Annotated in this window: 367 protein-coding genes and 4 tRNA genes (2 of these 371 cut by a window edge); 197 read left to right on the top strand and 174 right to left on the bottom strand. The window is 59.3% G+C overall.

From position 1 onward, the window contains the following. Nucleotides 1–294, top strand: the 3' end of a protein-coding gene (locus CLV84_RS00895) for an NAD(P)-dependent oxidoreductase (RefSeq protein ID WP_104417857.1). Its footprint begins 342 nt before the window's first position; the window shows 294 of its 636 coding nt (coding positions 343–636); its start codon lies beyond the left edge, outside the window; its stop codon occupies nucleotides 292–294. Between the two features lie 131 nt (nucleotides 295–425). Here the strand turns inward: CLV84_RS00895 and CLV84_RS00900 are convergent, their stop codons facing one another. The 7 genes from CLV84_RS00900 to CLV84_RS21630 all read right to left on the bottom strand — a co-directional run bounded on the left by CLV84_RS00900 (nucleotide 426) and on the right by CLV84_RS21630 (nucleotide 5,697). Continuing rightward, nucleotides 426–1,118 carry an STING domain-containing protein gene (locus tag CLV84_RS00900; protein ID WP_104417858.1) on the bottom strand — a complete coding sequence of 231 codons (693 nt, stop codon included), beginning with the start codon at nucleotides 1,116–1,118 and terminating at the stop codon, nucleotides 426–428. A 6-nt stretch (nucleotides 1,119–1,124) separates the two neighbouring features. Continuing rightward, the gene (locus CLV84_RS00905; RefSeq protein WP_104417859.1) at nucleotides 1,125–1,802 is read right to left on the bottom strand and encodes a nucleoside deaminase; all 678 of its coding nucleotides are present in this window, start codon (nucleotides 1,800–1,802) and stop codon (nucleotides 1,125–1,127) included. A gap of 413 nt (nucleotides 1,803–2,215) precedes the next feature. After that, nucleotides 2,216–2,863, bottom strand: a complete 648-nt coding sequence (locus tag CLV84_RS00910) for a DUF1801 domain-containing protein (protein ID WP_104417860.1) — start codon at nucleotides 2,861–2,863, stop codon at nucleotides 2,216–2,218. Between the two features lie 128 nt (nucleotides 2,864–2,991). After that, nucleotides 2,992–4,047, bottom strand: a complete 1,056-nt coding sequence (gene arsB, locus CLV84_RS00915; protein ID WP_104417861.1) for an ACR3 family arsenite efflux transporter — start codon at nucleotides 4,045–4,047, stop codon at nucleotides 2,992–2,994. 29 nt (nucleotides 4,048–4,076) lie between these two features. Next, the gene (locus tag CLV84_RS00920) at nucleotides 4,077–4,850 is read right to left on the bottom strand and encodes a metallophosphoesterase family protein (RefSeq protein ID WP_104417862.1); all 774 of its coding nucleotides are present in this window, start codon (nucleotides 4,848–4,850) and stop codon (nucleotides 4,077–4,079) included. Between the two features lie 68 nt (nucleotides 4,851–4,918). After that, nucleotides 4,919–5,248, bottom strand: coding sequence for an ArsR/SmtB family transcription factor (locus CLV84_RS00925; protein WP_104417863.1), 330 nt, complete (start codon nucleotides 5,246–5,248; stop codon nucleotides 4,919–4,921). A 74-nt stretch (nucleotides 5,249–5,322) separates the two neighbouring features. Next, nucleotides 5,323–5,697: an iron chaperone gene (locus tag CLV84_RS21630; protein ID WP_170067514.1), complete on the bottom strand. Its 375-nt coding sequence runs from the start codon at nucleotides 5,695–5,697 to the stop codon at nucleotides 5,323–5,325. Between the two features lie 284 nt (nucleotides 5,698–5,981). Here CLV84_RS21630 and CLV84_RS00935 point away from each other — a divergent pair, with 284 nt between their 5' ends. Continuing rightward, nucleotides 5,982–6,791 carry a hypothetical protein gene (locus CLV84_RS00935; RefSeq protein WP_104417865.1) on the top strand — a complete coding sequence of 270 codons (810 nt, stop codon included), beginning with the start codon at nucleotides 5,982–5,984 and terminating at the stop codon, nucleotides 6,789–6,791. Here CLV84_RS00935 and CLV84_RS00940 read toward each other — a convergent pair. The 5 genes from CLV84_RS00940 to nhaD form a co-directional block, all read right to left on the bottom strand. Next, entirely contained in the window at nucleotides 6,746–12,145 is a 5,400-nt protein-coding gene (locus CLV84_RS00940; RefSeq protein ID WP_104417866.1) for a DUF7379 domain-containing protein, read from the bottom strand. The two genes, CLV84_RS00935 and CLV84_RS00940, sit on opposite strands and share 46 nt — an antisense overlap. Before the next feature lie 300 nt (nucleotides 12,146–12,445). Then, nucleotides 12,446–13,675 carry a PepSY-associated TM helix domain-containing protein gene (locus tag CLV84_RS00945; RefSeq protein WP_104417867.1) on the bottom strand — a complete coding sequence of 410 codons (1,230 nt, stop codon included), beginning with the start codon at nucleotides 13,673–13,675 and terminating at the stop codon, nucleotides 12,446–12,448. Between the two features lie 103 nt (nucleotides 13,676–13,778). Beyond that, nucleotides 13,779–16,109, bottom strand: coding sequence for a TonB-dependent receptor (locus tag CLV84_RS00950; protein ID WP_104417868.1), 2,331 nt, complete (start codon nucleotides 16,107–16,109; stop codon nucleotides 13,779–13,781). 323 nt (nucleotides 16,110–16,432) lie between these two features. Then, nucleotides 16,433–17,014: a class I SAM-dependent methyltransferase gene (locus CLV84_RS00955; RefSeq protein WP_104417869.1), complete on the bottom strand. Its 582-nt coding sequence runs from the start codon at nucleotides 17,012–17,014 to the stop codon at nucleotides 16,433–16,435. Nucleotides 17,015–17,074: 60 nt separating this feature from the next. Beyond that, nucleotides 17,075–18,376 carry a sodium:proton antiporter NhaD gene (gene nhaD, locus CLV84_RS00960; protein ID WP_104417870.1) on the bottom strand — a complete coding sequence of 434 codons (1,302 nt, stop codon included), beginning with the start codon at nucleotides 18,374–18,376 and terminating at the stop codon, nucleotides 17,075–17,077. Between the two features lie 468 nt (nucleotides 18,377–18,844). Here nhaD and CLV84_RS00965 point away from each other — a divergent pair, with 468 nt between their 5' ends. Continuing rightward, complete coding sequence (locus tag CLV84_RS00965) at nucleotides 18,845–19,384, top strand: hypothetical protein (RefSeq protein ID WP_104417871.1); 540 nt, start codon at nucleotides 18,845–18,847, stop codon at nucleotides 19,382–19,384. 42 nt (nucleotides 19,385–19,426) lie between these two features. Here CLV84_RS00965 and CLV84_RS00970 read toward each other — a convergent pair whose 3' ends face one another. Together CLV84_RS00970 and CLV84_RS00975 are read right to left on the bottom strand one after the other, a co-directional pair. Beyond that, complete coding sequence (locus CLV84_RS00970; RefSeq protein ID WP_104417872.1) at nucleotides 19,427–19,930, bottom strand: TlpA family protein disulfide reductase; 504 nt, start codon at nucleotides 19,928–19,930, stop codon at nucleotides 19,427–19,429. A gap of 183 nt (nucleotides 19,931–20,113) precedes the next feature. Continuing rightward, nucleotides 20,114–20,752: a hypothetical protein gene (locus CLV84_RS00975; protein WP_146088665.1), complete on the bottom strand. Its 639-nt coding sequence runs from the start codon at nucleotides 20,750–20,752 to the stop codon at nucleotides 20,114–20,116. A gap of 181 nt (nucleotides 20,753–20,933) precedes the next feature. Between CLV84_RS00975 and CLV84_RS00980 the strand changes: the two genes are divergently transcribed. Further along, a complete protein-coding gene (locus CLV84_RS00980) occupies nucleotides 20,934–21,368 on the top strand; it encodes a cold-shock protein (protein WP_104417874.1) in 435 nt (144 codons plus the stop codon). 76 nt (nucleotides 21,369–21,444) lie between these two features. Here the strand turns inward: CLV84_RS00980 and CLV84_RS00985 are convergent, their stop codons facing one another. Both CLV84_RS00985 and CLV84_RS00990 read right to left on the bottom strand, forming a co-directional pair. After that, nucleotides 21,445–21,642 carry a cold-shock protein gene (locus CLV84_RS00985; RefSeq protein ID WP_104417875.1) on the bottom strand — a complete coding sequence of 66 codons (198 nt, stop codon included), beginning with the start codon at nucleotides 21,640–21,642 and terminating at the stop codon, nucleotides 21,445–21,447. A gap of 301 nt (nucleotides 21,643–21,943) precedes the next feature. After that, nucleotides 21,944–22,714, bottom strand: a complete 771-nt coding sequence (locus CLV84_RS00990) for a carboxypeptidase-like regulatory domain-containing protein (protein WP_104417876.1) — start codon at nucleotides 22,712–22,714, stop codon at nucleotides 21,944–21,946. 347 nt (nucleotides 22,715–23,061) lie between these two features. On the opposite strand from CLV84_RS00990, the gene CLV84_RS00995 reads away from it, so the two are divergent. From CLV84_RS00995 to CLV84_RS01045, 11 genes are all read left to right on the top strand, one after another. Beyond that, the gene (locus tag CLV84_RS00995) at nucleotides 23,062–23,928 is read left to right on the top strand and encodes a DUF58 domain-containing protein (protein ID WP_104417877.1); all 867 of its coding nucleotides are present in this window, start codon (nucleotides 23,062–23,064) and stop codon (nucleotides 23,926–23,928) included. A gap of 93 nt (nucleotides 23,929–24,021) precedes the next feature. Next, nucleotides 24,022–24,510 (top strand): T9SS type A sorting domain-containing protein, encoded by a 489-nt coding sequence (locus CLV84_RS01000; protein WP_104417878.1) that lies wholly within the window; start codon nucleotides 24,022–24,024, stop codon nucleotides 24,508–24,510. Between the two features lie 42 nt (nucleotides 24,511–24,552). After that, complete coding sequence (locus CLV84_RS01005; protein ID WP_104417879.1) at nucleotides 24,553–25,959, top strand: tail fiber domain-containing protein; 1,407 nt, start codon at nucleotides 24,553–24,555, stop codon at nucleotides 25,957–25,959. 96 nt (nucleotides 25,960–26,055) lie between these two features. Beyond that, on the top strand, nucleotides 26,056–27,696 hold the full coding sequence (locus tag CLV84_RS01010; RefSeq protein WP_104417880.1) for an NAD+ synthase: 1,641 nt from the start codon (nucleotides 26,056–26,058) through the stop codon (nucleotides 27,694–27,696). A 126-nt stretch (nucleotides 27,697–27,822) separates the two neighbouring features. Further along, complete coding sequence (locus tag CLV84_RS01015; RefSeq protein ID WP_104417881.1) at nucleotides 27,823–29,208, top strand: DUF819 family protein; 1,386 nt, start codon at nucleotides 27,823–27,825, stop codon at nucleotides 29,206–29,208. Between the two features lie 180 nt (nucleotides 29,209–29,388). Beyond that, entirely contained in the window at nucleotides 29,389–30,225 is an 837-nt protein-coding gene (locus CLV84_RS01020) for an SDR family oxidoreductase (protein WP_104417882.1), read from the top strand. A gap of 73 nt (nucleotides 30,226–30,298) precedes the next feature. Beyond that, nucleotides 30,299–31,123, top strand: a complete 825-nt coding sequence (locus tag CLV84_RS01025; protein WP_104417883.1) for an SDR family NAD(P)-dependent oxidoreductase — start codon at nucleotides 30,299–30,301, stop codon at nucleotides 31,121–31,123. 179 nt (nucleotides 31,124–31,302) lie between these two features. Then, complete coding sequence (locus CLV84_RS01030) at nucleotides 31,303–31,923, top strand: flavin reductase family protein (RefSeq protein ID WP_104417884.1); 621 nt, start codon at nucleotides 31,303–31,305, stop codon at nucleotides 31,921–31,923. A 4-nt stretch (nucleotides 31,924–31,927) separates the two neighbouring features. Then, on the top strand, nucleotides 31,928–32,440 hold the full coding sequence (locus CLV84_RS01035; RefSeq protein ID WP_104417885.1) for a hypothetical protein: 513 nt from the start codon (nucleotides 31,928–31,930) through the stop codon (nucleotides 32,438–32,440). Nucleotides 32,441–32,922: 482 nt separating this feature from the next. After that, on the top strand, nucleotides 32,923–34,566 hold the full coding sequence (locus CLV84_RS01040; RefSeq protein WP_104417886.1) for a S41 family peptidase: 1,644 nt from the start codon (nucleotides 32,923–32,925) through the stop codon (nucleotides 34,564–34,566). A gap of 547 nt (nucleotides 34,567–35,113) precedes the next feature. After that, complete coding sequence (locus CLV84_RS01045; protein ID WP_146088666.1) at nucleotides 35,114–35,776, top strand: GIN domain-containing protein; 663 nt, start codon at nucleotides 35,114–35,116, stop codon at nucleotides 35,774–35,776. Nucleotides 35,777–35,977: 201 nt separating this feature from the next. On the opposite strand, the gene CLV84_RS01050 is transcribed toward CLV84_RS01045, so the two are convergent. Then, nucleotides 35,978–37,594 (bottom strand): SulP family inorganic anion transporter, encoded by a 1,617-nt coding sequence (locus CLV84_RS01050; RefSeq protein WP_104417888.1) that lies wholly within the window; start codon nucleotides 37,592–37,594, stop codon nucleotides 35,978–35,980. A gap of 142 nt (nucleotides 37,595–37,736) precedes the next feature. Further along, entirely contained in the window at nucleotides 37,737–39,503 is a 1,767-nt protein-coding gene (locus CLV84_RS01055; RefSeq protein ID WP_104417889.1) for an ABC transporter ATP-binding protein, read from the bottom strand. A 154-nt stretch (nucleotides 39,504–39,657) separates the two neighbouring features. On the opposite strand from CLV84_RS01055, the gene CLV84_RS01060 reads away from it, so the two are divergent. The 15 genes from CLV84_RS01060 to CLV84_RS01130 all read left to right on the top strand — a co-directional run bounded on the left by CLV84_RS01060 (nucleotide 39,658) and on the right by CLV84_RS01130 (nucleotide 57,384). Then, nucleotides 39,658–40,011, top strand: a complete 354-nt coding sequence (locus CLV84_RS01060) for a DUF2237 family protein (protein WP_104417890.1) — start codon at nucleotides 39,658–39,660, stop codon at nucleotides 40,009–40,011. A 610-nt stretch (nucleotides 40,012–40,621) separates the two neighbouring features. Beyond that, a complete protein-coding gene (locus CLV84_RS01065; protein ID WP_104417891.1) occupies nucleotides 40,622–41,869 on the top strand; it encodes an efflux RND transporter periplasmic adaptor subunit in 1,248 nt (415 codons plus the stop codon). Continuing rightward, a complete protein-coding gene (locus CLV84_RS01070; protein WP_104417892.1) occupies nucleotides 41,869–43,386 on the top strand; it encodes a TolC family protein in 1,518 nt (505 codons plus the stop codon). The genes CLV84_RS01065 and CLV84_RS01070 overlap by 1 nt, the downstream gene beginning before the upstream one ends. A 90-nt stretch (nucleotides 43,387–43,476) precedes the next feature. Further along, complete coding sequence (locus CLV84_RS01075; RefSeq protein ID WP_104417893.1) at nucleotides 43,477–44,142, top strand: ABC transporter ATP-binding protein; 666 nt, start codon at nucleotides 43,477–43,479, stop codon at nucleotides 44,140–44,142. A 578-nt stretch (nucleotides 44,143–44,720) separates the two neighbouring features. Then, complete coding sequence (locus CLV84_RS01080; protein WP_104417894.1) at nucleotides 44,721–46,052, top strand: ABC transporter permease; 1,332 nt, start codon at nucleotides 44,721–44,723, stop codon at nucleotides 46,050–46,052. 12 nt (nucleotides 46,053–46,064) lie between these two features. Next, nucleotides 46,065–47,246: an ABC transporter permease gene (locus tag CLV84_RS01085; RefSeq protein ID WP_104417895.1), complete on the top strand. Its 1,182-nt coding sequence runs from the start codon at nucleotides 46,065–46,067 to the stop codon at nucleotides 47,244–47,246. A gap of 54 nt (nucleotides 47,247–47,300) precedes the next feature. Further along, nucleotides 47,301–47,660 carry a hypothetical protein gene (locus CLV84_RS01090; protein ID WP_104417896.1) on the top strand — a complete coding sequence of 120 codons (360 nt, stop codon included), beginning with the start codon at nucleotides 47,301–47,303 and terminating at the stop codon, nucleotides 47,658–47,660. 29 nt (nucleotides 47,661–47,689) lie between these two features. Continuing rightward, nucleotides 47,690–48,058, top strand: a complete 369-nt coding sequence (locus CLV84_RS01095; RefSeq protein ID WP_104417897.1) for a hypothetical protein — start codon at nucleotides 47,690–47,692, stop codon at nucleotides 48,056–48,058. Nucleotides 48,059–48,168: 110 nt separating this feature from the next. Beyond that, nucleotides 48,169–49,473: a sigma-54-dependent transcriptional regulator gene (locus tag CLV84_RS01100; RefSeq protein WP_245911444.1), complete on the top strand. Its 1,305-nt coding sequence runs from the start codon at nucleotides 48,169–48,171 to the stop codon at nucleotides 49,471–49,473. A 164-nt stretch (nucleotides 49,474–49,637) separates the two neighbouring features. Further along, entirely contained in the window at nucleotides 49,638–50,909 is a 1,272-nt protein-coding gene (locus CLV84_RS01105; protein WP_104417899.1) for a sensor histidine kinase, read from the top strand. Between the two features lie 783 nt (nucleotides 50,910–51,692). Beyond that, nucleotides 51,693–52,061, top strand: a complete 369-nt coding sequence (locus CLV84_RS01110; protein ID WP_104417900.1) for a BlaI/MecI/CopY family transcriptional regulator — start codon at nucleotides 51,693–51,695, stop codon at nucleotides 52,059–52,061. Continuing rightward, nucleotides 52,058–54,586 (top strand): M56 family metallopeptidase, encoded by a 2,529-nt coding sequence (locus CLV84_RS01115; RefSeq protein WP_104417901.1) that lies wholly within the window; start codon nucleotides 52,058–52,060, stop codon nucleotides 54,584–54,586. Before CLV84_RS01110 ends, CLV84_RS01115 begins: the two co-directional genes overlap by 4 nt. 210 nt (nucleotides 54,587–54,796) lie before the next feature. After that, a complete protein-coding gene (locus tag CLV84_RS01120; protein ID WP_104417902.1) occupies nucleotides 54,797–55,486 on the top strand; it encodes an endonuclease III domain-containing protein in 690 nt (229 codons plus the stop codon). 63 nt (nucleotides 55,487–55,549) lie between these two features. Continuing rightward, nucleotides 55,550–56,317 (top strand): nucleotidyltransferase domain-containing protein, encoded by a 768-nt coding sequence (locus CLV84_RS01125; protein WP_170067515.1) that lies wholly within the window; start codon nucleotides 55,550–55,552, stop codon nucleotides 56,315–56,317. Further along, nucleotides 56,314–57,384, top strand: a complete 1,071-nt coding sequence (locus CLV84_RS01130) for a DNA polymerase beta superfamily protein (protein WP_104417904.1) — start codon at nucleotides 56,314–56,316, stop codon at nucleotides 57,382–57,384. The genes CLV84_RS01125 and CLV84_RS01130 overlap by 4 nt, the downstream gene beginning before the upstream one ends. On the opposite strand, the gene CLV84_RS01135 is transcribed toward CLV84_RS01130, so the two are convergent. Both CLV84_RS01135 and CLV84_RS01140 read right to left on the bottom strand, forming a co-directional pair. Further along, nucleotides 57,381–58,208, bottom strand: coding sequence for an SDR family NAD(P)-dependent oxidoreductase (locus tag CLV84_RS01135; RefSeq protein ID WP_104417905.1), 828 nt, complete (start codon nucleotides 58,206–58,208; stop codon nucleotides 57,381–57,383). The genes CLV84_RS01130 and CLV84_RS01135 overlap by 4 nt on opposite strands. A 33-nt stretch (nucleotides 58,209–58,241) precedes the next feature. Further along, a complete protein-coding gene (locus CLV84_RS01140) occupies nucleotides 58,242–60,452 on the bottom strand; it encodes a patatin-like phospholipase family protein (RefSeq protein WP_170067516.1) in 2,211 nt (736 codons plus the stop codon). Nucleotides 60,453–60,572: 120 nt separating this feature from the next. On the opposite strand from CLV84_RS01140, the gene CLV84_RS01145 reads away from it, so the two are divergent. Together CLV84_RS01145 and hemB are read left to right on the top strand one after the other, a co-directional pair. Further along, nucleotides 60,573–62,822: a hypothetical protein gene (locus CLV84_RS01145; protein WP_146088667.1), complete on the top strand. Its 2,250-nt coding sequence runs from the start codon at nucleotides 60,573–60,575 to the stop codon at nucleotides 62,820–62,822. Between the two features lie 112 nt (nucleotides 62,823–62,934). Then, on the top strand, nucleotides 62,935–63,930 hold the full coding sequence (hemB, locus tag CLV84_RS01150; protein ID WP_104417908.1) for a porphobilinogen synthase: 996 nt from the start codon (nucleotides 62,935–62,937) through the stop codon (nucleotides 63,928–63,930). A gap of 625 nt (nucleotides 63,931–64,555) precedes the next feature. Here the strand turns inward: hemB and CLV84_RS01155 are convergent. From CLV84_RS01155 to CLV84_RS01210, 11 genes are all read right to left on the bottom strand, one after another. Further along, on the bottom strand, nucleotides 64,556–65,170 hold the full coding sequence (locus CLV84_RS01155) for a hypothetical protein (protein ID WP_104417909.1): 615 nt from the start codon (nucleotides 65,168–65,170) through the stop codon (nucleotides 64,556–64,558). Nucleotides 65,171–65,200: 30 nt separating this feature from the next. After that, complete coding sequence (rsmI, locus tag CLV84_RS01160) at nucleotides 65,201–65,866, bottom strand: 16S rRNA (cytidine(1402)-2'-O)-methyltransferase (protein ID WP_104417910.1); 666 nt, start codon at nucleotides 65,864–65,866, stop codon at nucleotides 65,201–65,203. A 37-nt stretch (nucleotides 65,867–65,903) separates the two neighbouring features. Then, nucleotides 65,904–66,659 carry a DUF1440 domain-containing protein gene (locus tag CLV84_RS01165; protein WP_104417911.1) on the bottom strand — a complete coding sequence of 252 codons (756 nt, stop codon included), beginning with the start codon at nucleotides 66,657–66,659 and terminating at the stop codon, nucleotides 65,904–65,906. 378 nt (nucleotides 66,660–67,037) lie between these two features. Next, entirely contained in the window at nucleotides 67,038–69,545 is a 2,508-nt protein-coding gene (locus CLV84_RS01175; RefSeq protein WP_104417913.1) for a transglycosylase domain-containing protein, read from the bottom strand. A gap of 267 nt (nucleotides 69,546–69,812) precedes the next feature. Beyond that, nucleotides 69,813–72,371: a M14 family metallopeptidase gene (locus CLV84_RS01180; RefSeq protein ID WP_104417914.1), complete on the bottom strand. Its 2,559-nt coding sequence runs from the start codon at nucleotides 72,369–72,371 to the stop codon at nucleotides 69,813–69,815. A gap of 384 nt (nucleotides 72,372–72,755) precedes the next feature. Beyond that, nucleotides 72,756–73,346: a gluconate 2-dehydrogenase subunit 3 family protein gene (locus CLV84_RS01185; protein ID WP_245911342.1), complete on the bottom strand. Its 591-nt coding sequence runs from the start codon at nucleotides 73,344–73,346 to the stop codon at nucleotides 72,756–72,758. Next, nucleotides 73,346–75,052, bottom strand: coding sequence for a GMC oxidoreductase (locus CLV84_RS01190; RefSeq protein ID WP_104417915.1), 1,707 nt, complete (start codon nucleotides 75,050–75,052; stop codon nucleotides 73,346–73,348). The genes CLV84_RS01185 and CLV84_RS01190 overlap by 1 nt, the downstream gene beginning before the upstream one ends. Nucleotides 75,053–75,256: 204 nt before the next feature. Further along, a complete protein-coding gene (locus CLV84_RS01195) occupies nucleotides 75,257–75,697 on the bottom strand; it encodes a hypothetical protein (RefSeq protein ID WP_104417916.1) in 441 nt (146 codons plus the stop codon). A 103-nt stretch (nucleotides 75,698–75,800) separates the two neighbouring features. Beyond that, nucleotides 75,801–76,517 (bottom strand): hypothetical protein, encoded by a 717-nt coding sequence (locus CLV84_RS01200; protein ID WP_104417917.1) that lies wholly within the window; start codon nucleotides 76,515–76,517, stop codon nucleotides 75,801–75,803. Nucleotides 76,518–76,550: 33 nt separating this feature from the next. Next, nucleotides 76,551–76,853 (bottom strand): hypothetical protein, encoded by a 303-nt coding sequence (locus tag CLV84_RS01205; protein ID WP_104417918.1) that lies wholly within the window; start codon nucleotides 76,851–76,853, stop codon nucleotides 76,551–76,553. Between the two features lie 61 nt (nucleotides 76,854–76,914). Further along, nucleotides 76,915–77,826, bottom strand: a complete 912-nt coding sequence (locus CLV84_RS01210) for a hypothetical protein (RefSeq protein ID WP_104417919.1) — start codon at nucleotides 77,824–77,826, stop codon at nucleotides 76,915–76,917. Between the two features lie 128 nt (nucleotides 77,827–77,954). On the opposite strand from CLV84_RS01210, the gene CLV84_RS01215 reads away from it, so the two are divergent. The 5 genes from CLV84_RS01215 to CLV84_RS01235 all read left to right on the top strand — a co-directional run bounded on the left by CLV84_RS01215 (nucleotide 77,955) and on the right by CLV84_RS01235 (nucleotide 82,651). Continuing rightward, complete coding sequence (locus CLV84_RS01215; protein ID WP_104417920.1) at nucleotides 77,955–79,430, top strand: hypothetical protein; 1,476 nt, start codon at nucleotides 77,955–77,957, stop codon at nucleotides 79,428–79,430. Continuing rightward, nucleotides 79,427–79,819 carry a hypothetical protein gene (locus CLV84_RS01220; RefSeq protein ID WP_104417921.1) on the top strand — a complete coding sequence of 131 codons (393 nt, stop codon included), beginning with the start codon at nucleotides 79,427–79,429 and terminating at the stop codon, nucleotides 79,817–79,819. Before CLV84_RS01215 ends, CLV84_RS01220 begins: the two co-directional genes overlap by 4 nt. Nucleotides 79,820–81,011: 1,192 nt before the next feature. Beyond that, nucleotides 81,012–81,701 (top strand): rhomboid family intramembrane serine protease, encoded by a 690-nt coding sequence (locus CLV84_RS01225; protein WP_104417922.1) that lies wholly within the window; start codon nucleotides 81,012–81,014, stop codon nucleotides 81,699–81,701. A gap of 98 nt (nucleotides 81,702–81,799) precedes the next feature. Continuing rightward, nucleotides 81,800–82,177, top strand: coding sequence for a hypothetical protein (locus tag CLV84_RS01230; protein ID WP_104417923.1), 378 nt, complete (start codon nucleotides 81,800–81,802; stop codon nucleotides 82,175–82,177). A 12-nt stretch (nucleotides 82,178–82,189) separates the two neighbouring features. Further along, nucleotides 82,190–82,651 (top strand): type II toxin-antitoxin system death-on-curing family toxin, encoded by a 462-nt coding sequence (locus tag CLV84_RS01235; protein WP_170067517.1) that lies wholly within the window; start codon nucleotides 82,190–82,192, stop codon nucleotides 82,649–82,651. Between the two features lie 124 nt (nucleotides 82,652–82,775). Here CLV84_RS01235 and CLV84_RS01240 read toward each other — a convergent pair whose 3' ends face one another. From CLV84_RS01240 to CLV84_RS01260, 5 genes are read right to left on the bottom strand one after another with little or no spacing between them, the layout of a single operon-like run. Further along, on the bottom strand, nucleotides 82,776–83,414 hold the full coding sequence (locus CLV84_RS01240; RefSeq protein WP_104417925.1) for an NUDIX hydrolase: 639 nt from the start codon (nucleotides 83,412–83,414) through the stop codon (nucleotides 82,776–82,778). Between the two features lie 3 nt (nucleotides 83,415–83,417). Beyond that, on the bottom strand, nucleotides 83,418–84,197 hold the full coding sequence (locus CLV84_RS01245) for a uroporphyrinogen-III synthase (protein WP_104417926.1): 780 nt from the start codon (nucleotides 84,195–84,197) through the stop codon (nucleotides 83,418–83,420). Between the two features lie 43 nt (nucleotides 84,198–84,240). After that, on the bottom strand, nucleotides 84,241–85,128 hold the full coding sequence (locus tag CLV84_RS01250) for a DUF4271 domain-containing protein (protein WP_104417927.1): 888 nt from the start codon (nucleotides 85,126–85,128) through the stop codon (nucleotides 84,241–84,243). A gap of 46 nt (nucleotides 85,129–85,174) precedes the next feature. Then, the gene (gene feoB / locus CLV84_RS01255; protein ID WP_104417928.1) at nucleotides 85,175–87,310 is read right to left on the bottom strand and encodes a ferrous iron transport protein B; all 2,136 of its coding nucleotides are present in this window, start codon (nucleotides 87,308–87,310) and stop codon (nucleotides 85,175–85,177) included. Further along, a complete protein-coding gene (locus CLV84_RS01260; RefSeq protein WP_104417929.1) occupies nucleotides 87,292–87,525 on the bottom strand; it encodes a FeoA family protein in 234 nt (77 codons plus the stop codon). The genes feoB and CLV84_RS01260 overlap by 19 nt, the downstream gene beginning before the upstream one ends. Nucleotides 87,526–87,699: 174 nt before the next feature. On the opposite strand from CLV84_RS01260, the gene CLV84_RS01265 reads away from it, so the two are divergent. The 6 genes from CLV84_RS01265 (at nucleotide 87,700) to CLV84_RS01290 (ending at nucleotide 98,275) form a co-directional block, all read left to right on the top strand. Further along, nucleotides 87,700–88,332, top strand: coding sequence for a prefoldin domain-containing protein (locus CLV84_RS01265; RefSeq protein ID WP_104417930.1), 633 nt, complete (start codon nucleotides 87,700–87,702; stop codon nucleotides 88,330–88,332). Between the two features lie 18 nt (nucleotides 88,333–88,350). After that, entirely contained in the window at nucleotides 88,351–90,321 is a 1,971-nt protein-coding gene (locus CLV84_RS01270) for a stage II sporulation protein M (protein WP_104417931.1), read from the top strand. A gap of 138 nt (nucleotides 90,322–90,459) precedes the next feature. Beyond that, nucleotides 90,460–93,447 carry a SusC/RagA family TonB-linked outer membrane protein gene (locus CLV84_RS01275; protein ID WP_170067518.1) on the top strand — a complete coding sequence of 996 codons (2,988 nt, stop codon included), beginning with the start codon at nucleotides 90,460–90,462 and terminating at the stop codon, nucleotides 93,445–93,447. A 43-nt stretch (nucleotides 93,448–93,490) separates the two neighbouring features. Then, a complete protein-coding gene (locus CLV84_RS01280) occupies nucleotides 93,491–95,059 on the top strand; it encodes a RagB/SusD family nutrient uptake outer membrane protein (RefSeq protein ID WP_104417933.1) in 1,569 nt (522 codons plus the stop codon). 10 nt (nucleotides 95,060–95,069) lie between these two features. Next, nucleotides 95,070–96,698 carry a cadherin repeat domain-containing protein gene (locus CLV84_RS01285; protein ID WP_104417934.1) on the top strand — a complete coding sequence of 543 codons (1,629 nt, stop codon included), beginning with the start codon at nucleotides 95,070–95,072 and terminating at the stop codon, nucleotides 96,696–96,698. 212 nt (nucleotides 96,699–96,910) lie between these two features. After that, nucleotides 96,911–98,275, top strand: a complete 1,365-nt coding sequence (locus tag CLV84_RS01290; RefSeq protein ID WP_104417935.1) for a glycosyl hydrolase 53 family protein — start codon at nucleotides 96,911–96,913, stop codon at nucleotides 98,273–98,275. On the opposite strand, the gene CLV84_RS01295 is transcribed toward CLV84_RS01290, so the two are convergent. Further along, nucleotides 98,268–98,855, bottom strand: a complete 588-nt coding sequence (locus CLV84_RS01295) for a hypothetical protein (RefSeq protein WP_104417936.1) — start codon at nucleotides 98,853–98,855, stop codon at nucleotides 98,268–98,270. The two genes, CLV84_RS01290 and CLV84_RS01295, sit on opposite strands and share 8 nt — an antisense overlap. Nucleotides 98,856–99,004: 149 nt before the next feature. Between CLV84_RS01295 and CLV84_RS01300 the strand changes: the two genes are divergently transcribed. Next, on the top strand, nucleotides 99,005–100,156 hold the full coding sequence (locus CLV84_RS01300) for a S1C family serine protease (RefSeq protein WP_104417937.1): 1,152 nt from the start codon (nucleotides 99,005–99,007) through the stop codon (nucleotides 100,154–100,156). A 20-nt stretch (nucleotides 100,157–100,176) separates the two neighbouring features. Further along, entirely contained in the window at nucleotides 100,177–100,917 is a 741-nt protein-coding gene (lptB, locus tag CLV84_RS01305; RefSeq protein ID WP_104417938.1) for an LPS export ABC transporter ATP-binding protein, read from the top strand. 128 nt (nucleotides 100,918–101,045) lie between these two features. Here the strand turns inward: lptB and CLV84_RS01310 are convergent, their stop codons facing one another. The 3 genes from CLV84_RS01310 to CLV84_RS01320 form a co-directional block, all read right to left on the bottom strand. Further along, nucleotides 101,046–101,822: an SDR family NAD(P)-dependent oxidoreductase gene (locus CLV84_RS01310; RefSeq protein WP_104417939.1), complete on the bottom strand. Its 777-nt coding sequence runs from the start codon at nucleotides 101,820–101,822 to the stop codon at nucleotides 101,046–101,048. Between the two features lie 3 nt (nucleotides 101,823–101,825). After that, nucleotides 101,826–102,311, bottom strand: coding sequence for a hypothetical protein (locus CLV84_RS01315; RefSeq protein ID WP_104417940.1), 486 nt, complete (start codon nucleotides 102,309–102,311; stop codon nucleotides 101,826–101,828). Between the two features lie 105 nt (nucleotides 102,312–102,416). Further along, nucleotides 102,417–104,492 (bottom strand): TonB-dependent receptor, encoded by a 2,076-nt coding sequence (locus tag CLV84_RS01320; protein ID WP_104417941.1) that lies wholly within the window; start codon nucleotides 104,490–104,492, stop codon nucleotides 102,417–102,419. A gap of 129 nt (nucleotides 104,493–104,621) precedes the next feature. Here CLV84_RS01320 and CLV84_RS01325 point away from each other — a divergent pair. Both CLV84_RS01325 and CLV84_RS01330 read left to right on the top strand, forming a co-directional pair. Continuing rightward, nucleotides 104,622–104,696: transfer RNA gene (locus CLV84_RS01325), tRNA-Val, on the top strand. A 117-nt stretch (nucleotides 104,697–104,813) separates the two neighbouring features. Continuing rightward, nucleotides 104,814–105,707, top strand: coding sequence for a DUF3800 domain-containing protein (locus CLV84_RS01330; protein WP_146088669.1), 894 nt, complete (start codon nucleotides 104,814–104,816; stop codon nucleotides 105,705–105,707). Between the two features lie 740 nt (nucleotides 105,708–106,447). On the opposite strand, the gene CLV84_RS01340 is transcribed toward CLV84_RS01330, so the two are convergent. The 5 genes from CLV84_RS01340 to CLV84_RS01360 all read right to left on the bottom strand — a co-directional run bounded on the left by CLV84_RS01340 (nucleotide 106,448) and on the right by CLV84_RS01360 (nucleotide 115,451). Then, nucleotides 106,448–106,939: a hypothetical protein gene (locus CLV84_RS01340; protein WP_104417944.1), complete on the bottom strand. Its 492-nt coding sequence runs from the start codon at nucleotides 106,937–106,939 to the stop codon at nucleotides 106,448–106,450. A 29-nt stretch (nucleotides 106,940–106,968) separates the two neighbouring features. After that, on the bottom strand, nucleotides 106,969–110,460 hold the full coding sequence (locus CLV84_RS01345; protein ID WP_104417945.1) for a class I SAM-dependent DNA methyltransferase: 3,492 nt from the start codon (nucleotides 110,458–110,460) through the stop codon (nucleotides 106,969–106,971). Between the two features lie 812 nt (nucleotides 110,461–111,272). Then, entirely contained in the window at nucleotides 111,273–112,262 is a 990-nt protein-coding gene (locus CLV84_RS01350) for a hypothetical protein (RefSeq protein ID WP_146088670.1), read from the bottom strand. 1,207 nt (nucleotides 112,263–113,469) lie between these two features. Then, nucleotides 113,470–114,780 (bottom strand): hypothetical protein, encoded by a 1,311-nt coding sequence (locus CLV84_RS01355; RefSeq protein ID WP_104417947.1) that lies wholly within the window; start codon nucleotides 114,778–114,780, stop codon nucleotides 113,470–113,472. A gap of 167 nt (nucleotides 114,781–114,947) precedes the next feature. After that, nucleotides 114,948–115,451, bottom strand: coding sequence for a site-specific integrase (locus CLV84_RS01360; protein ID WP_104417948.1), 504 nt, complete (start codon nucleotides 115,449–115,451; stop codon nucleotides 114,948–114,950). 86 nt (nucleotides 115,452–115,537) lie between these two features. Here CLV84_RS01360 and CLV84_RS01365 point away from each other — a divergent pair, with 86 nt between their 5' ends. Further along, nucleotides 115,538–116,281: a hypothetical protein gene (locus CLV84_RS01365; protein ID WP_146088671.1), complete on the top strand. Its 744-nt coding sequence runs from the start codon at nucleotides 115,538–115,540 to the stop codon at nucleotides 116,279–116,281. An 18-nt stretch (nucleotides 116,282–116,299) separates the two neighbouring features. Here CLV84_RS01365 and CLV84_RS01370 read toward each other — a convergent pair whose 3' ends face one another. Continuing rightward, complete coding sequence (locus CLV84_RS01370) at nucleotides 116,300–117,649, bottom strand: phage integrase SAM-like domain-containing protein (protein WP_104417950.1); 1,350 nt, start codon at nucleotides 117,647–117,649, stop codon at nucleotides 116,300–116,302. Between the two features lie 2,845 nt (nucleotides 117,650–120,494). On the opposite strand from CLV84_RS01370, the gene CLV84_RS01375 reads away from it, so the two are divergent. Both CLV84_RS01375 and CLV84_RS01380 read left to right on the top strand, forming a co-directional pair. Then, nucleotides 120,495–120,962, top strand: a complete 468-nt coding sequence (locus CLV84_RS01375; RefSeq protein WP_104417951.1) for a hypothetical protein — start codon at nucleotides 120,495–120,497, stop codon at nucleotides 120,960–120,962. An 860-nt stretch (nucleotides 120,963–121,822) separates the two neighbouring features. Further along, the gene (locus CLV84_RS01380; RefSeq protein WP_104417952.1) at nucleotides 121,823–123,187 is read left to right on the top strand and encodes a LamG-like jellyroll fold domain-containing protein; all 1,365 of its coding nucleotides are present in this window, start codon (nucleotides 121,823–121,825) and stop codon (nucleotides 123,185–123,187) included. A gap of 264 nt (nucleotides 123,188–123,451) precedes the next feature. Here CLV84_RS01380 and ade read toward each other — a convergent pair whose 3' ends face one another. Further along, nucleotides 123,452–125,101 carry an adenine deaminase gene (gene ade, locus CLV84_RS01385; protein ID WP_104417953.1) on the bottom strand — a complete coding sequence of 550 codons (1,650 nt, stop codon included), beginning with the start codon at nucleotides 125,099–125,101 and terminating at the stop codon, nucleotides 123,452–123,454. A 65-nt stretch (nucleotides 125,102–125,166) separates the two neighbouring features. Here ade and CLV84_RS01390 point away from each other — a divergent pair, with 65 nt between their 5' ends. The 6 genes from CLV84_RS01390 to mscL all read left to right on the top strand — a co-directional run bounded on the left by CLV84_RS01390 (nucleotide 125,167) and on the right by mscL (nucleotide 131,656). Then, nucleotides 125,167–126,672, top strand: coding sequence for a mechanosensitive ion channel family protein (locus CLV84_RS01390; RefSeq protein WP_211295125.1), 1,506 nt, complete (start codon nucleotides 125,167–125,169; stop codon nucleotides 126,670–126,672). Between the two features lie 94 nt (nucleotides 126,673–126,766). Continuing rightward, entirely contained in the window at nucleotides 126,767–127,534 is a 768-nt protein-coding gene (locus CLV84_RS01395) for an alpha/beta fold hydrolase (RefSeq protein WP_104417954.1), read from the top strand. Between the two features lie 140 nt (nucleotides 127,535–127,674). Beyond that, nucleotides 127,675–128,430, top strand: a complete 756-nt coding sequence (locus CLV84_RS01400) for a tetratricopeptide repeat protein (RefSeq protein WP_104417955.1) — start codon at nucleotides 127,675–127,677, stop codon at nucleotides 128,428–128,430. A gap of 2 nt (nucleotides 128,431–128,432) precedes the next feature. After that, the gene (locus CLV84_RS01405; RefSeq protein WP_170067520.1) at nucleotides 128,433–130,160 is read left to right on the top strand and encodes a BatD family protein; all 1,728 of its coding nucleotides are present in this window, start codon (nucleotides 128,433–128,435) and stop codon (nucleotides 130,158–130,160) included. Between the two features lie 3 nt (nucleotides 130,161–130,163). Continuing rightward, on the top strand, nucleotides 130,164–131,144 hold the full coding sequence (locus CLV84_RS01410) for a hypothetical protein (protein WP_104417957.1): 981 nt from the start codon (nucleotides 130,164–130,166) through the stop codon (nucleotides 131,142–131,144). Nucleotides 131,145–131,197: 53 nt separating this feature from the next. Continuing rightward, entirely contained in the window at nucleotides 131,198–131,656 is a 459-nt protein-coding gene (mscL, locus tag CLV84_RS01415; protein WP_104417958.1) for a large conductance mechanosensitive channel protein MscL, read from the top strand. On the opposite strand, the gene CLV84_RS01420 is transcribed toward mscL, so the two are convergent. Further along, nucleotides 131,595–132,944 carry a DUF5723 family protein gene (locus CLV84_RS01420; protein ID WP_104417959.1) on the bottom strand — a complete coding sequence of 450 codons (1,350 nt, stop codon included), beginning with the start codon at nucleotides 132,942–132,944 and terminating at the stop codon, nucleotides 131,595–131,597. The two genes, mscL and CLV84_RS01420, sit on opposite strands and share 62 nt — an antisense overlap. Before the next feature lie 3 nt (nucleotides 132,945–132,947). Continuing rightward, on the bottom strand, nucleotides 132,948–134,486 hold the full coding sequence (locus CLV84_RS01425; RefSeq protein ID WP_104417960.1) for a hypothetical protein: 1,539 nt from the start codon (nucleotides 134,484–134,486) through the stop codon (nucleotides 132,948–132,950). 164 nt (nucleotides 134,487–134,650) lie between these two features. On the opposite strand from CLV84_RS01425, the gene CLV84_RS01430 reads away from it, so the two are divergent. Further along, nucleotides 134,651–135,865, top strand: coding sequence for a Pycsar system effector family protein (locus CLV84_RS01430; protein ID WP_104417961.1), 1,215 nt, complete (start codon nucleotides 134,651–134,653; stop codon nucleotides 135,863–135,865). Nucleotides 135,866–135,886: 21 nt separating this feature from the next. Here CLV84_RS01430 and CLV84_RS01435 read toward each other — a convergent pair whose 3' ends face one another. Further along, nucleotides 135,887–136,663: a hypothetical protein gene (locus CLV84_RS01435; protein WP_104417962.1), complete on the bottom strand. Its 777-nt coding sequence runs from the start codon at nucleotides 136,661–136,663 to the stop codon at nucleotides 135,887–135,889. Nucleotides 136,664–136,942: 279 nt separating this feature from the next. Beyond that, on the bottom strand, nucleotides 136,943–138,058 hold the full coding sequence (locus CLV84_RS01440) for an aminopeptidase (protein ID WP_245911344.1): 1,116 nt from the start codon (nucleotides 138,056–138,058) through the stop codon (nucleotides 136,943–136,945). Between the two features lie 245 nt (nucleotides 138,059–138,303). On the opposite strand from CLV84_RS01440, the gene CLV84_RS01445 reads away from it, so the two are divergent. After that, nucleotides 138,304–139,017 carry a YqjF family protein gene (locus CLV84_RS01445; protein ID WP_104417963.1) on the top strand — a complete coding sequence of 238 codons (714 nt, stop codon included), beginning with the start codon at nucleotides 138,304–138,306 and terminating at the stop codon, nucleotides 139,015–139,017. Nucleotides 139,018–139,143: 126 nt separating this feature from the next. Here CLV84_RS01445 and CLV84_RS01450 read toward each other — a convergent pair whose 3' ends face one another. The 3 genes from CLV84_RS01450 to CLV84_RS01460 all read right to left on the bottom strand — a co-directional run bounded on the left by CLV84_RS01450 (nucleotide 139,144) and on the right by CLV84_RS01460 (nucleotide 144,909). Then, nucleotides 139,144–139,956, bottom strand: coding sequence for a DUF2306 domain-containing protein (locus CLV84_RS01450; RefSeq protein WP_104417964.1), 813 nt, complete (start codon nucleotides 139,954–139,956; stop codon nucleotides 139,144–139,146). 298 nt (nucleotides 139,957–140,254) lie between these two features. Then, nucleotides 140,255–141,466 (bottom strand): GTPase HflX, encoded by a 1,212-nt coding sequence (gene hflX / locus CLV84_RS01455; RefSeq protein ID WP_104417965.1) that lies wholly within the window; start codon nucleotides 141,464–141,466, stop codon nucleotides 140,255–140,257. Nucleotides 141,467–141,597: 131 nt separating this feature from the next. After that, nucleotides 141,598–144,909 (bottom strand): PQQ-dependent sugar dehydrogenase, encoded by a 3,312-nt coding sequence (locus tag CLV84_RS01460; RefSeq protein WP_104417966.1) that lies wholly within the window; start codon nucleotides 144,907–144,909, stop codon nucleotides 141,598–141,600. Between the two features lie 340 nt (nucleotides 144,910–145,249). Here CLV84_RS01460 and CLV84_RS01465 point away from each other — a divergent pair, with 340 nt between their 5' ends. Continuing rightward, nucleotides 145,250–146,164, top strand: coding sequence for a class I SAM-dependent methyltransferase (locus tag CLV84_RS01465; protein WP_104417967.1), 915 nt, complete (start codon nucleotides 145,250–145,252; stop codon nucleotides 146,162–146,164). Nucleotides 146,165–146,236: 72 nt separating this feature from the next. Here CLV84_RS01465 and CLV84_RS01470 read toward each other — a convergent pair whose 3' ends face one another. Continuing rightward, nucleotides 146,237–147,091, bottom strand: coding sequence for a S1/P1 nuclease (locus CLV84_RS01470; RefSeq protein WP_170067521.1), 855 nt, complete (start codon nucleotides 147,089–147,091; stop codon nucleotides 146,237–146,239). Between the two features lie 158 nt (nucleotides 147,092–147,249). Between CLV84_RS01470 and CLV84_RS01475 the strand changes: the two genes are divergently transcribed. The 7 genes from CLV84_RS01475 (at nucleotide 147,250) to CLV84_RS01505 (ending at nucleotide 152,479) form a co-directional block, all read left to right on the top strand. Next, nucleotides 147,250–147,765, top strand: coding sequence for a hypothetical protein (locus CLV84_RS01475; RefSeq protein ID WP_104417969.1), 516 nt, complete (start codon nucleotides 147,250–147,252; stop codon nucleotides 147,763–147,765). A gap of 46 nt (nucleotides 147,766–147,811) precedes the next feature. Further along, a complete protein-coding gene (locus CLV84_RS01480) occupies nucleotides 147,812–148,249 on the top strand; it encodes a DinB family protein (protein WP_104417970.1) in 438 nt (145 codons plus the stop codon). Between the two features lie 101 nt (nucleotides 148,250–148,350). Next, on the top strand, nucleotides 148,351–148,950 hold the full coding sequence (locus tag CLV84_RS01485) for a YdeI/OmpD-associated family protein (protein ID WP_104417971.1): 600 nt from the start codon (nucleotides 148,351–148,353) through the stop codon (nucleotides 148,948–148,950). 130 nt (nucleotides 148,951–149,080) lie between these two features. Next, on the top strand, nucleotides 149,081–150,601 hold the full coding sequence (locus CLV84_RS01490; protein WP_104417972.1) for a glycosyltransferase family 39 protein: 1,521 nt from the start codon (nucleotides 149,081–149,083) through the stop codon (nucleotides 150,599–150,601). A gap of 69 nt (nucleotides 150,602–150,670) precedes the next feature. Continuing rightward, the gene (locus CLV84_RS01495; protein WP_104417973.1) at nucleotides 150,671–151,327 is read left to right on the top strand and encodes a hypothetical protein; all 657 of its coding nucleotides are present in this window, start codon (nucleotides 150,671–150,673) and stop codon (nucleotides 151,325–151,327) included. Between the two features lie 96 nt (nucleotides 151,328–151,423). Further along, nucleotides 151,424–151,828 carry a hypothetical protein gene (locus CLV84_RS01500; protein WP_104417974.1) on the top strand — a complete coding sequence of 135 codons (405 nt, stop codon included), beginning with the start codon at nucleotides 151,424–151,426 and terminating at the stop codon, nucleotides 151,826–151,828. A gap of 156 nt (nucleotides 151,829–151,984) precedes the next feature. Continuing rightward, nucleotides 151,985–152,479 carry an SRPBCC family protein gene (locus tag CLV84_RS01505; protein ID WP_104417975.1) on the top strand — a complete coding sequence of 165 codons (495 nt, stop codon included), beginning with the start codon at nucleotides 151,985–151,987 and terminating at the stop codon, nucleotides 152,477–152,479. 78 nt (nucleotides 152,480–152,557) lie between these two features. On the opposite strand, the gene CLV84_RS01510 is transcribed toward CLV84_RS01505, so the two are convergent. The 3 genes from CLV84_RS01510 to CLV84_RS01520 form a co-directional block, all read right to left on the bottom strand. After that, the gene (locus tag CLV84_RS01510) at nucleotides 152,558–152,827 is read right to left on the bottom strand and encodes a DoxX family protein (protein ID WP_211295127.1); all 270 of its coding nucleotides are present in this window, start codon (nucleotides 152,825–152,827) and stop codon (nucleotides 152,558–152,560) included. A gap of 4 nt (nucleotides 152,828–152,831) precedes the next feature. Then, entirely contained in the window at nucleotides 152,832–153,179 is a 348-nt protein-coding gene (locus CLV84_RS01515) for a YciI family protein (RefSeq protein WP_104417976.1), read from the bottom strand. 73 nt (nucleotides 153,180–153,252) lie between these two features. Then, nucleotides 153,253–153,822: a Crp/Fnr family transcriptional regulator gene (locus CLV84_RS01520; protein WP_104417977.1), complete on the bottom strand. Its 570-nt coding sequence runs from the start codon at nucleotides 153,820–153,822 to the stop codon at nucleotides 153,253–153,255. 203 nt (nucleotides 153,823–154,025) lie between these two features. Between CLV84_RS01520 and CLV84_RS01525 the strand changes: the two genes are divergently transcribed. Beyond that, nucleotides 154,026–155,597 carry an MFS transporter gene (locus tag CLV84_RS01525; protein ID WP_104417978.1) on the top strand — a complete coding sequence of 524 codons (1,572 nt, stop codon included), beginning with the start codon at nucleotides 154,026–154,028 and terminating at the stop codon, nucleotides 155,595–155,597. 157 nt (nucleotides 155,598–155,754) lie between these two features. Next, nucleotides 155,755–157,269, top strand: coding sequence for a pectate lyase family protein (locus CLV84_RS01530; RefSeq protein WP_211295129.1), 1,515 nt, complete (start codon nucleotides 155,755–155,757; stop codon nucleotides 157,267–157,269). Nucleotides 157,270–157,395: 126 nt separating this feature from the next. Here the strand turns inward: CLV84_RS01530 and CLV84_RS21635 are convergent, their stop codons facing one another. Beyond that, the gene (locus tag CLV84_RS21635; RefSeq protein WP_170067522.1) at nucleotides 157,396–157,545 is read right to left on the bottom strand and encodes a hypothetical protein; all 150 of its coding nucleotides are present in this window, start codon (nucleotides 157,543–157,545) and stop codon (nucleotides 157,396–157,398) included. A 497-nt stretch (nucleotides 157,546–158,042) separates the two neighbouring features. On the opposite strand from CLV84_RS21635, the gene CLV84_RS01535 reads away from it, so the two are divergent. The 3 genes from CLV84_RS01535 to CLV84_RS01545 all read left to right on the top strand — a co-directional run bounded on the left by CLV84_RS01535 (nucleotide 158,043) and on the right by CLV84_RS01545 (nucleotide 161,267). Further along, on the top strand, nucleotides 158,043–159,074 hold the full coding sequence (locus CLV84_RS01535; RefSeq protein ID WP_104417979.1) for a glycoside hydrolase family 43 protein: 1,032 nt from the start codon (nucleotides 158,043–158,045) through the stop codon (nucleotides 159,072–159,074). Nucleotides 159,075–159,307: 233 nt separating this feature from the next. Beyond that, nucleotides 159,308–159,943 (top strand): class I SAM-dependent methyltransferase, encoded by a 636-nt coding sequence (locus CLV84_RS01540; protein ID WP_104417980.1) that lies wholly within the window; start codon nucleotides 159,308–159,310, stop codon nucleotides 159,941–159,943. Between the two features lie 148 nt (nucleotides 159,944–160,091). Continuing rightward, on the top strand, nucleotides 160,092–161,267 hold the full coding sequence (locus tag CLV84_RS01545) for a Gfo/Idh/MocA family protein (RefSeq protein WP_245911346.1): 1,176 nt from the start codon (nucleotides 160,092–160,094) through the stop codon (nucleotides 161,265–161,267). 61 nt (nucleotides 161,268–161,328) lie between these two features. On the opposite strand, the gene CLV84_RS01550 is transcribed toward CLV84_RS01545, so the two are convergent. The 4 genes from CLV84_RS01550 to CLV84_RS01565 form a co-directional block, all read right to left on the bottom strand. Beyond that, a complete protein-coding gene (locus CLV84_RS01550) occupies nucleotides 161,329–162,006 on the bottom strand; it encodes an ABC transporter ATP-binding protein (protein WP_211295131.1) in 678 nt (225 codons plus the stop codon). Beyond that, complete coding sequence (locus CLV84_RS01555) at nucleotides 162,006–162,923, bottom strand: hypothetical protein (protein WP_104417982.1); 918 nt, start codon at nucleotides 162,921–162,923, stop codon at nucleotides 162,006–162,008. Before CLV84_RS01555 ends, CLV84_RS01550 begins: the two co-directional genes overlap by 1 nt. A gap of 128 nt (nucleotides 162,924–163,051) precedes the next feature. Then, nucleotides 163,052–164,491, bottom strand: a complete 1,440-nt coding sequence (locus CLV84_RS01560) for a SusD/RagB family nutrient-binding outer membrane lipoprotein (protein ID WP_170067523.1) — start codon at nucleotides 164,489–164,491, stop codon at nucleotides 163,052–163,054. Nucleotides 164,492–164,590: 99 nt separating this feature from the next. Continuing rightward, a complete protein-coding gene (locus CLV84_RS01565; protein ID WP_104417984.1) occupies nucleotides 164,591–167,866 on the bottom strand; it encodes a SusC/RagA family TonB-linked outer membrane protein in 3,276 nt (1,091 codons plus the stop codon). Between the two features lie 275 nt (nucleotides 167,867–168,141). Here CLV84_RS01565 and CLV84_RS01570 point away from each other — a divergent pair, with 275 nt between their 5' ends. The 9 genes from CLV84_RS01570 (at nucleotide 168,142) to CLV84_RS01610 (ending at nucleotide 176,847) form a co-directional block, all read left to right on the top strand. Next, nucleotides 168,142–168,723, top strand: coding sequence for a helix-turn-helix domain-containing protein (locus CLV84_RS01570; RefSeq protein ID WP_146088672.1), 582 nt, complete (start codon nucleotides 168,142–168,144; stop codon nucleotides 168,721–168,723). An 11-nt stretch (nucleotides 168,724–168,734) separates the two neighbouring features. Continuing rightward, nucleotides 168,735–170,000 (top strand): DUF5690 family protein, encoded by a 1,266-nt coding sequence (locus CLV84_RS01575; RefSeq protein ID WP_104417986.1) that lies wholly within the window; start codon nucleotides 168,735–168,737, stop codon nucleotides 169,998–170,000. Beyond that, nucleotides 169,997–171,094, top strand: coding sequence for an alkaline phosphatase family protein (locus tag CLV84_RS01580; protein WP_104417987.1), 1,098 nt, complete (start codon nucleotides 169,997–169,999; stop codon nucleotides 171,092–171,094). The genes CLV84_RS01575 and CLV84_RS01580 overlap by 4 nt, the downstream gene beginning before the upstream one ends. A 3-nt stretch (nucleotides 171,095–171,097) precedes the next feature. Beyond that, entirely contained in the window at nucleotides 171,098–172,300 is a 1,203-nt protein-coding gene (locus CLV84_RS01585; protein WP_104417988.1) for a TIGR03364 family FAD-dependent oxidoreductase, read from the top strand. Nucleotides 172,301–172,328: 28 nt separating this feature from the next. Then, entirely contained in the window at nucleotides 172,329–173,009 is a 681-nt protein-coding gene (locus CLV84_RS01590; RefSeq protein WP_211295133.1) for a phosphonatase-like hydrolase, read from the top strand. Between the two features lie 87 nt (nucleotides 173,010–173,096). Beyond that, complete coding sequence (locus tag CLV84_RS01595; RefSeq protein ID WP_104417989.1) at nucleotides 173,097–173,966, top strand: thioredoxin family protein; 870 nt, start codon at nucleotides 173,097–173,099, stop codon at nucleotides 173,964–173,966. 142 nt (nucleotides 173,967–174,108) lie between these two features. Further along, a complete protein-coding gene (locus CLV84_RS01600) occupies nucleotides 174,109–174,996 on the top strand; it encodes an alpha/beta hydrolase (RefSeq protein ID WP_104417990.1) in 888 nt (295 codons plus the stop codon). A 223-nt stretch (nucleotides 174,997–175,219) separates the two neighbouring features. Beyond that, nucleotides 175,220–175,948 carry a subclass B1 metallo-beta-lactamase gene (gene bla, locus CLV84_RS01605; RefSeq protein WP_104417991.1) on the top strand — a complete coding sequence of 243 codons (729 nt, stop codon included), beginning with the start codon at nucleotides 175,220–175,222 and terminating at the stop codon, nucleotides 175,946–175,948. Between the two features lie 38 nt (nucleotides 175,949–175,986). Beyond that, nucleotides 175,987–176,847, top strand: a complete 861-nt coding sequence (locus CLV84_RS01610) for an N-acyl homoserine lactonase family protein (RefSeq protein ID WP_104417992.1) — start codon at nucleotides 175,987–175,989, stop codon at nucleotides 176,845–176,847. Between the two features lie 5 nt (nucleotides 176,848–176,852). On the opposite strand, the gene CLV84_RS01615 is transcribed toward CLV84_RS01610, so the two are convergent. Together CLV84_RS01615 and CLV84_RS01620 are read right to left on the bottom strand one after the other, a co-directional pair. Beyond that, nucleotides 176,853–178,514 carry a tetratricopeptide repeat protein gene (locus tag CLV84_RS01615; protein ID WP_104417993.1) on the bottom strand — a complete coding sequence of 554 codons (1,662 nt, stop codon included), beginning with the start codon at nucleotides 178,512–178,514 and terminating at the stop codon, nucleotides 176,853–176,855. Between the two features lie 64 nt (nucleotides 178,515–178,578). Continuing rightward, nucleotides 178,579–179,142 (bottom strand): DUF7010 family protein, encoded by a 564-nt coding sequence (locus CLV84_RS01620; RefSeq protein WP_104417994.1) that lies wholly within the window; start codon nucleotides 179,140–179,142, stop codon nucleotides 178,579–178,581. Between the two features lie 279 nt (nucleotides 179,143–179,421). Between CLV84_RS01620 and CLV84_RS01625 the strand changes: the two genes are divergently transcribed. Further along, a complete protein-coding gene (locus tag CLV84_RS01625; RefSeq protein WP_104417995.1) occupies nucleotides 179,422–180,387 on the top strand; it encodes a pectinesterase family protein in 966 nt (321 codons plus the stop codon). A 549-nt stretch (nucleotides 180,388–180,936) separates the two neighbouring features. On the opposite strand, the gene katG is transcribed toward CLV84_RS01625, so the two are convergent. Further along, nucleotides 180,937–183,240, bottom strand: coding sequence for a catalase/peroxidase HPI (katG, locus tag CLV84_RS01630; RefSeq protein ID WP_104417996.1), 2,304 nt, complete (start codon nucleotides 183,238–183,240; stop codon nucleotides 180,937–180,939). 405 nt (nucleotides 183,241–183,645) lie between these two features. Here katG and CLV84_RS01635 point away from each other — a divergent pair, with 405 nt between their 5' ends. Continuing rightward, nucleotides 183,646–185,796: a catalase gene (locus CLV84_RS01635; RefSeq protein WP_104417997.1), complete on the top strand. Its 2,151-nt coding sequence runs from the start codon at nucleotides 183,646–183,648 to the stop codon at nucleotides 185,794–185,796. Between the two features lie 154 nt (nucleotides 185,797–185,950). Here the strand turns inward: CLV84_RS01635 and CLV84_RS01640 are convergent, their stop codons facing one another. The 3 genes from CLV84_RS01640 to CLV84_RS01650 form a co-directional block, all read right to left on the bottom strand. Then, the gene (locus CLV84_RS01640) at nucleotides 185,951–186,856 is read right to left on the bottom strand and encodes an alpha/beta fold hydrolase (protein WP_104417998.1); all 906 of its coding nucleotides are present in this window, start codon (nucleotides 186,854–186,856) and stop codon (nucleotides 185,951–185,953) included. 16 nt (nucleotides 186,857–186,872) lie between these two features. Beyond that, complete coding sequence (locus tag CLV84_RS01645) at nucleotides 186,873–187,454, bottom strand: TetR/AcrR family transcriptional regulator (protein WP_104417999.1); 582 nt, start codon at nucleotides 187,452–187,454, stop codon at nucleotides 186,873–186,875. 291 nt (nucleotides 187,455–187,745) lie between these two features. After that, nucleotides 187,746–188,714 (bottom strand): ThuA domain-containing protein, encoded by a 969-nt coding sequence (locus CLV84_RS01650; protein ID WP_104419477.1) that lies wholly within the window; start codon nucleotides 188,712–188,714, stop codon nucleotides 187,746–187,748. Between the two features lie 340 nt (nucleotides 188,715–189,054). Here CLV84_RS01650 and CLV84_RS01655 point away from each other — a divergent pair, with 340 nt between their 5' ends. The 9 genes from CLV84_RS01655 to CLV84_RS01695 all read left to right on the top strand — a co-directional run bounded on the left by CLV84_RS01655 (nucleotide 189,055) and on the right by CLV84_RS01695 (nucleotide 199,410). After that, a complete protein-coding gene (locus CLV84_RS01655) occupies nucleotides 189,055–189,630 on the top strand; it encodes an RNA polymerase sigma-70 factor (protein ID WP_104418000.1) in 576 nt (191 codons plus the stop codon). Between the two features lie 89 nt (nucleotides 189,631–189,719). Then, nucleotides 189,720–190,709, top strand: coding sequence for a FecR family protein (locus CLV84_RS01660; RefSeq protein ID WP_170067524.1), 990 nt, complete (start codon nucleotides 189,720–189,722; stop codon nucleotides 190,707–190,709). Then, nucleotides 190,709–192,364 (top strand): peptidase associated/transthyretin-like domain-containing protein, encoded by a 1,656-nt coding sequence (locus CLV84_RS01665; RefSeq protein WP_104418002.1) that lies wholly within the window; start codon nucleotides 190,709–190,711, stop codon nucleotides 192,362–192,364. Before CLV84_RS01660 ends, CLV84_RS01665 begins: the two co-directional genes overlap by 1 nt. A 176-nt stretch (nucleotides 192,365–192,540) precedes the next feature. Then, nucleotides 192,541–194,898 carry a TonB-dependent receptor gene (locus CLV84_RS01670; RefSeq protein ID WP_170067525.1) on the top strand — a complete coding sequence of 786 codons (2,358 nt, stop codon included), beginning with the start codon at nucleotides 192,541–192,543 and terminating at the stop codon, nucleotides 194,896–194,898. A 357-nt stretch (nucleotides 194,899–195,255) separates the two neighbouring features. Then, nucleotides 195,256–195,666, top strand: a complete 411-nt coding sequence (locus CLV84_RS01675; RefSeq protein ID WP_104418004.1) for an OsmC family protein — start codon at nucleotides 195,256–195,258, stop codon at nucleotides 195,664–195,666. Between the two features lie 388 nt (nucleotides 195,667–196,054). Beyond that, nucleotides 196,055–196,543, top strand: coding sequence for a hypothetical protein (locus tag CLV84_RS01680; protein ID WP_104418005.1), 489 nt, complete (start codon nucleotides 196,055–196,057; stop codon nucleotides 196,541–196,543). Between the two features lie 114 nt (nucleotides 196,544–196,657). Further along, complete coding sequence (locus CLV84_RS01685; protein ID WP_104418006.1) at nucleotides 196,658–197,146, top strand: hypothetical protein; 489 nt, start codon at nucleotides 196,658–196,660, stop codon at nucleotides 197,144–197,146. 175 nt (nucleotides 197,147–197,321) lie between these two features. Continuing rightward, nucleotides 197,322–198,773, top strand: coding sequence for a T9SS type A sorting domain-containing protein (locus CLV84_RS01690; RefSeq protein WP_104418007.1), 1,452 nt, complete (start codon nucleotides 197,322–197,324; stop codon nucleotides 198,771–198,773). 148 nt (nucleotides 198,774–198,921) lie between these two features. Then, nucleotides 198,922–199,410, top strand: coding sequence for a hypothetical protein (locus CLV84_RS01695; RefSeq protein ID WP_104418008.1), 489 nt, complete (start codon nucleotides 198,922–198,924; stop codon nucleotides 199,408–199,410). A 58-nt stretch (nucleotides 199,411–199,468) separates the two neighbouring features. Here the strand turns inward: CLV84_RS01695 and CLV84_RS22035 are convergent, their stop codons facing one another. Beyond that, nucleotides 199,469–201,436 (bottom strand): 4Fe-4S binding protein, encoded by a 1,968-nt coding sequence (locus CLV84_RS22035; protein WP_245911348.1) that lies wholly within the window; start codon nucleotides 201,434–201,436, stop codon nucleotides 199,469–199,471. Continuing rightward, nucleotides 201,426–202,808, bottom strand: coding sequence for an NAD(P)/FAD-dependent oxidoreductase (locus CLV84_RS01705; protein WP_104418009.1), 1,383 nt, complete (start codon nucleotides 202,806–202,808; stop codon nucleotides 201,426–201,428). The genes CLV84_RS22035 and CLV84_RS01705 overlap by 11 nt, the downstream gene beginning before the upstream one ends. Nucleotides 202,809–202,931: 123 nt before the next feature. On the opposite strand from CLV84_RS01705, the gene truA reads away from it, so the two are divergent. Then, complete coding sequence (gene truA / locus CLV84_RS01710; RefSeq protein ID WP_104418010.1) at nucleotides 202,932–203,693, top strand: tRNA pseudouridine(38-40) synthase TruA; 762 nt, start codon at nucleotides 202,932–202,934, stop codon at nucleotides 203,691–203,693. A 464-nt stretch (nucleotides 203,694–204,157) separates the two neighbouring features. On the opposite strand, the gene dtd is transcribed toward truA, so the two are convergent. Together dtd and rpmH are read right to left on the bottom strand one after the other, a co-directional pair. Next, the gene (gene dtd, locus CLV84_RS01715; RefSeq protein ID WP_104418011.1) at nucleotides 204,158–204,610 is read right to left on the bottom strand and encodes a D-aminoacyl-tRNA deacylase; all 453 of its coding nucleotides are present in this window, start codon (nucleotides 204,608–204,610) and stop codon (nucleotides 204,158–204,160) included. 118 nt (nucleotides 204,611–204,728) lie between these two features. Next, complete coding sequence (gene rpmH, locus CLV84_RS01720) at nucleotides 204,729–204,884, bottom strand: 50S ribosomal protein L34 (RefSeq protein ID WP_104419479.1); 156 nt, start codon at nucleotides 204,882–204,884, stop codon at nucleotides 204,729–204,731. Between the two features lie 149 nt (nucleotides 204,885–205,033). Between rpmH and CLV84_RS01725 the strand changes: the two genes are divergently transcribed. The 3 genes from CLV84_RS01725 to CLV84_RS01735 are packed head-to-tail and all read left to right on the top strand — an operon-like array spanning nucleotide 205,034 to nucleotide 210,437. Then, a complete protein-coding gene (locus CLV84_RS01725) occupies nucleotides 205,034–208,255 on the top strand; it encodes a proprotein convertase P-domain-containing protein (protein ID WP_170067526.1) in 3,222 nt (1,073 codons plus the stop codon). A 37-nt stretch (nucleotides 208,256–208,292) separates the two neighbouring features. Beyond that, the gene (gene dacB / locus CLV84_RS01730) at nucleotides 208,293–209,735 is read left to right on the top strand and encodes a D-alanyl-D-alanine carboxypeptidase/D-alanyl-D-alanine endopeptidase (protein ID WP_104418013.1); all 1,443 of its coding nucleotides are present in this window, start codon (nucleotides 208,293–208,295) and stop codon (nucleotides 209,733–209,735) included. 51 nt (nucleotides 209,736–209,786) lie between these two features. Then, nucleotides 209,787–210,437: a class I SAM-dependent methyltransferase gene (locus CLV84_RS01735; protein ID WP_104418014.1), complete on the top strand. Its 651-nt coding sequence runs from the start codon at nucleotides 209,787–209,789 to the stop codon at nucleotides 210,435–210,437. 295 nt (nucleotides 210,438–210,732) lie between these two features. Here CLV84_RS01735 and CLV84_RS01740 read toward each other — a convergent pair whose 3' ends face one another. From CLV84_RS01740 to pdxA, 3 genes are all read right to left on the bottom strand, one after another. Continuing rightward, complete coding sequence (locus CLV84_RS01740) at nucleotides 210,733–211,131, bottom strand: four helix bundle protein (RefSeq protein ID WP_104418015.1); 399 nt, start codon at nucleotides 211,129–211,131, stop codon at nucleotides 210,733–210,735. A 209-nt stretch (nucleotides 211,132–211,340) separates the two neighbouring features. Then, on the bottom strand, nucleotides 211,341–213,578 hold the full coding sequence (locus tag CLV84_RS01745) for an efflux RND transporter permease subunit (RefSeq protein ID WP_104418016.1): 2,238 nt from the start codon (nucleotides 213,576–213,578) through the stop codon (nucleotides 211,341–211,343). Between the two features lie 63 nt (nucleotides 213,579–213,641). Next, nucleotides 213,642–214,730 carry a 4-hydroxythreonine-4-phosphate dehydrogenase PdxA gene (gene pdxA / locus CLV84_RS01750; RefSeq protein WP_104418017.1) on the bottom strand — a complete coding sequence of 363 codons (1,089 nt, stop codon included), beginning with the start codon at nucleotides 214,728–214,730 and terminating at the stop codon, nucleotides 213,642–213,644. A gap of 74 nt (nucleotides 214,731–214,804) precedes the next feature. On the opposite strand from pdxA, the gene CLV84_RS01755 reads away from it, so the two are divergent. Next, nucleotides 214,805–215,077, top strand: coding sequence for a hypothetical protein (locus tag CLV84_RS01755; RefSeq protein WP_104418018.1), 273 nt, complete (start codon nucleotides 214,805–214,807; stop codon nucleotides 215,075–215,077). Then, a complete protein-coding gene (locus tag CLV84_RS01760) occupies nucleotides 215,074–215,487 on the top strand; it encodes a hypothetical protein (protein WP_104418019.1) in 414 nt (137 codons plus the stop codon). The genes CLV84_RS01755 and CLV84_RS01760 overlap by 4 nt, the downstream gene beginning before the upstream one ends. Before the next feature lie 190 nt (nucleotides 215,488–215,677). Here CLV84_RS01760 and CLV84_RS01765 read toward each other — a convergent pair whose 3' ends face one another. Beyond that, nucleotides 215,678–217,210, bottom strand: coding sequence for a hydroxymethylglutaryl-CoA synthase family protein (locus CLV84_RS01765; protein ID WP_104418020.1), 1,533 nt, complete (start codon nucleotides 217,208–217,210; stop codon nucleotides 215,678–215,680). Between the two features lie 49 nt (nucleotides 217,211–217,259). Beyond that, complete coding sequence (locus tag CLV84_RS01770) at nucleotides 217,260–218,123, bottom strand: alpha/beta fold hydrolase (RefSeq protein WP_104418021.1); 864 nt, start codon at nucleotides 218,121–218,123, stop codon at nucleotides 217,260–217,262. 94 nt (nucleotides 218,124–218,217) lie between these two features. Between CLV84_RS01770 and CLV84_RS01775 the strand changes: the two genes are divergently transcribed. Further along, entirely contained in the window at nucleotides 218,218–219,480 is a 1,263-nt protein-coding gene (locus CLV84_RS01775; RefSeq protein WP_104418022.1) for an MFS transporter, read from the top strand. Here CLV84_RS01775 and CLV84_RS01780 read toward each other — a convergent pair. The 8 genes from CLV84_RS01780 to CLV84_RS01815 form a co-directional block, all read right to left on the bottom strand. Beyond that, a complete protein-coding gene (locus CLV84_RS01780) occupies nucleotides 219,473–219,937 on the bottom strand; it encodes a hypothetical protein (RefSeq protein ID WP_104418023.1) in 465 nt (154 codons plus the stop codon). The genes CLV84_RS01775 and CLV84_RS01780 overlap by 8 nt on opposite strands. Before the next feature lie 55 nt (nucleotides 219,938–219,992). After that, nucleotides 219,993–220,367, bottom strand: coding sequence for a hypothetical protein (locus tag CLV84_RS01785; RefSeq protein WP_104418024.1), 375 nt, complete (start codon nucleotides 220,365–220,367; stop codon nucleotides 219,993–219,995). Further along, nucleotides 220,364–221,011, bottom strand: coding sequence for a pyridoxamine 5'-phosphate oxidase (pdxH, locus tag CLV84_RS01790; protein WP_104418025.1), 648 nt, complete (start codon nucleotides 221,009–221,011; stop codon nucleotides 220,364–220,366). Before pdxH ends, CLV84_RS01785 begins: the two co-directional genes overlap by 4 nt. A 74-nt stretch (nucleotides 221,012–221,085) precedes the next feature. After that, nucleotides 221,086–222,366, bottom strand: a complete 1,281-nt coding sequence (clpX, locus tag CLV84_RS01795; protein WP_104419480.1) for an ATP-dependent Clp protease ATP-binding subunit ClpX — start codon at nucleotides 222,364–222,366, stop codon at nucleotides 221,086–221,088. 93 nt (nucleotides 222,367–222,459) lie between these two features. Continuing rightward, nucleotides 222,460–223,179, bottom strand: coding sequence for a ClpP family protease (locus tag CLV84_RS01800; RefSeq protein ID WP_104418026.1), 720 nt, complete (start codon nucleotides 223,177–223,179; stop codon nucleotides 222,460–222,462). Nucleotides 223,180–223,243: 64 nt separating this feature from the next. Continuing rightward, complete coding sequence (locus tag CLV84_RS01805; RefSeq protein ID WP_104418027.1) at nucleotides 223,244–224,605, bottom strand: trigger factor; 1,362 nt, start codon at nucleotides 224,603–224,605, stop codon at nucleotides 223,244–223,246. 69 nt (nucleotides 224,606–224,674) lie between these two features. After that, nucleotides 224,675–224,756 (bottom strand) — tRNA-Leu (locus tag CLV84_RS01810). A gap of 365 nt (nucleotides 224,757–225,121) precedes the next feature. Further along, on the bottom strand, nucleotides 225,122–225,481 hold the full coding sequence (locus CLV84_RS01815) for a nuclear transport factor 2 family protein (RefSeq protein ID WP_104418028.1): 360 nt from the start codon (nucleotides 225,479–225,481) through the stop codon (nucleotides 225,122–225,124). Nucleotides 225,482–225,640: 159 nt separating this feature from the next. Between CLV84_RS01815 and CLV84_RS01820 the strand changes: the two genes are divergently transcribed. The 5 genes from CLV84_RS01820 (at nucleotide 225,641) to CLV84_RS01840 (ending at nucleotide 230,969) form a co-directional block, all read left to right on the top strand. Continuing rightward, the gene (locus CLV84_RS01820) at nucleotides 225,641–226,804 is read left to right on the top strand and encodes a class I SAM-dependent methyltransferase (protein WP_104418029.1); all 1,164 of its coding nucleotides are present in this window, start codon (nucleotides 225,641–225,643) and stop codon (nucleotides 226,802–226,804) included. Nucleotides 226,805–227,145: 341 nt separating this feature from the next. Next, nucleotides 227,146–228,120 (top strand): hypothetical protein, encoded by a 975-nt coding sequence (locus tag CLV84_RS01825; RefSeq protein WP_104418030.1) that lies wholly within the window; start codon nucleotides 227,146–227,148, stop codon nucleotides 228,118–228,120. Then, nucleotides 228,120–229,127, top strand: coding sequence for a vWA domain-containing protein (locus CLV84_RS01830; protein ID WP_245911350.1), 1,008 nt, complete (start codon nucleotides 228,120–228,122; stop codon nucleotides 229,125–229,127). The genes CLV84_RS01825 and CLV84_RS01830 overlap by 1 nt, the downstream gene beginning before the upstream one ends. Before the next feature lie 12 nt (nucleotides 229,128–229,139). Next, entirely contained in the window at nucleotides 229,140–229,688 is a 549-nt protein-coding gene (locus CLV84_RS01835; RefSeq protein ID WP_104418032.1) for a hypothetical protein, read from the top strand. A 255-nt stretch (nucleotides 229,689–229,943) separates the two neighbouring features. Further along, nucleotides 229,944–230,969, top strand: coding sequence for a vWA domain-containing protein (locus tag CLV84_RS01840; RefSeq protein WP_104418033.1), 1,026 nt, complete (start codon nucleotides 229,944–229,946; stop codon nucleotides 230,967–230,969). Between the two features lie 121 nt (nucleotides 230,970–231,090). Here CLV84_RS01840 and purN read toward each other — a convergent pair whose 3' ends face one another. From purN to CLV84_RS01860, 4 genes are all read right to left on the bottom strand, one after another. Then, a complete protein-coding gene (gene purN, locus CLV84_RS01845; RefSeq protein ID WP_104418034.1) occupies nucleotides 231,091–231,657 on the bottom strand; it encodes a phosphoribosylglycinamide formyltransferase in 567 nt (188 codons plus the stop codon). A gap of 221 nt (nucleotides 231,658–231,878) precedes the next feature. Next, complete coding sequence (locus tag CLV84_RS01850; RefSeq protein WP_245911352.1) at nucleotides 231,879–233,135, bottom strand: MFS transporter; 1,257 nt, start codon at nucleotides 233,133–233,135, stop codon at nucleotides 231,879–231,881. Beyond that, nucleotides 233,132–233,539, bottom strand: coding sequence for a methylmalonyl-CoA epimerase (mce, locus tag CLV84_RS01855; RefSeq protein ID WP_104418035.1), 408 nt, complete (start codon nucleotides 233,537–233,539; stop codon nucleotides 233,132–233,134). The genes CLV84_RS01850 and mce overlap by 4 nt, the downstream gene beginning before the upstream one ends. Nucleotides 233,540–233,586: 47 nt before the next feature. Continuing rightward, a complete protein-coding gene (locus CLV84_RS01860) occupies nucleotides 233,587–233,898 on the bottom strand; it encodes a hypothetical protein (protein ID WP_104418036.1) in 312 nt (103 codons plus the stop codon). Nucleotides 233,899–233,997: 99 nt separating this feature from the next. Here CLV84_RS01860 and CLV84_RS01865 point away from each other — a divergent pair, with 99 nt between their 5' ends. From CLV84_RS01865 to CLV84_RS01905, 9 genes are all read left to right on the top strand, one after another. Beyond that, complete coding sequence (locus CLV84_RS01865) at nucleotides 233,998–234,393, top strand: VOC family protein (RefSeq protein WP_104418037.1); 396 nt, start codon at nucleotides 233,998–234,000, stop codon at nucleotides 234,391–234,393. 13 nt (nucleotides 234,394–234,406) lie between these two features. Beyond that, nucleotides 234,407–235,678: a glutamate-5-semialdehyde dehydrogenase gene (locus CLV84_RS01870; RefSeq protein WP_104418038.1), complete on the top strand. Its 1,272-nt coding sequence runs from the start codon at nucleotides 234,407–234,409 to the stop codon at nucleotides 235,676–235,678. 658 nt (nucleotides 235,679–236,336) lie between these two features. Then, the gene (locus CLV84_RS01875; RefSeq protein ID WP_104418039.1) at nucleotides 236,337–237,374 is read left to right on the top strand and encodes a potassium channel family protein; all 1,038 of its coding nucleotides are present in this window, start codon (nucleotides 236,337–236,339) and stop codon (nucleotides 237,372–237,374) included. Nucleotides 237,375–237,539: 165 nt separating this feature from the next. After that, nucleotides 237,540–238,523: a methylmalonyl Co-A mutase-associated GTPase MeaB gene (gene meaB / locus CLV84_RS01880; protein ID WP_104418040.1), complete on the top strand. Its 984-nt coding sequence runs from the start codon at nucleotides 237,540–237,542 to the stop codon at nucleotides 238,521–238,523. Then, the gene (locus CLV84_RS01885; protein WP_104418041.1) at nucleotides 238,520–239,107 is read left to right on the top strand and encodes a LemA family protein; all 588 of its coding nucleotides are present in this window, start codon (nucleotides 238,520–238,522) and stop codon (nucleotides 239,105–239,107) included. Before meaB ends, CLV84_RS01885 begins: the two co-directional genes overlap by 4 nt. Continuing rightward, nucleotides 239,107–239,538: a TPM domain-containing protein gene (locus tag CLV84_RS01890; RefSeq protein ID WP_104418042.1), complete on the top strand. Its 432-nt coding sequence runs from the start codon at nucleotides 239,107–239,109 to the stop codon at nucleotides 239,536–239,538. The genes CLV84_RS01885 and CLV84_RS01890 overlap by 1 nt, the downstream gene beginning before the upstream one ends. A 61-nt stretch (nucleotides 239,539–239,599) precedes the next feature. Next, nucleotides 239,600–240,436: a TPM domain-containing protein gene (locus CLV84_RS01895; RefSeq protein WP_211295135.1), complete on the top strand. Its 837-nt coding sequence runs from the start codon at nucleotides 239,600–239,602 to the stop codon at nucleotides 240,434–240,436. A 71-nt stretch (nucleotides 240,437–240,507) separates the two neighbouring features. Beyond that, the gene (locus tag CLV84_RS01900; RefSeq protein ID WP_104418044.1) at nucleotides 240,508–240,948 is read left to right on the top strand and encodes a hypothetical protein; all 441 of its coding nucleotides are present in this window, start codon (nucleotides 240,508–240,510) and stop codon (nucleotides 240,946–240,948) included. A 113-nt stretch (nucleotides 240,949–241,061) separates the two neighbouring features. Then, nucleotides 241,062–242,075, top strand: a complete 1,014-nt coding sequence (locus tag CLV84_RS01905) for a M28 family peptidase (RefSeq protein WP_245911354.1) — start codon at nucleotides 241,062–241,064, stop codon at nucleotides 242,073–242,075. 113 nt (nucleotides 242,076–242,188) lie between these two features. On the opposite strand, the gene CLV84_RS01910 is transcribed toward CLV84_RS01905, so the two are convergent. Beyond that, a complete protein-coding gene (locus CLV84_RS01910) occupies nucleotides 242,189–243,742 on the bottom strand; it encodes a glycine--tRNA ligase (RefSeq protein ID WP_104418045.1) in 1,554 nt (517 codons plus the stop codon). 467 nt (nucleotides 243,743–244,209) lie between these two features. On the opposite strand from CLV84_RS01910, the gene CLV84_RS01920 reads away from it, so the two are divergent. The 3 genes from CLV84_RS01920 to CLV84_RS01930 all read left to right on the top strand — a co-directional run bounded on the left by CLV84_RS01920 (nucleotide 244,210) and on the right by CLV84_RS01930 (nucleotide 250,588). Beyond that, on the top strand, nucleotides 244,210–246,135 hold the full coding sequence (locus tag CLV84_RS01920; RefSeq protein WP_104418047.1) for a CBS domain-containing protein: 1,926 nt from the start codon (nucleotides 244,210–244,212) through the stop codon (nucleotides 246,133–246,135). Nucleotides 246,136–246,439: 304 nt separating this feature from the next. Further along, on the top strand, nucleotides 246,440–247,399 hold the full coding sequence (locus tag CLV84_RS01925; protein ID WP_245911355.1) for a ribose-phosphate pyrophosphokinase: 960 nt from the start codon (nucleotides 246,440–246,442) through the stop codon (nucleotides 247,397–247,399). A 12-nt stretch (nucleotides 247,400–247,411) separates the two neighbouring features. After that, nucleotides 247,412–250,588 carry an ATP-dependent DNA helicase gene (locus CLV84_RS01930; protein ID WP_104418048.1) on the top strand — a complete coding sequence of 1,059 codons (3,177 nt, stop codon included), beginning with the start codon at nucleotides 247,412–247,414 and terminating at the stop codon, nucleotides 250,586–250,588. 570 nt (nucleotides 250,589–251,158) lie between these two features. On the opposite strand, the gene CLV84_RS01935 is transcribed toward CLV84_RS01930, so the two are convergent. Next, entirely contained in the window at nucleotides 251,159–251,800 is a 642-nt protein-coding gene (locus CLV84_RS01935) for an MBL fold metallo-hydrolase (protein ID WP_104418049.1), read from the bottom strand. Nucleotides 251,801–252,233: 433 nt separating this feature from the next. After that, nucleotides 252,234–254,207, bottom strand: coding sequence for a transcription termination factor Rho (gene rho, locus CLV84_RS01940; RefSeq protein WP_104418050.1), 1,974 nt, complete (start codon nucleotides 254,205–254,207; stop codon nucleotides 252,234–252,236). A gap of 326 nt (nucleotides 254,208–254,533) precedes the next feature. Here rho and serS point away from each other — a divergent pair, with 326 nt between their 5' ends. The 3 genes from serS to frr are packed head-to-tail and all read left to right on the top strand — an operon-like array spanning nucleotide 254,534 to nucleotide 257,136. Then, a complete protein-coding gene (serS, locus tag CLV84_RS01945; RefSeq protein ID WP_104418051.1) occupies nucleotides 254,534–255,817 on the top strand; it encodes a serine--tRNA ligase in 1,284 nt (427 codons plus the stop codon). 13 nt (nucleotides 255,818–255,830) lie between these two features. Beyond that, complete coding sequence (locus CLV84_RS01950; RefSeq protein ID WP_104418052.1) at nucleotides 255,831–256,532, top strand: zinc metallopeptidase; 702 nt, start codon at nucleotides 255,831–255,833, stop codon at nucleotides 256,530–256,532. 40 nt (nucleotides 256,533–256,572) lie between these two features. Beyond that, complete coding sequence (gene frr / locus CLV84_RS01955; RefSeq protein ID WP_104418053.1) at nucleotides 256,573–257,136, top strand: ribosome recycling factor; 564 nt, start codon at nucleotides 256,573–256,575, stop codon at nucleotides 257,134–257,136. Nucleotides 257,137–257,684: 548 nt separating this feature from the next. On the opposite strand, the gene CLV84_RS01960 is transcribed toward frr, so the two are convergent. Continuing rightward, on the bottom strand, nucleotides 257,685–259,796 hold the full coding sequence (locus tag CLV84_RS01960; RefSeq protein ID WP_170067527.1) for a ComEC/Rec2 family competence protein: 2,112 nt from the start codon (nucleotides 259,794–259,796) through the stop codon (nucleotides 257,685–257,687). Nucleotides 259,797–259,839: 43 nt separating this feature from the next. Here CLV84_RS01960 and CLV84_RS01965 point away from each other — a divergent pair, with 43 nt between their 5' ends. The 5 genes from CLV84_RS01965 (at nucleotide 259,840) to CLV84_RS01985 (ending at nucleotide 272,796) form a co-directional block, all read left to right on the top strand. Further along, on the top strand, nucleotides 259,840–261,183 hold the full coding sequence (locus CLV84_RS01965) for a TolC family protein (RefSeq protein ID WP_170067528.1): 1,344 nt from the start codon (nucleotides 259,840–259,842) through the stop codon (nucleotides 261,181–261,183). 243 nt (nucleotides 261,184–261,426) lie between these two features. Next, nucleotides 261,427–262,020, top strand: coding sequence for a Holliday junction branch migration protein RuvA (gene ruvA, locus CLV84_RS01970; protein WP_104418056.1), 594 nt, complete (start codon nucleotides 261,427–261,429; stop codon nucleotides 262,018–262,020). 95 nt (nucleotides 262,021–262,115) lie between these two features. Then, entirely contained in the window at nucleotides 262,116–269,504 is a 7,389-nt protein-coding gene (sov, locus tag CLV84_RS01975) for a T9SS outer membrane translocon Sov/SprA (protein WP_104418057.1), read from the top strand. A 75-nt stretch (nucleotides 269,505–269,579) separates the two neighbouring features. Next, nucleotides 269,580–270,680 (top strand): ferredoxin--NADP reductase, encoded by a 1,101-nt coding sequence (locus tag CLV84_RS01980; protein WP_104418058.1) that lies wholly within the window; start codon nucleotides 269,580–269,582, stop codon nucleotides 270,678–270,680. 139 nt (nucleotides 270,681–270,819) lie between these two features. After that, on the top strand, nucleotides 270,820–272,796 hold the full coding sequence (locus CLV84_RS01985) for an OmpA family protein (RefSeq protein ID WP_104418059.1): 1,977 nt from the start codon (nucleotides 270,820–270,822) through the stop codon (nucleotides 272,794–272,796). Between the two features lie 22 nt (nucleotides 272,797–272,818). Here the strand turns inward: CLV84_RS01985 and CLV84_RS01990 are convergent, their stop codons facing one another. The 5 genes from CLV84_RS01990 to CLV84_RS02010 all read right to left on the bottom strand — a co-directional run bounded on the left by CLV84_RS01990 (nucleotide 272,819) and on the right by CLV84_RS02010 (nucleotide 276,196). Then, nucleotides 272,819–273,322: a hypothetical protein gene (locus CLV84_RS01990; protein ID WP_104418060.1), complete on the bottom strand. Its 504-nt coding sequence runs from the start codon at nucleotides 273,320–273,322 to the stop codon at nucleotides 272,819–272,821. Nucleotides 273,323–273,379: 57 nt separating this feature from the next. Continuing rightward, nucleotides 273,380–274,339 (bottom strand): NAD-dependent epimerase/dehydratase family protein, encoded by a 960-nt coding sequence (locus tag CLV84_RS01995; RefSeq protein WP_104418061.1) that lies wholly within the window; start codon nucleotides 274,337–274,339, stop codon nucleotides 273,380–273,382. An 86-nt stretch (nucleotides 274,340–274,425) separates the two neighbouring features. Next, nucleotides 274,426–275,022, bottom strand: coding sequence for a Crp/Fnr family transcriptional regulator (locus tag CLV84_RS02000; RefSeq protein ID WP_104418062.1), 597 nt, complete (start codon nucleotides 275,020–275,022; stop codon nucleotides 274,426–274,428). 28 nt (nucleotides 275,023–275,050) lie between these two features. Continuing rightward, nucleotides 275,051–275,833: a class I SAM-dependent methyltransferase gene (locus tag CLV84_RS02005; protein ID WP_104418063.1), complete on the bottom strand. Its 783-nt coding sequence runs from the start codon at nucleotides 275,831–275,833 to the stop codon at nucleotides 275,051–275,053. Between the two features lie 3 nt (nucleotides 275,834–275,836). Further along, the gene (locus tag CLV84_RS02010) at nucleotides 275,837–276,196 is read right to left on the bottom strand and encodes a HesB/IscA family protein (protein WP_104418064.1); all 360 of its coding nucleotides are present in this window, start codon (nucleotides 276,194–276,196) and stop codon (nucleotides 275,837–275,839) included. Between the two features lie 75 nt (nucleotides 276,197–276,271). Here CLV84_RS02010 and CLV84_RS02015 point away from each other — a divergent pair, with 75 nt between their 5' ends. Next, nucleotides 276,272–276,811, top strand: a complete 540-nt coding sequence (locus tag CLV84_RS02015) for a DUF7935 family protein (protein WP_104418065.1) — start codon at nucleotides 276,272–276,274, stop codon at nucleotides 276,809–276,811. Here the strand turns inward: CLV84_RS02015 and CLV84_RS02020 are convergent. Continuing rightward, entirely contained in the window at nucleotides 276,798–277,985 is a 1,188-nt protein-coding gene (locus CLV84_RS02020) for a glutathionylspermidine synthase family protein (RefSeq protein ID WP_170067529.1), read from the bottom strand. The two genes, CLV84_RS02015 and CLV84_RS02020, sit on opposite strands and share 14 nt — an antisense overlap. Beyond that, on the bottom strand, nucleotides 277,978–278,460 hold the full coding sequence (locus tag CLV84_RS21640; RefSeq protein ID WP_170067530.1) for a hypothetical protein: 483 nt from the start codon (nucleotides 278,458–278,460) through the stop codon (nucleotides 277,978–277,980). The genes CLV84_RS02020 and CLV84_RS21640 overlap by 8 nt, the downstream gene beginning before the upstream one ends. A gap of 67 nt (nucleotides 278,461–278,527) precedes the next feature. On the opposite strand from CLV84_RS21640, the gene CLV84_RS02025 reads away from it, so the two are divergent. Together CLV84_RS02025 and speD are read left to right on the top strand one after the other, a co-directional pair. Beyond that, nucleotides 278,528–280,090, top strand: coding sequence for a polyamine aminopropyltransferase (locus CLV84_RS02025; protein WP_245911357.1), 1,563 nt, complete (start codon nucleotides 278,528–278,530; stop codon nucleotides 280,088–280,090). Next, the gene (gene speD, locus CLV84_RS02030) at nucleotides 280,090–280,458 is read left to right on the top strand and encodes an adenosylmethionine decarboxylase (protein WP_104418067.1); all 369 of its coding nucleotides are present in this window, start codon (nucleotides 280,090–280,092) and stop codon (nucleotides 280,456–280,458) included. Before CLV84_RS02025 ends, speD begins: the two co-directional genes overlap by 1 nt. 4 nt (nucleotides 280,459–280,462) lie before the next feature. Here the strand turns inward: speD and CLV84_RS02035 are convergent, their stop codons facing one another. From CLV84_RS02035 to CLV84_RS02070, 8 genes are all read right to left on the bottom strand, one after another. Further along, nucleotides 280,463–281,002 carry a hypothetical protein gene (locus tag CLV84_RS02035; protein WP_146088675.1) on the bottom strand — a complete coding sequence of 180 codons (540 nt, stop codon included), beginning with the start codon at nucleotides 281,000–281,002 and terminating at the stop codon, nucleotides 280,463–280,465. Nucleotides 281,003–281,053: 51 nt separating this feature from the next. Then, complete coding sequence (locus tag CLV84_RS02040) at nucleotides 281,054–281,380, bottom strand: HesB/IscA family protein (protein ID WP_104418069.1); 327 nt, start codon at nucleotides 281,378–281,380, stop codon at nucleotides 281,054–281,056. 12 nt (nucleotides 281,381–281,392) lie between these two features. Next, entirely contained in the window at nucleotides 281,393–281,809 is a 417-nt protein-coding gene (gene iscU / locus CLV84_RS02045; protein WP_104418070.1) for a Fe-S cluster assembly scaffold IscU, read from the bottom strand. A gap of 119 nt (nucleotides 281,810–281,928) precedes the next feature. Then, nucleotides 281,929–283,149, bottom strand: a complete 1,221-nt coding sequence (locus CLV84_RS02050) for an IscS subfamily cysteine desulfurase (RefSeq protein WP_104418071.1) — start codon at nucleotides 283,147–283,149, stop codon at nucleotides 281,929–281,931. Nucleotides 283,150–283,193: 44 nt separating this feature from the next. Beyond that, on the bottom strand, nucleotides 283,194–283,712 hold the full coding sequence (gene msrA / locus CLV84_RS02055) for a peptide-methionine (S)-S-oxide reductase MsrA (protein ID WP_104418072.1): 519 nt from the start codon (nucleotides 283,710–283,712) through the stop codon (nucleotides 283,194–283,196). A 9-nt stretch (nucleotides 283,713–283,721) separates the two neighbouring features. Further along, nucleotides 283,722–284,138 carry a methionine-R-sulfoxide reductase gene (locus CLV84_RS02060; RefSeq protein WP_104418073.1) on the bottom strand — a complete coding sequence of 139 codons (417 nt, stop codon included), beginning with the start codon at nucleotides 284,136–284,138 and terminating at the stop codon, nucleotides 283,722–283,724. Between the two features lie 300 nt (nucleotides 284,139–284,438). Further along, nucleotides 284,439–284,690 (bottom strand): phosphoribosylformylglycinamidine synthase subunit PurS, encoded by a 252-nt coding sequence (gene purS, locus CLV84_RS02065; protein ID WP_104418074.1) that lies wholly within the window; start codon nucleotides 284,688–284,690, stop codon nucleotides 284,439–284,441. Beyond that, nucleotides 284,687–285,436 carry a CDP-alcohol phosphatidyltransferase family protein gene (locus CLV84_RS02070; RefSeq protein ID WP_104418075.1) on the bottom strand — a complete coding sequence of 250 codons (750 nt, stop codon included), beginning with the start codon at nucleotides 285,434–285,436 and terminating at the stop codon, nucleotides 284,687–284,689. The genes purS and CLV84_RS02070 overlap by 4 nt, the downstream gene beginning before the upstream one ends. Before the next feature lie 102 nt (nucleotides 285,437–285,538). Between CLV84_RS02070 and CLV84_RS02075 the strand changes: the two genes are divergently transcribed. The 4 genes from CLV84_RS02075 (at nucleotide 285,539) to CLV84_RS02090 (ending at nucleotide 291,107) form a co-directional block, all read left to right on the top strand. Then, complete coding sequence (locus CLV84_RS02075) at nucleotides 285,539–288,559, top strand: T9SS type B sorting domain-containing protein (protein ID WP_170067531.1); 3,021 nt, start codon at nucleotides 285,539–285,541, stop codon at nucleotides 288,557–288,559. Nucleotides 288,560–288,623: 64 nt separating this feature from the next. Then, nucleotides 288,624–289,157, top strand: coding sequence for a hypothetical protein (locus tag CLV84_RS02080; protein WP_104418077.1), 534 nt, complete (start codon nucleotides 288,624–288,626; stop codon nucleotides 289,155–289,157). A 279-nt stretch (nucleotides 289,158–289,436) separates the two neighbouring features. Continuing rightward, nucleotides 289,437–290,018, top strand: a complete 582-nt coding sequence (locus CLV84_RS02085; protein ID WP_211295137.1) for a Crp/Fnr family transcriptional regulator — start codon at nucleotides 289,437–289,439, stop codon at nucleotides 290,016–290,018. Between the two features lie 177 nt (nucleotides 290,019–290,195). Then, the gene (locus CLV84_RS02090; protein ID WP_104418078.1) at nucleotides 290,196–291,107 is read left to right on the top strand and encodes an alpha/beta fold hydrolase; all 912 of its coding nucleotides are present in this window, start codon (nucleotides 290,196–290,198) and stop codon (nucleotides 291,105–291,107) included. A 179-nt stretch (nucleotides 291,108–291,286) separates the two neighbouring features. On the opposite strand, the gene CLV84_RS02095 is transcribed toward CLV84_RS02090, so the two are convergent. Next, the gene (locus CLV84_RS02095; protein ID WP_245911361.1) at nucleotides 291,287–293,761 is read right to left on the bottom strand and encodes a ligase-associated DNA damage response DEXH box helicase; all 2,475 of its coding nucleotides are present in this window, start codon (nucleotides 293,759–293,761) and stop codon (nucleotides 291,287–291,289) included. A gap of 204 nt (nucleotides 293,762–293,965) precedes the next feature. Here CLV84_RS02095 and CLV84_RS02100 point away from each other — a divergent pair, with 204 nt between their 5' ends. The 14 genes from CLV84_RS02100 (at nucleotide 293,966) to CLV84_RS02165 (ending at nucleotide 310,256) form a co-directional block, all read left to right on the top strand. Continuing rightward, complete coding sequence (locus tag CLV84_RS02100; RefSeq protein ID WP_104418079.1) at nucleotides 293,966–295,285, top strand: aminopeptidase P family protein; 1,320 nt, start codon at nucleotides 293,966–293,968, stop codon at nucleotides 295,283–295,285. 123 nt (nucleotides 295,286–295,408) lie between these two features. After that, a complete protein-coding gene (locus CLV84_RS02105; RefSeq protein ID WP_104418080.1) occupies nucleotides 295,409–297,211 on the top strand; it encodes a tetratricopeptide repeat protein in 1,803 nt (600 codons plus the stop codon). A 417-nt stretch (nucleotides 297,212–297,628) separates the two neighbouring features. Further along, nucleotides 297,629–298,168, top strand: coding sequence for an energy transducer TonB (locus CLV84_RS02110; RefSeq protein WP_104418081.1), 540 nt, complete (start codon nucleotides 297,629–297,631; stop codon nucleotides 298,166–298,168). 10 nt (nucleotides 298,169–298,178) lie between these two features. After that, a complete protein-coding gene (locus tag CLV84_RS02115; RefSeq protein WP_104418082.1) occupies nucleotides 298,179–298,709 on the top strand; it encodes an energy transducer TonB in 531 nt (176 codons plus the stop codon). A gap of 130 nt (nucleotides 298,710–298,839) precedes the next feature. Continuing rightward, a complete protein-coding gene (locus CLV84_RS02120; RefSeq protein ID WP_104418083.1) occupies nucleotides 298,840–299,367 on the top strand; it encodes an energy transducer TonB in 528 nt (175 codons plus the stop codon). Between the two features lie 88 nt (nucleotides 299,368–299,455). Continuing rightward, nucleotides 299,456–300,856: a c-type cytochrome gene (locus tag CLV84_RS02125; RefSeq protein ID WP_104418084.1), complete on the top strand. Its 1,401-nt coding sequence runs from the start codon at nucleotides 299,456–299,458 to the stop codon at nucleotides 300,854–300,856. Between the two features lie 62 nt (nucleotides 300,857–300,918). Next, a complete protein-coding gene (gene rbfA / locus CLV84_RS02130) occupies nucleotides 300,919–301,383 on the top strand; it encodes a 30S ribosome-binding factor RbfA (RefSeq protein ID WP_104418085.1) in 465 nt (154 codons plus the stop codon). 10 nt (nucleotides 301,384–301,393) lie between these two features. Further along, nucleotides 301,394–302,125 carry a rhomboid family intramembrane serine protease gene (locus CLV84_RS02135; protein WP_104418086.1) on the top strand — a complete coding sequence of 244 codons (732 nt, stop codon included), beginning with the start codon at nucleotides 301,394–301,396 and terminating at the stop codon, nucleotides 302,123–302,125. 89 nt (nucleotides 302,126–302,214) lie between these two features. Then, the gene (locus tag CLV84_RS02140; RefSeq protein ID WP_104418087.1) at nucleotides 302,215–302,496 is read left to right on the top strand and encodes a hypothetical protein; all 282 of its coding nucleotides are present in this window, start codon (nucleotides 302,215–302,217) and stop codon (nucleotides 302,494–302,496) included. Between the two features lie 1,138 nt (nucleotides 302,497–303,634). Continuing rightward, the gene (mqnC, locus tag CLV84_RS02145; RefSeq protein WP_104418088.1) at nucleotides 303,635–304,777 is read left to right on the top strand and encodes a cyclic dehypoxanthinyl futalosine synthase; all 1,143 of its coding nucleotides are present in this window, start codon (nucleotides 303,635–303,637) and stop codon (nucleotides 304,775–304,777) included. A gap of 4 nt (nucleotides 304,778–304,781) precedes the next feature. Beyond that, on the top strand, nucleotides 304,782–305,486 hold the full coding sequence (locus tag CLV84_RS02150; RefSeq protein ID WP_104418089.1) for an SAM-dependent methyltransferase: 705 nt from the start codon (nucleotides 304,782–304,784) through the stop codon (nucleotides 305,484–305,486). Between the two features lie 252 nt (nucleotides 305,487–305,738). Next, nucleotides 305,739–308,321, top strand: coding sequence for a protein-disulfide reductase DsbD family protein (locus CLV84_RS02155; RefSeq protein ID WP_104418090.1), 2,583 nt, complete (start codon nucleotides 305,739–305,741; stop codon nucleotides 308,319–308,321). A 104-nt stretch (nucleotides 308,322–308,425) separates the two neighbouring features. Then, on the top strand, nucleotides 308,426–309,322 hold the full coding sequence (locus tag CLV84_RS02160; protein ID WP_104418091.1) for a glycosyltransferase family 8 protein: 897 nt from the start codon (nucleotides 308,426–308,428) through the stop codon (nucleotides 309,320–309,322). A gap of 226 nt (nucleotides 309,323–309,548) precedes the next feature. Further along, the gene (locus CLV84_RS02165) at nucleotides 309,549–310,256 is read left to right on the top strand and encodes an SCO family protein (protein ID WP_104418092.1); all 708 of its coding nucleotides are present in this window, start codon (nucleotides 309,549–309,551) and stop codon (nucleotides 310,254–310,256) included. A gap of 3 nt (nucleotides 310,257–310,259) precedes the next feature. On the opposite strand, the gene CLV84_RS02170 is transcribed toward CLV84_RS02165, so the two are convergent. Further along, entirely contained in the window at nucleotides 310,260–310,862 is a 603-nt protein-coding gene (locus CLV84_RS02170; RefSeq protein WP_104418093.1) for an HD domain-containing protein, read from the bottom strand. A gap of 100 nt (nucleotides 310,863–310,962) precedes the next feature. On the opposite strand from CLV84_RS02170, the gene nadC reads away from it, so the two are divergent. After that, a complete protein-coding gene (nadC, locus tag CLV84_RS02175; RefSeq protein WP_104418094.1) occupies nucleotides 310,963–311,826 on the top strand; it encodes a carboxylating nicotinate-nucleotide diphosphorylase in 864 nt (287 codons plus the stop codon). Between the two features lie 205 nt (nucleotides 311,827–312,031). Here the strand turns inward: nadC and CLV84_RS02180 are convergent, their stop codons facing one another. Further along, a complete protein-coding gene (locus tag CLV84_RS02180; protein WP_104418095.1) occupies nucleotides 312,032–312,502 on the bottom strand; it encodes a single-stranded DNA-binding protein in 471 nt (156 codons plus the stop codon). Nucleotides 312,503–312,877: 375 nt separating this feature from the next. On the opposite strand from CLV84_RS02180, the gene CLV84_RS02185 reads away from it, so the two are divergent. From CLV84_RS02185 to CLV84_RS02195, 3 genes are all read left to right on the top strand, one after another. Further along, a complete protein-coding gene (locus CLV84_RS02185) occupies nucleotides 312,878–313,525 on the top strand; it encodes a hypothetical protein (RefSeq protein ID WP_104418096.1) in 648 nt (215 codons plus the stop codon). A gap of 51 nt (nucleotides 313,526–313,576) precedes the next feature. After that, on the top strand, nucleotides 313,577–314,236 hold the full coding sequence (locus CLV84_RS02190) for an endonuclease III domain-containing protein (protein ID WP_104418097.1): 660 nt from the start codon (nucleotides 313,577–313,579) through the stop codon (nucleotides 314,234–314,236). Between the two features lie 156 nt (nucleotides 314,237–314,392). Further along, nucleotides 314,393–315,223, top strand: a complete 831-nt coding sequence (locus CLV84_RS02195) for a hypothetical protein (protein WP_104418098.1) — start codon at nucleotides 314,393–314,395, stop codon at nucleotides 315,221–315,223. A 73-nt stretch (nucleotides 315,224–315,296) separates the two neighbouring features. Here CLV84_RS02195 and CLV84_RS02200 read toward each other — a convergent pair whose 3' ends face one another. The 3 genes from CLV84_RS02200 to CLV84_RS02210 all read right to left on the bottom strand — a co-directional run bounded on the left by CLV84_RS02200 (nucleotide 315,297) and on the right by CLV84_RS02210 (nucleotide 317,989). Further along, nucleotides 315,297–315,602: a DUF721 domain-containing protein gene (locus tag CLV84_RS02200; RefSeq protein WP_170067532.1), complete on the bottom strand. Its 306-nt coding sequence runs from the start codon at nucleotides 315,600–315,602 to the stop codon at nucleotides 315,297–315,299. 5 nt (nucleotides 315,603–315,607) lie between these two features. Beyond that, nucleotides 315,608–316,744 (bottom strand): DNA replication/repair protein RecF, encoded by a 1,137-nt coding sequence (gene recF / locus CLV84_RS02205; RefSeq protein WP_104418100.1) that lies wholly within the window; start codon nucleotides 316,742–316,744, stop codon nucleotides 315,608–315,610. A 426-nt stretch (nucleotides 316,745–317,170) separates the two neighbouring features. Further along, complete coding sequence (locus CLV84_RS02210; protein ID WP_104418101.1) at nucleotides 317,171–317,989, bottom strand: 2,3,4,5-tetrahydropyridine-2,6-dicarboxylate N-succinyltransferase; 819 nt, start codon at nucleotides 317,987–317,989, stop codon at nucleotides 317,171–317,173. Nucleotides 317,990–318,096: 107 nt separating this feature from the next. Here CLV84_RS02210 and CLV84_RS02215 point away from each other — a divergent pair, with 107 nt between their 5' ends. Then, nucleotides 318,097–321,042 (top strand): CHAT domain-containing protein, encoded by a 2,946-nt coding sequence (locus tag CLV84_RS02215; protein WP_104418102.1) that lies wholly within the window; start codon nucleotides 318,097–318,099, stop codon nucleotides 321,040–321,042. Here CLV84_RS02215 and CLV84_RS02220 read toward each other — a convergent pair. Both CLV84_RS02220 and CLV84_RS02225 read right to left on the bottom strand, forming a co-directional pair. Beyond that, nucleotides 321,002–321,598: a hypothetical protein gene (locus tag CLV84_RS02220; protein WP_104418103.1), complete on the bottom strand. Its 597-nt coding sequence runs from the start codon at nucleotides 321,596–321,598 to the stop codon at nucleotides 321,002–321,004. The genes CLV84_RS02215 and CLV84_RS02220 overlap by 41 nt on opposite strands. Next, nucleotides 321,595–322,458, bottom strand: coding sequence for a hydroxypyruvate isomerase family protein (locus CLV84_RS02225; protein ID WP_104419487.1), 864 nt, complete (start codon nucleotides 322,456–322,458; stop codon nucleotides 321,595–321,597). The genes CLV84_RS02220 and CLV84_RS02225 overlap by 4 nt, the downstream gene beginning before the upstream one ends. Nucleotides 322,459–322,678: 220 nt before the next feature. On the opposite strand from CLV84_RS02225, the gene CLV84_RS02230 reads away from it, so the two are divergent. From CLV84_RS02230 to CLV84_RS02240, 3 genes are all read left to right on the top strand, one after another. After that, nucleotides 322,679–324,514 carry a S8 family peptidase gene (locus CLV84_RS02230; RefSeq protein ID WP_104418104.1) on the top strand — a complete coding sequence of 612 codons (1,836 nt, stop codon included), beginning with the start codon at nucleotides 322,679–322,681 and terminating at the stop codon, nucleotides 324,512–324,514. A gap of 128 nt (nucleotides 324,515–324,642) precedes the next feature. Continuing rightward, complete coding sequence (locus tag CLV84_RS02235; RefSeq protein ID WP_104418105.1) at nucleotides 324,643–327,468, top strand: CHAT domain-containing protein; 2,826 nt, start codon at nucleotides 324,643–324,645, stop codon at nucleotides 327,466–327,468. Beyond that, the gene (locus tag CLV84_RS02240) at nucleotides 327,468–329,201 is read left to right on the top strand and encodes a S8 family serine peptidase (protein ID WP_170067533.1); all 1,734 of its coding nucleotides are present in this window, start codon (nucleotides 327,468–327,470) and stop codon (nucleotides 329,199–329,201) included. Before CLV84_RS02235 ends, CLV84_RS02240 begins: the two co-directional genes overlap by 1 nt. 27 nt (nucleotides 329,202–329,228) lie before the next feature. Here the strand turns inward: CLV84_RS02240 and CLV84_RS02245 are convergent, their stop codons facing one another. Continuing rightward, a complete protein-coding gene (locus CLV84_RS02245) occupies nucleotides 329,229–330,938 on the bottom strand; it encodes a GMC oxidoreductase (RefSeq protein WP_104418107.1) in 1,710 nt (569 codons plus the stop codon). 185 nt (nucleotides 330,939–331,123) lie between these two features. Between CLV84_RS02245 and carA the strand changes: the two genes are divergently transcribed. The 4 genes from carA (at nucleotide 331,124) to sucD (ending at nucleotide 334,948) form a co-directional block, all read left to right on the top strand. After that, nucleotides 331,124–332,233 (top strand): glutamine-hydrolyzing carbamoyl-phosphate synthase small subunit, encoded by a 1,110-nt coding sequence (carA, locus tag CLV84_RS02250; RefSeq protein WP_104418108.1) that lies wholly within the window; start codon nucleotides 331,124–331,126, stop codon nucleotides 332,231–332,233. A 74-nt stretch (nucleotides 332,234–332,307) separates the two neighbouring features. After that, nucleotides 332,308–333,606: a phosphopyruvate hydratase gene (eno, locus tag CLV84_RS02255; protein WP_104418109.1), complete on the top strand. Its 1,299-nt coding sequence runs from the start codon at nucleotides 332,308–332,310 to the stop codon at nucleotides 333,604–333,606. 110 nt (nucleotides 333,607–333,716) lie between these two features. Next, nucleotides 333,717–334,034 carry a hypothetical protein gene (locus CLV84_RS02260; RefSeq protein ID WP_104418110.1) on the top strand — a complete coding sequence of 106 codons (318 nt, stop codon included), beginning with the start codon at nucleotides 333,717–333,719 and terminating at the stop codon, nucleotides 334,032–334,034. 41 nt (nucleotides 334,035–334,075) lie between these two features. Next, on the top strand, nucleotides 334,076–334,948 hold the full coding sequence (gene sucD, locus CLV84_RS02265; RefSeq protein WP_104418111.1) for a succinate--CoA ligase subunit alpha: 873 nt from the start codon (nucleotides 334,076–334,078) through the stop codon (nucleotides 334,946–334,948). Nucleotides 334,949–335,108: 160 nt separating this feature from the next. On the opposite strand, the gene fcl is transcribed toward sucD, so the two are convergent. The 20 genes from fcl to CLV84_RS02365 form a co-directional block, all read right to left on the bottom strand. Next, nucleotides 335,109–336,041 carry a GDP-L-fucose synthase gene (gene fcl / locus CLV84_RS02270; protein ID WP_104418112.1) on the bottom strand — a complete coding sequence of 311 codons (933 nt, stop codon included), beginning with the start codon at nucleotides 336,039–336,041 and terminating at the stop codon, nucleotides 335,109–335,111. A gap of 21 nt (nucleotides 336,042–336,062) precedes the next feature. Then, nucleotides 336,063–337,379 (bottom strand): UDP-glucose dehydrogenase family protein, encoded by a 1,317-nt coding sequence (locus CLV84_RS02275; protein WP_104418113.1) that lies wholly within the window; start codon nucleotides 337,377–337,379, stop codon nucleotides 336,063–336,065. Nucleotides 337,380–337,498: 119 nt separating this feature from the next. Then, on the bottom strand, nucleotides 337,499–338,458 hold the full coding sequence (locus CLV84_RS02280; RefSeq protein ID WP_104418114.1) for a UDP-glucuronic acid decarboxylase family protein: 960 nt from the start codon (nucleotides 338,456–338,458) through the stop codon (nucleotides 337,499–337,501). Between the two features lie 180 nt (nucleotides 338,459–338,638). Continuing rightward, a complete protein-coding gene (locus CLV84_RS02285; RefSeq protein ID WP_104418115.1) occupies nucleotides 338,639–340,207 on the bottom strand; it encodes a DUF1501 domain-containing protein in 1,569 nt (522 codons plus the stop codon). A gap of 11 nt (nucleotides 340,208–340,218) precedes the next feature. Continuing rightward, a complete protein-coding gene (locus CLV84_RS02290; protein ID WP_170067534.1) occupies nucleotides 340,219–341,841 on the bottom strand; it encodes a DUF1800 domain-containing protein in 1,623 nt (540 codons plus the stop codon). A gap of 359 nt (nucleotides 341,842–342,200) precedes the next feature. Next, nucleotides 342,201–343,316, bottom strand: coding sequence for a GDP-mannose 4,6-dehydratase (gene gmd, locus CLV84_RS02295; RefSeq protein ID WP_104418117.1), 1,116 nt, complete (start codon nucleotides 343,314–343,316; stop codon nucleotides 342,201–342,203). Between the two features lie 23 nt (nucleotides 343,317–343,339). Continuing rightward, complete coding sequence (locus CLV84_RS02300) at nucleotides 343,340–344,467, bottom strand: glycosyltransferase family 4 protein (RefSeq protein ID WP_104418118.1); 1,128 nt, start codon at nucleotides 344,465–344,467, stop codon at nucleotides 343,340–343,342. An 82-nt stretch (nucleotides 344,468–344,549) separates the two neighbouring features. Further along, the gene (locus CLV84_RS02305; RefSeq protein WP_104418119.1) at nucleotides 344,550–345,971 is read right to left on the bottom strand and encodes an exopolysaccharide biosynthesis polyprenyl glycosylphosphotransferase; all 1,422 of its coding nucleotides are present in this window, start codon (nucleotides 345,969–345,971) and stop codon (nucleotides 344,550–344,552) included. Then, nucleotides 345,950–347,203, bottom strand: a complete 1,254-nt coding sequence (locus tag CLV84_RS02310; RefSeq protein ID WP_245911446.1) for a WcaI family glycosyltransferase — start codon at nucleotides 347,201–347,203, stop codon at nucleotides 345,950–345,952. Before CLV84_RS02310 ends, CLV84_RS02305 begins: the two co-directional genes overlap by 22 nt. Nucleotides 347,204–347,277: 74 nt before the next feature. Continuing rightward, the gene (locus CLV84_RS02315; RefSeq protein WP_104418121.1) at nucleotides 347,278–347,853 is read right to left on the bottom strand and encodes a putative colanic acid biosynthesis acetyltransferase; all 576 of its coding nucleotides are present in this window, start codon (nucleotides 347,851–347,853) and stop codon (nucleotides 347,278–347,280) included. Continuing rightward, nucleotides 347,853–348,779, bottom strand: a complete 927-nt coding sequence (locus CLV84_RS02320) for a glycosyltransferase family 2 protein (RefSeq protein ID WP_170067535.1) — start codon at nucleotides 348,777–348,779, stop codon at nucleotides 347,853–347,855. Before CLV84_RS02320 ends, CLV84_RS02315 begins: the two co-directional genes overlap by 1 nt. Next, nucleotides 348,764–349,906, bottom strand: a complete 1,143-nt coding sequence (locus CLV84_RS02325; protein WP_104418123.1) for a glycosyltransferase family 4 protein — start codon at nucleotides 349,904–349,906, stop codon at nucleotides 348,764–348,766. The genes CLV84_RS02320 and CLV84_RS02325 overlap by 16 nt, the downstream gene beginning before the upstream one ends. After that, nucleotides 349,903–350,916, bottom strand: coding sequence for a glycosyltransferase family 4 protein (locus CLV84_RS02330; RefSeq protein WP_104418124.1), 1,014 nt, complete (start codon nucleotides 350,914–350,916; stop codon nucleotides 349,903–349,905). The genes CLV84_RS02325 and CLV84_RS02330 overlap by 4 nt, the downstream gene beginning before the upstream one ends. Further along, a complete protein-coding gene (locus CLV84_RS02335) occupies nucleotides 350,906–352,216 on the bottom strand; it encodes a hypothetical protein (RefSeq protein WP_104418125.1) in 1,311 nt (436 codons plus the stop codon). The genes CLV84_RS02330 and CLV84_RS02335 overlap by 11 nt, the downstream gene beginning before the upstream one ends. Continuing rightward, nucleotides 352,209–353,447 carry a glycosyltransferase family 4 protein gene (locus CLV84_RS02340; RefSeq protein WP_104418126.1) on the bottom strand — a complete coding sequence of 413 codons (1,239 nt, stop codon included), beginning with the start codon at nucleotides 353,445–353,447 and terminating at the stop codon, nucleotides 352,209–352,211. Before CLV84_RS02340 ends, CLV84_RS02335 begins: the two co-directional genes overlap by 8 nt. A gap of 2 nt (nucleotides 353,448–353,449) precedes the next feature. Further along, on the bottom strand, nucleotides 353,450–354,634 hold the full coding sequence (locus CLV84_RS02345) for a glycosyltransferase family protein (protein WP_146088676.1): 1,185 nt from the start codon (nucleotides 354,632–354,634) through the stop codon (nucleotides 353,450–353,452). Nucleotides 354,635–354,699: 65 nt separating this feature from the next. Then, nucleotides 354,700–355,626: a hypothetical protein gene (locus tag CLV84_RS02350; RefSeq protein WP_104418128.1), complete on the bottom strand. Its 927-nt coding sequence runs from the start codon at nucleotides 355,624–355,626 to the stop codon at nucleotides 354,700–354,702. A 19-nt stretch (nucleotides 355,627–355,645) separates the two neighbouring features. Then, on the bottom strand, nucleotides 355,646–356,959 hold the full coding sequence (locus CLV84_RS02355) for a lipopolysaccharide biosynthesis protein (protein WP_146088677.1): 1,314 nt from the start codon (nucleotides 356,957–356,959) through the stop codon (nucleotides 355,646–355,648). Between the two features lie 8 nt (nucleotides 356,960–356,967). Further along, nucleotides 356,968–359,328: a GumC family protein gene (locus CLV84_RS02360; protein ID WP_104418130.1), complete on the bottom strand. Its 2,361-nt coding sequence runs from the start codon at nucleotides 359,326–359,328 to the stop codon at nucleotides 356,968–356,970. A 29-nt stretch (nucleotides 359,329–359,357) separates the two neighbouring features. Beyond that, entirely contained in the window at nucleotides 359,358–360,146 is a 789-nt protein-coding gene (locus CLV84_RS02365; protein ID WP_104418131.1) for a polysaccharide biosynthesis/export family protein, read from the bottom strand. Between the two features lie 1,255 nt (nucleotides 360,147–361,401). Here CLV84_RS02365 and CLV84_RS21945 point away from each other — a divergent pair. After that, entirely contained in the window at nucleotides 361,402–377,991 is a 16,590-nt protein-coding gene (locus CLV84_RS21945; RefSeq protein WP_211295138.1) for a PKD domain-containing protein, read from the top strand. 53 nt (nucleotides 377,992–378,044) lie between these two features. Here the strand turns inward: CLV84_RS21945 and recG are convergent, their stop codons facing one another. Genes recG through CLV84_RS02390 form a run of 3 tightly spaced genes read right to left on the bottom strand, consistent with a single transcriptional unit; the run spans nucleotide 378,045 to nucleotide 383,289 of the window. Continuing rightward, nucleotides 378,045–380,174 carry an ATP-dependent DNA helicase RecG gene (recG, locus tag CLV84_RS02380; RefSeq protein ID WP_104418134.1) on the bottom strand — a complete coding sequence of 710 codons (2,130 nt, stop codon included), beginning with the start codon at nucleotides 380,172–380,174 and terminating at the stop codon, nucleotides 378,045–378,047. Between the two features lie 57 nt (nucleotides 380,175–380,231). Further along, on the bottom strand, nucleotides 380,232–380,972 hold the full coding sequence (rlmB, locus tag CLV84_RS02385) for a 23S rRNA (guanosine(2251)-2'-O)-methyltransferase RlmB (protein ID WP_104418135.1): 741 nt from the start codon (nucleotides 380,970–380,972) through the stop codon (nucleotides 380,232–380,234). 25 nt (nucleotides 380,973–380,997) lie between these two features. After that, a complete protein-coding gene (locus CLV84_RS02390) occupies nucleotides 380,998–383,289 on the bottom strand; it encodes a CotH kinase family protein (protein WP_146088678.1) in 2,292 nt (763 codons plus the stop codon). 72 nt (nucleotides 383,290–383,361) lie between these two features. On the opposite strand from CLV84_RS02390, the gene CLV84_RS02395 reads away from it, so the two are divergent. Beyond that, on the top strand, nucleotides 383,362–384,246 hold the full coding sequence (locus tag CLV84_RS02395) for an aldose 1-epimerase family protein (RefSeq protein WP_104418137.1): 885 nt from the start codon (nucleotides 383,362–383,364) through the stop codon (nucleotides 384,244–384,246). A gap of 5 nt (nucleotides 384,247–384,251) precedes the next feature. Here CLV84_RS02395 and CLV84_RS02400 read toward each other — a convergent pair whose 3' ends face one another. After that, nucleotides 384,252–385,502: a DUF4350 domain-containing protein gene (locus CLV84_RS02400; RefSeq protein WP_104418138.1), complete on the bottom strand. Its 1,251-nt coding sequence runs from the start codon at nucleotides 385,500–385,502 to the stop codon at nucleotides 384,252–384,254. Further along, the gene (locus CLV84_RS02405; RefSeq protein ID WP_104418139.1) at nucleotides 385,499–386,179 is read right to left on the bottom strand and encodes a DUF4129 domain-containing protein; all 681 of its coding nucleotides are present in this window, start codon (nucleotides 386,177–386,179) and stop codon (nucleotides 385,499–385,501) included. Before CLV84_RS02405 ends, CLV84_RS02400 begins: the two co-directional genes overlap by 4 nt. 149 nt (nucleotides 386,180–386,328) lie before the next feature. Here CLV84_RS02405 and CLV84_RS02410 point away from each other — a divergent pair, with 149 nt between their 5' ends. Then, nucleotides 386,329–386,661 carry a DUF2853 family protein gene (locus tag CLV84_RS02410; protein WP_104418140.1) on the top strand — a complete coding sequence of 111 codons (333 nt, stop codon included), beginning with the start codon at nucleotides 386,329–386,331 and terminating at the stop codon, nucleotides 386,659–386,661. Between the two features lie 159 nt (nucleotides 386,662–386,820). Here CLV84_RS02410 and CLV84_RS02415 read toward each other — a convergent pair whose 3' ends face one another. Next, a complete protein-coding gene (locus CLV84_RS02415; protein ID WP_146088679.1) occupies nucleotides 386,821–387,447 on the bottom strand; it encodes an SDR family oxidoreductase in 627 nt (208 codons plus the stop codon). Nucleotides 387,448–387,613: 166 nt separating this feature from the next. On the opposite strand from CLV84_RS02415, the gene CLV84_RS02420 reads away from it, so the two are divergent. Both CLV84_RS02420 and CLV84_RS02425 read left to right on the top strand, forming a co-directional pair. Further along, complete coding sequence (locus tag CLV84_RS02420; RefSeq protein WP_104418142.1) at nucleotides 387,614–388,855, top strand: acyl-CoA dehydrogenase family protein; 1,242 nt, start codon at nucleotides 387,614–387,616, stop codon at nucleotides 388,853–388,855. Between the two features lie 165 nt (nucleotides 388,856–389,020). Beyond that, nucleotides 389,021–390,709: a M23 family metallopeptidase gene (locus CLV84_RS02425; protein ID WP_104418143.1), complete on the top strand. Its 1,689-nt coding sequence runs from the start codon at nucleotides 389,021–389,023 to the stop codon at nucleotides 390,707–390,709. Between the two features lie 78 nt (nucleotides 390,710–390,787). On the opposite strand, the gene CLV84_RS02430 is transcribed toward CLV84_RS02425, so the two are convergent. Then, entirely contained in the window at nucleotides 390,788–391,123 is a 336-nt protein-coding gene (locus CLV84_RS02430; protein ID WP_104418144.1) for an ArsR/SmtB family transcription factor, read from the bottom strand. Between the two features lie 327 nt (nucleotides 391,124–391,450). On the opposite strand from CLV84_RS02430, the gene CLV84_RS02435 reads away from it, so the two are divergent. Next, a complete protein-coding gene (locus CLV84_RS02435) occupies nucleotides 391,451–392,263 on the top strand; it encodes a hypothetical protein (RefSeq protein WP_146088680.1) in 813 nt (270 codons plus the stop codon). A 4-nt stretch (nucleotides 392,264–392,267) separates the two neighbouring features. Then, nucleotides 392,268–392,531: a preprotein translocase subunit SecG gene (gene secG / locus CLV84_RS02440; RefSeq protein WP_104418146.1), complete on the top strand. Its 264-nt coding sequence runs from the start codon at nucleotides 392,268–392,270 to the stop codon at nucleotides 392,529–392,531. A gap of 98 nt (nucleotides 392,532–392,629) precedes the next feature. On the opposite strand, the gene CLV84_RS02445 is transcribed toward secG, so the two are convergent. Continuing rightward, complete coding sequence (locus CLV84_RS02445) at nucleotides 392,630–394,561, bottom strand: sodium:solute symporter family transporter (RefSeq protein ID WP_104418147.1); 1,932 nt, start codon at nucleotides 394,559–394,561, stop codon at nucleotides 392,630–392,632. 70 nt (nucleotides 394,562–394,631) lie between these two features. Continuing rightward, on the bottom strand, nucleotides 394,632–396,107 hold the full coding sequence (locus CLV84_RS02450; protein ID WP_104418148.1) for a hypothetical protein: 1,476 nt from the start codon (nucleotides 396,105–396,107) through the stop codon (nucleotides 394,632–394,634). Between the two features lie 273 nt (nucleotides 396,108–396,380). Between CLV84_RS02450 and CLV84_RS02455 the strand changes: the two genes are divergently transcribed. Genes CLV84_RS02455 through CLV84_RS02475 form a run of 5 tightly spaced genes read left to right on the top strand, consistent with a single transcriptional unit; the run spans nucleotide 396,381 to nucleotide 403,950 of the window. Continuing rightward, a complete protein-coding gene (locus CLV84_RS02455; protein WP_104418149.1) occupies nucleotides 396,381–399,587 on the top strand; it encodes a SusC/RagA family TonB-linked outer membrane protein in 3,207 nt (1,068 codons plus the stop codon). 57 nt (nucleotides 399,588–399,644) lie between these two features. Next, nucleotides 399,645–401,141 (top strand): SusD/RagB family nutrient-binding outer membrane lipoprotein, encoded by a 1,497-nt coding sequence (locus CLV84_RS02460; RefSeq protein ID WP_104418150.1) that lies wholly within the window; start codon nucleotides 399,645–399,647, stop codon nucleotides 401,139–401,141. Nucleotides 401,142–401,174: 33 nt separating this feature from the next. Further along, nucleotides 401,175–401,570 (top strand): peptidase associated/transthyretin-like domain-containing protein, encoded by a 396-nt coding sequence (locus CLV84_RS02465; RefSeq protein WP_104418151.1) that lies wholly within the window; start codon nucleotides 401,175–401,177, stop codon nucleotides 401,568–401,570. 44 nt (nucleotides 401,571–401,614) lie between these two features. Continuing rightward, the gene (locus tag CLV84_RS02470) at nucleotides 401,615–402,796 is read left to right on the top strand and encodes a pyridoxal phosphate-dependent aminotransferase (RefSeq protein WP_104418152.1); all 1,182 of its coding nucleotides are present in this window, start codon (nucleotides 401,615–401,617) and stop codon (nucleotides 402,794–402,796) included. Between the two features lie 53 nt (nucleotides 402,797–402,849). Further along, on the top strand, nucleotides 402,850–403,950 hold the full coding sequence (locus CLV84_RS02475; protein ID WP_104418153.1) for an AEC family transporter: 1,101 nt from the start codon (nucleotides 402,850–402,852) through the stop codon (nucleotides 403,948–403,950). Between the two features lie 11 nt (nucleotides 403,951–403,961). Here the strand turns inward: CLV84_RS02475 and CLV84_RS02480 are convergent, their stop codons facing one another. The 4 genes from CLV84_RS02480 to CLV84_RS02495 all read right to left on the bottom strand — a co-directional run bounded on the left by CLV84_RS02480 (nucleotide 403,962) and on the right by CLV84_RS02495 (nucleotide 405,749). Beyond that, entirely contained in the window at nucleotides 403,962–404,345 is a 384-nt protein-coding gene (locus CLV84_RS02480; protein WP_104418154.1) for a PRC-barrel domain-containing protein, read from the bottom strand. Between the two features lie 20 nt (nucleotides 404,346–404,365). Beyond that, nucleotides 404,366–404,839, bottom strand: a complete 474-nt coding sequence (locus tag CLV84_RS02485; RefSeq protein WP_170067536.1) for a hypothetical protein — start codon at nucleotides 404,837–404,839, stop codon at nucleotides 404,366–404,368. Continuing rightward, nucleotides 404,814–405,182 carry a phage holin family protein gene (locus tag CLV84_RS02490; protein WP_104418156.1) on the bottom strand — a complete coding sequence of 123 codons (369 nt, stop codon included), beginning with the start codon at nucleotides 405,180–405,182 and terminating at the stop codon, nucleotides 404,814–404,816. The genes CLV84_RS02485 and CLV84_RS02490 overlap by 26 nt, the downstream gene beginning before the upstream one ends. Nucleotides 405,183–405,272: 90 nt before the next feature. Further along, on the bottom strand, nucleotides 405,273–405,749 hold the full coding sequence (locus CLV84_RS02495; protein ID WP_104418157.1) for a YtxH domain-containing protein: 477 nt from the start codon (nucleotides 405,747–405,749) through the stop codon (nucleotides 405,273–405,275). Between the two features lie 250 nt (nucleotides 405,750–405,999). On the opposite strand from CLV84_RS02495, the gene CLV84_RS02500 reads away from it, so the two are divergent. After that, the gene (locus tag CLV84_RS02500; protein ID WP_104418158.1) at nucleotides 406,000–406,542 is read left to right on the top strand and encodes an XRE family transcriptional regulator; all 543 of its coding nucleotides are present in this window, start codon (nucleotides 406,000–406,002) and stop codon (nucleotides 406,540–406,542) included. Between the two features lie 150 nt (nucleotides 406,543–406,692). Here the strand turns inward: CLV84_RS02500 and CLV84_RS02505 are convergent, their stop codons facing one another. Together CLV84_RS02505 and CLV84_RS02510 are read right to left on the bottom strand one after the other, a co-directional pair. After that, nucleotides 406,693–407,226 carry a response regulator transcription factor gene (locus CLV84_RS02505; RefSeq protein WP_104418159.1) on the bottom strand — a complete coding sequence of 178 codons (534 nt, stop codon included), beginning with the start codon at nucleotides 407,224–407,226 and terminating at the stop codon, nucleotides 406,693–406,695. A 17-nt stretch (nucleotides 407,227–407,243) separates the two neighbouring features. Then, on the bottom strand, nucleotides 407,244–407,567 hold the full coding sequence (locus CLV84_RS02510) for a thioredoxin family protein (protein WP_104418160.1): 324 nt from the start codon (nucleotides 407,565–407,567) through the stop codon (nucleotides 407,244–407,246). A gap of 348 nt (nucleotides 407,568–407,915) precedes the next feature. On the opposite strand from CLV84_RS02510, the gene CLV84_RS02515 reads away from it, so the two are divergent. The 6 genes from CLV84_RS02515 to rplI all read left to right on the top strand — a co-directional run bounded on the left by CLV84_RS02515 (nucleotide 407,916) and on the right by rplI (nucleotide 411,731). Then, entirely contained in the window at nucleotides 407,916–408,428 is a 513-nt protein-coding gene (locus CLV84_RS02515; protein WP_104418161.1) for an RNA polymerase sigma factor, read from the top strand. A gap of 258 nt (nucleotides 408,429–408,686) precedes the next feature. Next, nucleotides 408,687–409,670 carry a M23 family metallopeptidase gene (locus tag CLV84_RS22205; protein ID WP_170067537.1) on the top strand — a complete coding sequence of 328 codons (984 nt, stop codon included), beginning with the start codon at nucleotides 408,687–408,689 and terminating at the stop codon, nucleotides 409,668–409,670. Between the two features lie 69 nt (nucleotides 409,671–409,739). Next, nucleotides 409,740–410,258 (top strand): hypothetical protein, encoded by a 519-nt coding sequence (locus tag CLV84_RS02525; protein ID WP_146088681.1) that lies wholly within the window; start codon nucleotides 409,740–409,742, stop codon nucleotides 410,256–410,258. A gap of 138 nt (nucleotides 410,259–410,396) precedes the next feature. After that, the gene (gene rpsF / locus CLV84_RS02530) at nucleotides 410,397–410,867 is read left to right on the top strand and encodes a 30S ribosomal protein S6 (RefSeq protein ID WP_104418164.1); all 471 of its coding nucleotides are present in this window, start codon (nucleotides 410,397–410,399) and stop codon (nucleotides 410,865–410,867) included. Nucleotides 410,868–410,897: 30 nt separating this feature from the next. Beyond that, entirely contained in the window at nucleotides 410,898–411,164 is a 267-nt protein-coding gene (gene rpsR / locus CLV84_RS02535; RefSeq protein ID WP_104418165.1) for a 30S ribosomal protein S18, read from the top strand. Between the two features lie 120 nt (nucleotides 411,165–411,284). Then, on the top strand, nucleotides 411,285–411,731 hold the full coding sequence (rplI, locus tag CLV84_RS02540; protein ID WP_104418166.1) for a 50S ribosomal protein L9: 447 nt from the start codon (nucleotides 411,285–411,287) through the stop codon (nucleotides 411,729–411,731). A gap of 67 nt (nucleotides 411,732–411,798) precedes the next feature. Here rplI and CLV84_RS02545 read toward each other — a convergent pair whose 3' ends face one another. Beyond that, nucleotides 411,799–412,773, bottom strand: coding sequence for a KpsF/GutQ family sugar-phosphate isomerase (locus CLV84_RS02545; RefSeq protein ID WP_104418167.1), 975 nt, complete (start codon nucleotides 412,771–412,773; stop codon nucleotides 411,799–411,801). A gap of 252 nt (nucleotides 412,774–413,025) precedes the next feature. Between CLV84_RS02545 and CLV84_RS02550 the strand changes: the two genes are divergently transcribed. Continuing rightward, nucleotides 413,026–415,242, top strand: coding sequence for a RecQ family ATP-dependent DNA helicase (locus CLV84_RS02550; RefSeq protein ID WP_104418168.1), 2,217 nt, complete (start codon nucleotides 413,026–413,028; stop codon nucleotides 415,240–415,242). A gap of 621 nt (nucleotides 415,243–415,863) precedes the next feature. After that, a complete protein-coding gene (locus CLV84_RS22260) occupies nucleotides 415,864–418,830 on the top strand; it encodes a right-handed parallel beta-helix repeat-containing protein (RefSeq protein WP_104418169.1) in 2,967 nt (988 codons plus the stop codon). 248 nt (nucleotides 418,831–419,078) lie between these two features. Here CLV84_RS22260 and CLV84_RS02560 read toward each other — a convergent pair. Beyond that, nucleotides 419,079–419,165: transfer RNA gene (locus tag CLV84_RS02560), tRNA-Ser, on the bottom strand. A gap of 168 nt (nucleotides 419,166–419,333) precedes the next feature. Here CLV84_RS02560 and dprA point away from each other — a divergent pair. From dprA to CLV84_RS02575, 3 genes are all read left to right on the top strand, one after another. Beyond that, nucleotides 419,334–420,461, top strand: a complete 1,128-nt coding sequence (gene dprA / locus CLV84_RS02565; protein WP_104418170.1) for a DNA-processing protein DprA — start codon at nucleotides 419,334–419,336, stop codon at nucleotides 420,459–420,461. 43 nt (nucleotides 420,462–420,504) lie between these two features. After that, a complete protein-coding gene (locus CLV84_RS02570; RefSeq protein ID WP_245911364.1) occupies nucleotides 420,505–421,737 on the top strand; it encodes an alkaline phosphatase in 1,233 nt (410 codons plus the stop codon). Between the two features lie 258 nt (nucleotides 421,738–421,995). Further along, complete coding sequence (locus tag CLV84_RS02575; protein ID WP_104418171.1) at nucleotides 421,996–423,048, top strand: fatty acid desaturase; 1,053 nt, start codon at nucleotides 421,996–421,998, stop codon at nucleotides 423,046–423,048. Between the two features lie 5 nt (nucleotides 423,049–423,053). Here CLV84_RS02575 and CLV84_RS02580 read toward each other — a convergent pair whose 3' ends face one another. Both CLV84_RS02580 and CLV84_RS02585 read right to left on the bottom strand, forming a co-directional pair. Continuing rightward, nucleotides 423,054–424,298 carry an ABC transporter permease gene (locus CLV84_RS02580; protein WP_104418172.1) on the bottom strand — a complete coding sequence of 415 codons (1,245 nt, stop codon included), beginning with the start codon at nucleotides 424,296–424,298 and terminating at the stop codon, nucleotides 423,054–423,056. 155 nt (nucleotides 424,299–424,453) lie between these two features. Next, nucleotides 424,454–424,912, bottom strand: coding sequence for a MarR family winged helix-turn-helix transcriptional regulator (locus tag CLV84_RS02585; protein WP_104418173.1), 459 nt, complete (start codon nucleotides 424,910–424,912; stop codon nucleotides 424,454–424,456). 260 nt (nucleotides 424,913–425,172) lie between these two features. Here CLV84_RS02585 and CLV84_RS02590 point away from each other — a divergent pair, with 260 nt between their 5' ends. From CLV84_RS02590 to CLV84_RS02625, 8 genes are all read left to right on the top strand, one after another. Beyond that, on the top strand, nucleotides 425,173–425,859 hold the full coding sequence (locus CLV84_RS02590) for a LolA family protein (RefSeq protein WP_104418174.1): 687 nt from the start codon (nucleotides 425,173–425,175) through the stop codon (nucleotides 425,857–425,859). A 74-nt stretch (nucleotides 425,860–425,933) separates the two neighbouring features. After that, nucleotides 425,934–427,313 (top strand): NAD(P)H-binding protein, encoded by a 1,380-nt coding sequence (locus CLV84_RS02595; RefSeq protein ID WP_104418175.1) that lies wholly within the window; start codon nucleotides 425,934–425,936, stop codon nucleotides 427,311–427,313. A 41-nt stretch (nucleotides 427,314–427,354) separates the two neighbouring features. After that, nucleotides 427,355–428,167, top strand: a complete 813-nt coding sequence (locus CLV84_RS02600; RefSeq protein ID WP_104418176.1) for an aldo/keto reductase — start codon at nucleotides 427,355–427,357, stop codon at nucleotides 428,165–428,167. 66 nt (nucleotides 428,168–428,233) lie between these two features. After that, nucleotides 428,234–428,851: a hypothetical protein gene (locus CLV84_RS02605; RefSeq protein ID WP_104418177.1), complete on the top strand. Its 618-nt coding sequence runs from the start codon at nucleotides 428,234–428,236 to the stop codon at nucleotides 428,849–428,851. A 126-nt stretch (nucleotides 428,852–428,977) separates the two neighbouring features. Further along, nucleotides 428,978–430,288, top strand: a complete 1,311-nt coding sequence (locus CLV84_RS02610; protein ID WP_104418178.1) for a citrate (Si)-synthase — start codon at nucleotides 428,978–428,980, stop codon at nucleotides 430,286–430,288. A 16-nt stretch (nucleotides 430,289–430,304) separates the two neighbouring features. Next, entirely contained in the window at nucleotides 430,305–430,694 is a 390-nt protein-coding gene (gcvH, locus tag CLV84_RS02615; protein ID WP_104418179.1) for a glycine cleavage system protein GcvH, read from the top strand. 78 nt (nucleotides 430,695–430,772) lie between these two features. Further along, nucleotides 430,773–431,135, top strand: a complete 363-nt coding sequence (locus CLV84_RS02620; protein WP_170067538.1) for a VanZ family protein — start codon at nucleotides 430,773–430,775, stop codon at nucleotides 431,133–431,135. Between the two features lie 28 nt (nucleotides 431,136–431,163). Continuing rightward, nucleotides 431,164–432,099 carry an energy transducer TonB gene (locus tag CLV84_RS02625; protein ID WP_104418181.1) on the top strand — a complete coding sequence of 312 codons (936 nt, stop codon included), beginning with the start codon at nucleotides 431,164–431,166 and terminating at the stop codon, nucleotides 432,097–432,099. Between the two features lie 75 nt (nucleotides 432,100–432,174). Here CLV84_RS02625 and CLV84_RS02630 read toward each other — a convergent pair whose 3' ends face one another. Beyond that, nucleotides 432,175–432,837, bottom strand: a complete 663-nt coding sequence (locus CLV84_RS02630) for a ClpP family protease (protein ID WP_104418182.1) — start codon at nucleotides 432,835–432,837, stop codon at nucleotides 432,175–432,177. 232 nt (nucleotides 432,838–433,069) lie between these two features. Continuing rightward, a complete protein-coding gene (locus CLV84_RS02635; protein WP_245911365.1) occupies nucleotides 433,070–433,624 on the bottom strand; it encodes an RNA polymerase sigma factor in 555 nt (184 codons plus the stop codon). Nucleotides 433,625–433,798: 174 nt separating this feature from the next. Here CLV84_RS02635 and CLV84_RS02640 point away from each other — a divergent pair, with 174 nt between their 5' ends. Beyond that, the gene (locus CLV84_RS02640; protein WP_104418183.1) at nucleotides 433,799–435,952 is read left to right on the top strand and encodes an FUSC family protein; all 2,154 of its coding nucleotides are present in this window, start codon (nucleotides 433,799–433,801) and stop codon (nucleotides 435,950–435,952) included. A 98-nt stretch (nucleotides 435,953–436,050) separates the two neighbouring features. Beyond that, a tRNA-Pro gene (locus CLV84_RS02645) sits at nucleotides 436,051–436,127 on the top strand. Nucleotides 436,128–436,403: 276 nt separating this feature from the next. Here CLV84_RS02645 and CLV84_RS02650 read toward each other — a convergent pair. The 3 genes from CLV84_RS02650 to CLV84_RS02660 form a co-directional block, all read right to left on the bottom strand. Then, nucleotides 436,404–438,203 carry an SLC13 family permease gene (locus CLV84_RS02650; RefSeq protein WP_104418184.1) on the bottom strand — a complete coding sequence of 600 codons (1,800 nt, stop codon included), beginning with the start codon at nucleotides 438,201–438,203 and terminating at the stop codon, nucleotides 436,404–436,406. A gap of 35 nt (nucleotides 438,204–438,238) precedes the next feature. Beyond that, a complete protein-coding gene (locus CLV84_RS02655) occupies nucleotides 438,239–440,914 on the bottom strand; it encodes a M1 family aminopeptidase (protein WP_104418185.1) in 2,676 nt (891 codons plus the stop codon). A 150-nt stretch (nucleotides 440,915–441,064) separates the two neighbouring features. Beyond that, complete coding sequence (locus CLV84_RS02660) at nucleotides 441,065–441,475, bottom strand: Spy/CpxP family protein refolding chaperone (protein WP_104418186.1); 411 nt, start codon at nucleotides 441,473–441,475, stop codon at nucleotides 441,065–441,067. Between the two features lie 171 nt (nucleotides 441,476–441,646). Between CLV84_RS02660 and CLV84_RS02665 the strand changes: the two genes are divergently transcribed. The 3 genes from CLV84_RS02665 (at nucleotide 441,647) to CLV84_RS02675 (ending at nucleotide 443,807) form a co-directional block, all read left to right on the top strand. Further along, nucleotides 441,647–442,678 (top strand): sensor histidine kinase, encoded by a 1,032-nt coding sequence (locus CLV84_RS02665; RefSeq protein WP_170067539.1) that lies wholly within the window; start codon nucleotides 441,647–441,649, stop codon nucleotides 442,676–442,678. Then, complete coding sequence (locus tag CLV84_RS02670; protein WP_104418188.1) at nucleotides 442,675–443,388, top strand: LytR/AlgR family response regulator transcription factor; 714 nt, start codon at nucleotides 442,675–442,677, stop codon at nucleotides 443,386–443,388. The genes CLV84_RS02665 and CLV84_RS02670 overlap by 4 nt, the downstream gene beginning before the upstream one ends. Before the next feature lie 146 nt (nucleotides 443,389–443,534). Next, entirely contained in the window at nucleotides 443,535–443,807 is a 273-nt protein-coding gene (locus CLV84_RS02675; protein WP_104418189.1) for a YciI-like protein, read from the top strand. Between the two features lie 82 nt (nucleotides 443,808–443,889). On the opposite strand, the gene CLV84_RS02680 is transcribed toward CLV84_RS02675, so the two are convergent. The 4 genes from CLV84_RS02680 to CLV84_RS02695 form a co-directional block, all read right to left on the bottom strand. After that, nucleotides 443,890–444,450, bottom strand: coding sequence for a pentapeptide repeat-containing protein (locus CLV84_RS02680; protein WP_104418190.1), 561 nt, complete (start codon nucleotides 444,448–444,450; stop codon nucleotides 443,890–443,892). A 111-nt stretch (nucleotides 444,451–444,561) separates the two neighbouring features. After that, the gene (locus CLV84_RS02685) at nucleotides 444,562–445,326 is read right to left on the bottom strand and encodes an SDR family NAD(P)-dependent oxidoreductase (protein ID WP_104418191.1); all 765 of its coding nucleotides are present in this window, start codon (nucleotides 445,324–445,326) and stop codon (nucleotides 444,562–444,564) included. A gap of 100 nt (nucleotides 445,327–445,426) precedes the next feature. After that, entirely contained in the window at nucleotides 445,427–446,359 is a 933-nt protein-coding gene (locus CLV84_RS02690; protein ID WP_104418192.1) for a helix-turn-helix domain-containing protein, read from the bottom strand. 75 nt (nucleotides 446,360–446,434) lie between these two features. Next, nucleotides 446,435–446,800, bottom strand: coding sequence for a hypothetical protein (locus tag CLV84_RS02695; RefSeq protein WP_104418193.1), 366 nt, complete (start codon nucleotides 446,798–446,800; stop codon nucleotides 446,435–446,437). 195 nt (nucleotides 446,801–446,995) lie between these two features. On the opposite strand from CLV84_RS02695, the gene hisA reads away from it, so the two are divergent. After that, complete coding sequence (hisA, locus tag CLV84_RS02700) at nucleotides 446,996–447,709, top strand: 1-(5-phosphoribosyl)-5-[(5-phosphoribosylamino)methylideneamino]imidazole-4-carboxamide isomerase (protein ID WP_104418194.1); 714 nt, start codon at nucleotides 446,996–446,998, stop codon at nucleotides 447,707–447,709. A gap of 1 nt (nucleotide 447,710) precedes the next feature. Here the strand turns inward: hisA and CLV84_RS02705 are convergent, their stop codons facing one another. The 8 genes from CLV84_RS02705 to hemN are packed head-to-tail and all read right to left on the bottom strand — an operon-like array spanning nucleotide 447,711 to nucleotide 457,473. Next, entirely contained in the window at nucleotides 447,711–448,385 is a 675-nt protein-coding gene (locus tag CLV84_RS02705) for a sulfite exporter TauE/SafE family protein (protein WP_104418195.1), read from the bottom strand. 11 nt (nucleotides 448,386–448,396) lie between these two features. Continuing rightward, entirely contained in the window at nucleotides 448,397–448,822 is a 426-nt protein-coding gene (locus CLV84_RS02710; protein ID WP_104418196.1) for a FixH family protein, read from the bottom strand. A 6-nt stretch (nucleotides 448,823–448,828) separates the two neighbouring features. Beyond that, complete coding sequence (locus tag CLV84_RS02715; RefSeq protein WP_104418197.1) at nucleotides 448,829–450,331, bottom strand: 4Fe-4S dicluster domain-containing protein; 1,503 nt, start codon at nucleotides 450,329–450,331, stop codon at nucleotides 448,829–448,831. Further along, complete coding sequence (locus CLV84_RS02720) at nucleotides 450,328–451,347, bottom strand: cbb3-type cytochrome c oxidase N-terminal domain-containing protein (protein WP_104418198.1); 1,020 nt, start codon at nucleotides 451,345–451,347, stop codon at nucleotides 450,328–450,330. Before CLV84_RS02720 ends, CLV84_RS02715 begins: the two co-directional genes overlap by 4 nt. A gap of 7 nt (nucleotides 451,348–451,354) precedes the next feature. After that, nucleotides 451,355–453,517: a cytochrome-c oxidase, cbb3-type subunit I gene (gene ccoN, locus CLV84_RS02725; protein ID WP_104418199.1), complete on the bottom strand. Its 2,163-nt coding sequence runs from the start codon at nucleotides 453,515–453,517 to the stop codon at nucleotides 451,355–451,357. Continuing rightward, nucleotides 453,507–453,665, bottom strand: coding sequence for a cbb3-type cytochrome oxidase assembly protein CcoS (gene ccoS / locus CLV84_RS02730; protein ID WP_104418200.1), 159 nt, complete (start codon nucleotides 453,663–453,665; stop codon nucleotides 453,507–453,509). The genes ccoN and ccoS overlap by 11 nt, the downstream gene beginning before the upstream one ends. A gap of 59 nt (nucleotides 453,666–453,724) precedes the next feature. Further along, nucleotides 453,725–456,127 (bottom strand): heavy metal translocating P-type ATPase, encoded by a 2,403-nt coding sequence (locus tag CLV84_RS02735; RefSeq protein WP_104418201.1) that lies wholly within the window; start codon nucleotides 456,125–456,127, stop codon nucleotides 453,725–453,727. Then, entirely contained in the window at nucleotides 456,124–457,473 is a 1,350-nt protein-coding gene (hemN, locus tag CLV84_RS02740) for an oxygen-independent coproporphyrinogen III oxidase (protein ID WP_104418202.1), read from the bottom strand. Before hemN ends, CLV84_RS02735 begins: the two co-directional genes overlap by 4 nt. 133 nt (nucleotides 457,474–457,606) lie before the next feature. On the opposite strand from hemN, the gene CLV84_RS02745 reads away from it, so the two are divergent. The 3 genes from CLV84_RS02745 to CLV84_RS02755 form a co-directional block, all read left to right on the top strand. Then, the gene (locus CLV84_RS02745) at nucleotides 457,607–458,743 is read left to right on the top strand and encodes a DUF6544 family protein (RefSeq protein WP_104418203.1); all 1,137 of its coding nucleotides are present in this window, start codon (nucleotides 457,607–457,609) and stop codon (nucleotides 458,741–458,743) included. Nucleotides 458,744–458,753: 10 nt separating this feature from the next. Then, nucleotides 458,754–461,111 (top strand): phosphoketolase family protein, encoded by a 2,358-nt coding sequence (locus tag CLV84_RS02750; RefSeq protein WP_211295139.1) that lies wholly within the window; start codon nucleotides 458,754–458,756, stop codon nucleotides 461,109–461,111. A 142-nt stretch (nucleotides 461,112–461,253) separates the two neighbouring features. Beyond that, nucleotides 461,254–461,373, top strand: partial view of a universal stress protein gene (locus CLV84_RS02755; RefSeq protein WP_104418205.1) — the 5' portion only. Its footprint extends 402 nt past the window's final position; the window shows 120 of its 522 coding nt (coding positions 1–120); it begins with the start codon at nucleotides 461,254–461,256; the stop codon falls past the right edge of the window.

Here is a 461,373-nt window from a genome sequence, read left to right on the forward strand (position 1 = left end):
AAAGACGAGCCCAAATTCGCGGACAAAGCCATCCGCTTCATCATGAACCTCGCCATGCCGAAGGTCATTCATGACGCCGTCGCCCACCACGGGGTGCTCGCGGCGAGCGGCACCGACTGGATCATCGTCCGGGCCCCACGGCTGACCAACGACGCCAAACAGGGTCACTACCGTGAGGGATGGGTAGGCGTGAACGCCAGCACCAAGATCGCCCGGGCGGATTTGGCCGAATTCCTGATCAAGCAGGTGGAAGACGACCGCTACGTACACCAATTGCCGTTCGTAAGCTACTGACCGCAGGCACCATCAACCTTCGGAGTACGAGGTACCGTTTCTCCTGAAGTCGGGCCGTTTATTGACACCACCAACCCCCGGGAGGTGAGTTCTCCTGCCGCCGGGTAACGGACGTGGCGGGGGAAGCGATTTTACCTGCCATCCGCGGAATCCGGAACGGCGTCAACGTTGACGAATTTGGTTTCCGTTTGCCCTTCGTCAACGCGTCCGCGGGCCATAAGCACGCGGATCGTTTTCTCGAAGTTCCTGAGCTCACGGTCCTCGTGTTGTTGCCAGATGGGCGATTCAAACAGGTTGTTATCGTTCAGTTCGCCGTTCTCGTTGAGCAGGCTCACGAATTTGGGGAGCTTGAACATATACTCCCGAATGGCATTCAGCGGCTTGGGAAAATCGAGAATCAACAGCTTTCCGTTCTCCCCGTACATGAAATTGATCCCGAAATTCCGCTCCGAGCCCCGGCTGACGATATTGCCCTTACGGTGTATCCGCATTTTTTTAATGGCGTGGTTCATGGAATTGATCTGAAGATCGTTCGGCATGATGATGTGCAACTCGACGTCTTCGGACTCGTATTCCACGACCTTTTCGATCGTATTCGTATTGTCTTCGTAAATCTCGATACGCAATACGTGCTCCTTTAATTTAGAAAAGACACTAACGATAAAATTGTAATAGTACCCGATGGCGACGCCCGTAGAGGCAATCAGTTCAACCTCCTTCCTGAGCTCCTTATTTTCGTGCTTAACATTGACGTATTGCCAAATGGCGATGGACCCCGATAGAATGCCTACCAGGGCCGCGGTCAGTTCAATGTTTTCCGACATATTCGTCTATTTGGGGTGTTCCGGGAGCGTACGAAAGAAATTTAGGGCATTCTTATATATTATTTCGTTTTCGGGGTGGGCTACCCCGAAATTTTGAAAGTCCCGGGTCGCACGTTCAAAGATGCGCCGGGCCACTTCGGTCGTCAGGAACCGGGTGATGATGGGCGCATTTCCTTCCCGGATGTACTGGTGGTAGGCGTCGTCCAGTTGCTGACTGTACGCAGCGGGGGTGACCACGGAGGTAACGGTGCGGGGATACGGGGCATATCCTCCGATGGATTGCGAGTCGAACGACAGCCGCTCCAGTGCTTTGGAAAAATAGTAATCGGGTTGGCCGTTCACCGTCCGATCGATGGATACCATAGTCATCATACCCGCGCACATGGCACAGGGCTCCAGCGTGGAATAGATGGTATGGCCCTCCAGCGCGTAGATACCGGGGCGGTCCAGGTACCCGGTCATGAGCCTGACTTCGCCGTGCTGGGTCGCGTTTTCCTGCTGGCTCACGTGATTCAGCGCATAATCCACCACTCGATCTGCGGTATCCACCAAAATACAACCTACGTTATAGCCCCGCCCGCCCCGGTCAATGGGTTCCCAGTATCGATAGACCACCGAGTAGGCAAGCAGAGAGAACAGGATATCCCTTTCCGTAGCAATCGGGTCGGAGAGTGGCAAGTTCATGGGGATCGTCGAATTAGGTGGGCGTATGGCCGTGGCCCGGCAATGGTGCACGTAAACCGGGAAGAACCCCGCTTCGGGAGCCGTTACGCGCGAAAACCACCCCCCAAAAGTAAGCCTTCTCCGACCGGTAGTTTCTACTGCCGAGGACCTTCGCCGAAGAGGTGGCCGGTCCCGAAAATATCCTCCGGTGCTTTCGCCGGTAGTCCGGACCAGCAAATAGCGAAGGCACGGTGTTAGCCGCGGAGGGTACCGGACCGGACACGTCGCCGACCGCTACCCGGGAGTTACGGCCTGCCATCGAGCGCTTTGTAGCCGGCCGCTGCGAACCGCCGGAAGCGGGGGCGGGCATCTTACCGGCCGGTAGATCTCCTTGCTTTCGATTTGGCGGCGGAGCGCGGGAGCCAACCTGTTTCCTAAACGCGCAGTGCCTTATGGGAGCCATCACACCGCGGCATCCGCTGCGACAGTCCGCAGTGGCAGTCATGAAAGCCCTTTCCCGACAGGATCTTTTCCTGGTAGCGCTCGATGCGGGTGGTTCGGGAAGCGGATTGTTTGGCCCCGTTGAAGTAAAGCAGGTAGCCGCGCTGCCGGCCGGGGGTGAGCTCGACGAAGGCGGCTTCCAATCCGGGCACCGCGGCAAATTTTTCGTGGAGTTCGGCCGGCCACGCTTCGCCGGGCGTGGCTACTTTTTCGACCTGCTGGCCGGACGCTTCCACCCCGATCGCCTCCCGGAGGTATGCCGTGATAACCGTTTCCCGTTCTTGCACCTGGGTTATGTCGGTAAAGCGCATCAAGCGAACGTGCACGGAATTTTCTCCCGGCTTTTCCAGAATACCCCGGGGGTCGGTGAGCAGGGCGCCCTTCAAGAAGCTGAGGGCGCAACTGTCTTTGAAACCCGCCAGCATGGCCACGTTTTTACCCCCGTACGTGTAGCAGGGTGCGCGCCACTTCCAGGTTTCGGTGAGGTCGGTGGTGAGCAGGATGGTCCGCAGGGCGGTAAGCTCCGGTCGCCACCGCTCGACCCGGGAAAGGAGGTCGTCTACTTGGGGATGCTTGGCCATGGCTGGGGGGGCGTAGTACCCCGTGGGTTTGAATAGCAAGATAGGGGAGCTTGGCGGGTTTTCCGATACACGCAACCGCCGCAAGGCACGAGTAGGGGCATACTGTTCACCCGCGCTCCGGCGCCCCCTTATGTCCGCACTCCCCCGAAATACTTATCCTTCAGCCAGAAAGACACCCGCACCAGCAGAATCAGTGCCGGCACCTCCACCAGCGGACCCACCACCCCCGCGAAGGCCTGCCCGGAATCGAGCCCGAAGACCGCGATGGCCACCGCGATGGCCAGCTCGAAGTTGTTGCCGGCGGCGGTGAAGGCAACGGCGGCCGTCTCGTCGTACCGCGCCCCCACGGACCGGGTGACGAAGAAGCCGATGATGAACATCAGGGTGAAGTACACCAGCAGGGGCAGGGCAATGAGGAGGACGTCCAGTGGGATGCCGACGATCACCTCCCCCTTGAGGGAGAACATCACCACGATGGTGAACAACAGGGCAATGAGGGTAAGCGGGGAGATGGCCGGAATGAAGGTCTCGCGGTACCAGGCTTCCCCCTTTAGCCGTACGAGAATCAGCCGACTCAAGATGCCCAGGAGGAAGGGGATGCCCAGGTAAATGGCTACGCTTTCGGCAATGGTAGCGATGGAGATGTCCACGATGCCGCCGGCGAACCCGAAGTAAGGGGGCAGGACCGTGATGAAGATCCAGGCGTAAAAACTGTAGGCGAAGACCTGGAAGATGCTGTTAAGCGCCACCAGCCCGGCGCCGTACTCGCTGCTGCCCTCGGCCAGGTCGTTCCACACGAGCACCATCGCGATGCAGCGCGCCAGACCGATGAGGATGATGCCCACCATGTATTCCGGGTAATCGCGCAGGAAGGTGATCGCTAGTACGAACATGAGGACCGGCCCGATGACCCAGTTGAGCAATAGGGAGATCGACAGAATGCGCACGTTGCGGAAGACTTTCGGCAACAGGGCGTAGTTCACCTTGGCCAGCGGCGCGTACAGCATCAGGATGAGGCCGATGGCGATGGGCACGTTGGTCGTGCCGCTGCTGAAGGATTCGATTCCGGCGGGGATCGAGGGGAAGGTGTAACCCAGCCCCACGCCCACCAGCATGGCGAGGAAGATCCACAGGGTGAGGTAGCTATCCAGAAAGGTGAGCCGCTTGGTGGGGGAGGTTTGCATGGGAATAGGGTAGGATGCCGCAGGTGGGGTTAATAGCCGTTTCGCAGGTTTGCCGCGTACGTATTCGGTAGGCGGCTGCCTTCGACGGCCCGGGCCGCCGCTTCAATGTCGTAGTCGAACCTGACGAAGGTGACCGAGATGCTGTCCGCATCCAGCGTGGACGTGGTGGCATCGAATTCCAGGATCGCGTAGCAGCCCCGGTTATCGCGGTCCTTCGGCTTGCCCACGGAGCCGATGTTGATGGCGTGGCGAAAGTGGGGAGCGGCTTCGTCGCCGGAATTCAAGATGCGGTGAAAGGGCTGGTGGGTGTGGCCGAAGCAGAGGATGTCGGCCTCCGCCTGCTCCAGGATTCGCTGCAGGCTTTTTTCCGGCCGGTCTTCGAAGAGGTACTCGTTGATCCGGCGGGGGCTGCCGTGGACCAGCAGTAGGCTAAGGCGATCGTCGTTCAACCGAAAATCCAGGCGCAGGTGGGCGGGGAGGGTGCGGAGGTACGCCCGGTTGTCGTCGTTGACGAGCTCGTTGGTGAGGGCGATGGAAACGGCACCGTTGGCGCGTTCTTCATCGGTTTTGTAGGCGCAGCCGCATTCGTCGCTGTGGCGGCCGATGCCGAAGTCGTAGTTGCCGGCAATCGTCGGGATGTGGCGGCGGCGAATCTCGTGAATGACCTCGTTGGGCCAGATGTTGTAGCCGACCAAGTCGCCGAGGCAGTAGATCGCGTCGGCGTGGTGGGTTTCGGCGTCGGCGAAGAAGGCTTGCAGAGCCGGCAGGTTTGCGTGGATGTCACCAAACAGGATAATCTTCATAAAGAGGGCATTGAGTGCGCAAAGAAGTATCGGTTTATCGCGATGAGCCGATGAAAGTGGGCAAAAAATTAGCAGCAATCGAGTTTAGGCAGGTCCTGGTCGAGGAAGTCGTGCAGGGTTTCCTTCATGCGGGCCCAATTGTCGGTGTCGATGCAGTAGCACACGCGGGTGCCGTCGACGGTGCCCCGGATCAAGCCGAGTTGCCGAAGTTCCTTCAAATGCTGGGAGATGGTGGGCTGGGCAAGATCGATCTCCGCTACGATTTCGCCGCATACGCAGCTGTCCATCCTGAACAAGTACTGCAGGATCGCTACCCGTGCCGGGTGCCCGAATGCCCTGGCATAGACGGCAATCGCGTTTTGGGCGTCCGTGAAGTTCGCTGTTTTGATGGCTCCCATGGCTTACTATCGTTTAATCGCAATATTACTATAAAGTAAACGAAGGGTGTACTCCCCCCGGCAAAAAAAAGGAACTACTTCATCCACAGCGCCCCCCGTTCTTCCACGTCTTCCTTGCGGTAGGCGGCGATCTTTCGGATGAGCTCGACCGGTAGTGGCTCGCCGTAGGGGAACTGTACGGAGCCCTTGCCGGTCTTATAGCCGGTCAGCTCGTCGCGGAAGGGTTCGAGGGCGGATTGGGTGGGGAAGAAATTCAGGTGCTGCTTAAAGCCCGCGAAGGAGAACAGGAGTCGGTCGGATTCGAAGGCGGGCTGTCCCCACTTTAGCCCTTCCCGGGCATCCGGTGCCACGCTTTTGAGCAGCGCCCGCATTTCGGTCAGCAGTTCCCGGCCGGCCGCGGGGGCGGCGGCCAGGTATTCGTCTACAGTGGTCGGTTTTTCGGAGGCCATCTTTATCGCGTTAGCATAACTAAGATAAGATAGGGCGGCGGAGCGCGGGAAGAAAGCCGGTCGCTTACCGGCAATCGTTGCTTCTCGTTCCCGGAACCCGTAAGCGGGGGTAGCCCGTCGCTGGCAACCACCGGCCGTGGCCGTAGGAATGGTGTCAGCCGTTCGCCCCGAAAAACGGATTCCCCAGGCCCCGTTACAGGGCCTGGTTACCATGAATGACAGCGATGACTGCCCGACCCGGGGTCTACCTATTGAGTTGAGGCAGCACGCCGTTTCGTCAGCCTATGCTCCGCTTCCCGGTCCTGTTGTTCCTGTTTTGGTGCCTGGCACTACGCACTTGCTCCGACCGGGAAAATAGTGGCGCAACGGCCGATCCGGATACATCATCGAGCGCTTCCGACTTCCAGCTTATCGTCCTTACCGACTTCATCTGCGGCGACAACTGTTACCTCCGCTACGCACCGCGGGAGGGTGGCACCGGCACCTCAGAGGCCATCTGCCGGGCGCCAGCCCGCGGAGAGCGGGAATTGCTGGGGAACTTACCGGACAGCCTGCGGGGCCGACGGGCACTGGCCAGCTTCTCCACCGGTATCCAGGTGAATGGTTCCGGGACGGTGGTGCGCCGCGACTTCCCGAGCATCGTCGCCCTGCAACTGTTGCCACCGAGCAACCGCCTGCCCCTCCGCCCGGGCTTTTACCTTATCGCGGATTTGGGGTGTAGCGATCCGGCCAACGCTGCGTTCCGGGTGTGGACGGGTCGCGGGCTCTCCGGCTCCGCTACCCGCGATTGCGACTTGTCGGTCATCTCCAGCAAGGGGAACGCGTATCGGGTAGGGCAGTCCTGCACCGATTCCTACAACAGCTCGCGGATAGTCACCGAGCTTACCCTCACGATCCCCGATTCCACTACGCTGATCCTTGCGGAGGAGGGGGCGGGCATCCGGTTCGAGCGTTGCCCGGCGGGGGAGGTGCCGGATTGGGCGCGGATTGCTTTTACCCTATCCGATTACGGTAGGGCGGCGAAGGGCGGGTATAAAGCCCCTAATCTCTACCGAAACACGCCCGATAAATTCGGCAGGATCCGCTGTAGATAGACGGGCAGCTCCTGCTCCGGGATCCGGAAGAGCTTGCACATGCCCAGCAGGAACTCCAGGTGCTCGATCTCCCCGTGTAGCTCGCGCACGTTGATGCACTCCGAGATCTGTTTCTGATAGCGCTCGGTCAACCGCTGGGTTTCGTGCTTGCGTGCGTCGACCGAAAGGGACCCGGTTACCGAGCCGGTCACCAGCGTACACAGGCGCAGCTGAATTTCGGCGAGTTGGGAATACACCGAATTCCGATCCTCGGGCAGACTCTTCAGTTGCTCCAGCCAGCCGGAAATGTAGGCCGCCGGATCGCGCCCGAACTCCTCCCGGATGTCGATACGGGGCGATTGGAGGTCGAAGTTCGCGAAGGTAGCCAGGGTCAGAAAACGGGTGGCGAAGTAGATGCTGCCGCGCTCGCTCGTGCCCCGTTCCCGCGCCGCCTGTAGGTAGCAGGTAGCGCCCTCCTTCAGGTACTTGCGTGCCTCGGCTTTGTCGGCCAGCAAGGCGGCCCGTTTGTAGGTACTGCCGACCGTGGCGACCAGTTCCGGACCCGAGTGCACGATCTCCGGCGTAGTGAAGGCCTGGAGAATCTCGGCGATCGCCTTCGACCCCTCCTCCGGGGAAACGGCCCCCCGCTGCCGGTCGATGACCAGTTGTTTGGCGCGGATGTTCCCAAAGGCGAACACGTCCTGCAGGAAAAACTCCCCGGTGCCCGCCCCGAAGAGTTGCCGGTAGGCGGTGATGGCGCGGGGATAATCGGCCATATAGGCGTAGAAAAGCGCTTGCCGGCGCTGGAAGGCACAGGATGCCAGGCCGAGCTTGCGGGCGCGATCGATGCAGACGTGGGCCGTGTCGTTCAGAATGTCGATGTGGCGCTGGATGCTGCCATTCACTTCCAGGCTTTCCGAGCGGGAGATCAGGTTGTCGAACTCCAGGATGATTTCCTGCTCCAGCGTGAAGGTGCCGCCATTGCCCGTACCGGCCCCGTCGGTGACGCAGCGGTAGAACTGATCGCCATAACACTGGTACGCTCCCCAGGTATTGACCTCCCGGTGCCGGGCGTAGCAGTCCGCCCGGGCGCGGGTCACGGCCTCGCCGAAGTAGCGGCCCTTCAGCATTTGCGCGTAGAATACCTCGGCGAAGGTTTTGGCCGCCGCGTCGTCGACCGCCCAGCCGGCGACGACCACGGCTTTCACGCCGAGTTGAATCAACTGGGTGCCGATGTTAGCGGCGAGCTTGTGCCGGCCCTGGCGGTAGGCCTCCAGTCCGGCATCGATCTGCCCGACAAAGCAGCAGTTTACGAAGACCAGCTCCGGGATGGCGCTGAACTGCCGCAGGGTGCCCGGGGTCAGTAATTGCCCGCCGCCGATGGAAATCCCGATCCGGTCCTGGTCCGGTTCGAACTCGCCGTGCGAGGCGATGTGAATGATTTTGTACGGATTGCCGAAGAGCGCCTTGGTGATCGGCACCGGTTCCTCCCCGATGGACAGCGTGGTGGTGAAGCCGGCCTCCTGTAATTGCTTGCCCACCAGTTTTCCCTCCGTTGCGGCGGCGGGCAGATCCGGCAAATCGGTACGGGTAAAGGCCGGATTGGCGATCACCATGGCCGTAGGTTGCCGCACCAGGGCGGGCCGGATGGCAGCCGAAGCGGAAAACAGTTGACGCACGAGCCCCGATTTCGTGAAGGTGGGTTTATCGTCGTACAGCGGGTCGTGGAACATCTCCCAGGGAAAGGCCGCGCTCTTCTCATCCATCCGCCAGGCGATGTTGCGATGGTTGCGGATGAAGTCTTTGTAGCGGTTCGGGACCAGCAGTTCGAAGATCACCTTGGCGTCGTTGGCGTTCCAGGTTGACTCGGTCGAGAGTTCCTCGGCCAGGTAGCGCGCTAGTTCCAGGTTACTGCGGACGTCGTCGGTACTGACGGAGGAGCCGCGATTGTAGGTGGTGAAGTCGAGGTATTCCCGGCCCTCCTTTGTCTCATCCCCCGGCAAGCGGTCCCGCTTGACCACGGAGGTGAAGGTCTGCCACCAGCTGCGGCTGTCCTCCCGCAGAAAGCGCTTTTGCCGGCCGAGGCCCTGCTGGATTTTCCGGTTGAGGTTGATGGGCAGGGAAGAGTCCCCTTCCTCGATCTCGAGCAGCGTCTTGTAGCATTCGTACACCCGGTCTTCGTAGTAGTCCACGAATTCGATGAATTCGATGGGGCGCAGGCGCTTCCCGGGCTTGTCGAAGCTCTCGATCACGCTGTTGGCCTGCATCACCCCGAGAAGAATGCTTCGGATGGATTCCCGCAGCGGTAGCTGACCGTAATTGCTGCCTATGAACAGCGTGCTGATGCCGTGGCTATTGTTCGTCGCTTTCTGGTCCGTCTGGTTATCGCGGTTGAAGACGGCGTACTTCAGGATTCCCTTCTCTACGGTGCGGGTGAGGTTGTAGCCGGTGAGCGCTTCCTTGTCGCCCAGCCCGACGATGATCGCGCCGCTGGGGTAGCGGGTGTAATCGATGATGACGTCCTGCTCGCCGATCTGTTCGGGATAGAAGCCCATCATGTGCCGCTCCGAGAGAATATCGTCCAGGTAGCCGTCCAGGGCCCGCTCCGCGCTGACGATGCCGTCCTGGGCGAAGTGACCGATCAGGACGGGGTGGCGCGCCCACTTCAGGTCGCCGTTGAAGACCTCGACGCGGATCGGCGCGGGCCCCTTCACTGTCCCCGGTGCCGCGGGTTCAAGGCCGAAGAGGTTGTCGAGGGGCGATTGGTCCGTGATTTGCGTCACCCGGCCCCGCCGGACGGTTTCCGTTGGCGATCCAGCGCTGCGCAGGCCACCCACCGGGGCCGATTGGCTGAATCCGGTAGCGGTAGTATCCCCCTTTTCCAGCAGATCGACCAGGCCCGGAAAGAGCGAGGCGTCATTCGCCAGCTCTCCGTGCTGTGTGCGCGTGTAGTAGACCTGCGTGGCGGGTACTTTAGTGGGGATGCCCCGCTTCCAGCTGACGCTGCCATCCCCCTCCGCCGTGGTCAGGTAGCGGAGCCGGTCCTTTTTCCAGAAGAGGGAATTCCGCAACTCGTAGTCGTCCACGGTCTCCTCGTGGTGTCCCGCGACGTAATAGATCACGGACATATCCTTTTCCGTAAACTTTTTGATCCCGCGCTCGACGCCCTCCCGGTAAGTCTGGAACGCTTCCAGCATTTCCGCGCCGATGGCGGGCATGCGACGGGCGTTGCGTGCGTCGCGGAGGGTTTCCCAGGCAGCCGGATCGATCATGCGGGCATCGTCGAGGGGAAGCAACTCGAAAATGCCGGGGAGCTGCCCGAGGCAGGTCAGCAACTCGCGCCTATCGTGCTTGAAATCCAGCAGGGCCAGTTGCCGTACCGTGCGCGCGTGGCCCGTCAGCACCTGGGTGATGAGGTGGGAACCGCGCCAGGGCGTGCCCAAAAGCAGGACGCGGGCGGCGGGACGTTTCCGGAAGCGCACCCATTCCTCCCGGTAGTCGATCATCCACTGGCGTACGACCAGTCCGCCCATCGAGTGTGCGACGATGCGCACGGGCTGATCGATCTCCGTGAGTGCCTGCATCAGCTCCGCGAATGCCCGGGCGGCTTCGGTGAGCGACTTCCGCCAGTCGTACGGGAAGACGCGCACGTCGTAGTTGCGCTGGTTCAGGTCGGTGACGAGAGCGCCGTAGGATCGCCGGATCAGGCTCTGAGCTTCGACCTCATCCGTAAGCTTAGCCAGTCGTTTGACGAATCCGCCCGCGTGAAGCGCGCGGAGGTCCATCCACTGCCGTTCGTTCTGGTGGTACAGATTGGACCCCATGATCCCCGGCAGGAGTACGACGACGGGCCGCTTGCCGGATACCTCGATCGGCCGCAATTCGTCGAGTTGGATCATGCTCCACCCCTGCGGCGGCGCGACGGGTAGTTCGTCCCGCGGGATCAGCGCTACGCCGGCGGGGAGCAATTCCCCGGTCAGGATGGCCGTAATAATGGCCATGTGCACCTTGTTGTCGAAGTAGGAAAAGTGGTCCACCTCCGCATTGGCGATGGTACACACCCGGTTGCTGGGCCGCCGGGCGATCCCCTCCGACATGCTCGCCGTATTCACCACGAAATCATTTTCCTGCCAGTAGTACAGGTTGCTCAAGACTACCTTCAGCGACTGCAATACGCCGCCGCCGGTGTCCGAATCCCCCAGAATGCTGACGAGCTCCGTTTTCAGCTCCCGCTCCGGGTTATTGTTCACCTTGATGAAGGCCAGGTCGGGCACCATGGCGTACAGGCCGGGAAAGGTGGCCGGGTCCTCCCGCTCCTCGATGACCTTGAGCAGAAACGACTTAAACAGGGCATAGAAGGGCCCCAGGCGGTCCGCCCCGGCTTTGCCGATGAGGGTCAGCAAGGCGTTCAGGAAGTGGTCCAGCCGGTCGGCGAGCAGCGTGGTGCCCTGGGCCGGACAGGCCACGCGAACGATGCGGTGGATGAAGACGGCTTTTTGCTTTGCTACCGTAGCCAGTTCCCGCATTTCGTCGGGTATCGGCGTTTGGGTTTCCCCTTCGGTATAGTCTTTGGCGACCAATTCGATCTCGCTGGTACTGTATCCCTTCTCGTCGAGGCGGCTATCGCAGCGCGCCAGCACGTCACCCACCAACCCGCCGCGGGAGTGGGTGATCAGGTCGAAGCTCGCGCCCTCCGGCAGTTCCGCCAGGAGGTCGAGGGCGTTCCGTACTGGGGAAGCGATCAGCGTCGGATGATTGAAGGCGTAGACCTGCCCATCGTAGTGCTGGTGGATCCGCTGCCAGTAGTCCGCATCGATGTTGCTAAAGCCACTCTCGAATTTGGAGGCCGTTCCGTGAATAAAAATGAGGGCCCGGGTAAAGGAGGCGCCCGCGGGCAGCCGTTGCAGGTTGCCGGAGGGGTCCACTTTCCAGAGCCCCTTTTTCTGGGTGTTCCGCTCGTCGATGCGCTGGGCCAGTTGCCGGGCGGTGACCTCCGCCCCCTCTTCCGCTGCCTTGCCGGTGATGATTTCGATGGCTTTGGCTTGGATGCGATCCACCAGCCCCCGCTGGCCCGATCGGTTCGACTCGATCGTGGTCGGCACGACGAAACCGGTTTGTCCGCTACGGGCCAGCTGTACTTCCTGGCCAAACACTTCTGGGAGGTCGTCGGCGTAGCCAAACCATTCCAGGTCGTCTTCGGTGATCAGGCCCACGATCTCGTCGGTTAGTTGCCGATCGTGCCGGGTGCCCACGCCCCGCGTGCGGGTCAGGTCGAAGCGCTCGCGAACCTCGAAGAGGTCGTTCGAACGGTCGGCTAAGGGGGTGGGCGTCGGGGCGCGGGTGCCGTGAATGTGAAGCGTAAAGGCTGGTGGCATGGTCGAGTGTGTGTAGGTCAGGGGCGATCCTGCCCCCTACGGGAAGGAAAATAGGCGTTACACCGCACATTTTTCCCGGCTCATCTCCCGGACTACCGGTGCCCCCCCTTCGGATCTACCCCGTTCATGCACCCGGTAATCAAAAGGTTACCGGTACCCGTCTGCCCGCTGCTCCCTGCCTGGGGTGACCTAACATGGTGGTTCCCTTGACCTCAGCTGCGCTCCGCCGCGAAACCGGTTTCCGGCGGGTACGGCATCGCGCCTACGTCGGGCGGGCACTTACCACTCCCTGATCCTACCTCAGACCCTGTACTCTTCCTTCGCCAGCTTATCCCTCTTGATCGGTTCTTCCTCAGCGTACGTCGTAGGGCGTACCGCTGCCGGCGGGCGCTTCTTCCCCTTTTTCCTGCGCCCGTACCACATCACGAAGCCAGTGACTGGCAGGGAGGCGATCACCAGGCTGGCCAGGAAGGCGATCACCTTCCCCGGGATACCGCCGATGGCCCCGATGTGGACGTCGTAGTTCAGCCGCATGACGAACTTGGCGAAGTCGGCATCGGCGTACTTCGCGTAAACCCCCGGAGAGGGAATCTCCTCCAGGGTGTACTGGTCGAAGTAGCGGTAATCGTTGCGGTAGAAGGTGCCTTCCCCCCGCTCGATCTCCACGTAGACGCTGGAGGTTTCCGAGTAGGGGTAGTGAAGCTCGAAACTCCGGGCGTCGGGTTCTTCCCGCATCAGCCGGGGAACGAGCCGATCGTACGGAATGGCCGCATCATCCGCCGCGGCGGTGCGGCCGGCACTTACGTTCTCGGGAATCACGAAGCTGGGGTCGCCGCTGCCGCCCAGTACCTTATACGTCGCGTAATAGAACCACGGCAGCCCGATCACCGAGCCGGTGAAGGCGAAGAGAAAGGCGAAGACGTAAATGTAGACGCCGACGATGCTGTGGAGATCGAAGTTTTTGCGCCGCCAGCCGGTGGTGGGCTTCCAGCGGAAAGACAGGTTCTTACGGAGTCGCTTCACCCGCCCCGGCAGCCAGATGAGGAGGCCCGACACGATAATGAACAGGAAGACGAGGATGCCGTACTTCACGATCATGCTGCCCACGTCCATCGGTAGCCACAGGTACATATGCCCCAGCAGCGCCCAGGCGAAAAAGCCGGAAAGGTGGTCCTTGGTATGTAGGATCTCGCCAGTGGTCGGATGGAGGAACACGCTCTGGTAAAATCGCGGCTCTACCTGGTAGAAGATCACCTCCACCGGCGCCGTGGTGCCTTCGAAGAGGGTGCCGTGGATGGCGTGCTCCGGAAAAACGGCCTGTCCCAATTCGCGGGCGCGGGAAGCGGACAGCAACTCGGCTTCCGCCGCCGGCTCGAAGACGAACTCCGGCTCGTACAGCGGCTCGATCTCTTCCTTAAACACCCAGGCGGCACCCGTCAGACTGACCAGCAGCACGATGATTCCGGTGGCCAGTCCGAGGTACTTGTGGACGGCGAGAAGGAGGCGGAAGCGTTTGCTGGTGCGTTTCATGGGGGGGGGCGGTTGTCGGGTGTCGGGTTGTCGGGTTGTCGGGTTGTCGGTTGTCGGGTTGTCGGGTTGTCGGGTTGTCGGTTGTCGGGGTGTCGGGTGTCGGTTAGCGGAAGCGGTAGGTGACCGCCAGGCGGCCGTTGATGCCGGGCTCAGACTGCCAGTAAAGGTAGCTGCCGTAGTTGGCACCGGAGTAGAGGTACTCGTCGAGGAGGTTGTTAACGTTGAGTTGGACACGGAAGCGGTCGTTTTTCCAGAACAGGCCACCGTCGACGCGGAAGTAGTCGGGGAGATCGGTCTCGTTGTCGGCTCCCCACGTCCAGGTGGAGCGGTCGATCTGGTACTGATATCCCAGGGAGGCGCCGAAGCCGCTCAGCGCCGAGGTGGCCGGAAAGCCGTAGGTAAGCCAGCCGTTGTTCACGTGGCGGGCGTGGCCGGCTACGCGGCTGCCCACGCGGGCGGGGTCGGTGTCTTCAGTAACCGTTACGTCGGTGTTGGCGTAGTTGAGAATCAGGTTCAGACCGGGGTAGAGCTCGCCCTGGAGGTCGAATTCAAATCCCTGCGACCGAATTTCGCCGAGCTGGATGGAGAACATGGTATTCTCGGGGTCGGTGACCAGCACGTTGTTTTTCGTAATGCGGTACGCCCCCAGGGTGGCGCGCACCCGGTCGTCGAAGAAGGATTTCTTGATGCCGCCTTCCACGTCCCGCGCCCGGACCGGGTCGAAGGGTTCCGCGTCGGCGCTGACGCCGTTGTTCGGCAGGAAGGATTCGTCGTAAAGGGCGTACACGGCCAGGTCGGGCAGCACGTCGAAGCTGATGCCCACCCGGGGGGTAAAGGTGTTGTCCGGCTCATCCTTGCCGACGGTTTCCAGATTCGTATACCGACCCGCCAGGGTGACGCGCAGCCGATCTTCGAAGAAGCCGAGCTCGTCCTGAAGGTAAAAAGCCGTGGAGCGGAATCCGTTGTAGGGATCCGGATAGCGGTCGCGAAGCTCCTGGGAGCGGTCGAAGGTGAGCTCGCCGAAGTTGCCGTACTCCGGGTTGTAGATATTGAAGGGAGTGGTTTCCGCCTGAGAGCTGTAGAAGTCGGCGTAGTATTCCTTGTCCGTATAGTCGATACCGGCGAGAATGGTGTGGCTCACCTTCCCGGTGCGTGCCTCGCCGTTCACGAAGGCCTGTCCGTAGGTGCCCAGAGAGAGCGCGTCCCACATGCTGACCGAGCGGTAAGCGTCACCGTCGTCTTCCAGGGTGGAGATCCAGGCGGAATAGCCTTCCTGCTCGTAGTTGAGCCGGGCGATCTGTACGGTGCCCTGCCACTTGGTGGAGAAGCGGTGGTTTAGGTTGAGCAGCCCCATGGTTTCCACGATGTCGGTGGCCGGGTAATCGGGGTCGACGAAGTTGAAGTCACGATCAAGGCTGCCGTAGCCCGCCGAGACGGGGGCGAAGATGTAGGCCGAACCGAGGAAACTCTCGGCCTGCTGGTGGGTCAGTTCGGCGGTGAGGGTGGTCCGGTCGGAAAAGCGATAGGCGAGGGCCGGCGCAATGGCCCAGCGCTGGGCATCCTCGTTGCCACGGTGGCTGTCGGAGGTCTGGTACATGCCGTTGAGGCGGTAGCGCAATTTGCCGTTTTCGGTCACCTTGCCGCCGAGATCGAGGGCGCCCCGGTAGAAGTCGAAGCTACCGGCCATGACCGTTACCTCGCCGATGGATTGCTCGGTCGGTTTTTTTGTCACGACGTTGTAGAGTCCCCCCGGCTCCCCGGCCGAGAGCATAAAACCGGCCGGCCCCTTTACGAACTCGATGCGGTCCACCAGGCTCATGTCTTCGGATAACGGCCCCCAGCTGTCGCTGACGTTAAAGCCGTTGCGGAAGGCCGGGATCCGGAAGCCGCGCATGTTGAGCCGGGCGAAGTTGCCCCAGTGCTCGAGCATGGTGACGCCGCTTACGTTGCGCGATAGCCCCTGCATGATGTTGGTGATCTGCTGGTCGCGTACCAGCTCCTGGCTGATGACCTGGATGTTCTGCGGCAGCTCGGCGATGGGGGTCTGCAGCCGCAGGGAGGGCGAGATGTTGGATTGTGCGTAATTGTCCCGGCCGCCACGTACTACGATCTCCGATAGCTGCGCCTCCTGGAAACGAAGCCGTACCGGGGCGATCTCCAGCGTCCGGTCGGCAACCACCGTGACTTCCCGACGGTCGTTCGACAGGCCGATACCGGAGAAGAGCAAAACATAGTCACCGGCGGGCACCCGCTCCAGGCGGTACACTCCCGCCACATCCGTTTCCACTCCGCGGGTGGTTCCCTCCAGGCTCACGTTTACAAATTGTAGCGGCTCCCCTTTCCGGTTTTCCACGGATCCCGTAATGGTGCCAACCTGTGCGGTAAGTCCCGCGCCAGCCAATAGCACCAGCAACAGGGGTAGAATTGTTTTCATGGTCTTTTGCTTTATCTAGACTAAGTCTAATTACAAGCAAAGGTATTGATCAGCTTGGAAACGACAAATACTACTCCGGTAAATTTTGTTGCAGGGGATCATTGGTAATGCTGGAAGCGACTTGTCGTCCTCCTCAGCTTCGCCCATCTTTCCCGGTTAGCAAAAAGCCGAGCGATCACCTGGCTACGCTTCCTGGGGGTTGTGTTCGTCTTCGCTAGCCTGATCCTGCGCAGTACGAAGCGTTGAGGGCGTTGAAAAAAGCCGTGGCGGCCGCGCCCTCTGATTCGGGGTTTCCGTGCCCCCCGTCCGCAGCGGATGGTACGCTAATCTTTGGTGCAGCTGTAGTAGTGGTTCTCCCCTTCGTCCTCGAATTCCCCGGTCAGGGTCAGTCCGGCGTCCGCTAGCAAGGATCGGTAGGTTTCCGCGCCCAAAGACAGGGATAGCCGGCCGGTCATGGCGTCTTCCCACTGTACTTCCTGGTACGGAGCCGTAAAGAGGAACCGTCCCCCGGGCCGCAAGGCTTCCCCGACCCGGCGAATGACGATGGTTTGCGCCCGCTTCGGTAGTAAGAACAGCAGCCCCCAGGCGAGCACGGCGTCGAACGAGCGATCGAAGAAGGGGGAATCCTCCACCGCCTCACAGGCGACCGGGACCGCTGGAAAGTTCGCCCGGAACTCCGCTACCAGGGAAGGCGAGGCGTCAATGCCGAATACCTCCAGGCCGGTATGTATGAGCACGCCGGTGATGGGGATTCCCGGGCCGCAGCCCAGGTCCAGCACGGATCCCCCCGGCGGCAAGCCGCGAGCCCAGCTATATACGGCCGAAGAACCGGTAGCGTTGGCTCCCGTGGCGCGGTAGGCGATAAAGTCGCTTGCAATGCGCTCGTACCCGTTTGACTTGTCCATGGTGCAAGCTACGATCGCCACCCCGGCCCCCCGTTTCCCGCGCCCCGGCGCCCCCTCTGCCTAGACGAGTCCGTTCAGCAGGTAGTAGACGGCCACCCCCGAGAAGTAGCCGGCCAAGGCCAGTCCCGTGATCCGCTTCAGGTACCAAAGGAAGTCGATGCGCAGAATGCCCATCATCGCCACCCCGGCGGCCGATCCGATGATGAGGGCACTGCCGCCGGTGCCGGCGCAGTAGGCCAGCAGCTCCCAGAAATCGCTGTCGGGAGGGAAGGTGTCCAGCGTATACATACCCATCGCGCCGGCAACCAGCGGGACGTTGTCAACGATGGCGGAAACTAGGCCGATGACGATGTTGATGAGGTAAACGCTACCGAAGCTTTCGTCCAGCACGGTGGCGAAACGGCTCAGCAGCCCGGTCGTCTGCAAACTGGCCACGGCCAGCAGGATGCCCAGGAAAAAAAGGATACTCGGCGTATCGATCCGTCGGATTACGTGGGCTACCGAGAGCGAATGCCGCTCGTCATCGGGCTTATGGCGGTGCAAAATTTCCGTTACTACCCAGAGCGTCCCGAGGCTGAGGAGCATGCCCATGAAGGGAGGGAGGTGGGTGAGGTTCTTGAACACGGGCACGAAGAGGAGCGCCGCGATGCCAAGCCAGAGTATGAGCGATGACTCCCGGCGAGGCACCTCCACGCCGTGGCCGTGGTCGGCCGTATCGGAGGGTGCCTCGATCGTACCCCGCTTCGTGAAGGAAACGATCGCCAAGGGCACCAGCAGACAAACCAGGCTGGGCAGCAGCAGCGACAGCACGATGTTGACCGCCGTGACCTGTCCGCCGATCCAGAGCATAATGGTGGTCACGTCCCCGATGGGCGACCAGGCCCCGCCGGCATTTGCCGCCACGACCACGATGCCGCCGAAGAACCACAGATCCTCCCGGTCGCCGATGAGCTTGCGCAGCAGGGTGGCCATGACGATCGTGGTGGTCAGGTTGTCCAGTACGGAAGAGAGGAAAAAGGTGACGAAGCCGAGGATCCAGAGCAGCTTGACGCGGTTGTTCGTCCGGATGCGGGAGGTAATGATCTCGAAGCCGCCGTGGGTATCGATCAGCTCCACGATCGTCATGGCGGCCAGCAGGAAAAAGAGAATTTCGGCGATCTCGCCAACGTGCTCGAGGATGCTTTCCTCAATGAAGCCCTCTTCCGGCCCACCGGGAAAGAACGTTTGCTGCCCGATTACGAGGACCGTCCAGCATACGACCCCCGTCAGGATCGCCGTGGCCGCCTTATCGATTTTGATGGTGTGCTCCAGAGCGATGCACGCATAGCCAAGGACGAAGGCGAGTAAGAGTAGGGTATACATCGATCGCTTTAGGTTAAGCCCACTCCGAACGGCCCGTAGGGTGGCGGTAGCAGCTTCGATCTGACAATAACCCGTCCGGGGAGCAGTTTCCTTTTTACCCGCAAAAAAAATTTGTTCGGCCATTCCCACCTCCCGGACCGACCGGCAAATGGCATGCGACTACGACTGCGTTCACTTTTGCGCCGGGGCGCGGGAGGGAAGCCGACGCACCAGGGGCGGGAACGGTGGCAAGCCTCAATTCCTAGTGCATTCACCAGCCATCCCGGGCCTACCGCTACGAGTAGCAGTCAGTATGGGTGATTCGGCACCGGTCCATCGCTCCCATTTAGTCGGTCCGGGGGGAGAGAAGATATCCCGTCCTAACTGTTTCCGGGGCATCAACCCGCGCTCCGGCAGGGTGCGGATGCACGGAGATGACCTGCCTGCCGCGGTCGAAGTAAGTCGTCAATTTTCAAACCCCGCCCCCTAATGCCGGTTGTGAATGCAACCGAAGCGAAGCACATGGGAAATTACGCCAGATTGGTGACCTTATTCATTGCCTTTTTCGCCGTCGCCTGCGCCAGCGAAGAGACCGGCTCGGCTACACCCATCGACGGCCCCGAAACCGTTTCGGTCGACCCGGACAAAACGGGCTTTGCCGAGCGGACTCCCGCAGATAGCACCGCGGAAAACGCCCTGGCGCTGGAGCCGGGTCTCTACGTCGCAGAAGGAAGCGATTGTCGCAACCCCGCCAACGCCGGCTATCGCGTGTGGACGGGGCGGGGGCTGGAAGGTTCCGCGACGGACGACTGCACCTTCGAGGTTGTTTCCGTGGACGGCGAAACCTACACCGGGCGCCAGTCTTGTGCCAACACCTCCGACGGAAACCCTTCCCCCGTGGAGATTACCATCGAAATACTGGAACCCAGTTCCTTCATACTGACGGAAGCCGACGAGACGGTGCACCTGACCCTGTGCCCGGAAGGGGTGGCGCCGGCATGGGTGGCGGAGAAACTGGTGGACGAGTAAAGACCGTAATGTCAGGTTACCGGTGCGGTAACGCCCGGCTTGTCATTTCGCGATGCGCTGGATCACCTCATCCAGTCGGCTGGTGCTTAGCAGCAGTTCCCCCTGCCGGGAAAACAGCATCAGGGTAGGATAGCCACTTACACCAAGGTACTGAGCTTGTGCCTCCGTCACGCGGTAGGAGGGCCACGACATGCCGTGGGCCGCGCGCAATTCGGCGATCTTGCTCTGCGTATCACCCCGGTTCATACCGATTAGCTGAACGCGGTCGGCGTTGCGGGCATAAAACTCTCGCAACTCGGGAATAGCCTCCACGCACGGTCGGCACCAGCTGCCCCAGAAGTCAAGGAGAAGGAATGCTTTATTCGGCACGAACTGGCGAAAATCCGCACTGTCACTCAGCAGCATCGGCTGGTCGAGTTCCGAAAGCAAGCCGCCCGTCCGGAGGCCGTCCTGGCCATAGGTGGTGTCGACCGGCAGCAGCGTGATGCTGCCCCCGCAGTCGTCGAGGGCGGTGACCCGAAAGGCCTGTCCGGCGGCCCCGATCATCCTGCCCGGTGCGTAATTGAAGCCATCTTCGGATAGCTCCTGGCTAAGTGGGCCACCAGCGACGCCGAACAGGATCCGTTCATTCGGATCGGTAAATTTACCGCTGTTGTCGCCGTCAAACAGGCCGATTCGAAAGTCGTTGTTTCCGTGCGTAAAGCTGGCGTAGCGGAAAGTTCTACGCTTTTACCGCAGCCAAAAATCGGCATCTACCCGTTCATTTTTCGCGGTCAGCGATCCGGTTCCGGAGTATTTTTCTACGTCCGCTTTCTTCAGCTCGTCGTTGTAAGCCGGCGGCTCGAACTGGCTCCTGAACGTACAATCCGGATCGCCCTGTCGTGCAACTTGCGTGATCCAGGCGCTATCGTTCGGCAGGTAATCGAAGGCGGGAGCGGCGGTAAAGTCGAAAGCATCGGTTGTGTCTATGTAGAGGGTAGGCCGGGGCAACTGATACGGGTAAAGCAAGTACCAGGCCACGGAGGTGTGCCGGCTCGTCGGCCTACCCGTAAAATAAACGTCGGCTATGGCCGCGCTATCGGGATCCATACGGGGCGGCAGGGTCAAGGTATACGAGGTATCCCTAAAGTAGAATTTGCCATCCTTCAGTCGGACCGGCACCAGGAAAGAAAAGCCATGCTGTCGAGCGCCCTCGGGCAGTTCGTAACCGTCGGTGAATGCTACGGTAAAGGGGCGGTCACCGTGCGGGGCGGACTGGCCGAAACACCAGGCGCCGTAGCAGAGCGGTAAAAGGAACAACAGGGAGTGGCGGAAGGGCACGAAGGACGGTGTTTCCCCTAATATACCGGTATCAAGAAAAAATTTCACAACTTCCGAGCATCCAATTGGTTATATCCTCTCGGATATGGGAAACCGATCTGCAATCCTCCCGGAGTGCCAGCTATACGGTCAGCTTTCTGTTTTTGGACTGGGTTAGTAATATGTGCAGTTTATTATTACTCCAACACTAGTACTACTGAATTGCACACCATCTCTCAACCATTCCTTTATGGCAGACACCTTTAATAAAAAAGAAAGAAACAAGAAGCGGCAGAAGAAGAAGCGGGACAAGCAATATAAGCGGGAACAAAAGAAACTCAGTTCGACCAAGCCCCCCGAATTCATGTACGTCGGAGAGGACGGCAACCTTACCACCCAGGCCCCTGACCCCAGCCTGAAGAAGAAGATCAGCATCGAGGACATCGACGTCAGCACGCCGAAGTCCGAGAAGTCGGGCGAATCCAAGTTCGTAAAGACGGGTTTCGTCAAGTTCCTTAACCTCGAGAAGGGCTACGGCTTCATCATCGACGACGAGAGCAACGAGAGCTACTTCGTGCACGTCGATAGCCTGGAAGGCCCCATCCGGGACGGCGACAAGGTCGTTTTCGAGGCCGGGCGTGGCCCCAAAGGCCCGATCGCGGTCGGCGTCAAACTGCAATCATAGCTTAGCGGAACCCACCAAAAGAAACGGCCCGTCAACGTATAGTTGACGGGCCGTTTCTTTTGGGATGGTAGGATCGCTACTCCGCGTGGGAGACGTTGACCGCGTTCAGGCCCTTTTTACCTTCCTCGACTTCGTAGGTGACTTTGTCGCCTTCGTTGAGGGTGGCGCCGTTCAGATCGTTGGCGTGGACGAATACGTCCTTGCCGCCGTCGTCGGGGGCGATGAATCCAAATCCTTTGGTTTGGTTGAAAAATTTGACTGTTCCGTTGCTCATTGTAGAGTTTGTATCTGTCGTTTAGCGGCGAGATAATAGCTTACTAACTCTACCAAGCCGCAAGGTACGATGTATTTTACTGGGATGGGTTTTTATTTTTATTCGCCGGAGGAAATAGAGATTCGAGGCGCATCCTCGCAGGTGTCAGTACGCTTCGGGGTTTCCCCGGTACCTATCGGACCCCGGAGCGTCGCCGGACGCTAGCCGGTGACGCTCCGAGTAGCAAATAGTCGCCTAACTGCGTTTTCCTGCCTTCCGCTGGGGTGCTCCTACCGCTTGGGGCGGCGGGCCATGGACCGGGCTACAGTCCTTTCACGGTGAAGCCGACGAATTCCCAGTCATCCCGATCGGTTCCGTTGCAGGTTGTAGAGGTAATCAGGGTAACCGAGTTTTCACCCGCCTGGGAATGACCCGTAAATCGGTATTGCTGATAGCTACCGTCTTCCGGCGAGGGGTCAATCGAACCGGTAGCGCCATTTAAGTTGATGGTGTTCGCGTTGCAGGAAAATTGAATACCCTTAGCCATGAAAGCGATTTCGAGGGGCTGGGCGGAAGCAGTGAAAAAGGCAAATTCAATGCCCCATTCCGAGTCCGTTCCCTTTTGAAACTGACTGTTTGCGGATCCTTGGTAGGAGCCGTCGCCAAGGTGGAACAATTCGTAGGCATCTCCCCAGGGGGTAGTAACCTCCAAACAGGATTGGCAACTCGCCAGGGCGGGGCCACCGGAACGGTAAGTAGTACCGGTCGTCAGCGGGGTGGCATAAATCAGGGGTTGGACTTCGTACCCGGACTTGTAAAGCGTCATGGCAATTTCTCCGCTCCGGGGAAAGAGGTCTTCTTCCAGGATCAGGTGGTACTTGCCATTGCCATCCGTTTCGGTCTGGTAATTACTATTGGACGTCCAGAGTGAAAGGACCACGCCTTCCACCGGCTGTCCACCGAGATCGGTTACGCGATCGGAAAACATGACCTGGGTAGGACCGGGCTCGATAAGCTCGTCGGGTTCCGGCTTCGTACAGCCGGAAGCCAGCAGGAAGATGGTTAGGGCGGGGAAAAATGGTAGGTAGCGCAAGGGAAGAAAAGATGTTGCCAGCAGGCTGGTATGATGAGGAGAGCGGGCTGCCAAAAGGACGGGCAAACCGAAGCAGGCGGGCGGCGATTACCCAGGGTATTCACCGTTTGTCATTCATCCGAATTCTTCGGGGAGGTTACCGTGGTGCAGGGAGGATATTTAGGGGCTACCAAGACAGCCGCTTGCACGGGCATTGCACCCGCGCCCCGGCGCCCAAACCACGGGCCGGCCATAAACCCGTTTCTTTGTCCGGAAACTTCGGAAGCAAGGCCGGGGCGCCGGCAAACGCTTACCTTTCCCGACCGCGAATGCACTCATTCATTCCTTCACCCATTCACTGCCTTCCCATGGAAACCACCGAACTGCTGAAGCGGGTCCGCCGCATCGAGATCAAGACGAAAGGCCTGAGCAAACAGCTCTTCTCCGGGGAGTACCAGACAGCGTTTAAGGGGCGGGGGATGTCTTTTTCGGAGGTACGCAACTACCAGTACGGTGACGACGTGCGCAACATCGACTGGAACGTGACCGCCCGCTCCGGCGAACCCTACGTGAAAGTCTTCGAGGAGGAGCGGGAAATGACCGTGATGCTACTGGTGGATATCTCCAAGTCTAGCTTCTTCGGCACGGTCAAGCAACCAAAAAACGAGCTGATCACCGAGATCTGCGCCGTACTGGCCTTCAGTGCCGCCCAGAACAACGACAAGGTGGGGCTGCTGCTTTTCAGCGACCGCGTCGAGAAGTTTCTACCGCCGAAGAAGGGCAGGGGACACATCCTGCGCATCATCCGTGAGCTATTGGATACCCGCCCGCAGGGCAGTGGCACCGACATCGGCATGGCGCTCGACTACTTCACGAACATGGTCAAGAAGCGGAGCATCTGCTTTCTCGTTTCCGACTACCTGGCCACCGGCTACGAGCGCTCCCTGCGCCTAGCCGCCCGCCGCCACGACCTCGTGGGCCTCCACCTCTACGACCCCCGCGAACGGGAACTGCCGCAGGTGGGCCTGTTGCGCGCCCGCGACGCCGAAAGCGGCGAAGTGCACTGGATCGATACCGACAGCAAGCGTGTCCGCGACCGCTACGCCCACTGGTACAACGAAAATATGGACTACTTCAACGACTCCTTCCGGAAAAGCGGGGCGGATACGCTGAGCGTGGAGACGACGGAGGATTACGTCAAGGGCTTACTGCGGTTCTTCAAGGGGCGGGGGTAGGGCTTTCGGTAGCGGTGCCCGACCTGAAAATTTCGAAAAAGCGTAACGGGATTGGCGGTAGGCACATAAAGGGGCGTCATCAAACCGTGCCCCATGGCTCCGCTGCGTTGCTACCTACTTCCTTTATTGCTGTCGCTCTGGATACCCGTTGGAGCCCAGGACATGGGGCACAGCGTAGTGTCCTCCGCCGGAGATTATTTCTCGGTGGCCCACGCCGGTAATCTCCACTTTACACTGGGAGAAATCGCCGTTTCCCGCACGGAGAACGGGGCCATTCTCGAGCAAGGTTTTCATCGGATCCTCACGAATGAGCGGACGACCTCCACCTGGTCGGCTCCCCGGCTCGCGATTACCCTTTCCGCCTTTCCCAATCCAACCGCCGATGTGGTTAACCTGACCGGCGATTGGCAGCGAGACGACCTGGTAGAGATCCGGGACGTCTTCGGGCGCTTGCTCGGGCGACAGGAACTATCCCCGGGCCGCGCGACGGTGGCTCTTTCGTCCTATCCCTCGGGAACCTACTTCCTCACGCTAACCCGGAGCGGTCTGCCCGTCGCCGGTGCGCGGGTGGTCCGCCGGTAACCGGAATCGATTGTCCATCACCACCATCAAATCACTACCGCTATGCAATTCCTTTATACGCTACTCCTGACGGTCGTCTTTAGCGCGGGACTCTTCGCCCAGGCGCCGGCGGCCTTTAAGTTTCAGGCCGTTGCCCGCGACGACGGCAATAATCCCCTGGTCAGCCAGAACATAGGGGTTCGCGTCAGCCTGCTCCGCGGCAGCGACTCCGGGTCCCTGGAATACAGCGAACGCCACGAGCTGGTGACGACCGCTCTGGGGGTATTCGATCTTCAGGTCGGGGGCGGGGACGTGCTGAGCGGCGATATGTCCGGTATCGACTGGGGCGGCGACAGCTACTACCTCAAAGTGGATATCGATCCGGGTGGAGGAACGAACTACGTCAATATGGGAGCCACCCAGCTCCTCTCGGTGCCCTACGCGCTCTACGCCGCCAATGCGGAGGGCGGCAGCGACGACCAGCAGCTGACCCTGTCCGGCACCGACCTGAGCATCGAGGATGGCAACAGCGTGGACCTCAGTACCCTGCAGGACGGGGTCGACGACGCGGACGCGGATCCCACCAACGAAATCCAGCAGCTATCCCTGAACGGCAACACCCTCAGCCTGACCGACGGCGGGGACGTTGATCTTTCTCCCTACCTGAACACCGCGTTGTGGACTGAAGGCAGCAACAACGAGATCTCCTACGCCGGGGGTGGGGTAGGGATTCGCGTCTCCGATCCGGAAGATGGTATGGGACTGCACCTGGGGGACGATGTCTTTCTTCAATCCAACCTTGGTGCCTTCATCATAGGCTACCCCGACAATGGCAACCGCTGGCGGCTGGCGACGCAGAAGTCGGGCGAGGATTTATTATTCCGCAGCAAGCCCGAAGGGCAAAACAGCTACAACAGCCGCTTCAATTTCACCCAGGACGGAAAGTTGGTCGTAAACGGCACCTCCGCGACCGGGCGGCTAACCATCTTTCAGGAGGGGCAATCACTGGGTACGGGCCTGGTATTCGATGACGGTACGGCCAACGAGGTATGGCACGTCACCCACGGCTTCGGGCTGCGCTTTCACTACGGCAACAGCCTGCGGGCTACGATCAGCGCCAACAACGGTGCCTACATTCAGGGCTCGGACCGCAAGCTGAAGCGCGACATTGCCGACCTCGGAGCGGTTACCGACCGGCTGATGCGACTGCGCCCCACCACCTACCTCTACAAAAACGTGGAGAACGCGACGTCGACCATCGGATTCGTTGCCCAGGAAGTGCAGCCGGTATTCCCGGAACTCGTTCACTACATGGAGGCGGACGACACCTACGGACTGAACTACGCCGGCTTCGGCGTCATCGCGGTTAAGGCCATTCAGGAGCAACAGGAAACGATCGACGCCCAGACGAAGCAGATCGAAGACCTGGAGGCGCGGCTGGCGCGGCTGGAAGCGATGCTCGGTAAGTAGATGGGTTCACCATGAACCCTGCTGTGCCTCGTCAGCCGAATGCCCAAAGCGCGCAGCGTGTGGGGTTCGTCTGCCGAGTCGCCGTAACTTCCCGCCATGAACATAGCGCTAGCCCAGATCAACGTCCACGTAGGGAACTTCGACGCCAACCTAAAAAAGATGCTCGACTATACGGAGCGGGCCAAACGGCAGGGGGCCGACATCGTCGTCTTTCCCGAACTGGCTACCGTCGGGTATCCGCCGCGCGACTTTCTGGAGTTCGACGACTTTATCGACCAGGCCAATCTGGTGGTGGAGCAACTGGCCAAAGCCGCGGACGGCATTGCCATTATCGTAGGCTCCCCCACCAAAAATCCGGTAGTGCAGGGGAAGGACCTCTACAACAGCGCCTACTTCCTGGCCAACGGACGCATCCAGCAGGTGCAGCACAAAACGCTGCTGCCTACTTACGACATCTTCGACGAGTACCGCTACTTCGAGCCGGCCGCCGAATGGAACGTGGTGCGCTACCAGGATAAGACCATCGCCATGATCGTCTGCGAAGACAGCTGGAACGTCGGCAACGAAAACCCGCTCTACCAGATGAATCCGATGGATAAGATCATGGAGCACGCGCCGGACTTCATCATCAACATCTCCGCTTCTCCCTTCGCCTACGACCACGCGGCCGAACGGGTGGAAGTGCTGCAGGCCAACGTCACCATCTACGACCTGCCGATGTACTACGTCAACCACGTGGGGGCCCAGACGGAGGTACTCTTCGACGGCGGGTCGCTGGTGCTCAACCGGAAGGGAGAGGTGGTCGACGAGATGCCCTACTTCGAGGAATGCCTCCGCGTATACAACACCGAGGAGGTGGACAACGGCGACGACGTTAGCGGTGAGCGGCGGCGGGACAAAATCACCCTCATCCACGACGCCCTGGTAATGGGGATCAAACAGTACTTCGGCAAACTCGGCTTCAAACGGGCCATCCTCGGACTGAGCGGCGGCATCGACTCCGCCCTCGTAGCCGTACTGGCCGCCCGCGCCCTCGGTGCCGACAACGTCCGCTGCGTCCTGATGCCCAGTCAGCACAGCAGCGACCACAGCGTAAATGACGCCCGACAACTGGCCCAGAACCTCGGCTGCCAGTACGACATCGTGCCCATCGAAAGTGTCTACCACGAGTACATGAAGCTGCTGCAGCCCCACTTCTTCGGCCAGCCGGAGGGGCTCACCGAGGAGAACCTGCAGGCGCGCATCCGCGGGATGATCCTGATGGCCTTCAGCAACAAATTCGGCGACATCCTCCTCAACACCAGCAACAAGAGCGAAATGGCCGTCGGCTACGGTACCCTCTACGGCGATATGTGCGGCGGCCTCAGCGTTATCGGCGACGTTTACAAAACCGAATGCTTCGAGCTCGCCAAATTCATGAATAAGGACGGCGAGGTCATCCCGGAAAACATCATCACGAAGCCCCCCAGCGCCGAGCTCCGTCCCGGCCAGCTCGACAGCCAGAGTCTGCCCCCCTATCCGGAGCTCGACGCCGTGCTCTACCAGTACATCGAGCTCCACCAAAGCCCCCAGGACATCATCGAGGCCGGCGCCGATCCGTTACTGGTGCAAAAAGCCCTCCGCCTGGTCAACATCAACGAGTTCAAGCGCCACCAGACGGCCCCGGTGCTGCGGGTGAGCAAGAAGGCGTTCGGGATGGGGCGGCGGTTCCCTATTGTGGCTAAGTACCTTAATTAGTGAATGATTGAATGATTGAATTGCTGAAGGCTTGCAGGGCTGAAGTCACGCAATTGCCGCATATTCACGTATTCAGCCCTTCCGGTATTCACTAATTCAGTCCCTCACGAATTCAGTCCTTAAACCTTGGAACCCCTAATCACCAACGACGCCGTAGTCTTCGGCATCCTCCTGGTCATCCTGGCGGGGGTATTCACCACGGCCAACAGCGAGCGGCCCTTCTGGGTGACGTTTTATACCTACGTGCCGGCGCTGCTGCTGTGTTATTTCCTGCCGGCGCTGCTCAACTGGCCGCTGGGGGTCATCGCCTACGACTGGTACGAGTACGGGGTGATCGACGCGCTGGCGGCCCGGGGGGTGACGCTGCCGGAGGGGCTTTCCTTCGGGGAGATCAACCGCTTCATCGAGGCGCAGGGACTGGACCCGGCCGAATTCGCGGGCTACACCGGCCACAGCGGGCTGTACTTCATGGCCAGCCGCTACCTGCTGCCGGCCAGCCTAATCCTGCTGTGCCTGAACATCGACATTCCGGGCATCATCAATCTCGGCTACCGGGCGATCGTGATGTTCCTGGCGGCCACGCTGGGGATCGTACTCGGCGGACCTATTGCGCTGATCATCGTCACGAACTTCTTCCCCGGCCTCATCGACCTCGATCCGGAGCTCCTCTGGCGGGGGCTGAGCACCATCGCCGGCTCCTGGATAGGGGGCGGGGCTAACCAGGCGGCCATGCAAATCATCAACGAGGTGCCGCCGGGCATCTTCGGGCAGATGATCGTGGTGGACGTGTTGGTGGCCAATATCTGGCTCGCCTTTCTCCTCTTCGGGGCCGGGCGGGCCAAGCGGATCGACCGGGCCATTGGGGCCGACAACAGCGCCATCGATCACTTGGTCAAGAAGATGGAAGACTACGCCGACCAGGTACGCCGCATCCCCACCAGCATCGATCTCTACCAGTTGCTCGGGGTGGCCTTCGGCGGAGTGGCCCTGGCGCACTTCGGGGCGGACCTGCTCGCTCCGTTCTTCGCCCGGTTCGAAGCGACCTTGGAGGCCCTACGGATGAACACCCTCACCAGTGGGTTCTTCTGGATGGTCGTGCTGGCCACCACCTTCGGCTTCCTGCTTAGCTTCACGAAGGCCCGGCAGCTGGAGGGCGTTGGCGCCAGCAAGTGGGGCGGCATCTTCATCTACATCCTGGTGGCCACCATCGGTATGCAAATGAACATCGGTGACGTGCTCGATAACCTCGGACTCTTCGCCATCGGCCTCATCTGGATGCTGGTCCACATCACGGTGCTGCTCGTGACGGCTTACCTCATCAAGGCGCCCTTCTTCTTCGTAGCCGTAGGCAGTCAGGCCAACGTCGGCGGGGCGGCCAGCGCACCGGTGGTGGCGAGTGCCTTCAACCCCGTCCTCGCCCCCGTCGGGGCCATTATGGCGGTGATCGGCTATGCGCTGGGTACCTACGGGGCGTTGATCTGCTCCTACCTGATGGAGATTTCGGTGGGGTAGTGCTGGTACAATGCGGTCTCCGACCGCGAAGTCCGCAGCGCTTTCCAAGCGCGGGGTAAGAGGCGGTTTCCGACCGCGATGTGTGAGGCGCTCTCCGAGCGCGAAGTCCGTAGTTTTGTCCGTCGCAACCGCAGGTTGCATCGAACATAGCAGCCTGAAGCCGCTTCTTACCGCCACACTATGCAAGACAGTATCCTAATCACCGGCGTATCCTCCGGCATAGGCTTGGCGACCGCCAAGGACTTACTCCACCGCGGCTTCCGGGTATACGGCAGTGTGCGCCGGGGCGCGGGAGAAACGCAACTCCGGGAACATCCGGCCTTCACCGCCCTCCAGTTCGACGTTCGCGACCGGGAGGCCATCCGCGCCGGAATCCAGCGGATCCGCGACGACGGCGCCCGGCTGGTCGGGCTGGTTAACAATGCCGGAGTGGCGATATCCGGTCCGGTAGAGACCGTCAGTGAGGAAGAGTATCGCCGGCAGTTCGAGGTGAACGTCTACGGGCTGGTCGCCGTCTGCCAGGAAGCCCTGCCGCTGCTGCACGAAGCCCGCGAGGCCGGATTCCGGGCGCGGATCGTCAATATCGGCAGTGTGAGCGGCTATCTCACTTCGCCCTTTACGACGATCTACTCCGCATCGAAGTTCGCCGTGGAAGCCCTGACCGATGGCCTCCGCCGCGAATTGCTCCCCTTCGGGATTGACGTCATCAGCGTCGCGCCCGGTCCGGTAAAGACCCCGATCTGGCGGAAGGGGCGCGAACAGACGGCCGCCTTCGAAAACAACCGGTACAGCAACATGCTAAACAAACTAGGCCCCTACACCGAGGCCGCCGAGGCCGATGGCGTAGCGCCCGAAATAGTCGCCGAGGTCATCTACCGCGCCCTCACCGACGAACGGCCGGACCCCGCCGTGCTCGTGATGAAAAAGGGCTGGATAGCCAAGCTGCTCAGGCTGACCCCGAAGCGCTTCCAGGATAAATTCTTCACCAAGCGCCTCGCCGAAAATCGCCGCTACTAGTACAACGCGGTCTCCGACCGCGAAGTAAAACGCGCTTTCCAAGCGCGCAGTCAAAAAAAAACCACACCCCCCAATGCCCACCCCAGCCATCCTGATCACCGGCGTCTCCTCCGGCATAGGCCTGGTCACTGCACTAGACCTACTGCGCCGCGACTACCACGTCTACGGATCGGTACGCGGGACGGAAGTGCCCGAGGAACTGTCGGGGCATAGCAACTTCACCCCGTTGACCTTCGACGTGCGCGACCGGGAAGCCATCAATGTCGCCCTGGATCGCATACGGGAAGACGGTCGCCCCCTGGTCGGCGTGATCAACAATGCCGGCGTCGCCATTCCCGGCCCGGTAGAGACCCTCGCCGAAGCAGAGTACCGTAGACAGTTCGAGGTCAACGTGTTCGGATTGATTGCCGTCTGCCAGCTGACGCTCCCACTCCTACACGCCGCCCGCGATCAGGGGTACAGCCCCCGCATCGTCAACATTAGTAGCGTGAGTGGATCGCTCACCGCCCCCTACATGACCTTCTACTCCTCGTCCAAATTTGCCGTGGAGGCGCTCACCGACGGACTCCGCCGGGAGCTCCTGCCCTTCGGTATCGACGTAGTCAGTGTTGCCCCCGGCCCCACCAAGACCCCCATCTGGCGCAAGGGTAGCGAACTGACCGATGCCTTCGAAGGCAATCGATATAGCCACCTACTGCCCCAGCTCGAACCCTATACCCAGGCCGCGGAGCGGGGCGGGGTAGACCCTCAACTCGTCGCCGATGCGATCCACGCCGCCCTCACCGACCCCAAACCCAGCGCCTATGCCCTGATTATGAATAAACGGTGGCTGGCGCGGGCGGTCAGTAAAATGCCTAAACGGTGGCAGGATCGCTTTCTTACCAAGCGCTACCGCTAGTACAAAGCGGTCTCCGACCGCGAAGTAGGATGCGGTCTCCGACCGCGGAAGTACAAAGCCGCCTCCGGCGGCGCTGGCTCACCTGCACGAACCGGACAGCGCATATAAGTATTCTACCAGCGCGGCCAGAGGCCGCATCTTACTCCCGCGGTCGGAGACCGCATCCTACTTTTCCCGCCATGCAGCTCACCCTAGAAGACCTCCAAGCCCGCCCCGCCGCCTACCGCCGCGACCTGATCAACACCCTCCCCGGCCCGCGCGGCGTCCACCTGATCGGCACCAAGGGGTACAAAGGCACGGAAAACCTGGCTGTATTCAGCTCCGTCGTTCACGTGGGGGCCAGTCCGCCGCTGCTCGGATTCATCATGCGGCCGCTCACCGTACCCCGGCATACCTACCACCACATCAAGGCGAACCAGTGGTTTACACTGAATACGCTGCACCCCGACATCCTGGAGGCGGCCCACCAGACCAGCGCGAATTACGCAATCAAGGACTCCGAGTTTGCCGCGACCGGTCTGACCCCGCAATACAGTGACCGGTGCAAAGCTCCCTACGTAAAGGAAAGTCGCGTAAAAATCGGCCTTACCCTGGAAGAGGAGCACCACATCGGGGGCAACGGGACGCTTTTCCTCATCGGCCGGGTGCAGGAAATCTTCGTACCCGACGAAGCCGTAGCCGAAAGCGGTCACGTCGATCACCAACTTTTACGGACGTTAACCGTAGCGGGATTGGATACCTACCAACGAACCACTGATCCCGTGCGTCTATCCTACGCACGGCCCGGGAATAAACGCTAACCGCATGAAGACCCTATTCTGCCTGATACCCCTATTGTTTTTTGCCTGCGGGCCCGGAGCAGAGCTGCCGCCGGGGGATGTCGAGAGCGCTCCCCCGGCGACCCAACCCGCGCCGGGAGCCACGCCCCAACCCGAGGTGAGCGGCGACATCGACTATAGCCTCCTGACCCCCGGCCAACTCCGTGAAGTGGAAGGATGCACCTACCTGTTCTGGCCGGAGAACGGTACGTCGGACCGCTACGTCTACGGGTTCAACTACGGGGAGGGCCCGGCGGAGGGCTTCTTCGGCGGTGCTTTCCAGACGCTGGAAGTGGTGAGTGAAGAGGAAACCGAAGGGAGCGTGAGCGGCCCGGTCACCTTCGTGCACGAGAACGACGACTACCAAGTCACCACCACCGTCACCCGGGAACGACAAATCGACAATGAGCTCTGGGAACTCAGCGGCACCGTCGTCGTGCGGGACCGGGCCTCGGGTAAAACGCTGCGCATCCGGGTACTCGGCGAGCAGGGCTGCTAGCCCCCGTCAGCCGACTGGAGCGTAGCGACGTCGTCTGACGGGTTCGGACTGAAGCGTAGCGACGTCGTCTGACGGGTTCCGACCTGGAGCACAGCGACGTCGTCTGACGGGTTCCGACCTGAAGCGCAGCGACGTCGCCTGACGGATTCCGACTGGAGCGCAGCGACGTCCACTGCCGACTGGCGGGAGAAAATGTTGAAACACAGATGAAAACGGATCGCTTCACTAGGGCACGGATTCCCTGCGCCGCCACTGCATACTTTCCCACAGGACTTCGTCACGCGACAAGGGCCTTCACGCGCTGTGAGCCCCTCCGCGCCACCTCTGTGGTGAACGGAAGCCCACCGCCCTGCCGCGGAACTTCGCCGACCTCTTTTACCTTTTGTCGCAGACCTTGCTCCTGCGCTCCGACGCAATAGCCTGCCGCGGTAATCTACCTGCGCAGCAGTGCGTTATCTTGTTGTTTCCCAAACGCTAAGCCTATGTCCCTCCGTAAACGTACCCTTTCCCTCGCCCTCGGCGCGGTAGCCTTTCTCGGCCTGACCGCCGCGACCGTCTCCCCGGTCAACGACAAGTTCTTCGAGATCATGAAGGCCATCGAGGTCTACACCAACGTGTACAAGGAGGTAAATACCTACTACGTGGACGATATCGAGCCGAATCGACTGATGCGCACCGGTATCGAGGCCATGGTGGAATCGCTGGACCCCTACACCAACTACATCAGCGAAACCGACGTGGAAACCGCCCGCCTCCGCCAGAGTGGCCAGTACCAGGGCATTGGCGCCGAGATCGAATACATTGACGGGCTACCCACCATCCTGACGCTCTACAAAGATCAACCCGCCGACGCCGCCGGCCTGAAGACGGGCGACCGGCTGATGGAGATCGACGACCGCGAAACCGTCGGTTACAACCGCGAGCAACTGGAAGAGATCATGCGCGGCTTCCCCGGCACGGTGATGAACCTGGCCGTGGACCGGCCCGGCGAAGGAATGAAGAAACTGCAGCTCGTGCGCGGCGACGTCAATATCCCTAACGTACCCTACTCCGGCATGCTGGAAGGGAACGTCGGCTATGTAGCCCTGACCACCTTCACCCAGGACGCGGCCAAGAACGTGCGCGACGCCGTAGCCAAACTGCGGGCCGACCACCCGGACCTCAAGGGCGTGGTACTCGACCTGCGCGGGAACGGGGGCGGATTGCTCAACGAAGCCGTGGACATCGTCAATATCTTCGTGCCGAAGGACGAACTGATCGTAACCACCAAGGGGAAGGTGCGCGACTGGAACCGCAGCTACGCCACCAAGGGGAATCCGCTGGATACCGAACTCCCCGTGGCCGTGCTCATCAACGGCCGCTCCGCCTCCGCCTCCGAGATCGTCTCGGGAGCCCTGCAGGATCTGGACCGCGGCGTGCTGATCGGGCAGCGGAGCTTCGGCAAGGGACTGGTGCAAAACATCATGGAAACCGGCTACGGTAGCCGGGTGAAGATCACCACCGCTAAGTATTACATCCCCTCCAATCGCTGCATCCAGGCGGTAGAATACCGCGACGGGAAACCGTACGACATCCCCGACGACCAGCGCCCCGAATTCAAGACCCGCGCCGGCCGCGTCGTGCTGGGAAGCGGTGGCGTGGCTCCCGATATCGAGGTCGACATTCTGGGGAAAAACAACGTAGCACAGGGGCTGCTGGAAGAATACATCATCTTCGACTACGTGAACCAATGGGTGCGCGACCACCCGGCCATCGACTCGGTTGCCGATTTCCACTTTCAGGACTGGGCCGGCTTTGAAGCCTATCTCAACCGGGCCGACTTCAGCTTCGACTCCAAGGCCGAGCAGCTCCTCGAGCAGGCCGCTGAACGGGCCGCCGCGGAGGGGTACGATATCAGCGCCGAGCTGGACGCCATCCACGAAAAAATGGACGCCGAGCAGGCTACCGCCATCGCCGACCTGAAAGAGGAGATCGTCAGTATCATCGAAAAGGAAATCGCCGGCCGCTACTACTATCAGCGCGGGCAGGTACAGATGGGTCTCCGAAACGACAAGGAGGTACAGGAGGCCATTGCCGTGCTGAACGATCGGGCGCGTTACGATGCGATTCTGAGCAAAAGTAAATAATGGATCGCCTCGTCCGGACGGCCTTTCGTATGAACTCTTCCGAAGCGGGGGATGATAGTACGACCTGCTGGCTTACCCGGCCGTAATTTTGCCGGGATCCAGTCGATCGCCGGGTGACCTTGACCTGTAGGAAGCCAAGCAGCGAACAGTCTCTTTCCCCGGCCGCGGCTTTCCAGGACGTTGGTCCGCCGCTGTTCAATATACCGGAGGACAAATTCCCGCGGACGGATGATGAGGCGGCATTCATCTTCGGCGTCCCCCCCCCCAAGCCATTTATCTGATTACGAAACTGGAGGAGTTGCCATTTGCGAAGGCCTATATCAGTACGTCGCTTTCCGAAATTTAGGACTTGAGCTTACGGGGTATCCAGGATGCGGACCTTATCACGGCGAAGCGCGTAGCCGGCAGGAGCCGCGATCTGAACGATAATGAGCAACTGGACAAAGGGCGCCCCTAGCGCGGGCACCGTAGACTATATCGGCAAAAATACCTGCCGATAGGCAAGCAACCATTGGCCGGGGGTACCGTCTTTCGCGGAAAAACCACCATGCATAAGACCACCCTTTTAATAGCCTTTGCCCCCGCAATACTAGCGTTCGGCAGCTGCCAGGACGATGACCGATACGTAGGATCCGATCGCCTGGCAACAGAAACCCGTCCGGTACTGGATTTCAACGAAATCCGGGTAGGAGACGCCATTGCGGTGGAAGTCTCCGCGGCGCCCCGCTTCCTCGTGACCGTCAGGGGGAACGACAACCTGATGGATCGCATCGTAACGGACGTCCAAGGAGACCGGCTACGGATCCACATGCTGCCGGGCAACTACCGGGAACTGGACGTCACGGTGGCGATCGAAATGCCGGAACTGAATGCCCTCGACCTGTCGGGGGCCTCCGAAGGCCGGCTGACCGGTCTTCCCTCGGGAGCGGATGAATTCGTACTGGAACTCAGTGGCGCCTCTACCGCCACCGCTGAAAATGCCTCCGCAACCGACCTTATTCTCGGCCTTAGCGGTGCTTCGGTAGCCAGTCTGTACGATCTGGAGGTCAGCGTGGCGGAGGTCAACCTCAGCGGCGCCAGCGAAGCCAGCGTACGGATAGCGGACCGGATCACCGGTAGCCTGTCGGGAGCCAGCACCCTTCACTACCGTGGAGAACCGGACATCAGCGTCACCACCAGCGGTGCCAGTGAGCTGCATAACGACAATTAGGCCAGCGCGACGGGGAAGCTAGAGATCATCGACAGGAGTAAGCACGGACTATGACTTGCCATCCCGAATGAAAACCCGGCGTAGGGCTGCGACCCAAAGCGTAAGGTTGCTCGCAAGGTTCAGCGTGTGCGGCTTTCATCCGGTCGGCCACCCCCACGCTGCCGGTGTGCCAGCTGCGCCCAACGTCGTTCCTCCACCCCTTTAGTGCGCACTGCTACCGGCGTGCTTCATTTCCAGCACGTCGAAATAGTTTTGGGGGTTCATTACGCTACCGCTTTCCTTAATGACCTCGACGTCGATGTTTCGGTTTTCGAAAGTCGTAACGAAGTCGTTCATGATCTCGACCACGTCGTGGTCCAGGAACTGGTTCTGGCGTATGTCCAGGCGAAGTAACGCGCCCTCGGGCACCTCGTCGAACTGCTTGCGAATGGCGCCTTTGTTGAAGAAGGTCACTTCCTCGGCGAGCGTCATATTTACCACTGACTGCTGGCCTTCCTCATTGGTCATATGCAGGAAGTGGGAGTTCTGGTAACTGGTGTACAGGATCACGATGATGCCGACCGCGAGGCCCAGGCTGATGCCGATGAGCAGGTCGGTAAAGACGATGGCCACGACCGTTACGATGAAGGGGACGAATTGCCGCCAGCCGGACCGGTAGATGGAAACGAAGGTGGTCGGCTTGGCCAGTTTGTAGCCCACCAGCAGCAGGATGGCCGCCAGTACGGAAAGCGGAATAAGGTTCAGGATCCCCGGTACAAAAATGACCGATACGAGCAGCAGGACGCCGTGGAGGATGGCCGCCAGCTTGGTGCGGCCCCCGGACTGAATATTCGCCGAGCTGCGCACGATAACCTGGGTAACCGGCAATCCGCCGATGAGACCGGAAATGATGTTTCCCGTACCCTGGGCCAGTAACTCCCGGTTCGTGGGCGTAACGCGCCGCCGGGGGTCCAGTTTGTCGGTAGCCTCCACGCAGAGCAGGGTCTCCAGACTGGCCACCAGGGCGATGGTAAAGCCGGTGACCCAGACACTCAGGCGCGAAACGGCGCTAAAGTCGGGGAAACTGAACTGCCCTACGAAGTCGTCGAAGCTTTCGGGTACGGGCACGCTCACCAGGTGTTCCCGCGCGATGCCCAGGCTGCCGTCCCCCATAGTGACTTCCCAGACAATACCGGCCCCGACGGCCACCAGCGGGCCCGGGAGGATGGTAAATATCTTGCCTTTGTTCTTCAGCACCGCTTCCCACAGAATCAGGATGCCGAGCGCGATGAAGGCGATGGTTGTTGCCCCGTCGTCGGTGTAATCGATCAGATTAAAAATTTCGGAGAAGGTATTCTCGCCGTCGGGCTGCAGGAAGGCATCGTCGCCTTCCGGGTCCGCGTCGTAGCCGAAGAAGTGCGGAATTTGTTTGAGGATGATGATCAGGCCGATGCCCGTGAGCATGCCCTTAATCACCGAGGAAGGGAAAAAGTAGCCGATCACCCCCGCACGCAGCAGGCCGAAGGCAACTTGCAGGACGCCGCCAATAACCACGCAAGTGAGGAACAGCTCGTAACTCCCGAGGTCGGTAATGGCCGTCAGGACAATGGCCGTCAGTCCCGCCGCCGGACCGCTGACCCCGACGGGAGAACCGCTAACCGCGCCGACGACGATGCCGCCGATTATTCCCGCAATAAGTCCGGAAAAGAGTGGCGCGCCACTAGCCAGGGCGATCCCTAGGCAAAGGGGAATAGCGACGAAGAAAACGACGACACTGGCGGGAACGTCGCCGGCGAGGTTGTCAAAAAGTCCAAGGCGCTTGGAAGAAGTACGATCCATAATGTGAGGTAGATACTAATAGTAATGCTTTCCATACGGATAGCCACTCTATATGTTGATAGCGAAAATAGTCAAATAAAGGAGATCACCCGCTTATCGGGGGGGACGGAGTCGAGATGAGGTGCTAGCCGTATAAATGACTTCACTCTGCAGTTTCCAAAAACTGCATCTCGTACAACTCCCGGTAGCGCCCGTCTTCGACCTGGAGCAACTCTTCGTGGGGACCGAACTCCTTGATTTCCCCCTTTTCGAGCACCATGATGTTGTCGGCGTTGCGGATCGTACTCAGACGGTGCGCGATCACGATGCTGGTACGCCGGTCGATCAATTTCTCGATCGCGTGCTGAATGACGCCTTCCGTTTCGGGGTCGACGCTGCTGGTCGCCTCGTCGAGAATGAGGATGTCCGGATCGAAGACCAGCGCCCGTACGAAGGAGATCAGCTGCCGTTGGCCCATGCTTAAGGTGGCGCCCCGTTCCATTACGTCGTAATCGTAGCCGCCGGGCAAGCGCTCGATGAATTGGTGGGCACCGATGAGCTTGGCCGACTCGATGACCCGTTCCCGGCTGATGGAAGGGTCGCGAAGGGTGATGTTCTCCATCACCGAGCCGGTGAAGAGGAAAACGTCCTGCAGTACCATGGCCATCCGGCTGCGCAGGGCGGTGAGTTCGTAGTCACGCAGGTCTTTACCGTCAACGAGAATCTCTCCTTGCTGGTACTCATAGAAGCGGTTGATCACGTTGGTGATGGTGGTCTTACCGGAACCCGTACTACCCACGATGGCGAGGGTATCTCCTTTTTTAAGCTGGAAGCTGACGTCTTTCAGGATCCATTCGATGCCCGTGTAGGCGAACCAAACGTTTTTGAACTCCACTTCCCCCTCCAACGCGGCGGGTTGGAGGGTGCCGGTGTTTTCGATCTGGTCGTCGCGGTCGACTACCCGGAACACGCGCTCGCTGGCTACGAGTCCCATCTGTAGGGTATTGAACTTATCGGCCAACACCCGGATGGGGCGGAACAGCATATTGATGTAGATCGGGAAGGCCACCAGGGCCCCGAGGGTCACGCCGCCGGCCCGGGCTACGTCCTGTGCGCCCCACCAGACCATGAGGGCCAGGCTAGCCGCGGCGATGATGTCGACGGTGGGGAAGAAAATGGCGTAGTACAGGATGGCATCGATGTTCGCCTTCCGGTAGTCTGCGTTAATGTCCGCGAACTTCCGGGCTTCCGAATCTTCGGCGTTGAAGATCTGCACGATGCGCATGCCCGTGATGCGCTCCTGCAGGAAGCCGTTCATCTTCTGGATCTGGCTGCGCACCTGCTGGTAGGATTTCTTCACCGCTTCCTTAAAGAGGTAACTCGCCAGCATTAGGAACGGCATGGTGGTCAGGCAGATCAGCGTGAGCCGCCAGCTGGTGGAGAGCATAACGGCGAGCACGGCGAAGATGGACATTAAGTCGGCCAGGATCGTGATCACCCCTTCGGCAAAGATGCTGTTGATCGACTGGATATCGTTGATCGTCCGGGTAGTGGACGTCCCGATGGGCGTCTTGTCGAAATAGCTGAGCCGCAGACCGTTGATGTGCTTGAACACCCGTACCCGCAGGTCTCGGATCACCGACTGCCCGAGCCAGTTGGAACTGTACACGAAAGCGTAGCGGCACAGGGCCTCGAGCACCAGCAGGCCCGCGATCACCAGCGCCCAGAAGGTCAAGCCGCCGGTGTCGCCGGCGAAGATGTAATCGTCGACCATCTTCTGGATCAGCCGCGGCCGGGCAATGGATAGCGGGGCCAGGATGACGGCCAGGGAAACCGCGAGGATGGCAATCCACTTATACGGTTTGGCCAGCGCCAGCACCCTCCACAGCAGGTAGAGGTCGAATTTTTGCTTCTCTTCTTGGGTGGCCATGAAGGCATGTAACAAGCCGGGCGCGCTTTGGGTCGCGGTAGCCACCACAATTTTTCGGGCGCCGGGGCGCGGGTGCGATGCCCGTAAATAAACCGGTTGGCCGAACGACACGAGGAAGCCGCTGTTTTAGCAAACACGTATCAGTTGCCCGTCCATGAAAAACGTACTCGGAAACGACCTTATCGCCTGCTGTACCGACCCGCTAACGGGATTTTACCGCGACGGATACTGCCGCACCGGCCCGCTGGATTCCGGTCGCCACGTGGTCTGTGCCATCATGACCGAGGAATTCCTTGCCTTCACCAAGTCGAAGGGCAACGACCTCAGCACGCCCATTCCCCAGTACGATTTCCCCGGTCTCCGGGCGGGAGATGCCTGGTGCCTCTGCGCCCTGCGGTGGAAGGAGGCCTATGACGCCGGGTTGGCCCCGCCGGTCAAGCTGGAGGCTACCGACGAGTCGGTACTGAATTTCATCGAGTTCGGGGCGTTGCTGGAGCTGAAGCACTAGCCGTCCGCACAGCTCCGCTGGTCGACCGACGGGTAGGGGAGAGAAAGCCTGGTCGGGGTAGCTGGGCCGACGAGCGGTTAGGTGCCCGCCGGCGGCAGCGCTTATCGTGGTAGCTCGGCGGACCAGCATTAGTCGTCCGCACAGCTCTGATGGTCTGCCGACGGGTCGGGGGGAGAAAGCCTGGTGGTGGTAGCTGGGCCGACGAGCACCAGTCGTCCGCCCAGCTCCGCTGGTCGGCCGACGGATAGGGGAGAGAATGCTTGGTCATGGTAGCTGGGCCGACGAGCAGCATTCGTCCGCCCAGCTCCGCTGGTCGACCGACGGGTAGGGGAGAATACTTGGTCGGGGTAGCTGGGCCGACAAGCACCAGTCGTCCGCCCAGCTCCGCTGGTCGACCGACGGATAGGGGAGAGAAAGCCTGGTCGGGGTAGCTGGGCCGACGAGCAGCTATGAACGCTCCGGCGGCGGTGCTTATCTTAAGTAGCTCGGCGGACCAGCAAAACCGAACACCCCCGTGTCCGATATCGAACACATTGAAGTATTCATAAGTCGTAATAGCCTGGCTTTCAGATGGTAAATTTTATGGCACGCTTCCTGCAGCCACCGAAGCATGGATCGTACCATAAATAGCAAAGAGATCAGTAAACGGCGCCGTGGGAAGGTGCTCGGTTGGCTAGCCGTCATCGCCGCCGTCCTGGCCGCGATTTGGTTCGGGATGAAGCTGCTGCGGCCATCCGCCGACGAGAATACCCTGCGCTTCGCCACCGTCGAACGCGGTGAGGTACTCAATACCATCAACGCAACCGCCGTCGTGCTGCCCGCCTTTGAGGAGCAGATCAACTCGCCGGTGGCCACGACCATCGACGAGGTGATGCTGACCGCCGGCACCGAAGTGGCGGCCGGGGATCTGCTGATGCGGCTGGACCGCAATTATGTGCAACTACAACTTGACGGGCGCCGCGACCAGCTGGCCGTCAAGGAAAACAGCATCGGCCTCCTCAACCTCGAATACGAGCGCGACCTGAAGGAGCTCACCTACAACGCCGAGATCAAAAAGCTCGAGCTGGCCGCCGCCCGCGCGGCCCTGGCCGATGCCCGCCGCCTGCTGGAGGTGGGCGGCGCCACCCAGGAAGAGGTCGAGGCCGCCGCGCTGGCGGTACAGATTAGCGAACTCGAATCCCAGAAGCTGAACAACCAACTAGACTACGCCCGCAACAGCCTCACCGGCCGCAAGCGCGCCCTGCAACTGGAAGTCGGCATGGAGGAAAAGGAAGTCAGCCAGCTGAGCCGCCGCCTCCGCGAAACCGAAGTGCGCGCCCCGCGCCCCGGCGTCATCACCTGGGTGAACGAAAACATCGGGCAGCAGGTGACCGAGGGTACCGCCCTGGCCCGCGTGGCCGACCTGGGCCGCTACCGGGTGGAAGCCAGCGCCTCCGATCGCTACGCCGACCAGCTGGCGGTGGGCCTGCCCGTCGAACTGCGCATGCCCACCGGTCGGCTGAAAGGAACCATCGCGGCCATTCTGCCGGAAGTAAGTGAGAACCTGGTCACCTTCCGCGTCGACCTCGACCAACCCAGTCACCCGGATCTGCGTCCCAATCTCCGTACCGAACTCTACGTGATCACCAACCGCATCGAGGATGCACTGCGGGTGAAGAACGGACCGGCCTTCCGGGGCGGCCGCAGCCAGTCGGTTTTCGTGATCGTCGGCGACGAGGCCGTGCGCCGCGAGGTCGACCTGGGCATCCGCAACGGCGACTACGTACAAATCACCGGTGGCCTGCAGACCGGCGACCGCATCATCATCTCCGACCCGGAAACCCTGGAGAACGTCACCTCCTTCAAACTGGAAGAGTAATGACGATCACCACAAACCACCGAATCGCCTACCCGCTTACCCTGCTGTTGGTAGGAGTGCTTTGCACCTGCGCTCCGGCGCAAACAAACCCGTCGGCCGACGCCACGCTAACGCTATCCGAGTTGCAGGCCGCCGCCGCCGCCCGCGCCGAACAGGTGGTGATCGCCGAGCAGCAGCAGCGCGCCGCGCGCCTGGAACTGGACGCCTTCGAAGCCGGTCTGAAGCCCCGCCTCGACCTGGCCGCCACCCTGCCGAATTACTTCCGTACCTCCACGGAAGTGACGCAGGACGACGGCACCATCGCGTTCCGGGAGATTGAACTCAATAACTCCTCCGTATCCCTCTTCGCCAATCAGCGTATCGCCGCCACCGGTGCCCTCATCGGCCTGGAAACCCGCCTCCAACGTACCGACAACTTCGCCCTGGACGCTAAAAGCTACAACGGCAGCCCCGTGCGGCTCACCCTCCAGCAGCCGATTCTGGCCTTCAATCCCTGGAAGTGGGACCGCCGCCTGCTTCCCCTGCAGCTGCAGGTGAGTGATGCCACCCTGCAAGCCGCCCGGGCCGACGCCGCCCTCGACGCCACCGACCTCTTCTTCAATCTGGTGAGCGCCGACCAGGAACGCCGCATCGCCGAAACCAACCGCAGCGCCAACGAAACCCTCTACGAAGTGGCCACCGAACGTTACGAACTAGGGCAGATTACCCGCGGCGACCTGGTGCAACTGGAGCTCGAACAGGCCAGTGCCGAGCAGAACCTCCTCCGGGCCCAGCGCCTGGTCGGGCGGGCCTCGGCGGACATCCTCCAGTACCTCGGCCGGGATTACAACGGACAGCTCCTGCAACCCGAAGCCCCCGAACCGACGGGCGAACTGGTCGGGCTGGAGATCGTCGCCAGCCGCGCCCTCGCCCTCCTCGAACAGCGACCCGAATTGCTGGAGATCCGCCAGCGGGTACTGTTGGCCGAGCGGGAAGCGGACCGGATACGCCGTGACCTCGGCCCGCGCTTCGACCTCAACGCCAGCATCGGCCTGATCCGCAACGCCAATGAGATCGATCCCATCTACCGCGATCCGCAGGACGAGCGGGTGGTCAGCCTCACCTTCGCCGTGCCCCTGCTCGACTGGGGCGAACGCAGCGCGCTCAACAAACGCGCCAACAGCGAGATCGAACTGGCCCGGCAACTGGGGGAACGCCGGATAATCCAACTGGAAGGCCAGCTGACCCAACTCCTCGACCAGTGGACCACCCTGCAGGAAGAACTGGTGCTCGCCACCCGTATCCGCGACCTCGCCGAGGAGCGCTTCCAGATCAGCCAGGAGAGTTATACCCTCGGCGCCATCCCCCTGACCGACCTCACCTTCGCCCAACAAAACCGTGACCTGAACACCCGCGCCTACGCCGAAACGCTCCGCGCCTACTGGACCACCTACGCCAGCCTGGAGCGGCTTACGCTTTGGGATTTTATTAATGACCAACCGGTGTATGAAGGACTGAATAGCGAATTACCGAATTAGTGAATAGTCCCGCACCTACCCGAGCAACGCGAGGGACTGGGTGCCGCCCAAATCACTAATTCAGTCCCTCAAAAATTCAAACATTGACTAATGATCGAACTACAAAACGTCTCCAAATCCTACCGAACCGACACCATCGAGACCCTGGCCCTGCAGCATATGAATCTATCGGTGCCGGCGGGGGAATTCCTGAGCATCATGGGGCCGTCGGGCTGCGGTAAATCGACCCTGCTGAACATCATGGGCCTGATCGACGAGCCCTCGGAGGGTACCGTCGCGCTGGCCGGAAAGGAGGTGACCAGCTACAACGGCACCAAGGTTGCCCGCTTCCGCAACGAGCAGCTGGGCTTCATCTTCCAGAGCTTCCACCTGATCAACGACCTGTCGGTGGTGGACAACGTGGAGTTGCCGCTGCTGTACCGGCGGGTGGGGGCGAAGGAGCGCAAGCGGCTGTCGCTGGAGGCCCTCGAGCACGTGGGACTGAGCAACCGCGCCCGCCATTTCCCCACCCAGCTATCCGGTGGCCAGAAGCAGCGAGTCGCCATCGCCCGCGCCATCGTGGGCCGGCCCAACATCATCCTGGCCGACGAGCCCACCGGTAACCTCGACAGCCACATGGGCAACGAGATCATGGAGATTCTGATGCGACTGAATAAAGACCTCGGCACCACCATCGTGATGGTCACTCACGACGAGCGGATGGCCAAGAAAACCCACCGGCTGGTGCGGCTTAGTGACGGAGAACGAGTTAGTTGATATGCGATTCTTGATTCTAGATATTCGATTTCTGATTCGCTACCGCACGTACCCTCGCCAGCTGGGCTGGCTCGCACGAGCGAAGCGAGCAGGTAACAGCGGCAGCCCAACCCTAAATCAAGAATCGCCAACCGGGAATCGCCAATCAAGAAGACCCATCGGCTGGTGCGGCTTAGTGACGGAGAACGAGTTAGTTGATAGGCGATTCTTGATTCTAGATATTCGATTTTTGATTGGCTACCGCACGTTCCCTCGCCAGCTTCGCCGGCTCGCCCACGGCAGCACGAGCACAGCGAGCAGAGCCATGCGGCAGCCAAATCAAGAATCCGAAATCGGCAATCAAGAATCGCCAATCCATTGCGGCACGAGCGCAGCGAGCAGACAACAGCGGTAGCTCATTCAGCAATTCAGCATTCACCTATTCACCACTTCCAAAGCGAGCAGACAACAGCGGCAGCCAAACCAAGAATCGCCAATCGAGAATCAGGAATCGCCAATCAATAGCGGCAGCACGAGCGCAGCGAGCAAAGCTGCCACTAAAAGACTAAAGAACTAACGGACTAAAAGACTAAAACACTGTGATAAAGAACTACCTCACCCTAGCCCTAAAGGTCCTAAGACGCAAGCCGTTCTACACCTTCATCAGCCTCTTCGGGATCAGTTTCACCCTGATGATCCTGATGCTGATCACGTCGATGGGGGATGCGCTCTTCGGAGCCAACCGGCCGATGTCCGACGTGAACCGGATGGTCTTCCTGCCCATGCTGGAACGGTACACCGAATTCTACGATACCCTCTACGCGGTGGACACCATTGTCATGGACGACGGAACCCTCCGCTACGACAGCACCGAAACCCTCGAGCCGAACGGGAGCATGAACAACTCCAACGGCCAGATGAGTTTCTCCTTCCTGGACAAGAACCTCCGCGGATTGTCGGACGTCGAGAGCTACACCTTCGTCTCCAACAGCTCGTTTACCGACGCTTACCTCGACGGCCGGAAAGTGACCATGTCAACGAGCTACGTCGACGCCAGCTACTGGGAGGTATTCGATTTCCGGTTTCTGCACGGCCTGCCCTTCGGCGTGGACGACGTTGCGGAAGCCAATAAGGTGGCCGTCATCACGGAGCGGATCGCGGACAGCTACTTCGGGGAAATGAATCCCGGAATCATCGGCCGGGAAATGATCCTCGGGAACGAAACCTTCCGGGTAGTAGGCATCGTGGAGCGGCCGCTGAAGGACGACGATACCATTGCCGGCGACATCTTTTTGCCGCTCACCACCATCGATGCCCGGCAGTACGCCAATACGGAAACCTACGGTCCTTTCCAGGCGGTGTTTAAGGCGACCAGTGCCGCCAAACGGGAATCCATCAAGCAACAGCTGACCTTCCTGGCGGAAAACTTCGTGATCCCCCCGGATGCCGATTACGAACACATCCGGCTGTACGCCGGCACCGCGACCGAGAATTTTGCCGCCAACCTCATGCAGGAAAGCGATGCGAGTAAGGCCAAGCTGCTGCTGTTCGTCCCGCTGATCACGCTCCTCGTGCTCTTCCTGGCCCTCCCGCTGATCAACCTGATCAACCTGAACGTGAGCCGCGTCTTCGAGCGTAAGTCGGAGATCGCCGTGCGTAAGGCCTTCGGGGCGGAAAGCCGGGATATTCTCTATCAGTTCATCTTCGAAAACCTGGTGCTCACCTTCATTGGCGGGTTCATTGGTTTGGTACTGGCTTATCTGATCATCCAGTACGTTAATGCCAACGACCTGATCGGTATCGTCCGGCTCTCCTTTTCCGGGAAGATCTTTTTCTACTTCATCCTCGTCATCCTGCTCTTCGGCTTGCTTTCCGGCATCCTGCCCGCTTACCGGATGAGCCGCACCACCATTGCCACCGCCCTCCGCTAACCTACCGCCGCCATGCTCAATCACTTGCTCAAACTAATGTGGAACAAGCGCCGCTCCAACGGCCTGATCTTCCTCGAAATCCTGCTGGCTTTCGTCGTGCTCTTCGGCGTATACGCCTTCGGATTCTACAATCTGGACCGGTACAGTTCGCCGCTGGGCTTTAGCTACGAAAACAGCGTCGGGGTTCATATGGATATTCCGGATGATATGGATTCCCTGGCGGTCATCCAGCTACAGGAGCGCATCCTGCGGGAAACCCGGGAACTCCCCGGGGTGGCTTCCGCAACCTTTCTCGGACCCGTCAACCCCTTCGGGGGGAATACCTGGAGCACTGGCAGCGACGATAACGGCTTCCACCTGCAGACGATGATGGTCTTCGCCGACGAAAACTACGCCGAGACCCTGGAGCTCGAATTCCGGGAGGGGCACTGGTTTACGGAAGCCGACCAAGCGGGGAAATACGACCCCATCGTGGTAAACGGAAAATTCGTCGACGAGTACTATCCCACGCGCGAATCCATGATCGATTCGATTATCCTGATCAACGGGGAAAAAAAGATCATCGGCGTGGTGGATAACTATAAGTACCACAGCAATTTCGCCGAGAACCGCCCGCTGACCTTCTTCTCTCCTCGCAGCTGGAGAGCGGATGGGCAGAGTCCGTTCGAGCAGATGATCGTGCGGGCGGAACCCGGACAAACCGCGGCCATCGAGGAACCCATCTACAACCTGCTTTCCTCCCTCACCAAAAACCCTGACGTAGTGATTTGGAACATGGCGCAGGACCGCATCAAGGCCAACCGGCCCGTGGTCATTCCGCTGGTGATCCTCATTTCGATCTCGGCCTTCCTGCTCATCAATATCGCCCTCGGGCTCTTTGGCGTACTGTTCACCCAGATCAGTCACCGCCGCGCTGAGATCGGCTTGCGGAAAGCCATGGGGGCCACGCCGGGGGAGGTGACCGTCCAATTTGTACTGGAAGTCGTGCTGGTCACGTTCGCCGGCTTGCTGCTCGGGGTCTTCTTCGCCGTCCAGGTGCCCCTGCTGGAACTGCTCCCCATACCGGCAAAATTCTTCTACTTCGGCATCGTAGCGGCGGTGGTGACCATCCTGCTTATCGTGGTGCTATGTGCCCTGATTCCCAGTCGGCAAGCTGCGGGATTACACCCGGCCCTGGTGCTGCACGAGGATTAGATTCATTGGTCGACGGTCTGCATCCGTTGATCGCATTACTCAAATAAACGACCTATGAAGTACCTATTCTTGACGTTCTCTTTCCTCCTGGCTGTAACACTTTCCGGTCAGCATTCGTCTGTGAAAGTGAGCGAGCGCGAGGGAGCAGATCACTACACCTTTTCGCTGCGTAGCACCGACTTGACGGAGGAGATCATGAACGACGTGTTCGCCACCGTCAGCGAGGGGAAGGTCGAAGGCCGGTTTGCCGGGCTGATCCGAACGACCCTCGACGACGGCGTGGAGCTGAAAATGAACACCCAGCGCCGCACGTTCGAAGTGAGCTACGCGGGAGAAGACCAAGCCGCGCTCGCCCACGCCAAAACATTAGCGGCGAGCTTGCAGGAGCGATTGAAATCCGAGCACCCGCGCTAGATTTTTCACTACCCTATAATCATCCTTCTATGCTGTTTCCGACCCTATTGACGACCCTGCTGCTTTCCCTCCCGAACGCGGGACAGGAGAAAGTGGACATCCTGGTGAATGAAGTCAGTCAAGACAATCACTACGAACTCGATATCCGCCTCGATCCATCCCGCAGCCACGATGTAACCGACTGCATCGGTGAGCTGATCGGCCTTAGCTTGCCGGACCAGGTGACCGAAAACCTAGTGGCGGAGGCGGAAGGCATCAACCTAACCTACTTGCCGGAACGCAATCATCTCGCCCTGAAGACTACGGATCTCACTACCTCCGCGGCCGATCGGGCACGCGCCGCCGGTCAGGAGCTCAAAGGGTGCCTGGAGCTTTTTTCCGCCGCCCCCGAAAATTGATGCAGCTATCGTTCGTGCTGCCCCGTCCTTACTAATACAATTTCCCCTCCATCTCCCGCATCCTCATCATCGACGACGACCGCACGGTCTGTAAAAGTCTGGAGCTCCTGCTGAAGCGGGCGGGCTATTCGGTGATGTGTATTCACGGCCCGGCGGAGGCGCTTCCGGCGGTGGCTTCCTTCCGCCCCGCACTGGTGCTGCTGGACCTGAACTTTGCCGTAGAAACCACCGGGCGGGCGGGCATGCACCTGCTCGGCGAGTTGCTGGCGACCGATCCCGGCCTCCCCGTCATTCAGATGACCGGCTGGGCCACCGTGCAACTCGCGGTGGAGGGCATGAAGGCGGGGGCCCGGGATTTCATCGCCAAACCCTGGGACAACCACGAATTACTCAACGCCATCCAGCAACAATTAAAGGACGGGCGCCGGAGCGCGGGAACCACGTCTTCCAAGACCGAAAAGGCGGCTACGATTCCGACGCCGGATCCGTTTGCCGGCATTATCGGCGATTCCCGGCAGTTGCGGACCATCATCCAGCAGGCCCGGCGGGTGGCGGGTACCCAGGCCTCGGTGCTCATCACCGGCGAAAGCGGCACGGGAAAAGAATTAATCGCCGAAGCCATTCATAGCACGAGCCACCGGTCGGAAGGCCCCTTCGTAGCCGTTAACCTGGGTGGCGTGCCCGAGGGATTATTCGAGTCGGAACTTTTTGGACATAAAGCCGGCGCCTTTACGGATGCCCGTAGCGATCGCAGGGGCAGGTTCGAGCTGGCGGCCGGCGGCACGCTTTTTCTCGACGAGATCGGCGATCTGGCCGCGGCGGCCCAGGTAAAACTGCTGCGGGTGCTGCAGGAACGCCAGTACGAGCGGCTAGGGGAAAGCCAGTCCAGACCGACGGATGTGCGCATCATCAGCGCGACCAGCCGCAACCTGGAAAGCATGGTCACGGCCGGCACCTTTCGGGAAGACCTGTTGTACCGCATCAACCTGATCCACCTTCACCTGCCGCCGTTGCGGGAGCGACCAGGTGATATCCTGCCCCTGGCGGATCACTTTCTGGACAGTGCCCGGCGCCGCTACGATCGACCGAAACTTGAATTGAGTCCGGAAGCCCAGTCGTGGCTCCGCCGACAAACCTTCCCCGGCAACGTACGCCAGCTCCAGAACCTGATCGAACGGACGGCCATCCTCAGTCCGGAGGAAACCATTACCGCCGGGCAGCTGCAGCGGCAATCCGGCGGCCCGGGAACGGTCAGTAACTTCGCCCCCTCCGGCATCACCCTGGAGCAGATGGAGATCAAAATGATCCGGCTCGCCCTGGCCCGCAACGACGGCGAGATTACCGCTACGGCCCGGGAACTGGGGCTAACGCGGGCGGCGCTTTATCGGCGGATTGAGAAGCATGGTCTTGGTTAAGGTAGCTGTACGCTGGCCCCAGCACGACGAAGCCTGCCTTGCCGTCTCGAGCGGTTCCATAGGAGCCAATCTGACTAGTGCTGGGCCGTGGTTGGGAGCAGGATAGTCCGTATGGCCCAAACAACCCATAAGTTTGATCCTGCCGTTCTTTAGATAAGATTTCCATGTCCGCCGCCACCCGCTACATCCTCTACCTGACCGTCCTTCACTTGGTGATCGGTATCCTGATCTACCTGGTGGTGGGCCGGGGCCCGGTACTGCTATTGGTGGAAATGGTGCTGTTGCTATCCGCCTACGTCGGGTACCGCCTGTACGAGGTGTTGGTGGCGCCGATTCAGCTGCTCAGCCGGGGAGTGGGAGCCCTGGCCGACCAGGACTTCTCCGTCAAGATGACCAAAACCGGCAGTCCGGATATCGACCGACTTGGCGACGTCTATAACCGGATGATCGATCAGTTGCGCAGCGAGCGGGTGACCGGACGCCAGCGACAGGAATTTCTCGACCAGTTGGTAAGCGCGGCGGACGTCGGCATCATAATCCTGGACTTCGACGGTGGGGTCGAGTCCGAAAATCCCTGGATAACCGAACGGCGTGCGAATCCGGAGTTTGTCACCAGCGTGATCGATCCGGCGCGGTCATTAGCGGTGGGGGAAAAACGCATCTTCACTACCCCCGATAACCGGCGGCTGCACGTGGAGTACGCCAGCTTTATCGACCGGGGGTTCGAGCGCGGTTTCCTGATCCTGCAGGATGTCACCGCCGATTTACTTCAGGCCGAAAAGGAGGCCTACGGGAAGGTGATCCGCATGATGGCCCACGAGGTGAATAACTCGAATGCCGCCATCGTATCGCTCTTGAAAACCATCTTGGAGGTGGCGGTAGCCAACGAGCCCGACCTGGAGGAAATCGTGCGTGATCACTTGCCGCCGGTGATTACCCGGGCCGAGAACATGACGGCCTTTATGCGCAATTTCGCCCGAGTAGTACGGCTTCCGGTCCCCCAGCGCGAACGGGTGGAGCTGAATGCCATACTCCGCGGGGCGGGGGAAGTCATGACACCCCTGCTGCAGCAACACGCCATTCACCTCACTACCGATCTAACGACCCAGCCGATATGGCTCCTGGCCGATCGCGCCCAACTCGAGCAGGTAATCATCAATGCGCTTACCAACGCCCGGGAGAGTATCGGTAGTGGCGGCCGCATCCACCTTTCCAGCAGTGCTAACCCCTGCTCCTTCATGATCGCCGATGATGGAGCCGGCATTCCGGATGACATCGCGGATCGCTTGTTTACGCCTTTTTTCAGTAACAAAAGCAGCGGTCAGGGAGTCGGCCTCACCCTTACCCGGGAGATCCTGGAGGGGCATGGGGCCAGCTATCGATTGCGCACGGAGCCGGATGGGTGGACGCGGCTACGGGTAACGTTTCCCGACTGATGCTTTTACTGTACTGACACATCGGATGTGTCAGTAGTGCCAAAATGGCATATATCGGTATTTTTCGGATATAAGCTGCCTCATTCTTGTAGCTGAAAACAAGGCTGGACCCCAATAGCGCCAAGCATTATTGTCGTCATCGAATTGCGGTTGCGGTCCGATTGTCGCCATCATTTGGCATGGTGTTCAGGAATGAACCACGACCAAAACAAAGCGGATAGATCATCACATATCGGATGTCAAAACAGGTGTCATGTCGACCAGCCGAAAGAAAGGGTACAAATCAATGGGCGCAAAAACCGCAATCAAGGGTGTAAAGCCCTTTAAATTGGGGATAAGTGGGCATCCGATGTGTTAGTAAGATTTTTTCCGGGCGGCGGAAGGGAGAAACGGGTTGATCAGGTATTTCCAGAGCAAGTGCGGAAAACGGTAGTCTATAAGGCAGGCGACCAACGGGGACGACTATGTTTCCACCGGGCCGGTGAATCGGAGAAGTCGCTCTCCGCAATGCAACCAGCGGTCGATTGGGATAGTCGTTGCATCGGTCGGGTCTTTGGATATCCCCTACAGACAAACAGTACAGTAGCGGTTCAGCCATTCAAAGGCATACGTGCCCGATCCGTACCAATGACCGATCAATAGGCCAAGTGAAGCTTCACCGGGACGATGGATGGCGAAACGAAGTATTATGTTCTTGAGCGCAGGGAGAGCACTAAAAAAACTAACTTATTAGTTGTAATACTAGTCGATTAGTACTATACTTGTACTAATCAATTAGTAGATATGCAAAAGCTAGCCAAACGGGAAGCCCAATTGATGCAGGTGCTGTGGCGTCTAAAACGTGCCTTTGTCAAGGAGATCATCGAGGAGCTGCCGGATCCGAAGCCCCACTATAATACGGTATCTACCATGGTGAAGATCCTGGAAGAGAAGGGCTTCGTAGCCCACGAAAAACTGGGGAACGCCTACCGGTTTTACCCGGTGGTGGAGGAAGCCGAATACCAGAAGAAAGCGGTGGACGACGTCGTGCGTCGGTACTTCGACAATTCACCGATGAAGCTGGTCAACTATTTCGCTAAGGAGCAGCAGATCGACGCCGCGGAACTGGAGCGGCTTGTCCAACTCATTAAAGACCAAGATCCGCGACCATGAACTACCTGATCCACGCCGCCGCGCTACTGGCGGGTTGCTACATATACTATTATCTGGCGCTACGCCGCGAGACCTTTTTTCAGCTGAATCGCTGGTTATTGCTCGGGGGAATGGTCGTCTGCTTCCTGCTCCCCTTGATTACCGTGCCGGAGCGGCTTTCTTTGCGAGCAGCGGAAGGTCCGCCCACCGTCGGGTCATTTCAAATAATGGAAACACCCGGTCCGAGGGAAGTCGTCGCCTTCGATATATCTGCGGCCGGTATCATCTCCCGTCCGGAAAATGCGCCGGGTCCGACGGAAATTGTAGGTGGCACGGTAGCGTTGCCCGTTCCATTGGCGGACATTTCTCCCGCGCTTGGCGCCCAAAATCATTCTACCGTCGCAGCAGCGGCGAGAAGGAGCACCTGGTACGTAGCTCCGGACTGGAAAGCGGTGGCGCAGTGGGTGTATCTCACCGGGGTACTGATTTTAGTCGTACGGTTCATTGGTCAATTGGTGAGTGTGCTGCGCAAGGGGAGGGGCAGGCCTACGGTGCGGGACAACGACGTGACCATCGTAGCGCTGGACGAAGACCACGCCCCCTTCTCCTTCTGGAACTCCGTATTCCTCAACCCCGCCGGCTACGACACCAAAACCTACGATCGGATCATCGAGCACGAGCGGGTGCACATCCGGCAACGGCACACGGTCGATCTGATAGTGGCTGAGCTGCTGATCGTGGTACAGTGGTTCAACCCCTTCGCCTGGCTGTACCGCCGTGCCGTGGAAAACAACCTGGAATACCTGACCGACGCCGAGGTGCTGCGCCGGGGCGACGACCCGGTAGGCTACCAATTGAGCCTGCTGCAGGTGGCCGTACCCCACCACGCCCGTGGGCTAGTGACCAACTATAACCAACACTTCTTAGAAAAAAGAATCAAGATGATGAAGGCTAAAAGATCCGCCAACCGGGCCGCCTGGAAATATCTGGCCCTGCCCGGAATGCTATTATGCTCCATGAGTTCGTTCAACGCTGTCGCGCAGCAATCACCCGCTTCCGACAGCCTGGAAAAGGTTGATCCGAAGGCTGATCGGCCTTTCGGTAACCTGCCACCTGCGCCACCTCCGGTACCCCCTGCTCCACCGAATGCTCCCGCTCCACCTTCACCTCCCCATGGTCCAGCCCCAGCCCCGCCTGCCGTGCCAGCGCCGCCGCCGCCAGCTCCCCCGGCACCGTTGTCGGACCGGGGAACGGTGGAGCGCAGCTGGACAGCCCGTATCAAAGGAGACGAAGTATGCTTCCACCTGATCGAAACCTCCGGAGCGCGGAATTATCACTCCGATAGTCAGCGGTGCTTTGACAAGTCGAACCTCGGTGCTCTGCCCCGGGATGGGATGGGCGTCTTTTCCCTTACCCGGGAAGCCGGCACGATTACCTTCCGGGGGATATTTGAAGGGGACAGGGGTACCGGCACCTTCGACTTCGAGCCGGCTGCGGCCTTTGAGGAGAAATTGGAGCAAGCCGGCTACGGGAGCTACACCAACCGTGAACTGGTCCACTTTTTTTACAGCGATATCACTTCCGGGTACCTGGATTATCTCGAGAGGGAGGACTTTAATCCCGACCACGACCAGCTGGTGCAGCTAGCCGTCTTCGAGATCAATCAGAAAACGCTCCCCCAAGTATTGGCCGACCTGAAAGCATCCGGCTACGCCCGCCCCGACTTGGAAACGATCGTGCAGCTGCGCATCTTCGACATCGATGCCCTTTACGTGCAAGCGCTGGCGGATGCGGGCTATCGCGACCTCGACTTGCAGGATGTCATCAATGCGAAGATTCACGACCTGACTCCCGAATACATCTCGGAAATCGCCAGACTGGGCTTTGGAGATGTCGACTTCGAGGAGATCATTGCTATGGCGATTCACGATGTAGACGCCGATTACGTAGCCGATCTCGCGGAAGCCGGCTATACGGACGTCAGTGCAGAGGAGGTGATCGCCAGCCGGATTCACAACGTGCGGCCGGAGTATATACGAGCAATGAGTAAAGCCGGGCTGACCGCGCTTACCCTCGAACAGGCCCAAAGCGCTTCCATTCACGGCGTCGACCCCGGATACGTAGCCGAACTGGCCGAGCTGGGTTTCGAGAAGCTATCGATCGACGACGTTATTGCCGCCAAAATTCACGGCGTAAATGCGGAGCGGGCGAAGGAAATGCAGGACCTTGGCCTGGAAATCAATGACATCGACGATTTGAGTTCCTATAGCATCCATGACCTGACGCCCGATTTCGTCCGGGGACTGCGTGACATGGGATACACGGACTTGAGCGCGGACGATCTCATAGCCGCCCGCATACACGATATCTCGCCGGCTTTTGTGAGGGGGTACGCTGATCTGGGCTACGGTCAGATCCCGTTTGATGTCCTCCAAGCTTTGCGTATCCACAACGTGACCCCGGCCTTTATCGAGAAGCATCGCCGGGAGGGGGATACACTGGAAGATATGATTGATTACAGCATTATGCGGCGCTCCAGGCGGTAAGACTGGGCGGGTTATCCTAGTTTTTAACTATTTGTTATCTGTTGTTTATCAATAGCGTATAGGTCGGTGGTGCTTTTGGAGGGCGTTTAGACATCCGATGTGTCAGGTGGTGTCAAATTGACAGACATCCGATGTGTCAGGCTTCATTTCTAAGCAACTGCAAACATCCTGGAGGTCCGGGCACCTTTATCACTGTTCCGCTTGCCCGCTATGCCCGATACCGATACCCAAACCCAACTTGCTTACCTCATCGCCACGCTAGAGGCGGAGTACGGACGCCAAACCCGCTACAGTACCAAATCGGCCCTCGATCAACTCGTCGCCACTATTCTGAGCCAGCGTACGAACTACGCGGACGAAAAAGCGGCCTACGATAAGCTGTTAGAGACGTACGGTGATTGGGGCGGGGTCGCAGGAGCAACGGTTGCCGGAATCGAGGAATGCATTCAAACGAGCCGTTGGCCGGAGATAAAGGCCCCGCGCATTAAGGAGGTACTCACCCACGTCATTAGTACCTACGGGAACGACCTGGATCGGGTGCTTTCGGATATGCCGGTGGAGGAAGCCCAGGCGGTACTGATGGAACTCCCGGGAGTCGGTTTCAAGACGGCCACCTTCGTTTTACTCTTCTCGTTGCGGAAGCCAGTCCTTCCGGTCGATACCCACGTGCACCGCGTAAGTACCCGTTTCGGAATACTACCAAAGAAGATTAGCCAGGCAAAGTCGCACGGTGCTCTGCTGGAAATACTACCCGCCGACGCGGACGAGCTGCTCAACTTTCACAAGTTGCTGTTCAAGCACGGGCAGCGGATTTGCGTGTATTCCAACCCGCGTTGCGGCAAGTGCATCGTGCGGGAGCGATGCCGGTACGTTCAGGAAAAAACGAACGGAGCAGGGTGATCGATGTGGGGCGTCACAACCCCCCTACCGCAACTTCTCCGTCGCTCAAATCATTCCCCCGGCGTGATCACCCCCAACTCCCGAACCGCCTCCCTCCTGCGCGCCGCCGCCGAAAGAAACGTCCAGGTGCTCTACGCCTGTGAAAGCGGTAGCCGTGCCTGGGGACTTGCCTCCCCCGACAGCGACTACGACGTGCGCTTCGTGTACCGCCACCCAACGGAATGGTACCTGCGCCTGCATCCAGGTAAGGACCAGATCGGTCCGATCATGGAACACGACGGGGAACTGGACCTAGTCGGCTGGGACGTACGGAAGTTCCTGAAGCACGTCACGGAAAGTAATCCCAACGCCCTGGAATGGCTCAACTCCCCGATAGTCTATCACCAGGAGGGGGATTTTCTACCGCGGTGCCGAGCGGTAGCGGATCAATATTTCCAGTCCCGCCGAACGGTGCATCACTACCTCGGCATCGCCCGGGGCGCCCGCGCCGCGGGGGAGGGCGACGACGGTCGATGGAACGTTAAGAAGGCATGCTACTACATCCGATCGATTCTGGCCGCCGCGTATGCCACCCGGCACCTGGCGCGTCCGCCGATCGTGCTCGAGGCACTCATGCTCGAGATCACCGACGAGCGAGTGGCGGTCGACCTAAGAAAGTATATGGACCGCAAAGCCAGCCTCAATGAGAAGGCAGTTGCCCCGCTGCCGATTACCCTGAAGCGCTACTTTGAGGTCTTGGGGACTTCCTTGCTTGACGAGTCTTATCGATTACCGGAGAACCGGCCTGATTCCGACAGGGGAGATGATTTTTTCAGATACGTCATCACATGAGTCCGACCACCGAACGCATCATCGAAGGACACCATCTACTTCTCCACTGCCGCAGTGGTAGCCACGCCTACGGGCTGGCCACCGAGCGGTCCGACGAAGATTTTCGGGGTGTTTTTGCCGCGCGGATAGATAGCTTCCTGGGACTGGATCATCCCAGGCAGTTGTCGGACGAGCGGAACGACCGTACCTACTACGAACTGGGTCGCCTCTTCGAACTGCTCGGCAAGGCCAACCCCACCGCGCTGGAACTGCTGGGGACCGACGGCGCGGACGTGCTGTATAAACATCCGCTGCTGGCGGATCTGCGGGCGGAAGCGTTTCTGAGCAAGGCCTGCCGCGACTCGTTCGCGGGTTACGCGCTCACGCAAATCCGTAAAGCCAGGGGGCTGAATAAGAAAGTCCACAATCCGGTAGCCCCCGAGCGGAAGGGCGTGGAAGATTTCTGCTACATCGTGCAGGAAGGGAAAAGCCGTCCGCTGCGCAAGTGGGCCCGGGAGCACAAGCTGCCACTGACGGAACTTGCGCTGGCAGGGGTCGATCACGCCCGCGATCTGTACGCCGTCTACCACGATCGAGGGGCGGGGTGGGCGGCCGGCATCACCCGAAGCGACAAAGCGAATGCCGTCGCGGTCACCGATGTCCCGGAGGGAGAACTACCCGTGGCGTACCTCTCCTTTAGCCAGGACGCCTACTCCACCTACTGTCGTGACTACCGGGAATACCGCGCCTGGGAGCGTAACCGGAACGATGCACGCTATCGAGGTACCCTGGCGCACGGCCGAGGCTACGATGCCAAGAATATGATGCATACGATCAGGCTACTGGAGATGGCCACGGAGATATTCACCACGGGACGGTTGAACGTGCGTCGGCCTAACAGGAGCTTCCTCCTATCCATCAGGGCGGGGGAATATTCCCTGGACGAAGTGCTGCGGATTGCCGACGAGCGGGTAGAGCAGCTGAATCTGGCCGCAGCCCGAAGCGACTTACCCCATCAGGTTGATTCCGACCGACTGAACCGACGGCTGGTGGGTCTACGGAGGCAGCTGTACTACCCCAATGCCTAATTCCGCCGCCGCGCCAAAAACTGCTCCGGATTAAACCACCGCGCCAGCACCCGCTCGTAGCGCGCGGGCATGAGCCGGGTAATCTTATCGATCCAGTACGCATCGCGGCCAATAAGTACCCGGGGGTTCTCCCGCTCGATACCGCGGATGATCTGCCGCGCCGCCTCCCAGGCCGTGGTCTTGGCCTGCTTTTCGAAGTTGCGGATAAATTGGTCACGTTCCCGTGGGTCCTCGATATCCACGTTGCGGTGGATGTTGGTAGCGATACCGCCGGGATGGACGCAGCAGATGTGCATCAGCTTACCCATCTCCACCCGTAGCGTCTCGGTGAAACCCCGTACGCCAAACTTGCTAACGTTATAGGGGCCAGAGCCGGGAAAAGCGAAGAGCCCGAAGACGCTGCTGATGTTGACCAGACTGGCGCGTGGCTGTTCGCGGAGGTAGGGCAGGAAGACCAGCGAGCCATAGATCACCCCCCATAAGTTGACCCGAAGGGTGCGTTCGTAATCTTCGACCCGACTATACGCGACGGGTTGCTGTCGGACGCTGAAGCCGGCGTTGTTGATCACCACGTCGACCCGCCCGAGGCCGTCTTTCACGTCGTTGGCAAAACGCTGCATCGCATCCCGGTCGCCGACGTCGAAGGCCCGCTGGAGTCCCCGGGTACGCTCCGGCAGCTCGGCCCAGGTTTCCGCCAGTGCTTCTCCTTTCAGGTCGTTAATAGCGAGCACGGCCCCGCGGGCGGCGAGTTGCCACGCCAGTTCCCGGCCGATCCCCGAGCCGGCACCGGTAATGACCACCACTTTTCCCTTAAAGTCTTTCATGTCGATAGAAGGAAACGCCGCTGGCAAGGTTTTCTAAAACCAGTGGCCGAGGTAGAAAAACAGATCGCCCCCGTGATCGGTCAGTCCGTAGGTCAGCTCGATGGGCCCCAGCGGGGTATTCAGTCCGTACCCCACCACGGCTCCGCTAATCCACCCGCTACCGATGGAACTAGGGAAATTGTCCGGATTTTCGAAGTGGGCCACCCGCCCGCCCACGTGGAGGTAGTGATTGGTAAAGAGCCGCTGCCGCCAGAATAGCTCGGACATAACCATCCGACTGCCGGACGCCTCACCGATGTCGAGGCCTGGGAAGCGCTTGAAATTGTTGAGCAGGTTGCGATTGATGCCGCCAAGGTAGTAGCGGTAGGGTAGGGCCGTAGCGTCGAGGAACCCGCCCGCGCTCAGTTCCAGTCCGATCGACTGCTTCTCGCCGAGCGGCAGCATACCGAGAAAATCCAGGTCTGCGTTGTAGGCCCAGGCGGGTTCCGTATCCGAAAAAGGGTGAATGGCCCGGGCGACGGCGTTGAGGTTGAATCCCCGCATCGGGAAGTGGGGCTGATCCAGTTTGTCGTAAATGAAGTAGAGGCGGGAGACGAAGTACATCTCGTCGGCGAGGGTGAACAGGCTTGCGGTATCGGCAGACTGCAGCTGATCGGAGGTGGTCTGGTAATACTTTACCCCGGCGGCCACTCCCGTGAAGCTGTTATGGGTCTGCCGGAAATCCCAATAGGCCTCCGCGCTCCAGTCGTTGAAGCGGAAATCGACCCTTTCGATCGTGATGCCCAGCTGCTCGAAGGGGATTTCGGTGACGTCGAAGCTCACGTCGGCGTAATCGAGGCTGCTCCGCAATCCGAAGGCCGAGCCGTTGATCCGGTTGACGCGGTAATCCTGCCGGTAGCGCAGGCGGTTGCCGGCGATGAGGTCCAGGCTCAGCATGCTGTTGTCCACCAATTGGTCGTAGAGCGTCAGGTTCAGCAGCAGGTTGGCCCGGTACAGCGGGTCGTAGTGTAGCCCCAGGCGCAGTTGCTGGCCGAAGGCGGGCACCTGATCGAAGTCCATGTAGAGGAGCACCTCCCCCGTTGCTTCGTCGAGGTATTCCCAGCGGTAGTTGATATTGGCGTAGCGGCCGGTCACGTGGAGCTCGGCGAGTCCGGCCCGAAAGTCTTCCCAACTGATGCGGCCCGGGATTTGGTCGTCGAAAAAGCTCAGCACCTGGCGGTCCGAGAGGTCCGTCAGCCCCTGGATGATCACTTCCCCTACGTTCAGGTATTCCGGTACCGGGGCGGCGGTCGTGTCGATCCGCGAAGTATCCGACCGCTGCACCGCGGCCAGGGAGTCCAGGGTAGGTTTCGCGGCCAGCGCGGCCTGGTAGCCGGCGTTAATGAGGCTATCGATATCGGCGAAACTCAGGACGTTGTATCCGTCTAGTTCGGGCTTGATGTCCAGGTCGGTGATCTCGTACTGTTCTACGTTACGACGGTTGGCCTGGAAGAAGGCGATCTGGAGGATCAGGTCGGCCACGCTCATAATTTCCCCCGCTTCCAGGGGGTCGGATTCCACGCTGACGCCCAGCACGTAGTCCATTCCCTTAGCCTTGATTTCCTCGGCCGGGTAGTTGTTGGATACGCCGCCGTCGGTCAGCAGCCGGCCGTCCAGTTCGTAGGGGCTCAGCACCCCCGGCAGAGCGGCACTGGCGCGCATGGCTTCGGCCAGCATGCCGGACTCCAATACTACCGCGTCACCTGTTTCGAGGTCCGTAGCGATGCTCAGGTAGGGAATGGGAAGTTGGCTGAAGTCGCGAATGTGCCCCACCCGGGCCGTCCAGTTGGCGAAGAGGTCGTGGACCCGCTGTCCGTCGGAAAGCGCCGTGGGCAGCTGAATGCTGAAGTCTTTCATGGAGATCGACAGCAGGTACTTTTCGTTGTACAGTTTTTCGTAGATGGTGCGGTTGCCGCGGTCCACGGCATCCTGCAGCTCGGCCATGATGTCGATACTGCGCAGCAATTGCTCCAGTTGGTCGGCGCTGTAGCCCGCGGCGTAGAGCCCTCCGACCACCGCGCCCATGCTCGTGCCGCCGATGTAATCCACCCGTACCCCGCTTTCCTCGATCACCCGCAGGGCGCCGATGTGGGCGTACCCCTTGGCGCCGCCTCCGCTGAGGACGAGTCCGACGGAGGTCTGTTTTTGCGCCGCGGCGCAGGTGCAAAACAGGATCGCGAAGAGTAAGGTGAGCTTGGTATTCATCCCTGAGGCTAACCGGTAATTTTTGTCGGTTCCCACTCCGAAAGGTAAGCCGGGCATTGGTAATCCTCCCGGTGGGAAGAGAATCCGTGGTGCGGGCGTTAGCTTTGGCATCCGAAGCTGATGAAGTACGTACTGACATTTGGCGGGCTCTTCTATATGCTATCCTTATTCGGAAGACAGGGGCAGTGCGCCATGCCCGTAGTGGGCGACAGCTACCGCTTTCTCAACCCCCGGGTAGTCGGCTACGACTCCGAACTGGCCCCCTTCTTCCTGCACTTCGGCACCGTATACCGCGACGAGCTGGAGCAACCCGGCGACCGCCAACGCAACGATAACGTAGCCGAATGGCACGAGCGCTTCTGCGATCAGGCCGAGCCGGAAGCCATCGACGCCATCATCTACGGCAACAACCTCAATCAGCTTCAGGAACTTCGTCGCCTGCTGAACCAACCCGAGGCCAAAACGGGCGATCTGCCCCCGGGCTTGCGGTCCAATAGCTTCGCCCACCACCTCCTCGAGGCCAACTGCGTGGAAGTGCTCGAGTACCTGATCTACGCCAAGCAGGCCGAGCCCTTCGTCACCGCCCCCACCAATGCCTTTGATGCTCCCTCACCGGACCGCTCCGAAATGGAGGATCTGCTGAAGCGGGGGGTGGAAGCCTTTCCCCGGGTGGAAAGCCATTACGTTCGCTTACGCTACGCCTACCAGCTGATCCGCCTGGCCCACTACCTGAAAGCGTACGACTACGTACTGGAGCTCTATGCTTACCTAATGCCCAAGATCGACGCCGACCCCAGCATCATTTACGACTGGATCGAGGGCCACCGGGCCGGGGCGCTGCAGTCGCTGGGCAATTACGCCGAATCGGCCTACCTCTACAGCCGCATCTTCGAGCGTACGCCCAGCAAACGCGAGAGTGCCTACCGCAGCTTTCGCATCCGCACGAACGAGCAATGGCGGGAAGCCCTGTTGCTGGCCCAAAACGACCACGAACGCGCCATGCTCCACGTACTGAGGGCCCACAACGGTAAGGCGATCGTCGTGGACGAGATGCGGGATATCTACGGCTACGAGCCCGATAACCGTTCGCTCCAGTTGCTTACCATGCGGGAGCTCCAGGAGCTGGAAGCCTCCCTGCTTGCCAGCCGCGTCCAATCGGAGGGGCCGGACGCGGAAGCTACCGACCGCCTGGTCGAACTCCAGGCCTTCGTTAACCGGGTACTGGAAGAGGATAAAGTGGCCGACCGGGATTTCTGGAAGTTGGCCCGGGGCGTCCTGGAGATGCTGGCCGGCGACTACTTCTTCGCCGAGGAGACCTTTACCGAGCTGGCCGCCACCACGGAGAGTGACACGATCCGCCAGCAGATCGGTATCCTGGAAGAAGTGCTGGACGTGCTGGAGCTGAACCGGGTAACGGATTCGGTGGAGCTTCACTACTACGACCTGCTGACCGACGCGACCCTCCAGCAACGGTACCCGGACTTTCAACCCTTCGTAAACGCCAAACTGCAGTCCGTCTACCGCCGCACGGGGAAGGAGGCGAAGGCCGATCTGATTCGCTACGGCTTTGATGCCATCCAGAAGAACCCGACCATCGAGTCCATCCTGGCGCTGGAACGCATGGCCGACAGCCTGAATCGCAACCGCTTCGACCGCGCCCTGCTCACCGACCGGATCGGCCCGAACCCCGTCGACCACATCTACAATCTGCTCGGCAATCATTACGTACAGCAGGGACAGTGGAAAGCCGCCCTGGAAATCTACCGTCGCATCGACCCGAACCGCATCGATGATTTCGGCCGTTATTCGCCATTTATCCGGCAGATCAACGATCGCGTGGAATTCACTCCCCCGGCCGATGCACCTACCTACAATAAGGTGCAGCTCCTGGACCGGCTGGACGAACTGGAAGAGGAAGCCGACCGCACCACCAACGACACCATCGCGGCCCGTAATTACTTCAACATCGGACAGGCCCTCTACACGATGAGCTACTTCGGCTATAACTGGTCGTTCGCCGATGAATTCCGCTCCGGCAGCAGCGCCGCCCGCGCCGCCGCGGCCCGCGAACCCCGGGAAGTCTTCTCCCACCCCTACGCCCCGCTGGGTAACCGGGAAAGCTTGGATATGGGCCAGGCCCGCTACTACTTCGAGCGGGCCATGCGCCGGGCGCCCGACCGCGAATCCGCCGCCACGGCCGCCTACTTCGCCGCCAAAACCGAACGGAATCGCCACTACGCCCTCGGCCGGCCCGGCGGGGAGCGACCCTTCACCTATTTTGGCCTCATCCGGGATAATTACTCGGACACGGACTTCTACGACCAGCTGATCGCGGAGTGCAAGACTTTCGCTTGGTACGTGAATCGGTGAGGGCCGACTTCCCCGTCTGCCGAGCGCAGCTCGTCCGCCGGGGAAGTTTAGGTATGACGAAAACTCAACAAACTTTGCTCACCCCCCGCGTTTACTCCCCAAATCCGCAACTATGCTGTCCCGCCCCCGCCGCAACCGATCTTCCGCCGCCGTCCGCAACCTGGTCCGGGAAACGGAGCTGAATGCCGGGCACCTAGTACAACCGATCTTCCTCCTTCCCGACCCGAACGCGCGGCTACCGGTCCGCAGCCTCCCGGGTACCTTTCGCATGGGCATCGAGGAAGTATTACGGGAAATTGAGCAGTGCCGGGAGGTAGGTATCCACAGTTTTATGATGTTCCCCGCCGTGCCCCAGGAGCATAAGGACAAGACGGGCACGTACGCCACTGCCGACGAGAATTTCTACCTCCACGCCGCCCGCGCCATCAAAGATCGGTTTCCGGAGGTTTGCCTCATCTCCGACGCGGCCCTGGATCCCTACAGCACGGACGGACACGACGGCGTGGTCATCGACGGCCGCATCCACAACGACGAGACGCTCAAGTTGCTGGACGCCATGGCGGTGGCCCAGGCGCAGTCCGGATTCGATATCATCGGCCCCAGCGATATGATGGACGGCCGGGTCGGCAGTATCCGGCGGGCCCTGGACAAGGAGCATTTGACCGAGACGGCCATTATGTCCTACACCGCCAAATACGCCAGTGCTTTCTACGGCCCCTTTCGCGATGCCCTCGACAGTGCGCCCCGCCAGCTGGCCGACGTGCCGTCCGATAAAAAGACCTACCAGATGGATCCCGCCAACGTCCGGGAAGCGCTGCGGGAAGCAGATCTCGACGCCGCCGAGGGTGCGGATTACCTCATGGTCAAACCGGCCCTCAACTACCTGGATATTATTTACCGCCTCCACGAGGCGCACCCGCTGCCGATCGCAGCTTACCACGTTTCCGGAGAGTGCGCCATGCTACTGGCCGCCGCCGAGCGGGGCTGGCTGGATTACGAGCAAGCGGCCTCGGAAGCCCTCCTGAGTATCCGGCGGGCGGGCGCGGACGTGATTATTACTTACTTCGCGAAGGATTTCGCGCGCTGGAACCAGGCGCGGCCGTTTTAGGGACGCGTAGCGTCCACTTTAGTGGACTGGCTGCCGGTATGGATTGCTGGAGCTTGATAGGGGTTACCACGGCCGTCGTTGTTGGCAGCGTGACGGCTGAAGCCGTCGCTACGGGTAGCGTCCACTTTAGTGGACTGGCTGCCGGTATGGAGTGCTGGAGCTTGGTAAGGGTGCCGTGGCCGTCGTTGTTGGCAGCGTGACGGCTGAAGCCGTCGCTACGCGTAGCGTCCACTTTAGTGGACTGGCTGCCGGTATTGAGTGCTGGAGCTTGGTAAGGGTGCCGCGGCCGTCGTTGTTGGCAGCATGACGGCTAAAGCCGTCGCTACGGGTAGCGTCCACTTTAGTGGACTGGCTGCCGGTATGGAGTGCTGGAGCTTGGTAAGGGTGCCGCGGCCGTCGTTGTTGGCAGCGTGACGGCTGAAGCCGTCGCTACGGGTAGCGTCCACTTCAGTGGACTGGCTGCCGGTATGGAGTGCTGGAGCTTGGTAAGGGTGCCGCGGCCGTCGTTGTTGGCAGCATGACGGCTGAAGCCGTCGCTACGGGTAGCGTCCACTTTAGTGGACTGGCTGCCGGTATGGAGTAAATAGAACGGGTGTATCCTGCAGCATGACGGCTAAAGCCGTCGCTACTCGAGCGCCTCCAACAAATCATCCAGATCGTCAAAGCTTTTGTAGCCCACTTTTTCCTCGCTGCTCCCCCGTAGCGCCAGCCCGTGAAACACGGCCGCGGCAGCGTCCGCATCCTCCGCTTCGAGGTCGATGTGGAGGTAGGCGGGGCGATCGCCGAGGATGCGCTGTAACTCCCCGATAGTAAAGGGACTTCCCTCGGCGAGGTCTTCGTAGGCAATGCCACCCGCAGCGAAATCCAGCACAACCGGTCCGGTAGTCGCATGCAGCAATTCGCCGATGTCCTCCGCACTTTGGTAGCCGGCTACGGGGATCCGGCGGATCAGGGTTAACGATTCCCCGTCTAGATCGGGAAGGGGAGCATCGTGGTCGAGCAGGAGATGGGTTATGCCGTAGGCTTTCACGGCTTCGGCGGTGAGCGGTTCACCCGCGCCCCGGCGCCATTCTACTACACAGGTCGGTCCCTCTACCCATTCCCGGATGGCCATGAACTCCTCCACGGACAGGCCGTCGGGCCCGATTGAAAAGCTGAGGTAGTCCGCGTTCCAGGCCGCAAAATAGCGGGCGTCGGTGAGGTGGGTGATGCCGAAGGCCAGGAGGTGGGTTTGTAACATGGGGCAAAGGTAAACAGATGGTACTCACCCTCACTTCCCGGCCACCACTACGACGATTTCACCCTTCACCTTGCCGCGGGCTTTGTAATCGGCGTGCAACTCGGCGAGTGGGGCGGTGGTGATCTCTTCGTAAAGCTTAGAAATTTCGCGAGCCACGGATCCCTGGCGATCGGGCCCACAGTGCTCCTCCAGCTGCCCGAGCAACTTGGCGATGCGGTGGGGCGATTCGTAGAGGACGAAGGTATTGGGCAGCTCGGCGAGGTAGGTGAGCCGGGTCTGCCGCCCCTTCTTGTGGGGCAGGAAACCTTCGAAATGGAAGCGATCGCAGGGAATACCGCTGGCGGCGAGCGCGGGAACGAAAGCCGCCGGGCCAGGGAGGCAACTTACTTCGATTCCGGCATCGCGGCACGCCCGCACCAGCAAAAAACCGGGATCGCTGATGCCGGGGGTGCCGGCGTCCGTAATCAAGGCGTAAGTAGCACCGGTTTTGAGCTCGGCGACGAGCTGCTCGACGAGGGCGTGCTCGTTGTGGGCGTGGTAGGCCCGCATGGGGGTCTCGACCTCGTAGTATTTGAGCAGGGAGCCGGAATTGCGGGTGTCTTCGGCCAGGATTAAATCAACATCACCCAACAGGCGCAGGGCCCGCTGGGTGATATCTTCTCGGTTACCGATGGGAGTTGGGATAAGGTACAGCACGGACGTAAAGGTCGTGGTGCCGGACGGTTAACCCAAATTACATGATGTTTTCCTCGTCCATGACGTGGCGTACACTGCGGCGGATCATTTCTACGGTAGCGCCATAGACCATATGGCTGCCGAGTTGCCCGGCCTGCAGGCTCAGGGGTTCTTTCATCGGGCTGGGAGCCAGGCCGAGAGCGGGGAGGCCGATTTTGTGGGCGGCGGTCCAGAGAGCTGCACCGAACGGGATACCGGCGGGGGCCTGAACGGAGGGGGCTGCTTCTACGATTACGCCATATACACCGCCTACGAGGGCACCGAAAGCGAGGTTGATGGCTTGCTGGGCGGTTTCTTCCTGGTTCCGGTTGATGTTGGTGTTACTGATTTCTTCGGCTCCTTCTACGATCTGCAGGCGTGCATCGTGTTCTTCATTAGGCTGAGCCGTAGGCAGGCTCCGGTCGACGATCATCTTGATGCCGGTGCCGATCAGGCCACCGATCATGCCGGCGAGAAAGCCACGAACGTAGTCCGGCTCGTTGGACGTACGGGTGCGGGTAAAGTAATCACCAGCGGAACCCAGGGCAGCGGTAGCCGTACCCAGCGCACCGGCGGCGTAGGCCTGAGCGTCGTGACCGGCGGATGCGGCGTACTCCTTGGCCGAACGGGTAGAGGAGGACAATTTACCACCCAAGTTATGGGCCGCTGCTTCCGCTTCGTGGAATTTTTTGTTGGCAAAACGCTTCTCGGAGCGAAGGTCGAGGTTAGACAGGGTATCGGATACGCTGTCGACGAGGGAATCTATAAAGGACATATTTGGGCTTTCTTGTTGCAACGGAAGCACGGCGTGGTCTGTTCGTTTCCGCTTTACAGGCTACAATCGATCGCGCTGTAGGCCATGGCTCCGAAGGCGTACCGAAATCCGACGCCCGGCCCGATCCGGCAATCGGTAGCGATCTGCGGTTGCCCCAGGAGCAAGTCTTCCACGGAGGTTTCCCAGGCGGGGAGTTTAAGCTGATCGCGGCAAAGCTGCAGGTCCAGGGAAAGCCGCCCGGCTAGCCCCCGAACAGAATTAGGTCGACCTCGCTTTCGGGCACCGCCGGTTTTGCTCGGGCTGGGCAGGTAGATCGGATCGTCGGAGGTGACGGTGTGGCTGCCTTGGAAAGTGGGGCGTTTGGTTTCGCTTCGCCTGTTAGTCGCGATCCTTGTTGCTGCCGAACAACCGCTTGATCCACGACTGCTTCCGCTCCTCCCGTCGCTCGTCTTTCGGCTGGTCCCGCTCGAGTTCCTTTGCCACCCTTGCGGCGTATTCCCGGGCTGATTCATTCGCCCGCCGGCCTTTACGCCGGACCATTTCCGCTATCTCGTCCCGGTCAAACTCGCGCAAGCGGCGGGTGATGTCGCGGTCCACGGCGTATTCGTCGCCCTCGTAGTCGTAGTAGATAGGTAATTCATCCAGGTAGTCCGGGCAGTCCAGCTGGTCCAGCGTCATCTGGTCCATGCTTCCGAAGCCGCCGCCGCGGTAAGCGTCCAGCCCGCGACCGTCCTGTACTTTCCGCATGAAGGTACCCCAGATGGGCAGGGCGGTGGCGGTGGCCGATCCGCGGCTCAGGGTGCGGAAGTGAACGGCGGGGTATTCCGCGCCGACCCAGGTGCCCACTACCAGTTTGGGCGTGAAACCGAGAAACCAGCCGTCGGATTGGTCCTGGGTGGTGCCGGTCTTACCCGCCAGGGCGCCCTTGATGCCGTAGGTGGACCGCAGCCGGGCGCCGGTACCGCCGTTGACCACCCCGGCCATCAGGTAGGTGGCGACTTTGGCGGTCTCCTCGTCCATAACCCGCTCGCCGCCAGCGGGACGTTCGAATTGTACGAGGACTTTGCCGTGCTCGTCCTCGATCCGGTCCAGGAAGTGAATCCCCGCCGGACGCCGCCCGCCGTTGGCGAAGGTGCTGTAGACGGTATTCATTTCTTCGAGGCTGGCTTCCACCGTTCCCAGGGCGATACTCGGAATGGCCTGAACCTGCTGTCGGACGCCCATGGAGTTGATCTGGCGGGCCAGGGTGGGTAATCCACTGCGTACGGCGAGATTGACGGCTACGGTATTGACGGACTTAGCCAGGCCGCCCCGCATGGAGTAGGCGCCTTCGTAGTGTCCGCCGGGGTTGCCGGGGCTGTAATTGTTGAAATCCGCGTATACCACCTGTTCGGCGGGGGTGTATTCGCAGGGTAGTACCCCGTTCTGCAGGGCGGTGGCGTACACTACCGGCTTAATGGTGGAGCCCACCTGCCGCCGGCTGATAACGTGATCGAACTGAACGGCCTGATAATCTACCCCACCCACCCAGGCGCGCACCACGCCGGTGGCCGGCTCGGTCGCCAGCAGACCGGCATTCAGCAGGGTGAAGTAGTGGCGCAGGCTATCGATGGGACGCAGCATGGTATCCACGGGGCCGCCCGTACGCCAGTCGTAGATCGTCATGGCACGCGGCTGCCGCATTTGCTCCAGTATGTCGGCTTCCGAATGCCCGGCGGCGGCGAGGGAACGGTAGCGGGTGGATTTCTTCACCGTAGCGAGAAAGGCCGGTTCCCAGGGCGCTGATTTGCTGGATTTCCAGTCCTCGGCCAAATTCTGCTGAATGCGGGGGAGCTGCTCGCGTACCGCTTCCTCGGCCATGCGTTGCAGACGGGAGTCGAGGGAAACGTAGATGGACAAGCCGTCGCGGTCCATGTCGTAGGGTCGGCCGTCGGGGTGCAGCAGGTCGGCGAGGGCTTCGTCAACCTCGGCGCGAAGGCGCTGGCGGAAGTGAGCCGCCGAACCTACCCGCTCGTTGTCCCGGCTATAGTGGAGTTCGAGCGGAAGCTGCTTGACGCTGTCCTTGACCGCCAGCGGGATGCTGCCGTTCTGGGCCATGAGGGCCAGGACGACGTTACGGCGGGAGAGGCTTTTATCGGGGTGCGCCCGGGGACTATAAGTGGTGTTTGCCTTTAGCAGGCCGACGAGCACGGCGGATTCCTGGAGGTTCAGGTCGGCGGCGGGCTTGTCGAAGAAGCGATTGGCCGCCACTTCGATGCCGTAGGCGTCTTCGCCGAAGGGCACGGTATTGAGGTAGAGGTTAAGCAGGTCCTGCTTGCTGAACACATCCTCCAGGCGACTCGCGATGACCATTTCCCGCAGCTTGACCTTGACCATGCCCAGGCTTCCGTACTGCTGGCGGGGGTAGAGCTGTTTGGCTAGCTGCTGACTGATGGTGCTGCCACCACCGCCGCTGCGGTCGCCCATCAGGATGCTGCGGTAGGCCACCCGAAACAGCGCCTTCACGTCGATGCCCTGGTGCTCGAAAAAGCGGGCGTCCTCGGTGGCGACGAGGGCCTTCGTAACGTAGGGGCTGATTTCCTCGGCCGGCACGCTGAGGCGGTTGATGGCGTAGTATTTACCGAGCAGGGCACCATCTTCGGTGAAGATGCTGGAGGCATTGTCGTTCTCGACCTGGGAGAGCTCCTCCCGGCTGGGCATGTGACCGTAGGCGCCACTTAGGACTCCTAGGTACAGAAAAACGAAGAGCACCAGCACCAGGGCCGCCGGAATGCCTACCCCCAGCAGAGCGAGCTTGCGGGGCGGTTGTTTCTTAAGGTAGCGGAAGGTTTTGCGGCTCTTTTTGGCCACGGCAGCCCGAAGCTTTTCGGTCAGCGATTTTGGCATAGTGTAGTTATAACGGCAGGAGGAAAGCTAAACACGTCCATCGCTTCCGGCGCTATACCGGCGGCGTGGAATTAACACAGATTAACGCTCCTCCAACGAATTGGATGACCGCATCTTGTTCTGATGCCAGACAAAGCGGAGCATAGCCCGACCGGTGGGGGCGCTAGAAAGTAGGGTGCGTACATCGGATGTCTATTTCCCTGGCAGGAATAAACCTACTTAACTGTGCGGTCCGCAACGGCACTGAGGGGCGCGGCCTGATTTTCCCTACTGCACCTGAAACAATGCATTGGCGAACAGGAACTTCCCGTTTTCCCAGAACGCCCGGTACAGGGGGTTGTCGACCATGTAGATCACCTGCCCCCGCCGCATGGGTTCCACGCCGAAGTTCAACGTCTCCTGGATCTTTTCGTAGGCCCGGTTGCCCACGAAACCGGAGACTTGTGGCTCCTGGCGGATGCGGCCGACGTTCCACCCGTCTTCCAGGTATTCGTAGGCGTCATCGCTCACCTTCAGGGAGGAGTAAGCGTCTCCGATCCCGAAGCTCAGGGGGTGGGTGTCGTCCATCTCCACCTCGACGATGGCGCCGGGGATGAAGCCTTCGATGAAGCGCCGCTCCTGGCCGCCGTAGGGTTGCAGCCGTTCTTCCCGCTTCGCCGTTTCCGACAGCGTGTCTTTTGGGGCGTCTTTCTCTTTCAGTCCGAAGCCATCCTTACCGGCCAGGCTGCCATTGGCCGAGCCGATCGCGATGAGTTTGCCGCCGCCGCCGATCCAATCGGCCAAGGCCTCCGTTTCTTCCTCACTGAAGCCATAGCGGCCCTCGGGCAGGACGAGAATATCGTAGTCGTCCGCAAACACATCCAGCACGTCCTCGCGGTCGAAGATGCTTAGCGGATAGTCAAGGTCCTGCTCGAAGTAGTACCAGACTTGTCCGAATTCGTTCGGGTAAATACCCTCCCCGGAAAGCGTGGCGATCTTCGGCTCGCCGATCAGGGCGTAGTTACTACCGCCGAGGTCACCGCCGACGCTGGCGCTGAAGCCGGTTTCCAGCACCGACAGGTTTGCCTCGTGCTCGGTAGTCAATCGCTGAAGGGTGCCGGCAAAATCGGGATGCACCCGATTATCCCCCCGGTTGATGATCAGGGTGCCAGCCGGGTATTCGGTATCCCCGAAGGTGAAGTCGGTTTCGGAGGTGCGCACCTGGATGCCTTCCCGCACCAGGGCGGCCAGGAAACGGGCGCTGTTCATACCCTCCCAGGGCAGGGCAAAGGCGTAGGCCGCGGCCACGTCCACCCCGGCGAGGGGGTTTTGGTAGTCGGCCGCTGGGTAGTCTTCGGTTTCCACGTTCAGACGGTCGGTGGTGGCGTAGGTTTCCAGTCCGTAGGCCAGCGGGATCGACCAGGCCGTGATGTCATAGGTCACCGAATCTTCCACCGTGGCGGAGGGGTCGAAGAGCACCTGGGTGAGTACTGACCGCGGTTGGTAGGCCGATACGATGAGGTCGCCCGCGCTGGTTTCCCGGTCCACGGATTCTCCCGTACGGTAGTCCGTTCCCCGGAAGGAGCGGTTTGCCGTAGCCCGCCGGTATTCGATGCCGTTGCGGTCGAGCAGCTCGGTCAGGGCCCGCAGATTGCCGGGCTGGTTGTCGGCGCTCACGATGTAAGTCTTGAAGTTCCCCTGGGGCTGGGCCGTGGTGTTTTGGAAATAATTACCGAACTGGGTGGTGAGCCGGTCCGCCTCGCGGGCGGCGATCTCCACGGTGCTCAGGGCCGTTGTCCGATGGTGGGCAACCCGGTCTTTCAGGGTAAGGGTATCGCCGGTGGGCAGATCGATGGCCCGGCCACCGCGGCCGCCGCCGCCCTGCTCGTAGGTCATGCCGATGGCCCCGTTGAAGGTGGGGTAGGTATCCCCGTAGCTGGGGTACAGCAGGTCGAAGCGTTCGCGGGTGAAGTAGAGCCAGCCATTCCGGTCGAAGTAGCGGGCGTGGTTCTGGCCGATCTCGGTCTGGAAGTCTCCCTGCCAGTCGGTAATGTACTCGTGGAAGGGGGCGGCGGCCGGCGCGAAGTAGTAGGGGGAGGTATAGCCCTGCTCGTGGAGGTCGGCGTGAATGTGCGGCATCCACTGCTGGTATTTCACCATGCGGTGGCGACTTTCTTTCTGTGTCTGCCAGGCCCAGTCGCGGTTCAGGTCGAAGAGGTAATGGTTGACGCGGCCGCCGGGCCAGGGCTCGTCGTGCTCGCGCACGGCCGGGTTGGGGTCGATCCGCTTGCCGGCGGTCTGCCGGTACCAGTTGGTGTAGCGGTTGTAACCGTCGGGGTTGAGGCTGGGGTCGAGCAGCACGACCACGTTCTCGAGCCATTCGCTGGTTTCCGCGTTGTCGGGGTTGGCGAGGTCGTACAGTACGCCCATGCTGGCCTCCGACCCCGTGGCTTCGTTGCCGTGGACGCTGAAGGAGAGCCAGACGATGGCGATGTCCTCCAGTTCCGGGTCGGTATCCCCCTCCAACAGTCCGGCACGCCGCAGGTTGTTCTCGCGGATGGCCTCGATGCGGGCCAGGTTTTCGGGCGTGCTCACCGTGGCCAGAATGAGCGGGCGGTCTTCGTTGGTGGTGCCGTACTGTTCCAGGGTGACGCGGTCACTCTCCCCGGCTACCAACTGGTAGTAGTCGACCAGCATATGGTGGGGGGTGAAGGTCTCCCCCAATTCGTGGGGCAGGAAGTCGCCGGGGGCGGTAAGTTGGCTTTGGGCGGCGAGCGCGGGAGCAAAAATTTCCGGGCAAACGACGGGGCCGGTCAGCAAGACAAGCAGAAGGAAGAACTGGCGCATTCGGGGAGTGTAAAGGTACCGGGGTAAAGGTAGCGTACCCGACGAACTCGTCAGGCGAAGGGCGGGCGTAGCTAGTAACCCGGCATACGAACGGTGCTGCTTGGCTACGAACTCGTCAGACGAACGGCGTGCATTCCTACGAACTGGTGCCCCCCGCTGATTCGGCTGACGAGGGCTAACCTGCGCGGGCCCCATCTGCGGAATTACGTCCCGGGGGAATTCACGCAGTAGCCGCGCAGCCAATCCGCGAGAATCCGCGCCTTATCGAAGCGATCTGTCTAAATCTGCGGTGAGAAAACACGAGCGTAGGCGAGCAGAACCGCTACCCAACACCTTCCGCACTCGGCAGACAAACTCCGCTCCGCTACGTTCGGCGGACGAGCGCTAAAGGCTCCAGCTACGTCCTCCCGTCGCACTAAGCGGCATATCCCCGTCATACTCCCCCGGCACCGGGTCGTACACCAGCACCTCCGTGCCGATCTGCTCCGAGCTCAGGTAACCCCACAGTACCATCGACTTGAACGAGCGATAAAAACCGATCGGCGGCTGCTCGCCCACGGCCGTGCCCCACACGGCGGGCTGGTAGCGGGGCGACTTCTCGGCGTCGCTGAAGAGCTGGCCGCGCTGGTCGGCTTCCAGTTCGTGGAAGACCTTGCCGAAGCGGGTGCGCGCGTCCTCGTCGAAGTCGCGGATACCGGTCTGCATGGGCAGGAGTTCGTCGGTGTCCGCGTTGGTGGCGGCCATGACTTTGTCGATGAAGCGGTCGACGCCGACGTCCAGTCCGCCGGGGGTGTCGGTGGTTGGGAGCAGCGTATCGATGTAGGCGGTGACGAAGCGGGCCTCGTCGTCACTGAAGAAGGCTGGCTTCCAGCCGAGTGCCGGCTCGTTGTTGCAGCCGTGCAGCAAGGCGGGGGTAATAATGGCGCCCCCGGCAAGCCAGCTGATGTTGCGGAGTACGTCGCGGCGGTTCAGCATCAGATATTTTGTTTGTTGAGTTCGGAAACGGCGTGCTCGGCGGCCCGCGCGCTGAGCGCCATGTAGGTCAGGGAGGGGTTCACGCAGGAGGAGGAGGTCATGCAGGCCCCGTCGGTCACGTACACGTTCGGCGCGCCCCACACCTGATTGTTGCCGTTGAGCACCGAGGTCTTCGGATCGCGACCCATGCGGGCGGTGCCCATCTCGTGGATCCCGTAGCCCATCTCGTGCTCGTTGTCGAAGGGCACGATGTCCTGCAGGCCGGCGCGTTCCAGCATCTCCACGGCATCCTCCTTGGCCTGCTTGTTAAGGGCGAGTTCGTTCGGGCCCCACTCGGCATCGATGCTGAGGGTGGGTTGCCCCCATTTATCCGTCACGTCGGGATTAAGCTTGACGTGGTTGCTGTGTTGGGGCAGGCTTTCGGAAAATCCGGTGATGAAAAATTCCCACGGACCGGGCTGGAGGAGTTTCTCCTTGAATTCCGCCCCGTATTCCGGCAGGTTGGCCGCCACGCGCGAGCCGCCCCGCCCTGCCCCGCCCTGGAAGCCGAAGCCGCGGACGAATTTGTCGGATTGCGAGGCCTCATCGATGTTCCAGTAGCGCGGGATGTAGATGCCGTTTGGGCGCCGGCCCTTATAGTAGCGATCCTCGTAGCCCTCCACGGTGCCGGCGGCGCCGACGCGGTAGGTATGGTCCATCAGGTTGTGGCCCAGTTCGCCGCTGTCGTTGCCCAGTCCGTTCTCGAAGCGGCCGGACTTGGAGTTGAGCATGATCTGGGTGGAGGAGAGGGTAGAGGCGTTGAGGAAGATTACCCGGGCCTTGTAGTCAATCACCTCGTTGGTCTCGGCATCGATGATGCGTACGCCGGTAGCCTTGCCCTTCTGATCGTCGTAGATCACCTCCTGTACGATGGAGAAGGGCCGGATCGTCAGGTTGCCGGTCGCGGCGGCCGCCGGCAGGGTGACGGCGTTCGAGCTGAAGTAGGCGCCGTACGGACAGCCCCGGCTGCAGCGGTTGCGGTACTGGCACTTGCCCCGTCCGTTCAGTGGTTCGGTGAGGTGGGCCACCCGGCCGATGATCATGTTGCGGCCGGGAAAGTCTTTTTCGATGCGCTTACGGATGTCCTTTTCCACCACGTTCATTTCCATGGGCGGCAGGAAGTGGCTGTCGGGCAATTGCTTCAAGCCCAGTTTGGCGCCGCTGATGCCCGCGAATTTCTCCACGTAGGTGTACCAGGACTCGATGTCACGGTAGCGAATGGGCCAGTCCACGCCGTGCCCGTCCTTGGCGTTGGCCTCGAAGTCGATATCGCTCCAGCGGTAGGTCTGCTTCCCCCACAGCAGCGAGCGACCGCCCATCTGGTGGGCCCGGATCCAGAGGAAGGGCTTGACCTCGGTGTAGGGGTTTTCCCGGTCGTTGGCGTGGAAGTGCTCGATGTCCTTACCCACGAAGCCGGAACGGACGCTTTTGTAGTGCTTGTCCTGTTCCTCGGCGGTGAGCCCGCCCCGCAGGTCCATGTCCCAGGGGTCCAGGCTCATGGTGGGGTAGTCCTTCACGTGCTCCACGATGCGGCCGCGTTCCAGCACCAGGGTCTTGAGTCCCTTTTCCGTAAGTTCCTTAGCGGCCCAGCCCCCGGAGATTCCGGAGCCTACCACGATGGCATCGTAAGTGAGGGCCTTATCGGCATCTATATTGTAATTGGCCATACGTTTGCTCGATCGACTGATAAAGCCCCCAATATAAGCCGCTTCTACCGTCCCCGAATGTTCATCCCGGTCTACCGTCGGCCCGTACGCTTTTCTTTTTTGCGCCGGGGCGCAGGAGGAAAAAGCTCGCGCTCAAGGCTGTTGATCACCGCACCTTAACCAGGAACAGCAAAATCTCTCCGCGCAACAGCTCCCCTAATTTCTTCAGTGAATGGATTGGCTGATCATCCGGTATAGCTCCCAGGAAGATCCGACACGCCGGTAGAGGTAGTCGGCCTGCCCGTACCCATTGGCAACGAATACATAGGCAAACTCCCCACCGTCGTAAAGTATGGGATACGAGACAGAAAGGCAGTTGCCCTGATCATCGGTATCGTCAGCCAGGACAGACTTCCAGTTGTGCGGTGTTTGCCGGGCAATGCCCGCGACTACGGCTTCCGCAGTAGCGGCGTCCAGTCCGGCTTCGGTAAAGTGAGGGACCGGCATCTCCGGAACCATTAGGGCTGCCGGCGATAGACAAGCATCGGAGCTGTAGTCAGTAAGTACGACGGTAACCAGGGCAGTAATTTCTGAACGAATGCCCACGTCGGGGAGTGACTGCCTTGCGCAGGTCAAAAGGAAGGCGGCAATTATGGCTAGTTTCATAGGATACGGGTAAAGAGACACAACGAGTAAAAGCTTGCTGGAAGAAGGAAATCCCATACTCCACTATTAGAGCTGGGTTACACGTGTACACTTGGGGTCGCCCTCAATTTTCTGTGGTAGCTAGGGAAACGACGCTGACAAACGCTTCGTGTGATGCCACTTCCCGGCACTCCGGCGCGCACTGCAAGTAGATCTCCTCCCCGGAGGCAGACTGTAAAACATAGGATTCGTAATCGGTGCCCTCCATCACCAGCACCTGCATACCCGGATACTTCGTACGGAAGGTTACCGCTCGGGCAGCCATTGGTAAGTAGGGCTCGACCCGTACTCCGCAGATGTCCTGGATCCTGCCTTCTCCGATGATCGCAGCGGCGGTAGTATCCGTGGCAGATGGATCAATTAGGTAGATACGGTCACGGAATTCTTCGGACGACGGTAGCCCTCCAAAGCCAGCCAATATGGTCGCGGTGTAAAATCTAAAATTGGGCACGTTAATCTGCGCTACCGTACCCCCTCGGTGTACCACTACATTTTGATACGACCGACTGGCATCTATGCACGCGGAATCGCTTTGGTCGATCAGCCTCCTTATGTACGTGTCCATACTTTGTTCGTGCACTGTTCTGGAAGGAGTCCGGTAATTCACGCACGACTGAAGGATTACGAAGAGGATGAGTGCGGCGTTGATCTGCAGTCGGGTAAGCTGGTGCCATTTCATTTCAGCGGAAGTCGGGTTGACGAAGATGTAGTTTGGGAAGGCTACCACCGGGGAGCCGGTGAATAGATAGATGCACGGCCAGTCATGGTATGCATACGGCATTCAGTCTTTTTTTAGTTGGTGGGGTAGCCGCTACTAGAAACAAACCAGGTGACCGTCAATCGAGTGGCACGTATCCCGATCGTCCTTCGGTAAGTTGTCCAATGCTTCTACGGAGACTTTCTCCTGCGCTCCGGCGCAAAGCAAAAACACCCAATCCTGCGGTAGGTGGCGATCGATGTACAGTATCCCTGCCTGGCTTATCCCTTCCGCCAGGGGGGCGGGTAGTGTTGGTGCATCCGCCCGGCGAATACCTTCCAGCCGGAAGAAAAAGCTCAGGCACACCAGCCCCACGGCCAGCCACCGGTACCCCCGTTCGCCCAGGGGCGGGCAACGCATCGCCCGCGCAAACAAATACGCCAGATAAGGGATGGCCGGAGCGACGTACCAGTTCTGCTTATTACTGCTGAAGGGTAACAGCAGCTCGGTAATTCAAACCAATCCGCACCGAGGTGTAGGGATAATCCGCCAGCCCGCGCTGCAGCCGCAGGAAATAATCGACGCCCCGCTCCCGCTCGGTTGTTAGATCGAGGCGGACTACAAGGGGGCGGTCCCCGTTGCCCAGGTACCCGTAGTAGCCGCCCAGTGCCGGGGTAAGGGTAAGCCCCCGAAAGCGAACGTCACAGCCCAGTCCGTACTGCACGGCATCGTTCTGGTAGTAATTGTCCTGGAAGGTTTGCCAGACGTAGAAGCCGATCTGGGCGTGGGGCCTGACGGACAGTTCGGTTTCTCCGACGGGATACGTCTTGCCAGCGGAGAGGTCGAAGGAGTAGCCGGGGGTGTCGGTGTAGCGGGCCGCCGAAAGCTTGTTGCCGGACGCGGTTTTCAGGTTGATCGCGAGGAGTAAATCCGGGAGTCGGGCGTGGCCCCGCAGGAGCTGTACGTGGGTAGCGACGTACACGTCTCCACTGGCCCAACCCTTTCCGTCGAAGTCGCGGGCGGCCCGTTCGTCCCGGATCGTCGGGGTCATCGCGTACCGTTCCAGCGGTACATACTGCAGGTGAAGGCCGACGCGGTCGGAGAACAGGGGGATGTGGCCCTCGAGGTAGAGGTTTTGCGTCCGGTCGCCGTGACCGAAGTGGGCTTCCCCGGCCACCCGGAGACGGAGAGCTTCTTCGATGCGGCCATTCCGTACGTCGGGCACCGGCAGGGCATTGGGCCCCATGAAGGCCGGGGCCAGGGTGAGGTAGCTGCGCCAGGGGGAGACGCCGTCCCAGTCGTGGGTGTCGTTCCACCAGCCGTAGTCCTGGGCCCGGCCGAAAAGGGGAAATACGACAAGCGCCAGAAGGAAGGGTAGGGTGGGGCGGTGCATGCCGCGAAAATAGGGGCACCGTAATTGCCATCCTGCAACCCACCAGCTAAAACCCGGGCACGGGTCTTACCGTCTTATAGTACATCCGGATTACTTTGAAGGTCCGAATACGTTTCATCCGCCGAACTATGTCTACCAAGCTTCCCCTTTCCCTTATCCGCCTAGGCACCAGTCTAGGACTCCTCCTGCTTCTGTGCCTGCCCCTCCACGCCCAGACCCTCACCGTCAGCGACGAGATCCCCATGCGCAACGACACGGAGTACACCCTGATCGGGAAGCTTGGCGGACAGGTACTCCTCCTCCAGAACCGGGAGAGCAGTCAGCTCATCACCGCCTACGGCCGCAGCATGAACGAAAGCTGGGAAAAGGAGCTCGAGCTCCGCGGGCGCAACATCCGCATCCTCGAGACCGTCGCCGCCCAGGACGGCAGCGGCTTCCACCTGCTCTACCTGTTCCGCGACAAGGGACGCAACCACCTCCAGCTCGATCGCTACAACCCGGCCGGGAACCTCCAGGACAGTGTAACCCTCAAGGATTTTGGCACCTTCATGACCACTCCCGAAGAGGAAATTTACCTTTCCGAAGACGAGACCAAGGCCCTCCTGCTCATCGTCGAACAGCAGGATAAGCCCCGCTACCTGGGCATCGACCTCGATAGCATGCAGTTACTGTACGACCGCATTCTGGAACCCGACAAGTTCTTCTTCGGGGAAGACTTCGTACAGGCCGAGATCGCCAACGACGGGGATATGTATTTCGTGGCCCTGGAGAATAACTTCAAGAGCCGCCGTAAGGAACACCGCTACCAGGTGTACGTCCACGATGCCAACGGCGGGAGCCGCGAAATGCTGGAGGTCAACCTGGGTGACAGCCTCACCTACGACGTCTTCTTCCGCTACGATAACCTCAATCAGCGACTGGCCGCCGGCGGACTCTACTCCACCCGCGATTTCCTCCGCGCCGAAGGGTACTTCTACCTCTGGATCGACCCCGTCAATCCCCGCAACGAACTCCGGCCCACCTTCCAGAAATTCCCCATCAACCTCGTCCGCAACGTCGAAGGGCGCAAATTCAACAAACGTCGCCCCGGCATCAACGAACTGACGGTACGCGACGCCATGCTCCGGCGCGACGGCGGGATGGTCATGATCACCGAACGCGATCGTCAGCTGCAGCGGCGCGGCTCCGTGGCCCAGGCACAATTGCTGAATACCTACGGGGGCCGCCCGCTGGTCGACTACCACTACGATGAGATCGTCGTCTTCGCCGTCAACCCCGACGGCACGCCTCACTGGAGCAATATCATGCACAAGAAGCAGTACAGCCAGGACGACGGCGGCGTCTACTCCAGTTTCTTTCTCATGGAAACCCCAACCCGACTGCGGTTCCTCTTCAACGATGAGGTCCGGTTCGAGAATTCGGTTAGCGAATACGTCCTCAACGGCCGGGGAGAATTCCTCCGCAACAGCCTGTTCCATACCCGCGACCTCGATCTCCGGCTGCGGTTCCGTGACGGCATCCAGGTCGCCGCCAACGAGCTCATCATGCCCAGCGAGCACCGCAACCGACTCCGGCTGGTGAAAATGACCTACGACGCCAAATGAGGTGGCTACCCCTCTGGCTGTTGGTCGTCACGGCCTGTAGCCCTAAGCTCCCCGACGGTACCCATTTGCTGCCCGAAGCGGAAACGGTCGACCTCCGCATAGGGGATCAACTGCGCACGGAGCGTAAGGGAAGCAATTTTTTCACTTTCGTAAGCGTGCTGGAAGACAGCCGCTGCCCCCGCGGCGTGCAGTGCATCCAGGCCGGCCGGGCGGTAGTGGAGGTACAGCTGCTACGTGGCGGGACGCTGCAAACGGAAACCATCGTCATCGACGGCAATGCGATACCCACCGACCGCGGCCCGTTGCAGATCCTGCGCCTCGAGCCCTACCCGGACGCGGCCGTCGATGATCCGGCACCGTATCGGATGGTGGTGCGTTCCGCCGATTGATTCCGTGTAGCGGAAATTCGCCGTGCCTTGCTTTATTTCCTACTCCATAGCGTCCATATGGATTGCCCTTGCCCCCACATGCACTACGGACGGCCACGGATTTCCCTTTAGCGCGGGGTGACTCTTCGGGTTAGAGAAAGCCCCAGGCTCATATACCACGCCGCCACCGTTTGGCCACCCATACCGGCCAACAACCTCCGCATCCGGATACCAAGTGCCAGCCCAATCAAAAATCGGTTATCAAAAATCGCATATCGCCAATCAAGAGCTCCAGGTCCGCCGACCACGCCGCTAAAATTTGACCACCCATACCAGACAATAAGCCCCCGCATCCGAACGCCAGCGCCAGCCCAATCAAAAATCGGTTATCAACAATCACCAATCAATCGCTCCGCTGCACACAGTCCCAACGCTCAAGCACGGCTACCCACAAATTTCCCGCAGCACCAATTGATTACCCACACCGGAAAAAGCTCCAGTCCCGCTGACCACGCCACCAAAATTTGACCACAAATTCCGCCAATAACCCCCCGCACGCGGGCACCGGGCGCCAGCCCAATCAAAAATCGGTTATCAACAATCGCATATCGCCAATCAAGAGCTCCAGGTCCGCCGACCACGCCACTAAAATTTGGCCACCCATACCGGGCAATAACCCCCCGCACCCGAACGACAGCGCCAGCCCAATCAAAAATCGGTTATCAACAATCACCAATCGCCAATCAATCGCTCTGCTGCACACAGTCCCAACGCTCAAGCACGGCTACCCACGAATTTCCCGCAGCACCAATTGATTACCCACACCGGAAAAAGCTCCAGTCCCGCTGACCACGCCACCAAAATTTGACCACAAATTCCGCCAATAACCCCCCGCACCCGGGCACCGGTCGCCAGCCCAATCAAAAATCGGTTATCAAAAATCGCATATCGCCAATCAAGAGCTCCAGGTCCGCCGACCACGCCGCTAAAATTTGACCACCCATACCAGACAATAAGCCCCCGCACCCGAACGACAGCGCCAGCCCAATCAAAAATCGGTTATCAACAATCACCAATCGCCAATCAACCGCTCTGAACCCAAATGGCAACTTGTACGCTTAACCCAGCAGTGGGTATCTCCGCCTACCTTCATACTTTGGATTTCGTCCTTTAAACTTCGTACTTCCTTCGTCCTTTAAACTTCGTACTTCCGATGTTCTTCCCCACCGGCGACGACCAGGTCCGCGGCGGCCACCGCCCCCACTTTGCCTACGGCCTGATCGCGCTGAACGTGCTGATCTACGCCTACCAGTTTAGCCTCGGGCCGGAAGCCGGTCAGGCCTTCGTGTACGCGTGGGGCACCATCCCCGCGCGCATCGAATCCGGGGAGGGATACCATACCCTGATCACCAGCATGTTCCTACACGGCAGCTGGCTCCACCTGATCGGCAACATGCTCTACATGTGGATCTTTGCCGACAACATCGAAGCCACCATCGGGAGTGCTAAGTTCGTGGCCTTTTACTTCCTCGGCGGACTGGCCGCAGGCCTCTGCCACATGTACTTCAACGCCGGCAGCCCCATCCCCGCCGTCGGTGCCAGCGGGGCCCTCTCGGCGGTGATGGGCGCGTACATCGTCATGTTTCCGCGCAGCCGCGTCCGGGGCTATTTCTTTTTCTTTCGCGTCCACGTGCCGGCCTTTATCTTCCTCGGTTTCTGGTTTTACCAGCAGTCGGCCGCCGGCTTCGCTACTTTGGAAGACAGCGCCGGAACGGGCATCGCCTGGTGGGCCCACATCGGGGGCTTCGTCTTCGGCGTACTGGGGGGATTCTACTTCCGGTTCACCCACGCCGTGCCCCGCCATTCGGAGGGCTACGCTTCCCGCCACGACGCGGAGATCTGAACCGCCCGTCCCGATCGATCGATGGGCGCCGGAGCACGGGTGCGGTAGCAACTTTGGAAATGCGAATCCGTTTCTTTAGAAATACTTATTTTGGAATCATGTCTAAGCGTACCAACAAGAAGAAGACTGCAGCCACTCGCAAGCATGAATTGATTCAGTTAAGGGGTCATTCCAGGAGTATAAATGCGAGCGATGTCAAGCCACATTACCGAAGTACTGCCGGGGAGACGAAAACTTCTCACTCTCAATTGGATGAGTTAGCTTCATCCAGCCATTCCTATCAAACTTTACCAAATACAACCAAACAGGTAGTAAAGGATAAGGTCAAACGGCTAGTTCGTCAGATTCGCACAGACGATCCTGATTTTCTTCTGGCGAAGAAAGAGGATAGCGATCACATCAGAAGTCTTAGACTGCGGGCAATGATAGCTGAAGACTTTGATGAGTTAGACGAAGTCTTTCGAGCCTTAGCTTGACTCGTGGACTACTTGAGCAAGGAGGAAATTATTTTGATTAATCGATCTACTATAGATCGACATGGTGGCAATTTTTTACCTCCACAAAATTTCTTGCATGAGGAATCGCTTGATTACCTCGTGGAATCCGTGCAAGCAGAGATGTTTGGAGCGCCGCTTTATCCCACCCTGGCAGATAAAGCGGCGCTTTATATGTTCAATATCATAAGTAACCATGTCTTTCAAGATGGAAATAAGCGAACTGGGCTTGAAGCAGCTAAGTTGTTTTTACGTCTGAACGGCAGCGACTTTTCCTCCTCGCTTACACAGATTGAGTTTGCTAGTGATCTTTTCCCTGCCTCTCCCCACAGCCGTAATCAGCATTTGATAGAATTCACCCTTGAAGTCGCCTCCGGCTTGGTGAGCCTCGAAGCCTGCCGGGCCTGGTTCGCCGCCAATACCGAACCCCTACCGACGAGCCGACGAAAAGACTAAAGAACGAAAAGACTACCCAGACGGCGAAGCCGGCGACTACCGTACTAACCGCGACCGCAGGGAGCGACTACCCCGGTTGGCGAAGCCAGCCGACTACCGTACTAACAGACGACGCAGCCGTCGACTACTTCCCCAGTTCCACCAGCTCCCCTACCATCATCGCCGTAGCCCCCCAGACGCTCTCCCCGGCCACCTCCCAGTGCGGGACCTCCTTCAGAATCATTCCGTTGAAGAGTTTTTTATCGCGGTACGCCACGGCATTATCGGCGAAGAATCCGGCAAAGGGCAGCTCCAGCACTCGCTGAACCTCGCTGGTTTGCAGGACGAATTCCGGCCGTTGGGGCACGTAGCCGACGAAGGGGTTGACCAGGAAATTGCTGACCGGGATGTAGAGCGGCGTCAGCTCGCCGAGGAGTTCGATGGCTCCTGCGTCCACGCCCACCTCCTCCTTGGCTTCCCGTAGGGCCGTGGCGGCGGCGTGCGCGTCCCGCGGGTCCGCGGCACCGCCGGGAAAGGAAATCTGGCCCCCGTGGCGGTCACCGGGCGGGCTGGTCCGCTGAATGAATAGCAAGTGCAGCACCTCCTCCACGGGGTAAAACAGCGCCAGTACGGAAGCGGCGCGGGCGGTAGCGGGAGCCTCCCGGTGGTGTTGCCGGAGTTGGTGGCCCATCACTTGCTGTGCGGCATAGCCCGGCAGTTCCCCGGCCTGCAGTCGCTGACGAATCCGGTCCAGGTAGGCAAAGCCCCCTTCGGACTGCTGCATCGGCTACTTCTTGTTCGACTGCTTCAGGTAATTCTCCAGCGCCATGCCCATACTCGGCACTTCGGGCGGGTTGGGCGCGATGTTGACGGTGAGTCCGCGCTTCTCGACGGCGGCCGTTGTCTTCCGCCCGGCGACGGCGAGTCGGGTATCCTTCTGCTTGAAGTCGGGGAAGTTCTCGTAGAGCGAATCGATGCCCAGGGGAGAGTAGAAGATGATGACGTCGTAGTACACGTCCGTCAGGTCACTAAGGTCGGAGGAGATCGTCCGGTACATGAGGGCCGGCGTCCAGTCGAAGTTGTTTTCCTCCAGGTACTGGGATACGAATTCCGAGCCCAGGTTGCTACAGGGCAGCAGAAACTTCTCCTTGCTGCGGTGCTTCTTCAGCGTCGGGCCCAGATCCTGGATGGTCCGCTGGCCATAAAACACTTTCCGCTTCCGGTACACGATGAACTTCTGCAGGTAGTTAGCGATCGCCTCCGTCATGCAGTAGTACTTCGTCTCCTGGCTCATCTCGACACGCAGCGCCTTACACAGGCGGAAGAAGTGCTCGATGGCCAGTTTGGAGGTGAAGATGACCGCGGTGTACTCATCGGGTCGTACCCGTTCTTTGCGGAACTCCTTCTCGGTCAGCCCTTCTACCTCGATAAACGGACGCCAGTCGACCTGGAGGCCGTACTTTTCTTCCAGCTTAGCGAACGGACTGCGCTCGGGCTCGGGCTGAGATACCAGTATGGTGCGAATGGGTTTGAAGGATTCCTGTGAGGGTTGACTTTCAGCCGCCATAGGGGTAGATTGTTAACAGGTGAGGCTGTTGAGGCATCTCTATTTAAGTCAAAGCGTTACTCAAATAGCGGTAAACCAGGAGCAGGGGTGCTATTTCGATGGTGCAAATATATAACAAAAAATGAAGCGGTCGACTACCCACATAGTAGTTGGCAATGAACAGCCCCCGCACCAGGTGTAAGAGATACACGATCGCGAGCACCACCATACCCCCTACCAAAAAGGAGTGGCGGAAGCTTTCCGGCGCATAGCTAATCAGCAGATTAATGGGCACCAGAAGGATCCCTACCAGGATGCTGAACACCATTAGCAGGAAAGTATAGCGGCTCAGTTCCTTGCGGAGGGGGTAAATACGCCCCAGTAGCGTGAGCAGCACCAGCTTGAACCCGACAGCGCCCATCACCAGCAGGGTGAAGGTCAGCCAACGACCCCAGACCCCGGTCACCGGCAGCGTAATCCCGAACTCGATGGACACCAGGTAGAGAAAGAAGCCCGCCGACAGGAGGAAGAAGAGGTAGCACATCCAGAGCGCGCTGATCTGCCCGCCCGACCGCCGGCGGTACAACTGCGTCATCACGTTGTCGTTGGTGATCGCTCGCACGCACTGTTGCAGCAGGTCGCGGAAGAGTACCCAAAGACTCGTGACCAGCAAGACCAGCAGCAGGTGAATGAAAACGATCGACCGCGTCTGATTATCGGTTCCGCTTACTTGCGGGGCGTCCGGTCGCGTCACCACGATGGGAGCTTCCTCCTCCCGCTCCGGGTAAACGTCGAAGGGGTTTGCCTGGGTATCGACTGCCGTCGCCTCCGCTGCTTCCGCCGGCAGCCGATCCGTTAGCTCGAACGGATTACCGTTACCCTGGGCCGGAAGGGCGGTGGACAGGATAAATAGGAAGAACAGCGGCAGGTAGGTGCGTATTCGCTTTAGCATGCGTCCCAAAGGTAAGCACCGTTGCGCCCACGACGCAGTATCGTGATTAGGTCAGCAACTGGTATACCGCCATTGCGCTCACGTAGGCGATCGCCGTCATGAAAACGAACTGCACGACCGGCCATTTCCAGCTGTTCGTCTCCCGGCGGGTCACGGCCAGGGTAGACATGCACATCATGGCGAAGACGTAAAAGATCAGCAAGCTCCAGGCCGTGGCGGGGTTGTAGACCGGCTCGTTGGTGACCGGGTTCCGCTCTTCAGCCAGCCGCTCCCGTATCCGGAACTCGTCGTCCGTACTGCCGATGCTGTAAATGGTGGCCATCGTGCCGACGAACACCTCCCGCGCGGCAAAGCTCGTGAGGAGGGCGATGCCGATCTTCCAGTCGTAGCCGAGGGGCTTAATGACCGGCTCGATGAATTTGCCGAGGTGGCCCGCATAGCTGGCTTCCAGTCGTTCGGAGGCTACCAGATCCGCTGTCTCGTCTTCCGAAAGCCCTTGCTCCTGCGCGCGTTCGCCCGCCAATTGATTCGCCGCGGCCATATCCGCGGGTGGTCCGTAGGTGGAGGCGGCCCACAGGACGATGCTGATGATCATGATGATTTTGCCGGCCTCCACGACGAAAGTCTTCGACTTCTGCCACACCGTGGTGCCCACGTTCCGCCACACCGGCACGCGATACTGGGGCAACTCCAGCATGAGGAAGCTTCGTTCCGGGGTGTTCAGTATCCACTTGAAGACCAGCGCCGATAGCATAGCCCCCGCGATACCCAGGAAGTAGAGGCCGGCGAAGGCCAATCCCTGCAGGCTGATCAGCCCGTTCAGGTAGGCCACCTGGGGCACGGCGAAGGAAATGAGGATGACGTACACCGGGATGCGGGCTGAACAGGACGTAAGCGGGGTAACCAGAATGGTCAGCAGCCGCTCCTTCCAGTTAGCGATCGTACGGGTGCTCATGATGGCCGGGATCGCGCAGGCGTGGCCGCTCACCAGCGCCACCACCGACCGCCCGTTCAGGCCGAAGCGCTGCATGAGGCTGTCGAACATGTAGGCCGCGCGGGCCAGGTAGCCGACCTCCTCCAGGATGGCGATGAAGAAAAACAGAATGGCGATCTGGGGCACGAAGACGAGCACCCCGCCGAGTCCGGCGATGATGCCGTCCACCAGCAGGTCGGTGAACCACCCGGCAGGCAGCGTCTGACGTACGGTATCGCCGAGGGTGCCGAAGGTCCATTCGATCAGGTCCATCGGCACGCTCGCCCAGGCGAAGAGCGCCTGGAAAAGCAGCAGCATCAACACGATGAAGAGGATCGGCCCGGCAATAGGGTGGGTAACGACATTGTCGATCCGGTCGCTCAGCGAATCGGTATCGCCGGCGTGGCGCACCGTATCGCGGACGATCGGTTCGAAGGAGTTATAGCGATCCATGGTCTCCTCGACCTGGGCGCGCAGGCTGTGAAAGCCATGGCGGACACGCGCCTCCTGGATATGGTGGCGGGTGGTTTCCGGTATGTGCTTCAGCCAGGGAGCGTGGTGGGTCAGCAGCAGGGCGTGGTAGTCATTGCGGGCCGGCAACTCTCGCCGCAGCTCGGCGAGCACGTCGCGGGCGTTGGCACCCGGTTCGTAGAACGGCTGACGGGGGCGGAAAGCGTCCGGTTCCCGTAGCAGACCGGCAATGACTTCCTTGAGTTCGCCGATGCCGCGGTGGTCGCGGCTGCTGACCGGCACGACGGGCACGCCGAGCTTTTTGCTGAGCCGGGGGATATCGACCGTCAGGCCGTCGCTGTCCATCAGGTCGGCCATGTTGAGCACCAGGATCATGGGCAGGTCGAGGTCGCGCAGCTGGGTGAACAGCAGCAGGTGCTTGTCCAGCTTCGTAATATCGGCTACGTAGAGAATAGCGTCCGGAAAGAGCTCGCCTTCCGGATTGGTCAACTCCTGGACGACCAGCCGCTCGTCGAGGCTCGTCGGGTAACAACTATAGGCGCCGGGGAAGTCGACCAGCTCGACCGTCGGCAGCCCCGGCAGCTTCAGCATACCGGCCTTCTTCTCCACCGTGACGCCGGGGAAGTTGCCGATGCGTTGCCGCAGACCGGTGAGGACGTTGAATAGGGAGGATTTACCGCTGTTAGGATTGCCAACCAGGCCGACTACGGGAGTGGCCTTTATTTGACCATGATGCATGCCAGCTCTTTCTTTCGTAATGCCAGGCACTGCCGGTCGATCTTAACGTACCAACTGCCACCGAAGGGGGATTTTCGGATGACCCGCAGCCGCGAGCCGGGGCGCACCCCGATGTCCAATAACTTTCCGGCCAGGCTCTCGTTCGTAAAACGCTCGATGGTGCCGGACTGACCGACCTGGATAAGGGACGCGGCGGCGGGGACGGGAAAGGACATGGCAGCAGGCTTTGGTAGGAACGTAACGCCGCAAAGATAGAAAAAGTCGACTATCTGTATGAAGTCTAAATAAATCGACGGGAGGGAGAGGCCCGATGTGGCGGCAGACCATCTTTCCGGGTGGTGAATTACCTATATCCCGAAACCCGTAGCTTTACCGCAAAACTGAGACCAATGAAAAATGTAAGCCTGCTACTACCCGCCATCATCCTGTTCGCCCTCGGGTGTTCGCCCAAAGTCGCCCCCGTTGTCGGGGAAGACGGTACCGACTGGAACGCCCGCGCCGCGGAGTACCGGGAAAACCCCGCCGCGCTCCGTGATTTCGTGGAAGATTGCGACAGAGCGCAGGAGCAAGTGGCCGATCTGCGCCAACAGCTCACCGGCTACGAAAGCGAAGCCGGCGACCTGCAGAACCAACTCGCCACCGCCGAATCCTCCGCCGAACAGGCCTACCAGGAAATTCAGCAACTCCGGGACCAGATCACCGTACTGGAGGCCAACCAGGCGTCCGACGAGGTGATCACCGACGAGGCCTCCATCGATGGGGTGATCTTTCAGGTACAGCTGGGTGCCTACGCCCAGAACCGCGTCGACCCCGGCATGGCCACCGGCGATGCCCTCGACCTGACGGACCAGAACGGCATGCAAAAGGTGGTCGTGAGCAAATTTCGTACCTACGATAGCGCCGCCAACCTGCGCGATCGCCTCAAGCAAATGGGGGTAAAGGACGCCTTCATCGTAGCTACCAACGACGGCCAGCGCATCGAGGTGCAGGAAGCACTGCGCATGAGCGGCCAGAACCGCTAGGCCGAAGCGAAGCAACCTATGCGGGAAACCGACTTCATCGAACGGAACAAAGACAAATGGGAGCGCTACGAGGAATCCCTGGAGCGCACCGACCAGGACCCGGAGTTGCTGAATCAACTCTACGTCCACACCACCGACGACCTGTCGATTTCCCGCACCTTTTATCCCAACCGCTCCGTACGGGTCTACCTCAACGGGCTGGCGCAGCGCACCTTCCTGCAGCTCTACCGCGGGCGGCGGGGGGAGGCAAGCAAGTTCTTTACCTTCTGGTCGGATGAACTGCCCCGGGTGGTCTACGACCGTCGCCGTCCGCTGTTCATCGCGTTACTGGTCTTCGTGCTTTCGGCGGGCATCGGCGTGCTAAGCTACCGGATCGACCCCGTCTTCGCCGAAACGATTCTCGGAGCGGACTACGTGGCCATGACGGAAGCGAATATTGCCGGTGGCGATCCAATGGCGGTCTACAAAGCGCCGGATGCTTTCGGTATGGCCTTCCAGATTACGCTCCATAACCTCACGGTCGCATTCCTTACGTTCATTGCCGGCGCCTTTTTCTGCGTGGGTAGTGTCGTGCTGCTGATCCGTAACGGGGTCATGCTCGGGGTGTTTCAGTACTTCTTTTTCGATCGGGGCGACTTTACCGAGCTAACGCTTCCCCCCGGCCTGGACTGGATCGCGCGGGGCATGAGCTGGCTATTGACCGCGGGGGGTAACGGGCTGGAGAAACTCTTTGCCAGCCTGGTTTACCTGGGCAGCGACGAGGGGGTGTTCCGAGAGAGCTTGCTCACCATCTGGATCCACGGCGCGCTGGAAATTAGCAGCATCGTCATTGCGGGTGGGGCGGGCATTACACTAGGTAGCGGGCTGCTTTTTCCGGGCACGCTGACGCGCCTCCAGGCCTTCGGTCGCTCGGCCCGCGACGGCATGAAGATCATGCTGGGCACCGTGCCGCTATTTATCATCGCCGGATTTTTGGAGGGCTACGTGACGCGGCAGACCGACTTGCCGGAGGCCCTACGCTTGCTTTTCATTGTGCTTTGCTTGGTCTTTATCGTATGGTACTACGTCGTCTATCCCCGGGCGGTCGCGGCAACGGGCCCGCCGGAGCGGGAAACCTTCCGCGAGGTGCCGCTGCACCAGGCCGAAAGGCTGGAACTACGGCAGATACGAACGGTTGGCGAGCAGCTTTCGGCTACTTTCGTGGTGGTAGGGCGCGGCATCGGTCGCTTGCTGCCGGGTGTCGGGGTGCTGGCGCTGGTCTTTTGCGTCTTCTCCTTCGCCTTCGGGGGGCAGGCGGCCGAACGCTACGGGTTCGTGGACTACTTTTTCGGTGACCTGGAAAACTTTTATCTCCTGTTGACCTCGATCGGGGAAGGCCGTGGGATCACCTATACGTGGCTGGTGGGTGCCGGATTTTACGGGCTTTTTCGCTTGGCCTTCGGCGTGGTGTACCGCTACACCGATTTGGAACGGCCGGCAGCCGCCGCCGCCCGGGAGCTACGGCTGTTGCTCGTAAGTGGTTTGTTAGCGGTTTGCTTTGCCTTTAACGGCACCGTCGTGGCGCTGCTGGTCTTTCTTACCTTGCCCTTCCTCCTGCTTTGGGGCGTGGGTGGATACACCTTCGATATGCCTTTTCGGCGGGTATTCCGGCTGGCCTACACCAACCTAGGTAGTAGTTACGGATTACTCTTGTTGTTGCTAATTGTTTACCTGCCAGTCACTTACCTGATCGATACCGTGATCGGGCAGTTTTTCTTCCAGTTTCTGGATTGGGTGATCTACACCGACGGTGGCAACATTGATGCCCGGAACGTCATGCTACAGGCCTTTTGCTACTACTCCTTCTTTGCCTTCCTATTCGGTAGCGGCGTGGTGGCTTCCGCGGTGGCCCTCGGTTCGCTCTGGGAAGTGGAAACCGCGGAAGACCTGCGGGGCCGTATTGCTCGCATCGGGGAGGGCGGGCGACTAAGGGGAATGGTGAAGGAATAAGGGGGCGGTAAGGTAGCCTACAGGCCAGAACCGGACATTCTCTTTGGTTAGCCATTGGAATTACCGGAAAAAAAGCGACCTTTGCGGGCCATTTTGCCGACGCGTGAGATGGATCTCGATCATCAATGTAATCAACACATGCTGCCAACTTTACCCCGACCGCGGTACCTGCTGCTTCTCGCAGTCCTGTTCAGCGCCCATTTCCTCCTTGCCCAAACGACCGTTTCCGGAGTAGTGACCGACCAGGAAACCGGAGAGGCCCTGATCGGTGCCAGCGTACTGGCGGTGGGAACCTCTTCCGGTACGATCACCGACTTTGACGGCGCCTATACCCTCGAAGTTCCCGAGGGCGTCTCCCAGTTGCAATTCAGCTACACCGGTTATCCCAATACAACGGAGGACATCAACGGCCGCAGTGAGATCAACGTTTCGCTCACCGCCGGCGAGTTGCTACAGGAAGTTGTCGTCGTTGGCTACGGTGCGGTGCGCAAAGAGGACCTTACGGGTGCGGTGAGCACCATCGAGGAGGGCTCCTTCAACCGGGGTGCCATCGTGTCTCCGCAGAACTTGATCTCGGGTAAGATCGCCGGGGTAAACATCAGCCCCAGTAGCGGCAACCCCGGTGAAGCACCGACGGTACGCATCCGGGGTGGCACCTCGATCAACGCCGGCAACGACCCGCTCTACGTAGTAGACGGCGTACCGCTGGAAGGCGGCGGTGTAGCGGGTGACCGCAACCCGCTGAATTTTCTGAATCCGGACGACATCGCTTCCTACAACGTCCTGAAGGACGCCTCGGCGGCGGCGATCTACGGCTCCCGCGGCGCCAACGGCGTTATCCTGATTACGACAAAGAAGGGCCAATCCGGCACCCCGAGGATCAGCTACCGGGCGGAGGGAACGGTTTCCAACGTGATCAACCGTCAGCAGAACCTAAGTGCCGAAGACTTCCGCAACGTAGTCACCTTCGCCGCACCCCAGCGCCTGGAAACCCTCGGCGACGCCAATACCAATTGGTTCGACGAGCTGACCCGTACCGCCTACGGTACCCAGCAAAACCTCAGCATCAGCGGGGGCGGTGAAACCAACACTTACCGCGTTTCCGCCGGTTACCAGCAGTTGGAGGGCGTCATCCGCGGTGCCGAGACGGAGCGGCTAAGTGTCAACCTGAACTTTACGCAGAAGCTGTTCAGCGACAAACTGACCATCGGGGCCAGCATCAAGGGAGCCAATACCAACAATGTGTTCGACCCGGGCGTGATCAACGCGGCCCTCGACTTCGACCCGACCCAACCCGTTTACGACCCCACGAATACGGCCTTCGCCGGCTTCTTCGAGTACGGGGTTTCGCTGGCACCGCGGAACCCCATCAGCGCCACCGAGCAGATCACCAATACCGGACGCACTTACCGGGGGCTGGGTAACCTCGACCTGGAATACGCCTTCGACGACCTGCTCCCCGGCCTGACCTACAAGGCCGTCCTGGGCTTCGACGTCAACAGTGGGCGGACCAACCGCTTCGTGCCAACCACCTACGCCACCATTCCCACCGACGGTTTCTCCGGTGAATTCAACGTGGCCAACGGGCTGCGCAGCAGCAAGCTCTTCGATACCTACTTCACCTACGCCCGCGATATCGGCAATCAGTCCTTCAGTCTGCAGGCCGGATATTCTTACCAGGATTTCAACCTCGAGGCGCCTTCTTTCCAGGGCCAGAACCTGACCACGGATGCCTTCGGCACGGCCAGCCCCGGCGTGGCGGAAGATATCTTCGCCTTTAACGAAGTGCTGGAAAACCGGCTCATCTCCTTCTTCGGCCGCCTCAATTACAACTTCGACGAGCGGTACCTGATCACCGCTTCGCTGCGCCGGGACGGATCCACGCGCTTCGGACCCGATAACCGCTGGGGCCTCTTCCCCTCCGCCGCCTTCGCCTGGCGCATTCTGCAGGAGGATTTTGCTTCCAGTCTCGACAACACCTTCTCCGATCTGAAACTACGGGTGGGCTATGGCGTCACCGGTAACCAGGAGATCGTGGATTACGGCTTCCTCTCCGTTTACCGTTTCAGCAACCAACAAGCCCAGTACCAGTTCGGTGACCGCTACGTGTCTACGGTGCGGCCGGACGCTTACGATTCCGGCCTGAAGTGGGAGGAAACCAGCAGCTGGAACGTGGGCCTGGATTTCGGCTTCTTCAACAACCGGCTTAGCGGCACCCTGGAATTCTACCAGAAAACTACCGATGACCTGCTCTTTACGGTCAACGTACCGGCGGGTACCAACCTCTCCGACCGGGTACTCACCAATATCGGCGCCCTGGAGAACCGCGGCGTGGAACTCAGCCTGAATGGCGTAGTCTACGACCGCGAGCGCTTCGGCCTGAACCTCAGTGGAAACATCACCTACTACGGCACCGAGATCACCCGGCTTGATGGATCCGGCAGCGCCGACGTACAGGTTGGCGGGATCGCGGGCGGTGTAGGCAATACCGTCCAGCTGCTCCGGGTAGGGGAGACTCCTTACTCCTTCTACCTCTACGAGCAGAAGTACGGAGAGGACGGACGGCCGCTGCGCGATGGTGTAGACTGGAACGACGACGGAGAAACGAACCTGCTCGACCTCTACGAGGATGTCAACGGCGACGGCGTGGTCAACGACCAGGACCTGCGCATCAACGAAGCCCCGGCACCCGACGTGCTGCTGGGCTTCACCGCCGACGCCCGCTACGGTAATTTCAACCTGGCCTTTACCCTGCGCGGTAACCTGGGTAACTACGTGTACAACAACACGGCCTCGAATGCCGGCAACCTCTCCCGGATCACCCTCGGCCCGACCTACGTCACCAACGTCAACGCCAGCGCCGTCTATACCCGCTTCAATTCGCCCCAGTATTTCAGCGATCACTACCTCGAGAACGGTAGTTTCCTGCGCCTGGATAACGTCTCGCTGTCCTACGACTTCGGTCGTTTGGCCGGAGATGCGCTGAACCTGCAAGTGTACGCGGCCGCGCAGAACCTGTTTATCCTAACCGAGTACAGCGGTACCGACCCCGAAAGCGGCGGCATTGACAACTCCCCCTTCCCGCGGGCACGCACTTTTACCCTCGGCGCCCGCGTAGGCCTCTAATTTAAATAATCCGCCGGCCCCGCGCCGGCGTCAATCAAGTATCATGCACTACAGAGCTATCCTGCTTTTCCTTATGGGGTCGTTCGTTTCGTCCTGTACCGACCTGGAAGTCTTCCCCCAGGACCGGGCGGACCCCAACGCCGTGTTTACCGAAGAAGAGAATTATGAGGCGTTCCTGGCACGCATCTATGCAGGCCTCGCCCTGACCGGCCAGCAGGGACCGTCCGGACAACCCGATCTCAGCAGCCTCGACGAGGGATTTTCAAGCTATCTGCGTCAGTACTGGCAGCTACAGGAACTGCCCACGGAATCGGCCGTCATCCAGTGGGGAGACGCCGGACTGCCGGAATTGATTTTCCAGACCTGGACGCCCAATAATCAGTTCATTCGCGCGATGTACTATCGCGTGTTTTTCCAGGTCAGCCTGGCGAATGAGTTTCTACGGGAAACGACCACCGATCGCCTCCAACAGCGTGGAATCCGGGAAGACTTTTGGCCAACCGTAGAGCAATACCGTGCGGAAGCCCGCTTTCTGCGCGCCCTGAGCTACTGGCACGGCATCGATATGTTCGGTGATATCATCTTCTACACCGAGGAGAGTTCCCTGGGGGGCGACGTTCCTGCCGAAGGTACCCGCGGAGAGATCTTTGAATTTCTCGTCCGTGAACTCGACGCCATCGAAGATCAGCTCCCCGACATGGGGGCCGCCGAATATGGCCGGGTAGACAAAGGTGCCCTGTACATGCTGCAGGCCAAGCTCTTTCAGAACGCGGAGGTATATACCGGCCAGGAACGGCACGCCGATGCGGTAGCCGCGCTGGAAAATATCGTAGGAAGCGACGCGTACTCGCTGGAGGAGAATTACGCCGACCTGTTCAAAGCCGATAACCACACCTCGGACGAACTGATTTTCGCCATTCCCTTCGACGGGGAGACTATGCAGACCTACGGCGGGCTTACGTACCTGACCCACGCCCCCATCGGTGGCGCTATGGACCCCGCCGATTACGGAATCGACGGGGGTTGGTCGGGACTGCGGGCCACTCGTGCGCTCGTTAATCTTTTTCCGGATGTTACCGGCGAGACGGACGAACGGGCCATCTTCTTCACCGAAGGGCAGACGCTGGAAATCAACAACATCAGTGAATTCTCCCAGGGCTACACGGTTCCGAAGTATACCAACGTAACCAGCGAGGGGATCCCCGGCAGCGATCCCCGCTTCGCCGATACCGATTTCCCCCTCTTCCGTCTCGGCGATGCTTACCTGATGTACGCCGAAAGCGCCGTCCGCAGCGGATCCGGTAACCTGGACCGTGCCGTTGAACTGGTCAACGAACTGCGCGAGCGGGCTTACAACAGCGACGCCGGCAACATTACCGCCGACGACCTGACCCTGGAGTTCCTCCTCGACGAGCGGGGCCGCGAACTGTACTGGGAAGCCCACCGGCGTACGGACCGCATCCGCTTCGATGCCTTTACCGTAAACGGTGTCTGGCCCTGGAAGGGCGGCGTGCCCGAAGGACGCACCACGGAAGCATACCTGAACGTTTTTCCGATCCCCGCTTCGGAGATCCTATCCAATCCTAACCTCAGCCAGAACACCGGCTATTAAATACAGCACCATGCACAATCCCAAGCAACTTTTGAACTGGTTGGTCTTATCCCTGCTGCTAGTCCTGGTAGCCTGTGACCGCGAGGAGATCGACATCGCCGCCAACACGGACTTTCCCCCCGCCATCCTTTCCTCCACACCTTCGGCCAACGGACGGGTAGTGGCCGGTAACTTTGACGTCCGCGTAGTCTTTGCCGATGGCAGCATTTCTCCGCTGCAATCCGGTACGGTCACGCTCATGGACTCACTGATGACCGAGATCGCCACGGCGACCGAAGACCTCGAAGGGCTCCAGGACTCGATTGTGATCGAGGGATCGACCTTTGGCGCCGCCGACCTGGCACTGGGCATCTACAACATGACCGTCACGGTCACCGATACCAAGGGGCAAACCACCGAAAGCAGTTTTTCCTTCGAGATCAGCAACCTGCCGTACCCGGCCAACTACGATGAGATCTACCTGGCCGGCGACTTTAACACCTGGACGGACGACTCTCTCACCCTCGTGGCCGACCATATCTGGGAGATTCGGAACGTAGACCTCGACGGGGGAGGCTGGAAACTGAAGAGTAGCCTGAGCTGGGACGAAGAGAACTGGGGCGACGGCGACTGCGACGGCTTTTTGAACTCCAGCCTAGCGGCCGGCGGCAATGCCAATACCGAGTGCGGCTTCTCCGGCCTCGTCCACCTTCGCTTTAACGACGAGAGCCTGGCGTACAGCGTGACCCCCGCCGTTACCTTCGCTTCCCAGACCATGGGCCTCTACCTGCTCGGAACCTTCAACAACTTCCAGGGTAGCGAATACCAATTTACCCTCGTAGAGGATAATTCCTGGGAACTCGCCGAAATCCTCCTGAAACCCGGTGCCCAGTTCAAGATTGCTGAAATGCCCGACTTCGTCGGTACCAACTACGGCGACAACAACAATGACGGCGTAGCCCAGGTAGGCGGCAGCAACATCACCTACGCCGACACCCTGCAAGCGGCCTATTACTCGATCACCTTCAACGACCGCTCGTTGGCCTACGAACTTGAATTCCTGCGCAACGAACGGCCGGAAAGTATCGGCCTCATTGGTACGGCAGTCACCGGCGGCTGGACACCGGCAAACGGTGACTTCGACCTGCGCTACGACGAAGGCAGCGATACCTGGACGGCGGTGGTCGGCCTAGTCGCCGGCGAGTTCAAATTCCGGGCCAATGATGACTGGGAACTCAGCTGGGGAGGTGGAGCCTTCCCCTCCGGTACGGCAAGCTCCGACAACGACGATAACCTGACAGCAACCGCGGGCATTTACGTGGTGACCTTCGACGCCAGCACCGGCGAATACACTTTCGAGCCCGCCAGCGTCGGCCTTCTCGGTTCGGCCACCAGCACGGGATGGGATGCCGATATTGACATGACACCCAACCCCGACGTAGCCGGTGAAGTTACTTTGACCACGATGCTGACCAACTCTGCGGATAATCCCGGGGCCGTGAAATTCCGGGTCAACGACGACTGGCCATACAACTGGGGCGGCACCGAATTTCCTACCGGAACGGCGGTATTCAATAGCCCGGACAACATCCCCGTCCCCACCACCGGCGAGTACACCGTAACCTTCAACGTCAATACCCTCGAATACAGCTTCGAGTAGGAGTTAGCACTTGATCGACTACCCCTACGGGCACGCTTCCGGAGAAGCGTGCCCGTTTTTCGTATTGGCTGTTTCAGCTAACCCCGGGGCGGTAGGAGCGTTTGGCGAGGACGCAGGAGCAGGGTGCCGCTGGAAAAGCCTGAACTTTGGCATCCCTTTTTCCCGCTCGCCTTTCCTTGCACCCGCGCGCGGCGCCCAAAAAAAAACGAACGATGCGCTTCTTGTTTCTGCTTCTTTTTCCCCTTACGTTGTCCGCCCAGTGCCTACAGGGGGTGGACCTATCCTACGTGAATGCCGTCGAGGAAGGGGAAGGCATTTACCGGGATAGCCGGGGGGAACGCGTCGACCCCTACGCTTACTTCGCCGAACGGGGGGCGGAAATGGTCCGGCTGCGGTTATGGCATACCCCCGAGAATAACCAGAGCAGCTGCGGAGCACCGATCAGCAGTGGCGGAATGGAAGACGTGCTGCTGGCCGCCCGGCGTACCGACAGCGCCGGTATGGGTATCAAGCTGGCGCTGCATTACGGCGATTACTTCGTGGACCCCGGTAAACAGCGGCGCCCGGCTGCCTGGGACGGACTAGCTGATCAGGCGCTACTCGACAGCATCTATGGCTATACCTACCGGGTGCTCGAACGGATGCACGCCCAGGGAACGACGCCCGCCATCCTTGCCGTGGGCAACGAAACGGATAACGGCTTCGTGGATGCTACCGTACCGACCGACGGCTTCGAATGGGCAGCGGACGGCCCGAAATTTCAGGCGGGGATCCGGGCCGTTGCGGCCTTCAATACGGCTAACGGCACCGCGGTCAAATCGGCCATCCACCTCACCGAAAGCTACGCCCGCTACGGGGCGGCGGAACTGCAGCAGGCCGGCGTGACCGATTACGATATCCTGGGCATTTCTTATTACCCCCACTTCCATCCCGAAACGACGATCGCGGAGATCGGAAACCTGGTGAGCCACCTCACGGCAGCCTACGGCAAGGAGGTGATGATCTTCGAAACCGGGTTCAGCTTCAACCATAGGAGTGGCGGCGACGATTACAACAACTTCCTCGGCGGCAACGGCAACGTGGTGCCTTACCCCGCCACGCCGGAGGGGCAGCGGGATTTCCTGTTGGAATTGACGCGAACGGTGTGCGACAACGGCGGGGCGGGGGTGTTTTACTGGGAGCCGGGCTGGATCTCCAGCGAAATGTGTGACGCCTGGGGGCGGGGTTCCTCCTACGAAAACGCTTCCTTCTTCGATTTCGAGCGTGACAATCGCGCCCTGCCCGCCTTTGAATTCCTGGAGTACGGTACCGTTGCTACGCGGGAGGCGGTGCCGGAGGGGGCCATTACCCTGTACGCGAATCCGCCAGTCGACGGTAGCCTGCGGGTAGTGAGTACGCTGCCGATCGCGGGCTGGCGGTTGTTCGCGGCCGACGGCCGGGAAGTTGACCGGAAGGTCGGGCCGGGGAGCGACCTGAACGTGACGGTACCGACCGCTTCCCTGGCGACTGGCGGGTATTTCCTGCAATTGGAACTTCAGGACGGCCGTCGCGTGAGCCGGCGGGTGGGCGTCAAATAGCCTTTTCGCCGCGCCGGAATTCGACGATCTCAATGTCGTCGACGGTTTCCTCGAACCAGATCAGCGGAGCTGGATTTTTGTCGCCCGTACTCGTGTCGCATTTGAAGAAGAGGTAGTACAGTTGCCAGTACTCCCCGACGCGCTTACGCAGCTCGTCCATGCGCTGCTCGGATTCGGCGTACTTACCGTAGAGGTGAGCGAGGCGCCAGCAGTAATAGGCTTCGTCGTGCAGTTCCACTACGTTAAGGAGTAGGGGGTCGTCCACGTACCGCTCCAGGAATTGCCGGGCGTGTACGGAATGGTGTTTCGACCAGTCGCGGGGGGAGCCCCGGTGCTCGACGTGCTTGAAGGTGTCGTGGACCCAGCAGATGATGCGGAGTTTGCGCCGGGTTTCGCCGTCGACGGGCAGGGCGTCGATATTTTCGTTGACCTCTAGGATATGGCGCCAGATCGTACCTTCCGGATGGCCGTAACGGGGCAACCCCCAAGCTAACCCGCTCCGGAACGCTTCGTCCTTCAGAAAGCGGGCTTCCAGCTCAGTTTCGGGTTGTAAAAGGTCATTAAGTTCTTCGGCGGTCAAAACGGGAGGGTAGGGGGGGCGGTGTTGGTTACGGGCACGAAAATAGCTTAATGCCCGTAAAGTCGGGAAAGCGTTAACCAAAATATGGGTATCTCCTGTTCACTACACGTACCTCCCGATTTGGGTAGAGGGTACCCGACCGACCCATTATGAACGTACGTGCTCACTTTTTCTCCGCTCTGGCGGGTGGCCTCGTCGCCGCCTTGCTCGTGGCGTGGTTGCTACGTCCGGACGTTGTTGTTCCATCCCATACGATACCCGTCGTAAGTACGGAGCCGGCGCTTTACTGGGCCGATCGGGCCGATCCTTCCCGTCCAATGCCGGAATTGCCCGCTTTCGGGGTGGATTTTCGCCAGGCCGCCCGCCGCACCACCATGGCCGTCGTGCACGTGGATGCGCGGGTCGACGGGCGGGACCGGGCGACGGTCAAGGCGCTCTTCAACCGGGAGGACAACTCCGGCAACCTGGGCGGGCAGGGATCGGGCGTCATTTACCGGCCGGACGGCTACATCATCACCAATTACCACGTGGTAGAGGCAACGGATAACATTACCGTCACCACCGACGACCGACGGCGCTATTCGGCGGAGATCGTCGGGGTAGAGCCCAAGACCGACCTCGCGGTGCTGAAGATAAACGCAGAGAACCTGCCGTACCTCAAGAGCGCCAACTCGGACGATGCCGAACCGGGGCAGTGGGTGCTGGCCGTCGGGAGTCCACTCGGGCTCACCAGCACGGTGACCGCCGGTATCATCAGCGCGAAGGGCCGGAACCTGAGCCTGCTGCGAGATCCGGATGCGATCGAAAGCTTTATTCAGACGGACGCGGCGGTCAACCCCGGCAACAGCGGCGGCCCCCTGGTGGATGCGGACGGGCAGCTGCTGGGCATCAACACCGCCATCGCCTCCCGTACCGGGTTATTTCAGGGGTACAGCTTTGCCATTCCGATTAACCTGGTAAGCCGCATTGTCGACGACATTATCGAGTACGGCAGCTTCCGGCGGGCGCTGATGGGCGTGGAGATTTCTACGCTCACCGCCGCCGACATCGAGCGGCTGAACCTCAGCGATCGTAGCGAAGGAGTGGTCGTCGATGCCATCTTCCCCGGCGGGGCGGCCGAGCAGGGGGGGCTACTGGTCGACGACCTGATCGTGGCCGTGGACGGCCGGGTAATACGCGATCTGCCCGAACTGACCGAAATCATCGGCCGGGGGCGACCGGGCGACCGGCTGCTGGTGGCCGTGATCCGGGATAATAAATCGAGGGAGTTAACCATTGACCTCCAGGCGGCCGATGAATAAGCTAAGAAACAATCCACTGCATGAGGCTTAGAAGCGAAAATCTGGTAAAGAAGTACGGCAGCCGTACGGTAGTCAAGGGGGTGAGCATTCACGTCGACCGGGGCGACATCGTGGGATTGCTAGGACCCAACGGCGCCGGAAAGACCACCACTTTCTACATGACCGTCGGTTTCATCAAGCCCAACGAGGGCCGCGTTTATCTCGACGACGATGACATTACCAACCTGCCGATGTACAAACGGGCCCAGCGCGGCATCGGCTACCTTCCCCAGGAACCCTCCGTATTCCGCAAGCTTAGCGTGGAAGACAACATTATGGCCGTGCTGGAAATGACCAAGCTAAATAAGCTGGAACGCGCGGAAAAACTCGAAAGCCTGCTCGATGAGTTCAGTCTCCACAAAGTGCGCAAGAGCAACGGCGACACCCTCAGCGGCGGAGAACGGCGACGCACCGAGATCGCCCGCGCCCTGGCCACCGACCCCAGCTTCATCCTGCTTGACGAGCCCTTCGCCGGGATCGACCCGATTGCCGTAGAGGATATCCAGTACATCGTTGCCAAACTGAAGAATAAGAACATCGGCATCCTCATCACCGACCACAACGTCCAGGAAACCCTCAGCATCACCGACCGCGCCTACCTCATGTTCGAAGGCAATATCCTCAAAGCCGGCACCGCGGAGGAACTGGCCGCCGATGAGATGGTGCGAAAGGTTTATCTGGGGAAGAATTTTGTTTTGCGGCGGAAGATTATGGATGTTTAGGGCTCCCTGCGGTCGCTTAGTGGCTGCGCTTTGCTTGCCTTTAGTGGCTCCCTGCGGTCGCTTTTAGTGCTTGCTGCGCTGCGCGTTAGTGGGCAGTAAGTCCGCCTGCCGCGACCGCCATGAGCGAGCTACCCCAACATTCCCCCGTCAGCCACGAAGGTGCCCCCCGTCACGTAGCTAGCCGCGTCGCTCGCCAGCCAGACGGCCAGACCGGCGATTTCGTCGGGCGTGGCCATTCGGTTGAGGGGGATCATGTTCGTGAATTGCTGGGCCAGCTGCTCGTTTTCCCAGAGGGCACGGCTGAGTTTGGTCTTGACCAGACCGGGGCATATGACGTTCACGCGGATGTTTTCGGAAGCCCACTCGCGGGCCTGGCTTTTGCCGAGCATAATTAAGCCCGCCTTACTGATATTGTAAGCGGCGAAATTGGGATTGGCGTGGAGGCCCTCGATGGAGCTGATGTGGATCACCGAGCCGTGACCGGATTTTCGCAGATGCGGCAGCGCCAGGCTGCTCAGCTCCAGGGCGGCGGTGAGGTTGACGTCCAGGGTTTTATGGTAGGCATCGGGGGTGAGGCCTTCTACCGGCCCGAAGTAGGGATTGGTGGCCGCGTTATTGATCAGGATATCGAGCCGGCCGTAGGTAGCCAGGGTTTTTTCGATCAGTCGGCCGCGGTCGTCGGCGTCGGCTACGTGGCAGGCGATGCCGGTAGCTTCGAGCCCATCGGCGCGGTAGGCGGCTGCAACCGCATCGACCGATGCCTGGTTGCGGGAGCTGACGATCACCTTCGCCCCGAATTCTGCGAGTCCGCGGGCCATGGCTTCTCCGATCCCCTTAGAGGAACCCGTCACGATGGCTACCCGGTCCGTGAGCTCGAAGCGGGGGCGTATGCGTGCATTTTCCACCGATCAGTGGTCGTGGTTCATGCCTTCGGTGTGCTCGTGGTCCTCGGTGCCGAGGATTTGCTCGGCGTTGGCGAGGCTGGTGCGGACTTCGGCTTCCACCTCCGCGATCGAACGGGTGCGCTCGCGGATGAATTCCATGATTTCTTCGTTGTCCATCGATTCCCGCAGTTCCGGCAGGGGGCGGGAGTTGTTCATCCAGGCCATCATGGCGTCGTCGGCGTCTTCCAGTTGCTCGTTGGCGGCCATCAACAGCTCGCGGTAATCTTCCCCGTGGCCACCGGCGGAAAGTTGCTCGGTGATCTCGCGCTGGGCCTGGGTGATTTGTCCCATCATGGGCATTACCCGGTCGTGGCCTTCCATCATCAGGTCGTAGGCGGTTTCCTGGGCGGCTACCGTGGCGCGTTCTCCGGCGGTTTCGGCGACGTCTCCCTCACCGTTGCCACAGGCAAAGAATAGCAGGCAAAATAGCGGGTAGGTAAAAAGCTTCATAATGAATAGATTTTGCGTTGTGGGAGCATAAACAAGCCGGAGGTGAATAGTTGCGCCGGAGCGCGGGTGCCGGAGACTACCTACAAAGGTAGACCTCCCCGGCAACTATCGCCATACTACCCGATAACTCAGTACCGGGATCAGCGGTAAGGCCTCCCGTTCGTTGGGGCGGTTCAGGAATGTATCGAAATAACTAGCCGCCGTGTTGGAAACACCGGCCACGTTCTGGATGTCCAGCGCGATGGTGGTGGAACGCTGGCCGCGTTCCTTGGTGCGGTACACCCGCAGATCGGGACGAAAGTAGACGCCGTTGGTGTTGACGAAGCCTTCGCCGTAATCCGGCGGGATGAAGTAGGGGTTAAGCCGGCCTGAGTTCCCGACGATCCGGCCGGTCCGCTCTCCGCCGTAGCCGATCAGGGCGACGTTGAAGCCGTAGGTACGGGCGTTCGCGTTGTTGTCGGTCCCCGGCCACTCCCGGCCCAGGGTGAGCTTGGCGACCAGGTCGCTGCTGTAGCGGTCTTTAGCCCAGGATTCGTCCGACTGCTCCGTTTCGGCGCGGAATAGGGAGGCGCTGCCGCGGTAATACCACCCCTTCTCCCGTTGGCCGCCCGCCACTTCCGCCTCCAGGCCGTAGCGGCGGGTGGCGGTGCGGGTGGTAAAGACGAAATTCGGATCGATTTCCAGGAAGTTATTCGCGCTCAGCAGGAAGTCGCCGACCCGGGCGGCGTATTCGCCGGGGGTATACTGGTAGTAAGCGGTCAACAGGGTATTCACCTTCCCGAGCTTACGGCCGTAGGCGACGCTGGCCTGGTTGTTTACCGGGATGAAGTCGAAGAAGGCTTCCGATCCCAGCAGCAACCCCGCGTAGGGCATTCGGCTCAGTCGTTCCAGCGCGACGACTACCCGCTGATCGTTCCACCGCAACCGGTACCGCAAGCGGGGTTCGAAAACGATCAGGTTTCGGTTGTTCCCGATTTGGTACCAGGCCGCCCGGGCGGCCAGCTCCAGCGCCCCGCCGCCCGATTTGGATAGAATACGGGTGCCGACGTAGGGTGCTACGCTCCGTGCCTCCACGCTGCGTTCGATGTTGCGGCCAGTGCCAGAATTATAGAAATTGGTTGCTGTGTCGAAGCGGTCTTCCAACAATTCCGCCCCCGCCTGCAGGGTGACCTGTTGGCTCAGAATAACCTCGTGATCGACGAAGGCGCTGATCCGCTGCTGGTCTAACGTGCCGTCGTAGACCTGGACCCGGAGGTTAGGGTCGAAAAAATCCTGGATCCGCTCGGTATTCAAGGTAGAAAAAGCAGCCCCGGCGGTAAGGGTACCGGAGGTGAAGTCCGTCTTGAAATTAGCACCGACAATGGCCAGGTCGTTCTCGAAGTCGATATCGAACAGTTCCTTCTGTTCGGTGACCTCCTCGTCCGGGTCGGGGGAGAAGTAGTTGGTACTGCGACCGAGGACGGTGAAGAGGCTGTAGGCACTCCGCTCCGTTCGCCCATGTAGGTGGGCATTGATGTCGGAGAAGCTGATTTCTTCCCCACCGAAGTCCACGCCCAGATCCGCCAGCAGGCCGGTGAAGCTATAGCGGGCGTTGACGAGGTAGCTGATGCCGGAGTTAGCGATCGGGCCCTCGGTGGCGGCATCGAAGCCGATCAGGCTCGCCTGCAGTTGGTGTACCCGCTTGTCATGGTTGCCGGGTCGCAGCCGCAGGTCGAAGGTACCCCCGGTAGCGTTGCCGTAGCGGGCGGGTAATCCGCCGGCCAGGAAGGCGGAGTTATCGAGCACCTGGGCGCTCAGGGCGTTGGTGCCGCCGCCGTTGAGGGTGGGCAGATCGTAAAAGGTGCCCGCGTTGGCCGTATGGTTGGGGTTAACGACGGCCAGCCCGTTAAGCCGCCAGAGGTTGGCGTTGGGGGTGTTGCCCCGCACGCTGAGGTGATTGGCCTGGTCGTTTGTCTGTACCACCCCGGGCAGGAGGGCGATCAAGCGTGCCGGATCGTAAAAGGTGGCCGGCAATCGCCGCACTTCCTCAATGGTAAAGGCCTGGGCCAGGGGACTCACCTGCAGGTAACTGGCGCGTACTTCGGCTCCGGGTAAGTCGATGCCGCCGAAGGAAAGGGAATCCTGGGCGGTCACGGACAATGACAGGAAAAGACAAAAAACGAGGAGACGGGAGCGGGTCATTAGCGGGGCTTTCACGAAAGCGGTAAAATTACCATTTCTTTCCTTGCACGATTCGCCGCCACTACCGTATATTTGCGCTCCCTTAGCAATGGATGCCTACGATGGTGGGTGGCCGTAGCTTTCGAATCGGGTCGCTTAGCTCAGTTGGTTCAGAGCACCTCGTTTACACCGAGGGGGTCGGGAGTTCGAGTCTCTCAGCGACCACTTTTCATTTACGAAGCCCCTTGACTATCAGTTAGTTAAGGGGCTTTGTCGTTTGTGGGGGACGTTTAAGGGGACAAATAAGGAATTTAAGTAGACTGATTTGCCAACACTCCTAAGTTGAACCGCCCCACTTTGGAGCCTAAATCGGGCGTCTACTCCTTTGCTTTGTACTTTACTTGCCAATTGCAGTCCTACTTACTTGTTGTCTTCCTGGCAGCTACCAAACAGCCATTGTACATGTACCTAATGTATATTGATGAGAGCGGAGATACCGGCCACAACAATTCCCCAACGGATCATTTTGTCGTTTCTGCAATCGTAATACATGAGGAGGATTGGCTCAACGTCTTGAACGACTTTATTAAGTTTCGAAGAGCGGTCAAGGAAAAGTTTGGGCTAAAGATGAGTGAAGAAATCCACGCAGCACCATGGCTCAACAATAATCCAAACTTGTACCCACCTATCAGCAAATGGGATAGGATGGTAATCTTGAGAGCTTGTCTAAAATGGCTCAATAATCGCTCAGACATCAGTGTTTTTGCTGTCCGATGCTATAAACCAGCGAACCGAAATAAGGACGTTTTTGATCTTACGTGGGAGTACTTCATCCAACGGTTCAACAATACACTGGAGCACGGTAATTTCCCCAAAGGAAGGAAGAACGATAGAGGTCTTGTCATGCCAGACAACACACACGGTAAAAAATTAACCAAGCTCATGCGAAGGATGCGACGGTATAATATCGTCCCTAGTAAATTGTCCACTCATGGACTAGGAGCGAGGCAACTCAATGTAAAGCTTGTTATTGAGGATCCGGCTATGCGCGACTCAAAGGACAGCTATATTCATCAACTAGCTGACGTTGTAGCTTTTTTTATTCGGATGAATTATGAGCCAAATCGATATGTGCGTAAAAAGGGGGCTCACAACTTTGCAAGAAAGTTCTTGTCCAAGGTGCTAAATCCGCACATTGTAAGAAATACTAGTCTTAAAGGAGTAAAAGAAGTTTAAATAATAAGGGGCAAACTCTAAGAGCTGCCCCGGGTGACTCCTACTTAACTTAGCCTTAGGCCATTACCCTCATGGGGGGTTCAGAATCAATGTAAAGATACCAAGTTTTATGTAGCTACGCAAAAAAGGTTAAGGCAGGCGCAAATTCATAAATTGCGCAAGCCGAAAGAAAGCCGCTTCATGCTTCCATTCTGCCTGCTTGTGTCTTACATAAGCCTTTGTATACTGTCCACGGTACATCTTTGGTTTACCTTCCGGCCACCGTGGGGGAGCGGGCTTCGCTAGCCGCATCATCTTACTTTCCGCCTGACTTGCGTAGATCGCCGTACCAAAAGCCTTTTGGCTGTAGAAGTAGCGCCCCATTCTATATAGCTTCCGGCACTTGCCGCCCGTATGGGGGCAGATGAAGTACCAAACTTTACCCCGTCCCAGGTTGCTAGGTCGATTAATAAGTCTGATTTGCTGCTTCACTATCTCCCCTTGTCCGGTTTGATAGGAAACGGTCAGGTATGCCGCAGCTTCGTAAGTCTCGACAGCTAGGTTCGCGCTGCCACTTGGTCTACCGCAAAATGACCATTGTATAGTTCCGGTTACCCGGTGGTTAAGTTTCAAATAGCCTTGGTCGATGAGGAACCGAAGGGGAATAGCATTGTGGTGCTCTACAATCGGGGTGCCGGGGCTGTGTCTTCCCATTTTTTAACCTAAATAGTTAAGGATAAGATACAGCTTTTAGACGATAATCACAACCAATTTAGTGTTTTAGCCAAGGTTATAGCGCTGATTATCAGAGCTATAATAGATATGATTCTAGTCCATATATGGTTTGTTCTAGTCGATTTGAAAACCGCGCTTTGATTCTCAATGATCTTGTTTTCCAAAGCTCGCTTTTGTGCTTCAACCTCTCCTCTTAATTTTTGAATTTCAAGTTCAAACCGTTCTTCTTGCCGATTTTTCTCTTTATATATTCTGTCCAAGTAAGCCGAATATCCCCCTTGGTCACATATAATCTGACCTGCGTTCGTGAATCGTATAAAGGTTCCATCGCTCGTTCCCTTATTTGGCTGAATTAGGCCTTCGTCTACTAAGTAACTCAGTATTTGCTGTACTTCTGTAGCGTCAAGACCTGCTATTCGGGCAATACTGACGAGATTGTCAAACACGCGATTTGGCGTCTTTTGATTTTCCTGACAGACCCAATCAAAGATTCTTGCTTTCTTTTCTTCGGTAGTCATTTGCAAATTCTTTATTCTTTAAAGCCTTATCAGGCTCGGTACCCTTCCGGAGTTATTTCCGCCTGTCCAAGGCTCTCCATCATCTCCAACAGCTTCTCAGCTTCCCCCTGTCGCTTCTTAGTCAGTTTAGGCTTGAACGCCTCCGCAATATCAGAAAGGCTCAACGGCGTTTCCCCAGCTTCCCGTAGCAGGTCACGGAGGGTAGTTACTTGAGCGGTTAGGTCTTTTGGCCACTTGCGCTTTTCCGCTACAACAGCCACGGTAGCTATGTCGTCTTCGTCAAGCTCCAGTTCCGATTGTACACCTCTGTTTTCTTCCGGGGCTTGGTATTCCGGACGTAGCCAGCGAACTAAACCTTTTGCTTCCTCTGCCGCCCGTTCCGCGTTGAGGTCAACTAAACGCTGTAATATTTCCTGCGTCACGTCGTCCCTTAGCTTGGCTTCGCTGGAGTCCGGATCGCCCGCTATCAAGTCCTCCCAACCGTAGGCTTTGGCTACTGCTACGTCCAATTCATCGTGTAGTTGCTTGAGGATGCCAACTAACCCCTGTTCGTGAATCTTGCGCTCTTTATCGTCCAATGGCTCGCCGGAGCGGAGCTTTTCCAGCACATTGTATAAGCCGGTCATGGTGAGCTTAGGCTGTTGTGCTTGTTGGCGCTTGCGGTGGGCGTCCAGGCGTTCAGCTAGATTGCGGATGGATTGCTTCTGGTCTTCAGTCGGGGAGGGAAAGGGGAAAGTTTCAAAACAGCGCGTTTTCGCATAAACTGAATCGTTGCCTACACCTAACCAACTTCCAGCTGCCAAAGAGTACACTACGTGAATAGAACTGGAAAGCACACCTAAGTAATGCGCATCATCTAGGGCAATGTTGACGAGCTTGTTATCGGGTAAAACTGTCTTATCAAGAAAAGTAAAAAACCTGTGTCTGGACGTTTCAACTGTAGTAATGTACTTATCAAGGCCTTTCATGGCGGCTCGCATTACAACTCTGGCCTCTCCATAAATCCACCAGTTTTCTCTTACGCTTTTGCGTCTATTTTGATCCCTTTCTGGCTTTACCCTATCGTAAACGTGTTGGTATATGACCGGGAGCTCTTGCCTCACTTTCTCTATTTCATATCCAAATAAGTCGATCACTAATACGTCTCTGCTATGGCTAGTGAGGTCACGGCCATTGCGGTACTCTTTTATGATTTCCCCTTTGTCTATGCCGCACTCTAGATTATAAATGTCGGCCGTGCTCCTTTCAACAATAAATCCGCTGCCTGAAAGCTGCATGCCTCTATGACTGAGACCGCTATTGGCATCAAGACTACTTGCGCCTGCTACATTTGCACCTACTGTTAAATCGGCCTGTACTTTCCCGATTTGCTCCTTAAAAGTAATCTCAGCTGCTTCACTTTCTGCAGGTGAATTTTCTTCTAGAACAGTTATTAGCCCGCCAAGCTTTTCGCCATTTTCAACAGAAGTCATAGCTATTCTAACCGCAGCTCCGTCAGCATTGTCAACCCAGGGATGGTCTGGCACCGCAAAAACAATAGAAAGAGGCTTGCTTTGGCTAAGGTGGTGCTGAATAACCCGCCGGTTAAATGTCTGTCGAATGCTGTTTGTGGTAATAAAGCCGAAGCGGCGAGTTTTACTATTTCTCACCGCTTCCGCCGCCGTATCCCACCAAAACATGACAAAGTCGGCTGAATCTGGGACATTTTTATAGGCCTTGCGTAGCGCTTCTGTGTAGCCGTCCCCCAAGCTTTCCCGCATCCGCGCGGTTCCAATGAACGGCGGATTCCCCACAATGAAATCCGCTTCAGGCCATTCCGCCTTATTCGCACCGATATACTGCAGCGCCTGCGTCCGCGCTGCTTCATCTGGCACCTGCTTGCTGGTTACTGGGTGCGTCTTAAAAGTCACGCCGTCCCAGCGGGTAACGGGGTTACCATCATCAAGTAGCGGTTCAGTGCGCTCCCAGGCTAGCACGGCGTCCCGATTTTCTATGTTGTGGTAGTCGCGGATGATCGGCTCTCCTAAGTCGTTTACATCGCCAGTGCTGCGGAGGTGCCACTGTAAGTAGCCTATCCATAACACTAGTTCCGCAATGGCGGCGGCGCGGGGATTGATCTCGATACCTAGCATGTTTTCCGGGGTAATTGTGGCCCCGGTAAGGCCAATGCTAATTTGACCCTGTCCCAGGTCCCGGAGGGTGTTGCGTACTTCCCCCTCCAGACGCTTTAGGAGCTCTAGGGTGACGTACAGAAAGTTTCCGCTACCACATGCCGGATCAAGTACGCGGAGGTCCGCTAGACGTTGTAAAAAGCTCTCTAAGCTCTTAATTGCCTTATCTGTTTCACCGTCCTCCGCAAGGGCTAGCGCCGCCGTTTGTACGCTTTCCCATTCGTGGCGTAGAGGTTCAAGGATAGTGGGTTGTACTAGTCGCTCCACGTACGCGCGGGGGGTGTAGTGTGCACCCAGGCTATGCCGTTCGCGAGGATCTAAGGCACGTTCAAGCAGGGTTCCAAAAATGGCCGGCTCTACCTCCCGCCAGTCGGCCCGTGCCGCTTCTACCAAAAGTTGTATTTCGTCCTCATTCAGGGGTAGCGCGGTCTGATCGGCAAACAGTCCGCCGTTAAAGTGCTTCACCTGTGCGTTGAGGGCTATACTCCAGCCGCCCTTGTCCATTGTCTGCCACAGCGAAGTAAGGTTTGGTACAAAGCCCTGCGGCTGCTCTTTGGTGCGCTCTAGTAGGTTTGTAAATGCTTTTTCCGGCAGCAATCCAGCGTCCTCCGCGAACATGGTAAACAGACAGCGCATCAGAAAGCCCGCAACTACCTCCGTGGCGTGTTCCCCCTCCAGGCTCTTCGCCAACTTCGCTAGTCGGTCCGCGATTAGTTTAGTAACTCTGGCGCTCCGGCGGGCTGGGTCTAGGGCTAGCGGATCGGTCCAGACTAACCGAAGCCGGTCCCGTAGTTCCTCCCGGTGTAGATCCCTAATCGGGATGCGGTAATTATTGGGGTCGGGGAAAGGTTGGTAGATACCACCGGCGCGGCTCCAGTCGGCGTAAAGGGCGACGCTGTGCCCCACGTCGGCTACCATGATAAAGGGTGGGCGTCCTCCTTTTATTTCCGTTCCATCTAGCAAACGGGCATAGTTCTCCGCCTGCTTTTTTGCCTTTTCCATTGCTACGTCCCAACCGTGGGTGCCACGCTTTCCGTGGCCGGTCTTACGGGCGCGTAGGTTTTTTGATTTTTCCGCGCTGAGGGCTTCCACGCTCTCCAGCGTTGCGCCTTGCTTATTTTCCAGGATGAAGTGCCCGCGCTTATAGCAGTCTATCTTCTTTACGTTGCCTTTTGGCGTAGGTACGGACTTCTCAAAGACGTAGGTGTTTTGACTTTCGTCCGGTACGGTCGGATCGGGTTTGGTTACTCCCAACACCTCACAGAGGTCATTGGTGAAACTTTGGGCGTTGCTTGACTCAGCGGCTCCGGAAACGGACCACTTTTTCACAAACTCGGGTACAGTAAGCATGTCGTGCAAGGTAACACCTCGTTACAAAACCATGATGCTATTCCAGCAGGTCGGAAAAAATTGTCGCTTCGGCTAAACTAAGATCCAACTCGTGTCATTTTACCTTTAGTCTTGGCGATGTACTGGTGCGTGGCGCACTAGGCTTGAACCGCCAAGGGTGTCAGTCTGTGAGTTCGCTTATTCAGACTGTCGATATGACCCACGGCTTATGAGGATGTAAGCCGAGCGTTTACTGTTTTAAACCTTTTGGGATAAGTAGCTAACCATAGCTTAATCAAGTCGTGATTAAGAACAGGGTTAGCTATTTCTATTTTAGGACATCTCATACCGGTATTTCGCCGGTCCATCGAGTAAGGAGGATTTTCGCCTATCTGTAATGGGGCAACTAACTGCTAATCGTGGAACACAATCTTATTGTCTACACCGCTCAAAGCGAGCAATTTTCTAAACAGGGGAGCGTCAAACTAAGCTTACAGGCGGTTGACGCTCCCACAAAAACAAAATTATGAATTTACCTGAATGGCTTATAAAGTTCAACCAGTTTATTTTGGCGATACGAAATATCGTTTGGATGGTCTCAGTAGTAACTACCCTTGTTCCACTAATAATGACCGTGTACAGGAACTGGGGCGGACTATAAGGTTGATCTTCAACTAGGGATCGAAAGTCGTCCTGAGACTACTTTTGAAGACACAGTTGTCTTTGCCATGCTTCAAACATGGTAAGACAACTTTGTCTTCAAAAGGTTGATTATTGGACGACTTTTGAACAGTCAGTAGTTCACCTATTTGGTGCTTCTGAGGCGGGTATGCTTATACTACTCCGCGATATTTTTTCGCGACGTACTCTGATATACCGTAGTTTGCTGCAATCGTATGAGCTATGATGTCCGGCAAGGATATACTTAACTCTTCTGATAGTTCCGTAAGACCTTCGGGATAGCAAATTGCCTCTAAGTCACCATTCAAATTTGTAGTGGACTTACTCCCAGCCTGGGACAGCCTTTCGGTAGGGCACCGAATGGACGCGTTGGCCAAGATGGTCTCGCGTACAATTCGCTCGATGTGCTTTTGTAAGCCCCGAATTAAATAAGAGCCAGGCTGCCCGTCCTTTGAGAGCATCTTAATCGTCTGCTTGGCTCCATAGGTGGCGTCGCTGCTCCGGGCTTTTAAGGGCGTTCTGGCCGCTGTGGTGTGGTTTCCTGCCGAATATCCATGTAGCCTAGCATAGTGCCGTTCTATGGCTTCCCAGTCAAAGAACTGGGCTGTAGCGTACCGATCTTTTCCAATCCTCTTGCGAAAAATGAAAGCCGACATAACCTCTTGCCGAAAAATGGCTAGTCTAACTGAAGGATCTAGCAAGGATTGTAACGTAACCGGCTGAAGTTCTCCAAAACTGTCATGGTACGTCAGTTTGTTAAACTCTTTACTTTTTATGTGAAGCTCTAGGCGGGCTAGCTTCGGTTTGTCTTGCATGGTAGCTATTCCGTCAGCAACTACCCGGCTAGCTATGTACTGTCGGTTTCTTCGCTCTAGGGTAGTTCCATTTTTATATAAGTTGAAGGATCGCGGCGAAGCCTGTTTGCCTATACGCATCCCGTTTACGGTTCCACCTTCTCCAATCTCTATCCCCCAACTCCTTCCCCCCTTGCGGTCAAGGCGATTTGCTTGGATGTATTCAGGAATTTGAATTATACGGGGGCTAGTGATCTGAATTTCCCAGTGAGTCAAGGTGATGTTGGTCGCTCCCACCGCATCCAAAAGACCTACTAGTAGCCCTACTGCCTGGTCAGTGTAGTGCAAGTGGTTTTCAATGTGAAACGCGCACATGGACCGCCGGCCCCGTACCGGATGCGTTGATAAAGTAGCTACCTTGTCCAGATGTGACCGGAAGAACACGTCATAGACCCGCGAGTAATTGCCCCTACCGTGTTCTTGCGGGCGGAGCGTGTAAGAGTCAAAAACCAGCGTTTGAGCCCCTGGAGCAGCTAACAAACTGCCGGAAGATTGCGAACCGGGGCCGGCAGGTAGATAGGCTATTCCGTCTAGTCGGTCATCGGTCAAGCTTAGCTTGGTAAATAGCTCAAACGGAGGTAAGTGTTGATCTTGTGACGTCGGGTGTGTCTTCCCCCTTCGCCCGTCGCGGCTTTGGGGCCGCTCCTCCCCGGGGGCTTCCTTTCCCGCCGCGGCCGCCTTTTCTGTTTGGCTTTCGCCTTTTCCTTCTTTCGCGGTTTCCGTTTGCTTACCTAGCTTCTTTGTGCCTGCTGGGGGCGATTGAACTTCCTTACAGTAGAGGGAGTCAATTGCCCCGGAGCGACCTTCTTTGGACGGAGGTTCATTGGCCCAAACTTTTCCTTTGGGCAGTACCGCAGGGAAAGTGTTGGCGGGAGTTTGTAGGTAGCGGGCTTCTGTTTGTAGCTCGGAGTTAGAGGAGGGAGCTGAGCCGGCGGAGCATAGGCCGGCTAGTTCCGCAGACAGTATCTTTGCCATGCGGTTGCGGATTGTGGCCGCTGCATTTGTAGGGGGTTGGTCTGTATGTTTGGCGACTCGGACCGACCCCCGCAGTTTGCGCGAACCTAGTTATAGAGGGGTTTTGCCTACCGTAGCAGGAGGCGATACAGACTTAGACTTTGCGGGCTAGCTTTTCTACTTGCGTACGATCTAGGCGCACGGCCCGTACTCCCACACGCTTTTTCTCTAGCAGACCGTCGTTGATGTAGTTATCTACGGTGCTTAGGCTTACGCTTAGCAAACTAGCGGCTTGGTGGCGGGTGATGAGAGCGGGTAAATGGGGCTGCTCTGGTTCGTTCGCAGGTGTGGATGCCGGCAACGCCTTCTGTAGGGCGGCGGAAACTGCATTGTCAATCAACAGCGATAATTGATCGGCTGGGACAACTACTAAGGTGGAGGAAAGCGGAAAACGGCTCACGGGGTTTTGGGTTTGTTTGGCCCAAATTTGTGGCTGTTGGTAGTCCCCTTTTAAAACGGGGAAAGGGGAAAGTGTAGGGGGCTAGGTGGCGAATTGCCTGACTCGCTGAAGTAGAACCAAGTCTTTAACGCCATGTCCCTCGTGACGTAAATCGCTTATTATCTGGTCAATACGTTCTTTTTTAAATATAACCTCTCCACCGATGTATTTAGGGTACTCACGCCCGACGTCCTTTGCCGTTCTTTCCCCTTTATTCCCCTTTGGTTTTGGCAGTAGTAGGGCCACTTCTTCATAGGTTGCCGGTCCTGGATCACGCTTCAAAAGTTCTTTTAAGGTCAGTTCCTTGATTAGGTAGCCAATAGCACCGCTTTTCTTCCGTGCGCTAGTTCCCTCCTCCAGCTCCTTTACAAAGCGGTATAGGGCTTCGGCGTCCCCCTCAGGAAAATGAACTTCCATCTTTCTTGCCAATTGGGGCGGGGCAAAGTGATAAAACCTCAGGTGGGGAGACCGGGCAATTCTGAACCACGTCTCATAAAGCTCATTTTTCCATCCTCCCTGTTCTGAGGGGTAGCGAAATCCGTTGGATGTATAGACACTTCCACCCCTGGCAAATGTGTCTAGCCCGTGAAAGTCTCTGTCCGTAAAGGCTTTAGCAAACTGTGCTTCCTGAGCTAGCCTATCAGGATGCCCATCGGGCAGGTGGCTAAGCTTACTGTACCGACTTCGGTAGGCTTTTAAGGTCGCTGCCACGTACTTTTCCCCAAGCTCTTTTTGCTTGGTTTCGATTTTAGCGTACTCCTCTTTTGAGAGGTAGTCTCCCGAAAACAACTTTCCGGTTTTCTTAGCCGCCTCATTGCTGAATGCCATCCAATGCAGACCCCAAGCACGCTTTTGGTAAAGTAAATGGTTAACCTGGTAGACTTGCCTACCCCTTAGCCAGTCCTCATAGGTCCAAACCTGGATGTCGAGACTAGCGGCAATCTCCGGATAGAATCGCTCCAGTTCGCTTACGTCATACAGAAATGTATGGTTACCAACTTCCTCAAACCGACTAACGGGAGTAAGATCCAATATAAAGTGGGCTACAAGAGCCGCTTGTCTGCGCTGTATAGCCTGCTCCTCAGGTAATGCAATGAAGTGTCCTTGTACGGTAGGAGGGTCACGGTACTTCACTGCAGCTTGCGTTGCTGCTATCTCTTGCAGCCGCAGCAGTTTGTACCGTTTAGTAGGCTCGGCGTTTACGCGATTGAGGAGCTCTAAACACCGTAGGGCAACTTCATCAAGATCCACTTTTCCTACGGAAAGGGTTTCCCCAGGGTGATTAAAGTCCTGGTATTCAATTAGCTCAACCCTTTGCCGGACTTCCTCCAAAGTCAACTGTAAGTCTTGCATTTCACCAAGATGATTCATCATAACACCCGAACAGGTCACCTAGACCCGGACAACCTTAGCAAATCTAAACATTCAGGGCTGTTTAAAACAAATATTGTCAAATATGACTAACTTTGCGCCTCAATAAGACTGGTTTTCCGGGCGGCCCCTTTTTTTGGGCCGCCCTTTTATATGGCTTTCAGCTTAGCTCTACTCCAGGCAGCATCAAGCTCAGGTCCAAACTCCATCGCTAAGTGTTCGTCCTCCGGATTGTCGTAGGTCGTTAGCTGAATAGGGTTCTTGTGACCCGTCATTCGCATGATTTGCGCATCTGGAAACCGCATGGACCGTAGCAAGGTAACCGTAGTACGGCGGGCGGTGTGTGAGGTGACTACTGACCACTTAGGCACAACGGTGCCGGCGTAGTCTTTTTGCTCCCCGTCTAGCTGCGTCACGGTTGTAGCTTCACCTAGTGCAAGTCTAGCTACCTCTTTTAGGTAGTCGTTGAACTTTTGGCCGCTGATTTTCGGCGGGTCAAATTTTGCCGCGCCGACGTAGCCATACTTTTCCAAAGTGGGAACGATCCAATCCATGACGGGGCCGGCCGCCGTATGATCCGTTTTCCGCTGACGTTCGATCCGGTAACGGTAACCTTTGCCGCCCGGTAGCGGATGAAAGTCTATTTGTTTCAACTTGTGTATTTACTCGTAGTGGAAACATCGTTCAGGAAAGCAAGAGCGTGGCTATAGCCTAAACTATAAACCGAAAAAACATCAAAGTGTCGAAATCACTAGATGTTGTGATTTTGATTTCTCAGTTTGGATTCAAAAGTGGTGGATACTTAATTTGTCAAACACTAAAACTAAACGCTGTTATGGCCTGTAAAGCTATGGCTTGCGCCATGATCTTATTGTGTGCGTCTAGTTGCCATGTGTTTAAACCTGAAAACCGGCCCCGAGCTGGTATCTCAAGGCAACAATTGTTTACGGCAACCGCAAACGTGGGGGGTGTTGACAAGGTCCTTCCTACAATGTTTTGGTCGCACTATGATGCGACTCAAAGGGGGGGAGTATACTTAGTTATGCCAGATGGAACAGTAAAAGTTTTGGCCGAAAACCCGCCTGATGTTGCTTTAAGCTCCGCTATCACAACTCTAGCCAAAGCAAAAGTGAAAGATGAGATTGAAGCAGAGGCTAAACTAACGGCCATAACTTCTGTCGCTGAATTAGGATCTCGTAACGCTGCGAATTATATGATTCGTGACCTTGCTTTTAGGATTGAGGCATTGCAAAATAATACCGGCGGAATAGATCCTGCAGTCATTGATCTTTACAAAGAGCTACTTACAGTGGCGGAGAGTGTGAGTGCTTCTGAAAATATCTCGCAATCAGACGTGGCACGTTCAGAAGAGATCACAGCTATAATAAAATTGATAGAAACTCTTAACGATCCAGAATATAATGGTATTGAAATCGACCCAGGTCTAATTGACTCGATGCTGAGAAACGCAAGTGAGAGATAAGCCTTCTCCAGCATAGATTTATTTCGATCTGCTCCAAGCAGCATCGAGCTCCGGTCCAAATTCCATCGCTAAGTGTTCGTCCTCCGGATTGTCGTAGGTTGTTAACTGAATAGGGTTCTTGTGTCCCGTCATCCGCATGATTTGCGCATCTGGAAACCGCATGGACCGTAGCAAAGTAACCGTAGTACGGCGGGCGGTGTGTGAGGTGACTACCGACCACTTAGGCACAACGGTGCCGGCGTAGTCTTTTTGCTCCCCGTCTAGCTGCGTCACGGTTGTAGCTTCACCTAGTGCAAGTCTAGCTACCTCTTTTAGGTAGTCGTTAAACTTTTGGCCGCTGATTTTCGGCGGGTCAAACTTCGCCGATCCGATGTAACCGTATTTCTCTATGGTAGGAACAATCCAGTCCATGACGGGACCAGCTGCCGTGTGATCCGTTTTCCGCTGGCGTTCGATCCGGTAACGGTAACCTTTGCCGCCTGGTAGCGGATGAAAGTCTTTTCGCTGTAGCTTGCTGTAGTCACTCCATCTTTGGCCGGTAGCAACCCCGATTAGAAAGAGGTCGCGGACGCGCTCTAACCGGATATTTTCGCTCAGGTCTAATTCTATGAACTTATCCAGCTCAGCCCGGCTAAGGGCAAGCTTGGGTAGCTTACGGTACTTTTGAGTAGTCCAGTTCTTAAACTTGTAGCCGTAGTCCATAAGGTCACGGTCAGCGGCGCGGCGGGCAATTTTGCGGAGACTGGTCATCATCTTATGCACCGTTTGCGTACTGTGGCCTTTGGTGCGGAACAGGAACTTTTTTAGGTCGTCAATAGTGAGTTCATCCAATTCAGCAAAGGCTATTGTCCCCCCGTGCCGGAGGTCCGCGTATTCCCGTAGCAAGTTGACGTGGTTGTTAAGTTTCTTCCAAGTGCTATGCGCCTGACCGGGGCGGCCCTTCGTGAGGTCGCGGAAGGTTTCGGCAAAGCGGACAAAGTCGGAATGATCCAATTTGCCCCCTGCCGGCTCTATTTGGGGGCGGGGCTTTAGCTCCAGGCGATATTCTAGTTCAAGCTTAAAGTTATCGGGAGAAAAGGTTGCCAAAGCTTCCGGAGAGTCCAACTGCCAATCTTGGTAGAGAGCCAACGCTTCGTGTCCGTAACGGTCTAGCCGTTCGTTGAGCTGTTGATTCTCTACGTTCCGGGCGGTCACTTTTGCGCGGCGGGTTTTCGTACTCCACTGTTTCGGGTTGACCCTTTCGCCGGTGCTCCATTTGATCCGCTTGCCGTTGACCGTCAAGGTTAGGTAGATAAGCGTCTCCCGCTCCGACTTGTCTTTAAGGATGTACCGAACCCGCACGGGGTGCCGTCTGCTAGCGTGTGTCATGTGCCTTATTTGTCCCCCAAGATAAGACAGGGGACGTTTAAGGGGACAAATAAGCCGGTCTTGTTGGTTTCTGTTGGGTGTTGTTAAGAGTATTGGGCGGCTGAAACCTAGTATTTATGTCAGGTTTTGACAGGTTTTGTATCTTAGGTTTTCTTAGGGTTCAGGTCTCTCAGCGACCACATCCCTTATTCAGCAGCCGCGGCTGCCCCGGAACGCCCGGCCAGTTCTCTGGTCGGGCGTTTCTGTTTTGGTTCCATCCTCTACGCTGCTGGCATACAATCTCTACCGGGCCAATCCGCCCCGTAGCCGCGCCTGCCATAAACGGGCCCCGCTTTTGCTTACGCGATCCGGGCAAGGAGATGCAGAATCTGCATGATTTCCAAAATGTAGAAAGCATCTAGAACTTTCAATCTGTAGAGTGCTGATTTAGAGGAGTAATTCTGCTGGCACGCTACTTGCCCTTATGCTGCCGACACCCGCTCGATAGTTCGAGCCTTATGAACAAATGCAGTGCCGCCCTGATGGCGCGCCCTCGCTACTTAACGTTAATTATGTAAGATCACAACCGCGGTGGAAACGGAATTTTATTCCACCGCGGCTGTGGTCCAGCGAGACCGCCGGGCATCCATCCCGTCTGATTCGTAGCATCCCGGTTGACTACCTGATCGGTTCGTCGACACCTCGGGATTTCCCAACTGTCCGCAGCGGGAAGTGCTACACCCGGTCTTAGCAAGATCCAAGTGGCCGTTACTGCCACCAACTTATAGTGTCTATTGTGTTGTCAAGTGTCTATAACTGAAGTGGCCCGGCAAACGCCGGGCCACGTTTTTTTGTGGAAACGACACTTCGGGCGTAGCACACGCTTCCTCCGCCGGGCGATCCGATAGCGTGCCGTCCCGGCAAGGGGAATTTGCCGCCAGGCTCCGGTGATGCGCCCATACTCACCAAAAGCTTTACCCAATCGTCAAACTGGCTTAACGTAGCCGTAGCCATGGGGGCCTACCTTTACCGAGCGGAGGAAAGACTTAATCCTAGTTGACGTGTATTGCCTCATCGTTTAGCCTACCTTTTCCAGTGAGCCTTTGCATTTTGAATTGATCGTTCCGTTTTGGGACGGTCTTTTCTTTTTACGGAAATTACCCATTGGACCGTTGACGGTTTGCCACGGAGGGCAGCGAACGGGGGCCTTCCGGATTGAAGATGTCGTAAACGGTTTCATACGGTGCCACTGGGTGGCGCGAGGCCGGTCAGTGGGCCACTGTTCCCCACCGGAATTCACCATCGCGCGGTTCGCTAGTGGAATGGGGAAAGTCCGCACCCGCGCTCCGGCGCCAAAAACTGCCGCGTCCGCGTCCTTCCTTCCGCTTCGCCGTCGTGGGTAACTATGGCCGACCGCATCGGTTGATACATGTATGGACAATCGATGGAATAATTCCAAATATGGGAATTAATCGTCAAAAATATAAAGTGTAAAAAGCTGGTAGCTAATAAATTGAATAGTGGCACGGGGGTTGCTATTACTTGGCATGACCTGCTCCGTTGAAGAGCGAATGAACAAATGCAATCCATGTTTTCAAGAGCCGACTAACTACGGGCTTAGGGCATTATGTACAGACACCGTGACTGGCGAAAGAGACTGAATAGAGCGCCAGACACATTGTTGCCGGACCCCAAACCGGATTCCGGCGGGTTTTAGTATTGTTTTTCCCTTGTTGACCGCCCACCCGGCCGGCCACTCGGGCGACGGGATTAGGCCCCCGTTGCCCCGTCGGCCGGGGGGCATTTTAATCCCTCACGACTAAACGCACCGTGGCTATCGACGCCCCGATGATATCTTCTTTCAATTGTGTAATTCATGTGTAATTGCTATACGTGGCCCGGCGCTCGCCGGGCCACTTTTTTTGCGTTGGGGGTGGCGGTGCTCATCCGGTGACTAAGGGGGCAGGGAAAATAATATTCCAGGAAGCGTGCCGAATGACGGTATGGCACACCGGTAGCGATTCAGCCTTTGGAAGTTTTCCGGCGTCTGGAATAAATGTGAAAAGCTATTATGCGTAATAATATGAAAGTCAGTTGCCATATAAAATGGCACGGGCCTTGCTCCTCTTACCGTATCCTGGCAATCCGGCAAAAGCGGAAAACGATCCACTCGGAAGGCCGGCGCACCCAAATTAATCCAGGCCTAGCTTCCGCCACCGTGCGGGGTTGCTTGCGGGCCTACCAGATAAAGGTGTTTTACTGTTTTGATTAGATAACTTTTGGGTCCTCGTGGCGGCAGGCAATTGATCTTGCCGCACCCGAGGCCTTTTTCGCCGCGATGATCGCGCCTAAAACTCAAGATAAGTGTCGATTGACACGCCTATGTAATTGTGTTATTCAAGTGTCGTATTTACGTGGCCCGGATAGTTCCGGGCCGCTTCTTTTTACGGCATATCGATCCGGGGATCCGGCGGGGGTGACCGTTGATCCCGATGCTTTTCCGAGCAAGTCACGCTTCCGTATGGATGCGCCCGCCCCTTTTCCCGGCCTCCCGACAACGTATAGGGCGTACTACCCCCTCCATTATTTTCATCAGACGGATCGGTCAGGTGCTTTTCCGTGGCTGCCTCAATAGTCCCTGCCGCAGAAAGGCAACCATCGGATGGCTTTAGCATACTGTCTGAAATCCGTACCCTTTCCATGCGTTGGAACATATTTCATCCATATACATTCGTAAATGATTGTTTTACAGATCAATAAATATTGGTATTCTCTTTGATATAGAGTAGGCACAGACACGGTGCCCAAATGGGTGCCAATAAAACAGGGGTATACCATCCCTCACTTTGATCAAACTCTATTGATAATGATTACGCTCCTTAACAACCGATTTTCCCGCCCCGGCATTTTTACGCTATTTGTGGCGCTCATGCTTACCACCGCTAGCCATGTTCATGCCCAGGAGGCGAAGGAAAGCGATAGGTGGCAAACTAGTTACGATGGCGAGTTATCCCCGGAAAAAACCCTGGTCGCTTCGCTGATTTCTTTTGGCGGCGAAGCGCAGGAGAAGGTCAATCACCTCCGTTGGACGGCCGGAAATACCAACACGGCGATGTACTTCAGCGTCGAACGTAGTAAGAGCGGAAACGCCTGGGAGGAGGTCGCCGTGTTTAAGGGAGGGGACGCTTCCGATGCGGTAACGGAGTACCTTTTCGTCGACACGAATCCGGCCGCTATCACCCAGTACCGGCTTCGTATGGAAAGGAACGGCGCGGTCTCGTACCTGACCGAAGCCGTTGAGGTGTTCAGGTGGAATGCAGTTTCCGAGTTGTAAACAAACCAACGCCCCCTTAAGCGGCTCATGACGAATAGCCCGACTGGGTACCCGGTCGGGCTATTCGTATTTGGGGAACTCAGCTCGGTTAGCCAGTGAAAGCGCTTGCTTATTTAGCTTGCGGAGTAAACGGCGCCGGGGCAGCCGCTTCCGCGGTGGTCGGGCAGGTTAGCGGTATTTAGATAGCAGTGACCGCTACTGGTCGTGCTATCGGAATAACGACACTTTGTGGTTGCCGGCACATCGGATGCCGCGGTAGCCGGGGTAGGCCCCTAGGGGTCACGGCGCGAAGTCAGGACGGGCCACGACTTGCCATCGCGTCGTTGGCCTTCCCAACTGAAAACCTTGGGTAGTTTCGCGATCTTAGGGTAAGGTCCCGTAAGGTTGAGCCTGCGCGACTTTCACGCGCTCGCCGGGCACCACGCTGCCGGCGTCCTAGCTCCGCCCAACTTCGATCTTCGACCCATAGCTATCTAGCCCGGAGGCAAATCCGGCTGGAATGCTCTGTCCACCCGCTTGCATACCGGCCGGTCAACCTACCTCAATCAACGGTACTACTCAATGAAAGGTAACCCATAGACCGGTCCGACGCCTGCGTGTTGAGGGCGTCCTGACGCGGATAAGACCACTCCATCGGGTAGTTTCAACCAATGAGGCTCACTGGCGGAAAGGCTGTAGGAAAAGTCGGGAATTGGGGGGATCGCCCGGCCGTGTTCAGATTTCGGACCCCTGCCATTTTTTGGAACGAATAATCATTATGTGTCTATGTAAAATATTGAATACAAAGTAGTTGTATTGCGGAACGTCGTTTGGTATAGGGCAGGCAACTTATAGACATCCGCACACAATTATTACTAACAATGTTTTATTTCCCCTCCTTTGTTGCCCCGATCGTCCTACGGTCTTTTCGTCCGATCGTTTTTATTATGGTGTTCGGACTGGCCGCCAGTCTGTCCGCCCAATCCTTTAGTGGGCTAAGCTTTGACGGAAGCGATGATTTTGTAACCCTCGATCCGCGGTTGGCCGAACAGCTAAGCGGTAAGAAGCAGGTAACCCTGGAAATGCGGGTAACCTTCGATGCGCTAAAGAGCTTCGATGCCTTGTTTTCCTTCGGTAGTTCGCAGGGGGCTAAAAAATCATACGTTTTCGAATTACAAACCAGCGGCGGGGGCGGCAATTACCTCGCCACGAACGTCTCCAATGGAAAAGAAGATTTTCGGGTAGCGGACCAGACGCGCCTGGAAATCGGACGGGAGTACCTGATATCCCTGGTTTTCGACGGTACGCAACGGGAGGCTACGGAGCGCACCCGACTGTACATCGACGGGGCCCGGCAACAGCTTACGGGGGGTAAAAATGCACCATCCGTAACGGCCGACCTGGATGCGGACACCCCGATTTACATCGGTCGGGAAAAGAACCGGTACGCGAATATTACGGTAAGCGAACTACGCCTGTGGAAAACGGCGCGAACGGAGCAGGAGATCGTGGCAAATGCCGTCGAGCAAGCCGACAACGGCGTCGATGCGGATATGATCGCCAGCTATGGTTTCAACAAACCCTACGGAGAAACGGACCCCCAGGCACTCCGTACCCTCGAGGATGCCGGCGGAAATGCCTTCCCGGGCACCCTCAGTAACTTTGCCTTTACGGGTTCCAGTTCCAACTGGGTGGGCATGGCCGCGGTACTGCCGGTGGAGCTGATCGCGTTTTCCGCCACGGTTACCGCCACCGAGAATGACCTGGAATGGACGGTAATCAACGAGCGCGACCTCAGCCATTATACGGTGGAACGGTCGACTTCCGGATCCGGCGATTGGTCACCCGTGGCTACGTTTCTTGCTAAAGCCGGAGAACAGGTCAGTACCTATACCTATCGGTACTTTGACGTGGCCCCGGTTGGCAGTGCCTACTACCGGCTGCGCATGGTGGACATCGACGGAACGTTCACGCTGAGCGAGGTGCGGTATGTGGGTCGTTCCAGTGGGGATAAGCTTGCAGTGTACCCAAACCCTGCTACGGACCACTTTACCCTTGCTTTGCCGGTCGGGGGAGCGGTAAGCCTACAACTCTCGGATGCTTCCGGCCGTCAATTGTGGAGCAAGCAACTTCCCGCCGGCACTACGACCATAACCGAGTCGACGCGCGATGCCGCTCCGGGCTTGTATATCCTCACCGTACGCATGAATAGCACATCCTGGTCGCAACGGCTGGTCATTCGCTAAAAAGTTGCGGCCCGGACGTCGCCGGGCCACACTGAATAGAGACACTATGAACAAACACTAGATAGTAGACAAACCGGTAGGCCTTTCATCTGGGCACGAACCCAGGATGCGCACGTAATCGAGGCGAATCGGTTGTAAATTTTGGGTGAATCAGCAGGGTTGAAACCAGGTGTATCGCGAAAACAGCATATGAACTACTGATTTTCGGTTATCGTATGGCTTGAACGCGAGACAAAATTCTGGTATTGTAACAAGTCATCATATTTAAGAAGTTAACCAAAGGTCCACGGGCTGAAAAGCCTCACCATCGAATAGCCCCCGGTCGCTGAGCTTCAGGCGGGGGATGACCAGCAGCGCCAGGAAAGAGAGGGACATGAAGGGGGACCGTAGTTCGCAGCGCAACTTCCGGCGTACGAATCCACTTAGTTCGCCGTAGCGGGCGGCTACTTGCGGTCCGCGTTCCAGGCTCATAATCCCGGCTACGGGCAGGGGCAGCACTTCGAGGTACTCGTCCCGCCCCGCGGCGATTCCTCCCCGCTCGGCGATTACGGCATTGGCGACGCGACAGATGGCGTCGTCGTCGACGCCTACGACGACGATGTTGTGGCTGTCGTGAGCTACACTGCTGGCGATGGCGCCGCGCTGCAGTTTCATACCGTGTACGAATCCGATGGCGGGCGGGGCATCGGTGTAGCGATTGATGACCGCGATCTTGAGCAAATCCCGCTCCGGGGCGGCCACGGGACAACCGTCGGCGTCAAGCACCGGCAGCATTTCCAATTGGTCGGTTACCAGTTCGCCATCCGTAACGCCGATCACCCGGATCCTGGCGCCGGCCTGGCCGGGTGCCACGCGGAAGTCATTCACCTTTTTGGGGGAGCAACGGAAGGTATTGATCGGCTCGGGGCGATAATCCGGTAGCAGATGCGCACCGGCTTCGGCTACACGGATACCGTTGATCCAGGTAGCCATGACCCCGAAGTGACGCAGGTCGTCGACTTGGATGAAGTCGGCCCGGTCGCCGACCCGTAAGCGGCCGATGTCAAGATGGTAGTGGTCGACGGCGTTTCGGCAGGCGATATGGAGCACGTTAAAGAGGTCGTGCCCCCCGCGGACGGCGCGGATCACCAGGCGGTTGATGTGGCCGGCCATGAGGTCGTCGGGGTGGCAGTCGTCGGTACAGAACATGAGCCGGTCGGGAAAAGCATCGATGAGCTCTTCCAGGGCGGCGTAGTTGCGGGCGGCGCTTCCTTCGCGGATCAGGATCTTCATGCCGGCGGCAAGCTTGTCGCGCGCCTCGGCGGCCGTGAAACATTCATGGTCGGTACTGATGCCGGCGGCGGCATAGGCGGCGGCTTGTTCTCCGCGGAGGCCGGGGGCGTGCCCGTCTACCGGCTTTCCCGCCCGCCGGGTGGCGGATATCTTGGCCATGACGTCCGGGTCGTTCTGAAGTACGCCGGGATAATTCATCACTTCGCTCAGGTAGCGGATATCGGGGCGGGATACCAGTTCGGCCACCTCCTCGGGCCCGAGCCTTGCGCCTGCGGTTTCCGCCCCGGTAGCCGGTACGCAGGAGGGCGCCCCGAAATTGATGCTGAGCGGGGTATGCCGGGCATTGTCGATCATGAATTCCACCCCTTCCATACCCATGACGTTGGCGATCTCGTGGGGGTCGCTTACCGTGGCTACGGTGCCGTGGACGACCGCCAGCTTGGCGAACTCGACGGGCAGCAGCATGGACGACTCGATGTGCACGTGGGCGTCTACGAAACCGGGCAGGATGAACCACCCCCGCTTGTCGCGGGAGGGGTCGCGTTCGATGGAGGCGATGCGGCCGTCTTCGCCGACTGTCAAGACCGCGCCGTAAATTTCCCGGGCGTCGAGGTCGACGTACCGGCCCTTTATTTCCTGCATGTGGCGGTGGAATGGTGTCTTGACCCAACGGATAGGGTGGCCACGGGTTGTACTTTGGATTGCTTATGGACCAACTGAGGGAAATAATCTTACTGGACTATCTCGGCTTCCGCGTAACCGCCTACCAGCTGTTGTTGATCGGCGTGGCTACGGTGCTGTTGCTGGGGACCAACTCCCTGCTCGTGCGCCGGCTGCTGCCCTGGTACTACGGGCGGGAAGCGGTGAGCCCTAAGAACCGCAGCCGGGTACGCAACGTAACCCGTTTTACCCTGTTCAGCCTGCTGGTCATCGCGATCCTGCGGATCTTGAACATCGACATTACCTTCGTTAACGAAGCGATTCAACAGGCGAGCACCAGCGACGGGCCGCCGGTGTACCTGGTGATCCGCATCAGTACGATCGTGAAGGCGCTGTTGGCCTTCATCGTGGCCAATGTGCTGGACATCCTCATCGAGGAGCTACTCGTGCAGCGCTACCACCGGATGCATATGTCTACGACGGCTACGGCCCAGTCGCTTTCCGATGAAGAGCAGGCCGCCAGTCGGTTCCGGGCCGTACGGCCGTTCATGTATACGATGGCCGCACTCGTGGTGCTCAACGATACGGGCCTGGCTGCCCTCGTCCTGTATGCCTTTCGCGACGCGACGGGAGAAACGACCTCCACGATTACCGTCGGCAACGTCGTCTTCGCGTTGGGGGTCTTCCTATTCCTGCGCCTGCTGCTGATGGCGGTGACCAACCTGATCCTCGGCGCTTATTACCGCCGCTCGAAGGTAGACTCCGGTAGTCAGTACGCCATCAACCGGCTCATCACCTACTTCGTATACGTGGTGGGCGTACTGCTGGTGATCCAGGCGGCGGGCTTCGATCTGGTGGTGCTGTGGACCGGTGCCGCGGCGCTATTGGTGGGTATCGGCATCGGGCTCCAACAAACCTTTAACGACCTTATTTGCGGGGTGATCATTCTCTTCGAACGAGGGGTGATGGTGGGGGACGTGGTGGAGGTATCCAATCACCAGATCGGCACGGTGCGCAAGATCGGAGCCCGCACGGCTACCATCGAGACCCGTGACGACATCATCATCTTCGTGCCCAACTCCAAACTGATCGGCGAGAACGTGGTCAACTGGAGCCAGGTGGAGCGGAAGGCGCGCTTCCACGTGGGGGTGGGGGTGGCCTACGGTTCCGATACCGCGCTGGTGAAGGAGATCCTGCTGAAGGTGGCGCTGGATCATCCCCGCATTATGAATACCCCGAACCCGATTGTCCGGTTCCTAGACTTCGGTAGTTCTTCGCTGGACTTCGAGATTATCTTCTGGTCGCGGGATTTTCTGCGGATCGAGGATGTAAAGAGCGACGTCCGCTTTGCCATCGACCAGGGCTTCCGGGAGAAGGGTGTGGAGATTCCGTTTCCGCAACGCGACCTCTGGATACGGGGCGGCAGTGGCCTGGACCGCGTAATCCGTACCCAGGAGGCGGCACATGGGCTGGCGAAAGAAAACGGCCAGTCCACCGGCGACGGGGAATCCGTAGCGGAAACCACTAAAGGAGAAGCGGAGGACAAGAAGTAAGGGGGCGGCGTCCGCGGGTGAAGCGATGGCCACCGCGTCAATCCGTGAACCTCGGGGAAGCCTCCTACGTCCTCCGTGGTGAACCTAAGAACAGATGCAGCTCAACTACAAAACCTACGGCGAAGGCTTCCCCCTCGTCATTCTCCACGGCCTCTTCGGCAATCTCGATAACTGGCAGACCATCGCGCGGCAGTGGGCCGAGGATTACCGAGTCATTCTCGTGGATTTACGCAACCACGGTCGCTCCCCCCACGCCGATGAAATGACGTATCCCCTGATGGCGGAAGACCTCGCCGCCTTCCTCGAGGAGCAGGGCGTGGACCGCTGCCATCTGCTGGGACACAGTATGGGCGGTAAAGTGGCCATGCAGGCAGCTTTGTCCTATCCCACCCTCGTAGAAAAGTTGGTCGTGGTGGATATGGCCCCCCGCCCCTACGGAAGGGGGCACGACGACGTTTTTGCCGCGCTTAAAGCCCTAAACCCCTCCGACATCGAAGACCGCCGCCACGCCGACGAGCTGATGGCCCCCCATATGGCCGACGAGGGGGTGCGGATGTTTCTCCTGAAGAACCTGGCGCGGGATTCCAAGACCGGCTTCCGCTGGAGGATGAACCTGGAGGTGCTGGACCGGGATTACGAGAACCTGATCGGGCCCGTGGGTACCCTGGGCCAGGAGTTTAGCCGCCCGGCCCTGTTCGTCCGCGGCGGCAATAGCGGCTACGTCAAAGACGACGATCTCGACGGGATAAAATACCTGTTCCCGGCAGCTGAGCTGGTCACCGTCGAGGGTGCCGGTCACTGGGTACACGCCGAGCAGCCGGAGCGGTTATTTGCCCTGGTGCGGGAATTTTTGGGAGCCTAAACCCTTCCCGGCCGCCCTGACACATCCGATGTGTCAGTACTGTCATTTTTGCAGTCCGCTTTGTTGGCGAGGCCTGCCACATCCGATGTGTCAGGGCCGTCAGTAGCCTCGACCGGAGGAAGTACGTACCTTTACCGCTGATGGTTTACCGCAATGTCATCCTGCTGGTTTTAGTGCTTTGCACCTGCGCTCCGGCGCAAGGACAATCCAGCCACCGTGCCCTGCGCCAGGGCGATGAAGCCTACCGGAAGGGCGACTTCGAAACGGCCGGACGCGCTTACGGCGACGCCATTCAGGAGGACAACAGCGCCCAGGGAAACTACAATCTCGGCAATGCCCTGTACGAACGCGGTAACTACGAGGAAGCCGCCAAACGCTACGAGGAAGCCGCTGGTCTCACTACGGATCCGGCAATCCAGTCGCGCGCCTTCCGTAATCTCGGTGACAGCTACTACCGCCAGGAGAATTTCGAGCAGGCCGTAGAAGCCTACAAGCAGAGTCTCCGCATTACCCCCGACGACGCCGAAACCAAGTACAATCTGACCAAGGCCATCCGCCAAGTGCAGCAGCAGCAACAACAGCAACAGGACGAAAATCAGGAGCAGGACGGCGAAGACCAGCAGCAGCAACAACAACAGGAAGGGCAGGGCGGCGAGAACGGCGACCAGCAACAGGAGCAAGACGGGGAGCAATCCGAGGAGGGCGACGAAGCGCAGGAGCAACAACAACAGTCCGGTGGCACTCCCGGCCAACCCCTGGCCGACCCCAATCAGCCACAAATGAGCCGGGAAGAAGCCGAGCGCCAACTGGGTATCGCCGCCGAAGAAGAGAAACGTACATTGAGCCGTTTGCGGCAGGCAAACCGGGAAGGATGTACCGGAACCAAAGACTGGTAATCGTGCCACGCCTGCTCATCATAAGCCTGTTGCTGACCTGGGGGCCGCTGCTCGTTGCCCAGGGACAGGACGTCAGCTTCACCGCGGAAGTGAGCAAGGAACGCATGCTTCGGAACAGTACGGTGGAGTACCACCTTACCCTGCGGAACGCACAGGGGGAACAATTAACCCCGCCGGATTTCAGCGCCTTCGAGGTGCTGCGCGGCCCCAGTCGGTCGATCGGCACAACCATCGCGAACGGAGTTCAAACCAGCCAGATGACCTTCAGCTGGATGCTGCAACCCCGACGGACCGGGGAACTATCCATCGGTCCGGCGTCCGTTCAGGCGGGAGGACGTACCTACCGGGCCCCCGGCAAAACCATCACCGTACTCGAAGTGGACGACGCTTCCCAGGCGGGCGCGCCGGAGAACTTTTTGCGGGCCGAACTCAGTACCGACCAGGCTTACGTAGGGCAGCAGATCATCCTCAACCTGAACCTGTACGCTTCGGTCAATCCCATTTCCCGCAACATGGTGCGGGAGCCGAGCCTCGACGGTTTCTTCGCCCGCAGCCGCCGTCGCTTCGATGCCTCCCCCACAACCGTGATCGTGAACGGACGGGAATACCAGCGCCGCACGTTGACCAGTTTGGCCCTCTTTCCGATCAAGAGCGGCACCCTGCGCATCGATCCATACCGCATGGTGATCGGGGCGGTGCGCACCCGCTCCAGCAGTACATTCTCGCGCCGCTTTACCGAGCAGATCCCCGTCAATAGCGATACGCTCACCGTTGCCGTGCGCGAATTGCCCCAACCCCGCCCGGAAAACTTCAGCGGCGGCGTAGGGACCTACCAAATGGATGTGGCCATTGATCGCGACCAGCTAACTACCGACGATGCGCTCACCATGCTGGTAGAGATAACCGGTCAGGGAGACGTGCAACGACTGGAAGCACCGGTACCGGTTGATGAAGCCAACTGGAACGTGTACGATCCGCGGGTGATCCGGGAAGAATTCCTCGACAGCCCATCGGGGATGTTCGGGCGCAAAGTCTTCGAATACCAGCTGGTGCCCAAACGCGCCGGAACGTATACCGTGGCCCCGAGCCTGAATTACTTTAATACCGATACGGAGGAGTACGTATCCCTGAGCCCGGAGACCTTTACCATCGCGGTGACGGGGGGCAGCGGGCAAAAGACGTACACGATCGACACGACTACGGTTTCGGAGGAAGCATTGGTCCTGCGCCCCGCCGCCCCCCTTACTCCGGGCCGCCGCTATGGCCGGAATATGGCGGACGGGCCGGTTTTCTGGGGGCTGATCCTGCTGCCGGTGCTACTCGCTGGCGGCCTGATCGGCTACACCCACTACCGGCAACGGCTAGCGGATCGCGACCCCGCCATCCTGCAACGGCAGCAGGCGGGGAAGGTGGCCGCCGCCCGGCTGAAGGAAGCCCGCGTACACCTGGAACGGGTAGCGGCGCGCGACTTTTACAATGCCGTGGAGCATGCCCTGCTGCATTACCTGCGCGACCGCTTCAGCCTCAGCGTGGCGGAGCTGAGTCGCGCCAACATCAACCAGGTACTTACCGGCGCCGGAGCCAATACCGCCCTCACCGAACGCTACGACCGACTGCTGCAACGTTGTGAGATGGCGCTCTACGCCGGACAGGACTCCGCCGCCGATCTCGGCGATACATACGCCCAGGCCGTGGAACTGATCACGGAGACGGAGCGGCAGCTCAAATAGCCTATGCTTTCATTTTTCCGTACCAACCAATCCTTCGCCAGCCTCCTGCTCTTCGGCTACGCGCTGCTGCTACAGTTGCCCGCCTTTGTTTTCGACGGCGGCGGGGTTACGGCCGACGGTGACATCGGCCATTACGGCGGCTGGCTGCGAAGCGCGGTAGGCAGCAGCCGGCTCCTCTCCGCCATCTTGCCGCCGGTACTGGTCGCGACGGCCGGTATCGTGGCCAATAACCTCTGCGACCGCTACCGCATCAGCCGCACGGTTACCCAGTTTCCTGGCTTATTCATCGTGTTGACCTGGGCGATGGTGCCTTCCTTCCACCTTTTCGATCCGCAGCAGGTCAACCTGGTGTTCCTGTTGCTGAGCATCGGCGCACTGGGAAGCACGTACAAGAGCATGACTTCGGCGGTGGCCCGCTTCAACGCCGGGTTCTGGCTCGGACTGGCCGCCCTGTTAGAACCTACCTACCTGTTGTTGATACCGGGCTTTTTCCTGGGCATCAGCATCTTTCGTACGGCCGATCTGCCTTCACTGGCTCAGCTACTAGGCGGTACGCTGGTAGTTTATTTTCTAGCTGCCGTATACGCCTACCTGCGGGGGGATCTGCTAGAATTCTACGTCAATGATCTTGGCGTGCTCGGTATCTGGTCGCCGGAGACGGCTTCGGCCTACGATCTCGTTGGGGTGGGCATCCTGTTCGCGCTGGTGCTGGTGGTGCTGATGGGGGGCGCCAGCAGCCGGGTGCTGTTGAGCATTGAAGGTGGAAAAAACCTTTCTTTCGTCTACTGGGTGCTGCTGTTCGCTATTCCCGTGGCCTTCCTGGGCTCGGAGCTTCACATCGTGGACGCCCAACTCCTGGTGGCACCGCTGGGATTGCTCCTCGGCCTGTGGTTCGTGGATCGTTCGGACCGGCAGGCGGAATTTCTGCATCTCTTGTTATTTGCGGCCGCCCTGACGCTGACCGTCCTGGGACTGACCAGCTAACAATCAGCGGTTTTGCCGGTTATGGGCGGATAACCAGCGCTAAACCACTGAATATGGCTAGTTTTTTTACCGAATTCAAGAAATTCGCCGTCAAGGGAAATATGATCGATCTGGCCGTTGGGGTCGTGATCGGGGCGAGTTTCAACAAGATTGTCGACGTACTCGTGAAGCAGGTGATCACGCCCCCCCTGGGGTACCTCACCACCGGTATCGAACTGGCTGACCTGGCCTGGGTGATCCGGGAACCGGTAACGGATTCCGCGGGAGAAGTGGTAGACCCGGGGGTGGTCATCGGCTACGGGCTTTTTCTCGAAACCTTGATCGATTTCATGATCATTGCCTTGGTGCTATTTCTCATTATCCGGGGGATCAATATCCTGCGCGAGGAAGCCGAAGACCCCGGCAACAAGACCGTCCCAACCCCGAAGGATATTCAGCTACTCACGGACATCAGGGACGAAATGCGCCGGATGAACGACGCTCCCCAAGCGTCATCGCAGCCCCCAGCCTGATGCCGGCTACCGAGCTGTTGCCCGAGCTGAGTAGGGAAAGCAATTTGTCGGAGGCGGCAAACAGTTGAAAGCGTCCGGGGGTGGCCAGCGCGTGCAAACCGAGATTGGTCCGGATGCCGCTGCGGTGATTGAGGTTGAGGCCCACCTTCAGCCAGTCGGTGAGGGTGTACCGTCCCGTGATGGCAAAGGCGGGAACCAGTTCCCCGAGGCGATCTTCCAGCGTGAGCAGGGCGCCGGCCGTAATTTTTTCCGTGAGGTCGTATTCTCCGCCGAGAAAAATGCTGGCGGCGATGTTGCTGCGGTACGCCGTCGCGCCGCTCACGGGTTCGAGGGCCGTTACCAGGCTGTCCACCGCCCGGTCTAGGGAGACGGAATCCCGCAAGAGGTCACCGAGGATATCCAGCCCACTAAAGGTGGAGGTCCCTTCGAAACGGAGCGTCGTAATGTCCGCTTTCCAATCGATGCCGGCACCGAGGTCGGTTGCTGAGGCGTTCAGTCGTAGCCGGTCCAGATTCACCGCCACCCCTATGTCGAAGGCGAATCCGTTGTTCGGCGTAAAGAGGTCGCCCGGCTGGAGCCGACTGGGATTGTACGTCAGGTCGAAGTCGTCGAGGGAACGAAACGCAAAGGCCCGGACGGAGTTAAGGGTCAGGTCCTTATCCAGAGTAAGGGTGTAGTTTTCGGTACCGGTGCCGAGCTCTAGCGTTCCCCCTTCCGCCGCTTCGATACTCGATACGCCGGCGAGGTACTTCACTCGTCCGCCGATCGCGATCTGGTCGTTCACCGCGTAGCTGAAACTGGCGCCGACCTCCTGGTAACTGACGATGCCGCCCCGGGGCGCGATATCGACCGTTTGCCCGATGAAGGCAGCGTTGCCGAGGGCTACCAAGTTGATGAACGAGCGGGGGTAGTCGGCGTCGCCGTTGACCCGCAGCCGGTGGTAGAGTTGATAACCGAAATTGCCGCGGCGGGCGGCTGCTCCGATGGTTTCGATGGAGTAGACGTCCTGGACGGCGTTCCGCTCCTCCGCGAGCCCCGCCCACGCGGCCAGGTTTAGAATTTGTTGGCCGCCGCTTTTTACGAAGACATCGCCGTATTCCACGTTTTGCAAGCGCAAGTCGTTGGCGATCCCCGGGAGTCCGACGGTGAAGGTCGTGGGAAGGAAGTGGACCATGGCCGGATTGTGGTAGGTCGACTGCCAGCTCCCGGAAAGGAGGGGAGCGGTCAGGTTCTGCGCATCGAGGGTGGCCGCCAGCAGGAGGGGCAACAGGAGTAGGCTTTTCCGCATGGCTTATTGGTTTTGCACGTTCAGCCGGGCCCCGATCCGGACCCGCAAGGCCTGATCCTCCCGGACCCGTACGGCCTGGGTGCCTCCCGCCGAGGTGGCGAAGGTGGTTTCCAGGATCAGGGTGGTAGCGCGCCGAATGGCGTCGAGCTGTTGACCGGTGAAGGCGATGTCGTTGGTCGTCGTCATGGTATCGGCAGCATTGCCGTCGGCATCCACGGGGCTGGCTTCGATGATGCGTAATTCGCCTTCCGTCAGATCGGCCAGTGCGGTGCCGCTCTCGTCAAAAAAGGTGCCGGTGAGCGAGAGGTCGAAGGGGATCTCGTTGTCGGTGGTCACCCGGAGGGTGGCGGCGGTGATCTCTCCGTACCGGTCGCCAAGATTGATGGGGAAGCTGTCGCGAATCCGGAAATCGTCGGCGGCGCCGTAGAGGGGCAGCTCCACGTTCACCGTGGCGTCATAACTGCTGGTATCTACCAGAAATCCGGTGACGGAGGGGTCGGCGTCCGGATTGATCAGGGCGCTGATCCGGTAATGAAGGGCGACCGGCTTGGCGGCGATCAGGTCTAGCACGTTGCTGTTCGTCTCGTCGATGATGTATTCCGTAAACTCCTGTTCGCCGGGACGTTTGGGGTAGTCGAAGGCGAATCCCTCGTCTACTACACGGCCTTCCACCGCCAGCGTGTCTCCCGCTACCGTCGTGATATAGAGTTCGTCGATCACGGCACGGGAAGGAACGCCAAAGCTATTGCGTACGGTGACCCTGATGCGGGGCTTGACGAAAGAGATATCCCCGCCCAGGTAGTTTTCGAAGAAATCGATGCGCAAGACGTCGTCCACCCCCGCGTAGGCTTGCACGCCGAAGTATCCTTCGAGGTAAGAGAAATCGAGGTTGGAAAGCAGGGCAACGGTATTGGCACCGGGGTCGAGGGCTTGGCCGTCCGGGCCGTCAATGGCATAATTCACCGTGATCGACCCGCTACCGAAATCGAGGTCGTAGCCGGTCAGGTCGAGCGGGGCGTCTACGTTCGTCAGGGTGGGGGGCGTACCGGAGCCGGAGTAAGCGGGAAGTTCTCCGCTGATCCGTAGGGGGGTGCCGTTGCGCGACAGGTTCGGGAAGGTGAGGGCCACCGTCACCGGGATGTCGTACGTATTCGGCAGGCTGTAGGTGAACGCGCCCCGCTTCAGGCTGAGCACGTCAAGACGGACGTTGTTCGGCAGGGGCAGGGGGATGGTGCGCGAACGGCTGGTAATGGGTAACGGCAGGATACTCGTAAGATTCCGGAGCTGGGTAAACAAGGCTTCCCCGGTTACGGAGGGCACGGTGTCCGTGTAGTTAAAGCGGAGCAAACCGTCGGGATCAACGGTGAGGGTTACCTGCTCGTCGATTTCTCCGAGTAGCTCCGGAAGGTTTACGCGACTGTCGACCAGCGGTACGGCGTATTCGGCCTCGAGCCGGACCTCGTCCACGGTAAAGTCTTCCACCAGGTCGCTGCAGCCGGAAAACAAAGGGGGCAGGAAGAAAAGGAGTAGCAACTTTTGCATATAGGTAGCGTAAGAAAGGGTACACGGGGCCGGGCGGTAGGCATCCGGCCCGGTAAAACAGGGTGCGCGCCAACTTGACATTGCCTCGGGCGTTCCCTATCTTCAGCGAAAGGGACGCCACGTTTGGCAACGACGTTCTGACCAACACACAACACAAACACTAGATGAAGAACGGAAGCTTTACGTCCCTGCACTTAAGCAATCTGGCGGATCAGGCGGAGCGCTTCATGTTGATGACCTATGAACGCTTACCCCGTTCCCTGGTATTGCACAACGACAGCTGGGCCTTGTCGCTTGCGGCACATTCTCTGGAAATCGCCCTTCGCCGCCCGGGTGTATCCCCGGATCTACCCCACCTGGCGCGGGCCGTTGCTTTCCTGGAGGCCTGTCGCTACTGGGGGCAGGGCAGCGAGCTGCGCGGTTGGAAGGAGGTCGCCCGGGAATTCCGGGATTGGACCGGGCCGGATTACCTCAACCTACAACTCACTCTCGCTACCGTATTACCCGATGGCAGCAGCAATCTGCGCGCCGAGGTAGCCGACGTACTTTACGATGCCAAGCTCGCCCAGCGGCTGCTTTCCGGTGCCGAAGGCGCCGAACTTACCTGGCTGGAGAATCGCTACGCCCTCGATACCGGTCAGGGACCGCGGCGGGCCATGAACCGGACGGACGCCCTCGCGCAGTACCTCGATGAACTGCGGCAGGCCCGCTTCCGCGACGGGGAGCTACGTCGGCGCTACCAGCATACCCACAGTGCGGTGTTACTGGATCTACAGAAGCTGGTCGACCGGCTCGAGCGAAAAAAACCGGGACTCCTCCCCGCTCCGGGCGAAAAGGCGAAGTCCGAGGGCGTACTGGATGGTATTGAAAACGGCCCTACCCGTCAGGCCAGTCAGACCTACTTTCGCACCATCTTCCGGAACCAAATCCAATTCAAGCGGATGGCGGATCAAAAGGCCGCGATCATGGTCAGCGTGAATGCCCTGCTGATCGGTGTGCTGATCACCTTCGTCAGCTACCGCAACTGGGCGCAAACCAGTCCCGAGATACTACTGCCGGTGGTCGTTTTTATCGCTTGCGCCTTGGCCAGTCTAGTCTACGCCCTGATCGCCTCCCGTCCGCACAGCCGTAAGGGGGAAGAAAAAAATCTGGCCTTTTACGGGACGGTGAGCAAGCTCGATCGCCAAGAATTTACCCGGCGTATGGAGGAGACGCTCCTAAACCCGGAAGCGCTCTACGGAAATTTGATCGGCGATCTCCACGGGCTGAGTCAGATCATCGATCGCAAGTATCGGTTGTTGAAAATCGCCTACAATATCTTTCTGGTCGGATTAGCTGCCAGCGTTTCCTTAGTGCTGGCGATCGTGTATCTCGTGTAGTAGTGCTTCGCTAATACCGGTTTAATCTTCCTCCCCCGCCTCGTTCTTCTGCGCTTCCAGCTCCGCCGCTTTCTCTTCCTTGCGCTTGCTCACTTTGTTGAGCAGAATCGCGGCTTTGATCAGGAAATCATCGTGGAACTGGGTGTATTCGTTGAACACCATCAGCAGGCGGGCGGCATCGTAGGCAGCCGTGCCCGGAATGATCTGGCGGGCGGCGATGGGATGCAGCCAATACTCCAGGTTGTTGGACCGGAGGTAGGCCCGGTCGGTATTGAAGTTGATCACCCGCGCCAGCTTATTCAGGCTGAAGAGGTAGTCGGTTTCCCGGTTCAGGTCCTTCTGAATGTCGATGATGTTCGTCCAGTTGAACCGGACGCCACTGCGCTCGCAGAGGAAGATGTCGCGCCGGCCGTCGAACACGATCATATCCTGGAAACGATACTTATTCAGGTTCTTGTTGAGAAAATTCCGGATAGCGTTCTTGGTCGAGCGCAGGTTGCGGAACGCGAACTGCAGGTCGTTTTCGCTCAGGCGAAAATCCTCATGATAGGGGTAGCGGCGGTTCGTCCGCATATTCAGTACTTCCCGGACGCGGCGGACCGTATGACCCAGCTCGTCCGTCTCGGCGTAGACATCCACGATGTCCACGTTAGCTTGGTTGATCCAGCTTTCCAGGAATATTTTGTTGGAGCCTCTTTCAAAAACCAGTAGAGCAATCTCGCTGATTGCGTAAAAGTTTGGATAGCCGCCGTATATGTTCCCGTACTTTAACTCTAAAAAGGCGATGTTCTCGTTCACGGTCTGAGGTTAAGTCAATCAATAATGGGTTTCCCGTCGTAAAAATCATGCAGGATAAGGCGTATTCAAAGATACGTCTTCCTGAGTAAAGGCCTGCCTCCCCCAAACGTTCAACTTCCATCGGGTTGGCCGCGCCCCGGCGGGCTAACGGCAAATTAAGGTGGTGTCAGGGCGATTTCTAAGGGTGCCGGAATGGTTAAACCACCGGGGCGGGGGGATTATTGTTGCCGCCTTTCCCTAACAATACCGAAACGATCGACCCGCCGCCACCGGGCATCCTTATTTCCACAGGCGGTCTACGAAACGGCCGTTTTCATAGATAATTTCCCCGTCGGCAAACACCCTTCCACCAGCGCGCATATTGGCGATCATGTCCCAGTGCACCGAGCTCGAGTTTCGTCCCCCGGCCTGGGCATAGCTCTGCCCTACGGCCATGTGAACGGTTCCACCGATCTTCTCGTCAAAGAGGATTTGCTTACTGAAGCGGTCGATGTCGTAATTCGTCCCGATAGCCGCCTCGCCGAAGCGCCGCGTTCCGTCGATGGCGAAGGTTTCGTCCAGCACTTCCTGCCCGCTCTCCGCCCGCCACGACTGTATTTCTCCATCTTTTACTTCCAGGCTAACCCCCTTGACCTCTACGCCGTTACGAATAGCCGGGTAGTCGAAGTAGATGTGGCCGTTCACGGAATCTTCCTCCGGACTGGTGTACACCTCCCCGCTAGGCATATTCGTCTGGCCGTCGCTATTGATCCAGGTACGCCCGTTGGTGGTAAAGTGGATATCGCTGCGGTCGTTGAGGTATCGGAAGGAGGTGCAGCTATTCAGGTGATCCACCACCCGCTGTTGCCGGTCGCGTACGCCCAGCCAGGCGGCTTTGGGGTCGGCTTCGTTCAGCTTACAGGCGTTAAAGACGAAGGCGGTGTATTCCTTTTCACTCATACCCGCCTCCTCGGCCAGGGCCGGGGTAGGATAGATGCACATGCTGCGCTTCAGCCGTCGGTCGGCGGTACGCGCGAAGTAGGTGTCGTGCATGGGTTTGAACGCTTCCCGCCGCGCTGCCTTTAACTCCGGGGAGGGGTCCGGTTCGCGAAGATCGAAGGGGGCGCTCACGTAGATATACGCCTCGAATTCGTCCATCGCCCGTTTTTGGAGGGTGGGCAGGTAAGCGAACTGCTCCGGGCTGCCGTACTCCCGCATGGCCGCCGCCTGCCCCCGCGTAGTGAGGGATACTTCGAGGTTGCCCCCGGCCTTCAGGGTCTCCCGGTACAGCGCATCGATCAGCGGCTCGGCCAGCGTGGTCGAGTTGACGAAAAGCCGCTCCCCGGGCTGCAGGCTCACGCAGTAGTTGACGAGGAGGCGGGCGTATTTATCGAGGTATTCGGTTTGGGGCATCATCGGGCTAAAATCGGTTCGCGTGGGTAACGGGTGGAAGGAGGGGAGGTGCGAAGGTAATTCCTGTTCCTCCGCCGTTGCCCCATGCGCTCAGAACGGGGGGCGGTCTAGCTTCGTTCTTCCCCCTCTGGAAGCCAGGGGCCCATACGAGGCGGGTAGAACTGTTTCCTAATTTCCAGGGCCAAACGATCACCGCTGCCAAACTCCTGTTCGATTACGGCATTACGCTAGCGACGAATCGTACGACCATGTCATTCCTGACCGCCCAATGGCGAAAGCTGATCTTCGCGAACTACCCCGTGGACGCAAAGGTCCTGTTACCTTACCTGCCCGCCCACACCGAACTGGATACCTGGAACGGTCACCCGTACGTCAGTCTCATCGGATTTCTGTTTCGGGACGTCCGCCTGTTGCGGCTCAGGATTCCGTTTCACGTCACCTTCGAAGAAGTTAATCTGCGTTTTTACGTGCGCCGGCGCGCGGGAAACGGCGAATGGCGCCGGGGAGTGGTTTTCATTAAGGAGATCGTCCCTAAGCCAGCCATCACGTTTGTGGCGAATACCCTCTACGGGGAGGCCTACGAAACCCGACCCATGCACCACCGCTGGGCCGAAACCGCCGTTCACCAGCACGTAGAATACAATTGGCGGATAGGCACCCGCTGGCAAACCCTGGCCGCGACGGCGGACAAGCACCCGGCTGATATCGAAACCGGCAGTGAGGCAGAATTCATCACCGAGCACTACTGGGGCTACTCCAAAAGCTCCGCCACGAAGACTACCGAATATGAGGTTACCCACCCCCGCTGGCAGCAAGCCTCCGTCTCCGATTACCGCATCGATGTCGACTTCGCCCTCAATTACGGCCCCCGCTTCGCTTTCCTGAACGACCGCACCCCCGATTCCGTCTTCCTGGCCGAAGGTTCTCCCATCACCATTGAGGGAAAGCGCACTATCGCCTAAATCTAAATAAGGCCCCAACCCTTCAGTTTGCCCCCGATAAGCCCCTGCATTCGCTATAAGCCCATCCTCCGTTCGGGAGCGTAGCAACCGACCCTACCCTCCCTAAAAGACTAGAAAACTAAAAGACTAAAAAACCCCCACAATCCCCGGCCCCCAAAACTCCTTAGTAAAGAAGTAAGTAGCCAACACCAAAAAGGCCGTAGTCAGATAGACCATCACGATGCTCCCCACTTTGGCCCAACGCCCCCGCAGGATGTCCCGGCGTCCGATAAATACCTCCGCCACGAGCAAATTCGGCAGGTAAAACCAGAAGTCCATAAAGTAATCGAAGGGACCGCGGAACAACTGCGTATGGCCCACCCCGTCCGTAACCAGAAACCAAAACCCGTAATCCATCCGGTACAACCACGATCCGATGGCGAGGGCAAATAGCCGAATGCCCCAGGCGCGATGTTTGTCCATACGGCCGGTGCGGGCGTAACGAATCGTTTGTACTGCCGCCAGACCGGTAAGCACCCCGTAGCCCGCAAAGGCAACATCCATCAGCCACCCGCCGATGGTCCCCTTCACGAAGATGAAACTCAGCCCACCTACCGCCGTGAGCATGGCTGCAAAAACATACACCCTCCCCAGCCACCGGTGTGCCGCCGGATACTTGACACGAATGCGGGTCACCAACTGAATGCACCCCAGCACCAGAATAATGCCCCCCGCCGCAAAGTGCAATCCGATCCCCACCGTTGCCGAGCGCGTGTTCACATCGTACAGCCCCGGCAACACCTCGTTCCACTGCTCGGAATTTCCGAACAGCAAACCGAGAAAGTAAAAGCAGAGAATGTATACCCCGAAGATCACCGCGCTGATCCATACCGTACCCACCAGTACCCGCCCCGCGATCTGCAGTTGCCGGTCGGCCGACGTGTAGGTGGTAGGGGTCATGAAGGCATTGCTTACCCACACAATTTAGGCATGATAGGTCTGAGTTGGATACACTTCGGCCACTAACGTACAAACGGGTCAGAACCGCATTTCTTGGGGGGTAAGCAAATCTGCGAAAATCTGTGCCCTAGCGTAGCGATCCGCGAGGTGAAGCCGATCCGTGTTAAACCACGAGCCGCAGGCGAGCATCCCCATCCCCACCGGGAGCGCAGCGACCGGCAAGTGCCACGCGACTAAAAGACTACCCCCTAAAAGACTAAAAAACTACCCCCTAAAAGACTAAGCGAGCGCAGCGAGCCTACCACTGCTTAGCGATATAGGGATACGTCTGCTGGTACTCCACCCGCACCATCTCCGTCAACCGTGCCCGTAGTTCATTCACGTTTTCCTTCGTGTGCGCGCTGACCAGCATCGCCTCCTGCCCGAATTCCGCCTCCAGCCCCTGCTTTAGATCGGATTCAACCTCCTCCCGGCCGTCCTCGTCCAGGTACATATCGTAGTTGCGCTCACGGAAGAGGTCTATTTTGTTGAAGACCAGTAGGGTGGGCTTGTTCTGACAGTCCATTTCCTTGAGCAGTCCCTGCACCGTACGGATCTGGTCGTCGTACTGCGGGTGCGCCACGTCCACTACGTGAAGCAGGATGTCGCTCTCCTTCACCTCGTCCAGCGTGGAGCGGAACGATTCGATCAGGTGGTGGGGGAGTTTGCGGATGAATCCGACCGTATCCGTCAGCAGGAAGGGAACGCCCTCGTAGGCCAGCTTCCGGACGGTGGTGTCCAAGGTCGCGAAAAGTTTGTCCTCGGCGAAGACGTCGCTCTTGGTGAGCAGATTCATGAGGGTCGACTTGCCAACGTTGGTATAGCCCACCAGCGCTACCCGCACCATGGCATCGCGGCCCTTGCGGCGGGTTTCGGCCTGCTTATCGATCTTGTCGAGGTCCTTCTTGAGCTTGCTGATCTTATCGCGGACAATCCGACGGTCCGTCTCGATCTCCGTCTCACCGGGGCCGCGCATGCCGATACCACCACGCTGCCGTTCCAAGTGCGTCCAGAGTCCGCGCAGCCGGGGCAGCAAGTACTGCATCTGGGCCAGCTCGACCTGGGTTTTGGCCTGGGCCGTCTGAGCCCGACGCGCGAAGATGTCCAGGATCAGCGTGGAGCGGTCGATGATCTTAACCTTCATCTCCTCCTCCAGGATGTTGACCTGCTTACCGCTGAGGTCGTCGTCGAAGATGACCATCGAAACGTCCTCGTGGTCCTTCACGTAGGCGGCGATCTCGTGGGCCTTGCCACTGCCCACGAAGGTGCGGTTATCCGGGTGGTCGAGTTTTTGGATGAACCGTTTGACGGTCTTCGCTCCTGCGGTTTCCGCCAAAAATTCGAGCTCGTCCAGGTACTCGGTTACCTGTTCCTCGGACTGTCCGCGCAGCACGACGCCCACGATGACGGCGTACTCCGTTTCCTCCGCTAATCCACTGGCCTTCTGGCCTACGTTCCATTCATTCGCCATAGGTCTGGTATAACCGGCAGTATCCCGGATAAGTTGCCTTTTTCGGGCGGCGGCGCGCAGGTGAGCAGCGGGTTCCCGGGAGAACGATCAATTACCAAGCGAAGAGCCCCGATCCGGCTGTCCCGTTCAGATCATTCCTTCACGATCCGCACGGAAGTAGCCACGTGGTCGTCCGAACGAATCAGTCGCACCACGTAAGGACCGGCGGGTAAACCACCCATCTCCACCTGGGAGACGCCCTCTGTATAGCGGCCCATCAGTATCCGCCGACCGGCAGCATCGTACAGTTCCAGGCGGTAGTCCTGCCGACTTTCCACCGTCAGCTGCGTGGTAACCGGGTTGGGGTAGACGGTAAAGTCCGCACTTAACGCCGGCTGGGTGGAGGCGGTAGCAACCGGTGAAAGCCGGGAAGCTACCGCGGATCCAACGGGGATGAGCCGCCACCGCTGACTGTTGCCCCGGTCGAGCGTCCGACTCAGCGCACGGGGTACGCCATCGACATTCTCGATGTCCAGGCGGTTGTCCGGCGCATTCAGGGGCGCGAAACGGTAGGTGCCGTCCCCGACGGGGAGTGCCTGCCACCGTTGGTTGTTGCGGCCATGGCGGTCGTAGATGTGGATCTCCGTGTTTGTCGCGGAACTCACCCCGGCTACGTCGAGGCGCTTGCCGGGGGCGTTCTGCGGCTCGATCTCGTACACCTTGTTGCCGAGGCTGATAAATTTCCACTGCTGGTTGGCACTGCCGTGTCTGCGGAAGCCATCAACCAGGGTACTGTTCTCCGTGGAGCCCCCCCGGACATCCAGTCGAAGTCGGGTGTCGTGCTGGGGTTCCATTTCGTAGACGGCGCCATTCACAATCGGTATCGTAGGATCGTCGATCTCAATGGTATAGGTAAGGCTGGCGGTACAGCCGTCCGGGTCGGTGTTGGTGACCGTGTAGTCCCCGCCGCGATCCAACCCGACGTCGGTTAATCGCAGGGATCTGCCGGTAGAGGTAAAGTTGTTGGGGCCGGTGTAGCTCCACGGGCTACTGGTGGTGCCGAAGTCCACGCTCTGCGGGCCGAACCAAACCTCATCGCCCGATTCGATCGGCACCGTGGTGGCCTGTATCCAACCCGTGCGATTAATATTGACGTAAGGGATGAGGCGGCAGTCGGGCTGTGACCAGCGGACTACGCGCCCGGCGGTAATGGCACCGGCGGTGGTGAAATTACCGCCCGCGTAGAGGCCGTCTTCCACCGGGACCAGCGTATTGACCAGGTTGTTCGTACCGACCGATTTTCCGGTTCCGAGCGCCTGCCACTGTAGGGCGTCACTCCAGCGGGCGACGTTGTTGACGATATACGACTGATTGTCACGGGTCGTAGCCGTTTCGAAACTGCCCCCGACGTAGAGGTAGGTGCCATCGTGGTACAGGCTGTTGACATTGCCGCTGACGCCCTGACCGAGCGGCTGCCAGCTTTGTCCGGAGCGATCCCAGCGGGCAACCCGGTTTACGGTCTTCCCACCGGCGATGGCGAAATTGCCGCCGGCGTAAATGTTATCGTTGGTGACCACGATCGCCTGCACGAAGCCGCTGGTCCCGCTGCCCAGCGTCCCCCACCGGCTCCCGTCGAAGGTAGCGACGCGGTTGGCGGTCCGGTTGCCGGCGCTGCCGAAGTTGCCGCCGATGTAGAGCGTCCCCGCTTCATCGAAGGCAATCGAACGGACCTCGTTATTCGTGCCGGCTACCCCGGATCCCGAGTCGGTCAGGGCCGACCAGCTACCATTCCACTTCGCGATATTGTTTACGGTCCGACCCCCGGCGGTGACGAAGGTCCCGCCGGCATATATATCCGCACCATTCGTACCGAGCGACAGCACCGCACCATTGGTTCCTGAACCGAGGGCCTGCCACGAACTACCGTTCCAAACGGCGACGTTACGGGCGCTTACGCCGCCGATAGTGGTGAAACTACCCCCGGCGTAGAGTCGGCCGTCCGTGCCCACGGTGAGCGCGCTAACTCGTCCGTTCGAGCCCGTGGAAAGCGCCCGCCAGCCCTGTCCGGTCGTGTAGACCGCGACTTTATTGACGGTCCTGCCGCCGGCGATAGCGAAATCACCGGCCGCGTACATGGTGCCGCCGTCGGTAGCCAGGGCATCAACGACCCCCGAGATCCCGCTGCCGAGTGCCTGCCACTCGCCGATGCCGTCTACGGCCGTCGTGGTGGGCGTGGAGTCATTTTCGTCGATGACGCGGAAAATGCTGCCGCTGCGGTCGTACTCGCTGAAGTAGATCTCGCCAGCTTCGTCGAGTCCGAAGCTGGATACGGGCTCGCCGTTGGTGCGGAAGAGGAGTTGGGCGGTGCCGGCCCCGGTGGACGCATTGTAGTCCATGGCCCAGACCCGACCGGTGACGTAATCCGCGAAAAGTAATTTATCCTTGATGGCGGGATTGGTCAGCCGGCCCCGGTAAACGTATCCCAGGGTAATGGACCGGTCGCCGTTATCGTGGTTGTATTGGTAGACCGGTTTGACCTCGGGCGTAGTCACGAGGCTCGTAGCGCTGCGGTACGTCCGGGTGCCTTCGAAGCGGTTCCAGCCGTAATTGCCGCCGCGCCGTACGAGGTTGATCTCTTCCAGGACGCCCTGGCCGACGTCGCCGCCCCACAGCCGGCCGGTGGCGTCGTCGAAGGAAAACTTCCAGGTGTTGCGGATGCCCCAGGCGTAGAGTTCGTCGAGCCCGCTGCGACCGACACGGGGGTTGTCGGAGGGAATCTCGTAGCGGCCATTGGGAGCGTCCGGGTTGGTTTCCACGGGGTTACTGCCGTCCAGGTCCACGTCGATGCGCAAGATGCTGCCGAAGATGGTATTCAGGTTCTGGGCGTTGCCCTGGGGATCGCCGCCGCCCCCGCCGTCGCCGAGGGAAGCGTACAGGTAGCCGTCCGGACCGAAGGCGATCTTGCCGCCGTTGTGGTTGGACTCCCGTTGATTTTTGTCGAAGCTGAAGATTTCCAGACGGGAAGCGGGGTCGGCCCGGTTGGGATTGGTAGCGCTGACGCGGTAGCGGGCCAGTACCAGTTCCACGTTGATACCCGACACCGAACTTTGACGCGTATGGTAGACGTAGAAGTAGCGATTGCTGGCGAAGTCCGGATGAAAGGCCAGCCCCAGCAACCCGATCTCCTGGCCGGAGGAAAAGCTGACGATGCCGGTCAGGTCCAGGAAGGTTTCCGCGGAGGTGGCTGCGGGATCGTTCGGGAAGACCTTGATGCGCCCCGGTTGCTCGAGCACGAAGAGGCGGTCGGTGCCGTCACCGGCGTGCTGGATTTCGACGGGCAGGTCGAAGGTGAGGTTAGGGAATGCGTTTTCGTAGGAGATATCCGCCTGAGCACCCGCTGCGAGCGGCGATAGCAGGGCGGTCAATAAAAGCCATAAAAAAGCAGGGTAGCGATTCGTGCGCATAGTAGAATGGGTTCCGGTGAAGAAAAACACGCCGTATCCGGAGAGGGAGACGGGTAGGGTTTGGAACCAGGGCTTAGCGCAATCTAAATCAATACCGTAAACCCGATCTTTGGAATTAGGTTTGGAATTTTGATTATTTATCGGAAATTAATTCGGCAAGCATTGGATAGGGCCAATCGTTACGCCCGCGAACGGGTACGGGAATGGGCGGAATGCCGCAACATCGCAGAGCGCAAGTTGATCGATCTCCTCCACCCGTCGGCCCGTACCTTGTGTCCACCCGATTGCCGGCGAGAGTAGTTAAGACACCCGCACTGAACCCTACCCGTCCACTCCTTTTTTGCTACTTCTTCTACCCGTTGCCGGTGGTTTTGCCCAGTCATCCGAGGGGGAAACGGTAGACTGGATCTCCTCCATTGCCGATTACCGATCCCGGCTATTGACACTGCGTCCGGATGCTCCCCGAGAGCTGCAGGAGCTCCTCGAGAAGTGGGATCGTTTGGACGTGCCGATGCAGGAGCGGTACGACGTAAGCCTGAACGTGACGGTGGCCGCGGCCATTTACGGTTACGGGTTCAGGACCATCAGCAACATGCTCGAGAAGCATTTTCCGTCTTCCGTTATCGGACCGTCCTTTACGGAGCGGGACCTGGCCATTCTCCACCGCAACGGAGCCCTGATCGATCTGGTATCTTTGGGGGTACTCGAACTGGAGTATCCCTTTGTTATCGATCCGAACACGGAGCTTTTTTCGGAACTAGCCCATTATGCCATTCAACTCGGCCACATCATAGCGGAAATTGGGGCCGGTACCGGGGCATTCGGGCTCCTGCTCCATCAACTCTATCCCAAGAATAACCTCTACCTCTACGATGTCGACGGGGCGTACCTCAAGTTTATCCGTCAACAATTGCCGGTGGCCGAAGCGGTTGGCCCAGAAGAACGCGTAGAGCTGATACAGGGGAGTAAACGGGCCACCCGACTGCCGGCGTCGGTGGACAAGGTGATCGTCCGCAACAGCTTTCATCACTTTGACAAGCCGGAAGAGATGCTGCGCTCCATCAGGGAAGTGATGAAGCCACGCGGTCGACTCTACCTCCTGGAAGACTTCGCGGATCCGGCCGAAACCGACCCTAGCTGCCCCTACCTTTTGTCCGTAGATGAAATGGTGGAATACCTGTCCGCGGGGGGCTTCCAAGTCGGGTGTACGGTAGACCTGGGCAATCGCTATCTCCTGGAATGTACCCGGAAGTAATCGGGCGCAACCACAGGCTACAGACCGGTTAGCTGCTAAGCCACCATGCCCGGGGTATGCAAAGTGGCCTGCCTACCCCAGCACCCGGTTCAGCAGCGCCGCCGCCCGGTAGCCGGCGGCCCCCAGCCGTTCCTCCACGACGGGCAGGAAGTCGTGGGTGTAGTCATAGCCGAGGTCGGGTAGGCCACTCTCCCGGTCGGTGCGGTCGTAGAGGGTATTGTAGATGCGCTCGCGCAGGACGACGGATTCTTCCATCCACGTTTGGGCGTCGTCGTCAGCCCATTCAGCTTGCCGGGCGCGGGTGTGCATGGTTACGTAATCGGCGAACTCGGTGAAGCTGAGCCGCTCGGCCTCGATGATCTGGGTATCCCAGACGGAGTGCAGGTTGTAGCGGTCGCCGAAGAAAAGCACGGTGATCCGGTTGGCGCCGAGGTCACGGTTTTTACCCACGTGGAGCGGCATGTGTACGTCGGCGACGAAGTGGATCAGGAAGGCCAGGGCCGTGGCATCCAGGGAGCCGGCCAGGGGCTCGACCTTATTTTTCTCCAGCAGCTCGGTCAGCCGTTGGCGGACTTCCTCCTTGCCGGCCAGCACGTCGGCCATGAAGGCGATGGCCTCCTGGACGTCGAAGATGCCGGGGTCCTGGGCGGTCTCGTTCACGACGTCGGCGACCGTCTGGTCGGGCTGCACGGTCATGTAGTGCCAGGGGCTAGCGAAGTCCCAACCGGATTCGGCCCGGATGTAATCGGGCCAGGTGCTCACCTGGGAGAGGTAGTTGTCGCCCAGTGCCGCGTCCACCCGGGCGCGGGCCGCGTCGTTGAGATTTTCGTAGGCGATGTGGGCCACGATCCGGTGACCGTTAGCCCCCCAGGCGGAGAGGAATTGGGGAAGGTAGCAGCAGAGAAGAACGAGCAGGATACGGATCATGGCGCAAAGGTAGCACATGGCACCAAGTCGTCTGCCGACCGCAGCGATAGCGAAGGCTCGTCCGCCGACTGGGTAAACCTAGTTCACGTTGCTCCCGCGCTCCGGCGCAAAAAAAAAACGGGCTACTGAAAGGCAAATTTCCTTTCCGTCACCACGCCATGGTGGCTCCGCGCTATCCCTACGACCGCTATCTTCAATACTATAAAAATCACCTCTTCTCCCTGCTACTAACCGCCTTGGTCGTCACCGTATGTACGGCCCAGCGCATCGAAGCCGAAAAGGTGTTCGGCGGCTACGAATACACCCAAAACGGACAAATGCTGCGGATGGGCGACCTCGTGGATCGGATGGAGCCCGAAACGGAAGCCTACGACCTGATGCGCAGCGCCCGGACGAATCTTACCATCGCCAAGGTGCTGGCGCTGCCCGCCGGTGCCCTGATCGGATGGTCACTGAGCGCCGGCATCGCCGATGGTGATACCAACTGGAAGCTGGCTGCGGTGGGCGGCGGGCTCATCGTGGCCATGATCCCCTTTTCTTCGGCGGGGAACCGGAAATCCCGCGCGGCCGTCGATCTACACAACGAACGGCTCGGTTTCCGGCTACCCGACGACCGGCCGGTATTCGCCCTGGCCGCAACGAAGGACGGCCTCGGCCGGACCGTGGGTTTCTAGCGACCGGCGGTAAACCCTACCTTCGGGTGGTCCAACTCATCGACCCGTGTTCGACCGCATCTTCGCCTACCACCGCGCCGTCAACGACCGCCTGCTGTACGAGCTCGACAGCCACGGGCACGAGCTGCCCGAACGGAGCTATCCCCTGTTTTGCCACATCCTGAACGCCCACCAGATCTGGAACGCCCGCATCCTAAACCGGCCGCCCTTCGGCGTCCGTGACGTGCATACGTACGATGACTGTAGCGACATCATCGGCGACAATCACCGGGATACGCTGACCATCCTCGAGCAATTCGACCTGGAAACGGAGATCGCCTACGTCAACTCCCGGGGCGACGCTTTCACCAATACGGTGAGCGACATCCTCTTCCACGTCGCCAACCACACGACCCACCACCGGGGCCAGCTGATCGCCGACTTCCGGGCCAGCGGCATCGACCCCATCGTGACCGATTACATCGTTTACCGGCGGAACGACTAGGTCGTCTGACGAACGCAGCGGCAGCGGTGGCTCGTCCGCCGACGGGATCGTAGGAAGCCATAAAATCCCCCTAACTTCAGTTACGGCACCTCCGGCACACTATGGAAGAAAACCGACTAGAAATCGAATCCACCGAAGACCTCCGCAAGTGGCTGGCGGCCCACCATGCCACTTCGTCCTCTGTCTGGCTGGTTCGCTACCGCAAGCATACGGGCGACCGGCACGTATCCTGGAGCGAATTGGTCGACGAACTGCTCTGCTACGGCTGGGTGGATAGCCTGCCGCGCAAACTCGACGACGACCGCACCATGATCCGGATCAGCCCGCGCAACCCCAAGAGCAACTGGTCGGGCATCAATAAGGAGAAAGTCGAACGCCTGCGGCGGGAGGGGCGCATGACCCCCGCCGGCGAGGCCCTGGTGGAGGCGGCCCAAAACAACGGCTGCTGGACCTTCCTCGAGGACGTAGAACAGCTGATCGTACCGCCCGACCTGGCGGCGGCCCTCAACGCGACGGAGAAGGCCGCTTACTACTTTGACCGCTTCCCCGACTCCTCCAAACGGGGTATCCTGGAGTGGATCAAGACTGCCAAAACCGAGACCACGCGCCAAAAGCGCATCCGCGAAACGGCGGAGAAGGCTGCCCGGAACGTGAAGGCCAATCAGCCGAAGGGTCGGGATGCCGGGCCGGCGGAAAAGTGAGTCGGCCTTCCGGTAACGCCCGTCGCGACCAGTGTATAAAGGAGTATCTTTTTTCCGGCGGACGGTTTCCCTCCCCCTGCGTTTCCCGGCACCTAGACCCGACTTCGCTCACCCGTAACGTGTCCGGCTCATGTATCTCCTCCCCGGCAAACCAGCTACAGCGACGGCCCCCCGCGGCTGGATCAAGATTGGGATCATCATCGTCTTTATCGTCGGCGTGCTGATACGCCTGCTGCAGTACGCGGGCGATATCTCCTACTGGATGGACGAACTCTTCTCGGTCGTCAACATCGAACGCATGACCCTGGGCGAGTTGCTCACCCAGCAGCCCGCCTACAACCAGGTTGTCGCCCCGGGGTACTACCTCGTGCAAAAGACCCTGCTGCTGCTGGTGGGATACGCCAGCGAAATGGTCCTCCGGCTGTACCCGGTGGTCTGCTCCGTCGTCGGGCTGTTCCTGCTGTACCGCGTGGCGCTCCGGTACCTGCGAGGGCCCTATCTGTTGGCTGCGGTAGCCATGCTGTTCACGGGCCTCGGGTCGTGGTTGTACGGCACTTCGGCCAAGCCCTACGCCGTGGAAATGCTGTACGCGGTTTTCCTGACGCTCGCCCTGCTGCGCCTGCAGGAAGGCCCGCTGCCCGACTGGCAATACGTGGCCATCGGTATCGTCGGGGGCATCGGCACCTTTTCCTCCCTCATCTGCACGGCCTTTCTCGTCGGTGCCGTTCCGTACCTCTTCTGGACGCGGTCGGCCGCTATACCCAAAGGAAAACCGCTACTCATTGCGGGCCTCTGGATCGCGGGGGCGCTGGCTACGATAGGTTACACCCAGTTCGCCCTGGACCCGGCGGTCAAGTCGGCGATGGCCGATGCCCACGCCTATGGCTTTCCGTCCGGCGGGCTACTGGCTTACCCCGCCTGGCTGGTAAACGCCCTGTACGATACGCTCTACTACTTCCTGGCCATTAACCTGCCGCTTCCGGGATTCAACTACCTCACCGCTGCCCTGATGGTACTCGCCGCGATCGGGGCATATGCCTTGCTGCGGAAAGACCCGCGGCGGGGCGTGCTGCTGCTGCTCTTTATCGCCATGGACGTGGCCTTGGCCACCCTGTACCTCCTGCCCCTGACCTCGCGCTACGGGCCCGCTACCTTCTGGGTGTTCTTCCTTTTCGCGATGTATGGCCTGGACTTTTTCCGGGAGCAGGTCCCGGTGGCCCCCAAGTGGCTGGCCTACGGACTGGCCATCCTGCTGGCCCTCCCGAATTTCACCCTGGCGGCGGCGGGCTTGGTCGGCTTGCCCCAGGAAATCGACCCGGTGGAGCAGTTGATTAGCGAGATCCAGCGGGACTACCAGGAAGGCCAACAGGTGCTGGTCCATCCCCGGGCTTACCTCCAGATGGACTACTACGCTCCGCAGGCGGGTCTGACAGACTATTACATCCTCCACGCGGAAACCACCCCCGAACGGTTGACTGCCACGCTCGATTCGCTGGCCCCTACCGAAGCCTGGTTCGTCGTGACCAACGTGCTGGACTACCCCTCGGAACTCAGCGACGCCGCCGTCCGGGAGGTATTCGAGGCGCGGGCCGAAGCCGTGCGGCGGATCGAACTGACGCCGGATACCTACGCCGTGCTCTACCACTTTTAGAGGTCGGCACGTCGGCGGGCGGCCCCGGCCCCGGAGAATTCTTGCCCGCGGTAATGTACTTTCGCGGGGATGAAAACCTGCCTTCTCCTAGCCTTCCTGCTACCGCTGCTGCCCTGCGCGGCCCAGACCTCCGAAACCGGCACTCCGGAAGATCAAATCCGCGCCACTTTCGGAAACTACAAATCCGCCATTCTCAACGACGAGGGCGAGCGGGCGCTGGGCTACGTGGACAGCCGGACGCTGGCCTACTACGGCGATATGCTGGAGAAAACCAGAACGGCCGACTCCGCCACGGTGGATGCCCTGCCCATCATGGATAAGCTGATGGTCCTGGCCATCCGCCATCGCACGTCCCATGCCGATCTCCTGCGCTTCGACGCCGAAAAACTGTTCGTCTACGCCATCGAGCAGGGGATGGTCGGGAAAAGCAGCGTGATGCACAATGAGATCGGGGAAGTGGAGTTGGACGGGAATTACGCCCGGGGAAAACTGGTGGTAAACGGCACCCCCGCCCCCGCCCACTTCGATTTTTACGATGAGGGCGGCTGGAAGGTCGACCTGACCTCAATCTTCCCCCTCGCCAATCAGGGCTTTGAACAGTTGGTCAGGGAAAGCGGCGAACCGGAAAACGCTTACCTCCTCCTGGTGCTCGAGATAATCACCGGTAACCCCGCCGGCCCGGATATCTGGCAACCGGTCGTCACGGAACAAGTCAACGGGGGCTGAATTTTGCGCCGGAGCGCAGGAGAAACGGAATTCCCGGGACGCCGGCCGTGAGCACAACGTCCGTCGGCAGTGTTCGGACCACCGAACCCCCCGTCTATGCTCCTCCGATGCGCCGTTGCCGGTTGTTTCCTGCTGGTTGCCTGTACTTCCCAGCCAGCCGGCCCCGCCCCGGAGACTTCCGGAGCCGACCGGCTGGACGCGGCGCAGGGTTTGCTGCAGGGAAAGTGGAAGCGGCAGAGCTATCCTTACGGTACCATCGAGTTTGGGGAGCAGCGGGTGAAATTCACCACCGGCGAAGGCCTGGCGGAACCGCCCGCCTTCGTCGCCTGGGAACTCGTGGACGCCTGTCCGGACGCAACCGCGGTCGGGGTACCGCCGACCGAGTACGACTTCGTGCTCGTCCATGGCAACGAAAATTGCGATGCCATAAAGCTGTCCGTGGACGAGTTCACCATATACTACGCGGGGAGCGAGGAAGGGGTGATCTACGTACGGGAGTGAACGGCTTACCGACCGAAGTCCCGGACAACGATCGACCGGCCTCCGGCCCGAAGGGATACTTTCCCATACTGCCCGTTCGCCCCGGAAAGCCTCGACCATGGGGCGCAGTGGCGAGCAGGATGACGGACACCGCGTACGCTGCATCTTTAGACCATTATGCCGCTGATCCACCTAGAAACCCGTATCCGAGCGGAGCGAGAGCTCGTCTTTGACCTCGCCCGGAATATCGACCTGCATCAACTGTCCACGGCGCAAACCAACGAAACGGCCGTCGGCGGTACCACCAGCGGACTGATCGGTCCGGGCGAGTGGGTCACGTGGCGGGCCCGGCACTTCGGAGTGTACCAGACCCTGACGGTCCGCATCACCGAATACGACCGCCCCGGCTACTTCGTAGACGAAATGGTCAGGGGCGCCTTCAAGCGCTTCCGGCATGAGCACCGCTTCGCGGCGGCGGACGGTGGAACGGTGATGACGGACCTATTCGACTATACCTCGCCCCTGGCGTGGCTCGGACGGGTAGCGGACCGACTGTTCCTGGAGCGGTACATGAGGGATCTGCTCGTACGACGCAACGCGGTGGTGAAGGAGGTCGCGGAAAAGGCGGCTCGGGACCCTACCGCCGGTCATCGTACTACCCGCCGGTCCTGAGCGACATACCGGGCGTAGAGCAGGAGACCGCCGATGACCATCACGTTCCGGAAGACGTTCAGCAGGTCGCTCTCGGAGTCACCGGCGCGGGGCAGGTTGCACCAGCACGGTCATCAGGAACACATAGATCACCATCAGGACGGCAGCTAGCTTATCGTATTTGCCCCAGAGCGTACTTACGATAAAAGCCAGGATGCAGACTCCGGTGAAGTAGTTCCAAAACAACGGAAAGGGAAGCCATTCGGGCACCCGGCTCGCTCCCACGCTCGGTTGCCTGAAATGGAGCCCGACGTAGAGCAGGAACGAAAGCGGAAAGATGAAGCGGCCGAGGCGCAGCAGACGGTCCATGCGCTTACATTTCGAAGGGCGCGATCTCCCGGATTTCGGTAAACCCAGTGGCATGGGTGGTGATCGGACAATCCTGTGCCCATTCCTTCGCCTCCTCCAGGGATGCGGCCCGGCAGAGCAGGTAACCGGTTACCAGTTTGCCCTCCAGCACGGCGGGCCGGTCGGTGATTTGCCGTTTATCTACCGTGGCACCTTCATAACGGATCGGCTGGGTCGAGATCAGGTTGCCGCCGCGGGCGATCTTGCCGATCCAGGTCCGCCAGGCGGTCATGGAATCCTGCATGGCTGCCGCGTCGACACTATAGCTCCGGTCTCCGGCCGTATTCCAAAATAGCATCAAAAACTCCTTCATATCAACGGTTTGTTGGTGAACGAGACAAACTTCGGACCGGGGGATGCCAATCCCGTTGACAATTGTCAAGGAATCAAAGCTTGGCCTTAAGGCGGGTTACGGTTTCCGGACTTAGCCCGAGGTAGGAAGCGATCAACCTACTGGGAAGGCGGTTGCGGAGCCTGGGTTTATGGTCGTAGAACCACCGCAAACGATCCAGTCCGCTCAGGGCCGTGAGGGTATTGACGCGGTATACGGTGTTGTTGTAGGACACCTCCAGGATCTGCCGGTACATACTCGCGAACTCGGGGACGGTGGCGCACATTTCCTGAAAGGAAGCATGCGAGATCCGCAGTAAGCCGGCGGGCTCGATGCACTTGATGTACTCGGTACTGGGGGTCTGGTTTTGAAATCCGAAGATATCGGTGACCCACTGATCCTCGACATAAAACTCCCGGGTCGATTCGTGACCCCGAGCGTCAATCACGTACACCTGAATGCAGCCCTCGACAATAAAGTAGGCGTACCGGCAAACGTCGCCCTCCTGCAGCAGATGATCGCCACGTTTGGCCCGCATGGGTTCGAAGCGAGACAAGACCAGGGATAGATTTTCCGGGGCTCTCCCAAGTATTCCGGTGATGTGTTGGCGCAGGCGGTCGACCATAGGGGAAACGGTAAGGCGGCTGGTCGAATCGGGCTGCGTAAGAAGACGGTACCCTCGACCACTCTCCGGAGGACTCTACAAAATAAGCTGCTCCGCCGGTAAAGACGCGGCACGCAAAGACGGAAACTGAGTCACGCTGGGCGATCCCCGGGGCTAGGCGGAAAGCGGGCTGAACTTTCGCCCGACCACCACCTTTACCCCAGATGCAAAACCCGGACGCGCCCAAGCTCGGCTGGCCCCTGTGGCTCTTCGTCACGGCGACCCTGGTCTCCAACATCGGTACCTGGCTGTTCACCGTGGGGTCCAGCTGGCTGATGACCGAACTGGACGGGTCGGCGCTGATGGTCGGCCTGGTGCAGACGGCCACCATGGTCCCCCTCTTTTTCTTCGCCCTGCCCGCCGGCGCGCTGGGGGACGTGTACGACCGGCGGCTGAACCTGCTCATCAGCCAGGGGCTGCTCATCCTCAGTACGGCCATCTTCGCCTGGATCGTGTACGCCGGCCAGGCTACGGTGACCCTGTTGTTGGTATTCACCTTTTTCAATGGCTTGGGGGCGGCCTTTTCCCGTCCGCTGATGTCGGCCATCATTCCCCAGCTGGTCCCGAAGCCGCTGCTGCGTTCGGCCGTCAACCTGGGCGGTATCTCCTTCAACCTCAGTCGGGCGATCGGCCCGGTGCTGGGCGGCTACCTCATCACGCGCTACACCCTCGATCTGCCGTACTGGGTCGACGCGGTCAGCTTCCTCACGGTGTGGATCTACGTTTGGTTCTGGCGCGACGACCGCGAGAACCTGGAGCACGGCCGCCAACCCCCGCTGCGGCTGGCGATGGGCGACGCGGTACGCTTCTACCGGCATTCGCCGGCCCTGCGCGACAGCACCCTCCGGGCCGTCAGTTTCTTTTTTTCGGCCAGTGCCCTCTGGGCCCTGTTGCCCCTGATCGCCCGCGAGCGGTTGTCGGGCGAGGCGGACCTGTACGGTTACCTGGTCGGCGCGGCCGGCGCGGGTGCCGTGGCGGGTGGGGTATTGCTCGGTGGCGTGACCCGTCGGCTGAACGCGAACCGGATGATCTTCCTGGCGGGGGGCGTAATGGCGGCCGGTCTTGCGGTACTGGGTTGGTCTACCTCCGTCACCCTGAGCGTCGCGGCGGTGCTTGCCTGCGGGGCGGCTTGGCAGACGGGCTATACCACCGTCATGACCAGCACCCAGTATTCTTTGCCCCGGTGGTTTGGCGCGCGCGGACTGGCCTTCTACCTCATGTCGACTTCCGCCTGTCTGGCGGTAGGCTCGGCGGCCTGGGGCTGGATCGCCGACCTGACGACACTGGCCACCAGTCACTATATCGCGGCCGGCTCCCTGCTGGCATTGACGGTTCTGGGACGGGGGCTGCGGCTGGACCAGGCTAGTGGGTTCGACCTCTCCGCCGGCGACCCCCTATTCTCCGAGGAAGCGAATGACGATACGTCGGCCCGGGTGCCGCAGCTGGTGCGCACCACTTACACCTTCCCCTCCCACTTGCGGGAGCCATTGCTGGATCGCCTCGCGCAGTTAGCCGGCAGCCGGTACCGTTCGGGTGCCCTGCGCCGCCGCATCGCAGCGGACCCCGACGCGGACCGTATCGACGAAGAGGTCTGGCTTATCCTGGGGGCCCCCTACGCCGGTGTGCGGATGCAGACTACCCGCCACGATGCGGATATGCAGCAGGAGTTTGAAAAATGGCTTAGCGACAACGGCGGGGAATGGAAGCAGGAGATGCCGAAGGGAGAAATTTCGTGATCGCAGGCCGGGTCGGCCATTTGGTAATTCCGGGATAGCGGATGGTAAATTCGGAAGGCGGAAACCGTAGCCGCTTTCCCGATCTTCGAGGCCATTGATTGCCCGCGCGAAATTCGCGGCCGGCAATCGCCTATTCCAGGTGCTTATCGATCATGCCATGACCAACTACACCCTACAACAGTCCCGCCGGTGCCGACTCATCGGTTTCTTCCTGCTTGCCCTGACCGTCTGCACCGCCCAACAAACTAGCAGCGAGGGAACGGACGGCGGCTCCCCGGCCCTCACCCGTTACCGGCGCGTGATCGTTACCGCCGGGGGGGATAGGGCAGCCGGGGGATCCGGTTGGAAGAATGAACAACCGGCCTTCCCCACCGCCGAAGGCTACGGTAAATACGCCAAGGGCGGCCGGGGCGGGGCGGTCTTCGCCGTCACCAATCTGAGAGACAACGGGCCCGGCAGCCTGCGGGCGGCGGTGGAGGCTGCCGGGCCGCGGACCATCGTCTTCCGGGTGTCCGGAAATATCGAACTGGAAAGTCCCCTGACCATCCGCCACCCCTACATCACCATTGCCGGGCAGACGGCCCCCGGAGCGGGTATCTGCCTCAAGAACTATCCGCTCAACGTCAGCGCCGACCACGTCATCGTCCGCTATCTGCGCATTCGCCCGGGGGATGTGTCGGGAGCCGAATACGACGCCGTCTCCAGCCGCTACACTAAGCACGTGATCCTGGATCACCTATCCGCCAGCTGGAGCGTGGACGAAGCGGTATCCGTTTACCACTGTGACAGCATTACCGTGCAATGGTCCCTGATCGCGGAAAGCATGTTCCAATCCAACCACGCCAAAGGGAACCACGGCTACGGCGGCATCTGGGGGGCGAACTACAGCAGCTATCACCACAACCTGCTGGCCCATCACACCAGTCGGAATCCACGGATGGCCTCGGGCTCCGGTCACACCGACCACCGCAACAACGTGATTTACAACTGGGGTTTCAACAGCTGCTACGGCGGCGAAGCAAGTCAGCAGGGTAACGATGCGCTGAACTTCTCCACCATCAACCTGGTCAACAACTACTATAAGCCCGGACCGGCCACCCGTACGGGGGCGGTATCGTATCGTATCGCCAACCCTTCGGCACGGGGGGAGGACGACACCGGACAGTGGTACATCGCCGGCAACGTAGTGGAAGGATACCCCCGGGTAAGTGAAGACAACTGGGACGGTGGGGTGCAAACGGAGATCCCCTTCGATCGTATCCGCATGGACGAGCCCTGGCCCGCCATGCCGATCGGGGAAGAGTCCGCCGAAGCCGCCTACGCCAGCGTACTGGATAGCGCCGGGGCTATTCTGCCCACTCGCGATGTCATCGATCGCCGGATTGTCGAGGAGGTAAAGGGAGGTTACGCTACCTACGAAGGGGCGAGCTACCGCCGGGAGTACGACCTCGCTGACGCCGACGCGACGTCCGGGATCATCGATTCGCAGGAGGACGTGGGTGGCTGGCCCGAACTCGCCGGGGAAGACGCTCCCGAAGATACCGACGAAGACGGCATGCCCGACGAGTGGGAAAACGCGCACGGGTTGGACCCCCAGTACCCCGACGACCGCAACACCGTAGCCGCCGACGGATACACCATGCTGGAAACGTATCTGAACGCGCTACGGTAAGGAGGGTGTGCGCGGTTGCCCGGGGGATCGCGGGTGCACGGCTCGCAGACCCACAAAAAAACCGGAAGCGATGTACTCGCTTCCGGTTCTTATGGTTAAAACGGATGGGGTGACCATCCGAGGGGGTTATTTCTTGCCGCCCTTCTTATCACCGGTCTTCGAGCCGCCGGTTTTGGCACCGCCCTTGGTGTCGGTTTTGGGGGCGGAAGAACCACCCTTTCCTCCAGTTGCGGGTTTGCCGGGAGTCTTTTTAGAATCATCAGATTGCTTAGCCATTGTAATTCGGTGTTTATGATCGACGGTTAGCCATCGGTCGTTAGATAATTAGGCTCAAACCGGGTGTTTTGCTGATATGTTTTAATAATGGACCCGGCAGCGAAATTAATTTGCCGTTTTTTAGTTAAAATCCTACTCCGGCCTCGTCCGTCATCCGATGGGTTGATCGATTGGTATTTTTGGCCGTTCCGGGGAGGTGTTGTCATCCCGGAAACGGGGTTTCGTGCCTCCCGCGCGGGTGCACCATTTTCCCTTTTTGGACGGCGACCGAGTAGCGTACGGCTTGCCGGAACCGGGTCCCGAACGACCGTCCCGTTGCCGGTCAGCCCGGGTTCCCGCGCCCCGCCGCCCAACCCTTGCCTGGGTAAGATGAGAAAGGTTAGAATTGTCATAAATACATTTAAAGGAACGGTCGCAATTACCGACCCGCTTATCTTGCGGTTATCTTTGGAATCGACCGGGCCGATGCCTAGCCCACCAATCCGTTGCCATCCATCATGCGCTACCCGAGCCTCCTGTTTTTTGTCCTCGCCCTGAGCAGCCTTGCTATGGCGCAGGTTTCCCCGCCGCAAATCGATACGGTCGCCTTTGCCAATCCCATCGCCGAACAGCGCGCCGACCCCTGGGTATACCAATCGGAGGACGGCACCTACTACCTGATCGCCACCGTGCCGGCGTACGACCGGATTGTCATGCGCAGCGCCGACAGCATCAACGGACTGCGGGAAGCCGAGGAGAAAACGCTCTGGACCGCCCACCCGTCCGGCGTCATGAGCCGCCACATCTGGGCCCCGGAGCTGCACCGCGTCGACGGTACCTGGTACATTTACTTCGCCGCCGCCGAGGCCAGTGACATCTGGAAGATCCGGATGTGGGCCCTGTCGAACGACTCCGAGGATCCCATGACCGGCGAGTGGAAGGAGGAAGGGCAGATCACCACCGACCGCGACGGCTTCGCCCTCGATGCCACCACGTTTGAACACAACGACGAGCGCTACCTCATCTGGGCCGAACGGGACGGCGACGGCACCAGCCTCATCCTCTCGGAAATGAGCAACCCCACCACGCTGACCGGACCGCAGGTGGTCATCACCAAACCCGAATACAGCTGGGAGCGCATCAAGTACAACGTCAACGAGGGCCCCGCCGTGATCAAGCGCGACGGCCGCATCTTCGTGACCTACTCCGCCAGCGCCACCAACGACCACTACGCCGTGGGCCTGCTCTGGATCGACCAGGACGCCAACCTGCTGGATACCACCAACTGGCATAAGTCGCCCGGCCCCGTCTTCTCCTCCAACGAGGAGGTGGACCGCTACGGCCCCGGCCACAACTCCTTCACCACCGACGCGGACGGCAACACCGTGATGATCTACCACGCCCGCGACTACAAGGAAATCGACGGCCCCGAACTCGAGAACCCCGACCGCGCCACCCGCGCCCGCGTGATCCGGTGGACGGCCAGCGGCTTCCCGGATTTCCGGCAGGCGGAAGGGGATGGTATGGAGTCGGAAGCGGGATCTCGGTGAGGCCGCGTAGCGACGACTTCAGTCGTCAGGCTGCCAGGATCTTTCGCGCCGATCGGCGACCCCCCATTTCCCGCAGCTCGGCGCGGACCTGGCTGGTGATGGAGGTCCCTTCCGGGGCCGTTACCTGTCCGTTGGCGGGAAAATCTTGGTTCCCTCGCTGAACTAACGGCTTGCGTATTTCGCCCGATCCACAGCGGAACCCACCGTAAGTTTGCCGGTCAAAAGGAAGCCGAATGGAATTTTGGGAAGCCAGTTTCCGCGATAAGCAGGAAATGTGGGGGCAAGCCCCCGCCGACGCCGCGCGACAAGCGGCGGACTTTTTTCAACAACAAGGGCTCGGGCACGTCCTCATCCCCGGTTTCGGCTACGGACGCAACGCGCGGCCTTTCACCGCCGCGGGCATGCGGGTAACGGGGATCGAGATCGCGGCGACCGCCATCGAGCTGGCCCGTCGCCATTTGCCGCCGGAGGTGGTTATCCATCACGGCTCGGTGGGCGATATGCCCTTTGACGAGGCCCTCTACGACGGCATCTTCTGCTACGCCCTCATCCACCTGCTCGATCCCGCCGGCCGCCGCAAGCTGATCGAGGACTGCTACCGCCACCTCGCACCGGGGGGCTACATGATCTTCGTGGCCCTCTCTACCGAAAACGCCACCTACGGGGAGGGAGAAGCGATCGGCGACAACAGCTTCGTCTCCCGACACGGGGTGAGCCTCTTCTTCTACGACGACCGAGCCGTGGAGTCGGAGTTCGGCGATTACGGGCTCATCGAGGCCGAGGAGGTCACCGAACCCACCCGGGCGGAGGGGGAACAGCCCGTCCAGAAGTTCTGGCGTATCGTCTGCGAGAAGGAGGAAGTCGAGTGATCCCGGTTGCCGGGAAATCGTCCCGCGCATGTTTTCGATCCGAGTGCTTCCCAACGCTCCCCGGTACGCGTTAGGTGGATTGGCATGCCTACGGTGCCCGTCCTACCGCCGTGAAAAAGCGCTACCTTCTTCCAGCTTAAACTTCGTCATGCCCAAGCTCCTGTTGTTCTTTCGCGACTTATTGCCATCGGCTCCGGCCGGTCATCCGACCAGCCACAGCGTAGGTCGTATGGCCTGGCTCCTTACCGTGCTTTTATTGGCTGGCCCGTCACTGAATGCACAGGTGGATCCCCTGCCCGTCGGCGTAGCCGGCCTGACCCATTCCCACGTACACGGCATCTTCAACAGTGAGGGGAGGGGCGACATCGAGATCGTCGGCATCGTCGAAGACAACGATACCCTGGTCGAGCGCTACCGCCAGCAGTACGGCTTCGACCCCGCGCTGGTGTACCCGACGCTGGAGGCCATGGTCGCGGCCCGCCAACCGGCCGCCGTGGCCGCCTTCGGCAACATCTTCGATCACCTGTCGATCGTAGAGTTCTGCGCGCCGCGGGGCATCCACGTGATGGTCGAAAAACCGTTGGCGGTGAGCGCCGACCACGCCCGGCGCATGGCCGAACTGGCCCGTACGCACGGCATTCACCTGCTGACGAACTACGAAACCACCTGGTACCCCACCAACCACGAAGCCTACGCCCTGGTAAAAAAAGAAGGCCGCATCGGCGACATCCGGAAGGTCATCGTGCGCGACGGCCACCGGGGTCCGAAGAAGATCAGCGTGGGGCCCGAGTTTCTGGAATGGCTCACCGACCCCGAACTGAATGGCGCGGGCGCCCTGACCGATTTCGGCTGTTACGGCGCCAACCTGATGACCTGGTTGATGGACGGCCGGCGGCCCCTGACCGTGACGGCCGTCACCCAGCAGCTGCAAGCGGAGAACAACCCGGAGGTGGAGGACGAGGCCATCATCATCCTCACCTACCCGGATGCCGTAGCCCTACTCCAGCCCAGCTGGAACTGGCCGATGGGACGCAAGGACCTCGAGATCTACGGCCTGACCGGGGCGGTGTACGCCGACAACGGCCGCGACCTGCGGGTGCGCATGGCCGAGGGCTACGATGGCTTTGAGGAGGAGTCCGTGCACCTGGACCCCCGCCCGGCCCCCTACGATGACCCCTTCGCCTTCCTGGCCGCCGTGGTGCGGGGGGATATCAGCGTGGACCCGACCGACCTTTCCGCGCTGGAAAACAACCTGACGGTAGTGGACATTCTGGATGCGGCGAAGCAAAGTGCGGCAAGCGGACGAACCGTCGTGCTGGAATAAATCAGGCTGTCCGGCGTCTTCCCCCCCGTCGCGGTGACCTCGTATCCGGAAACTGCGGATGTTAATCGATACGCAGCCGATCCAGCCTTGCGCCGACGACGTAGTCGCGCAATTCCTTTTCGAGGGAGTCGTAGGCGTCCGGGCTTACCGTGCGCTCGATCCGGCCGTCGCGCAGCACGCTGATGGCGTCGCAGTTTTCCCGTAGCCCCGCGAAGACGTGGGAGGAGAGCAATACCGTTTTTCCCCGTTCGCGCAGGCGGCGCAGCAGCGCCTGCATCAGGAGGTTGCTTTGAATATCGACCCCGTTGAAGGGCTCGTCGAGCAGGTATAGATCGTTTTGCTGGACGAGGAGGCCGAACAACGCCAGCTTCTTTTTCATGCCGGTGGAGTAATCCTCCGCGTAGCGGTCGAGGGGCAGGTCGAAGAGGTTCTGGTCGGCAAAGTCCTCGGTCGGTAGCTGGCGGGCGGCGCAGCAGAGCTTCAGGTACTCCCAGCCGGTAACGTAACTCGGAAAGCTCGGATCGGTCGGCAAGAATCCGATCCGCGTACGTACCTCCGCCGGCCGGGGCTGGATGTCTCCCCGGCAGTCGAGCAACCCGGCCAGGCAACGAAAGAGCGTGGTCTTGCCCGCCCCGTTGTGACCCACGATGCCGTGGACCGTGCCCGCCGGCAGGTCGAGGTCGACTCCCCGCAGGACCGGCATCGTACCGAACGAACGGGTGAGGTTGCGGACGACCATCACGTCAGGATAGCGTTGAGCCGGCGCCGGGCTTCCCGGTACCAACCGATGAGCAAAATCAGGAGCAGCGGGGGGAAACACATGCCGGCCACGTGGGCGACGGAGCGCAGGAAGTCAGGCTGTCGGGGATACCCGGCGTATTGCACCACGATCATACCCGTAATGTACAGCAATCCCAGGCCGATGACCAGCAGGTGCAACACCCATCCGTCCGGCCACACCACGCCGAGCGCGACCCAGATCGGGAGGGCGAAAAGGGTATAGGCGTAGCCCGCGGTCCTGATTTTATCCCGTAGGTATCCGCGGGCACCGGACCGGTACATCCGGAGCAGCTCCGGCGGCGGCGTATCGGCGTAGAACGACATGACCAGGAGCCCGCAGCCCACCCCAGTGAACCGCAGCAGGTTGACGTTATCGGCCGACACTCCCTGCCAGGCCACGAAATACAGCAGCGGCAGCACCCACCCGTAGCGACGGAGTCCGACGGCGGATTCGTAGGGGTACCTGCGAAAGGGCGTCGGTAGTACGAAGATACCCGAACCGCCCCGCCGGAATTCCGCCAGGAGCGAAAGCAGGGCAAGCAGTACCCCGGCCGCCAGCCAACTCCCGTAGCCGAGGAGCACCAGCAGACTTACCGATCCGCCCGTCAGCTGCTCCGTATACCGGATCAACCGGACGTCCCGCCGGGAAAACAGGCGTTCCAGCCGATCGAAACGCGCCCCGGCCGACAACGGCCAGAGGGTGACGATCGTCAGGGCTACCAAAATATACGGTGCCGCGGTGAAGCGGCCGTAGAGATATACCGCCCCGAGTACCCAACCTGCCAACCCCAGTCCGACGGCCACCGGCAGCGGTAAGCCAAAATCGGCCAGGCGGCGGCTGGCCCGCAGGAGTTGCAACCGGAAGTAATAGTGCATACGGGAAGCGGTCAGACCACATCGGACGGCCTAAAGCTACGGCATGCCTCGCTGCCTGGAAACAGCAAAACGGGTTCCCGTCCGCAGACGGAAACCCGGCAATGTAATTACTTAATCAACTAAATAGCTCATTCGCCCAGCAGCCACGTAGGGGTGCCGATCATGTCGGCGCCCTGGCGGGTCACGGCGGCCTCGTAGTTCGCAGTATTAAGCACCTGCTCCTCGTCGGGGTACTGGATGCGGAGGGGGATGTGGTCCAGGGTGGCATCCGGGCCGGGGGTTAGCTCGGGCATGCCGGTGCGACGGTAGTCGAACCAGGCCTCCAGGCCGACCATGAACAGACTCAGCCACTTCTGCCGGGCGATCAGGCGCAGGTTCTCGTCGCGGTCGTCGGTGTAGGCGACGCCCTCCTGGCTCAGGTATTCGTCGGTGGCTTCGGTGCCGTAGTAGGCCATCGTGGACCGGATGCCCTCCAGGTAGAAGGCCTCCGCGTCGCCCGCGATGTAGCCCTTTTCGGCGGCCTCGGCCAGGAGGAATTGCACTTCGGGATAGTGAATGAATACCATGTCCACCGCATCGGGCTCTTCCCGGAAGCGGGTGCCGAGGCGACTCTGATTCAGCGCCCCGCCGTTGTAGTTCGAGGCGGCGTCTTCGCTGAGGCCGTTCGGTACGCCGACGTATTCGTCGCTGTCGGGATTGTCCACCGGCCGGAAGAGGATGCCGAGCCGGGGGTCGTTGAGCTCCTTCAGTACCCCCTCGACGGTTACGCTCATGCGCTTTTCGTCGAAGCCGCCCACGCGGCCGGTGTGCTGGGGCCAGCGGTTGGCGCCGACGGGGAGGTAGGGCAGCAGGGCGGAGTCTTCCAGCTCGTCCATGTGATTCGCCTCGCTCACGAAGGATTGCAGGTCGGCGGCGCTGAGGCCCACTTCGTCCCACTTATCCTCCAGGCGCATCATCGTACGCAGGCGCAGGGCATTGGCGAATTCGATCCAGCGGGGGATATCGCCGTCGTGCAGGATATCGCCGTTCAGGCCCACGGTGGGGTCGAAGAGGTCGGCGGCCCGCTCGTAGTCGGCCAGCAGTTGCACGTAGATCTCGCGCTGAGGCGTATAGGCGGGCTGGAAGTTGCCCTCCGTTTTGCCGGCCAGGGCCTCTGAAAAGGGCACGTCGCCGTACATCTCCGTCAGGAACTGCATACAGAAGGCACGCAGCAGCAGGCCGGCCGCCTGGTAGTTCGGATTGTTGAGGCGCTCGCCCAGGGCGATGACGTTCTGCGCGTCGCGGGCGTTGCGGTACAGCAGGTTCCAGGTGCCGCCGTAGCTGCCGAGGAGGTAGCGGTCGGTGCCGGTAAAGTTGTTGCTGGCCACCAGCTGGGCCAGGGTATTGCCGGTGCCCCAGGCCAGGCTGGAGGTGAGCTCGTTGCCCACCTCGTAGAGGATCTTGGGCAGGATCAGGTCGGGACTGGCCTGTTCGATGCTCGGGGCGTTGGGGTTTTCGTTGAATTCCTCCAGGTCACCGCAGGCGAACAGCACCACGGCCAGGAAGAGAAGGGATAAAGGGCGTGCCATCGGACATTGCTTTTTAGTACGTGCTTTTCTCCCGCGCTCCGTCGCCATAATTTTTGCGTCGGAGCGCAGGAGAAGAGAAAATCAGGAAGGGAAAGGGGATTAAAAGACGACGTTCAGATTGAAGCCGAAGCTGCGGCTGCTGGGCGTGGCCATGTCTTCCACGCCGGGCACGATGCCGCCCCCGCCGTAGCTGAAGACTTCCGGGTCGAAGTGGGGGTTCTCGGTGAAGAGCAGCAGGTTGCGGCCGATAAGGCTCAGGCGGATCCGCTGGGCGCCGATGCCGCTGACCCACTCCCGGGGCAGGTTGTAGCCGATGCGGGCCTCGCGCAGCTTCAGGAAGGTGGCGTCGTACATGCCGACGGTCTCGTTGTCGCGGTTAAAGTGGCTCCAGTAGAAATCGCGGGCGCTGAGGGCGGTGGTGTTGGGTACGTAGGTGCCGTCGCCGGTGGCGACCACGCCGTTGCGATCGAGCTCGCTCACGCCGGTGACCCGGGTGGTGCCGCCGATGAAGTCGGTCGTTTCCCGGTCGTACTCCGCCGTTTCGGCCATCATGCCGGAGGTGCCGCCGATCAGCAGCGTCCGGCTCATGATGACGCCGCCCTGCGACCAGTCCCAGAGGAAGCCGAAGTCGACATTGCCGATGCGGAAGTCGTTATTCAGGCCGAGTTGGAAGTCGGGGTTATAGTTGCCGAGGCGCCGCAGATTGGGGTCGCGGACGGGGAAGCCGTTTGCGTCGTAGAGGTGGGCGTAGGTATCCTTGATGTCGGCTACGTCGTCCACGGTCACCCGTTCGTTGGTCTCGGTGTCGATGAGCACGAAACCGGTGCCGTACACGTCGCCCATGCGTTCGCCGGGGCGGGCCAGTACGGTCAGGTAATTCGAACTGAGCTGGTAGCTTTCGATGCCCGGGGCCAGCTCGTTCACCGTGGAGCGGGCGCGGGTGAAGTTGAGGTTGACGCGCCAGTCGAAGTTCCCCCGGCTCACGGGCTCGCCGTTGAGCAGCAGTTCCACGCCCTTACTCTCGATCTCGCCGGCGTTGAAGTAGCGGGCGCCGTAGCCGCTGGACTGGCTCACCGGCACCTGCAGGATCTGGTCGCGCGACACGTTGTTGTACCACGTCAGGTCCAGCCCGAGGCGGCCGCGCAGGAAGCGAAGGTCGGCGCCGAACTCGAGGGTATTCAGCCGCTCGGGTTTCAGGTTGGCGTTGGCGAGCAGGTTGTCTTCCGTGCCGAGCAACTGGCCCCCGTAGGTATTAGACGAAAACTGGAAGTAGCCGAGCAGGCGGTAGGGGTCGGTATCGGCGCCGACCTGGCCGTAGCCGGCCCGCAGCTTGGCGAAACTCACGGCGGCGGGAAAGTCGATCACCTCACTGAGTACGGCGGATAGCGAAGCGGAGGGATAGAAGTAGCTGTTGTTGGCCGCGGGCAGGGTGCTGGACCAGTCGTTGCGGGCCGACAGGTCGAGGTAAAGAAAGTTCCGGAAGCCGAGGTTGGCCGTGGCGTACAGGCTGTTGATGCGCCGGCGGCTGTTGAACTGATTGTTGACCAGCGGAATGGCGGCGTTGTTGAAGCTGTACACCCCGGGCACGGCCAGTTCGTTGGCCGAGGTGCGGCGGAAGCGGCGCTCCTGGGTCATCTGGTTGCCACCGGCACTGATGGTAGCGGTGAAGGTCTCGCCGATCTGCGGCGCGTAGGTCAGCAGGAAGTCGGCGTTCCGCTCCTGGAAGAAGATGTTGTCCTCCCGGTACTGGCCGCGGGGGAAGCGCTGGGTGGACCAGGCCCGCCGGCCGGTGCGCAGCTCGTCGTAGGTGTCGAGGCCGTAGCGGACCATCAGCTGGAGCTCGTCGGTGAAGTCGTAGGTGGCGTTGACGTTGCCGAACAGCCGGTTCTCGTCGAAGGCATTCGTGTTCTCGTACATGGTGAAGTACGGGTTGTCGTGCCAGTTGTAGTTGTAGTTGAACTGCTGGATATTCTCCTGGCCGGGCTGCCAGTAGTCGCGCAGGCTATTCATCTGGATCTGCCGGCCGAACCATACCCAGAGGTACATTACGTTCTCGGTGCCGTAGCTGTTATTGGGGCGGTTGTCGGAACTGCTGTTGATGTAGTTGGCGTTGGCGCGTACCCGCAGCTTTTGGTCCAGGAAGTTTTGTCCGACGTCCAGGGTCAGGTTATTGCGGCTCAGGTCGGTATTCGGCAGGATGCCCTCGTTGGCCGTGTTGGAGTAGCTGAGGCGGAAGTTGCGCTGCTCGTCGCCGCCGTACAGGGCTACGGTATTGATGGTGGTGTAGCCGGTCTCGAAGAAGTCCTCGATGTTGCCGGGGGCAGCGGTCCAGGGCAGGGCCGTGGCTTCGTCGGCGAACTGTCCGTCTTCGGTACGGGGCCGGACGGCGAAGTCACCCGCCCGCAGTCCGGAGCTGGTCGGGCTATTGTGCTGCACGATCAGCGGATTGCCGGCGAAGGCGGGTCCCCAGCTTTCGTCGATGTTGTCATTGGTGCCGGCCCCGAATCCGTCACCGAAGGCGAACTGCCCCCCGGCTCCCTGGCCGTAGCTATTCTGGTATTCGGGGATGCGCAGCGGCCGCTCGAAGGTGGTGTTGCTGGAGAAGCTGGCGCCGATACCCCGCTTGCCGGCCCCGGATTTGGTGGTGATCAGCACCACGCCGTTGGCCGCCCGACTGCCGTAGAGGGCGGTGGCGTTGGCGCCCTTGAGTACAGTGATGGTTTCGATGTCGTCGGGGTTGATGTCGGCGGCGGAGTTGCCGTAGTCGGCGGCCATGTTGCCGTTTCCGCCGCCGTTGTTTCCGTTGTCGTTGTTGATCGGCACCCCGTTGACCACGAAGAGCGGCTGGTTGTCGCCGCTCAGGGAGCTTTCCCCGCGGATGACGATGCGGCTGGAGGAGCCGATGCCGGAGCCGCCGCCGGTGACCCGCACCCCGGCGAGCTTGCCGGCCAGGTTGTTGATCAGGTTGGGGTCCTTGACGCGGTCGAGCTGCTCGCCGTCGATCTCCTGGACGGCGTAGCCCAGGGCCTTGGCCTCCCGCTCGATGCCGAGGGCGGTGACGGTCACGGCGTTCAGGTCCAGGGCGCCTTCGCGGAGCAGGAACATCACCTCGGTGCGGCCGTTGATGGGCTCGCGGAGGGTTTCGTAGCCGACGTAGGTAACCAGCAGGGTGTCGTTCAGGGAGGGAACGGTCAGTTCGAAGTCGCCGTCGAAGTTGGTGACCGTACCGGCATTTGTTCCGGGAATCAGGACGGAAGCGCCGATTAAGGGCTCGTTGTTCGGATCGGTGATCCGGCCGGTTACGGTTTGTTGGGCCGCGAGGGGCGTGACGCCCGCAAGGCAGCAGGTAAGGAGGGTGAGGTAGATCAGTTTCATGGCGTGAGTCGTGTGTTCGCCGCAAAGGTCACGGCAGCGACCGCGTACCGCCAACACCAGCCGTTTAAGTTTGGGTTAAGCCCGGACCTGGGTAATTGACTGAAAAATAGCCAGTTGCGTTAAGTAAATGTGTTCCCGGGGCGGTGCGGGTTTACCAGGGAGAAACCTTTTTTCGCCCGTATTAAGCCACCGTTATTTTACCGTGAATTCCGCTTTACACGGGGGGTGAACGCTTGGGACCGGGGGGCGAACGGGCTAAGTTTGCCCCGGAACGTATGCAGACTTCCCTACTCGATCTCGGTCCGCGACTGCGGAGTTTACGGCGGCGGCGCAAGCTGTCCCAGCAAGAAGTGGCCACGGCCGTGGGCGTGACGAAGGGGATGGTCTCCAAGGTGGAAACCGGCCGGAGCATTCCCACCCTGCCCCTGCTCTTCCGCTACCTCGCCGCCATGGAATGCCCGGTGGCGGAGTTTTTCCAGGACTTCGGTCCCGCGCCCCCGCCGCCCTACGTCCACCAGCGGGCGGAGGCTGCCGAGCCGATCGAGCGGGAACTCGCCAGCCGGGGTTTCGACTACCTGCAATTGCTGGCCGGCGAGGGCCGGGACTTCGCGCTGCGGGCCGTATTACTCACCATCGAACCCGGCTCGCGCCGCGACAAAGTAACCACCGACGCCTATGAGTTCAAATACGTATTGGCCGGCCAGCTGGACTACGAGATCGGCGACACGGTGCTCCAGCTCCGCCCCGGCGACAGCCTCTTCTACGACGGCCGCATTCCCCACGTCCCCCACAATCACGGAACCGAACCGGCCCGCATGCTCGTGGTCTACCTCCACGATCAGCTCCTGCGCCCCTAAGTCACCACGGTATGCTTAGGGCGGGACTGCTGGCCTTCGGCGCCTACTTCTGCACGTATGCTTTCCGCAAGCCCTTTACGGCGGCGGAGTTCTCGGCCGCCGGCGCGCTGTTCGGCGTACTCGATTTCAAGACCACGGTGGTGGTCGCCCAGGTCTTCGGCTATGCCCTATCGAAGTTTATCGGCATCCGGGTCATTTCGGAGCTGAGCCGGGTGGGGCGGGAGCGCTTCTTTATCGCGCTCATTCTCTGCGCGGAGTTGGCACTGGTAGCCTTCGGGCTGGTCGGCGACCACTGGTCCGCCCCCGTGTGGCTCTTCCTGAACGGGCTACCGCTCGGCCTCATCTGGGGGGTGGTCTTCAGCTACCTGGAGGGCCGGCGCACGACGGAGATCCTGGGGGCCATGCTGTCCGTCAGCTTCATCGTCAGTAGCGGGGCGGTGAAGACGGTGGGATCGCTGTTGCTCGGTGCAACCGGGGCGTACTGGATGCCCGCGGTCACCGGTGGCCTCTTTTTTCTGCCCTTGCTGGGGTGTATTTACGGCTTGTCGCGCCTGCCCCCGCCGGACCGGGAAGACATCGCCGCCCGTACCCTGCGCAAGCCGATGACACGGGCCGAGCGCCGATCGCTGCTTCGACGGCTCGGGCCGGGGCTCATCGCCGTGCTCGCCCTCTACGTCCTCATCACTACGCTGCGCGACATCCGCGATAACTTCGCCGCCGAGCTCTGGGCCGACCTGGGTTACGGCGATACCCCGGAAATCTTTACCCTGGCGGAGTTGCCCGTGGCCTTGCTGACGCTCCTGCCGCTGCTGATCGGCTACCGCATCCAGTCTAACCGGCGGGCCCTGCGCTACTACCATGGGCTGTTTACCGGGGCCGCGGCCCTTATCTTACTGGCAACCGTCGCCTTTTCGCTGGGCGTACTGGCCGGCGGACCCTGGATGGTAGCCATCGGTTTAGGGCTCTACCTCGCCTACGTGCCGCTGAACGCCATTTACTTCGACCGGCTGATTGGCGCCTTCCGGCAGGCCGCGACCGCCGGCTTTTTGATTTACCTCGCCGATGCCGGTGGCTACGCCGGATCCATCGTCGTATTGCTCCTGCGCCTCGGCGCCCCCGAAATGGGCTGGCTGGGTTTTCTGACCGCGCTGGCCTACCTCGTCGGCGCGGCGACGCTTGCCCTCAGTTTGTACGGCTGGTTCGCGGTTAGCCGCCGCTTTCCGTCCACCCACGCTCACCCCCCGCTTTCTCCCACCCTTCATCCGACCACGCTATGAAAACCTTCCTCACCCTTTCGCTCCTGCTGTGTTTTACCGCCGGCACGTCCGCCCAGACCGCCACGGAAAACGTCATCCTCATCACCATGGACGGCCTACGCTGGCAGGAACTGTTCGGCGGCGCGGTCGACTCCATGATCGCCAACGAAGCCTTCACGGGCGACCGCGAGCGGATGGAAGCCAGCTACCTGGCCCCGACCGCCGAAGAAAGACGTCGCCTACTCATGCCTTTCTTCTGGGAATCCCTGGCCCCGAAAGGGATGGTCTTCGGCAACCGCTGGGAAGCCAACCGGGTCGATTGCCACAACGACCAGTGGTTCTCCTACCCCGGCTACAACGAGATCCTGACCGGCCGCGCCGACCCCGCCATCAACAGTAACGATAAGATCCCGAACCCCAACGTCACCGTGCTGGAATGGCTTAACGGCAAGGAGGAGCTGAGGGGCAAGGTCGTCGCTTTCGGCAGCTGGGACGTCTTCGACTGGATCGTCAACGAGGAGCGCAGCGGCATCCCCGTCAACAGCGGCTACAACGTGGCGGAGGAAGACCTCACGGAGCGGGAGGCATTCATCAACAAGCTACAGGAGCAGGCCCCGAGGCTCTGGGGCGGCGTCCGGCCCGATATGCTCACCCACAACTTCGCCCTCGAGAAGCTGCGTAAGGATCACCCCCGCGTCGCCTTCATCAGCTACGGGGAAACCGACGACTTCGCCCACGACGGCAGCTACAACCGCTACCTCGACGCCGCCCACGCCACCGATGCCATGTGGCGCGACCTGTGGGAATTCCTGGAGTCCGATCCCCAGTACGCCGGCAAGACCACCCTCCTTATCACCACTGACCACGGTCGCGGCGACAGCCCCATGGCAAAGTGGAAGGACCACGGCCATGACTACCCCGGCTCCGATGCCATCTGGCTGGCGGTAATCGGCCCCGACACCCCCAACCGCGGTGAAATGACCGGCGACCACCAACTTTACCAGGATCAGATCGCTACCACGCTGGCCGCCCTGCTCGGCTACGACTATCCGGGGGCGGACGGACCCGAAGTGGGTAAGCCCGTCTCCGCTGTCCTGTCCACCACCAAAAAATAAGCCATGATCCAATCCGATCTACTCATCGTCGGGGGCGGCGTCCTCGGCACCTTCCACGCGGCCGCGGCGCTCGATCGGGGACTGTCGGTAACGCTCTGCGAAGCCTCGACCACCCCGCGCGGAGCCACGGTGCGCAACTTCGGCCAGATCGTGCCGTCGGGCATGCAGCCGAAGTGGCAGGCACACGGTCGGCGCAGCCTGGCTATTTATAAAGATTTGCACTCTCGGACCGACATCACCCTGCGTCAGCTCGGCAGCGTCTACCTGGCGTCGGACGACGACGAATTGGGGCTGCTGGAGGAAATGGCCGATATCAACCGGGCAAACGATTACCCCAGTCAGCTGCTTACCGCCAGCGAATGCCGGCACCGCTACCCGGGCCTGCGGTCGGACTACTGCGTGGGCGGCCTGTTTTTCCCAGAGGAAGTGACCGTCGAGGCCCGCGAAATGATCGGTCGGGTACTGGCTTATTTAGTCGCGGAACGCGGACTGGACTACCGCCCCGGCCACCGCATCGTTAAGCTGAAGGGCGCCGGAGCGCGGGTGCAGGCCCGCGACAACCACGGCAATCAATACCGCGCCGAACGGGCCATCGTCTGCAGCGGTGGTGATTTTCGCTCCCTTTTTCCCGAACGGCTACGGGCCAGCGACCTGGAACTGTGCAAACTGCAAATGCTGCGGATCGCGGCGGGATCGGGTCCCCAGCTTCCCGGCAATATCCTGACGGGTTTGAGCATCCGGCGGTACGAGGCTTTCCGCGACTGCCCGAGCTACGCCCGCGTGAAGGAAACGGAAGACCCGGGCGCCTTCTGGAAACAGTGGGGCGTCCATATCCTCTTCAAGCAGAGCCCGGACGGTTCGATTATCCTCGGGGATACCCACGAGTACGCGTCCGCCAGGGAGGTAGACGCGCTCTCCTTCGAAAACCGCCCCCGGCTCAACGACTACATGGTGGACGAGGCCAAAAAGATCTTCGACCTGCCCCGTTGGACGATCGACGCCAGCTGGAACGGCTACTACAGCCAGTGCCGCAACCGTGACATCCACCTGGAAAGTATCGGCGACCGCATCCACGTCGTCACCGGAATCGGCGGCAAGGGGATGACGGCCGGTCCGGGATTCTCGGCGGCCCACATCGCCCACCTGTACGACGGTACGCCGCTCCACCCGGAAACCGTAGCGACCCCCGCCGCCAGCCGGAATTAATCATCACCCCCCCAGCAACTCCATCTCCTTGGATACCTTTCGCCTTCCCTCCGATCTGCGCCTCTTCGTTTTCGACATGGCCGGCACCACCGTCAACGAAGACAACGTCGTGTATAAAACGCTACTCTCCACCCTGCAGCGCGCGGGCTACGACCTGGACTTACCCCTCGTCCTCCGGGAGGGCGCCGGCAAGGAAAAGCTGCAGGCCATCCGGGATATTCTGCAGCGCATCGATGGCAACGACGGCCGAGCCCGGGAACTCTACGCCAATTTCCGCGAGGAACTGACGGAGGCTTACGGCGACCTTACGGTACGGTCCTTCCCCGGAGCGGCCGATCTCATCGGCCGGCTTCGGCGTAACGGGGTAACCGTAGCGCTCAACACCGGCTATGACCGCGCAACCGCCGAGCGCCTCCTGCGCAAGATGCAGTGGAAAAAGGGGGAGCAGTACGACCTGCTGGCAACGGCCGACGACGTGGCCGCCGGCCGGCCGGCTCCGGATATGATCCAACTGCTGATGGAGCTGTCCGGCATCCGGGTGCCGACCTTCGTGGCCAAGGCAGGTGACTCCGCCGTCGATATCGAGGAGGGCCGGCGGGCGGGTTGCGGGCTGACGGTGGGGGTCACCACCGGCGCTCAGTCCCGCGCTCAACTGATGGCCGCCGGGGCGGATCTGGTGGTGGACGATCTGGCCGTGCTGGTTATGTAAGCGGCCCTTCTTCGGGGTCTCCCCAATTTTTCCTGCAATCGTGTAACCATTCGCTCTGGTCTGAGTACCCGATCTCAAACACAACGAATGAAACCTCACTGGATCTTCAGTCTACTCCTTGCCCTGCCCCCGCTGCTGGCCAATGGGCAAGGCCTGGACATAGTAGAACAGGATTACCCCGCCGCCCTGGCCAAAGCCGCCGAATCCGACAAGTTGGTATTTGTCGACTTCTACACCAGCTGGTGCGCGCCCTGCAAAGAGCTGGATAAGCTGATCTTTCAGAACGACTCGGTCCGCGACGTGCTGGGTAAGGATTTCGTGCTCCTGCGCTACGACGCGGAAAACGACACCACCTTTCACCTGTCCAAGAAGCATCACGTTTCCAGTTATCCCACCGGCCTGATCCTGAATCCGGAGGGATACCTGGTGGCCCGCAAATACGGCTTTCCGGGCGACGATTTCGAAGCCTTATCCCAGAGCGTCTTGGTATTCACCGAGCAGGCGCTTCGGCGCAGCCAGGGGGATACGGTAATCGCCGGCTATTCCAACCATATCGATGGCACGGAATATCCCGGCTTTTACATCGATTACGTCAACCGCACGAATACGAAGGTCGATTCCACAGCATTCCGTGAGTACTGGGACACGGAGCGAAACGTCTTTTCCGAAGGATACTTTTCCACGCTATTTTACTTCGCTTCCGAAGATATTCCCGACCGGGTCGCGGACCGCCTCCTGGAGCATAAGGAAATCTATTCCACCCTATACGGATCCACGGATGTAGATATAGCCCTCATGTTCCTATCCTTCAATAAGCTCGGTGCCGCCGTGGCGGACGGCGACAGGGAGCAACTTGCCGTGGCCGCCGAATACACACGGGCGGCGCTGGACAAAGATTTCGCGGAGGAAGTAGTCGCGAGATACGAGGAACAGTTCCGGGCGGCGGTAGCGGAGTAGCCAGCGTGGCTACTGACACTAGGCGTAAAACGTAGATACGGCCGACACCTACCGTACCGGTCAAACCGGCGGGAGGTGCCCGAATGCAAAATCCCATGCTGCAAAAGCCTACCTTAATGCAAGCCAAGCCCTAGCCATCCCGATGCCCAAACAACTTCTGTTCGTCTTTACGGTCCTCCTCCCGGTGCTGGTCTGCTCCCAGAGTAATCCCGTGCTCGATCGCTTTCCCGCCGGTACCGTTCTGCACGCCAATATTCCCTACCAGAACGATACCCTAAGCAAGCACCTGCTGGATATTTACCTTCCGGCTGACGCCACCGGACCATTGCCCCTGGTAATCTGGATCCACGGCGGGGCCTGGCTCGTCAACGATAAGTACGCCGACATGAGCTACATGGGCGGCACGATCGCCGAAATCATCAACCGGGGGTATGCCCTCGCCTCCATCGATTACCGCAACAGCACCCAGGCCAAATTTCCCGCCCAATTGCAGGACTGTAACGCGGCCATCGCGCATTTACACGCCCACGCGACGGCTTACGGACTCGACCCCGACCGCTTCGCCCTCATGGGCTTTTCCGCGGGTGGTCACCTGGCTTCGCTAGTCGGGCTCAGCCGGAACAGCGGAAACCCGGATTTCCTGACCGCCACCGATACCGCTTTTCGGATCCGGGCCGTAGTCGATTTCTACGGTCCCGCCGAACTCGTGCTTTTTCCCGGTGCGGCCGATAGCCGGTCGCCGGAGAGCGTGCTGATCGGTGCCGCCCCGCTGGATCGCCCCGATCTGGCCCGCGCCGCCAGCCCCGTTACCTACGTAGACGCCGGCGACCCTCCCTTCCTCATCGTCCACGGCGAACGCGACGACCAGGTGGATCCCAAGCAGTCTCGCCTGCTGAGCTCCTGGCTCACCGTGGCGGGGGTGGAAAACGAGCTGATCATCGTGGCGGGCGCGCCGCACTACGGCCCGGAATTCGACGTGCCGGAGGTGCGGACGAAGGTGCTGGCGTTTCTGGACCGGCATCTGAAGTAATCCTGATGGTATGCTCCACCGGATGCGGCAAAGGCAACTGGAGAAAAAGCAGCCACTGATCAATAAAGCAATACCGCGTGCTGACTATCTTCGGGCAAGCAGCAGCGGTTAGGATGGAGGCCAGTCGGTATGGTTCACGGTGCCGGATCGGGTGCCGACAAACCGGAAAACCTGCCGCAGGAGCTGCCCTGTCCCACCCTGTCCGTCCGCTTACTTTTTCCGCATGAAATGGCTCCTCCCCGTTCTCCTCTGCTTCGCCTGCCGGAGCAGCCCGCAAGCTGGCACCGATTACACCTCCGAAACGCTCACCGTCAACCGGCTTACCGACCACACCTACCGCCACCTCACCTACCTGGACGTACCCGGATATGGCCGCGTCCCCTGCAACGGCCTCATCGTGGTTAACGACGGTGAAGCGCTCGTCTTCGATTCCCCGAGTACCGACGCTACGGCCGGTGAACTGGTCGATTTCATCGGGGAAGAGCTCGGGGCCACCATCAAGGCCGTCGTAGCCACCCACTTCCACGACGACTGCGTAGGTGGCCTGGCCGCTTTTCACGGGCGCGGCATCCCTTCCTATGGACTAGCCGCAACAGTGCGCCGAGCGCAGGAGGAAGGCAATCCGGTACCGGAAAACGCCTTCGACAAACGAATTTCCCTCTCCGTCGGAGACATTGAAACGCTCACCCTGCACCCCGGCCCCGGCCACACCCCGGACAACGTCGTCGCATACGTACCCGCCGATCGGGTCCTCTTCGGCGGCTGCCTGGTCAAGGAAACAGGGGCTACCAAGGGCAACCTGGCCGATGCCGACACCGCCCGCTGGTCGGCCACCATCGGAACCGTCCGGGATAGCTTTCCCCGCCTGCGCGTCGTGGTACCCGGTCACGGCGAACCCGGCGGACCCGAGTTGCTGACCTACACGGCCGAACTCTTCGACCCGGAGCGGTAGGTGGTCCGGCGGCTTATCTTTCTCCGAAGAACCGCCGCATGCCCCACGTTTTCAGCACCGAACTCCGCTCCTACGGGAATACCCTGCGCGTCCACGGGCTATCCACGGGTACGCTGGCCCTCAAGGATAAGGTCATGAACTGCACGCGGCCGGGTAACTTGCGTACCCTGCTTTCTTTCGTTGATAAGCAGTGGGCGGACTTTATGCCGGTCTGGACCTGGGTCATCGAACACCCGGAAGGGACCTTCCTCATCGACACTGGGAATACCGTGACGATGACGGAGCCGGACCATTACCGGGGGCAGGACTTCCTCTCCCGCCACTACTTTACCAAAGAAATGCGCTTCCGCATCGAGCGGGAAGAAGAGGTGGACCACTTACTGGAGGCCGTGGGGCTATCCGCCAACTCCGTGGACCGGATCGTCCTGACTCACCTCCATTCCGACCATACCGGCGGCCTCGGGCACTTCCCCGGTACTCCCGTCATCGTAAGCGACCACGAATGGGAAACGAAGGACAGTGCCTTTCCCCGGTTGTGGCCGGAAGCCACGCAGTTCGACCCGGTAGCCCTCGACGGAAGTTTCGGGCCCTTCCCCCGCGCCCGCTACCTCACGGAGGCCGAGGACCTGATCCTGGTCGAAACTCCCGGCCACACCCGCGGCCACTGCTCGGTGCTTCTAAAGACGGACGATGGCCTGATCTGCTTCGCGGGTGATCTTGTCTACGACCAGGAGCGGCTGTTCAAGAATTCTTTTTCGGCCACCATCCAGAACGAAGCCGACAACCGCGAGAGCTGTCGCCGGCTGCTCCGACTGGCGGACGAGCAGCCCGTCATTTTCCTCTCTTCCCACGATGCCGGGAACGCGGAACGCCTGAACCGACGCCTGGCCCTGAAGTAGCGGGCTTACTCCTCCGCGTCCATTTCCGCGAGCATCTCCCTGGCGTGCTTTCCCGTGGCGCCGTCGGGGTCCAGCGCGATCACCCTGCGGTACAGTTCGACCGCCTTGTCTTCGTTGCCGGCCTTGCGGTGGGCTTCGGCCAGACTATCCCACGCACCGGCCGAATCCGGAAACAGCTCCGCGTTCATCTCCAGTACGAACATTGCCGCCTCGATCTGCCCCTGGGAGAGCAGATTGCTACCCGTTCGGGCAAAGGTGCGTTCGAAGGGGTAGTAGCGGTAATTGGGGTCTTCCACGAACTGGCGGGCCTCGGTTGCCACCTCGTCCATTTTACCGAGATTGAAAAGCTCCGTCAGCCGAGCCATGGGATTCAGGTAGGTCAGTTCACCGTTGTAGCGGAGGATCGCCTTCATCGCGGGATCCACGTTATCGCGGTAGTCGGCGAAGGAGAGATCGGCGGGGAGGTGGGGTGCCAGCCAGTCGGCGTTTTCCCACTGCGGCTTATCCTGCCACCAGGCGAAGGAGAGCCGGGGTTGAAGCTGGCTCTTCGGGAGTTCGACGGCGCGGTTATCTCCGTAGAAGTTGACGTTCTCCGAGGTGGGCTCCCCGACGAAGATGGCGTTGGTGTAGTTGTCCAGTTCGTTGACCAGGTTCTGGGCCGCGGAGAAGGTGCGCCGGCCGATGATGACGAATAACTTGCCCACCCGGTTGATCTTATCCGTGCGGATGATGCCGGTGACGACGGGCAGATTATTGTAGTTGTTGCCGCCCCCATTGAGGCGGACGTCCAGTACCAGGCGTTCCACGTCGTTGTCTTCGACGAACGCAAACACCTCCTCGTAAAAGTCCGGTAGCATTTGGGTGGGGTCGTGCTCTACCTGGCTCTGGCGTACGTAGACGGTCTTGCTGTTGGGTAGGTACTCATAGAAATACACTTTGTCGAGGTGCCTGAGCCAGAGTGGGGTCGTGGATTGGTCCCGGGCGTTCATCCAGTTGCCGTCGTCGGGCAGCATCCCATACTCGAGGGGGTAGCCGTCGTAGGATGCCGGGGCAAAGGTGACGTCGAATGACCGGCCGTCCTTCACCAGGGTCAGGGTCACCGTTTCCTGCCGTTCTTCGGTTACGCCCTGGGCGTGGAGTACGGCGGGATTGCCGAGGTAGCCTAGGCCGTACGCCTGCAGGAATTGCTCGTTCTCCACCGGGACGACGGGGCGGATCGCCGCGATGGCTGCCTCCACGGGCGTGCCCGCTACGTGGGTCACGCGTGCGCCGACCGCCCGGGCGTAGTCGCGGTGGGCGCCCTGTACGTATATCCCGTCGGAGAAAGCGTACAGGTTGTAGGGCATCTGCTGAAAGCCCAGTGTATTACCGGAATTCCATGCATCCAGCCCCAGGCGGGTATGCCCGTAGCCGAACAGCGCGATCAGGCGGGCGATCCCGACCGATACCTCGTGGTCCTCCAGGTCGGGTACGGCGGCGTAAAGCTCCTCCACGGCCGCGTCGAAGGCTTCGGCGGTTACCTTTTTGAAAAGGAAGGGATAGTCATCGTGCACGGTCCGTTGTAGAAAGCGAATGTCTTCCCGCCACTCCTCCGGGCTGAGCGCCGGCTGGGCGTGGAGCGTAAATACGGACCAAACGAATGACAGGGTAAGCAACAGGCGAAGCATGGCGAAGGTATTTCGAAGTGGGGTAAGGTATCGAGAAGGGGCGGCCCATCCCATACGCAGCGCGCTAGTGGGCCCCTACACCCCTAGCCCAGGTCCGACGCGTCAGCATCCACCCGGATAGTAACAGAAAACAGCCCGCCGTAAACAGGGGAATGAGGTATACGGACGTCGGTGGCTGGAACAAGGCTATTCCCAGTGCACCGAGAGAAATAACGCCTGCGGCCACCGCGTATCCCAGTTCATCGTACAGCCAGGCGTAGGGAAACAGATGGGCGCCGGTAATGATGGCGTACCCCATGATGAAGTATTCCGGTGAGCGCAGCAACAGGAAAACGAGGATCGGGAAATAGAATAGTTGAGCGAAATTCAGCCACAATCCCAGGGGTTGGAGGGGGTTGTCGGGTAGCTTCCAGGTGGTTCCCATGACCTTACTCAGGAGCAGCGCCAGGGGCAACATGACCGCGCCTACCATAAAGGTCAGCACGCTTTTATCGTAGGCGGCGTACGGAGTCAGCCAAATCAGCGCTATTCCGAACCACACCAAGGTAGCGGCGAGCATAAACTCGATACCGGTCTTGGTGCGGACGATGAGGTCTTCGCGGTATGCGGCAAGGGTGGAAGTGACCATGAAGGGGCATTGATTTCCTTACAATTTGCCGCAATACCCCGGCGCCTGCCAGCAATTTCGTTCAACCGAGTGGTTTTACCGACGAGCAAGGAAACGCCTAGGCCAGGGAGCGGAGGCCCTCGGTGAGGCTAGGGTAAACCGTTTCCTGGTATCTATTCACCTGCGCTTCGACGCCCATATAGCAAGCGGTGAAAAATTGAATAGACATGCTGAAAAGGGGAGGGGAGCGGTGGCCCGGCGCAACGTATACTCGCCGAATAAGCCGATCAATCAGCCAACATGCGTATCCTGACAACCGCTCTTTTCCTTTTATTGGCCCTTTCCAGTCTCTCCGCCCAGGATGGACGCGCCTACGATTTCGTGGTGGACGCCGGCGGAAGCGGTGACTTCACCCACGTACAGGACGCGATCGACGCCGTGCCCGCCCTGCGTAAAAACCGAACCTACATTTATATTCGGAACGGCACCTATAAAGAGAAGCTCGTGCTGCCCCCGACCGCCACGAACGTTAGCTTCATCGGGGAGAGTCCGGACGGGACCATCCTCACCTACGACGACTACGCCCAGCGGGAAAACCGCTTCGGGGAGGAGATTGGCACCTCGGGGTCCACTTCTTTCTACGTCTTTGGTGACGGGTTTTCGGCCGAAAACATCACCTTCGAGAATGCCGCCGGACCGGTAGGCCAGGCGGTAGCGGTACGCATTGACGGCGACCAGGTCACCTTCACCAACTGCCGCTTCCTCGGCAACCAGGATACGCTCTACCCCCACGGCCGCGAGAGTCGACAGTACTACAACAACTGCTACATCGAGGGTACGGTGGACTTCATCTTCGGCTGGTCGACGGCGGTCTTCGATAGCTGTACCATCTTCTGCAAATCTCCCGGTTACATTACCGCCGCGTCTACCGAGGAACAGGATTCGGTGGGCTTCGTGTTCCGTAATTGCACCATCGAGGGGAGCGCGCCGGCCGGCAGCGTCTACCTGGGCCGGCCTTGGCGGGATTACGCGCAGACGGTCTTCCTGGACTGCGAGCTGGGCGAGGTGGTGCATCCCGAGGGTTGGCACAACTGGGGGAGTGAAGAGAAGGAAAGTACGGCTTACTATGCTGAGTATGGCAACAGCGGCCCCGGCGCGGCTACCAAGGAGCGAGTAGAGTGGTCGCACCAGCTTACTGCGGAGGAAGCGGAGCGGTACCGGGATCCGGAGGCGCTGCTGGGGGGGTGGGATCCTGCGGATCGGTAACTCAGCGGGCAACTACCTGGATTGATGTCGGGTGGGTTTTTTGGTCGCCTACGGCTTGTGGGGGAAGCAAGGTAGTTGAAGTATGAAGTAAAAAAAGCTACCGTCCCGGCAGCTATCGGACTCGCCTGCGGCTTGTTTTCTCAACACGGATTGACTTCGTCGCTGCTTCGCGGTCCACGAATTTTGGGCACGGATTGAACACAGATTGGCTGCGCCGCTACTCCGTGGTTTCCCGCAGCTCATGCCTACCCGAATTGTCGATGCCACTGCGTGGCTTTCGCACCACGCTTCGCGAAACTTAGCGTCCCCTCTTTTCTCTGCGGCAAACCTCCGTCGCGCAGCGACCACTCATTGTCCTCTCCCTCCGTGCTTCCCTCCGTGAAGCGAAGCCTCTGTGTTTAACCCGTTTCGCGAAAATCAGCGTCCCTTCTTTTCTCAGCGGTTACCCTCCGTCGCGCAGCGACCACTCAGCCCACCTCCACGACAAAAAAAGGCGACCCGTCACCGGATCGCCTTAAATCATTTACAGCCTGACGACTGAAGTCGTCGCTACTTCACGTCGAAGCGGTCGGCGTCCATCACTTTGGTCCAGGCCTTGACGAAGTCGCTGACGAACTTCTCCTCGGCATCGTCGGCGGCGTACACCTCGGCGAGGGCGCGCAGTTCGGAGTTAGAGCCGAAGATCAGGTCGACGCGGGTTCCCGTGAGGGTCTTGTCGCCACCACGGCGATCCTTGCCTTCGAAGTGGGTGTCGTTATCGTCCGTGGCCTTCCACTTGTAGCCCAGGTCGAGCACGTTGTTGAAGAAGTCCTGGGTAAGGGCCTCCGACCGGTCGGTGAAGATGCCGTACTTGGAATCGTCGTAGTTCAGTCCGATCGCGCGCATACCACCTACCAGCACCGTCATTTCGGGAGCGGTGAGGGTAAGGAGCTGGGCGCGGTCTACGAGCAACTCCTCGCCGGAAGCGTTGATCGGGTTGTTGCGGTTCACGTAGTTGCGGAAACCGTCGGCGTAGGGCTCCAGGGCCTCGAAGCTTTCCTTGTCGGTCTGCTCCTCCAGCGCATCGACGCGGCCGGGGATGAAGGGTACGGTGACGTCGTGTCCGCCGGCCTTGGCAGCCTTTTCGATGGCGACGTTGCCGCCGAGTACGATTAGGTCGGCGATCGATACGTGCTTGTTGCCCGACTGGGAGTCGTTGAAGCCTTTCTGCACTTCCTCCAGCTTGCCGAGCACCTTATTCAACTGCTCCGGCTTGTTCACTTCCCAGTGGCGCTGAGGGGCGAAACGAATACGGGCACCGTTGGCACCGCCGCGCTTGTCGGAGTTGCGGAAGGTAGCGGCGCTGGACCAGGCGGTGTAGGCCAGTTCACGGACGGACAGGTCGGTATCGGCGATGGCCTGCTTCAGATTGGCTACGTCGTTGTCGTCGATCAGGTCGTAATCGCGCTGGGGAAGCGGATCCTGCCACAGCAGGTCTTCCTGCGGCACGTCGGGTCCGAGGAAACGGCTCTTCGGTCCCATATCGCGGTGGATCAGCTTGAACCAGGCGCGGGCGAAGGCATCCTTGAAGGCCTCGTTGTCGTCGCGGAAGCGCTTGGAGATTTTCTCGTAGGCCGGATCCACGCGCAGGGCGATGTCGGTGGTGAACATGGAAGGGTGATGCTTCTTGTTCGGGTCGTGTGCATCGGGGATGAGTCCTTCGCCTTCGCCGTTCTTCGGCTTCCACTGCCAGGCACCGGCCGGGCTCTTGTAGAGCTCCCAGTCGTACTGGAAGAGGAAGGTGAAGTAGTCATTGCTCCACTGGGTCGGCGTACGGGTCCAGGTGACCTCCAGGCCACTGGTAATGGTGTGTGCACCGTGGCCGCTCTCGTAGCTGCTGTTCCAGCCCGTGCTCATGTCGGCAATGCCCGCTCCGGCGGGTTCGGCACCGACGTACTTTTCGGGATCGGCGGCTCCGTGGGCCTTACCGAAGGTATGTCCGCCGGCGATCAGCGCCACGGTCTCCTCGTCGTTCATGGCCATGCGGCCGAAGGTCTCGCGGATGTCGCGGGCGGCCTTCATCGGGTCGGGCTCGCTGTTGGGGCCTTCGGGGTTCACGTAGATCAGTCCCATCTGTACGGCGGCCAGGGGGCTTTCCAGCTGGCGGTCGCCGGTGTAGCGCTCGTCGCCGAGCCACTCGCTCTCCTTACCCCAGTAGATGTCACTGGCGGGCTCCCAGACGTCCTCGCGGCCGCCGGCGAAGCCGAAGGGCTCCACGCCCATGGTCTCCAGGGCGATGTTGCCGGTCAGGACCAGCAGGTCGGCCCAGCTGATCTTACGGCCGTACTTTTTCTTGATGGGCCACAGCAGGAGACGAGCCTTGTCCAGGTTGGCGTTATCCGGCCAGCTGTTCAGGGGAGCGAACCGCTGATCGCCCGATCCGGCACCGCCGCGTCCGTCCTGGATGCGGTAGGTACCCGCGCTGTGCCAGGCCATGCGGATAAAGAAGGGGCCGTAGTGACCGAAGTCGGCGGGCCACCAGTCCTGGCTGTCGGTCATCAGGTCGCGCAGGTCCTGCTTCAGGGCCTCGAGGTCGAGGCTTTCAAATTCCTTGGCGTAGTCGAAGTCCTTGCCCATGGGGTCGGACTTCTCGTTGTGCTGGCGCAGGATGCTTAAGTTCAGGGCGTTGGGCCACCAGTCACGGTTGCTGGTACCGGCGCTGGCCGTGGAGTGGGCGCCGCTGAGGAAGGGGCAGCTGCGGCTTGATTCGTTGACTTCCCAGACCTTGCCGTTGTCGGGCTGGTTGGACTGATTTTGGGATTGGCCGTGGGACCGGCCTTCCTGCTCAATGCCTTTATTATTGGTGTCTTCCATAGATAATGTGTTTTGCCGGGGCCCCATCGCAGCGGCCTCCGCTATTAGTTGTATTGGTTCAATGATAAGGGTTATGGATCGGCCATAGTTCAAAGCGGGAGCGTTAGGCAGGGGGTAGTCGGCGAACGGCCGGGAAGGTGAAATTTTTTTTTGCGCGGACGCAGGAGCGGTGTTGGCTGACCGGTCAAATGCTTGCCCCTTACCGTCCCCGGCCCTGCAAACGGTCGAACACCCCCGAATGGCTTGGGTTGTTGGTAGTAATTACCCAGCAACGGGTAATCCTCACCGCTACCTCCCGTTCAATGTAGCCCCGTGTATGCGCAGTCGGGACATTGAATTTACCCTACCTATACCTCGCCTCTTGATTGCAATTTTCAAAGGCCGATTTAATAAATCTATCGAATTATGAGTGCTAAAGACAACGGCGTACCCTCCGGTCAATCCGCCAAGCAGGATCAACTGGACCAGTTCCGCTCCGACGCTACCGATCAACCCATGACCACGAACATGGGGCTCAAGGTCAACGACGCGGGCAATTCCCTCAAGGCCGGTATCCGCGGCGGAACCCTGTTGGAAGATTTCTGGCTACGGGAAAAGATCAACCACTTCGACCACGAGCGCATCCCGGAGCGCATCGTCCACGCCCGCGGCAGTGCCGCCCACGGGGTGTTCGAACTGTACGAAGCCATCCCCCAGTTCACCAAAGCCGGGATCTTCAATGACGTGGGACGTAAAACCCCCGTCTTCACCCGCTTCTCTACGGTAGCCGGCTCTAAGGGTAGCCCCGACCTGGCCCGCGACGTGCGCGGCTTCGCCGTGAAATTCTACACCGAGGAAGGCGTCTGGGACCTCGTGGGCAACGACATCCCCGTCTTCTTCATCCAGGACGCGATGAAGTTTCCCGACCTAATCCATTCCGTCAAGCCCGAACCGGACCGCGAGATCCCCCAGGCGCAATCCGCCCACGATACCTTCTACGACTGGGTAAGCCTGACGCCCGAAGCCCTGCACAACCACATCTGGGTCATGAGCGACCGCGGTATTCCCCGCAGCCTGCGCATGATGCAGGGCTTCGGCATCCATACTTTCCGGATGATCAACGACGAGGGCGTCGCCCACTTCGTTCGCTTCCACTGGAACCCCGTACAGGGTACCCACTCCGTGACCTGGGACGAGGCCGTCAAGATCAACGGGGCCGATCCCGATTTCCACCGCCGCGACCTTTGGGACGCCATCGACGCCGGCCAGTTCCCCGAATGGGAGTTGGGCCTGCAGATCATCCCCGAGGAAGACGAGCATAAGTTCGACTTCGACCTCCTGGATGCCACCAAGCTGATCCCCGAGGAAATGGTGCCCCTGCAGGTCGTGGGCAAGATGACCCTCAACCGGAACCCCGACAACTTCTTCGCCGAGACCGAGCAGGTGGCCTTCCTGCCGACTCACCTCGTGCCCGGTCTGGACTTCAGCAACGACCCGCTGCTGCAGGGCCGCCTGTTCAGCTACCGCGATACCCAGCTCAGCCGCCTCGGCAGCGTCAACTTCGAGCAGATCCCCATCAACCGGACCCTGGCCCCCAACCACAACGACCAGCGCGATGGCCACATGCAGATGTCCGTACCCAAGGGCAAAACCGCCTACTTCCCGAATACCCTCGGCGGTGGTTGCCCCTTCCTCACTTCGCAGAAGGAGGGTGCCTTCGAATCCTACACCGAGCGCATAGACGGGAACAAGATCCGGGCCCGTAGCGAAAGCTTCGTCGACTACTACAGCCAGCCCGCCCTGTTCTACCGCAGCCTCACCGACTGGGAAAAGGCCCACACCGCCGATGCCTACACTTTCGAACTCGGCAAGTGTACCTACCCCCACGTCCAGAAGCGCATGCTGTACCAGATCAGCCAGATCGATGAAGCGCTTGCGCAGCAGGTAGCCGAAGGCCTCGGCCTGGAAGTTCCCGACAGCGTCGATGGCCCCGTTAACCAGGCCATCAGCGCCGACGCGGACGTGGAGAAGATGCAGCCGCCGAAGAAGAAGATCTACCTCGACAAATCCGACGCGCTGAGTCTCACCTTCCGCATGGGCAGCAAAGGCATCGCCACCCGGCAGATCGCCGTACTGGCCGCCGACGGTTTCGACGCCGAAGACTTCACCGCCATGACCGACAAGCTCAAGGCCGAAAACGCCGTAGTCAAGATCGTCGCCCCCCACGGCGGCACGATCACCTGCAGCAAGGGGCACGACCACGAAGTGTTCTCCGGCATCATGATGACGGAGAGCGTCCTCTTCGACGCGGTGTACATCCCCGGCGGGAAGAAGTCCGTCGACGCGCTGCTGAAGAAAGCCAAGTACAAGAAATTCGTCGATGAGGCCTTCATGCACTGCAAGGCCATCGCCGTGGACGGGGAAGGCATCCAACTCCTGAAAGCCACCCACGTCGGCGAGTATATGGACGACGACAAGGCCGTCTTCGTGGACGGTAAGCCCCAGGCCTTCGTAGACGCCATCGCCCAGCACCGGAATTACGACCGCATGGAGGTGGCTAAAATGGTACCGGCTTAGGCCTAAAGCCCGTCAGCCGCATACCCCGGACGCGCATCCACCCGGGTCTCGTCAGCCGAATCCCCCGGCCGCGCAGCGCCCGGGGTTCGTCTGACGAGTAAAGTAAAAGTGAAGAGGTCCCGCCTGTTGCAGGCGGGACCTTTTTTAGTAGCCCTTAATTCAAGAAATCCAGCATCGCTTCCAACGCTTGCTCGGGCTGTTCAGCCAGCAGGAAGTGCCCACTGTCATTCACTTTCTCCATTCGGAAGTCTGTGGCTTGCTGCTTCAGCGCCTGCGCCATCATATCGTGGCTACCTGCACCGGCAAGGCCAAGCGTCGGAACATCAATACGTGCGTAGGTGGCGGCGTCGGCAATATCCTGTGGGAAAGCCCGGTACCAGCCGCAGCCGCCGCGGATTCCCGCTTCGGAATCGTAGGCCGCCCGGTAGACGGCACGATCGTGTTCGCTGATCGCTGCGGGATCGAGCAGTAGCGCGTCGAATACCCAATCCAGTACCCGTCCCATTTGACCGACTAAGACCTGCTCCGGAAGTCCCGGCACCTGGTTAAAGGCGACCCACCAGGGGTAAGTGTAGCCTGGGGTGTCTAGTGGGGCCATGGGAAGCATGGGCAGTTTATACATACTTTGGTCGGGATGGGGGGTGTCCAGTAGCACCAGTTTACTGACGCGGTCCGGGTGGTTGGCCGCCAGGCTATAGGCAACTAGGGCACCGATGTCGTGCCCGGCTACGGCTGCCCGTTCGTACCCCAATTGCTCGATGAGGTTGGCCACATCCAACGCCATATTCTTTTTCTCGTAGCCATCAGTCGGCTTATCCGAGGAGCCCATACCACGGAGGTCTACGGCAATCACCGTAAACCGTTCGGCGAGCCGGGGCATAATGTGATGGTAAGCCCACCAGGTTTCGGGCCAGCCGGGTAGGAGCACCAGGGGGGCACCGGTTCCGCCCTGTACGTAGTGTAACTTCACCTTGTTAACCGTAGCGTACGCATGGGTAAAACCGGACAGGGTCCGGATGAGGGTGTCGTCGGTCACGGAAAAGGCATCAGCATGGCGCATAGTGAAAAGTTGGTGGTTATGAATGGACGCCAGACGGGGTCAGTCCTATACTACGGGCGAACGAACGCCAGGCAAACCGCTTAACTTCGTTCGGAGCAACGTCACCGGAACGGTAGGCCGTGATGGTCGTATCGATCATACCACCGAAGAGGAAGAAAAGCCAGGCCGGCGTGAGCTGTCGGTCGATAAGTCCCCTGCTCTGGAGTAAGGTGATCAGGGCGTACCAGGTGTCCTTTATGTTTTCGTATTCCACGCCGGCCGCGACCGGGGCGTCGGGCAGGTCGGGAGTCCGGTAGTGTAGCTTTGTCAGAAAGGCATACTGATGATTGCAATCGATGCCCGCATAGAGCATCAGCTCGAGTTGGCGGACGGGGTCCGAACTGGCCCGATAAGCTTCCCGCATGGCGCGTTGGCAGACCACATTCATCTCGGTAGCGCAGGTTGCGATCAATTCCTCGCGTCCCGTAAAGTAGCGATGGAGGGTCCGACGCGTCACGCCCGCACGGGCCGCTACGGCTTCCAGGTTGGCGGACAGGTCGTCGTTCAAGACGATCACTGCCGCTTCGATGATACGCTGCTTGGTGGGTATGTCGCTCATTTATGTCTTATGTCACTTATTTGTGACAATAACGGGTGTGATGCGGGTTAGTTGTTCAGGAGGCGTTTTTTATTGGATAGGGGCTGAGTAGGGAGCCAGGTGAAAAGGGGGACAAAAGGAGTCAGGAGCGGGCTACTGGGAGGTGGTAATTGAGACCGGTTAGCGCCTTCGCTGGGGGGAATGTGTCTGCCTCGCGGTCGGAGACCGCTGCTTACTGTCGCGGTCGGAGACCGCGTTGTACTTCCGCGGTCGGAGACCGCATCTTACTTCGCGGCCGGAGGCCGCTTTGTACTAGCGGGGGCCGGAAGCCGCCTTGAACGTCCGACGGGTGGCTTCATCAGCAGTGGGGAAATCGTCGGGAATCTCCTGCGTCACCTCGCCCGTGGCCGCCCACTCCACCCCCCGCAGGAAGCTGGTGATAAACCCTACGCCCTGGATCGATTGCGTGTCGTGGCCGAGGGTAGTGTGGAAGATGCGGCCGTCTCCGTAAGTAACGGTCATCAGCACCGGCTCGTGGCGGTTGGTAGGGGCGGTATCGGACAGGTCTTTACCGGTCGCCAGGACGGTCAGGTTTTCGGCGGGGCCCCGCATCATGGCGTAGCACTCGTCGGCGGTGGTCATCCAGGTGTCGGGCATGCCCTGGGTGATGGGGTGGTCCTTTTCGCGGACGGTTACCGGAAATTCATGCTGGGCACCGTGGATTCCCCCTTTACCCGGCGAGTCATCGCGGATGAGCTCCCCACGGTTGTCGTAATAGACGTACGGACCGCTGCTTTCATCGCGGCCGCCCCAGCCCCCGAGTCCGATCATTCGGTTGTAGGCGGGCCATTCCGGAAAGGAATTGTCGGCGGCGTGTACGGACACGAACCCCCCACCGTTCTTCACGAATGCGTCGAATGCGGCCTGGGTAGCCTTCGGCCAGGGGGCGGCCTGCCAGCCGAAATTGGAGATGACGACGTCGTAGTCCGCAAAGTCGGGGGCGAAGTCCGGGTCGGGTTGCGGCTTGGGTAGGTCTTCGCTCGGGCCGGCCCCCGCCAGGGGCAGGAAGTCGGCCTCCTCGTCGGCGTTCCAGGTGTAGGCGCTGCGCCGTACATCCACGGTGAACAGCCCGGTATCTTCCAGGTACTGCTTCATCATGACCGTCGATTTCGGCCAGACGACGTGATTGTTCTGGCCGTCGACGATGAGGACCCTAATCTGGGCGGTAGCGGGGAGGGTGAGTGCGAGAAGTAGGGTGGGGAGCAGGATTGTTCGGGACACGGGTAGTAGGTTACCGGAGCGGGAATAAGGTCGTACCGCTCCGCTGCGGGAGATCGATTTCGGCCCCAAAAGGTAATGGCTTCCGCCGACTATTGGTATCGAGCTTTACAGCCAGACGCTGGAATACGCCGTTTTCCCGGTGCGTAAACCCGACCGACTCTATCTCGCCGTTACGGGTATCGGCCCTTTACCGCAAACTAAATCCAACGGGTTTAGAACGTTGCGCTCCGCTAAGCGCACCAGAGAAAGCGGTAAGCGTGCCGGCCAGGAGAAAGCGGAGCAGCCTTACTTTTACGTTAGCACTACGTGGTAGCTAGCCTCAACACCGAACTACAGGCCGATGGAACCGGCGAAAATCGATGACATCAAAGCGGGAAACGTGGCGGCTTTTCGGGCACTCTTCGATGCGGAGTACGACCGGCTCGCCAATTTCGCGCTCCGTTACGTCGGCGAAACCGCGGTGGCGGAAGATATCGTACAGGACGTATTCGTCGCGCTGTGGAGCAAGCGGGCAGAATTATCGATCCAGGTATCGTTGAAGGCATACCTGTACCAATCCGTACGGAACGGTTGCCTCAATCACCTGAAATCACGTAAGGTCCGGACGACCTACGCCGCGAGCGTGGACGCCCGGCACTGGGAACACCCCACCCTGGAGGAACAGATCGATGCGGAAAGTTTAGGCCGGATGGTCCAGCGTTGCGTCACGGAGATGCCGAAGGAGCGCCAGCGGATTTTTCGCCTCAGTCGGGAAGAAGGGCTCAAGTACCGGGAGATCGCCGTGGAACTGGGCTTATCCGTTAAAACGGTGGAAGCGCAGATGGGCAAGGCGCTGCAGTTCCTGCGCGGGCGGCTGAGCGATTTTTTGCCCTTGCTCCTGCTGAATTGGATGTACACCTTTTTTCACGTGCCGTAAGGGTGGGGGGCCACCGAGTTGTCTCCACCACGAAAGGGAACGAAGAAACCGCATTGTTGACTGGTACGGGCAGCCGCTAAATGACCGAAATGAAAGACATTGATTTTACCATCGTAGCGAAATATCTGGCGGGGGAAGCTAGTGAGGCCGAGCAACACGCGGTCGACACCTGGCGGGTATCGAACGAAAAGGAGTTTCGCCGGCTGAGCGAACTATGGACGGCGGGCGGGGCGCGGTCTGCGGTAACCGATGTCACCTTCGATAAAGCGGCGGCCTGGGAAAAGACCGTCGCCAGACTGGATGGGGAAATGAGGAATCCGAAAAGCAGCAGCTCACCGCCGCGGGTAAGGCAATTACGCTACTGGACAATGCGGGTAGCGGCCGTGCTGCTGGTGATAGCGGGAACTGCCTACCTGATTTGGTCACCAACGACACCGCTAGATGCGGCGCTCCGGGTAACGGCTGCTCCGGGCGAAGCGCCCGCCGTGCTGCCGGATGGATCACGGGTGACCCTGCGGGAAGGTGCCGCACTGCAATACCGGACCGACTTTGCCGAGGAAAGGAGCCTGGTATTGGAAGGGACGGCCTTTTTCGAAGTGGCCGAAGACGAATCTTCCCCCTTCCGGATTCGCACGGATGACCTGCGCGTAACGGTCATCGGCACCACCTTTTACGTAGATGCCGAGCAGTCGGTCGTGGGGGTCGTCTCCGGCGTGGTCCGCGTAGAAGAGCTGGACGGCGGGACGGACACCTTGCGGGCCGGGCAAATGATCCGCTACGGTCGTGACGCGAACGGGCTCGTGGGGATCGAGCCCCTGGAGCAAAACGACCTGTTCTGGAAAACCGGCGTGCTGAGCTTTGCCGATCGCCCCCTCGGGGAAGTATTGACGACGCTACGCGAGGCTTATGGGGTCAGGATCGATTTTGACGCGACGGGGTCGGAAAGTTGTCGGTATACCGGCCGCCTGAAGGAAGCCTCCGCGGACGTTGTGCTGGATCAGCTGGCGATTACGCTGGGATTGAAAGTGACCGAAGCCGGCCCCGGCCACTTCGTGGTCCTCGACGCGGACTGCGACTGATGGGCCGTTCGCTTCTCCAGTTAGCGGTGTTCGTGGTGCTGGGCGGCGGCGTTTCTGCGCAGACCGGCCACCCGCCCCTTGCCGACAGGGTCGTGTCCATCACTTTCTCAAGGACCAACCTCAGCGAGGCGCTGCACGCGCTTTCCGAGCTAGCGGACTTTAGTTTCTCGGTGAACGCGGAACTCCTGGCCGGCAGTCCGGTAATCAGCGGACGCTTCCGGGAGGTAACCGTGCTGGACGTATTGCAACATATCCTCCCCCCGGAGATCGAACTCCGGCATTCCGGCAATTCCGTCATCCTGTTGCGCGCGCCGGAAGCGCATCGGGAACCGCAAGCTCCCATGGAATATGAGATTCAGGGCGAGGTACGGGATGCGGTCACTGGCCTGCCGCTGAACGGTGCCACGGTGGTCGAGGTATCGAGGGGGAAGTCGACCCTAAGTGACCGCGAAGGAAACTTTTCGCTCCGGGTAGTAGCGAGATCCGCTCAGCTCGGATTGTCCTTCAGTAAGGTCGGCTATCGGGATACGGCTTTGTTGCTGCCCTTCGACGCGCATCCCCCGCGGGTGCTGCTGCTTCCCATCCCCCCCGATGCGCCGCCACCGGTAACCGCGCTCGCACCCGATAGCTTGCCCCGAACCGTAGAAACGGTGGGGGTCGGCAGGTTGCTGCTATCGCGCGAGCTGGTCATCAGTGCGCGCAACATCGCGGGGTACACCACGCGGAAATACCAGCTGTCGTTCACCCCGAGGCTCAGTACCAACTTCAAGATCGCCGGCTCGGTGAAGAACGACTATTCCGTGAACCTGCTCGGCGGGTACGGCTACGGCGTTGGGAAAATGGAACTGGGGGGCGTCTTCAATATCGACCGAAAGGACATCTCCGGCCTCCAGGGCAGCGGTGTTTTTAACCTGGTGGGTGGGGACGTAAACGGTGTGCAACTGGCGGGCGTCGCAAATGTGGTGAGAAACGGGGTCCGGGGCGTGCAGGTAGCCGGCGGGCTCAATCTGGTGCGCGGAGACCAGGCAGGATGGCAGGTATCGGGAGGGGGGAACTACGCGGATACCGTATCGGGGAGCCAGATCGGGGTGGTCAACGTCAGTAAGGTGCAGCGCGGGCTGCAGATCGGCCTCGTCAACGTGAACGATTCGGTCGCCGGGACATCCATCGGCCTGGTCAGCATCGTACGCCGCAAGGGCCACTATACGATCGAGGCGGCGGCCACGGAGTTCCTACCGCTCAACCTGACATTGCGGGCAGGTACCACCCGGCTGTACAACATCTACGGTGTCGGCTATGCTACCGGGCGGGACGAAAGCTATCTCTCGCTTGGATTGGGACTCGGAAGGGTTACTCCCGAACGCCGCAGCTGGCGGCTCCGAAACGAACTTACCCTTAACTGGATACAAGGTACGGGCGAGGAGCGGAAGCAGGATCAGGGCCTGGCCCGGTATGACCTGCTGCTGCAAAGGGGATTGACGGGCAACCTTCACCTGCTCGGCGGACCGTCGGCCAATTTTCTCGTCTCCTGGGGAGCCGAAGGCGTCGCACTTGCTCACACCGCTCCCTACACGCTGGCGAGCGGTCGCTTCGGCAATAGGCCCTGGGAGGCCTGGATCGGGTTCAAAGTGGGAATTAGCCTGGCCTTCCGGTAAGGCGCCGCACCTGCGCTCCGCCGCCCAAATGCCGCGCAGCTGAGGAGTCGGGCACAAAAAAATAAAAAAACACGGTCGGCCGATAAGGGTAAATGCGAGCTGAGTTTTCATAGCCGGGTAACCGTGCCGGAGGGATCGCTGATGCCCCGCACGTCATGCATCACAAAAACCACCCGATGAAAGCTATTGCTCGTTACCCCTCCTTTCTGATCTGGCTGCTGCTGGCGGCTGTATATGCCGCCCCGGCGTGGGGCCAGTCTCCGACCACCACCCTCAAGGGCCGGGTAGTGGATGCGGATAACCGGCAACCCGTTCCGCTTGCCACCGTCATTATCGTCGGGTCCAGTCCCCTTGTCGGTCAGATAACGGACGAGGATGGCTATTTCAAATTGACGGAAGTTGCCCTCGGACGGGTGACTATCCGGGTCAGCTCGCTGGGTTACGAGGATCGGGTGGTTCCGAACATCGTGCTCATTTCGGGCAAGGAATTTTACGCGGAAGTAGAACTGAAGGAAGCCTTCACTACCCTCGCGGAGGTGGTGGTAAAGCCGGAAACCGACCGGGGCGGTGTGCAAAACGAGATGGCGCTCGTGTCCAGTCGGTCCCTGTCGATCGAGGCGGCCGAACGCTACGCGGGCGGCATCGGCGATCCCGCGCGACTGGTGTCTTCCTTTGCCGGCGTGGCCGGTACGGGTGACGGCAATAACGACATTATCGTGCGGGGCAATAATCCGCGCTTCGTGCAGTGGCGACTGGAGGGCATTGAGATCCCGAACCCCAACCACTTCAGCGGGGAGGGACTGACCGGAGGCCCCATCAGCGTACTCAACAGCCGCATGTTGGCGAATTCGAGCTTTTACACCGGCGCCTTTCCCGCGGCTTACGGGAACGTACTTTCCAGCGTATTCGACGTCGATTTCAGGAACGGAAACACCGACAAGCGGGAACACAGCTTCTCGGTGGGCGCGCTAGGTATTGATTTCACTACGGAAGGGCCCATCGATCGGCAACGGAGGAGCAGTTACCTGGTCAATTACCGGTATTCGACGCTGGGCTTACTGGATCAGCTCGGCGTGGTCGATTTCGGCGGGGTTCCCCAGTACCAGGATGCCGCTTTCAAGGTGCAAGTACCGACCGGCAAGCTGGGAACGATTTTTCTCTTCGGCATGGGCGGCGATAGCCGGATCGATACGGAATACAGAGAGTTTGAAGACAGCGAGCAGGTTACCAGCCGGTATTCCCAACGCTCCCGGGTCGGGATCGTCGGGGTAAAGCAGGTCATTGCAACGGGGAAGGATGCTTACCTGAAGACGGTAGTGTCTTACTCCGGAAACGGGAGTACGACCGGGGGCATGCGCGTCTTCGACACGCCGACGCTGGAGGAAGATAGCGATGCCCGCCTTGCGAATACCGCACTGCGCATCAGCAGTACGATCCACCACAAGCTGGGCGCGCGCCACCTGCTCACCGCCGGCGTGGTAGGGTCTTTTTTTTACTTCGATTTCGCCAGTAAACGGTTTGATGTAGCTGCCGACGAATTCCGGGTGGGGCAGGACATAACCGGCACGGCCAGCCTGATGCAGGGCTTCACCTCGTGGAAGTGGCGGATTGCCGAGCACCTGTCGCTGGTCAGCGGGTTGCACCTGGAAAAGACGAGCCTCAATCGGGAAATCAGCTTGGAGCCGCGGGCTTCCCTGCGGTACGATTTCACGGATCGGCAGGCGGTAACGGCGGCCTTCGGAGTACACGGGAACATGACTTCCCTGAGTAATTACTTCGCTGTCGTGTACGAGGAAGGGCAGCCCATACAACCCAACACGACGCTGAAACTCCTCAAGGCCAGGCATTTCGTAGTGGGGTACGAGAACCGGCTGTCGGACCAGCTCCGACTGAAGGTGGAGGCCTACTACCAATCGTTGTACGACATCGGGGTCGAGACCGGGGAAAGCAGCTATTCCCTGATCAACCAGCAGGCGGACTACAGTGACCGCCGCCTGGAAAGTACGGGACTTGGCCGGAACTACGGCATCGACCTCACCCTGGAAAAGTACTTTTCGTCCAATTATTACTTTCTAGTCACGGGGTCGCTGTACCAGGCCAGGTACCGGGGTAGCGACGCGGTATGGCGCAACGCCCGCTTCAACGGCAATTACCTGGCAAACGTGCTGGTCGGCAAAGAATTTCCGGTCGGAAAGGCACGGAACAATACATGGGCGGTCAACGGGAAATTCAACCTCCTGGGCGCGCGGTACCTCATGGCGATCGACCTCGACCGGTCGATTGCCAACGGCTCCGCCGTTTACGATGAAGCGCACGCCTTTACCGATCGCGGTGAGAACGTAATTAGTCTCAATTTAGCCACCAGTTACCAGGTGAACCGGGAAAAGGTCAGCCATTCGTTTAAGCTGGATGTTCAGAACGTGACCGGGAATGAGGCGGTGATCGACTATTACTACAATACTGTCAATCAGCAAATCGAAGAAGGCACGCAACTCTCCCTATTGCCGGTGCTCAGTTACACCCTGAATTTTTGAATGGAAACGTGCGACACGCACGGTTTAACTAGGGAGGCACCGGCAGGAAACATCGAGTACGTGCATCCCCGCCCGGGGCCCGGGGGGTGCTTTTGTCCTGCCACGCTGGTAGGTAAGCAAGGATATAGTAAGTTAGCTTCCGTGTCGCTTGCTGCGCGCGAGATGCGGACGGAGCCGGAGCTTCGCCACCCCATTCTGCCGTGCTCCTCGGCGTCAAAAATTAAATTCAAGTTCCGGCTCATAGCTGTAAATTGTATACCGAGCCTATGCTATCGGTTCCTTTCTACGTCCTGCCGCCCAAAGCTGGATCGGGAACCCAAGAAAGTCTTCACGCACCGACCCTAAAGTGATTGATTTATGAACATCTCCGCCCGCCTCGGGGGTAGTTCGGATACCCTCAAAGTGGATCTGGACACCGCCGGTAATCAAAAGTCCCTAAGCCTACCACCTAAGCCATCTGGTGGGGGCGCTGCCGTCAACGGCGGGGAAATGCTGTTGCTGGCTCTCGCAACCTGTTACTACAATGATCTCTACCGGGAAGCCGTGCGTCGTAACCTGCAGATAGACCGTGTCGAGGTAACAGTCAATGGCGTATTCGGGGGGGAAGGCGAGCCCGCTCAACACATATCTTACGGGGTACGCATCACGGCTGACCGCCACGGCGAGGCCGATATTGATGACTTAATCCGCCACGTGGATCGGGTAGCCGAGATTCACAATACCCTACGCCAGGGAATTTCGGTAAGCCTGGAACCGTTGCGCCATTAGGCTCAGCCGGCTTTACCGTACAGCTAGCTACCCTGTTAATTCATGCCTGCTCCCACGTACACCTACCAGTGAGGTGCGACCGGCTTCGTGCTTGTGAGAAACCCTGCCCCCTTAAGTAGGAAAGCGCATCCGCGGCCCTGATATGTGCTTCGCCAATTAGGTTATACACCGCGAATAGTTAGGTGGTGAAAGTTGGCACCCACAGCTGCGGGTAAACGGCCTCACCGGCTGGTTAGACTCGCTACGGTGCTGGCTCTTTCTTCCTGCGCTCCGGCGCCCAGATGTATGCGCGACTCGTCTGCCCGGCCCTAAGGGGGGGGTACGAAACCATTCAGGATCGGATCAAACTTTATCATTGACCCTCCGCCGGCAATCCCGTTATACCCCTATGAAATACTGTCTCCTGGTCGGTCTGCTCTGCTCGGCCCTCACCACCTGCTTTTCGCAACAGCTGACTTACCGAGAACTGTACGGCAACTACGCCTTCTCGCTGGATAACCAGATCTACTCGCTGAATGAAATGATTGCCGAGCAACCGGAGGGGACGGAACTGCGCTGGTTACTGCGCAGCGGCCGCCGGAACAGGATCTGGGGAAATTCATTCGGATTTACCGGTGCTTTCCTGCTCGGTACGGCCCTCGCCGATGCCCTGGTCGACAACGACGGAGAAGAAAGTCTTAACCACTGGGCAACCTACGTTTCGGCCGGAGTGCTGATCGGTGTATCTTTTCCGATGTTATCGACCGCCGACAAGCGAATCGAAGAGGCCGTCGGGTTGTTTAATTCCGGGCCGGGAACCGGGTACATACCGAAACGCAAGCGCATACTATACGCCGGCTACACGCGGGAAGGGGTAGGATTCGGACTACGATTCTGAGAAGATTGCCCGTCGGGTGTAGAAATCATCTGGCGCTTGGCAAAATGCATTTCTCCTGCGCACCGCCGCCCCCGGGTCCAGAAACATCTCTTCGCCGGGGACCGTTTCGCACTTATGAAATACCTCCTATTGACCCTGTTCGTAATGGGCTTCGCCGCTTCCGGTACCGGCCAGCAGCTCACTTCCCGGGTGCTGTACGGTGGTTATGCCTTCTCGCTGGACAACCAGGTTTACTCGATCCACGAAATGATTGCCGACCAACCGAAGGGGACGGAATTGCGGCGGTTATTCCGTAGCGGCCGCCGGAACCGGGGCTGGGGAAGTGCATTCGGATTCGCCGGCGCTTTTCTTCTCGGTACAGCCCTGGCCGATGCCCTGTCCGATGACGACGGGGATGAGAGCCTGAACCGCTGGCAGACCTACGTCGCGTCCGGCATATTAATCGGGGTATCCTTTCCGCTAATATCGACCGCCGACAAGCGGATCGAGGAGGCCGTCGGACTGTATAACTCCGGACCGGCCATGGGGAACAGGACGGAACGCAGGCCCGTCTTCTACGCCGGTTACACGCGGGAAGGCGTAGGGGTCGGTATGCAGTTCTGATGCTAGCGTCCTTCTCTTCGGTGTAGGTGACCGTCCGCCGTGCGAAGCATACTTCCTGCGCCCCGGCGCAAAACCGCCCGCCGAAATTATGGTGTTATAACTTGTTTTTAGTTAATTCGTAGTGTATAGCCGCCTTTCGACTACCTATTCGTGCGGATCGTAAAGAACCAACACTATGAAAATTTCCCTCTACACGACACTCCTGCTAATCTTGTTGCCGCTGACGGGCCGAACGCAAGCCACCCGCATCGGTGATGACATCCTGGCCCGCGACGCCGAAACCTCCCACGGCTTCCGCCTGGCGCTCTCGGCCGACGGGCGGACACTAGCTATCAGTACCGTCGAGGACGACAACCCGGGCTACCTGCGGGTGTACGAGCGAAACCAGAACGGATGGGAACAGCTGGGGCAGATCCTGTTCGGCGCGCCCGAAACCACCTTCGGGATTGCCCTGGCCCTCTCCGCAGACGGACGCACCCTGGCCGTAGGCGCGCCAAATCACGAGGTGAACGAGGTAGAAACCGGTTTGGCGCGGGTGTACCGCCTGGTCGATGATGCTTGGGTGCCGCTCGGGCAGGACCTGCTAGGCGATGAAGTCGAGGTAAAAGCCGGTCTCGACGTAGACCTGGCCGACAACGGCAACATGTTTGCCGTAACCAGCTACGGCAGCGCCAACGGACAGGTAGCCGGTACCGTACGAACCTACGTACAAGCCGCCGGCCTGTGGGTGCCGGTGGGAAACGGGCTGCAGGGGCAAATGATCGGTGCTGGCGCGCAGACCACCGCCCGCCTGTCGGGCGACGGTTCGCGACTGGCGATTAATCGGCCCCTGGAGGGGGAAGTCCGGGTGTACGAATGGGATAATGCCGCGTGGGTGCCCCTGGGCGACCCGATCATGAATGACGGCACGGACATTGGCATAGCCAACCGCATCGAGCTGTCGGAAGACGGGGCGATCGTAGCGATCGGAGCTCCGGCCTCGGACCTTGCCGGCAATGCGCGCGGGGCCATCCATACGTATGCCCTGGAATCCGGAGCCTGGCAATCGCACGGTAATCCGATCACCGGCCTGGAGAACGGCGACCGCTTCGGGGCGTCCTTCGGCATGACGGGCGACGGCCGGACCATCCTGGCGGCTACCCCGGGCTTGCGATTGACCAGCGACCCGCCCCGCGCCGGGGAAGCCAGTTTGTACCGCTTCGAAGGCTCCGACTGGGCGACCGCCGGGGAACCGATCCACGGGGAAAATATTGTGGAAATTGCCGGACTTCAGGTAGCGCTCTCCGCCGATGGGCGTACGATGGCCATGACGATGGCGACCGATGCGGCGGGGGTATTCGTGCGGGCTTTTGATCTGAGTGGCTTGTCAACCTCCGTTTCCGCGATGCCACTCGCCAAGCCACTGAAACTCTATCCGAATCCTACAGCGGGGCGCGTTACGCTTGCGGGACTGCCTCCCGCGGAACGGGTGCTCTCCACCCGCCTGCTCAACCTGGCCGGGCAGGTAGTCCGGGAGGAATCTTCGGATCGGCGGCAGCTCCGACTGGGGGTAAACAGCGGGACGTACATAGTAGAGGTAACCACGACCAGTGGCCGCTATTCCGAACTGCTTACGGTAGCTCGGTAGCCCTTGCGGAGATGAGAAAGGGCAGCTTCTGCGCTCCCGATCATCCCGCAGTGTCAATTAGCACTGTTTTTGCACCCGTTGCGGACGGAGCTGGAGCTCCGCCACCCTCTACTATTGATTCTTTCGGCCGCAACCCCTAAAATAGGCTATGCTTAAGACCCTACTCACCCTACTGATCTTTACGACTGTCATTTTTCAAGCCGCCGGGCAGGAGCTCGTAGTGCGCCAGGTAAACGGCACTTCCGTATTTGCGCGCAACAACGAGATCCTGGCCACCCGTGAAGTGATCCGGTTGCTACCGGACGGCTCGAAGGAGCAACGGCTGCTCCGGGGAAGCCGTTTTCACGGTACGTTAGCCATTGCCACGGCGGGGGTTGGTCTGGTTTATCTCGGCGTGGGTATCCTGCGCACACCCGAGCATTTTGAAGAAGACCCCGGCTTCGATGCCCTGGATCAGATGATCATCGGGTTAGGGTGGCTGGGTGTGTCGGCTTGTCATTTTCAAATTGGCAAGCACAAAGCACGGCGTGCGGTGGCCATGTTCAACACCTCGTCTGTTCCGGAAGGTCCGGACACCGGTATGCAATTCCGCCTTGGTGCGCAGCCTAACGGATTGGGGCTAGCGCTGCGGTTCTGATGCTTTTCTCCTGCGCTCCTGCGCGAAAGTATTAGTTCCGGCACCCCGGGTGTCCGGGTCAATCCACCAAACTCACCCCCTCCTCACTAACGTGAATCACCCGCTCCGGCACCGTCCGGTAGCCCGCGTCCACGCTCGAGTTCTCCAGGCGGAGTACGCCCCGCGGGCACACCGCCGCGCATACGCCACAGCCTACGCAGCTCGCCCGCACAATGTCCTGTCCCTTCTGGGCGTAGGCCCGTACGTCAATGCCCATCTCGCAGTAGGTGCTGCAGTTGCCGCAGCTGATGCACTGCCCGCCGTTGGTGGTGATGCGGAAACGGCTCTGGAAGCGTTGGACCAGCCCCAGGTAAGCCGCTAGCGGACAGCCGAAGCGGCACCACACCCGGTTGCCCATCAGCGGGTAAAAGCCGGTACCGACCACCCCCGCGAAGCCCGCGCCGATGAGGAAGCCGTACCATTTCTGCACCTTCCAGGTCTCGAAGCCGAGCAGGCTGCCGGCGCCCGTGAAGTAGGTGTACAGCGTCAGCGCCGTCATCAGGATAGCCGCGAGCAGGACCCCGTGGACGATCCACCGCTCGAACTTCCAGGCGCGGAGGCTCTTGTCGCTGAGCTGCCGCCAGGGATCGCCCATGGTCTCGGCCAGGCCGCCGCAGCCGCAGACCCAGCTGCAGTACCAGCGCTTGCCCACCAGGTGCACCATCAGCGGCACGCCCACGATGATCAGCACGATGCCCCACACGAGCATGAAGATGCCTACCGCCCCGGCGCTCTGGAACTGGTCCAGCTGCCAGCCGAAGAAGAAGTCGTAGTCCAGCGGCCAGATGTTCTTCAGGTCCTGCTGCGGTTTATTTAGCGCCCCGAGGATCTCCGGGATCAGGAAGGCGAAGGCCAACTGGAAGAACATCACCGAGCCGGTACGGAGCAGCTGGTACTTATTGTGGCGGTACTTCGTGATCATCCGCACGCCCATCACCAGGATGACCAAAGTGTACAGCAGGCCGTATAAAAACCACTGACTCGCTGTACCCCCGAACAGCGCCGTCTTCAGCGGTTCCACCATCGTGATCCAGGGAGTGACGTGGGCCGGCGTCCAGTACAGCAGCACGTAGAAGCCGATGAGGTAGGTGCCCGCCAGGATGCCGATGTAGGCCGACAGTCCGGCGGGGTCGGCTGCGCGGACGCGGGTCTTGTGCCAGGAGCCTTCCACCCACAAAACCAGCCCGAGAATAAGCAGGCCAATCGCCGTAGTCACCGCCGGCCAGAACCAGTCGCCCGCCATGTACCGGATGCCGAACAGCAGGATGCCCAGGATGGTAGCGGCCAGGAAAAAGCCCCGCCAGCCGAGGTTGAGTCCCTTCGTTACCTGGGAATGGTAAATGTGGTCGTGCTTGATGCCGGGGTGGGGACCGAACTTGGGAAGGATATACAGGATGCCGCCCAGTACGCCTAGGCCGATGGTCAGCAGAAAAAAGAGCCAGGGGTTATCGACTACCGGTCCGATCTCCGCCGCCGCGGTCAACGCCGCGAATTTCTCGGTGTAGTAAGCCGGGTCGGACAGCCGGACGTCCCACTCCGATACCCCCTCCGGCAGTTCTTCGTTGGCGATGAGTTCGTCGACGCTTTCGTCTACGCGTTCCCGCGCCGCCTGGAACACCTCCGTCACCTTATCCTGAAAGCTGAAGCTGCTACCGAAGGTCTGGTCCGTTAGTCTGAGCTCGGTCGCGGCTTCCCGGAAGGCGGGCGCCTGCACCTCGTAGATCAGCCGGGCTCGCGGGTCGGTGGGGGCGCTTTCCGGTGCCGCATCGCTCGCGCCGCCGGAGGAGCCGGCGGAAACCGTCGAGCTCGCCTCCGGCGTGCCGGCACCCTCGGCCTCCGGGTTGGGGGCCATGGTGGCCAGGAGGTCCTGCTCGGTCAGGCGGTAGTTTTCCAGGGCCAGCATGCCGGTGAAGACCAGCAGCGACAGGGCAAACAGCCCCAGGCCGATGTACTGCAGGGCGGTTTTGTGGGTGTGCTTAGCGGGCATCGGGCGTAGAGATGGCACGCGGGGTGCGGGTATTGAAATTGAGGAAACGGAGTACGGCGTCCAGTCCGCGTTTGCGGCGGAGCTTCAGGTTGCTGCCCGTCTGCTCGTTGAAGCGTTCGATGATGTCCTGCTCGTACTCGGCGTAAAACTCCGGGTCGAAGTTGGCCAGGCCCAGGTTTTGCAGCACGTCCTCGATGTTGGCTTCTTCCCGGATCCACCGTTCACAGACCTCCTGCCGGTAGCGGATCCCCATCAGGTTGAATCCCCGCACGGCCCCGCCGTCCTCCTCGAAGTTGATGCGGACGGCCTTCTCGCCGTCCTCGTGCTCCCAGTAGAGGGTGGCCAGCCCCGCGCGGCCGTGGGCGGGCACTTCGCCGTAGACCTGGTACTCGATGTCCATGAATTTAGCCGAGTTGAACCAGATGCCCGGGTCGTAGGCCACCGGACGGTCGAGTAGGGTATAGGCCAGCGTTTCGCCCATCATGCGGCCGGTGTACCATACGGCTTCGATGGCCTGTCGGCCGGCGCGGGGCTCGCGTAGCTGGGCGCAGTCGCCGATGGCGTAGATGTCAGTGACAGAGGTACGCAGGTATTCGTCGACGAGAATGCCCTTGTCGATGTCCAGTCCGGTATCCCGCAGGAAGTCGACGTTGGGCCGTACCCCCGCGGTAAGGCCGACGTATTGACACCGGATCCGCTCCCCATCCTGGGTAAGGATTTCTCCTGCCGCTCCGGCGCCGTCATCCACGATTTCTTGCAGCTCCGTTTCGTGGCGGAGGTCGATGCCGTGGGAGCGGATGTGGCGGCTCACCATTTCGCTTTCCTCGCGGGGCAGGGTGTTGCGCCAGTAGCTGGTGTCGCGGACCAGCAGGCTCACCGGGATGTGGCGGCTGTGGAGCATCTCGGCGAGTTCGATGCCGATGAGGCCGCCGCCTACGACCACGGCGTGCTGTATTTCCGGCGTGATCTGCTCCAGGTACTCCAGGTCCTGGGCGCTCACCAGGCCGCCGACGCGGTCGAGGTCCTGGCCCGGCCAGCCGAATTTGTTCCAGGTACTGCCGGTGGCGAGCACGAGTTTGTCGTAGGGCAGGGCTTCTCCCTCCCGGAATTGTAGCGTTTTCGCGGCGAAGTCGACCCCCTCCACGTAGCCCCGCCGCAGGTCGATGCGGTTCTTCGGCCAGAAGAAGGGCTCGTAGGGCATGAGGTCTTCCCAGCGCTGGTGGCCCATGTACACGTACATGAGGGCGGTGCGGGAAAAGAAGTAGTCGCTCTCCGCGGAGATCACCGTGATGCGCACCGCATCGTCGAGCTTACGCAGCCAGCGGGCGCAGGTGATGCCGGCGATACCGTTTCCGATGATGGCTACGTGCATGTCTTCAGGGTGAGTTGGGTCGTAAACTACGTGTTGTAGACGAATAGTCGGAAAACATTGCGCGGTGGGAAGCGGTCGGACGGCTCCCCACTTTTTTAGCCGCATGGTTTATCTTACGTCCTTATGCCCCACCGTTATTTCGTGCAACTCGCCTACCGCGGTACCGCCTACCGGGGTTGGCAGCGCCAATCGGGCAGCGTGCCCTCCGTCCAGGAAACCATTGAGGGCGCCATCGCGCGGGTGCAACGTAGATCGGGGGAGGGGACCCCTGATCTGCGTCCCATCAAGGTCATCGGCTGCGGCCGCACCGACGCCGGGGTTCACGCCAGCGATTACTACCTGCACTTCGACGTGGAGCAGCCCCTGCGCGAGAACTGGCTCTTCATCCTCAACAAGGTGCTCCCGGACGACATCGTCTTCCACCGGGTCTGGGAAGTGGACTCCGGCGCCCACGTCCGCTACGACGCCAAGCAGCGGACCTACGACTATTACCTGCACACCCGCCCGGACCCCTTTCTCCACCTCACCAGCACCTATCTCGAACCCGGCGAACTGGACACCTGGGCCATGGAAATGGCGCTGCGTTCCCTCACCGGCCACCACGATTTCCGCGCCTTCTGCCTGACCCCCGACCGCCACAATACCACCACCTGCCACCTGATGGAAGCGAGCTTCCACACCGAAGCCGACGGCCGCTACCGCTTCCGTTTCGTGGCCGATCGCTTTCTGCGGGGGATGATCCGGGTCCTGGTCCACCAGTTGCTGCGCATCGGCCGCGGCGAGCTCCCGCCCGACGAACTGGAGATCGCACTGGAGACGGGCGAGCGGATCTCGGTGGGGCAGGCCGCGCCGGAGGGCTTATTCCTGAGTGGGGTAGAGTACTAGCTTCGTCCGCCGAACGTAGCGGAGCGGAGTTCGTCTGCCGAAGCGGGTCGGGTTCGTACCACTTCCTGGGCAGACGAGCTAGCGCTCGGCGGACCAGGAAGCCATCGTAGCGCAGCGGAGTTCGTCTGCCGAAGCGGGTCGGGTTACGTACCACTTCCTGGGCAGACGAGCTAGCGCTCGGCGGACCAGGAAGCCATCGCAGCGCAGCGGAGTTCGTCTGCCGAAGCGGGTCGGGAAGAAGTACGATGTTTGAAGTTTGAGGTACGAAGTATGAAGGTGGAATTGTTCGGCCACAAGTGCTATTGTAGGTAGCAGCGGCTTGCTTTGGCGGCCCCTCGCTCCGCGCGGGTGTGTGCGCGAATCGTAGCTAAGAGGTGTACTCCTACCGGGAAAACCGAATACCGAAGGAGAGACGGAAGCTGACCTTCACACTTCGTACTTAGTCCTTCAGACTTCGTACTTACCTACTCCCGCTCCTTGGAGTCCATCCAGATCGTCACCGGCCCGTCGTTCACCAGCGACACCTGCATATCCGCTCCGAACTCCCCGGTTTCCACGGTGCGGCCGGCCACCGCGCCCAGGTAGGCGACGAAGCGTTCGTAGATCGGCGTGGCCACATTGGGGGCGGCACTGCGGGTAAAGCCGGGGCGGTTGCCCTTTTTGGTGCTGGCGAAAAGCGTGAATTGGGAAACGCACAGGATGCCGCCGTCGACGTCGGTGACGCTGTAGTTCATTTTGTCGTCTTCGTCATTGAAGATGCGCAACCGGCTGATCTTACCGCAGAGCCATTCGATGTCTTCCTTATCGTCGGTCTCCTCGATGCCTACGAAGACAAGCAGGCCCTTGCCGATCTGGCCGGTTACGGATCCGGCTACTTCCACGCGGGCTTCCGTTACCCGTTGTATCAATATTCGCATGGGGGAAATATACGATCCGCTGGCGGCAGGGCGCCTCCCACAACAAAAAGCCCTGACCGCCGAAGCAGTCAGGGCTAAACATTTTGCAACCTACCGGACGGAATGCCCGAGCGGTGTCTTATTTCTTGTAGGTGTCGTCGCTGACGGTCAGCTTGTGGCGACCTTTCGCGCGACGGCGGGCCAGCACCTTGCGGCCGTTTTTGGTAGACATGCGGGAGCGAAAACCGTGCTTATTAACGCGCTTACGCTTGGAGGGCTGAAATGTCCGTTTCATGGTTGTTATTTTTAGAGGCGCTCGGAGGCGGACCGGTGGTTTTGCAAAAGTCGGGCAAAGGTAAGGCTTTGGCACGTAACCTACAAACCTCCCTTTCAATTTATTACCGCCGGTTTTCAACCTTACCTTGTCGACATAACCCCTTGGGCATGATGCGGACCGTTTTGGCTACCTGGCTTTGCTTAGTCGTTTTTTCTACCGGCCTCGGTGCCCAACACGGTATGTCGCGCGTACAGTTGGCGAAATTGCCCGTACTGTCCCTGCCGGTTCAGCACAACGACAGCCTGCTGGCCCGGGAGATATCCCGTCGCAAGCCCGGCCGCCCCCAAACCTTTGCCGTCAGCCTGCCCGTTCACCTGACCCCCGAAGATGACGGAAAGTGGGTTGCCGCCGCCGACTACGACCGCTGGCGCATGCGGGTCAAGAGTGCGGGAGCCAAGTCGCTGAACCTCGGGTTTACGCGGTTCGTCCTTCCGGAGGGAGCGGCGCTCTACCTTTCCAACGATCAGCAGCGCTACGGGCCCTTCACGGCGGCCGACAACGAAGACCACGCCCAACTCTGGACGCCGCTGCTGCGGGGCGACGAGGTGCTACTCGAACTGGAAGTTCCCCCCGGGCGGAAGGAGGCGGTAGAACTGGTCCTTTCCACCGTCAACCACGATTTCGAAGGCGCCATCGACCTGCTATCGGGAGATTGCCACGTCGACGTAGCCTGCGGGGCCGCGGAGGGCTATCCGCAGGTCGACGACCACCGCGACGTCATTCGCAGCGTGGCGGCCTATACGGTAGAAGGAAGGGAGCGGTGCACCGGATTCCTCGTCAATAATACCAATCAGGACGGGCGCCCCCTCTTCCTGACCGCCAATCACTGCGGGGTGAACGAGGAGACGGCCCCGACGCTCGTCGCCTACTGGAACTTCGAAAACGAAACGTGCCGCCTCCCAGGCTCCACCGCCAGTGGTAGTGCCGGGAACGGAACGCTGGACGTATACAACACCGGTGCCCGGTTGCTAGCCAGTTATGCGGCTACCGACATGACCCTGGTCGAACTCGACGAACCGGTGAACCCCCGCGCCCGCGCCTTTTTCGCCGGGTGGAACGCCCTGGACAACCTGCCAAACGACGGCGTCTTTACGGTGCATCACCCCAACCTGGACGAAAAGCGGATCTCTTTTTCCGACCGGGCCGTTACCCGCTCGACCATCGTGGGCGAGGCGTCTTCCTCCGGGAATTTTCTGCGGGTGGCCCAGTGGGACCTGGGTTCGACGGAAGGCGGGTCCTCCGGAGCTCCCCTCTTCGATCCGGCGGGGCGGGTACGGGGCCAGCTCTTCGGCGGCCGGGCTACCTGCGGCACCCAGGCGGAAGATATGTTCGGCTGGCTGCAGGTAAGCTGGACCGGCGGCGGTAGCCCGGCCACCCGCTTGATGGACTGGCTGGACCCCTGCGGCCGGTCGGCCGGCACCTTATCCGGACTCGACGAAGCGGACCTGGCCCGAACGCTCGTGGCGTCCCGTGGCTGCCAGGATGTGTGTGTCGCAGCCGATGCCACTTTCGAATTTACGCTGGGCACCGCGTTTCCGGATGAAACTACCCTAACCGTGGTGTCCGATGGTGGCCTGAATTGGGAAGTACCGCCAACCGTGGATGGGGGGCAAAGTTTTACCCTTTCCGTATCGGCGGTAACCGTTGACGCAGGAAGTTACCCGATCGAAATCGTGGCTAGCGGGGGGCAGTACCGGAGCGCCGTCACCATCATCCTGAACGTAACCGTCGCCCCCCCTCCGGCGGTGATCGCGTTGCGGCCGGCGGATAACGGCACTGGATTAGATCCCTCCGTCGAGCTGGCCTGGCGACCGGTTAGCAATGCCGAAAGCTACCAGCTGCAGTATTCCCTTACACCAGACTTCACGGCCGTAGCCGCCAACCTGACCGAACTGGCGGAAACGACCTACACGCCTACCTACCCGTTGCCCGGTGAAACCCGCTACTTCTGGCGCGTACGGGCGCAAAACGCCTGCGGGAATGGCACTTGGTCGGCGGTCCGTTCCTTTACCACCGACACGCGTACCTGCCTGGTTCGCAGGGGAATGGCCTTACCGGTACCCATTCCCTCCGGCGATCCCTCCGAGGTGGTCGCGGCACTGGATGTTGCGGGAGCGATAACTCCCGCCGACCTGGAAATAATCGTGGGTATCGAGCACACCTTTCTTGGCGATCTGGAGGCCAAACTGGTGAGTCCCGACGGGGTAGAAGTGAAACTATTCGACCCCCTGAGCGACGGCAGTTGCCCGGCCCGCAACCTGTACGTGATCTTCGCCGACGATGCCTCGATTACCGCCGAACAGTTTAGCGAACGCTGTGAAGACGGTAGCGACACTGATTACCTGCGCGTACGGCCGCTGGAGCCACTGGCGGACCTCCTGGACCAAAACGCAGGGGGAACCTGGAAACTGGTAGTCAACGACCGGGCCGCCATGGACGGCGGGGCCATCACCGACTTCCGCATCCGGATCTGTGAAAACCGCGTCGACCGGCGTGATCTGGACGTCGAGGTCGTGGGGGAAGCCCTTACCGCCTGCGCCAATGAGGGGGGCACGGCCACGCTACGGTTGGGGGCCGATTTTACCGACGAAATCGCCCTGCGCGTCGAGGCCGGCGGCCTGGAACTGGATAATTATACGTTTTCCCACGATGTAGGTGCCCACACCGTTGGGGTTCGTTTCAGCGCCTGGACGTTGGCTGGCGTCGGCACGCAGGAGCTGGCTTTCACGGTAATCGCAGCGGACGGAACGGAGCGACAAGCCCTGAACACCCTGACGGTTTTGCCGCTCCCCGAACCGGTAACCCCCCTGGCCGCCCGTATCGGTGCGGAGCGCGTCACCTTCCGGTGGCGGGGGTCGGGGGTCGCCGAAACCTACACCCTGGAGGTCTCCCCGACCGAGCAATTTGGTGCCCCCGCCCTCGTCGCCCTGACCCGCAATCGCCAGATAACGCTTCCCCGGGGGGATCTACCCGAAACCTTTTACTGGCGGGTAGTCGGCAACAATTCCTGCGGCAGTTTTCCGGGCCCGTCGCGGGCGATGGCTGCCGATACGGCCAATGCGGTACATACCATTGACGCGGGTCAATCTATCGTCATCTACCCCAATCCTACTCACGGCGAGGTGCGGCTGGAGCTACAGGGCGCGTGGCCCGACCGGCAGATGCAGGCCGTTCTTTTCGGAGCCGATGGCCGGCAGGTAGCGCGGTGGCCCGACGTACGGGCGCTGAATCACCGGCTACAAATGGAAGGGATACCGGCAGGTGTATATTTTCTCCGGGTCACGGGGAGCTTCGGAGGCATTACCGAGCGGCTGTTGTTGCTGCGTTGACCTTGCACCTGCGCTCCGCCGCCCAAAATGGACGTACATGAAAGTCAGCTATCTATTTTTTCTTCTCCTCCTACACACTGGTCTGGCCGCGCAGTTGACCCTGGAGCGGGTGATCGACGATTTCGTGACATCGCCGGCCCTGGAGCACGCTACGGTAGGCATTGCGGTCCGGGAGGTAGCGTCCGGGCGCCAGATCGCCGGCCGGAATGCCGAGTTATCCCTGATCCCGGCTTCCACCCAGAAACTGCTTACTACCGCGGCCGCGATGGACCTGCTCGGCGCGGATTATCGCTTTCGGACCCGCCTGGTGGCCGGCGGCGACATTGATGCCGGAACGCTGACCGGCGATCTCTTCATCATCGGCGGCGGCGACCCGACCCTGGGCAGCCCCTATATGGACGGCGTAGCCGACCTCGAAACCGTGCTGGAAAACTGGGTCGCGGCCATCCAAGAGCGGGGCATCCGGCGCATCACGGGGGCCATCGTGGGCGACGGGAGTTACTACGGTACGGCGGGGACGGGCCGCGGCTGGCCCTGGTCCGACCTGGGCAACTACTACGGCGCGGGGGTGCACGGGCTGAACCTCAACGAGAACGCCTATTACCTTTCCTTTACCCAGCGGCCGGCGCAGGGGAGTACGCCACCGGTGAGCGGAACCGATCCGGCGATTCCCGGCCTGCGCTTCATCAACGAACTGAGGAGCGGACCGGCGAACAGCGGCGATAATGCCTACATTTTCGGAGCGCCTTACAACTACGACCATTATGTCAGGGGAACGATTCCGCGGGGTTCCGGTCAGTTTCGCATTCGGGGAGCGATTCCCGATCCGCCCCTTTTGGCCGCCCAGCTACTACGGGAGAAACTGACGAAGGCCGGCATCCGGGTGGACGAACCGGCGACCTGTCGGCGGCTTTTTGCCGGCACGATCCGCAACGGGGAACAACTGCTGGAAACCTTTTCCCCGACCCTGGCGGAAATCGCCGACCGCACCAATATGCGGAGCGTCAATCTGTACGCAGAAGGGCTGCTACGGGAAATGAATAAGGCGGCGGGTACGCCGGCCCACGAACTGGATGATACGGACGTAATCGTCGACTGGCTCGAAAAAAGGGGGTTGCCGACGAGTTCCGTACGGCTGCGGGACGGATCGGGCCTCGATCCGCGTAACTTCTTCAGTCCTTCCTTCATGACGGCCTTTCTGGTGGACCGGGCCGGGGCGGAGCGCTGGCTGGAAACGATTCCGGTAGCGGGTCGTAGCGGCAGTCTGCGGAACACGCTGCGGGGAACGGCCGCGGAGGGGCGGGTACGGGCCAAGAGCGGTACGGTCAACGCGGTGCGGGCTTATGCGGGCTACGTGGACCGGCCAGACGGGCAGCGGCTGGCTTTCAGTGTCGTGGTCAACAACTATTCCAACAGCAGCCTTGGCGTTAGCCAGTTGCTATACGGCCTGATGCGCGACCTGGTAACGGCGCGGTTATGACCGACCTTTGGGGGGCATGGCCTTATCTTGCCCCACGCTTAGTCGTCGAATATGCGCGTATACCTGCTGTTAATCCCGATCCTGTTCCTGGCGTGCGAGCAGAACGACGGTCCCCGCCCGCCGACTGACGATGTGTATGCATCGCCTTCCGTTGTGGATGAGGACCAGGAGCGGCACGTATGGCAAAAGCCCGGGGTGGTGATCGACGTGCTCGGCGACATTGAAGAAAAGGTGATCGCCGACATCGGGGCGGGGGAGGGATTCTTCGCCCGTCGACTGGCCCCCCTGGCCGACCGGGTGATCGCCGTCGAGATCGACCGCCGGTGGATCGAGTACCTGGACACCGTGCGTAAGACGGAATTACCCCAGGAGATGCAGGTCCGCCTTGAACCCCGGCTGGCGCTCCCCGACGACCCGATGCTTTCCGACCGCGAGGTAGACATCGTGCTTTTCGTCAATACGCTTTACCTGATTGAAAACCGGGAGGCTTACCTCCACAAGCTGCTCCCCGCCCTGCGCCCCAGTGGCCGAATCGTGATCGTCGACTGGAAGCAAGAGGATACCGCCCTGGGGCCCGATCCCGTCGAGCGTATCGGCCTCCCCGACCTAGGTCGCATGCTTAACGCCGCCGGCTTTGAGATCGTTTCGGTGGACAACAAGACGCTGGATTACCAGTATATCGTGGTGGCTGAGCGGAAGTAGGAGGGGGGGCTCGCTTTGCTCGCTTAGTCTTTTAGGGGGGGAGGGGATAGTCTTTTAGGGGGTAGTCTTTTAGTGGAGGAAGTGCCGGTCGCTGCGCTCCCGGGAGGAGTTAGTCTTTTAGGGGGTAGTCTTTTAGTGGAGGAAGTGCCGGTCGCTGCGCTCCCGGGAGGGGGGAGTTAGTCTTTTAGGGGGTAGTCTTTTAGTCGTGGGAGGTGCCGGTCGCTGCGCTCCCGGGGGGGAGTTAGTCTTTTAGGGGGTAGTCTTTTAGTTGGGGACTATGGCGTCGAATGCGCGGCTAGTGGGGCCGGTCGTTTGCCTTGCTACGGGGGATATACTGGTGGGGATTTTGGTGCATATAAGTCAGGAGCTTACCCACCTCTTCGGATAGGGCAGTGAGGCTTTCGTATTGGTCGAGGGTGATGTAGTGGCAGTCCAGGGCAAAGTCAAGCCAGACCTGGGTTTCGAAGTTCTCGCCTATGCAGTCCGTGAGCTTGGCCGCGAAATGCTTGGAATAGAACCGTTTGCCATAAGCCTCACCGAGGTTGGCGCACACGGAGCGGCTGCTTCGTCGTATCTGATCGGTCAGGCTGTATCGCTCCTCCTTGGGAAAAGGGATGCTTGTCGCAAAAATCTGCGTTGCCAGGGTCCGGGCCTTTGCGTAGCCGGTCCAGGTTTTGAAATGAGAATATGCCATGCGGATTGGTTTTTGGCAAACCTATGAGCACGGTATCGACAAAGTCGTCAAGTAAACGTGTACTTGCGAATATAGACGTTTAATAACGCTTACGAATAAGTAAAATACACTATAACGGGCTAATTTACAGGTGGTTGCAAACTAAAAGACTAAAGACTAAAAGACTAAAGAACTACCCTACTAAAAGACTAAAGACTAAAAGACTAACCCTACCCCCGATCCAACCACCGCAGCAACAAAGGAATCAGCAGCAAGTCGCTAACCAGCGCGCTAGCCAGCGTCAGGCTGATGAGCAGGCCGATGGTGACGCTCGGCGGACTGATGCTAAATAGCATGACCAGAAAGCCGAAGAAGAGCACTACCGAAGTAAGCACGATCGCCTTGCCCGTTTCCCGGAACGTAAGGTGGATGGCTTCCGGTACGTCCAGGCCGCGACGGCGCGCGAGCTTGTACTTGGAGAGAAAGTGAATGGTGTCGTCAACGGCAATACCGAAGATGATGGCAAAAACGATACTGACGCCCGCCTCCAACTCGATTTGCAAAAAGCCCAGCATGGCACCGGCGATGAGTAGCGGCAGTAAATTGGGGATCAGGCTGATAACCAGCATCCGCCAGTTACGGAACAACGCTACCATCAGGAGACAGACGATGACGATGGCGAGGCCGAGCCCCTGTAGCAGACTGCGCCGTATGTATTCCGCATTTTTATCCACGATCAATCCGGTACCGGTGGAGCGAATCTCGATCAGCCCCGTATCCACGTTGGCGTTGATCCAGTTGCGGGTATTCTCTAAAAAGACCTTGATACTATCCGCCCCGATATCGTCCAACCGGCTGGTGATGCGCGCTTTTTGGCGGTCGCGGCTGACCAGTAGATTCAAATTAACGTCCGGCACGTTTTCGGCTAGCTGACGGTATTCCCGGTAGCGCCGTTCGGAGGTCGGTAGCACGTAGGCGTCCGCGCGGTTGTTGTTATACGCCTGGTTGATACTGCGGTATACGGCCGTAATGCTAGCGGTACTCTGGACGAAGGGGAAGGCTTTCACGTAATCTTCGACCTTCCCGATTTCCCGGAGGACCGGAAAGTCAGTGACCCGGCTACTGTCGCGCGTAGTCACGGCAAGCTCGAAGGGTCGAAAGCCGCTGAGTTCCCGTTCGAAGAATTGAAAGTCTTCGGTGACCTTCCGGTTTCGCGGCAGGGTAGACTCGATGCGGTAATTGGTGGTGATCATCGAGATGCCCCAGAAGCAGAGGACGACCGTGACGGCCGTGCCGATCTTGATCGCGGTGGACCGTCGTTGGGTAAATTGGTAGGTCCCCTCTAGCAGGCGATCCCAAAAAGCCTGTTGCCGGCCGATCTTCACGATCTGGTCCACACTCAGGTAGCTTAGCAGCGAGGTGGTGAACAGGATGACGGTCACGTAAGCGATCATCACCCCCAGGGCGGCGTTGATCCCGAAATCCCGGATGGGATCTACCCGACTGGTGAGTAGGCTAGCGAAGCCTACCGCCGTAGTGACCGAGGTGAGTAGGGTGGCCAGGCCGATCTCTTTCATGGATACCCGGATGGCGGCTTCCTTGTCCAGTCCCCTGCGAAGCTCGTCGATGTACTTGGACATGATGTGGATCACATCCGATGTGCCGACGATGATCATCAGCACGGGGTAAAGCGCCGCGATGGCGTTCAGCTCCCGGCGGAGCAGCCCCAGCGTCCCCATGAACAACAACAATCCGAGGGCGATGCTGACCAACGCGACGGCGATGCCAAGGGGCCGGCGGAAAAGCAGGAACATGACGAAGGTGACCAGGAGGCCGGACACGATCGCGGAAACCACCACTTCCCGGATGGACATGGCCACCAGCTCCGTCTGGAAGTATGCGGGACCCAGGTAATGGTAATCGGGAAAGTCGTACTGGAGCATGAGGCTGTCCAGCCCCCGCATCAGCGATTGACTCTGGTCTAGCGCGATCAGGCTAGGTGTCTTAAGCACGGTGACCAGCGCCGTACCCCGACGATTGATCAGGTTACCGACGAAGCGTTCGTCGGCCATGATGCGGGCGCTGTCGGCGGCGTAGCGTGCCGGTTCGTCGAGGTGAATGGCCGGCACCGTAGTGATGGCAAAGGGCGTCTTGATGGGGTAGCCGAAGGTAGTCAGGGATTGCGCCCCGTCCACTTCGGGCAGGTCACGCACCGCAATGGAAAAGTCCCGGACCTCCTGCAAGAAGCTGCTGTCGAAAACGGTGGGCTCCCGTTCGAGCGCTACGAGGAGAAAGTTGTCGTCACCCTCAAACTCTTCGATGAACTCCAGAAAATAGGCCAGATCCTCGTCACCACGGGGAAAGAACTGCTGAAAATCGAAGGTGAAATTGAGCCGGAAGCATCCGAATACGGCGAGGGCCGCGTAGACCACGAAGAAGAGGATGACCGGAAGACGATAGCGGCGCATGTAGGGTAGATAATACGCGTAATAAAGAAGCGGCGGCCGGGAAGGTTGTGGCTTACAACAATATTACCGCTTACCGCGCCCGCCCCCCTTCGGCTTCGATTTGTCGCTGCGGGATTTACGTTTGTACACGAGGTGCATCCGGTCCTCCAGCGGATTGGCGTGGTCTTCCTCGTAGCGCTCCCGGTTCAGGTAGGTTTCCCGGGCCAGGAACAGGGCGGCGAGGAAGGAATCCGGACTTGCTATGTCCTGCCCGACCAGATCGTAGGCCGTGCCGTGGTCCGGAGAAGTGCGGATCACCGGCAGCCCGGCGGTAAAGTTCACGCCCTTACCGAAGCTGAGGGCCTTAAACGGAATGAGCCCCTGATCGTGGTACATGGCCAGCACCCCATCGTATTTTTTGAAGTTTCCGCTGCCGAAGAAGCCGTCCGCCGGAAAGGGGCCCAGGGCCATGATACCGGCTGCCTTGGCGGCTTCGATCGCCGGACGCACGACTTCCTCGTCTTCCTTCCCGATACGACCCTGATCGCCCGCGTGCGGGTTCAAGGCGAGTACGGCGATGAGCGGCTTATCCCGCGCGAAATCGGCCCGGAGGCTCCGGTCCATGATCTCGAGCTTTTCCAGGATTTTTGCCTTGGTCACCGCGCCGGCGACTTCGCTCACGGGAATGTGATTCGTCACCACGCCCACTCGCAAATCGTCACTCACGAGGAACATCAGGCTTTCTTCCGCCCCTAATCGTTCCGTGAGCATCTCGGTATGGCCGGGGTAGGGGAAGGCGTCCCGGGGCATCACCGATTTGTTGATAGGGGCGGTGACGAGCGCATCCAGGTGACCGGCCTTCAGTTCGTCGACTACCCGCTCCAGCGAGCGAGCCGCGGCGATTCCTCCCGCCTTGGTAGCTGCGCCTGGTGAGGCCTCTACCGCCTCGTCCCAACACGGTACCAGGCTTATTTCCCCGTCTTCGGCCGCCTCTGCGTTGTCCACGACGCTAAAAGCGAACGTATCCGCGAATCGCGCAAAGACTTCCGCCCCGGCATAAATGACGGGTGTGAACAGTTCCAGAATGCCCCGCCGGCTAAGCGCCTTGACGATGACCTCGGGGCCGATACCGTTGATGTCTCCAACCGAAATTCCAATGCGCAGCGGGTCCATACGGGGGGTATTGTTCGGCCGCGAAGGTAGGCAGCCGTCGGCCGGGAAAGGTAAAGCCTCCGTAAGTTTGTGGCATGAAGGCTATCCTAACCGCCATCGTTGCCATCTTTCTCCTTCCCGCTTGCGGACCCGACGAAGCGGTACGGGTGCAACTGACTCCCGACCAACGAGATACCTTCCAAGCGATCGCTTCCCGGCGCATCGAGACCCTGCGGCCGCTACTGGACAGCATTTGCACCGCCACCTTCGAAGACCGGGTAGCCAACGCCACCGACAGCATCGTGCAGCGCCGCCTGGAAGAGGAAACGCGGCTCCGCAGCCGGCTTCCCCAAATCTCGGGGCAATGATCAGGTGGGCCACTTTCCTATTGCTGCTGCTTAGTTGCGGACCGGAAGATATCGATCCTAACCAGATCATCGAGGAACGCGCCAGTGAGCAGGTAGCAGCCATCCGGGCCAACCTCCTGCGCGACTGCAATGAACGGATCCTGGAGGCGGCCCAGGTACGGGCGGATTCCCTGCTACTCGATCGCGCACGTCGCATGCGCCGCATCGCCGGCCGACCACCCCGCCCCGGCCGCCCGGGAGAACCCCCACCGCAGGAATTGTCCGAGCCGCTTCCCCTGCGTCCGCTCTTTCCCTTTGAGATCCGGTTCGATACGCTCTTGCGCGACAGCTTGCTCCGCGATAGTCTTTTGCGCGATAGCCTGCTGCAGTTAAATCCAATCGATACGCTGCTGAGAAGCGATTCTATTTAATCTTTTTGATTACATCATTGATTTAGTAATCAAAAAGATTGTACAATAGTTGCTCATTTCCCTCAGTGTCACTATATTTGTGACGTTGCCCCACTTACATAAGCAAGGGGTTTACAAGATTGAGAGACCTGTGAATTAGACTATTTTTTGCAACCTTTTTTCGAAGCCGGAGCCTCAGGTTCCGGCTTTTTTATGCCATCGCCGTTGCGGTATAGCCGTAGTGGCGGGCCCCCTCGGAGCCGTCTTCCTTATCGTGGACGTCGGCCAAGAAAAAACCACCTTCACACTGTTTGGCGACGTTTTCGGTCATCTGCCCCCGGTGAAGGGATTCGTAGGTCGCGTAGTCGATTGCCTGGCGGTTGTTCAGCCGCATGGTCAGCTCGAAGGCTTTGGCGACCTGCTTCCAGCCCTCCATCACTTTGGCCGCAAACACCTTGGCTTTCGATCCGCTACCGTAAGCGAAGACGAGTAGTTCCTGTCCGGCCAGGTCGTATTCCTTGGTAAGCCCGTTCTCCAGGATCGCCATCATACTTAGAAACACGCTCCCGGAGTAGAGATTGCCGACCCGGGAACTGGCCCAGTCGCCGGGCGCGATCAGTCGTTCGACCAGCTGTTGGTAATCCGGCGTTTTGGTGATGGAACGAAGGAACTCGCTGCACTTTCCCATGTAGGCTTCCCGGTCGTTGTAATCATCGGCACAGGGAACGTCCAGGTCGTTGCGGCCGATAAAATCATCCCACTGGCCGCTTTCCTTTAGTTCCTCCATGTAAATCTCGGAGAACATGCGACGAGCTTGGTAGGCATACGGCAGGTGAAAGGCGAGTGCCGCGTACGATTCCCGGAGCTCACCGGCCGGAATGCGGTGCCGGCGCCGGTAATCCAGTAAGGCTTCCCGGATACGTGCCTGGTAGGCTTCGTTGCTGTACGGACCGTCGAATACGGGCGTATCCTTGTGCAGGGTGATAAACTTTTCGTTGCAGTCCAGTACGCCTTCCACCTTCAGTCCGGTGGTCAGTTTGTCTTCCAGTTCGTCTAGCGAGTAGTCCTCGACGCTGAGGTTCGGCAGCAGTTCGATCACTTCCTTGATGATCGACCGTTTGCTGACCTTCCTTTTGGGTTTGAAGAAGTCGTGGGCCGGGCGGGTCGCTACGCCAAAGTCGGGGTCGATGGCTAGCAACCGGGGTTCGGGCTTGACCAACATGGCGATGGCACCGGCTCCCTGGGTATATTCCCCGGTGCTACCCATTTCGTACTTGGCACTGTCGGTGGCTACCACGATACCCGTGCGACCGTCCTTGGCAGCGCACCACTCCAGGCAGTTCTGGAGGGCATCCACCCCGCCGATGCAGGCGAAGGTGAGGTCGACCACGTCGCAGTTCAGGAAACAGTTCGGACCGTGAGAATCGGCGAAGTGATCCGTCAGCATATCCAGCACGTAGGTGGCGGTGGGCTTGGCACCGTCCAGCGCGCTTTCGGTGCCCAGGTAAAGTCGACCGATTTTGGACGGATCGAGGTCGTTCTTGTGGATGAGGTCCAGTACGGCATTGGCAGCCATGGTGGCACAGTCCTCCTGCGCGTCGGTAACCGCCATTTCCCGTAGTCCCAGCCCCTTGTTCAGCTTATCGTAGGCCAGGTCACGCGCCTGGGCCAGTTGCTCGATCGGAAGGTAAAGGGGGGGAACGTAAAGGGAAAAGTCATCGATTCCAACGGTAGAAATTGCCATAGTGCTGTGTTTGTCGCTCTCCGTTCAACGACGTGTACAAGCACTCGGTTTAACCCGGTACCCGGCAGTGGCGCATATATTCCAGCACCATGGCCGGAATCAGATCGCCCGTCAGGCTGTGTCCGCAATCGCGGGTAGTGATCAAACTGGAGCCTTCCCAGTTGGCGTGCATCCGGTAGGCCCCGTCGATGGGTGCCAGGTCGTCGCATTCGTCGTGGACGATCAGGCCGGGTACCCGCAATTTTTTTACGTAGTTCGCGAAAGAAATGTCCGAATAGCTCATATCGAGTTTGCGCCGGAACTGGTCGTCGATCCCCTTTTTGACTTTGTCGTGCACCCCGATCACCGCGCAAAACTTATCGATGAAGTTCTCCAATTCTCCCGGTACGGCCAGGCTAATCAGCTGCCGGGGTTGGTATTCGGGTACCATCTCCGCCAGGTACAGGATGGCGGCCATGCCTCCGGCGGAATGCCCGATCCAGAAGTCCGGAGCAAACTCCAGGTGGCGCAGGTAGGCCCCCAGTGCCTCGGCGTAGATCAACGCGTTGAAGCGCCGCCCCTTACTCTTTCCGTGGGCGGGAGCATCGAAGGCGTAAATGGAATAGCCGGCCTTGCGCAACGGCTCGAAGAAGGCGAACCACCTTCCCGTATTGCTTTCCCAACCGTGCAGCAAGAGTACGCTGGGCCCCTTGCCGGGCCAGTGGTAGCAGTGAATAGCGGTACCGTTGGCTTCGAAGGAATGCTGCCGCGCCTCCTTCATAAAGGCCTCGCTGAGCGGCTCGTCGGCGGCCCGGCGGGGCTTGCTCAGCAGGTAGAAACCGAGCTTACCCGCGTGCCGGCGCGACATGAGCGCCGTACCGTTCAGTAGCCTGCGAATGCTACTTAGTACGAACTTTTCTTTCCTGCCTGCCATCCGGCAATCGAAGTATTGGTAGCGGCAAACTTAACTCCGTTTTCGGGAACTTCCCGTTCAATGCCGTCGTTAACTCCACTCCCAATACCCCCCCATGCCGAATTTCGCTACCCGCCTCGGCCGGCTCTACGTGCGGTCATTCGCCGGCCTGCCCCGGAAGGTCTGGTTACTTTCCTTCGTCATGGTGGTTAACCGCAGCGGGGCAATGGTTATCGCCTTCCTCTCCGTTTACCTGGTTAATTCCATGGGCTACTCCGCCACCGCCGCCGGCTGGGTAATGGGCGCCTTCGGGGCGGGAGGCATCGTCGGAAATTACGTCGGCGGACTTCTCAACGATCGCTTCGGGTCCTGGCACATCATGCTGGTCAGCTTAGTCGTGGCAGGCTTTTTCCACATCCTCATCGGCCAAATCTCCGGTTTCTGGCCGCTGTGTATCCTCGTATTCTTTACTTCGATGGTGGCCGACGCTTTTCGGCCGGCTAACCGGGCGGCCATCGCCGTGTACGCGCCGCCCAAGCACCTTACGCAGGCGTACGGGCTGCAGCGACTGGCGGCTAACCTGGGGTTTTCCATCGGTCCGGCGCTCGGCGGTTTGCTCATTGCGGTCTACGGCTACGAGAGCCTATTCTGGGCCGATGGCCTCACCTTCTTACTGGCGGCGGCGCTCTTCGTGGTGATGCTCCCCCCCGACGAAACGGCCCGCCCCCTGGTAAGCGCCGCTCCTGCGTCCTCGCCCTCCCAAATCGTACTCGAAGAGACCCGCCCCGGTCTGCGACAACCCTGGCTGGTGCGCATGATTCTGGCCAACGCCTGTGTCATCACTTGCTTTTTCCAGTTCTTCAGCACCGTACCGGTGTACCTCACCCAACAGGGGTATACGGAAGGCCAGTTCGGTCTGTTACTCACGATTAGCGGCGTGACGATCGTACTTATCGAGATGCCGCTGGTTTACCTCGCCGACCGGCGCTACCGCCCGCTCTACGTCATGCTGGCCGGCACGGCACTCGTGCTGGCCGGCTACCTCATTTTGCCCCTGGCCGTCGTCACGGGATACGCCATGCTCGTGGTATGGATCCTGTTGATTACCCTGGGTGAGATCCTGTTCATGCCCTTCACCAGCACCTACGTAGCAAAGCATGCACCACCGGCCCGGCGCGGCGAGTACCTCGGCTTACTATCGGCGAGTTTTTCTCTCGCCTTCGTGCTTACGCCGGTGGTGGGTTTCCAGCTGGCGGAATATTTCGGTTACGTATTCTCGATCTATGCGGTGTCGGGAATGGGCATCGTCGGCTTTCTCATCCTCCTTACCGTAGACCGTGCACGGGAAGTCCGCACCCGTGAACTGGCGCTCAGGTGAGGACGTCAATGACCGTTTTCAGGGTCGTAAAGAAGGGTTCTCGGGCTTCTCCGGAGATACTGTCTTCTTCCGTCTCGTCAGCCAGCACCAGGTCCTCCACGAAGGCCAGTAATTCTTCTTCCGCGCTTTCTTCGAAAAAGGGCGTTAGCCGGTCACGGAATCCTTCGCCCTTCGAGCGGTTGAATACCTCGTAATTGTGCTCCTCGGCACTGGCGATCGCTTCACCGGTGGCCTCCGGCATGCCGGATCGCTCGTCGTCCACGGACTGGTAGATCACCAGCGCGGCAAACAGCAAAAGGTCGCGCTCCGCCTCGGTAAAGGCCTCCGTATCCTCGTTGGTGAGGTAGTCCATCAGCTCCGGCTGGCTTTCGGCGAAGTCGCGGATTTCCGTCTCGTAATCTTCGGTACCCCGCTCCAGGCGGTCGAGTACGCGATTAATGGTGGCTTCCTGGATCAATTGGTACAGGGATGAGTAAAGAAAATGCGTGAAGTAGGGCGCCGGAGCGCGGGTGTCAGGCTTCTACGGAAGGCTTGCGATCCACGAATCCGAAACGCCCCCCGGCTTCGTCGATGATGAGGAAGCAGAAGCTGTCGGGCTTGTCTTTATAAACTGTACGGAACGGGTCGATCTTATCCTGCTGGACCACCTGCTTGGCGACCAGTTCTTCCAGGGTGGTCACGTTGATCGTCCAGACGAGCTCCCGGTCCGTAGGCACTTCCATAATGTAAATGCCGGGCATGCTCTCCATGTCTTCTCCCGCGTAGGCGACGAAGATCGGGTAGTTGCTCACCTTTTCGTCGACGACCGTAGTGGCCGCTTCGATTAGCGGGGCGTGGTAACGGGCAATGTCGTTCTGTAGGCGAATCCAGTTGGCGTCGTTGCTCATGGGGCGAGGCGTTCTCGTTTCCAGTTTTGATTAGCTTCCCGGCGGTATACGAGGCGGTCGTGGAGTCGGCTGCTCCGACCCTGCCAAAACTCGATCATCTCGGGGATGACTACGTAGCCACCCCAATTGTCGGGTTTGGGCAGCACTTCCGAGTCCTGGTACTTTTTTTCCAGATCTTCCTTGCGCCGGTCCAGGTAGTCGCGGTCGGGAATCACGTCACTCTGCGGACTGGTCCAGGCGCCGATCTGGCTTTTTTTCGGGCGGCTTTGGAAATACTCGGTCGAGGTTTGCTCGTCTACTTTTTCCACCCGTCCTTCGATGCGTACCGACCGCTGCAGTTCCAGCCAGTTAAATACGACGGCCACGTGGGGGTGGGCGTCGATTTCGTGGCCCTTCCGGCTGTCGTAATTGGTGTAGAATACGAAGCCGCTTTCGTTCACCTCCTTCAGGAGCACCGTCCGGGCGGCCGGATGCCCTTCCGCGTTGACGGTGGCCACGATCATGGCATTCGGCTCGGGATCGTCGCTGTCCTTGGCTTCCTCGAACCAGCGGTCGAAGAGGGGGAAGGGCTGGTCGGGAGCATCCTTTTCCAGCAGTTCGTCGGCTTGGTAGTCGACGCGGAGATCTTTAGCATCTATGGCCATGGGAGGAGAATTAACGATGACAGGGAAACGGGAACCGCTTGCCATCTGTGCAAAAAGTCCAGGGGAAATCCCGTTTAGGCTGCCGTGCGCAGCACCTCCAGCATACCGCCTTCCAGCTTCGATTTGGCGTAGACGGTATCGATGGTATAGTGCTTGACATCCTTACGGCCCGGGAGGTCGAACATGGCGTCGGTCATGATGGCCTCGCAGATGGAGCGAAGGCCCCGGGCACCGAGCTCGTACTCGAGGGCGGTTTTGGCGATGTATTCGATCACGTCTTCCGAGAAGGTCAGGTTAATGCCTTCGAGCCGGAAGAGGTGCTGGTATTGCCGTAGCAGGCTGTTGCGGGGTTCGACCAGGATACGCTTCATGGCGTCCAGGTCCAGCGGACGCAGGAAGGAGATGATGGGGAGGCGGCCGATCAGCTCGGGGATCATGCCGAAGCGCTTGACGTCCCGGTGGGTGATGTACTGGAGCATGTCCTCCTCCCGGATCTGCCGCTTGTTGGCGTTGCCGTAGCCGATGACCTTGGTGTTGGTCCGGCGGGCAATGATCTTCTCGATGCCGTCGAAAGCACCGCCGCAGATGAAGAGAATGTTCTGGGTGTTGACCTTTACGAGCTTTTGCTCGGGGTGCTTCCGGCCGCCCTGGGGGGGGACGTTCACGTCGGTGCCTTCCAGCATCTTCAGCATGGCTTGCTGTACGCCCTCGCCGCTCACGTCGCGGGTAATGCTGGGGTTGTCGCTCTTCCGGGCCACCTTGTCCATCTCGTCGATGTACACGATGCCGTGCTCGGCGGCGGCTACGTTGTAGTCACAAACCTGGAGCAGGCGGGAGAGAATGCTTTCCACGTCTTCCCCCACGTAGCCGGCCTCGGTGAAGACCGTGGCGTCCACGATGGCGAAGGGGACCTGGAGGAACTTAGCGATGGTCTTCGCGAGCAGTGTCTTGCCCGTGCCGGTGCGGCCTACGAGTAGAATGTTGCTTTTCTCGATCTGGACCTCGTCGTCGGCCATAGCCGGGTGGCTGAGCCGTTTGTAGTGGTTGTAGACGGCCACGGAGAGGATTTTTTTGGCTTCGTCCTGTCCGATCACGTATTTGTCCAGGTGCTGCTTGATATCCGTGGGGATGATGTTCTTAGGCAGCTTGAATTCGAACTTGGACTTTTTCTGTTCCGGCTGAGGCTCCGGATTATCCGGGTTGAGGCCGCCGTAGAGCTCTTCTGCGACGATTTCCTGTGCTTGCTCTACGCAGACCTCGCAAATATGCGCGTCCAGGCCGGCAACGAGTACCAGGGCGTCGCTTTTGTCACGGCCGCAAAAAGAACAGCGAAAATCTTGTCGTTTACCTCGCATCATAGTCTGGGAGTGTGAATAGTCTTTCTATAAAAAACGGCGGGCCGATAAAACGGCCCGCCGTGTCAGTAATTCAGGTACTGGCGTGGTAGCTTACTTGCTTTCCGCGTTGTTGTCGCGGCGCAGGACCTCATCGACGATACCGTAGTTCACCGCTTCGGTTGCCGTCATCCAGTTGTCACGGTCGCTGTCCTTCTCGATCTCTTCGAAGGTGCGGCCAGTATGGTTGGCTAAGATAGTATACAGTTCCTCACGCAGTTTAGAGATCAGGCGATAGTTGATCTCCATGTCGCTGAACTGACCCTGCATGCCACCGCTGGGCTGGTGGATCATCACCCGGGCGTGGGGAAGAATGGAGCGCTTCTCTTTCGCGCCGGCTGCCAGCAGGACGGAGCCCATCGAGGCGGCCAGACCGGTACAGATCGTCGCCACGTCGGGGGTCACGTACTGCATCGTGTCATACATGCCCATGCCCGCGATGACGCTGCCGCCGGGGCTGTTGATGAACATCTGTACGTCACGCTTCGGGTCGACCGACTCCAGGAATAGGAGCTGCGCCTGCACGACGTTGGCGACGTAATCGCTAACGGCTACACCCATAAAGATGATGCGGTCCATCATCAGGCGACTGAAAACATCCAGGGCGGCAACGTTCATCTGCCGTTCCTCGATAACGTTGGGGGAAAAGCCCGTGATCTGGGGAGTGGCCATGCCACCGACCGTCTGGGCGTATTTCTCCAGGTGCATCGTACTCATACCCATGTGGCGGGTAGCGTACTTCATAAATTCATCCTGGGGGACTTGGGGAGTCATATTATTCTAATTTTAACGATTACTTCTCCCCGTAAACGTACCAGCTTCGCTACGGTTGAGGCGGCTATTCCTCTTCCGTGGCCGGCGTGTTAGCCTCGTTGAACGCCTTGATCTTTTCGTTGAAGCCTTCCGCGTTGAGGGGCTCCTCCTTCAGCGATACGTCTTCCCGAACGGCGGCCATCACTTTCTTTTCCATGGCGTTGCTGGTGAGCTCCTCCCGTTGCTTCTCGTCCTTGAGCATATTCTGGATGTAGTTGTCCAGGAACTCGTCGTTGAGGAAAGGGGGGCGTTGACCGCCGAGCATGCGTAGCAGGTTTTCGAGGGCTTCGGCGCGGATGTCTTCGTATTGTAGCTCGATTTCCTTGTCGGCGGCGATCTTGTTGCGGATGAGCATCCAGCGTACGCCACGTTCGAAGAGCTCGAAGTCGCTGTCTTTGTCGTTCTTGCTGATCTTCTTCATCAGCTCTACGGGTACCTCGAAGTCGTTACCTTCCACGAGGGCACGCTGAATTTCGAAGTTGGCCATGGACGTGCCCTGGGCGTCGAAACCCTTCGCATTCTCGAAGGCGAGTTTTTCCCGCAGCTCCTCCTCGGTGGTGACGTTCCCCTCCGGGTCGAACTGGGTGTAAAACTCCTCGTTCAGTTCGGCCGGCTCCAGACGGCTGATCTTGTTAACCGTGATGGTGAATGACTTGTCGTCGAGGGAAACCTCGTTGTCTTCTCCCAGTTCCAGGAGGTACTTGCGGGCGTGGCTTTCCGAGCCGTTCTTTTCTACCGCGGTGATATCCTCGACGGTGATGGTGGTGCCCTTTTCCTGTCCGACGAGTTGTGCCTTGACGGCGTCTTCGAGGTTGTCGACGTAGAGCTTGGCGTCGTTGCTGAGTTCGCCGTCAACTTCCTGTATGGTAACGTCCAGGATGTCTTCGTTTTGGATGGGGCCTGCTTCGATCTCCTTGGTTTCGCCACGTTGCTTACGCAAGTTCCCGACCAGCTCATCGAGAAACTCGTCGTTGGTGTCGAGGACGTACTTGGAGAAGGTCTGCTCGGGCATCTTGAGCTCGAATTCGGGTTCGAGGCCCAGATCGTAGGACAGCCGCAGGTCTTTGATATTGGTGGCGCTGATCTGATCCACCTGTTCGCTTTCGTCGGGCAGGGGGCTGAAGATCAGCTTAATGTCCTGTTCCTGGATGTAGCCGAACAGCTCCTCCTGGATCGTACGGTCGAGTAGCGGGCCGAAGACCTGGTTGCCCATCAGCTTGCGCAGTGCGGACATCGGGGTTTTGCCCTTCCGGAAACCTTTGATGCTAACGCGCTTGCTTTCCTTTTTCAGCTCCTCGTTGAGTTTCTTGCTCAGCTCCTCCTTCGGGAAAAACAGTTGGATTCTTCCCGTTACCGGTCCGGTTTTTTCGTACGTTACTTCGGCCATTTGCTACTACTTTAAAGAAAAAGCCCACCCGAGGGCAGGCTATAATCCCCAATTTTACTGGGGCAATTGTGCGGGTGAAAGGACTCGAACCTTCACGCCTTGCGGCACTAGATCCTAAATCTAGCGTGTATACCAATTTCACCACACCCGCGGAAAACGCCCGCAAAGGTAAGCAGTGGTTATTTATTGTGCAAGCGGTTGGGAGAAAGTACGAAATAAGAAGGATAAGGGACAAAGTCGAAAGCTCGACTCCGGTTCGGGAGCACCCGCTCGCGACCCACCTGAGCGTAGGAAGCGGTAAACTGCCAGCCCGGTTGCAGTGCTACATTCTCGTTGACTAGCGGCAGAACTTCCCGCCAACCGGTAGGAACTGCGTAAAATGGTGGCCCGGTAAGTGACCTACCCGAAGCGCAGCAGGGGGCGAGTGGCCAGCCTAGTTGCAGCGCTACGGTCTCGATACGGAAGCGGCAAATACCTTACGGTGCGAGTCAAAGCTTGGGGACTGCCCCCCAAAAACTACCCCATAGGATAAATAAACCGCTCGTCCACGATCTTGCCGTCCCGTACCTGGTAGACACAGATCTCGTACTCCTGAACGCGGTTCCCGTCGGCGCGGGTAACGTCGATGCCCATACCAACCGAAAAGAACTGCTGGTATACTAAGGGTTCCGTTACTTCGAGGGAGTGTACGGTCATGTTTTCGTCGTAGGCTTCGCTTTTCGCGATCAGCTTATCCAGGCCGGTAAGGTCGCCATCCGGCACGCCCGGCATCTCGTGGCTGCTGGCGTCTTCGGCGAAGAGCTCCCGGTAGGCCTGGGTGGATTGTTGCTGGCGGCTGAGTTCGACCAGGCGGTCGGCAATTTGTTGAACGGTCATGGTAAAGTGTGTGGGTGAGTCATAAAAATAGGGAGCAAAGAAATTAAAAACAAATAGTTTTAATGTTTTGAATTAAAAATTTTTCCGTGTATATTTGGCGGAGCATCCGTTATCCACTGTTGCACGGCACCTGCGCTCCGGCGCAATTACCTTTGCAAAATGCCAGAACCACTCGAGATCTTTTGGGCCACCGCCGATCGCGCCGTCACGAAAGGCCGGCTCGCCAAGCTTACGTTGAGTAAGCCGCGGCGCAAGGATCCCGCCACGCCCCGCAATCTTTATGCCCGGCCGGTGGATATCAAGGGGGAGGCTTTGCTACAGGTCACCCACCGGTTCGCCGACCGGGAAGAAGCGAAGAACTACCCACCCGAAGACGGGCTCGCCTACCTGCGCGATCAATTGGCAACCGTGTATTACAACGGCGATCTGTTTACGCTCGACGAGCAGTTATCCATCATGCAAAGCAGGAAGGGGAACGCCCGCCTGCGCGGTGAACCCGCCCGCCATGAGGAGGTCACGGTGGCGCATAATCGGGAGAAATACCGCGACATCCCCGCCGACCGCCCCTATCTCCACGCCCTCGGCATCACCACCGCCGAGGGACGGGTGACCGCCAACGGCCGCCGCAAGTACAAGCAGATCAACAAGTTCGTGGAGATCGTGGATGGCCTCGTTCAGCAGCACCCCCTGCCTGCCGGTGCCCACGTCGTGGATATGGGCTCGGGCAGCGGCTACCTCACCTTTGCCCTCTACGATCACCTGCGCCATACGCTGGGGCTCGACGTGCGGGTGACGGGGGTGGAACTCCGTCCGCAACTCGTCGAGGAATGCCGGAAGATCGCGGCGGTCAACAATTTCCAGCACCTCCACTTCGAGGAAGGCTACATCGACAGTTACTCCGCCGAGCGGCTCGATATGCTCATCGCCCTCCACGCCTGCGATACGGCCACCGACGACGCCCTGTACAAAGGGATTCAGGCTGGCGCAGAAATTATGATCGTTGCCCCCTGCTGCCAGAAACAGGTACGCCGCGATATGGAGGTGCCGGCCGATCTCCGGCCCCTGCTCGACAGTGGCATCCTGCTGGAACGGCAAGCCGCCATGGTCACCGACGGGCTTCGCGCCCTCTACCTCAACGGGCAGGATTACGCTACCAGCATTTTCGAGTTTATCCCGCTCGAACACACGGCCAAGAATGTCATGATCACCGCCCTCAAACGGGAAAAGGGCTATGGCGCCGGAGCGCAGGAGAAGTGGGACACCGTGAAGGAACGTTTCGGCGTCACCCGCCACCGGATGGAAGAGCTGCTGGCGGGGCAATGATTGAAGTGGTGAATTTTTGAATGGGTGAATTGGCTGCCGTCCCGATAGCTGTGGAGACTCGGCTTCGCTCATGAGGTAATTAACCGGTAGGGCACTGCATACTTCCCGCAGATATTATTGTGGGGCACATGGGGTAAAGTGGCAGGTGCTCCGTGGCACCTCCATAAAGGTTCTCTGTGGAACGCGAAGCGGACTCCGTGTTTATCTCCCGAATCGGAGGTGCACCTGCCGCTAGGAAAATTCGGCTACCAATTTAAGCAAGCTGCTTTCGAGTGTTCATGGTGTGCCGCCCCGCCGTCCTCCAAGCGCGCACATCTCCCGTCCATCGTACCTTCGTGGTCATGTCCTTGCGTTTCCTGATTTTTCTGCTGTTTTTGCCCGTAGCGTTTGCCGTCGCCCAGCAGTCGACCAATCGCACCGTGAACGTTCGGGCGGAATTGGCGCGGAAGGAGATCGTGATTGGTGACCAGATCAATCTGACGCTGAATATCTCCGCGCCGCCGGGAACGCAAGTGTATCCGGTTCCCGCCGCCGTAGTGGCCGAATCGGAAGGGCTGGAAGTCATCCGCGCCGAAGCACTGAACACCGTGGCCGAAAATCCGGAGCTGCTGCTGGAGCAACGTTTCCTCATTACCAGTTTCGATACCGGCTACGTCACCATCGCGCCGATCCCCGTTTTTTACGAACGAGCGAATGGGGTGAGGGATACTGCTTTCACTCCCGATTTGCGCCTGGTGGTACGTGGGGCGGTGGTGTCGGACGAGGAGGAAATCATGCCCATCAAGCCCATTATCGAAGAGCCGCGGAACCTTCTTGATTACTGGTGGGTGTTTGCTATCCTGGCGCTGGTGTTGATCGGTCTTGGCATCCGGGAATATCGCCGTCGGCAGACCCGGGAAGTGCCGCCACCCCCGCCACCGCCGCCGCCCCACGAAGTAGCATTGGCCAGGCTCGACGTGCTGGAGCGGGAGCGACTGTGGCAATCCGGGCAGACCGATACGTACTATGTAGAGCTGACGCGCATCCTCCGCACCTACCTCGAAGCCCGCTTCGGTATCCCGGCCCTCGAAATGACTACGCGCCAGCTCACCACCGCCCTCGACACCCGGGAGGGGCTGAACCGGGAGCAGCGGTCGGAACTGAGTGAACTGCTGCAACTGTCGGACCTGGTCAAATTCGCCAAAGCCACGCCGGCCGAGGAACTGCATCCGCAGGGACTGGAGCGCGTAAGGGAGTTTGTCGTGGAGACGAAGCCCATGCCCGTTGCTGAAACTGCGGTGGAGGATGAGTTGTCTAATCGTAAAGAGCCTTCCTGATGGCGGAATGGAGTCAATTTACCTTCGTTTATCCCTGGATACTGCCGCTGGCGGTGTTACCGGTGCTGCTTTACGTATGGAACCAGCGGCGCGCCGGTGAACGGATTGTCAGTCTGCGGTTGCCGAGTACGCGGTCGGTAGATGGGCTCACCAGTTGGCGCAGTACCCTGCGGCCCTTTTTACCGCTCCTGCACGTCGCCGCCCTGGTACTGATGATCGTGGCCCTGGCCCGTCCGCGCCTCGACCTCAGCGAGGAATCCGTTACCGCCGAAGGCATCGATATCGTGCTAACGATGGACCTTTCCACGAGTATGGGTGCCCAGGATTTCACGCCCAACCGACTGGAGGTGGCCAAGGAAGTCGCCCGTGACTTCGTGAGCCGCCGGGAATACGACCGTATCGGACTGGTGGCCTACGCCGGGGAGGCCTATACGAAGTCGCCCCTCACCGTAGATAAGGAGATCATCGACCGCTTTATCGGTGAACTGGAAATGGGGGAAATTACGGACGGCACGGCCATCGGTTTGGGGCTCGAAACCGCGATTAACCGCCTCAAGGAGAGCGAGGCCGCCTCGAAAATTATTATTCTCCTCACCGACGGGGAGAACAATGCCGGCGACCGCCACAAACCCGAGGTAGCCGCCGAGATCGCCAAGCAGTTCGGAATCCGCGTGTACACCATCGGCGTGGGCAGCGGGGAGGAGACCCTCATGCCCTCCGCTCCGATCGGCGGCGGCCGCTACCGCTTCAAACCCACCCGCGGTACGGTGGACGACAGGCTGCTGGCCTACATCGCCGAGGAAACGGACGGCCGCTACTTTCGCGCCCGCGATTCGGAGGAACTGGAATCCATCTACGACTACATTGACGAGTTGGAGAAAACCGAGATCGAGACCACCGTTTTCCGCCGCTACGAGGAGCAGTTCGCCGGTTTTCTCTGGGTGGGTCTCGCGTTACTGTTGTTAGAAACCCTGTTGCGGTATACGGTGTTAAGAACGATCCCTTAAACCGTTATCACCGTGCCCCGATCCTTAGCCGCTGCCCGCCAGCAACTCGCCCGCGTTTACGACCTGATGTACATCGAGGGCAAGCCCGGCTACGAGCAGGTGACCTTCGCGGAAGAAATGTTCACTGCCCTGTCGGAGCTACGGGATTCCCTGCCGGAGGAGGGCGTTACCGAACTACTGTTCCGGCTGAGCGACGGCATCCCCCCTATGAAGGTGGCGGAACTCTACAACGTACTGATCTGGTCGGCAGACGCCCGGGGAACCATCGACGCCGAGGAGGTCCAGGAGTGGTTTTACAGCAAGCAGCGCCGCCGCATCGAGATCGCCTGCCAGGTGGATCTGTTTCCCAGCAACAGCATGGATGAGAGCGAACGGGTCATCAAGCTGCTGCTGGACAAGTACCCCGACCTGGATTATTTGCTCCGTCCTTTGGCCAAGGAAGTCAAAGCCCAGATCAAGGAAGAAAAAGCCTGGTCGGACTACCGGCGGGATACCTTCGAAATGCCGAAGGAGCTTACGCCGGATATTATGAAGATCATTGATGGGATTAAGCTGCGGTAGGGCATCGGTTCACCACCGAGGACGCAGAGGGATTAGCTGCGCTGCTGCCTACGGCGGTCACAGAGGAATCACTGAGGAAGGGGTCCGCTCGCAAAGGTCCGGGGGCGTGCTGCTTGTCAGCCGAATCCCCCAAGCGGCGCAGCTGCCCGGGGTTCGTCTGACGAGTAAATGAAAGACGAGCCATAGCTATCCGCAGCGGCCCTTAGCCACAGAGCCTGGCAAAACACCGTACCTTCACCATCATAACCCATCCCCATGTTCCGCGTAGAACACCCCGAATACTTCTGGCTGCTCCTGCTGGTGCCGATCGTCGTCGGGCTGTTCTTTTGGTACTGGCGGCAGCGGCGGGCGGCCCTGGATCGCTTTGCGGACCGGGAACTGCTCAGCTACCTGGCTCCGGGTGTCAACCGGCGAATGCCGTGGACGAAATTCGGGTTGGTGGCCCTGAGTCTGCCGCTGCTCGTGGTGGCGCTGGCTAACCCCCAGTGGTCGGCGCAGCGGGAGGAAATCCAGCGGCGGGGCATCGACCTGATCGTCGCCCTCGACATCAGCAACTCCATGCGGGCCGAAGACGTACAGCCCAGCCGGATGGACCGCGCCCGCTTCTTTACCAATACCCTCGTCGACGAACTGGCCGGTAATAATATCGGCGTGGAATTGTTTACCTGCACCGCCGTCATGGCCGCACCCCTGACGACCGATTACGCCTTCGTCAAAAACGTGGTGAGCACGGCCGCACCCTACCAGATCAGTGCCCAGGGCACTAACCTGGCCGAGGCCATCACCACCGCCGAGGCCGCCTTCGACGCGGAGAGCGCCAATCACCGGGCCCTCATTATCGTCTCCGACGGGGAGGACCACAGTGGCGAAGCCGCCGCCGCCGCCGCCCGGGCGAATGCGGAAGGCTTGCTCGTCTACACCGTCGGCGTAGGGAAGCCCGGCGGCAGCCTGATGCCCGTTCAGCTCAACAACGGCCGTAGCGACTACATCCGCGAGGCCGGAGGCGGACCGGCCACCACCAGCGCCGATTTTGCCACCCTGGAAACCATCGCCACCAGCGGCGGTGGCGCCTACTTCACCCTCAGCGGTGACGCCGAAAACCTCGCCCAGGCCCTCCGCGCCCAGGTTGACCGTATCGAAAAACAGGAATTCGAAACCCAGGAGTTCAGCAGCTACGACAGCTACTTCTACTGGTTTCTGGCACCGGCGGTGTTGCTACTGCTGGTGGAGCTGAGCATCGGCCGCAAGGACCGGAAGATGGCGGAGCGCTACGAAGTATAAGGCGGTCTCCGACCGCGGCAGTAAGAAGCGGCCTCCGGCCGCGAAGTTCCAAGCGCTAAGTCCAGCGCAGTCGGAGACTGCGTCGTACTTCCGCTGCCGGGAGGCAGCCTCCTACAGCGAACTACAACCCCCGCACCACCCGCCAGTAATTCCCGTGCTCCAGCCGGAGCACCCGCTCGGCTATTTGCTCCGGAGAGTCGTCGGGGTCGAGGCGTACGGCGGCCTGGAAGATGATATTTCCCTCGTCGTAGTTTTCATTGACGTAGTGGACGGTGATGCCGCTTTCGGTGTCCTCCGCGGCTTTGACCGCCTCGTGGACGTGCTTGCCGTACATGCCTTTCCCCCCGTAGCGGGGCAGCAGGGCCGGGTGGATGTTGACGATCCGGTTCGGGTAAGCCTGCACCAGGTAAGCGGGGATGAGCCAGAGAAAACCCGCCAGCACGATCAAGTCTACCCGGTAAGCTTCCAGGGCCGCGAGCAGGTCTTCGCCCGTTGCCCAGTCATTTCGGTTTACCACGAGGCTCGGTATCCCGCGCTCCGCCGCAATGGTCAGTCCGCCGGCGCTGGCCTTGTTGCTTACCAGCAAAACGACCTCCACCCCATCCTCCGGGTGCGCCTGGAAGCGATCGATCATTACCCGGGCATTCGACCCGCCGCCGCTGACGAAGATGGCTATGCGTTTGCTCATGGGTGCAAGTACGGAAATTAATGAGTGAATTGGTGAATTGGTGAATTAGCGAATAGGTGCGGGACATTGCCCCTCGCTGCGCTCGGGTGGGGGCGGGGTAGCCAAACCAACGTGCGGAGCCAATGCACTAATTCAGTCCCTCAACAATTCACCCATTCCCCAACGAGCTATCCCCTGCGGAGCCAATTCACCCATTCAGCCCTTCAACAATTCACCAATTGCTAAGCCACCGCCCGCACCCGCCGCGCCGTAAACACGGCCACGATGCTCATGAAGATCGTGAAGTACCCCAGCAGTTCGTAGTGCTCCAGCTTGCCGTCGGGACCCTCGGTAATCACGAAGCCGGCCACGACGCTGCTGAAGAACAGGGCCATCTCGTTCACCGACTGCCGGATGCTCATGAAGCCCCCGCGGTTCTCGGGGCGGACCACGGAAGTGATCATGGTGGTCGCCGGGACGTTGCGGCCGCTCGCTACGACAAAGAAGGAGCTCGTGACCAGTAGGGCGACGGGGATGGAGTTCGTGTCCAGGTTGGTGAGCGCGTAAATACTGAAGAGCGCCAGTACGGAGGAGATGGTAAAGACCCGGAGCCGTCCAAAGCGGTCCGCCAGCCGCCCGAACAGGGGGAGGAGGATCACCGTCAGCGCCCCGCCGATCAGGTAGATGAGGCTCACCTGCTTGTCGGCGAAGCCCACGTTGATCTGCATGTAAGGCGCGATGAAGGGAATAATGGTGAAGTGCCCCAGCATCAGCGTCAGGGTGAAGAGCAGGGCCGCCCGCTGGTTGGCGTTGGTAAAGATGGCGCGGAAGGGATCGGCGATCTTGCCTGACCACGACCGCGGCTGCAGCAACTGGGCCTCCGGATCGTCGCCGATCTCTGACTGGTCACCCTCGGGTACGATCGTCTGGTCGACCAGGTGGCCGCGCATGGACGGAACGAAGAAGAAGGCGATCGTGACGAAAAGCCCCGCGAGGGCCGCCGTGGCGTAAAACGGTGCATGCCAGCTGTACTCCGCCGCGATCCAGATGCCGGCCGGCACGCCGATAACCGAAGCGGCCGAAAAGGCGGTCATCACCCAGCCCATGGCCGAGGCGCGCCGCTCGAGGGGAATTACATCGCCCACCACGGCCAGTACCAGCGCGCCCAGCGTTCCGCCGAAAAGGCCGGTACCGAAGCGGGCCGCCAAGAGGAATCCGTAGGTCGGCGCGAAGGCACAGGCCAGCGTACCCGCCGTAAAGCAGGTAAACAGGAAGAGCAGGGCGGAGCGCCGGTCGAAACGGTCGATCACGACCGTGCTCACCAGGTTGCCGGTGAAGGCCGCCAGGGCGTAGGCACTCACTACCCAGGCGAATTGTCCGGGGGTGATGTCGAAGGCGTTCATGATCGTTTTGCCCAGGGGCATGACGATCATAAAGTCGATAATGTGGCAAAACTGTACCGTAGCCAGGATTAGCAGCAGGCGCTTTTCGTTGATCATGCGCCTTTGCTTTGGCAAATTTCCACGAGGACCCCGTTGGTACTCCGGGGGTGCAGAAAGCAGACGAGTTTGTCGTCCGCCCCTTCACTCGGGAGCTCCTGCAGCAGTTCGAAGCCGTCTTCCCGCAGTCGCCGCATCTCCGCGGCGATGTCGTCCACTTCGAAGGCCAGGTGATGGATGCCGGGCCCCCGTTTTTCGAGGAATTTCTGGATGGGGCCGGTCGCACGCTCCGGGGCGACGAGTTCCAATTTCGCCGCGTCACTACCGCCGGTGAAAAAGCTGGTCGTGACCGACTGTTCCGCCACGGTTTCCCGCTTGTAGGGGTCGCGGCCGAGCAATTTCGCGATCAGTTTTTCACTTTCGTCGAGGTTCGCTACGGCGATGCCGATGTGCTCCAGGCGCATGTTTCTTGGGGTTATCCTGGAGAAACGCGCGGTTGCCGCGAAGGTTATTATTGCGCCGGAGCGCGGGAAGAATGTACGGTCGGAACTAACAGCTGCGTATACGGCTTCCGCAGCTGCTTCCACTCCATGAGCCCCATCACGCGGCGGTGGTCACAGGAGCTGCTCCAGCGCAGCATCGACTCCATGTCGTGAAAGGTGATCCAAAGTAGTTGCCGTTCCGGGCGTTCCAAGTCTTCGACGGCTTCCAGCTTGCTGAAACCATCGAACTTGGCCAGGGAACGGTGGAGCTCGGCGGTCCAGGTCGGGAAGTACAACCGGCCGTCGGGAGTAAGGTAGTGCTCGGAGAATACGGTAAGCATCTTATTTTGTGGATCCGGTTGGGTCTTCACAAAACGCCGCAGCGCCCCGCCGATTGTTCATTTTATTCGTCGTATTGCGCAACCGATTAGTTCTCGCTCATGCCCCTCGCTTACAAGCCAGCCAACTACACTAGCCTTTCTCCCTACCACGTGGTACAGGGGGCCGACCGGTACATTGAGTTTCTGGAACAGGTCTTCGGTGCCGAACGGCTACGGCACTATACCTACGAGGGTCGGGTGGTGCACGCCGAAGTCCGCATCGACGATACCGTGCTGATGCTGGCCGACGCCAACGAACAATACGGCCCCAATAAGCCCCTGACCCACCTCTACGTAGCCGACGTGGACGACCTTTACCAGCGCGCCATTGCGGCCGGCTGTACGTCCAACGGCGAGCCCCAGACCCGTCCCGATGATCCCGATCGCCGTGGCGGCTTCACCGATCCGTTTGGTAATAGCTGGTCCGTGGCTACCCAGACCGAGACCGTACATTAACCCCACCACCGACATGACCACCGATACCATAAAGGAAACCTCGATTTCCGAACGGCTGCGGCACCTGCGCGCCGCCGCCAATCAATTGAACCGCCTCGGCGAACGGCAGCTCAACGACTGCCTGCTCCGCCTGGCGGATCTGACCGAAGCCCACATGTCCGCCCTCCTGGCCGCGAACGCCCAGGACCTGAGCCGTATGGACCCGGAAGATCCCAAGTACGACCGGCTGCTGCTGAACGAGGAGCGGCTGTCCGCCATCGCCGCCGACCTGCGCCGGGTGGCCGGATTGCCCTCCCCGCTGGGCCGTAAGGTGGAAGAGCGGGAGCTGGGTAACGGCTTGCTACTCAGCCGGGTGACGGTCCCGATCGGGGTGGTGGGCATCGTCTTCGAATCGCGGCCCAACGTAACCTTCGACGTCTTCGCCCTGAATCTGAAGGCCGGCAACGCCACCGTGCTGAAGGGGAGCCGCGACGCCGCCGACAGCAACCGCGCCATCAAACAACTGATCGACCGGGCCCTGGAGGAAACGGGTCTGCCCCAAGCCTGCTACCTGGCCCCCGCCGAACGGGAAGCGCTACAACCGATTTTGACCGCCGACGGCCTGGTGGACGTAATTATTCCCCGCGGTAGCCAGGGCCTCATCAATTATGTCCGCGCCAATGCCACCGTACCCGTGATCGAAACCGGGGCCGGCATCTGCCACACCTACGTTGACAGCCCCGCCAATCTGGACTGGGCGAAGGACATCGTCACCAACGCCAAGGCCCGGCGGGTAAGCGTGTGCAACGCGTTAGACTGTCTGCTGCTGCACCGGTCGCAACTGGGCCACCTTCCGGAACTGCTGGCTATGCTGGGCGAAGAACACCACTGCGAAGTGTACGCCGACGAAGCCGCCTACGAAGCCCTGGATGGTCGCTATCCATCGGCCCTGCTTAAGCACGCCAACGAGGATTCCTTCGGCACCGAATTTCTGCGCATGGCGATGTCCGTAAAAGTGGTGGATGGAATCGACGAGGCAATAGCACACGTCGAACGCCACGGCAGCCGCCACAGTGAAAGCATCGTCAGCGACAGCGAAGTAAACCAGGAACGCTACCTCCGCGAGGTGGACGCGGCCGTCGTATACGTTAATACCAGCACGGCCTTCACGGACGGCGGGCAGTTCGAGCTCGGCGCGGAGATCGGGATCAGCACCCAGAAGCTACACGCCCGCGGACCCATGGGGCTGGAAGCACTTACGAGCTACAAGTGGCTGGTGCGGGGGGATGGTCAGGTTCGGGGGTGAGAGGAATTGGTGAATCGGTGAATTTTTGAATGGGTGAATGGCTGCCGCACGGGGGCGCTCGCTACGCTCGTGCGGGCAGTTCCGCCTTGGGTGGGGGCATACTCCGGGCTTGTGATGGTTGATTCGCGATACTTGATTTGCGATTGCTGATTGGGCTGCCGCAAGAGTCAGCTCGCTTCGCTCGTGGGGCGGCTGGTTGCTTATAAGACTCGGTCCGTAGTTCGGCCCTGGAAGGGACGCTTCTGGCAGCGAGGTCTGCAGCGAGCTGGCGATCGAAGGGCCTCGCGCTACGGAAGGGGTTTCGTTCCGCCCCGGACCGTACGAGGTCCTGGCGTATTCGCTAAAGCATTATTATGCGCAGGACCCCGGAGTGTGGCCGTACGCAGTAGGTTTCCTGCGGGTGTCCGGACAGTAGCAAGGCGCACGCTGGTGCCCGGACCCTAACCCGGCCCTGGAAGGGACGCTATATCGAGCGAGGTCTGCAACGAGCGAAGCGAGTGAAGGGCCTAGCATACTTCTCCGACCGGCTACGCCCGCCCTAGAACGAACGCTGCACCAGCGAGGCGACAACCGACAAACCGACAACCGACAACCGACAACCCGACAACCGACACCCCGACAACCGACACCCCAACACCCCACACCGTATTTTGCCGCCATGGCCTCCCGATCGCTTTCCCGGCTGAGTTTATCGACTACGGCGCTCGACCTCCGGTTAGCGCTGGTATTGTTGTTGATCACGTTGGCGATCGGCACGGGCGGGCTGATGCTCATCGAGGGATATACCTTGCTGGAGGCTTTCTATATGTCGGTCATCACGATTTCCACGGTGGGCTTCGGGGAGGTGCGGCCGCTGTCGGATGCGGGAAGATTATTTGTTTCGGGGCTGGTGGTCGTCAACATCGGCATCGTCGGTTACGTGCTGGCCGCCTTTTCATACTTCGTATTTGACGGAAGACTTTTTGAAACCATGCAGTACAACCGTATTCAATCCAAGATCGGGAAGCTAAAGCACCACACCATCGTGTGTGGATACGGAAAATACGGCCGCGAGATCGTCAGCCACCTGCAGTTGCATAACCACCCCTACGTCATTATCGAGTTGGACGAGGAGAAGCTCCACGGTTTACTGGAGGAGGATAAGGAGGTGCTTTACGTCCACGACGACGCCACCCACGACGATGCCCTGTTCGCCGCCGGCATCGAGCGGGCCAGCGCGCTGATCACGGCCCTGAACGACGATAGCGACAACCTGTTTATCGTCCTTTCTTCCAAGGATCTCAATCCGAACCTGCGCATCGTCAGCCGGGCCAAGGAGGTGCGCGGGCGTGAAAAAATGATGAAGGCCGGGGCCAGCCACGTTATCATGCCCGAGCAGATCGGGGGCTTCTACATGGCCACCCTGATCTCGAAGCCCGGGGCCGTGGAGTTTTTCAGTTTCATCACCAATGAGCTATCGGCCGATATCGGGTTCGAGGAAATCCGGTACGACCAATTGCCCGAACGCTACCGCGGGAAACCGATCCTGGAGATGAGCCTGCGCAAGCATACGGGCGTGAACATCATCGGCCACCGGCTCGGTACCGGGAAATACGAGGTTAACCCCGGTCCGGAAACCATCCTGCAGCCGAACGGTAGCTTTATCGTGGTGGGCAATCCGGAGCAGCTGGCAAAGCTGCGGGGGATGATCGATTGATAAAAATCCGGACACCCGCACCGCCCGGGGCAGACTCGCGAAATAGCGATCGGGTAGGTGGGGTGGCCGGATTATAAATGAAATGCCTTGGGCCTGATCCCGCCCTACCCCCGGGGCCATTTAGTTATTATTTAACAGCCTCCGGCTAATCTTACCCTTTCGCCGATGCGCCCGGACCAGCTCTTTCACGATCTTCAATCACCCCGGCATCGCCGTGCGCTGGGGCGCGCTATCACGCTGGTGGAGAGCACCCGAGCCGCGGACCGGGCCGCCGCCGCGGAGCTGATCGCCCTGGCCGAAGCCCACCGCCCGGAAGCACCTACTTTCCGACTCGGGGTCAGTGGCACGCCAGGGGTGGGGAAATCCACCTTCATCGAAGCCTACGGAATGGAACTGCTGCGGCGCGGCCACCGGCTGGCGGTGCTGGCCATCGACCCGAGCAGCAGCCTGAGCGGAGGAAGCATCCTAGGCGATAAGACGCGCATGGAGGAATTGACGCGGCAGGACGGGGTGTACATCCGACCCAGCCCCAACGCCGGCGAGCTAGGGGGGGTGGGGGCCGCCAGTCGGGCCGCCGTGCTGCTCTGCGAAGCGGCCGGTTACGATTACGTGATCGTGGAAACGGTAGGGGTGGGCCAGGCCGAGTGGCAGGTACACGGCATGACGGACGCCTTCCTGCTCCTGGCCCAACCGGCGGCCGGCGACGAACTGCAGGGGATCAAACGGGGGATACTGGAGTTGGCGGATCACATCGTAGTTAACAAAGCGGACGCCCTGCCCCGGGAAGCCCGGCTGGCCGCCGCAGAATTACGCCGTAGCCTGCACCTGGCCCCCGCCCGCCCGGATGGCTGGACGGTGGAAGTGGTCAGCGCCAGTGCGCTCACCGGGCAGGGACTGACGGAAATCGCCGACCGGATGGACACCTACCGGACCGAGCTGCGGGAAGGGATTCAGCGGCAGCGGGCCGAGCAACGGATCGAGTGGTTGCGGGAGCAGTTGCGGCGCGAACTGCTAAGAAAACTGGATGTTTACCTGAACGATGCGGGCTTGGATAACGACGAATTACGCGCCCGACTCGACCAACACTTCACCCTTCCCGTCACTGCCGATGTTATACTGACGGAATTTTTAAAATTACATAGACCATGAGATCATTTACCACGCTGGCGGTTATTGTCGGTATTCTGGGTGTCCTGCTCATTGCGGGCTGTACCAGCTATAACGGCTTCGTCAACGCCGAGGAAGACGTAGAGCGCGTTTGGTCCGACGTGGAGACGCAGTATCAGCGCCGATCCGACCTCATTCCCAATTTAGTGAATACCGTGAAGGGCGCCGCCGAATTCGAACGCGGAACCCTGGAAGCCGTAACGGAGGCCCGCGCCCGCGCCACCTCCATCAATATCGATGCCAACGACCTCAATCCCGAAATGCTCGAACAATTCCAGGCCGCCCAGGCCCAGGTATCGCAGGGGCTCGGCCGGTTGTTAGCTACCGCCGAGGCTTACCCCCAGCTGCAAACGAACCAGCAATTCCTGGCGCTGCAGGATGAGCTTGCCGGTACCGAGAACCGCATCGCCGTAGCCCGTACCCGCTTCAACGAAGAGGCGACGGAGTACAACAAGCAAATCCGCCGCTTCCCCGGTGCGGTATTCGCGTCCGTCTTCGGCTTCGATGAGAAACCCCAGTTCCAGGCCGAGGCCGGTGCCCAAAATGCCCCGACGGTCGAATTTTAATGGTCCGATTTTTCAATAAAGAAGAAGAAAACCGGATCGTAACCGCCATCCGCGAAGCCGAACTCGCCACCTCCGGAGAAATCCGCGTCCACGTGGAAGTTGGCGCGCGGAAGCCGGCGCTGGAAGTAGCCAAGCGCATCTTTCACGAGCTAGGAATGGACGACACCGAAGATCGGAACGGCGTGCTGATCCTGCTAGCGGTGGACCGGCGGGAGTTCGCCATCCTCGGCGACGAGGGAATCAATAAGGTAGTGCCGAAAGACTTCTGGGACGACGAGCGGGACCTGATGCAGCAGCACTTTCGCCAGGGCGATTTCGCTACCGGTATCGAACTGGCCGTGCAGCAGATCGGCAGGAACCTCAAACAGTACTTCCCCTACCAGTCCGATGACGTGAACGAGTTGCCCGACGAGATTAGTTATAACCGGTAAGCCGGGACTGAACCGTCCCGGCTCACCTACGCTCCGCACCGGAGCCCGCAAATACCCAACCGTGAAACAGTACCTGTCCTTGCCCGATTTTCGCCCGTCCCGCTGGTCGGCGTTGGTGGTGCTGTTGCTCACATCGCTGGCCCTGCTCGCCCAGCCGGAGGTTCCCCAGCCGACCAACCAGCTGGTCAACGACTTCGCCGGCATGATGACCTCCTCTCAGCAGGCGGAGCTTACGCAGATGCTCAACGCCTACGCCCGGGAGACGTCTACCCAAATCGCCGTGGTCACCGAACCGTCGCTGGAGGGGCAGGACGCCTTCGAGCGTAGCTTCGCCATTGCCGATGCGTGGGGCGTCGGCGGCAGTGAGGACCGCGACAACGGGGTACTGATTTACGTCGCCCGCGACGATCGGAAGATCTACATTCAGACGGGCTACGGCGTCGAGGGCTTCCTCAACGACGCCCAGGCCGGCCGCATCATCCGCAATATCATGACGCCCGCCTTCCGGGAGGGTAATTTCTACGCCGGTATTTCCGGGGCCGCCCAGGCGGTCATGAAGGCCGGTGAGGGAGAATATGTAGCGGATGAGGTGCCCGAGGAGCGCACCGGCGGCATCCCGCCCTTCTACATCTTCCTGTTCATCTTCATCATTTTCATGCTCCTCAACCGCTTCGGCAACCGTCACGACGACGACGATGACGACGACGGCGGGTACTGGCGCGGCGGTCACTATGACGGTCACCCCAAACGGCGGCGCCGTGGTGGCGGATGGTTCATCCTGCCCGGCGGCTTCGGCGGCGGGGGCGGTGGTGGTGGCGGCGGTTTTGGGGGCGGTGGCGGCTTCGGCGGCTTCGGCGGTGGTGGCTTCGGCGGCGGCGGTGCCGGTGGTGGCTGGTAGGCTTTAACGCTTTGTTTGCAGCCCCGGCGCGACCAGGCGCGTTACCTTTATCCTATCCAAAGTAAATAGCTATGCGCGCCATCCTGCTCTTGTCTTTTCTCACTTATTCGGCTTTAGGAATTGCCCAGTCCGATGCCGCTTCCGTCTGGCAAGACCTCGCCAAGGTGAGTTACGAAAAGAAATACGACGAACTGCTCGGATTTAAAGTAGACGTTCCGGTTTTCGCCAAGGACATCCAGGCGATGGAGGGCGAAACGATCGAGATCAGCGGCTACATCGTACCGGTGGAAGGCTACAAAAGCCACAATGAGTTCGTGTTCAGCGCCTTTCCCTACAACATGTGCTTCTTCTGTGGTGGTGCCGGGCCCGAGACGGTGATGGAAGTCACCGCCACCGATCCGGTGAAGTACAGCACCGAACGCATCACCCTCCGGGGCAAACTGAAGCTCAACAACGAGAACATCAACCAACTGATGTACATCCTCGAAGACGCCGAGCAGGTGACGAAGTAGGGTGCCCCTCTGACCAGCTAGCCTTCGTCAGCCGGTTAAGCATCATCACTTAGCCTTCGTCAGCCGATTGAAAATCGTCTGACGAATAAACCAAATAAACCACCCCACACCAGGTGAAGTCTTTACTCTACGTCCTTCTCGCCATCTCCCTCGCCCTTACCGCTTGCCAGAGTGACGCTAATCCCCCCATTCAGGATATGCCGGCGGCGGTGTCCGAACCCCGGGAGCCCACAGAAGCCAAACCGATCCCCAAATTCGACCGCGACAGCGCCTACGCCTACGTGGAAAAGCAAGTCAGCTTCGGACCGCGGGTAGTCAATTCGGACGCCCACGCCCAAACCCGCGAATGGCTGGTCCAAAAACTTGAAAGCTTCGGTGCCGAAGTACGGGAGCAGGACTTCGAGGCCGAAGCCTACGACGGTACCAACCTGAGCGCTACGAATATCATCGCCCGCTTCGCACCGGAATTGGAAGACCGCATTCTCCTGGCGGCTCACTGGGATACCCGCCCATTTGCCGATAGTCCGCTCGAAGACGACCCCAACGCAGTGGTCAACGGCGCCGACGACGGTGCCAGTGGGGTAGGGGTGCTGCTTGAGGTGGCCCGCCAGTTGGGTCAAAATAAACCCGACATCGGGGTGGATATCGTCCTGCTGGATGCCGAGGACTACGGTAAATCCAACGGCGGAAAGCGGGAAAGCTGGGCCTTGGGCGCTCAATACTATTCCCGGAATGTCATCGAACCCAAACCCCGTTTTGGTATCCTACTCGATATGGTGGGCGCGCGGGATGCGAATTTCCCGGTCGAGGGCAACAGCGAGCGGTACGCCCCCGAACTGGTCCGGAAGGTCTGGCGGTTGGCCCACAGCATGGGGTACGGCGATTACTACGTGAACGAGCGGGCTAACGGAATCATCGACGACCACTTCTTCATCAACACCATCGCCGGCATCCCCACCATCGACATCATCAATATGCCTCGGAACGACGGGAGCCGCTCCAGCCAGTTCGTCGACCACTGGCACACCGGCGATGATAATATGGACGTCATCGATAAGCGTACGCTGCGGGCGGCGGGGCAGGTGGTGTTGGCTACGGTGTTTCGGGAGGCGGCTGGTACGTTGTAACGTTAAACACAGAGGTGCCACGGAGTTCATCACAGAGGTGTCACAGAGACGCTTTGCCGGCAGCTCCGTGGCACCTCTGTGCATATCCTCTGTGGAAACTCTGTGTTTAATACCTACTGAGCGGAGCGAAGTAGCGACCCCATATCCACCTTAGGCCCAATCATCCCCCCCAGTTCCTCCTTCTTCACCCGCACCTGCTCCAGCGTATCCCGGTCCCGCACGGTGACGGTGCCGTCTTCCAGGCTGTCGAAGTCGACGGTGATGCAGAAGGGCGTACCCACGGCGTCCTGTCGGCGGTAGAGCTTACCGATGGAGCCGGTGTCGTCGTACTGCACCTCGAACCGGAAGCGGAGGTCGTCGAAGATCTCCTTTGCCATGCCGACCAGCCGGTCGTCGTTGCGCTTGAGGGGCATGATCGCGGCCTTGATGGGGGCGAGGGCGGGGTGCAGCTTCAGGACGGTCCGGGTGTTATTCGGGTCGTCCTGGCCGGGCACCTGCTCGTCGACGAGGGCGTGGGTCAGCGTAGCCAGGAAGAGGCGGTCGGCGCCGATGGAGGTCTCTACCACGTAGGGCACGTAGCTTTCCTTCGTTTCGGGGTCGAAGTACTGCAGCTTCTTGCCGGAGAGCTCCTGGTGGGCGCCGAGGTCGAAGTCGGTGCGGCTGTGGATGCCCTCCAGTTCCTTGAAACCGAAGGGGAATTCGAATTGGATGTCTACGGCGGCGTCGGCGTAGTGGGCCAGGTTATCGTGGTCGTGGAAACGAAGCTTACTCTGGGGGTGGAGCGCCAGGTGCCACTTCATGCGGGCCGCTTTCCACTGTTCGTACCACTCTTGCTGGGTGCCGGGCTGAATGAAGAACTGCATCTCCATCTGCTCGAACTCCCGCATGCGGAAGATGAACTGCCGGGCGACGATCTCATTGCGGAAGGCCTTGCCGATCTGGGCGATGCCGAAGGGCAGTTTCTGGCGGGTGGTCTTCTGGACGTTGGTGAAATTGACGAAGATACCCTGGGCGGTTTCCGGCCGCAGGTACAGCTTACCTTCCTCGCCGGCGATGTTGCCCAGCTGGGTGGAGAACATCAGGTTGAACTGCCGCACGTCGGTCCAGTTCTTGCTGCCGGTATCGGGGTCGGCGATGCCGAGGTCCTCGATGATTTGCTTCAGTTCGGCCATATTGCCGTCGGTCATGGCGGTGGCCAGGCGCTTGGCGATCTCGTCGTACTGCTGCACGTAGCGCTGCACGTTGGGGTTGGTAGCCCGGAACTCCGCCTCGTCAAAATCATCGCCGAAGCGCTTCTGGCCCTTGGCTACCTCCTTGTCGATCTTGGCCTCGATCTTGTCCATATACTCCTCGACGAGCACGTCGGCGCGGAAGCGCTTTTTGGAGTCCTTGTTGTCGATCAGCGGGTCGTTGAAGGCGTCCACGTGGCCGGAGGCCTTCCAGGTTTTGGGGTGCATGAAGATGGCCGCGTCGATGCCCACGATGTTGTCGTGTAGCTGCACCATGCTGCGCCACCAGTATTCCTTCAGGTTGTTTTTCAGTAGTACGCCGTTGGGGCCGTAGTCGTAAGCCGCGGCCAGTCCGTCGTAGATTTCACTGCTCTGGTAAATGAAGCCGTTCTCTTTAGCGTGGGCGGTTAGGGCTTTGAAGTCGATCTCGGTGGCCATACAATCCGTAAATTTTGGGGTGCGAAGATAACCACGGTTCTTGAGCTCCGGCTTACGGACCTTCCTGCATGAAACAAGCCGTGTATGGAACGTGGGAATACCCGGTCGTACATTCGGGGCGCCGGCGCGCGGGAAAAGGGGCCTGCCAAGCAATACCCGGACCGCCCAACGAGCGAAAAACCCATTCGGGAAGGGGGTTCGACTGCGCTGCAGTCGGATAGGCTGTCTTTCCACCTTAACCCGGCGTTGCACGCCGGGCAAGATGGGTTGGACCGCGCTGCGGTCTAACCCCGCCAGCACCACGCCTACCCACTACAAGACTGCAGCGCAGTCCAACCCGGTACCCCTGGAAGCATTCCAGGGTACCTACACCCACCAGCCCCACCCCGCTTCGAGGAAATTTTCCGCACCTGCGCTCCGCCGCAACGTTCAGCAAGCACTACCTTACCCGACAACAGTGCATTTCCATGGGAGAAGAGAAAGTAACCGTACCAACCGCGGACAGCCGTTCGAACTTTACCCACCACCTCCTCCGGGACGTGCAGGCGCTCGAATACATGCTAAAGCACGAGTGGTTCGAGACCGATACCATCCGCATCGGGGCCGAGCAGGAAATGTGCCTGGTCGATAAAAAGACCCTCAAGCCCACGCCGAAGAACATCAGCGTACTGAAAAAACTGGCCGATTACCCCTGGGCCACTACGGAGATCGCCCAGTTCAACCTCGAGTCCAATTTCACCCCCCGCGTCTTCACCGGGGCCGCGCTGCGGGATATGGAGGCCGAGAACATCTATCAATTAAACATCATCCGGGAGGCCGCCAAGAGCAGCAACGCCCACATCGTGCTCACCGGAATCCTGCCCACGCTCCGGAAGTTCGACCTCGCGCTGGAAAACCTGACGCCGAAGCCCCGTTACCTGGCCCTGATTGAGGCCATCAAGGCCCAGCAAAAGAACGTGCGTGGCTTCGAGCTGAACCTCCAGGGGATCGACGAACTCCACATCAACCACGACAGCCCCCTGCTCGAGGCTTGCAATACGAGCTACCAGGTCCACCTCCAGGTGACGCCGGACACCTTCGTGCCGATCTACAACATCGCCCAGGCGGTAGCCGCCCCCATCCTGGCCATTGCGGCGAATTCCCCCCTGGTGTTCGGTAAGCGCCTCTGGCACGAGTCGCGCATTGCCCTGTTCCAACAGTCGCTCGACGTACGCACCAGCAAGGAGCACCTGCGGCAGAGCGAGCCCCGGGTCAGCTTCGGCACCCGGTGGTTGGACAAGAGCATCATGGAAATCTATAAGGAGGACATCGCCCGCTTCCGCGTCCTCCTCGGTACGGACATCGACGAGGACAGTCTGGAACTGATCAGCCAGAAGAAAGTGCCCAAGCTGCGTGCCCTCCAGGTCCATAACGGTACGGTGTACCGCTGGAACCGACCCTGCTATGGCATCAGCGACAACGGCATGCCACACCTGCGCATCGAAAACCGCGTATTGCCGGCCGGTCCCACCGTAATCGATCAGACCGCTAACGCCGCTTTCTGGCTCGGACTGGTCACGGGCATGGCCCACGAATTCAAGGACATCCGCGAGCACCTGAGCTTTGCCGACGTCAAAGATAACTTCTCGAAGGCCGCGAAATTCGGGATCGACACCCAGTTCACCTGGTTTCACAACCGAAAAATCAGCTGTCGCGACCTCATCCTCAACGAACTGCTCCCCGTAGCCTACAACGGGCTCAAAGCCCGCAACATCGACCAGGCGGACATCGAGCGCTACCTCGGCGTGATCCAGCAACGGGCCGAGGCCCATCAGAACGGGGCCCGCTGGCTCCTGAAGTCCTTTACCCACCTCACCGAACGGGTAAACCGCGACGAGGCCGTGACCATCCTCACCTCCCAAATGGTGAAGTGTCAGATGAAGGAGGACCCGGTCCATAAATGGCCGCTGCCGAAGGTGGAGGACCTGAAGCACTACCGGCCCGTGGGCCTGCGGGTCGAGGAGTTTATGGAAACGGACCTCTTCACCGTGCGCGAGAACGACCTCCTGGAACTGGTCGGCGACCTGATGGACTGGCGCAAGCTCCGTTACCTCCCCGTGGAAGACGAAGACGGCCACCTCTGCGGCTTGATTACTACGCGCAAGTTGCTCCGCTACTACATTCAGAAGGGCCGGATCAACAACGAGATGAACGATTACCGTACGGTGGGCGATCTGATGATCGAAAGCCCCGCTACGGTGAGTCCGCAAACCACCATCAAGGAGGCCATGCAGATCATGCGCAGTGGAAAACTGGGTTGCCTGCCGGTGGTAAAGGACGACGAACTCGTCGGGCTGATCACCGAAATGGACTTTCTGCGGGTGGCCGGACGGCTGATCGAAAGGTTGAAGTAAGTACAATGTTTAAAGGACAAAGTACCAAGTAGAAAGGGCCGTGGGCTGCCTGCTGCTTTGGGTTGTCCGTCGGGTTACTTGGTGGTAACCTGCCGTCCGGTACCGGAAATGCCGGGTGATCGGGCGTAGCTTTCCGGTAGGCAAACGAGGAAAGCAGATACGTATTGGGCATCTGAAAAACGGTAGCGATGCAGGGTGCCCCGTACAAGATCCCCGGGCGGGGCAGGGGAATAATCGCGGCCTTCCGGCAAACTTACCGGACCTTTGTACTTTCCACCTTATACTTCAAACTTCGTACCTCACTATGTCGCACAAGCCCCGCCTCACTCCCATGACCGACAAGGTGACCCTCCTATCGGTCACCACCAGCCAGTACCTGAGTGAACAGATCGCCGAGGCGTACGGTCACGACCTGGGCAAGTTCCGGGTCGCGCGCTTCAGCGACGGGGAGATGCAGCCCATCATCGAGGAATCCGTGCGGGGCGAATATGTCTTCATCATCGGCAGCACCTTCCAGCCCAGTGATAACCTGATGGAAATGCTGCTGACGATCGACGCGGCGCGCCGGGCCAGCGCGGGCTACGTCTGCGCGGTCATCCCCTACTTCGGCTACGCCCGTCAGGACCGCAAGGATCGCCCGCGGGTGCCCATCAGCGCCAAGCTGATCGCGAACTTGCTGGAGGCCGCCGGCGTGGACCGGCTCATGACGCTCGACTTCCACGCCGACCAGATCCAGGGTTTCTTCGATATTCCCGTCGACCACCTCCAGAGCCAGGCCATTTTCTTCCCTTACCTCCAGGATCAGGACATGAGCAACGTCATCTTCGCCAGCCCGGACATGGGCGGGGTGAAGCGGGCCCGGGCCTACGCCAAATACTTCGAACGGGATATGGTGATCTGTGATAAATACCGCAAGCGGGCCAACGAAATATCCGGCATGACGCTGATCGGCGACGTGAGCGGGGCGGACGTCATCCTCATCGACGACCTTATTGACACGGCCGGAACCCTCTGCCGCGCGGCCGACCTCATTATGGAAAAAGGGGCCAACAGCGTACGGGCCATCGCCACCCACGCCATGCTCAGCGGCAACGCCTACGAGAACATCAAGAACAGCCAGTTGACGGAACTGATCGTGGCCGATACCATACCGCTGAAGCAGCAATCGGATAAGATCAAGGTGCTGGGGTCCGCCCAGTTGTTTGCTACGGCTATTCAGCATACCCACGAGAACGCCAGCATCTCGGAGCTCTTCGTCAATTAATCCAATACAGCCTTGCCCAGCCGGCGCCTTTACGACTACAACGCCACTTTCCGCCAGGAACTAGACCGCCTGAACGCCGCCCAGCGTACCGCAGTGGAAACCATCGAGGGGCCGGTGATGGTCCTGGCCGGACCGGGCACCGGCAAGACCCACCTGCTGGCCGCCCGCATCGGCAATATCCTGCTGCAGACCGATGCCGGTGCCCAGAACATTCTCTGCCTCACCTTCACCGACGCCGGCGTGAAGGCCATGCGGGAGCGGCTGCTGGGCTTCATCGGGCCCGAGGCCCATCGGGTGGGGATCTATACCTTCCACAGCTTTTGCAGCAACGTCATTCAGAATAACCTCCACTACTTCGGTCGGCCGGGACTGGAGCCGCTTTCCGAGCTGGAACGGGTACGGATCATCCGGGAGCTGCTGGACGGGTTGGCGCAGACCGATCCGCTGCGTCTCGGCCACCATGAGACCTACCACTACGAGCGGCACGTCCAGGACCTCTTTGCCCAAATAAAAGCGCAGAACTGGACGGAAGACGAGCTCCAGCAGCGAATCAACGCCTACGTCGAGGGCCTGGAATCGCACCCGGATTTTATCTATAAGCGGAAGTACAAGGATAAACAGGCCGGAGATCCCAAGGAGGGCAATATCGCCGAAGAGCGGGGACGGATGGAGAAGCTCGCCAGCGCGGTCACTCTCTTCTCCGGGTACCAGGAGGCGCTGCGGAGGCTGCGGCGCTATGACTATGGCGACATGATCGGCTGGGTATTGCGGGCCTTTCACGATCACCCCAGCCTCCTGCGCAGCTACCAGGAGCGGTTCCGCTACCTCCTCGTGGACGAATTCCAGGATACCAACGGCAGCCAGGAGCGCATCATTCGCTTACTTACCGATTATTGGGAAAATCCCAACGTCTTCATCGTGGGCGACGACGACCAGGCGATCTACGAGTTTCAGGGCGCGCGGCTGAACGCCATGGTCGACTTCCATAATCGCTACGCCCGCGACCTCACCGTGGTAACCCTGACGAACAACTACCGAAGTACCCAACAGATACTCAACGGGGCGGATGCGTTGATCACGCGCAATACGTTGCGGATCGGCGAGCGATTACCGGAACGGGGGATTGACAAACGATTAACCAGCCAATGGCGCCGGAGCGCAGGAGCAACACCCACCGGAGAAGAAAACCCTCCGGGGCTCACCTTTCTCAATTTCCCCGACCACCGACAGGAAACCGGTTATCTGGCCGGCCAGTTAAAGCGCTGGCACGACGGTGGTGTTCCGTGGTCGGAAATGGCCGTGATCTACGCGAAGCACAGTCAGGCGGATCTCCTGCGGCACCTCCTGGAACGGGCCGGGATCCCTTACCGGAGCAAACGCCGCCCGAATATCCTCGACGGCCGGCCCGTGCGCCAGCTTCGCGATCTCCTCCGCTACCTCGAAAGCGAATACCGCCGTCCGGGAACCGGGGAGTACCTGCTGTTCCGGGTACTGCATTTCCGATGTTTCGGCCTGGAGCCGTACGACCTCTCGCTGCTGAATCTCGGGCGATTGGCCGCGATGGACGAATACGGGAATATACCGGGATGGCGGGCGTACCTGCGTGACTACGACCTATACCCGTCCGGACTGGAAGACGGGCGTTCCGTCCACCAGGTGGCGCGCTGGTTAGAAGAAACGATCGGGCAGATCGGCAGCCTTCCCTTACCCGAATTCATCGAATACGTACTTAACGGATCGGGCTTACTGGCTGGCGTACTTCGCCACCCTAATCGGGCGGAACTCTTGCAACACCTGGCTACCTTCACCGACTTCGTTTTGCGGGAAATCGCCCGCAGACCGCGACTTGGGCTGGGCGACCTACTGGAAACCCTCGATCAGATGGACGGGAATCGCATTCCCCTGCCGCTACGGTCCCACCTCGACCAGGCGGACGCCGTACTGCTGGTCACCGCCCATAGCGCCAAGGGACTGGAATTCGAAAAGGTCTGGATGCTGGACTGCTCCGAAAAGGCCTGGGGAGCGGGGGGGAGTCGTTCCCGCAATCGGTTTAAACTGCCGGATACCCTCACCTACGCCGGAACGGAAGACGAGGAGGAGGCCAGAAGGCGGCTTTTCTTCGTGGCGCTTACCCGCGCGCGTTCGGAAGTGATCCTAAGTTGTGCCGACCTGAGCAGCCAGGACAAGCTACAGCAACACGTTGCCTTCGTTGACGAACTGATTCAGGAGGGTGAGGTATCCACGCGGGAGACGGGCGTAGCCGCGGACGCCCTGACGGAACTTGCCCACCTCCAATTAACGCCCAAGGATGATGCCCGTTTCCCCCTCCTCGAGCGAAGCGCGATCGCCGAGTTGCTGGCCGATTTCCGGTTGAGCGTCAGTGCGCTGTATGCCTACCTGGATTGCCCGCTGCGGTTTTACTACGAAAAACTGCTGCGGGTGCCCGATCGCGAACGGGAACGAACGGTCTATGGATCGGCTCTCCACGAGGCGCTGCAGAATTACTTTCTCAGGATGAAGCGGGATCCGGACCGGGCCTTTCCCAGCCGGGAGGAGTTGATCTATAACTTCGAAGTGGCGCTGGGGCAGCGGCGGGGACTGCTGAGTCGGGAAGGCTACGATAGCCGGCTGGAGCGTGGCCGGCGCGAATTGGGCAGCTATTACGATGCTCACCGGCGCGATTGGGTAAATGAGGTCGAGATAGAATACTTCATCCGCAACGCCGAGGTAGACGGTGTCCCGCTGACGGGCATCATCGACCGGGTGGATGTACTCAGCGATGCCTACGTCCGGGTAGTGGATTACAAAACGAGCACGGGAGATCGGTCCAAACTCAAGCGACCCTCCCCAAGCGCTCCCTACGGCGGAGATTACTGGCGGCAGCTTACCTTCTATAAGCTACTCTACGATAACCGCCCGGGAACGTTGCACCGGGTAAAGGAGGGACGCATCAGCTACCTGCTCACCGACCCCAACGGACAGCAACTGCAGGAGACGATTGAGATTCTGCGACAGGATACCGACGCCCTGCGCGGCATTATCCGCAATGCCTGGGAAGCTATCCAGGAACAGCAATTCGATGGCTGCGGGAAGCCGGAATGTGAGTGGTGCCGGTTTGCTCGCGACCTGACGGATGCGGTACCGGTGGAGACTACGGAGGAGGTGTTTGGGTTGGATGACGTAGCTTGATTCACCACGGAGGCTTCGCCACACGGAGGGCTTCACAGAGGAATCACCGAGCAGGGGAGCAGAAAAGTCGCTACGCTACCGCAGAGGTTTACCGCGAAGCAGCGGCGTAGTCCATCTGTGTTTCACCTAACTGCGTCAGAGGCGAGGACGCCGCGCGACGGAGGGGGTCTACCGCAGAGGCGCGAAGGGGCGCTAAGTTTCGCTAAGGGGTGAGCGGGGAAGGTTCAACACAGAGGTGCCACAGAGTACGGCACAGAGGTGCCACAGAGTGGGCAAAGGAGGGGTCGCTGCGCGACGGGAGGGTGACCGCAGAGGCGCTAAGGAGCGCGAAGTTTCGCTAAGGGGTGGAGATATCCAGCGCCTTCGGTCAGTCGTTTCTTGCGAAGCAGTGACGGAGCCAATCTGGGAACTGAGGGAAAATCGGTGTTTAATCCGTGCAAAAATCCGTGGCCATCCATGTTGAGAAAAACGAGCCGCAGGCGAGCAACTCCGTGCTACCTCTGTGAAGCCCTCAGGGTCCTCCGTGGTGAACTCCCCGAGCCGCAGGCGAGCTGAGACACGAAGCGCCCATCAAAAAAACGGATTCTCGCGCCGCTCTTCCCCGATCGTGGTGCTGGGCCCATGACCCGGATACACCACTACATCATCCGGCAACGGCATCAGTTTCGTAAGAATCGAGCCGATGAGGGTGTCGTGGTCGCCCATGGGAAGATCGGTGCGGCCGATGGAACGATGGAACAACACGTCGCCGGCAATGACGTAGCCCTCCGCCTTGTTGTAGAAGCAGATGCTGCCGGGGGAGTGGCCGGGGCAGAAAAGGACCTGAAACGTAGCGTCGCCCAGGGTAACCGTGTCGCCCTCGTTGATGAAATAGTCCGGGGCGGGGGAGGGTGTCATCGGTGGCATACCGTATAGCTGTACGAACTGCGGGGCCGACTCGAGGATCTGCTGCTCCAGGGGGTGTATACCGAGTTGCAGGCCATAATGCTTCACCACGAAGGCGTTGCCGAAGACGTGATCAAAGTGGCAATGGGTGTTGATGAGCTTGACGGGCTTCAATCCCAGGGAATCAATTTGGGCCACCAGTGTTTTCTCCTCCTGGTTGGTGAAGGCCCCCGGATCGAAGATGATGGCCTCCTTGGTGTCGTTGTCGTAGACGAGGTAGGTGTTTTCCTGGACGGGGTTCTGGGTGAGGGAGACTACGGTGGTCATGGAAAGTACGAAGTATAAAGGATGAAGTACCAAGTACGAAGGTGCAATGACGCTTCATAGTTTGCCGGACTCCTTCTTTTCCATCATTGCGGCCTGGGGAACCTCGTAGTGTCCGCCAGGACCTGCGAGTGTTCGTCGGGAGGGGAAGTACGAAATATGAAGTAGAAAATACGAAATACGAAGGTCCGATATGGACTACCTAGTTTGCGGAGGCATCTTCTTCTTCGTCGATACGGCTCAGGGAACCTCGGCGTGTCCGCCAGGACCTGTGAGTGTTCTGGCATGACCTGCGGGTGCTCTACCCAGTGCTTCATGTTTTCTACACCGTCCAAGTGTTTTGGATTGGTTTCCACCCGCGCTCCGGCGCAAAAAAAACGGGGGATCCGAACGGCTGTCCGGATCCCCCGTCGGGTGGATCGATGCGGGAGGTTGGTTACGAGTTCATCGTAGCCAGGAATTCCTCGTTGCTGTTGCTGTTCTTCATGTGCCGCATGAGGAACTGGAAGGCTTCTTCCGGCTTCATATCGGCCAGGTGGTTGCGGAGGATGAACATCCGCTGCAGGACGTCGCGCTCGAGGAGCAGGTCGTCGCGGCGGGTGCTGGAGCGGGTGAAGTCGATGCTGGGGTACATGCGCTTGTTGGCCAGCTGGCGGTCGAGCTGCAGTTCCATGTTGCCGGTACCCTTGAATTCCTCGAAGATGACCTGGTCCATTTTGGAGCCGGTGTCGATGAGGGCGGTTGCCAGGATAGTGAGCGATCCGCCGCCGTCAATGTTCCGGGCGGCACCGAAGAACTTCTTGGGCTTCTGCAGGGCATTCGCCTCCACACCACCGGAGAGCACCTTGCCGGAGCTGGGCTGAACGGTGTTGTAGGCGCGGGCCAGACGGGTGATCGAGTCGAGCAGGATGCAGACGTCGTGGCCGCTTTCGACCAGTCGCTTGGACTTTTCGAGGACGACGTTGGCCACGCGGACGTGGTTTTCGGCCGGCTCGTCGAAAGTCGAACTGATGACCTCGGCCTTGACGCTGCGCTTCATGTCGGTGACTTCCTCCGGGCGCTCGTCGACGAGCAGTACGATAAGGTAGGTCTCCGGGTGATTCTTAGCGATGGCGTTGGCGACGTCCTTGAGCAAGAAGGTCTTACCCGACTTGGGCTGGGCGACGATGAGTCCCCGCTGTCCCTTACCGATGGGAGCGAAGAGGTCGACGAGGCGCATGCCGTAGTCGCGGCCGGTGGCGGATCCCGAAAGGGTGAACTTCTCGGTGGGGAACTGGGCGGTCAGGTAGTCGAAGGGCACGCGGTCGCGGACATCCTTGGGGTCGAAGCCGTTGATCTTTTCGACGTCGAGCAGGGCGAAATACTTCTCGCCTTCCTTGGGGGGCTTGACGGGGCCGCGCAGGGTATCGCCGGTGCGGAGGCCGTACGACTTGATCTGCTGCTGGCTGACGTAGACGTCGTCCGGGCTGGTCATGTAGTTGTAGTCCGGCGAGCGCATGAAGCCGTAGCCGTCGGGCATCATCTCGAGGATGCCGGTGGCACTGATGAGGCCGTCAAGCTTGTACTCTGGCTGGCCGCGGCGGTTGTCGTTGCGATTGCCGCGGTTGCTATCGTCGTTGCGGGAGCCCCGATTGTTGCTGTCGTCGTTGCGGGGGCTGCGGTTGTTGCCGTCGTCGTTGCGGGGGCTGCGATTGTTGCCGTCCTCGTTGCGGGGGCTGCGGTTGTTGCCGTCCTCGTTGCGGGAATTGCGGCGGTCGTTGTTTCGGCCACCGCTGCGGTTGTTGTCCTCGCGGTCCTCGGTACGGCCCCGGTTGCTGTAGCGGTCGTTGCGTTGCTGGTCGTCGCTGTCGCTTTCGTTGCTGGTACCGCGGTTGCCCCGGCCCCGGCCCCGGTTGTTGTCGTCTTTACCGTTGTCGGAGGGCTCGTTGTTGCGGCCGCGATTGGTATCGTCGCTGCCCTTGCTGCTTTCGTCGCGCATACTGCGGCGGCTACGGCCCCGGGAGCGCCCGGACTCCTTATTGGAATCGTCGTCCTTAGTATCGGTGTCGGACTCGGAATCGGAGCCGTTGTTGTTCGAACGACCGCGACCGCGGGCGGGGCGCTTCGGCCCTTCATCGTCACCGTCGGAGGAGTTCCGGTTACCGCGGCTGCGGCGGCGGCCGGACTTATCGTCCTTATCGCTGCCGTTACTCTCGTTGTCGCGGCCGGACCGGCGGTTGGGGACGCGATCCGTATCGGAAGCCGTGGGGGGCTCACTGGCGTCGCCGGTACCCTTTACGGCCTGTTGTTCGAGGAGGTTGAGGATAAGGTCTTGCTTGTTGAGCCTTTTGTAAGACTTGAGGCCGAGTTTTTCAGCGTAATCCCGTAGCTCGGGGACCAGCATCGCCTGTAATTGCGCTATGCTAAACATCTATGGATATGGTACGTAAAGGGGAATGGGTAGAAAACCGGTTATTGCGGGTCGGCTTCCCGAACGGAAGCAGGAAAGGGTGACCCGAGATGCGGAATTATGGAAGAATGACGGAGGGGAGAGGCAGAAATGCCGGCTCCGGTGCCTGCGCGCGGAATCGCTTGCCGCGCAAACCTACGACCAAATTTCGAAAACCAAGTGAAAGACGGGCGTAGAATTATAACTAGATACAAAAGTACGTCGCTAAAGGTTTACAAACAACTTCTTTCCGTTTTCCCCCGCAAGCCGAAGGAAGGGCTAACTTTGCGACTCGAAAATTATCCTGGATGCTATTGGTAAATACCCTGCGCGAGGAACGGGAACGCGTACTCACCGGACTAAAGAAGCGGAAGCTGGACGCCGCGGCCGAGATCGAGCGGATCGTCAGGTTGGACGATCGTCGCAAAGAGCTGCAATCCCGCAACGACGAGCTCCTCGCCGAGCGCAATCAACTGTCAAAGGAGATCGGCGACCTCTTTAAGAGCGGCAAGAAGGACGAGGCGACTGCGAAGCGGGAACGCGTCAATGCGATCAAGCAGGATGTAAGCGGCCTGGAAGAGGAGATGGACACCGTGGTCCGGGAGCTGGAGGAAGCCCTGCTGCAACTGCCCAACGTTCCCCACGAAAAGGTGCGGGCCGGCAGCAGCGCCGAAGACAACGAGGTGTACCGACCCTATGAAGGCACCCTGCCGAAAGTTGGGAGCGACGCCAAGCCCCACTGGGAGCTGGCGGAGACCTACGGCATTTTCGACCTCGAACTCGGCGTCCGGACCACCGGGAGCGGATTTCCGGTATTCACCGGCCAGGGAGCCCGCCTCCAGCGCGCTTTGGTGAACCTCTTCCTCGACCGCAATACCGCCGCCGGCTACACCGAATACGCCCCGCCGCTGCTGGTTAACGAAGACACCGCCCGGGCCACCGGTCAGCTCCCCGATAAAGAAGGGCAGATGTACCACGTACAGACCGACGACCTCTACCTCATCCCCACCGCCGAGGTACCGCTGACTAACCTGTACCGTGGTGAGTTGCTGGAGGCGGACAGCCTGCCCATCCGGCTGACCGGCTACACCCCCTGCTTCCGGCGGGAGGCCGGTAGTTACGGTGCCCACGTTCGGGGCCTGAACCGCGTCCACCAGTTCGATAAAGTGGAAATCGTGCAACTGGCCAAGCCGACGGAGAGCTACGCGAAGCTGGAGGAAATGGTGGATCACGTCGCGGGCTTACTCGACGAACTGGGGCTGCCCTACCGCATCCTGCGGCTCTGCGGGGGCGATATGGGCTTCACTTCGGCTATGACCTACGACTTCGAAGTATGGAGCGCGGCCCAGGAGCGGTGGCTGGAAGTGAGTTCCGTATCTAATTTCGAGACCTACCAGAGTAACCGGCTGAAGCTCCGCTACCGGACGGAAAGGGGCACCGAGCTGGTGCACACCCTGAATGGCAGCGCCCTGGCCCTGCCGCGGATTATCGCCGCCCTGCTGGAGAACAACCAAAGCCCCGAAGGGATTCTATTACCCGAAGTGCTACACGGCTACGTAGGTATGCAGCGCCTGCAACCGGTAGTAGCGTAAATTACTGTACGGCATGTTTACCGGTGGATACGGCGTTTACCTGATTATTACCCTCCTTTTTGCCGGAATCGGCGCCCTGGTGAGTAACCGGCTGAAGAGCAAGTTCAAGCACTACAGCGAGGTGCCGATGACCAATCGGCTTAGCGGGGCGGAAGTGGCCGAGAAGATGTTGGCCTTTCATCACATCCGGGACGTGCGCATCGTGGCCGGCGAGGGGATGCTGACCGACCACTACAACCCTACGAATAAGACGATCAGCCTCAGCCCCGAAGTATTCCAGGGCCGCAGCGTAGCGGCCGCCGCGGTAGCCAGCCACGAGTGCGGCCACGCGGTGCAACACGCCAAAGGGTATGCCTGGTTGCAGTTTCGCAGCAAAATGGTGCCGGTGGTGCAGGTGGCTTCCCGTTTTCAAAGCATTTTACTGATGCTGGCGGTGGCCGGGATCGCCGGTGGCTTCGGCAACACCATCCTACTGATCACGATCGGCGTGTTCGGGGTGACGACCCTCTTCAGTCTGATGACGCTGCCCGTGGAGTTCGACGCCAGCCGCCGGGCGCTGAACTGGCTGGAAGAAAGCGGTACGGCCACCGGACAGCTACACGAAGGCGCGAAAGACGCCCTCTGGTGGGCAGCGATGACCTACGTGGTTGCCGCCCTTTCGGCCCTCGCCATTCTCTTCTGGTTAATCCTCCGGTATATGGGCCGTCGGGACTAACCTTCGTTGTTGACTACATTTACAAAAAACGATTACCATCATGGAAGACCTATTAAGCGACCAACTCGAAGAATCCAAGATGCTGATGGAGGAATCCGTCGAGCACCTGGAGCGCGAACTCGTCAAAGTCCGTACCGGCAAGGCCAGTCCGGCCATGCTCAACGGAATTATGGTTTCCTACTACGGTGTACCTACCCCCCTCAACCAAACGGCTAACGTCAGTACCGCCGACTCACGCACCATCACGGTGCAGCCCTTCGACAAGTCGAACCTGCAGTCGATCGAAAAGGCCATCTTCGAAGCCAACCTGGGCATTACGCCCCAGAACGACGGCGACCTCATCCGCCTCAACATCCCGCCCCTCACCGAGGAGCGCCGCCGCCAACTCGCCAAAGTGGTGAAGTCGGAAGGAGAGGAAGCCAAGATCTCCATCCGCAACGCCCGCCGCGACGCCATGGAGCAAATCAAGAAGGAAGTCAAAAACGGCTACCCCGAAGACGCCGGTAAGCGCAAGGAAGAAGAAGTTCAGCAATGGACGGATACGTACTCCAAGCGAGTAGAATCCATCGTTGAGAACAAGGAGAAAGAAGTCATGACCATTTAATAGGGGGCTGCCCACGGGTCGGTAAGTATCAGTGGTCTGCCGAACGCAACGCAGTGGAGTTCGTCCGCCCACGGGTCGATTAGAGAATTTCTTTATCCGAATGAGTTACAGGCATACCCCTGGGCAGACGAGCTAGCGCTCGGCGGACCAGCGGGCCTCACCAGTGGTCTGCCGAACGCAGCGCAGTTCGTCCGCCCACGGGTCGATTAGAGAATTTCTTTATCCGAATGAGTTACAGGCATACCCCTGGGCAGACGAGCTAGCGCTCGGCGTACCAGCGGCCTCACCAGTGGTCTGCCGAACGCAACGCAGTGGAGTTCGTCCGCCCACGGGTCGACTAGCAACAGTGGTCTGCCGAACGCAACGCAGTGGAGTTCGTCCGCCCACGGGTCGACTAGCGAGTTTCTTTATCCGAATGAGTTACAGGCACACCCCTGGGCAGACGAGCTAGCGCTCGGCGGACCAGCGGCCAGCACTAGTGGTCTGCCGAACGCAGCGCAGCGAAGTTCGTCCGCCCACGGGTCGAGCTTAAACAGCATAGCGCCAAATCATTCTATATCGGTCACCTCATACCGATAAGCCCCATCCTCCGCCGTGATGTGGACCCGGGGGAAGGCCACCCGCCAATCATCGGTGAGGTAGGGCGGGTTACTACCGTCTACTACAATGGGCCGGTTGGCCAGGGAAGGGGGAACGTCGTCCGGACGAAATCCCCCGCGAACCAAAACCAGATCCGGAGCGGGCAACGATGCTAACGCTTCGGGGTACGAAAGATCACCGTCGAGCACCAGCACCCGCCGGTCGAGTAAGCGAAGCAAGGGGTAGGCGACCGCCACCGGGGCCAGGGAAGTATCCCGGTCGAACCGAAGCGGCCCCCCCAAATCGGTAGCCACCACTTTGCGGGAGGGTTCGATCTGGTAATCGGCCAGGCGAGCCGGCACGGAATCACCTACCGCCGCCGCGGCGTGACCGTCGTAAACGTCGATAAGGGTCAGTCGCGGAAGATGGTAGACGGTGAAGAAACCCGGTCGGGGAGTAAGTGCCGGACTAAGCATCCAGTAACTTGCCAGCAGCCCCGTCACGCCCATGGCCAGCCAGCGCGCCCGGTGGCTCGGTCGGTAAGCGAGGTACGCCAGGACCGCGATGAGCGCCAGCAGGCCGATGGCGGAGACCACCCCGAAGGAAGTCAGCTGAAGCGTGGCCCCGGGCAACTCGCTGCAGTACCGAATGAAGGTGTTCTGAACTTCCACAACCCCGTTGAGCAGGGTCCCGGTAGGGGTAAGCCATTGATGCGGTAGCCCGATCAAGGCGAGCACACCGTGGAATAGCCCCATGGTCAGCACGAGGTACGCAAACACGATCACCAGGGTCCCGCTCAGCAGGAAGTACACCGGAAATTGCCCGAAATAGTAGAGGGTGAAGGGTAGGGTACCGAGTTGGGCGGCGGTGGAAACGCTCACCGCATCCCAGGCCAGGTGCAGCTTTCCGGGCAGCCGTACCAGCCGTTGGAGCCGCCGGGCGAAGAGGGCGATGCCGGCCACCGCGGCGAACGACAACTGGAAACCGACCTGGAACAGTTGTTTCGGCTCGATCGCCAGCATCAACAGGGCGGATATGGCCAGTAAGTTGAAGATGCTGTTCCGCCGATTGACCGATTTGCCGGTCAATACCACGGAGACCATCAGCGCCGCCCGCTGCACGGAGGGGCTCAGGCCGGTGATCAGCGCGAAATACCAGACGACCCCGATCGTGACCGCGCTGCGCACCAGGAACCAGAACGGTCGGGGCGGCAGCAGCCAGCCCAGCAGCTGCATAACGATGAGGGCCAGGATACCGACGTGTAAGCCGGAGACGGCCAGCACGTGGATGGCACCGGTATCGGCGTAGGCGGAACGCACCTCGCTGCCCAGCAGGTCCCGCTTGCCCATAATAAGGGCCGCGGCCACCGCGAGGTTGTCATCCTCCAAAAAGGGCGTGAGGCTGGCGAACCAGGCAGCGCGCGACCGATCGCCGATCTGCCGTAGGGACCAGCCCGGGGGAGCGGGGACCAATTGCCATTCCTCCGCGTCGGCGTAGGTACGGTGGTAGACCGACTGTCCGGCCAGGTAAGCGGCGTAGTCGAACACGCCGGGATTGAGGGGCGGCGGTACGCGGGTGGGTTCGGCTGACAGTAACAAGCGGTCGCCCACGCGGAGGTCCTCGCCCCCCTCCAGATAAGCCAACAGCAGGCCCGTTGCGGGGAAGACGGCACGGTCGTCGATTAGCCTTTCCACGCTGAGCGTCACCGCCGTACGGGATCCGGCTTGGCGGACCGCATCCGCGGTGCCATACGTCAGCGTCCCTTCCTGCTGTCGGTGCCCGAAGTGACTGGCATCGTTCAGCGGATGACGTTCGCCGGCGTACCACCCACCGAAGCTCAGTACGGCCAGGAGCAGGGAGACCGAAGCGGCGGAAGCGTAAAAAGGGTGGGGCGCCGGGCGCAGGTGCAGGGCCAATACGGGGAGACAGAGGACCAGGGTAGCCACCAAAAAGGTCGTCCCGTAGCCATAATCCAAATAAGCGGATAGGGCGATACCCGCTCCGAAGGCCGCGACGGGCAACAGCAGCGGCGCGGCCGACCAGGGGATGGCCTTACGGGTATGCGGGCGTAACGAGCTCACCGAAGGAAAGATAGTACTTTTGCGCACCAACCATCACCCCGGTATGTACCAGAACCTTTTACTCTTCGGGATTTTGTGGAGCTCCTGCGCCGCGGCGCAAACGACCCTTACCCTAAGCGAGGCCATTCAGCGGGGATTGGAGAACAACTACCAGATCCGCATCGCGGCCAACGAACTGGAGGTTGCCCAGAACAACAACGACTACGCGCTGACGCAAAAGTACCCAACCATAACCGTCGGCATAAGCCCGGGCGTCAACTACCGCGATCAGGTCAACCCGGCCAGCGTGGTGGTGCAGAGTCAGACTACGAACTATAACGTAGGGCCGGTGGTCGCCCTCGATTGGTTGCTCTTTAACGGGGGCCAGGTGGAGATCAATAAGCAGCGGCTGGAAACGCTTGCCGACCTGAGCGCCGGCCAGCTGCAGCTACAGGTGGAAAATACTGTCCAAGACATCATCAATGCCTACTACAACGCGGTGGTACAGCGCGAACAGATCGAGGTACGGCAACGGGTACTTGCCCTGAGCCGCGACCGGATCCAGTACCAGGAAGTGCGCCGGGAATACGGGCAGGGGGGGACCTTCGAGGAATTACAGGCCCGGGATGCCTACCTGACCGATAGCAGCGCCCTCGTGGTGCAGCGGGTCAACTACCGTAATGCCGTCCGTGACCTGCTGCAGGTGATGGGCAGCGAAGACCTCACCCAGGACGTAGACCTGCAGGACGAATTGACGTACAATCCCACCGACTACGACGCCGCCGTGCTCGAAAACCGGCTACTGACAACGAACCGCACCCTCCAGAATTTGCTGGTCAACCGGGATCTGGCCGCCCTCCAGACCCGGCTCATCGAGACTGAGCTCCGGCCGCAAGTCGGTATCTCCGCTTCCACCAGCTACGACATAGGCGTAGCCATCGGAACACAAACCTTAGAATTTGGCGACGACCAGCCCGGGCGGGAACAGGAAATACGCGGTTATGCCAACCGAGCGCTAGTAGGAAACATCGGTATCACCGCCAGCTATCTTTTGTTTGACGGCAGAAACCGGCGGGTCCGCGCGCAGTCTAGCCAACTCCAGGAGATCACCGCCCAGCTGGACTACCAGGCCGCCCGCCAGCAATTACGGGCCGCCCTGCTCAATACCCTGACGCTCTACGAAAGCCAGGCTCAGGTCATCGACATCACCCAGGACCTGATCGCCAACGCCGAACGCAACCTGGAGATCGCCGAGGAGCGCTTCCGGGGCGGCACCATCAACAGCTTCGACTACCGCCAGGTGCAGGTGGCTTACCTCAACGCCGAGTTTCAACTCCTCAATGCCCTGCTGGACCTGAAGAATACGGAGACGGAACTGCTGCGGGTTACGGGGCAGATCATCCGTTAGTCGTCGGCTTCGCCGACTGGGTAGTCGGTAGTACGGTAGTGGCCCGCTTTGCTGTGTCACGGACTTTGTCTGCAGGGTAGTACGGTAGTCGTCGGCGATTTACGACCTTTGCGCGCCCGGCTACCGTACTACCGCCTACCAGCGACCGAAGGGAGCGGACTACCTGACTAACCGCGACCGCAGGGAGCTACTACCGTACTACACAGCAAGCGAAGCTTGCGACTACCAACTACCGCACTAAAGATGATCGCATACGTAAAAGGCACCCTGGCCCATAAAAACCCCTCCTTCGTGATTGTGGAGGCCGGCGGGATTGGCTATCACATCAACGTCAGCCTCTATACCTATACCAAGATTGAGGGCGCGGAGCAGGTGACGCTGCTGACGCACTTCCACGTGAAGGAGGATCAGCAGACGCTATTCGGCTTTTACGAGGAGCAGGAACGGAACCTGTTCCGGCTGCTGATTTCGGTGAACGGCGTGGGGCCGGCGACGGCGCTGGTGGTGCTTTCCACGATGAACCCCGAGGAGCTGCGGGCGGCCGTGATCGGGGAAGACGTGGGGACGATCCGCCGGGTAAAGGGGATCGGGCCGAAGACGGCGCAGCGGATCATTTTGGACCTGAAAGACAAAATGGTCAAGGAAAGTGGCGAATCGCCGACAATGCTTTCCCCCCAAAGCAATACGCTCCGGACCGAGGCGTTATCAGCCCTGGTTAACCTGGGCTTCGCCCGGCCTTCGGTTCAGCGGGCGCTGAACCGGGTGCTGGCGGCTCACCCCCAAACGGCAACGCCGGAAGATCTGATCAAGCGTTCCCTACGCGAACTTTCTTCCTGATGCAAGCCGATTTTATTCCCGTAACTACCAGCGGGACAACGCTTTAGCTCGCCCATTCTCACTACGTATCGGGGCTTAGGAAGGATTTGCATCGTATGAACAAGATAGTACTATCACTCTGTGTCGCCCTGGTTTCGCTGAGCTTTACCTATGTCCCGTTCAGAACGCCGACGGATGCCATACTAAGCGGTGCCCCCCCGAATTTTAACATTTCACCGGCGATCGATACCCTTCCGCCGATCCGGGACCGGCAGCGGGATTTCATTACCGACCCGAACGAAAACATTATCGACCTGAAGGATCCCGCGGCGGTGGAGAAAACCGTGGAGTACGATCCGGCCACGGGACGGTACATCGTTCGCGAGCGGATCGGCGAGATCGATTTCCGCCCGCCCACCTACCTCACCTTCGACGAATACTTTGAATACCGGCAGCGGGAAGACCAGCGCCGGTACTTCAACAACCTGGCCGGCGTGGGCAACCCCGACGAATCCGTCAGCATCGGCGACCCGCTGGCCGACATCGAGATCGACCCCGACCTGATCAATAACCTCTTCGGGGGAATGGAGATCAGCATTCAGCCCCAGGGTAGCGTGGACCTGAGCTTCGGCCTAAACTACCAGTACCAGGAGAACCCCTTCATCGTCGAGCGCTTCCGCCGGAATACCATTTTCGACTTCGACATGGATATCCAGATGAACGTGACGGGGCAGATCGGGGACAAGCTCAAGCTCAACACCAACTACAATACCGGTGCCAACTTCAACTTCGACAACCAGATCAAGCTGGACTACAACAGCGAGGCCTTCGGGGAAGACGACATTATCCGCAACATCGAGGCCGGCGACGTAAGCCTGCCGCTGCGGGGAACGCTGATCGAGGGCGCGCAGTCGCTGTTCGGGCTCAAAACGGAACTGCAGTTCGGTCACCTGCGCCTGACGGCCATTGCCAGTCAGCAACGGTCGCAGCGGGAAAACTTAACCATCCAGGGGGGAAGCCAACTGGCGACATTCGAAGTGTACGCCGACGAATACGACGAGAACCGCCACTTCTTCCTTAGCCACTACAACCGGGAGGTGTACGAACACGCCCTGGAGGACCTGCCGCAAATCAATACCCTCTTCCACCTCGAAAACATCGAGGTCTGGATTACCAACGACCGGAACGAGGTGCTGGACGTCCGCGATATCGTCGCCTTCGCCGACCTCGCCGAGCCGACGCGGCTCACGAACCCCGATGCCGTGGAGCGCTTTCCCACCCCCCGTTACCAAGAGATCTGCGACGGACTGCCCCTCCCGGAAAACGGGGCCAACGACCTCTATTCCCGACTGGTTTCCCAGGAGCAAACCTTGCGAGATATCGACCGTACGGTTTCCGTACTCCAGTCGGCCCAGTTCGGATTGGAACAGATCCGCGATTTCGAGAAGGTATCGGCCCGGAAGCTGAGTCCCCGCGAATACACCGTACATCCGGAGCTCGGTTTCATCTCCCTCAACATTAACGTCCAGCCCGACCAGGTCGTGGCCGTGTCTTACCGCTACAAGTACAATGGGAACATCTTCAAGGTCGGCGAACTCTCGGTCAACACCGACAATACTAGCTCGGACACCAGCAACTACTCCAACCAGGTACTGATCACCAAGCTGCTTAAATCCTCCACCCAGCGGGTGAGCGAGCCGGCCTGGGACCTGATGATGAAGAACGTCTACTCCCTCGGCGCCTACCAGGTGAACCAGGAGGATTTTCAACTGGATATTCAGTACGAGAACCCCGGCCAGGGCTTTCAGCGCTTCCTTCCCGTAGACGTCGATCTGCCCGGTGGCACCTTTAACCCGATTCCCGGCGTACCCCTGATCCGTGCCCTGAACCTCGACCGCCTCAATACCCAGGGCGATCCCCAGCCCGACGGCATCTTTGACTTCGTGCCCGGCATCACCATTAACCCGGCAACCGGCAGGGTGTACTTCCCGGTACTTGAGCCCTTCGGCAGCGATTTGGGAGACCGGCTACCCGACGACGTCGAAAACCGTTTCGTTTACCAGCAACTCTACGATTCCACCCTATTCCAGGCGCGGGAATTTCCGGAAAAAAACCGTTTTGCGATCCGAGGCTCGTATAAATCCTCCGTCCAGTCGGAAATCAGCCTGGGTGCTTTCAATATTCCCCCCGGCTCGGTACGGGTCACCGCCGGCGGTGCCTTGCTGATCGAGGGCCGCGACTACACCGTCGATTACAGCACCGGGCGGGTGCGCATTCTCAACGACGCCATCCTGAGTTCGGGCGTACCGATCAACGTCAGCTTCGAGGACAATACCATCTTCAGCCTTCAGACCAAGACGATGCTCGGACTCCGGGCCGACTACGAGGTAAACGACAACCTGGCCGTGGGGGCTACCTTCCTACAGCTTTTCGAACGGCCCTTCACCCAGAAGGTCAATATCGGTGAGGACCCGATCAACAACCGCATCTACGGCTTCGACGCCACCTTTAACCGCCCTTCCGGCTGGTTGACGCGTACGCTGGACCAACTGCCGTTCTTCAGCACCAAGGCCCCCTCGAACGTAAGCCTGACGGCGGAAACGGCCATCCTCGACCCGGGGCACAGCAAGGCCATCAACCTGAGCCGAAACGAGCGGGGCGGCATCGTTTACCTGGACGACTTCGAAGGAACGGCCTCTCCGATCGATCTCATGACGCCGGCTCAGAAGTGGTACCTCGCCTCGGTGCCGCAGAACGACGCCCAGAATAATAACCCGCTCTTTCCCGAGGCCGATCAGTTCGGCCTGGTGACCGGCGCTAACCGGGCGGGGCTCAACTGGTACCGGATCGATCAAAGCGCCCGCGACGGAGCGGCGGAAAACAACGTGTACACCAGTATCGTGCCCCAACAGGAAGTTTTTCCCTTCTTCGACGCGGGGAGCGGCCGCAACGGCCTCTTCCAGTTTTTTACCTTCGATCTCTCCTTCAACCCCATCGCCCGGGGACCTTACAACTTCGATACCCCTTCCGGGTACCCGGGGCTGACGGCGGGGGCGTACGGCGATGCCAGCGATCCCTACGATCCGGTGAAACTGCTGGATCCGGCCTCCCGCTGGGGGGGCATCATGCGGGAGATGACGACCACGGACTTCCAGTCTTCCAACATTGAATTCGTCGAGTTCTGGATGCTGTCGCCCTTCCTCGATCCGGAAAACGCCCGCCAGGCCGCGCCGGATGCCGACCGCAAAACCGGAACGCTCTACCTTAACCTGGGCAACGTCAGTGAAGACATCCTGCGGGACAGCCGCAAGTTTTTTGAAAACGGCCTGCCCACTTCGCTGAACCCCCAGCGCCCGGTGGACGAAACCGTCTGGGGACGCGTCCCCGTCGCCCAGCAAATTACCCAAGGCTTCGATAACGAGCCGGCGAGCCGCCGCGCCCAGGACGTGGGGCTGGACGGACTCGACGATACCGGCGAACTGGAGCAGTTCGCGGATTACTTCAGCGCCTTCCAGGGAGCACCCGCCGTCGTTCGCGAACGCCTTGCCGAAGACGTCAGCAACGACAACTTCTACTACTTCAATAACGGGGAGCGCTATCCGGACGGCGTGGGCCTGCTCACCCGCTACAAAAGCTGGAACAATACCCAGGGCAACTCGGCTGCCAACGATGACGTAGACAACGATCTGCGCCAGTCGGCCACCAACCTGCCCGACGACGAGGATTTGAATCAGGATAACACCCTGAACGAATCGGAAAGCTACTTCCAGTACGAGATCCCCTTCGTTCAGTCTCCCGTCAATCCCCGGGAACTGGACGTCGACGCCACCCCCTTCGTCACCGACCGCATCGAGGCCGGTAACGGCCGGATCTGGTACCGCTTCCGGGTTCCGCTGAACACCGACCAAAAGACCGCCGTAGGCGGTATCCAGGATTTCCGGTCTATTCGGTTCATGCGGATGTTCATGCGCGGTTTCGAGGCACCCACCGTACTGCGCTTCGCGGAGTTCGAGCTGGTCCGCAACAGCTGGCGGCGGTATAACCGGCCGTTCGAAACGGGGCCGATCATTGGCGGGGAAGACAACACCGAGTTCTTCATCGACGCCGTCAACATCGAGGAAAACAGTCGGCGCAACCCCTTTAACTACGTGCTTCCCAACGGCATCCGCCGGGAGCAGAGCCTCGGCCTCGTTACCACGCTGCAGAACGAGCAATCGCTAGCCCTTAAGGTGGAGAATCTGCAGCCCAGCGATAGCCGCGCCGTATTCAAGTATACCGAAACCGACCTGCGCCTCTACGAGGAGCTGAAGATGTTCGTTCACGCCGAGGCTACCGGTGAGAGCCGCCTCGACCCGCCGCGCGACGGGCAACTCCGGCTTTTCCTGCGGATGGGGTCCGACTTCGAGCAGAATTACTACGAATACGAAGTCCCCCTCGCGCTCTCGGATACCGTGGGGCTTCCCAACGTGAATACGAACCGGACGGCCTACGCCGACTCCGTCTGGCTGGCGCAAAACGACGTGCGCCTACCCCTCGAACTGCTTACCCAGCTCAAGCTCGAACGGAACAACAGTTCCGTACCGATTGACGCTACCTACGAGCAATCCTTTTCTCCCGCGGAAGGCATCAATCACACCATTCGCATCAGGGGAAACCCCAATCTCGGTTTCGTCAAGGTTTTCATGATCGGTGTCCGCAACGAGGAGGATCTCGATAATGACGGCGTCAGCGCGGAGATATGGGTCAACGAATTACGCCTGGAGGGACTCGACGAACGAGGTGGGGTAGCCGCGATCGCCCGGGCCGACGTACAACTCGCCGACCTGGGTAACCTGACCGCCGCCGTGAATTACAGCAGTGTCGGGTTTGGTGGCCTGGACAATAGCCTCGTCGACCGCAACCGCTTCAGTACCGCCGGCTTTGACCTGGCCACGACCCTCAGCTTCGACCGCTTCCTGCCCACCCGGTGGGGCGTTCGGCTACCGGTCTACCTACAGCATAGCCGCCAGGTGAGCACGCCGGAGTACGATCCCTACGATTACGACATCAAGCTGGCCGATAAACTCGATGCCGCCGAATCGCCCGTCGCCCGCGACAGCATCCGGGAACAGGCCCAGGAGATCGATAAGATCACGGCGATCAACCTCAATAACATCGGTATCGCCCCCCTTGCCCGTGACGGCAATCCGAGTCCGCTCGATCCGGGGAATATCTCCGTCAGCTACGGCTTTACGAAGAGCGAGCACAGCGATCCTTATATCCTCAACGAAACGACCAAGGATCACACCGCCGCCGTCGATTACACCTACAGCCGCGGCCAGGGAGGCATCCTGGAGCCCTTCAAGGGGATTCAGAGTAAATACCTGCGGCTGCTGAGCGAGTTCAACCTCAATCCGCTTCCGAACTCCATCAGCATCACCAACGTGCTGAATCGGCGCTTCTCGACCACGAGCTACCGCTTCGCCGGGGTTGACGAACAGTTTAATACGTTCTTCAATAAGCGTTTTACCTGGAATCGCAACTACAACGTACAGTGGAACCTGACCCGCAGCCTCCGCCTCGGCTTCAACGCTACGATGAATACGACCATCGACGAGATAGACGAGAACGAAGTGCTCGGACTCACCCCCGAGGAACGCGATCGGCTCCGGTGGCAGGAAATCTGGGATAACCTGCAGGAAGGCGGTCGCCCCAAAGCTTATACCCACACCATCAACGCCAGCTACCAGCTGCCGCTGCGGTACCTGCCTTTCCTCGACTTCCTCGATATCCGCACGCAGTACCTCGGCAATTATTCCTGGGCCGCGGCACCCCTACAGCTTCAGGAGAAAGGGCTGGGTAACCTGATCCAGAACAGCCAGCAACGACAGGTAACGGCCGACCTCAACTTCGAACGCTTCTACGACCAGATCCCCTTCCTGCGGGGCATCAACCAGGCCAACCGCCGCCGGCCAACGCGTAGCCCCGGCCGCGCCGGCGATCAGGAGGCAAGCAGCGAAGCCGGTGGGTTGACCAAAGCCCTCGTCCGGCCCCTGCTGGCGCTCCGCCGCGCCCGCTTCAACTACAGCGAAGACTTCACGACCATCATCCCCGGCTTCCTCCCCGAACCGCGCTTTTTCGGGCTGAACGACGGATTCACCAGTCCGGGTTGGGGCTTCGTGGCGGGGATACAGCCGACCATCCGAACCCTGGACGAGAGTGCCTACCGCACCGAGGCGGATTACCTCTACGACCTGGCCGAAGACGGCTACATCAGCAATAACCCCATGCTGAGCCAGGACGTGATCCAGAACTACACCAAGCAGTGGGAGGGCAACGCCGTGATCGAGCCCTTCACCGACTTCCGCCTCGAGGTGACCATGGACCGCAGCTTCTCGGAAAATTATACCGAGACGTTCAAAGTCCTGGACAAGGGACCCAACGAGCCCTTCCAACACGTGGTGCCGGTGCGCGACGGATCCCTAACCTTCAGCAACGGGGGCGCGCTGAGCCTCTTCAACCAGGATACGCTGAACCTGGATAACCTCTTCTCCACCTTCCGCGATAACCGGCTGGTCATCAGCCAGCGGCGGGGGGGCAGCCGGCCCCACCAGGATCCGGATCTCGCGGAGCGGGGCTACCGCTTCGGCTACGGCCCCAACCAGCAGGAAGTACTCATCCCGGCCTTCCTCGCGGCCTACCGCGGCGAGGATCCGAATACCGTCAGCCTCGATCCCTTCGACCTGCAGGGAGCCCCCAACTGGCGGCTCACCTGGAACGGCCTAAGCCGGATTGGCACCCTGGAGCGCATCTTCCGGCGGGTCAATATCAGCCATGGCTTCCAGTCTACCTTCACGATCTCGAGCTACGGTACGAGTCTGGACTACCTCGATGCCCTCGAAGAACAGGTCAACCCCGTCGCCGAAGGCTACGATACCATCAGCCTGAACTTCTTCCCCCGCATCGAAATTCCGAACATCTCCGAAGCGAAGTCCTTCGCGCCGCTGCTCAGCATCGACGCCGAACTGGTCAACGGCCTCTCCGTCAACTTCGCCTACACGAGCACGGAAACGCGCAGCATCAACATCGTCAGTAAGCTGCTCAGCGAAAGCGTGGGTAAGCAAGTGATCGGCGGTTTTGGTATCGTACTCTCCGACGTCCAGATCGGCTTCTTACAGGGCCGCAACCGGGGCCGCGGCGAGGATGCCCCCCAGGCTACCGGCGGCTTGCTGAACCGCGGAGGTAGCCGTTCCGGGGGCCGCCTCAACGTCAGTGACCTCGACATCCAGTTCAATTTCAGCTTGCGGGACGAAAAAACCTACGCCCGGCGGCTCGAATTACCCACCCGGGAACCCGTCGAAGGGGCCCGCATATTTACCCTCGCACCCTCGGTGGAGTACCAGTTGAACCAGCGGATGAGCCTGCGCACCTTCTTCGATTACCGCAAAACCGTCCCCTTCAATTCCCTGGGTTTCCCCCAGACAACGGCCAGCGGGGGCATAGTTGTGCGCTTTCAATTGAACTAGATAGGCCGTTCGGGAGTACCCTAATACGGAAGTTCCGATGTTTGCGGGCCTTCCCCACTACCTGATAGCCGATTTATGAGTCAACCCCAATTTTACCCCCTGCGCGTGAGCCGGTTGGAGCCGGAAACCGATCAGGCGGTCAGTATATACTTTACCGTACCCGAAGCCGACCAGACCGCCTTCCACTACCGCGCCGGCCAGTACCTTACGCTACGCTTTACCATTGACGGCAAGGAAGAACGCCGTGCCTATAGCATGTGCTCCGCCCCCCACGAAGACGAACTCGCCGTAACGGTCAAGCGCGTCGAGGGGGGAAAGGTCAGCAATTACGTGGCGGAGAAAATCAAGGTCGGGGATACGGTTGAGGTAATGCCGCCGATGGGCCGTTTCCTGGCCGACACCGATCCCGCGCTCCGTCGCAAATACTACCTTTTCGGAGCCGGCAGCGGTATCACCCCGCTGATGTCCATCCTGCGGTCCGTGCTCGAAACCGAGCCGAAGTCGGAAGTCATTCTTCTCTACGGAAACCGTGACGAGGACAACATCATATTCAAGGAGCAACTCGATGCCCTGGAGCGCCGGTACTCCGGCCAGCTCACCGTGGAGCATACGCTGTCGCGACCGAAGCGCTACGCCAGTAAGGGACTGAAGGGCCTCTTCAAGCGCAGTTCCACCCGTTGGGAAGGTGCCACGGGCCGCATCGACCGGAAGGCCCTCGTCGACTTCCTGAGCCGCTACCCCGCCGGCGGACCGGAATGCCGCTACTACGTCTGTGGCCCGGGAGAGATGATCGATAACGTCGAGGCCGCCCTGCTCGGTCACGGTGTCGACGATAAGCTGATCCACGTCGAACGCTTCGCTTCCGCCTCCGATACCAAAAAGAACGCCGGCGACAGCCTAGGGGGAACGGTCAACGTCAAGCTGAATAAGGAAGACATCGAGGTCAAACTCAAGCCCGGACAGACCATCCTGGACGCCCTGCTCGAACAGGGGCACACCCCACCGTACAGCTGCCTGGCCGGCGCCTGCTCTACCTGCATGGCGCGGGTAGAAAAAGGCGGCGTCAAAATGGACGTTTGCTACGCCCTCGACGATGCTGAGGTGGAGGAGGGCTACGTGCTCACCTGCCAGGCCCATCCCATTACTCCCGAGGTACACATCGACTACAACGTTTAGGGCGCCGGAGCGCGGGTGCGAAGCAATAGCCCCGACAATGCCGGCCGATCCAGGAATTTTACCGGGCAACTGGTAACCATCCATGTCCGAACGTCATTAAAGGAGGCGAGCATGTATTTTGGCATTCTCCCGATCGGTTATGGCTGACTACCTGAAATTTTGCCTCGCCCTGGCCGGGCTCCTCTGCGGGTATCTTCCCCTGGCGGCGCAGACTTCCCTCGGCCCCAACGGGGTCCGGGAGCGTGACCCGGTGCTTACCGCCGCCGGGGACGTCCTCTACTTCACCCGCCCCGACTACACCTGGAACCAGGGCGCGGACGATCTGCCCGATGTCTGGATCCGCCACCGCGACCGCAACGGTCGCTGGCAGCGGGCGATCAACCCCGGCTCCCCGATCAATTCCTTCGGACCCGACCGCCCGCTGGGTGTAAGCGTGGAAGGCGACCGGTTGGCGGTCTACCGCGGTGGCGGGACGCCATCGATCGACCTGCTCGAACGGAGTGGCCGTAACTGGGCGGTGACCGATACGTGGTCGCTGCCGCCCGAAGCCCGCGATCCGGATAACCTCACGTTCAATGTCAACAGCCTGACCCTGGTCTATGGTGCACCCCGTGCGGGCGGCTCCCGTGACCTCTACGTCCGGTACGCGGAGACCGACGGCAACTGGTCTCCCGCCTGGCCCCTGGCGGCGCTGAACAGTGACCAGGACGAAGGCAACCCCCGCTTCGCCGCCGACGGGCGAACCCTGCTCTTCCGGCGGTCCGGACGTTGGTTTCGGCAGGCGGACCGGCAATTGCCCGCCGAAGCAATAGCGGTGGCCTCCCAATTCATGCAGGTGGCCGCCGCGCCGACGGTGGTGGTCGGCATGACCGACGAAGTGGGAAAGGATGAGCGTATCGAGGCTATACCGAAGTCGGATTCGGAGCTGGTACCCCCCGCGGCGCTCCACGCCGCCAGCCTGGGCGTGCCCCCCGGCCCCGGGGAATTGACCGCCACCGTTCCGTTGAACAATGGTGTCCGGCTGCGCGTCTATCCGGATCGCCTGGGACGGTACGCGATACTTCTTCGGGAAGGGGAAATCGACTTTCCCGATAGCGCGGTCCCCCCGATCGAAGCGCTTCGCCCCCCGGGTAGTTTAGCCAACATCGGTCCGGTATCCACCCCGAACCGGCAAGCTTACCTACGGGAGCAGCTCGAAGCGAGACAAGAAGAACTGGACCGACTCGATGCGCTGCGGCGGGAGCTCGCCTTCACCCGGACCCCGGCCGAAGTAGCGGAGTTCCGACCGAACGATCCGGGAGGTACGGATACCCTGCCTCCGGAACTTCGTCCGGCCGACACCGACTCTACCCGTGCCAAGTATGCTCAGGCGCTGTCCGAACTGGAGCGGATGAAGGAAGAATTCCGGCAGCAGCAGCGGTCCAGGGCGCGGGAACGCGATGCGGCGGAGGCCGTGTACTTTACTGCCGGGGGCGGTGAGCTGGCATCGCCGGATTTATCTCCCGGCCCGGTAGATACGGCCGGATTGCGTACCAGCATTCGTCGGGGATTGTATACGCCGCAGTTGGAACCGCTGACCGGATACCGGGGATGGGAAAACGAGCTTCGCAACGATCGCTCGAATGCCGGGCAAGTCGGGCGGGACGAGATCGCTCGGCTGGATGCGGAATACGCCCGGCAGATGGAAGCGATCCGCGTGCTGCGCAGTCAATTACGGGTGGAAACTAGGCGGCAATCGGATACGTTGGCGGACCGTAGCCTGGCCAGCCATCAATTCACCCATCGGGCGGTGGCTCCGGTGGGAAGCTCCTTGTCGATGGCTACCAGGCTATCCGTCACTTTCGTGCCGAACACGGCCTACCTCGATTCCGGGGGCTACACCGGTATCGATCGGTTAGCGGAGCATATCCGCAACGCCCGATCGACGGTGGAAATCCGGGTGCACACGGCTGCGGCGCTCGATGGCCTGGCTGCCCAACGGTTGAGTGAGGAACGTGCCGCCACCATCGCCCAGCGGCTGGGTGAACTGGGGGTGCCTTCCGTTTACTTTCGGGTCATCGGCTACGGCAACAACCAGCCGGAAGGGGGGGAGCGCGTGGAAGCGATCGTACCCTAAAAGCTATTCGCCGGGGTTCGGCCTACAGTTCGACGATCCGGCCCGATTCCGCGATCTGGAAGCGACGGGCCGTGCTGCCGCTCGCTTGGTAGTCGAAATTCTTCCCGGCACCCTGCCCGCTAACCTGGTAGATCATCATCCCTTCGGTGATGGCCGCCGTGGTCTGGGTCAGCTCTTCCCCGTCGTAGCTGGTACCGGCCAGGATCATCCGATCGATGACCTCCTCGGTCTTCGGGTTCAGGGTAACGAGGGTATAGTGGTACTGTGCCAGGTCGGCTCGCCAGTACACCAGTCCGATGTAGTTATCGGCTTCCGGTAAGCGGAGACAGGCGATGAACTCCGTAAATTCATCGTTCACCTGTGTGGGTTCCATCGGGACGAGGAACTGATCGACCATCCGGCCGGGCAGGGGCGGGGTCTGCTTACTGATCCGACGGACGGTGTCTTCCCCGAGGGTGACGGGAAACTCGACATCGGGGAACTGCTCGACGAAATGGGAAAAACGGATGCGTGGCGTGTCGGACATATAATTGGACTATAGCTAGGGTATACATCCGCCACGGAAGCATGGTTCACGGCTTACTCAACCCACTATGGATAGCGCTTTACCGGTTGGGTCAATCGCTGCCGAATGATCTCTCAATTGTTCCAGGCCGGCACGATAAGTGATGGGCTGCATACCGAAGGCAGCCTGGAACTTGCTTGAGTCAAAGCGGTAATCGCGATCATACTGGTAGTACATTTCCACGCTGTCAGCGACAACGGGGTCAAAGAGACCCAGCAGGCGGAGCGCCCCTTTTTTGATGGGGACGGTCCACGGTTTCCGGTTGAATACCTCACCAACTAGATCTAGCATCCGTTGACCAGTGATGGGGGCCGGTGTCGGCAGATGCCAAATCTGGTTATCGTGTTCTGGGTGTTGGCCGAGTAGATACATGGCCCGACCGGCATCCGGAACGAAAATGAAATTGTGCACCTTGTTTTTATCACCGATCCACATCGGATTTTGGCCAGCGGCTATGCGGTCAATGACCATGCTGTCGAGAAAACTGTTCTTACTCGCCGCGCCGTAAAAATCGGGAGCCCGGGCAATGGTAGCGTTCACTTCTCCGGCCCGAACGGCTTTCATCAACGTGTCCGCAATGCGGGCGCGGACTTCCCCCTTTTTACTTACCGGTCGGTAGGCGCTCTCCTCTGTAACCGGCTGATCGAGCAAACCGTACATGTATACGTTGTCGAAGAAAAGCAGCCGGGATCCGTGGGTGCGGGCCGCGGCGATTACGTTGTCCATGATCACCGGCCACTGTTCCGCCCAAATGCGCGCATCGTATTTAAGGCCGGCCGTCAGGTAAATGACCTCCGAGCCCCTGGTCACCTCCACAACGGCCTTGTGGTCGAGCAGGTCGGCGCCTTTCCAGTGGACGGTGGGCATCTGGGGAGACAGCTTACTTCGACTGACTAGGCGGACGGGAACCGAATCGGTGGTAAGGTGGCGGGTGAGTTCATTGGCGATGGGTCCGCCGGCTCCGAGAATGGTATGCATAACGTAGTGATTTGGTTAGGCTACAAAGCTCGGGGGGAGCGGGGGCTAATCTCCTTAACTTAAGATAAGATCGCCTCCAGGCAGGTTTATGGAACCAATCGCTTCCGGATCCGGGACAGCGAAACCGGCGTAATCCCCAGGTAGTTAGCGATGTACTGCTGGGGAATACGCTGTAAATAGTCCGTGGTATCCGCCAGCTGCCGGTAGCGCTCCTCGGGGCTGCGTAGCACGAAGGCGGCCACCCGCTCATCGTAGCAGGCGATGATGTACTCCGCCAGTTTGCGCATCAGGTGATTGATCCGGTAGCTGAAGCCGTCTTCCCGCTCCCAGGCATTTAGCTGGTCGTAGCTGATGGTTAGCAGAACGGAATCTTCCAGCGCGGCTATGGATAGGTTGCTGGGTGTCTGTCGGAGAAAACTGGTGTAGGCCGCCAACCATTCGCCTTCCGTAGAAAAATAACTGGTGTGCTCCACGCCGTCGACGATATAAAAATACCGCACGGAACCCGAAAGCAGGAAGCCGACCATACGGGGAATTTCACCCGCCGTCACCCACGGCTCGCGTTTGGCCAGTTTGGTGCACTGAACGCCGGGTCCCATGTGGGCGAAGTCGGCGTCCGTGAAGGGAGACAGTGCGCGAACGGCACGGCGGAAGGGTAGGGTTTCGGGACTGAGTAGATCCATACCGCAAATTACAAAGCAGCAAAGGTTGCTACCGCTCCGCTACGAGGGCCAGCGTCCGCCAGCGTATGGCGTTGCCGCGTTTGTCCATCGGTTCCTCTACGTAGAGCGGGTCGGTGAGGTCTACCAGCTGCCACGCATCGCGCAGCAGCCGGTCTATCAGTTTCACGGGGGGATAGTAGCGTTCCCACTGCTCGCGCTTCAGAAAATTAAGCGGAGATACGGTGATCAGGCGGCCGCCCGGCCGTAGCACCCGTTTCCACTCGGCAAACGCCTGGAAAGGATCTGGGATGCGGTCGATGAGAAACGTATTCAACAGTACGTCCAGGGAGGCATCGGGAAAGGGTAGGGTAGCGGCGTCGGCGAGGGCGAAGCGTAGGTTGGGCAGTTGCTTCCCGGAAAAAGTATCGTGGGTGTAACCGTAGCGCAGCAGGTTGGCAGAGACGGTATCCCCCTTTACCCAGTAATCCTGGGCTTGGCGGAGCATTTGGTAGCTGAAATCGATCCCGTAGCAGTCCCAGGCGGGGTGATCGGTGGCGATATCGCCGATAAGCCGGCCGACGCTGCAGCCGAGATCGGCTACTGCCGCTGTCGGTGATGGAGGGAGCCACTTGCGGACGTAGTCGGCCAGGGGTTGCAGGGGATAGCCTCCGTGAGACTCATCGGCGAGGTGGAGGGCCGTTTGCCGGGCTACGAGTTCGTCGTAGCGTTCGTAGACGTCCTGCCGGGTCTCGTCTTCCGATTTGTCGTAGTAAAGCGGAATGCCCCGACGTTCGGCGGGTGGCGGAGGTAAAAGCGTTCCGAAATCGGACAAACCCTAAGCGCTGAAGGAGGTGCCGCAGCCGCAGGTATCCTTGGCGTTGGGGTTGTTGAAGGTGAAGCCCCGGTTCTCGAGGCCGGTAGCCCAGTCGATCTCCATACCGAGGAGGTAGAGGGCGTGGCCGGGTTTCATGAGAACGAGCTCGTCGCCGACTAAAAATTTCTGATCGTCTTCTTCCGGAAGGTCGAAGCCCAGTTGGTACTCAAAACCGGAGCAACCGCCACCGCGCACGCCGATCCGCAGGTGATGCTCCTCGTTTACGTTGAGATCCTGGCGGAGCCGGGTAAGCTGCTCCATGGCGGTAGCCGTAATGGTGATGGGGGTGGTTTTCGTAGTTGACTTAACTTCGGCGCTCATACTGCAAAATTACTTTACTGGGCAATTAACAACGGTATTCCCCGCATGGTTGCCCCTTAACCTTTACCCGTGGAGATGTTGAACCTGCTGTTGTGGACGGTACCGGTGGTATTGATCGTCGTATTGGTCTGGTTGATGGGGGGCGTGCTCACCCGGTTCCGGGATGCGGTGATCGCCCTGGAAAAGAAGGTAACGGCCCCGGCCCAAGCCGTAACCGAGCCGATCGACCCGGTGGCCCTGCGCCTCCAGGCCTGCGAACGCTTTACCCTGATGCTGGAACGTATTTCCGTGCCCAACCTGCTCCTGCGCATGCCGCCCGACGACGAAACGCCCTCCCGGGAGTACCGCGCCGAGTTGCTGCTGGCTATCCGCCAGGAGGTGGAGTACAACATTACCCAGCAGATCTATGTCAGTGATTCCCTGTGGTCGATCATCACCCAGACGCGGGATAACATCAGCATGCAGATCGCCCGGGCGGCGGAGGAGACCCAGACCGCCCGTCAGGTAGCCGAGCGCCTGCGGATGATCAGCGGCCAACAGGTGGACAACCCAGTGGCCCTGGCGCAGGGGGCTATCCGGCGGGAGTCGGCTTCGGTACTGACTAAGAAACCGTAAGTCCGAGACTCACGAATTCGGCGTCGTCGTCCAGAATCAACCCCTCCTGACGCCGGCAACATAGGGCGCTGGCGCTTGGCGTAACGAACGCACTAAGCTGGTAACGCAGGCCCTCCCCGTTGGTAGCGAAGGCGGCCCGTTCCTGGTATACTACCGGCAGTTCCCCGTAGTCTCCATCGCGCTTGGCATCGGACCGTCGACCGTCCAGGCTCACCATCACGTTTTCTCCGTTGCGGCCGAATACGGGTTTCCGGACGTAGCCCCGCCGCGGATCGGGCAGGTCGGCCGGATCGAAGGCGGTGGGCAACAGTAAGGGATGGCCCGGGTTGTCCTGCCAAGCGTAGGCGAGCAGCGCTTTGGACTGGAGCAGCATCGTCCAGGCGGGGTTCACCACCCGCACGAAGTGGTTGACGATCATTTCTTCCAACATCTCCCAGAGTGCCGATTCTTCCAGGGCGATCCAGTCCCAGGGAAAAAACTTCATGAGGTAGTAGTAGCGCACGGTCCGTCCCGGCTTCGGATCGGCGGCCAGCCCGTTATCCGGATCGAAGGTAGCCTCCGGCAGCGAAGCCGTGTGTACCTCCTTCCAGCCCGCGGCCCGCGCCCGATCGGCCAGGAAACCAACGTTCAGCTCGTCTTCCGGGTAGCCCAGGTGGGTGAAGAGCCCGTGGGTGCCCTTACGCGCCGCACCGATTTCGCGCAGGCGGGCTTCCAGGCTTTCTACCAGTTTGTTGGGGGCGGAGCGCTTCACCCCGTTCTGTCGCAGCACTTCCGGTTGGAGTAGGCCGGTTTCGGGGAGCAGGCTGCAGGTATCGGCGTTGAATTCCAGGATGCGTAGCGGCTGTCCGTCGATTCCCCCGGCCAGGTCGAAACGGCCGAACAGGAAATCATCCCATTCGTTGGCTACCGACCATTCCAGCAGGGGGCGGCACCAGTCGGGGATGCCGAGCCGCGCGAGTCGTTTTGGGTCGTTCAGGCAACGGCGGGCCGTATCGCGTAGTAGGCCGTAGGCGGTGTCGCCGGCCGCCAGTGCGGCATCGGCTTCGGAGGGATGGAGGAGCAGGATCTCGTCGGCGAGGTAGTCGGCATTCTCCCCGCTGGTGAAGTAGTCCAGGCTACGCTTGCGGGCGAAGCGTTCCACCCTAGTGGGAGCGTCGATCAATCGTTTATCCACCGAAGGAACGCGTTGAGGTGCCGCCGCTGCGTCCGAAGCCACTGCGGGCGCGGGAGGTCCGGGAGAGGCTGCCGCCGGTCGTGCTGGTCGCGCGCTGGTAGGCGGCCTGGTTGGTATAGGCACTGGCGGAGGGCGTACGGCCCATGCGGTTCAGCATCATGAAACCGAAGTAGCCCAGCGCGGCGGACCGAAAGGGACGGCTGGTGCGGGAGCTGTCCGGCTCCGTCTGCTGGATCGCCTTTACCTCCGCCAGGGTGAAGGTGTCGGAGGAGCCGGACATGCGGTCGACGATCACCCGACTGTCGGCCACGTTGGCTACTGGCTGCTCGCTGGCGATCTTGTATTCTTCGGGACCTACTTCCCGAACGGTAGTGACCACGCCCTGCGTAGGCTCGCTTTCGGTAGTACAGCGCAGCAGGCCGAAATGGAGGCCAGCTGCAACGACAAACAGGAGGAGGGGGCGGGTAGGGTGCATGGAATAGGGCTTAGCGCTCCAAGGTACTATTTCCCGTACCTTTGGCCGGCCCGAAGCCCCGCTCGCCTTGCTCCTCCCCCGTACCGAAAAGTTATTGCTGATCGTCACCGTTTTTCTGGCGGGCCTCTGTTCCATCGTTTACGAATTGCTGATCAGTACTACAAGTGCCTACTTTCTGGGCGACAGCGTCAAGCAATTCTCCCTCACCATCGGCGTGTACATGTGCGCCATGGGGGTGGGTTCCTTCCTGACGCGCTACGTAGAGGGGCGCGAGTTGGAAGCCTTCGTGCGTGCGGAAGTCGCGCTCGGCCTGCTCGGCGGGTTATCCGTACCCCTGCTGTACTTCCTGTTCCGCTTCCAAACGAATATGCAGTACCAGTGGACGATGCTGGCCATCGTCTTCGGCATCGGCTGCCTGACGGGCGTCGAGATTCCCCTGCTGGCGCGGGTGATGAAGACCTACTTTCCCCTACGGGACAACCTCGCCAACGTACTCGGCTTCGATTACCTCGGTGCCCTAGGCGCCACCCTACTGTTTCCCTTTCTGTTGCTTCCCTTCGTAGGGCTGTACAGTTCGAGTCTGCTGTTTGGCGGCGTGAACCTGCTGCTCGGGGCGGGGGTGTGCTGGTTCTTTCGCGAGCAGCTTTCCGCCCGGCGCCGTCGTCGCGTGTACCTGTGGACCGGGGGCGGGCTGCTCGTGTTCACCTTTCTGCTGATCCGCGCCGAGCCCTTCCTACACGCCTGGGAGGCGGCCGCTTACCCCCACCGGGTCATCTACGAAGAGGATAGCCCCTACCAACACATCGTCCTGACCCAGAACCGGGACGATCTGCGGCTGTACCTGGACCGGGTCATTCAGTTTTCCTCCCGCGATGAATACCGCTACCACGAGGCCCTGGCCCGGCTGCCGGCAGCCCAGGTTCCCGGATTTTCCCGGGCACTCATCCTGGGTGGGGGAGAAGGATTGCTGGCGCGGGAGTTGCTGAACTATCCGACCCTGCAGTCGCTCACCATCGTGGATCTCGACGAGCGCGTCTTCGATCTCGGCCGCCGCCACCCCCGCATCCGGCAACTGAACGCGGAGGCCCTCACCGACCCCCGTACCCAGACGGTGGTGGAAGATGCCGCGGTGTTTCTGCGCAACGACACGACGCATTACGACCTAATCCTGGCCGACCTGCCGGACCCCAGTACGGAGAGCGTGGCCCGGCTATACAGTACCTGGTTCTTTGGTCTGGTGCGGGCCCGCCTGCTGCCCGACGGCGTCTTCGCTACCCAGGCGACCAGCCCCTACCATACCCGCAAGACCTTCTGGAGCATCGTCCATACCCTCACCGCCGCCGGCTTTGGCGAGCTGGCCCCCTACCACGTTCCGGTGCCCAGTTTTGGGGAGTGGGGTTTCGTGCTCGCCGCTAATAGTGGTAATTTCCTGCGCGCCGGCGGCCAGTATTTGGGCGCGGACGCAGGTGCAACGAAATTTCTGGAACCCCGCCTCCTTCCCGCGCTCTTTACCTTTCCCGCCGACATGGCCGACCCGGGCGGGGTAGCCGTCAATCGACTGGACCGGCCGATCCTCCTGCAATATTTCCTGGAGGAGTGGTCGGGCTGGCAACGCGAAACCGTACAGTAATGGCGGACTATCTCGGTATCCATATTCTACTCGAACTGCACGAGTGTCCCGCCGATCGCCTTCGCCTGCCCGGTGACAGCGAGCGTATCCTATTGGCAGCGGCGGCGGCCATGGGGGCAACCATAGTGGAATCCCGCTTCCACGCTTTCTCCCCCCACGGAGTGAGCGGGGTAGTGGTCATCGCCGAGAGCCACCTGACCGTACACACCTGGCCGGAGTATGGCTACGCCGCCGTCGATGTCTTCAGTTGCGGACAACTGGATCTGGAAGCCGGATTGGCCATACTACGGGAAGGCTTCGGCGCCGCCCAGACCGAGCAGCAGACCTTTCGGCGCGGCAGGTTGCCGGTTACTCGCGGTCACCGGTAACGGGTTACTCCAATTTCGCGGCCAGGTCGCGGTCGAGTTGCCGGAGCGTGCTCATGGGCTGGGCGGAGAGGGCTCGCCGTTTGAAAAGAAGGGATACCAGCGGATATATGAATGCTCCCCGGGCCAGTATGTAAAGCATCGGGAACAGCGAATTGGCGAAGGGCACAAAGCCTACCCAGCCCTTTTCTACCGTGAGGTCGGGGAGGGGCGGGGCGGGCAGCCCGGCGTATCCGTATTCCAGCGCAACGCCGGCCGTATAAGCAGCAAGTAGAAGGTATATCAGGAGGATGCGTTCCAGTGGCGCATAGCGTCCAGCGAGAAATACGCCCGCGCCAGTGACCAAGGCGGCCCCGACGTGGGTAAGCCCCTCGGACGACGAAAGCAGGCTGACCGCGACGATGGCCGACAGGAGCAGGTTGCCGAATACGGCGTAGCGGAGTCCGGAACGGGCGTCATAGAAGTCTTCAATGGTGTAAGCCGTTCGGTTACGGCGGCGCTGTTCGGCGAATTGCTCCTCGGTGGTCATGACATAAAAACGGCGCACTCGGGATACGAGTGCGCCGGGGGATGCTCCTAAGAGCGATATGATCTTAAACTATACGGCGAAGCTTTCTCCACATCCACACTCCCGGGTGGCGTTCGGGTTGGTGAAGGCGAAACCTTTACCGTCCAGCCCGCCCGAGAATTCGAGGGTAGAATTGCAGAGATAGAGAAAGGACTTCAGGTCGCAGACGACGGTTTCCCCGTTGTCTTCGAAGACTTGGTCCTTCGGTTGCAATTCATCGTCGAAGTCGAGCTTGTAGGTCAGGCCCGAGCAGCCTCCACTGGTAATGGATACGCGCAAGAAGTAATTTTCGGGAAGGCTTTTGGCCTCACGGATGTCGCGCAGCCTTTCCTTCGCGCTATCGGCTACGAAAAGCATAGTATTCAAAGTTTAGTGGGAAGCGGCGATGGACGCTTCGGTCTGCACGCCATTCTTAGCCTGGTAATCCTTGATGGCGCCTTTGATGGCGTCCTCGGCGAGTACCGAGCAGTGGATTTTTACGGGGGGGAGCGCAAGCTCTTCCACGATGGCCATATTGTCGATGGCGAGGGCCTCGTCTACCGTTTTGCCCTTCAACCATTCGGTGGCCAGGCTGGAAGAGGCGATGGCGCTACCGCAGCCGAAGGTCTTGAACTTCGCTTCGGTGATTTTCTTAGTGATGGGGTCAACTTCGATCTGTAACCGCATTACGTCACCACACTCGGGAGCGCCAACGAGACCGGTACCGACCGAGTTTTTATTCTTGTCGAGGGTACCGACGTTACGGGGATTCTTAAAGTGGTCGAGAAGTTTTTCGCTGTATGCCATGGTCTTTCAGTTTATATGCGTGGGAAGCAGTCTGATAAATATAACGGATAGGGAGGTGGAAAGGTTAAGGTAGGTAGATAGCGAGTAGCCGATACTACCGGCTACTCGCTATCCGCTCACTAGTGCTCCGACCACTCGATGGCGTCGATATCGATTCCTTCCTTGTACATCTCCCAGATGGGGCTGATATCGCGCATGTGGTTCACGCCTTCGGTCACTTTGGCGATCGTTTCGTCGATGTCCTCTTCGGTGGTGAAGCGGCCGAGACTGAAACGGAGGCTGGAGTGGGCGAGATCGTCACCTAAGCCTAAGGCTACGAGTACGTAGCTGGGCTCGAGGCTGGCGGACGTACAGGCCGATCCGGAGGAGACGGCGATGTTCTGGTTGAAGGTCATCATGAGCCCTTCGCCTTCCACGTGCTTGAAGCTGATGTTGGTGACGTGGGGCATCCGGCTTTCGCGGTTGCCGTTTACGTAGGCTTCCTCCAGGCTACCCATCAAAGCGGTTTCCAGCTTGTCGCGGAGTTTGCTCAGGCGCTCGGCGTCCTGGTGCATTTCTTCCTTGGCGATTTCGGCCGCTTTGCCGAAACCGACGATGCCGGGAACGTTGAGCGTACCGGAGCGCATGCCGCGCTCGTGGCCGCCACCGTCCATCTGGCTGGTCACCTTGACCCGGGGATTCTTGCGGTTGACGAAGAGCGCGCCCACGCCCTTAGGGCCGTACATCTTGTGGCTGGTGAAGGCCATCAGGTGTACGCCGACCGCCTTGGGGTCTACGGGGATCTTGCCTACCGCCTGGGTAGCGTCGGACATAAACAATACACCGTGCTTGGCACAGATGTCGCCGATCTCCTTCATGGGCTGGATGACGCCCGTTTCGTTGTTGGCCCACATGATGGAAACCAGTACGGTCTTGTCGGTGATGGCAGCTTCCAGGTCTTCCAGCCGAATCAAACCGTCGCGTTGAACGTCGAGGTAAGTAACCTTGCCCCCCATCTTTTCCACCTTGGCGCAGGCGTCGAGAACCGCTTTATGCTCGGTCTTTACGGTGATGATGTGGTCGCCCTTGCGCTGGTACATCTCGAATACACCTTTGATGGCCAGGTTGTCCGACTCGGTAGCGCCGCTGGTGAAAATGATTTCCCGCTCGTCTACGTTGATCAGGTCGGCGATTTGCTTGCGGGCGTTATCTACCGCCTGTTCCGCGGCCCATCCGAAGGGGTGGTTGCGGCTGGCGGCGTTGCCCGGGTTATCGTAAAAGAAAGGGATCATGGCTTCTACTGCCCGGGGGTCGGTCGGGGTAGTGGCATTATTGTCGAGGTAAATGAGGCGCTGGCCCATAGGTATATATTCTAAATCTTGAGGAATTGGCTCCATGCTAACACTTAGCTAACGGATTGGTTGCCGCTATCTTCCGTGCTTTCAGCCCGGGAAAAGAGCTGACGGATTCGGTCGTCGTCCCGACGGTGGGGAGTGAGTCCGCGCGAGCTACAGTACTGTTGGTGGCGCGCTTCGGCCCGGTAGAAGGCCGGCACGCAGCCGACGTCGGTGGCGGGATGAAAACCGTGGGCCCGGAGGGTGGCGAGCATCCGTCGGGCAAGCTGTAGCTGGCGATCGTCCTGCACACTGAAAACGGCCGACCGGTATTGTCCGCTGCCCTTTCCCCGATCGATTTCGAAGTTGTGGAGCGCGAAAAACTCCGCCAGTAACTGCTCGGTCGGTAAGGTGCGGGTATCGTATTGAACGGCCACGACCTCCGCGTGGCCGGTATCTTTGGCACAGACGTCGTGGTAGCTGGGGTTTTCCGTACGTCCACCCGCAAAGCCTACCTGAGTGGCAATCACGCCGGGAAGTTGCCGGAGATGGTATTCCCTTCCCCAGAAGCAGCCGCTGCCGAGTAGCAGCGTTGCCCTTCAGGCTTCGTTCGTGTCGAGGGAGCCGTGCTCCGCTTCGTACTTCTCCCGGGGGATGAACTTGATGGACAGGCTGTTCACGCAGTGGCGGGTGTTCTTTTCGGTGAAGCGCTCTCCGTTGAATACGTGGCCCAGGTGGCCGCCGCAGTTGTTGCACAGAATTTCTACGCGCCGTCCGTCCGCGTCCTTTACGTGCTGAACGGCGTTGGGCACTTCGTCGTCGAAACTCGGCCAGCCGCAGCCGCTGCTGAATTTGTCGTGGCTATCGTACAGGGGCGCCTCGCAACGCCGGCAGACGAATACGCCGTCCTGCTTGAAGTTGTTATACTCGCCGGTAAAGGGCATTTCGGTTCCCTTGTTGGCGATCACGCGTTCTTCCTCCTTAGTGAGGGTGTTCCAGTTATCTTTCGTTTTCATACGTTGAAAACGGATGGATGTGGGGTAGAGTTTTAGCTTCGTCCGCCCAACGGAGCGCAGCGGAGTTGGGCTGCCGAAGCGGGTCGGTGGGGTGGGGTACTCGTCAGACGAAGGGCGCTGCGCGCGCATTCGGCTGACGAGACCCAGGTCACGGTTACGGGTGGAGGATCTCCGGTCCGACCTGAGACGTATGTCTCCCGCGCCCCGGCGCAAAAACCAATTGATGAATTAGCGAATACGTGGCCTGCCGCAAAGAACTGCGGGCCAATTCACGAATTCTGCCATCCAAAGATTCAGTCCTTAACCCTCCTCCACGACGAAGTCGTAGCTCTCCATGATCACGTTGGCCAGCAGTTTGGAGCAGGCCGTTTCCACTTTATCGTGGGCTTCCTGTTCGGTTTCGGCGTGGAGCTCCATGGTGACGTGCTTGCCGATGCGTACGTCGGTCACGCCCTTGAGGCCGAGATTGGGGAGGTTCTTGACGACTACCTTGCCCTGGGGGTCGAGGAGTTCGGCTTTGGGCATGATATTGATGTGGGCGATGAACTTCATACGTGCTGCTTGGCGGAGGTCGGCGGATAAGCCAGATTAAGGATGATGTAGGCCCCGATAATGAGCGGAAAGGCCGAGGTCCACAGTAAAATGAGCAGGCAAATTGCCAGGACGGCAAAGATATACACCGTCTCATTGCCCGCCCAGCCGAAACCCTTCAGCTTGAACGAAAACATCGGATGTTCGCTCACCAGCAGGTAGCTCATGAGGGCCACCGAGCCGTACAGGATCCACGGGTTGAGGACGTAGGGGCCCCAGTTTTCGTCCAGTGCGACGACGAGCATCAGCCCCACGGCGTAGACCGTATGGGCCGGCGTAGCGAGGCCGACGAAGGTGCTGTGCTGCCGCGTATCCAGGTTGAACTTGGCCAGGCGCAGGGCGCTAAACAGGGCGATGAGCAGGGCGGGGGCGGCGGACCATTCCCAGCGGACGGGCGCGCTAAGATCGAGGACGAAGTGGGCGTCGAGCGCGGGTGCGGGGTCTTCCGGTAACAGTAAAAGAACGTAATAAATGCAGGCCGGTACGACGCCGAAGCTGACCATATCGGCCAGGCTGTCGAGCTCCTTGCCGTGCTCGCTGCTGACGTGGAGGGCGCGGGCTACCAGTCCGTCGGCAAAGTCGAAAATACCGGCCGCGAACAGGAACCAGAAGGCCGTGACGAACTGCAGGTCGAGGAGGTTGATGAGAGCCGCGCAACCGCAAAAGAGGTTGAGCAGGGTGAGGAAGTTTGGGATCCAGGATTTCACGGCGGGTAAGTTAAACTTTGTTAAGCTAAGGACACTTTCCCCGCGTTCGGGTGTATGGTTTACGTCTTACAGGAAGTTATAACGGATACTACTTTTGACACTATGCCACGTTCATACTTCTTGCTAACCGGTTTACTGCTGGCCACCCTCGCGCGGGCCCAGCCGATGAACGATGATTGTAGCGGCGCCACGGAGTTACCCATGGTACTGGAGTTTTGTTCGGGCGCCCAGGCTTTCACCAACGTCGGAGCCACCGCCTCCTTGGAGAGGAACGGCTATCCTATCTGCCTGGACGAAACCGACCAGATCGGCGATGTCTGGTATTCCTTCGTGGCGCAACGGAATTCGGCATCGATCGTGGTGGCCGGCGACGAGGCCAACAACAGCCGCGGAAGCCTCACCGCCATCCAGTTCGCCGTCTACGAAGGCGAATGCGATACGCTGAACGATCTCGGCTGCCGGCAACCCCTGAACAGTAACGGATTGCCGGCCGACGGCGGCTCGCTCGTCATGGGCGACCTTCAGCGTGGGCAACGCTACTACATCCTGGTGGGGGGCCGAAATGGCAATCAGGGCACCTTCGAACTCTGCGTCAATCAGTTCGACGCCCCCCCGGACCCCAGCAGCGACTGCGAAACGGCCGTACTCCTCTGCGATACCACCTCCTTCTCCGTCGACTACCTCTCCGGCCGGGGCAACGTACAGGATGATTTGCTGTCGGAAAACGTGGAATGCGGCAGCGGTTCGCCCCCCGAGAACAACTCCTCCTGGTATAAATGGACCTGCGACCAAGCCGGTACCCTGACCTTCGATATCAATCCGCTCGGCACCGCCTTCAACGAGGACATCGACTTCGTGGTCTACGAACTCACCAACGGCATTGATGACTGCGGAAGCAGAGTACCGCTCCGCCAGATGTTCTCCGGCGAGAACAACGGCGACCCCACCGGCAGCATTCCCTGTCTGGGAGAAACCGGCCTCGGCAACGTGGATACGGAAACCTTCGAGAATTGCGGCTGTACGCCGGGCGACAACAACTTCATCGCCGCCCTCGATATGGAAGCCGGAAAGTCGTACGCGTTGGTCGTGCTCAACTTCACCGGGTCCGGTGACGGATTTACCATTGATTTCGGCGGCACCGGCACCTTCCTGGGGCCGCGACCGAACCTCACGTACAGCAGCACCGAAGCCTGCGTCGGGGAAACCATCACCTTCCAGGACCAGTCCACCTCGGTAGACGGCATCGAGTCCTGGGAATGGGACTTCGGCGAAACGGCCACCCCCCGCTATGCCAGCGGTGCCGGCCCCCATGACGTGACCTTTAACGAGGCCGGCGCCCCCAACGTTACGTTGGCCATTACCAGCACGCGGAACTGCATCGAATACATCAGCTCCAGCGAGGTGGAGGTGGTTTGCTGCGCGGATCAGTTCGGCGGTTCGGCGAACATCACCCCGGTCAGCTGTCCCGCCGCCGCCGACGGGCGGATCGATTTCGTCGGCACCAGCAACGTCGCCGGTACTGTGCTGGCGTACGCCTGGAGCACCGGCGCTACGACCGCCTCGCTCGACAACCTCGATCCGGGAACCTATACGGTTACGGTGACCGACGGCACGGGCTGTGAGCGGAGTTTCTCCTACACCGTCGACGGGCCCATGGCGTACGTACTCGATACCCTCATCACGCGGCCGACCTGCGCCGGTGGAATGGATGGCGCTCTCGAGTTTACCATTCTGTCCGGGGGCGCGGGCGGCTACGAGTACAGTTTTAACGGGAGCCCCTTCTCTTCCGACAACCGCATCGAAAACCTGACCGTAAGCACGATCAACGTCGTCGCCCGCGATGCCAATGGCTGTACGATCGAGCAGGACATCGAGGTGGACGAACTCCAACTCGCGCTGGTATCCGGGGTCGCCAACGTACAGGAGCCTACCTGCAACGGCGACAGCGACGGGCGCATCCTGATCGAGATCGCCAACGGCACGCCAACCTACCGGTACGACTTCGGCGCGGGCTACCAATCGGAGGCGGAAATGGGGGGCTTCACCGCCGGTACTTACGCCGTCTCGGCCATTGACGCCGAGGGCTGTACGGGGGAGTACGAGATTACCATTACGGAACCGCCGGCCCTGGCCGCCGCGCTCCAGTCGGACAGTAGCAGCTGCTTCGGTGCCGCTGACGGTCGCATCGCGGTAAGGCCCACGGGTGGCCGGCCGGATTACACCTTCGCCTGGTCAACGGGCAGTACCAGCGACAGCCTCGAAAATTTGGGCCCCGGAACGTTTACGGTGACGGTAACCGACGAGAATGGCTGCGAAATCACGAATTCGGTCACGCTCAATGATCCGGATGAGGTCGTCGCCGCGGTCGATACCGTTGAAAACCTGATCTGTTTCGGTCAGGCTACGGGGGCCGTTCGGTTATCGGCTACCGGGGGAAGCCCCGCGTATAGCTATAGCAGCGACGGGGTGGGGTACCAGCCGGAGCCCCGCCTCGACAGTCTTCTGGCGGGGGATTACGCCCTGTACGTCCGGGATCAAAACGGATGCCAGGATACCGTCACCACCAGCCTGACCGAACCGGCCGAATTCGTGATCACCGCCGAGGAGGCGATACAATTGTATTTGGGGGATGATACGACCCTGCTGGCCCGCAGCAATTACTTCCCCGTAGACTTTAGCTGGGGCCCCGATAGCGTGACCTGCCTGACGCCCGACTGTGCCCGGGCGCGGATCATGCCGTTGCAGTCTATCGACTACTTCGTGTCCGGCACCAACGAAGCCGGTTGCGTGGACACGGCTTTCGTGGCCTTCTCGGTGATCCAGGATCTACCCACCTATATACCGAACGTCTTTACCCCGAACGGCGACGGAAACAACGATTTCTTCACCGTATTCGGGGGCAACGTTATTGCTCGGATTGAAACCATGCGAATCTACGATCGCTGGGGCAGCTTACTTTACGAGGCCGCCGAGCCCTTTCCGGCTAACGAGCCCAGCCTGGGTTGGAACGGGATGCTGGACGGCAAGCAGGTCAATAATGGCGTGTACGTCTACTACGTCGAGGTACGCTACATCAACGGGGCGTTGGAAGGGTACCGGGGAGACGTGACGGTGCTCAACTGACCCGCCGGCCGCGCCGGTAGACATCCGATGTGTCGCAGCCTTCATCATTACGAATTTCACGCCTATGCGCATCCTTCTGTTGTCGATCCTGGTTCTCCTCTTCACCGGCTGTCCGCGCAGTACGCTCGGCGATCGGCTGTTCGACATCAACTATCCGGTGGTAGACTTTACCATTCCGGCGGGTATACCCGGCTTCCAGACCTACGTGATCGCGCAGCCCCGGATGGAAACCAACTTCCAGGATCGGTTGGATGAGAGTGGATTCACGGCGGAGGACGTCGACGTGGTTGGGGGCATCCGCGCCCGCGTCGTGAGTTTGTCCGGAGAGGATTTCCGGGAAATCGAGCGCGCCGAATTGCGCGTATGCTCGGCGGATGAGACCGACTGCACCTTCATCGACCTGATGTTCAGTGTAAGCGACCTCGGCGGCCGAAGGCAGCAGGTGATCAACCTGAATCCCGGCCAGAAGAATTTCCGAAACATCTTCCTGGACAACGAAGAGGTGCGTATGGAACTGGTGCTCACCGCCTTCAACGTGACGACGCAGAACATCGAGGCACGACTGGAGTGGACGGTGGGGGCGCTGGGGGGATTGTAGGCGTGCATTTTTGAATTACTGAATTCGTGAATGGGCCCGCACTACTCCGTGGCAGGACTCGTATTCGTGAATTCAAACCTTCCCTAAACCACCCTTTACCGCGAACCGCTTCGGCAGACCGACTCCGCTACGCTGCGCTGGGCGGTCGAAGCTGGTGCGGTTTCCCGATCCGCCGAGCGCTAACTCGTCCGCCCAACAGGTAGAACCGTTGAAACCCGGTCGCCTTGCAATCTTATAAGGGAATAACCGGTTCCGGTGTAATCAAATCAGTCGTTTAACGTGCCTCACCCACCGATCCTTCACCACTTCGCGGCCTTTATTCGATCCCGGGTAGCGATCGGAGATGAGGAGCTGAAGGCCGTTTTGTCGGCCTTTACCGGCCTGTCGATCAAAAAGGGCGCCAAGCTGCTGCGGCGGGGGCAAGTAGCGAATCAGTACTATTACATTGGCACCGGGGGACTCCGGCTCTACTACGGGGAATTCGACGAGCAGCACACCTCCTGGGTCTTCTTCCAGGATGAGTTCTTCGCGGAGATTTCGAGTCTCCAGCCGCGGCTACCTACCCGCTTCCACATCGAAGCGGTAGAGGACACGGAGTTGCTGGCCATCGACCGGGAAACGATGGATGCGCTCTACCGCCGGTACCCGGCCTGGCAGGAGTTCGGGCGGAAGGTGTGGGAGGAAATGTGCATCCGGCAGGTGGACCAGAACCTGGCCTACCAGACCCTGTCAGCCAGGCAGATGTACGAGCAGTTGCTTCGTCACCCCGACTTCGTACAGAAAATACCGGTGAAACAACTGGCGTCCATCCTGGGCATCACCCCGAACGCACTCAGCCGGATCCGCAAGGAAATGAGATAAGGCATTCCCTACCATATGGTAGTTTTTGGCCCCCGGGTCCCCGATACCTTTGTGCTCAGGCAAGCGGGAAATCTGTCCGTTTGCCGCATTCCACCATTTTTCATCGCTCGCGGCACCCCCGCCGGCGGGGCCATCGCTGCTCCGCGGTGGCGCGCCCCTGCACTTCAGTAAGGTATCATGACCACCCATCCGTATTCCGACGAGGCCCTCGTCCAACGACTCCCCGGCTTTACCAACCACTACGCCACCGTCAACGGCATCACCCTGCACTACGTGGCGGGCGGCAGCGGCCAACCCCTGTTGTGCCTGCCCGGCTGGCCGCAGACGTGGTATTCCTTTCATCCGATCGCCGGCCGGCTGGCGGAGCGGTACCGGGTCATCCTGATTGACCTACGCGGCATGGGCACCTCGGAGGGGCCGCCGTCCGGCTACGACAAGAAGACCATGGCCGCCGACCTCTACGCCCTGGTCGAGCAACTGGGCCTGGAGAAGGTCAGCCTGATCGGTCACGACATTGGTGGTATGGTCGCCACCAGCTTTGCCTTCAACTACCCGGAGCGGACCGAGAAACTGGTCGTAATGGACGGTGCCCACCCCAGCGAGGGACTCTTCCATATGCCCTTGATTCCCGCCCCCGGCACCTTCGGCGAAAAGATGGACGACCGGCAACCCTACGCCTGGTGGATGGGCTTCAACCAGGTGAAGGGGTTGCCCGAGCAGCTACTGGCGGGCCGGTTCCGTCTGCTGCTGGATTACCTCTTTGCCTACGTGATGATCGACGACGAAAAGATGTCCGCGTTCGAGCGCGAGGTGTACGCCCACTACTACGACCAACCCGATCGCATTCGTAGCTCCAATGCCTGGTACCAGACCCTGACCCAGGATATCGCCGATGCCCGACACTATTCGTCCTTGACCATGCCGGTGCTCGGTATCGGCAGCCGCGTCAGCTATGGGTATATGCAGATCGCCATCCCGCAAATCGCCACCGACCACCGGGTCGTCGGTATGCCGGATAGCGGCCACTACATGATCGAGGAGCAACCGGACGAGGTGCTGCGACACGTGCTGCCGTTTTTAAGTGAATAACCCCTTCGGGCGAGCGTTTGGGCGGCGGAGCGCAGGAGAACAGCTGGATGCGAAGAGATGGCTTGCCGGTGCTCCGTTCGGTGCACGGTTCGCGAAGTGTAGTCGCGGTCACTGCGGGTCTTTATGGCTAGCCCCCAGCCTGGCGGGAATGACCGTCCGACCTGCTTCGGCGGACGAAGCTACTCCCGCACCAACGCCAGCCGCATCCGCTTGATCCGGTCCTCCAGTTTCTCGGAGGATATCCGCTCCCGAAGCCGGTCTACGATGAGGGCGAAGGAGAAGGGGGTAGCCTTCGCGGGCTGCTGGAAGAGAATGGTCTGGGCGTTGATGCGATCCAGGGCCGAGCGCAGACGCGCCTCCTGCAGCTGGAAGGTCATGATCTCGTCGTAGGCCTGCTGGAGGAGGAGGTTGGTGGGCTCGTAGTCGCTGAAGACGTCGAAGAAGAGTTGGGAGCCGCTCTGCAGGTGCTTCTCCTTTTTTTGTTTGCCGGGGTAGCCCTTGAAGATCAGGCCCGCGATGGCGGCGATGTCGCGGAAGCGGCGACGGGCCATTTCCGTGGCGTTGATCCCGGCGTTGAGGTCGGCATTCAGTTCGGCGACGTTGAACAGGTCGCTGCCGAGGGCCTCCTCGATGGGTATGGGCTGGTCGCTCAGCAGCTCGAAACCGTAGTCGTTCATGGCGATGGTGAAGGTGAGGGGTGCGAACTGCCCGATGCGGTAGGCGATCAGCGAGGCCAGGCCCTCATGGATGCCGCGTCCCTCGCAGGGGTAGATCAGCAAATGGTAGCCCTCGCGGTCGCTGAAGTATTCGATGAGGAGCTCGTCCGGTCCGGGCACGGCACTGCGCTGCACCTGAATATCGCGGAGGGGAGCGAGTTTTTGCAGCTCGGCATCGTGGTAATCTTCCCGCTTCAGCTCGCCCATCGCCAGGCGGAGGAACTCGGACAGCTGGCTGGAAAGTTGCATGCGGCCGCCCTTCCAACTGGGAACCTTGCCCTTTTTGGAGCTGCTGCGCTTCACGAGGGCTTCCATGCCCTTCACCTTCACGAACTTGAGGCTGCGGCCGGCAAACCAGAAGGTATCACCGGGTTTAAGGCTGGAGATGAAGTATTCCTCGATGGTGCCGATGTAGCCACCTGACATATATTTGATCGTCAACGTGGTCTCGCTCACGATTGCGCCGATGCTCATGCGGTGCATGGTCGCGACGCGCTTGCTTTCCACCCGGTAGACGCCATCTTCATCGCGGATGACCTTGTGGTATTCATCGTAGGCACCGAGGCTGTTGCCGCCGGTGGTGATGAAGTCGAGGCACCAGGCGAATTCCTCGTCGGAGATAGAGGCGTAGCAGAAGGTGTTGCGGATTTCCCGAAGTACGACGTCGCGCCGAAAGCCGCCGCTGACCGCTAATGTCACCAGAAACTGCACCAGTACGTCGAAGCTGCGGATATAGGGGATGCGGCTTTCGATCACCTCGTTCTCGATGCAGCGCCGGAGGGCGGAAGCTTCCAGGAGTTCCAGGCTGTGGGTGGGGACGAAGTGGATTACACTCTTAGCCCCGGGCCGGTGGCCGCTGCGGCCGGCGCGCTGGAGAAAACGGGCCACCCCCTTGGGACTGCCGATCTGGACGATGGTTTCCACCGGCCGGAAATCGACGCCGAGGTCCAGGCTCGAGGTACATACTACCGCTTTGAGGGTGCCTTCGTGGAGAGCGTCTTCGACCCAGTCGCGCAGCTCCCGGCTGATGCTGCCGTGGTGCATGGCAATGGCACCGGAAAGATCGGGGTCGTAATCGAGCAGCCGCTGGTACCAGATTTCGCACTGGCTGCGGGTATTCGTAAAGATCAGCGTGGAGCCGGAGGCGTAGATCAGGGGAACCACCTTTTCCAGTAGCTTGATGCCGAGGTGACCGGCCCAGGGGAAGGTTTCGATCTCGTCGGGCAGTACGGTGACCATCGTGGTCTCCTTGGCGTGGTCGGCGCGGATGATCACGCGCTCCGGGGTGGTTTCGGCGGGGATGAGGACGTCCAGTGCCTCGTCCATATTCCCGATGGTGGCGGAAATGCCCCAGGTGCGGAAGCCCGCGGGCCGTAAGCCACGCAGCCGACTGAGGGCGAGTTCGACCAGCACGCCACGCTTGGTGCCGAGCAGTTCGTGCCACTCGTCGGCCACCAGGACGCGCAGATCGCCAAAGAACTTTTCATACCCATTACTGGCGATGAGCAGGTGGAGGCTTTCCGGGGTAGTGATTAGGATTTCGGGCGGCTTGCTACGCTGCTTGGTCCGTTCGGAGGTGGCGGTGTCGCCGGAACGGATGCCCACCCGCCACTGCAGGCCGAGATCCTCGATGGCGCGCTCGGTAGCGGACTGGATCTCGCGGGTGAGGGCGCGGATGGGGGTGAGCCAGATAGCGCGCAGCCCGTTGTTCGTCCTGGTAGGATCGTCGGGGTGTTCGGCGAGGAACTCCAGCAAGATGGGGATGATGAGCGAATAGGTCTTCCCGCTGCCGGTGGGGGCGTTGACGAGACCGCTTTTCCCGTCGAGGTAGGCTTGCCATGCCCGGCGCTGGAAGGGAAAGACGGACCAGCCCCGACCGACGAACCAGTCGTCGCCGCGGCGTAAAAGTGTTTGTTGGGGAGTGGCGGACACGTTCACCGAACGGCGGTTCGGGCGAACCGGTTCGTGAGCTCCGGCTCGCGGGTTTCGTTAACTCCGTACGCGCTTCTTCCGGGGTGATGGAGCTTTTCGGGTACCGCATTGACCCGAGTACATGTCGGCAATCGGGAATCCGGACCGCCACTAGCTTCCCCGTTCCGACCTTACCTTGCACCCGCGCCCCGCCGCCCTAACCTTCGAACTATGTTTTCAGCTACCACCTACACGGAACGCCGCCGCCAGCTCGCCAACGCCTTATCTTCCGGATTGATCCTGCTACCCGCCAACGGCGAGGCGGCCCTGAATTACCGTGGCAACACCTACCCCTTCCGGCAGGATTCCCACTTCCGCTACTTCGCCGGCTACAACCTCCCCGATCTCGTGCTGACGATCGATGTGGCGAGCGGGGAAGGGCGGCTATACGGGAATGATTTCACGCTGGATGATGTCGTCTGGATGGGCGAACAACCCGACGTGGCAGATCTGGCCAAAGACGGCGGCCTCAGCTACGGTGGCACCCTCGACCGATTAGCCGCCGCGCTGAGCCAATCGGGGGAAGTCCACTACCTGCCCCCCTACCGCGAGGAGCGGCGGCAGCAACTAAGGGATTGGCTGGGCCACTGCGACCGGCCCAGCGTGCCCCTGATCCGGGCGGTAGTCGAACTGCGCTCCGTAAAGAGCCGGGAGGAGGTAGCGGAAATGGATAAGGCGGTGGCCACCAGCATGCGCATGCACGCCGCGGCCCGCGATACGGCGATGGCCGGCATGACGGAAGCTTCCGTAGCCGGGCTGATCGAGGGGATCGCCATCAGCGCCGGTGGCAGACTGGCCTACCCGGCCATCGTGACCCGCAACGGTCATATTCTGCACAACCACTACCACGGCAATCAACTGCGCCGCAACGACCTATTGCTGGTAGACGCCGGCGCGGAAACGGATACGGGCTACGCCGGCGACATCACCCGCACCTTCCCGATCGGCGGAGTGCTCACCGACCGGCAGCGACCGGTGTACGAAACCGTGGAGCGGGCTAAAAGCCAGTGCATCCAGGCACTCCGTCCGGGGGTGGCGTTCCGGGAGATACACGATTTGTCGGCCCGGATCATCACCGAAGGACTGAAAGATCTCGGGCTGATGAAGGGAGACGCGGGAGAGGCGGTGGCCGCCGGGGCCCACGCTTTGTTTTATCCCCACGGGCTCGGGCACATGATCGGTCTGGACGTACACGATATGGAAGACCTGGGTGAGGATTACGTGGGCTACGACGATACCATTCGGCGCAGCGAGCTGTTCGGCACCCGTAACCTGCGGTTAGGGCGGGCGCTGCGGGAGGGCTTCACCGTCACGGTGGAGCCGGGCATTTATTTTATCCCCAAGCTAATCGACCGCTGGGAAGCGGATGGGAAGCACCGCGAATTCATCAACTACGATGCCCTGGAAGGCTACCGGAATTTCGGTGGTATACGGCTGGAAGACAATGTTGTAGTTACTTCGGACAACTGCCGGGTACTGGGCTCCGTTTAGCGTATATTGGCCTAACCCCATACCGTTGGACCTTGCAGTGAATCCTGCTTCCTACTCCCCCGGGGAGGCGGGGGAAAAGCTGGAGGACCGGAAGTCACGTGGTATGTTACAACCCCAGAAACTATGTTGCACCGGCTGCTTTTTCTCCTGATCCTGGGCTTCTCGCTGCCCGCTCTCGCCCAGAATAACCAGCTGGCCCAGCAATACTTCATGGACGGGGAGTACGAAAAGGCCGCCGTGCTGTACCAGTCCATGGCCGAGGAGAGCTACAACCCGTTCTACTTCGACCGCTACGTGAGCAGCCTGATGAGCCTGCGCCGCTACGACGACGCCGAGCAAGCCCTTAAAAAGCAGCTGAAGCGTACCCCCGAAGATCTGACGCTCCACGTCAAGTACGGCCAGCTGCTGGAGCAGCAGGTGGAAGACAACGAGGCCAAAAAGCAGTTTGAGGAAGCGATCTCGAATCTTCGGGCCGATAAGTACCAGATCACCCAGCTGGCGAACGCCTTCCTGGTACTGACCAAGTATGACTTTGCCATTCGCACCTACGAGCGGGGCACCAAACTGCTGAAGGAAGACGGCGTATTCAGTTTCAACCTCGGTGATCTTTACCGCCGAAAGGGCGACATCGAGCCGATGATCGCCAGTTACCTCGATGCCCTGAACGAAGATCCCCGCCGGGCGCGCAACGTGCAGACTTACTTCCAGCGCTACCTCGACGAGGAGGGGCTGCTCGAAGCCCAGAAGCAACTGTACGCCCGCATCCAGGAAGACCGGAAAGAGAATCCGCTCTACCCCGAAATGCTGGCCTGGGTGGCCATCCAGCGTAAAGACTACAGGGGAGCGCTCCGGCAGGTGCGGGCCCTCGACCGCCGGCTGGAAGAAAACGGCCAGCGGGTGCTCGACCTGGGAAACCTGGCCGCCAACGACAAAGACTACGAGACGGCTATCGCCGCCTACGATTACGTGATCGAGAACAAGCCCGAAGGTTCCCCCTTCTACCTGGAGGCCAAGCGCGAAGGGCTGCTGACCCGCCGCCGGGCCATCACGGACGGTTACGCCTACACCCCGGAAGATTTACGGATCCTGGAGACGGCCTACGAAGCGTTTCTGCAACAGTTCGGCAACAACCCGGCCTCGGCCCGCATCGCCATCCAGCTGGCCGAATTGGAGGCACTCTATCTAAACGATCTGCCGAAGGCTACCGAAATCCTGCAACGTATCGTGGAGTTGAACGGCGTGAACGAAAACGTGCGCGCCCAGGCCAAGCTAGCCCTGGCCGATTATTACTTAATGCAGGGGGAAGTGTGGGAATCCACGCTGCTGTACAGCCAGGTGGACAAGCTCTTCAAGGAGGATTTGCTCGGTCACGAGGCTCGCTTCCGCAACGCCCGCCTGAGCTACTTCCGGGGGGATTTCGAATGGGCGCAGTCGCAGTTCGACGTCCTCAAGGCCTCCACCTCCCGGCTCATCGCGAACGATGCCCTCGATCTCTCGGTCTTCATCATGGACAATCTCGGCCTCGATACCTCCGCCACCGCCCTGCAAACCTACGCCGACGCGGAGCTGCTCATGTTCCAGAACAAGTACGACGAGGCCTTTGCTACGCTCGACCGGCTGCTAACTGAATTTCCCGGCCACGACCTGGAGGACGACGTCGTGTACCTCCGCGGCCGCCTCTACCAGAAGCTGCGCCGCTACGAGGAGGCCGCCGCCCAGTACCAGCAGGTGGTCGACAACTACCCGAAAAGCATCCGGCTGGACAATGCGCTGTACGCCCTGGCCGGTCTCTACGAATCGGAGTTGGGTGATAAGGAGAAAGCTCAGGAGCTCTACGAAACCTTGTTCATCGACTTTAGCAACAGCATCCTGGCCGTGGAAGCACGGAAGAAGTATCGGGCGCTGCGGGGAGATTCGGTGGGGTAGTTGGAGCCGGCCGGGCCCTCGGTCACCTCCGCTGCGCTGCGGTTACCTTCCGGGGTCCTCGATCCCGGTCAATTATGGAACCTTAGAGGGGCACCGAGCGATAGCTAAGAATATCTGCGACGATCCGGACTTAGCGCGACCCGGACACTCAGAGGTGCGAGCACGCTCTGAGGTCCTGATGCTTTCTCACTTACTGAAAGTCATAGCACCTTGGAGTGTCCGTAGGACCTGCAAGTGTGCGGCTACGGAGCGAGCCGGACACTCGGAAGTCACCTTCGCTGCGCTGCGGTCACCTTCCGAGGTCCCTCGATTCCAACCGACGGGGGAACCTCGCGGAGCGTCTGCAAGACCTCCGAGTGTTCGGGCAAGACACCAAATCCACTGAGAATCGTATCTTAGGGTGAAAGCACCCAGCCCATGCGAATGTTAGGTTTAACCTCCCGCTATTCTACCAGTGGACTCCTGATGGCCACCATCATGACCCTGCTCGCCTGGGGCTTCTCCTCCGCCCCGGAGGCAGCCCGCCAGGAGTTGCGATCCCAGACCCAACTACGCGTCACCACCATTGAGGTATCGCCACCGGTCACCGTCACCCACTCCGACAACCGCAGGACCCCGCCGCTGTACCCTGCCTGCTCGGATCAGCCCGACTTCCAACAGCGCAAAGCCTGCGCCGACAAAGCGATGCTGGAATATATCTACGAGCATATTCGCTACCCGAAGGAGGCCAGGGACGCCGGTGCGGAGGGCATGGTGGTCGTTCGCTTCACCGTTGACGCGCGGGGACAAACGGGTATCCCGGTGGTGATCAAAAGTCCCCATCCCGCGCTGGGTACCGTGAGCCTCAAAGTAATTCAACGGATGCTCCGGCGCACCGCCGTCTGGGAGCCGGCCCGCGAGAACGATACACCCGTTGCGACCGAGTTTAATCTTCCCATTCAGTTCAAGCTGAATTAACCCTACCATCATGGCTAAATTAGGTCTGTCGTCCGGTTACTTTTTCACCGGCTTAGTGCTCTCGGTGCTTTTCCTGCTTTTCAACACCGAATCGGTACTGGTGGACGTAGCCAACCGCGACGCGATGCCTGCCTTCCAGATGGATGCCTGCTATTCCGTACAGCGGGGCCAGCTTCCACCGGTCGACGAAATGACCTTGCCGATCTTTCCGGGCTGCGAGGGCGAGGCGGAATACGAAGAGCGGTTCTTCTGCGGCCTGGACCGCTTTTTTGCCTTTATCAACGATAACAAACGGGAAGCCAAGGGCTCGAAGAAGGAAAACGTGGTCGTCGCCTTTACCGTCGGTCGGGTTAGCGGGCGGATGGCCGACATCGAAATCGAAGAGGGAACGGACCGGAAAAACAGGGAGGAAGCTTTGCGCATCATCAACCTACTTGCGGACCGCGACGTGCGCTGGACACCCGCTACCCTCCGCGGGGAACCGAGCTGCATGCGCCTTGCCATAGCCGTTTCCTTTCACGGCGCGGGCTGCGGAGATTAAATAGTTAAGCCGGCGCGAGGGTAGGGTAGCGTTTCCGAAGCATTCCGGCTCCCGGTGCAATACGATGACCTAAGCTAGAGGACCGACCAGAAAAACGAACGGATATACTATCCCAAATAATCGCTAAGCCATGCTCAAACTCGGAACATCTTCTGGCTATTTTATTTTCGGCGGCCTGCTGACGGCCTGGCTGATGTTGCTCTACTCGGGCACCGTATCGGTGACCATCGATGAAGCGGTGCACCCCTATTCCTTTGTTTGGGACGGTTCGCCTGCCCAGCACGCAATGCTTTCCCCGCCAGCCGAGGTGACCTTGCCCACCGTGCCCAGCTGTAAGGGAGAGGCTACCTACGAGGACCGCTTTTTTTGCGGCGTAGACCGGTTCTTCCGGTTCGTACATGCTAATAAGCACGACCCCGAGGGCTCCCAGGCAGAGGACGTTATCGTAGCATTCACCATTGAACATACGACCGGGAAAATAACCGGAATACGGGTAGATCAGGGGGAAGATGTCAACAATGTCTTGGAGGCGGTGCGTATCGTAGACCTGATAAGCCGGCGGTATGCGGGTTGGACGCCGGGCACCGTAAACGGACAGCCCCGCGATATGGAACTTGCCTTTTTGATACCCTTTCACGGGGCGGGCTGCGCAGATTAGTTACTGCGCCGGAGCGCGGGTGAACGGTATGTCGCAACGATATTCCACGGTCACCGTTTACTAAGCTAGATACACCCCAACCCTAGCCGTGCGTAAACTATTCGTCTTCTTCACCCTGGCCTTTCTCGTGGCCTGCAACACTTACCAACCCCTCACCGAAGCGGTGGTCGCGGAAGGCGAGCGCTGGAAAGCAAAGGTGATTCCGCCGAGTCCGCAACCGGTAGACGGCGACCCCGTTGCCGGCCTGGATTACCTCATCCACGGCGACTACATCGGGAGCGGTATTCCGCTGGAGATCCTGCAAAAGCAATCGGCTAAGATGGACCTGGACAGTCTCTACCCCCGCAACGAGCTGAACGAGGGATTGCCTTACTACATGACCGCCTTCATCGCCCCCAACGGTGCCCCGACGGCCAACGGCAACTGTTTCACCTGCCACGCCGGTAAGGTGGACGGTGAGCTGGTGCTGGGCCTGGGCAACAGCTTCGCGGAGTGGGAGAACAGCATGGTGCCGATGGGCGCGGTCATGCGCATCGGCATGGGCCTGAAGTACAAAAAGGACGACCCCGAAACGGTCGCCTTCGAGGATTTCGGCAACTACTTTAAGAAAATGGCCCCCACCGTCAAGCTCAATCAGCCCGGCGCCAATCCCGCCTTCCGCCTCGCCGAAGCCTGTATGATGCACCGGAATCCGGAAGATCTCACCTATTCCGAAGATCCCCTCTACGAGATGTGGGAATACAACGTCGGTACGGATACCCCGCCGTTGTGGCACGTCGGTAAGAAGAGCTCGCTGTACTACACCGGTACGGGGCGCGGCAGCATGTCCAAGTTGCTGCTCCAGGCTAGCGTGCTCGGCGTACCCGACAGCAGCCAGACCCGGAAGTCGGAGCGGGCGTTCCGCGACGTATATGCCTTCCTGAGCCAGCTCGAACCACCGGCTTATCCCGGGGAGATCGACGAGCCGCTGGCCCGGGAGGGGGAAGCCATCTTCACGGACAAATGCGCCGGCTGCCACGGTACCTACGGAGCGGAAGAGACGTACCCCAACAAGGTAATCCACGTCGACGTGGTGAAGACCGATCGGCTCTACGCCGACTACATCCAGCAATCGGCGATCGTGGACTGGTACAACAGCAGCTGGTTCGCCACCAGCGAACCGCAATCGTCCTTCGAGCCGAGCCTGGGCTACGTAGCTCCCCCCCTGGACGGCATCTGGGCCACCGCCCCCTACCTGCATAACGGCAGCGTGCCAACGGTTTACGAGCTGCTGAACTCGACGTCCCGCCCCGATCGCTGGACCCGTGACGGGAAATCGACCAGCTACGACCACGAAAAGCTGGGCTGGCAGTACGATCCAGAGCCGAAGAATAAGGATTGGACCTTCGACACCGCTTTACCCGGTTATGGAAACGACGGACACTACTTCGGCGATAAGCTGAACGAAAAGCAGCGCTGGGCGGTAGTAGAGTATCTGAAGACGCTGTAGGTAAAAGCAACTTACCTTCCCCCGGTCACGTTGATTTTTCACTTAACCAATCCACACTTCCCATGGAATCGAAACGACAACGGCAGGTCTCCGAACTCATCAAGCGCAATTTCAGCATCGTTCTCCAGCAGGAAGGTTCCTACATCTACGGCGCCCAGCCCCTGGTGACCGTGATGGACGTGCAGGTGAGCCCCGATCTCAGCATCGGCAAAGTGTACCTCAGCATCTGGAATACGGAAAACAAACAGGCCGTCATCCTGCAAATGGACGAAGAGCACGCCCGGCTTAAAAGCGCCCTGGCCCACCGGCTGAAGCGCCACCTACGTCGCTTACCCGAACTCTCTTACTTCATCGACGAGACCCTCGACGAGATGAATAAGGTGGACAACATTTTCGATCGCCTCTACGCCGACGATCAGATGCCGGGGAGTGCCTCGTCAGCCGAATCTCTCGACGCACGGCGTTGGGGTTCGTCCTCGTCAGCCGAATCCCTGAACGCACGGCGTTCAGGTTCGTCTGACGAATAACCCCCCCACCATGCTGAGCAAACGAAACCTCTCCAACGTGATCAAGTGGCCCCTCGGGCTGCTGGCCGTGATGTGGCTCGTGTTTATCGTCGACTACTACCTCTTTGGCGGGCTCCTCAGCGCCTACTACGGATTGCATACCCGCCAACTGGCCGGCGTACCCGGTATCGTACTCTCCCCTCTTTTTCACGGGGGGTGGGGGCACATCGTGAGCAACAGCATCCCCTTCGTTTCCCTTACCGGCCTGCTGGTGTTCTTTTATCCCCGGCTGTGGCCGCGGGTGTTGGCCTCCCTCTGGCTGGGCACCGGCGTGCTCGTCTGGGTGCTGGGCCGGTCCGTTACCCACATCGGCGCGAGCGGCGTGGTATATGCCCTGGCCGCTTTCCTCGCCTTTAGTGGCTTTTTCCGGCGGGATTTCCGGGCCATCGCCGTTTCGCTGCTGGTGCTGTTCTACTACGGCGGGATGATCGTGGGCATCCTGCCGGGACAGGAAGGCATCAGCTGGGAGAGCCACCTCCTCGGCCTGATCATGGGCGTCCTGGGTGCCTACACCTACCGCGGCGAGCTGGAAGACCACGAGATCGCTACCCGCCGCAAAAAGACGGCGCGGGAAAAGCAACAACGAAAGAAGGAGCCCTTCCTCGATCCGGATGCCTTCGCCAAAACGAAGAAGGAGCGCGATAACGAAGCCTTCTGGACCCGCCTGAAGGAGCTCAGCGAACGGGAGCGACTGGAGCGCTAGAATGCTGCCTCCGGCAGCGCCAGTAAAATGCTGCCTCCGGCAGCGCTACAGGCCCGGTATCCTATATGCTCCCTACCTAGATTTACTGAATGAGGATATTTGTCACCGAGCAAGACCGGATCTCCTACATCAGGGGCAAATTACGGTCAGACGGCGCCATGATTAGCGTTCAAACTATCAAACAGTGGCCCACATCAATTGCCTTCATCACCTGGAGTTTCGGAGAAGCCGAAAGCGATCACCGCTACCGGGAGGTCTTTTCATCCGGTAAGGAAACGATTTGTCAGGTCACCACCCTCTTTGGAGTTTGGATCGTCAGCAGTAGGTTTTACGAGAAGACCCTCGACGGTTACGAACGTTGCCGTCGGTAGCTATTCCAGTCTGAACCAAACGCCCTCCCCATCACATCTCTGCGAAAGGTAGCGCCCCTTCTTACTGCTGGGGTACCCCGCTCTCCGTCGCGTAGCGATTTCTCCTTTTACCGCCCCTTTGTGGAACCTCCGTGTTTAATTGGGTCTCGCCTAGCTCCTCGTCTGCGGCACGAGTTATTCTCAACACAAATTGCACGGATTTTTGCACGGAGGGTCACGGATTTCCGCGCACAACTCAGCGCAACTTCGTGGCCCTTTTCTTGCTGCGGTAAACCCCTCCGTAGCACAGCGACGCCTCTTTAACTTCTCGCTCGGTGGCACCTCTCTTTATTCATTGCCGTGTGGCTCGGCTCGTCTGTGGCTCGATTTCTTAAACACAGACAGCACGGATTCGCTTCGCTCGGGCACAGATGGAGACGGATTGGCTGCGCCGCTACTTCGTGATTTCCCGCCGCACTCCGGATTCATTTCGTCGCTGCTTCGCGATACGCCGATTATTGAATGCGCTGCATGCCTTCTCCGCAGGCCTCCGTGAAACGCTGTGACAAAGCGATAAATCTCCGATCAAATCACCTCCTCGTGGTATCCTCCGGGGTCCACTCCGTGGCATCTCTGTGTTTAACCCGCTGCTCGCCTGCCGCTCCGTGTTCGCTCGACACAGATGCCCACGGATCGCTGCGATCGGGCATGGATTCCAAGGATTTTCGCGCAGCGACCGCCCTCACGCACGCTGTGGTATCTCTGTGCCGTACTCCGTGGCACCTCTGTGTTTAACCCCCTCCGCAAAACTCGGCGCCTCAGCGGTAAGCCTCCCCTAAGCGCAGCGCCTCTGCTACCCTCCAGCTACCTCCGAAGCCGCGGGGCAGTAATCGCGTCTGCCAGGACGTCGGCCGCCGCCAGTCATGTAGTGGTCCACGCCGCTGACAACACCTTTGTACTTCGTCCGTATAAACTTTAGACATGGTACCTTCTCTTCTCCCGCGCCCCGGCGCCCAAGCAGCGCCCCTAACCCCGTAACCCTTTAGCACCGCAACCCCATAACCCCTTTTCTCTCCAGCCCCTTTACCCCTTGTAGAAACTTTCACTAAAAAATGAAAGCTACCCAACAACTACCCAACCCCCTAACCGTTTTGTCCCTATGAACACCGCCGAACTGCTGGAAAAGGGACTCAACCGCGAATGGCTCACCGCCGAGGAAGGGGTATGGCTGCTCGAGAACGCCGCCACCGCCGAACTCATGCACGTAGCCAACCAACTGCGCTTCGAGTCGGTGCCGGCGCAGGACGTGACCTGGATCATCGACCGCAACAGCAATACGACCAACGTCTGTATCGCCAACTGCAAATTCTGCAACTTCTACCGGCGGCCGGGGCACGAAGAAAGCTACATCACCAGCATCGAGGAGTACAAGCAGAAGATCGAGGAAACCTTCGCCTTCGGGGGAGAACAATTGCTGCTCCAGGGGGGGCACCACCCGGATCTCGGGCTGAAATTCTACTGCGATCTGTTCAGCGAGCTCAAGGCGCTCTACCCTCGGCTGAAACTGCACGCCCTCGGTCCGCCCGAGATCGCCCACGTAGCGAAGCTGGAGGGGATAAGTCACTACGAGGTGCTCAAGGCCCTCAAGGAATCCGGCCTGGACAGCCTGCCCGGTGCCGGGGCGGAAATTCTCAGCGACCGCGTCCGTCGCCTGATCTCCAAGGGCAAGTGCGGCGGCGAGGAGTGGCTGGACGTGATGCGGGCCGCCCACCAGCTCGATATCACCACCTCGGCGACGATGATGTTCGGCCACATCGAGACGAACTGGGAACGGATGGACCACCTCGTGCGCATGCGGCAAGTGCAAAGCGAAAAGCCGGAGTACGCGAAGGGCTTCCTGGCCTTTATTCCCTGGCCCTTCCAGGATGAGGACACCATTCTCAAGAAAATCAAACGCGCCCGGAATACGGTGACCGGCGACGAGTACATCCGCATGATCGCCCTGAGCCGCATCATGCTGCCGAACGTAATCAACATCCAGGCGAGCTGGCTGACCGTCGGCAAGCAGGTTGCCCAGTTGTGCCTCCACGCCGGGGCGAACGACTTCGGGTCCATCATGATCGAGGAGAACGTGGTGAGCGCCGCCGGGGCCCGCTGGCGCTTTACCGCCGACGGTATCCAGGAGGCCATCCGGGAAGCCGGTTTCCGCCCGCAGCTGCGTACTCAACAATACGAATACCGGGAGTTGCCCACCGACATCCGCCAGCAACAGCTGGATACGGCCGAGCTGATCGTAGATTAGCGGCATGGCCGGCACGCTTTACCTCATTCCCTCTACCCTCGGTCCGGGGGCGATCGATACGATTCCCCCCGCCACGCTCCTGGTTACGCGCCGGCTGCGGCACTTCGTGGTCGAAACCGGAAAAGTCGCCCGCGCCTTCCTGAAGGAAGTCGAACTCGACCATCGGCTACAGGAATGCACCTACTACGAACTCAATAAACGGACCCGGCCCGACGAGCTGCCCGCCTTCCTCGCCCCCACGCTCGACGGGGAGGACGTAGGGCTGCTATCCGACGCCGGCGCGCCAGGGGTGGCCGATCCGGGGGCGAAATTGGTCCGGCTGGCCCACGAACGGGGTATCCGGGTGGTGCCCCTAGTCGGGCCCAGTGCGATCCTGCTGAGCGTCATGGCTTCCGGAATGAACGGACAGTCGTTCACCTTTCACGGCTACCTCAGTCCGAAGCGGCCCCAGCTGGCGAAGGACCTGAAGCGACTGGAAAGCGAAAGCCGTAAACTGAAGCAAACCCAGCTCTGGATCGAGGCGCCCTACCGGAACCAGGCGACCATCGAAGTGGCGCTGGAGGCGCTGGCTCCGACTACGCTTTTCTGCGCCGCCGTCGACCTGACGACGGAAACGGAATGGGTACATACGGCTCCGATTGGTGAGTGGGCGGTGGGAAAGGGGGAGGAGATTCAGAAGCGGCCGGCAATGTTTTTGTTGCTGGCCTAAGGTCGAGGGTCGCGCGGCCTCCGGCCCAAGCCGATATTCCAGCGTACGGCAGCCCATTCACTAATTCAGTACGTCACCCATCCGCCGTTTTCCAAAGGACCCGTCGGCGGACCAGCTTACGCTGGGCAGACGACTAGCGGTAGCCCATTCGCTAATTCAGTCCTTCACCCATTCGCCCCCGACATAACTACCCGCCCCCCCGCCGCGTTATCTTTTCCCGATCTTTGCCTCTTCCCCGGAAATTTCCTTCCCATGGCCGCACGGCTCACGCTCTTCTTCAGTCTGCTTTCCGTTTCCCTGTTCGCGCAGTTCGCCAGTCCGATCTCCTGGACCTTCGAGCAGCGCCACCTGGAGGGAGACGAATTCGAACTGATCGCCACCGCCCGGGCCGATGCCGGCTGGTCGCTGTACAGTCAGTTCACCGACGAGGGCGGGCCGGTACCGACTACCTTCTATTGGGACGAAGGGGCGCACTACGAACGTATCGGCCAAACGACCGAAACGGGTCACCGGAAAGAGGGGATGGACGAACTCTTCGGCGTCAACGTCATCAAATTCCTGAGCGACGAACCGGCGGTGTTTACCCAGACGGTGCGGGTACTCGATTACGGCCAGCCCATCACCGGGGAGGTCGAGTTTATGTGCTGCGACGACACCCAGTGCCTGCCGCCCACCACGGAGCCGTTCACCTTTTCCGTGGAGGCCCCCGCGGCTGCCCAGGGGGGCGCCGGCGCGCAGGAGACAACAATTCCCGAAAGCTCCACAGCCAGCGAAACACCCCTAACCCCGCCCGCTCCGGCCGAAGCTGCCGCGGATCCGACGGTAAATATGCCGGCCGAGGAGGTAATGGCTAGTCACCGGGTAAGTCTGCCGCCCCCCACGGAGGAAACGCCGGTAAGCTGGGACTTTTTGGTAGAGGAAATGGGTGGCGATCGTTACCGCCTGTCGCTCACCGGCACCATGGCCGAAACCTGGACGGTTTACAGCAAGGACGTCGATCCGACGATCGGGCCGATCCCCACCGAGTGGGCGATTACCGGTACCGGAGGAGTGGAACCGATCGGTGCGGTCACCGAAACCGCCGATCACCTGAAGAAAAAGTACGACACGACCTGGGAGGCCGAAGTAGCCAAAATCGACGGCGGCACCGTCACCTATTCCCAGACCGTACGGGCGCCGAACGGCCAGGTCATCGAGGGCGACCTTACCTATCAGACCTGCAACGACGAGATGTGTCTGCCGCCGCGCGACCTGCCCTTCCGGTTCGATCCCACCACGGGAACGGCGAACCTGGACGGGATTACCAACGGGGAGTCGGACGGGGATCCCGCCACGGTAGCAGCCGCAACGCCTAATATTACCGACTACGCCATTAATGCCGAACCCGTGGCGTCCTGCAATATCGGGGAGGCCGCTACCCGGGGGCAGAGCCTCTGGACCATTTTCGGCCTGGGCCTGCTGGGCGGGCTGTTCGCGCTGATCATGCCCTGTATCTTTCCCATGATTCCGCTAACCGTAAGTTTTTTCACCAAGAGCGGGGGAAGCCGTGCGGAGGGCGTCAAGGGAGCCGCACTTTACGGCTTCTTTATCTTCCTGATCTACGTATTGCTCAGCGTACCCTTCCACCTGATCGCGGGCATCGACCCGGGTATCCTGAACAACATTGCCAGCAATATCTGGCTCAACATCGTCTTCTTCGTCGTCTTCGTGGTCTTCGCCGGCAGCTTCTTCGGCTTCTACGAACTCACCCTTCCCCAGAGTTGGAGCAACCGCGCGAGCCAGGCCGAAGGGGTTGGCGGCACCGTTGGAATTTTCTTTATGGCGCTCACGCTGGCGCTCGTCTCCTTTAGCTGTACCGGACCTATACTCGGTAGCTTGCTCGTAGAAGCGGTAAGCGACGGGGCCTGGCCGCTGACCGCCGGCATGGCCGGCTTCGGCGTAGCGCTGGGCTTGCCCTTTGCTCTCTTCGCCGCCTTCCCCGGCGTGCTTAACAACATGCCAAAATCCGGCGGGTGGTTGAACAGCGTCAAGGTGGTGCTGGGCTTCGTGGAGCTGGCCCTCGCCTTTAAGTTTCTTAGTAACGCGGACCTGGTGGGTGACTGGAACCTGCTGCGCATCGAGCCCTTCCTAATCATCTGGATGCTGTGTGCGCTGGGGATTGCCGCCTACCTGCTCCGCCTGATCAGCTTCCCGCACGATAGCAGCAAGCGGAAGATCGGACCGGTTGCCGGCCTCGTAGCGGCAGCAAGTGTCTTATTCGCCGTATACCTGGCCTTCGGATTCACCAAAAACGAGGACAGCGGCAGCTACGAATCGCTGAATTTACTCAGCGGTATCGCACCGCCCGTCTGCTACAGCTACCTCAATCCCTGCGACTGCCCCCAGGGGATCACCTGTTTTAAGGATCTAGACGCCGGGCTGGCCTATGCCAAGGAAGTGAACAAGCCCGTTATGCTGGACTTCACCGGCTACACCTGCGTTAACTGCCGCAAGATGGAGGAGAACGTGTGGAGCCAGGACCGGATCAACGACCTGCTCACCGAAGACTACGTCCTCATCAGTTTGTACGTCGACGACCGGAAAGAACTGCCGGCCGAGCAGCAACGGGAGGTTACCCGACTGGATGGGTCGGGCCGAAATTTCCTCATCGACCAGGTAGGGGAGAAGTGGCACTATTTCCAGCAGAGCGTATTTCAACACGCTACCCAGCCTTATTACGTGCTGGTTTCTCCGGACGGGCAGACGCTCAATCCGCCGGTTGCGTACACACCGGACGAGGAGAAGTACGAAGCCTTCCTGCGTTGTGGGCTGGAAGCGTTCCAGGGCTTAAAGTAGGGGAAGGATAGAATCAGACCCTATCCAAAGCGTACTATGCAGGGGGGAAGCTTACCTTTGACCAACCATTCGATTCTTTTGAGGCTCCCACAAACCTAAAATATATGACTGAGCGTACCCGCTTTCACGTAGTCTTCAGCGTCAATGTAGGCGGTCTGCCCGGGTTGGGGGCTACGGTTACTTCCCTCATCCGTAACTGTAGTGAACCGGAAGCCCTCGTCATCAACATCATGTGCTCCAATATGCCGGAGCACCACATGAATAACATCCGGACGCTCTTTACTACGTTGAGTTTTTCGGGGGAGTATCGCTTCATTGAGTACGATGCGGATGAGGAGTTCAGGGGATTGCCCCGCCTGCTCGGAGATCTGACCCCCTACGGGCGACTGCTGATACCGGATTATATCGATGCCGAAAAAGTCCTGTACCTCGACAGTGACCTCGTCATCGATATCGACGTACTGCCGCTGCGCGACTTTGATATGGAAGGGCACGTCATTGCGGCCGTTTTAGGGGGTAACGTGGAGTACACCAACGATTTGCCGTACTTCCTCGATCGGGGCTTCGGAAGGGACATGGCCTACTTCAACTCCGGCGTACTGCTTATCGATATCGACGCCTGGAAGAAAAAAGACATCACCCGGGTCTGGCGCGAAATCGTCAAAGACCGTCCCGAAACCATCCCGACCGTGGATCAGACGATCCTAAATCGGGTCTGTGGAGGGGATTTCCGGCATCTGCCCAAGAACTACAACGTCGCTTTTCTGGCCCACTATAAGAAGCCGGATTACGACCGGGCGGTATTCCACTTCATCGGATCTCCTAAGCCGTGGGATTTTCTCGGCAACCTGATCCACTCGGGCTATAGCCTCTGGAAGCAGTACAGCCCGAGCTTCTGGGAGAAGGAGTACCAGCAGATGAGCGTCGGTCGGCTTGACCGGGCCTGGAATATTCGGCGGAGTATCGGCCGAGCTTTCAAGAAGCGTTACGTCAGTAAGTAGCTTCCGCGGATTTTCCGATCTGGTCGAACTGCCTCAGGGGCAGACCGCTTCATACCCAGCGGGCGATAACTGCGGTCTCTACCTACTTGTGCGGCGACCGCAGGGCGGAAGCCGGTCAATAACTGATTGAAGAGAATCCGGAGGCGTGCTTTAGCCGGTCGAGTCAGGAAAAGGTAAGGTCTGAACGGAGCTATCAACCTCCCCCCGGGCAGGGTGTTCTCCCGATATGAAGCCTTGGAGAATTGCCGCCATACTAACCCTGCCCCTATTACTCATCGCCTGCCACAGCCACGAGGAGGGCATCGAGCCCGAGCATGCGCCCGCTTATTTGCAGCATCATCCGGTAAACGAAGCTACGGGCCTACTACTTGTCGATAGCCTGGGGTATCCCGGCAACCATCCCTTCGATACGGAAACGGGGGAGGTCTTTCCGGAGCCCATCCGGGACTGGAAGTTCGTCGACCAGTTGAACCGCCCCTTCGGCAGCGAGGACCTGCGGGGGAAGGTCTACGTCGCGGAGTTTTTCTTCACTTCCTGTCCGACCATCTGCCCTAAGGTCAAAAGTCAAATGCTGCGACTCGAGGAGCGCTTCGCCGATGACCCCGATTTCCGGTTGGTTTCCTTTTCCGTGGACCCCAAGCGGGATACCCCCGAACGGATGACCGAGTACGCGGGTAAATTGGGGATCAAGGACCTGGATCGGTGGCGCTTCATCCACGGAGATAAGTTCGAAATTTACGACCTGGACGAAGACTACCTCAGTATTGCCCTGGAAAATCCGGCGGCCGAGGGGGGATTCGACCATAGCGGTTATATCGTGTTGGTTGATCGCGAAGGTTACGTTCGGGCTTATGCGAGTGGACTGGCGGAAGAGGAGGTCACTCACCTCATGGAAGACGTGGAAAAATTGCTTGACCTGCAGCCGGCCCGGTAGGCACTAGAGTTCCCGCAACTCCCGCCAGAGATTTTCTCGTGCCGGCCCTTCGTAGGTTGCCCTGCCGAGTTCGGTATGATATATGTGCGTCCGATCGAGGAGCGTTGTGAGCACTTTCCTTCTGCCACTACGGAACACGAAACCCGGAACCATCCAGAACTCTTGCCGCAGCGCCGCCGTATACCGGTCGTAGGCTTCCGGTGGCCGCGCCAGTACGGCTAGATCGAGGTCGATTAGTAACGATTCATCCCCGTTGTCCTGTAGGGAGGGAAGGTGTTCTTTCGTTGCCAGGATCAGTTCCGTGCAGCGCCGGATGCGATCCGGGGTTAGCTTCCCCCCCTGCTCGAGTAGCCGTTCAGCCGAGTGCGCACTTCTGCGCTCGTTGTCGGATCGAGTGGGCTTGTAAACGATGTCGTGGTACACCAGCGCGATTCCGAACACGGAGGGATCCAGCGGGGGCACATGATCGGGGAGGTGAGCAAGCATCTCGTCGAGATGGTCGAGATTATGGTACGCCCTGCCGGCGTAGGCCTTTCTGACGTTCTTCCAGCTTTCCTGCGGGCAGTCGAGATGGTCACAGAGGTGTGTAAAGAAGGCTTCGACCACGCGCTATAATTTAAATGGTCGCGGGAAGGCGTACCTTTGCGGCCGGAAAATCGTAACGAAATTCACCACCGGCCTCCCCGGCCGGCAACAAAATAAAGCTATGTCGGGATTAGATGAAAGCCTTCGCCAGCGTATCCTGCAATTTATTACCGAAGCCCTGGCCGAGGACGTTGGGGCCGGCGACTTCACCAGCGAGGCCACCATTCCGGCCACTAAGCGCGACACCGCCCGCCTGCTCGTTAAGGATGTCGGCGTCCTCGCCGGCGTCGAGATGGCCCGGATGATCTTTGCCTACCTGGACCCCACCATGGAGTTCGATCAGCGGATGAGCGACGGCGACTACATGCACGTTGGTGACGAAGCCTTCTTCGTTACCTGCAACTCCCGGGCGCTGCTACAGGCCGAGCGGCTGGTCCTCAATACCATGCAACGCATGAGTGGCATCGCCACCCTCGCCAATCGCTACGCTTTCGAAGTCGAAGACCTACCGGTGAAGGTGCTGGACACCCGCAAAACCACCCCCAATCTGCGTTTTCTCGAAAAGTGGGCCGTGCGGCTCGGGGGCGGCGACAACTACCGCGAGGGGCTCTATGACCGAATCATGATCAAGGACAACCACGTGGATGCCGCCGGATCGCTCACCAAAGCCATCGAAGGCGTTCAAAGCTTCTTCCGCGAGAACAACATGCAGCTGCCGATTACCGTCGAGGTCCGGAACCTGGTCGAGTTGATGGAAGTACTGCACGTAGGCCAGGTGGATCGCATCATGCTCGATAATTTCGAGCTTCCCCTGTTGCGTGAGGCGGTGGCCCACATCGGAGACCGCTTTGAAACCGAAGCCAGCGGCGGCATTACCCTGGATAGCATCCGCGCCGTTGCCGAGACCGGAGTAAACTTCATTTCGGTAGGCGCCCTGACGCATTCGGCGACCAGCCTAGACCTAAGCTTAAAGGTGATCAAGTAGCAATAGGACCGACACCCCGCCCGAAGGAGGAATGCCGGTCCGGCCTTTCCCGCTGCCTTAATTGGATGGTAGGCGCCTGGTTTTCTCTAAGTGGACTCACCCGAGTCAGCCGGCTACCGGAAAGGTAAAAACGTTGCAAAAAATGCTTTCCCGCGGGTCCCCGGTTAAGTGATTAATCGGTTGTAGGAAAGCTGCCCTGGCTTGTCTAAAAGGGCAGGTCTTCGGCCGGCGTCATCGCGGCGGCCTTCTTACTGCGTCGCTTGGCGGTCTTCTTCGGGGCCGGCTCGGCGGCCATCATCTCCGACTGCTCCGTGTCATCTTCCCGGGTGGAGTAGGAGCTACCGTCGCGGGAACCGAGGAAGGTGAACTCATCCAGGATGATCTCCGTACTGACCCGGGTTTGCTCGTGCTTGTCCGTCCACCGGCTGTAGCGAATGGAGCCGGTGAGGGCAAGTTGCGTTCCCTTCGTGACGTAGCGCTCCAGGGTATCCACCACTTTACCAAAAGCTTTGATGGTATGCCATTCGGTGCGGGTGATTCGCTCCCCCGCTTTATTGCGGTAGGAATCGTTGGTCGCGAGGCTGAACTCGATAACGCGGGTGCCGCTGGTGAGGGTTTTGACGGTAGGAAGCTGACCTACGTTGCCGATGAGGGTTACACTGTTACGTACTTGCATGGTAAAAGGATTGGTATGACTCGCATCCGTTGTCGCATGAATTAATGGACACGAGCATGGTTGATGAAAGTGCCCCCGGCGGATCGCGGCGTGAAGCAGTACACAATGCTTTCATCCGGTGACGGTCCAAAGGTGAGGGCGTACCAATCCGTTAGTCGTCAATTAAACGTATACTTGCGTTTAAAGACGTTTATATTCGTTTTAAAACGTTTAAATACGATTTAATGTCCTGATTATCAACATTTTACGCGATGTGGCCGGAAACAAGAAATTTTGAAGTTTTTTGCCGCTGGAGAGGGAATGTTGGGAACAATCTTCCGTGCCGTGTAACGCCGGGGGCTATCTGCCCTATAGAGCGGCAAACACGACATCAGCATGAAAACGCAATTCTTCTATTTATTTCTGGCCATCGGATTGGTCTTCTCCCAGTCCTGCGACGAGATCGATAATCTCTCCGGCGGGGCCAGTTCACCCGAAGTCACCTACTCGGCCACCACCTACGACGCCGAATTTTTCAAGGCAGGCAGTTCGGCCACTCCCTCCATCGACTGGAACGGTTCCCAGGGTAGCGTCACCCTGGGTAGCAACATCGATGGTCTCGGTGTTAACTCAACTACCGGGCAACTCCAGTGGACGAAAATGCTGCCCCCCGGCACCCACTTTATTGAAGTCGTGGTAAGCAACAGCGAAGGACAGGTCGTCATACCGATGACGATTGACAATCCTCCCTCAGGTAATTTCGAAGGAACCTACGCGGGAAGCTTTGACTACTCGGTTACGCTAATGGAGGATGGGACCATGACTGCTTTCGCGGATGGCGAGAACGCGGCGGGAACCTGGAAGATTGAAAACGGAGAATTCTGGGCACTGTATTCGTATGACAATTATCCCGACTTCCAATATACCCTTCTGGGTGCGTTCGAACTGTCAAACTCCTCCGCAAAACTTACGGGCGACTACTATAATGGAGCGTATTCCTCCGGCGACAAGCCGCTGGGACCCTTCGATGTCACGCTGCAGTAACGCGACCCGACAACTTTGGAACAAATCGCCCGTGGCCTCGCTTAAGAAGCCATGGGCGATTTTCCTATTCATTCCGTACTCCAACGCTGCGCCACCGCCGTAGCCGATCAGGCCCCCGCCGCCATGTTCGGCCTCCGCGACGAAGGCTACGCCAGTCTCTACGAGCAACTCGTCAGCAGCCTCATCAGTGTCCGTACCTACGATGAGACCAGTACCGAGGTCAGCCGCCGACTCTTCGCCCGCGCCCGTACGCCGGAGGAGATGATCGCATTGGAACGCCAGGAACTCATCACCCTCATCACCGAGGCTACCTTCGCCCCCGCCAAAGCCGACAACATTCTCGCCCTCAGCCAAACCATCGTCGACGACTACGGCGGCGAAACCCCGGCCGACTACGACCAGCTCATCGCCTTTCGCGGCGTAGGCCCCAAAGTCGCCAGCCTGGCCCTCGGCGTCGCCCTCAACCATCCGATCATCGCCGTCGACATCCACGTCCACCGCATCACCAACCGCTGGGGCTACGTGGCCACCTCTACGCCCGACAAGACGCGCGACGCCCTGGCGAAGAAGTTACCGCAGGACCTGTGGGTGGAAATTAACCGGGTGCTGGTCCCCTTCGGTAAGCACGTTTGTACGGGGACCCGGCCGAAATGTAGCACCTGTCCGGTGGCGGATGACTGCGCCAGAGTGGGGGTGGAGCACAGCCGGTAATGGCAAGTAATTGCTATAGGAAGGTTAACGTCGCTGCGGATGCAGGTTAAAAGCAAGCGAATGCACATCTTTGCCGGCTCCTAGCCGTACTTTAAACAGAACCTATATCGGTAGCCGAGTTAATCTTGGTTGCCGAATGCACCTAAACACCCCGGCATGCGCTTTTTCTCTTCGTTTACCATCGGCTTGTTTTCCTGTCTTCTTTTAGTGGGTTGCAAAAAAGAAATCTGTAACGACCCCACCGACCCGGACTGCCCGAATTATGAATACTGCACGACGGTCGAAAACCTTTCGGCGGATTTTACAACTTATGTTTTTTCAGAATTCAACCCGGGCTTCGGAGACGGTGAGCTGTACCCCGTGGAGTTGGTCGTCCGGGATACTACCTTCGGCGGGCTATTGCATTTTCGTGCCCTGGACGAATCGGCAGATACTTACGAGTGGAAATTTCCGCGGGATGCCCGCACGTTTTCCGGTCAAATCACACGGGGCCAGTTTCCTCCGGATGTCATTAACGGTGAGGTCTCGTTAAAACTCACCACACTACGGAATGAGGTGAAATGCCCGGACCGAGGCGCGGAAGTAGCCGAACACACCGAAAAAATTTTTATCGTCCCCCCTGATGCGGACTTCAATATACGTCCTATAACAGGGCAGTTCATCGGTAACAATACCTCCGAACCGGATTCCGCCAACTTCGTCATCACATTTTTCGAGGATACCGAATATGTAAAAGGAGATACGCTGGTACGGATTAAAAATTTCCCCCGGAATGCAGCGAACGGCGAGCGATTTGATAATCCGATACTATTCAACAACTACAAGGAATTCTACATCGAACCCACGGCCAACATCTGCTGCGACAGAGTCCACGGCTACGGTCAACTCTCCGATGATAAACAGGATCTCCGCATTGAATACAAAACCTACGATTTCGACCGCCAAGAGTGGATTGAGGATGTATGGACGGGCACGCGCCTGAATTAACCGGCGAAACCGACTAATAGCGCAAAGCACTACTACCGTACTACCCCGGCGAAGCCGACTAAGTACTACCGTACTATTTAATAACCACCTCCTCCAAATAGTCCTCCCCGAACTCCTCATTTAACCGATCGCGAATCCCCTCCCGTACCATCGTAAGTTGGTTCCGTAACGGGGCATTGGTGACGTAGACGTAGAGTTTGCGATTACGAACGAGAAAGTCCCGCGTGTTATCCGCCGTGTGCTTACCGAAGAATTTTTCCCATACCATCTTCGTCCGCGCCTTGAAGTAGCCGGCCTCGTTGTGCTGGTTGCGCAGCAGGCGGAGAAAGGCGTGCTTCAGTGCCTGGGGCTCCGGTTTCTGGGGTGGCTTTTTATACATGGTGACTATTCCTCTTCTATTAACTGCTTCCACTCGTCTTCGTTGCGGGCCACGCCCTCGGCAACGAGGAATCTTTCCCATTCCATTCCGGGGTGATCGCCAATTAGGGACGTGACGCGCTCGGGGTCGGTGTCGGTAATGAAGAGCTGTCCGAAGGCCGAGCTCATCACCAGTTGCAGCAGCTGTCGTACCCGCTCGTGGTCGAGCTTATCGAAGATATCGTCGAGGAGCAGAATGGGCGTCCGGGCCGTACTCCGCTCCAGGAGTCGGTACTGCGCCAGCTTCAGGGACAGCACGAACGACTTAAGCTGTCCCTGGCTGGCCACCCGCTTCAGGGGGTGGTCCTCCTGGGTGAAGATCAGATCGTCGCGGTGTATGCCGCCCGTGGTGCGCTGCAGGATGCGGTCTTTTTCGGTCCGGTCCCGGAGCAGGTCGCCCCAGCTTTGATCGCTAAGTTGGGAATGGTATTCCAGGCCGACCCGCTCCCGTTCGCCGCTGATCGCCGCGTAGGCTTCCAGCAGCAGCTCGGTGAAGGGGGCTACGAAGTCGCGTCGTTTCTCGAAGATATAAGTGGCCGGGGCTTCCATCTGGGCGTCGTACACGCCGAGTAAGCCGGAGCTATCCTGCCGGCCATCCAGCTCCTTGAGTTGGGCATTGCGGTTCTCGAGTAGCTTGTTGTAGGTGATCAGGTGGTTGAGGTACCGGGGGTCGGTCTGGCTCAGGCTGTTGTCGAGCAGTTTGCGGCGGGTGGCGCTGCCCTCGAGCACGAGGCTGATGTCGTCCGGCGTGACGATCACTACCGGGTAGCGGCCGACGTGCTCGCTGATCCGTTCGTAGGGGGTACCGTTGCGCTCGATGATCTTCCGTTGCCGCTTCCGGAGTTTGATGACGATTTTATCCTGCGCCCCGTCGCCCAAATCAAACGTCCCTTCCAGGCGTGCCACCCGGTCGCCGTGGCGGATATTGTACTGGTCTGCCGCGCTCCCATATCCCTTGCTCATGCACAGATAGTAGATCGCCTCCAGGAGATTCGTCTTCCCCGCCCCGTTGAAACCCACGAAGCAATTTAGCCGCGGACTGAAGCGCAGCGACTGGCGCTCGTAATTCTTAAACTGGGTCAGCTTGAGGGAAGAGAGGTGCAAGGGGGGGAAGTACGAAGTATGAAGGGGTAAGTACGAAGTACAAAGGTACCGGAAGCCCCGTGGTTTAGTTCATTGCTTGCAAGTGCCGTGAGGGATGGTTTTTGCGCCGGGGCGCGGGAGAAAAGACAATGCGAACCGGAAGCTTTGGTCGCTACGATCGGGTCCAGTCGGAGGTAGACAGTACGGGTGGAGGACCTCCGGTCCGACTGCTAGGGCCGTGGTATGACTTTTGCCCCTCGCCGTGCTCGGGTGCGTTCGGACCGGGGGTCCTCAACCCACCGTATTCAGGAGCCGCACGCGAGCATCCCTCCGTGTTACCTCTGTGAAGCCCTCCGTGAAGCGCGCAGCGCCCTCCGTGGTGAACCCACGAGCCGCAGGCGAGCAAAGCCATGCGGCAGCCCTTCGTATTTCCAACATCGTACTTCCCTAAACCGCCACGTTATGCTCCCGCAAGGCCGCATTCAGGCTGGTCTTCTTGTCCGTACTTTCCTTACGCTTGCCGATGATGAGCGCGCAGCTCACCTGGTAGTCGCCGGCGGGGAAGGATTTGGTATAGCTACCCGGGATGACGACCGACCGCTCCGGCACCACGCCGCGGTGGGTCACGGGCTCGTCACCCGTTACGTCGATGATGCGGGTGCTCTGGGTGAGGACGACGTTGGCGCCGAGTACGGCCTCCTTACAGACGCGCACTCCTTCCACGATGATGGACCGGGAGCCGATGAAGCAATCGTCCTCCACGATGGTGGGGGTCGCCTGCAGGGGTTCCAGCACCCCACCGATACCGACGCCGCCACTGAGGTGAACGTTGCGGCCGATCTGTCCGCAGCTGCCGACGGTGGCCCAGGTGTCCACCATGGTTCCGCTGCCGACCCAGGCGCCGATGTTGACGTAGCTAGGCATCATGATGACGCCCTGTTCCAGGTAGGCGCCGTAGCGGGCGATGGCGTGGGGGACTACCCGTACGCCCTGGGCGGCGTAGTCGCGTTTGAGCTCCATCTTGTCGTGAAATTCGAAGGGGCCTACTTCGATCGTTTCCATCTGGCGGATCGGGAAGTAGAGCACTACCGCTTTCTTAACCCAGTCGTTGACCTGCCAGTTGCCATCGGTACCGGGTTCGGCTACCCGGAGTTTACCCTTGTCGAGCGCTTCGATGACGGCGTCGATGGCTTCCCGGGTGGTCTTTTCCTGGAGGAGCTCGCGGTTATCCCAGGCGGCTTCGATGGTGTGGCGGAGATCTTGCATCGGTTGATTTGCGGTAGTTGTTGAGCCGGCAAAGATGGCAAATACCGGGCGATCGCCCGAGTTGTCGGGAATCCTTATATTTTTGGTATTCATTCACCCTTCACACTATGCAACCGTTAGTGCGGCTGCTTTCGTCCGTTGTTGTCTTTGCGGTCCTGGCCATCGGCGGACTGCCCGCCCAAGAACTGCCGGTAGTGGAGCTGATTGCCGGGGGAGCGCACGAGCTGGCGGAATCCCGGCTAGCCGAATCTTCCGACCGGATGCTACTGCTGCAGGCGGGCTTAGCCTGGTCGGAGCAGGACAGCACCGAAAAGGCATTGCGTTACCTGCGTCGCGCCACCGAAGGACCGAATGGCGTACCCGTGATCGATAGCCTTACCGGCCTGGCCTTTCACAAAATGGGGGTAGTTGCCTACTATGCCTACCAGGATAGCCTGGCCGCGGTGTACTACCGGAACGCCATGCGGATACGGGACCGGGTACTGCCCCGCTATCACAACGAGCGGGCCCACAGCCGCACCAATCTGGCCACCGTAATGAACCTGCTCGGCCGATTGGATACGGCGATCGTACTGGTGCGGGAAGCTAATATCATCTACGAAAACGTCAGCGAGCCCGACAGCCTGAACTGGCTGCGAAATCTGAATCAGCTAGGGGAATTCGCGGAGGCGTCCCGGCATTACCGCTTAGGGTACAGCTCGAGTTACCGGGCGGTGGCCCTGCTGGAGCGCATGCAAGTCGACCCCTACGATGCCTTCTACACCTATTACCGGGCGGCCGAGGTGCTGCTTCGCCTCAATGAATTGGTGCCGGCGGCGGAGTACGCCCGTAAGGCAATTACCTACGCCACCCGGGCGGGGGAGGCATCCGATTTGGCCGATGCCCACAATATGCTGGCCATCGTGCAGCGGGAATTGGAGCAACTCGACGACAGCCTCGAAAACCTCCTGCTGGCGGAGCAGTACGCCCGTCAGACCGAGGATACAGCTACGCTAGGCATCGTATACCTCAATCTGGCGGAGTACTACGGCGGGGAAGGCGACCGCGACCGGATGGAGCGGTACGACCGGCTTGCGCACCGGTTCCTGGCGGCCGGCGGTTCATTGGAAAGCTACTACCGCAGCGAGAAGGTGCCGGCCATTCTCCTGGGATGGGGAGATGCGGAAGCCGCGTTGCGGTTGCTCGACGACCGCCTCGCGTATCTGACCGATGGCCGCATTGACCGCATCGGGGCGGAGTTGAATTCCCTGCCGCCGGACAAGCTCATACCCGTTATCGATATGCTCGGCCACCGGGCGGCGGCCCATGGCGCGCTTGCCCAACCCGACCGGGCCCTGGCGGATTATCGGGCCCTATTCCGCTTACAGAACCGGCTGCGGGAGGGCGTGATCGACAACGAAAGCCGGGGCTACCTTAGCCAGGACCTGCGTGGCTTTTACGATCGGGCCATCGCCCTGCTACTGGAGCGGTACCGTGCCGGTGGGAACGAGGAAGATATCTGGGAAGCCTTTCGACTGAGCGAAGGAGCACGGGCTTACACCCTGTTAGCCTCCCTGCAGCGGAATTTCCAGCGGATCCCCCCTGCCGTCCGGCAATTACAGGAGGAGATTTCCCGGCTGGAACGGCTGGTAAGTCTCGGAGCGGATAACAGCCGGGAGGCACTTGCCGCCGCCCGCATCAAAATGGACCGGCTGCAACCTTCCGAAGTCACTTCGGAGCCGGTTGATTTACCGATCAGGCGGGAGGCTCTGGCCACTTTTCTGCGGGAGCAGGATTGTCATTTGCTGGAGTACCACCTTTCGCCGGAGGGCAGCGTGGTGTTTTTATTTGGGGCGGACGGGCGGTTGCGGGTGGCATCCATCCCCGCGGATTCGCTGCTCGACGACCGGGTCCACACCTGGCGAACCGCGATCGAGGACAGTAGGTACCGGCGGAAATCCGTGACTACGCGTGAAGAACAAACGGAGCTGGACCGGCGCTTTCTGGAAACGGGACGGCAGCTTGCCCTTCAGGTGTTGCCCGCGGATTTCCGGGAAATATTGCTCCTGGGCTCCGGCGCCCCCCACCCCCGGCTCTGCATCGTGCCCGACGGAGTGCTGAATTACCTGCCCTTCGCAGCCTTACCCCTGGAGGATGCCCCGCTGCCGCTCGATTATCGGAACCTATCGTACCTCCATGCCTCCGCCGATCTTAGCTACGCCTACAGCGCCGGCTACCTGCTGCGGGTAAGCGGAACCGCCGGTCGCGACTACGCCCGGGACCTGGTTGCTTTCGCTCCCTCCTTTTCCGGGGAACATCCGGAGGCGGCTAAAAGTCAGGGGGCCGGTAGCCTGTTGCGGTCTAATACCGCCTTGGGGCCCCTACTGCACAGCGCGGAGGAAGTGCGGTTGGTCGCGGGGCTGATCGGGGCGTCGCGGGCCTATTTCGACCGGGAAGCCAATCGGGAACAATTTCTTGCCAGCCTCGGGGAGGGAAGAATCCTGCACATTTCCAGCCACGGATCCGTAGACCCGCTGGATCCTAATTTAAGTTTCGTGGCCTTCTCCCAGACCGGTGACCGGCTGCAGCAGGATCAACTGCTGTACTTCAACGACCTCTACGGGCTACCCGTCAACAATGAACTCACGGTGCTTTCCGCCTGTGAGACGGCCCTTGGGAAAGTGGCGATCGGCGAGACTACCATGAGCTTCGCGAGTGCCTTCGCGGCCGCGGGTGCACGAAGCACCCTAACCACCCTGTGGCAGGTGGACGATGCGGCGACGAAAGACCTGGTAGTCGCGTTCTACCGTCGGTTGGTTAGCGGAGCAAGCCGGTTGCTCGCGCTCAACGGAGCGCAAACGGACCTCCGGGAAACCGAAGATTACGCGCATCCGTATTATTGGTCGTCGATGACCCTTTACGGAGCATCCGGCCCCCTGTTGCTACAAGGAGGGAACGATGACCGGCTGCCCTGGTGGGCCTGGTTGGTGATCGGGCTATCGGTGATCACCGTCATCGGATCGTTCCTTCTCGTTATTCGACGGGCCGATGCAAACCAGAACCCCTTAGGGTAGACAGCCGGGTACGGATGGCCTTCCAGTGTACCGGGAAGAAAAAGACACGCAGGAGCTGAATGGGCGGTTGCCCCCCGGATTCTACGGTAATTTTGTCTTCTTCCAGCTTGACCTCCTCCACGTTAAATAAGGCCACCTCCCGCGGGGAGCCGAAACCGGTCTTGGCCCGAAGCGACAGACCGTCTAACCGGACCCGAAACAGATTACGGGTGACCAGGGTAAGGAAGACCGGGACCAGCAGCAGCGTGGCGGGCCCGAGGTACAGCCCCGTAATCCAGGCGTAAATCAGGTAGGCGGGAATGCCGAACAGGCTGAGCAGCAAGACGAAGAGGCTGGCGTTCCGCATGGGGTAGAAATACCCGGCGCGGTAGTCCCGTAACATGAGGTACAACTCGGTCGACACGGCCACCAGCACCGCGATGGCCAGGAGGGAGGCAAGCGTGAAGCTCCACGAAGGCGTGCTTTGGGGGTAGAAGCGGTAGGCTACGACTACGAAGAGGACCAGGATGACGCTGCCTACGTCCGCCAGCCATTGGTAGGGTGGCCGGTAGCTCATACCTCACAGATGCGAAGTCCTTCCGCGAGCGCTTTGATTTTGTCGTCGTAGGAAGGAACGAACTCCTGGGCGATATAGCCGTCGAAACCCGTTTCGTGAATGGCCCGTACGATGGCCGGGTAGTTCAATTCCTGGGTATCGTTGATCTCGTGGCGACCCGGTACGCCACCCGTGTGGTAATGGCCGATGTAGGGGTGGTACTTGCGAATGGTGGCGATGACGTCTCCTTCCATGATTTGCATGTGGTAGATGTCATAGAGCAATTTGAAGCGGTCGGATCCGATCATTTCCCCGAGGGCGGCCCCCCACTGGGTACGGTCGCACATGTAGTCGGGGTGGTTGACCTTGCTGTTGAGCAGCTCCATCTGAAGCGTGACGCCGGCGTCTTCGGCCAGCTTGACCATGGGGCGTAGCCCGGTAGCGCAGTTGATCATGCCGTCGTAGTCGCTCATGCCGCGGCGGTTACCGCTCATGACGATGACGCTGGGAATACCGTGGTCGGCGGCGTCGCGGATGACCTTGGTATATTGCTCCTGTAGCTTCTCGTGGTTCTTGGGGTCGTTCCATCCGTCCCCGATGCTGAAGTCGCCGTGAGTGCCCATGGCGCAGGTCATCCCGTAATTCTTGAGTACGGGCCACTGATCGACGGTCGTCAGCTCGATGCTTTTGAGGCCGATGTCCTGGCCACGCTCCGCTAGTTCCTCCAGTGGCATGCCCTGGTAGCACCAGAGGCAGGTACTGTGGTTGGTGGTGGCGGCTCCGAGGGGGGCGGTAGCCGCATCCGTAGCGGCCATGGCGTTGCCGATACTGAGCGTTCCGATTCCGAGCGCGGCGTTTTTGAGGGCGGTTCGACGATTCATAAGGAAAAGATCTTGCATGATGATTGACGCCGGACAAGATACGGAATTTACCCTGGGCGAACTCCCCTACACAGCGTACAAGGTTGGGGGATAAGGCGTGATTTTGATAAAAAACACCACTATATTGTAACAGCCTATCCCCCCACCGTATAGAAAGTCGAATTCGTATCCCCGCATACCGGGCCTACAAAGCTATCTCCGTTATCAAAGACACTCAAGCATGAACGTGCACACACCTTACTGTTGGTTTTTCTCCCTTTGCCTGATCGTAGCCGTATCTGGCTGCGAGCCGGTAGCGGATCCTGAACCCGCGAGCTGCGACTATTCCACCCCCCAGTTGGCCTATACCCCCGCGGGGGCCTGCGAGCCGAAGTTGGTCTGGCTACGGGCACTCTCCCGTCCCCAGGAGGGCAAGTTTCCCGAGCTGCCCGCGAAGTGCGATCAGGCGGGAGAACTGGGCCGGATAGTGGAGGTGCCCGCACCGCCCCGTTCCGGTGGCTTTACCTTGCACGTGTACAACGGATCGGAAGCCTACGCCTACGTTCAGGTGTTCGGTGCGGAGAGTTGTGTAGGTGATTTCGTGCCGCTTACGGACTGCGTGGCGGACAACCGCGTCGGGTTCAAGGTTCCGGTCGTCATCGATGCGGACTATGAGCGCTATTTCGTCCGCATCGACCTGGCAACGTCGGGGCCCGATGAGGACTACAAAGCTTACTTCGGTAGCGAAGACAACTTCGTGGCCCTGGCCGCTTACGACGGACGGCAGCCCTCCTTCGCGGGTCGAATGGAGTACAATAAGCGAGAGAACCAAGTGCCCGGTCAGGCGGTCGTGCCCCCACCCACGCTGCCGGTCAGCTGCACCGGACTCACCTTTCACCGCCTCATTTTCAGCAGCTGTGGTTCCGGCCAGGACTTGGCCGCCTGGGCCGACGAGATGGGACTTCCCGTCAGCGAAGCTTACGGTGGTAAGGAGGGAAGCGTAGTGGCCGCCGACGCGCCCGAGGGAATGTCGCTGCAAACAATCGGTGGGGCGGCCAAGCAAAAGCGGCCGTCACAGGATACGACCGGTACCTCAGTGGAGCCGGACTACATCATCAGTCTTTTCAACCCCGACGATCCCAACAACTACTTCTCGGGCGACCTGGAACGGATCACCCTGAAAAATGAGAAAATCCAGAACTGCGTGGCTTTCAAGCCGACGGCGGTCAGCACCTCCGACGAAGAGCAGGTTATCGTCAGCATCATCGATAGCGGGGTCGACTTTTCTCCCGCTAACCTGGACTACTGGAATGCCACGAAGTACCGTCAGGCGGTGAAAACCAACTTCATGCAAGCGGGTCAGCTGGGTTTTGATTTCATAAACAATGACGTCGAACCGGAGGACGTATCCCCCCATGGCACCTTCGTGGCCGGTGCAGTGGTCGGCGGATACCGCGGCAGCGCACCCCTGACCACCATCAATTTTAAAATCTTCGGTGCCGATAAGGCGGCTACCTACTTCGGTGCCCTGGTTGCCATCAACGAAGCCATCGCCCTCAACAGCGATGTCGTTAATATGAGCTGGGGCTTTTATTCCAAGGAGCGGCCGGCCGCCCTGGAATGCCTGGTCAAACAGGCGGCCGATCGCGGGGTCGTACTGGTGACCAGTGCCGGCAACGAAGGCAATAACATCCACAACGTCCGCCAGTGGCCTGCCTCCTTTGCCGCCGACTATCCGGAGACGGTGGTATCGGTAGCCTCCTACGCGTTCGAGAACGAGACGATCGATCCCACCAAGGTCATACTGACCGACTTCTCCAACCGGGGTATTCCGGACGTGGCGGTCGCCGCATTTATGACCACCGAAACACCGAACTATGGAGGAATCGGAACGGGCTACTTCCTGGGCACCTCCATTTCGACGCCGATCGTGACCCGCACCCTGGCGAATCTGGAATCGGCGCGTCCGGCCGACGTGAACCATCTGCAGGGCCTATATGATCAAGGACCGCAGTTATCCGGCCTGGTCTTCAAAGAAGCTTACCTGCCCGTTTGCCTGGAAGGGTACACCCCCTAATTGGAATGTAGCGGCCCCGCTGCCCCGGCAGATTCAGTCACTGCTCCCGGGGTTAGCGGGGCACCACCGTGTCAGGAGTTGTCACATCCAAATGCTATATTAGTAACGCCTATCGCCCGCTTTGACCCATGCTATTCCCCCGCTTCCTCTTCTGGCTGATTTTCGTGCCGTCCCTACTCGCTGCTGCGACCGGGGGCGGGCAAGATAGAGGGGAGCATATCCGGCAAGACTCCGTCCGTCTCGGACACTTCGCCCGGGGGGAAGCCGCAAAGGCTGCGGAAAAGGATAGCGTGGCCCGTATCGCGTATTTGCTCAGTACCCGTGATGCGCACGGGAAGGAAATACCGGACAGCCTGACCGGCCTTGCGCTACACCACATAGCTACCATGTATATGAATGCCTGGCAGGATACTTTAGCCATGCCCTTCTTTCGTCGGTCGCTGGCCATCCGAGATAGCATATTCCACGGGCCCCATAACCAGCGGGCGCATATCCGCACTAATATGGGGATGTCGATGCTGTACTACGGTAAGCCCGATTCGGCGGCTATCCTGATCCAGGAAGCCAACGCCATCTACGAATCGGTCGACCACCCCGACAGCCTATACTGGCTCCAGAGCCTGAACGAGCTCGGCGACCAGGCGATCAGGTCGGACGACTACGGACTTGCCTACAGTTCCAGTTACCGGGCGGTAGAGCTTTGTGAACAACTTTCCGACCTGGACGGTGCCGACAAATTTGCCACTTACTACCGTGCCACCCGCATTCTCTTTCACTTCTATGACTTTGAGGCAGCGCTCGGTTACGGTCATCTGGCACTGCAGGCCTTGGAACCAGACGCCATCGAAAACCGGGCACTCTGTATGAACCTCATCGCGCTGATCGACCGCCAGCTCGGTAACCACGACCGTAGCTATCGCTTGCTTCGGGAAAGCCTGCGTTTGACGGGCGCCCAACCGGATGAGTACGTGCTGGCCCGGGCCAACGCCCTGCTATACCTGGCGGAGCACTACGCGATGACCGGTGACGTTGGGCGCAGCCGTTATTACGATGGATTGGCACGTACCGCCTACGCCGAATTCAATGCGCTATCGACCTACCACAGCCGGTTCCAACTGGCGATGTACGCCTTTCGCGACAAGCAATACACCATTGCGGAAGACCGCCTGAATCGCTCACTGCACTTCCTACGGGCACAAAAGGAAGGGAGCTCTTCCGGCAATATCGTCCAGATTGCCCAGCGCCTCTTGCTGCGGGCCCGGGTATATGCGGCTAAGGATGATCCGGACCGCGCACTCACGGACCTGCACGAGGCTTTCGGTTTGCAGGACAAGTTGCGCAGTGAGTTTACGGACCCGACCAGCCAGCGCTTTCTGAGCGGAGACTTACGCAAGGAAATAGACCTGGCCGTCGAGCTGCATTACCGTCTGTACGTAGCGGAGGGAGACGACCGACAACTATGGGAAGCGTTCCGCCTGAGCGAACGGGCCCGAGCCTTTTCGCTCTTGGTCAGCATGGGAAAGCGGGTGAATAGCCGGGAGGAATCAACCATTAAGGGGGCTATTGCTAAACTGGAGCGGCAAGTGGCTCGGGGAGATTCCGCCCACCAGAGTAAACTGGAGGCCCTGCGCATCAGACTGGCCGGTATGCAACGGGCTAACCATCCCGATGCCCGGGGCGTGGAGCCTCTCGATTCCACCCGCCTCATCGGCTATCTGGACCGCCATAGTACCCAACTGCTCGAATATCACCTTGCGGATAGTTTACAACTGGCCTTTCTCCTTTCCCCCGACGGAACCCTACGGGCCTTCCCCCTCCCGGTAGATACTAGTTTACTGCAGGAGATCGCGGAATGGAATAAGTCCATCGTCAAGAGTGCGTACCGGCGAAAGAGCCTACGGCCGAAGCCGGAACAAGACTCACTTGATCGCGTTTTTTGGGCGCGGGGTTGGGGCCTCACCCGACAAGTCATGCCGGAAGAACTTAGAACGGCGCTGGATCCCGAGCTTGCCCTTTGCATCGTCCCCGACAGTGCCCTGAATTACCTCCCCTTCGTCGCGCTGCCCGTCGAGGAACCGTCGGCCGGTCCCATCGATTATGGCGCAATGTCTTACTTCCAGGATAGCCACGCCGTTTCCTACGCCTACAGTGGGGCGTACCTGACCCGCGTGGAAATGCAGCCGGCCAGAGCCTACCCGGTAAACCTCATGGCCTTCGCCCCCGGCTTCGGCAAGGTAGGACCGCTGGCCGCCGCACGAAGCGGGAGGGAGGGGGAGCCTCTTTCCGCCCTGAATTTTAATCAGGAAGAGGCCCGCACCATTGCCGGCATGCTTCCCGGCTCGGAGGTATACTGTGATTCGATGGCTAGCCGTGCAAGGTTCCTGGCCAGCGTTGGTCAAAGCCGCATTCTTCACTTGTCGACGCATGGTCTGGTGGATCCTCAGCATCCCGAGTTAAGCTTCGTTGCCTTCAATCAGCCGGCCGGGCGATTGGATGAAGACGAGCTGCTCTACTTCAACGACTTGTATAATCTGCCGATCGACAATGAGCTGACGGTCTTGTCTGCCTGCGAAACCAGTCTCGGGCAATTGGCACGGGGCGAAGCTCCCCTCAGTTTTGCTGCCGCCTTTGCCTCCGCCGGGGCCCGGAGTACGCTGACTACACTCTGGGAAGTGGATGACCGGGCCACCAGAGACTTTATGATCGCGTTCTACCAGGAGCTAAACCGGGGCCGGGGAAGGCTTACGTCGCTCGTCTCCGCCCAGCAAGCCCTGCGATCCACCGATTACTTCCATCCCTACTACTGGGCCGCCCCGTCGCTCTACGGTCTTACCGGAACCATTGACTCCGCGGCACCGGCCCTGGCGGCAGGGATTGGCCGGAGATGGTCCTGGTTGGCCCTTACCGGCTTCGCACTGGTTGTCCTGCTATCGTATTTCTACAAACGTACCTGATGTATACTATGACCGCTTACGAGAAATCCACGCCGCGCCTTACCTACAGCGATCCCGAGCAGGGGGAGCACCCCCGGCTCACCCGTTTTGACCGCCTCGAAGATCAAGCGGAGGGTAAGCCGCTACCCATTCACGACGATAAGCCGGTAGCACGCCGCTATCGGGTACTGATGCTGCCCCGTACGGATGCCGGCGAAGTTTTCCTGCACGTCTACAATACTACTCAGTTAGGCTTGCGGCTTCGCTATTACGGCCTTAATCGTGGCGGATCGATCGAGCCCCTGCCCGGATGCGACGAGATTGGCGGGGTGCTTTCCCGTTTGCCCCTGCGGCTGGCGGACGGTTTCGACGCTTACCTGGTACGCTTCGGGATCGGGCTCGGGAAGGAGGACGACCAAGTAAAGCTGGGGGAGCTCGACTATTTTTCCGTCGCCGCCTACGCGGGCAAGGAGCCGGTTTCGCCGGGGGGGATCCGCCTGGCCCGGCCGGACCGCCCCAAAGGAGAGGGCGACTATCTCCCCTTCAGCCACAACGGTCGCTCTTTCCAGCGACTGGTCATCAGCACCTGCGATCCCGGGGAGGACATCCGGTCGCTGGCCAAGGCTACCGGACTGGAAATGGCGGAAACCTATTTCGGAAAGCTCGGCAGCGTCATCGCGGTGGGCGTACCTCCGGGGATGTCGCTCAACACCGGGGTAGATACTACTCAGGTGATCCGGCAGAAGGGGCATTCCGGGGAGGGCAACGTAAGCGAGGATTATATCCTTAATCTCTTTTCGCCGAAGGAACCGACGACTGCCCGGCCGGGCTTTACCGAGAATACGGATGAACCCGCCGACGGGGCCACGGAATTCCGGCCGCCCCACCCGCAGCAATTCGACTGCGATCAACAGCCACTCACGGTGGCCCTCATCGACAGCGGCATCGATTACGGCTCCGCCAATGCGACACACTGGAAATCCACCCGCTATGAGCGGGGTTCCGATACCGAATACATCACCCCCGGCCGGTACGGTTACGATTTTATTCGCCGGCAGGAAGAACCGATTGATGAAGCGCCCCACGGCACCTACGTGGCGGCTACGGTGCTGAATCAATACACGGCCGCTCGCCCGCTGCAGCTCCTCCATATGAAGGTATTTGGCGCGGAGGGCATTGCCTCCTACTTTGGCTCGCTGGTGTCGATTTACGAAGCCACGCTGGCCGGAGCGAAAGTGATCAATATGAGCTGGGGCTTCTACCAACAGGAGGAGCCACGGGCTCTACATTGTGCCATCAAGACGGCCGCCGACCGGGGCGTATTCCTGGTCGCTTCCGCGGGCAATGACACGGAAAATCTCGATGCGGTACCCCAGTGGCCGGCCGGCTTCGCGGATGATTTTCCCTGCAACCTGGTTACCGTCGCGTCCTATTGGTATCCCGATCCGAGCAATCCCGACCCCGCTTCCATAGAACTGACCAACATCTCGAATTACGGGCAATGGGAAGTTCCGGTGGCCGCCTTCCTTACCTCACCGGTACCGCGCTTTACTACCGGCGAGACGCATTTTCCCGTGGGCACCTCCATCTCGGCGCCGATCCTGGCGGGGCAGCTGGCCAACTGGTTGGCGGACAACCCGGCCGGCAGCCTGTCGCGGTTCCGGAAAGAATTTTACCGCAACACCCCTTCGTTGGCTTCCGCCGTTACCCGCGGTAGCTATCTCCCCCACCTTGCAGGTAGCGTGGAGGTGTAGGGCGCCGGCGCGCGGGAACATTGAAGGCTACAAATTCCGCCGATTTAACTCCTTCACAGCATGATCCACCGCCCGCGCGGTAAGGGCCATATAGGTAAGACTGGGGTTCACGCAGGACGCACTGACCATCGCCGAACCATCCGTAACGTACACGTTGGGGCACTCCCAGAGCTGGTTGTGCCGGTTCAGCACGCTGGTTTTGGGGTCTTTGCCCATCCGGGCCGAGCCCATTTCGTGAATGGCAAAGCCCGGGTGGGCCTCGGTGCGGCTGATGCGAATGTCCTTCGCACCGGCGGCTTCCAACATTTCGGCTCCGGCGGTGGCCATATCGTCACGCATCAGGCGTTCGTTTTCTCCGAAGGCGACGTCCATGGTGAGGGTGGGCAGGCCATCCTTATCCACCACATCTTCGTTTAGGGTGACGCGGTTGTCCGGGTTGGACAGTCCCTCCCCGAAGGCCGTCATCCCGATCGACCAGCCGCCGGGGGCCAGTAGTTGCTGCTTGAGCTCGGGGCCGGGGCGTACGGCCGTTTCCCGTACGAGCCGCCACCAGCCGTCGCGGTTGGCACCTCCCTGGTAACCGAAGCCACGCAGGTAGTCGCGCTTGGTATCCGCGCCACCCAGATTGACGAAGCGGGGGATGTAAAAGCCGTTGGGGCGACGGCCCTTGGTGGTTTGGTCTGCGTAACCTTCCATCTGTCCGGAAATACTGATCCGGTGGTGGTGATCCATGATGTTGCGGCCTACCTGGTCGCTGTTGTTGCCCAGCCCGTTTGGCTGGGTTCGGGACTTACTGGCCAGCAGGATCGCCGCCGTATTGAGGGTGGATGCGTTCAGGAAGAGTACGCCGCGACTGAAGTATTCGACCTCCTCCCCGGTGTCCGTATGCTTTACAGCTACGCCGGTGGCCCGCTGGGTGTCGGGATCGAAGAGCACCTGACGGACGGCGGCGTGGTTGATCAAGGTCATGTTTCCCGTCGCATCCGCTACGGGAAGGGTAGCCGAATTGCTGGCGAAGTAGCCGCCGTAGGGGCAGCCGCGGATACACCGATCGCGATACTGGCAGTCGCCGCGGGTGCCGAGGTGTACGTTGGGGTCGTAGGCAGTAAGGTGGGCGGCCCGGCCGGGCGTTACGCGGCGGTGGGCGAACGCTCCCTGCACTTTTTCACGGAAAACCTCTTCGACGCAGTTGAGGGGCATTTCGGGCAGGAAGGGGCCGTCGGGTAAATGATCCAGGTTTTCCGGGCGGCCGGAAATGCCGACAAAGCGGCTTACGTAATCGTACCAGGGTTTGAGTTCGGCGTACCGGATTGGCCAGTCGATGGCAATGCCGTCGCGAACGTTAGCGGTGAAGTCCAGGTCGCTGAGGCGGTAGCACTGCCGCCCCCACATGAGGCTGCGTCCGCCGGTGTGGTAGCCCCGAATCCAGTCGAAGCGGCGCTTCTCGGCGTAGGGGTACTCGTCGTCCTTGACGAAGTGATGCTTGGAACTTTGCCGTAGCACGTAGTCCTTGCGGGCGAGCTTGGGGTAGTGGGCTTCTTTCTCCTCGGCGGGCACCTGGTCGTTGTAGGGAAGGTCCCAGGTATCCAGGGTAGCGGTAGGGTAGTCACCGTGGGCGATGTGGCGCCCCCGCTCGAGTACGAGGGTTTTGAGTCCGGCGCGGCAAAGTTCCATGGCGGCCCATCCGCCGCTGATTCCGGTGCCTACGACGATAGCGTCGTAAGTGTTTGCTTCCATTCCTTTCACGTGGTCAAGTTAAGCAACCTGTGGGAGTCGCCGGGGCGAACGGACCGGGAAGCGCGGATATGTCCGGCGGATTCCGCCAACCGTCCGCCACCATTTTTCGGGCGGAAAACGCTTCCCATGACCCGGACGCGACATTTGTCTATCTTTGCGCGAACTACGTACAAGCCCGTCAAACTATGAGCGAACAACGCGCGATTCTGCTGCTGGCAGACGGAACCACTTACGAAGGCAAAGCGGCCGGAAAGATTGGCACGACCATCGGCGAAATTTGCTTCAACACCGGCATGACGGGGTATCAGGAAATTTTTACCGACCCCAGCTATTACGGTCAGATTCTCGTGGCCACCAACGCCCACATCGGGAATTACGGCACGAAAGACACGGACGTTGAATCCGACACCGTCAAGATCGCCGGACTGATCTGTAAAAATTTCACCGTACCCTACAGCCGCCAGCAGGCGCAAGCTTCCATCCAGGATTACTTTGAAAAGGAAGGCGTCGTTGGCATCAGCGACGTCGATACGCGGGCGATCGTCCGCCACATCCGGAGCAAGGGGGCCATGAACGCCATTATCTCCAGCGAGAATTTTGACCTGAAGGACCTCAAGCGGCAGCTCGACGCGGCCCCCAATATGGAAGGGCTCGAACTGAGCAGCCACGTAACTACCAAGGAAGCCTACACCATGGGCGACCCCGCCGCACCGATCAAGGTGGCCGTACTCGACCTGGGAACGAAAAAGAACATCCTCCGGAACTTCGTGAGCCGCGATTGCTACGTAAAGGTATTTCCGGCCCGCGCCACGATGGCGGAGATCGACGCCTTCGGAGCCGACGGCCTTTTCATCAGTAACGGCCCCGGCGATCCGGGCGCCATGGATTACGCGGTAGATACCGCCAAAGCCATGCTCGCCGAAGACAAGCCCATGTTCGGTATTTGCCTCGGCCACCAGATTCTGGCGCGCGCCGTGGGAATCCCCACGTACAAGATGCACCACGGCCACCGGGGCATCAACCATCCGGTCCACAATTTACTGACCGGGAAAAGCGAGATCACCAGTCAGAACCATGGCTTCGGCGTTAGCCCGGAGGCGATCGAACAGAATCTGGACATTGTGGAAATTACCCACCGAAACCTCAACGACGACACCATCGAGGGCATCCGGGTGGTCGGCAAACCGGCCTTCAGCGTGCAGTATCACCCCGAAGCGAGCCCCGGTCCCCACGATGCCGCTTACCTCTTCGGCCAGTTCGTAGATCTCATTAAGGAGCGACTGAAGCAAGGGTAACGTTCCTTGCATCGCCCAGCCATTGTTGCTCCCGCGCTCCGGCGCCCACAAAAAAACTAAAATCAGCACCAACTATGAGTAGTATCCTTGACATTCGCGCCCGCCAGATTTTGGACAGTCGCGGCAACCCCACCGTAGAAGTGGAAGTGGTCACCGCGGAAGGGGCCATCGGCCGTGCGGCCGTACCGAGCGGCGCCAGTACCGGTAAATACGAGGCCGTGGAACTGCGCGACGAAGACAAAAACGTCTACCTCGGGAAGGGCGTGCTGAAGGCCGTAGATAACGTCGAGGAAAAGATCGCCGAGGAACTGCTCGGCGTCGAGGTTACGGATCAGCGCTACATCGACGAGTCGATGATCGACCTGGACGGCACCGACAACAAGAGCAAACTGGGTGCGAATGCCATTCTTGGCGTGAGCCTCGCCTGCGCCAAAGCGGCCGCACTGGAGCTGAATATGCCCCTCTACCGCTACATCGGCGGCGTCAACGCCCACACGATGCCCGTACCGATGATGAACATCCTCAACGGCGGCAGCCACGCGGACAACAGCATCGATTTTCAGGAATTCATGATCATTCCCCTGGGCGCCGATACCTTCAGCGACGCGTTACGCATGGGCGTAGAAACCTTTCACCACCTGAAGAAGGTGTTGAGCAGCAAGGGCTACAGCACCAACGTAGGCGACGAGGGCGGTTTTGCCCCGAACATCAAAAGCAACGAGGAAGCCATCGAGATCGTGCTGAAGTCCATCGAAGCCGCCGGCTACAAGCCCGGAGAGGAGATCATGATCGCCATGGACGCGGCCGCTTCCGAGTTCTACGACAGCGAAAAGGGCGTGTACCGCTTCCACAAGTCCGACGGACGCGAGATCGAAAGCGCCGGCATGGTCGACTACTGGAAAGGCTGGGTGGATAAGTACCCGATCTTCAGCATCGAGGACGGGCTCGACGAAGACGACTGGAGCGCCTGGTCGGCCCTCAACAGCGCGATCGGCAACCGCTGCCAGCTCGTGGGTGACGACCTCTTCGTAACGAACACCCAGCGCCTTGGCCGGGGTATCAAGGAACGTAGCGCCAACAGCATCCTGATCAAGGTCAACCAGATCGGCTCGCTGACCGAAACGATCGATGCCGTCAGCATGGCCCACCGCGCCGGCTACACCAGCGTCATGAGCCACCGCAGCGGCGAGACCGAAGACACGACCATCGCCGACCTGGCCGTTGCCCTCAACACCGGACAGATCAAAACAGGCTCCGCCAGCCGCTCCGACCGGGTCGCGAAGTACAACCAGCTGCTGCGCATCGAGGAAGAACTAGCCGAAACGGCTTACTTCCCCGGACGGGACCTGCTGCGTAAACTCGGCCGCGGATAGGAAGCAGTAGCGGATAGCGATAGCGAATAGCATAAACCACACGCTATTCGCTATCGCCTACCGCCTATTTCCTAAACCCCTATCTTCACCCGACAACGATCCACCCGCCGATGGCAACCCGTAAATCGAAAAATCCGCTCGCCCCTTATTGGAACCTGATACCCGGGTACCTGCGTAACCGGTATTTCGTCACGCTGCTGTTGTTCCTGCTGCTGATGATCTTTTTCGATCGGCATGACGTGGGGACCCAATTTCGCCTGCACGCCACCGTGGACCGGCTGGAGGAAGACCTGCAGCGCTACGATCGGCTGACGGCCGAAGCGGAAGCTGAAAAGCTGGACATGGAGATGAACCGCGAGCGATTCGCGCGGGAAAACTACTATATGCAGCAGGACGATGAAGATGTCTTCATCATCGTAGATAAATAAGGTCGCGATCGGATCTAACCAAAAACCTTTTAAAATTTAAGATGGCAGTTCTAGTCACTAAAGATTCCAACGTAATCGTACAGGGCATCACCGGTAAGGAAGGCAGCTTCCACGCCGAGCAGATGATCGAATACGGTACCAACGTAGTAGGTGGGGTAACCCCCGGCAAGGGTGGGCAAACCCACCTCGACCGGCCCGTATTTAACACCGTTGCGGATGCGGTCAAGGAAGCCGGCGCCGACGTGTCCGTAATCTTCGTTCCACCCCCCTTCGCCGCCGACGCGATCATGGAAGCCGCCAATGCGGGCATCAAGGTCATCATCTGCATCACCGAAGGAATCCCGGTACAGGATATGGTCAAGGTACGGTCCTACATCAACGACTACGATACCCGCCTCATCGGACCCAACTGCCCCGGCGTGATCACGCCCGGTCAGGCGAAGTGCGGCATTATGCCCGGATTTATCCACAATCCCGGTAAGATCGGCATCGTAAGCCGCTCCGGCACCCTGACGTACGAGGCGGTCGACCAGGTCACGAAGGCCGGCATGGGGCAGAGCACCTGTATCGGAATCGGCGGTGACCCCATCATCGGAACCACGACGAAAGACGCCGTCGAGCTGCTCATGAACGACCCCGACACCGAAGGGATCATCATGATCGGAGAGATCGGCGGTACCATGGAAGCGGACGCCGCCCGCTACATCAAGGAGCACGGCACCAAGCCCGTAGTAGGCTTCATCGCCGGGCAAACCGCCCCGAAGGGACGCACGATGGGCCACGCCGGTGCCATCGTCGGCGGTCACGAAGACACCGCCGAGGCCAAGATGAAGATTATGGAAGAGTGTGGGCTGCACGTAGTGAAGAGCCCCGCCGATATCGGTACCACGATGCTCAAGGCCCTCGGCCGGTAACACGCTGTCTCCAATGGTGCGGTAAAATGCGGCCTCCGGCCGCGCAGTAAAAAGCGGTTTCCAACCGCGGCAGTAAAAAGCGGCCTCCGGCCGCGAAAAAAAAGGGGATCACGACAACGTCGTGATCCCCTTTACTTTTGCGAGCAAATCCCGGAAAGGGCTAATACCAATCCTGGTCCTCCAGGTTAGCATAAACGCGCTCGATTCCCTCCTTTAGCCCGATATCGTGCGACCAGCCCATACTATGCAGCTTGTCGACGTTCATCAACTTGCGGGGCGTACCGTCCGGCTTGGACAGGTCGTGGGTAATTTCGCCTTCGTAGCCAACGACCTCCTTGATCGTTTGCGCGAGGGATAGAATACTCAGGTCTTCACCCGTACCGACGTTCACGAAGCCGTAATCGCTGAATTCCTGCATTAGGAAAACGCAGGCGTCGGCCAGGTCGTCGGCGTGCAGGAACTCTCGCTTCGGCGATCCGGTACCCCACATCACTACCTCCGGCTTGTTCTCTTTTTTGGCCTCGTGGAACTTCCGGATCAGGGCGGGTAGCACGTGGCTGCTCTGCAGATCGTAGTTGTCGTTGGGGCCGTAGAGGTTAGTCGGCATAACGGAGATGAAATCACAGCCGTACTGCGAGCGGTAAGCGTCGCAGAGCTTGATGCCGGTGATTTTGGCGATGGCGTAGGGTTCGTTGGTTTCCTCCAGCGGGCCGGTCAGCAGCGCATCTTCCGTCAGGGGCTGGGGGGCCATCTTCGGGTAGATACAGGATGAACCCAGGAACTGGAGCTTCGTAACGCCGTGCACGCGGGCGGCCTCGATGACGTTGGCCTCGATCAGGAGGTTGTCGTAGAGAAACTCCCCGCGGTAGGTATTATTCGCCAGTATCCCACCCACTTTCGCGGCGGCCAGGAATACGTACTCCGGTTGCTCGGTGGCAAAGAACTCCGCTACCGCCGCCTGATTGCGCAGGTCGAGTTCGCGGCTGGTGCGGGTTACGATATTATCGTAACCCGCCCGTTCCAGTCGCCGCACGATGGCGGAGCCGACCATTCCACGATGGCCGGCGACGTAAATCTTATTGTTGGGAGACATTCTTTGCTGGTTATTGCGGAATTAGACTTCCACCGCCTGACGGCCGATGCTGTCGTAATGGAATCCGTTTTCCCGCATGCGATCCGTATCGTACAGGTTGCGACCGTCGAAGATGATGGGCTCCTTGAGCAGCTCCTTCATTTTATCGTAATCCGGAGTCCGGAACACGGCCCACTCGGTAACGATGGCGAGGGCATCGGAGCCTTCCAGTGCCTGGTACTGATCTTCACAGAAGGTCACCTTATCGCCGTAGATGGAGCGAACGTGTTCGGTGGCTTCGGGGTCGAATGCACGAATCTTGGCACCGGCCTCGAGCAGGCGATCGATGGTGTACAGCGCGGGAGCTTCGCGGATGTCGTCGGTATTTGGCTTGAAGGCCAGTCCCCACAAAGCAATGGTCTTATTGCCCAGATCGTCGCCGAAGTGGGCTTCCAGCTTCTCCGCGATGCGGAACCGTTGCTTGGTATTGACGTCCATCACCGCGTTCAGAATGCGGAACTGGTAGTCATGCTGACCAGCCGTGTGGGCGAGCGCCTGCACGTCCTTTGGGAAGCAGGAACCGCCGTACCCCACTCCGGGAAAGAGGAAGCGTTTGCCGATGCGGGAATCGCTGCCCATACCGCGGCGAACGGCATCCACGTCGGCGCCGGCCTTTTCGCACAGGTTGGCGATCTCGTTCATGAAGGAAATCCGGGTAGCGAGGTAGGAGTTGGCGGCGTACTTGGTCATCTCGGCGGAGCGTACGTCCATGAAGATGATGGGGTTACCGCTGCGGACGAAGGGTTCGTAGAGCCGGCGAAGTTTCTCTTCGGCCTTGGCGCTATCGGTACCGATGACCACGCGATCGGGCTTGAGGAAATCATCGACGGCCACCCCTTCCCGAAGGAATTCGGGGTTGGAAACCACGTCGAACAGGCTTTCGTCCAGGTTTTCGGCCAGGGCGGCGTGTACTCGCTCGGCCGTACCTACGGGTACCGTACTCTTGTCGATGACCACCGTATACTTGGTGATAATCGTGGAAAGATCCTTGGCTACGCCCAGGATATATTTCAGGTCGGCGGAGCCGTCTTCGCCCGGGGGGGTAGGGAGTGCGAGGAAGATGATCTCGGAAGCGTCCACGGCCTCCTTCAAGTTGGTAGTGAATTTCAGGCGGCCCTGGCGCTGGTTGCGCTCGAAGAGCACGTCGAGGTCCGGCTCGTAAATGGGAACTTCGCCGCGCTGCATCCGCTCCACTTTCTTGGAGTCGATGTCAACGCAAATTACGTCGTTGCCGGTTTCGGCAAAACAGGTTCCGGTTACGAGTCCAACGTACCCGGTGCCTACTACTGCAATTTTCATAGTGTAAGGTCTAAAGTGATCAATTGATCGGGGTTATAAGGATTTTGGGCGGCGGCGCGCGGGTGATACGCTTCATCAGGAAGCAGAAGCCGTTGGCTACCTACCCGAAACGAATTTGGTTAGCTTTTTTGGGCGTCGGCGCGGGCTACCGCTTCCCGGAAGTAGGGGAGGGTCCGGCGAAGGCCTTCGTCGCGGCTGACTTTGGGCGACCAGTCCAGTATCTTCCTGGCCAGGGTGATATCGGGCTGCCGCACCTTGGGGTCGTCAACGGGCAGGGGGCGGCGGTCCAGGTAGGCTTGGTCGTTACCTACCAGTTCCATGATTTCTTCGGCAAACTGCATGATGGTAGTTTCGTCCTGGTTCCCGATGTTAACGGGCTGGGCGTAATCACTCATCAGGAGGCGATAGATACCTTCCACGAGGTCGTCGACGTAACAGAAGGAACGCGTCTGGCTGCCGTCTCCGAATACGGTAAGGCCCTGACCGCGGATTGCCTGGCTGAAGAAAGCGGGCAGTACGCGACCGTCGTTGAGGCGCATCCGGGGGCCATAGGTATTGAAGATGCGCACGATGCGGGTCTCCACGCCGTGGAAGGTGTGGTAGGCCATGGTCATGGCTTCCTGGAAACGCTTGGCTTCGTCGTACACGCCACGGGGGCCAACGGGGTTAACGTTGCCCCAGTAGTTTTCCTGTTGGGGGTGCTCCAGCGGATCACCGTATACCTCGCTCGTGGAAGCAATAAGCATCCGGGCGTTCTTAGCCTTGGCGAGGCCGAGGAGGTTATGCGTACCCAGGCTACCTACTTTGAGGGTCTGGATGGGCATTTTGAGATAGTCGATCGGGCTAGCCGGGCTGGCGAAGTGGAGAATGTAGTCGAGATCTCCCGGAACGTGGACGAATTTGCTCACGTCGTGATAGTAGAATTCGAATTCTTTCCGGGGCATGAGATGGGCAATGTTGTCCATCGATCCCGTAATCAGGTTGTCCATGCCCACAACGTGGAATCCTTCGGCAATAAACCGATCGGAAAGATGGGAACCCAAAAAGCCGGCGGCTCCGGTGATTAAAACTTTACGCATTAGGGGTGCTATTATAGTGTGTAAGCGGTAGAAACCGCTGGAAATTTTTAGTTAACAGTTCTGGTTGCACAAAGGTGGGGTAAAAAAGAAAACCAGGGGAGCGAAACGCTCCCCTGGCAAAGGTAACTTTGTAAGTGGTTGTCTTAATGGCTTATATGCTGTTGTCCGCTATTGGAGCAATTATTCAAATAGAATCTTGCGGGTGAGGCTGCTTCCCGTGTCGGTAGCCATCCGGAGTACGTATATGCCGGAGGGCAAGCGACTGGGTCGGTTAAAGAGCAACAGCTCCTGCCTTCCGGTAACTTTAATTTCATTCACCAGTACCAGCCGGCCGGCTCCGTCGAAGAGCGAGTAGCGCATGGAGCCCGGTTTGGGGCTTTCCAGGGTGATGCGCACCTCTTCACGGGCGGGGTTCGGGAAGATCTGACCGATAAACCAGCCGTCATCCGTGGTTTCGCCGGCGCTGGCGCTGTTCAGCTTATCGTTACAGGTGTCGGCTACCGGTACGTACTGGAAGTCTTCGTGGAGGAGGTCCCGTACCTGGGAGGGCATCACGTTGAACCAGTCGACCAGGATGGAGCCGTATACGTCGCGGAAGTCGAACTGCATGGGCACGCCATCGGACTGACCGACGTCCTTGTGTACTTCCACGTTCTTGCCCAGTACGCCACCGTTGATGCAGCTTCCGAATAGGAACATGGGACCGGCGTCACCGTGGTCCGTTCCCATGCTGGCGTTGGGGCGGATACGCCGGCCGAACTCACTGAAAGTCAGGCCCATCACCCGCTCTTCGAGGCCTTGGGCCCGCAGGTCGCGCTGGAAATCGCCGATGGCACTGCTGAGCTCCCGCAGGAGGTGTGCGTGCTTACCATTGGTCGTGTCGTTGAGCACCTGCTGCGCGTGGGTATCGAAGCCGCTCATGTAAACGGTATAGACTTTGGTCTTCAGACCGCCCGCGATCATTCGGGCAACTTTCTGAAGCTGGGAGGCCAGGTGGTTGCCGGCCGAAGCGTATTCCACGGCGTTCTTTCCCTTGCGGGCCGCCTTTTCGATCACCTGGTTGTAGGCGTTGGTCTGGGTCATCGTCGTCCGGATGAATTCCAGTTCGTTACCGTAGCGGTCGTCCGGCAGACTCATCGTCATCAGCTCATTGAGCTGTTGGGTATTGGTGGGGTTAAGAACGGTCTGGGCCAGGTTGCCGGCGTGGCCTTCGCAGGTGGAGTGGGACACGTCGCCGATGGAAATAGCGGGAGGGTCAGGCTGTCCGGTCGTAGGGTAACCCACCGGGAACCCGGGGTACTGGGTTTCCAGGTATCGGCCGATCCATCCGGTAGGCTCGAAAACCTCGGAAGACGATCCGGAGGTCCAGATGTCCGTTGACCGAAAGTGGCTGCGTACCGGATTGGGATAACCGACGCTCTGCACGACCTTTAGGCGGTCATCCTTGAACAGGCTCTGCATGTCGGTCATCGAGGGATGGAGGGCCACCTTATCCGTCAGTTTGAGCACCTTACTCTCGTCGATGGTAAACTGCTTCCGTACGGAATGTAGGGTGTCGTACTGGTCGATCGGGATAACCGTATTCAGGCCATCGTTGCCGCCGAAGAGGTGAATAATCACCAGTACCCGGTCGGAATCGGGAGCGATAAGATTCGTAAAGCGGTTCACACCACCACGGGCACCCGTGATTGGCATAAGCGCAGGAATGGTAAGCGCCGCGGCGCCTTGGAGGAAATTTCTTCTTTTCATGAGATCTTGGATTATTGGAGTTGAAATTCAGCCATGCCGAAGAACTTCTCGAAGAAGTCATACAGCCGGTCTTCGATGGGGCGCACGTAGGAATTGTTGTTCGGGTGAGCCAGGTAACCAGTCATTTCGGTCGACCATACCATCTCGGAAGATCCCTGAAGAAGCCAGGATTTAAGTTTTAAGAACTGCTGATCGCTAATCGCGCGCGGCAGGAAAATCAAGATGAACTCTTTCACCACCTCGTTGATGTCGTGGGGATTGGAGAAGCTCTTCATGAACGTGTGCAGGTCCAAAGGCAGGAGGTTATTGTCGACGCTGAAGTTGCGTCCGGTAACCTTCTTGACTACCCAGTACCGCTGTTGCATCAAGGCCGGGCTGATCCAGTGGCGGTGATATTGCGGACCGTCGTAGTAGGCCTTCCAGCCGGAAATCGTCGGTGGCTGTTGGAAGTCGAGCTGGAGCGAATGACAGTCACCCGAGTAGTTCTCGCCCATCTCGTAGCGGAAGCGCAGGTCGATCCAGTCCAGGTGTTTGTACTCATTGAAGGGCCGTAGGCAACTCATGAGTAAGTCGATCGGATTTTTGATCACGCATCCACGCAAGGTGGACTGGTAAAAGAATTCCGAGCCGAACAGCTCCCGCAGGACGGGCCTGATTTCGTAGTTGTTAGCCAGGAGGGTCTGGGCCAGCGGCCGGATGACGTCATTTTCTATCTCATCGGTGATGGTATAGTCTACGAAGTACCGGTACAACCTCCGACAGAAATGCAGGGCGGTATTTTCACTCTTCAGGAGAATATTGATGACGACCTTGTACTCGTCAGCACCGCCATTGCGAATTACCTGGTTGCCGAAGTGGTAGCTCAACTGCTTGTCACCCGTGTCATGGCGGCTAGCTTCGAATTTGGCGGCAACCGGAATCTCCTGGTCACTAAACCGGAAATCGAGGTTGACCCATCCGGTAAGTGCCCGGGCCAGGGAGACAACGTCCTTCTCGGTGAAGGTGCTGTAGTCGCCTTTCGCAATGAGCTCCCCCTTACCTACGGTAAAGAGCTCCATGAGCTCCCGGGCGTAGTTCTCGTTCGGGTTATCCTTATGGTTGAGCGCACCATCGAGGCAGGAAAGCATCTGGGGTTCCACAGTAATCCGCTCCAGCATCGTGCGGAAGTTACCGAGCGCCAGGTCTTGATAAAGCTTGACATACTCGTAAACGGACCGCGCATCGCCATGCTCACCGTGAACCGCGAAGAAATTGATCCAGAAAAAGACCATCCGATCCCGGATGGTGGTCTTCTCCTCGAGCAACATGGTATTGTAGAACCAGGAACGGAAGGAAAGATTGCGATACTTTGAGCCACCGATGTAGGGCGTATTCACCCAGGTTTTGCCCAGCTTGACGGCCGGATCGTGGCCCTCGCGGTATTTGACGGGGGGGGCGGGTACCTCGTAGTCGCCCAGAACAATGTCCAGGGTCTTTTCAAGGCCATCTTTTACGGCTTTGTTGATCTCGTCAATACGAGGACCATACGTGGTACGCCGGAGCAGGTGGGCGGCTGTTTCGCGATCCCACGGGCCGGAATACCGGGGCATGGATGCGACAGCAGCGGGAGACTGTGTAATAGACTGGTCAGACAAATCACGGGTATTTTAAGACAAGGAACAATCAGGTGAGGCCCGTACAGCTTACGCCGTAAGGATCTAATCAAGAGTGTCATGCAAATTGGAATACCGTGATTAAGGCAACGTCACAGCTTAGTGTGTCTCGAAGCGGCAGCAAAACTAAAGGTGAATTGGTGAACGTGCAAACTATTCGCTCGCAAATTCAAAAACTCGGGTGTTTTAACATAAACAAACCGTGCACGATGGACCCCGGAAACGAGCTTCCGGGGCGTCCCTGCCGCAGGAGCTTCATCGGCATTTGTATGGTTAACCCGAAAAGGGTGGTGCTTATTTTTGAACCGGCCGAACTTTTTACTTTCAATCGGTATGCCGGCCTATTCGTACTGGTTGCGGATCTCGAAACCTTCGCGTTTCAACAGTTGATCCCGGCGGAAAAGCTCTACGTCGGCCCGAACCATCTCGGAACACATCGCGGCCAGGTCGTACTTGTGCTTCCAACCTAATTTGGTTTGTGCTTTGGTAGGGTCGCCGAGCAGCAGCTCCACTTCCGTTGGACGGAAATACCGTGGATCGACCGATACCACCGTGGTACCTACCGCCAGGGGGAAATTCGCATCCTGTACGGCAGCTACGACACCGACTTCATCGACGCCTTCTCCGCGGAACTCGAGCTCAACCCCCACTTCGCGGAAGGACATCCGGACGAAGTCGCGTACCCGCGTAGTAACGCCGGTCGCCAGGACGAAATCTTCCGGTTCGTCGTGTTGAAGAATGCGCCACATTCCCTCAACGTAGTCGCGGGCGTGGCCCCAGTCACGTTGCGCATCCAGGTTGCCGAGGTACAACTGGTCCTGAAGACCGAGGGAAATCTTCGCTACCGCCCGGGTGATTTTGCGGGTCACGAAGGTCTCTCCCCGTAGCGGACTCTCGTGGTTGAACAGAATACCGTTACAGGCAAACATCCCGTATGCCTCCCGGTAGTTCACCGTGATCCAGTACGCGTACATTTTGGCAACGGCGTAGGGCGAACGGGGATAGAAGGGCGTTTTTTCCGATTGGGGGACCTCCTGTACAAGACCGTACAGCTCGGAAGTGGAAGCCTGGTAGAATCGGGTTTTTTCCGTAAGCCCCAGCAGCCGGATGGCTTCCAACAACCGCAGCGTACCGATACCATCGGCATCGGCCGCGTATTCCGGCATGTCGAAACTTACCTTCACATGGCTCATGGCCGCCAGGTTGTAGATCTCGTCTGGCTGTATTTCCTGGACGATACGGACCAGGTTAGTGGAATCGGTGAGGTCACCGTAGTGCAGGATCAGGTTCCGGTCGGAAACGTGCGGATCCTGGTAGAGGTGATCGATGCGATCGGTGTTGAATTGCGAGGCACGACGCTTGATACCGTGGACTTCGTATCCTTTGCTGAGCAAAAGCTCGGTAAGATAAGCTCCATCCTGGCCGGTGACGCCGGTGATAAGGGCAACTTTAGACATAAAAGGTTTCTTCAGGGTGTAAATCAGTTCTTCGCGAGGAGGCGGTCGAACAGGGAAATGTATTGGTCAATTAAGTCGTCTTCACTGAACGCACGAAGCCGTACCTCAGCATTTTTGCGGTGTGTTTTCTGCAGGTCCTCATCTTCTACCAGTCGCTGCATGGCATCGGCCAGTGCTGCGCTGTCGTTGTTTGGAAAAGTCAGACCGGCATCGGCCACGATCTCGGAGAGGGCTCCGTCTCGCGAAACAATCACATTTTTGCCCGCGGCCAGGATTTCCGAAGCGGCACCGCCAAACGGTTCCTCCCAAGTGGAGGGGAGCACCGCGATCTTGCAGGCTTTCATCTGATCGACCAATGCCTGTTTGGTAAGCATCCCGGTGAAGGTCACGAAGGCGTTTTGGACGGCGCTATGTACCATTTTTTCCAGGCGCGGACGTTCCGGTCCGTCTCCGATGATACAAAGGCGGTAGCGGTTATCGGAACGCTCCTGAACCGTCGTAAAGGCGTCGATGAGTAAATTTACGCCCTTCTCCGTAACCAACCGGCCCAGGAAGAAGAAATCATAATCGTATACTCCGCTTTCGTTGCGGCCACCAACGAATTTGGAAATGGGGAACGGGTTATGGATACGTACCTGGTTCGGCAGGGGGTGGCGACGCTTCATCCAGTCCGATATGGCGATGTTGGCGGCGACGAACCGTTTGGCAAAGGTTCTTAGCGCGGCAACCTTTACGATCCCCCGCAACGTGGCGGGTAGCTTACCGTTTTTCAGGTGGAAAAGGAAGGAGGGAAAGGGCCGGAGTGGCGCGATCTTGCCGTCGTACCAGCCCGCTCCATCGATACAGGCGACCTGGTAGCCCGTATGCCGCATGACCATCGGCTTACCGGTTAACATGGCGTAAGGTGCGGCGTATAAGCTGGCCCCGTTGGAAAAGATCAGGTCGGTTTGCTTCGCCAAGCGGTAAAATTCACGGAAGGAGGGCTGCCGAACTATGCGGTAGTCCTCGTCGTCCGTTCCCGCGTAGGGTATCGGCGTGACCAGCGTGACCTCGTGCCCCCGCTCGGTGAAGTGGACGGCAAAGTTGTTCGCAAGGGTTTCCATACCTCCCACCATCGGTTTAAAAACCGGGGTGGAGATCAGTATCTTCATAGGATAGGGTTGTACGGGAGCACCCGTGCTGAGTCCAGCACGGGTGCGATTTTAAGTAGGTAGTAGAGCACGTAAGAATGCGCTACAGTGCGTTCTCTTCCCCCTTGATGAAGGCATTGTAGGCGGTCATAATGACGCAGCGAATATCCATCAGGATAGACCAGTTCTCCAGGTACCACACATCGTATTCTACCCGCTTTTCCATTTTCCATACCTCGTCGGTCGGGCCACGGTAACCGTTGATCTGGGCCAGGCCGGTAACGCCGGGCTTCACCTTGTGGCGGATCATAAACTTGTCGATCAGGCGGGAATACTCCTCCGTGTGCTTCAGCATGTGGGGGCGGGGTCCTACCACGGACATCTCTCCGGTAAATACGTTGATGAATTGGGGGAATTCGTCGAGGCTGGTTTTCCGCAGGAAGGCACCGACCTTGGTAATGCGATCGTCACCCTTCGTGGCCTGCTTTTCGTCCGAACGTTCGTTAATCCGCATCGACCGGAATTTCCACATCCGGAAAACATTGTTGAGGTAGCCGGTACGTTCCTGGCGGAAGAAAATGGGCCCCGGATCTTCCAGGTAAATGGCGATCGCAACGATGGGCATCAGGATCGGGAAGATGAACAGGATCACCAGCGAACTGACTACCAGGTCGAATACCCGCTTCATGATCTTGTTCCGCAGGGAGGTAAGGGGCTCCTCCTTCAGCGTCAGCATGCTGAGGTCACCGAGCTGCTGGCTTTTGTACGTACGCGGGAACAGTGTGGTTTCCCGGGGAGCCACTTCCACGTCGATGAACTGCATTTCGCAGATTCGCATGATCTCCTTCTCCTGTTCAAGGGTGAGGTCGCTGTAGAAAAAGATCAGCTTGTCGATATTCGGCTGTCCTTCCAGGTACGCTTTCAGGTCGAGGTAGCCACCAATGTTGTTAACGTTGGCGTGAGGGGTATTGCCGAAGCGCCCCACCAATTCCGCGCTTCCGGGAAAGCAATAATCGAAGGCCTTGAACAGCTGCTGGAGGTTTTCCGCTTTACCGCCAACAATGACGTATCGGAATTTCTCGAAGGGGCTTTCCTCCCGTAACCGGTGAAATACCCGGCCCGTGGAAACGAGCACCAGCGCCAGGCCGTGGGCGAGGAGGATGAACGGCGTATGGGGTGCCTCCCGCAGTACGTTGTAATAGAACAGGGAGGTGAAGGCTAGTAAGAAGACGAGGATCTTGAAAACCTTCGAGAGCTGCTGCTCCATTCTTACCCGCTCGTACCATCGGTAAGCGTTGAAGTAAACGCATAACCAACCCCACGCAATGTTGACGAACACGACCAGTGCGAAGTTCCGTCCCGTAATCGCGGAACTATAGTCGAAAACCCCATAGGTAATCAAGCTCGCCAGAAAAAACGAAAGGTTGATAAGAATAAAGTCCGTCGCTATCAAGTCATAGCGGTGCGGCGTCGACCGCATGACCCGCGTATGCGGAGCAGCGGCTAACTGGGATGAGAGTTCCATGAATTGTGTTGTTTAGTGTTCAATGCCAAAATCTGTCGAAAATCCAAAAGAATATTCTGCTTATTTAATCTTTGCGCGGCAAAGGTGAGGGCTCCGCTGGCCTCGTCGGCCCGCTGGCCGGCTAATATTTCTCGCAACCCTACTTCCAGGGCATCTACGTCTTCGGGAGCTACTAAGGTTCCCAGTCGGTGCTCAATTACTTGATCGTACAAAGTTGTTCCTTGTTCGGCTGTAATTAATGCATGTCCGCCGACGGCCAGTATGTTGGTCAGTTTGGAGGGCATAACCAGATCCGCCGCCGCTTTCTTCTGCAGCACGAGATGAACGTCCGCGGCGGCAAGGGTGGAAGCCAGTTCCGAAAGGGGCTGTAGCGGTTTGAAACTCAGGTTAGGCAAATTCCGCTCCCGGGCTTCGGCCACGAGGCGCGCTTTCGCGCCCCCTTCCCCAATAATAAGGAAGTTTAACCTGGGTACGTCACGCATTCGATCGGCTAGCTCGATAATATTTTCCAATCCTTGCTTTTCGCCCAGGTTACCGGCGTATAGTATAAGTCGATCGTCGTCGGCAATGTTCCATTTGCTGCGGGCCGATTGGGCACGCGCTACCGGAAAAACCAAGTCGCCGTCTACCCAATTAGGGAAAAGGACGATCTCGGCGGCGGGGATGCCCTTTCGGGAAACCCGGTTCAACATTCCCTGGCTGATGGTGGACACCTTCGAAACCCGGCGGAGGAGCCACGCCTCGGCCCGCTCGAGGAAACGGAGCAACCCCTGCTGTTTGATGATTCCCAGGTCTCGGGCCGCATCCACCTGCAGGTCCTGAATGTGGTACACCACGGGCGTACCCTTCAGCCATTTATGAATGATAGCGGGAAACCCGAGGTGAAAGGGTGGGCTGATGCAGATGATCTGATCGTAACTACGGAAATAGCGGGGGATCCAGTAGCGCATCGAACTGATGACGAAGCTAAACTCGTGCAGGATGCGGCGCAGCCCCGTAACCACTTTGGGTACGTAAAGCGGACAACGGTGAACCGTCACGCCCTCGAGTTCCTCGGTGTGAAAACCCCGGTCATAACCCTCCTTGATTTGCCACTGCGGGTAGTACGGCGGTGCCGTAATGACCTCCACATCGTCGCCGGCGGCGGCAAAGAAAGCCGCCATTTCGCCGGTGTACTTCCCGATGCCAGTCAGTTCCGGGGCGTAGTTTATGCCGTAAATCAGTATTCTCACGTCGTTCAAGCGCCCGGAATATACCGGATCGTTTTTTGTAAGCCAGCCAAACGGGCTCGGTTGGGGTTATGGTTTCAATACGCTACCGGGGAAGCACCGGCCTTTCTGTCTTTGATCACTCTAGCCGGAGAACCCATGCAAATTTTTCCGGCCGGCAAATCTTTAAAAACGGACGATCTGGCACCAACTAGTGTTCCCCGACCGATCCGTACTCCCGGAGCAACGTAAACGTCCGTGGCGATCCAACACTCCGGCTCTATAATAATAGGCTTGCTGAAAATGGTAAAGTCGATCGCCTTCGGGTCGTGGCTACCGGTGCAAAGATAAGTCTTTTGGGAGACTACCACGTCGTTTCCAATCTCAATGGGGCCCAGGCTGTACAGCACCACGTCGTCACCGATCCAGGCGTGGTCGCCGATGGACACCTTCCACGGAAACTGGGTGCGCACCGTAGGACGGATGATGGCGCCCCGCCCCACGCTGGCTCCGAATTGCCGGAGCAGCCACCGACGCCATCCGTACAAAAACTGAGGAGAGGGGCGAAAGAGCAAGGCCTCTACGATCCACCAAAGCTGCACGTACCAGCCCGGCCGGCCCCGGAAGTCATCCGGGAGGCGAAAGATCTCCAGGTTTTGGTATTGGGACTGCATCAAACCGTGGTAGTTTCCCGGTTGAGGAATACGCTGACGTCGAGGTTGTATTTTTCCTTCACCACTACCTCCAGCGGGCGAGATTCCATCTCCCGTTTGATTTCAAAGATCGTGGAATCCACGAGAAATCGGAACCAGAATCCCTGTAAAAAATGGAAGATCAGCCCCTCTTTTCCGTCCAGAAAGCCCAGCTTGATGATGTAGCGGTGGAACAGGTAGAGGAAGCTGCGTAGAAACAGCGGCGAGCGTTGGAACACCCGGCTCTTTAACCAGCGTTTCCTTTCGATGGGGTTACCCAGCAACCGGGCATTCACTTCCCCCGTCTCTTTTTCCGACAGAATGGACTCCACGGCCTCGAAAACGGCCCACCGGGCGTGGGATACCGTAAAGTCCCGCAGGCTACTCATTACCCCGTCCTCCAGATCGGCTCCCTTGGCCGCGAGCTCCGTCGTGCCGTCGACCACGAAATGCTGGTCGTATACTTTGTTCTCGCAGTGGCCAAGGTGTTTCCGGTAAAGGCGGAGGTGATAGATCGGGTGGTAGCCACCGTACTTGATCCACCGGCCCAGGAATACCGCCCGGCGGGCGAACATGTATCCGTCCACGCCCGGGCGATTGGGATCGAAAGACTCGTTTATCCAGGCGACCATTCCCGGAGTGAGGGTTTCCCCGGCGTCCAGGTGCAGCACCCACTCCCCGCCGAACGGGGTGTTCTGCTGGGCCCAGTTTCGCTGGGCCGCGTAATTTTTGAACGGATGCTGGACGTACCGTATCCCCCGTTCTTCCAAGATGCTCAGGGTGCGGTCCGTGGAATACGAATCGACCACGAAAATCGGAGCCTTCACCCCCTGGAGGGAGTCCAAGCAGTTGGCGATGTTGGCCTCCTCGTTAAAGGTTAGAATAACGACGGTTAGTGCGGGTTCCATGCTAGGATCTTTTGGTACGCTTCCTCCCATTCCGAAACGTTGGCGTGAATACTAAATTCCTCCCGCGCAAGACGGTAAGCGTTCTCATTCATCTGGCTGAGCTCCTCGGCGGGCAGGGCGAGGATGCGGTCGATGACGGTTTCCAGGCTTTCGGGGTCGTTCGGGATCCAATAACCGGCGTGATGCTCCTCCAGGATCTTCCAGGGCGTTCCGGTCGACGCTACCGCCGGCGTACCCTGTGCCAACCCCTCCATCACCACGATCCCGAAATTCTCCGTGTGGGAAGGCATGAAGGTAAACCAAGCGGCGGCCAGTAACTCTTCTTTTTCCCGGCCGTCACGGTGCCCGAGGAACCGGATTTTCTGGCTTAGCCCCATGGATTCTACCTTGTCGACCAGCATGCGGCCGTAGTCGTTGTAGTAATCCCCCACGATCTTCAGCGTAAACTCGCTGGCCAGGAACGGCTTGGACCGGCCCAGGGCCTCGATCAGGTTTTCAATCGCCTTCTTCGGGTCGATGCGGCCGATGAACATGAAATACTTTTCCTTGCTGGTTTCAATCCGCTTCGGCAGCTCCATGTAATTCGGGATTTGAATCACCTTGGAATCGGCACCGAAATTATTTCGGATGTATTCCGTCTCCGCATCGCAGGTGGAATGAAACCACAGCAAGTCTTTGTCAACGAACTTGTTGATCAGGGAGATAACCGCTTTTTTCTTTTGCGGCGAGCGCAGGAGCATGGGTGGATCCAAATCACCGCGCGAGGACCACAACATCGGTTTTCGGTAAAACTTGCTGTTGATCACCGCCATCAAAAAGGAGGCGGGATAGGTGATCATCGACAGGTGTAGCACGTCGGCCTCCCGAATCCGCTTCATCGCTCGGCGAATTACGCCGAGGGGAAGGTAGTGGATGGGATTGCGGGTGTAGATTACCCGGCCGTAGTCCGTATCCAGCCACTGGCCACGCGGCATGGGCAGCGCTTGCCCCCGGTCGGTGGACGCTATGATCGGCTGGTGCCCCCGGCGCGTAAGGGCCTTGGTGATCCAGTAGACCGTATTGTCGGGTCCGCCGGTTTGGGCCGGGTAAAAGCTACCCGTGGGGAAAAGGATCGTAAGTTTCTTCAAAGTATGGTTTCGTATAGATCGATGTACTGCGCGGCAATGGCATCGATGTGGTACGTTTGCGCGTTCTGCAGACCGCGGTTGATGAGTGTATTCCGGTACGCATCGTCGTTTAGGACGCGCAGGATACCGGCCCGAATGGAGGAAACGTCTTCCGGGTCCACCAGTTCGGCACCGCCGGCGCCGGCTACCTCCCGGTGGGGGGAAAGGTTGCTGGTAACGACTGCGCGCCCGGTCATTTGTGCTTCCAGTATGGGTATTCCGAATCCTTCGTAAGTCGAGGCGAAAACAAGGAGGTCGCAATCCACGTAACGTTGTCGGACTTCCTCGTCGGTCAGGCCGGCGGCAAAGTGGTAGTCGATTCCTTGATCTTCCAGCTGGCGAATGTCTTCCGCGCCGGGCTGGCCGATAATGTCCAGTCGGCAGGGTATGCCGTGTAACGCGGCCGCCAATCGACCTATGTTCTTGTTTTCCTTAACGCCAACCTGCAGCAGGGTAGGGTAGGCTCGGTGGAAGGCTTTCGGGCGGTGCTCGAACATCGGGTCCACGAAATTGGGAATGACGTGGATGTTGTCCGACGAACAATTGGTCAGCTCCAGTAATTCCCGGCGGGTCTTTTCCGAGATCACGGTGACGGCTTCGGCCTTCCGGGCGGGCCATTCGAAGATCACCCAGCGGTAAAACCAGTAGCGGGGGTGCCACTTCGGGTACCGCAGCAGGGGATTGCAATCGTGAAAGGTGATCACCCGGGGGCCCGGCATTCCGAGAATGATGGAGGTGACGTCGCCGGTGACGTGATTAATGGCCGGAACGGATTGGGATAAGCCCTGCACCTGCGCCCGCGCCCAATCCCTGTTCTGTCGCACCGCGCCCAGCCGGTTGTTGTACTGGGGAAGCTCCAGGCGGTTTACCTCCAGGCCGCGCGATTCGAAAGCCAGCGCGAGGCGGTCGAAGAGGCGCTCGATGCTAAACGCGGTAGGGTAGCGCTTGCGGTAGAAAAGATTAAGCTGCATCCGGGCTATCGTCGTTGAGGCTGGCAATGATCAATCCACCGGCCAGGATGGAAAAACCGTGGGAAGTAGGCTGGCTCCAGCCACCGAGAACGATCTTCAGGAAGCCGAAGCTCAGTAACATAAAGGGCAGCGGGTTACTGCGCATGACGGCCACCACGCTGGCGATCAGCAGGTGGATGGCCAGTACGGCGCGAAGCAGTACCGCCATGATACCCAGGATAGGGCCCATTTCGCCCACCATCCGCGTCCATTCTCCCTCACCGAGCAAGAATGCTTTCCCTCCCGTCAGTAGGGTAGCGCCCACGTTGGTTCCCATGCCCAGCCCCGCTCCGTACCAGGGTAGGTGATCGTTGTCGGTGAACGCACGGAGTAACCCGCCGAGGAAACGGTCGGAAATGCTACTGTCTATCCCCCCCTCGACCCGGCTGGCGGCTTCGAAGCGGGTAGTTAGGACCAGGAGCGCGGTTTGAAAAAACTCGAGGGTAGCCAGGAGCATGAACACCACCGGAGCTATGAATACCGCTAACCCGAGGTTGCGAATTCCCCTTGCGCTCCGCAGACTCACGATAACGAAGAAGAGCAAACATATCGCGACCTGCACGAGGTACGTCCGGCTGATGGAAAGGGGGATGGCCGCCACCGCGCCGGCCGTGCCGGCGATTAAGGGTAGCCGGCCGATGCGGTCCGTCCGCGCCAGAAAGTAGAACAGATAAGCTACGGCCAGGGAAAAGTAGGTTACGTTGCCGTTGGTGAATGAAAAGGTACCGGACGGGCGCATGTATCCCAACGCGCCGGGAAAGCCGGCTCCCTCCATATCGCCCCCGACCCCGCGGTTGATCCACGCCGATTGGGGGCTGAAAAACTGCAGGCCGATGATCAACGCCATCAGGGGGAGTAAATAGACAGTATACCGGCCGATTTTTTCCACGTGACTGCGGGCCAGCACGTTCCCCATGATAAAAATCAGGAAGAAATGCAGCAGGAGGGTGCGCAAACCAAAGATGGCCACCAACAAGTTTTGGTGGCCTAACCCCAGGGTGAGCAGGAAGGAGGCAATGCCCAGGCTCAGTAAGGAGAGGGTATAGAAGTTGAGCAGTCGATAACCCGCCGACAGGTAGGTGAGGATGATCAGCACGACCAGGGGATCCCGAACGATCGTAAGCGGGTTGGATAAAAAGGGTAGGAACCACTTACGGAGAGCTCCCTCGAAGAAGAGCAGAAAAATGTATAAATAGATCAGCCTGCGGGTAAGCCGGTCGGCTCCCTGCCTGTATTCGGTGATGTGGTCTACCTCAGGCATACCTGGTTACCTGTTGTGCGACGGAGGTGGCCAGCTCGTAGCCATATTTAGACCAGGGGCGCCCGGCGGCTGTCCGCACGGCTGCCCGGCCGAGCTCGGCTACCGTCTGTGGCCGCACCAGTAATTCTTCCAGTAGTTCCGAGATGGCTTCCGCGGAGCCCGCCGGAACGACGTAGCCATCCTGCCCCTGGGTGATCAGGTCGGGGCCGGCGGTGCGCTCGGTGGTGATTACCGGGGTGCCCTGCGACATAGCCTCGGTAATGACCAGCCCGAACCCCTCGAAGTGAGAAGGAAAGAGCAGCACGTCGTGTTGTTGCATCGTCCGGAGAATTTCCCGGTGTGGAAGACTCTCAATGTACCGATGTTTCGCCAGGTATTCGTTCAACGGTGGGCAGGCTTCTTCCGGGAGCCTCCCGATGACGGTCAGTTCGATCCGCTTACCGAAGGGAGCGATGGCCTGAAACATTTCCAGTAAACCTTTCCGCTGGGATAGCCCCCCCACGAACAACAATCGCAGGGGTCTGCCCTGAGCATTCTCGTATTTACGGTTGGTTACCGGCGTGGGGAAGCCGTAGGGGATGACCGACACCGGAGGAAGCTGTTCGGGATAGTCTTCCAGGGTCTTGGCGGTAAAGCTACTCGCCACGTAGATATGATCGGCCAGCGCGATTTCGCGGTCTTTGCGGGCCAGCTTTTCTTCCGAATCCTGCATCCCCTTGATGGTCATGGCCCAGTCCGGATGATCGGTAGCTACCTGCCCGAGTAGCTTTCTCGATGCTCGCCAGTATCCGATCGGCAAATCGTAGAGGGTGGACAGGCCGAGTTGCTTAGCCACCTCGAAGGAATAGGCCGCACCGTCTTCGTAGGCGTAAATGGCCTGCGTCCGTTTACGGCGGAGGCGGTTGGCCACGCGCTTATCCAGGCTGCGGTAGATCGCATCGACGCTCAGCGGGCCGGTTTCGTGGCGGGTCAGGCGCTTCAGGCCCAGGCGGGTAGCCAGCAGCCGACCCAATTCGAGCCACGGAAAAAGGTGGGTGTGGATTTCCAGGGCCGGGGAGTAAGCGCGCCGGTTAAAGTCGTTGAAGGGGCCGATTTGGCCTAGCTTGTCGAAGGTGTTCCCCGGAAAGGTGGCGATGGCGGTGTAGAAACACTCCAGCAAACCGGCGGCTTCTAAGCCGTCGAGTGCGGCGCGGAGGTTGGCGTTACCGGTGGGGTGGGAGACGGTTACCATACTTATTCCGACTTTGTAGATCGCTCCGCCACCCGGCTGACCCGGGGTACTTCGAGCTTGAGGTCATCCATAAAGCGATCGGTTATCTTTTGCAGGTTTTCAAAGATGGGCGCGCCTTCGTTGAGGGCGGCTTTCGCCCGCCCCACCGCTACCGCGTCGAAGTGCTCCATGACCAGCTCGTTCAGCGCGGCCTGGAAAAAGGGGGCGCGGTCCAGTTTGACAATGGGCGAAATAACCGGTAAGCCATGCTCCAAAAAGGCGGCAACCGTTCCACTCTTGCCGAGGCTGTGCCGGGGGATGGGGGAAATGGCCAGGTCGCAGGTGGCCAGCCAGGCGGATACCCCCTCCGGACTGAGGTACCCTACCGGCAAAACGGTAGCCGCGGGTACCGCCGATTCAATCGAGTCCGCAGCGGCGCTCACCTTGGCCTTGCCTCCACCGAGCAGCGCAACCTCCAGCGTCCGGCCGTTTTCCGTACACCAGGCCGCGGCATCCCGTACTACCCGCAGCACGGGGGGCGGGGTTTCCATGCGGCTGAAGAACGCTATCCGGTAGGCATTCGACGACCTTTGGGTGATTTCCCCGATCACACCGTCCATTCGGCCGATATTGGCGAAAAGGGGCAGCGGCCGTACGTCGAGTCCGTGGCTGGCAAGTTCTTCCTGGTTAAAGGGTATGTGGGCGTGGATCACCCCGGGATGCAGGGTGCGGCATATCCGCAAGGTGACCCACTGCTGGAGGAGGCCCGTGAGCCGCCCCTTTACGTCCCTCGCCGGCAGGTTCCGCAGCCAGAGTTCGTGAAACATGATTTCCACTTTGGCCAAACCGACGATCTTGCGGAGGGTCGCTGCAAAACGCCAGGGAATGCCACTGTCTGCGAAAGAATAGGGCACGTACTGGAGACTGATCCATTCGGGGCCTGCCTCCTTAATTTTTTCCAGCATCAGGGTGGCGCGGGCCGGTTCACCCACGGTGGCCGGAATGCGCAGGGTGGGCACGCCCGATCCCTGGTCGTACTGGACTTCGTCGAGGAGTTCGGTTACGGCATCGTCGTGGGTGGCTACCAGGTGCACTACAACGCCCCGTCTTTGAAGACTACCGGCGAGCCTGCGGGCATAATCACCTACGCCGTCCCGACCGGGTTCGGCCGATCCGCACAAAAACAAAACGGAGGAGGTAGCTTTCAATAGGGTGTGGGTTGATGACGCAGTGCCGAATAGGTCACCGCCGGGAGCAAAATTCGGTGAGCCAATTAGAGGCGGTGGTAAAAGCGGCCGAGCCAGCGGAGTGCCCGGCTGTATTTCAGCGTCCGGTTTGCCTTGGCAACGGGCAAGGGTTGTAGCGCGGTGCCGTTGACATGGCGCCAGAACTGGATGTCGGCCTGCCGGGGTGCCCGGCCCTGAAGAAAGTCCTTTCCAAAATCGCGCTTCCAGGGCTTTGCACCGATGGGATGGAACATCAGTTGCATCCCGTTAATGAAACTCATTGCCTCCGGTCCGATGACGGACAGGGGAACCTCCGTGATCATCATGGCCAGGTTGAAGGAATCCTGATTGGTGCTCTGAACCATGGCCGTGCGATCAAAAACACGAAACTGCTTCATGTCTCCGCTCTTTGGCGCCAGGATCGAAAACGCCCGGTTCCAATCCGCTATAAACGGCTTCTGCTCCTGCGTCCACGCCAAAAACCCACTATTGTAGAAGCCGTGAATCTGGTTACGGACGGTCAGGCCGTTGGCTTCGGCGAGTTTCGCCCACTTGAGCCGGATCGGGTGGGTAGGGTCGAAAAGGAAGTTTACATCACCACAGATGCCGATTCCCTCCGCTACCCATTCTCCGAAGAAGGACATGCGGGTATTGATGATGATATCCGAGTCGAAGAAAAAATATTCGGTAGCATCCGGAGCCAGCACGTCGCTGACGTGGGCGAACCACTTTGGTTTTTCGTGAACCATGTGTTTGCTGCCGCTGAGCTCGACCAGTTCTACCGGGAGCCCCTCGGGGGTCGTAAACTCTCGGCCGTGGTTGGAAACCCGCAGTGGGGGAAGCCACTCCGGAAGCTCCCCCCGGTAACCTACGATGACCTTGTCCACGTACGTACCGTAGTGAACAACGGAGTTCAGCAAAGCGGCAAACCCGAGGAAATAATCACGCTCCGCAAGCGTCGTCAGAATCTTCATAAGTGTGGGGTGGTAAACTTTATGGTAGTGGTTGCTCGTCGGTGGACCACTCGATTTTGACCAGGGTCCGGTAAAGGAAATCAATAAAGCGGTAAGCCAGATTGATCAGCGAACCGTAAATGGAAAACATGATCACACCGGCCAGCGAGCTGTAGTCCACTACAAAGGCGAGTAAAATGACCTGACTGGCGATCGTCGTCCCGATAAATAGGTACGGATTGGGGATAACCCCGCGGGACGTGGAGAGGTTGTGTGCGGTGCCGCTGAGCAAAGACAGGCAACTGCTGATGGTCATCAGGAATACTTCGTACTCCAGGTCGGCGTACTTGTCTCCCAATATCCACAGGAATTCGTCCGGGAAGAGGTAGACGCCACCTACGATCACCGAGCACAAGATCGCGACGAGGGCCAGTATCTGGAAGAACCGGCTAATCACTAACCGCTTTTTAGAAGCAAGTCGGGCGTACCGGGGCGTAATCAGGGTATCCACGACCATCTTTACCAGGGTCAGGATGACCATGAGCCGGCCGATAGCGCCTAGGTTGGCGATGCTTTCGGTACTGCCGAAAATGGCAACGAGCCATACGGTGATCTGCCCGCTTATGCAGTAGTAGATGCTTCCTGGCAGGATCCGTTTGACGGTTCCCATAATCTGGGCCCGATATCCCGGATCGCTGTCCGCTTTCCAATCGGCCTTACTAAGGGACAACTTGCGTAGTTGCAGGTTTCCCATCACCTGGCTGGCTCCCGTAGCGAGGATAGCTATTCCGGCGAAGGGAAAGAAGAACACGAAGGGTATCGTGAGCAGTACCCGCGAAATGTTGATGCCGACGTTGATCTTGAGCAGATCGTTGACATCTTGGTGCAGTTTCGGCACTACCTGTAGCAAAGAGCCGGAAAGGGCCGCCCAGAAAGTGGGCGTAAGGCACAGAATCAGCAGCACGGAGTGCCACCAGATCATGCCTTGTTGCTGCAGGAGGAAAAAGAGAATGGGCAGGGATACCAGCAGGCTGCCGATGGCGAACTGCCGGCGCATGTGCATGCCGGTGGCCAAAATCTTACCGAGTTCCTCCCGGCTCTTCCATTTCTTCCCGCCCAGCGACATCACGCCGGTGGAGATGCCTCCGTCGGCGAGTACGGTCATCGTACCGAGCATGGTATTCGCCAGGGTATAGTAAGCGTACTGCTCGGACGACAGTATTCGGATGATGAAGATGCCGCAGATGAAACCCGTAGCCTGGATCAGCAACTGCGCACCCCCGGTGACCCCCAGGAGTTTTCCCCACTTGAACAGCCTCGGCGACGCTGCCGCCAGCTTATCTAATCGTTGCAATGCGGTTGCTATTCGTAGTAGCCGTAGCCGTACCCGTAAGAAGCTTTCGGGTTAATTCCGTTGATGACCATGTTCAAGCGGGGCAGTTTGCCCGTCTCGATGATTTCCGTGATGTAGTTGACGCTCTTCTTAGGCGTGACACCGACGCGGACCATAAACAGCGTAACGTTGATGTAGTCTTTCATGAGCAGACCGTCAGTGACGACGCCGACCGGCGGAGCGTCCAAAATGATCACGTCGAAATCTTGCCGCAAGCGGTGGATCAGATTTCCCATCCGGCCGTCCATCAGCAGCTCCGTCGGGTTCGGTGGGATGGGGCCGCTCGCTATGAGATGGAGTCCCTCCTGCACGGTAGGCTTGATGACGTCTTCGTAGGAAGCCTGTCCGATCAGGTAATTAGAAAGGCCGACCTGGTTGGTGGGGTCGTCCGATTTGGATACCATCGTGGCCAACTTCGGCTTGCGCATGTCCAAACCCACGACCACTACCCGTTTTTTTGACAGCGCCAGCGCGGCTGACAGGTTCGAGGCAATGAAGCTCTTTCCTTCGCCGCTCACGCTGGAGGTGACCATAATCACCGACGGCTGATCGGCGGGCAGCATGAAGCCCAGGTTGGTGCGGAGCAAGCGGAAAGCCTCCGCCACTCCGTTGCGGCTATTCTGGGTGACCACGATGGAGCCATGATCCTTGCTTTGGGTGATCCGGCCGACCACCGGGTAGGGGAACACCTTCATGATTTCCTTCTCGGTGCCGAGCTTGGTGCCCAGCACCTCCCGCAGAAAGATCGTACCGCCGGGTACGATCAACCCCACGCCGAAGGCGAACAGGTAGATCATCGTTTTATTTGGGCTGACCGGGTTCGGGCTGCTGGAGGCGCGGTCGATGATGCGGGTGTTCGGGGTCTGCGCGGCGATCGTAATGGCCGCTTCCTCCCGCTTTTCCATCAGGAAGATGAAGAGGTTCTGCTTGATCTCCTGTTGCCGCATGATCTGCAACAACCGCTTCTCGTTGGCGGGAAGCCGGTTCATCTGCGCCTGCAGCGGGGCTATCCGCTCCTCGATCTTGGTAGCGCGTTCGTTGGTTTCCCGAAGAATGGAATTGATGCTGCGGAGGAGACTCTCCTTTAAGTTGTTCAGCTGCTCGCTAAAGGTCGCTACCGTGGGGTGGGATTCGGTCACGAACTCCAGGCTCTGATCCCGCTCGTAAATAAGTTGGTTGTACTGGACGATCAGGTCCGACAGCACCCCGGAGATCACCTCCGAAGCCAGGGGAAGGGGGTCGTAGCTATTTTCTTCCGTGAGGGTCCGCCGGACTTCCTCGACCAGTTCCCGGCGAATCTGTAGTTCGGCTAGTTGCGCATCCGCCTCGTTCATCTGGGAGAGGTAGTTCGAACCCTGGGTAGATAGGTCCACGCTGATGTTGGCGTTCTGCTTGAAGCTGGCAACGTTGCTTTCCACTTCGTAGAGCTCGTCGGTAACGTATTCCAGGCGTTCTTCGATAAAGGCTACGGTCTGACCGCCCGTCTGCCTTTGCTCCTCCACAATCTGTTGCTCGTACACCGCGACCAAGGCATTAAGAATGTCAGTCGCCTTTTCCGGGACGGGGTCGGTAATGCTTAGGCTGACAACCCCCGAGCTTTCCACTTGGGCTACGTACAGACTGCGGTTGTAGCCCCCCGCTACGTCCGACGGCTTACGAACAATTATTTGGTAGATGTCGGGCTGACCGATAATGGAAGCCCCCTCCTCGATCGCCAGGAGGAACCGCCGGTTGCCGATCCGAAGGGGCTCGTCGTAGGAGACCGAAGCCGTATCGCCTTCGGAGCGGATCAGCGAAAAGGTGTTGGCATTGTCGAAGCGGACCATGACGCTTCCGTATACGATGGGCTCGTTGGCCGTGGCTGCGGTGGTCGTAACGGTATCCACCAGTAGCAGGCCGAATTGATCGGGTTTGTAGATTTCTACGTCACGCACCGAACCCAGGTGAAAGTAGCTGATGTCGAGGCCCAGCAAATTGACCACCCGTTCCATCAGGTACTTTGAACGCAGCATGAAGATCTCGTTGTCAATCTTGTAGGTATTCTCGAATCCGAGTTCCTGGGCGATGACATCCGTTGACAATCCCCCGCTGCTGGACTGCTCCTCGATCAGCATGGAGGTCTGGGCCTGATATACGGGCGTCGTGTAGCGCAGGTGCAGCCAGGCCAGAAAAAAGCAGATCCCTATCGCCAGGACGAACCAGTACCAGTTGCGGAGCATCCGGTTAATTAGGGCCTCGAAATCCAGCTGGATCGCCGGAGCGAAGGGATTGGCCTGGGGGCCACCCGTCTTAAAATTGTGCGGCGCGAAGTCCTCTGGAATATTTTTCATAGTGTTGTAACTAGGTTGCCGCCTCCGGCTTAATTCTTAATGACCAGGGTAAGGATCACGGAAGTAGCGATTGAGATCACCGGCCCGAGGTAGTTAATGAGCCGCTGGCCCGGATCGGAGACGGTAGCGGTTCTGGCCCGGATGGGATCGACGTATATAACGTCGTTTTGCTTCAGATAGTAGTACTCGGAGTTAAAGATGCTGTCATCCTGGAGGCTAATTCTTTGATAACTCCGCACGCCGGCTTCCTCGCGTACTACCAGAATATTATCCCGGTTGGCGTAGTCGGTCAGGTCGCCGGCCATGCCGAGCGCTTCCAGGATCGTCACCCGGGAGTTCGGCATCGTAATGACACCAGGGGCGAATACTTCCCCCAAAATGGTGACCTTAAAGTTAAGGAACCGCACGTTGACAACCGGGTCGCGGAGGTATTCCCGCAAACGGCCCCGGATTAGGAATTGCAGCGACTCCAACGTTTGCCCCGCCGCTTCGATACGCCCTAACAGGGGCAGGTCGATGTAGCCGTCTTCATCCACCAAGTAACCCTGGAATAGCTGGATGTTCTGCGAGCTAGCCTGGGAAGCACTGGCCATTTGGGTCGTTTGGTTGAACGGCATGGCTGCCTCCGGATTGACGCTTTCCACATCGATGCGGAGCAAGTCCTTCGGTTGAATTTGCAATTCGACCTTGTTGTCGATCTGCTCGGTCTTGTTGGCGGTAACGGGTACCTCCTGAAAGTTTCGCAATTCTTCGTAGGATACACAACCGGTAAGGCTACCCAGCAGGTAGAGGGCCAGAAAAACGATAGGCAGTCTCATGAAGTTAAGTTGTAGCAAGTGATCTCAGCGCCGAAATTAGCGACTTATTAGCACGCCTTCGGCGTCCATGTGTCGAAAGGACACAAGCTCGGGTGGTGTGAAAATGTGGAAAATGCCGAAATCTGGTTTGAAAGAACGGATGGCCCGTTCCGGATTTAGTTGGGGAATACCGGCCGGAAGTCCGGCCGAAAAGGTATCTGATGGGTACAGGTAGCTTCCGTTGCCCGAAGGGCGAGCTGGTGATTTTAAAGCTGTCCGCCGAACGGTAACGACGCGAGGTGAGGTCGGAGCGCCGGATTCACATAAGTGAAGGATGGCGCTCGTGGTACAAACGTTGATCTTGGTGTTAGTGGTGCAGAAACGTTGCCGTCTTCTGCGATCCTGGCCGAAACGGCAAAAGTGGGAATGATGTTTGCTACCCCCGGCAGGTGGTGATGCATGGATGTATTATTCTAGTGTGTTAGTCTGAGCTTCACCTGCTAAAAGGCAGGTCCACGATCAACCCGTGAGGCTACGGAAGTATCCGCTCGCTCACATTCCAGGAAATCTACGTGGTGCAAAGATAGAATCAAATACGGACAGCTGCAAAATTACTCCCCGATTATGGGTAGGCTTCCGTACGGCGGCGGGGCGCGGGTGCCAGGGCGGTAACGGAAACGAAGGGAGCCTCGGATTGCCGGTAAAAGCCCGCGAAAACCAGCAGGCGACCTTTTTAGGGCTGGAACCGCTTGGGCCGTTCTTCTGCTGTGCCGCGCTTCTTAACGTTCGTACCCCGGATGCGGTAGAACCTTATCGTGCACGGCCCGTTCTAACCATACGCTCTCTTTTGACGGCGCGTTCTCCTTTATCCTTCTTCATCGTTGTGGCGGACCCTACGAAAAAATTTCGTTCCACTGTAACGGCACCCAAATTTTCCTGCATTGAATATCGAAACGGCGCCTTGGATTCCCTCTTGGAGGGGCATTCCCATAAACGGTCTGATGGGCGACGTAAACGTATTCGGAATTATAAAATACACCTGCATCGGCTATGCAACCAATCTAAGTGTGATCTTTGCCGCGTATATTTTATATCACCTTGAATACACCCGGCAACTTACCCTTTCGCGGGTAACTTTTCTACACTCGGAAAGCATAGACCCATTCGCCGGTAGTTTGATTTAGCATTTATAGAGGCCCCGATTGGGCCACGCGTTTTGACACCAATTTTGCTCCGCACCTAGGTCCCTGCTATGTGTGGTACGAAAACAGCACTAATGAACAACACTTTACGTTTGGCGGTAGCCCTTCCGCTCCTGCTTATCACCCAGCTTCTAGGTAGCACCACTTCCCCCGAAGGCCATACCGCGTACCCCATCCCGGCGGCTGTCTGCGCGCCGATCAGTTCACTGGATTGTAGTGAGATCGGTGTGTCCTTGCCCGTAACGTTGTCGTTCAATGGTAACGGCGGCGGACTAGGCGATCGGAACGGTGATTTTACCGGCTTCACCATGGTGGAAGCCCCTTCTTTCAATGAGTTTCCTTCGGAGCCCTCCAATGCCGATATCCCCGGTTTCGAATCGGATCTGCTGGACGTTACCGCAGGCCGTCTGGTCGTCACCAGCACCAAGGGAACCCGCTACCTGATGCCGGTAGGTACGACGACCACCAACAACCAGGTGAACGCCTTGGGAGTAGGTTTCATCGCCCCCGGAAGTGTGTACAACGTAGCAGTCGACCTGGCTCAACCGGATTTCGCGGGTAGTGCCACCTCGGCAGACCAGCAAGCGGGTATCTGGTTCGGGCTGGACGAGGACCAGTACGTGCACGTGGCGCTGGTGAAGGTCACCGACAACTCCCAGCGGGTGCAACTACTCGTTGAGTCGCTGGATCCAGCGGATCCCAACCGGGTAATTACTTCCGAAATCTTCTCGAATAGCTTTCAGACCAACAAGACCTCCATTCAACTGCGATTGGAACTGGACCCGGTGTTTGATCGGGTTAGCGCTTATTATTCGATCGATGGAGAAAACGAACTGCAGGTAGTAAACAGCCAGGGTGGTTTTCTGCCACTTCCCGCTTCGCTACAGGGGGGGATCGACCACGACGGCGATAACAGTACGGATAACTTGTCGTTTGCCGGAATTTATACCACCCACCGCCGCGCCGCCATCAACGAAGCCATCAGTTTCTCCTTCGATGAATTCTCGGTATCGGTCGAGGATTATACCCCTGGCTTGGTGTGGTCACCCGATCAGGTCAACTTCGACTTGGCGAAAGCCCAAACCGGAAAGTCTTTTACGGTAGACCTACGGACCAACGACGGCACCACCCCCAACATAGCCATTTCGAGCAATCCCACCAGTAGCAGCTGGCTTACGCTGCCCGCCAATCCCCGTCTCGGCGAACTGCAATTTGCCATAAAATCCGGCATTCCGGTCGGACAATACAGTACCCGGATCACTGCCACGGCGAATGGGTACGTTACGGACGAGCTAACCGTCACGGCAACCGTGAGCGACAAGAGTGGAATCCCGACCATCACCGGCAGTATCCCCGCCAACGGCGAGGACAACGTGTCGCTTACGACTTCCATTTCGGCCAACGAACTGTACTTGCCCAACGGTGATAACGGCATCTTCGGTATCGATAACCTGACGATCACCCAGCAGACGGTCAAACTCTTCCGCTTTGCGGATGGCATTGAAATTCCTTCGACCGTTAATGGTAGTGGGGGAGGTGATGCGATCAACCTTACGCCATCCATTCCCCTTGAGCCGAATACGACCTATCGTTTCGTGATCGACGGGGTGACGGATCTCACCGGAGCAGCCTTTGAGCGGTTTGAGGCCGTTTTCACTACGGCCGCCGATGACACCGGCGCCAGTGGAGCCCTGGACGACGTCTCGTTTACCCGCGTCGGTGATGTAGCCACCGGTCATGGTTACTCTTCCCTCACGATCGGTCCGGACGGAAAGCTCTACGGCCTACGCATCACCGGTACGATCGATCGGTGGAGCATTCAGGAGGAGAGCGGCGCGCTGGTGGATATGGAAACGATCACCACGCTCGAAGATGTTTACGGTAGCCGCGCCGCTATCGGTCTCGTTTTTGAACCGGGCTCCGACGCAAACAACCTTATTGCGTACGTAAGCCATGCCGACGGGGTGCTTAACAACGGTCCGCCCTGGAATGGTAAGATCAGCCAACTCTCCGGACCTAATTTAGGCACCGAAAAACTGGTGATCACCAATTTGCCCCGGTCGCGCCGGGATCACCTCATCAACGGCATCGTGTTCGACCCCACGAACCCCCGTGCATTCTACTTCAACGTAGGCAGCAACACGGCCGGTGGCGAACCCGACGGCTCTTGGGGCTTCCGTAAGGAACGCCTGCTATCGGCAGCGACCCTGCGGATGGACCTAGATAAGCTGCCGGAATCGAAGTGGCCGTTGAATGCGAAAACGACCATGGATCAGGAGGCGATCAACAACGTCGATACCAATTCCCCCACCCTCGGTGACGGAAACGGAACGTACTTCGAATCCGACCAGTCCTTCCCCGACGATGGTACCTATAACCCGTATTACACCGAAGCTCCGCTGACCATTTTCGCCACCGGTATCCGGAATGCCTACGATCTGGTTTGGCATACAAACGGCCAGCTCTACATTCCGACCAACGGTACGGCCGGCGGTAGCAATACTCCCGCCTCCGTAGACGGGACGCGTCGGGTGAATGGAAACTACTACAACCATAGCGACCCGAGTGGGAAGTTCCCACCGGTGCCGGCCACCTTTAGCAACAATACCCAGCGAGATTTTCTCTTTCGGGTCGATCCGACTCGAGACGTCGGCTATTTCGGTCACCCCAATCCGATTCGCGGAGAGTACGTCCTGAACCGGGGCCCGGTGGACGTTTCCGGTTACGGCAACAACGTGGCTCCCGATCCGAACTATCGTGGAATCGCTTACGATTTTGGATATAGCAAGTCGCCCAACGGAGCGATCGTCTACAAAAGCGATGCGGAGGGCGGCAAGCTTAAGGGAGCCATTCTGGTTTGCCGGTATTCCAACGGTAGCGATATTATGGCCCTGGTACCGAACGGTCCTAACGGTGATATCCTGACCACCAAGCTGGGTATCCCCGGTTTCAAGGACTTCGGCGACCCGCTTGACCTTACCGAAGATCCAAACAACGGGAACCTATACGTGTCTGACTTCGCCCGTCAATCCATCGTACTGCTGAAACCCAGCGATCAAAGCTCTCCCGAGCCCATTGTACAATTAATTCCTTCGCCTACCCTGATTACCGAAGGAATTGCGGACGGAGTGGCGGAAAATCCCCAAACGGTCTTTCTCGTCAACGCCGGTAATGCTGCCTTGATCAATCCGGTAGCAAGCCTATCGGGCCCCGATGCGGGTCAATTTTCGGTGAATACGTCATCCATTCCGGGTACACTCGATCCCAACAAGGCCGTCTCCATCTTCGTCACCTTCAATCCTACCACCGAAGGCCCGAAAGTGGCTACTCTTACGGTTGCTGGATCTAACTCACCGGTTTCCGCGCAGATTGAAATCCGGGGGCTAGGGAAAAAGGGAACAGGCGGGTCCAATGAACCTTCCCTGCAGCAAATTATCGATACCTACGGGTACGAGATCGACATTGCCGACGGCAACCCCTCGACCAACCGCATCGATCTTCCAAGCGGAAAAGACTACAACGACCTGCTCGGTGACGAAGCCGGAATCCAGTATTTCCGGCGGGCCACCGACGGCCCGGTTACGGTCGAGGTGCTTGGCGTGTACGGTCCGGTGGACAAGAATCCCGTTACGGGCTTCGGATGGTACGAAAGTGGAATTAGCACTTCCACCGAAGAGTTATTTACGGTAGGCAACGTGCCCGCCAGCAACGGACAAACACTCACTCCCACCATTTCCGGCGCTACCGAGTTCAACCCAACTGCTGAGGTGTTTGGTTTTTACAGCCGGTGGCCGTCTTTCGCAGATCGCCAGGTTTTCCTGGAAGACGGGTTAAACACATTTGACGCCGCTACCCCGCACCATGTCCGGGTCTATGAGATTCCGGGGCAGGACAATACGTTCGTGTTGGCCTTTGAAGAACATACGAGTGGTTTCGATTACCAGGATATCGTCGTGGTCGTGCGTAACGTGGATCCAGCTTCCCTCATACTGGCCCCCGAAATAACCGCCGTCCCGGAGGAGATGATTTTCGAGGTTTCCGAACGCACGGGTGGCCCCCAATCCCAGACCAAACAGGTCGTTATCACGAACACGGGGAATGCCGTCTTGGAGATTTCCGGTGTAAGGATTGACGGACCTTACGCGAAGAATTATTCCTTCATCGGTCCCGGTGTGCTCACGCTCGCCCCCGATGCGTCCCAGACTTACAGTGTCACTTTCGACCCCCCCAATAACAATACCGAAAGCGATCGGGGTTACCAGGAGGCAAGCCTGACTTTCTCGACTAATTCAGAAGGTAACCAGTTCAATCTGGGCCTCCACGGCCTCAAAAAGTGGGGACTGGAGGGAGGCGCCGAGCCACCCCTACAGGACGTGGTCAACACGCTTGGAATCGGCATCGATGTCGGATGGACCACGTTGAGTGACGACGTTTCTATTCCCGTGCGCGGGCAAGAGGTACAGGAACCTATTTTCGAAGCGGCCGGTGCCGGACCGGTAGGTATCCAGGTAGTGGCACGTTATGCTCCGGCCGGTGTCGTGCCTTACGGGTACTACACGAAACGCAACGGAGAAATCACGCTTAACCAACTTGGGACTTTGGCCGATGGCCTTGCCGCGGCACAAACCCTATTCCCCCCCCGGGTTACTGGTGCCAACCAGTTTACGGTCAATACCAAAAACGGGTTTGGACTATACGTTAATCCGGGAGGTAGCTCCGGTGTACTCTACACCGAAGACGAATTAAATACCGGTGGGGTAGAACATCGTGCACGCGTTTACCCCGCCCGTGATCGTGACGGAAGGCTGGTGCCCAATAGCTACGTTATTGGTTTCGAGGAGGCCGAAAACGGTGATTACCAGGATTATCTGATCGTGATCACGAATGCCAGGGCCTACATTGCCCCCGAGCCTGCCCTGTCCTTTCTACCGCCATCGATTGATGTAGTGGCTACGGAAGGAAAATTGTCGAGCCCCTATACGGTTGCTTTGGAAGCAAACACCGACATCGATTCCGACGCCGTTCAGCTATCCAGTAGCGCCCCCTGGCTCGTATTGCCAGGAAGTTACACGTACGGCGAACTGATCGACGTACGGGTTGACGCCTCTCAGCTCACGTTTGGCGTTTACGAAGCGGAAGTGACGGCAATTGCTTCCGGGTTTCAGTCTTCCGTATTGAACGTTACGGTTACCGTAAATCAACCGGATGCGGAAGGAACCATCAAAATTAATTTTCAGGACGACTCCTTTACGCCTCCGGGAGGTTACCTGGCTGACATTGGAGAAGCCTACGGACGGCGGGGTAACGGTTATACCTACGGCTGGATTAATCCGGCGACCCGTCGACCATCCAGTAATATCACGGGGGCCCGCGGTGACGAACGTGGGTTGTCCAACCTTAGCACCGATGCGGAGAAATTGTTACGCTCCTACAACCATTTGGACATGTTGGGGCAGAACAATCCGCACGATTGGGAGATTGAACTGCCAAACGGACTTTACCGGATTGAGCTAGCAGCCGGCGATCCGATTGCGTTTAATAGCTTGCATACCATCCGAGCGGAAGACTCGGTGCTGATCGACAACTTCATTCCAGCCGTCGACTCCAAATTCGCGGTCGGGCTCGACACCGTCCGGGTGAATGACGGCAGGCTGACGCTGGATGACGTTGGTGCGCCCACTTTGGGGAATACCAAGATCATCTACGTGGATATCGTCCCCGTCGATAGCAGCTCCTTCGAGCCGGCCATTTCTATTAATCTGCGTGGAAACCAAAACGACCAGGGTGCTTACTACGGCGAGGTATTGGTATCACTTTCTGCTGCGGATAAGTCCGGTAGCGGGGGCATTGACGCGTTAACTTATTCCCTTAACGGAGAAGCGCCAGTAGCTTATAACGAACCGTTCACCGTAGTTATTCCAGCGGGTCAATCTTTCACCAGCAACATCATCGAGGTTTCCGCGACCGACGCGCTTGGTAATTCCGGGAGCAGGCTCCGATCCTTTGACCTCATCCCCTTCACCGGCGCCAGCATGCGGGTAGAGAACCTCACCCGAATTCGCGGATTAGACCGTGGTTGGCCGGCAGAGGATTGGTTCAGCTTTACCAAAATCGAGCGGCCGCTGAATTTCCGGGGAGATACGACAGTGACCCGGTTGCAGAATACTGCTCGAATTTATAATGATGGAGTCTCTCCGTTGATCATTCGCGCCATTACCACTACGGATACGGATTACTATACGGTAACGGGCATTGACATTCCGGCGACCGGCTACGCGGTGCAACCCGGAAGTTACGTGGACGTTGAGTTGAACTTCGTGGTGGACGAGCCGCCATATCGCAGAATAATAGAAGAGGAATTAATTATTTCCTCTAACGCCGACAATGCCATCGATCAGGAAATCCATCTGAGCGGTGTTTACATGGTTGCCCCGGAGGGTAGTAACGAACCCAGCCTGCAACAGCTGTTCGAGGTTTATGGCTTCGGAACGGAAATGGGAAAAAATAGCGACGGCAGTTATATTTTAAGTCCCAATTCTACCTTCCCCAGCGATGCCGACATCAATGCGGGGAAATATGGCGACCTGATTTACAGCGAGTACTTCGTGCAGGCCGACCCGTCTGAAGAAGTCGTGATGGTGAATTTTGGCGCATTCCACGCCCGGGGGTCGAATCGCCACCGCTTACTCGACGCCTCCGGCGAAAAAGCGGTAGGCCCGAGCGTCGGACACGGTCCGCTATGGTTCCAAACCGTACTGCCGGAAACGTTCAATCCATCGCCGAACATCGCCGGTGGAACTACATCGGTAATTTCCGAACCGTTCTGGATTCAGATGGACCGCTATAGTTCCCGCGGCGGAGATCTTTACGGGGATAACGTGAATTCCCAACTTGCCGTGAGGGTATACAAAGCCCTCGACCGCGAGGGCAACGTGATCCCTAATGAATACTTCGGTGTCATGGATATCATCGGCTCTGGCTGCGATGTCCCGGGCAATGGTAATTGTGACTGGCAGGACAACGTCATATACCTGACCAATATCCGGCCGCAGCCGGTACCTACGGTTGCTGACGTTGCCAACCTTACGGTTGACGTCCTTCAACCCCGTTTGTACGATGTATCGACCTTTTTCGACCGCGGGTATCCCGGCAACCGGCTGACCTATTCGGCTACGCTGGCCGGAGGAAGCCCGCTGCCAAACTGGATCGCCCTCGATTCGCTAACCGGGACGTTCACGATCGCGGCAGGCGTTTCACAGGCGAATAACGACTACGATGTTGTCGTAACGGCCACCGATTACAACCTGCTAACGGTTTCGGATCCTTTCACCATTCAAGTCAACGAAACGGATATTGACTGCCTGGTGAATGCGAATGTGGACGGTCTGCCCAAGGTGCTCGACTGCACTACCCAAACCGTACGCCTGAGTGGAAACGTTACGGGTGGGGCGTACTTGTGGAGGGGGCCGGAAGGCTTTCGGTCGAACGTGCAAAACCCGGTCGTTTCCCTTCCCGGCACCTATACGCTGGCCTCCACGGCCGGTGATTGCCCCATCGAAGAAACCGTCGAAGTGCTAGTAGGTCAGCAGCCAGCCGACCTGCGGATTGAAGCGCCCTTTACAACGTTAAGCTGCACGGTCGGTAGTATTGAACTGCGGGCAACCTCTACCAGCGAGGTTACGTATGCCTGGTATAATTTATCGAATCAGTTGATCGGTAATTCCGCCACCATTACGGTGGATGAGCCAGGTGTATACCGCGTGGAGGCAACCAGTTCCGGAAATTGCAAGCGAATCGTTTCCGTAACGATCGACGAAGACAACTCCCTCGCCAGTGCTGGAAACGATGGTTCAATAACGGTATGCGGTGCGGAAGCTCCCTTCAGTTTGTTTGACCGCCTCGTGCAATTGGGTGGAAACCCCCAGGCCGGAGGAACCTGGTCGCTGAACGGAGCTACCGTTCCGGACCTTTTCACCCCCCGGGCAAACACGGGAACGGTTACCTACGCCTATACCGTAGGAGGAGAAGATAACTGTCCCTTCGACGTTTCTCAACTAACCGTATCCATACAGTCCCCTACCGTATACTATGCAGATATTGACCGAGATGGATACGGTGATCCGAACCAGACACTATTGTCCTGCGTGCCGCCGCCGGGTTACGTAACCAACGGACGCGACAATTGCCCTACGGTTAATAGTACTAACCTAACGGATACGGACAACGACGGCCTGGGGAACAGTTGCGATCCGGATGACGATAACGACGGTGTTCCCGATTTGGAAGACTGCGAACCGTTAAATCCACAAGTCGGAAGAGCGCGCGTATACTACGCTGACTTTGATAATGACGGCTTTGGGGATCCGATGGATTCCCTGGTTACCTGTGCCCTGGCTCCCGCTAATTACGTCATTGACAACACAGACAACTGTCCTTATACCGCTAACCCGAGCCAAATAGACAGTGACGGGGATGGTTTTGGTGACGTGTGCGATGGCTCGGCGGCCGGTACCAGTATCTTTTGGTTGGAGGCAGAGTGTGGCGAGGTCGGCTTTAACTGGTCCACCATGCAGATCGATTCGGCGTCCAACGGAGTAGTGGTTTTCTACCAGGGGCCGCCGTCATTAAACAGTCCGCCCGAGGATATTGAAAAGAACCGCCTGCGGTACACGGTCGACAATGTCCAGTCCGGTACTTACCGGCTGTATGGCCGGGTATTTGCCGAAAGCGTCGCCGACGACTCTTTCTGGATCCGCATCAACGGTGGCGAATGGAAACGGTGGTACCAGGGATTCCCGTACGGACAATTCGGTTGGATTGAAGCCGTCGGTAGTCCGATGGAGTTGGTTGACGGACAAAACGTCATCGACATTCTTTTCCGGGAATCGAACGCCCGTTTGGACAAGCTCTATCTCGCTCTGGACGGCATCAAGCCGAATGGTCTCGGAGGAGAGTCCATCAACTGTACTCCCCCGCCGAACCAGGCTCCCATTGCAATCGGTAATTTGCGGCCCGACGTAGGGGTAGCTCCCCTCGAGGTGCGGATGGACGCATCGGAGTCGATCGATTTAGATGGGTACATCACGGAATATGAATGGAACTGGGGGAGCGGCTTCGCCACCGGTAATCCGGTGCGGGAGACGTTCGCCCTTGGCGAGTACGAAGTTACCCTCACCGTCACCGACGATAGGGGCGAAACTGGTTCCGCTACCTTACCGCTACAGGTGCTTGCCCTGGGTGGTGACGACGATGGAGACGGCGTACCGAACGAAGAGGATGTATGCCCCCTGATCTATAATCCGGCTCAGCTACTGCCGACCTTCTACGCCGATGCCGATAATGACGGACTCGGAGACCCGAACGTTTTCGTAGAAAACTGTACCGCGCCCCCCGGTTACGTGGAGAACCGCCTGGACAACTGTCCGGAGACGACCTCCAACGATATAACCGATACGGATGGAGACGGCATAGGTGACATCTGTGACGACGACATCGATAATGACGGGGTCCCGAATGAGGAAGACTGTAATCCATACAATAGTAGCGAAGGCCGGCTAACGGTCTACTACGCCGATTTCGATGGAGATGGATACGGCGACCCCAACAACAGCATTACCGCCTGCACCGCTCCGCAAGACTACGTAATCGATGGATCGGACAACTGTCCGGAAGTTGCGAACGCAGATCAAATGGACAGCGATGGTGACGGCATAGGCAATACCTGTGACCCCTCCGTTGTAGGTAAAACCGATTTCTGGCTGGAAGCGGAATGTGCACTGGTAGGATCCGGTTGGCGGACGGTCACCAATCCCGGCGCTTCCAACGGTCAGTACGTGGTATTCGATAACGGCTCCTCGACAAACCAGGTTCCGGCGGATATTCCGGCTAACCGGGTTCGGTTCAATTTTAAAGGCGTCCAACCCGGCACCTACTACATCTATGCCAGAATTCTTGCCCCCAGCCCGAACGACGATTCTTTCTACACACGGGTGAACGATGGGCCGTGGGTAAGGTGGAACAGTGGTATCTCTCCTGACGGCATTTTCAAGTGGTATGAGTTCTTGCTCGAGCAGGAAACCAATAGCCAGTACGTACTGCTGGATGGAGATAATACGATTGACATCGCATACCGGGAAGACGGTACCTACCTCGACAAGCTGTACGTAAGTACGACGCCCGGTGTACCGGAAGGAGTTGGGGAAATCGCTACAAACTGTGGCAACCTCCCTAATGATGCGCCTAACGCCGTCGCTGAAGCTAGCCCGATCGTCGGCTTGGATCCCTTGACGGTAAGCCTCGATGGCAGCAATTCATCGGATTCGGATGGCATTATTATCAGCTATGACTGGAAGTGGAAAAATGGTGGATCCGCAGTAGGAGCCTTTCCGCAAGCCGTACTGAACGAAGGTTCGTACGCCATCAGCCTTACCGTAACCGATGACGACGGGGCGGTAGCCACCGACGTCGTTAACGTGACGGTACAGTACAACGATACCGACACCGATGGTGATGGTATCCGCGATGTTGAGGACAACTGCCCTAACTTCTTTAACCCGGGACAGGAGCAATCTATTTTCTACGCCGATTTTGATAACGATGGCTACGGCGATCCAAACAACACGATCCTGGCCTGTGAAGCACCAGCCAGATACGTTAGTAATGCTCTCGACAACTGTCCAAACCGAACTTCGTCTAACCTGACGGATACCGACGGTGATGGACAAGGTGATGTCTGCGATCCCGACGACGATAACGACGGTGTCCCCGATAGTGAGGACTGCTACCCGCTTGATCCTACACGGAGCGAGGGGCGGGTGTATTATGCTGACTTCGACAACGACGGTTTCGGCGATCCAACCGATAGTATCGTCGCGTGTAGTCCGCCCATGAACTACGTGGTTGACAATACGGACAACTGTCCGGACATGACCAACCCCAATCAGTTGGACACCGATAACGATGGTATTGGAGACGTCTGCGACGCTTCGATCATCGGGATCAATGAATTTTGGTTGGAAGCAGAATGTGCCCAGGTAGGTGGAAACTGGCGGATCAGAACCGACAGTACGGCTTCCGGAACCGCCTACGTGGTCAGCGCTGAAGAAATCATGTCCGGTCCGCCATCGGACGTGCCTGACAACCGCATTCGGTTCGTTATGCAAAACATGCGTATGGGCAGGTACCATATGTTTGCTCGCGTAGCGGCCGCCACCTCCGCGGACGATTCTTACTGGATTCGTATTAACGACGGAAACTGGCTGGAATGGAAATCGGGAATTATCATCGATAACCAGTTCCACTGGAATGAAGTGGCGAACAGTCCGTTTGCCTTCCGCGAGGGATTCAATACCCTCGACGTTGCTCACCGCGAAAACGGAGCGAAGCTGGATAAAATTCACCTTGATTACGATGGGGCCCTGCCAACTGAATTTGGTGAACAGGATCCTACCTGCGCCGAAGGTGGCAACCAGCGTCCCGTGGCGGTCGCGGCGGCAACTCCCCTCTCCGGACCCGCTCCGCTGAACGTTCAGTTGGACGCAACGGCTTCCTACGACAACGATGGCACCATTGAAGCTTACCAGTGGTCCTATGACGGTAATACCATTACGGGCCCAGCGCCGCAAATTGTCCTGGAAGAAGAAGGAACCTATGCGATAACCCTCACGATTACCGACAACAGCGGAAGTGCCTCAACGGATATCGTACAGGTTACCGTTAATCCTCCCCTCAATATTCCGCCGGTTGCCATTGCAGATGCGACTCCGCTAAGCGGACCCGCACCGGTGCGGGTCGACCTGAATGCCAGCAGATCATCCGATGCGGATGGATCCATTGTTTCCTACCAATGGAACTGGGCAGGCGGATCAGCAACCGGAAGAATCACGTCCCAGAGCTTCCCCGCCGGTACTTACTCGGTAACGCTGACGGTAACCGATAATGGTGGAGCCACGGGCCGGGATACCATTATCATACGCTCCTTGCAGGAAGGAGTCGACAGTGACGGTGATGGAATTCAGGATACGGAAGACAACTGTCCGGATTTTGCCAACCCTAGTCAAGCGATTACTACCTATTTCGCAGACAGAGACGGGGATGGCTTCGGTGACCCCGCCGAATCGATTCAGGACTGCCAGCAACCGAATGGTTACGTTACGGATAATACGGACAACTGTCCCGCCACCTTTAATCCGGATCAATCTGATTCAGATGGCGACGGCGTTGGTGACGCTTGTACGACGGTAGGTGTGAACGAAGCTCCGGTTGCGGTTGCTGAAGGCACGCCACTCGTTGGCGAAGCGCCACTTACCGTACAACTGAGCGGCGAGCAGTCTACCGATTCTGATGGTACTATCGTTTCCTACGCCTGGTCGTGGGCGGGCGGTTCGGCCACTGGTGCCACCACTTCGGCTACGCTTCCGGTAGGTGAGTACCAAATCGTACTTACGGTAACCGATGACGACGATGCCGTCGGTCGGGATACGGTGAGCGTTCGGGTGATCGCCCCTAGCGTAGACACGGACAACGACGGGGTAACCGATGCCGAGGATAATTGTCCTACCGTAGCCAATCCCGATCAGTCCGATCTCGACGGCGACGGAATCGGTGACCTTTGTGACGATGACATCGACGGAGACGGGGTAGCGAATGCAGACGACTGTGACCCTGCCGATCCGCTGGTTGGTGCGGCCACTACGGCATACTACGCCGATGTCGACGGCGACGGATTCGGTGATGCGACGGATTCCCTGGTTGCCTGCGAGCAGCCCGATGGCTATGTGACCGATAACACCGACAACTGCCCCGCTACCTTTAATCCGGACCAAACGGATACGAACGGCGACGGAACGGGTGACGCCTGTACGACAGTGCCGGTGAACGAAGCTCCGGTTGCAATTGCTGAAGGAACTCCGCTTGTTGGCGAAGCACCGCTTACCGTACAATTGAACGGCGAGCAGTCTACCGACTCGGACGGTACCATCGTTTCTTACGCCTGGTCGTGGGAAGGTGGCTCAGCTACGGGCGCAACAGCCTCCGCTACGCTTTCGGTAGGTGAATACCAAATCGTACTTACGGTAACCGATGACGACGATGCCGTCGGTCAGGATACATTAAGCGTACGGGTATCCGCTCCTCAGGTGGACTCGGATACCGATGGTGTGCCCGATGTCGAGGACAACTGTCCTACCGTAGCCAACCCAGATCAATCCGATCTGGATGGCGATGGAACCGGTGACCTTTGTGACGACGACATCGACGGCGACGGCGTGCCGAACGCGGACGATTGCGATCCCTCGGATCCCCTGGTTGGCGCGGCCGGTACGACCTACTACGCCGATGCCGACGAGGATGGATTCGGTGATCCGAACGACTCCCTGGTAGCCTGTGAGCAGCCGGATGGTTACGTGACCGACAACACCGACAACTGCCCCGCCACCTTCAACCCGGAACAAACGGATGCGGACGGTGACGGTGTCGGTGATGCCTGTGACGACCTCGGCCCGTTGGAAACCACCTTTACGTTCGAAGCGGAATGTGCCGCGGTGGGTGGAAACTGGGTATTACAAACCGACAACAATGCCTCGAACGGCACCTACGCGGTTTACAACGGAACCCGGTCGGTCTCTGCTCCTCCCGCGGATGCAGCTCAAAACTACGTGCGGTTTGAAGTACCGAACGCAGTAGCCGGAGCGTATCACCTCTTTGCCCGGGTTTACGCTACGGGAACCGGAAGTGACTCGTACTGGGTACGGGTGAACGGAGGGTCGTGGCAGCAGTGGAATACCTTCAATGCCTACAACCAGTATACCTGGGACGTAGCGGCGGGTAGTCCCTTTACGCTGACGGCCGGATACAACACGGTCGATTTTGCCTACCGGGAGAATAAAGCCCGTTTGGATAAAATCCATCTGGATCTGGACAGTACCCTGCCAAGCGGCATGGGTGACAGGGATGTAGCATGTACCGGCTCGGAGGTGAATCAGCCCCCGACCGCCGTGGCTATGGCTACGCCCACCAGCGGTACCGCTCCGTTGGCGGTCCAACTGGACGGAAGTGGATCGAGCGACGTTGACGGCGAGCTGGTAAATTACCTGTGGAGCTGGGACGGCGGTTCGGCCGCTACGGCGCAGGCGGAAGCCACCTTCACCGAAGGGGTCCACGCCGTGACCCTAACGGTCACCGATGACGACGGAGCTACGAACAGCGACGTGGTGACCGTCACCGTGACGCCTCCCGCCAGCGATGCCGACGGTGACGGCGTGATCGATGCTGAGGATAACTGTCCGGAAACGAGCAACGGTGATCAAACCGACACCGACGGTGACGGAACGGGCGATGCCTGCGACGACGACATCGACGGCGACGGCGTGCCGAACGCGGACGACTGCGATCCCTCGGATCCCCTGGTTGGCGCGGCCGGTACGACCTACTACGCCGATGCCGACGAGGATGGATTCGGTGATCCGAATGACTCTCTGGTAGCCTGTGAGCAACCGGATGGTTACGTGACCGACAACACCGACAACTGCCCCGCCACCTTCAACCCGGAACAAACGGATGCGGACGGTGACGGTATCGGCGATGCCTGTGAAAGCAGCGGTCCTTTGAAAAATGTCTTCACCTTCGAAGCGGAATGTGCTGAGTTTGGTGGATACTGGACGCGTAAGGTGGACGCAAATGCTTCGAATGCTTATGCCATCGTTTACCGCGGAGGAAGTTCTACCCGGACAGCCCCGGCTGACGACCCTAGCAACTACGCGCGCTTTGTCGTGGAAGGTGCCGAAGCAGGTGATTATCACTTATCCGCACGTGTCAACGGTCGTGATGTCGGCAAGGATTCATACTGGGTACGGGTGAACGGGGGTTCATGGGTCAAATGGAACCGTTTCTCCGCTTACGGCACCTATGTTTGGAATCGGGTGTCCGGTAGCCCGGTTACGCTCCAGGAGGGACGTAACACCGTCGACTTCGCCTACCGGGAAGCCGGTGCCCATCTTGATAAAATCCATCTTGACAAGCGTTCGGATATGCCATCCGGAATGGGTAGTCCTGACTTTACTTGTGGGGGTGCTCAAATTAATACCTTGCCGGTCGCCGTGGCAACCGCTACACCGGGTTCCGGTATAGCTCCGCTTACGGTTCAACTGGATGGAAGCGGATCTAGGGATGGAGATGGTACCATTGTTACGTATCAATGGACTTGGACAGGTGGAAGCGCTACGGGCGCAACGACCACGGTAACCCTGGAAGAAGGGGTGTACACGGTCGTTCTTACCGTTACCGATAACAGTGGTGCCTCCGGTAGCGATACGCTTAGAATCGCGGTAGGCACGCTGAATATGGCGGACCGTGATGGTGACGGGGTACCGGACGAAGTAGACAACTGTCCGGATACCGCTAACCCATCGCAGGAATTGCAAACGTTCTACGCGGACGCGGACGGCGATGGATACGGAGACCCGGGGGCACCGCTACAAGCCTGTAGCGCACCGGCCGGCTACGTGGCCAACGCCGATGACAACTGCCCGAGTGTAAACAGTTCGGACCTCACCGATACGGATGGGGACGGACTGGGAGACATTTGTGACCCGGACGATGATAACGACGGTCGGGAAGACGCTTTTGATTGCCAGCCCCTCAACCCGGCGGTAATTTATCAGCAGGCCTACTACCGGGATGCGGACAATGACGGATACGGCAGCCGCCATGAATACGTCTTCAGCTGTACGCAACCCGAAGGCTACGTGACCAACTCTTCCGACAATTGCCCGAACGTCTACAACCCGGATCAACTGGATACGGACCGTGACGGAATTGGGGACGCATGCGACGACCCGGTGGTCGAATTCGACGGCAACTATTGGTTGGAAGCGGAATGCGCTACGCTTAGCAGCGGATGGACTATCGATGAGAGTACCGTGGTATCCAATGGGAAGTACATCGGATTCCAGGGGCTGAGTCGCTACGAGGCCCCTACGGCTACCAGTCCCGGCTCCCAGATTGCTACCACCGTGGATATCGCTGACGACGGAACGTATCACCTGTATTTACGCATGAATGCATGGAGAAGCTCCAGCAACAGCTTCTGGGTACAGGTCGATGCCTCTCCGTGGATCAACTTCTCCAAAATAGTAGGAGGTGCCGCAATCTCCACGGATGGATTCCAGTGGGTGAAAGTCAACAACGACGGTTCCGACTTGAGTTTTGCGCTGGCGGCAGGGGAGCATACGATCCGTATCGCCAACCGAAGCGCTTATACGCTACTGGATAAAATCGTTCTCTCCCAATCTAAGGGGGTACCCGCGGGACTGGGTGGAGCAGCCGTGAATTGTAGCAGCAACTTCACCGGTGCCGAACCGGAAAGCGAAAGAGGAAGTACCGCCGATGCGGAATCGAAATCTTTCGGTAGTGAAGCGACGCTGGAGATCTTCCCGAACCCCGTTGAGACGGAACTGAGCCTCCGTTTCCAAAGTGAAGGAAGCGGTCGGGTGAACGTGATGATCCTGGATATCAGCGGACGCCTGGTACGTGACCTCGAATTCGATAAGGAAGGTGACCTGTTGTCAACGCAACTGGATGTCTCCCAACTTCCGATGGGCACCTATCACCTGCGCATCGTCGCAAAAGACCGCCAGTTGGTTCGAAAGTTCATCAAACTGCGGTAGACAGGTCTTATGGAAGCCAAGCGGCCCGGGAATAAACTTCCCGGGCCGCTTTTTTATGAAATCAGGCTCCAGCCCTTGACGGTACTGAAGTGACGGTCCAGGTAGCTGCGGAGCAGGAGGTGTTCCTCGAGCCGGAGGTTGGGATCGCGTTGCAGGAGGTCCTTCGCCCGTTCCCGGGCAACGGCAAGAATGCGCCCGTCCTGCGCCAGGTCGGCGATGCGCATTTGTAAAATCCCGCTCTGCTGGGTACCATCGATCATGCCGGGGCCGCGTAATTTCAGATCCGCTTCCGCGATTTTAAAGCCGTCGGTAGTTTCGACCATGGTGTTGATGCGCTGCCGGCTCTCCTTGCTGAGTTTGACGCTCGATAGCAGAATGCAATAACTTTCCGCGGCTCCCCGCCCGACCCGACCCCGAAGCTGGTGCAGCTGGCTGAGGCCGAAGCGCTCGGTATGCACTACGACCATGATCGTGGCGTTGGGAACGTTCACGCCGACTTCGATGACCGTCGTGGCCATCATGATCTGAGTTTCCCCGTTTTTAAAACGGGCCATCTCGTAGTCTTTGTCTTCCGGCTTCATCTTACCGTGTACCACGCTGATCTGGTACGCCGGCCGGGGGAACTTATGCAACATCTCGTCGTAAGCTTCTTCCAAGGCCAGCAGGTCGAGTTTTTCGTTTTCCTCGATTAGCGGATAGACGATATAAGCCTGCCTACCCTTGTCGATTTCCTCCCGGATCCGGCCGAATACCCGTTCCCGGCGATGTTCCGTAAAGTGAACGGTCTTGATCGGGGTGCGGCCCGGAGGGAGCTCGTCGATAATGCTGACGTCCAAGTCGCCGTAGGCCGTCATGGCGAGGGTCCGGGGTATTGGCGTGGCCGTCATGACCAACACGTGGGGGGGGTAGGGCAGGTTCTTCTTCCAGAGTTTGGCACGTTGCTTGACCCCGAAGCGATGCTGTTCGTCAATGATGGCCAGCCCGAGATTTTTGAATACGACCGGCGGTTCGATCAGGGCGTGGGTGCCAATGAGGATATCGATGCAGCCCTCAGCAAGCGCTTCCAGGATGGCGCGTCTGGCCCGGCCCTTCACGTTGCCGGAAAGGAAAGCAACGGTAAGGTCCATTCCCTCCAAATACGCGCGGATGGATTCGTAGTGCTGAAACGCGAGGATTTCCGTCGGAGCCATCATACAGGCCTGAAAACCGTTATCGAGGGCCATCAGCATCGTCATCAGGCCCACCATGGTTTTGCCCGAACCTACATCACCCTGTAACAGCCGGTTCATTTGAATCCCGCGCCCCAGGTCCTGCCGAATTTCCCGCAGCACCCGCTTTTGGGCGCCCGTGAGTTGGAACGGTAAATGGTCGTGGAAAAAGCGATTGAAGCGGTCGCCGATCTGATCGAAGGTGTAGCCCGCCACTTTGGCTTCCCGGTTCACCTTTAACTGGATCAGCCGCATCTGTAGCAGGAATAGTTCCTCGAACTTGAGCCGTCGCCGCGCCGCGTCCAGCTCCGCCTGACTGCCCGGCAGGTGAATGGTCCGGACCGCGGCCGAATGGCTGATCAGCCGCAGTTCCTGAACCAGATACGCCGGGAGCATCTCGGGAAGATCGGCTTCGGACAACCGATCGAGGATCCCCCGGATCATTTTTCTTCGGCCGCGGGTATCTAATCCGCGTTTATTCAGTTTTTCGGTGCTGGCGTACACCGGCTCGAAGGTCGCGGCCGCTTCGGATTGCCCCGTGTTGGCGAGTTCCATTTCCGGGTGGGCGATACTCAGGCGACCGTTAAATTCCTGGACGGTACCGTAGCACACGTATTCCTCACCAATTTTAAAGGTGCGGTCCAGGTAATTGACGCCGCGGAACCAGACGAGCTCCAGGGCCGCCCCGCTATCGTCGCGGAGTCGGCCGACCAGCCGTTTTTTGCGGTTTTCTCCCTTGACGACCAGGTTTACCAGTTTACCCTTTACCTGGACGTTCCCCTGGTCGGGCATGATGTCGATAATACGGTGAAACTGTGTCCGGTCGACGTACCGGAAGGGGTAGCTGTACAGCAGATCTCCCAGGGTGAAGATCATGAGTTCCTTGCCCAGCAATTCCGCCTTGGCCGGTCCGATACCTGGCAAGTTGGCAATGCCCCGGTCGAGCAGCCCCGCCTTGGAAGCCGATGGAACCATCCGTTCGTTTAAAACAATTTGGTGTAAATATACGACTCCCGCAACCGCTCGCCAACCCTAACCAAGCAATCGTGCCTTCATGGCTTCGAAGAGCAGGATACCGGCCGCCACCGAGACGTTGAAGCTGTTCAGCGTACCTGCCTGCGGAATGCGGAAGGTCTGGTCGGCAGCTTTGGCTACTCCCTGGCTGATCCCTTCATCTTCGGACCCCATAACGATGCATAGCGGTCCCGTGAGCGATATGTCCTCCAGGTAGGATTCCGCGGCCAGGTCGCTGGCAATCACCTTAACGCCACTCATCCGGAGGAATTCCACCGTATTGACCAGGCTCTTTTCCCGGCAAACCGGCAAGCGGCTGAGGGCGCCGGCGCTGCTCTTTACCGCGTCGGCGGTCAGTCCTGCACTGTTTTTTTGGGGGATGATGAGGGTGTGGGCGCCACAAACCTCCGCGCTACGGGCGATCGCCCCGAGGTTACGCACGTCGGTCACGCCGTCCAGTAATATGAGCAACGGGGTTTCGCCGCCCTCGTAGATCAACGGCAGCAGGTCCTCCACCTTCTGGTAGGCGGCCGCGGCGATTTGCGCTACTACGCCCTGATGGTTGCCCCGGACCATCCGTTGCAGTTTTGCCTGGGGTACGATCGTCATCGGCACGTCGTGCAGCTTACAGGCCTGGCGCAGTTCCTTTTCGAATTCGCCCCGCGTTCCCTGCTGCAGATAGATCTTGTCTACGGGTTGGCCGGCGGCCAGCGCCTCCAGCACCGGATGGCGTCCGTAAATGACGTCGCTTTGTTTCATCCCGCAAGATAGGGACCGCCCGCGTTCAAGCTTCGCCGTGCAGGGTGCGCACTACGCCGACTACCAGGAGAACGGCCAGTCCGATTCCTATCCGGACCCAAAAACGCTGGCTGGACATGATGATGGTCTGCAAGTGACCCGGATTGGCCCGGCCGGGGGTACCGTTGCCGGCTTCCTGCACCCAATTGCGGTGGCGGGTATTGTCCAGTCCGGGGAGGGCAAGCGCGTAGGTGAAGGAAGAATCGGCCGTTTCCACCAGGCGGTAGGATAGGGCATTCACGTAAGCACCGTCGGCAGCGTACAGGCCGACCCGGTCTTCGGATTTATTCAGGCCAAAGGGTAATTCTCCGACGTAATCCCGAACCTCGGGGTGGGCCCGGGCAAACTTTCGCCGGTCCTTACAGACTACCAGGTAATTGCCCGGTGCTACGACCGCCTTTGGAAGGACGAAGCGTTTACCGCTACCGTCGACCAGGAACCAGCCCGTAAGGTCAATGGACTGCTCGCCCCGGTTGTACAACTCGAGCCAATCGTCGGCCCCGCTGCTTTTCGCACAAATCTCGTTGATGACGAGCTGATCGGCGGCGGGGTGGCGCGCCGCCTCGAAGGTGGCCGTCAGGCGGTAGGGCCGGTTTTCCGTCAGGTCCAGCGTCAGGCTATCTCCCTCCGCTCCGGACTCCTCCCAGCCGGTGAACCGAAAACCGGGCTCGGGAACGGCCCGGACCGTAAGGGGGAAATTAGCGAAGTAACTGCCTTTCAGTCCGTCCGTTCCCACCTGCATATTCTCGTTCAGCACCACGAAACCTCCGAGGGAAGCGGAAAGGGAAACGGTACGATCTTCTCCGCCGTTGAAGTACTCGCGATACTGCTCGCGAAGGTGCTGCGGGCGGTACAACGCAAAGCGGCGTAGCTGGTCGATGTGATACGTCCAGGTCTGTGGTCGGAGATCCCAGCGGGCCAGCTGGCGGGGCATCTCGTTCCCGATCGCCGATACGGTACTTTCGATTCTTTCCGTCACGGCCTCGGTGCTGAAGTCGGTGTGGAGATAGTCCAGGCTACGATTGACGAAGTGGCGGCGATACCCCTCGTTGGCGAGTAGCTTTCGGTGAAACAGGGTACTCCAGGGTGGATTGGGCCAGGCGGGACCGTCGTCCGCGGTGTATAATTTCAGGGTGTTGTTCAGCCATCCGTCGGATTGGTGGAGGCCGAAACCCTGGTCTACGTCGTAGAGGATCCAGCGAAACCGTTCGTTCGGACCGTCGGGGCGCCAGTAACGGATATTCCCGCCGGCGTCGTGATTGTCGAAGTAGGTCTGGGCGATCTGTAATTGTTGGAAATTATCGATGTCCATCATTTCGCCGAGCCGGGCGTACGCGGCGGGATCGCGCAGGTCGGCTGTCCGGATGAAGGACCGTAATGCACCGTATTCGTTACCGCGACCATGTTTAACGGATTCCTCGTGCTCCAAAAGGCTGAGGGAGTCTTTGTCCACGCCGGGGTGGTGATCTTCGAGGAAACGCGGATTGATCTTTTCCCGGAGGTGGTAGATCCCCCAATACTGGCCGTTAATGTACACCTGGGCGGGCCGGGCGTCCTGTACGTCCAGCGTCCAGCTCCGGTCGCGAAGCAGGCCCGTCAGCAGGGCATCACGAAGAAAGCTTCTTCCCCAGTCGGACCCGCCGTTGCGTAGCACGACAAACCGAAAATCCTGTTCGCCGTCGGCTCCGAAAAGGGGGTAATCGATCCGCTTGTTGCCGTAGGATTCCCTTCCGGAAAGGGAGAAAGATTTCTGGGGGTGACTCCGGCTGGCGCCGCCAAACATCCGAAAACCCATAATTCCGGCGTGGACCCGTGTTCCGTCGGATTCGAAGATGTCGATTTGGGCCGGGTGCTCCCGGTGGGTATTCCAATTCGGGTCGTCGGGGTCGTCACCTTCCACGAACCACCCGTTGCGGCGGTGGAAGAGTCGCCCTGGATCGATGCCCAAAGAGACGGTGAGCAGCTCGCTGTCCGGCTCGTCGATCAGGTAGGTTCCGCCGGCCGTCGCTATTGCTTCCCCGTTTTCAAAGCGAACCGCCCGGATCACCGCCGAACGGTCCAGTTTTATCGTCGTGCCCCGGTACCGGGAGGATCGTTGAGTGGGTCGCGAACCGTCGGTAGTGAAGTGGATGGCTCCCGCGCTTCCGGCGCCCAAAGAAACCTCCACCGCCGCGGCGTAAAAACCCGGGTCAGGGGAAAGCCGCAACGCCTCCTGAGCCGAACCAACCGCTAGGCGGAGGGCGCAGAACAAAATTAGAATCGTGCGAAGCGGAAGCAAGCCGGTCAAGAATTGGTTACTTTGTGCACCCGTATCGGAACCGGGAACGGGATTAATTTATCAAACTTTCCAATGGACTTCAGCCTGCAAAACGACCAGCTCCGCATAAAGATACAATCGACCGGCGCGGAGCTGAAAAGCCTGGTCCATCTGGGCACCGGCCGCGAATACATGTGGTCGGGCGACCCGGAGGTGTGGCCCAGTTACGCACCCGTCCTGTTTCCGATCATCGGGAAGCTGAAGGACGAAAAAACCGAAATAAACGGTACGACCTACCACATTCCGAAGCACGGCATCGTGCGGGGTAGCGAGAAGCTGGAATTCTTCTCCAAGTTAGAAGACCGCATCGTCTTTCGTCTCTGCAGCGACGACGACACCCTGGCCCAGTATCCCTATCCCTTTGACTTCCGTATCACCTTCCGTCTCCGCAACGAGCATCTGATCATTTACCACGAGGTGATGAACACGGGCGACGAGCCGATGCTGTTTCACCTCGGCGGTCACCCTGCCTTCCGGGTTCCCTTTTTCGAGGGAGACCGGTACGAGGATTACGTTCTCCGCTTCGAGCACGCCGAAGATAGCCGCAGCTACGAGGTCACCGAGCAGGGAACGATCGGTGCGGGAACCCGCGGCGTGCCCTGGACGGAAGGGGGCACCGTACTGCCCCTGACCCACGACCTTTTCGAGGAGGATGCCCTGGTATTCAAAGATCTCAAATCCCGAAGCGTAATCCTGGAAAGCCGCCACAAGGGTCCGGTGCTTAAACTGGACTACGCCGGCTGGACCCACCTCGGCATCTGGGCGAAGCCCCATGGTGATTTCGTGTGTATCGAACCGTGGATCGGCTTGGCGGACGCGGCGGAGGGGAGCGGAAAATTCGCCGACAAGGAAGGGATCATCAAGTTGGGCCCCAACGAGACCTACGAAATGAGCTACGACATTAAAATCCTCGCCTGACGCCTTCATATCCGGTAGAGCGGCTCGATGGCGCGGTAAAACCGTAACAGGTCACCTTCCCCGAGCGGCCGGCCGGCCGCCACCAACCGGATCTGGGACAAGGCTCGCTCCGTTACCTCGGCCGATAATTCGATTCGCTCGATCAATTCGGCGGGCGGGGGATTGCCCTCCGACCACCGAAGGCCGAAACGGGCGTTGAGGTGAAAGCGCAGGCTGGCCAGCTCCCGTTGTGCCAGGGCGGAATGGTTGCCCTTTTCGTGGACCAGCCGGCTAATGGTATCGATAAAGCGGCGGCTGGAATTTTCCTTCGCCGCCTGGATGGGTATCACGCGTTGGCGGCGCTTGCCGCGGAAGATGACGTAAAGCAATACCCCGACCAGCAGGGTGTACCAGGCGAAGGCCAACTCCCGGTGTTCCTGGATGTACCGCAAGGTTTCGTTACCGGTTAGCAGGTTCCGACCGCCGGTGTAATCCCGGGGAATTTCCCGATTGGCGGCCGCGGAACGGCGGTAGCGGCGGTCGAACTCGTCCCAAACTACGGGCCCGTCCCCGATCACTTCCAGCACGGCTTCCGGATAGCGGTACTGGCTGGAATCCAGCACGAACCAGTTGGTGAAGAACAGCGGATTGGAGTGGAGGTAGAAATCGCCCGTGCCCCAGCCGATGCGCACGAAATTGATCCCGGCGGTATCGATGCCTCCGAGTACCTGGTTGTCCAGCGCGGGGTCACACAATAGGCCGTCGTCCATGATCCGCAGGCCGACATACTCCGTGCGCCAGAACCGGGTATTGACCAGCTCGAAACTGTCTCCGCTGGGGTATCGAAAGGCGGTTACGGTGTCGAGGTACACCTCGGTAAAGTCGGTCGACGGCCCGTAATCCTCGTTTTCCGGGCAGTAGTCTCCGAACAGCTGGGTCGCGAGGCCCTCCGGCAACGTATTGGCCGCGATAAAGGCGGTATTGCCACGGGCCACGTACGCTAACAACCGCTCGACCGTCGCGTCCGAGTAGTAGGGGTAGTCGCCGATGTACAGATACGTACTCGACGACAGGGTATCGAGCCGGTGGAGGTCGGCGGTGTCCCGTAGTACGGATAAGCCCCCCGGCCGGGCGGCCAGCAATTCACGCAGGGCCAGGAGGTCGAAGGGCTGCTTACCCTCCAGGTCGTAATTCTCGTCCCAATTCGTGAAGGAGCATCCGAGGAAGGTGGACAGCAACACACCCGCCAGTCCATAGTAGAGTACGGTCCGCCTCATACGGCAGGCGTTGGAGGTGGGGCGGGCAGCCCGTCGGCGAGCCCGTGAAAGCGGGATCGAACCGAGCGGTAAGTGAGGGCGTCGAGGGGATACTGCCCGTACCAGTAGCGCTCGTAATCCCGCGTAAGGTGACCGAAATCCTGCCGGATCGAATGGCCCTGCAGCTGATGCAGGTAGTCGCGGTTGCCCAGGTCTTTCCGGTAGCGGATGAGGGCCGCCGCGTTTAGTTGCTGAAGGGTGTTGAGGTAAAGCAGGCGAACGGCTAGGCTGTATTCACCGGCTGACTCGGCCCGCGAAAGTAGGTTGGCATCCACCCCGTTCCTGACCATTTCTTCCTCTGCGAGCGCTTCGGTACCGATGCTAATCTCTTCTGGTGCGGGCGAGGGAGATCGTCCCCGGCGGGCACTCCGGTAGATGAGGTAGCCGAGCAAACCCAATCCCCCCGCCAGGGCACAACCGATGGCGACGATAGCGGGCCGGCGCAGGGCGGAAAGGTCCGGATAACTGACCGGTGCTTCGGGGCGAACGGGTGGCGCTACCCCTTCCGGGGCTTGGAAAACGATCTCGCGACGCAGTTCCTCAAGGCGTTGCTCGGGGAAGAAGCCGTCGTCTTGCGCGAAGGCGGTCGCTGACAAGCAAACAAGGACAAGCAGGAAAAGCGCTAGGGTACGGGTCATCAGTGGAGTACAAAGATACGCAGATCGGCAGGTCGCGGGCGCGGGCGGGTACGGTCCGGTTTGGAGCTAAGAGACAATATTTCGCTCATTTTCCTATTTTCCTCCTTTCAAAACCGTCGGAATTCAATCCGGCACAACAAAAAACGCACGTGAGTAAGTTCGATGAAAAAGTAGCCACCTACGAAGCTAGCCTGGAGAAAATCGACAAGGACGGGGACAAGCAGCTGCTGCGGAAAGTAACGCAGGGGCTGGGGCCATCCATCTACAACAGTGATGCAAACCGGGTCGCTTGTAGCGACAAAAAGGAACTTCAGCGGGTAGTGGACAACTTCTGCAAGAAGAAACTCGGCATGACGGACGAGGCCAAGGCAATGGACGCCGTTCAGGCCGTCTGCAAAAAATATACCGACCGCAGCAAGCACCGCGCGGTGTTTTACTACCTGGTGGTAAAGGAACTCGGTATGGAAAGCCACTATGCTTAGGGATCGCGCAATTATAAGTGTGCCATCTGGGACGAAGTTATTTTGCGTGCTAGTGAGGCAAAAAACGTAGGCGAAGCCCCGCTTCGGCGAGGCTTTTTAACGAAGCTAGGGCGTAAAAGAACAAGTATCCAGGTGCATAACTTATTGTTGCGTGATCCCTTAGTCTGCCCGGATGACCCGTCGACCGGTCAAGCCCTCGGCTATCACCCGGTAAACGAGATCGGCTACCGCTTCCGGTGCCAGAATACGGGCCGGCGGGGTTTCGTGCTTCCAGCTATCGGTCAGGGTAGCCCCCGGAGCGACCAGGGTGGTGCGTACCCCAGTTCCCTCGAGGTCCTGCGCCCAGCCTTCCCACAGCCCGCGTAGCGCTTTTTTGGTAGCCGCGTAGGCTGTCATGTGTGGCATGGCGGCATCCGTCGCAGTAGACCCGATCACCACCAGGTGGCCGCGCTTCCGCTCTATCATGGGCGGCAGCAGGCGGCGTGCCAGGCGGTGGTTGGCCAAGACGTTGAGCTCCCACATGTCGGCGAATACATCGGAGGCTACGTCGATCAGCCGGCCCGGCGTGTACTGGCCGGCGTTAAGCACTACTACGTCGAAATGCCCCGTGACGGTATCGGAGCGCAGGTCGGCCACCCACGGCTCGATCAACGGCGCTTCCGCGGCCAGGTCGCGTAGTTGCTCCGCCGTGCGGGCTACGGCCGCTACCCGGTGTCCTTCCCGGGCGAAGCGTCGGGCACAGGCGCGGCCGATCCCCCGTGAAGCTCCGGTAACCAGGATGTGCATAGGCAAAGTGAGTTGGGCGCCGGTGCGCGGGTGCAACGATATCCGGTGAACCGGCAAAATACGGTCGGGAATGCGGCTCGCTATCTAATTCGTCGTTCGGCAAGGCGGAAGCTATCCGAGAGGGGCCTAAATTGCTTACATTTACCAACGCCAACAAGCCCCCACCATGCCCGAAACCACCACCCGTCCGAAGCCCCAATTTACTGCCAAGGAAGACTTTCACCGGCAAGCCCGGGAAGATCGCTACCAATTCCACGACTATTATCTCGTTGACGACTTGCTGGAGGATCACCATCGGATGGCCCGGCAGGCCGTGCGCGACTGGGTCAAGGCGGAGGTTAGCCCCATCATCGAGGATGCGGCGATGCGCGGGAAGTGTCCGACCCACCTGTTCAAGGGCCTGGCGGAGGTCGGGGCATTCGGCCCTAGCCTGCCGGTCGAATACGGCGGTGGCGGTATGGACGAGATCGCCTACGGGGTGATCATGCAGGAACTCGAACGCTGTGACAGCGGATTACGCTCCATGGCGTCCGTACAGGGTAGCCTCGTAATGTACCCGATCTACCAATACGCTTCGGAGGAGCAACGGAAAAAGTACCTGCCTAAACTGGGCAGCGGGGAACTCATCGGCTGTTTCGGGCTCACCGAACCCGATGCCGGCTCCAATCCGGGAGGCATGCTGACGACGATCAAGGATGATGGCGACGCTTACCTACTGAACGGAGCCAAAATGTGGATCACCAACAGCCCCATCGCAGACCTGGCGGTCGTGTGGGCCAAGGACGAGGAAGGAAAGGTCAGGGGGATGGTTGTCGAGGCCGATACGCCCGGCTTCTCGGCGCCGGAAATCCACGGTAAGTGGAGCCTCCGGGCCAGCATCACCGGCGAGTTGGTTTTCGAGAACGTGCGGGTTCCCAAGGAGAACGTCTTTCCGGACATCCGGGGTCTGCGCGGCCCGCTCAGTTGCCTCAGCAAAGCCCGTTACGGCATTGCCTGGGGCGCCATCGGCGCGGCCCTGGATTGCTACGACAGCGCCCTTCGCTACAGCCTGGAACGGGAGCAGTTCGGCAAACCGATCGCCGGCTTCCAGTTGCAGCAGAAGAAGCTGGCCGAAATGATCACCGAGATTACCAAGGCCCAGTTGCTGGCCTGGCGGCTCGGTACCCTGGCCAACCGGGGGGAAGCCACCCCGGCCCAGATCAGCATGGCCAAGCGCAACAACGTACACATGGCCCTCGAGGTAGCCCGCGAAGCGCGGCAGATCCACGGGGGAATGGGCATTACCAGCGAATACCCCATCATGCGGCACCTGATGAACCTGGAGACCGTCCTTACTTACGAAGGAACCCACGACGTTCACCTGCTCATAACCGGCCACGATATCACGGGCATCAACGCCTTCGAGTAAGTGACCTTCGATTCGCCGTTCGGTTGGGGTTGCGAAAGAAAAAAGCGGGTTCCGCATATACTTCACCGATTCGGATCGCGTATGTACATTGACGACTTTTTCCGGCCGGGACAAGCCTGATCCTTCTCACGGCCGATTTATTTTAGCTATCCCAAAAACCACTCCTTGCAGCTCGGATTCCGATCGCTCCTGTTGCTCTTCGTGCTCACCGGCCCGGTAATGGCCCAGTACCAACCCCCCTTAAGCGGTCCGTTGTTAGTGACCGGCACTTTCGGTGAGTTGCGCAGCAACCACTTTCACGGCGGCCTTGACTTTCGCGGTCCGGTCGGTACGCCCGTACGCTCCGTTGCCGCTGGCTACGTCAGCCGGGTCGTCGTCTCCCCGGGCGGATTCGGGCAGGCCGTGTACGTAAGTCACCCGGACGGGAAGCGGACGGTGTACGGCCACCTGGAAGTGCTCAGTCCGGAAATTAAGGACACCATCCGGGCCCTCCAGTACGAAACGGAATCCTTTAGTATCGACTTTCGGCCGGATTCGACGGCTTTCCCCGTCACTGCCGGGCAGGTAATCGGTGGGGTAGGGAACCGGGGGTTTAGCTTCGGCCCCCACCTGCACTTCGAGGTTTGGGATGCGGCCACCGAAACCCGGTTGAATCCCCTGTCCCTCGGATTCACGGTTCCCGATACCCGGCGGCCGACGGTGAGTGCGGTCCGGGTTTACCAACTGTCGAATGACGGCAACGTCCTCGGTAGCAAAACGTATTCCGTAGTGAGTACGCCCCTGCCAGATACGCTCATTGTGGACGGGCCCCGGGTAGGCCTGGGCTTGCAAGCCATCGATCGGCAAAATTCACTGCCTAACCGGAACGGAATCTACCGGGCCCGGCTTCTCGCCGATTCGATGGAAGTGTTCGGCTTTACCTACGACCGGATTCCCTACGTGAAGTCGGAGTACGTCAACGCCCTGACCGATTACGCGGAATACCAGCGCACCGCCAATTGGTACTACCGGCTATACGCCCCGCTGCCGGAGGCCGCGTTCTGGGAGACATCCAGTAGCGTCACCTCGCCGGGAACGATCGATCTGACGCGCCAGGGCGTGCGGGAGATAACCATTATCGCCGCCGACTACGCTGGTAACGAATCGGTCTTCCGTACCGTACTGAAATATGCTCCACCTGAGCCCGCCACCGATTCCAGGCCGGCTACGGCGGGCTACCAGTATTTTCTACCCCGCGGAGAAGAGAGCATCGTCGATACCGCCGGCATGCGCCTCGAGCTGGCTGCCGACGCGCTCTACACCGATCTTCGGTTTAGCTACGTTCGGCTTCCGGAAAGCTCGGCGGGATACCTGAGTGACGTACACCAACTCCAGGATCGGGAGACGCCACTGCACGGAAGCGCCACGCTCATCATCGCCCCCGATCGCGTGCTTACCAACCGACAGCGGCAGGCTGCCTACGTCGGCCGCTGCAATAAGGACGGAAGCTACGGAAGCATGGGAGGAGAATGGACGGCGGACGGACGGATGATGGCGGAGATCGGCACCTTCGGCGATTACACCATTTTGATGGATACCGTACCCCCCCGCATCCGCATTCGCGATTTCCGTACCGATCTGCGTGGCCGGTCTTCGTTCAGCCTCTTGGTCGATGACGCGGTTGGGGGCACCCTCGATTACCGCGCAATGGTAGATGGGAAATGGGCGCTAATGGAGTACGACGCTAAATCGGGTACGCTCACCTATACGTTTGAAGACGACCGGATTGCACCGGGAACAAGTCACGAATTCCAACTTAGGGTAACGGATGCACGGGGAAACAGCTCCGAATTCGAACGGACCTTCCGGCGATAACCAGGAAACTCCCTCCCGGATCGCTACATTCCGGACGTGAATTGCGAGCGATTCAATTTTAGGATAGCGGGCACGACGCTAAGCGGCCAACTTGGCTACCAGATCGTTAATTCGGTGGAGACGCTCCCGGTCGATATCGTAGTGAATGAACTTGCCTTTCCGTTCGCGAATCACGATTTCCGCCTTACGTAAAATGGCAAGGTGTTGGGAGACTACGGACTGCTCGACGCGCAAATTGACGAATATGTCAGTAACGTTCAGGCTGCCTTCGTCACAGAGCAGCTGAATGATCTGCTGTCGTAACTCGTGGTTGAGCGCGCGCAGGATCATGGCAGCTGTTTCGAGGGCATCAACATTGATAGGGTGTTTCCCATCGGAGCCATCGGCTCCAGGGTTTAGGGTGTGTTCTGACATCTTTTGTTTAAATAACCAAAACAATATAAGGCTATCGGCTCGGTAAGTCAAGCGGGATTAAGACAAAAGGACAAAGCCAGCGTGATAACAATAAAAAAGCCTTTAACACTCGGTTAAAGGCTACATAACAAACACTATGAACAACACAAGATCTTTAGGGTAAAACAGATGTTTTATTCTCGGCGCTTACAAAGATAGAATTAAAGCTGGAAAAGTTCTGTGCCTATCTAAGAAAAACGCGGGTTTTTCAAAAATTTTTGAAACCGTGGGCATCCATTATAGATTCCGGAGGTTTCCACCGACCTTCATGCCCGTTCATAAACGGAAATGAGGCATTCAGTACTTCAGTATATCGAACAACCCGCTTTGCTGGCGGAGGTGTCGCTGGACGAGTTGCTCGCGCAGCTCGCATCGTACCCCTATTCAACGAATCTCCGGCTCCTGGTATTGTTGAAGGCGAAACAATCTAACCACCCCGATTTCGAGGCCCATCTGAGTGCCTTTGCTTCTTCCACCTTCGATCGTAGCCAGCTCTATCATCTGCTGACCGCCCTGGAGCAGCGCGAGGAAAGCAGCAGCGACGTCCTGGAACTCATCGAACTGGAGGAACTGGAGCTTTCCCCCCTGGAAAGTTCCTTCAACGAGGAAATCCCTTCCCGATTGAATGAATTACCGGAGCCGCAGACCGAAACGAATCGGTTTCCCGTTACGGAAATCAAACCCATCTTTCTCGAACCCTTCGACGAGGAGCCCCTGTTTCCGGAGGTTTCCCCCGGCGTTGCCCGTACCGCCCGTTGGGTCCGCCTGGCGGAAGCCTACACCTCTCTATTCCCCTCCATGTTCAAATCGCCCCGCCCCGAAGATCCGGCCCACTTCCTTACCGAACTCCGTTACCAGCCGCAGACTACCCTGAATGAACGCCTGCGGAAACTCCGCCACCTCACCGTCCATCGACCCGACTCCACCAAAGGCAATGGGCTGGAAGACGTTGCCGTGGTTAGCGAAACCCTGGCGGCCCTGCTTGTCCGCCAGGAGCAATACCAGAGTGCCATTCAAATGTATCGCCGCCTCACCTTGCTTTATCCGGAGAAAAAGCCGATCTTTGCCGGCCTCATTAAGGAATTGAAGGAAAAACTATAACCCTATGGTCAATCTGCTTACTATTCTGACCGGTGTAGTCTGTCTGCTGCTCATGCTGGTAGTACTCATCCAGAACCCCAAAGGCGGGGGCATCGACTCTACCTTCGGCGGTGGGCAGGCAAACCAGATGCTGGGTGCTTCCCGTTCTACCGACGTTATCGAAAAGGTGACCTGGGGGCTGGCCGTAGCCCTTTTTGCCCTTTGTATCCTCACCGCCCTGGCGGTCGGTTCCGTCGGCGACGGCGCCAATCTCGGTACCGGGCTTTAGGATCACCTCCTACCGTATCCGACTTACCGGCTCTAACGAAAGCGCCCCGCACTGGACACAGTGCGGGGCGCTTTCGTTTTCGAATGCCACGGGATCACTTATCCCAGCCAGGTATAGAGGAAGGCCAGAATGAGGATAATCACGATCGCGGCAATGTTGAAGCCCATGCGCGTGCGAAAGAGGCTGGGGTGCAGGTCGATCGCTTTGTAGTCGTCCGCCGTCTTGTCGGTGTAAATCAGCGCAACCACCCCGATGGACAGTACAAGGAAAATGATCGACATCCACAGCGGGATCCCGGGAACGGGTTGGAGCAACAGCCGCAGTCCGGTAGCTCCCCCAATTCCGATGACGGCCAGGCAAAGTCCGTTGCGGAGCTTTATGTCCTTGATCAGCTTTTCGTGGCTGTCGCGATTCGTGATCTGACCACCGGTTTTGTGGTTGGCGGATTCTTCTCCCGGAGCCAGCCGCTTGCGCCCCGTAAACTGGCTGACTACCACCATCAGGAGGGCGGAGATCACGAAGATGAAGGCCATTCGATCCAGGAACGGCAGGTCGGGCATGAGCTGCTGGAAAGCCCACGACAGCGGTACGGAAGACAATACCACGAGCAGCGCGGCCTTGGCCGTACCCCGGCGGTAGAAAAAGCCGAATACGAACACCACCAGTACGCCGGGGCTGATGAATCCCGTGTACTCCTGGATTACCTGAAAGACCTGCCCCGCATTATCCAGCGCGGGAGCAACGGCCGCCCCGATGACCAAGGAAACGGCGGCGGATATCTGCCCGACGCGCACCTGCCGTCCTTCGGTAGCTTCCGGATTGATGAACTTGTTATAGATGTCCATCGTGAAGATGGTAGACGTTGAATTGACCATCGAACTCACCGAAGACCCGATCGCGGCGACCAGCGCGGCAAACGTCAGGCCGGTGAAGCCCACGCCAACGTAATTGGCGAGCACCCAGGGAAACGCCTGGTCGGCCTTCGTGATCGGTAGGTTAGCGGGGTCCTGCTCGCGCAGCAAGTACCAGGCCGCGATACCCGGTAGTACGGCGAAGAAAGGAATGAATAGTTTCATAAAGGCCGCAAAGGCTACGCCCCGCTGTGCCTCCGCCAAATCCTTCGATGCCAGCGCTCGCTGAATGATGTACTGGTTGTTGCCCCAGTAATAGCCGTTGGTGATCCACATACCCCCGAAAAGGAGGGCCATGCCGGGCAGCAATTGGAAACTGGATTTTACTTCCGCGCCGGACTCCAGGGCCGTAGGCTCGCCGTAAGGGGTTACGCCCGTGGAAAGCTCGTGGGCGCTCGCCACGTCCAGATAGGTATCTCCCGGCTCGAAGAGCATTTCGAAGTGCTCGGGCAACGCCTGGTACAGATTGGCGATGCCGGTGAAGACGCTGCCGTCACCGACAACGCTCAGGATGCCGTAGGCCGCGATGGTGCCACCGAGCATGAGCACGACTACCTGCACCACGTCGGTCCAGACCACCGCTTTCAATCCCCCAAAAATGGAGAAAGAGGCGGAATACAGCACGAGCCCGATGATGCCGTAGATCAGGTCAATACCCAACAACGTCTCGATCGCCAGTGCTCCCAGATAGAGTACCGTTGCGATGTTGACGAATACGAAGAGCGCGATCCAGAATACCGACATGATGGTCCGCACCGTACCGTCGTAACGCTCCTCCAGGAACTGCGGCATCGTGTAAATCTCTTGTTTCAGGAAGACCGGTAGAAAGAACTTGGCTACCAGGATCAGCGTGATCGCGGCCATGAGTTCGTAAGCGGCAATGGCCAGGCCCAGCTCAAAGCCGGAACCATTCATGCCGATGATTTGCTCGGCCGAAATATTGGACGCGATTAACGAACCACCAACCGCCCACCAGGGCAGGCTGCGACTTGCTAAAAAGTAATCGCTGGCCGTCGAGGTTTTCTCCCGGTTCGCGATCCAGACACCGAAGAGGATAACCCCCACAATGTACGCACCGAAGATGACCGTATCTATCGTACCTAAGTTTCCTAGCTCCATAATGACGTTGATGATTGACTTTTGCGGTTGAACCCGCGTCAGCGGAAAAGTGCGGCAATATAGGCCTTATCTAGGCGGGCAGTAAAGCATCTACGCCGAAGTACCGAAATTCCCGTAGGTGAAAGATGGTGTCCCGCAGCGGACGGAGCCGTTGGGCAAAGATTTCGTGTGCCGCCTGCCCCTCACCGCGCAACAGGCCGCGCAACAGTTGAAGAACCAAGGTAGGGTATTCGCTCGCGTACCCGATTCGCCCCAGGTAACGGGCCAGATTGTTTATTCCGTAAGTGACGAATTCCAAATGGCCCAACCGATAATGGCAGACCAACTGCAGCAGCCGGGCGTATACGATCAGGTCGTGTCGCAGCGGTTTCCGTTCGTTCAGTACCGGATCGAGGTAGGTGAGCGCCCGGTTGAGGTGGCCGCTGAGTACGCAGATGACCGATAGCTTGTAATACAGCACCAACTGCTTATGGCGGTCCACGCCGTTCACGCTTGCCGCACGTTCGCCGAGTTGTTCGATTTGCGCCGGAGCGCAGGAGCAAGGTTTTGTGAGCAAATGACGGTCCATTTCCACCCGCAATAGCAGGATGTCCGCCATGAATTGGCTGTTGCGCTGCTGCTGGGTAGACTGTATCCCGCTCAAAAAGGTCGCTAATTCCGCCGATGCCGCAGCGTGTCCGGCCAGGTCGTCCCGAAAGAACGCAATCAACAACCGCCGGTCCATCCCCTTGATGTAGAAGTTGACGTCCCGTTCCCGCAGCTCGTTGCGGCCGCGGATCTGTTCGGTCCATAAGAAGGCGTGGTAACCGGCCCGCTCCAGTTGCAGTTGATTGTAGTGAAACCAGAAGCGGCACTGATGCGCCAGTACCCGCTCCTGGTAGGTAGCGGAAGCCGGCACGGGGTCGCTGAAGTAATGGTGGAATAGCTGGTAAAATTGGCGGGCGGCAGCGGCATTGCCGACGTGACCGTGCTGGATAAAGTAGCGCTGGAGCACCAGCTGAAGATTGGATTGGCGCACGGTGCTGTCCATTACGGCCTGTCGCTTGCGGCTCTCAGTAGTCAACTCCGCCATACGCCCCGGTGAGGAACGGGTGATGTGGCGGCTTTCGATGAGCTTTTCAAAGTCGATGATGAGCAGGTGGTGCAGGTCGAGGTGATAGGTGAACGCCTGCTCCTTGGCGCGTGCGAGTAGCTTCAGCGCGTGCAGGTACAACCCCCGGTCGTAGAGCAAATTGGCATAATCGATCTGCTCCCGTACCTGGATGCCCGCGTCCCGGCGGCGATGCTGGAGGCGAAGTGCGTCCAGGATCCTCCCGTACAGATGCCGTTGCAAGTTCACCAGCTGGGTCGGGCCGGTAATGCCCAGTAGGGCATCGAGTTTGGGATCTTCCAGGCTTCCCCCTTTGCTTAAATGCTGGAACAAGCGGTAAAACTTATCGTCCTCGCCGGCACCACTTTGATTGGTGTAGCGGGTGAAGAAGCGTTTTTCCGAAGTGTCGAGGGTAGAAATCAATTCCGTTAACTGCTCTTTTTTCGCGATTGCCATAACAAAAATGGGGTTTTGTGTCCATCGGGATCGGCGGAAAGTAGGAAAATATACGCACCTAAATTCTTCGGATAGCAAATGAATATGCCGTAGTAAAGTGTACACGGCAGCTGCTCCGCGAATAATTGAAATCCAGTCGATGACAGAATTGGATTCTTTATGATTTGACCCTCAGGGTTTCCATTTGTGAACTTTGAATCAACAGTTCTACCGATCGGATCGCTGCTTTCTTTCTATTCCATACGTGCCTTACGGGGCAACATCCACTAGTCTATGAAACCAATTACAACTGCACTGGGCCTGCTCGTGCTGCTTTCCGGTAGTTTGTCCGCCCAGAGAACCTTATCCGGATCGGTTACTGACGATAGCGGTCCGCTGATCGGCGCGACCGTTATGGCGCAGGGCACGACGATCGGCACGGTAACGGACCTGGACGGTTTGTTCGCGCTTTCCGTGCCCGAAGGCATCGAAAGCCTGCTGGTTACCTACACGGGCTACGAAGGCAGGACGATTCCGATTACCGCCGCCTCCGAATACGAAATTTCCCTGGACGAGTCAGCCCTGGACCTCAGCGAGGTAGTAGTAACCGCCCTCGGGGTAAAGCGGGAAAAGAAATCGCTGGGCTACGCGGTCCAGGATCTGGACGGCGAGGCGATCGAACAGACGCGCAGTACCAACGTCATCAACGGCCTGTCCGGTAAAGTGGCCGGTCTCCAGGTTTCGGCCGGCAACGTACCCGGCGGCGGATCCCAGGTGGTGATCCGAGGCAACAGTTCGGTGCTCGGTAACAACCAGCCGCTGTATGTTATCGACGGGGTTCCAATGGAGGGTGATTTTGCCGCTCCGATCGACGGAGCCACCGACAACAACGTCTACGGGGGCGGCATATCCGAGATCAGCCCGGATAATATCGAGTCCATCACCGTCCTCAAAGGCGCGAACGCCGCGGCGCTCTACGGTAGCCGGGCCGCTAACGGCGTAATCCTGGTTACGACCAAGAGCGGTGCCAACGCGGAAGGGCTTACGATCAGCTACGCCGGCAGCTATTCCATCGAGAATCCCTTTGTCGTTCCCGAGTTTCAGAATATCTACGGTGGTGGCACCGGTGGGGTGACCTGGTATTCTGACGGGCGCAATGGCGGCATCACGGACCCCCTGGCCCTCGAGCAGTTCCGCAGCGTGTATCCGAACGCACCGCTGGTCGGGACGGCCGGTGTCGACGAAAGCTGGGGTGCCCCCATGGACGGGCGCCTCGTACGGCACTGGTGGTCCGGAACGGAGGTGGCCCCCCTGGTGCCGGTCCCCGACAGCTGGAGCAACTTTTGGGATACCGGCAACACCTCGAACAACACCCTCAGTATTTCCAACAACTACGGGACGGGCAATTTCCGCTTCAGTTTTGGTCGCATGGATACCAAGGGCATCATGTACAACAACGATTACGAGCGGAACAACTTCCGTCTTAACATCGACCAGGAACTGGCTCCGAAACTGAAGGTGAGCGTGAGTTCGGAGTACATCAAATCCGGCTCCGATAACCGCCAGCAGCCCGGACTGTGGGAACTCGGCACCTGGCACCATCGCCACGACGACTGGGGGGTACTGCGTAACTACGCCGATTACATGGACGTGCACATCGTGCGGGAAGGAGATTGGTACCCCTACGCCAACTGGCAGCATTCCTTCGCTTCCAACCGCTTCTACGAGCAGGAAAACCTGACGAACGCGAACGAAAAAGATCGACTGCTCGGCAACGTCGCCTTCACTTACGAATTTTTGCCTTCCCTTAGCCTGATGGTGCGGGCCGGTACCGATATGTGGACCGACACCCGCAGATCCGTCAATCGGTACGCCAGTATCAAGAGTGGAAACGAACTGAACGAGTCGTTCAGCGAAGACGTACTCCGCCGCCAGGAAACCAACCTGGACTTTATCCTGACCTACAACAACTACTTCGGGGAAGACTTCAGCGTCAACGCCCAGTTCGGCGGCAACCACCGCAGCAACTACTTTAAGCGCAACTACATCGGCGTCAACGACGCCACCATCAATGGCCTCTATAACGTATCCAACAACGCCAGCCAGAACACGAACGTAAGCCGGATCGAGGAAAAGGAAGTGAACAGCTTTTTCGGAGCGGCTAGTTTCGGTTACAAAAGCTTCCTGTATCTCGACGTGACCGCTCGCAACGATTGGTCGAGCACTTTACCCGTTGAAAACAACAGCTATTTCTACCCCTCCGTCAGCCTGAGTGGCGTGATCACGGATGCCCTGAGCATCAGCAGCCCCATCCTCAGCTACGCCAAAGTGCGGGCCGGTTGGGCACAGGTCGGTTCCGACACGGACCCATACCGTTTGCGTCAGGTGTTCGCCCCGGCTACGCCCTGGAATGCCACCACACCGCTGTTTGCCGAACAGGCAACCATCGCCAACTCGGATTTGCGTCCCGAACGGACCACCGGTAAGGAAGCGGGCCTCGACCTGCGCTTTCTGGGCGGCCGTATCGCACTGGACGTGACTGCGTACGAGCAAACCACCGAAGATCAGATCATCAATATCGCGGTGAGTCGGGCGACGGGCTACGGCAGTAAGTTGATCAACGCCGGTAAGGTGCGCAACCGGGGCGTCGAGGTTATCCTGTCCGGGGCAATCGTCGATCTGCCGAAGTTCGGTTGGGACGTGTCCCTGAACTACGCCAAGAACAACAATACCGTCCTGGAGCTCTACACCGATGAGAGCGGCAACGAATTGGAAACGATCGTCCTGACCAGCCTGCGCGGACTCAGCCTGGAAGCCCGGGTAGGTCAACCCTTCGGCACACTCTTCGGCTCCGGTTTTGCCCGGGTACCCGATGGAGAACTGGCCGGCGAGATCATCTTCGAGAACGGGATACCCGTGAAGGATCCGGATTTGAAGGTGCTGGGCAACGTCAATCCCGACTGGATCGGCGGTATCCGCAACACCTTCCGCCTCGGAGCATTCAGCGCGAACGTGCTGGTCGATGCGCGGGTAGGGGGAGAGATTGCCGAGCAAAGTACGTCGTTGGGTATGCAAACCGGGGTTTATCCCATGACGGCCATTGGCCGGGAGGAGGGCGTAATCGGTAACGGTGCCCGTAACATCGGTGACGGCGAAACCCCGATCTACGTAACCAACGACGTGGTCGCACCAACCCGCGACGTAGTCGGTGCCCTCAGTCCACGCTACGCCAACGAAGGGGCCATCTTCGACGCCAGTTTCGTCAAGCTGCGGGAGGCGGGCATCACCTATGCGCTGCCCCAGGCGCTGCTGAGCAACGTATCCTTCATCCGGGCGGCCAGTATCAGCCTGATCGGTCGCAACCTGGCCATGCTGTACAGCAACCATAGCCAGATCGACCCGGAATTCAACGTATCCGGAGGAAACCTGCTGGGAGCACTGTCCTACACCACGATTCCCAGTACCCGCAGTTTCGGGGTGAACCTGAACGTGACCTTTTAAGGCAGTCTTTTTTCCCGCGCCCCGGCGCCCTACCTCCCAACTCCAATTACGAATACGATGAACGCTACATACTTATTTCTGCCTTTCCTGACCGTTCTGTTGCTGCTGAGTTCCTGCGACGAGGGATTCGAGGAGCTGAACGCAAACCCCAATGAACCGGAGCTCGTGCCCCCCTCCACGCTTTTCCCGCTGGCGATTCGCGAAGCAGCGCAGCGTATCCACGGTCACAGTACCCGAAACGAGCGGCTGAACCTCGACGGCGGCATGCTCTGGATGCAGTATTTCGCCCGTAATCAGTACGTGAACGAGGGCGATACGTATAACCCTGCGGCCACCCTGCGTAGTGAAAACTGGGACGGCTTCTACACCGAAAGCCTGGTCAATCTTCAGACGGTGATCAACCTGACTAGCGACCCCGAGAGCGAGGATTACAACCTGAATTACGCCGCCGCGGCTACGATCATGCGGGAATACGTCTTCTCCATCGTCACGGATACCTGGGGCGCTATACCCTACACCAATGCGCTGGACGGGGCCACCGAGGGCAATCTCGCACCGGCTTACGACAGCCAGGCCACCGTATACGCCAGTATGCTGGCTAACCTGAAGGCGGCCAGCGAACAACTGGATCCGGCCGGTGCGCCGATTGAAAAAGACATTCTCTTCGGCAGCGATATGATGATGTGGAAAAAGTTTGCCAACAGCCTGCGGTTGCGGCTGGCGAACCGACAAGCAAAACAGGAACCGGCGGCCAGTGCCGAGGTCTTCCGGGAAATCATGGGTGACCCGGCTACCTATCCCATCGTCACCCCCGATGAGGATGGACTTTACTTTCAACCGACCGTCCGCCAGAGCGGCGAAAACAACAACAGCTGGAACGAAACGATGGTCTACGGCGGCCGGGAGGACTGGTCGATCAGTACGACACTTATCGCTGCCATGGCCGATAATGCCGGGGAGGTAGTGGATCCGCGCCTGGAGATTTACGCCGAACCGGCCCTGGCCGGCGACTACGCCGGTAAGTATGCCGGGGCGCCCAATGGATTACCGGAAGGCGACGCCGTGGCCTACTATACGACGGCAAGCCGACCGGGCGCCTACTTCATGGGAGAGACCTCGGCAATTCCACTAATCACCCGGTCGGAAATCGATTTTATCCTGGCCGAAGCTAGCCTGGACGGGGACTTCACCGGCGGGTCCGCTCCTTCGGAATACCTGCAGGCCGGCGTCGAAGCCAGCTTCAAGCGGTACGGACTTACCGTGCCGGACGGTTACCTCGCCGGCCTGTCAACGGATATGGAAACCATTATCACCGAAAAATGGAAAGCATTATTCCCGCAAGGCATCGAGGCCTGGACCGAATACCGCCGGACCGGGTATCCCGTGCTTCCGCAGCCCGACCCCCGCGCCGTCATGGAAAACGAAGGGAAGGTCCCCACCCGGTTGCGGTACCCGGAGTCGGAATACAGCCTGAACGCGGCGAACGTAACCGCCGCCGTGGGCATGAACGGGGGGCCGGACAACAAACTGACCGCCCTTTGGTGGGCCGAATAAACCGCTACTTATCAGATGACAATCGCTAGTATCATGAAATACCTATTCCTTTTTCTTCTACCCCTCAGTTTCCTAACCACTGCATGCCTGGAGGACGAAAACGCCTTCACCGTAGAAGCTTCGCCGGTAAAGGCGGATATTCTGATGGTGTCGGATCCGGCTGACGAAACCGTCGTTTACCAGGGCACTTTTACCGAATTAGATAAAGATGGTATCCTCGACGCCACCGTGGGTATCATCGCCACTCCGGTGGCCAACCTGGAGCTTTCGATTACGGACCAGGAACAGAACCTGCTGGAAAGCATCGTGACCGATGCGGATGGCAGGGCCACGTTTTCGGTAGCCGCCGCTTCCCTTGCCGGCGTAACGAGGCTCGAATGGGCCGGTAGTTACAACGGTAAAGCCTTTCGTATCCTCAAAAACCTGTAGGTAAAACCTTCCCGTTTCCCATTATCACCCTTCAACAATTTCTTATGCATTCGACTACTTCCACCAGCCGCCGCAGTTGGCTGCGCCGGGCTGCCCTGACGGGGGCCGGGCTAGCTGCTATTCCCTCTCTACAACTCGGGGCCGCGCCCCGGGTCGTCCGCAAAGCTTCCTTTCGGGAGTATCTACCGCAACTGGAATGGGAGCATTCCCTGGCCAAGCGACCGCCGCTCAAGGCCAGAATGCTGGCCAACGAGAATCCCTACGGTCCGTCACCAATGTGTATCGAAGCCGTAGCGAAGAGTGCTTCTGCCGGTAATCGGTACCAGCACGAGGCTGCCGCTGAGCTCCGCAAAATGATTGCCGACTTTGAAGGGGTGCCGGAGGATTACATTATGGTTACACCCGGCTCGAGCGATGTGCTGGAAAAGATGGCTATCGTTCACTTTCTGGGTGGCGGTAACGTCGTGGCGGCCGATCCGGCGTACATGTCATTGATCAAAGTCGTCATGGGCATGGGAGGTACCTGGAATAAGGTAAAGGTCACCGACGATTGGGCGCACGATCTGCCCGCCATGAAGAACGCGGTCAACGCGGATACGAAGATGGTGTACATCTGTAACCCGAACAATCCTACGGGAACGCTTACGGATAACGCTGAGCTGCAGACATTCTGCAGGGAGGTTTCCGCTGACGTGCCGGTCTTTGTAGACGAGGCGTACCTGGAATTTTTGCCCGACTACAAGTCAAAAACTATGGTGCCGCTTATCCTAGAGGGGAAGAACGTCATCGTTGCCCGGACCTTCTCCAAGATTCACGGTATGGCCGGCCTGCGCGTCGGTTACGCGGTAGCGCTCCCCGAAACGCTGGAAAAAGTAGGGGAGATTAGCAGGGGAGCCATGGGGCTTTGTAAAACCTCCCTGGAAGGTGCGATGGCCAGCATGAAGGATACGGATTTTCAGGAAGCCAGCCGGATGCAGACGACCGCATTCCGCGAACAGGTCTACGCCGGCCTGGAAGGAATGGGTTTGAAGTACGTCCCTTCCCATACCAGTTTCGTACTCTTCCCGATCGAAATGGGCGGGGAAGTCTTTCTGGAGGGGATGTTCGATCGGGGCATCGGTGTCCGGTCCTTCGACATTCACGGCAAGAACTACTGCCGGGTTAGCGTAGGCAAACCCGAAGAGGTGGACATGTTCCTCTCTGCCCTCCAAGAAGTATTAGTGTGAATTGATTGCCGCCGGCGTGCCATCGGGTACGCCGGCGCTACCAAACCGATAAAATGAATCCAGCCCTACAAAAAACGCTTGCGTTTCTTCTCCTAATTATTGCCGGCTACCTTATACAAAGTAAAATACAGGCGAAGAACGAGCTAAAGGGCGTAAAAGTCCTGATTCTCAGCATTGTCCTTCCCGCTACGATCTTCGTGGCCTTGCTACGGGTGGAAGTCTCCCGGAGCATGCTGATTCTACCCCTCTTAGCGCTGGTGCTTAACGCAGCACTGTACTTCGCGTCTACCCTTGCGCTTCCTAAGCTGGGCTTTGAGAAGGAAAGTCCTCAGTTACGTACCATGTTGCTATTGGTCCCCTCTCTAGCGCCCGGTCTGAGTGCTTTCCCCTTCATTCTCGAATACCTCGGAGACGGAGAATTGGCACTGGCCGCGCTGGCCGACGTGGGAAACAAGGTTTTCGTGCTGGTGATCCTTTACTTGGTGGCGATGAATTGGTACTACCGCCAGCGTGGGGAAGCGGCGGCCGTTCCCAACCGCAGCGGGAAACTAAAAGAGTTGGGGGTTGCCCTGCTGGCCGAGCCGGTTAACCTGGTTATCCTCGTTGCCATCTTTATGATTTCTTTCGGTTTTGATCTCGAAAGTCTGCCCTTCTTTTTAAGCGACACCGTAGCCCGCCTGGCAAGCCTAATGACACCGATCGTGCTGCTCTTCATCGGCATGGCCGTGAACTTTCAAAAACGCGAGATGGCGCTCATTTTGCGCGTGCTCTGCTACCGATCCGGGCTTGCATTTGGTTTAAGCGGTCTATTGATCCTGGCCATGGGCCTTACCGGCCCGCTAGCACTTCTGGCCGTAGTATTCGCTCAGTGTGCCGTCAGTTTCTGGCCGTTCGCCCATATGTCCGCGGTGGAGGTTCTGCGGCAGGAGGCTACTCCCCAGGTCTTTGACCTCGATCTCGGATTGAACGTACTGGCTTTTTCCCTTCCGTTCTCGACGGTAGTGATCCTGTCGGTGCTGAGCTTCGAGGATTGGTTTGCCTCCCCTACGGTATTGTTTCCTTCCGCCCTGATCATGGTGGTTTACCCGGCCATCTACCTGTTGCGCCCGTATTTCCAGGAGGTCAGAGCGGATACGGAGAATGCCCGAGCGTAGAGCGAGGGGAGTCAGTCGTTGTCGCTACGGTGACCTGCGGCTGCGGAATTGATGATCACCAAGCGGTTAAATTCAGCCAGGTCCTTTACTTCCGAATCATCGTATTGCTGCGGCAGATCCAAAAAAAAACTGTGCTCGTCGTTACCTAGCTTCCCACTGAAATTCAGTACCTCATCCTCGTCGTCGAAGTAGAAGTAGCTGTGATGGACCGCGTAGTAGTCTTCGATGGCAGGCTCGCCTTTTTCTTCGGCGGCAAGCGGGCAAAGGATGAAGTAGGTGATTTTTCCCGTGTCTTTATTACAGATCACGTCATATACTACGGCGATCGGGTTTCCTTTGCCAATGAATACTTCCGATCCCAACGTGGCGGAAAGAGAGACGATCAGCGTGGTCATTACGTAAGGCCCGTTATGCCTTAGGACCGACGGGCGCTGGCGTTAGCACGCTGTGCAGCCTCCTTGGCTTTGTGCGTCTGGAAGGCTCCGATCACGGCTTGAAGGACGGGGATTACCACGCGCAAGGATCCAACCAAGCCGGTGAACGTCTTCAGGCGACTTCGCTTGCTGCGAGATCTACCCTCCTTATACGGAGTACCGTCAGGGTATTCGTGGATAACTTTTGTTTCCTTGATGACTTGTTGCTTCTTGTTGGAAGATGACAGGATGCTGTTTAAGAGCATGAGCCCTACTACGGCACCACCGGCCGGTGCGGCTACCTTCTTCACGAGAAAGTTGGTAGCGTTTCCACGCGTGGTGCCGATCGAGTGTGCAAATTCCCTTTTGGCCAGCTCGGTTTCCATCCGGACTTGTTTCTTCCGGCGTTGCAGCTCACCGAGGGTCTTTATTTTGGATTCGCGTATCATATCAGACTTCTTTACCGTCGTGTTCAAAAAACTTAGATATTACCTTACTCACTACCGGGTTCGTGATCAGGGTGTCCTTGAGCACGAGAACGAGTAATAAAACGACCAGTAATAACAGGGCAACCGCGCCGAACCCGTAAACAAAGCTTTCGAAGGCCAGGGTCAGGGCAAACCCCAGGGTGATGAGTAGAAAGATCAGCGTTATAAGCCCAACGACCGCCAGCACAACCCCGGTTACGATGCCGGAAATAGTAGTAGCTGAAGTTTCGGCGAGGTTCAGCTTAAAATACTCAATTTTTTTTTCGACCAGTCGGTTGATGTAGCCGTAGCTTTCACCTAACTGTTCGAGAAGTTCTTCTTTTGCCTGCATGGGTGTGGGTTTATATAGAAACGGCCATGCAGTTGTGGTGACATTGCATGGCCGTAATGTAGAAAGGCTTTCGCGAAGCCGGATGAACGCCTAGCTCTCGGTAGTACGATCGATCTTTTCGCGATTCTCGTCCATTTTCCGTTCCGCTTTATTTACTCCACGGTTGAAGCTGCTCTCCGCGGTATTGACTGCAGACTGGGCATTTTGGTTCGCCTTTGTAGTTTGCTTGTCGATGGTGGACCGCGCCGATTCGGCTTGGTGGGATGCCCACTCCTTACCTTCGTCGAGTTTCACCTTTGCCTGATTAGTCAGTTCGTTGGTTTTCGTTTTGGCCTGGTTGAGGTACTCCTGGCCTTTCACCTTTGCGTCTTCGACGAGCTGGTTGGCTTTAGTAGTGACCTCTTGGCTGTACTGGTTGATTTGGTTGCCGTACTCATCAAACTGAGCGCGGGCCTTGCGTTGCATGGAGCGTCCTTCATTGGAGTTGAGATAATATCCTACGGCGATGCCAGCGATAAGTCCAAATCCGAGGGCCCATCCTTTTCCTGAGCTGTTATTGTCGTTCATTATGAGGAAATTTTAAGTTAACGAGCATCGATAATGACGCACATAATTATATCGTACGCTGGTCCCGGATGTTCATTGTCGACCGCCACAACCTCAACATTTTGGTGGGATCCGGTGCGTTTGAGGCTCCGGTCGGGAGTAAATCCAGGTTTAGAGTTTCATTTTAGCAATTATCGTGTAATGTGAACCAAAGATTCAGCGTTTAAACCTTATCTTTAAACCATTCTCATAAAACTTTCAACCCCGGAAATTGAATTTCTTATCAAGTAACATCAAGTTTCTGCGCAAGCAGCGGAAGCTATCCCAGCAGCAGTTGGCCGATGACCTTGGGGTCAAGCGCAGTAATATTGCTGCCTATGAGACCAAGAACGTAGAACCACGCCTTGCCCTCATCAATGAGATGGCCTTGTACTTTTCGGTACCCTTAGAAGATCTGGTGACAACCGATCTGAAAACCACTTTTACGAATCGCGACGCGCTGGGCATGCGCGGAGATAAAGGGCTTCCTCCCACTTCCGTGGATGAGATAGCCCAGCTTTCCGGTAAGATTCACCGCATGCTGGACGGCTTCAAAGTTTTCTATGAGTTCAAGAAGAAAATGAATGAAGTCAGCGCCGAAACGCCGGTAGGAGACATCGACAACTTCCTCACCTTCATCAATCATATGCTGGAGTACAACCGGTTGATCGAAAATATCGTGAAAACGAACGATCGCTCAGGCGCGCCGTCCGCCGCCAACCCGGATATGTCTCCGATCAGGCCGGTCGCGGCGGAAGTCGTGACCGCGTCCTAAGTCGTTTGGATGACCTGTGCCCGGGTCGGCTCCATGTTCACGGGTAAGTTGCAGGTACGAGCGGTTAGTGGCACTTTATGACTCTATCCGGAAGCTCGTGTTCTGGCTTCGCTTCATTTGCGCGGATAGCCGGTGCGGGAAAACGGCAGCTCACCCCATGTTGTCGGCTACTTCTTGTAAGCTAAGGGCGAGCTCGTCGCTGCCTGGAAAATTAGCTTGCCGCAATTGAGCGATGCTTTTCCGAAGTTTGATCTGATTGCTACGCCGCCGCTCCCACTCGATTTCCCGTTGGGCCATGGCCTGCTCGTTTTGCTTTACAACGGTTGAAAGCAATTCGGGGAGGTTGCGAAGATTTTCCTTGAGCAGGTAACCGGAAGCACCGGTAAGGACAGCCTCTGCTACTTTCTCTTCGTCGTTAAGTATGCCGGTAATAAAAACGAACGGAGTGCTATCCAGGTGCTCCCGCACGTAGAGAAGCGCCTCCAACCCGTTCATGTCGGGCAGGTTGTAATCCGACAGCACGATGTCCGGCTGGAACATGACCACCTTCTCCTGAAATTCGGCCCGGTGTTTCGCCACGGCGAATAGGACATTCGGGTTGAACTTACGGACCTGGCGCTTGACCAGTTCCAGGTCAACCGGCATGTCTTCCAGGATAAAAACCTTAAAAATATCCTCGCTCACTGGTTCCGTTATTTATCTTAAGAGTTGCGTTCGATCATTTCAACGATGCTGCTGCCGCCCACGGCTCCGGTAGTGCGTTCGATGAGTTCACCATCTTTAACGAGTAGAAGCCCGGGCGGATTAGTGACATTGAAAACTTTGCAGATCCGCGGGGAGGCCTCTACGTCAGCTACACCAAAGAATACCTTCGTGTAGCGATTGGAAAGACCCTCGAGTAAGGTACGCATAATAATCCCGTGCCCGTCCCAGGTGGACGTAATCAGAAGCACCGATAATCCGGTGTGGGCCAAGACTTCGTTGACCTTGTCATCATTGATGTGGGTAAGGTTTTGCCCTTGCATGGATCTGATTCCGGATTTGCGTAAGCGATCGAGTCAGGCTTGAGACGAACTGAACATCTATTCAAGAGGGAGCAGGATGGAAAGCTTTGGTCGGGTTAACGAGGGCGTGGGAATCATGTTCGCACACTGGCCGTAAACTTCCGAAAAGTAGTAGGGGATTGGCAGCAGCCAAGGCAGGCACACCGATCGCTGGTTATTGTATATAGTCAATTGCTTATATTAAGCTAGCATTAATACAATGTTCAGGCGGCTAAGCGACTAAACATCAGCAAAATAGATTGTTGGCACGGCTTTTGCACGACTATCGGAGAGTGCATTTGAGATTTTTCATACATTTTAAGCTTTAGCATGACCAACCAGCAGTTTATGTCCGAAATGGACCGCCTCGAGAACATCCTCTTCTCGTTTGCACTTCGCCTCACCAGAAACTATGAAGACGCACAGGACCTGATGCAAGAAACGATTTTCCGAGCTTACAAGCACCGGGATAAGTTTGCGATGGGAACTAATTTCAAGAGTTGGTCATCCACGATTATGCGTAACACCTACATCAACCGCTACCGGAAGATGAAGAGTCGCAAGCACGTCAATGAACCCGTGGAGAGTTTCCTCTTCGCCGTCGAGAACAAAAGCGCGATCGCCAACGGAGGTGAGATGAATATGCGGATGGAGGAGCTGGAAGACAAGCTTCGTCAGATCAGTGAGATCTACAGCGTTCCCTTCCTCATGTTTTACCGGGGTTACGAGTACAAAGAAATTGCCAGCTACCTGAACATTCCCATTGGTACGGTCAAGAGCCGCATCTTCCTTGCACGGAAGAAACTGAAGGCTTTGATTGGGGAGCGTCCGGCTGCCTTATAGATCTACTTAACGTCAACATTTCGAAAAGTTAATGGAGGGGAAGGGTCCGAAAGGATGCCTTCCCCTCTGCTTTGGCGGAACTTGGCTCGCACAACTTTTGCTCGGAGAAGTTGTAGCTGTCTACCGAATAACCTTACATTCGGTTTAAGGGATGACCGGGCCGGACCGGTATCCCGCCGCCGCCACCAGCAATTAAGGCGTACTAAACCAACAAGCGGTACGTTCTGGAACGGTGATCTATGTTTTAAGCCTTCGTCAATGAGACGTGAAAAATTTATTTTCAATCAGCGTACTTTACAGTACGACAGAGTAGTAGAGCCTCTAAGCCTCACCGTCTTACGCTTCTTCAGCTTCTTCTGTGCCGCCGTTCTCGCCGGCCTGCTATTTACCGCCCTGGTACACCGGTACTTTCCCAGTCCGAGTGAGCGCATGCTTATGCAGGAGCTGGATATCGCCAAAACCGAGAACGAAAACCTGAGTACGCAGTACGAGGACCTGGCCGGTATCGTAGCGCACCTGCACGAGCGCAGCAATAACACGGTCCGTCTCGCGCTCCGTATGGAGCCGATCGACAACGACGTATTTCAGGGTGGTCGTGGCGGACACGACGCCTACGAAAGCCTGAAGAGCCTGCCCCACGTAGGCGACCAAATGGCCGGGCTGCGGGAGCGGGTCGATCGCCTGCGCTACCAGGTAGATCTGCACAGTCGTTCGCTGGACGAGGTAGCCGATATGGCCATGCGCAAGGAGGACATGCTGGCTTCCATTCCCAGTATCAAACCCATCCGCGGCGATCAGTTTAGCCGGAAAATGGAGAATCTTTCCGGTTACGGCTACCGCATCCATCCGATTCTAGGCGTAAAGAAGATGCACTATGGCATCGACTTCAACTGCCGGAAAGGCACGGAAATCCAGGCTTCCGGCAAGGGGGTTATCGAGTTTGCCGGCCGCAGTGCTTCCTATGGCAACGTCGTCATCATAAACCACGGATACGGATTCAAGTCACGCTACGCCCACATGAGCGCGATTAAAGTCAAGAAGGGGCAGGAAGTAGACCGCGGCCATCTTATCGGATTGGTAGGCAGCACCGGTCGCAGCACCGGCGATCACCTTCACTACGAGATCGAGAAGGACGGCGTAAAGGTCGATCCCATTCAATTCTGCTACGATGGCTTGAGTACCGAAGAGTACCAGGAACTGGTAGAGGCTTCCCGCCAGATGAATATGTCCTTCGACCAGTAACGCAGCAGCCAACCGTACCAATTAAATAGGGTAACTCCGTCGGGGTTACCCTATTTTCATTTGGTGAAGGTGCAAAACTGGTTAGCCGAGGGGAATTACCGCGCGGATGCGGATCGCGTACTGCAACGCGTGCTGGACGCACCGGAGCACGTAGGCGAGCTAATGCAAATCGTATTGGAAGGGAGCGACGCCGCGCAGGTAAACCGTGCATCCATGGTGGTAGGCAATCTCGGTCGCATTCAACCCGGTTGGTTGACCCCCTATTTGGATGCGATGTTGGAAGCCTTGGATCAGCCCCGGTTTCCATCCGTCGGGCGAAACCTCCTGCGGTACCTGAGTGAACTGCCGTCCGACGCCATACCGGAACGGCTGCACGGAAAACTCGTCGACTTGGCATTGCGAATAACGGATGATCCGGAGGCGGCCGTCGCCAATCGGGTCTTCGCCATGCAGGTTGTTGCCAATTTTTGTGACCTGTACCCGGATTTGGCCGGCGAATTACGGGCGTGCCTGACGCACCATATTCCAAACGGCAGCCCCGGATTTAGGAGCAGGGGGAGGAAAATTCTGTCCAGTTTGCCCGAATAGTTTGATCCTGCGCTCCGGCGCAATGAATTTCATTAGGTGCGTAAGAAAAAAAGTGTATCTTTGCACCCGCTTTGGACCCACCCACGGTCGTGAAGCATGCGAAACCATTGTTTTTAACCAATCAGTACACCTGATCCGATGAGAAATTACGAGACTACATTCATCGTAGACCCAACGCTGTCGGGGGATGAGATCAAAGCGACAGCTCAGGCGTACGTAGACAACCTCCAAAAGGAGGGCTGTGAGATTGTATTTGTGGATGAGATGGGCCTGCGCACGCTGGCTTATGACATTAACAACCGCAACAACGGTGTCTACTACTGTGTGGAGTATACCGCTCCAAACGGCGCCTTTCTGAAAAATTTCGAGCTTGGCATGCGCCGGGACGAACGCATTTTGCGCTTCCTCACCGTTGCCCTAGACAAGTACGGAGTTCAGTACAACGCCGATAAGCGTGCCGGTAAGATCGGCAAGGCCAAGCGGCACAAGCAGGAGAAGCCCGCCAAGACCGAGCCCGCCGCCCACGGCATCAGCCGCAAGAAGGCAGACTCTCCCCACCTCAGCGGTGTCCCCTCGGGCGACGCCGAATCCTTCAAGGAAGAGGAATAACCACCGTAGTAACCACAAAAACAATTCATCATGGCCAGTCGCGATGATATCAAGTTCCTCTCGAATCCCAAGATCGGAGGACGCCGCCGGAAGTACTGCCGGTTCCGCCGTTACGGCATCAAGTACATCGATTACAAGGATCCCGACTTCCTCCTCACCTTCGTGAACGAGCAAGGGAAGATCCTTCCCCGCCGCATCACCGGCAACTCCCTGAAGTACCAGCGCAAGGTGGCTTCCGCGATTAAGCGGGCGCGTCACCTGGCCATGCTGCCGTACGTCACGGACCTTCTTAAGTAGTACGGTTGTCGGTTGTCGGTTATGTCACAAAACCCGACAACCGACAACTCAAGATTTATTCACCCTAACCGGCATATGTAGCGGGTAAAGCCCCATAAAGCCGGGACAACATAATTCAATATGAAAGTAATTATGCTGCAAGACGTCGAAAAAGTCGGCGATAAGCACGAAGTCGTCGAGGTAAAGGACGGTTTCGGCCGGAACTACCTGTTGCCGCGCGGACTCGCTATTATTGGTAACAAATCCAATATGGGCCGGCTGAACGAAATGGTGCGTCGCGAGAACGCTCAGGAGCAGAAAAAACTGGACGTCTACCGTGAGGTCGCCAAGAAACTACAGGGTAAGACCCTCCGGGTTGGTGCCAAGTCGGGCACCAGTGGCCGCATCTTCGGATCGATCACCCAGCTACAGATCCGTAACCTGCTCCAGGAGCAATTCGGCGTCGACGTAGAGCGTCGCAAGATCGTACTGCCGGAGGAGGCCAAGGAGCTCGGTACGTACCAATTCACCATGCGCCTGCACCCGGACGTGGTTCAGGAAATGGATATGGAGATCGTGCAGGAGTAGGTTCGACCCTACTAATACATACGGGCGTGGGGATGTACGGCAACGACCGGCATCCCCACGACTTGTTTTATACGAGCCCTTCCCGCATGAAATCGTGGAGGTGTACAAAGCCCAGGTAGCTATCCTGCTCATCGACTACGATGAGTTGGCTGATACTGAAGGTCTCGAGGATGCCCACCGCGCGCACGGCCAGGGTCGAAGCGCGGACCGTTCGGGGGGTGGGCGACATCAGGTCGGCGGCGGTGATTCCGGTGAGGTCCTGGCGGCGGTTCAATAGCCGGCGGAGGTCGCCATCCGTAACAATGCCGCACAGCTGTCCGGAGGCTCGGTCCACCACGGCTGTAGCTCCCAAACATTTGTTGGTCATTTCGAGCAAGGTTTCGGGCAGGGAAGTGTCGGGGTACACCTGGGGCTTCTGATTCTGGGGGTATAGGTCTTTTACCCGTAGATAGAGTTGTTTTCCCAGCGATCCGCCGGGGTGAAAGCGGGCAAAGTCAGCCGGTGTAAAGCCCCGTAGCGCCAACAGGGAAGTGGCGAGGGCATCGCCCATGGCCATCTGCAGGGTGGTGCTGGTGGTGGGGGCCAGCTCGTTCGGATCGGCTTCCCGTTCGAAGGGGGTGTACAGGAGATAATCGGCCTGGCGGGCGAGGGAAGAGTCCCGGCGGCTGGTCATCGCGATTAGGGGATTGCCCATGTTGTGCACCAGCAGCGCTAACACCTTGATCTCGGCGGTTTCCCCGGAACGGCTAATCATCAGGACGAAGTCATCCGGCTGGATCATGCCGATGTCACCGTGGATTGCGTCGCCGGCGTGTAAAAAGAAAGCTGGGGAACCGGTTGAATTTAGCGTGGCCACAATCTTTTGGGCTACAATTGCTGTTTTACCAATTCCCGTCACGATGATCCTGCCACTACTTTCATGGATCACCTCGACACAACGGGCAAACTCCGTACCAATGCTTTCCGCCAGTTTTTCCAGCGCACGGGCTTCTATCTCCAGCGTTTTTCGGGCGGTTTGGGTTACCAGGTGGGTGGGGTTCAAAGTGGAGGACGGTTTTTTGCGATGGGGAGAGAGCGGCAAAGTAGGGGTTGACTTTTACAACTCCCTTACGTCTAAGCATTGCTCGCCGATAAATAAGTATTCCCCGATGCCTGACCCAATTTCTAACATCATTTCATATCACACGGCGGTAGAAATCCGTTAACGGCTCCTTAGCCATTATTCGGGCACAAGTTGTTACTTTAGATTTGCATTAAGTAACGAACAACGGTTCGGCCGAAACAAACAAAAAGAATGACAGCCAAAGCGTCAGTAAGTTTTTTAGAAGAAGCATTAGCCGAAAATTTCGGATTCGACACATTCAAGGGGAGCCAGGAAGCTATCATCCAGTCTCTTTTCGACGGAAAGGACACCTTTGTAATCATGCCCACCGGCGGCGGTAAAAGCCTTTGCTACCAGTTGCCGGGCATCATGATGGAAGGCTGTGCTTTGGTGATTTCACCGCTCATCGCCCTGATGAAGAACCAGGTTGATTCGATCCGTTCCCATGGCGAATCGGACGAGATCGCGCACTTCCTCAATTCTTCATTATCCAAGACGCAGATGCGTCAGGTTAAGGAAGACATCACTTCCGGAAAGACCAAGCTGCTTTTTGTCGCCCCCGAAACGTTGACAAAGGAGGAGAACATTGAGTTCTTCCGGGAAGCTCGTATTTCCTTCGTAGCCATCGATGAGGCGCACTGTATTTCGGAATGGGGGCACGACTTTCGCCCGGAGTACCGCCGGATCCGGGAGATGCTGGACCTGATCGGCCACAATATTCCGATCATCGCGCTTACCGCCACCGCCACGCCGAAGGTGCAATCGGATATTGTCAAGAACCTCCGGATGGGGGAAGATCATAACACCTTTGTATCTTCCTTCAACCGCGATAACCTCTACTACGAGGTACGCCCGAAGGGAAAGAAAGAGTACACCTTCCGCCAGATCATCAAGATCGTGAAGGAAATGCCGGACCAGTCGGGCATTATTTACGTCCAAAGCCGGAAATCTGCCGAAGAGATTGCCCAGGCACTGGTGGTGAACGGAGTAAAGGCCGCTCCCTACCACGCCGGGCTGGATCCCAAGACCCGCTCGCGCACCCAAGATCAGTTTTTGATGGAGGACGTCGACGTCATTTGTGCCACGATCGCTTTCGGGATGGGCATTGACAAGCCGGACGTTCGCTTCGTGATGCACTACGACATCCCAAAGTCCATCGAGAACTACTACCAGGAAACGGGCCGTGCCGGCCGCGACGGCCTCGGGGGCCGGTGTATCGCCTTCTACGCCTATAAGGATATCCTGAAACTGGAGAAATTCCTTCGAGATAAGCCGCTGATGGAGCGGGAAATGGGTGCTCAGCTGATGCAGGAAGTGATGGCCTACTCGGAGACCACCGCGTGTCGCCGCCGGTTCCTGCTCCACTACTTCGGAGAGGAGTACGACGAAGTGAACTGCAACAAAATGTGTGACAACTGCCGCCACCCCCGCGAGCGGGTGGAGGTTACGCAATCGGTAGTGGAAGCTTTGCAGGCCGTCAAAACCCTCGATGAGAACTATCCGCTTAAGACCCTGACCGAGTTCGTCCTCGGTAAGGAAACCAAGCAGATGAAGGATTACGGATTCACGGACCTACCGGGCTTCGGCAGTGGTAAGGACAAGGAAGATGTTTTCTGGAGTTCCGTATTCCGCCAAGCGCTACTAAATAACTTGGTGCGTAAGGACATCGAGTCTTACGGTACACTCAAGCTAACTAAGGAAGGCGAAGCGTTTCTTAAAAAGCCCTATACCTTCGAGATTCCCATCGACCACGACTTCGAGAAGGAGCTGGCCGACGATATGCGCGGGGAAGCGGACGACGCAAAGGCCGTGGTGCTGGACGAGACCTTGCTCCTGGCGCTGAAGGATCTTCGTAAAAAAGAGGCTAAACGACTGGGCATTCCACCTTTCGTCATCTTCCAGGATCCCTCCCTGGTCGACATGGCTACCCGCTATCCGATCGACTTCGAGGAGATGAAGAACATCCATGGCGTCAGTATCGGCAAGGCGAAGCGGTACGCTACTCCGTTCCTGAACCTGATTGAGCGGTACTGCGAGGAGAATCAGATCGACCGTCCTTCTGATTTCGTAGTCAAGCAAGTCGCTAATAAGTCCAAAACCAAGGTCAATATCATTCAGGGAGTGGACCGCAAGCTCTCCCTCGAAGACATTGCCTCCAGCAACCAGCTCAGCATGGACGAGTTGCTCAGTGAGATGGTGGTCATCGTATCCTCCGGTACCAAGCTAAATATCGACTACTACGTCGAGGAGGAAGTTGATGAGTACAGTCTGGAGGAAGCCTACGAGTACTTCATGGGCGCCGAAACCGATGATCCTGATGTCGCCTACCAGCAATTGAAAGAAGAAGACGTGACCCTGGACGAGATCAAGCTCGTTCGGATCAAGTTCCTTAGTGAAATGGCTAACTAGCTTTCGCCCCGATTGCTATCGGGGAGCGCAGGTAATAAGATCGAACCGATGGCCCGTTCCACCCGCTGGAACGGGCCATTTTTTGTTCGCCACCTACGTGCTTTACGGGCAGACCACGGCGAACTGTGCTAACTATATCCCGAAGAGTCGCACTAATGCGCCAAGACTGCCTGTAACTTGTCCAACCCCTACCCGCGAATGGATGGGGTTCGCCTCCCCTAACCGGCTACCGGGTCGTATGGATGCGCATTTCCGATTGGATGAAAGCATCACACCCCCGCAGCCAACACCCGATCGAGCTAGCCGAGCGGCATAGCGGAACCTACCGGAGCGAAAATTCAGCGAAAAACGTTGGATCGGGCAGTTAAGGTCCTCATCCACCGCGCGGTAGGTCCGTCAGATTATGCGCCTACGCTATTCCGGAAGGGGACGTCCATTTCTTATCCCGGTCACCGAATTTAACGTGTGAGGGTACTAGTTGGTCCAGGTAGGAGCGTTGTAACGCATACTTGGATAATGTATGGCAATCACTCAGCCTCTTAAAAGGAAGATTATTTGGCTTTTAAGGGACTGCCCGTATTTCTCAACACCTTTACCTAACTACTTACATCGCTATTGCTTATGGCTAACCTTTACCCAAAAAAGATCTTTTCCTGCTCGCTACATTTGATCCTGGCCCTATTCAGCATAATAGGCTTTGGAACATTGCACGCTCAGCTACAGGGCTCGTACACCATTGGTGGCAGCAGTCCGGACTATAGTTCCATCAACGCTGCGGTTGCCGACCTCAAGGCCGAGGGCGTATCCGGGCCGGTGACCTTTCATCTCCGATCCGGAAATTATTTCGAGCAGGTGAAACTTACCGCGATCAACGGTGCTTCCCCGGTCAATACAATCACCTTCCGAGCGGAAAGCGGTCACGCCGATGATGTAACGATCAGATATTCGGGGCGCAGCCTTTTGAATAATTATGTCCTTCAGCTTAACGGGGCGGAACACGTACGCATAGAAGCGCTTACCGTGCTGGCGACCGGGGGCGCCTACGCCAGGGCATTGACCGTATTCGGTGATGTTAGTGATCTGGTCATAAGCGGTACCAAGGTGATAGCCCCTACAACGACCCTGTTGACTACCGACCAAGTTGCCGTGTACATGGATTTAGATACGGCCAGCGATATCCGTATCCGCAACAATGTAATTACCGGCGGCAGTACGGGCATCTACTTCACGGGAACCGCGCGTGCCAAGGCCACCGGCACGGAGGTTACCGACAATGTATTGCAGGATTTCTCCTATTTCGGGGTCTTTCTTCAGTATCTGAATGGCGGCGTGTTGACCGGTAACCGGATTATCGGCAAACAGCGTGGGTATAGCCGTTACGGGCTGTACGCTAACGACTGTGACGGCACGCTATCAACCCCGGTCCTCGTGGCTAACAACATTGTCTCCCTGCCAGACGACGGTCTCCATGCGGTGTACCTGGTCAATTCTGAAAACCTGAATTTTTACTACAACAGCTTGTTTCAGACTAACACCGGTACACCCTTTACTACGGTGAGCATCGGGAACCTGACGGTGCGGAATAACATTTTAAGAGCGGGTGCGGGTAGCGCAGTAAGCGTGCTTTACGCCACCTCCGTGGACATGCAATACAATAACCTGTTTTCCACCGGCCCTTATCTGGTCCAGTGGGAAAAGAAGAACGTGCCGAATCTGGAAGCATGGTACAGCGCGGTGGGGCAGGGTCTTTATTCCCTAAGTGAGGATCCACAGTTCGTATCCCCTACGGATTTGCATGCGAATAATCCGGCCCTGGCGCGCGCCGGTCTAACCGTTGCCGAAGTCAATACGGATATCGATGGAGAGGACAGGAGCGATCCTCCCAGCATCGGCGCCGATCAATTCAGTGTCCCGGACGATGATGTGGACGCCGACGGTATAGGTAGCGATCAGGACAATTGTCCCACAACCTACAATCCGGACCAATCGGACAGTGACGGTGACGGCGTGGGCGATGCCTGCGACTCATCGGAAGCCAACACGATGACCAGTTTTTGGCTGGAAGCGGAATGCGCTACGGTAGGTAGCAACTGGGAAATCATTCCCGACGATAAAGCCTCCAATCAGGCGTACGTCTCCGCTCCTGGCCGACGTTCCACTACCATTCCGCCGGCCGATCTGCCCGAAAACCGCCTCCGTTTCACCCTGGAGCGGGTAGCTGCCGGTGGCTTCTTTTTGCAGCTACGGGCCTTTACTCCCGACCGCGAATCTGACTCCTTCTGGGTGCGGGCCAACGAGGGAAGCTGGATTCGGTGGAACAATATCGACTGCACCGACAAGTTCACCTGGGATATTCTTCCCGATACGCTGGAACTCGCCGCCGGTAGCAATACGATTGATATTGCCTTCCGCGAGGGTAGTGCCCTGCTGGATAAGGTATTCCTCTCCCAGCAATCCAGTCCACCCACCGGCTTCGGCGAGTTGGCCGCCAACTGTTCGCAACTCAACAACCAGCCGCCCGCGGCCATTGCTTCCGCCTCGGTCACCCAGGGGGTAGCTCCCCTAACGGTTCAACTGGACGGCAGTACGAGCTACGATATCGACGGACAAATCGTGCAATACGATTGGACCTGGTCCGGCGGGAGCGCCAGTGGTGCCACGCCGACGATAAGCCTGAGCGCCGGCATCTACGATGTCGAATTGACGGTAACCGACGACACGGGCAAGACCGGCACCGCAACCATCACCGTACAGGTTGCTTCGCCCGACAACCCACCGAGCGCCGCGTTCTTCTCGTTTGAAGCGGAGTGTACGATCCGCGATACCGAATGGCGATTAAGCGAAGATCCTGCAGCGAGCGGTAACCAGTTCGTCAGTTATACCGGCTGTCGTTGTGAAGGGCAGCCATCAATGCAGCACCCAGACCAGTACCTCAACTATAGCTTCGTAACCGCCGAGGAGCATTCCTATCACCTCTTTTTCCGGCTCGATGCCCCCGATGTCGGCCGGAATTCCTTCTGGGTCAGAATGGACGGTGGCGAATGGATCAAAATGTGGCGGGAAGAAAGCGGGGCAGCATTGTTGACCGCGGGCTTCGAATGGCGTCGTTTAAACGATGACTCCCGGCCGGTTACCTTCCTGCTCGCGCCGGGCGAACACACCATTACGGTAGCATCCCGCGAGCCGGGTACGAAATTGGACAAACTCATCCTCTCTCCGTCTGATGTTCTTCCCTCGGGCACCGGGGAACCCGCCCAGAATTGCGCGCCGTACCAAGCTAATCTGGTAAAGGGGGACGCCAAGGAACTCGTTCTGGCTTACGAAACGGCGCAGGTTACCGAGGCTGGCCTTACCGTTTACCCTAACCCCGTCACGGAACGTATTTCCCTCGAGCTCACCGACGATTATACGGGAGATGTTGGCGTTACCCTTTTGGACGGACTAGGACGCCGGGTTCGCGACTTTCGCTACGAGAAAGCAGATCGAATCTTCCGGACCGACCTGTCCGTCGCGGACCTGTCACCTGGTATCTACTATCTACAATTGCAGGGCAAGTGCAAGATGATCGAGCGCTTCGTGAAGCAATAATGGCCGAAACCACGTGAAACCGGGGTCGGCACCTTTGGGTGTCGGCCCTTTTTATTAGGGATATGTATTGCTTGAAGTAAGTAAGAGAAAACGAGGATTGCTACGTACCCCCTCCTGGGACTGCAAAAGCCTGTAGCCCGCCCTTCGGGCTGTAACAGTAAGCCCCACCTCCTTACCAAAGCGGAGCTTTGTACGGACGTGGGGCTTATTGTTTCGATCACCTGCGGTGATCGGGCCACAGGCTTATGCGGAGGATGAGGGATTCGAACCCCCGGTACCCGTGAAGGTACACCTGATTTCGAATCAGGCACGTTCAACCACTCCGCCAATCCTCCCGAAGTGAGGCGCAAATTTACTACTTACGGGAGAAAAACCTATGGATAAATAGACAACATTTTGTTTTAATTCGTATCTTCGGTCTGTCGCGCCATCTTTACCCTTACTCGGTTCCCATGCTTTTCTACTCCTTCGCGGCACCTCTTTGATCCTTTAGTTTTTTATATATGTATACGGAGGAGTTTGCCGCCGTAGCGCTGAGTCGCGTGTCCGGTATAGGTCCCGTTGTGTACCGTCAGTTGCTGCGGCATTTTGGTAGCGCGGAAGGAGCGTTGACGGCGGTGGCCCGGGAATTGTCGGTAGTTCCCGGCGTTTCCCGGGAGCTGGCGTCGCGCATCGGTGCCGCTGCTCCAAAGCGGGAAGCCGAGGCGATACTCGAATTTTCTGTAAGGCATGGGGTACACATTCTTCGGGCGGGGAGTGAGCGGTATCCGGCGACACTACGGAATTTCGAGCGGGCCCCGGCTATCCTTTACCACCGGGGTAACACCGACCTGAGCCGCCGCCGCACCCTGGCCGTAGTAGGAACGCGGCGCGTAAGCCGGACAGCCGGTCAGCAGATAGAGCGGCTGTTGGATCCGCTGGCTGAATACGATCCCCTTATCGTCAGCGGACTGGCATACGGAATCGATACGGCAGCTCACCGCAGGGCGCTGGCACGGGGCCTCCCGACGTTGGCGGTTCTGGGAAGCGGGCTACAGTACGTGTATCCCTACGCCAACCGTAAGCTGGCCGAGGACATCTGCCGGCAGGGTGGGGGAGTACTAACCGAATACCCCCCCTGGGTAAAGCCGGAGCGGGAGCATTTTCCTGCCCGCAACCGGATTGTAGCCATGATGGGGGAGATGACGCTTGTCGTAGAATCGGATGTAAGTGGCGGGTCCATCATCACGGCAAACATGGCGCACGAGCTGGGGCGAAAGGTAGGTGCGTGCCCGGGTCGCGGAGGAGACCGTAGCACGGCCGGTTGCAATGCCCTGATCAAACAGGGGAAGGCATTCCTGATTGACGGTCCGGAAGACATCGTCCGCCTGTTGGCCTGGAAGCCGGCGGCCGAAGGGCGGAAGCAGTTGCAGCTCTTTCTGTCGCTCCTTCCGGAAGAACGCCAGGTAGTCGATCTACTGCAGGAAGAAGCAAGCGGAAGCCGGATTGACGAGCTGAGTACCAAGTTGCAGTGGCCACCCGCCAAATTGGCGAGTCGCTTGCTAAGCCTGGAAATGCAGGGTATCATTTCCGCATTACCCGGACAACGGTACCGGCTATCGGCTTCCGGTTCTTTCCCGGGCCTACCATAACCTAGTCTCGGCCGCACTCGATGGGGTGGTATATCTTTGTAGCATGATGGATCGATATTTTCTTCTCCCCTTCCTGATTCTACTGGTGGTTACCGCCTGCGGACCCGCCCCACAGTCCACCGTCCAAGCGCCCACCGTACCGCCGCCTACACCAACGGCAGCTCCGTCCGCACTTGCGACGCCGGCCCCCCGTCCGATCGAGGCGGAGCCGCTGGCCGAATACGTCCGGTCCGAGCGAGGACCGAAGAATATTATCCTCATGATCGGAGACGGAATGGGTATCACGCAAATCTCGGCCGGCCTTTACAGCAACAACAACCGCCTCAATCTGGAGCGTTTCAGCGTCATCGGCCTGCACAAAAGCTACAGCGCCGACAACCTCATCACCGATTCCGCGGCGGGTGCTACAGCCTTTGCGTCGGGAGTAAAGAGCTATAATGGTGCCATAGGGGTAGACGCCGATACCCTTGCCGCTCCCACCATTCTCGAGATGGCCGAAGCCGCCGGCATGCCTACCGGCCTCGTAGCTACCTCATCCATCGTGCACGCTACTCCGGCGGCTTTCTACGCCCACGCCCGCTACCGGCAAAATTACGAGGAGATCGCCGCCGACCTCCTCAACACGGACATCGACCTGTTCATCGGCGGCGGAGCGAAATTCTTCGAGCGCAGGGAAACCGACGAGCGAAATTTAAGCGATGAACTCCGTGAGCGTGGGAACGATCTCCAGTCGTTTGTCGATACGGACATCAAAGACCTCATCGTCGACCGTGCCAAAAATATCGGGTACTACACCGCCGACGGAGAGCCCCTCCCGTACAGCCAGGGCCGCCGTTATTTGGTAGACGCCAGCGAGCTGGCAGTGGATTACCTCGATGAACGGGATACGGAAAACCAGGGCTTTTTCCTGATGGTCGAAGGCTCACAGATCGACTGGGGCGGCCATTCCAACGATAGCGACTACATCATCTCCGAAATGATCGAGTTCGATCAGGCCATCGGTGCCATGCTAAACTTCGCCCAGCAGGACGGCGAAACCCTGGTTATCGTCACCGCCGACCACGAAACGGGAGGCTATGCCATCAACAACGGTTCTTCCATGGGACAGATCGACGGCGCTTTCACCTCGGATTACCACACGGCAGACCTGATACCGGTCTTCGCTTTCGGCCCGGGAGCAGAGCGCTTCAGCGGGATCTACGAGAACACGGCGATCTTTGACAAAATGGTCCAGTTATACGGACTTCAACCCGCCGGTGAAAGCAACGAGCGGTAAGTTAGGACCGCGCTCGGGTTCAAAATCATCGGGGGTTTTGACTAAACTATAACGTCCCGCGTTTAACACTTATCCCCCGTGACCGTTATGGATATTGTAATCTCGACTATAAGTAGGGGCAAACGTGTATATTTCGGCGCTTTTTGGACCTATACCCGGGTTATCTACCCTTCGGTGCCCTTCGCGGAAGCCGAATGTGCGGAGATTCCCGAATCGTAATTCCTTAAGCCCCGAGGGTACATCATTAAAATTTACCAAGTGCAAGTACAAATTCAGAACACCGTAGAAGATATCCACGCGTCGCTCAAGAACTGGAAAACCATCATTTCTCAGTACCAGCAGGCTAATACCTGGCGAGCGATCGGCCAACTCTTCAGCAGTTTCGGTCCTTTTCTCGCGTTGTGGATAGCTATGTACTTCAGTGTAGGTTATTCCATTTGGTTGACCCTGCTCCTCGGCATGGTAAATGCCTTCTTTCTGGTCCGCATCTTTATCATCCAACACGACTGCGGCCATTACTCCTTCTTTCGGAAACGGAAGGTAAACGACGCGATCGGATTTGTTTGTTCCTTCTTCAGCTCGATCCCGTATACCTACTGGGCTCGGGTGCATAGCTTCCATCACGGGCATACCGGTCAGCTGGAGCATCGTGATATCGGGGATATCGACTTTCTGACGGTAGGTGAGTACCGGGAGCTCAACCGGTGGGGCCGGTTCAAGTACCGACTGTTCCGTAATCCGGTGGTGCTTTTCGTCGTGCTGCCAATGGTTTACCTCGGGGTGGTTATGCGCATGCCGCGCATCAAGTTTCCCGGCTGGTCTCCCATCCACCGCAAGCAACATATCAACAACTTACTGATCCTGGCAGCCTATGTAGGACTGGGTTTCCTGGTAGGCTGGAAGGCGTTCCTCATCATTCAAGGGAGCATTATTTTCTTCTTCGGCATCATCGCGTTCTGGTTCTTCTACGTGCAGCACCAGCACGATCAGACGTACATGCAGTGGTCGAAAAACTGGGATTACCTCACCGCGGCGATCAAGGGAGCGACCTTCTACAAGCTTCCCCGTATCATGCACTTCCTTACCGGTAATATCGGTTACCACCACATCCATCACCTCAGCAGCCGGATCCCGAATTATAACCTCCGCCGCTGTGCCAAGGAGAACCCCGTGCTGCAGCGCCACGTGACCAAGATCACCTTCCTGCAGAGCCTTCCGCTTATGTTCAATAAGCTGTGGGACGAGGAATCCCAGCGGATGATCTCTTTCCGGGAATTCCACCGCGGAGAGCAACGGAAAATGGCCGCATAGGGCCGTTATTCCGCGGTTACCGAATGGGTGGACACCCGCTCCGCCCGCCTGGCGGGCAATATCGAGGCCAGCAGCCCGATCACCAATACCGTCAGGGTCACCACCAGGAAGTCTACCGCACGCAATGACATGGGGTAGGCTTCCGCAAGGGTGCCCGGCAGGCCGACGATTCCATAGTGCGTCTGGATAAGGTAGATCAGGGTAGCCAGGGCGAATCCGGTTCCCAGTCCGATGGCGCTGATGAGTAGTCCGACGCGCAGGAATACGTTGCGGATCTCCGAACCGACCATTCCCAGGCTTTGCAGAATAACGATATCCTGCCGTTTCTCCAGGACGATCATCCACAGGGCACCGACCAGGTTAAAACTGATCAGGATGACCATCAGGGTGACAATAGCGTAGGCTACGTATTTTTCGACTCGCATCAACTTCAGGATGCTATTTTCCTGCTCGAAGCGATTGCGAACTAGGTAATCGTCTCCAAGCAGCCGCTCCAGGGCGCGGAACGTTCTCGGATTGTCGAAACCCGGGCCCAGTTTTATTTCCAGGGAAGATACCGTAGGCGCGTCCACGCCCAGCAGCTCCCGGGCCACGGATAAATCTACCAGTACCGCCTGATTTTCGAAGGCCTCCTGGCTGCGCACGATTCCCATCGGCAGCACCTCCCGAACCCGGTAGGGTAGCCGACCGCTGGCCAGGATCGAGCTACCGCCGCGGGTTCGTGGGCGGGGCACGTAAATGGACAGCGGGTTGACGCGGTTTTCCGGGTCGATCAATAGCTCTCGGGCCAGATTCTGCCCCACTATCGATCCCATCGTTTCCACCTGGGGTACCAGCAAATCGTACTGGCCGTCCTTTATCATGGTGTCGATCCCGTTGATGCGGGCGTATTCGCGGTCTACTCCCTTGAGCGGGCCGAATGCCTGGTGGCCGAGGTATTGGAAACGGGCGGTTTCTTCCAGGGTGTGGGAGATTACGCTTACGCCCTCCACCGACCGGATCTCGGTAAGGAGGCTATCGGTCGCCTCGAACGTCTTTCCCTTTGCCGCCGTGATGCGCACGTCCGGGTTGAGGTTGTTGAACATCCCCACGAAAATGTCTTCAAAGCCGTTGAAGACACTCAGCGCGATAATTAGCGACGCCGTTCCGATGGCCACCCCGAAGGCAGCTACGAAGGTGATGATGTTGATGGCATTGGTCGATTTAGGCGCGAACAGGTAGCGCCAAGCCATCCGCGCGGATAGATTCATCGTGCAAAGTTAGCCCTTCGGAAAGTAAGCTACCCGGAAGGCATCCGCTCGCCGGCGATATCTTATGGCCCCTGGTGTACAATAACCGAGGAAATCTACCCGACGGCCGCGCTGGACCGTATCTGCCCGAACTGTTCCGGCTTTCATGGCCGCTTTTACGCGTCTTTCAGGCGCTCCAACAGGTCGTTGAGATGCTCTACGTCACCTTCGGATAAACGTTCACTAATGACGGAATCAAGCTGCTCGCGGTCGCGGTTGATCACTTCGAGCAACTGTCGACCGCCGTTAGTAATCCGGGCGCGGTTACTGCGACGGTCCTGATCGGAGGGGAACTTGTCAATCAGCTCTTTCTTCTCCAGCCGGTCGACGAGACGGCTGGCATCGGACATTTTATCCGCCAGCATCTCCCGTACTTCCTGGATCGAAAGGGATTCCGGGTAGCGTTCATTGAGAATGCGGAGAATATTATACTGCTTGGGCGTAATATTGTGCGGCTGTAGGAACTTCCGCAGGTTGTCGTTTATCCAGCTACAGGATTGCAATAAATTGAAACGAAGCGCTCGGAACTGGTCGTCGGACACAAGCGCCTGCTCGGCGTTACTATTGGCTTTCATGCCGGTTGGTGGGTTAGGGTGTTACTAATGCGAGCCTGGAAGACTGTTTGGGCCCACAAGGTAAGAAAACAAACAGAGATTCTCATATTTCAGCAAAGCGTTTGGTGTCATAACCTCTTTGCTTGGCCCCGGGTTTGTTGGCCAGCCTCACCTTTTGGCCTTCGCCGCACCTGCGCTCGCCGCCCTTTAACGACTCCTTAATATCCGTCGAACGTCCGAAAGTCGCTTTCCGGCGTTAAGGGAGTAGTCAAGTATGCTACATGAAAACCTTCTTTTTCCTTCCCATCCTTCTTTTGCTGACGGGCATGCTCTCCGCCCAGGATAATAAGCAGTACACCCAGGCTGCCGATAGTGATCCCGAAGCGAAGCAAATCCTGGAGAACATCCGCAAGAAATACGACGGCTATACGACCATGGCCGCGGATTTCAGGCTCGAGCTCGCCTTTCCGGGCCAGCCGGTGGAAGTGCAACGGGGAAGCGTGACCCGCCGGGGCGACCTGGTCCGGTTCAAACTCGGCAACCAGGAGGGAATCATCAACGACGATGCCGCTTACATCATTCTGCACGGCAGTAAGGAGGTGCAGATCAACGACTTGCCGGAGCCCGGGGAGACCACCGGCGTGCTCACCCCTCAGAACCTGTTTAATTTTTACGAGGGCGACGATTATGTGCTGGCCATGCAGGGCGAGGAAACGCAGGACGGGCGCACCCTCCAGGTGATCGAGCTGAAACCGCTCGATCGCAACGAAAGCGATTTTACCAAGCTTCGGCTCCTCGTCGACGGCCAGCGCCGGGAAATCGTTTCCGTCAAGGCCTTCAGCCGCGACGGCAGCAGCTACACCTTCCTTCTGGACGCTACCCGGGGCAACACCCAACTAGCGGATAACAATTTTACCTTCGACCGGGCCGAATTTCCGGGCTACCACGTGGAGGATCTGCGGTTCTGAGCAGATAAAGCTCCCGATTGCGCCGGAGCGCAGGTGAACGGCTAACCAATTGGCCCAAAGGCGGTTGGTAGGATATGAAAAGGCCTATCCTCGTTATTGCCGGTGCTACCGGATTTCTCGGCCGCTGGTTCATCGAGCGCTACCACCGCGACTACCACATCATCGCACTCAGCCGCAGCGCCATGCGGCCAGACCCTACTTACGACAAAGCCGAGTGGCGGCAGGTCGAACTATACTCCATCACCTCGACGGAGGCGGGGGTGCGGGGTGCCGACTTCGCGCTTTACCTGGTGCACTCCATGTCTCCGTCGGCCCGCCTGTCTCAGGGCAGCTTCGAGGATACCGACCTATTGCTCGCGGATAATTTTGCCATCGCCGCGCGCAATCAGGGGATAGAACAGATCGTCTTCGTAGGCGGCTTGCTGCCCGACGACGAGCCCCCCGAAAATTACAGCCGTCACCTGGCCAGCCGGCGGGAGGTGGAAGTGACCCTGGGTTCCACCGGCGTCCCGGTTACCAGCCTCCGGGCCGGCATCATCGTGGGGGCGGGCGGCTCTTCCTTCCGGATGATCGACAAACTGGTTTCCCGGCTGCCGGTCCTGATCTGCCCCGCCTGGTGCCAGTCGGCGACCCACCCCATCGCCCTGGACGACACGCTGCGCATCGTGGATTACTGCCTGGGCCGAACCGACCTCTACGATCGGACGATCGATATCGGCGGATCGGAAAAGACCACCTACATGCAAATGCTGGCTACCGTGGCGGAACTGCGGGGCAAGCGTAAGATCATTCGACCGGTAAAGTATTTTAGCCCGGGCTTGTCGATCTACTGGGTTAGCGTATTCACCGACTCTCCCCGGGATCTGGTAAAGCCGCTGGTAGAAAGCCTGCAGCACCGGATGGTGGCCGCGGACAACGAAATACTGCAAGCCTTTCCCAACCGAAAAAACTTCCGGGAAGCCGCTGAATTAGCCATCGCCGGTGAAGGAAGCCTGCCGGCCCTGCCGGGGCGCGTCCCCGCACCGGACGAGGAGAAGAATACGGTGCGCAGCGTACAGCGGTTACCTAATCCCCACGGCCATACGGCAACGTACGTGGCCCGTCTCTACCAGCGGTGGTTGCCGATCTTTTTCCGTGCGCTCATCGGAGTTCGGACGCGCGGTGACGATTCCACGTTCCAGTTTTTGGGCTTGCCCTTGCTCAAACTGACCTTCATCCCGAGCCGCAGCGATGACCACCGTCAGTTGTTCTACATCGTCGGCGGGCTCCTGGCGAAACGAATCGACAAGGGTTGGCTGGAGTTCCGCAGCGTACTCGACGACAGATACATCATTTCCGCCATTCACGAATTCGTTCCTGCGCTGCCCTGGTACATCTATGTAGTGACCCAGGCACGGGCCCATAGTTTGGTGATGGAGCGATTCGGCCGCTACCTGTCGACGATGGATTCCTAGCAGCGGGCGGAACCTGTCCCGGAGCAAACCGTTAGAGGGGCATGACAACTAGAAAGCTGAATAACGGACTCGATATGCCAACGCTCGGACTTGGCGTATGGCAGAGTGAAAACGGAAAAGAAACAATCGACGCCATCCACTGGGCGCTGGAAGCCGGCTACCGCCACATCGATACCGCCCGCATTTACGAAAACGAGGAGGCGGTAGGAAAAGCACTCCAATCGGCTTCGGTAGATCGGGACAAAGTTTGGCTCACCACGAAAATCTGGAACGACGACATCGAGGCGGGCCGAAATACCGAAGCGCTCGACGAAAGCCTGGGTCGGCTACAGGCCGACTACGTGGACCTGGTGCTTCTCCACTGGCCGGTAGCCGGCAGTGAGCAAGCCTGGAACGAGCTGGAGCGTGCCGTGGAGGCGGGGAAGGTCCGCAGCATCGGCTTGAGTAACTTCATGGAAGACAACATCGAGAAGATTCTTCGGGCCGGAAGTATCGTACCCGCAGTGAACCAGATCGAGTACCATCCCTACCTGGCGCAGCAGGATGCCATTACGGCCAGTGACGCCCACGACATTGCGGTTACGGCCTGGAGTCCGCTAATGCAGGGCAACTTCCTGAAGGAACCGGTCTTTGGAGAAATCGGCGAACGCTACGACAAAACGGCGGCCCAGGTCGTGCTCCGCTGGTGCCTCCAGAACGACGTCATCGTAATCCCCAAGAGTACGAACCGGGGGCGGATCCGCGAGAACGGCAACTTGTTTGACTTCGAACTTTCGGAGGAGGACATGCAACAAATCGATGCGCTGGAGCGGGGGAAACGCTTCGGTGCCGACCCCCACGATTACGGATTCTAACAGTGAACATCGGTGGTGAGGCGGGGGTAGTGGTGACAACTGAACCATTAACCTTCAGTAATCACTATGCCGGCTTCGTCCTTCACCCCGATAAAATCGGCCTTAATCGGTGGTGTTTTATCCACTTTAGTCATTTTTTTCGGCACGTACTTACTCGGTGGAATCACCGACCCCGAGGCCATAGATAATTTACAGGAGATCCGTCCGACCCTTCGCTTTACGGCTAGCGGGTCGATGACGGCGACCTCGACGATCCTGGCACTCATGCTGACCTTACTGTCGTTCACCCAGCAGACGGATCGCAAGCTCAAGGCTTACCACTACAACCGCATCTGGTGGATCGCACGATTCGCCGCGATCGTATTCGTAGCCGCCCTCGTGCTGCTCATGATGCTTAACGTGCCGATCAGCAATGCCGAAGAAACCTTTCAAGGATTCTATAACGTGGTGTACTACACCTTACTGGTATATACGGCCTTGATCGGGGGGATGATGATCACCATCATTCTGTTGCTGTACCAGGCGGCTCGCGACATCATCCTGATCGCGCATCCCGGAAAGGTAGTTTCCAGCCTCTACGCGAACCCCGAGCCCGAAGAGGAGGGAAGCGACCGAATGACGAAGCGCGAGCGGGAAAAGATGGAGGTGCCAGCCCCGGAGGAAGGGGTAGGGTCCGAAAACTGATCGCGTTGCCCGCGAATTTTCGTTTATTGCCCTTCGGTCCGGCGATTGCCATTCAACCCATGCCGGGCGGTTACGTTAGCAATGCATCCGGTACAGACCACTAAACATTAATTCCCCACCCATTCGATGGAAGCCCTCAAAAAGAAATTTGCCGATAAAGCCCTACCGCTATACCAGGAACTTCGCAGCATAGCGAAAACGAACGGTGACTTGAAAGCCGACGAGGTAACCCTTAGCCAAGTACTCGGAGGCGCGCGCGGAATTAAGATGATGCTCTGGGAAACCAGCCAGCTCGATGCCCAGAAGGGGATCCGTTTCCGGGGATATTCCATTCCGGAGATCAAGGAGTCCTTACCCAGCGGTCCGCAGGGTGAGCCGAAGCCGGAAGGCCTATTTTGGCTGATGCTGACGGGGGAGATTCCCACCGCCGAGGAAGTGGACGCGCTAACCCAGGAATGGCACCGGCGGGCCGACGTCCCTGCACAGGTGTTCACTACGCTGGACAGCCTGCCCGCCGATACGCACCCGATGACTCAGTTCACCATTGGCGTGATGGCGATGCAGTCGGACAGCATATTCTCCCGCCGGTACGCGGAGGGGTTGCCGAAGAATGAATACTGGGATGCCGTTTACGAAGACAGCATGAACCTCATTGCCCGGCTGCCGCGGGTAGCGGCCTACGTCTACCGGCGGGCCTTCAAAAACGGAGAGCACATTGAGCCCGATACCAGCCTGGACTACAGCGCGAATTTCGCGCACATGCTCGGTAGCGACGACGAAGATTTCCGTAGCCTGATGCGCTTGTACCTCACCATTCACGCCGACCACGAAGGGGGAAACGCCTCGGCCCATACGGTAAACCTGGTCGGGTCTACGCTCAGCGATCCTTATCTGGCGTTCTCCGCCGGGATGAACGCCCTGGCCGGACCGCTGCACGGATTGGCGAACCAGGAAGTGATCAAGTGGATCTTCGAGATGATCGACAATCTCGGAACCAAGACGCCCACCAAGGAGCAAATTCAGGAATACGTTCAGCAGACACTGGACGAGGGCAAGGTGATCCCCGGTTACGGGCATGCCGTACTGCGTGAACCGGACCCCCGCTTCGTGGCCCAGCGCCGGTTTGCCGAGCAGTACATTCAGGACAGCGACCTGATCTCGACGGTGTGGAAAATTTTCGACGTCGTGCCGCCCATCCTGCAGTCTCTCGGTAAAGTCAAGAACCCCTGGCCGAACGTTGACGCCCACTCCGGTGCCCTGCTCGTACACTACGGTTTCGGTGAATTCAGCTACTACACCGTACTCTTCGGCGTGAGCCGTGCCCTCGGCGTACTTGCCGCCGGTATCTGGAGTCGTGCCCTGGGAATGCCGCTCGAGCGCCCGAAGTCGGTCACCAGCGACTGGGTAAGAAAACACGTCCTTCAAACCGCTAAATAAGCCAACCCGTAAACCAATGAACGTACCTGATAATCTTTTCTACACCGAGGAGCACGAGTGGGTGCTTATCGACGGCAATACCGCGACGGTGGGCATTACCGACTTTGCGCAGGAGCAGTTGGACGAGCTCGTTTACGTAGAAGTGGATACGGTAGGGGAGACCCTGGACCGCAACGAGGTGTTCGGCACCGTGGAAGCGGTAAAGACAACCAGTGACCTATTCATGCCCCTGGCGGGCAAAGTGATCGCCTTTAATAGCGAACTGGACGAGAGCGACGGCGATAACCCCACCATGGTCAACGAAGACCCCTACGGCAAAGGCTGGATCGTAAAGGTCGAATTATCCGACCCGGATGACCGGGCGGGATTGCTGGATGCCGCCGCCTACGCTGCATTAATTTCTTAAAAGTTGGCGGATCACCCACCAAAGCCCACTTCACCCGCATCTACTCCCCGAAGACAAACGGGAATCCGGCTGATTACCGTGTTCTATGCGCTGTTACTAGGCTACGTCAGTCTGGTTCCAGGGCAGCGGATACCGGGAATTTTTGACTGGTCGGAGCTATTTTCCCCGGATAAGATTGCACATTTTGGTGCTTACGCCTTTTTTGCAGTATTATTGTCTTTCTCAATCGGCAGTGCTTCCACCGGGAAGCGGGCGGCAACGGCCGCCTTGGCCGCCGCCCTGTTCGGAGCACTAATGGAAGTGTTACAGGGCATCGCCGGGACCGGCAGAGAATACGATCCCGTCGATATGGTAGCCAACCTGATCGGCGCACTGCTGGGAGGAGCACTCTACGTGCTCTTGCAACGAATTGTATATAAGTACCTCGCTCCGGCGGGGTAGTAGCTCTAATTATTTATAAACTTAAGCCATGGGAGATTTATCTATAACAGGTGCTACCCTGGCGATAACCTTCGGAGCCATTCTGCTCGCATTGATCGGCCTGATCTATCTGATGCGGAATGTCTATCAGTCGCGGACCGAGAAGGGAATTGCCGGTGAGTACACCGAAGACGCCGACAAGGACGGTTCTTACATCGAGAACCGGGCGAAGTACGAGCGGGTAGATGTCTTCGGGCTGAGTTCCACCTTCTTCAACTTCGGTTTGGCCCTCGCCGTCGGCCTGTCGCTCCTGGCCTTCGCCTGGACGCAGTACGAAGCCGAGATCATCATTCCGGAAGGCGCGCTTGAGCTGGAAGAGGAGATCGAGATGGAACCGCCCCGGACGGCCGAACCCCCCCCCCCTCCGCCCCCACCGCCACCCCCCGTCATCGAGGAAGTTCCGGAAGAGGAACTGATCGAGGAAGATCCGCCGGAATTCGAGGATACTTCCATCGACGAGGAAAGTGTCATGAACGAGCCACCGCCGGAGGTTAAGGAAGATAAAGCACCGCCCCCGCCGCCGCCCCCGCCACCACCACCCCCGAAGCCCGATGTAGAGGAGATCTTCAAAGTGGTAGAGAACATGCCCATGTTCCCCGGCTGTGAAGATCTGGGTAGCTATGCCGAACAGAAGCAGTGTGCCGATAAAAAGATGCTCGAATTCATCTACGGCAACATCAAGTACCCCGCTATCGCCCGTGAGAACGGTGTTGAAGGTATGGCCGTTGTTTCTTTCGTAGTAGAGCAAGACGGTACCGTAACCGACGCCACCGTCGTTCGGAACCCGGGAGCCAAAACCGGCGAGGAGGCCCTCCGCGTCGTACAGCTTATGAACGAGAAAGGCATCAAGTGGGTGCCCGGTCAACAGGGTGGACGCGCCGTACGCGTTCAGTTCAACTTGCCCGTCAAGTTCCAGCTCGAGTAAACAATCGTTACTCCGATCCTGATAAAGGCCGGGAGCTCGCCAGAGCTACCGGCCTTTCTTATTGAACCCGGTACCCTACCCGTGCTTCGCGCCGGTCATCACCTCGTCGATAAACCCGTACTCTAGCGCAAATTCGGCGGTCATCCAGTGGTCCCGATCCGCATCGCGCCGGATTTCCTCTTTCGTCCGATGGGTATGCTCGCTCATGATGGTATATAGTTCGTCCTGTAGCTCCAGCATCAGCCGGTAGTTGATCTCCATATCCGACACTTTCCCCTGCATCCCTCCACTCGGCTGGTGGATCATCACCCGGGAGTGAGGAAGGGCGGTTCGCTTGCCGGGAGCTCCGGCGCAGAGTAACACCGATGCCATACTAGCCGCGAGAGAAGTGCAGGTGGTATTCACCGAGCAGGGTACGTGCCGCATGGTATCGTAAATGCCCAGGCCGGCCGTTACCGACCCGCCCGGCGAGTTGATGTAAAGCGTAATGTCGCGCCCGGGGTCGCTACTGGCTAGAAATAGAAGTTGGGCCTGGATTACATTGGCGACGTAATCGTTGATCTCGGTTCCCAGAAAGATGATCCGGTCCATCATCAGGCGACTGAAAACATCCAGCTGGGCGACGTTGAGCTGGCGTTCCTCAATGATGGTCGGATTGATCGATGCCAGCAGACTACGGTAGGTGCCGGCGGGATCCAGTCCGTGATCGAGGGCCGCATAGCGAAGAAAATCGTGCATAACAGTTGGGTTGGGGCAGGGGCGGGCCTATCCGGCCCGTGCCGGTTCAAAAAATTGCTTGAAGTATAGAGAGGTTAGTTACCGTTCCAGCGCCAGACACGGGTCAGCCAAACCAGGACGTGGAATCGACGCCGAGGACGCCCCCGACTGATCCAATCCTTCACCTGCCCGAGCGGAATTGATTGCGGCAAGGTTTCCGGTAATTGCCGAAGCAGGCGGTCGGTATTCTTGCTCATAGCAGCAGGGACGCATAAATAGTTAGCCGCTCGCTAATACGGAGCGGCTTGCCGTCCTCGGCAAATTTTTCCCGCAGCTCCTTGCGGGCCCGGCTGATGCGGGTTTTCACCGCCCCCGGCGTGGATTGCTGGATATCCGCGACTTCGCGAATCGACCAGCCACTTACCGCCGTGAGCAGGAGGGCCTCTTTGCTTTGCTCGGGAAGTAGGTCAATGGCCCGCAGCAGATAGTGTAAATCCAGCGCCAGCTCCGGTTGGGCGGGCAGGCGGTCGCTTAAGTGCCGCCGCCGCTCCTGCAGGTAACGTTGCTGTACGCGCGCCGAGCGGAGTTGATTCCTTACCCGGTGGTTTACGATCCCGATCATATAAGCGAGCAGCCGGTCTTTATCCTCCAGGCGATTCCATTGCTCCAGGGCACTCAGGACAGCATCCTGTGCAATGTCTTCGGCGGAGGCCAGGCCAAAGGTCTGGCTGGCGCAGTATTTCATAAAGCGGTCGTGGAATGGCGCGTACCAGTCCATGAATTCGGCGGAGGGCGATGCAGCGGTCATGGTCTCTGTTTCCAATATAGTAACGGAACGGAGCAAAAGGTTACACGTCTCCGGCAAGCGAAAGGAAATAGTATAGGATAAAAGGTAGCCAGCCTACCTTTTCAGGGCCTGCACGTTAGTACAGACAAGCTACTCCGGATTGGGGGAGAATTGTCATCCAGGATTACGGATACCATGCCAAAGATTCCGCTGTTCGAGCAACTAGGAAAACGCTCCACCGCGCTGCTGAAGGACCACGCCTTCGGGCGGGGCATCCTGATGGTCCTGGCCATCGTGGTGGCTATTGTGGTGGTTTCCCACTTCTTCCCGCTGTCGACTGCGGTTAGCACCGCACTGGGAATCTTTCTGGTGTCGATCTGTGACCTCCCTGGAAACAGAGCCGCGCACGTTGCCAATCAGGTTGTCGGTTTGCTCCTGGCCGTCACCAACGTCGTCCTGATTCAGTTCACGCTGGATATTCCCTATTTAAATTTGCTGGTGCTGCCCGCACTCGCTTTTGCATCCGCGTACCTATCCGTACTCGGAAAACGGGCCAGCCTGGTTAGTTTCAGCGGATTGCTGGCGCTCGTTCTGGCGTATGCTTTCCCCCAAACGGGTTGGCAAATCTTACGCACGGCTTTGGCGATTGCGGCCGGCGGCGTATGGTTCATCCTGCTCAACCTCCTCTTTCATCCCCTTCGCTACCGGCAGTACCGGATCGGGCTATTGAATGATTTACTTCGGCTGACCGCTAATTATCTGGCTCTGAAAGGGGCGCAACTCCGTTCCGATACCACGGATGAGCAGTGGCCGCCTCTTATCCGGGTGCACAACCAGATCAGTGAGAATCGAAAGGAACTGGCGGATTATTTCTACGCCACGAATCCCGATAGCGTAGCGCGCAGAGGGGAAAGCCACGAGGGGGTGCTCTTTATCGAGTTGGTCGAGCTGATCGAGCTGGCCGCGGCGGTTCCCCTACGCAGGGCGGTGGGGCGACGTTCGGCGGCGGTGCTATCCGTGGCAGACATCCTGGACGAGGTGAAAGATGCCCTCATCTGCGTAGCCGATAAGTCAAGTAACTTCCGTACCGCGCAGCCGGAGCAGCTTCGCCGGCGCTTGCTTTCGCTCGTCCCGGAAGCGGACGAGGAACCCACGGACGACCGGAATGAATTTCATCACTACCTCGGGATCCTGATCGCCAACATCGACAGGCAGCTCGATAAGTTGGAAAATATACAAGCCCTAGGAGAACGTGAAATGCAAGCGGATGCCCTGGTTTTCGAACCGGACGCTTACGAGCGGCTACGCCCGAAAATCAACTGGCGCGGCTTGCAGGATAGCTTTACCACCGAAGATGCCGTGTTTCGCCATTCGCTCCGTCTGGCCGCTGTCGTAACGCTGGGGTACCTGGTGGGGCAGGTTCTTGGGGTACAGAACGCTTACTGGATCATGCTCACGGTCGTGGTTATTCTACGTCCCAGTTACGTTCAGAGTAAGGATCGGTCGCTGGAACGTACCATCGGTACGCTTATCGGCGCTGCATTGGCCGCTTCCGTGGTATTTCTGACCGATAGCTACCTGGTCTACGGGATCATCGCCGCGGTGGCGCTTCCGTTTATGTTCGTCTACCTGAATAAGGATTACCGGATTGCCGCCCTCTTCGTGACCCTGAACCTGGTATTCGTGTATGCCATGCTCCACCCGAGTGCCTATACCGTTATCGCCTACCGGATCGTCGATACGGTCATCGGGGCCGTGCTGGCCTGGTTGGCCAGTCGGTTTCTTTGGCCCGCCTGGGAACGCGGCGGGATCACCGCCCTGCTCGGCAGTGCGTTGCTGAACATACGAGCATACCTGCAGCAGGAATCCGCACTCTTTCGTGCGGGGAAGTCGGACGGCCTCGAATACCGCCTTGCCCGGAGGGAGGCATTCGTCAGTCTGGGTGAGTTAGATGCGACCTACGAGCGGGTGCTGCGCGAGCCCGGGGGCGGGGCCCGGCAGAGCGATCGTATGTCCGATATCGTCACCGACCTTCACCGGATCCTTTCCGTGGTCGCCCATATCGGGACCCTGCTTCGGTATACCGCACCCAGCCTCGACCAGGGGTATGTCAATACGCTGATCCAGGAGCTCACCACGGAGCTGACCCATTGCTATCGATTGGCGATCAACGAGAGCGCATACGTTGCCCCGCCGCCCGAAGCGCACGCCGACGAACTGGCACAGTTCAGGGACGCGCGCCAGCGGGAAACCCACTTAACTTTGGTACTGGAATACGAATACCTGCGGCAACTAACCACGCGCTTACAAGCCCACCTGCAATCGGGAATGTCGGGGGCCGTTCCCTGACCGAAATAAATCGCTCGGAATGCGCTTTCCGCGCTGGATTCCCCGCAATGATTTGGGTAGAAATGCAAGCCATCCCCTATCTTTGCCGCCCTCAAGCGCGGGATGTAGCGCAGCCCGGTAGCGCGCGTCGTTCGGGACGACGAGGCCGCTGGTTCGAATCCAGTCATCCCGACCAAAGACGATGGAGCCAGTACGCGTAGCGTGCTGGCTCTTGTCGTAGGGAGGAGCGGGGAAGACGAAGCGCAGCGCAGTTTACCCCCTCCCCCTACGACAAGCGCCCCGCCCGGAAGGGCGGGTAGGCGCGATGGTCTTTGGTGCCCCACCCGGACCTAAGCGTCCGGAATCGGGTCATGCTTTCCGCGGCCACTACCGCTATCCTGGGACCGAATGGACCATAAGAACCGACTTGCACGCCGTTCATTGGACCTCATTTCTCCCGCGCCCCGCCGCCCTAAACCAATCCGAAAAGAAAAGGAACCGCCAGGGTAGTCACCACCCAGAAGATGAGGCTCAGCGGCGCGCCAATGCGGGTAAAGTCGAGGAAGCGATAGCGGCCGGCACTGTACACCATGGCGTTCGTCTGGTAGCCGACGGGGGTCATGAAGCTGGCGGAAGCCCCCACGGCCACCGTCACCAGCAGGGGCAACGGATCGATGCCCACCTGTTCGGCCGCCGCAATGGCCACCGGTGCCAGCAACGCGGCGGTGGCGTTGTTGCTCATCACCTCGGTCAGGAGGTTGGTGGCCAGGTACAGGGCCGCGACCAGGGCAAAGGGGCCCCACTGGTAGATATTGCCGGTAAGCAGGGACGCAATCGCGTCGTCCAATCCGCTGTTACTCATGGCCCGGCCCAGGCTCAGGGCTCCGGCCAGCAGGAAGACGATTTTCCAGTCGATCGACTCGTACGCCTCGTTCATGTTCACCGCTTTACCGAGGACGAGGACGCAGACCCCCATCAGGGCGGCGATGCTAATCGGTAGCAGCCCGGTGGTCGCCAGCGCGATAACGGCCAGGATCAGCGCGCTTACGAAGTAGAACCGGCCGCGGTTGAAATCCGTGATGGCATCGCTCGACAGGAGGATGAAGGGGCTGTCCTGCTGCTGTTCGATGTGCTGCAACTCCGAGAGATAGTGGCTCTTCACCTCCGCGAGGATCACGTCGCCCGGGGTGAGGGGCAGGCGGTACAAATGTTCGTGGAGGGTTTCCTCCCGCTGCCGGATCGCCAGTGGTACCGCCCGGAAGCTGCGACGGAAGTCCACCTCCCGCAGGTTTTTGCCGACAAATTCGGAGTTGGGGGTCACCACCATTTCCACCAGGCTGCTGTTGTCGCGCTCCAGCCCCGTGCCCATTACCTGCACGCTGCCGGTGTTATCGACCAGTCGGACCCAGTCTTTCAGGTTCAGGATTTTCTTCCGGTCGCAGCGCACCTTCAGGGTGTCGCCCTTCACGAGGCTGAAGTCGCCGGGCGGGAGCAGGAAGCTCTGTTCGCCCCGGCGCACCTCCATGATGTCCATTTCGAGCTCCCGTACCAACGGGGAATCCATAATGCGTTTGCCGGCCAGATCGGGATGGTCGAGGATGACGATCTCCGCGAGGTAATCGTGGAGGGCGAATTTTTCTTCCAGGCTGTCATCACCCGAGCGATTGGGCAGCAGCCGGGGACCGAGGTAAGTCAGGTAAATCGCCCCGATGCCCAGCAGCACCAGCCCGATGGGCGTAATGGTGAACATATCGAAGCCCTCGAGCCCGTGGGTGATCGCCACGCCGCTCACGAGGATATTCGTGGAGGTACCGATCAGCGTACAGATGCCCCCGAAAATGCTCGCAAAGGAAAGGGGAATAAGCAGCTTGGACGCCTTAATCTTCGCCGTGGCGGCGATCCGGGTCACCACGGGAATGAATACCGCCACCACCGGGGTATTATTAATAAAGGCTGACGCGAAGGCTACCGTCAGGATGAGCAGGAACATCGCCTTCTTCGGCCTCCGCCGGAACCGGGCCGACATGGAGCCCGCCACCTGTTGCAATGCCCCGGTCTTCAGTAGGGCGGCCGACAGCACGAACATGAAGGCCACCGTGAGGGTAGCGTCGTTGCTGAAGCCGGCCAAACCTTCCTGGGGGGTGATGACCCCGCCGACCACCAGCGCCACCACGATGAGCATGGCGATGAGGTCTACGGACAGCCACTCGGTAACGAACAGGATGACCGCCCCTAGGGCTACCAGTAATGTGACAACGGCCGGCGTGAGCATACGAAGCCGCTAAGATAGGCGAAGTCGGCGCTTGCTTAGAACTGCTGGTAAATGTTCTTCAGGTCGGCGTTCGTCTCGGCGGCTTTAATGGCCTCCAGACTGGTGCCCATTTCCATGATCAGCTTGTTCAGATCACCGGTGTCGCCCAGTTCTTCCACTCCCTCCGATAGCGTATTGCGCAGGTCGCTGATGGCCTTGGTGGCGGCCAGGCGGCGCCAGGGGCTTTGCGACTGATTCAGCGCAATCTCCTTCAGGCGGGCCACTCCGGCGGTCTGTTCGGCCGCCTGCCCTTTCGCCAGCAGGGTCTGGTAGGCCGTGTACAGGTCGATGGCCTGGTAGTTGTCGGAGGTTTCCAGGCGGCTCTCGATGTAGGGCAGCTTGCTCAGGTCGCCAGACTCGCTGTAAATCCCGGCCAGCGCGGCACTGATGTCCTGGTTGTCGATCTCCTCAAGTGCCCCCGCTGCTTCCGAGGCCCCTTCGGGATCCGCGGCGACCAGCGCCTGCAAGCCGGCGGCTACTACGGAGTATGCTTCCGCTTCCAGCGCCTCGGTTGCGATTGGGGCTAGTTCGCCGTCCTCTATCTGGGTGAGCAGGCCGAGTGCCGTAGCCCGTACCTGACTGCGGTCGTCGTTACGGGCAATTTCCCTTACGATCGCCAGCTGGGCTTCCGAAGGTTCCTCGAGGCTTTGCAGTGCAACTCCCCGGATGGCGTAAAAGGAATCCTGGAGCGCGGCGGTCAGAATTTCGTCCTTTAGCTCCGGCTCGCTACTCATTCCGGCTAGCTGACCGACGGCCACGTAGCGGTCCAGGAGGGCGGGAGCATACCGGTACTGGGCGGCCAGTTCTTCCGGCGTTTTCTGGAAGTCCGTTTCCGCCAGCAACTGGTGTTGGGGGTCGAAGACGACCACCTCCGGTTCCAAACCGGCCGGTAGGGTAAAGGTCTGGTCGCGCATGTCGATCAGGATGCGGTGGCGTTCGGCCGTTCCGTTGGTGTAGACATCCACGTCCACGGGGATGCGGAAGACGGCCGGTACGTTATTGTCGGTATCCTGGAGCTGCTCGACGCGTAGGGAGACGTTCCCGTCGGCGTAGTCGGAGGTGATGCGCAGTTGCGGGTGTCCGGCGCTGAGGTACCACTGGTCGAAAAACCAGCTCAGGTCCTCGCCGGTGGTGTCTTCGAAGGCCATGCGCAGCTCATCTACTTCCACGGCGGAGTATTCGTGGCGGTTCAAGTAGTACTGCAGGCTGGCGAAGAAGGCCTCGTCGCCGACGTAATGGCGCAGCATGTGCAGCACCGCGCCGCCCTTGTTGTAGCTGTGGGCGTCAAACATCTGCTCTTTGTCGTCGTAATCGTACCAGATCAGTTCGTGGGGCGGGCTGTTCTGCACCGAGCCGAAATATCCCTGCCATTCCTCCATCTGGTGGTAGTCGGCGGCGTCCTTACCGTGCTTTTTCTCCATCCAGAGGTACTCGCTGTAGTTGGCGAAGCCCTCGTTGAGCGTGAGGTTCGACCAACTTTCGCAGGTAACCAGGTCGCCGAACCAGTGGTGGAACATCTCGTGGGCCACGATCTTTTCGTTCACGTCCACGTCGATGAGGTCGCGGTCGGTGCCGTTCATGAACTCACCGAAGATCACCGCCGTAGTGTTTTCCATGGCGCCGCTGACGTAGTCGCGCACGGCCACCTGGCTGTACTTCGGCCAGGGGTATTCCACGCCGGTGAGCTCGCTGAAGAAGGTGAGCATCTCGCGGGTGTAGGGGAAAATGGACGTCGCGTGATCGGCGAATTCCGGTTCCATATAGTAGTTGATGGGGATGCCGTTCCATTCCTCGTCTTCGACGATCTCGAAGTCACCCACCACCAGCGCAAAGAGGTAGGGGGCGTGGGGCAGGTCCATCTTCCAGTAGTCGGTGCGTTTGCCGTCGCCGGCGGGCTCGGAACTGACCAGGGTACCGTTAGAGAGGGTTTCATACTGGTCGTCGACGGTCACGTAGAGTTCCTGGGTGGTCCGCTCGTTCGGCTTATCGATGGTGGGGAACCAGCGGCTGTTGTTTTCCGTCTCGCCCTGGGTCCAGATCTGGCGGGGCTTGTCGCCCTCCTCGCCGCGGGGGTTGATGAAGAAGAGTCCCTTGTCGGAGGTAATGGCACCACCCGCGGTACCGGTTTCGGCCGGCGTGGCGGTGTAGTCGAATACGACGGTATACTCCTGGCCGCGGGTGTAGGCCTTGTCGAGGGTGATGGTAACGTGCTCGCGGGCGTCATCGTAGGTGTACTCCAGCTCGGTACCGTCTTCCATGGTGATGGCGTTGAAGTTCAGGTTCTTGGCATCCAGGGTGAGCTCGTTGCTCGGCCGGAAGATGGGCTTTAACCGCAGGGTGGCCTTACCGATCACCTGCTCTTCCTCCCAGTCGAAGCTGACCTCCAGCTTGGTGTGCAGCAGATCGTGTACCCGCTCAAAAGCGATGGCGCGCGGAGGCAAGGTGTTGGGGATCTCCTCCGCCGCCGTACCGGCCATTTCCTCCTCGGTGATCACGCCGTTAGTGGCGGGGCTGACCGTCATGGTGTCCAGGTTCCGCATCTCGGTTTCCACGATGGCGGTGTCCTCCGCGGGCGGCGGTGGGGGGGTGGTAGCGGCGGTCTGGCGGGTGGTGTTACAGCTAATGGCCAGTAGCAGGGTTGCCAACAGGCCGGTCAGGGTCAATCGTTGCATCAACGGGCGTGGTTTAGCACACTAGGACAAGCAATTGCGGCAAAAGGTTGCTTTTGCGCCGGAGCGCGGGAGAAGAGAAAAGTCGCGGGACAAAAGAAACCGCCGGACCGAATTGCTGCGGACCGGCGGTCATACCAACAATGCTCAATCTTAGTTCCGGCCCCGGCGACCCTGGCCGCGACCGTCCCGCTCGCCGCGGCGCTCCTGCATCCGCTCCTTACGCTCGGCCTGCAGGGCCTCGAGTTTGGCGAACTGCTCGTCGGTGAGGACGGCCTTCATTTCGGTCAGGCGCTGGTCGTTGGCCGTTTTGAGGCTCGCGCGCATGGCTTCCCGCTCGGAGCGGAGTTCCTCGCGGGCTGTTTTCACTTCGGCGGCGAAGGATTCGTTGATGGCCCGGACGCGCTCGGTCTGCTCGGGGGTGAGTTCCAGGACGGTAGCCAGGCGCTCGGTCTGTTTTTCGATGCGCTCGGCGGGATCGCGGTCTTCACCGCGCTGGGCGCTGAGGACGCCGGTGGCCAGCACGAACAGCAGGGAGAACAGGATCGCTTTCGTAGTTTTCATTAGGATCTGGTTTTGGATGATGAATAAGGCAGTCGCTCTCGGATGACTGGGCTACAAAGGTGGGCCCTTCGCCGCCCCGTGTCAAGTATAATCAACGAACGGCCCGGTTCCATCAATGAACGGGCCGTCGCGCACTTTCATCCCTGCCGCCGGTGGCCGACCTTTGTCTCCATGCAACGACCCGACCTCCCCCGCATCGCGCTCCAGGCCCTCGCCTGGGTAGGGCTGTGGGCGGTGGTCTTCCTCATCGTGGGGGGCGGTTTCGACGCGCCCTTCCGCTACTTCCGGCGGCTGTTCCCGTTACTGATTGCGATCGGGGCGGTCGTATTCGTCAACGGGGCGGTGCTGGTCCCGAGCCTCTACTTCCGGGGGCGCCGCGGCTGGTACGTGGTGGCGGCCGTGGCCCTGGTGGTGGCTACGACGCTCGTCTTGCAGAACATCGACTTCAGTGGCCGCCGCTTCCCCGTGCTCTACGAGCGCTTGTCGCGCAACCGAAACCTGGGGCAGGGGACGTTGCGCTACCTGCTGCCGCTGGCCACCTCCGTGATCGGATCGGTGTTGGTGGACGTGATGCGCTACGCCGGTCAGCAGGAAAAGCGAATCGTGCAGGCCCAGCGGGAGCAGCTGGCCACGGAACTGAAGTTCCTGAAGTCACAGGTCAACCCCCACTTCCTGTTCAATACGCTGAATAACATCTATACCCTGACGCTGCTCCGCGACGATAAGGCCCCCGAAAGCCTGCTGAAGCTGTCGGCCATGCTGCGCTACATGCTGTATGACGCCGAGATCGAGGTGGTGCCCCTGGGCCGGGAGATCGATTACCTACGCAACTACGTGGCCCTCCGCGGCCTCAAGGACAGCCGCGGCCTCAACGTCACCGTCGAGCTGGACGACAGCCGGCCCGAACTGCCCGTGGCGCCGCTGCTCTTGATCCCCTTCGTGGAAAACGCCTACAAACACAGCCGCGTGGAGGACCGGGAGGCGGGATACATCACCGTGGCGCTCACGACGGGCCCGACGACCATCGACTTCCGGGTCACGAACAGCGTTCCGCCCATCCCTTCGCCGGTGGACGGGGTGGGCGGTATCGGCCTGGACAACGTGCGCAAGCGCCTCGAACTGCTGTACCCCGATCGCCACCAACTCACGGTCGACGCGGCTCCTGAGCGCTTTTCCATCCACTTGCAACTCCGGGTAGCATGAAGCCGCTAAACTGCCTGATCGTCGACGACGAGGAACTGGCCCGCCGGCTCGTCCGCACCTACTGCGAGCGGCTGCCCGACCAGCTGCGGGTAGTCGGAGAAGCCGCCCACCCCGTGGCCGCCATGGAGCTGTTGCGTGCGGAACCGGTCGACCTGCTCTTCCTCGACATCCAGATGCCCGGCATGACGGGGCTGGACTTCCTCCGCACCCTGCGCCGTCCGCCCGCCGTGGTCCTTACCACCGCCTATGCCGAATACGCCCTGGAGGGCTTCGAGCTGGACGTGGTGGATTACCTCGTGAAGCCCTTCGCCTTCGAGCGCTTCGTGGTGGCGGTCGGGAAGGTGCGGGATTACCGGTTTCCGGAAACGCCTTTCTCCCGCGCTCCGACGCCAAAAACTAGTGCTGGTTACCAGCTCGTCCGGTCAGACCGCAAGACCCTTCGCATCCCCCACGCCGACATCCGCTACATCGAAAGCATGCGGGAGTACGTGGCCTATCACACCGCGCAGGGCCGCACCCTCACGCTGGGCTCCCTGAAGCAACTGGAGGAAGAACTGCCGGACAATTTCCTGCGCGTGCATAAATCCTTCATCGTGGCCACCGAGCGGGTCGAGGCCCTGGAGGGGAACCAGCTGCGCATAGGGGAAACCCTTATCCCGATTGGCGGCAGCTACCGGGAGTCGGTCAAATCGCGGCTCTTCGGAGGCTGAACTTTCGGCTTTTTGGCGGTATTTATGGTGGTTCGGCCGAGACATCGGATGACCCCTCCGCGACGCTGGGGGAGACATCCGATGACCGGCCAAACCCAGCAACCAGCAACCAGAAATCCCAGCACCCAGTAACCCCACCCCCCCCCATGAACCACTACATCCTCTTCTACGAAACCGTAGACGGCTACGTCGAGAAGCGCCAACCCTACCGCGACCAGCACCTCCGCCTGGCCAACGAGTTCCGCGAGCGGGGCGAATTGGTGATGGCCGGCGCCTACGACCCCGCCGACGGAGCGGCCTTGGTCTTTAAGGGCGAATCGGAGGACGTGGCGGAAAATTTCGCGCGGAAGGACCCTTACGTGATGAAGGGGCTGGTGAACCGGTGGTGGGTTCGGAAGTGGAGCGTGGTGGTTGGTTAGTAGTTGACTTCGTCAACTGTTAGTCTGTTAGTCGTCGGCTTCGCCGCCGGTTAGTAGTTGACTTCGTCAGCTGTTGGTTCGTCTAGTTGATCTTGACGCCGAAGGTTTGTAGTAGGCCTACGGCCTCGGGCAGGGAGAAGCGGGCGCCGCGGACCCGGTTTTGCGTGGGGTCGATGCGGTAGTGGCGGGAGTCGCGGAGATCGGCTTTGCGGAGATCGGTGTTATCGAAGGTGGCGCGGGCCAGGTCGCAGTCGACGAGGGTGATGCCCGTTAGATCGGCCTGGGTGAAGTCGGCTTCGGTGAGGTCACAGCCGGTGAAACCGCAGCGGGTCAGCTTCAGCTTGTGGAAGGAGGCGTGTTGCAGGCGGCGGTCGGTGAAGGTGACGGCGAAGGCCAGCGGGTCGCCCGCGTCGAAGCTCAGACCCAGTAGCTTGCAGCTTGCGAAGCGTACGTTCTGGAAGGAGGTACCGGTTAGCGTGGCGTTGCTCAGGTCGCAGTCCTGGAAAGTGCAGTCGAGGAAGCGGATACCGGAGAGGTCCGCCCCGGCCAGACGGCAGGCGGTGAAGGAGCAGCCGTCGTACTCGGTGGCCGTAGGGGTAAAGTCCTGGTTACGGAAGCTTTCGTCGGCGAGGTAAGTAGCCATGGGGGTAAAGTACTGCGGCGGAGCGGATGGTCGGTCCGATCGGGGGCGGTACAATGACAAAGGTCCCGCTTTGGGGAAAGCGGGACCTTTGTAAAAGCTTCCGGAAACGGTCTATAAGTGGATGCCGCCCGAGACCTCGATGCGCTGGCCGTTGACCCAGCGGGCATCGTCGGTACAGAGGAAGGCCACGACGCCGCCGATGTCTTCCGCTTCGCCGACGCGCCCGAGGGCGGTCTGTTGGCTGATCGTTCGGTTGATCTGTTCGTCGTCCCGGACGCGACCGCCGCCAAAATCGGTGGCGATGGCTCCCGGGGCTACGATGTTGGCGCGGATCTTGCGTTCGCCCAGTTCCCGGGCCAGGTAACGGGTGAAGACTTCGGTAGCTCCCTTCGCTGCCGCGTAGGCCGACGATCCGGGATAAGAAAAGCGGGCCAGTCCGGAGGAGACGTTCACGATGCCGCCGCCGTCGTTGAGCAGCGGGAGGGCTTTCTGCGTGAGGAAGTACACCCCTTTGAAATGGATGTCAACGATGCGGTCGAAATCCTCCTCGGTGGTTTGTTGGACCGGGGCGTACAGACCGGTACCGGCGTTGTTGACCAGGAAGTCAAATTTGTCGCGACCGGTGGTTTCTTGTAGCCGGCTCGTAAAGTCCGCGAAGAAGGCGTCGAAGGTGTCGACCCGCGAGGTGTCGAGTTGGAGGGCGGCGGCCTTGCGGCCCTTTGCTTCGATCAGCCCGACGACCTCCTCCGCCTGGTCGGCGTGGCTGTGGTAGGTCAGGATGACGTCGAGCCCCTTATCGGCGAGGCGGAGGGCCATATCGCGACCGAGGCCGCGGCTGCCACCGGTGACGAGGGCGGTTTTGTTTTGCGTAGACATAGTAGTTCAGTTTAGAAGTAAATGATGACCACAAAGGTCAGTCCCGCGGGGTGGGGTAGCCTTGCGGAAATCAAAGGCATGCTTACAGCGATCAAAGGACTTAGCCCCGGAAGGATCCCGGCGAGTGATCGGTGTAGCGCTTGAAGTAATTCGAGAAGTGGGCCGGCTCCTCGAAGCCCAGCGCATAGGCGATCTCCGATACGGACCACCGGCTATGGCGCAACAGCACCTTCGCCTCCTGTACGATGCGTTCGCCGATCAGCTGGGAGGTGGTCTTTCCGGTTTCGGCTTTGAGCGTTTGGTTGAGGTAGTTGACGTGCAGCGACAGGCGCTCGGCGATCTCGCCGGGGGTACGCAGGCGCAGCGGGTTAGTCGGGGAGAGGGGGGTGAATTCCCGTTCGAGCAACTCCCGGAATAGGGCGGTGATTCGCGTCGCGGCGGTTGGCGGATCGGCGACCGTGGGGGCCGGCTGCAGTTTCTGGCCGAGATGGATCAGCTCCAGGAGGTAGGTCCGCAACAGATCCGAGCGATAGGCATAGTCGGAACCGGCCTCCGCGATCATCTTCCGGAAAATGGCGCGCGCCACTTCGGCGTCCCGTTCGGTTACTTCAAAGAGCGGGGTCTGGCCGGGTCGAAAGATGGGCAGCGCGTCCAGACGGGTGCCGAGGGGATTGGCGGCCAGGAAGTCGCGGGTGAACACGCAGAAATACCCGCGTGGCTGGGAATCCAGCGGAAGCCAGTGGTAAGGGATATTGGGAGTGGCGAACAGCAGCGCTTCCCCCCCGACCTCGATCACCTTGTCGGCGTATTCCGCGCGGTTGCGACCGCTGATCAGGCTGATCTTGTAATAGGTACGGCGGTTGTAGGGCATTTCCCGCGGCGGACCGTCGCGGTGTAGGGCTTGCAGATCGAATACCCCGAAGTGGCCGATATCGCCGGAGGGCTTTGCTACGGAGGGGGCCGTCTGTTGCCCACGCTTGGCGGCAATTTCGCGGTAAAAGTCGTCGAGGGTGGTGGGCGGTTGATCGGCCATGGTGCGGGGGTGTATATCCCTAACCCCCGGTCCTTCCTCCGGGTTGATGTCGGCTGTGCTCGCCAGGCCCTGCCGTTACGATGCGGGTGTCAGGGCTTCGTCCTGCTTCCGCACCCGGTCGATGATCACCCGGCTTTCCGGGATAGCCGGAATGCGACGGAGCTTGATCGACAGGTCCTGCTGCGGGAGGTAATACTCCATCCGCTCGACCAGGTTGCGGAGGGCGGCTTCGGTCAGGTCGATGGTGATCCACTCGCCGGCGCAGCGGTGGTTGTGGTCTTCGCCAGCAGCAGGCGGGTTTCGAATACCTTGGTGTTCCGCTTGCGAAATTCGCGAAGGGAAATGGGGTAACCGGTAAGGAACACTCCGAGCGTCTGATCCACGAATGGGGTTTGCCCGGGGAACTCGGTAGGCGGACCGGTAGTTTAGGCGGATCGGCATAGCGGGCACCTAACGATTTGCTTACTGGCAATTCGTCCCAGTTTGGCGGCCGAGACATCGGACAGCGAGCCGCCAGGGTAAGACCTCGTAACCTGATTACCCGAAATTCGTCCTAAGTTTGCCGGCGAAGACATCGGATGTCTCCGCCGCTACCGCTGCGGGAGACATCCGATGACCCGCCCAACCGACCCCCCCATGCACATCATACCCGCCATAGACCTCATCGACGGAAAATGCGTCCGCCTCACCCAGGGCGACTACGCCCAGAAAACCGTCTACAACGAAGACCCCCTCGCCGTGGCGAAGGAATTCGAAGCGGCCGGGCTGGAGCGTCTCCACGTGGTGGACCTCGACGGGGCCCGCGGCGGCGGCATCGTCAACCATAAGGTCCTGGAACGGATCGCCGGGGGCACGGACCTCAAGATCGACTGGGGCGGCGGCATGAAGAGCGACGAAGACCTGCGCATCGCCTTCGAAGCCGGTGCCCACCAGGTGACCGGCGGTACGATCGCCGTGAAGCAGCCGGAGGTGTTCCTGGGTTGGCTGGAGCGGTTCGGACCCGAGCGCATCATCCTCGGGACCGACGTACGCGGCGACAAGATCGCCGTCAGCGGCTGGGAGGAAGCCAGTGACCGGGAACTCTTCGAATTCCTGGCCGACTACGTGAAGCGGGGCGTCCGCTATACCATATGTACCGACGTAAGCAAGGACGGACTCTTACAGGGTACGGCCCGCGAGTTGTACGCCCGCATCCGGCGCGAGCAACCGGAGGTGAACCTCATCGCCAGCGGCGGTGTAGCGACGACGGAGGACCTGGATGCCCTGGTGCGGATCGACTGCTACGGCGTCATCGTGGGGAAAGCCATCTACGAGGGGCGCATCTCCCTGGAGGAACTCAGCACTTACTGAATCAGTGGCACATCGGCGGAAAGACCAGGTCCTGGAAGCGCTGGAAGTCCACCGGCAGGGCGGCGTGCCACCCGCGCCAGAGCAGCAGCGCACCGGCGAGGGCGACGACTACCGGCGTGTACCGTAGCAGGAAGCCGTTGCCCAGCCGGACCAACCGTCGTCCGGTAAGCAGCAGTCCGAGCAGTAAGGGCAAGGTTCCCAGCCCGAAAGCAAGCATGAACAGCGCGCCGGCAACTATTCCACCCGCGTTCGCCGCCCCGATAACGGCGAGGTAGACGAGTCCGCAGGGCAGTAAGCCGTTGCAGCACCCCAGTCCGAAGTGGGCCAGTCCGCCCCGGTTGAGCCAGCCACTTATCCGCCACCGCAGGGCGAGCTGCAGGCGCCCGTATCCCGGCCAGGCGGCTACCCACCGTTCCGGCGAGAGGCGGGCGAAGGCAATCAGCAACAGGGCCGCCCCGGATACGATTGCCAGGGGCGCCTGTAGCTGGAGCAGGCGGGCACCCAGGCCCAGACTACCCAGCAGGGCTCCGAGCAGGGCGTAGGTCAGCAGGCGGCCGGTTTGGTACTGGGCTACCGCTTTCCCGTCGCCCCCCGCGGCCAGCATCAGGGGGCCGCACATACCTACGCAGTGAAGGCTGCCGAAGAGACCGAGGGTGAAGGCGGCGAAGAGTTCCACGGTTACGGGCTTTACAGGTCGAGGTCCAGTTCGTCGTAGTACTTCCGGCCGGCCGCTTCCCACTCCACGATAGCTACGTAGCGGCCGCCGGGCAGCCCGGCCACCGGGAGGTCCATGCCGCCCTCGGCGTCCAGGTCGAGGCGCACCGTACGGTCATAGCGCTTACTGCTCGGGCGGTAGAGCAGCAGGGTGCCCGTGGCCTCCGGTGCGAGATAGTCGGGAAACTCCAGTCGGTGATGCTCCAGCCGCAGTGGCTCGGCCAGGGTGCGGCTGTTGCTCCGGCGTTCGTACTCCTGCTGGTAGTTGATATCGCGCTGGTAGTAGGCTTCGGTGACCAGGCTGTTGTCGAAGCCCATGCTTTTGATCACCACGACGACGAGGGTACAGACGAAAAAGGAGTAGAAAAGGGCGATACCGTGGCCCCAGTGGATGGTCATGATCGGTTAATTGGAGGGGTGAAGGAAGGAGGTGGTGATCCGCTTGAGTTCTTCCCCGCCGGACCGGACGGATACGACGATCTCGTCGGGGTAGCCGTTTCCATCCGCCGGGACGACCAGGAAGAGCGCGCCCTCGACGATCTCTCCGGGCGGCACCGCGGGCGTCCCGCCTACGGTACGGACCTCGGCCCGCCCACCGTCAGCCACGAAGGTCAGCGGAAGTTCCAGCCCCGTCTTGTTGACGACCTGGTAGGTATACAGATTGGAAACGGCGGTGTCGGCCTCGGTGTGGTAGAGCGAGCCCGGGGCGCGGAGCAGGATCACGTCAACGCCGTCCCGGCTGCTCAGTAACCATACATTGAGGGCGACGAGGGCCAGCAACAGGGCGGAATAGGCCATGGCCCGGGGCGTCCAGATCCGGCGCTTGCCCTCCCTGACTCCGCGCTCGCTATCGTAGCGGATGAGCCCCCGCGGTCGGTCGACCTTGTCCATGACCGCATCGCAGGCGTCGATGCAGGCCGTGCAGTTGATGCACTCCATTTGAATGCCGTTGCGGATATCGATGCCGGTGGGGCAAACCTGGACGCAGAGCCCGCAGTCGATGCAGTCGCCCTTGGGCGGCGGCGGGGCGATCCCGGTCAGGTTGTCTTCCATGCGCTGAAGGATCCGGTCGGTACAGGCACTGTTGTTTTCGCGGCAGGATGCACAGCTCGTGCAACTGGTACGCTTGGGCTGGCCGCGGTCGATTTTACCCCGGGGTTCGCCGCGCTCGTAGTCGTAGATCACGTTTACGCTGTCGTCGTCGAGCAGTACCCCCTGCAGGCGGCCGTAGGGGCATACGGCAATGCACACCTGTTCCCGCATGTAGGAAAAGACGGCGTAGAAAATTCCGATGAAGGCGACGATGGCCAGAAAACCGCCGGGGGCTTCGAGGGGCGACTGCTGCACGATCTCCAGCAGGCCATCAGTCCCGATGATGTAGGCCAGGAAGGTGTGGGCGATGAGCGCGGAAACAAGTAGGAAGAGTCCGTGCTTCAGGGCTTTCTTCCGCACCTTATCGGGGGTCCACGGTGCTTTCGCCAGTCGCTTCTGGGCGTTGGCATCCCCTTCGATCCAGTATTCGATCTTCCGGAAGACCATCTCCATGAAGGTCGTCTGCGGGCAAACCCAGCCGCAGAACAGCCGGCCGAAGACTACGGTAAACAGGACGATGAACACCATTGCCGTCACCATAAGGAGGGCGAAGAGGTGAAAATCCTGGGGCGTGAAGTGCAACCCGAACAGGATGAAGCGCCGCTCCAGCACGTTGAACAGAAAGACGGGCTCTCCCCCCACGCGGATCCAGGGCAGGCCGAACAGGATGGCCAGCAGGAGATAGCTCAGCAGGGTACGGCGCTGGTAGAAGCGCCCTTCGGGTTGCTTGGGGAAAACCCACAGCCGCTTCCCCGCTTCGTCTACCGTGGCGATGTGGTTGCGAAAATCGTCCTTGGGTGGTTGCGGGATACTCATTTGCTGGTTGCCTCTGCGATGTAGCGTTCTCCTTCGGGTTCCTTCCCGTTGGCGGGGTTGGTGCTTTGCAGGCTCAGAATGTAGGAGGCCACCTCCTGAATATCCCGTGGCCGCAGCTCGTTCTTCCAGGGGATCATGCCTTTTTCCGGTACCCCGTTTTTAATGGTGCGAAAAACATCGTTGACGGAACCCCCGTGAAGCCAGTATTCGTCCGTCAGGTTAGGCCCGATACCGCCCTCGGCTGCCTTGCCGTGGCAGGGGGAGCACTTGGCCGAAAAGATCATCTGGCCGGCGTCGATGGCGTCCGCCTCTTCCAGCAGTACCACGTTGTTTTCGTCTACGCTATTCTCCTGCGTCTTCAGGTAAGCCTGCACCTTGGCTTCGGCGAGCGTCATCTCTACATCGTAGGCTTCGGCGGGGCTGAGGGCGAAGTCGGAGAAGTGGACGAAGTAAACGTAGACCGGCGCGATAGCGATGGTGACGTAAAAGAGGCCGGTCCACCAGGGGGGGAGGTTATTATCCAGTTCGCGTACGCCGTCGTATTCGTGGTTCAGCACGATGGCCGCTTCTTCCTCGATCGGTACGGCATCGGTCATCCGTTCGTAGAGGCGTTGCCACCAAGCTTTAGTCGGTTCCAGTTGCTCCAGGCCGACCTCCTGCAATTGCTCGGGGTGATACTTCCGCAGTAGCCGCTCGCGCTGGAGCGCCATGAGCTTAAAGCTCAGGTCGAGCAGCGACCAGAGGCCGAGCAGGATCACCAGCACCATCACGAAGGCGGCGAAGAGTTCCAGTTCGGACATACTGGCCAGCGGACCGGGGTAGGGCGGCGAAGGCGCAGGAGCCAACAACAACAGTAAATAGCTGTCCTTGAGCGGCTGCTGGGCTACGTCGCGGTAGGAGTCCTTCCGGCGGGCGAAGACCATGATCAGGGCGAGCGTAAAAACAATTACGAAGGTCAGCAGGGCCAGTATCGCCAGCCAGTTGATACCGGCATCCTGTAATAAGTACTTAGCCATCGGGTCGTTACTTTTTAAGTTTTACCTGGGGTTTGGGCTTGATGTCGGTACCGAGCCGCTGGAGATAGGCGATGATGGCCACGATTTCCTTTTGCTCGAGTTCGGGGTCGTCGACGCCGTTTTCCCGGAGGTTGTTGGCAATGTCCTTCGCCTGGATACGCAGGTCGGCCACCGCGCGCTCGGCGTAGCCGGTGGGGTAGGGGGTGCCGAGCGTTTGCAGGGTGCGGATCTTGGCGGGCAGGTCGCTGATGTCGAGTTTGCGCTCCAGCAGCCATTCGTAGGGGGGCATGATGCTGCCCGGACTGGTGCTCTGGGGGTTCTGCATGTGCTGGTAGTGCCAGCTGTCGAGGTATTTGCCGCCCACCCGGTGGAGGTCGGGGCCGGTACGCTTACTGCCCCAGAGGTGGGGCCGGTCGTAGATGAACTCTCCCGACATGGAGTACTGTCCGTAACGGGCCGTCTCGGAGCGGAAGGGGCGGATCATCTGGCTGTGGCAATTGTTGCAGCCTTCGCGGATGTAGAGGTCCCTTCCCTCCAGTTCCAGCGGGCTGTAGGGGGTGACCGCCTCGATCTTGGGCACGTTGCTCTCCACCATCACCATGGGGAAGACTTCCGCCAGGCCGCCAATAAGGACCACGATCGTGGCGCCCACCAGGAGCTGTACGGGGCGGCGCTCGATCCACCGGTGCCAGTATTCGCCGCGGTGACCGGCGGGGCTGGCCTCCAGCGGCGGCGCGGCGGCGCCTTCGTTGGCGATCAGGCTGCCCTGGCGGACCGTCCGGATGAGGTTGTAGATCATCAGCACCACGCCGGCCACGTAGACCGCGCCGCCGAAGGCCCGCATGGCGTACATCGGCAGGATGGCATTGACCGTTTCGAGGAAATTGCCGTACTGTAGGATGCCTTCGGGCAGGAATTGCTTCCACATCGCGCTCTGCGTCCAACCCGCCCAGTACAGCGGCACGGCGTAGAACAGCACCCCGAGGGTGGCCATCCAAAAGTGGACGTTGGCCAGCTTCCGGCTGTAGAGTTGGGTGCCGAAGATGCGCGGCAGGATGTAATAGAGCACTCCGAAGGTGAGCATGCCGTTCCAGCCGAGGGTGCCGACGTGTACGTGGCCGACCGTCCAGTCCGTATAGTGACTGATCGCGTTCACGCTTTTCAGGGAGAGCAGCGGCCCCTCGAGGGTAGCCATGCCGTAAGCGGTGACGGCGACTACCATCATTTTTAGTACCGGATCGATGCGCACTTTATCCCAGGCGCCCCGCAGGGTAAGCAGGCCGTTGAGCATCCCGCCCCAGCTGGGGGCTATCAGCATGATGCTGAAGACGGTACCCAGGCTCTGCGCCCAGGTGGGCAGGCTCGTATAGAGTAAGTGGTGGGGCCCCGCCCAGATGTAAATGAAGATGAGCGCCCAGAAGTGAATGATCGACAGCCGGTAGCTAAACACCGGCCGGTTGGCCGCCTTCGGGAGGAAATAGTACATCAGCCCCAGGTAGGGGGTGGTGAGGAAGAAAGCCACTGCGTTGTGGCCGTACCACCACTGCACCAGCGCGTCCTGTACTCCGGCGAAGAGGGGGTAGCTCTTCCAGAGGCTGACGGGCAGTTCGAGGCTGTTGCCCACGTGGAGCACGGTGACCGTCACCCAGGTAGCGATGTAAAACCAGATGGCTACGTAGAGGTGGCGTTCGCGGCGGCGGGCGATGGTGCCGAACATATTGATGCCGAAGATGATCCACACGAGGGCGATGCCGATGTCGATGGGCCACTCCAGCTCGGCGTATTCCTTACTGGTAGTGATGCCCAGCGGCAGCGTCAGTGCCGCCGCCAGGATGATGAGTTGCCAGCCGTAAAAGTGGACGTAGCTCAGCTTGTCGGAGAACATCCGCGTCTTCAGCAGCCGTTGCAGGCTGTAGTAGACGCCCATGAAGATACCGTTACCGACAAAGGCGAAAATCGCGGCGTTCGTGTGCAGCGGCCGGATGCGGCCGAAGGTGGTTTCGGCGGTGAAGTTCAGGGCCGGAAAAACCATCTGCAGCGCCGCCAGCAGGCCAACGCTCATGCCTATGAGTCCCCAAAAGGAAGTTGCATAGGCGAAGTATTTGACAATCTTGTTGTCGTACGAAAAGTGTTCCAGGCTCGTGGCCGGAGACGTACCGTCAATCATCATTGGTGGTGTATTCGGAGTCGAATAGGATGCGAATGGAAGGGGTGACCTCGTCGTCGTACTGGCCCGTGCCTACCGCCCAGAAAAAGGCCAGCAGGAAGCCGCCGGCAATCAGCAGGCTCAGCAGGATCAGGAGAAGGATGACGATCATGGTGCTTCGTTTACGGTGTGCAAGGTCTTGCCACGAGCTCCGCCGATCGGTGACTCGGGTCAGCTACCCGGGTGATATAAATCATGTCGGTAAAGGAGGTAAGCGCCCGTACTGGCCACCAGCACGATCGTGATCGAACTGGCCGGCATGAGGATGGCGGCTACCACCGGACTGAGTGCGCCGGAAACCGCATAGCTGAGTCCGACGAGGTTGTACAGGAGCGCCAGGCCGTACGCGATTCGGGTCACCCAGCGGAGGCGCCGGCAGGTCAGCAGTACGGAGGGCAGAAATCCTAAACGGCGGGCCGAAACGATGGCGTCGCAGGCGGGGCTGAAGGCCGATTCGTCTTCACTGACCGCCATCCCGACGTCCGCCGTACGCAGCGCGCCGGTGTCGTTGAGGCCGTCGCCGACCATCAGTACCCGGTTACCGCTGCGCTGCAGGTCTTCTACGAAGGTCTGCTTCGTGAAGGGCGACATGCGGAAGTGTAGTTGATCGGCCGGGAAGTAGGCTTCCCAAAAATTGTCCTTCGGCGGATCGTCGCCGGAAAGGAGGTATACCTTACCCCGGGTTGAGAGCTCCCGGAGTGCTCCCCGTACGCCGGGACGTAAACGGGGCGGTCGGGTGTCCAGCCGGAGCACCGCTTTTCCGTCCACCGTGGCGTACGTTCCCGGAGGAAGGTCCTGGAGCCCACAGAAGTCGGCACGGCCAACGCGGTACACCCGCCCCCGCCAGCACAGGTGGAGTCCTCGCCCTTCCTCCTCGGCCGGGGCGGTGGTAGTTGGTGCCTCCATTCCTTCGGCGGCCAGGGCGGCGGCAATCGCCTGGCTGCGGGGGTGGGTGGAATACCGGCACATGGCCAGGAAGACCGGCGCTTCCCCCTTCCGTGAGGAATCCATCCAGGTAAGGGCGTGTCCAACACCGGAATCGATAAGGGTCCCCGTTTTGTCGAAGACGAAGGTATTCACCCCGGCCAGCCGGTCGATGGTGGCCGCGCTACTCAGGTAGTAGCCGGCCCGTCCGAGCAGCCGCTGCAAACTCCCGTAGGCAAAGGGGGCCGCCAGGGCGATCGCGCAGGGGCAGGCGATGATGAGTACCGACACGGCCGCCCGGTAGGCGGTCGCCGGATCCGAGCGGTACCAAAATATAAACGTACACAGGGCAATCAGGAATACGGCCCCGGTAAACACCCCCACCATCCGGTGCGGCGGCCCGACCGGCGCATCACCGGCCCGCCGCCCGTCGCGCCACAGTTGCATGAGGTAGCTTTCGTCGGCCGACCGGGTAACCCGCAGGGTCAGTGCCTTTCCGGTCGCGCGGCCCCCGGCGAACACCGCCTGGCCCGGGGCGGTACGTTTCCGTTTGCTTTCCCCGGTCACGAAGCTGTAGTCGATGCCCGCGCCACTGGCCGCCAGCAGGATGCCATCGGTGGGGATAATCTGGCCGGGACGTACGATCAGGACGTCGTCCGTCCGGACGTCCGCGACCGCTACGGCTTCGAGGTTGCCCGCTCCGTCGCGGCGGTAGGCTCCGATCGGAAAATAGTCGTGGTAATCGCGTTCGAAGGACAGCCGGGTGAAGGTATACGACTGAAACCAGCGTCCGATGAGTAAGAAGAAGACAAAGCCCGCCAGGCTATCCAGGTATCCGGAGCCACTCCCACCGGCGATCTCGTAAACGGACCGGCCGAAAAGGGCCAGCATCCCCACCACGATCGGAAAGTCGAGGGTGATGCGGCCGAGCCGGAGTCCGGTGTACGCATCCCGAAAGAACCCGGTGGCTGCATAAAATAGCACCGGCAGGCTCAACAGCAGCATGCCAGGCCCGATAGCCCTTCCGATAAGCGTTGCACCTGCGTCCTCGCCCAAACCCAGATATTCCGGGAAACTGAGCAGCATGATGTTGCCGAAGCAGAAGCCGGCCACCCCAATGCGGTAGAGCAGCGACCGATCGGCAGCCCCCGCTTGCCGCGTATCGGCTCGCCTCAGCACCGGCGGATATCCGATGTCGGCGAGTAATTCGGCAACGGCCCGTAAGGTGGTTTGGCGGGGATCGAATTCGATGGTTGCCCGTTTGCGGGTCACGTCCACCTGGCTACGCCGTACACCAGGGAGCAGGTTGGGAAGCCGCTCGAGCAGCCAGACGCAGGCGATGCAGTGGATGGCCGGCAGCTCCAGCTCCACCCGCCATACTTCCTCGTCGTGGTAGCGGGCCAGCGTGGCGGCGAGGGCCTCCGTTTCCAGCCAGTCGTAATCGTCGCGTTGGTAACGGCGTTGGCTGCGTCCCGCGGCGGGGTCGAGGCGGTAAAAGTTCTCCATCCCGTGCTCGCGCAGGAGGGTGTAGACCGTGCGGCAGCCGGAACAGCAGAATCGGGGTACAGCGCCGGGGTGATCGCTTTCGGGGCAATCTTCCCCGCAGTGGGCGCACGTTGTTCGGACGGGCGGGGATAGGATATAGCTCATATGGCCTGGCTGAAGGTGGCCGGGCTGGGGTTGCGCGCCCAGTAGTGGTCGTCGAGGGGCAGGCAGATGTTGCGGAGGAAAGGTTTACCCGCCTCGGTAACCTCGACCCGGTAGGGGGATCGGCGGACCAGGCCGTCGAGGGCCATATCGTTCCAGTGCAGGACGGCCCGGTCGATGGCGGAGCAACGCAGGGATTCCTCGTTCCAGTCGGTATACCCGATGCACATGAGGTTAAGGATGTGGCGGCGGACGGTGCCGTCTTCCGGAGCCAGGGCGTGCCCCTTGACGATGGGCAGGCGGCCCTCCAGGAGCACCGCCCGCTGGTACGCTTCGACTTGTTTTTCGTTCTGCACGTACATGTCCCAGCTATCGCCGATCGCCGAACAGCCGAGGGCCAGGGTAACGGGCGTATTGGCGGTGGTGTAGCCCATGAAGTTGCGGTGCAGGCCGCCGGTGCGGTGGGCGATGGCCAGGTCGTCGGCGGGCAGCGCGAAGTGGTCCAGCCCGATGTCGTAATAGCCGATGGACTGCAGCAGCCGGCGCCCGGTCTGGTACAGTTGCCACCGTTGTTTGCCCTGGGGCAGGTCCGCTTCGGAGTAGGCGCATTGGCCGGGGCTATGCCAGGGCACGTGGGCGTAACCGTAGAAGGCGATGCGATCGGGGGCGAATTCCCCTACTTTCTCCGCCGTACGCACGATGTCGCTGAGCTCCTGCTTCGGCAGTCCGTAAATGAGATCGAAATTGATGGAGGTGTACCCGGCTAGTTGGGCCGCGCAGACGGTGCGGGCCACGTCCTCCTCCGTCTGCCGGCGGTTGATGAGCCGCATGATCTCCGGGTTGAAATCCTGGACGCCGAGGCTGACCCGCCGGAAGCCCCGGGCGGCCAGGGTGCTCAGGTGCTCGGCGGTAGTGGTGGCCGGATGGGCTTCGAAACCGAAGCTATAGGTGTCGGCCGGGGAGAGCCGCTCGAGAATGCCGTCGACCAGGCGGGCCAGGGCGTCCGGGGAGAAGAAGGTGGGGGTGCCGCCGCCGAGGTGCAATTCCTTGAGGTAGGGAGTCACCTCCAGCGACCGCAGGTAAAGGTCTAGTTCGGCATGCAGGGCGTCGATATAGGGTTCCTCAACGCCGTGGTTCCTGGTGATCCGTTTGTGGCAGCCGCAGTAGGTACACAGTTGCTCACAGAAGGGAAGGTGGAGGTACAGGCTGATGTCCCGCTCTTCGGAAAGGCGACGGTTTACGGCGCTAAGCCAGGCTTCCTGGCTGGGGGGCTTAGGCTGCCAGTAGGGCACGGTGGGGTAGCTCGTATAGCGGGGGACCGGGCGGTTGTACTTTTCGATAAGACTCACGGAGCGCCGAATTTTTTTCAAAGGTGGCCGTATCGCTACCGCCGGAACGGTGACGCGTGTCGTGGCGGGGGATGATCTATGTCACTCCACGGGGGGGCGGCAACGGTGACCTTTGTGGTATGCTCCCCTGCCTATGCGCACCTTCCTATTCCTGCTTCTGGCCGTGCACGGCCTACTCCATCTCCTGGGCTTTGCCGCCGCCGTCGGGTATTCCGGTGGAGAATTCACCCTCTTTATCTCCCGTAGCTGGGGGCTGGGCTGGTTGGCCATCGCCGGCATCCTGCTGTCCGCCGCCGGCTTCCTGGCCGTACGCCATCGTCACTGGTGGACCGCCGCCGGCGTGGGGGTAGTGCTCTCCCAGATCCTGGTCCTTCGGTTCTGGGTGGATGCCAGTTTCGGCACCATCCCGAACCTGCTGATCCTTGCCTGCCTGGTGGTCACGTACGGCGCCCGGAAGTTCGACCGGAAGGCGGAGCGCAGCCGGCGGCAACTGCGGAGATCCGTAATCCCCACCCCGGCCCGTACCGACGAAGCCCTGCCCCCCGTAGTCCGCCGGTGGCTAGCGCGCAGCGGAGCCCTGCACCGTCCGACGCCGTCGTTCCTTCATCTGGAGCAGACACTGGCAATGCAGCTGAAGCCCGACCAGCAAATCTGGTACACGGCGGAGGCCACCCAGCTCATTACGGCATCGCCACCCGCCTTTCACTGGGCGGTGCAGGTCCATATGCACCCGCTGCTGACCGTATACGGAGAGGATAGCCTGGTTAGCGGCCGCGCGGCTATGCGGATGTCGCTGTTCGGGCTGTTGCCGGTGAGCGAGGTACACGACGACGCCAAGGTAGACGAGGCAGCCATGCAGCGCTACCTGGCGGAGTTGGCCTGGTTCCCGGCCGCCGCGCGCAGTGCCCCTATCGAATGGGAAGCTTTGGGAGACCACGAAGCACGTGCCACCCTCCGGTTGGGGAAGCAAACCGCGTCCGGCATTTTTTCCTTTACCCCCGCCGGCGATTTTCTCCGCTTCGAAACCCGACGTTACCGGGAGCACGGCCCGGAAGCACAGCGCCTGCCCTGGATCGCGGAAGCCGAGCGATGGGCGACCTTCGACGGGATCCGTGTCCCCTCCCGGCTGCGGGCCAGCTGGATGCTCGACGGCAGCATATGGACCTGGCTGCGCATCGAGGTCACCGATCTCCAACAAGCCGATTCCGTAAATGAGCCTGACCCAACCCCGCAGCGCACCAGCCGCCCCGATCTCCAGTTACACGATTGAAACAAACCCTATGAGTAACCCTACGACCGATAGCCTGCAATTGCTCGACGCCTACTGGCGCGCGGCGAATTACCTCTCCGTAGGGCAGATGTACCTCTGGGATAACCCCCTGCTGCGCCGCCCCCTACGCCACGCCGACCTGAAGCCTACGATCGTGGGCCATTGGGGCTCCGCGCCCGGCCAGAACTTCGTGTACGTCCACCTCAACCGCATCATCCGACAGTACGATCTGAACATGCTGTACATCTCCGGTCCGGGCCACGCCGGCCAGGCCATGGTGGGCTGCACCTACCTGGAGGGCACCTACTCCGAGGTGTATCCGGACATCAGCCAGGACGAAGCGGGCCTCAAAAAGCTCTTCCGGCAGTTCTCCTTCCCCGGCGGCATCGGCAGCCACGTATCCCCCGAGTGCCCGGGCAGCATCCACGAGGGCGGGGAGCTGGGGTATTCCCTCAGCCACGCCTTCGGGGCGGTTTTCGATAATCCCGACCTGATCGCCGCCTGCGTCATCGGCGACGGCGAGGCCGAAACCGGCGCCCTGGCCACCGCCTGGCACGGCAATAAGTTCCTGAGCCCCGCCACCGACGGCACCGTCCTCCCCATCCTCCACCTCAACGGCTACAAGATCGCCAACCCCACCGTGCTGGCCCGCATCAGCCCCGAAGAACTCGACGACCTTCTGCGCGGCTACGGCTGGACGCCCCACTACGTCGAAGGCGACGATCCGGAGGTGCTGCACCGCGTCATGGCCGACACGCTGGACGCCATCACGGAGGACATCCTCAACATCCGCCGCCGGGCCCGCGACGAAGGGGATACCGACCGCCCCCGCTGGCCGATGATCGTGCTGCGTACCCCTAAGGGATGGACCGGACCGAAGCATGCCGGCGGCCACGCCATCGAGGGGACCTTCCGCGCCCACCAGGTGCCCATTACGATCGGCAAGAACGACGACGACGCCCTGCGGCAGCTCGAGGAATGGATGCAGCGCTACCGCCCCCACGAGCTTTTCGACGAGCAGGGAAAACTCCGCCCCGAACTGGCGGCGCTGTCCCCGGAAGGAGCCCGCCGCATGGGATCCAACCCCCACACCAACGGCGGGCAGTTGCTGGAGGACCTGGACCTGCCCGACTACGCCGACCTGGCCGTGGACGTACCCGCACCGGGGCGCGCCACGGCCGCCGATACCGAGGTGCTGGCCGGCTACCTACGCGAGGTCATCCGCCGCAACGCCGACCGGCGCAACTTCCGCATCTTCGGCGCCGACGAAACGCTGTCCAACCGACTGGCCCACGTCTTCGAGGCCACGCAGCGGCAGTGGACGCTGCCCACCGCGGAGCACGACCAGTACCTGGCCACCGACGGCCGCGTCGTGGAGATGCTCAGCGAGCACCAGTGCCAGGGCTGGCTGGAGGGCTACCTACTCACCGGCCGCCACGGCTTGTTCAACAGCTACGAGGCCTTCATCCACATCGTCGATTCCATGGTCAACCAGCACGCTAAATGGCTCAAGCTGACCGCGGAGCTCCCGTGGCGCAAGCCCCTCGCCTCCCTGAATTACCTGTTGGCCTCCCACGTCTGGCAGCAGGCCCACAACGGCTTCACCCACCAGGATCCCGGCTTCATCGACCACCTCGTCAACAAGAAGGCGGCGATCGTGAGGGTGTACCTTCCCCCGGACGCCAACTGCCTGCTCTCCGTCTGGGATCACTGCCAGCGCAGCCGCCACTACATCAACGTGGTCATTGCCGGCAAGTACCCCGCCCAGCAGTGGCTTGACATCGAAGCCGCCAAGGCCCACTGCGCCGCCGGTATCGGCTGCTGGGATTGGGCGGGCTGCGGTACCGACGTCGAGCCGGACGTGGTACTCGCCTGCTGCGGCGACGTGCCCACCCTGGAGACGCTGGCCGCCGTCAGCATCCTCCGCGACTACCTGCCGGACTTGCAGGTACGCGTGGTCAATGTAGTGGACCTGATGAAGCTCCAGGCTCCCACCCAGCATCCCCACGGACTGGAAGAGGCGGAATTCGATACCCTCTTTACCCGCGACCGCCCCGTCATCTTTGCTTTCCACGGCTATCCCTTCCTCGTGCACCGGCTGGTCTACCGCCGGCACAACCACGGTAACTTCCACGTCCGCGGCTATAAAGAGGAGGGGGCCATCACCACCTCCTTCGACATGACGGTGCTCAACGAACTGGATCGCTACCACCTCGCGCTGTCCGCCCTGCAGCACCTGCCGGAGCTGGGACGCGAAGGGGAACGGGTGCGGGAAGCCCTCGAGGGTAAACTGGCTACCCACCGTACGTACGTAGAGGAGCACGGGGTGGATATGCCGGAGGTGCGCGATTGGCATTGGACGTCCTGACCGGGCCCCGCTCCTGCGCGCCGGCGCCCCGCTTAGGAATGCCAGCCCTACGGAGATGACCTGTTTTATGCCTGCCGATGATTCAGATCATCGTTCGGCGGCATGGTAAGACGGAGCTTTAGGAAAACCAACCCGTTCCGTCATGCAAGAAGTTATTGTCCCCGTAGACTTTTCACCCGCCTCGGCAACCGCCCTGCGCTTTGCCGCCCGGTTGGTGGAAGAATCCGGTATGCAGCTGCGCGTCATTTATCCGTACACCTCG

This window comes from Neolewinella xylanilytica, from assembly GCF_002934605.1.
Taxonomy (GTDB): Bacteria; Bacteroidota; Bacteroidia; order Chitinophagales; family Saprospiraceae; genus Neolewinella; species Neolewinella xylanilytica.

Coding starts and splice junctions, on each gene's coding strand:
- CLV84_RS00900 (WP_104417858.1), bottom strand. CDS start 1,118: ATGTCGGAAAACATTGAACTGACCGCGGCCCTGGTAGGCATTCTATCG.
- CLV84_RS00905 (WP_104417859.1), bottom strand. CDS start 1,802: ATGAACTTGCCACTCTCCGACCCGATTGCTACGGAAAGGGATATCCTG.
- CLV84_RS00910 (WP_104417860.1), bottom strand. CDS start 2,863: ATGGCCAAGCATCCCCAAGTAGACGACCTCCTTTCCCGGGTCGAGCGG.
- arsB (WP_104417861.1), bottom strand. CDS start 4,047: ATGCAAACCTCCCCCACCAAGCGGCTCACCTTTCTGGATAGCTACCTC.
- CLV84_RS00920 (WP_104417862.1), bottom strand. CDS start 4,850: ATGAAGATTATCCTGTTTGGTGACATCCACGCAAACCTGCCGGCTCTG.
- CLV84_RS00925 (WP_104417863.1), bottom strand. CDS start 5,248: ATGGGAGCCATCAAAACAGCGAACTTCACGGACGCCCAAAACGCGATT.
- CLV84_RS21630 (WP_170067514.1), bottom strand. CDS start 5,697: ATGGCCTCCGAAAAACCGACCACTGTAGACGAATACCTGGCCGCCGCC.
- CLV84_RS00935 (WP_104417865.1), top strand. CDS start 5,982: ATGCTCCGCTTCCCGGTCCTGTTGTTCCTGTTTTGGTGCCTGGCACTA.
- CLV84_RS00940 (WP_104417866.1), bottom strand. CDS start 12,145: ATGCCACCAGCCTTTACGCTTCACATTCACGGCACCCGCGCCCCGACG.
- CLV84_RS00945 (WP_104417867.1), bottom strand. CDS start 13,675: ATGAAACGCACCAGCAAACGCTTCCGCCTCCTTCTCGCCGTCCACAAG.
- CLV84_RS00950 (WP_104417868.1), bottom strand. CDS start 16,109: ATGAAAACAATTCTACCCCTGTTGCTGGTGCTATTGGCTGGCGCGGGA.
- CLV84_RS00955 (WP_104417869.1), bottom strand. CDS start 17,014: ATGGACAAGTCAAACGGGTACGAGCGCATTGCAAGCGACTTTATCGCC.
- nhaD (WP_104417870.1), bottom strand. CDS start 18,376: ATGTATACCCTACTCTTACTCGCCTTCGTCCTTGGCTATGCGTGCATC.
- CLV84_RS00965 (WP_104417871.1), top strand. CDS start 18,845: ATGCCGGTTGTGAATGCAACCGAAGCGAAGCACATGGGAAATTACGCC.
- CLV84_RS00970 (WP_104417872.1), bottom strand. CDS start 19,930: ATGATCGGGGCCGCCGGACAGGCCTTTCGGGTCACCGCCCTCGACGAC.
- CLV84_RS00980 (WP_104417874.1), top strand. CDS start 20,934: ATGGCAGACACCTTTAATAAAAAAGAAAGAAACAAGAAGCGGCAGAAG.
- CLV84_RS00985 (WP_104417875.1), bottom strand. CDS start 21,642: ATGAGCAACGGAACAGTCAAATTTTTCAACCAAACCAAAGGATTTGGA.
- CLV84_RS00995 (WP_104417877.1), top strand. CDS start 23,062: ATGGAAACCACCGAACTGCTGAAGCGGGTCCGCCGCATCGAGATCAAG.
- CLV84_RS01000 (WP_104417878.1), top strand. CDS start 24,022: ATGGCTCCGCTGCGTTGCTACCTACTTCCTTTATTGCTGTCGCTCTGG.
- CLV84_RS01005 (WP_104417879.1), top strand. CDS start 24,553: ATGCAATTCCTTTATACGCTACTCCTGACGGTCGTCTTTAGCGCGGGA.
- CLV84_RS01010 (WP_104417880.1), top strand. CDS start 26,056: ATGAACATAGCGCTAGCCCAGATCAACGTCCACGTAGGGAACTTCGAC.
- CLV84_RS01020 (WP_104417882.1), top strand. CDS start 29,389: ATGCAAGACAGTATCCTAATCACCGGCGTATCCTCCGGCATAGGCTTG.
- CLV84_RS01025 (WP_104417883.1), top strand. CDS start 30,299: ATGCCCACCCCAGCCATCCTGATCACCGGCGTCTCCTCCGGCATAGGC.
- CLV84_RS01030 (WP_104417884.1), top strand. CDS start 31,303: ATGCAGCTCACCCTAGAAGACCTCCAAGCCCGCCCCGCCGCCTACCGC.
- CLV84_RS01035 (WP_104417885.1), top strand. CDS start 31,928: ATGAAGACCCTATTCTGCCTGATACCCCTATTGTTTTTTGCCTGCGGG.
- CLV84_RS01040 (WP_104417886.1), top strand. CDS start 32,923: ATGTCCCTCCGTAAACGTACCCTTTCCCTCGCCCTCGGCGCGGTAGCC.
- CLV84_RS01045 (WP_146088666.1), top strand. CDS start 35,114: ATGCATAAGACCACCCTTTTAATAGCCTTTGCCCCCGCAATACTAGCG.
- CLV84_RS01050 (WP_104417888.1), bottom strand. CDS start 37,594: ATGGATCGTACTTCTTCCAAGCGCCTTGGACTTTTTGACAACCTCGCC.
- CLV84_RS01055 (WP_104417889.1), bottom strand. CDS start 39,503: ATGGCCACCCAAGAAGAGAAGCAAAAATTCGACCTCTACCTGCTGTGG.
- CLV84_RS01060 (WP_104417890.1), top strand. CDS start 39,658: ATGAAAAACGTACTCGGAAACGACCTTATCGCCTGCTGTACCGACCCG.
- CLV84_RS01065 (WP_104417891.1), top strand. CDS start 40,622: ATGGATCGTACCATAAATAGCAAAGAGATCAGTAAACGGCGCCGTGGG.
- CLV84_RS01070 (WP_104417892.1), top strand. CDS start 41,869: ATGACGATCACCACAAACCACCGAATCGCCTACCCGCTTACCCTGCTG.
- CLV84_RS01075 (WP_104417893.1), top strand. CDS start 43,477: ATGATCGAACTACAAAACGTCTCCAAATCCTACCGAACCGACACCATC.
- CLV84_RS01085 (WP_104417895.1), top strand. CDS start 46,065: ATGCTCAATCACTTGCTCAAACTAATGTGGAACAAGCGCCGCTCCAAC.
- CLV84_RS01090 (WP_104417896.1), top strand. CDS start 47,301: ATGAAGTACCTATTCTTGACGTTCTCTTTCCTCCTGGCTGTAACACTT.
- CLV84_RS01095 (WP_104417897.1), top strand. CDS start 47,690: ATGCTGTTTCCGACCCTATTGACGACCCTGCTGCTTTCCCTCCCGAAC.
- CLV84_RS01105 (WP_104417899.1), top strand. CDS start 49,638: ATGTCCGCCGCCACCCGCTACATCCTCTACCTGACCGTCCTTCACTTG.
- CLV84_RS01110 (WP_104417900.1), top strand. CDS start 51,693: ATGCAAAAGCTAGCCAAACGGGAAGCCCAATTGATGCAGGTGCTGTGG.
- CLV84_RS01115 (WP_104417901.1), top strand. CDS start 52,058: ATGAACTACCTGATCCACGCCGCCGCGCTACTGGCGGGTTGCTACATA.
- CLV84_RS01120 (WP_104417902.1), top strand. CDS start 54,797: ATGCCCGATACCGATACCCAAACCCAACTTGCTTACCTCATCGCCACG.
- CLV84_RS01130 (WP_104417904.1), top strand. CDS start 56,314: ATGAGTCCGACCACCGAACGCATCATCGAAGGACACCATCTACTTCTC.
- CLV84_RS01135 (WP_104417905.1), bottom strand. CDS start 58,208: ATGAAAGACTTTAAGGGAAAAGTGGTGGTCATTACCGGTGCCGGCTCG.
- CLV84_RS01140 (WP_170067516.1), bottom strand. CDS start 60,452: ATGAATACCAAGCTCACCTTACTCTTCGCGATCCTGTTTTGCACCTGC.
- CLV84_RS01145 (WP_146088667.1), top strand. CDS start 60,573: ATGAAGTACGTACTGACATTTGGCGGGCTCTTCTATATGCTATCCTTA.
- hemB (WP_104417908.1), top strand. CDS start 62,935: ATGCTGTCCCGCCCCCGCCGCAACCGATCTTCCGCCGCCGTCCGCAAC.
- CLV84_RS01155 (WP_104417909.1), bottom strand. CDS start 65,170: ATGTTACAAACCCACCTCCTGGCCTTCGGCATCACCCACCTCACCGAC.
- CLV84_RS01165 (WP_104417911.1), bottom strand. CDS start 66,659: ATGTCCTTTATAGATTCCCTCGTCGACAGCGTATCCGATACCCTGTCT.
- CLV84_RS01175 (WP_104417913.1), bottom strand. CDS start 69,545: ATGCCAAAATCGCTGACCGAAAAGCTTCGGGCTGCCGTGGCCAAAAAG.
- CLV84_RS01180 (WP_104417914.1), bottom strand. CDS start 72,371: ATGCGCCAGTTCTTCCTTCTGCTTGTCTTGCTGACCGGCCCCGTCGTT.
- CLV84_RS01185 (WP_245911342.1), bottom strand. CDS start 73,346: ATGCTGAACCGCCGCGACGTACTCCGCAACATCAGCTGGCTTGCCGGG.
- CLV84_RS01190 (WP_104417915.1), bottom strand. CDS start 75,052: ATGGCCAATTACAATATAGATGCCGATAAGGCCCTCACTTACGATGCC.
- CLV84_RS01195 (WP_104417916.1), bottom strand. CDS start 75,697: ATGAAACTAGCCATAATTGCCGCCTTCCTTTTGACCTGCGCAAGGCAG.
- CLV84_RS01200 (WP_104417917.1), bottom strand. CDS start 76,517: ATGCCGTATGCATACCATGACTGGCCGTGCATCTATCTATTCACCGGC.
- CLV84_RS01205 (WP_104417918.1), bottom strand. CDS start 76,853: ATGCGTTGCCCGCCCCTGGGCGAACGGGGGTACCGGTGGCTGGCCGTG.
- CLV84_RS01210 (WP_104417919.1), bottom strand. CDS start 77,826: ATGCACCGCCCCACCCTACCCTTCCTTCTGGCGCTTGTCGTATTTCCC.
- CLV84_RS01215 (WP_104417920.1), top strand. CDS start 77,955: ATGTCTACCAAGCTTCCCCTTTCCCTTATCCGCCTAGGCACCAGTCTA.
- CLV84_RS01220 (WP_104417921.1), top strand. CDS start 79,427: ATGAGGTGGCTACCCCTCTGGCTGTTGGTCGTCACGGCCTGTAGCCCT.
- CLV84_RS01225 (WP_104417922.1), top strand. CDS start 81,012: ATGTTCTTCCCCACCGGCGACGACCAGGTCCGCGGCGGCCACCGCCCC.
- CLV84_RS01230 (WP_104417923.1), top strand. CDS start 81,800: ATGTCTAAGCGTACCAACAAGAAGAAGACTGCAGCCACTCGCAAGCAT.
- CLV84_RS01240 (WP_104417925.1), bottom strand. CDS start 83,414: ATGCAGCAGTCCGAAGGGGGCTTTGCCTACCTGGACCGGATTCGTCAG.
- CLV84_RS01245 (WP_104417926.1), bottom strand. CDS start 84,197: ATGGCGGCTGAAAGTCAACCCTCACAGGAATCCTTCAAACCCATTCGC.
- CLV84_RS01250 (WP_104417927.1), bottom strand. CDS start 85,128: ATGCTAAAGCGAATACGCACCTACCTGCCGCTGTTCTTCCTATTTATC.
- feoB (WP_104417928.1), bottom strand. CDS start 87,310: ATGCATCATGGTCAAATAAAGGCCACTCCCGTAGTCGGCCTGGTTGGC.
- CLV84_RS01260 (WP_104417929.1), bottom strand. CDS start 87,525: ATGTCCTTTCCCGTCCCCGCCGCCGCGTCCCTTATCCAGGTCGGTCAG.
- CLV84_RS01265 (WP_104417930.1), top strand. CDS start 87,700: ATGAAAAATGTAAGCCTGCTACTACCCGCCATCATCCTGTTCGCCCTC.
- CLV84_RS01270 (WP_104417931.1), top strand. CDS start 88,351: ATGCGGGAAACCGACTTCATCGAACGGAACAAAGACAAATGGGAGCGC.
- CLV84_RS01275 (WP_170067518.1), top strand. CDS start 90,460: ATGCTGCCAACTTTACCCCGACCGCGGTACCTGCTGCTTCTCGCAGTC.
- CLV84_RS01280 (WP_104417933.1), top strand. CDS start 93,491: ATGCACTACAGAGCTATCCTGCTTTTCCTTATGGGGTCGTTCGTTTCG.
- CLV84_RS01285 (WP_104417934.1), top strand. CDS start 95,070: ATGCACAATCCCAAGCAACTTTTGAACTGGTTGGTCTTATCCCTGCTG.
- CLV84_RS01290 (WP_104417935.1), top strand. CDS start 96,911: ATGCGCTTCTTGTTTCTGCTTCTTTTTCCCCTTACGTTGTCCGCCCAG.
- CLV84_RS01300 (WP_104417937.1), top strand. CDS start 99,005: ATGAACGTACGTGCTCACTTTTTCTCCGCTCTGGCGGGTGGCCTCGTC.
- lptB (WP_104417938.1), top strand. CDS start 100,177: ATGAGGCTTAGAAGCGAAAATCTGGTAAAGAAGTACGGCAGCCGTACG.
- CLV84_RS01315 (WP_104417940.1), bottom strand. CDS start 102,311: ATGAAGCTTTTTACCTACCCGCTATTTTGCCTGCTATTCTTTGCCTGT.
- CLV84_RS01320 (WP_104417941.1), bottom strand. CDS start 104,492: ATGACCCGCTCCCGTCTCCTCGTTTTTTGTCTTTTCCTGTCATTGTCC.
- CLV84_RS01340 (WP_104417944.1), bottom strand. CDS start 106,939: ATGACTACCGAAGAAAAGAAAGCAAGAATCTTTGATTGGGTCTGTCAG.
- CLV84_RS01345 (WP_104417945.1), bottom strand. CDS start 110,460: ATGCTTACTGTACCCGAGTTTGTGAAAAAGTGGTCCGTTTCCGGAGCC.
- CLV84_RS01355 (WP_104417947.1), bottom strand. CDS start 114,780: ATGCAAGACTTACAGTTGACTTTGGAGGAAGTCCGGCAAAGGGTTGAG.
- CLV84_RS01370 (WP_104417950.1), bottom strand. CDS start 117,649: ATGACACACGCTAGCAGACGGCACCCCGTGCGGGTTCGGTACATCCTT.
- CLV84_RS01375 (WP_104417951.1), top strand. CDS start 120,495: ATGATTACGCTCCTTAACAACCGATTTTCCCGCCCCGGCATTTTTACG.
- CLV84_RS01380 (WP_104417952.1), top strand. CDS start 121,823: ATGTTTTATTTCCCCTCCTTTGTTGCCCCGATCGTCCTACGGTCTTTT.
- ade (WP_104417953.1), bottom strand. CDS start 125,101: ATGCAGGAAATAAAGGGCCGGTACGTCGACCTCGACGCCCGGGAAATT.
- CLV84_RS01390 (WP_211295125.1), top strand. CDS start 125,167: ATGGACCAACTGAGGGAAATAATCTTACTGGACTATCTCGGCTTCCGC.
- CLV84_RS01395 (WP_104417954.1), top strand. CDS start 126,767: ATGCAGCTCAACTACAAAACCTACGGCGAAGGCTTCCCCCTCGTCATT.
- CLV84_RS01400 (WP_104417955.1), top strand. CDS start 127,675: ATGGTTTACCGCAATGTCATCCTGCTGGTTTTAGTGCTTTGCACCTGC.
- CLV84_RS01410 (WP_104417957.1), top strand. CDS start 130,164: ATGCTTTCATTTTTCCGTACCAACCAATCCTTCGCCAGCCTCCTGCTC.
- mscL (WP_104417958.1), top strand. CDS start 131,198: ATGGCTAGTTTTTTTACCGAATTCAAGAAATTCGCCGTCAAGGGAAAT.
- CLV84_RS01420 (WP_104417959.1), bottom strand. CDS start 132,944: ATGCGGAAAAGCCTACTCCTGTTGCCCCTCCTGCTGGCGGCCACCCTC.
- CLV84_RS01425 (WP_104417960.1), bottom strand. CDS start 134,486: ATGCAAAAGTTGCTACTCCTTTTCTTCCTGCCCCCTTTGTTTTCCGGC.
- CLV84_RS01430 (WP_104417961.1), top strand. CDS start 134,651: ATGAAGAACGGAAGCTTTACGTCCCTGCACTTAAGCAATCTGGCGGAT.
- CLV84_RS01440 (WP_245911344.1), bottom strand. CDS start 138,058: ATGATGCCCCAAACCGAATACCTCGATAAATACGCCCGCCTCCTCGTC.
- CLV84_RS01445 (WP_104417963.1), top strand. CDS start 138,304: ATGTCATTCCTGACCGCCCAATGGCGAAAGCTGATCTTCGCGAACTAC.
- CLV84_RS01450 (WP_104417964.1), bottom strand. CDS start 139,956: ATGACCCCTACCACCTACACGTCGGCCGACCGGCAACTGCAGATCGCG.
- hflX (WP_104417965.1), bottom strand. CDS start 141,466: ATGGCGAATGAATGGAACGTAGGCCAGAAGGCCAGTGGATTAGCGGAG.
- CLV84_RS01460 (WP_104417966.1), bottom strand. CDS start 144,909: ATGCGCACGAATCGCTACCCTGCTTTTTTATGGCTTTTATTGACCGCC.
- CLV84_RS01470 (WP_170067521.1), bottom strand. CDS start 147,091: ATGATCCGTATCCTGCTCGTTCTTCTCTGCTGCTACCTTCCCCAATTC.
- CLV84_RS01475 (WP_104417969.1), top strand. CDS start 147,250: ATGGTGGCTCCGCGCTATCCCTACGACCGCTATCTTCAATACTATAAA.
- CLV84_RS01485 (WP_104417971.1), top strand. CDS start 148,351: ATGGAAGAAAACCGACTAGAAATCGAATCCACCGAAGACCTCCGCAAG.
- CLV84_RS01490 (WP_104417972.1), top strand. CDS start 149,081: ATGTATCTCCTCCCCGGCAAACCAGCTACAGCGACGGCCCCCCGCGGC.
- CLV84_RS01495 (WP_104417973.1), top strand. CDS start 150,671: ATGAAAACCTGCCTTCTCCTAGCCTTCCTGCTACCGCTGCTGCCCTGC.
- CLV84_RS01500 (WP_104417974.1), top strand. CDS start 151,424: ATGCTCCTCCGATGCGCCGTTGCCGGTTGTTTCCTGCTGGTTGCCTGT.
- CLV84_RS01505 (WP_104417975.1), top strand. CDS start 151,985: ATGCCGCTGATCCACCTAGAAACCCGTATCCGAGCGGAGCGAGAGCTC.
- CLV84_RS01510 (WP_211295127.1), bottom strand. CDS start 152,827: ATGGACCGTCTGCTGCGCCTCGGCCGCTTCATCTTTCCGCTTTCGTTC.
- CLV84_RS01515 (WP_104417976.1), bottom strand. CDS start 153,179: ATGAAGGAGTTTTTGATGCTATTTTGGAATACGGCCGGAGACCGGAGC.
- CLV84_RS01520 (WP_104417977.1), bottom strand. CDS start 153,822: ATGGTCGACCGCCTGCGCCAACACATCACCGGAATACTTGGGAGAGCC.
- CLV84_RS01525 (WP_104417978.1), top strand. CDS start 154,026: ATGCAAAACCCGGACGCGCCCAAGCTCGGCTGGCCCCTGTGGCTCTTC.
- CLV84_RS01530 (WP_211295129.1), top strand. CDS start 155,755: ATGACCAACTACACCCTACAACAGTCCCGCCGGTGCCGACTCATCGGT.
- CLV84_RS21635 (WP_170067522.1), bottom strand. CDS start 157,545: ATGGCTAAGCAATCTGATGATTCTAAAAAGACTCCCGGCAAACCCGCA.
- CLV84_RS01535 (WP_104417979.1), top strand. CDS start 158,043: ATGCGCTACCCGAGCCTCCTGTTTTTTGTCCTCGCCCTGAGCAGCCTT.
- CLV84_RS01540 (WP_104417980.1), top strand. CDS start 159,308: ATGGAATTTTGGGAAGCCAGTTTCCGCGATAAGCAGGAAATGTGGGGG.
- CLV84_RS01545 (WP_245911346.1), top strand. CDS start 160,092: ATGCCCAAGCTCCTGTTGTTCTTTCGCGACTTATTGCCATCGGCTCCG.
- CLV84_RS01550 (WP_211295131.1), bottom strand. CDS start 162,006: ATGGTCGTCCGCAACCTCACCCGTTCGTTCGGTACGATGCCGGTCCTG.
- CLV84_RS01555 (WP_104417982.1), bottom strand. CDS start 162,923: ATGCACTATTACTTCCGGTTGCAACTCCTGCGGGCCAGCCGCCGCCTG.
- CLV84_RS01560 (WP_170067523.1), bottom strand. CDS start 164,491: ATGGCACGCCCTTTATCCCTTCTCTTCCTGGCCGTGGTGCTGTTCGCC.
- CLV84_RS01565 (WP_104417984.1), bottom strand. CDS start 167,866: ATGAAACTGATCTACCTCACCCTCCTTACCTGCTGCCTTGCGGGCGTC.
- CLV84_RS01570 (WP_146088672.1), top strand. CDS start 168,142: ATGCAGACTTCCCTACTCGATCTCGGTCCGCGACTGCGGAGTTTACGG.
- CLV84_RS01575 (WP_104417986.1), top strand. CDS start 168,735: ATGCTTAGGGCGGGACTGCTGGCCTTCGGCGCCTACTTCTGCACGTAT.
- CLV84_RS01580 (WP_104417987.1), top strand. CDS start 169,997: ATGAAAACCTTCCTCACCCTTTCGCTCCTGCTGTGTTTTACCGCCGGC.
- CLV84_RS01585 (WP_104417988.1), top strand. CDS start 171,098: ATGATCCAATCCGATCTACTCATCGTCGGGGGCGGCGTCCTCGGCACC.
- CLV84_RS01595 (WP_104417989.1), top strand. CDS start 173,097: ATGAAACCTCACTGGATCTTCAGTCTACTCCTTGCCCTGCCCCCGCTG.
- CLV84_RS01600 (WP_104417990.1), top strand. CDS start 174,109: ATGCCCAAACAACTTCTGTTCGTCTTTACGGTCCTCCTCCCGGTGCTG.
- bla (WP_104417991.1), top strand. CDS start 175,220: ATGAAATGGCTCCTCCCCGTTCTCCTCTGCTTCGCCTGCCGGAGCAGC.
- CLV84_RS01610 (WP_104417992.1), top strand. CDS start 175,987: ATGCCCCACGTTTTCAGCACCGAACTCCGCTCCTACGGGAATACCCTG.
- CLV84_RS01615 (WP_104417993.1), bottom strand. CDS start 178,514: ATGCTTCGCCTGTTGCTTACCCTGTCATTCGTTTGGTCCGTATTTACG.
- CLV84_RS01620 (WP_104417994.1), bottom strand. CDS start 179,142: ATGGTCACTTCCACCCTTGCCGCATACCGCGAAGACCTCATCGTCCGC.
- CLV84_RS01625 (WP_104417995.1), top strand. CDS start 179,422: ATGCGTATCCTGACAACCGCTCTTTTCCTTTTATTGGCCCTTTCCAGT.
- katG (WP_104417996.1), bottom strand. CDS start 183,240: ATGGAAGACACCAATAATAAAGGCATTGAGCAGGAAGGCCGGTCCCAC.
- CLV84_RS01635 (WP_104417997.1), top strand. CDS start 183,646: ATGAGTGCTAAAGACAACGGCGTACCCTCCGGTCAATCCGCCAAGCAG.
- CLV84_RS01640 (WP_104417998.1), bottom strand. CDS start 186,856: ATGCGCCATGCTGATGCCTTTTCCGTGACCGACGACACCCTCATCCGG.
- CLV84_RS01645 (WP_104417999.1), bottom strand. CDS start 187,454: ATGAGCGACATACCCACCAAGCAGCGTATCATCGAAGCGGCAGTGATC.
- CLV84_RS01655 (WP_104418000.1), top strand. CDS start 189,055: ATGGAACCGGCGAAAATCGATGACATCAAAGCGGGAAACGTGGCGGCT.
- CLV84_RS01660 (WP_170067524.1), top strand. CDS start 189,720: ATGAAAGACATTGATTTTACCATCGTAGCGAAATATCTGGCGGGGGAA.
- CLV84_RS01665 (WP_104418002.1), top strand. CDS start 190,709: ATGGGCCGTTCGCTTCTCCAGTTAGCGGTGTTCGTGGTGCTGGGCGGC.
- CLV84_RS01670 (WP_170067525.1), top strand. CDS start 192,541: ATGAAAGCTATTGCTCGTTACCCCTCCTTTCTGATCTGGCTGCTGCTG.
- CLV84_RS01675 (WP_104418004.1), top strand. CDS start 195,256: ATGAACATCTCCGCCCGCCTCGGGGGTAGTTCGGATACCCTCAAAGTG.
- CLV84_RS01680 (WP_104418005.1), top strand. CDS start 196,055: ATGAAATACTGTCTCCTGGTCGGTCTGCTCTGCTCGGCCCTCACCACC.
- CLV84_RS01685 (WP_104418006.1), top strand. CDS start 196,658: ATGAAATACCTCCTATTGACCCTGTTCGTAATGGGCTTCGCCGCTTCC.
- CLV84_RS01690 (WP_104418007.1), top strand. CDS start 197,322: ATGAAAATTTCCCTCTACACGACACTCCTGCTAATCTTGTTGCCGCTG.
- CLV84_RS01695 (WP_104418008.1), top strand. CDS start 198,922: ATGCTTAAGACCCTACTCACCCTACTGATCTTTACGACTGTCATTTTT.
- CLV84_RS22035 (WP_245911348.1), bottom strand. CDS start 201,436: ATGCCCGCTAAGCACACCCACAAAACCGCCCTGCAGTACATCGGCCTG.
- CLV84_RS01705 (WP_104418009.1), bottom strand. CDS start 202,808: ATGCACGTAGCCATCATCGGAAACGGTATCGCCGGCATCACCTGCGCC.
- truA (WP_104418010.1), top strand. CDS start 202,932: ATGCCCCACCGTTATTTCGTGCAACTCGCCTACCGCGGTACCGCCTAC.
- dtd (WP_104418011.1), bottom strand. CDS start 204,610: ATGCGAATATTGATACAACGGGTAACGGAAGCCCGCGTGGAAGTAGCC.
- rpmH (WP_104419479.1), bottom strand. CDS start 204,884: ATGAAACGGACATTTCAGCCCTCCAAGCGTAAGCGCGTTAATAAGCAC.
- CLV84_RS01725 (WP_170067526.1), top strand. CDS start 205,034: ATGATGCGGACCGTTTTGGCTACCTGGCTTTGCTTAGTCGTTTTTTCT.
- dacB (WP_104418013.1), top strand. CDS start 208,293: ATGAAAGTCAGCTATCTATTTTTTCTTCTCCTCCTACACACTGGTCTG.
- CLV84_RS01735 (WP_104418014.1), top strand. CDS start 209,787: ATGCGCGTATACCTGCTGTTAATCCCGATCCTGTTCCTGGCGTGCGAG.
- CLV84_RS01740 (WP_104418015.1), bottom strand. CDS start 211,131: ATGGCATATTCTCATTTCAAAACCTGGACCGGCTACGCAAAGGCCCGG.
- CLV84_RS01745 (WP_104418016.1), bottom strand. CDS start 213,578: ATGCGCCGCTATCGTCTTCCGGTCATCCTCTTCTTCGTGGTCTACGCG.
- pdxA (WP_104418017.1), bottom strand. CDS start 214,730: ATGGACCCGCTGCGCATTGGAATTTCGGTTGGAGACATCAACGGTATC.
- CLV84_RS01755 (WP_104418018.1), top strand. CDS start 214,805: ATGAAGGCTATCCTAACCGCCATCGTTGCCATCTTTCTCCTTCCCGCT.
- CLV84_RS01760 (WP_104418019.1), top strand. CDS start 215,074: ATGATCAGGTGGGCCACTTTCCTATTGCTGCTGCTTAGTTGCGGACCG.
- CLV84_RS01765 (WP_104418020.1), bottom strand. CDS start 217,210: ATGGCAATTTCTACCGTTGGAATCGATGACTTTTCCCTTTACGTTCCC.
- CLV84_RS01770 (WP_104418021.1), bottom strand. CDS start 218,123: ATGGCAGGCAGGAAAGAAAAGTTCGTACTAAGTAGCATTCGCAGGCTA.
- CLV84_RS01775 (WP_104418022.1), top strand. CDS start 218,218: ATGCCGAATTTCGCTACCCGCCTCGGCCGGCTCTACGTGCGGTCATTC.
- CLV84_RS01785 (WP_104418024.1), bottom strand. CDS start 220,367: ATGAGCAACGACGCCAACTGGATTCGCCTACAGAACGACATTGCCCGT.
- pdxH (WP_104418025.1), bottom strand. CDS start 221,011: ATGGCCATAGATGCTAAAGATCTCCGCGTCGACTACCAAGCCGACGAA.
- clpX (WP_104419480.1), bottom strand. CDS start 222,366: ATGCGAGGTAAACGACAAGATTTTCGCTGTTCTTTTTGCGGCCGTGAC.
- CLV84_RS01800 (WP_104418026.1), bottom strand. CDS start 223,179: ATGACTCCCCAAGTCCCCCAGGATGAATTTATGAAGTACGCTACCCGC.
- CLV84_RS01805 (WP_104418027.1), bottom strand. CDS start 224,605: ATGGCCGAAGTAACGTACGAAAAAACCGGACCGGTAACGGGAAGAATC.
- CLV84_RS01815 (WP_104418028.1), bottom strand. CDS start 225,481: ATGACCGTTCAACAAATTGCCGACCGCCTGGTCGAACTCAGCCGCCAG.
- CLV84_RS01820 (WP_104418029.1), top strand. CDS start 225,641: ATGCCAGAACCACTCGAGATCTTTTGGGCCACCGCCGATCGCGCCGTC.
- CLV84_RS01825 (WP_104418030.1), top strand. CDS start 227,146: ATGTCCTTGCGTTTCCTGATTTTTCTGCTGTTTTTGCCCGTAGCGTTT.
- CLV84_RS01830 (WP_245911350.1), top strand. CDS start 228,120: ATGGCGGAATGGAGTCAATTTACCTTCGTTTATCCCTGGATACTGCCG.
- CLV84_RS01840 (WP_104418033.1), top strand. CDS start 229,944: ATGTTCCGCGTAGAACACCCCGAATACTTCTGGCTGCTCCTGCTGGTG.
- purN (WP_104418034.1), bottom strand. CDS start 231,657: ATGAGCAAACGCATAGCCATCTTCGTCAGCGGCGGCGGGTCGAATGCC.
- CLV84_RS01850 (WP_245911352.1), bottom strand. CDS start 233,135: ATGATCAACGAAAAGCGCCTGCTGCTAATCCTGGCTACGGTACAGTTT.
- mce (WP_104418035.1), bottom strand. CDS start 233,539: ATGCGCCTGGAGCACATCGGCATCGCCGTAGCGAACCTCGACGAAAGT.
- CLV84_RS01860 (WP_104418036.1), bottom strand. CDS start 233,898: ATGCTTACCGTATTCTCCGAGCACTACCTTACTCCCGACGGCCGGTTG.
- CLV84_RS01865 (WP_104418037.1), top strand. CDS start 233,998: ATGCCCCTCGCTTACAAGCCAGCCAACTACACTAGCCTTTCTCCCTAC.
- CLV84_RS01870 (WP_104418038.1), top strand. CDS start 234,407: ATGACCACCGATACCATAAAGGAAACCTCGATTTCCGAACGGCTGCGG.
- CLV84_RS01875 (WP_104418039.1), top strand. CDS start 236,337: ATGGCCTCCCGATCGCTTTCCCGGCTGAGTTTATCGACTACGGCGCTC.
- meaB (WP_104418040.1), top strand. CDS start 237,540: ATGCGCCCGGACCAGCTCTTTCACGATCTTCAATCACCCCGGCATCGC.
- CLV84_RS01885 (WP_104418041.1), top strand. CDS start 238,520: ATGAGATCATTTACCACGCTGGCGGTTATTGTCGGTATTCTGGGTGTC.
- CLV84_RS01890 (WP_104418042.1), top strand. CDS start 239,107: ATGGTCCGATTTTTCAATAAAGAAGAAGAAAACCGGATCGTAACCGCC.
- CLV84_RS01900 (WP_104418044.1), top strand. CDS start 240,508: ATGCGCGCCATCCTGCTCTTGTCTTTTCTCACTTATTCGGCTTTAGGA.
- CLV84_RS01910 (WP_104418045.1), bottom strand. CDS start 243,742: ATGGCCACCGAGATCGACTTCAAAGCCCTAACCGCCCACGCTAAAGAG.
- CLV84_RS01920 (WP_104418047.1), top strand. CDS start 244,210: ATGGGAGAAGAGAAAGTAACCGTACCAACCGCGGACAGCCGTTCGAAC.
- CLV84_RS01925 (WP_245911355.1), top strand. CDS start 246,440: ATGTCGCACAAGCCCCGCCTCACTCCCATGACCGACAAGGTGACCCTC.
- CLV84_RS01935 (WP_104418049.1), bottom strand. CDS start 251,800: ATGACCACCGTAGTCTCCCTCACCCAGAACCCCGTCCAGGAAAACACC.
- rho (WP_104418050.1), bottom strand. CDS start 254,207: ATGTTTAGCATAGCGCAATTACAGGCGATGCTGGTCCCCGAGCTACGG.
- serS (WP_104418051.1), top strand. CDS start 254,534: ATGCTATTGGTAAATACCCTGCGCGAGGAACGGGAACGCGTACTCACC.
- CLV84_RS01950 (WP_104418052.1), top strand. CDS start 255,831: ATGTTTACCGGTGGATACGGCGTTTACCTGATTATTACCCTCCTTTTT.
- frr (WP_104418053.1), top strand. CDS start 256,573: ATGGAAGACCTATTAAGCGACCAACTCGAAGAATCCAAGATGCTGATG.
- CLV84_RS01965 (WP_170067528.1), top strand. CDS start 259,840: ATGTACCAGAACCTTTTACTCTTCGGGATTTTGTGGAGCTCCTGCGCC.
- ruvA (WP_104418056.1), top strand. CDS start 261,427: ATGATCGCATACGTAAAAGGCACCCTGGCCCATAAAAACCCCTCCTTC.
- sov (WP_104418057.1), top strand. CDS start 262,116: ATGAACAAGATAGTACTATCACTCTGTGTCGCCCTGGTTTCGCTGAGC.
- CLV84_RS01980 (WP_104418058.1), top strand. CDS start 269,580: ATGAGTCAACCCCAATTTTACCCCCTGCGCGTGAGCCGGTTGGAGCCG.
- CLV84_RS01985 (WP_104418059.1), top strand. CDS start 270,820: ATGGCTGACTACCTGAAATTTTGCCTCGCCCTGGCCGGGCTCCTCTGC.
- CLV84_RS01990 (WP_104418060.1), bottom strand. CDS start 273,322: ATGTCCGACACGCCACGCATCCGTTTTTCCCATTTCGTCGAGCAGTTC.
- CLV84_RS01995 (WP_104418061.1), bottom strand. CDS start 274,339: ATGCATACCATTCTCGGAGCCGGCGGACCCATCGCCAATGAACTCACC.
- CLV84_RS02000 (WP_104418062.1), bottom strand. CDS start 275,022: ATGGATCTACTCAGTCCCGAAACCCTACCCTTCCGCCGTGCCGTTCGC.
- CLV84_RS02010 (WP_104418064.1), bottom strand. CDS start 276,196: ATGAGCGCCGAAGTTAAGTCAACTACGAAAACCACCCCCATCACCATT.
- CLV84_RS02015 (WP_104418065.1), top strand. CDS start 276,272: ATGTTGAACCTGCTGTTGTGGACGGTACCGGTGGTATTGATCGTCGTA.
- CLV84_RS21640 (WP_170067530.1), bottom strand. CDS start 278,460: ATGCACCCTACCCGCCCCCTCCTCCTGTTTGTCGTTGCAGCTGGCCTC.
- speD (WP_104418067.1), top strand. CDS start 280,090: ATGGCGGACTATCTCGGTATCCATATTCTACTCGAACTGCACGAGTGT.
- CLV84_RS02040 (WP_104418069.1), bottom strand. CDS start 281,380: ATGCTTTTCGTAGCCGATAGCGCGAAGGAAAGGCTGCGCGACATCCGT.
- iscU (WP_104418070.1), bottom strand. CDS start 281,809: ATGGCATACAGCGAAAAACTTCTCGACCACTTTAAGAATCCCCGTAAC.
- CLV84_RS02050 (WP_104418071.1), bottom strand. CDS start 283,149: ATGGGCCAGCGCCTCATTTACCTCGACAATAATGCCACTACCCCGACC.
- CLV84_RS02060 (WP_104418073.1), bottom strand. CDS start 284,138: ATGAAAACGAAAGATAACTGGAACACCCTCACTAAGGAGGAAGAACGC.
- purS (WP_104418074.1), bottom strand. CDS start 284,690: ATGAAGTTCATCGCCCACATCAATATCATGCCCAAAGCCGAACTCCTC.
- CLV84_RS02075 (WP_170067531.1), top strand. CDS start 285,539: ATGCCACGTTCATACTTCTTGCTAACCGGTTTACTGCTGGCCACCCTC.
- CLV84_RS02080 (WP_104418077.1), top strand. CDS start 288,624: ATGCGCATCCTTCTGTTGTCGATCCTGGTTCTCCTCTTCACCGGCTGT.
- CLV84_RS02090 (WP_104418078.1), top strand. CDS start 290,196: ATGACCACCCATCCGTATTCCGACGAGGCCCTCGTCCAACGACTCCCC.
- CLV84_RS02100 (WP_104418079.1), top strand. CDS start 293,966: ATGTTTTCAGCTACCACCTACACGGAACGCCGCCGCCAGCTCGCCAAC.
- CLV84_RS02105 (WP_104418080.1), top strand. CDS start 295,409: ATGTTGCACCGGCTGCTTTTTCTCCTGATCCTGGGCTTCTCGCTGCCC.
- CLV84_RS02110 (WP_104418081.1), top strand. CDS start 297,629: ATGCGAATGTTAGGTTTAACCTCCCGCTATTCTACCAGTGGACTCCTG.
- CLV84_RS02115 (WP_104418082.1), top strand. CDS start 298,179: ATGGCTAAATTAGGTCTGTCGTCCGGTTACTTTTTCACCGGCTTAGTG.
- CLV84_RS02120 (WP_104418083.1), top strand. CDS start 298,840: ATGCTCAAACTCGGAACATCTTCTGGCTATTTTATTTTCGGCGGCCTG.
- rbfA (WP_104418085.1), top strand. CDS start 300,919: ATGGAATCGAAACGACAACGGCAGGTCTCCGAACTCATCAAGCGCAAT.
- CLV84_RS02135 (WP_104418086.1), top strand. CDS start 301,394: ATGCTGAGCAAACGAAACCTCTCCAACGTGATCAAGTGGCCCCTCGGG.
- CLV84_RS02140 (WP_104418087.1), top strand. CDS start 302,215: ATGAGGATATTTGTCACCGAGCAAGACCGGATCTCCTACATCAGGGGC.
- mqnC (WP_104418088.1), top strand. CDS start 303,635: ATGAACACCGCCGAACTGCTGGAAAAGGGACTCAACCGCGAATGGCTC.
- CLV84_RS02150 (WP_104418089.1), top strand. CDS start 304,782: ATGGCCGGCACGCTTTACCTCATTCCCTCTACCCTCGGTCCGGGGGCG.
- CLV84_RS02155 (WP_104418090.1), top strand. CDS start 305,739: ATGGCCGCACGGCTCACGCTCTTCTTCAGTCTGCTTTCCGTTTCCCTG.
- CLV84_RS02160 (WP_104418091.1), top strand. CDS start 308,426: ATGACTGAGCGTACCCGCTTTCACGTAGTCTTCAGCGTCAATGTAGGC.
- CLV84_RS02165 (WP_104418092.1), top strand. CDS start 309,549: ATGAAGCCTTGGAGAATTGCCGCCATACTAACCCTGCCCCTATTACTC.
- nadC (WP_104418094.1), top strand. CDS start 310,963: ATGTCGGGATTAGATGAAAGCCTTCGCCAGCGTATCCTGCAATTTATT.
- CLV84_RS02180 (WP_104418095.1), bottom strand. CDS start 312,502: ATGCAAGTACGTAACAGTGTAACCCTCATCGGCAACGTAGGTCAGCTT.
- CLV84_RS02185 (WP_104418096.1), top strand. CDS start 312,878: ATGAAAACGCAATTCTTCTATTTATTTCTGGCCATCGGATTGGTCTTC.
- CLV84_RS02190 (WP_104418097.1), top strand. CDS start 313,577: ATGGGCGATTTTCCTATTCATTCCGTACTCCAACGCTGCGCCACCGCC.
- CLV84_RS02195 (WP_104418098.1), top strand. CDS start 314,393: ATGCGCTTTTTCTCTTCGTTTACCATCGGCTTGTTTTCCTGTCTTCTT.
- CLV84_RS02200 (WP_170067532.1), bottom strand. CDS start 315,602: ATGTATAAAAAGCCACCCCAGAAACCGGAGCCCCAGGCACTGAAGCAC.
- CLV84_RS02210 (WP_104418101.1), bottom strand. CDS start 317,989: ATGCAAGATCTCCGCCACACCATCGAAGCCGCCTGGGATAACCGCGAG.
- CLV84_RS02215 (WP_104418102.1), top strand. CDS start 318,097: ATGCAACCGTTAGTGCGGCTGCTTTCGTCCGTTGTTGTCTTTGCGGTC.
- CLV84_RS02220 (WP_104418103.1), bottom strand. CDS start 321,598: ATGAGCTACCGGCCACCCTACCAATGGCTGGCGGACGTAGGCAGCGTC.
- CLV84_RS02225 (WP_104419487.1), bottom strand. CDS start 322,458: ATGAATCGTCGAACCGCCCTCAAAAACGCCGCGCTCGGAATCGGAACG.
- CLV84_RS02230 (WP_104418104.1), top strand. CDS start 322,679: ATGAACGTGCACACACCTTACTGTTGGTTTTTCTCCCTTTGCCTGATC.
- CLV84_RS02235 (WP_104418105.1), top strand. CDS start 324,643: ATGCTATTCCCCCGCTTCCTCTTCTGGCTGATTTTCGTGCCGTCCCTA.
- CLV84_RS02240 (WP_170067533.1), top strand. CDS start 327,468: ATGTATACTATGACCGCTTACGAGAAATCCACGCCGCGCCTTACCTAC.
- CLV84_RS02245 (WP_104418107.1), bottom strand. CDS start 330,938: ATGGAAGCAAACACTTACGACGCTATCGTCGTAGGCACCGGAATCAGC.
- carA (WP_104418108.1), top strand. CDS start 331,124: ATGAGCGAACAACGCGCGATTCTGCTGCTGGCAGACGGAACCACTTAC.
- eno (WP_104418109.1), top strand. CDS start 332,308: ATGAGTAGTATCCTTGACATTCGCGCCCGCCAGATTTTGGACAGTCGC.
- CLV84_RS02260 (WP_104418110.1), top strand. CDS start 333,717: ATGGCAACCCGTAAATCGAAAAATCCGCTCGCCCCTTATTGGAACCTG.
- sucD (WP_104418111.1), top strand. CDS start 334,076: ATGGCAGTTCTAGTCACTAAAGATTCCAACGTAATCGTACAGGGCATC.
- fcl (WP_104418112.1), bottom strand. CDS start 336,041: ATGTCTCCCAACAATAAGATTTACGTCGCCGGCCATCGTGGAATGGTC.
- CLV84_RS02275 (WP_104418113.1), bottom strand. CDS start 337,379: ATGAAAATTGCAGTAGTAGGCACCGGGTACGTTGGACTCGTAACCGGA.
- CLV84_RS02280 (WP_104418114.1), bottom strand. CDS start 338,458: ATGCGTAAAGTTTTAATCACCGGAGCCGCCGGCTTTTTGGGTTCCCAT.
- CLV84_RS02285 (WP_104418115.1), bottom strand. CDS start 340,207: ATGAAAAGAAGAAATTTCCTCCAAGGCGCCGCGGCGCTTACCATTCCT.
- gmd (WP_104418117.1), bottom strand. CDS start 343,316: ATGTCTAAAGTTGCCCTTATCACCGGCGTCACCGGCCAGGATGGAGCT.
- CLV84_RS02300 (WP_104418118.1), bottom strand. CDS start 344,467: ATGAAGATACTGATCTCCACCCCGGTTTTTAAACCGATGGTGGGAGGT.
- CLV84_RS02305 (WP_104418119.1), bottom strand. CDS start 345,971: ATGGAACTCTCATCCCAGTTAGCCGCTGCTCCGCATACGCGGGTCATG.
- CLV84_RS02315 (WP_104418121.1), bottom strand. CDS start 347,853: ATGCAGTCCCAATACCAAAACCTGGAGATCTTTCGCCTCCCGGATGAC.
- CLV84_RS02320 (WP_170067535.1), bottom strand. CDS start 348,779: ATGGAACCCGCACTAACCGTCGTTATTCTAACCTTTAACGAGGAGGCC.
- CLV84_RS02330 (WP_104418124.1), bottom strand. CDS start 350,916: ATGCAGCTTAATCTTTTCTACCGCAAGCGCTACCCTACCGCGTTTAGC.
- CLV84_RS02335 (WP_104418125.1), bottom strand. CDS start 352,216: ATGCCTGAGGTAGACCACATCACCGAATACAGGCAGGGAGCCGACCGG.
- CLV84_RS02340 (WP_104418126.1), bottom strand. CDS start 353,447: ATGGTAACCGTCTCCCACCCCACCGGTAACGCCAACCTCCGCGCCGCA.
- CLV84_RS02350 (WP_104418128.1), bottom strand. CDS start 355,626: ATGAAGATTCTGACGACGCTTGCGGAGCGTGATTATTTCCTCGGGTTT.
- CLV84_RS02360 (WP_104418130.1), bottom strand. CDS start 359,328: ATGAAAAATATTCCAGAGGACTTCGCGCCGCACAATTTTAAGACGGGT.
- CLV84_RS02365 (WP_104418131.1), bottom strand. CDS start 360,146: ATGAGACTGCCTATCGTTTTTCTGGCCCTCTACCTGCTGGGTAGCCTT.
- CLV84_RS21945 (WP_211295138.1), top strand. CDS start 361,402: ATGAACAACACTTTACGTTTGGCGGTAGCCCTTCCGCTCCTGCTTATC.
- recG (WP_104418134.1), bottom strand. CDS start 380,174: ATGGTTCCATCGGCTTCCAAGGCGGGGCTGCTCGACCGGGGCATTGCC.
- rlmB (WP_104418135.1), bottom strand. CDS start 380,972: ATGAAACAAAGCGACGTCATTTACGGACGCCATCCGGTGCTGGAGGCG.
- CLV84_RS02395 (WP_104418137.1), top strand. CDS start 383,362: ATGGACTTCAGCCTGCAAAACGACCAGCTCCGCATAAAGATACAATCG.
- CLV84_RS02400 (WP_104418138.1), bottom strand. CDS start 385,502: ATGAGGCGGACCGTACTCTACTATGGACTGGCGGGTGTGTTGCTGTCC.
- CLV84_RS02405 (WP_104418139.1), bottom strand. CDS start 386,179: ATGACCCGTACCCTAGCGCTTTTCCTGCTTGTCCTTGTTTGCTTGTCA.
- CLV84_RS02415 (WP_146088679.1), bottom strand. CDS start 387,447: ATGCACATCCTGGTTACCGGAGCTTCACGGGGGATCGGCCGCGCCTGT.
- CLV84_RS02420 (WP_104418142.1), top strand. CDS start 387,614: ATGCCCGAAACCACCACCCGTCCGAAGCCCCAATTTACTGCCAAGGAA.
- CLV84_RS02430 (WP_104418144.1), bottom strand. CDS start 391,123: ATGTCAGAACACACCCTAAACCCTGGAGCCGATGGCTCCGATGGGAAA.
- CLV84_RS02435 (WP_146088680.1), top strand. CDS start 391,451: ATGAGGCATTCAGTACTTCAGTATATCGAACAACCCGCTTTGCTGGCG.
- secG (WP_104418146.1), top strand. CDS start 392,268: ATGGTCAATCTGCTTACTATTCTGACCGGTGTAGTCTGTCTGCTGCTC.
- CLV84_RS02445 (WP_104418147.1), bottom strand. CDS start 394,561: ATGGAGCTAGGAAACTTAGGTACGATAGATACGGTCATCTTCGGTGCG.
- CLV84_RS02450 (WP_104418148.1), bottom strand. CDS start 396,107: ATGGCAATCGCGAAAAAAGAGCAGTTAACGGAATTGATTTCTACCCTC.
- CLV84_RS02455 (WP_104418149.1), top strand. CDS start 396,381: ATGAAACCAATTACAACTGCACTGGGCCTGCTCGTGCTGCTTTCCGGT.
- CLV84_RS02460 (WP_104418150.1), top strand. CDS start 399,645: ATGAACGCTACATACTTATTTCTGCCTTTCCTGACCGTTCTGTTGCTG.
- CLV84_RS02465 (WP_104418151.1), top strand. CDS start 401,175: ATGAAATACCTATTCCTTTTTCTTCTACCCCTCAGTTTCCTAACCACT.
- CLV84_RS02470 (WP_104418152.1), top strand. CDS start 401,615: ATGCATTCGACTACTTCCACCAGCCGCCGCAGTTGGCTGCGCCGGGCT.
- CLV84_RS02475 (WP_104418153.1), top strand. CDS start 402,850: ATGAATCCAGCCCTACAAAAAACGCTTGCGTTTCTTCTCCTAATTATT.
- CLV84_RS02480 (WP_104418154.1), bottom strand. CDS start 404,345: ATGACCACGCTGATCGTCTCTCTTTCCGCCACGTTGGGATCGGAAGTA.
- CLV84_RS02490 (WP_104418156.1), bottom strand. CDS start 405,182: ATGCAGGCAAAAGAAGAACTTCTCGAACAGTTAGGTGAAAGCTACGGC.
- CLV84_RS02495 (WP_104418157.1), bottom strand. CDS start 405,749: ATGAACGACAATAACAGCTCAGGAAAAGGATGGGCCCTCGGATTTGGA.
- CLV84_RS02510 (WP_104418160.1), bottom strand. CDS start 407,567: ATGCAAGGGCAAAACCTTACCCACATCAATGATGACAAGGTCAACGAA.
- CLV84_RS02515 (WP_104418161.1), top strand. CDS start 407,916: ATGACCAACCAGCAGTTTATGTCCGAAATGGACCGCCTCGAGAACATC.
- CLV84_RS22205 (WP_170067537.1), top strand. CDS start 408,687: ATGAGACGTGAAAAATTTATTTTCAATCAGCGTACTTTACAGTACGAC.
- rpsF (WP_104418164.1), top strand. CDS start 410,397: ATGAGAAATTACGAGACTACATTCATCGTAGACCCAACGCTGTCGGGG.
- rpsR (WP_104418165.1), top strand. CDS start 410,898: ATGGCCAGTCGCGATGATATCAAGTTCCTCTCGAATCCCAAGATCGGA.
- rplI (WP_104418166.1), top strand. CDS start 411,285: ATGAAAGTAATTATGCTGCAAGACGTCGAAAAAGTCGGCGATAAGCAC.
- CLV84_RS02550 (WP_104418168.1), top strand. CDS start 413,026: ATGACAGCCAAAGCGTCAGTAAGTTTTTTAGAAGAAGCATTAGCCGAA.
- CLV84_RS22260 (WP_104418169.1), top strand. CDS start 415,864: ATGGCTAACCTTTACCCAAAAAAGATCTTTTCCTGCTCGCTACATTTG.
- dprA (WP_104418170.1), top strand. CDS start 419,334: ATGTATACGGAGGAGTTTGCCGCCGTAGCGCTGAGTCGCGTGTCCGGT.
- CLV84_RS02570 (WP_245911364.1), top strand. CDS start 420,505: ATGATGGATCGATATTTTCTTCTCCCCTTCCTGATTCTACTGGTGGTT.
- CLV84_RS02580 (WP_104418172.1), bottom strand. CDS start 424,298: ATGAATCTATCCGCGCGGATGGCTTGGCGCTACCTGTTCGCGCCTAAA.
- CLV84_RS02585 (WP_104418173.1), bottom strand. CDS start 424,912: ATGAAAGCCAATAGTAACGCCGAGCAGGCGCTTGTGTCCGACGACCAG.
- CLV84_RS02590 (WP_104418174.1), top strand. CDS start 425,173: ATGAAAACCTTCTTTTTCCTTCCCATCCTTCTTTTGCTGACGGGCATG.
- CLV84_RS02595 (WP_104418175.1), top strand. CDS start 425,934: ATGAAAAGGCCTATCCTCGTTATTGCCGGTGCTACCGGATTTCTCGGC.
- CLV84_RS02600 (WP_104418176.1), top strand. CDS start 427,355: ATGACAACTAGAAAGCTGAATAACGGACTCGATATGCCAACGCTCGGA.
- CLV84_RS02605 (WP_104418177.1), top strand. CDS start 428,234: ATGCCGGCTTCGTCCTTCACCCCGATAAAATCGGCCTTAATCGGTGGT.
- CLV84_RS02610 (WP_104418178.1), top strand. CDS start 428,978: ATGGAAGCCCTCAAAAAGAAATTTGCCGATAAAGCCCTACCGCTATAC.
- gcvH (WP_104418179.1), top strand. CDS start 430,305: ATGAACGTACCTGATAATCTTTTCTACACCGAGGAGCACGAGTGGGTG.
- CLV84_RS02625 (WP_104418181.1), top strand. CDS start 431,164: ATGGGAGATTTATCTATAACAGGTGCTACCCTGGCGATAACCTTCGGA.
- CLV84_RS02630 (WP_104418182.1), bottom strand. CDS start 432,837: ATGCACGATTTTCTTCGCTATGCGGCCCTCGATCACGGACTGGATCCC.
- CLV84_RS02635 (WP_245911365.1), bottom strand. CDS start 433,624: ATGACCGCTGCATCGCCCTCCGCCGAATTCATGGACTGGTACGCGCCA.
- CLV84_RS02640 (WP_104418183.1), top strand. CDS start 433,799: ATGCCAAAGATTCCGCTGTTCGAGCAACTAGGAAAACGCTCCACCGCG.
- CLV84_RS02650 (WP_104418184.1), bottom strand. CDS start 438,203: ATGCTCACGCCGGCCGTTGTCACATTACTGGTAGCCCTAGGGGCGGTC.
- CLV84_RS02655 (WP_104418185.1), bottom strand. CDS start 440,914: ATGCAACGATTGACCCTGACCGGCCTGTTGGCAACCCTGCTACTGGCC.
- CLV84_RS02660 (WP_104418186.1), bottom strand. CDS start 441,475: ATGAAAACTACGAAAGCGATCCTGTTCTCCCTGCTGTTCGTGCTGGCC.
- CLV84_RS02665 (WP_170067539.1), top strand. CDS start 441,647: ATGCAACGACCCGACCTCCCCCGCATCGCGCTCCAGGCCCTCGCCTGG.
- CLV84_RS02670 (WP_104418188.1), top strand. CDS start 442,675: ATGAAGCCGCTAAACTGCCTGATCGTCGACGACGAGGAACTGGCCCGC.
- CLV84_RS02675 (WP_104418189.1), top strand. CDS start 443,535: ATGAACCACTACATCCTCTTCTACGAAACCGTAGACGGCTACGTCGAG.
- CLV84_RS02680 (WP_104418190.1), bottom strand. CDS start 444,450: ATGGCTACTTACCTCGCCGACGAAAGCTTCCGTAACCAGGACTTTACC.
- CLV84_RS02685 (WP_104418191.1), bottom strand. CDS start 445,326: ATGTCTACGCAAAACAAAACCGCCCTCGTCACCGGTGGCAGCCGCGGC.
- CLV84_RS02690 (WP_104418192.1), bottom strand. CDS start 446,359: ATGGCCGATCAACCGCCCACCACCCTCGACGACTTTTACCGCGAAATT.
- CLV84_RS02695 (WP_104418193.1), bottom strand. CDS start 446,800: ATGCCGATCCGCCTAAACTACCGGTCCGCCTACCGAGTTCCCCGGGCA.
- hisA (WP_104418194.1), top strand. CDS start 446,996: ATGCACATCATACCCGCCATAGACCTCATCGACGGAAAATGCGTCCGC.
- CLV84_RS02710 (WP_104418196.1), bottom strand. CDS start 448,822: ATGACCATCCACTGGGGCCACGGTATCGCCCTTTTCTACTCCTTTTTC.
- CLV84_RS02715 (WP_104418197.1), bottom strand. CDS start 450,331: ATGAGTATCCCGCAACCACCCAAGGACGATTTTCGCAACCACATCGCC.
- CLV84_RS02720 (WP_104418198.1), bottom strand. CDS start 451,347: ATGGCTAAGTACTTATTACAGGATGCCGGTATCAACTGGCTGGCGATA.
- ccoN (WP_104418199.1), bottom strand. CDS start 453,517: ATGATGATTGACGGTACGTCTCCGGCCACGAGCCTGGAACACTTTTCG.
- ccoS (WP_104418200.1), bottom strand. CDS start 453,665: ATGATCGTCATCCTTCTCCTGATCCTGCTGAGCCTGCTGATTGCCGGC.
- CLV84_RS02735 (WP_104418201.1), bottom strand. CDS start 456,127: ATGAGCTATATCCTATCCCCGCCCGTCCGAACAACGTGCGCCCACTGC.
- CLV84_RS02745 (WP_104418203.1), top strand. CDS start 457,607: ATGCGCACCTTCCTATTCCTGCTTCTGGCCGTGCACGGCCTACTCCAT.
- CLV84_RS02750 (WP_211295139.1), top strand. CDS start 458,754: ATGAGTAACCCTACGACCGATAGCCTGCAATTGCTCGACGCCTACTGG.